Origin of the sequence: Actinoallomurus oryzae (genome assembly GCF_039541955.1) — a bacterium.
In the GTDB taxonomy this organism is placed as follows: Bacteria; Actinomycetota; Actinomycetes; order Streptosporangiales; family Streptosporangiaceae; genus Actinoallomurus; species Actinoallomurus oryzae.
This window is the reverse complement of the sequence record NZ_BAABHF010000046.1, coordinates 1-451973: the sequence shown is the minus strand read 5'-3', so window position 1 is coordinate 451973 and position 451973 is coordinate 1. Positions and strand designations below refer to the sequence as shown.

Here is a 451973-nt window from a genome sequence, read left to right as displayed (position 1 = left end):
GCATCCGCCCAACGGCCATCGGTGATGACGCGAAGCGCGGCCGTCGCCGCGCGAGGAGACGAGAGGTAATCCCATGAGCGCTCCCACGAGTGAGCGAACGGATCAGAAGACGACCACACCTGGTGCGGTGAAGGCCCGTAAGGGCGGAGAGCTGGTCAGCGACCACGGCCGTACGGCCATCGCCGACACGGTCGTCGCCAAGATCGCCGGCATGGCGGCCTCGGAGGTGCAGGGCGTGTACGCGATGGGCGCGGGCGTGGCCCGCGCGTTCGGCGCGGTCCGCGAGCGTGTCGGCCGTCCGAACATCGCCCAGGGGGTGGCGGTCGAGGTCGGCGAGCGCGAGGCGGCCGTCGACGTGGACGTCATCGTCGAGTACGGCGTATCCATTCCCGACCTGGGCGACGGCATCCGCCGCAACGTCATCGGCGCCGTGGAGAAGATGTGCGGCCTGGACGTCACCGAGGTGAACATCAACGTCGGCGACGTCCACCTGCCGGATGAGGAGAGCAGCGAACAACCGGCCGAGCCGCGGGTGCGATGAACCTGCTCCCGGCGGGCCGCCTGGCCGAGCGCATCGCCGCCGCGGTGGCGGACCGCCCCTCGGTGTCCCGCCTCGCCGCCGGACCGGTCGCCACCTATCTGCCCGGCCGGACCGTGCGGGGCGTGGCGGTGCGCGAGGACCGGGTGCGGATCGCGGTGGTGGCCGTCTACGGGCCGCCGATCGCCGAGGTCGTCGAGCAGGTGCGGGCCGCGGCCCGGGAGATCGTGCCGGACCTGCCGATCGACGTGACGATCGAGGACATCGAGGTACCCGACGCGGCGGTGGGGTCATGAGGGAGGGCTCGTGAACGACCGTGGAGCGTTCGCGGCGTGGGTGCGAGCCCACCATCCCGACGTGGGCGGTGACCCGGCCGAGTTCGCCGCCGGCCTGATGCGCTGGCGCGCGGCGGCCGGCGCCCCCGGCGTGGTGGCGCCGGTGTGCGTGTTCCGTTCGCGGCACGGGCTGTGGCGCCTCGCGCGCTGGCTGCGCCGGCGGCGCCGGGGCCCACGGGTGTTGTGAGGAGAAGGGGTGAGTGACATGAGTGAGATGCGATGGTGGCCGGCCGTGGGCCTGGGCTTCGGGACCGCGCTCGGGTTCGCCGGTGCCTTCGGCGGTTTCCCCGCCTTCATCATCGTGCTGGTGCTCGGGGTCGTGGGGTTCCTGGTCGGCCGGGTGCTGATCGGCGAACTCGACCTCACCGAGATCCTGGGCGGCCGGAGGCGATCGTGAGCGCCGAACTCGAGCCCCAGGTCGGGGAGGTGGTCGCGCCGGAGCACCGGGGCCGTACGGAGATCGCCGACCGGGTTCTGGCGAAGATCGCCACTCGTGCGCTGAGCGAGGTCGAGGACGCGGGCGGCGCGGCCCGGCGCGTGCTGGGTGTACGGCTGGGCCGCGACTCCATGGAGAGGACGCCCTGGGTGACGGCGAAGGTCGACGGCGGCCTGGCCACGCTGCGGATGCGGATCTCGGTCGCCTACCCGGCGCCCGTCCGGGAGGTGACGCGTCACCTGCGGGAACTGGTGCGGACGCGCGTCGGTGAGCTGACCGGTCTGGACGTACGCGAGGTCGACATCGACGTGTCCCGGCTCCCGGCCACCGGGCCGTCCGGGAGGCGAGTGCGATGACCGGGATGGACGCCGCCCGCACCCGTGAGTTCCGCCCGCCGTCCCGCCGGGCCGTGCGCCGCGCCGTGCGCCGGTCGTTCGGCCGCCGGCGCGTGCTCCCCTCGGTGATAACCTCCGCGCTGCTGGCCGCCGCCGCGATCATTCTGACGATCGAGGTGGTCGGTGCGCTCGTCGGCCGCCCGCCGGGCGTACTGCCCGTCGTGGACCTGGCCCGGCTCGGCCGGAACCTGCGCTGGGACGACGTGCTCGTCCTCGCCATCGCGAGCCTCCTCGCCGCGCTCGGCCTGTGGCTGCTCCTCCTCGCGCTGCGGCCCGGCCGCCTCCGGGCGGTCCCGCTGCGCTCGCAGGACCCGAACGTGGTACTCGGCATCGCCCGGCCGGACCTGCGCAGGTACGTCGCGCGGGCCGCCCGGAGCGTGGAGGGCGTCGACCGCGCACGGGTCAAGGTACGGCGGCACCGCGTCCGCGTCCGCGCCGTCAGCCCGCTCCACGACGTCGGCGGGATCACCGACCAGGTGCGCGTCGCCGTCGCCGAGCGTCTCGACGAGCTGGAGCCGCTGCACCGGCCGCACCTGCGCGTGACCGTACGGCATCGGGAGGAGTGACCTCATGGGCACCACTCGCGCGAACCGCGTCGGCCTGGCCATCACCGGGCTGATCCTGTTCCTCGGAGGCCTCACGGCGGCGGTCCGCGGGGCCGCCTTCGTACCGCACCATCTGGGGGCGGCCCACGTTCCGGTCACCGGCCGCTTCGTGCGCGCCTTCGCCGACGCTCACCTGTGGTTCTGGATCGCGCTGGCGGCTTTCGCCGTCTCGATCGCCGTTCTGGCGCTGAGCTGGCTCGGCGCCCAGGCCCGCAGGCCGACCCTGCGGACCATCCGGGTGGAGCCGGACACGCGGCACGGCGCCACCACCCTGTCCGCTCACGCGGTCACCGACGCGCTGGAGGAGGACCTGAACGCCGACCCGTACGTGCGGCGTGCCACCGCGGGCCTGACCGGCAGCCGGACCCGTCCGCACCTGCTTATCGGCGTGACCGTCGACCCCGACACCGACCCGGCCGCCGCGCGGTCGAGCATCCAGGAGGCCGTCGAGCGGGCCCGGCGCGCACTCGGAAACGACGACCAGCCGGCCACCGTCCGCATCCGCGTCAGCCGTTGACCGGCGAGAATAGGACGCTTTTTTCCGGGCAGACAGCGGTGCATGACGCTCCCGGGTACAGCAACCTCGTACTGGATCGAATCGAGTGCCGACACCTCCTACCCGTCGCCGGCCGAGGACATCGAGACCGACGTCGCGGTGGTCAGGGGCGGCATCGCCGGGATCTGCACCGCCTTCGAACTCACGCGCGCCGGCCGCTCGGTGCGGGTGTTCGAGGCCGGCCGGATCGCCGCGGCGGTCACCGGCCACACCACCGGACGGCTGTCGGCCGCCCATCCGTGGATCTACCGGCCGCTCCGTGAGCGGCTCGGCGCCGAGGCCGCGCGCCGGTACGCGCGGTCGCAGCAGGAGGCCGTCGACCACGTCGAGGCCACCGCGTCCGAGCTGGGCATCGACTGTGAGATCGAGCGGCGCCCGTCCTACGTCTTCACCTGGGAGGAGGACGAGGCCGACGCGCTGCGGGCGGAGGCCGACGCCGTGAAGGACGCCGGCCTGGACGCCTCGTTCGTCACCGAGACGGACCTGCCGTTCGCGGTGGCCGGCGCGCTGCGGGTGGAGGAGCAGATCCAGTTCCATCCGCGCCGCTACCTGGTCGGCCTGGCCGAGGCCATCACCGCGAACGGCGGACGGATCCACGAGAACACCCGCGTCACCGACATCGAGGAGGGCGAGCCGTGCCTGCTGCGCACCGAGCACGGCGCCGTCGTACGGGCGAACGAGGTGGTGGTGGCCACGCTGGCGCCGGTGTTCGAGCAGCTTCGGCTGTCGACCCGGCTCAGCGCCATACGCGAGCTGGTGGTGGCCGCGCCGATCCCCGCCGACCGGGACCCGGGCGGGATGTACATCACGCGGGAGCTCAGCACCCGTTCCGTCCGCACCGCCCCGCTGCCCGACGGACGACGGCTGCTCCTCATCACCGGCGAGGGGTTCGCGCCCGGCGCCGGCCACGTCGCCGAACGGTACGAGCGGCTCATCGACTGGGCGGGAGGACACTTCGGCGCCACCGACATCACCCACCGCTGGTCCGCCCAGGACACCGAGACCACCGACACGCTCCCCTGGATCGGCCGCGCCCCGGGAACCGACCACGTCTTCGTCGCGACCGGCTACGCACGCTCGGGCATGAGCCACGGCGTGATGACCGGACGGCTGCTCGCCGACCTGCTGACCGGGCGCACGCCTCCGTGGGCCGACCTGTACGACCCGAGCCGCGTCCACCCGGCGCACGAGGCGTCCAAGACGGCCAAGAACGTCGCCGGCATCGCCGCCCACTACGTGGGCGACCGGGCCGCCGGCTGGACCGGCTCGATCGAGGACGTGCCCAAGGGCGGAGGCCGGGTCCTGACCGTCGGCGGACGGCCCTGCGCCGTCCACCGGGACGAGCACGGGAACCTGACCGCCGTCTCGGCCACCTGCCCGCACCGCGGCTGCGTCGTCGCGTTCAACGAGACCGAACGCACGTGGGAGTGCCCCTGCCACGGCTCCCGCTTCGCCGCCGACGGCTCACTGCTGAACGGCCCCGCCAACCGCCCCCTGCCCCCCGTCACCGACCTCCCCGACTGATCCAGGCGACGACCACGACGGACAGGCCGATGGGCAGAATTCCAGCATCACGGTGATCAGGACCCGTTCACTTTCTTTTTCGGACTTATCCCGATCTCACCCACGCAGGTGTGGATGAGTTCATGCGGCAGCGCGATGAGTTCAACTTCTCCGTCGGCCTTCAGTTCGGCGAACCGACCGTAGCCGAGATCCGTCGGCATCTCGTCGTACTCTCCCGGCGCCAGCACGAGCGAAACGCGGCTACTTCATGAGCGCAGGCTGTTTCGTCACCATCGACGGCCCGGGCGGTGCCGGAAAATCCACCCTCGTACCGCTCGTCACCGCACACCTTCACACCGCCGACGTCCCCGTACACGCCACCGCCGAGCCGTCGCGCGGCCCCGCCGGACAGCTCGCACGCACCCGCACCGACGTTTTCCACGGCCACGCGCTCGCCTGCCTCGTCGCCGCCGATCGATATCACCATCTCGAAACCGAGATCCAGCCAGCGCTGGAGGCAGGCAAAGTGGTCATCTGCGACCGGTACATGCCGTCCTCCTATGCACTACAGGTTCTCGACGGTGTCGGCGCGCGTTTCGTCGCCGACATCAATACGCACGCGCGGCGGCCCGATCTCGCGGTCATCCTGACCTGCGAACCGCACGTACTCCAGCAGCGCCTGGCCGCCCGAGGCTCCCACGGACGATTCGAGGACGATCCCCAACTGTCCCGCGCCGAAGCCGAACGGTTCACACAAATCGCCACCATGCTCGCCGACGAGGGAGTTCAGACATTGGTGCTCGACTCGACCCGGCACCATGCCAATTTCCTCGCCCAGCAACTGTTCACTGTCATTCAGACGCTACGGTCACAGACGCACCAGTGACCACGTATCTGGAGGACGCATGCCCGAGCGCTACCAGTCGATCATCGACGTCCACGTCATCCTCGAACGCGGACACGAGATCCTCCTGCTGGAGCGCCAGGGCACCGGATATTGCGACGGCATGCTCCATCTCCCCAGCGGCCACCTCGACGAAGGCGAACCCCTCGCCCACGGCGCCGCCCGCGAAGCCTGTGAGGAGGTCGGTATCCGTATCGATCCGAGCGACCTACGGCTGACCGCCGTGGTACACCACCGTCAGCGGCCTGACCTTGCCCGGGTCGGCATGTTCTTCGCCACCGGCCGCTGGGACGGGGAGCCGTACAACGCCGAGCCGCACAAGTGCGGCAAGCTCCTGTGGTGCGACCCCGCCGTGCTCCCCTCCAACACCATCGCCTACCCGGCCGCCGGAATCGGTCTGTACTTGGAGAACCGCCTCTACACCGCCCACGGCTGGTGAGCGGAGCGATGTAGATCGCCGCGATCGCTCGGTCAGGAAGAAGGGCACCGGTCTTCCCGGCTGATCCAGCGCCAGGTGACGACCACGGCGGACAGGCCGATGGGCAGCATCGCGACGATCATGGCGAGGCCGCCGGCCGCGTGGCGGTGGATGATGACCCACACTCCTGGCAGGTCCAGGGTCGGGGCGGCGAGGAAGAGGTAGACCGTACGGCCCGGGTCGCTCAGCCGGTGCCGCTCCCCCAGGACCGGCAGCCAGAAGCCGATCGCCATCGCCAGCAGGCATCCGTGCAGGGAAACGTCGAGAAGGGGCGGCGGCTCGCAGGACGCCATGAGGATCATGACCGCGGCGTGGCCCAGCACGAAGAGAGGCAGTATCGCCGCCGCGGGCAGCGCGAACCGGTCCGGGTTCAAGGCGGGATGGATCCGGCGGCCCAGTGACACCAGGCCCGGCGCCAGCAGCGAGGTGCACGCGCCGCCGAACGCCATGTGCACGACCTCGGCGTTCATCGGCGGCTCCGGCGGCGTTCGCGTACCGCCGCGATCGCCCGGGTGGCCGCGACGGCGAGCGCGGCACCGGTCACGAGCCGGATGACGCGGCGCGTCCGCCGCGACCTTCCGCGGCCGGACGGTTCCGGGCCCGTGGGCACGGGCCTGGGTGGCGGGCCCACGACCGCCTTCTCGCCGCGTGCCGAGACCAGGGCCAGCGCCAGCGCGACGAGGCCGGCCAGGGCGAGCAGCCGGCTGAAGATGGCCGCCAGCCCGGCCAGGAACGCCGCGGCGCCGACCATGGCCGCGGACGTGCTGCCGGTCGCCCGATGGTGCCGGGGCGGGACGCCTTCAGGTCTCCGGCCGCCCCGCCCGAACACGCCGAAGGCCACGATGAGAGAGAGCCCGCCCGCGTACACCATCAGCGCGATGAGGTCTTCGAGGTGGTAGACGAGCGTGGTGTACACCAGCAGCACGGCGAGGAGAAGAGCGTTGAAGGCCGACCAGCCGAGTACGACGAGGACACCCGGCCGGTTCACGTGACTCTCTCGGAGGCGGCGCGGCGGCGCAGATCCAGCAGCGGCGCGTAGCCGGTGATCGGCGGCAGCGGCTCGGTGAAGTTCACCGGCGGTGGCGGCGAGGAGGTCGCCCACTCCAGCGTGGTGCCCTGCCAGGGGTCGGCGGGGGCGGCGGCCGGACGCCGGAGCGTGACGACGAGGTTCGCCACGAACACCAGCATGGCCGCCGCCATGATCGCGGCTCCCACGCTGGACACCAGGTTGAGCGCCCCGAAGCCGTCGGAGCGGTCGTAGGTGTTCACGCGGCGGGGCATGCCGTGCTGACCGAGCCAGAACATGGGCAGGAAGGTCAGGTTGGTGCCCACCACCAGCAGGGCGAAGTGGATCCGGCCCAGCCACTCGTTCAGCAGCCTGCCGGTCACCTTGGGGAACCAGAAGTACAGGCCGGCGAACAGGCCGAAGAAGCTGCCGGCCATGAGGGTGTAGTGGAAGTGCGCGACCAGGAAGTAGCTGCCGCGCACGTGGTAGTCCACGACGGGAGTGCCGACCATGATGCCGGTCAGCCCGCCGATCAGGAACTGCGGGATGAAGGCCAGCGCGAACAGCATCGGGGCGCGGAACACCAGGCTTCCGCCGACGATCGTGCCCACCATCCCGAAGTACTCCAGGCCCGCCGGGATGAGCAGGGCGATCGACGTCAGCGAGTAGTAGTCGTTGGCCACCTGGCCGGTGGTGAACATGTGGTGCCCCCACACGCTCATCGACAGCCCGGCGAAGGCCAGGAGCGACACGACGGTCGGCTTGTAGCCGAAGAAGGGGCGGCGGGAGAAGGTGGAGAGCACCTCGGCGACGGCCCCGACGAACGGGAAGAACATGACGTACACGACGGGGTGCGCGTAGAACCAGAACAGGTGCTGGTAGCCGATGTTCCACACGTTGTGGATGACGGCCGACGGCGCCATCCGGCCGGCGATCATGAGGCCGAGGGCGACCAGCAGAGACGGGAACGCGCCGACGATCATCAGGTTGGTGGCCACCGTCGCCCAGGTGAACACCGGCAGCCGGAGCATGGTCATGCCCGGTGCCCGCAGGAACATGACCGTCCACAGCACCGTCGCGCCGATGAAGATCATTCCGACGGTCGACAGGAACACCCCCAGGATCCAGACGTCCTGCCCGGATCCGGGGCTGTAGACGCTGTTGGACAGCGGCATGTACGCGGTCCAGCCCGTGTCGGCCGCCCCGGTCGCCAGCGCGAACCCGCCCAGCATGGCGATCGCGCCGAACAGGTAGAGCCAGTAGCCCAGCATCGTCAGCCGCGGTGCCGCCACGGTGGACGCGCCGATCTGCAACGGCACCAGATACAGCCCCATCGCCAGGGCGAACGGGGTGACGACCAGGTAGATCATGCCCGAGCCGTGGATGGTGAAGACCTCGTTGTACTCGTGCGCCGCGAGGAAGTGGTTCCGCGCCCAGGCCAGCTGGTAGCGCATCAGGAGGGCGAGAATCCCCATCGCGAAGAAGATCACGAGTGCGGTGCCGCCGACCAGGATCGCGATCCGCTTGTGGTCGGTCGTCGTCAGCCACGCCCGCGCACCCGCGGTGGCCGCCGCCTCCTCCGTCGTCGTGCTCACGGAGTCCCCGGGTGCTGCTGAAGCCATCGGCGGTACTCGTCCGGCCGTACGGCGCGCAGGTAGAAGTGCATGAACGAATGCCGGTTCCCGCAGAACTCCGCGCACCTCCCGAGCCACTGGCCCGGCTCGTCGAACCGCAGGGTGAAGGCGTTGGTGTGGTGGGGAAAGGCGTCGACCTTGAACTTCAGCGCCGGCACCCACATGGAGTGCTCGACGTCGGAGGAGGTGAGCCGGAACCGGACCGGTCGTCCCGTGGGCACGACCAGCACCGGGTAGTGCCGGCTCGACGCACAGCTTCCGCCGACCGACGTACGGCGGTCGAGGTAGTCGAAGCGCCAGCACCACTGGAAGGCCGTCACCTTCACGTTCTCGGCGGGGTCTCCGGAACGGGCGGGGTCGGAGGTCGCGCGGTGCAGCCGGGTGTTGGCCGACGCGGTCGCGTACACCAGGAAGGCCGCCACCCCGGCGAGCAGCACCGCGTACGCCAACTCCAGCTTGGGCAGCTCGATGCGCCCGGACGCGGAGCGGCCGGCCCGCGCCCGGCGGAGCACCACCGCGTAGATCACCGTCGCCAGGACGATGACGAAGACCGCTCCGGCGATCGCGGTCTCCATGGGAAAGATCTCGCCGAACACCTGCCGGTAGATCACTGCGTCTCCGCCTCGTCGGTCGGTGGCCGGCCCTGCGCGGAGACGATCTCCTTCTTCTCGGACAGGTAGAGACGGTTCATCCGGGCGCGGACCTGGGCCCTGATCCGGTTCGGTGTCGGCAGCGGGATCAGGTGCCGGGGCAGCGGCTCGGGCTCGGCCGGCCGGGTGGCCAGGCGCGCCCGCGCGTCCGCGCCGACGTCCACTTCGAGCTCCCGGTAGGCGCCGCCGGGAAGGCGTTCGATGACTCCGCTGAGATCGCCGTACGCCGCCCTCCAGCGGTCACGGCGCTGCAGGCGCAGGCACACCCTCCGGGTGACGACGAACGCCACCACCGGTCCGAGGACGAAGCCGATCCGGAAGAACCAGACGACGTCCTCGATCGAGAGCTGGAACACCGCGGCGAAGACGTCGTCGCCGCCGGCCGCCCACAGCACCCCGTACGCCGTGACCGCGGCGGCGCCGACCGCCGTACGGGTCGGGGCGTTCCGTGGGCGGTCCAGTACGTCGTGGAAGCGTGCGTCGCGGGTCGCCCATCGCTCGAAGAACGGGTACAGGGCGATCAGCGCGAGCATGGTGGCCGGGACGCCGACGCCGGGCAGGAACACGTTCCAGATGAGGTCGTGGCCGGCGACCGTCGTGGTGAGGTTCGGCCAGATGCGCAGCGCGCCCTCGAGGAACCCGATGTACCAGTCGGGCTGGGAGTTGGACGACACCAGCGACGGGCGGTACGGGCCGTACAGCCAGATGGGATTGATCTGCGCGGCGGTCCCCAGAAACGCCAGCACGGCGAAGATGAAGAAGAAGAACGCCGTGGTCGAGCCCATGAAGCCGGGGAACAACGGGTCGCCGACGACGTTGGCCTCCCGCTGCCGCGCGCCGGGCCACTGGGTGTGCTTCTGATGCCACAGCACGATCATGTGCGCGGTGATCAGGCCCAGCAGGAGCCCGGGGACGAGCAGGACGTGCACGGTGAACAGCCGGGGGATCAGGTCCTCCCCCGGATACTCACCGCCGAAGATGAAGAAGCTCAGGTACGTTCCCACCACCGGGATCGACAGCACGATGCCCTGCGCGATCCGCAGGCCCGTCCCGGACAACAGGTCGTCGGGCAGCGAGTAACCGGCGAACCCCTCCAGGATCGCCAGGGCGAACAGCGCCGTGCCGATCAGCCAGTTGATCTCTCTGGGCTTGCGGAACGCCCCGGTGAAGAAGATCCGCAGCAGGTGCAGCATGATCGCCGCGAGGAAGAGGTTCGCCGCCCAGTGGTGGATCTGCCGGATCAGCAGACCGCCGCGGACGTCGAAGCTGATGTTCACGGTCGAGGCGTACGCCTGGCTCATCCGGACGCCGCGGAGCAGCGGCACGGAGCCGCGGTAGGTCACCTCCGAGGCGGAGGGATGGAAGAAGAAGGTCAGATAGACGCCGGTCAGGATCAGGATCGCGAAGCTGTACAGGGCGATCTCACCCAGCTGGAACGACCAGTGCTCGGGAAACGCCTTCCTCACCTCGTCGCGCAGGATCCCGGCCAGGCTGAGACGGTCGTCGAGCTTCTTGGCGACCGCTCCTCCCCGTGAGCCCCCGCCCGTACGGTCTGCGCCCATGTCCCTGGTCCGCCGTCCCCGGTCACGTTCTCGGACCGGACGCGACCGGTGCCGATGAGTCGGCGACCAGAGCGTGGCGGCCCAGGTAGTAGTCCAGGAGGCGACGGGTCTCGGCGAGGGAGTCGGCCCAGCGACGGAGCCGGGCGTCTCCCGTCGCGGTGAGGTAGTACATGCGGCGCCTCGGCCCCGTCTCGGAGGTCTCCCACTCCGAACGGACCATGCCCTGTTCTTCGAGGGACCGGAGCTTGCGGTAGAGGTTGCCCGAATCGCCGTCCGCGATCCCGAACGCCTTCAGCCGTTCGAGCAGCTCGTATCCGTGCGCGGGCCGCTCCCGCAGGAGCAGCAGCACGCAGCCCTGCAGGAAGTTGCGGGGCTCGGCGCCCGCCCGCACGGCGAAGGCGTCGGCGAGCCCGCCAACGCCCGCGGGCGTGGTGTCCGCCGGCCGCTCGGGCGCGACCATCACGGCCGCACCTCCGGCGCCGGCGCGAGCCGTCCGGCGACCACAGTGCCGTACATCATGTGGTCGATGGCGAGCATGGCACGGTGGGCCAGGCGCCTCTGCTCCCGGTACTGCACGCCGAGGAGCGGGCCGATCCCGAGCTCGAAGCCCAGCCACACGACCAGGCCGTACAGGGGGCCGACGTACGGGTTCGCCCGCAACCGGCACGGGAGCAGGCCGAACGCCGCTCCGCCGGCCGCACCGTAGGCCCAGTGCACCAGCTCGATGATCGCCGACCGGTGCTCGGTGGCGAGCCGCTTGACCTTCTTCGGGGCGTGCCGCTCGATGATGACCTCGGGCGGGCTCTTCTCCAGCAGGCCGATGTTGGCGGTGAAGTCCCGCAGGCCGGACATGGCCATCGCGGCGATCAGCCCGCGCACACCGGCACGGACGGTCGATGCTGCGTCTGGCACGGCCCACCTCCGCCATCGAGTCCTCGTACGGGAAGCGACACAGTTCCTGACTCATACCCGGGCCGATCGCCGTCGCACCCGCTGCCACCTGCGAAGACTCACCGCTAGGTGCGTCACGCACCTAGCCGTCCGTCACTTACGGCGCGCCGCCGCGGCTTGCTAGACCGGAGTAGCCGAGACGCGGTCATGGGGAGGACGGGGACGATGGAGGCGAATCCGGTCGACGCCGCCGTCTTCGACCGCGCCCTCGCGGTGGCCGACGCCGTCCTGTACGAGGGCTACCTGCTGTACCCGTACCGGCGTTCGTCGGCCAAGAACCGGTTCCGCTGGCAGTTCGGCGTGCTCACCCCGCGGACGTGGGCGGAGGCGCGGGACACGGCGGACACCGGGGTCGCGGGCTCGGCCGAGGGCTGGTGGCAGCGCACCGAGTGCCTGCTGGAACCAGGCCCGGGCGAGGCCGTGGTGCGCTGCCGTCTCCGCTTCCTGCAACTGGTCGGCCGGTCGATCGAGGAGCGCCTGCCGGACGGCGGCCACCGCCCCGCCGGCGAACTGGTCACCGGCTCCGGACTCGCGGTGGGCTTCGACGCGGCGCTGCCGCGCGACTTCGACCTGTGCGTCCGCCTCGCCGACGTCCTGGACCACGAGCAGAGAGTCGACCTGCACGCCCCCGGCGGTAAGGACGTCGAGACGCTCGGCGACGACGAAGGCCGCCCGGTGGGCCGTGCGCTGTCGCGCCGGTGGCCCGTACGGGCGTCGCTGATCGTCTCGGCGACCCGGTGTTCGACGCCCGCTCCGCTGTTCCGGCTGTGCGTGCGCGTCGAGAACACCGATGACACGACGCCTCCGGACGCGCCGCGCGAGGAGGCCCTGCGCCGCTCGCTGATCGCGACGCACTCACTGCTCGCGGCCGGAGAGTCGTCGTTCGTCTCGCTGCTCGAACCACCCGGCTGGGCGGAGGCCGAGGCGCGCGCCTGCGCGAACGTCCACACGTTTCCCGTGCTGGCGGGCGAACCCGGCACGCGCGACCTCCTGCTGTCCTCGCCGATCCTGCTGTACGACCACCCGCGGATCGCGCCGGAGAGCCCGGGCGACCTGCACGACGCCGCCGAGATCGACGAGATCCTCTCGCTGCGCACGCTGACACTGACCGACGAGGAGAAGCGGGAGGCGCGCGCCACCGACCCGCGAGGCGCGGCGATCGTCGACCGCGTCGACACGATGCCGCCGGAGATCTTCTCCCGCCTGCACGGGGCCATCCGCTCGCTCGGCCCGGCATCCCCGAACGAGGAGTCCCGATGAAAACGATGATGGACGCGATCGAACTGCTCGAACACGACCACCGGATGGTCGAACAGCTCTTCCGCGACTACCGGTCCGCGGCGTCGGACGAGCAGCGGCGCGGGGTCGTGGAGATCCTGATCCGGGAGTTGTCCAAGCACGCCGCGCTGGAGGAGCTGACCGTCTACCCGCTCGTCCGGCGGCTGCTGCCGGAGATGGCGGACGAGGTCGACGACCACCTGGACGAGCACATGGAGGTCAAGAACCTTCTCGCCGCCCTGGACCGGCTGTCCGCCGGAGACGACCGCGAAAGCGAACTCGTCGCCCGGCTGCGGCGCGAGGTCGAGCACCACGTGCACGACGAGGAGACCAAACTCCTGCCGGCCCTGCGCGACGCCGCCGACCAGGCGGAACTCGACGCACTCGGCCGGCGGCTGAGGCAGGCCAAGTCCGCGGCGCCCACGCGCCCGCACCCCGGCGCCCCCAACCGGCCGCCCGCGCTCGCCCTGGCGGCGCCGATCGCCGCGTTCTACGACCGCATCCGTGACCGGCTGGGAGGGAGACCGCGAACATGAGCATCGACGCCGGAACCGAGGACGTCGCCCGCGAGCCGACGAGCCGCCCGGAGGGAGAGGGCTTCGAGCACATCGACATCCTGTGGATCTCCGAGGGGATGAGCTGCGACGGCGACAGCGTCGCGATGACCGCCGCCTCGCAACCGCCGATCGAAGATGTCGTCCTCGGCCTCATCCCCGGCCTTCCCGAGGTCAGCCTGCACAACAAGGTGCTGTCGCCCACCCAGGGCGGTGACTCGTTCCTCGCGCCCTTCCGCGCCGCGGCCGCGGGGGAGCTCGCGCCCTTCATCCTCGTCATCGAAGGGTCGATCCCCAACCAGAACATCATCTCCGGGGGCGGTTACTGGACCTCCTTCGGCAACGACCCGGACACCGGCGAACCGCTGACGCTCAACTGGTGGATCGACCACCTGGCACCCAAGGCCTGGGCGGTGGTCGCCGCGGGCACCTGCGCGACGTACGGCGGCATCCACGCCATGGCCGGCAACCCGACCGGATGCATGGGACTCGCCGACTACCTCGGCTGGGACTTCAAGTCCACCGGCGGGCTCCCGATCGTCAACGTGCCCGGATGCCCGATCCAGCCCGACAACTTCATGGAGACCCTCACCTGGGTCCTCCAGCACGCCGCCGGTGACGCGCCCCCGCCTCCGCTGGATCAGATGCTCCGCCCGCAGTGGCTGTTCGGCAAGACCGTGCACGAGGGGTGTGACCGGGCCGGCTACTACGAGCAGGCCGACTTCGCCCACGACTACAACTCGCCCAAGTGCCAGGTGAAGGTCGGGTGCTGGGGACCGGTGGTCAACTGCGACGTGCCCAAACGCGGCTGGATGGGCGGGATCGGCGGCTGCCCCAACGTGGGCGGCATCTGCATCGGCTGCACGATGCCCGGCTTCCCGGACAAGTTCATGCCCTTCATGGACGAACCGCCGGGAGGGTCGCTGTCCTCCATGATCGCCAAGCCGTACGGCGCGCTCATCCGCCGGATGCGCGGCCTCACCAACCACGCCCTGAACACCGAGCCCAAGTGGCATCACAACGAACCCGAGCTGACCAGTGGTTATGACCCGCGCTGGCGTCCGTGACGGACCGGCCGGACAACGAGGAGGGCTTTCGAGATGGCCATGACCGAACGGTCGCGATCCGGTGCGGACGGCGAGCAACTGGTCGAGATGACCTGGGACCCGATCACCCGCATCATCGGCAACCTGGGCATCTACACGAAGATCGACTTCAGCAACCGGCGCGTCGCCCAGTGTCATGCCACATCGTCGCTGTTCCGCGGCTACTCGGTGTTCATGAAGGGGAAGGACCCGCGCGACGCCGGCTTCATCACCAGCCGGATCTGCGGCATCTGCGGCGACAACCACACGACCTGCTCGGTCTACGCGCAGAACATGGCGTACGGCATCAAGACCCCGCCGCTCGGGGAGCACATCCTGAACCTGGGCGAGGCGGCGGAGTACATGTTCGACCACACGCTGTTCCAGGACAACCTCGTCTTCATCGACTTCTGCGAGGCCATGGTCAAGAAGACCAACCCGAGCGTGCTCAAGCGTGCGAGGCAGACGGAGGCGCCCCACGCCGAGATCCACGGCTATCGCACCATCGCCGACATCATGGAGGCCTACAACCCGTACGAAGGCGCGGTCTACAAGCAGGCGTTGCAGGTCAGCCGGACGACCCGTGAGATGTTCTGCAAGATGGAGGGCCGGCACGTCCACCCCTCGACCGTCTATCCCGGCGGAGTCGGCACCATGCCGGAGCCGACCACGTTCACCGACTACCTGACCCGGCTGGTGTCGATCCTCGACTTCGTCAAACAGGCCGTCGCGATGAACGATGACGTCTTCGACTTCTTCTACGAGGCGCTGCCGGGCTATGAGGAGGTCGGGCGCCGCCGTGTGCTGCTCGGCTGCTGGGGCGCCTGGCAGAACCCCGACGTCGTCGACTACCGGTACGAGAACATGACCAACTGGGGACGGGCGATGCAGGTCACCCCGGGAGTCGTCGTGGACGGCGAGCTGGTCACCACCGACCTCGTCGACATCAACCTCGGCATCCGCATCCTGCTCGGCAGCTCCTACTACGAGGACTGGGTGAACGAGGAGCCGTTCGTCACCCACGACCCGCTGGGGAACCCGGTCGACATCCGCCATCCCTGGAACCAGACGACGATCCCGCTGCCGCAGAAGCGCGACTTCGACGACAAGTACAGCTGGGTCATGAGCCCGCGCTGGCTGGACCGGCGCAGCGGCGAACTCCTCGCGCTCGACACCGGCGGCGGGCCGTTCGCGCGCCTGTACGTGACCGCCCTGGCCGGGCTGGTGGACACGCCGTACGTGAAGGCGACCGGCTCCAGCGTCCGCATCACCCTGCCCAAGAGCGAGAAGCTGCCCGAGACGACCCTGGAGTGGAGGATCCCGCAGTGGTCCAACGCCATCGAGCGGGACCGGGCGCGCGCCTACTTCATCGCCTACTCGGCGGCCATGTCGCTGTACTTCCTGGAGCGGGCCATGGGGCTCGTACGGGCCGGCGACACCAAGGTGTTCGAGGACTTCACGGTGCCGGACGAGGGCATCGGCTGCGGGTTCCACGAGGCCGTACGCGGTGTGCTGTCCCACCATCTCGTCATCAAGGACAAGAAGATCGCGAACTACCACCCGTACCCGCCGACCCCGTGGAACGCCAGCCCCCGCGACGTCAACGGCGTGCCCGGGCCGTACGAGGACGCCGTACAGGACATGCCGATCTTCGAGGAGAACGGGCCGGAGGACTTCGTCGGCGTCGACATCATGCGCGCGGTGCGCAGCTTCGACCCCTGCCTGCCGTGCGGCGTGCACATGTATCTCGGCGGCGGCAACGTCCTGAAGAAGCTGCACTCGCCGACCTTCGGGGCGGCGCATGGCTGACCGCCCGATCCGCGGCCTGCCGGACAAGGACGTCGAAGATCTCCTCCGCCGGCTCGAAACGCTGCTCGACCGGCTGGAGCGGGCCACCGGACCGGTCGCCGAACTCGCCGCGCAGGCGATGGAGGGCCTGGCCCTGATGTACGGCACCGCCCTCGCACGCGTCGTCGCGCGGGCCGCCGACGACGCGCCCGATCTGGTCCCGTCGCTGGTGGACGACGAGCTCCTGCACCACCTGCTGGCCCTGCACGGCCTCCATCCGCAGTCGGCGCGCGAGCGCGTGCTGCGCGCCCTCGAGGAGATCGGGCCGCGACTGCGCTCCCACGGCGGCGACGTCGAACTGATCGAGGTGAAGGACGAGGTCGCCCGGGTGCGGTGGTCCGCCGCCGGCTGCGGCTCCACGTCCGCGGCGATCGGGCAGATGATCAGGGACGCCGTCCTCGGCGCGGCACCCGAGCTGCGGGTTGAGACCGTGAACGCGTCCGGGAGCACGAGGCCTCCCACGCTCATCCCGGTGGAGTCGCTGCTGCGCGGACCGACGTCGCGCGTCAACGGTGATCCGAGATGATCGCGGGCGCGCTGCCTCGCCTGATCCGCCGCACTGCCGCCGACCGGTCCCGCCGGCGGCCGTGCGACCTCTGCGGCACCCCGCTGGCCGAGGACCACCGGCACCTGCTCGACGTACGCGACCGGCGGCCACTGTGCGCCTGTTACGCCTGTTCGGTGCTGTTCCAGCGGGAGGAGGCCGGCGAGGGCCACTACCGGCTCGTGCCCGATCGCCGGGTCCCGGTCAGCGGCCTGCCACCGGCGCGCCTGGGCGTACCGGTCGGCCTGGCGTTCTTCGTCCGGCAGGCCGACGGTCAGGTGGTCGCCCACTACCCCAGCCCGGCGGGGGCGACCCGGTGGACCATCGAGCCACGGGCCTGGGAGTCGGCCGTCCGCCTCTGCCCCGCTCTGGCGGACCTGCGCACCGAGGTGGAGGCGCTGCTCGTCAACACCGCACGCGGGCGCTCCGAGGCGTGGCTGGTCCCCATCGAGGACTGTTACCGGCTGATCGCGGTCGTACGCCGCCACTGGACGGGGATGTTCGGTGGTGACCGGGTATGGCCTGAGATCGAGCGGTTCTTCGATGACCTGAGGAGGTGCCATGGGACAGATACGAACCGGTAAACCGCACACCAGGCCCGACGCCCCGGCCCACGTGAAGGGCACGCGCGAGGGCAACGCGAAACGCTCCAACAGCCGGCAGGTCGGCCATCACGACGACGGCACCGCCGACGCGCGCCGTTCCACGGGCATCAGGCCCAGAAAGCACAACGCGATTCTCAAGATCATGCCCAACCTGCCGCCGGGCTGACACGACTCTTCGGGAGCGTCCATGGTCAAGAAACTGCTGATCGGAGCCGCCGTCGCCGGCGTCATCGGCATGGCGATCCGCGAATTCCCCGCGCTCAGGCGCGAGATAAAGATCTGGCGTATGTGAGTACGCCCCGGCTGAACGCGTCGGACGGTGGCCCGGAGGACGATCCCTCCGGGCCACCGTCGTACCACCGCCGGCACCATGTCCACGACAGCGACGGGGCTATGCGGCCACCTGGATCACTTGCTTGCCCACCACGCCGCCCCGTTCGAACGCCTGGTGCGCCGCGGCCGCCTCCGCGAGCGGATACACGCCGTCGACCAGCGGGCGCAGCGCACCCGAAGCGACACGGTCGGCCAGATCGCGGAGCACGGCGGTGTCGGGGTTGGCGCTGAACGTGCGGATGCGGCGAGAACCGTACACGCTCGAGGCGGCGATCGCGGCCAGGGCGGATGCGGACAGTGCGACGGTGACCATGCGGCCTCCCTTGGCCAGCCGGCTTCGGTAGCAGTTCAGTTCCGTGCCGACGGTGTCGAAGATGACGTCGAAGGGGCCGATCTGGTCCGAGGTGGTGGAGCCGTAGTCGAAGACCTCGTCGGCGCCGAGGCCGGTGAGGAGCCGGGCGTGGCGGTCGCGGGCCAGGGCGGTGACGTGAGCGCCCATCGCGTGTGCCAGTTGCACCGCGGCCGTGCCGACACCGCCGGCCGCGCCCCGGACCAGAATCCGTTCCCCGGAGGCGAGGTGCGCGTTGTCGCGCAGCGCGATCAGCGCAGTGGCGCCCGCGACGACCAGAGACGCCGCTTCGACCGGCGAGACGTCCGCCGGCGCGTGCGCGATGCGGTCCGCGGGCACCACGACGTATTCGGCCGCCCCGCCGGTGGTGTGCCGCTGCCGGGGATGCACCGTGCCCCACACCCGGTCCCCGACCTGGTAGCCCTCGACGCCGGCACCGGTCGCGGCGACGACGCCTGCGAAGTCCAGCCCCACACCGATCGGGAATCGGCGTCCCGAGACCATCTTCAACCCTCCCGCGCGGACGATCACGTCGTGTCCGTTCACGCTGGACGCCTCGACCGACACCAGTACCTCGCCCGTACCGGGAGCGGGACGGGTGACCTCGTTGATCCGCAGGACGTCCGCCGCACCGTAGCTCATGACCTGAACGGCCTTCATGTCGTTGTCCTTTCCGTGGCCGGCTGTGTTGATCCGATGCTGGACCCCGCGCGGGGATTCACGGTCGTTCCCCTTTTCCTGGGTCTGGCAGACCCACCCTCACGAGGCGAGCTCGCGGCATACTGACGCCGTGACCGATGACCCGCTCGTCCTGAGTGACGATCCCCGACGTGAACTCGCCGAGTTCCTGCGAGCCCGCCGGACTCGGCTGCTGCCACAGGATGTCGGCCTGGAACCCGGACCGAGACGGCGCGTCACCGGGCTGCGGCGGGAGGAACTGGCCCTGCTGGCCGGGGTCAGCCCGGACTACTACCAGCGCATGGAGCAGGGGCGCGATGTCCGGCCCTCCGAACAGGTCCTGGACGCTCTCGCACGTGCCCTCAACTTCTCCGCAGAGGAGTCCCGGCACCTGCACAGCCTCGCCGCCGCCGCACGCACGCCCCCCGCCCGCGGCCCACGCGACCGCGCGCCGGAGGAGGTACCGCCCACCACGCTGCGGCTGCTGCGCACCATGACCACGCCCACGATGGTCGTTGGCCGTTTCCTCGACATCCTGGCGTGGAACCCGCTGGCCGGTGTTCTGCTGGGCGACTTCACCCGGCTTCCGCAGGCCGAGCGGAACCTGCTCATGCTGCTGTTGCACCCCGAAGCCGACCAGGAGTGCCCGGACCGGGCGGCCACGGTCGCCGAACTGATCGGGATGCTGAGGGCCCAGATCGCCGCCGACCCGGGGCACCCGCGCGGCGTGGCACTCGTCGGCGAACTCGCCGTCCGCAGTGACGAGTTCGCGACACTGTGGGCACGCCACGACGTCGAAGCGGTCACCCGCGGCCGGATGCGTGTCAATCACCCGATGGTCGGCGAGTTGAATCTCGACTGGGACGCCTACCCGGTGCCCGGTGCTCCGGGCCCGGTGCTCATCACCTACACCGCCGAAGCGGGAGGCCCGGACGAAGAGCGACTCCGGTTGCTGGCCACCCTGCTCGACGCATCGGACACGACATCGGCGGTCACCCCACAACCGTGACATGACGGCCTGCTCGCGGCTGGTGTCATGGACCGGACCCGGCACCTGACAAAGGACAACAACTGACCCACGGCCGGCCTGGGCATTCTGCGGCCCTAGCCGGGCGTACGGCTCTCGAAGGCGGCGCGGTCGGGGGCGGGAAGCCACTGGCGCCGCAGGTCCAGCGGCCGGTACTCCGCCGCGACGTGGCGGGCGAGCAGGCCCAGGGCCGGATGCTGGCCGTGCCGGTGGTGGAGCAGCAAGAACGGGTAGACGGGCACGGGGTCCACGACGGGCACACGTACGGCGTCCGGGTGCCAGGGGACCCGTGTCCCCTCGCCGATGAAGCTCGCCCCTCGGCCGGAGGCGACCTCCGCCACGAAGTGCTCCCAGCCGAAGTCCGGCCCGGAGGTGTCGATCCGTATGCCGAACTCGGCGCCGAGGAGGTCGTAGTACTCGGCCCACTCGCTTCCGGCGACGTTGCCGGGCATCCACACGGTGGAGCCGGACAGCCGCGCCATCTCCACCCGCGTCAGGCCGGCGAGCGGGTGGTCGCGGCCGACGAGGAGATGCAGCGGTTCCAGGTACGCCGGCACGCGCACGATCTCCTCCGGCACCTCGGTGGCCCGGCAGAACGCCGCGTCCACGGATCCGCGGATGAGCGCGCTGCGGGCGGACCTGAGCCCGTTGGAGGTGACGATCTCGATGTCCACGTCCTCGACCGTCTCGTGGAACGCCTGGATCAGGTCGATGGACGCCAGCCGGGTGTCCAGTACGTCGACCCGGAGCGCCCGGCGGCGACGGCCGTGCAGCATCTCCAGCGCCTGGTCGGCGATGTTGACGAGGGAACGTGCGTGCGGGAGGAACGCGGTGCCGGTCTCGGTGAGCTGCGCCCCCGTGCGCGAGCGTGCGAACAGCCGGACGCCGAGGTCGGACTCGAGCTTCGCGACGCGCTTGGAGATGGCCTGCTGGCTGATCCCCAGCCGGGCCGCGGCCTCGCTGAAATAGCGGTCCTCGGCGACGGTGACGAAGGCGCGGACCGCGGCCAGATCCAGGTCCGCGCCGCCTCGTTTAACAACCGATGGTTGTGAAGAATCGGCGTGTCGATTGTTGGACAACTGCGCCAGCCCTCGGGTCGAATGCTCGGGTTCGCGAGTGAGCCTACAACCGAAGGGCGTGGTCGCCGATGCGGTCCTTCGTGCATCTCCACGTGCACACCGAGTACAGCATGCTCGACGGCGCCGCCAAGGTCGGCCTACTGATGGACGAGGTGGCCCGGCAGGGGATGCCGGCGGTGGCGATGAGCGACCACGGCAACGTGCACGGCGCGTACGAGTTCCACCGGACGGCGGCCAAGGCGGGGATCAAGCCGATCATCGGCATCGAGAGCTACGTCGCCCCGGCCTCCCGGTACCACCGCGAGGCGGTGTACTACAGCGACGACCTCGCCCTGCGCCGGTCCAACGACGAGACCGGGGCGGGCGGTGACGTCTCCGGGCGCGGCCTGTACACGCACATGACGATGTGGGCGCAGGACGCCGAGGGCCTGCGGAACCTGTTCCGGCTCCAGTCGCGCGCCTGGCTCGAAGGCCACGTGCAGAAGTACCCGCGGATGGACGACAAACTGCTCGCCGAGCACGGCCGGGGCATCATCGCCACGACCGGCTGCCCCTCCGGCGCGGTGCAGACCCGGCTCCGGCTCGGCCAGTACGACGAGGCCGTCGCGACCGCCGCCACGTACCGGGACATCTTCGGCAAGGAGAACTACTTCCTGGAGCTGATGGACCACGGGCTCGCCATCGAACGCCGGGTCCGCGACGACCTGCTGCGGCTCGCGCGAGAACTGGACCTGCCGCCCCTGGCCACCAACGACTCCCACTACGTGACCGAGGACCAGGCCGAGGCGCACGACGCGCTCCTGTGCATCGGCACCGGCAAGCGCCTCGCCGACCAGAACCGGTTCCGCTTCTCCGGGAGTGGCTACTTCATCAAGACCGCCGAGGAGATGCGGGCGCTCTGGGACGCGGAGGTCCCCGGGGCGTGCGACAACACGCTCCTCATCGCCGAGCGCGTCGGCGACTACGGCGAGGTGTTCGCCCACCGGGACCTGATGCCGAAGTTCCCGGTCCCCGAGGGCGAGACCGAGTCGTCGTGGCTGCGGAAGGAGACCCTGGCGGGGGCGCGGCGCCGTTACGGGGGCGAGCCGCCGCAGGAGACCCTGGACCGCATCGACTACGAGCTGTCCGTGATCGACGACATGGGCTTCCCCGGCTACTTCCTCGTCGTCGCCGACATCTGCCGGTACGCCCGCGCGAACGGCATCGGTCTGGGCCCGGGCCGCGGGTCCGCGACCGGATCGATGGTCGCCTACTGCACGGGCATCACCGAGCTCGACCCGATCGAACACAAGCTGATCTTCGAACGCTTCCTCAACCCCGAGCGCGTGACGATGCCCGACGTCGACCTGGACTTCGACGACCGCCGCCGCGACGAGATGATCGACTGCGTCACCGCCAAGTACGGCGACGATCGGGTGTGCCAGATCGTCACCTTCGGCACGATCAAGGCGAAGGCCGCCGTGAAGGACGCCTGCCGCGTGCTGGGCTACCCGTACGCGCTCGGCGACCGGATCACCAAGGCGTTCCCGGCCGCGGTCGGCGGCAAGGAGATCCCGCTGTCCGCCATCCAGGACGAGGGCCATCCCCGCCACGGCGAGGCCGCCGAGCTGCGGAAGATGTACGAGGAGGAGCCCGACGTCAAACGCGTCGTCGACACCGCCATGGGGGTCGAGGGCCTGACCCGCGGCACCGGCATCCACGCGGCGGGCGTGATCCTGTCGTCCGCGCCGCTGGTCGACGTGCTGCCGCTGGTGAAGCCGAAGCAGGACGGTCCGGTCATCACCGGGTTCCCGTTCACGCAGGCAGAGGAGATGGGCCTGCTCAAGATGGACTTCCTCGGCCTGCGGAACCTCACCGTCATCGGCGACGCGATCGCCAACGTCAAGGCGAACAAGGGCATCGACATCGACATCCGCGAGGTGCCGCTCGACGACCCGACGACCTACGAGCTGCTGGCGCGCGGCGACACGCTCGGGGTGTTCCAGCTCGACAGCGGCGGGATGCGGGTTCTGCTGCGGCTGATGCGGCCGACGGTGTTCACCGACATCGCCGCGGTCAACGCCCTGTACCGGCCGGGGCCGATGGAGATGAACGCCCACACCAACTACGCGCTCCGCAAGACCGGGAGGCAGAAGGTCGAGCCGATCCACCCGGAGCTGGAGGAAGTGCTCGAACCGATCCTGGGCGACACCTACCACCTGGTGGTCTTCCAGGAGCAGGTCATGGCGATCGCCCAGCGGCTCGCCGGGTACTCCCTCGGCGGCGCCGACATGCTGCGCCGCGCGATGGGCAAGAAGAAAAAGGAGGTGCTGGACGCCGAGTGGGGCAGGTTCTCCGCCGGCATGAGGGAGCGGGGCTTCTCCGACGAGGCGATCAAGGCCGTCTGGGACGTGCTCGTGCCGTTCTCCGGGTACGGCTTCAACAAGTCGCACACCGCCGGGTACGGCGTCGTCTCCTACTGGACGGCCTACCTCAAGGCGAACCACCCCGCCGAGTACCTCGCCGCGCTGCTCACCTCGGTCGGCGACGACAAGGACAAGATGGCCGTCTACCTGTCGGACTGCCGCCGCCTCGGCATCAAGGTGCTGCCGCCGGACGTCAACGAGAGCGAGCTGAACTTCGCCGCCGTGGGGAAGGACATCCGCTTCGGGCTCGGTGCCGTCCGCAACGTCGGCGCGGGCGTCGTCGAGGCGATCGTGAGCGCCCGGCGCGCGAAGGGCGGCTACACCTCCTTCGACGACTTCCTGGCCAAGGTCCCGCCGGCCGTGTGCAACAAGCGCGTGATCGAGTCGCTGGCCAAGGCCGGCGCGTTCGACGGCCTCGGCCACCGGCGCAAGGCCCTCGTCCTGGTCCACGAGCAGGCGATAGACGCGATCATCGACGTCAAGCGCAACGAGGCCGGCGGCCAGGACTCGCTCTTCGGCGCGCTCGACGACGCCGGCGACGACTCCGCCGGTGTGTTCTCGGTCGCGATCCCGGACGTGGAGTGGGACAAGAGCACGCTCCTGGCCTTCGAGCGGGAGATGCTCGGCCTGTACGTCTCCTCCCATCCCCTCGACGGCGCCGAGCGCGTCCTGGCGGCCCACCGCGACACCACGATCGCCGAGCTCCTGGCCTCCGGCCGTACGGAGGGTCACGTACGGGTGGCCGGGATCGTCTCGGGCCTGCAGCGCAAGGTCACCAAGCAGGGCAGCGGGTGGGCGATCGTCACGCTCGAGGACCACGACGCCGCGGTGGAGTGCCTGATCTTCCCCAAGACTTACACCCTGTACGGCGAGGCGCTGGCCGAGGACCGCGTGATCTCCGTACGGGGCCGGATCAACGTGCGCGACGAGACGGTGAGCGTCTACGGCGAAGAGATCACCGTCCTCGACGTCTCCGCGGCGGACGCCGAGCCGCCCGTGGTCATCTCGGTCGAGGAGACCCGGCTGAACGCACGGCTCGTCGAGGAGTTCCGGCGCATCCTGGCCACCCACCCCGGCCGGGCGCCGGTCCACATGCGCGTACGCCGACACGGCACGAAGAGCGTGCTGGTGGACCTGCCGTTCCAGATCATCCCGGAGCCGGCGTTCTACGGCGACGTCAAGGCGCTGCTCGGCGCCGACGCGATCGGCGGGTCATGATCGGCGTGTGTCCTCGCTGCCGCCGCGGCGAGGTTCTCGCGGTCCTGCGCCTCCCCCACACCTGGACGAACGCGTCCGGAGGCCGGGTCCGGGGGATCGGCGAAGTCCTCCTGTGCGCTCACTGCGACGCGGACGATCCCCTCACCCGGTACTTCACCGCCCATGAGCGCGTACGTCCGGAGGACGCCGCCCGGCTCGCGACGGATCTGCTCCGCTGGATCGAGCAGGCGCGACCGCCGAAGCCGGACGAGAACGCGCTGAGGGCCGAGGCCGAGGCCTGGTACCGCGGCGAGCTGTGACCTCACGCCTCCGGCGGATCCTCGCAGAGCGCCAGCTGGTCGAACCGACCAAGGCGATGCGCGTCGGGTCGTCCGGCGGGTGAACCCGCAACGTTGGTGAGTGCTACTATCCAACTATTAGATAGTGGCACTCCCCAATAAGAGGAGGACCTGGTGCCGACACTTCCCTGGGTGGTTCCGAACCCGCCCTCGCCGGACACGCAGGCGTACGTCATGGCCTCGCGGTTCGAGGTCCGTTCCTACCGAGACGTCCCGCGGTTCTTCCTGAAGTCGCTGTCCGCCTGGCGCCAGGTGCGGTCGGCGCCGGGCGCCCTGGGCGCCTCCCTCATCGCCCAGCCGTGGAAACGCACCTTCTACACCCTGTCCGCGTGGGCCGACCGCGACGCGCTCTACGCCTACGCCCGCGCGGAACCGCACCGCGGCATCATGACCGCGCTGCGCTCCACCATGCGCGGCTCGGTCTTCACCTTCTGGGAGGTCCCCGCGGGACAACTGCCGATCACCTGGGAGGAGGCCCACCGCCGTCTCGCCGACCAGGAACGGGCCGACGCCGCCGACTCCCCCGAGCGGGTCCGAGCACGGTGACCGCGCGCTCAGGCCGCGCCTTCCCGCCCCACGGAACGCGCGGCCCCCGGGCCGTGAGGTGACGGAACCCGAAGCTCCGCGCCGGTCGCGGCCCGGACGGCCGCCGGCGTGACGCCGGGGGCGCACTCGGCGAGAGTGAGCCCGCCGGGAGTCACGTCGATGACGCCGAGGTCGGTGATGATCCGGTCGACGCAGGCCGCGCCGGTGAGCGGGAGCGTGCAGGTCTCCACGATCTTGGGGGCGCCCGACCGGGCGCGGTGTTCCATCACGACGATGACCCGGCGGGCGCCGTGCACCAGGTCCATGGCGCCGCCCATGCCCTTGACCATCGCACCGGGGATCATCCAGTTGGCCAGGTCGCCGCGGGCCGATACCTGCATGCCGCCGAGGACGGCCACGTCGATGTGGCCGCCGCGGATCATCCCGAAGGACAGCGCCGAGTCGAAGAACGACGCGCCCGGCACGACCGTGACCGTCTCCTTGCCCGCGTTGATCAGGTCCGGGTCGACCTCGTCCTCGGCCGGGTACGGCCCGAGGCCGAGCAGGCCGTTCTCCGACTGGAGCGTGACCCGGACGCCGGGCGGGAGGTGGTCGGGCACCCGGGTGGGCAGCCCGATGCCGAGGTTGACGTAGTCGCCGTCGCGCAGCTCGGCGGCGGCGCGCGCCGCCATCTGGTCCCTGGTCCACCCGGTCATCGGCGCACCGTCCGCTTCTCGATTCGCTTGTCGGCCGCCTGGGCCGGGGACAGCGGGACGACGCGGTCGACGAAGACGCCGGGCAGGTGGACGTCGGCCGGGTCGAGGGCGTCGACGACGTGTTCGGCCTCGACGACGGTGACCCGCCCCGCCATCGCGCACAGCGGGTTGAAGTTGCGCGCCGTCGCGGCGAACCGCAGGTTGCCGTGGCGGTCGGCGACCGCGGCGTGCACCAGCGCGTAGTCGCAGGTGATCGCCTCTTCCAGAACGTAACTCCGGCCGTCGAAGACGCGCGTCTCCTTGGCGGGCGAGGCCACCTGGACGTCGCCCGCCGCGTCGTACCGCCAGGGCAGCCCGCCGTCGGCGACCTGCGTGCCGACGCCCGCCGGGGTGTAGAAGGCCGGGATGCCGGTGCCGCCGGCCCGCAGCCGTTCGGCGAGCGTCCCCTGCGGGGTCAGTTCGAGCTCGATCTCGCCGCCGAGGTACTGCCGCTCGAACTCCTTGTTCTCCCCCACGTACGAGCTGATCGCGCGGGAGATCCGGCCGGCGGCGAGCAGCGGCCCGAGGCCCGCGCCGTCCACGCCGCAGTTGTTGGACACCACGGACAGGCCGCTCGCCCCGTGCGCCAGCAGCGCCTCCAAGAGCACGCCGGGAACACCGCACAGGCCGAAGCCACCGACGGCGAGTGAGGCGCCGTCGGCGATGTCCGCGACGCTCTCCTCGGCCGTGCGGACGGTTACGACGCTCACGCCATCGCCTCCTTCGCCCACGCGACGGCCTCGTCCCAGCCGCCGCGCTCGGCCAGCCGGCGGCGGCCGAGGCCCAGCAGGCGCGGAGCGTCGACGGTGAGCACGGCCTCCAGCCGCTCGGCGCGGCCGAACAGCGCCAGCGCGCGGTTCCCGTTCTGGGCCGTCCACACGGTGGAGTCCGGCGCGGCGTGCCCGCAGAACTGGACCTTGTGCTCGAACAGGTCGGACCAGAAGTAGGGCGGGGTGGCCCAGCCCCGGCTGTCGCCGGTCGCGATGGCCCGGGCGACCAGGGCCGCCTGGTCGCGCGCGCTGGTCCACTGCTCGACGCGCTGGTGCCGGCCGGTCAGCTCGTTGCGCCAGCGGGCGACGTCGCCGACCGCCCAGACGCCGGGCACGGACGTACGGCCGTGGGCGTCGCAGACCACTCCGTCGCTCACCTCGACGCCGCTGCCGGAGAGCCAGCCGGCGTTCGGCACGGCTCCGGCGCCGACGACCACGAGGTCCGCCGGGACCACCGAGCCGTCCTCCAGCCGGACCCCCTCCGGGCACGTCTCGGCCACGGCCGCGCCGAACCGCAGGTCGGTGCCGCGCGCCAGGTGAGGCCGGACGCACAGCGCGCCGGCCCGCGGGCCGAGCACGCGTGTCAGCGGGCCCGGCTCGCGCTCCAGCACGGTGACGTTCCAGCCGCGGTCGACCGCCGCGGCGGCCACCTCCAGCCCGATGAAGCCGGCGCCGAGCACCACCAGCCTGCCGGGGTCGGCCAGCGCCGTCCGGAGCCGGCCGGCGTCGTCGTGGTCGCGCAGGTAGTGGACGCGGGGACCGTCGACGCCCGGCAGGCGCCGGGCCCGCGCCCCGGTGGCGATCACCAGGTGGTCCCCGGTGGCGAGGTCGTCCTCGTCGAGCACCACGCCGTGCGGGCCGGTGACGAGGCCGGTGGCGCGGCGGCCCAGAGACAGCTCAACGCCGGCCTCGTCGTACCACGATCGCGGGCGCAGCGGCGGTGGATCGTCCGGCGCGTCCGCCCGGAGCAGCGCCTTGGACAGCGGCGGCCGGTCGTAGGGCAGCCGGCTCTCGGCGCCGAACAGCCGGATCGGGCCGGAGTAGCCGTGCTCGCGCAGGCTCTCGGCCACGCTCACCCCGGCCACCGAGGCGCCCACGATGATCACGCCCGGCACGGATCAGCCCTCCACGCTGATCGCGGCGACCGGGCAGGAACGCGCCGCCTCGCGGATCTCGCCGGGGTCGCCCTCCGTACGGAGAAGCACGGCCTTGCCGGTGACGTCGTCGATGTCGAAGGCGTCCGGTGCCGCGGCGACGCAGTTGGCGTAGCCCTGGCAGCGGGCCGGATCCACGGTGATCTTCATTGTCGTGCCTTTCATGCCAGGTCCAGGGCGATGTACTTCTCCTCCAGGAACTCCCGAATGCCCTCGGCGGCGCCCTCGCGTCCCAGGCCGCTCTGCTTGGCTCCCCCGAAGGGCGCGGCCGGGTCGGAGGCCACGCCGCGGTTGAGCGCGACCATGCCCGACTCCAGGCGTTCGGCCACGGCGATGCCCCGCGCGAGGTCCCCGGTGTAGACGTAGGAGATGAGCCCGAGCTCGGTGTCGTTGGCCCACGCGACGGGGTCGTCCTGCGGGCCGAAGGCGATGACGGGAGCGACCGGGCCGAAGATCTCCGACGCCGCGACGTCGTCGCCGTGCCGTACGCCCGACAGCACGGTGGCGGGGTAGAAGGCGCCGGGCCCGGGCGGGACGGTGCCGCCGACGCGGACCGTGGCGCCCTGCTCGACGGCGCGGACGACCCGCGCGGCGACCTTGTCGCGTTCGGCGACCGACACCAGGGAGCCGAGCGTGTTGCCCGGGTCGGTGCCGGGCCCGAGCGTGAGGGCGTCCATCGCGGCGGCGAACGCGCTCACGAACTCCTCGTGCACCGCCTCGGCGACGTAGAACCGGTTGGCGGCGGTGCAGGCGGCGCCCCCGTTGCGCATCTTGGCGACCATCGCGCCCGCGACCGCGGCCTCGACGTCGGCGTCCTCGAAGACGATGAACGGCGCGTTGCCGCCGAGCTCCATCGAGCAGCTCAGCACCTGGTCCGCCGCCTCGCGCAGGAGCACCCGGCCGACCTCGGTGGAGCCGGTGAAGGAGAGCTTGCGCACCGCCGGGTGGCGCAGCATGGCCCGTACGGCGGCGGCGGGCGGGTCCGGCACCACGACGTTCACGACGCCGGGCGGGACTCCCGCGCGTTCGAGCAGGTCGGCGAGGTAGAGCGCGGTAAGGGGCGTCTCGGCGGCCGGCTTGAGCACGACCGTGCACCCCGCGGCGAGGGCCGGGCCGATCTTGCGGGTGGCCATCGCGGCCGGGAAGTTCCACGGGGTGATCAGCACGCTCACGCCCATGGCCTGGTGCGTGACCAGGATGCGCTTGTCGCCGTTCGGCGCGGTGCGGAAGTCGCCGCCGACGCGTACGGCCTCCTCGGAGAACCAGCGGAAGAACTCGGCCGCGTAGTCCGCCTCGGACAGCGCGTCCGCCCACACCTTGCCGTTCTCGCGGACGATCAGTTCGGCGATCTGGTCGCGTTCGCGGACCATCAGTTCGAACGCGCCGCGCAGCACCTCGGCGCGGGCCCGGGGCGGTGTGGCGCGCCAGCCCGGCAGCGCCCCGGCGGCGGCCTCGACCGCTTCGAGGCAGTCGTCGGCGGTGGCGGAGGCGATCTCCGCGATGGTCTCGCCGGTCGCGGGATCGTCCACCCGGACGGTGGACCCGTCGCCCGACGGGCGCCGGCGTCCGCCGATGTAGGAGCCGGTGAACAGCTTCACGGTCAGTCCCCCTTGGTCGTGTCGCGGGTGGTCAGAAGGGCGGTGGCGTCCACAGACCGGGGTCCGGCCGGCCGACGAACGGCTCGGGACGCCGCACGCAGGCGGTGCCCCACTGGTCGGACTCCTCGGGGACGCGCTTCCAGACCCGGGGCACCCACGCCTCGAAGTCGGTGATCCGCTGCAGCGCGGTCGTGTACTCGGCGACGAAGCCGCTCTCGTCGCAGAAGTAGGCGAAGGTGTTGTCGCCGGGCCCGTGCCGCCCGGGGCCCCAGACCAGGTCGCCGCCGGCGCGCATCATCGACCCGGTCGCGCGCAGGTACTCGTCCAGGCCGCGGGTCTCGTACGCGACGTGGTTGAGCGAGACGTGCGGACCGTAGGCGAACGCGAGGCAGTGGTGGAAGTCCGTCGCGCTCTTGAGGAAGACCATGACGTCCTCCAGGTAGTCCGTCACGGCGAACCCGAGCGTGTCGGCGTACCAGCGGGTGATCGCGGGCAGGTCGGGGCTGTTGAGCACGACGTGCGACAGGCCGGTGGGCACGTGCTCGCGCTCGGCCACCTCGCGGGCCGTACGCTCGGCGACCCCGGCCCCGATCTCCAGCGTGCGCCCGTCGGGGTCGTGGAACCGCAGGCCGTAGCCGCCTCCCGCCGTGCCGAGGAGCGCGGGCCCCGAGACGATCGGGACGCCCCGGGCGATCAGGCGCTCGGCGTACCAGTCCACGTCGCGGGCGGCCGGCACGGCGAACGAGACGACGTCGACGCGGTCGTCGTCCGCCCTGCGCAGGCGCAGGGCGTACGGGTCGGTCGAGCCGGGCGCCGCGAGGTAGGAGACCCCGCTCTCGGCGTCCTCCTGCACCAGGCCCCACAGGTCCTGGTAGAAACCGGCCTGCCGGTCGAAGGCCCGCACGCCCAGCCCGACGTAACGGATGTGGGTGATCCTGCATTCGCTCATGTCTCTCCTCCGTTCGGGACATAGCCGAGGTCGTGGGCGTAGACGTCGGTGCGCCGGTCGCGTACCGGGTTGCCGACCGCGCGGTCGCGTGCCCGGGCCGGCTCCTCCAGGTCGATCCGGGCGAAGGCCAGGCCGTCGCCCTCGGCGCCCAGCGGGCCGGCCACCGCGAGCCCGTACGGGTCCGCGACGAGCGAGCGGCCGAGGAACGTGTGCGGTGCCTGCTCTCCCCACTGGTCGGCGCACACCACGGCGACCTGGTTGAGGTTGGCCTGGACGAGGACGCCGTCCACCTGCGGCACCCGGGCGCCGTGGCGTGCGTGGTCGAAGCCGCGGACCCACGCGGTCGGGACGGCCACCAGTTCGGCGCCGCGTACGGCGAGGATCCGCATCGCCTCGGGGAAGCGCAGGTCGTAGCAGATCAGGACGCCGACCCGCAGCCCGTCCACGGCGAACACCGGAAGGCCGCGGTCGCCGGGGGCGAACACGTCACGCTCGGCCCCGAAGAGGTGCAGCTTGCGGTAGACGCCCGCGATCGCGCCGGACCGGTCGATCACGGCGGCGGAGTTGAAGAGCCGGTCGCCGTCGCGTTCGGCGAACCCCGCGACGACGGTCACGCCGTGCCGGGCGGCCTCGGCCGACCAGGCCCGCAGGCAGGCCCCCGGCGCCGCGACGCTCTCCGCCAGATCCGCCAGCGCCGTACGGTCGAGCACGTATCCGGTGCTCAGCAGCTCGGGCAGGACCACGAGCCCGGCCCCCGCACGGGCCGCGGAGGCGATGGCCGCGGCTCCGGCCGCCGCGTTGGCGGCCGGGTCGAGCGGGGTGGCGGCGAGCTGGACGCCCGCCGCCCCCAGCGTGGTCACGACTTCGAGCAGGGCAGCTCCCGGCCGGCCACGGCGTCGACCACCTCGTTCTTGCCGAGGTCGGTGAAGGCCATGATCCGGCAGGGGCAGCCCTCGCCGCCCTCGATCTTCCACGGGAACGCGCCGATGACCACCCGCTGGTCCAGGACGGCGTCCAGGTCGCCGCCGACGTTCTCGGCGTGGATGCACCCGCCGGGGAACGCCAGGTAGTGCATGGGGAACAGGTCCTCCTTGACCTGCCGGCCCGACAGGTGGTGGACGTACTCGTACTCGCCGAAGTACTCCAGCGCCGACATCCCGACGTGCTCCTCGAACCGCTTGGTCAGGTCCGGGCGCATGTGGCGGATCGTGGTGTTGATCGGGTGGTCGCCGGAGCCGGCGTCAATGCCCCACCAGCGGATCTCCATGTCGAGCATCCACTTGGCCAGCTCGACGCCGCCGCCCGGGTGCATGCCGAAGTAGCGCACCAGGTCCTGCTTGGGCCCGCCCGTGTAGTACTGGTGGAAGCCGGTGTGGATGATGATGATGTCGCCCTTTTTCACCTCGACCTTCGAGGTGATGTGCTCGGGCTTGATCACGTCCCAGTCGCCGACCTGGTCGGAGACGTCCACGACGACACCCTCGTGGAGCAGCTTGTCGAGGGGCAGCGAGGCCATGTCGGCGCCGCCGTCGGCGGCGTGCATCGGCCCGTCCAGGTGCGTCCCGGTGTGCAGCGAGGTCTCGATGCGCTGGGAGACGATGCGGTTCGTCTGCAGGGTCTGGGTGTAGTAGATCTTGCAGCCGGGGTAGCCGACCCAGCCGGGCGTGTGGATGCCCCACGGGTGGGTCAGGTCGACGACGTTCATCGAAATATCTCCTTGGGTGCTTCAGCGCATGACGCGCAGGCTCGCGACGGACGGGATCTCCCGTCCGCTCCGCCGCTCACGCGCCGCGTGGACGAGGTGCAGCGCCAGGACGAGGTCCTGCTCGACGCTGCCGATGGACTTGAAGAGGGACATGCCGGGGTCACCGGGCGACGCGTCCAGGTACGCCCCGAGCAGGACCGCGCCGGCCGGGTCCCAGCCGAGCTCCTTGGCCTCGACGCAGTCGCCGGACTCGTGGGCGGCGTCCGGGGTGTCGATGACGACCTCGCCCGCGGCGAGGAAGACCTCGCCCTTCGCCTCGCGGTGGACCGGCATCGTGGAGCCGATGAGCCCGAGCCACCCGACGCCACCGACCTGCTCGGCGGTGAGGAACGGCGTGTGGTGCGAGCTGGTGGCGACGTAGACCGCGTCGTGGTCGCGGGTGGCCTCCGGCGAGGTGCCGACGGCGGTGGCGTCCAGGCCGAGCTCGGCGCGGGCACGCTCGGCGAACCGGCGTCGGTTCGCCTCGGTCGGGCTGAACACGTCCACCGACGCGACGTTCAGCGCGCCGGCGAGCGCGCGCAGCCCCTCCCACGCCTCCTCCCCCGAGCCGACCACGCCCAGCCGTACGGGCCGGTCGCCGAGGCGGTGCCGGGCGGCGACCGCGGCGGTGGAGGACGTACGGAGCGAGGTGATGCGGCGTCCGTCGACGATGGCGATGGGCTCGCCGGTGGACTCGCGGAACAGGTGCACGTGGTACCGCACGTGGTCGCCGACCCGGTGGAACTGCTTGTAGCCGATGACGTCCAGCGAGGAGACGACGCCGACGAGGATGCGCGTCCACGCCTTCGGGCCGTTCACCTGCACCCGCCCGGTGACGACGGCGCCGGCGCGTGCGGCCTCCTCCGCGGCGCGCAGGCCCAGCTCCACCGACGCCAGCGCGTCCACGTCGCCGCCGTCCAGCAGCAGGACGGTCTCGGTCGCGGCGCTCACCGGGGGTTCCGTCCGGCGTAGAACAGCTCGTCGTCGTCGGCGGTGACCGGCAGCCCGGCGGCGACCGCGGCCGAACGCAGCGTGGCCATCTGCGCCGCGTTGACCCTCATGTGCGGCTGCCGGATCGGGCCGCCGTTGTAGCCCATCAGCCAGCCCTGGTACTTCCAGTGCATGCGCGGCACCAGGCCGCTGCCCGCCACCAGCGGCGTGCAGACGGCGGCGTTGGCCTTGCGGACCGGGTGCAGCCGCCAGTACAGCTCCATGCCCTCGTCCCAGGTGGCCTTGTCGGACAGCAGGCGCAGCATCCGCGGCACGGCCGGGCCCATGCACTCGTAGTTCGAGGTGCCCATGAACCGCATGCCGTAGTTCGCGATCCAGGCCGGCGCGTTGAACTCCAGCGGGTCGGTGACCACCACCCGGTCGCGCAGCGCCTCGAAGACCGCGGCGATGCCGCCGACGCCGGGGCCGCCCACCTCGTTCTTGATCGCGACGACGCCGGGGATCTCCTCCACCATGCGGGTCAGCAGCGAGAGCGGGAACCCGGCGGCGTGCAGCCGCCCGAAGTTCCACTGGTCCATCGCGAAGATGATCACGCCGAGGTCGGAGGCGTCCGCGACGGCCTTGGTGAAGTGGAAGACATCGTCGACCGACGGCGGGTTGAAGTACAGCGGGTAGGACGGCATCACCAGGTCCACGCCCGCGGTCGCCGCGTGCTCGACGGACGCGAGCGTGTCGGCGAGCGTCGGCTGCGACGCCTGGAGGATCGTGACGAGATCGTCGCCGGCCTCGTCCGCGACGATCTCCACGAACCGGCGCATCTCCTCCTGCGTGGTGCCGGACTCCGACACCAGCAGGACGGCGGACATGCCGTGTTCCTTCTCGATCCGCACGTCGTGCCGGATCGCCTCCTCGTTCAGGCCGGCGAGGTCGGCGGTGAACGTGGGCTGGACGCAGCCCGCGCACCCGGTGAGCGAGTCGAGCGCCCACTCGCGCGCCTCGCCCGGCGCGTACCTGGCCATCACTTGCTCTCCTTCTCTCCGGGTACTTCGGGGCCGAGCGGGGTCTCCAGGCCCTGCCCGACCGTCAGCGGATCGGACCAGGTCAGAGCCTCCAGGGCGAGCGCGTCGAGGCGGATGACGTACGCCTCGTTGCCCAGCGACCGGATCTCCAGCCGCTCGCCGTTGCGCGTCGCCACCTTCCGTACGGCGACGGCCGCGAACTCGTTCGCGACGATCAGGCCGTTCTCGTCGCTCACAGCAGGACCCTCGGCTGGGGGAAATCGATCACGGTCTGGTCGAGAACGGCGTGGCGGCGGGCCAGCAGGAGCCCCGCCGGGGTGCGCCGGAGCGTGTCGAACCGCTCGGCCGTGACGTACCGGGGCTGGTCGGACTGCCGGCGGCCCATGAGCAGGACGTTGGAGCGCACCAGCAACTCGTCCGGGTCACCGCTCTCGCGCGCCCGTACGTTGGTGACGAAGTGCCGGAACTGCGGCGGCGGGTTCTCGCCCCAGGCGAACTCGTGCATGTCCGCCTCCAGCCGCCGGAACCACAGGTGCCGGATCGACTCCTTGGACTCGTCCAGCAGCAGCGCCTCGGGGTCGTGGTGCGGGGCGAACGGGCTGTCCGGCGTGACGGGTACGGGCACCGTGTAGACGAAGTCGTCGGTGACGACGTCGAGCCACTCGGCGTACCGCCGGTCGTCGATCAGCTCGGCCTCCAGGGCGAGGAACAGCGCGGCCTCGGCCTGGACCTCAGGCGACGCAAGCGTTGTCTCGGTCATGCCATGAGCTCCTGCCAGCGGCCGTGGAAGGCGCGGATGGTCTTCTCGGTGCGGTCGCCGTCGGCGACGTCGCCCGGCCAGCCCGCCTCCTGCGGCGTCGGCGGGTGGTGCCGGCCACCGTCCAGCACGATCGGCAGGTCCGCGGCCACGTCGCCGGCGGCGGCCTCGGTGATGCCCACGAAGTTCTCGGTGTCGTCCACCTCGAACATCCCGGCCGGTCCGTTGGTGCGCAGGTACGCCAGGCGTGACAGGCGCAGCCACCCGGCGTCGGCGTGCCGCGGCTGGAGCAGGAACCACAGCTGCTCGGTCATCGCCGGGCCGAGCGGGTACCGCAGCGTGACGCGGATGTAGCGGGCGTGGTCGCCCTGCTTGTCGACGTTGGTCTTGAAGTTCTCCAGGAACGACATGTTGGGAAAGATCGATCCATGCCCGACCGACAGGCACGACTGCGCCTCGCGCTGCGGCTCGGACAGGTTGCGGTCGAACTCGTCCCACATCTCGCGCGGGTAGCCGAAGTAGGCGGGCGCGTCGACGGTGAGCGGCATCCGCTGGATCCGCATGGTGTGCCCGTTGCCGCAGTGGACGGTCCGCCCGGTGAAGCGCGGCCCGGCCACGGCCGCCATCCGCGCGAGGTCGTCCTGTGACGCGAACAGCCCGAGCTCGACCGCGCTCTGGTGGGTGACGAACGTGTGGTAGCCGTCGCCCGACAGGTTCTCCCCCTCGGGCTTCCAGTTGGCCCGCACCATCGTGCGTACGGGCGGGCCCACCACCTCCAGGCCCTGGTCGAACTTGCCGAAGACCGTGTGCAGGTACCAGCGCATGGGGCCGAGGTAGTCCTCCAGCGCCGGCGCGTCCGGGTCCCACGTGGCGAACACCAGGCCGTACACGGAGTCCACGCGCGCGGCCTGGAAGAGGCCGAGTTCGTTCTTGTCGATCCCGCCCTTCCCGTACACGTCGCGCTGGAAGGTGACCCCTCGCAGCTCGCCCGTGTTGGCGTACGTCCAGCCGTGGTAACTGCACCGGAAGTGCGACGTGTTGCCGCGGTCCGCCCGGCAGAGCGGCACACCGCGGTGCCGGCACGTGTTGAGCAGGACGCGCACCTGTCCGGTCTCGTCCCGCGTCACGATGACCGAGTCACGACCGATCCGGCGGGTCACGTAGTCGCCGGGCTCGGGGATCTCGCTGTCGTGCGCCACGAACTGCCAGCACGTCCTGAAGATCCGTGCCAGCTCCCGCTTGTGCACGTCCCCGTCGGCCCAGACGCGCCGCGGCACCGTGACGTCCCTGTCGACATCGGCCACCGGTTCACCTCCCTCGTCGAAGTGGCTGGTTGAGAGTATTTGTCTTCTGTAATACAAAAGTCAAGTAACCGGCACTGGTTCTGTATGACAGAGATTCACGGAGGAGCCGATGACCCACGGACGCGTCCCCTGGTACGACCCGGCGGCACTGGACCCCGAGCGCCGCGCCGTCCACGACGAGATCGCGGGCGGCCCACGGGCGGCGGGCCCGCAGGCGTTCCGCCTGACCGATGCGCGCGGGCGCCTGGAGGGGCCGTTCAACGCGATGCTGACCGCGCCGGGCGTCGGCGGACCGCTCCAGCGCCTCGGCTCGGCGATCCGGTACGCCACGGACCTGCCGGCGCGCTGGCGCGAGATCGCGATCCTGGAGGTCGCGGTCGCGCGGCGCAGCGACTTCGAGTGGTACGCCCACGAGCGCGTCGGCCGCGCCGCCGGGCTGACCGACGACGAGCTGTCCGCGCTGAGGTCCGGCACCGACGCCCCGGGACTCTCGGCCGCCGAGCGAACGGTCCGGTCCGTCTGCCGTGCGCTGCTGAGCCTTCGCGATCTGGACGACGAGCTGTACGCACGGGCGACCGCCGACCTGGGCACCGAACGCCTCTACGAGCTGCTCGTCCTGGTCGGCTACTACGACCTGCTGGCCCTGTCACTACGCACGTTCCGCACGCCCCTGCCCGCCGGCGAGCCGCCCGTCTTCGACCGACCGTGACGGGACCGCCCTTGAAAAGCAGCGTGCCGTTCGGTGCGGACACCGAACGGCACGCTGCTTCACGGGAGACTCGGACTACTCGGACTACTCGGGCTCAGGAGGGGCGCTGTCCCGGCCTGGCGACGACGCCCACCGCGGTCCGTAGCCGCTCGGTCTGCAAAGTCCCCTTCTTCACGAAGGTCTTCGGCTCGCCTTCCGACTCGAGTGTCTGGTCCCTGATCGTGATCACCCGGTCCCCCAGGAAGGCGTAGGTCTTCGGGTCGAGAAGCACTTCCTTGTGATCCACACCCGTCTCCAGTCCGACAGCGATCGCCGGCCGCCCGGCCGCGTCGACCCTGCCCTTGATCAGAGTCACCCGAGGAATCTTCTTGATCGCCTGGAAGACCGCCGCTTCTTCTCGGGGAGGCGGGACGGTCTGCGCCAAGATCTCGACCAGAGTGTCGTACGCCATCTCATAGCCGCCTGCGCGCCCGCCGACCTTCCGCAGCAGCGCGTCGGGGTCGGTGGGCAGGGGAGCATAGGAGAACGGGCGCTGTGGCTTCGTGCCCGCGGGTCCGACAGACAGCCTGCCGTTCGTGATGCCGGCGCTCTGTCTGCCGTCGGCCCGCCACCAGTTCTCCTCGACCTTGGTCTTGTACGGGCCGCCGGTAACCACTCCGCCTGGGCCCGTACCTGTGGTGTGCGACATCTTCGTGTAGATCCACTGATGGCTTCGCAGCGGCGTGAAGTGCCGGTGCTCGGCGGCCGTGGAGGCCCGGTCCAGGACGTTCGCCGCAAGAGCGACCGACCCGACCTGGCCGCCCGGGGGCGACGAGTGGGAATCCCGGCTCCCACCGGAGGTCCGCACGACGACCACGCCGGCCGCCACGACCGCCGCCAGCGCGCCGACGGCGACGAGTCCCACCCCCACCCTGGGCAGCCGGAACCCGCGGCGTGGCCGCACCGGCTCCGGGGGACGTCCCGCGGCCCTGGACATCAGAGCCGCCCGAGCCTGCATCCGCGCGGTGTGCGACGGCGTCTTGGGCTCGCCCCAAGCCTCGCGCAGGGTCTCCAGGTCATCCATCATGCGTCCTCTCCGATGGTCGTGGGGTCGATGCCGCCCAGCGCGGCGCGTATCTTCCTGCGGGCCCGATGCAGCCGCGATCGGGCCGTGCCGGAAGGGATGTCCAGCGCCCGCCCGGCCTCCTCCCCGGTCATCCCGGCCCAGGCGACGAGCAGCAGCACGTCCCGGTCACCCCGGGGAATCGCGGCCAGCGCCCGCGCGAGCCGCCCGCGGTTGGACTGGGCGTCGACGCGCCCCAGAGCCTGGTCCGCGGGCCCGTCGACCGTGCCGGGCGGGCCGACCCGGGTCAGGGCTCGGTAGTGGCGGGTCTCGGCTCGGTGGTGGCGGGAGATGAGGTTGGAGGCGATCCCGTACAGCCACGGCCTGGCGATCGAATGCGCCGCGTCGTAGCGGTCTCTCCGGTCGAAGGCGATCAGGAAGGTCTCCGCCGCCACGTCGTCGGCCAGACTCGGTCCGAGCCGCCGCTCGGCGTACCCGTACACCTCCGCGTAGTAACGATCGAAGATTTCGGCGAACCGCTCCGGTTCCCGCCCCGAAAGCCGGATGATCTCGGCATCGGTCGTCCCGGCTGTCGCGTCGCCGCGTTCCCCTGTAACCTCCGCCGTTCCTGGCTCCGGTCGTCTCATGGGGTCCTTCCTCGGGTGGGTGGTCACTCTCCCTTCGCCAATACGGTGAGAAGTGTTCGCGGACGTACCGGTGCCCTCAGCGAACCATCCGGATAGAGTCGCGCGATGCCTGAGCTGGAGCGGCTGCGTGCCGGACATGCCTCCGCGGTGCTGGCCTTCGAGCTGGCGAACCGCGCCTACTTCGCCGCCTCGATCTCCGACCGCGGCGATGATTTCTTCGACCGGTTCACCGACCGGTACGACGCCCTGCTGGCCGAGCAGGAGGCCGGCGTCGGCGCCTTCCATGTGCTCGTCGACGAGGACGGCTCGGTCCTGGGCCGGTTCAATCTGATCTTCGTGGACGACGGCACCGCCGAACTCGGCTACCGCGTCGCGCAGCACGTCACCGGCCGCGGCGTGGCGACCGCGACCGTACGGGAACTGTGCCGGCTCGCGGCGACGCGGCACGGGCTGCACACGCTCAGGGCGGCCACCGCGCACAGCAATCCAGCGTCCCAGAGGGTGCTGACCAAAGCCGGATTCGTCCCGATAGGCCCGGCCGACCCGGCACACCTCGGCGGCAAGCCGGGCACCTGGTACCAGCGCGATCTGGCAGTACAAGAGTGACCTTCGCACTTGCCGGTCCCGCCCTGATTACAGTGATGCGATGCGTGAAACGCCGGAAGAACTCAACGAGCTGCAGGTCCTGCTCGACGCCTCCCTGTCCCGGTCCACCGCCCACCTCCGCTCGATCATCAACGCCGAGCGCACCCTGACCGCGGAGCAGCTCACGCAGGTCCTCACCGGCATGTGCACTGTCGCCCTGTCCACCGTGACGGCGAAGGGCGAGCCGCGGATCAGCGGCGCGGACGGGCATTTCCTGCACGGCAAGTGGCACTTCGGCACGGCGCGCGGCGCCGCCAAGGCCCGCCACCTCGCGACCCGCCCCGCGGCCAGCGTCGCCCACATGCGCGGCGAGGACCTGGGCGTGTTCACGCACGGCAACGTGGAGATCCTCAACCCCGAGAACGGCGAGCCGGCCGTGGACTGGCCGGACCTGCTCGCGTACTTCAAGGACTTCTACGGCGACGACGCCTTCAACTGGGACGACGATGTGGTCTTCTACCGGCTGCACCCGCACTGGATGACCGTCTTCGCCCCCGACCTCGCGAGACTCACCCGTTGAGGGGCGTTCCCGCCGGTCCTCGGCTCAGCGGACCGACAGGCCGCCGTCGGCGCGGAGCAGTTCGCCGGTCATCCCCCGGGCCGCGGGTGAGGCGAGGAACAGGTACGACTCGGCCAGTTCGGCGGCCTCCAGGACCGAGCCGAGGGGGTTCAGCGCGGCCACGTCCGCCGCGGCCGCTGTCGGGTCGGTGAAGACCTCGTCGCCGGTCGCCGCGCGCAGGCCGGTCAGAATGCCGCCCGGTGCGACGCCGTTGACCCGTACGTCCGGGGCCAGGCGGTTGGCCGCCCAGCGCAGGACGCCGACCAACGCGTGCTTGGCCGCCGTGTAGGCGATGCCCGCGTGGTTGTCGCCCACGAAGTGGGCCGCGTCCGACAGTGTCATGACGACGCAGCCCCTCGCCCGTACCAGCTCGGCCGCGCCCGCGCGCAGTGCGAGCACGTAGCCGAGCACGTCGACCTCCAGGACCCGCCGTGTTCGCTCGGCCAGTTCGGCCGGGTCGGTGTCCAGGCCGAGTTCGCCGTCGTGCACGCCCGCGTTGGGGACCAGGACGTCCAGGCCGCCGGCCGCCTCCCGGGCCGCCCGTACGGCGCGTTCGTGCACGTCCGGGTCGCGTACGTCGCCGGTGACCGAGACGTGGGCGGCCGGGCTCGGCGTCAGGTCGACGCCCACCACGTGGTCTCCGCACGCGGCGAACGCCTGCGCGACGGCCGCGCCGATGCCCGAAGCGCTCCCGGTCACCAGCACCGACCGGGGCGCGCCGCCGTTCGCGGTCACTTGCCGCGGGTCGCTCGGCCCAGCAGCAGGCCGATCACCAGGGCGAACAGGAGGGCCGCGGCGGTCTGGACGTACGTGCGCGCCCGGCCCGCCATGACCGCGCCGAGCACGTCGAACGGCTCCGGCTCCGCCACCGCCGCGGACGCAGCCGCCGGAGCGGCGGTGGACTTCGGCTCCGGCTCGGCGGGCGGGGCCTCGGCGGGCTCGGTTGCCCGGGGCGGTGATCTCCTTGGCGAGGTTGGCGGCGAACTGGTCGATCAACCGGGAGGAGACGTCGGCGAGGATGCCCCGGCCGAACTGCGCGGCCTTGCCGGTGATGGACAGCTCGGTGGCCACCTCCACCCTCGTCCCGTCGTCGAGCGGGACGAGCCGCATCTCGACCTCCGCGGAGGCACGGCCCGCGCCGCGCTGCTCCTTGCCGGACGCGGTGATCCGCGCCGTGTGGGCGGCCTCGTCGGTGACGGTCACGGTGGCCGTCCCGGTGTAGGAGGCGGTGATCGACCCGATCTTGATCTTCACCCGGCCCGTGTAGGCGTCGCCGTCCTGTCCGTCCAGGACCGTGCCCGGCAGGCAGGGGGCGATGCGCGGGACGTCGAGCAGGATGTCCCACGCCTCCTTCACCGAAACCGGGACCTCGAACGCGTTCTCCAGCCGCATTGGCTCACTCCTTCGATGTGGGGTCGTCGTCGTCCAGCCCGGTCTCGTCGTCCAGGCCGGTCTCGTCGTGCAGGCCGGCCTCGTGCATGAGGGTCCACATGCGGGACGGCGACAGGGGCGTCTCGACCAGGCGTTCGGCGATCTCGGGGACGGCCGCCGCGACCGCGTTGCCCACGGTGACCGGGGACAGGATGGTGCCGCCCTCGCCCAGGCCCTTCATCCCGCCGGGGATGTGGGGCGCCGGCGTGCACATGTGAGAGACGTCCATGTCGGGGATGTCCTCGGCCGTGGGCATCACGTAGTCGAGGTACGACGTGGTGATCGGCTGCCCGGCGGGGTCGTAGCGCATCTCCTCGTGCAGTGCGATGCCGATGCCGTGCGCCACGCCGCCGACCACCTGCCCGTCGGCGATCATCGGGTTGACCACGGTGCCCGCGTCGTGGACCAGCCAGTAGTCCTCGACGCGCACCTGGCCGGTGTCGAGGTCGACGGCGACCGCGGCGGCGTGCGCGGCATAGGAGTAGGAGACGTTCTCCGGGTCGTGGACGTCCTTCTCCTCCAGGTCCGCGCGCTCGCCCGGGGGCAGGTTCCAGCCGAGCCAGGCCCGCTCGGCGACCTCGGCCAGCGTGAGCGAGCTGCCCGGCACGCCCTTCACGCTGAACACGCCCTCCTCCACCTCGATGTCGCCCGGATCGGCCTCGAGCCGGTGGGCGGCGATGCGGACCAGGCGCTCGTGCAGCCGCGCGCCGGCGCGGACGACCGCGCCGCCGCCGACCACCATGGAGCGGCTGGCGATGGAGCCGGAGGCCGAGTACGGCGCGGTGGCCGTGTCGCCGAGCCGGACCCGTACCGCGCTCATCGGCACGTGGAGCTGCTCGGCGGCGAGCTGTGCCAGAGTCGTCTCGATCCCCTGGCCCATGCCGACCACGCCGGAGCTGACCAGCACCGAGCCGTCGGGCTCCACCCGTACGACACCGGTCTCGAACCCGCCGAGGTGGAAGCCGACGAGCTGCTGGGTCTTGGACGGGCCGAGCCCGGTGAACTCCACGTGGGTGGCGACGCCGATCCCCCGGCGGATCCGCCCCTCCGACGGCCGTGACCGTTTCTCGATCTCCGCGCCGACCCGGCGCAGCGCCTCGGGGTAGTCGCCGGAGTCGTAGCGCTGGTACGTGCGGGTGTCGTACGGCAGGTCCCCGGGCTCGAGCATGTTGCGCAGGCGCAGCTCCACCGGGTCGACGCCCAGCTCGCGGGCCGCCTCGTCGACCAGGCGCTCGCGCACCCACGACGCCTCCTGCATGCCGAAGCCCCGCATCGCGCCGGTCGGCGTCGTGGTGGTGACGACGCCGCGGATCGTGGTGCCGGCGCGCTCGAAGCGGTACGGGCCGGGCAGCATGATGGAGGAGATCCGGAACGGCCCGGTGCCGACGTTGGAGGCGTGCGCGCCGCAGTTGCCGAGGATGTCGCTGTGGATCGCCAGGAACCGGCCGTCCTCGTCGAGCGCGAGACGGGCGCGGTGGACGACGTCGCGGGCGTGGAAGGTCGCGCCGAAGTGCTCGCCGCGGTCCTCGATCCACTTCACCGGGCGGCCGGTCGTCATGGCCGCCAGGCAGGCCAGCGCCTCGTCGGCGTACAGGTGCTCCTTGCAGCCGAAGCCCCCGCCCACGTCGCGGGCGATCACGCGGACCTGGTCGGCGCGCAGGCCGAGCACGATCGCCAGATGGTCGCGGATGTGGTGGGAGACCTGGGTGGAGATCCACACGGTCAGCGCCTCGGTGCCCGCGTCCCACTGGGCCACCAGTCCGCGGGGCTCGATCGGGTTGACGGCCAGGCGCTGCACGTGGAGCCGGCGCTCCACGACGCGTGCCGCCCCGGCGAACACCGGCTCGATCTCCTCCCCGGTGTCGCCGATGTCGTACGAGGCGACCACGTTGGTGCCCCATTCGGGGTAGAGCAGCGGAGCGTCGTCGGCCAGGGCCGCCTCGGCGTCCACGACGGCGTCCAGCTCGTCGTAGCCGACGTCGATGACGTCGAGGGCGTCCTCGGCCGAGGCGCGGGTGTCCGCGACGACCACGCCGAGCGGCTGGCCGACGTACCGCACCTCGTCCGTGGCCACCGGCACCCGCGTGTGCCGCTGCTCCGGGGCCAGCCACACCAGCGGTAGCTCGTGGGTACGCGCCATCGCCTGCTCCGGGGTGATCACCGCGTGGACGTCCTCGTCGGCGAGGGCCTCGGTGGCGTCGAACCGGGTGACGCGCCCGTGCGCGATCGACGCGCGCACCATGACGGCGTGCAGCATGCCGGGCAGGGAGATGTCGTCGACGTACGTGCCGCGGCCGGTGAGCAGCCGCGGGTCGTTGATGCGCGCCACGCGGGCGCCGACGAGCCGGTTCACGCCGGGGTCTCCTCTCCCCGCGCCGCCGGCAGGGCCGCCCAGCGCCGTCGTACGGCGGCGCGAATGCCCTGGTAGCCGGTGCACCGGCAGACGTGACCGCCGAGGACGTCGCCGCACGCCTCGGCGCAGGAGACGCCCGCGCGCTCGGCGGCGAGCATGCTCATGAGGATGCCCGGGGTACAGAAGCCGCACTGCAGGCCGTGTTCGTCGCGCATGGCCTGCTGCATCTGCGAAAGCTCGCCTTCGGGGGCGAGCCCCTCGACGGTCTCCACCGCCGCTCCGTCCGCCTGGACGGCGAGCGCCAGGCAGGAACGCATGGGCACGCCGTCCACCAGGACGGTGCACGCGCCGCAGACGCCGTGTTCGCAGCCGACGTGGGTGCCGGTGAGGCCGAGTTCGTGGCGCAGGAAGTCCGACAGCAGCGTGCGCACCTCCGTCCGCCGTGTCATCTCCCGCCCGTTCACCGAGATCGTCACCTCGCGGGTCTCCGCCTTCACGCCGCAGTTCCTCTCTGGCCTCTCTGGCTCCGGTCCGGCCAGGTATCGATCGTCCGGCGTACGAGCGTGGCCAGGACCGCTCGCCGGAAGTCACCGCTGCCGTGCACGTCGGAGGGCGGGTCGACGGCCCGGCGCGCCAGCTCTCCCACCGCCCGCGCCGTCTCCGCGCCGAGCGCCGCCCCGCTGAGCGCGGCCTCCGCCTCGCGCAGGCGTACGGGCCGGTCCCCGACGCCGGTCGCCGCGAGCCGCGCCGCCCGTACGACGCCGTCCTCGACGTCCAGCCCCAGGCAGACGCCGGCCACCGGGAAGTCGCCGTGGTGCCGGGCGAACTCGGTCCAGCGGAACTCCAGCTCGGGCCGTACGGGGAAGACGACCTCGGTCACGAGTTCCTCGGGCTCTCGCGCCGTGGTGAACACCGAGACGAAGAACTCCTCCCAGCCGACCGTGCGCTCCCCTCCGGCGGACCGGAGCACGACCGCGCCGTCGAGGGCGGCGAGGACCGCCGGCAGCTCCGACGAGGGGTCGGCGTGGGCGACGTTGCCGCCGATGGTGGTCCGGTTGCGGATCTGCGGGTGGGCGATGTGCCGTACGGCGTCGGCCAGGACGGGAAGCGCGTCCGCCAGGGCCGGGTCCTTCTCCACGGTCGCGGCGCGGACGAGCGCCCCGACCCGGACCGCTGCGGCCTCGACCCGCGACGCGTCGAGGCCCGGCACCCGGTTGATGTCGATGACCACCTCGGGCCGTGCCAGCCGCATGTTGAGCAACGGGACGAGACTCTGTCCGCCGGCGAGCACACTGGCGTCGTCGCCGTGCTCGCCCAAGGCGTCGAGCGCCTCCTCCACTGTTCGTGGATCCAGGTACGAGAACACCGCAGGCTTCACACGACCCCCTTTCACGGGGAGACATCGATCAACTGGGTCGGTATTTTTGTCATCTGTATGACAGAGCGCAAGAGGTTGGCCTGGGAATTTATGTTACGAAGCTCTGTACGTGCCGGAGCCGGCCCGCCGACCCGCGCACTCGGTATGATGAATGACAAGGTTTCGAAGCACGCGAGGAGGACGTCACATGCCCGGCTCTTCGAGCCGCCGCGGCGGGCGCGGCGCCCCCGGCGTCCTGCCCCGCATCGGCAACGGCTCACTGGCCGAGCAGACCACCCGCACCCTCCTCGAAGCGATCATGGAGCGGCGCTTCCCCGGCGACCGGCTGCCCAACGAGCCCGACCTCGCCGAGCAGCTCGGCGTCAGCCGCACCACGATCCGCACGGCCCTGCAGACCCTCGAACGCCTCGGCGTCGTCAGCCGGGCGCCCGCCCGCGGCACCCAGGTGCGGCCGCACATCGGCCGCGAGAGCATCCTGCTGCACCGGCTCATCGGCTTCCGGGGCATGCTGGAGGCGGGCCACGACGAGGTGCACCTCGAAGAACGCATGGACGTCCTCGACCACGGCACCGAGCCGGCCGTCCAGGCCCTCGGCCTCGACGAGGGCACCGCCATGGTCGTGCACGACAAGACCATCGTCGCCGACGGGCGGCCGGCGGTGCATCTGCTCCAGGAGGTCCCCCTGGAGTACGTCGCCGAGGACGTGCGCCGCAAGCTCGTCGCGGGACGGCGGTTCGACATCCCCGACAGCATCTTCGAGTTCAGTCACCTCTGGCCCGGCCGGGAGATCGACCACTCGGTGGTCGAGATCGTCCCCTCCGTCGTGCCGGACGATTCCGCCTTCCCGCTCGCCCTCGCGCCGGGCACCCCGCACATCGTCCTGTGCGAGACCCACTACACGTCCGGCAACGAACCGGTCGCCTACTCCCGCGAGATCGTGGACGACGAGATGATCCGCTTCCGCCTGGTCCGCAGCCGCTGACCTGGCCTTTTCCCGGGCCCATGGAGACCGCCGCTGGACGTTCGGCTATCTTTGTCATACATATTTCAAGGAGGCAGAGATGCGCGCCGTAACCGTCCGCGAACCCGGCGGTGAACCCCGGGTCCACACCCTCGCCGACCCCGTGCCCGCGGCGGGCCAGGTCGTCGTCGACATGCTCTACGCGGGCGTCAACCCCATCGACGTCTGGATCGCGCGCGGAGAGCTGGGCGACGCCGTTCCGTTCCCCCACGTCCCCGGCTGTGAGGGCGTCGGCACCGTCGACGGCACGCCGGTCGCCCTCATCGCGCCCGGGGTCGGCCGGGCGCGCCCCGGCACGTACGCCGAACGCGTGGTGGTGGGCGCCGACGAGATCGTTCCGCTGCCGGAGGGAATCGACCCGGTCCAGGCCGCGGGCGCGAAGACGGCCGGCCTGACCGCGATGGAGGTGCTGGAGAGGAGCGACCTGACCGGCGATGACGTCGTCCTCGTGCTCGGGGCGAGCGGCGGGGTCGGATCGTTCGCGACCCAGCTCGCCAAGAACGCCGGGGCCCGGGTGCTCGCGCACACCACGGGGGCGGCGAAGGCCGAGGCGCTCGGGCGGCTCGGCGCCGACCGGGTGGTGACGGCACCCACGCCCGACTCGCTCGCCGCCGCCGTCGGCGACGACCGGCCGAGCCTCGTCCTGGACGGCCTCGCGGGCGGCTGGACGCAGGCCGCCATGGAGGCCGCCGCCGAGGAAGGACGCATCGCGGTGTTCGGCACGAGCGCCGACCGGCGGCTCACGCTCGACGCGCGGACCCTGTACGGCAAGCGTCTGCGCGTCCAGGGCGGCAACCGCGCCAAACCCGCCACCGCCGTGCTCCGCGAGGAGCTCGCCGGGCTGCTGTCGTTGATGGCCGACGGCAGGGTCCGGGTGCCGGTCGGCACGCCGCTCCCCCTCGACCGGGTCGCGGAGGCCCACGCCGCGATCCTCGCCCGCACCGCGCTGGGAAAGATCGTCCTGTCCGTACGGGACTGATCGGCGTCACGCCGGAAGCCGCCTCGCGCGTCATGCCCGAAGCGGCTTCCGGCCGGAGCACAGAAAGTCAGGCGGCTTCCACGGCGTCCGGCTGCGGGATGCTCTCGACGGCGCGCGTCCCGGGCTCGCGCCCCGCCAGGCCGACCAGCGCGAAGACCATGGTGGCGGCGCCGAGGAAGACCCAGGCCACGGTGTACCCGCCGCCGGGCACGATCAGCCCGAACACCCACGGGAGCACGAACCCGCCGACGGCCGTGATCGACAGCATGAGGCCGACCGCCGTACCGATGTTCTCCGGGCTGACCGACCGATCCTCGCCGGGCACGGTCTGCCAGACGGCGAAGCTGCCGTTGAAGGCGAAGCCGACGATGAAGGCGGGGACCCAGAACCAGCCCGCGCCCGCCACCGGGACGAGCAGGAGGCCGACGGCCTGCAGCGCGGTCATGGCGACGACCACCGGGCGCCGCCTGCCGAACCGGTCGGAGAGCCAGCCCGCGACCACGCTGCCGGGAATCCCGGCGAGACCGATCACCAGCGCGGCGGCGCCGGCCACGCCCGACCCGAACCCGCGCCCGTCCTCGCCGTAGGTCTGCAGGAGCTGCGATGCGGCGAAGTAGGCGCCGTAACCGCCGAGGAACGCGACGCCGTACACCCAGAGCAGCGGGTTGCCCAGCGTCTCCTTGACCGCCTTGCGGCTGAGGCTGACTCCCGCGAGGTTTCCCGCGCCGGGCGGCACCCGGAACACCACGCCCACGACGACCCCGGCCAGGGCGCAGAGCGCTCCGCTGAGAACGAGCGCGTGCCGCCAGCCCAGGGCCCCGACGACATCGGCCCAGACGTACAGGCCGAGCGCGGCGCCGAGGCTGAAGGTCGCCGACACCACGCCCAGGGCGAAGGCGTGCCGCCGTCCCGTGAACCACACGCTCACCGCCGCGATGCCGATCCCCGCGTAGACCGACGCGCCGACCCCGCACACGATGCGCAGCACAAGAAGGAGACCGTAGTTTCCGGCCATGCCGGACAGCACCGCGGCGACGCCCTCCAATACCAGCCCGATGACGAGCGTCGCCCGCAGCCCGAGCCGCGTGGACAGGAAGCCCGCCGGGATGTGACAGATGCCGTAACCGGCGACGAACGCGGAGATCAGCAGGGCGACCTGCGGAATCTTCATGTGGAACTCGTCGCTCACCGCGCCGAAGGTCGGCGCGATGTCGAACCAGTTGAGCGTCATGAGCACGAAGCCGAGCGACACGACGGTGAGCACGGCCCAGCGTCGCGCGTCGGATTCGGGTGACCGGGCGGAGTGAGAGACACGGGAACTGGGCATGGGCGGCCCCCTCGGGTTCCGGAGAGATGGTCCTGGATGGTGGTTCGTCACCGGCCGATGAACGATGAGGTGCGTTGGCTCTTCGTCGAGCTGCTCAACCGAAGCGGTACTGATCAGCGGTATGGGCGCCAAATTCAGGAGTTCATACTTTGTATGACCAAGATTCCGGCTGTCAAGGGTGTCCGCGGGCGATCCGTTGGAGTAGGGGGACGGCGGACGAGGCACCCGATGATCTCGGCCGGCGGAGCGTCACACGGTTTCGCAGTAGCCTGTGGAACCAACGCGTGATCAAGCGAAGAGCGAGGGATCGCATGGCACCGGTCGACGACGGGGCTCGGCCATGACGGCGCGTCCCGCTCCTCCTGGCCGCGATCCTCGGCCGGCGTGCCACGCGATGTTGCTGCGGCTCGCGGGTCGGTTGCCCGATGAGTTGCTGGCCGAGGAGCGACACTGGCTCGCGATCGGCCGCCTGGATCACATCGGCCGGACGGTACCGATGGCGGCGGCGACGTTGGGCGTACCGCTCACCGACGCCGATCTCGCCGTGCTCCGCGACCTGCGGGACCGGTACCGGTTGGACGGGACGCGGCTGATGTCGGTCGAACGTCAGGAGGGCGAGCCCGCCCCGCCCTACCGTTTCGCCGCCGCACCGCTCGCACAGCACCGTGCCGGTACGGATACCGGCGACTCTGCGCACTCGACCGATGCGCTGGACCGAGCGGTGATCGGTGTCGTCTCCGCGGAGGACGGCACCATCGAGCTGGTGCGGTCCTACCGGTACCACCGGAACCTGGCGATCATGCCGCCCAAGCGCCTGTACCTGGTTGAAACCGAACCAGGTGTCGAGCCCTACCTGCTCACCCTCGATCTCCAAGCCGCCATGGCCGGGCACGGTGAGCCGGACCCGCTGGCGGAGGTGTACGCGGCCGACGCCGCGCTACCGCCGTATCACCGGACGGCGCTCGAATCCGGTGTCCAGCTGTGGAGCCGTGTGGGCCGATGAATCGGTCCGTGGCGGCCGCAAGATCAGAGGGGAAGTGACGTCGATGGGCCTCCGACTGGCTCGCAGCAGCTCCGAGGCGTATCTGTACATGGCGCGGCAGCCGTGCGAGGCCTGCGGGACGGCGGGCTTTCACCCGGCACGATCGGCATCGGAGATCGTCGAGGACACGCTGGCCCGCCGGTACGAGGGCGCCTGCGAGCGATGCGGGGCGTCACGCGAGTTCGTGTTCCGCGTACCCGACGAGCCGTTCGCCCCGGTCACCGCAGAGCAGGGTTTCGGCGATTCCCGCCCTTCCGAGCTGCTGGATCCCGGTGAATGGCTGGAGATGGCCGATGGGATCCTGGCCGCGATACCGGTGTCGCCCGCGGGACTCACCGACGCCCAGCGCCGTGAGGCGTACGCCGATCTCGACGCGGGCGCCGCCGCGCTGGAGGAGGTGCTGAAGTTCGTTCCCGCCGGCGCCGACTCGGTTTCGCCGTTCGCGTTCTGGACCGAGCGCGGGCGTCGCATCAGTCTCGACTCCCGCTGGCGTTTCAACGCCGAGGGACTCCGTGACAGCCTCTCCAAAGTCCGCGCCGCCCAGCGGAGCTTCGCCGGCTGACACAGATAACGGAGAAGGGCGACGATGGAGCAGGCAGGACGCGGGCGATCTCGGCCGGCGCGTCCCGGGCCCGCCTGCCGGATGAGTCAGTGGGTGACCTTCAGGCCGACGACGCAGCCGACGATGCCGGCGAGGAAGAGAAGCTTCAGCACCGAGACGGTCTCGGCACCGGTGAGCATTCCGTAGGTCACCGTGAGCACGGCTCCGATGCCCACCCACACCGCGTACGAGGTGCCCACGGGCAGGGCGCGCATCGCGTACGCCAGACCGGCCATGCTCGCCACGATCGCGACGGCGAAGACGACGACGGGCACCGGTTTGGTGAACCCCTGCGAGCGGTCGAGGGCCGTGGCCCACACCGACTCCAGGACACCGGACAGCACGAGCACGAGCCATGACATGAGGTGTGCCTCCACCAGTGCCGTCTTGTCGCTGGTCGGGTACGGCACCCCTCGTCCGAGAGCGCGGTCGGGCTCACGGCCACGGTATCAAGCGGAGCCCGCCGCGCTTCCCACGGTGACGGCCGGTCAGCCGAGGTGACCGGCGATGATCCGGGCGTAGTTCAGCTCGCCTCGCTGGTTCGGGTGCAGCGGCGCGGCCAGGTTGACCGGCACGTACCCCTCCACCCACTTCGCCGTGGCCGACCGGCACGCGTCGTGGCCGGTGCTCGGGGTCTCCACGTCCACGTACTCCGCGTCGTGCGCCCGGGCCTCCGCCTCGATGACGCCGTTCAGCCGGTGCACGTTGCCCTGCAGGTAGTCGGCGTCCACCGGCAGCACCGGCTGGAGCGGCCAGCAGCCGCCCGGCTTGACGTACAGGCCGTAGCCGGTCACCAGCACGCGCGCCTTCGGGGACCGCTGATGAATGCCGTCCAGCACGGCGGCGAGCCGTGGCCCGACCGCGTCGACGCGCTGGGCGACCTGGTCCACGCCGCCCTCGGTGTACCGCGCCTTGCAGGGCGTCGCGGTCGGGTCGAGGTTGACGCAGTCCTCGGCGATGCCGACCAGCCCGGCGTCGTTGCCGCCGATCGTCAGGGTCACCAGGGTGGTGTCCGCGGTCAGTGCGTCGAACTGCGGTGGCGCGGTGCCGGTGGACACGCCGGCCACGCTGAGGGACTGCGACTCGGTCATGTGCTTCGTCTCGGCCCCGCTGCAGGTCACGTCGTGCAGTTCGGCGCCCAGCTGAGCCGCCAGTTCGTGGGCGTAGTTGTGCGTCGAACGCCCACAGCCCACATTTCCCGTGATGTTGGGAATGAGCGGTCCCGACGCCATCGAATCGCCCAGCGCGACGTACTTCTGCCCGGCCGCGGAGGCGGGCGGTGCGACGACGCCAATGGTCACCGCGAACGCAGCGGCGGCGCCGAGAGTACCGGCGAGAATGCGACGGAGGCCGTGGACGGAGGGCGAGGGCATGGCGGCTCCCGGCTGTCATGGAATGCTTTGCGCTCATCATGCAGACTCACAACGGATCCTTTAACTGGTGAGTAAGGCAGACTTCCGCGGGAGCTTTTGTGACGGATCACAATGAGGGAATCTCGCCGCTGCGCATCGCGGGACGGCCGGTGGCCGGCTACCTGCGGGCCCGTGTTCCGTCGCTGACCCGGCGGGTGGTCGACCGGCTCCGCGCCGAGCTCCCCGTCTACGCCGAACTGCCCGCCGAGGAGGTCACCGGCGATATCGCGGATATCGTCCAGCACAATCTGCGGCTGTTCGCCGACGTCATCGAGCGCCGCGCCGAGGCCGATGACCACCGGTTCGCCGTGCAGCGCGATTCGGCGGCGCAGCGGGCCGAGGAGGGCGTTCCGCTGGACGCCATCCTCAGCGCCTACCTTCTCGGCGCGGAAATGGGCTGGAATGAGATTTCGGCCGGGGCGGAACCGTGCGATCTGGCCGATCTACAGGAGACGCTGTCGCATTTGCTGGCTTTCCAGCGACGGCTCGTATCCGAGGTCACCGCGGCATATCTGGAAACGCGCCAGGTGCTGGACGTCCAGCAGCATCGCGACCGGCATTCGCTGATGGCGGCGCTGCTGGCGGGCGACCCGCCGCCCTCCCCTCCGGCCGGGACGCGACCGTCGCCGCTCTACGTGGTGATGACGCTCGCGCTGGGCCCGCATCCCGACGAGAGCCGCCCGGGGCCGCGGACCAGGGTCGCCGCCCGGCGGAAGATCCGCCGGGTGCAGTCGACGTTCGACCGCTTCGCCGGCGAACCGGCCCTGACCGCTCTGGACGGCTCGGGCGGCACCGCCCTGCTGCCCGTCGGCGCCCCGCCCGCGTGGGAGGACCTGTGCGCGCTGGTGACCCGTGCCACGCGGGCGGCCGACGTGCCCGTCACCGCCGCGGCCTCCGTGGTCGAGCCGGCGGGCGTGCCGGCCGCGGTCACGCAGAACACCGAGATCGTGGAGCTGGTGACGCGGACGGGCCGGGCGCCCGGCCTGTACCGGCTCGCCGACGTACTGCTCGACTACCAGCTCAGCCGGCCGGGCGAGGCGCTGACCGCCCTGGCCTGCCTCCTGCGGCCGCTGGAACCCAAGCCGGAGCTCCTCCAGACGCTGGAGACCTACCTCCGGCAGAACCTCGACCGGCGGCGCACCGCCACCGCGCTGCACGTCCACCCCAACACGGTGGACTATCGCATCCGCCGCATCACTCAGCTCATCGGCCTGTCCCCGGCCCGTGCGGCGGACCTTCCCCGCATCAACGCCGCCCTCGTCGCACGCCGCTCGATCGGCCCGTACGGCGACGGCCCCCGCCCGGCCGCGGATCGGCCGGGCTGATCGCAGGCGCGCCGCGCTCGCCGGCCGTTCTCCGCGACAATGCCATACAGACGTCGATGTCCTTTTAAGTAGGGCGCTTGCCCGTGGCGGCCGGGCGCCTAGCACTGGCCGGGCCGGTTTCGGATCGCAGCCCGTACGTGCCGGAGTGTTCCGGCCGCCACGACCAGCCAGACGGCCAGGGCCAGCCAGGACACGGCGCGCCCGAGGTCCCACAACGCCTCCTGGTGGAACACGCGCGACATCCGCAGGCTGACCAGGCCCGCCATGCCCAGGGGAAAGACGGTCGACCAGCGCCGCATGTCGAACCGCGGGCGCGGCCAGATCACCTCCGAGAACGCGAGCGGAACATAGGCCGCCGCAGCCTCACCGGCGAGACACACCGTCACCAGCCGTAACACGCCTCGCGCACCCTCCGGCACGCCGAACGGGGCCGCGGCCTCCACCAGCGTCGTACTCGCGAGCGTACTGATCGCGAGCGCCCCGCCCAGCACCCACTCATCACCGGCCCCGCGGATCACCTGCCGCAGATCGAAACGCGACGCCACCACCGCGTACAGCACCACGCCCAGCACGAAGGCGACCGTCGCCGCGTACAGCTCCCAGCGCTGCCCACTCAGCCGGGCCAGCAGCCCCGTCAAGACGGCGAGCGACTGCGTCGCGACACAGACCATGAAGCTCGTGCCGACGGTCGGAGTCGACCAGTGCGCCAGCACCACCGGCAGCAGCACCACCCACAACGCCACCGCCACCACCAACAGCCCGTACGCCGGCCACGACCACCCTGCCCCGGCCGAGCGGCTTCCCAGCACGGCCGTCCCCGCCACCAGCGTCAACGACGCCGGAAGCCGCGCCTCCCGCCGCCACCGAGCCGGGTCGGCACACCAGCGCGTCACCAGGACGGGCAACAGCACGACCCACACCGCGGCCGCCACCGCGAACAAGGACCAGGACAGCCACGACGGCCCCGTCACCGAGAAGCACACGGACACGATGCCGCCGGCCATCACCACGGCCCCCGCACCGGGCGACACGGCACCCGCCAACCGTTGGATCACCATCATGTGATGCCCCACCCGGCGCCCGGGGCGCCGCCACTCCCCGCCTGGCTGTCGCGGAGCGCTCACGGCCGGTGCGCCTAGCCCGAATCTTGCCCCGTACAATACTTAACATATGGAAACTAATCGCGATCTTCCAGCCGATGACACGAATGAGGCGGTCGAGGCCCTGCCGGCGAGCGGACGCGCACGGCATCTGGGCGATTTCAATGTCACAGCCCGGGTCCTGGTCATCGCCGCCTGGGCGGTACCGGTGGGTGTCGCCGCGGCCGGCGCGGCGTACGTGCTGCTCCGGCTGATCGCACTGATCACGAATCTGGTTTTCTATCAGCGGCTCGACACGACCATGACGGCGCCGGGCCTGGCGCATCATTCGCCCCTGCTGATCGTGGCGGCACCGGTGGCAGGCGGCCTGGTGGTCGGGCTCATGGCGCGGTTCGGGTCCGAGAAGATCCGCGGGCACGGAATGCCGGAGGCGATCGAGGCGATCCTGACCGGCGGCAGCCGGGTCCAGCCGCGGGTCGCGCTGCTCAAGCCGATCTCGGCGGCCATCAGCATCGGCACCGGCGGCCCGTTCGGCGCCGAGGGCCCGATCATCATGACCGGCGGAGCGCTCGGCTCCATCCTGGCGCAGGTGCTCCGCCTGTCGGCGGACGAGCGAAAGACACTGCTGGTCGCGGGCGCGGCCGGTGGCATGGCGGCCACGTTCAACTCGCCGCTCGCCTCCGTGCTGCTGGCGGTGGAGCTGCTGCTGTTCGAATGGCGTCCGCGCAGCTTCATCCCGGTCACGACGTCCGTCGCGGTCGCCACCCTGCTGCGCGGCCCGATGCTGGGCTTCGGCCCGGTCTTCGGCGTCCCGCCGCTGCACGTGCACATGGACGCCACCACGCTGGGAATCTGCCTGCTGGCCGGGCTGAGCGGCGGCGCGCTCGCGGTCGCGGCCACGTTCCTGGTCTACTTCGCCGAGGACGCCTTCTCCCGCCTCCGGTTCCACTGGATGTGGTGGCCGGCCATCGGCGGGCTCATCATCGGCGTCGGCGGCCTGGCCGAGCCTCGTGCGCTCGGGGTCGGGTACGACGTGATCGGTGAGCTGCTGTCCGGGCGCGCGGCCCTGAGCCTGATCGTCGGGATCCTGATCGTCAAGACTCTCATCTGGTCCCTGTCCCTGGGCTCGGGCACCTCCGGCGGGGTGCTCGCACCGGTCTTCATGATCGGTGCCGCGCTGGGCGCCGCCGAGGGCCATCTCATCCCCGCCGCCACCCCGGCGCTGTGGGCGATCGCCGGCCTGGCCGCCGTCGTCGGCGGGGTCATGCGCTCCCCGCTCACCGGGGTGATCTTCACCCTCGAGCTCACCCACGCGTGGAACACCGGCCCGGCGCTGCTCATCGCCTCGGCCTCGGCGTACGCGTTGTCCGTGCTGACCCTCAAGCGCTCGGTGCTGACCGAGAAGATCGCCCGCAGGGGGCTGCACCTGACCCGCGAGTACTCCACCGACCCGCTGGAGGCGTTCTTCGCCTCCGACGTCATGGCCACCGAACCGACCGTGCTGCGTCCCGGCCAGACCGTCCAGGAGGCGCTGCGTCACATCGCCGCGGCGGACGGAGGCGGCCAGCACCTGTACCCGGTCACCGGAGAGGACGGGCGGCTGCTCGGCGTCCTGCCCCACGCCCGGCTGCTGTCGGCGCAGGCCGGCGGCGCGCGGCGTACCGCCGTCTCGGCGCTGCTGGAGTCGGGTCCACTGTCCGTCCGCGACGACGACACGCTGCGGCACGTCGCGTACGTCCTCGCCGAGCACGACATCACGCAGGTGCCGGTCACGGCCTCCGACGGCACCGTCAACGGCCTGATCGCGCTCCCCGACCTCCTGCACGCACGGCTGCACGACCTCACCGAGGAGCATCACCGGCAACGGCTGCTGCCGGTACGCCCCCTGCCTCGCCGTCCGGCCGAGGGACGGCGCGACACCCGCGCACCGGGACGCGGCACCGCCGAACGCCGCCAGCACCGGTCACGGCACCGCGACGCGACCTGATCCGATGCCCGCTACGAGCTGACGACGTCCGCGCCGAGGTGCCAGCGCAGGCGGCGCGTCTCCTCGCTCCCGAGCGCGGGCCCGGCCGCGTCGAGCAGGGAGCAGAGCCGCCGCAGCACCTCCGGTGCGGGCGGGCGGTAGACGGTCGCGGCGTCACCGCGCGACCAGGCGACCAGATCGGCGCGCGCCCGCGCGAAGAGGTCGGCGTCACGGGCGGCGAGGAGTTCGAGGTCGACCTGAACGCGGGTCCAGGTGCCGGAGGCGCACAGCAGCTCATAGGCCGCCTGCCGTACGTGGCGGGGCGAACCGGCGGCCAGCAGTTCCCGCAGACGGGCGGCCGGCACGGCATCGGGCTCCGTGCGCAGTGCCGCCCTGACGGCACGAACGACCACCGGCGCCGGGTCGGCGAACATCCCCGCGACCCGGGCCGGTGATCCGCCCAGCCGGCGGATGGCCCGTACCGCCGCCGCCCGGACCCGGGGACTCCTGTGCCCCAGGAAGGGCGTCAGCACGTCGATGTCGGGCACCGCGCCACACTCGCCCAGCCCGGCGACCAGCGCGCGGGCCCGGCCGGCCGCCGGGTCCGCCCCCAGGACCCGGCGGTAGAGCACCGCGGGGGTACGGCCCGTCCGCCGGACCGCCCACTGCGCGGTGGCACGCATGAGCGCCGACCGGTCCGCGAGGTGGTCCGCGCCGGCCTCGGGACGGCCGAGCCGCACCAGAGCGGCGAGTCCGTCCGCGACGAGCGTCCAGCGCGCTACCGCGGACTCCCGGCGACGGCCGTCCGGGGAGCAGGCCGCCGGACGGCGAGCTCCGCGGGGCCGGAGGCGCGGATTTCACGGACCACTGCGACGCCCCTCCTTCGGCGTCAGGAGCCTCAGTCTCCCGGCGCCGTTCGCCGCCGACTCTCGCGTAGGGACCGGTGGGTTACTTCTCCTGGTCGCGCAGTGCCGCGGCCACGGCGGACAGCCCCGCCTCGCTCGAGGCCTTGACCAGCACCACGTCCGCCGGCTGTAGCAGGTCGCGGACGAGGTCGGTCGCCGCGTCGCGGTCCGGGACCTCGTGCACGCTCACGCCCGCGGCGCGGGCGGCCTCGGCCAAGGTCTCCGGGCCCTCGCCGGTTCCCACGACGACGAGGATCTCGACGCCCAGCTCGCCGACCAGCCTGCCGAGGGCGGAGTGGTGGTACGCCGTCTCCTCGGCCTGGCCGGTCATCTCGCCGAAGACGGCGATCCTGCGCCGGCCGGCCGCCATCGTGGCCGCGGTGCGGAGCGCCGCCCGCATGGAGACGGGGTTGGCGTTGTACGCGTCGTCGATGATCGTGACGCCGTCGGCCCGCTCGGTCACCTGGAAGCGGTTCGGCGAGCGCCGGACGGCGGAGCTGAGCGCCTCGGCGATCCGGTCGGTCGCGACGCCGATGACGCCGGCGACGGCCGCGGCGGCCAGCGCGTTGGCGACCAGGTGCTCGCCCGGCAGGCTCAGCCGTACGGGGGCCTTGCCCGAGGGGGTGCGCAGGGTGAACGACGCGTGGCCGTCGGGGTCGACGGTCACGTCCTCCGCCCGTACGGTCGCGTCCGGGCCGGTGCCGTAGAACACGACCTGCGCGAGGGTCTGTTGCGCCATGGCGACGACGCGTTCGTCGTCGGCGTTGAGCACGGCGAAGCCGCCCTTCACCGCCGGGGGCAGGGCCCGCGGCAGCTCGGCCTTCGCCTTCGCGACGCCCTCGACCCCGCCGAGCGTCATGATGTGCGCCGGCCCGACGTTGAGCACCAGGCCGAGCTGCGGCCGTGCCACCCGCATGAGGTGGGTGATGTCGCCCGGCTTCCCCGCGCCCATCTCCAGGACGAGGTAACGGGTCCGCCGGTCGGCGCGCAGGATGGTCAGCGGCAGCCCGAGCTCGTTGTTGTACGAGCGGTCGGTGGCCACCGTCGGCCCGTTCTGCTCCAAAATCTGGGCGAGCAGGTCCTTGGTCGTGGTCTTGCCGACCGATCCGGTGAGGCCGATCACGACCGGGTCCAGCCGGTCCCGTACGTACACGGCCAGCTCGGTCAGCGCGTCGACCACGTCGTCGACCACCACGCAGGGGCCGTCGACGGGCCGGGAGCCCAGCACCGCGCTCGCGCCCGCGGCGTAGACCTGGCCGGCGAAGTCGTGCCCGTCGCTGCGCGCTCCCACGATGGCGGCGAACAGCGCGCCCTCGGTCGCCTCGCGGGAGTCGATGACGACCGGTCCGGTGACCCTGACGGGGCCGGAGGTTCCGTGCACGGTACCGCCGACGGCCCGTGCGATCTCTTCCAGGGTGAGTGTGATCAATGTCCTGCCTCGACGGTCTTGCTCTGCTTACGCGTGTGCCGGGCGAAGGCCAGGTCGATGAGCCGGGTGAGGATCTCCTCGTAGGGGACCCCGCTCTCGGCGAAGCCTCGCGCGTACACCGAGCGGGAGGTGAACCCCGGCATGGTGTTGATCTCCCCGACGTAGAGCCTCCCGGCCGCCTCGTCGTACAGGAAGTCGACGCGGGCCAGCCCGTTGGCGCCGATGGCGCGGAACGCCCGGGCGGACAGCTCACGCACCTCCTCGGTGACGTCGGCCGGCAGTTCGGCGGGCGACGTGATCGAGTCGGCCATGCTGAGGTACTTCTGCGCGTAGTCCGAGAAGCCGCCGATGATCTTCGCCTCGGACGGCACCGAGACCTCGGGCTCGTCCATCTCCCCGAGCACGCCGCACAGCAGCTCGCGTGCGGTGACGCCCTCCTCGACCAGGACGACGTCGTCGTAGCGGAACGCCTCCTCGACGGCGCTCACCAGCTCGTCCGGGCCGGTGACCCGCGAGATGCCGATGGAGGAGCCCATGTTGGCCGGCTTGACGAACCGCGGCCAGCCGAAGTCGCCGGCGAGCCGCAGCGGCTCGTCGCTGCCACGCCACTGCTTCTCGGTGAACCAGACGCCGGGGACGAACGGGATCCCCTCGGCGGCGAAGGCGCGTCTCATCGCCACCTTGTCCATGCCGACCGAGGAGGCGAGCACGCCGCACCCGGCGTACGGCAGGCCGAGGGCCTCCAGGTGACCCTGGATCACTCCGTCCTCGCCGTACGGCCCGTGGATGACGGGGAAGGCGACATCGAGCCGCTCCAGGACGACGTCCGGCGCGTCGCGGGACACCAGGCGGCCGCCGCGTCTGAGCTCGACCTCGCCGCCCTCGACGGGCAGCCGGTCCTGGATCGCGGGCCCGGCGGACTTGCGGGCCGCGACCTCCTCGACCGTCTCGGCCGGGACCAGCACCCAGCGCCCGTCGCCGGTCACCCCGATCACGACCGGGCGGTACCGGTCCGGGCGCAGGCCGCGGACGACGGACAGCGCCGAGGCGGCGGACACCTCGTGCTCCGCGGACGGCCCGCCGAAGATCACGCCGACGGCGATCCGCTCGTCAGACATCGTCGCCTTCCTTCGCGAGGAGATTCACATCGTGCTGCCGGTACAGCGCGGCCGGGCTGTTCGTGCGCATCGCCCAGTAGCGGTCACCATAGGACCAATGCCACCACTCGGTGGGATAGTTCACCATTCCGGCGGCGGTGAGCACCGTGCTCAGCAGCTCCCGGTTGCGCCGTGCGCCGGCGGGGATCCCGGTGGCGGCGGTGTAGCAGTCACCGTCGCTCTCTTCCGGATTGGCGTTCACCTCGGTGCCCATGGGCAGTTCGGCGCCGTCCGCGTCGCACAGGGTGACGTCCACCGCGGCACCGGCCACGTGGGGCGCGACCTCCGGTGGCGCGACGAACCGGCTGGCCTGCGCGTGCACGCGCGACGACGGCCACTCCGGGTGCAGACGGGCCAGCTCCGAGGCGTACTCGTCGAAGTAGCGGCGCTGGAGCTCGGGCGGGCGGTACGCCTCGACGACGCGCAGCCGTACGCCATCGTTCAGCATGCTCTGCGCCTCCAGCAGCCGGGTCGCCACACCGGCCCGCACGTGGGCGTACGCGCCCAGCGGATCGGCGAGCCGGTCGTCGAGCACGAGCTCGGGATGTCGTCTCAGATCGACGAACGGTTCGCCGATCTCGGCGACCGGAATACCGGCCACACGCTCGTCCGACATCAGCGTGATCTCCGTCAAGCTCCCCACCGGTTCTCTATGGCGCATCGGTTTCTGGGTGACGGTAGGGCGCGAGTGCACGCCGGGGATACCGGGCATTTCGGTGAAGTCAACCGGGCAATCCGGGTTTTTTCACCGAGTGATTTCCGCTGATGGCCTGAACAGTGCCGCGGCGGCCCCACGCTGGCCGCATGCACTCGATCATCGGGCGGACGGAGATGACGGACGTCGCCCACGGCACGCACGCGCGCATCGACCTGGCCGCGATCTCCGCGAACACCTCGGTGCTGGTCTCGGCCGCCGCCGGTACGCCGGTGATGGCGGTGGTGAAGTCGAACGCCTACGGCCACGGCCTCGTCCCCTCGGCTCGCGCCATGCTCGACGGTGGAGCGAGCCGGCTCGGCATGGCGCAGGTCGAGGACGCGCTAACGCTGCGCCAGGCGGGCGTCGACGTGCCGATCCTGGCCTGGCTGCCGTGGCGTCAGGCCGACTACGACGCCGCCGTCCTGGCCGATGTGGAGCTCGGGGTGGAGGCGCCGTGGCGGCTCGCTCTCATGGCCGAGGCCGCCGAGCGGAACGGCCGTCCGGTCCGGGTCCATCTCGAGGTCGACACCGGGCTGTCGCGCGGCGGGGCCACCCGTGACGACTGGCCGCAGCTGGTGGATGCGGCGCGGCGGGCGCAGGCGGCCGGGCACGTCACGGTGACCGGGGTGTTCTCCCACTTCGCCTGCGCGGACGATCCGGGGCATCCGTCCATCGCCGCGCAGATCAGTGCGTTCGACGACGCCGTACGGTACGCCGCGGCGTCCGGCGTGGAACCGGAGCTGCGGCACCTCGCGAGCTCCGCGGCGCTGCTCACCGTGCCCGAGAGCCGCTACGACCTGGTCCGCGCCGGGCTGGCGCTGTACGGGCTGAGCCCGCTCGAGACCGGCGGGGACTTCGGGCTACGCCCGGCGATGAGCCTGCGCTCGACCGTCGCGGTGGCCAAGCGCATCCCGGCCGGGACCGGAGTGATGTACGGGCTGAAATACCAGGTCGCGTCCGACAGCACGATCGTGGTCGTGCCGGTCGGCTACGCCGACGGGCTGCCGCGCGCGGCGGGCACCGCCGGAGTCGAGCTGCTCGTCGCCGGCCGCCGCCACCGCATCGCCGGAGTGGTCGGCATGGAGCAGACCGTGCTGGACGTCGGGCAGGACCTGCCCAGCCCCGGTGAGGAGGTGGTGCTGTTCGGCCCCGGCGACGAGGGCGAACTCACCCTCGCCGAACTGGCCCGGCAGCTCGGCCTGCTGCCCGCCGAGATCCTCGCCCGGATCCCGGCGGCGCTTCCCCGGGTCTACGTGTCCTGACGCGGCCCGCGCCGCTCCGCCGCTTCCGGGCTCACGACGCGGCGTTGGCGCACAGGGTGAGTACCTCGCTGGTCAGGGCGGCCGCCGCGTCGGGCCGGCCCATGCTCCGCGCCCTCGCGGCCATGTCGGCGAGACGCGCACGGTCGCCGAGGAGCCCGAAGAGCTCCTCCGCCAGCCGGGGCGGCGTGGCGTCCTCGCCGATCAGCACGCGGGCGGCGCCGTTCCCGGCGAGGTGCTCGGCGTTGCGGACCTGTTCGTTCCCGCCGGTCGGGATCAGCGGGATGAGCACCGACGGCTTCCCGATCGCGGTGAGCTCGCTGACCGTGCCGCCGCCGCTCCGCGCGATGACCACGTCGGCGAGGGCGAGCAGGTCGGCGAGCTCCTCACCGACGAAGCCGCGCACCATGTACCGGGGACGCAGGTCGGCGGGCAGCCGCTCGGCCACCGCGACCGCGGCGTCGGCCAGCTGGCTGCCCGCCTGGTGGAAGACGTTGGCGTGCCGCAGCAGGTCGGGCAGGATCGCGGCGACCAGCTCGTTGACCTGCCGGGCGCCGAGCGAGCCCCCCGTGACGTAGACCGTCGGCAGCGACGGGGTCCAGCCCGTCCAGCCGAGCCGTTTCGGCGCCTCGCCCGCGTCGCCGTCGCCCAGGCCGGGGCGCAGCGGGTTGCCGGTCACCACCGCGCGCCCCCGCAGGCGTTCGGGCAGGAGTTCCAGCGACGGCTCCGCGCTGAGCGCGATGCGCGTCGCACCCCGCATGGTGATCCGGTTGGCCAGTCCCACGCGCACCGTCTGCTCGTGCACGAGCAGCGGGCGGTGGCAGAACCGCGCGGCCAGCCCGACCGGCACCGACACGTAACCGCCCGTGCACAGCACGGCGTCGGGCCGGAGGTTGCGGACCACGCTGATCGCCTCGCCGACACCGGCCGGGACCTTGCCCGCGTCCTTGATGTTGGCCGCCGTCAGCATGGCCAGCGGGTTGCGCGCACGCCGCAGCTTCCCGGTGGGGATCGCGGTGAACGGTACGTTCTCCGCCTCGGCGATCCCCTTCTCGATGCCGCCCTCGCTGCCCACCCAGAACGGATCCAGGGCCAGGCCGTACCCGCCCAGCGCCACACGAGCCGCCCGGATGACCGTGACGGCCGGGAACGTGTGGCCGCCGCTCCCGCCGCCGCTGACGACGAGCCGCACCGGACTCCCGCGGTCGATGAGGGCCTGCGGGACGACGACATGCATCATTCGAACTCCTGGAAGAAACCGACTGGTCCGGACGCGGCGGCTCAGCAGGACAGGGCCGCGGCCAGTTGGGGTCGCCCGGTGATGCCGAGCTTGCGGTAGACGCTCGTCAGGTACTGCTCGACGGTGCGCTGTGTGAGCACCATATCGTCGGCGATCTGGCGGTTGGTCGCTCCTGCGGCGGCCCGTTCGGCGGCGGCGCGCTCCTGCGCCGTGAGCGCGGTCACGCCGCCGATCCGGCCCAGGTCCGGCCGGTCGCCGGCGCGCTTGATGTACCGGGCCGCCCGGAGCCAGACGGGCCGGGCTCCGACGACCCGGGCCAGGGCGAACCCGTCCTGGAGGTGCTCGCGGGCCCGGTCGGCGGCGCCGGTCTCCAGCTCGACCGCGCCCAGGTCCACCAGTGCCACCGCGCGGTGGAGCTCCGCGTCGATCCCGTCGAGGACCGTGACGGCCTCGATCGCCGCGTCCGGATCCACCGCGACCACACCGGACGCGGCGAGGGCGGCGCTGAGCGCGCGGGGGCTCCCCCAGCGACGGGCGAGCTCCACCTCCTCCGCCGCGAGGGCCCGCGCCGCCGCGCGGTCGCCGAGCAGCGCGTGGCACCGCGCGGCCTGCGAACGCCACGGGAGGGCCGCCGGGTTGTCGATGCCGAGCGTGCGCAGGATCCGCCCCGTCTCCAGGAAGCCCTCCAGCGCCTCCTTGCGCTGGTTCCGCGCCGCGCACAGCGACGCACGGGCGAAGCCGAACACCGCGGTCGCCCACGTCGGGGCCGCGGGCGCCGCGGGGGTGTGCTCCCGGATCAGCCGGTCGGCGGTGTCCAGGTCGCCGAGGTCCGTCAGCACGGCCACCAGCCGGGCGACCCCGTCCGTACCGGCCACGGACGGGTGCTTCAGCGCCCCGCCGAGCACCGCCCGGGCCCCCTTGAGATCACCGCGCCCGTACGCGAGGCGCCCGCGGAGGCAGGCCGAGACCGCCGCGTCGCCCGCGGCGCCCTGCCGGTGCCCGAAGCGGCCGTCGGTCCCGCCGAGGTCGCCGACGAGGTCGTACTCCTCGGCGTCGATGAGCGCGCTCACGGCCGGCCACCGCAGCCGGAGCTCCCAGGTCCGCTGGTGGTCGATGGTCTCCAGGGCGGACCGCGCGCGGCGGACGCACTTCGCCCGGTCGTGCCCTCGCCGGGCGTCGGACCAGGCGTCGACCACGGCGGACAGCACGGTCAGGTGGGCGTCGCCGGCGGCCCGGTCCCGGAGCCGGGACATCCGCCGGGCGAGGAACTCCCCGGCGTCGGCGGAGGCCATGTACGCCGTGAAGGCGCCGAGCTCCGCCTCGGCGGCGAGCTCGTCGCTCCCCGGCGGCAACCGCGCGCAGACCTCGTCCACGATCTCCAGGGCCGAGGTGAGCGGGCGTCCGGCGAGGGCGTCGACGTAGGCCAGGTCGACCCCGATCCGCACCCGCAGGGACGGCTCGGTGGCGACTGCGAGGGCCTCGCGGAGCGTGCTCTCGGCGCCGGCGACGTCCGCGCCTATCTCGGTGGCGCCGATGCCGGCCAGCAGTTCGGCGCGGGCGGAGACGGGCATCGGCTCGGCCAGCGCCCGGCGCAGGTACCCGAGGGCCTGCTCGGGGAGCCCCCGGTCCAGGGCGGCGTCGGCGGCGGCCCGCAGTGTCTCCAGCGCCCAGGGCTCGCTGGACATGTCCACGGCCATCAGGTGGGCGGCGGCCCGCTCCGGTTCGGCGTAGTGGTCGCGGACCAGGCGTGCGGCGCGCAGCCGCCCCGAGGTGCGGAGCCCGGCGGAGATCCCCGAGTCCACCACCACTCGTGTCAGCGCGTGGACATAGCGCAGCGGCGAGGTGTTGGTCAGGACGTCCAGTTTGATCAGCCGGTCGGCCGCCCGCGCGGCGGCGTCCAGGTCGACGCCCGCGAGCTGGGCGACCAGGACGAGTTCACCGTCCTCGCCGAGGACCGCCACCGCCTGGGCGACGGCCGGTGCCTCGGGCCCGCACCGCCTGATCCAGGACAGCACGCGGCGGGACACGGCGGCACCGCCGATGTCCTCGATCGCCGTCAGCGACTCTTCCACCGGTGGTACGGAGCGCGCCGCCAGAGCCGGCAGCAGGTCGGCGAGCAGCGCGGCGTTGCCGCCGGTGACCCGGTGGCACTCCGCCAGGAAGGCGTCGTCGGCGCCGGCGCCCATGACGTCGGCGATCCAGCGGCTGAGATGGGCCGGGGTCAGCCGGTGGAGCGTACGCCGTTCGCAGGAGGCGATCAGCTCGTCGAGCAGGAACTGCTGCTCGCTCATCTCCCGGGGGGAGCTGGCCAGTACGAGGGCGAGCGGCAGGTCCGCGCTCCGGTGCGCGAGGTAGGCGAGCCAGCGCAGGGACAGGGTGTCGCACCACTGCAGGTCGTCCAGCGTGATCAGCACCGGCGCGCCCGCGGTGACGTCGAACAGGTGGGCCGACATCAGTTCGAACACGTCGAAGGGCGAGGCGTCGTCCTGTGCCGGGCGGAGCGCGGGGACCGACCGGCCGTCCGGCGCGGGCGGAAGCCCGGCCAGCACCTGCCGCAGCACACCGAAGTCGTTGGCGGCCTCGAGGATGGCCGCCCGGCCGGTGAGCACGGTCCACCCGCGCCGCCGCGCGTCCGCGCGCACCCGGGCCAGCAGGGCGCTCTTGCCCGCGCCCGCCGCGCCTTCCAGCGAGAGCAGCCGGGCGCGGCCCCCGGCGACCGCGTCCAGCGCGGACGCGAGCGCCGCCGTGTCGGGCTCCCTGCCGTAGAGCCGCCCGGAGACGTCCGGCCCGGCGTCACGGTCGTAGGGGCGCACCAGGCGCTCGACGCGCACGGCGCGCGGCGACACGCCGCCCGCCTTCGTGATCCGCGCGTGGTCCCGCATCGCCGCCACCGTCCCGTACAGGCGCCTGTCCACGATCCATCCCTCTTGTCGGCCCACACCAGTCTGGAAGACCGCCGACCGGTCGCCGAGGATAAACGCTAAGAAACACGACACCTCAACTGATGCCGGCGAGCCGACATCGGTTCGGAAGACTTCGGGAGACTCCGCGACCGCTGTCAGCGGGCGGCCGGCTCACGCAGGGCGACGCTCCCCCGCCGGCCGTCCCGGCGCGGGTGCCGGCACACGCCACCCCCGGCGCGATGAGAGTGGTGCGAATGCCGGACGGCTCGGCCTCGGCGGCCAGAGCGTCGTAAACGCCTTCGAATCCCCACTTCAGCGCATGTTACCGCGATAACGGGCGAGGCTGTCCGGCCGCTCATGATCGCCGACCGCGTCGGCGATCCGCCGCGCTTCGCGCGGCGACGCGCGGCACTCCGTGTGGCGACGTACGGCTCCCGGCGCGGGCCCGACCGGGCGGCCGGCGAGCCCCGGTCGAGGTCAGTGCGGCGACCGCCGCGGGGAGGGACGGAGGGCTCGGTCTTTCTTGGAGGACTCTGAGAAAGCGTGGCTAGCTTCCGGACCGTTCGAACCGCTCGGATACCGGGAGTCCGTACATGCCGGAAATCGTGGATTATCTCATCATCGGAGCCGGCCCGGCCGGCCTGCAGCTCGGATACTTTCTGCATCGCGCCGGCCGGGACTATGTGATTCTCGAGGCCGGCGAGACCCCGGGGACCTTCTACCGCGATTTCCCGCGCCACCGGCAGATGATCTCCATCAACAAGCCGCACACCGGGTGGGACGATCCGGAGCTCAACCTGCGGATGGACTGGAACTCCATGCTCAGCGACGATCCTGAGCTGCTTTTCACCCGCTACACCGACCGCTATTTCCCGCACGCCGACGACTACGTGCGTTACCTGTGCGACTACGCGTCCCGACCCGAGCTCAACGTGCGGACGAACACGCGTGCCGTCCAGGTGGCGCGGGACGACGGCGTGTTCGTGGTGACCGACGACAGCGGGAACGTCCACCGGGGACGCCGGCTCATCGTGGCGACCGGGTTCGCCGCGCAGTACCTGCCGCCGGTTCCCGGGATCGAACTCGCCGAGCCGTACGCCGAGGTCTCGGTCGACCCGGAGGACTTCACCGACCAGCGCGTCCTCATCATCGGCAAGGGGAACTCGGCGTTCGAGACGGCGGACAACCTCACCGAGAAGGCCGCCGTCATCCACGTGGTCGGGCCGAGCGCGATCAAGTTCGCCTGGCGCACGCACTTCATCGGGCACCTCCGCGCGGTGAACAACAACTTCCTGGACACCTACCAGCTCAAGACCCAGAACATGGTCCTCGACGGCACGATCCAGCGGATCGAACGCCAGGGCGACGAATTCGTGATGACGCTGAGCTACGCGCGCCGCGACAAGGTCGTACGGCTCGCCTACGACCGGGTCATCGCCTGTACCGGGTTCAAGCTCGACAGCTCGATATTCACCGACGGGTGCCGGCCGGAGCTGACGATAAACGACCGTTTCCCGGCACTGACCAGCGAATGGGAGTCGGTCAACGTGCCGGGCCTTTACTTCGCCGGAACGCTGACCCAGGTCCGCGACTTCAAGAAGTACACCAGCGCCTTCCTGCACGGGTTCCGCTACGGCGTCCGTGCGCTGTGGCACATGTTCGAGCGCAAATACGAAGGCGTCGAATGGCCGTCACGGGAACTGTCGGCGCCGAAACCCTCCGAAATGGCCGACGAGCTGGCCGACGCCGTGCTGGCCCGGATCAACCGCACCTCCGCGCTCTGGCAGCAGTACGGATTCCTCTGCGACCTGATCACCGTCGGGCCGGACGGGACCGCGCGCTACTACGAGGAGATGCCGTTCGACTACGTACGGGACAGTGACTTCGGCCAGGCCGACCGCTACTTCACGATCTCGCTGGAGTACGGCCGCGGCCACTCCTCGATCGACCCGTTCGACGTCGAGGCCGGTCGTGCCTGGGAGGCCGACCCGAGCCTGGACGACCGGTACCTGCATCCGGTGGTCCGGCACTACCACCGCGGCCAGGTGCTCGCCGAGCTGCGACTGAAGGAGGACATCTGCAACGACTGGTCGGGTGAGGAGGAGTACCGCCTCCCGCTGCGCGACTTCCTCGCGCCGAAGCTGGCGGAGGTCTGACCATGGACCCGGTGAACGTTCGCGAGTTCGAGGCCCTCGCCCGCGAGCGCCTCGACCCCGTGCACTACGACTACTTCGCCGGCGCCGCGCAGGACGAGATCACGGTGCGGGCGAACGAGTCCGCCTTCGCCCGCCTCGCCCTCGTGCCCAGGGTGCTGCGCGGCGCCGCCGCGCCCACCCTCGACGTCACCCTGCTCGGCGCGGACGCGTCGATGCCGATCGTCATGTCGCCCACGGCCTTCCACCGGCTGGCCCACCCGGACGGCGAGCGCGCCACGGCCCGTGCCGCCGCGGAGGCCGGCACGATCATGATCGCGGCGATGCTGTCCACCGTGGCGATCGAGGACATCGCGGCCGAGGCCGGCAAGGTCGCCGCCGACCCCGCCCTGTGGTTCCAGCTCTACATCCAGCCCGACCTCGGGTTCACCGAGGCGATCGTCCGGCGCGCGGAGGCCGCGGGCTGCCGCGCCCTGGTGGTCACCGTCGACTCCCCCGCGCTGGGCCGTCACGAGCGCAACGACCGGAACGCCTTCCACGACCTGCCCGACGGGATCCGGTGTGAGAACCTGCGGGAGCTGCGCGGCGGCGAGCCGGGCAGCGTACGCCAGGTCGTGCTCTCCCCGGAGATCTCCTGGCGCCACATCGACTGGCTGCGCGAGATCACGCCGCTGCCGATCGTGCTCAAGGGCGCGCTGCATCCGCTGGACGCCCGCCTCGCGGTCGAACGGGGCGTCGACGCCCTCCTGGTCTCCAACCACGGCGGCCGTCAGCTGGACACGATGCCCGCGACGATCGACCAGTTGCCGTTCGTCGCGGAGGCGGTCGAGGGGCGGGTGCCGCTGCTGCTCGACGGGGGCGTGCGGCGCGGCACCGACGTGGTGAAGGCGCTCGCCCTGGGGGCGCGGGCGGTGGCGGTCGGCCGGCCGGTCCTGTGGGGTCTGGCCGCCGACGGCGAGGCCGGGGTCGCGCGCGTGCTGGAGATGCTGCGCGCCGAGACCGCCCACACGCTCACCCTCTGCGGCTGCGACGGGCCGCGCGCGGTCACCCGCGACCTCGTACGGGAGACCCGGTGCTGCCACTGACCCTCACCGTCCTCGCGATCGTCGCTGTGGTGGCGAGCCTGCCGTACTGGCTGCCCCGGATCGTCGTGGCGCTGCGGATGTGGATCTTCGCCCGGATCAACGGCGACGAGGGCGTCCCGATCCCCGGCCGGAGCGTCGACGTCCGGCACTTCACGCGGGTCTACTCCGACCCGGCGGCCGACGGCCGCAGCCGGGGCGCGCGGCTGTCGGACCTGTTCTGGTACTGGCTGGCTCCCGGCCCCGAGGTGCACCAGGAGCATCTGGAACCGGGCGAGCGGTATGAGGAGGTCGCCCGGACCACCCGGCGGATCCTGGCCCGCCCCAAGCCGGAGGTCGAACGCCTCGCCGCCGCCTGCGCGGCCCGTACGCTCGACGCCACCCGGCCGGGCCTCGTCCGCCTGCGCGACCTGATGATGCCGATCTGGGCGGATCTCTACTACGAGCTCGTCTTCGGCCGGCCGTGCCCGCCGGAGGCCCGCGACCTCATCGTCGGCAACGCCGACGACGTCGTGACCGCGCTCAAGTGCTGCGGCCTGCGGCACATGGACCGCCGCGCGCGGCTGACCGCGTACCTGCGGGAACGGTTGGAGGAGATCCCGCACGCGCTGCCGTCGTCGCTGTCGCGCGAGGAGCGGGTGTTCTACCTCCAGGGCGCCTTCTTCAACACGGCCGTCGTCCAGATGTCCGAGGCGATGGCGCACCTGCTGATGGCGATCGCCCAGCATCCGGAGGTGCAGGAGCGCCTGGCGCGCGACCCCGGCGACGACGCGTACCTGGACCAGGTGATCAATGAGAGCCTGCGCCGCTACCCGCTGTTCGGCATCGCGCACCGCATCACCTCCAAGGACATCACCGTGGACGAGCGGACGACGTTGCCGGCCGGCTCGGTGCTGTGCTTCGACTACCCCGCCTTCCACACGGCCGGTTATGAGGACCCCGAGCGGTTCGACCCGGACCGCTGGCGGACGCTGCGGGTGCGCGAGGCCAACCACATCCCGTTCGGGGTCACCGCCAACCGGCCCTGCCCGGCCAAAGGCGTGGCGCCGCTGACGATGCGCGTGGTCGCGCGGGAGACGCTGCGCCGGTTCGCCGTCCACTCGTCGGCCGCCCACACCCGGTCGCTGCCGAACCGGGGGCCGTGCGTCCTCCTCCCCCGTACGGACGACGGCGCCCGTGCGGGTGACCGCGCCCTCCGTACCCGGCTCGCGCTGCTCCGCGTGCGCGACCGGTGGGAGGACGTCTGGCGCAGCATGGTCCAGCTCGGTTTCGGCACCTACATGGTCTGGGACGCCCGGCGCCACGCGCCGGCCGCCCGCTACTTCGCGGAGGCGACGCGTTGAAACGGTACGGGTTCCCGGCCGGCTCGGTCCTGGTGCTGGCCGGGGTCGCGATGCACGTGCCCGACTACCTGATGGCCCGCCACGACCACTTCATGATGGCCGGCATGCCGATGAGCGGCCTCATGACCACCGGCATGGTGCTGATCGCCGCCGGGCTGGTGCTCGCCGTCTGGGGCCTGCTGCCGGGCCGCGCCGAGCTGGCCGCGCGGGCGCGCCGGGTCCCGGCGACGCAGCGGTACGCGGCCCTGGACCGGGCCGAGCTGAGCCCGGCCCACCGTGTCCTGGCGATCGTGCTGTTCGTCGGCCTGGTCATCGACACGATGAAGCCGGCGTCGCTGGGGTTCGTCGCCCCCGGCATGGTCAAGGAGTACGGGCTCGACCGTTCGGAGATCGCGTCGCTGCCGTTCGCCGGCATCACCGGCACCGTGGTCGGCTCGCTGCTGTGGGGCTACCTCGCCGACGTCTTCGGCCGCCGGTCGACGATCCTGTTCACCGGGCTGATGTACGTCGCCACGTCGATCTGCGGCTTCATGCCGTCGTTCGGCTGGAACCTGGCGATGTGCTTCGCCATGGGCATCGCCGCCGGCGGCATGCTGCCCGTCGTGTACTCGCTGATGTCGGAGTCGATCCCGGCGCGGCAGCGGGGCTGGCTGCTGGTGCTGCAGAGCGGAATGGCCGCCGCGCTCGGCTACCTCATCGCCAGCGGCGCGACCTCGCTGCTGGTGCCGCACCTGAGCTGGCGCGTGCTCTGGCTGCTGGGTGCGCCGACCGGGGTGCTGCTCGTCGTGCTCACCCGATGGATCCCCGAGTCGCCGCGCTTCCTGCTCGCCTGCGGGCGGGACGAGGAGGCGGCCGAGGTGATGCACCGGTACGGCGTGCGCGCCGTCCCCGCCGATCCCGCCTCCACCGCCGGCGCTCCCCCGCTGCGGCTGCCCGCGCTGCTGACGGGGTCGTTGCTGCCCCGCACCGCCGGCATCCTCGTGTACGGGCTCGGCTGGGGCGTCGTGAACTGGGGTTTCATCACGTTCCTGCCGGTGTTCCTGCAGACGGCGGGCTCGGGGACGCGGCCCAGCGACCTGCTGCTCCTGTCCTCGGTGTTCGCGCTGCCGGCCACCGCGGTGGCCGCCGTGGCGTACGCCCGGTGGAGTAGCCGGCGGGCCATGCTGGCCTACGCGGGGGTCACGGGGCTGGTGCTCCTGCTGTTCGGCGTGCTCGACCCGAGCGGGCCCGGTCACGGCGCGCTGCTCGTCGCCCTGATCAGCCTTCTGCTGTCCGGCGCGGCCGGCATGATCGCGATGCTCGCCCCGTACGCCGCCGAGGTCTACCCCACGACGCTGCGCGCCACCGGCAGCGGCGTGGCCGCCGCGTCGAGCAAGGTCGGGGGCATGCTCGGCCCGGTGCTGCTGACCACGGCACCGCGCATCGGGACGCTCGCGCTCGTCTCCGCCGTCCCGGTCGCCGCCGCCGCGTACGCGCTGTGGCGCACCGGCATCGAGACCGCCGGCCGGCCGCTCGTGGAAGCCGTCACACCCGTCGAACAGGAGGGCTGAGACCTCATGGACCTGGACATGGAGGAGTTCGCCGAGACGCGGCTCCGCAAGCCGAACAACGCGCCGCACGACCGGTTCCTGGACGCGTACCGCGCCCGCATGGGCTACCGCGCCGAGCCGCTGCACCCGCCCGCCATCCGCGGCGTGGAGGGAGCGATCGACATCCACTGCCACGCGCACGAGGGGCAGCAGGACGCGCTGGCCATCGCCAAGCTGGCCTCGGCCAGCGGCATGGGCGGACTGCTGTACAAGAGCGTGCAGGGCATGAACAAGCCGGCCGCGGCCGGCCCCGCCGCCGTCGTCCGCGAGATCGAGCGGGACCTGGCCGCCTGGAGCGAGGAGACCGGGATCGAGCCGATCCGGGTGTGGTCGGGCTGGATCGCGACCGACACGCGTGGGCTGCCGCTGGTGGAGGCGGCGCGCCGGCACCTGGACGACGGCGTCTCCGCGGTCTGGATGCCGGTCTTCCGCAGCGCGAACACCTTGAGCAAGGTCGGCGGGCCGCCGATCTGGTGGGGCGGCAGCACCGATCCGAAGGAGTGGAGCGATCCGCTGCCCTGGGACCAGGCGCTGAAGGTGGGCGCGTACACGCTCGACGAGCACGGGCGGCTCAAGCCCGAGTACAAGGAGATCTTCCGGATGGTCGCCGACCGGGACGTGATGGTCTCGTTCGCCCACGCGACACACGAGGAGATCTTCGCGATGGCCGAGGAGGTGCGGAGCCTCGGCATCACCAAGGCGGTGATCGACCACCCGTTCAGCCCCTTCATCGACCTCTCCCTGGAGCAGATGAAGGAACTCGCCTCCGCGGGCGTGTACCTGAACTTCACCTACGACGAGATCTCGCCGCTGCTCGGGGTGAACCCGGCGGACATGTGCCGGACGATCCAGGCGCTCGGCACCGACCGCGTGACCCTGTCCAGCGACGCCGGTGAGCCGCTGTTCCCCCACACCGTCGAGGCGCTGCGCCTGCTCCGGGCGCACATGAACGCCTTCGGCCTGACCGAGGAGGAGGTCCATCAGGTCAGCTCGGTCAACCCCGGAAGGCTACTCGACATAACGTGACATTCCTCCTCTCGCCGAGGCGATCACCGTGCGATGCTTACCTCGTGGTGACCGAGCTGTCAGACCCACCGCGGCGAGTGCTCATCGTCGAGGACGACACAGAGATCGCCGAGATGCTAAAGGAACTCCTCACCGGTGAGGGCTACCAGGTCGACACGGCCGCGGACGGCCAGCGCGGCCTGCACCTGTCGCTGACCCGGGCGTACGACGTCCTCGTCATCGACCGGGTGCTGCCCGCCGTCGACGGCCTCGACCTGATCCGGCGGATCCGGCGCAAGGGGATCGCCACGCCCGTGCTCGTGCTCACCGCTCTCGGCACGGTGGCCGACCGGGTCGCCGGGCTCGACTCCGGGGCCGAGGACTACCTCGTCAAGCCGTTCGACATCGAGGAACTGCTGGCACGGATACGGGCGCTGCACCGCCGGCACCGCGACGCCACCCGTACGCTCCCGCTCGGTGCCGCCGAGATCGACCTGGTGCGCCGGCGGGTGCTGCTGCCGGACGGCGAGGAGGTCGAGCTCTCCAAGCGGGAGTTCGAGCTGCTGCGGACGCTGGCGAGCCGCCCGAAGACGGTGCACACGCGCGAGGACCTGCAGCTGACGGTCTTCCAGGACGCGGCCACCGACTCCATCGTCGACACCTACGTTCACTACCTTCGCCGTAAGCTCGGCCGCGGGGCCGTACGCACCATCCGGGGCTTCGGCTACCGGCTGGGGGAGCTTTGAAAGGACCAGAGGAGTCCGACGGCCGGTCGCTGGCCAGGGCGCGATGGTTGCTCACCGCGCAGCTCGCCGGCGCGATCACCGGTGTGGTGCTGGTCGTCGGGGCGCTGATGTTCCTCACGACCACCGGGGGCCAGCAACGCGACGCCCAGCGTGACCTGCGGTTCTACGTGGCCCGCAGCAGCATCGAGAGCCCGCCGCCGTGTGTGTGGATGTTCGCGCAGGACCGCGGCTCGCTCCGCGGCACGCCGAGCGCACCGGCCGACCTGCCGGTCCGCTCCAGCATGCGGCGGGTGGCGAACGGCGGCGCGACGCTGGTCGAACGGCGCAGGATCGGCGGGATCGACTACCTCATCCGCACCGGGCGCCGCGGCGACATGGTCGTCCAGGCCGCCATGGACCTGCGGTACCAGCAGCAGGAACGGCAGCGGCTCTACCTCGCGCTCACCGTCGCCGAGCTCGCCGGGCTGCTCGCCGCGCTGGTGACCGGGCAGGTGCTGGCACGGCGCGCCATCTCGCCGCTGGAGGAGGCGCTGCGCAGGCAGCGCCGCTTCGTGGCCGACGCCAGCCACGAGCTGCGCACGCCGCTGACCCGGCTGCACACGCGCGCGCAGCTGCTCGCCCGCCGGGCGGCCACCGCGGACATCGACAAGGACCTGCGCACGATCGTCTCCGACACCCGGCAGTTCGGCGAGGTGATCGAGGACCTGCTCATGTCCGCGCAGCTGGGCCAGGCGACGGCACGCCGGGAGCTCGTCGATCTCGCGGCCGTCGTGGAGTCGGTGGCCGAAGCCGAGTCCGCGCGGGCGCAGGCCCGGTCCATCGCCCTGGAGGTGCGCCGCGACCCCGGCGCGTACCTGGTCCTCGGCGTGCCCGCCGCCCTGCGCCGGGTCGTGGGCGCGCTGGTCGACAACGCCCTCGACCACACGACGCCGGGCGGGCACATCGAGCTGACCCTCGACCGTACGGGCAAGCGCCGCGAGGTGGTCCTCACCGTCCGGGACGACGGCGTCGGTTTCGACCAGGCCAAGGAGCGGCTGATCTTCGAACGCTTCAAGCACGGCAACGCCGGTGACGGGCGCCGGTTCGGCCTGGGCCTGGCCCTCGTACGGGAGGTGGTCGACAGCCACGGCGGCCGGGTGAGCGCGACCGGGGAGCCGGGCCGCGGGGCGGCGTTCACGGTGCGCCTGCCCTCGGTGTCCGTGGAGGCCGCCGCGGCCCGCTGAGTTCGCGGGCGGGCCGGTCAGGACGGGCCGGTCAGGACGGGCCGGTCAGGACGGGCCGGTGAGCCGCGCGTAGTGGGCGCGTGCGGCCGACGTCCGGCCGTTGCCGTAGACGAGCGGAATATCGTGTGTGCCGTGGCGGAAGCGGTGGTCGGACGGTTCACTCTCGTCGATCCGATCGGGCGCGGTGCGACCGGGCAGGTGTGGCGCGCCTACGATCACCGTGCCCGGCGTTACTGCGCGGCCAAGGTGTTCCGGCAGCGTGACGCGGGTGACCTGATCCGCGTCGTACGCGAGCAGGGTGTGCGGCTGCACCACCCCCACGTCGTGTGCCCGTACGCCTGGGCCGCGGACGACGGCGACGTCGTGATCGCGATGGAGCTCATGCGGGGCGGCTCCCTGCAGACGCTGATCCGCGACCACGGGGCGCTGCCGCCGCCGTACGCCGCCCGGATCGCCGGGCAGTTGCTGTCCGCGCTCCAGCACGTTCACGAGGCCGGGCTCTTACACCGCGACGTCAAGCCCGGCAACGTCCTGCTGGAGGCGACCGGCACGGGTGAGCCGCAGGCCCGCCTCGCCGACTTCGGCATCGCGCTCCAGGTGTACGAGGCGCCGGTGACGGCCACCGGCGTCATTCTCGGCACGCCCGGCTACCTGCCGCCGGAGGCGTACGAGGGAGCTCCCCCGGACCCGGCCCGCGACGTCTACGCGCTCGGGGTCGTCGTGCGCCAGATGCTCACCGGAGAGGACTCACCGGAGAGGAGCGCGGCCCTTCCGGCGGCCGAGCCGCCGAGCGGTGTTCCGCCGATGCTGTGGGACGTCGTACGGGCGATGTGTCATCCGGACCCCGCCCACCGCCCGGCCGGCGCAAGGGCGGCCGCGGAACTGCTCGCCACGGTGTCCCTTCCGCTGGAGGTCCCCGCGTACAACGCGGACGGCGAGCCCATCGAGGTGTTCGACCAGCTCGGGCCGCTGCCCGCGGACTTCGGGCCCGACGGGCCGGTGGGCCCGCCCTCCGCCGCCGCGCCGTCGCCGCCCGGCGCCGACCTTCCGCTCCGCCGTGCGCGGGGGCTGCGGGGCCGTCGAGGGTTCCTCGCGCTCGGGGCGCTGGTCGCGATGCTGACGGTCGCCGGGGCGGCGGGCGCCTACTCGCTGCGCGACCGCGGCACGCCGGGGCGGACGCCGGCGACCACCGCGGGGCTCAAGGTCATGACCTGGGCGACCTGCGCCGACGGCAGCCCGTCGGCGGATCCGGCCCAGGCGAACGCCATCTGCGTCAACGGCGGGCAGACCGACAAGGTCGCCTACGGGATCCGCTGGCACATGCGCGCCGTGGCCGGCCTGCACGTGGTCTTCCTCCAGGAGCTGTGCTCGGCCGACCTCGAAGCGCTCGAACGCCTCGACGGGATGTCCGGCTGGCGGTTCCGTTTCGCCCCGATCCTCGACCAGGGCAGCGGAGCGACGCCGAACACCAGGACCGGACCGCGCCTCTGCCACCCGCAGAACGGCGCCTCGCGCGGCTACTTCGGCATCGCCGTCGGCGTCCACGAGAACACCTCGTTCGACGTCCGTTACTACCCGGACGCCGACGTGCCCCACACGCGCGACCGCTGGGGACACTGGAACGTCCACCAGGTCGCCGTATGCGCCACGGTGCCGACGTACCGGGCCAGGGTCTGCGGCACCCAGCTGACGCCGCTGCTCAGCAAGGACCCCGCGGCCCCGGACGCGTTCTGGAAGGCACAGACGGCGCAGGTCACGGACCTGATCAAGGACGCGGACGGCCAGGGCCGCGTCGTGCTCGGGGGCGACCTGAACTCCATCGCGCCCGACGCCAACGGGGGCGCCGGCGACCGCAGCCCGCTGGTCCCGCTGTACAGGAGGTACAAGGAGTGCGACCAGTCCGCCCAGGGCGGGGCGCGCACCGGCCGCGGCACCTACCAGCACAAGAACGGCACCCGAGGCGCCAAGCTCGACTACCTCTTCGTCCCTCGCGACGCCTCGGTCTCCTGCAGCGTCACGTCCCAGCACGTCAAGACGTCGGATCAGGTGCCGGTGATCGCCACCGTCGCCTTCCCCGCGTCCTGACCGGCGGGTCCCCCGAGATACCCGGCGCCGGCGATGCGCCGGCTTCCGGGCCTGGTCACCAGGCGTACGCCTCGGGCGCGGGCTTGGCCCCGTTGGGTGCGGGCGGCGGGAAGAGCTCGTCCAGCATGGCGAGCGTGTCGTCGTCGAGGGTGATCCGCAGCGCGCGCAGCGAGCCGTCGAGCTGTTCGGCCGTCCGCGGGCCGATGATCGGTCCGGTCACGCCGTCCTGCGCGAGCAGCCATGCCAGTCCGACATGGGCCGGGTCCTCGCCGAGGTCGGCGCACAACTTCTCGTACGCCTCGACGGATTCCCGCTGCTCGGCGAACGCGGCGGCCCAAAGACCCGAACCGCTGCGGACGGCGCCCCCCTCGCGCTGCTTGCGCAGGACGCCGCTGAGCACTCCCCCGTGCAGCGGCGAGTACGGGATCACCCCCACCCCGTACTGCTGCGCGGCGGGCAGCACCTCCAGTTCGACCCAGCGTGACATCAGGTTGTAGATCGACTGTTCGCTGACCAGTCCGAGGAAGTGCCGGGACCGGGCGGCTTCCTGCGCCTGGGCGATGTGCCAGCCGGCGAAGTTGGACGAGCCGAAGTAGAGCACCTTTCCCTGCCGGTGCAGGACGCTGAAGGCCTCCCAGATCTCGTCCCACGGCGTGTTCCGGTCGATGTGGTGCATCTGGTAGAGGTCTATGTGGTCGGTCCGCAGGCGCCTGAGTGAGGCGTCGACCGCACGCCGGATGTGCAGCGCGGACAACCCGTTCTCGTTCGGCCCGTCGCCCGTTGGAAGAAAGACCTTGGTGCCCAGGACGGTCCTGTCGCGTCGGCCGCCACCCCGGGCGAACCACCGGCCGATGATCGCCTCAGTGGTGCCTTCACCCTGCTGCTCGCCGTAGACGTCGGCCGTGTCGAAGAAGTTGATGCCGTGCTCGTGCGCACGGTCCATGATCGCGTGACTGTCCTCTTCGGACGTTCGCGACCCGAAGTTCATGGTGCCGAGGACGAGCCGGGACACCGTAAGGCCGCTGCGGCCGAGGCGGGTGTACTCCACGTGTTCCAACCTTTCAGAGGGCGTCCGCCAGACGCATCGCCAGGGGCGCAATAAAAGTAGAATACGCAACATCAATGTTGCAACTACGTCGTGAGCAGTGACACTGCCGTATGCTTTCCCCATGAAGACACAGCGGCTGCCGGCACCCGCCGGCGGCCGACCGCTACGCGCGGACGCCGAACGCACGATGAGGGCGATCCTGGAGGCGGCCGAACGCACCCTCAGCCGCGATCCCGCGGCCACGATGGAGCAGATCGCCGAGGCCGCCGGCGTCGCCCGCACCACCGTGCACCGGCGCTTCGCCACCCGCGACGCGCTCATCGACGCCCTGGCGGTGTGGGCCACCCAGCGGTTCGCCGCGGCGGTGGACTCCGCCCACCCGGACACGGCTCCGCCGCTGGTCGCCCTCTACCAGACGACGGCGAACGTCCTCAGCGTCAAGATCAGCTGGGGCTTCGCGATGAGCCAGGCCTCCTCGGCCAACCCGGAGGTGGCACGCGTCTACAGCGAGATACGCGACACGTGCGAACGACTGCTCCGCCGGGCCCGGGAGGCAGGCGTCCTCCGCACCGACGTCGACATCCCCTGGACCCGCCGCGTCTACTACGCCCTTATCCACGAGGCCGCGCAGAGCAGGGACGACCAGGACACCGACGCCCTCGCGACGCTCGTCGTGGACACCTTGCTCCGCGGCGCGGGCGCCCCACACCCCGATCGCCTGTGACACCGCCCCGCCCCTGAGCGAGAGCCGGTCCGGCGATCAGCCACCGACGTTCGCTCGCCGGGCTTGTTCTCCTACCGTCCCGCGCTCAGCCGGTGACCGGGAGGTCCATCGGGACCGGAGTGGGACGCGGCGCCTCCTTGACGGGCACCGTGGACGGCGTGCCGCCGGCGGCGGCCGAGTCGGACTCGGACGAGGAGGAGCTCTTCGTGCCGGGCACGGTCGGGGTCGGGGCCGGCTTGCCGTCCGCGCGTCCGCAGGTGGCGGAGGCGAGGTCGATGGTCTGGATGCTGCTGCCGATCGAGATGTCCAGTTCCAGGGCGATGACCGTCAGCGTGCCGTCGGGGTTCTGGACCTGCTTGTCGGGCGTCACGCGGAGGCCGAAGCCACGCGTCGGGATGACGATGTCGGTGTTGGGCGGGCCGCCGATCGGCACGTCGTGGCCCGCCACCGAGATGTCGGCGAGGTGGGCCGAGCCGACGCCGTTGTCGCACTTCGCGGCGATCGTCTGGGCGGAGAGCAGCCCGGTGGGGAGCTTCGTCTTGAGCCCGGGATGGCTCAGCTTCAGGTCCAGGACGCTGGCCGACGCGTGGTGGCCCTTGGCCTCCACGGTGAACAGCGCGAGGTTGAACACCGGGTTCTTCGGGAGCTCCAGCGCCTTGCGGGACGGCTGGGTCGCGGAGGTCACCGCCGGCTGTGCCGGAATGGCCAGCGCGCCGCCGGCGTAGATGCCGTAGGCCGAACTCGCCGGGCCGGACGCGGAGGCCGGGCTCGCCACCGACAGAGGTGCGGCCAGTGCGCCGGCGAGGGCCGCGTACTTCGTCAGACGCGTCGCGCGCATGATTTCTCCCGGGGGACGGAGAGAGGCGGTACCCGACCGTACCAGTCGAACGGTACGCCGGTGTACCAATCGGTTGGATCTCCTCGCCGTTATCCGGCCGCCGCCCGCAGGTGCCGGCTGACGTCCCCGACGAGGTCGATGTGCACGCGCCGCTCGGTGAACCGCCAGCTCGTGCCGTCGCAGGCGAACCGGTCGTGGTAACGCCCGACGGCGATGGGCTGAAGGGGCAGCTCGGGTAGCGCCTGGTACACGGTGACGTACGACCGCGCGGCGGCCGTGTCGTCGTCGAGTTCGATGATGACGTTGGTGGTGACGTGCTTGGTCCGGGGCGTGCCGTCGCCGTACACGATCAGCGTGCGGCGGAACATCTCCTCGATCGCGTCCGCTCCGCTCACGGGTGACCCGCTACCGGTGAAGGTGGCGCCGGCCAGGAGCTCACCGAGACCGGCGAAGTCACCGCCGTCGACGAGTTCGGCGTACCGCGCGATGAGATTCTCGATGGCCCGATGGCTCGCGGCCGGGTCGGGCCGGGCAGGCACGGATGGAGTCAGGGGCACGGTCGCTCCTCCGGGCCGCCGTCCCTGTCTTCGCCCCGGCCCGCCGGCTGACGGTGGGCCAGGAGGGCGATCGAGGCCTGGACGGCGACCTCGCTGACGTCTCGTACGCGACCGCTGTCCTCGACCGTGATGGCGGTGAGTTCGCGCAGGCCGCCGAGGAGCATGATGGTCAGCTGCCGCGAGACCGGGCCGGGGCCGTTGGCGCGCCATTCGTCGGTGTCGCAGAGCGTCTGGATCATGGCGATGAACGCCTCGGTCATGTCGCGCTGGAGGCGGCGTGCGGCATCGCCCAGGGACGGTACGTCGCGGATCCAGCTCAGCATGATGGCGGGTTCGGCCTCCGCGCAGTCGATCCACTCCTCGATCGCCTGGCGCACCTGGACCTTCCACGGGGCGGCCGGGTCGACGGCGGCGAGGATCCGCTCGATCATCTCCGCGTTCGCGGCGGTGAGCAGCGCGACGAAGCAGGCCTCCTTGCTGGAGAAGTACTCGTAGAAGGTCCGCCGGGAGGTGCGGGCGCGGCGGACGATGTCGGCGATCGTGGTGTTGCGGTAGCCCTGTTCCTTGATGGACGTGGCGAGGCCGTCGAGCAGCCGGCGGCGGAAGCGGCCGGCGTCGTCGTCCGCGGTCGCCGTCTCGCCCTGAAGGCGCCGGACAGTCGTCATCGGGCTCACGCTATACCTCTCACCTCGCACGAGGCCTTGAACCCGATCGTACGGGCATGGGGCCTTGAACCAGATGGTACGGCGGCGTACCGTGCGGCTGGTACCGTCGCGTACCCCCTGGGGAAGGTGCCATCGGACATGACGACCGCGACGCTCCCTCCTGGCCCGCCGAGCCCCCGGTTCCTGCAGGGCCTCTTCTCCCTTCTCGCTCCCATGCGCGGGATGCGGCGCATGCGCGACCGGTACGGCGACGCGTTCTCCGTCAACGTGCCGGTCTTCGGCCGAGCCACGGTCATCAGCGCCCCCGCGCAGGTCAGGCAGTTGTTCACCGCGGCGCCCGACGTCGTGGAGAACGTCGAGCCCAACCTCGGGCGCGTGCTCGGGCCCGGTTCGCTCTTCGCGCTGACCGGCGCGGAGCACCGCAAGCAGCGCAAGCTGCTGGTCCCGCCCTTCCACGGCCGCCGGCTCGCCGCGTACGAGGAGATCATCGAGGAGGAGGCCGTGCGCGAGATGGCCTCCTGGCCGCAGGACCAGGCGTTCGCCACGCTGCCGTCGATGATGCGCATCACGCTGAACGCCATCCTGCGCGCGGTGTTCGGCGCGGAGGGCGCCGAGTTCGCCCGGCTGCGCACGCTGCTCCCGTCGGCCGTCGCGCTCGGCTCCCGGCTGGCCGTCCTGCCCCTGCCCAAGGTCGACCTCGGCCGGTGGAGTCCCTGGGGACGGTTCTGGATCGCGCGCCGGGAGTACGACGCGATCGTCGAGAAGCTGATCTCCAAGGCGGAGCAGGACGACCTCGACCGGCGCGACGACGTCCTCGCGCTGCTGCTGCAGAGCCGCTACGAGGACGGCTCCCGGATGAGCCACGGCGAGATCGCCGACCAGCTGCTCACCCTGCTCGTCGCCGGGCACGAGACGACGGCGACCACCCTCGCCTGGGCGGTCGAACGGCTCCGCCGGCGCCCGGACCTGCTCGGGGAGCTCGTCGCGGAGAACGACGCGGGCGGCCACGCGCTGCGCGAGGCGACGATCCTGGAGGTGCAGCGCACCCGCCCGGTCATCGACCTCGTCGGGCGGAAGGTGACGGCCGACGTCTTCGACCTCGGGCCATGGGTCCTGCCGAAGGGGTCCACGGTTCTGGTCGGCATCTCGCTGATCCACGACGACGAGTCGATCTTCCCGAACCCGCGGGCCTTCGACCCGCACCGCTTCCTCGACGCGAAGCCGGACCTGCACCAGTGGATCCCGTTCGGCGGCGGCACGCGGCGCTGTGTCGGCGCGGCGTTCGCGACCATGGAGATGAACGTCACCCTGCGCACGCTGCTGCGCGACTTCACGCTGGTGCCGACGGCCGAACGCGACGAGCGGTGGCACTCGCGCGGCGTCGCCAACGCTCCGGCGAAGGGCGGCCTCGCGGTCGTACGCCGCCGGCGGTCCCCCGCGTCGCCGCCCGCCACCGTGACGGCCGAGGCGCGGCCATGACGACGAGTGCCGTGGCGGTACCCGCGACAAGGAGGGTGCCCTGGTGACCGAGCACTTCGACGTCCTGATCATCGGAGCGGGCCTGTCCGGTGTCGGCGCGGCGTACCACCTCCAGTCGGCCTTTCCCGGACGGACCTACACGATCCTGGAGGCGCGCGACGCGATCGGCGGCACCTGGGACCTGTTCCGGTACCCCGGCGTACGGTCGGACTCGGACATGAACACCCTCGGGTACCGGTTCCGGCCGTGGACGGAGGCGAAGGCCATCGCCGACGGCCCGTCGATCCTGCGCTACATCCGCGCCACCGCCGCCGAGGCCGGCATCGACCGGCACATCCGGTTCGGGCACCGGGTGGTCCGCGCGGAGTGGTCCGGCGCGGACGCCCGCTGGACGGTCGAGGCGGTCCACGAGGGCGAGACGGTACGCCTGACCGCCCGCTTCCTGTACGCCTGCAGTGGCTACTACCGCTACGACGCCGGCCACACGCCGCACTTCCCCGGCGTCGAGCGGTTCCGGGGCACCGTCGTCCACCCGCAGCACTGGCCGGACGACCTCGACCACACCGGCAAGGACGTCGTCGTGATCGGCAGCGGCGCGACGGCCGTGACGCTCGTGCCGGCGATGGCCGAGCGGGCGGCCCGGGTGACGATGCTGCAACGCTCGCCGACGTACATCATCGCGTTGTCGTCCGAGGACGCGATCGCGGGCGCTCTGCGGCGGCTGCTCGGGGACCGCCGCGCGTACCCGGTCACGCGGTGGAAGAACGTCGTGACGACCTCGCTGTTCTATCGGCTCAGCCGCCGCCGGCCGCGCGTGGTCCGGTCGATCATCCGCCGGGCGACGGCGCGGCTGCTGCCGCCGGGGTACGACGTCGACACCCACTTCAAACCGCGTTACCAGCCGTGGGACCAGCGGCTGTGCGTCGCGCCCGACGGTGACCTGTTCGCCGCCATCCGCGACGGACGGGCGTCGGTGGTCACCGACCGGATCGAGGAGTTCACCGAGACCGGGCTGCGTCTCGCGTCCGGCACCGAGCTGAGGGCCGACATCGTCGTCACCGCCACCGGCCTGCGGCTGCTGCCGCTCGGCGGCGTACGCCTCACCGTCGACGGCCGTGACGTCGCGCTGCCGGAGACCATGGCGTACAAGGGCATGATGCTCAGCGGCGTGCCGAACTTCGCCTTCACGATCGGGTACACCAACGCGTCGTGGACTCTCAAGGCCGACCTGGTCAGCGAGTACGTCGTGCGGCTGCTGCGCCACATGGACGCCCACGGGTACGACCGGTGCGTCCCGGACAACGACGACCCCACCGTGACCGAACGCCCGCTGATGGACTTCCAGGCCGGGTACGTACTGCGCTCCATCGATGAGTTCCCCAAGGCCGGGTCGCGGCCTCCGTGGCGGCTCGGCATGAGCTACGCGCACGACGTGCTCAAGCTGCGGTACGGCCGCATCGACGACGGAGCGCTCCGGTTCTCCCGCCGGTCCGTGACCTCGGAGCCGGGTGCCCGGTCTTCCATCACCGACACGCACGCAGAGGAGACGACGCCGTGAAAGTACAGATCGACACCGGACGCTGCCAAGGGCACGGCCGCTGTTACGACCTCGCCCCCGAGGTGTTCGGGGACGACGACGAGGGCTACGGCACGGTCCTCGGCGACGGCGTCGTCCCGGCGGGCCGGGAGCCGGACGCGCGCCTGGCCGCGTCGAACTGTCCCGAGCGCGCGATCGACCTCCTCGAAGAGGGCTGACCGACATGACCGACCGGTTCGCCAAGAACTACGCGGAGCTGCGGGACGACCAGCCGCTCGGCACACGCAGCGAGATCGTCACCGGCCCGGTCGCGGACTGGGCGACCGACTTCTCCCACCTGGAGCCCGAGTGGGCCGCCGACCCGTACCCGATCCTGGACGACCTGCGGCAGCGCTGCCCGATCGCGCACACCGACCGGTTCGGCGGAGGGTGGCTGCCGACGCGGTATGAGGACGTCGCGGCGATCGCGTACGACACCGAGCACTTCTCCTCGCGGTCGATCATCATGAGCAACTTCCGGCCGCCTCGTGAGCTGGCGCCGGTGGGCGGCACGCCGCCGATCTCCTCCGACCCGCCGTTCCACCGGGACGCGCGCAAGCTGCTCCTGCCCGCCTTCACCAAGACCGCGGTCGGGAGGCTGGAGCCGGCCACGAGGGCGTTCTGCCACTCCCTCATCGACGGGTTCGCCGGGCAGGACGTCATCGACGCCGCCCGCGACTACGCCCAGCACATCCCGATGCGCGTCATCGGCGACATGCTCGGCTTCCCTCCGGAGGACGGGCCGCGGTTCCGCGAGTTCGTGGAGAACACGCTCGAAGGCGTCAACCTGCCGCCGGAGGAGCGCATCGCCCGGATGGAGCAGCTGTTCGACTACCTGCTCGAACAGATCCGCGACCACGTCGCGAACCCCCGCGAGGACCTGACGACCTACCTCGTCGACGCCGAGTTCGGCGGTCAGAAGCTGGCGCCGTCCCACGTCGCGGGCACGATGGCGCTGCTGCTCATCGCCGGCATCGACACGACCTGGAGCGCGATCGGCGCGTCGCTGTGGCACCTGGCCAAGACCCCCGCCGACCGCGAGCGCCTCGTCGCCGAACCCGGCCTGCTGCCCACCGCGATGGAGGAGTTCCTCCGCGCCTACGCACCGGTCACGATGGCGCGTCTGGTCAAGGAGGACACGCACTGGTCGGGCGCCCAGATGAAGGCCGACGACTGGGTGCTGCTGTCCTTCCCCGCCGCCAACCGCGACCCCGCGCAGTTCGACCGCGCCGACGAGGTCGTGATCGACCGGGAGGTCAACCGGCACGCGGCGTTCGGGCTGGGCATCCATCGCTGTGTCGGCTCGCACCTGGCGCGCATGGAGCTCCGGGTCGCCCTGGAGGTCTGGCTCGAACGGATCCCGGTCTTCACCCTCGACGACCCGTCCGCGGTGACCTGGGCCGCCGGCCAGGTCCGCGGCCCCCGTACGCTCCCCGTCCGGGTCGGCTGACGGGGGTCAGGTGGCCTCCGGGGCGTCGGTCAGGTAGTCGGCATTCCCCTCGTCGTCGAGCTCGAACGAGCCTCGGGGGATGATGCAGAACTCGTTCCCCTCGGGATCGGCCATGACGAGGAAGCCTCCGGGGTCGTACTCCGTCAGCCGCCGTCCGCCCAGCGCCTCCACCCTCGCCTGCTCGGCGGCCGGGTCCTCCGACTCCAGATCCAGGTGCAGCCGGTTCTTCCCGGCCTTGGAGCCGTCGGTGCGCTGGAAGCCGACGCCCAGTCCGTTCCTGCGCTTGAGCCAGACGTACGGCCCGATCCGTCCGGTCACCGGCCGGTCGAGCAGCTCGCTCCAGAAGGCCGCCAGCCGGTCCGGGTCGACGGAGTCGACGATCACGCAGTTGATGTCCATGGTCACCAACCTTCCAGTGAGAGACCCGAAAGCCCAACCGACGATCAGCGGGCGCCGGCGGGCCCACGGGCCACGCGTCCTCTCGCCTACCCTGACCGGATGGCGCGGGTCGACTACTCTCTATGACATACGTCATGGAAGGTGGGAGTCCGTGTCGGGCGAGGAGCGGCCGCCGCGGGAGCGGATGGTCTACAGCGCCGCGCAGCTGGTGCGGTCGCGCGGGGTGTCGGCGACCGGCGTACGCGACGTGGTGGCGCACGCGAACGCGCCCCGCGGGTCGTTCCAGCACTACTTTCCCGGCGGCAAGGACCAGCTCGTCGGGGAGGCGCTGGCCTGGTCCGCCGACTACGCGGCGCGGTGGGTCACCTCGTACGGGCGGCACGCCGAGAGTCCGTCGCCGTCCGGGCTGTTCGCGCACATGGCGCGGCAGTGGCGGGAGGAACTGACCGCGCGCCGCTACGAGCGCGGCTGCCCGATGATGGCGACCGCCGCGGAGCTGGCCGGCGGCGACTCTCCGGTCAACGAACCGCTGCGCGCCGCCGCCGGCCGCTGGGAGCAGGCCGTGGTGGACGAGCTGGTGCGCATGGGCGTGCCGGCCGAGCGGGCACGAGGCCTGGCCACCCTGATGATCAGTGCGCTGGAGGGCGCGATCATGCTGGCGCGGGTGTGCCGCGACGTCGGCCGGCTCGACACCGTCGTCAGCGAGCTCGCGCCGGTGCTGGACTCCTACGCCGGCTGAGCGGCGGCACCGGAACGGCCACGTCGACCGTCAGGTCACAGCCCGACGCGCTGCTCGCCACGACGTCCGCGCGCGCGTACACGTACGCGATCAGGGACGGCTGCGACCGGCAGAGCTCGAAGCGCATCCGCTCCACCCCGGCGGCGTACGCGTCGGCGAACAGCCGGGCGAGCAGCAGCCCTCCGACGCCCCGGCGCTGCCAGGCGTCCTCGACGAGGACACCCACCTCGTGGACGCACGGGTCGTCGAGGGCAGGACCCGAGCTGGCGAGGCCGACGATGTCGCCGCCCGTGGGTTCGGCGACGAAGGCCCGATGCGGCCCGTCGAGACAGCGCCGCAGGTAGGACGCTGGAATCTCGGCGACGGGACCGTGAAAGCGGCGGTAGCGGGTCTCACGCGAGCAGCGCCCGAACATCGCCGCGAGCGCCGCGGCGTCCCCCGTCCGGACGGCCCGGATCACGGCCATGCGTTCCCCCCTCGGCCCGCGGGCGTGGCGGCGGCGCGCCGGGCCGTACGCTCCTCGATCGCACGGACGACCGCGACCATGTCCGCCCCGCCGTGGCCCATCGCGACGGTCTCCTCGTACAGCGCGTGGCAGACGTCCAGCAGCGGCGAGGCTAGGCCGGACTCACGCGCGGCGCCGGCGACCAGCCGGTTGTTCATCAGGACGTCGGCGGCCGCCGCCTGGGCGGCGAAGTCCTGGTCGAGGAGCTTGTGAGCCTTCCCCCGGGAGACCGGGCTCGCCATCGGCCCCTTGTCGAGCACCTCCACGAACCGCCGCAGGTCCAGCCCGTGCCGCTCGGCGAAGTGGGCCGCCTCGGCCAGGCCGGTGACCATCGTGATCAGGTACAGGTTGACGGCGAGCTTCATGTACAAGGCGCCCGGGACCGCCCCGCAGACGGTCGTCTCGTGGCACATGGGCGCCAGCAACGGGCGTACCGCGCGCACCGCGGCCTCGTCGCCGGCCAGCATGGCCACGAGCCGTCCCTCCTCGGCGGGCGTACGCGACCCGGAGACCGGGGCCTCGACGTAGACGCCGCCGACGGAACGGACGTCGGCCTCAAGCCCGCGCGAGTACGCGGGCGAGGTGGTGCCCATAGGTACGATCGTGCGCCCGGCGACGCGCGCGCCGAAGTCCGGGGTGCCCCGGGCCAGCGCCTGATCGACGGCCTCCTCGCCCGCGAGCATGAGAATGACGGTCCGGGCACGGGCGAACAGCTCGGCGGCACTCGCGGCGACCCGCGCGCCGGCGGCACGGAGCTCCTCACACTTGGCGGCCGTACGGTTCCAGACGACGAGCGGCGTGCCCGCGCGGGCCAGGTTGAGCGCCATGGGCCGCCCCATGAGCCCCAAGCCGGCGAACCCGATGTCCATGCGTCCTCCCGCGAACCCCGTTATGACGCTCGTCATGATAATCATGACACTCGTCATAGTCCATGCCGCGTGACGCAGGTGGACCTGGCGACACCATGCGGCCGGCCGCCCAGCCGCACCCGAGGACGCCTCCTGGAGCCAGGGCGCCGACCAGGTCGCCGCTGGAGGCTTGGTCTCGCCGGAACGAACAGAGGAGACCCACGATGAACGTCGAACTGCGCGAGATCGCCACACTGACCCAGCGGCTGCTGCGTCCCGACCAGGTCGCGCTGGACGAGACCGAACGCGACCACGCCCGCCACCGCGTCGAGGACGCCGCGTACGCCGGTTCGCTGGACGACGAGCGCGCCAAGACCACCCTCGCCCGCGTCGCGAACGCCCGTACCCGCGGCGACCTCCGCCGGGCGATGCGCGTCGTACCGGGAGGAGCCGCACCTTCCGGCCTGGTCAACGCCCTGCGCGGAGTGAGCGCCCTGTGGCTGGCCGGAACGGCGGTGCAGTTCGCCATCTGGACGCTGATCAGTCTGATCGGCTTCCACTGGACCGAACCGTGGTGGCTGTGGACGCTGGTCACCGGCCCGTTCGTGGCCGGCCCGCTGTGGTGGCTCACCGAGACGTACTACCGCCCGGCCCCGGAACCGGCCCGCGCCATCGGCACCTCCCAGGGCTGACGACACCGGGCACACGGCTCACCGGCACCCCCGACGCCGGTGGGCCGCCCTGCTCCGGACACGGCGATCAGCGCGGCGGCGTGTCTCTCACGAGGACCGTACGCGGAACCACAGGTTGGTCACGTGCGGCAGCTCGGTGACGCGGATCTGTTCGAGGTCGACCGGGTCCCCGTCCGGCCGGGCGAACATGCGGACGCCGTCGCCGAGCATCACCGGGGCGACGATCATGAGGATCTCGTCCAGCACTCCGGCCTCCAGGCACTGCCGGGCGACGTCGGCGCCGAGGATGCTGACGTACCTGTCGCCCGCCGCGGCCTTGGCGGCCTTGACGGCGGTGTGCAGGTCACCGACGAACGTCACGCCCGGGATCACCGTTTCGGGCGCGTGGTGGGTGAGGACGAACTGTGGTCCCTCCCAGCCGCCGCCGAACGCCTTGCCCTCCTTGTCGGTCCCCCGGTGCGGGTCGTCGCCGCCGAAGGTGCGGCGGCCGACGAGAAGAGCGCCGATCCGGCCGATCAGCTCGTCGATCTCCGGGTTCGGGCCGAGGTGGCGTGTGAGCCAGGACATGTCCCCACCGGGACCGGCGATGAAGCCGTCGAGGGACATCGTGGCCGAGTACAGCAGCTTTCCCATGAGGTACCTCCATGAAGGCGGTCGGGTACCCCGTTGAGACGGCGGGCCGCGGAGAAACTCATCGGTGCGCGGACGGCAGTTCCAGCGGCAGGCCGAACGCCGGAAACAGGCCGGGATCGTGGAACGCGGTCGCCTCCACGATCAGGTCCCCCTCAATCCGCAGGACGCCGATCGCGGCGGCGCGGTAGACCGGTGATGAAGGCTCGCGCAGATAGGCCGCCGCGGCCGGCTGCCGGTTGGCCGCGGCCGGCAGCATCGCGAACCGCCCCACGTACGCCGGAGAGGCCGGGTTCCAGCCCTCGGCCAGCGCGGCCAGTACGGCGCCGCGCCCCTGGAACCACATCGGGTACGGCGGCATCGTCGTCCGTACGTCCTCGGCCAGCAGACCGGCCATCGCGGTCACGTCGGCGTGTTCGACCGCGTCCATGTACCTCCGCAGCACCGCGCGCTCCCGTGGTGTGGGCTCGGCCGCCGCCCGCCAGTCGAGGCGGCGTTCGGGCAGGTGTTCGCGCATCGTCGCGCGAGCCCGCTGGAGCGCGCTGTTCACGGACGCCACGCTGCCGTCGAGGTGCTCGGCGGTCTGTCTGGCCGGCCAGCCGAGGACATCGCGCAGGATCAGCACGGCCCGCTGCCTCGGCGGCAGCCGCTGGATCGCGGCCAGGAAGGTCAGCTCGATCGTCTCGCGGGCCACCGCCACCGCCTCCGGCTGGGCATCGGCCGGCGCCAGCCGGTCGGGAAACGGCTGCAACCAGGCGATGTCCGTACGCGGCGGGCGGCCGGCTCTCGGGTCGGAGGGCCCCTCGACGTGGTGCGGCAGCGCCCGGCGCGCCCGCCCATCGAGCGCGTCCAGGCAGGCGTTCGTCGCGATGCGGTACAGCCAGGCGCGGAACGTCGAGCGGCCCGCGAAGCCATCGAGGTTCTTCCACGCACGCAGGAAGGTCTCCTGCACCAGGTCCTCGGCCTCCTCCAGTGAGCCCGTCATCCGGTAGCAGTGCACCCGCAGTTCCCGCTGATGGCGCTCGACGAGCGCCGTGAACGCCGACTCGTCGCCCGCACGAGCGGCGGCCACGCCGTCATCCGCCGTACCCATCGGTCCCTCCTCGCCCCGCGACACCGCCTTCACCGCGAGGGCGGAAGGCGCGACCGTATCGTCACCGGATCCCTGACGGTAGCCGTGAGCATCGACATACGAGCCGAGGTTCACGCTCTGGCCCGGCGCCCCCTCAGCGTCGGCGGGGGCGGCGGCGGTGGCTCGTGTCGCACAGCGGAAAGCGCCGGCTCCGGCCACAGGCACAGATCGCGACCATGAAGCGGTCGGAGACGACCGTCGTCCCGTCGGCGAGCACGATCTCGACCGGTCCCTCGACCAGGATGGGCCCGGCCGGCACGACGACCACGCGCCTGCGGACCGCGCCGCGGTGCCCACACGGCGTCGCGTCGGGCTGTTCGTATGACGCCGCGCCGGGGTCCGAGGGCGGCTCATCGTTGCCGTTCTGCACGGATCACCGCCAGTTCCTCATAGCGCTGTTCGGGGCAGATCAGCCCGCGTTCCTCCAGGTCGCGGGCCCGGGCCATCATCACCGGGCCGAACGGCTGGCGGCGGCGCGGCCCGACCGTCACGCGCAGGCCGGCCGTACGGAGGAGGTCCACGGTGCTGTCGATCCCGCTCAGCGCCGACTGGACGATCAGCAGCGTGCCGCCCGGGGCCAGCAGCGCGGGGGCCGTCGCGCAGAGACGGTCCAGGACGACCCGCCCGCCGGCACCCCCGTCCCAGGCGTGTCTGGGCCCGCGCGGCCGGGCGGGGTCGGTGGCCGTGGAGCAGACGTACGGCGGGTTGGCGAGGATGAGGTCGAACACCTCATCGCGGACGGCGTCCACCAGATCGCTCTGGACCACCCGTACGGGAAGCCTCCGGAGCCACGCGTTGACCCGTGCGCAGAACACGGCCTGGGCGCACACGTCCACGGCGATCACCTGGCCGGCACCGCTGCGCGCGGCGGTGAGCGCCAGGGCTCCGGTACCGGTGCCGACATCCAGCACCCTGGCTCCGAGCCGTACGGTGCGCAGGGCCTCGGCCAGAAGCCAGGTGTCACCCTGCGGTCGATAGACGCCCGGCGGCCTGAAAAGCCACACGAACAGCACATACCGCATTTACGGTGCACAAATACGCAGGCGGCGGTTCAAGAAGCCGTGGGGACCGCTTGGGTTCGCGATGAACCGCGACCGCGCGGCCCGCCGATCGGAACAGGATCAGGCGAGGACGGGGGCGCGGAGCGACGACTCGCCTGCGCGCCAGGCGCCGAGCAGCCGGCCGCTCAGCCGGTCCTCCAGCATCGCGGTCGCCTGCGCGCCGAGTACGACGTCCTCGGCCAGGTACGGTTCGGCCGCGAGGAGGTCTCCGACGACGTCGCGGCGCAGGACCTGCTCGTGTACGGCGTCGGCCTCGACGTGCTCGGTGAAGAACACACCGGCACGTGGCCCGGCGCCCAGGCGTTCGAGGGCGTCGGCCAACCGCTGGGCGCTGGGCGGGGTGCTGATCTCGGCGGCCGCGAAGTGGCCGACCATCGCTCCGCGCAGAGCCCGGTGCAGGCCGAACAGCGACATCATGTTCACGGTCGCCAGCGTCACGGCGGGAACCATGTCGAGATAGCGCCCGTACGCGGGGTCGAGCCCGGTCTCCCGCATCAGCTCCGCGAACAGCCGCGCGTGCATCCGATCCCCGCGCCCGCCCCCGAACTCGTCGTACTCGACGGCGACGAGCGAGGCCTTCGCCTGCCCGCGCAGCCGCGGTATCACCCAGGCGTGCGGGTCGGCCTCCTTGAGGTGGTAGATCGAGCGGTGCACCAGGTACTCGCGCAACTGCCACCACTCGCCGTGATCCCGCAGGTGGGCACTCACCCCCGCCGGCTCGGTGGCCTCGGCGGTCACCCGGCGCAGCGCGGCATCCACGTCGTCGCCCCCCGGGACCTCCCTACGGATCGCGGCGAGGAAGACCCGCTCCATCCCGGCCCGCAGCCGCAGCAGCCCCGGCTCCCACTCCCACTCAGGATCGACCCGGTCGAAACCGCGATAGTGCAGCTCGTAACAGGTGTAGAGCGCGAGCTGCAGATCCTCACCGAAGGGATCCGCTCCGAAGAGGGCCGCATCCAACCTGACCACGGAGGCCGGCGTGCCGTCCCGCAGCGCGGAGACGACCGCCGCCGACAGCGGCCCACGCGCCTCCGGCAACAGCGGAGCGATGACGATATTCGACGTCACGATGTCCCTCCCTCCCTGACAGCATCAGGGGCGGCCCGTTTGTTGGACGAGCATGTCGACGACGCTTCGCAGGCCGTGGACGGCGGCGATGCGCTGGCGGGCCGCGCCGGTGCCGCCGTAGCCGATCTTGCGGATCAGGGCGCGGACGGCCCGCAGGTCGCCGGTCTCCTCCAGGGCGGGGCGGATCCGGCGCAGGAGTTCTTCCAGCAGGTCCCGGGCGGTCGTCCGGCGCTCCTCGATCGGGTGGATGCCCTGGCCGGTCAGGCCGTAACGGGCCGCCGACCACAGCGCGACCGTGCACAACTGCTCGCCGACCGGCGGCGCCTCCCTGCCCCCGGCGAGCTCACCGAGGGCGGTCACCACGAGTGCCCGTACGAGGGCCGCCTGCAGCACCGCCTCGTCGACCGTCGCCGCCGCGTCGCTCGCCCGTACCTCGATCGTGGGCAGCCTCGGCGAGGGTCTGGCCAGCCAGAACGTCGTCGCCCGGTCCGCGAGGACGCCGAGTTCGACCATGCGGTCGAGGAACTCGTCGTACGCGGCGGCGGAGGCGAACCTCGGCGGAACGCCGCCGCCCGGAAACCGCGCCTGCGCCTGGATCCGCCAGCTCCCGTACCCCGAGTCGCGCCCATGGTCGAACGGCGAGTTGACCGACAGCGCGACCAGCGTCGGCAGCCAGGGCCGCAGATGGTTCAGCACGCCGACGGCCAGCTCGCGGTCCGGGACGCCGACGTGCACATGGCACCCGCAGGCCTCGTGGCCGACGACCGTGCCCGCCAGGATGTCGGCGATCCGCGCGTAGTGCGCGCCGGGCATGAACGGCGCCGCGCGGCCGGGCAGGACCGGGTTGCCCGTCGAGACCAGCCGCACTCCCTCGGCCCGCGCCGCGCTCGACAGGCAGGTACGGGCGGCCCCGAGCTGTCGGCGGAGGGTCTCCAGGTCATCGCACACGCCGGTCGCGGCCTCGACCTGGGTGGCGACCAGTTCCGCCTGGAACGCCACCTCCGGCAGCGACGCCTTCGCCGCCCGGGCGAGCACCGCCGCCGCGTGCGGCGAGGTACGGCGGGTGACGGGGTCGACCAGGAGGAACTCCTCCTCGACCCCCATCGTCCGACCGTTCCTGCCCACCAGACCGCACCTTCCCGGCTCCGAACGGAAGAGGTTCCATCCACGGAAGGAGTCCCCGCCCGTACGGCGCCGATGGCCACCTGCACTCCCGCCAGGAGGCACCGTCGCGTCCCCGTGACACCCGCCCGGCCGCCCGGGAGTCGCCCCATGCCGGCGACCCCCGGGACGCTCGTGAACCTGATGATCGTGTCCGCCGTACCGGACTGCGCCGAAGGTCTTCTTCCTGGGGAAATGCCCAGCAGTGGCCGACGTCATACCGGTACGGCCCGAGCCCCGCCGGACCAGGTCCAGCCATCACACCGGTACGGCCCCAGTCCTCCCGGACCAGATCCAGCCGTCACACCGGTACGGCCAGGCCCCCCGCACCAGGTCCAGCCGTCATACGGGTACGGCCAGCCCCCCGAAACCAGGTCAGCTGACCGGCATCTTCTCGCGGGCGCGGCTCTTCATCCTCTCCACCCGCTCCGACGGCATGGTCTCGCCGAGCTCCTCCTCCATCCGCATCGCGTTGCCGAGCGCGAAGAAGGTCGGGGCCCACTGGCCGACGAAGATGCCCCACCGGTCCGCGCGGGCGAGGCCGCGGGACTCGATGTTGCGGGACATCACCCAGGACGCCACCGACATGCCGATGGACGCGAACCCGGCGGTGTAGAGCATCGAGGACGAGATACCCGCTCTGCGGAGCATGCTGATCATGACGATTCCCCCCTGAACTGTGCAATTGCCTGCCGTAGCAGTACCCAGCCCGCCCCCGCGCCACCCCCGCCCGCGACCGCCGCCGGCCACGGCGAACGCGATCAGCCCGCCAGCGCCTGGCTGATCAGAAAGCCGTTGAGCGCGGTGATCAGGGCGGTGACGACCGCGCCGGCGACGACCGTACGCTGGCCGTTGACCAGGTCGCCCATCAGCGTCCGCCGGCTCGTCAGGGCGATCAGCGGCACCAGCGCGAACGGGATGCCGAACGACAGCGCCACCTGGCTCAGGATCAGTGCCCGGGTGGGGTCCACACCGGCGGCCAGGAGCGCGAAGGCCGGGGCCATCGTCAACAGCCGGCGGGCGAGGACCGGGATCCGCCGGCGCAGGAAGCCCTCCATGATGACCTGCCCCGCGTACGTTCCGACGCTGGAGGAGGCCAGTCCCGAGGCGAGCAGGGCGACGGCGAAGGCCACCGCCGCGCCGGGTCCCAGGACGTCCCCGAGGCCGTCGTGGATGGCCCGCAGGCCGCCGGGGTCGTGGCCGTGGAACGCGGCGGCGCCCACGGTCAGCATCGTGATGTTGACCAGCCCGGCGACGCCGAGGGCGACGACGATGTCCACGCGGCTCGACCGCAGCGCCGTACGGCCGGAGTCGCGGCGGGTCAGCGCCGAGTGCAGGTAGATCACGTGGGGCATCACGGTGGCACCGACGATGCCCGTCGCGAGCAGCAGGCTGTCCGGGCCGGCGAGGCGCGGGACGAGCCCGCCCGCGGCCCCGGCGAACGACCCCGCCCGCAGCGCCTGGTACAGGAACCCGGCCAGGACGATCGCCAGCATCCCCCCGATCACCACCTCGAACCCGTGGCGTCCCCGGGGCGCCAGCGTCAGCAGCGCGCACGAGACGACCGCGGTGATCGCCGCAGCGGGCAGCAGGGCGACGCCGAACAGCAGGTTGAGCGCGATCGCCCCGCCGACGAACTCGGCCAGGTCGGTGGCGGCGGCCACCAGCTCGGCCTGGACCCACAGCATCCAGGTCAGCGGGCGCGGCAGGTGGTCGCGGCACAGCTCGGGCAGGGTACGCCCGGTGGCGATGCCGAGCTTGGCGGACAGCGCCTGGACGAACATCGCCAGGACGTTGGCGACGGCGATGACCCACAGCAGCAGGTACCCGTAGCGGGCGCCGCCGGACATGTTGGTCGCGAAGTTCCCCGGGTCGACGTACGCCACGGAGACGACGAACGCCGGTCCGCACATGCCGGCGATACGACGGATCCGCCGGGTCCTGGGGACGCCCGGCGCGGCCACCGGGCGGGGCGCGACCGGTGGCGAGGCCTGCTGGTACTGAGCCGGATCGAGCACGAAGGTCACCTGTTCTCCTCATGGCCGCGGAACCTCGGCCGGGGCGTCCGGGAGGGACCCGGTGCCGGAGACCACGACGACCTCCGGCACCTGCTCGGATCTCAGGTGAGCTTGTCCTTGATCTTGCCCAGGGGGCCGGTCTCGGTGCCGAGGGCGGGGCCCTTGGGTTCGCCCATGCTGCCGTCGTAGGTGGCGTACAGCTTGGGGTCGGGCGGGGGCGCGGAGGCGAGGTCGCCGAGCGCCTCGGGGTCCATCAGGTAGGTGAACTCGTGTTCGCCGTCGGGCTGCGGGCCCGTCGCCCAGCCGCCCTCGGCGGCGGCGGCGCCGTCGGACAGGTGCCAGATCGTCTGGGCGTGTTCGGCGTACTCCTCGTCCAGGAGGGCGTTGGGCGCGACGGTGGTGGGTTCCAGGCCGTCGGCCTGGAGCTCCTCGATCGCCTTGAGCCACATGTTCTGGTGGAGGGTGTCGCGGGCGAGGTTGAACTTCAGCATGTGCTTGACGCCCGGGTCGTCGGTCATGTTGTACAGCCGGGCCGTCTGGAGACGGCCCTGGGCCTCGGCGGCGGCGTTGGCGCGAAAGTCGGCGAGCAGGTTCCCGCTGGCGACGATGAACTTGCCGTTCCAGGGGTAGCCGTTGCTGTCGACCGGCATGGCCCCGCCGCCGGCGACGATCGCCTGCTGGGGATCCATGCCGCCGATGACGGCACCGATGACGGGGTCGGCCATCGCCGCCTTGGTCGTGGCGGTGGCGGGAGCGCCCTCCAGGAGACGGGCGACCATGACCGCGAGCATCTCCACGTGACCGATCTCCTCGGTCGCCACATCCATGATCAGGTCTTTGTACTTGCCGGGCATCCGGCAGTTCCAGCCCTGGAACAGGTACTGCATCGTCACGGTCATCTCGCCGTACGCCCCGCCGATCAGCTCCTGAAGCTTGTGCGCGAACACAGGGTCGGGCTTTTCGGGCTTGGCGTCGAACTGCAGGTGGTCGGTGTGCCGGAACAAGGTCACTCCTCACGATCGGTTGGGCTGGCGGAGCGATGCCGGCCCGTGCCGCGAGGACACGGACGGCCGAATCCTTCAGACGTGGAGGACGCTATGCAGCACTCGTCTCCGGTCCGTCACCCTCGCGTCGCCGCCCCGCGAACGCCCCGGCAGCGGCGAGACCCGGGCACCGGTGACCGGCCGCCGGAGGTGGTGACGGGTCCGTGACGCGCGGGCCGGGGACCACGCTCCGTAACCACGGCCTTACCGGTGCACAGACGGCCATTTGCCTCATAGCGGGTAGGCGACGTCTCAAGTGCGTATTTCGACTTCCGCCACCCGGAGGACGCGATGGCCGCCATGCCGCAGGCAGAGCACGTCACCGCCGGCTACACGGTGCGTCTTCTCGGTGGGTTCGAGCTCCGGCAGGGCGACCGGACCATCGCCGCCAGCCCGTCCGCGCAGCGGCTGCTCGCCTACGTCGCCACCCGGCGTGCACTGGTCAACCGGGGGACCGCCGCACGGGCCCTGTGGCCGGACTATCCCGACCCGCGCCCCGCGGCGAATCTGCGGTCGACCCTGTGGCGGCTGCGGCGGGAGCACGGCGGCGGGCCGGTCCTGTCGACCGTACGGGGGCTGGAGCTGCGGCGGGACACCGTCGTCGACGTCCACACGGTCCACGCGAAGGCCGCCGCCCTGTCGTCCGCCCCGGACGCGGCGTGGGACCTGGACCTGGCGGTGCTGCGGCAGGACGTGCTGCCCGACTGGGCCGAGGAGTGGCTGCTGCCGACGCGCGAGTGGTTCCGGCAGGTCCGGCTGCACGCGCTGGAGACGCTGTGCACGCGGCACTGCCGGTACGGCCGGTTCGACGCGGCACTGGAGGCCGGTCTGGCGGCCATCGACTGCGAGCCGCTGCGAGAGAGCGCGCACCGCGCGATCGTCCGGGTGCACCTCGCCGAGGGCAACCCGGCCGAGGCGCTGCGCCAGTACGAGGTGTACCGACGGCTGGCCGGAAGCGAGCTGGGCCTGCGCCCGTCACAGCAGTTCCGGGCGCTCATCGCCCACCTGCTCGGCCGCCCGATGGACGCCCGCGCGACCTGAGCGACCGGGCGCGCCTCCGCACGGCCCACGGACCGGGCGAAGGCCCGTCCGCCCCTCCCGTCAGGGCGTCAGCAGGACCTTGACGGCGCCGTCCTTCTTCTTCTGGAAGATCTCATAGCCGTACGGCGCCTCGTCGAGCGGCAGGCGGTGCGTCGCCAGGTCCTCGACGCCGAGGGGGTCGGCGTCGCCGGTGACGAGTGGCAGCAGGTCGTCGATCCAGCGCTTGACGTGCGCCTGGCCCATCCGCAGCTGGATGCCCTTGTCGAACATCTGCAGCATGGGCAGCGGGTCGGCCATGCCGCCGTACACGCCGCTGATCGACAGTGTCCCGCCCCGCCGTACCGTCTCGATGGCCTCGTACAGCGCGGCGAGCCGGTCGACGCCCGCCTTCTTCATGAGTGCTCCGGCCGCGGCGTCGGGCAGCAGGCCCGTGAGGCTCTGGGCGATCTTCGCGCCCGGCGAACCGTGTGCCTCCATGCCGACGGCGTCGATCACCGAGTCGGTGCCGCGCCCGTCGGTCAGGTCGCGCACGGCGGCCGGCACGTCGTCGCTCCGGGCGTCCAGCACCTCGATGTCGTGGCGGCGGGCCATCTCCAGCCGCTCCGGCACACCGTCCACCGCGACCACGCGGTGTCCCAGGTGGCGGGCGATGCGGGCGGACATCTGCCCGATCGGCCCCAGCCCGAACACGGTCACGCTGCCGCCCTCGGGGATGTCCGCGAACGCGACCGCCTGCCAGGCCGTCGGCAGCACGTCGGACAGGTAAACGAACCGCTCGTCGGGCGGCCCCTCGGGCACCTTGACCGGCCCGAAGTGTGCCTGCGGCACCCGGAGGAACTCCGCCTGCCCGCCGGGCACCTGCCCGTACAGCTTGGTGTAGCCGAACAGGCTCGCTCCCGTGCCCTGCTCGCGGACCTGCGTCGTCTCGCACTGCGCGTACAGCTTCCGGTCGCACATGAAACAGCGGCCGCACGCGATGTTGAACGGGATCACCACCCGGTCGCCCGGCCCGATATGGGTGACCTCCGCGCCCACCTCCTCGACCACGCCCATCGGTTCGTGCCCGAGGATGTCGCCCTCGTCGATGAACGGCCCGAGCACCTCGTACAGATGCAGGTCGGAACCGCAGATCGCGGTCGTCGTCACCCGGATGATCGCGTCCGTCGGTGCCTCGATCGCCGGGTCGGGCACCTCGTCCACGCGTACGTCGCGCCGCCCGTGCCAGGTCAGTGCCTTCATCGTCGTTCCTCTCCCTTCCCGACGTCGTGCTCCTGACGGCTGGGCGCTACCCCGGCATCCGGCGAACCAACAGTTCCGGGCAGGGCGGCGTCAAGGGCACGCCAAGGCGAGGCCGATCCGGAGCCGCCCGGTGTTGGCTGGTACCCGGGACACGCCGGGCCGCACTGGGGGGGAGCATGCCGGGCCAGCACAGACTCGACCTGAGCATCACGCAACTCGTCGCCGGCGGCGCCGCCACGATCACCGCGACGGTGGCGGCGTCGTACTTCGGAGTCGGCGGCACTCTCATCGGGGCCGGGGCGGTCAGCGTGCTGTCCACCCTGGGCGCCACCGTCTACCAGCACTTCCTGGACCGCGGCAAGGCGCGGATCGCGGCGAAGATCCCGGTACGCGTCGGCGGCCCCGGCGCGGACGACGGACCGCCGCCTGGAGCAGCGGCACCGGCACGGCCGTGGCCGAAGTGGTACATCGTGCTCGGCGCGGCGGCGGGGGTCTTTCTCGCCGTGATGGGGCTCGTCACGGCGTTCGAGCTGTTCACGGGTAGACCGCTGTCCAACACCGTACGCGGCAGGGCCGGTCAGGGCACGTCCGTCGACCCGGTCGTGGCGCCCGTACGTCCCACGCCGACGCCACCGGCCTCCCACCAAGCCACTCCGGAGGCCACCGCGACGTCCTCGGTGGCCCCGATGCCGGCGATGACGGCCCGTCCCACGCCGACGCCCTCCCCGACCGGCGCGCTCCGGCCGGTGCCCGGGGAGCGCTCCCCCGAGGCCAGCGCCGGTCCACCGGACGTCCACTCGGCGGCGCCACCGGAGACGCCCGATGACGGCGGCTCATCGCAGACGCCCTGACCCGGCCGAGCGCGGGCCGTGAATGGCCGATGAGCGCGATAACTGATTTTGACAGAAAGAGTCAGGAGGCCCGCCACGGGTGTGACGGGCCTCCTTGCCGTGTACCGCTCCGTTATGCACTCACGCGTGGGCTACCAGCGATACCACCGGCCGCGCGAGCCCGACGACCCGGCGCTGCGGAAGACGAACCCGAGCAGCCAGAGGATGAGGACGATGATGGCGATCCACCAGAGCGCCTTGAGGGCGAAGCCCGCCCCGAACAGGATCAGGGCCAGCAGGAGTACCAGAATCAAAGGAACCATTTCTCATTACCTCCCGGCCAACCCGTTACCCGCGCTCGAAGGGTTCATGCAACGCACTTGAATCATTTCCGCCCGTTTCCGCCCCGACCTGAACCGATCACGACGGAAACGTTTGTGTTCGGCATCCGGGGTAGCGGGGCGAGGATGAGAAGACAGGAGGAAGGGCGTCACGGTGTCATGGACGACGACCTCAGCTACAGCATGGAGGCCCGGGTGCGGGTCGCGTTGTCGGCCAGCGCGGCCGAGGTCAGCACCCTCGCGACCTCACTCGTACCCACCCACGACGAATACGGCTGCCCACGCGGTGAGCTGGCCGAACTCTCCGGGCGGCTGGTCGCCGGCGCCACGGAGGCGCTGATGTACGCCGTCGCGTGCGAACGCCGGCGCGGCACGAGCTGGGAGCGGATCGCCGAGGTCCTGGACGAGGACGTCGGGGCGGTCCGGCGGCGGTTCGAGGAGCCGGTGGCACGGCTCGACCACACCCTGGTGGAGGCCTGGCTCGACCCCGGTCGCGCGGGACACCTGCCCGAGGGCGCCGACGACCCGGTCGGGCGGGCGGAACGCCTGGACCGGTGGCTGACCGGGGACTCCCGGCTCGACGACGCGTTCCGGCACCATCCCGACTCGGAGATCCGCGAACACCCGGTCAGCGCCGGGCTCGCAGTCATGTCCCTGAGTGAGCACTACGAACTCCTCGCCTCCGCGGCCCGTGTGATCGACGAGGAAGGCCACGACCGCGAGGCGACGATCAGCCTGCACCGGCGGCGGATCGCCCTGCTCGAATGGCTGCTGGCCGAGGAGCTCCTCGACCCCGAGATCGCCGAGGACGTCGACGAGGGTGCCCTGCGCACCCTCCTGACGGCGGCCCGGCGCCGCCTGGCCCGGCTGTAGCGGCCCTCCCGAGGTCCGTACGGCGGGCACTCATGACCAGGGCGATCCGGGGTAGCGGTCCTGTATGAGGATCGTCATTCTGGGCGCCACGGGCAACGTCGGTTCGAGCACGGCACAGGCCCTGGCGGCCGATCCGGCCGTCACGTCCCTGGCGTGTCTCGCCCGGCGCACCCCGGACCTCGAGCTGCCGAAGGCCGAGTGGACGGCCGCGGACGTCACCACGACCGACCTGGTCCCGCTCTTCCGCGGCGCCGACGCCGTCGTCCACCTCGCCTGGGCCTTCCAGCCCACCCACGACCCGGCGGCGACCTGGCGTACCAACGTCCTGGGCAGCCGGCGGGTCTTCGACGCGGTGGCCGCGGCGGGCGTGCGCTCGCTGGTGTGCGCGTCCTCGGTCGGCGCGTACTCCCCCGGGCCCAAGGACCGGGCCGTCGACGAGTCGTGGCCGACCGACGGCTGGCCGGGCGCCTCCTACACACGGGAAAAGGCGTACGTGGAGCGGATCCTGGACACCTTCGAGGCCGAGCATCCGGGCATCCGCGTCGTACGGCTCCGCCCCGGGTTCATCTTCAAGCGGGAGGCGGCGCAGGAGCAGCGCCGGATCTTCGCCGGGCCGCTGCTGCCCAACGTCGACGCCCGCGCCCTGCCGGTCGTCCCGGACGTTCCGGGCCTGCGGTTCCAGGTGGTGACCACCGCGGACGTCGCCGAGGCCTACCGGCTGGCCGCGCTCGGCGACGCTCACGGCGCGTTCAACGTCGCGGCCGATCCGGTGATCGGCACTCCCGAGCTCGCCGAGCTGCTGGACGCACGGCCGGTACGCGTCCCCGCCCGCCTCGTACGCGCCGCGATCGCGGCCGGCTGGTGGCTCAACCTGCTCCCGGCCTCACCGGGCCTGTTCGACGCCCTGCTCCGCCTGCCGATCATGGACTGCTCCCGCGCGCGTGACGAACTCGGCTGGACGCCGCGCGGCAGCGCGATCGACGCGCTGGAGGAGTTCGTCACCGGGCTCCGCGAGGGCGCCGGCACGGTCACGCCGCCGCTGGCCGCCCGATCCGGCAGCCGGGTCCGCGAACTCCTCACGAGCCGCCGCCCGCTGTCCTAGACGGTCAGGGGCTTCAGGGACGCATCCGGAACGACGGTTCCGGCGCCGCTACGCACGGCCTCGACGATGCGTTCGGCGACGTCGTCGCCGCAGACGCGCTCGGGGACGGCCGCCGCGGCAACCGTCCCCGAGCTGACCGGCGCGCTGGTGGTCTCAACGCACCGGCTGGTTCTCGCCGCTACCCGCCCCCGGCTCGTCGATTCATCTCTCATGAATCCTTGAGCAACTCGGTTTGGAGCTGGGCGAGCGTGCGGGAGATGAGCCGCGACACGTGCATCTGGGACAGGCCCATCAGGTCGGCGATCTCGGTCTGCGTCTTGTTGCCGTAGAACCGGTACAAGATGATCATGCGCTCACGCTCGGGCAGCTTGTCGAGCAGCGGGCGTACCGCGATGTGGTCGACGGCGTCCTCGATCGCCGGGTCCTGCGCGCCGATCAGCTCGCCGAAGGAGTCTGCGTCCTCCTCGTCGCCCACCGGCGTGTCGAGTGACATCGGCCGGTAGGCGTCGAAGGCGCCGATCACCTCGACGGCCTCCTCCTCGCTGATGTCGAGGACCTCGGCGATCTCCGGCACCGTCGGCGCGCGGTTGTGGTCGCGGAAGAAGTCACGGCGGGCCTCACGCATCGCCAGCCGCAGCTCCTGCAACCGGCGGGGCATGCGCAACAGCCACGTACGGTCGCGAAAGTGCCGTTTGACCTCACCGGTCATCGTCGGGCCCGCGTAGGCGAGGAACCGCTCCCCGCGCTCGGCGTCGTACCGGTTGATGGCCTTGACCAGGCCGAGCATCGCGGCCTGTTGCACGTCCTCGATGGGCTCGTCGTACTGGGCGTAACGCCGGGCGATGCCGCGGACGATCGGCATGTGCATGCGGACCAGTTCCGCGCGGATGTCCTCGCGCCGTGGATCATCATCCGGCAGGCTGCCGAGCTCGCCCAGCAGAGCCTCGGCGTGGCCGTCGTCGTAGTCGATCTGGGTCGTCATGCGATCTCCCAGGAAGAGTTGCGGGACTAGCGGTGCGCGCTGTCGTGTCAGACGGGCCGCTAGGTCTCTTCGCCGGGTCGCCGGGCCGAGACTACGATCACCGGTCGCATGCGCATCCGTCACCTCACGTTCGTCGGGGCACGTGAGGGCCACGCTGCTGGACCCTTCGTCCGGCACCGGGCCGGATCGGTACTCCACCGCCTACCCGGTCCGGCGTCGGTCAACCCGACTAATTCATGCCCGTTCCACGAACTCGCTGCCGGGCGGGTCCGTCTCGAAGCCGGAGACGGCGGGGCTGCGCGGAGAGGCCTCAGTCGACCTCGGCGCTGCCGCTCACGCGGAGTTTGCGGCGCGCGCGTTCGTAGAAGGTCGTGCCGCCCAGGCGTACGACCTGGGCCGCCGCGGGCAGGGCGGTCACGGCCAGCCGGTCGCCGGCCGACATCTGGGCGACGACCGCGCCGTCCACCTCCACCGCGAGATCGCCCGAGGCCGGCAGTAGGTCCAGCGCCACCGCCTCGTCGGCCGAGAGCATGATCGCCCGGTTGAACGCCGAGTGTGCCGCCGCCGGGATCACCAGAAAGCCCTCCACCGTCGGAGAGACGATCGGACCGCCGGCGGAGAAGCTGTAGGCGGTCGAACCGGTGGAGGTGGCCACGATGACCGCGTCCGCGGCGTACCGGACGAAGGGGTGGCCGTTCACCGACACCGACAGCGCCGCGAGCCCGTCACCCGGGAACCGCACCAGGGCGATGTCGTTGAACGCGGTCACGACGCGCCCGCCGGGCAGTTCGGCGCATACCGCCATGCGCGGCTCGACCTGGTAGCGGTGCGCGTCGATCGCGGTCAGCGCGCCGGCCAGGCCGTCGACGTCGATCTCCGCGAGGAACCCCAGCTTGCCCAGGTTCACACCGAGCACCGGCGTGGACGGCCCCGCGGCCAGCCGCATGGTGCGCAGCATCGTGCCGTCACCGCCCAGGCTGACGAGCAGGTCGGCCCGCTCGATCATCTCCTCGGGCGGCACCGCGACCGCGCTGCAGTCGATCCGGCCGATCTCCTCGGGCAGCCCGAGAACCGTCCCGCCCCGGGTGGAGGCCCACTTGAGGATCGCATCGATGGCGACCTCCGAGTCGCGCTTCGGGTGCAGCACGAGCCCGAGCGTGTTCACCATGCCCATGCCCGAAACTGTACGAGCCGTCGGGAGGTTCCCGTGCCGCCGCTTCATGCCGGGGGCTTCCGGATGGCGACATAATATGGCCGCACCATCTGGCGACGAGGCGTACGGCGTCCGCCGAGCGGGAGGAACACGTGGCGCGGCTCACCAGAGCGGAGACCCAGGAGCGCAACCGCGCCAAGGTGCTGGCCGCCGCGCGGGAGGAGTTCGCCGAGCGCGGCTACCGCGACGCCAAGGTCGACCGCATCGCCGAACGCGCCGAACTCACCCGCGGCGCGGTCTACTCCAACTTCCCCGGCAAGCGGGCCCTCTACTTCGCCGTGCTGGCCGACGACGCCGAACGCGCGCCCCGGCCGGAGCGGCCGGGCCGTACCCCGTCCGAGGCGCTCGGCGCGTTCGCCCGCGCGTGGCTCGCCCGGCTCCCCCTCTCCGGCGGCGAACCCGGCCGGCTCGGCCTCGAACTCCTCCCCGAAGTGATCACCGATGACCGGACCCGGCAGGCGTTCGCGCAGCTCACGCGCCTCGACGCGCTGCTGCTCGGCCTCGCCCTCGAAGAGCTGGACGGCGGCGCGCTCCGCATGGTCCGGGCCGCGGAGACGGCGCTCACCACCCTGCACGGGGCGAGCCGCCTCGCCGCGGCGGCGCCCGGGTTCGTGGAGCCGTTCACCGTCGTCAGCGCCTGTGAGCGGCTGACCGACCTGGACCTGGGCGACGGCTGGCCGCCACCGCACCTGCCGTACACCCCCGACGCCCGCGCCGTCGACGAGCCGTGGGCCGCGCCGCCCGTGGTGGACGCCGTACGCGGCGAGCCGGCCCGGCTCGACGGCGACGGCGTGGTGGCGATCCTCGGCCTGCACCGGCTCGGCGCCGCCGAGGAGGCCGTACGCGCACTGCCGCCGGGAGAGACGGTCACCGTCGTCCTGGTCAGCGGCGATCCGGGCGAGCTCGCGCCGCTCGCCCGGCTCACCGTCGCCGACGTGTGCGGCTGCCTGCGCCAGGCGTTCCGGTCTCCGCCGGCGCCGCGGGTGGTGCACGACCCGGCGGGCACGGTCGCGGCGGCGGCGGGCGTCCCGGCGGTGAGCGACGTCACCGAGACCGCGATCCGGGTCCGCGCGGGCCGGATCGTCGCCCGTGCCGACGGCCACGGCGCCTGCCACGCCGCCGCCTCGGCCTGACCCGAGATCCCGCCACCCGTTTGACGCCCATCGAACGGGTAGGGCGAGCCTCCTGCGGAACCTGGTCCGGTACGAAGGAGGACGACGTGAGACCCCTGCTCCGGCACGGCCGGCACGCCGCCGGAGCGGGCCTGGCGCCGTCCATCGGGGTGCTCATCGCGTTCCGCGCCCTGCAGGGCACGGGCGGGGCGGTCTTCCCGCGGGGTGGCGGTCCTCGCCGCCTGGACGTGGCGCGAGCTGCGCGTGGACGAACCGCTGCTCGACCCCTCGATCTTCACCCACCGCCCGCTGCTGCTGGCGAACCTCGCGACGGCCACCGCCGGGTTCGTCGCGTTCTCCACGTACTTCGTGGTCCCGCACCTCGCCGAGGGGCCGGAGGGTGTCTCGGCGCACCGGGCCGGATACGGGTTCGGCGCGAACGCGGCCGAGGCCGGGCTGTTCCTCCTGCCGGCCGCGGCGGGCATGGTCGTGACGGGACCGCTGAGCGGTCCGCTCACGCGCCGCAGCGGGCCACGGACCCCGTTCCTCGCCGGGACGACGCTGATGGCGGCCGCGCTGGTGCTCCTGGCCGCCGCGCACGCGTCGCCTGCGCCGGTCTACGTGGCGCTGGGCGTGATGGGCGCCGGCTGGGGCCTGACGATCGGCTCCGCGTCGGTGCTGGTCGCGCGGAGCGTGCCCCGGCAGGCGACGGGCGTGAGCACGGCGTTCAACTCGGTGATGCGGCTGGTCGGCGGCGGGATCGGCGGCCAGGTCGCGGCGGCGATCCTCGCCGCCGTCACGGTCGCGGGGACGAAGGCGGCCTCGTCGTCCGCGATCGATATCGCGCTGTGGACGGCCTGCGGTCTCGCCGTCGTGGGGGCCGCCCTGGCTCTGGCGATCCCCGGCGGACGGAATGAATGATCCGCTTTGTGGGGGTATGGCTGCGTGTGATGGAAGGAGCGGTGATGGGAGAAAAGAGCGATAAGCACGGTCCCCGGCTCGACGACGAGCTGCGGCACGAGACCGAGGGTCTCGTGCGCGGAGGCGGTCCGACACATGCCGAGCGCGACCACGATCCCGAACCGGTGGAGACGGACGCGGGCCGAGATCCGACGGTGGCGGGTTCGTCGCGCACCGTGGGCAGCCCGCCCGGCATGTCCGCCGGTGACGTGGCCGCCCGCAGCGAGTTCGCCAAGGCCCTGGCCGGAGCGCGCTACCCGGCGACACCGGAACAGCTGTCCGCCCACGTGGCGGGCGAGGGCGCGCCGGACACGGCGGTGAGGGCGCTCGGCGAGCTGCCGAAGCGGGAGTACGACGGCCTCCGGGACGTGATGGACACGCTCGGCTACGGCCACGAGACCGAGAGGTTCTGAGCAGGCGTACGGAAACGGGCCCGGCGCCGTGGCGCCGGGCCCGTTTCCGCGTGTGTGTCTCAGAAGGCTCCGGTGCCGTTCGGCGTGCCGAGGCCGGTCGGACCGTCCCAGCCGGTGCCCGCGCGGCACCACTTGGTCGTGGAGCAGCTGCCGTTGCTGCCCGAGGTCACGTCGAACAGCGCGGAGGAGTGGGCGTAGGGGTAGTTGTTGTCGATGTTCGCGGCGTTGCCGGCCAGGCCGTACACGCCGCTGATGATCGGCGCGGCGACGCTGGTGCCGCCGAAGACCATCCAGCCGCTCTGGCCCTGGTAGGCGGTGCTGTCGTAGACGGCGACGCCGGTGGCCGGGTCGGCCACGGCGGAGACGTCGGCGACGGCGCGGCGGGAGCAGCCGGTGAGGCCGGACTGGCCGCTCAGCGCGGTGTTGTAGCTGGAGCAGCCGCTGCCGGCGCCGCTCCAGGCGGTCTCGGTCCAGCCGCGGCTGTTGCTCGCGGTCTTCAGCGAGGTGCCGCCGACGGCGGTGACGTAGTGGGAGGACGCCGGGTACTCCACGCCGTAGCCGGCGTCACCGGAGCTGACCGTGATGGCCTTGCCGGGGTGGTTGTAGTAGGAGCCGTAGCTGGAGTCGGAGGCGTCGGAGCCGCCATAGCTGTTGCTGATGACGTTGGCGAGCCGGGCCGCGGTGTTCTCGGCGGTGCCCAGGTTGGCGAAGGACGCGGAGCTGGCCTCGACGAGGACGATCTTGCAGTTCGGGCAGACCGCGGAGACCATGTCCAGGTCCAGGGAGATCTCCTGCGCCCAGCCGCCGTCCTTCCTCGGGTAGGACGTGCCGCCGTTCTGGTCGACCTTCTTGAAGCAGCCGTTCGCGGTCGTGCAGGCCGGCAGGCCGTACTGGCTGCGGTAGACACCGAGGTCGGCCTCTGCGGTCGGGGCGTCGTAGGCGTCGACGATCGCGACCGTTTGGCCCGAGCCGGCGCTGGAGGACGGCAGTTTGTAGGCGCTCTGGAGGTTGGCGGGCGAGAGGCCGGACGGGGCGGCGGCCGCGGCACGCAGGGTCGTCGTGCTCGTGGCCACGTCGTTGCGCACGAGGGCGTTACAGCTCGCGTACCCGGCCCGCGCCGTCGCGCACGAGTGGTGGAAGGAGTGGGAGACGGCCGGCGCCTGGGGCGCGGCGTCGGCCGCCGAGGACAGGAAGGGGACCAGGGCGAGAACCAGTCCGCCCAGGATGGTCCCGGACACGCGTCGTCGCATGGGCTCTCCTCAGAGCTGGCGGGGGAACGACGAGCGAATCCTGGCATATAAGGCATCGCGCCATGAAGTACTGAATTCAGACTGGGTTTGCGATGAGTTCGGCACTTCTGTCAGAAGGCGATCGAGGCCGCCGGCCGCACGGCTGGCTGAAGAGAGTCAAGGATTGGCAAAGTCGCCTGATGCGGCACCGTACGCCGCACCGCTCGTCAGCGCGGCGCAACCGCCGGCAACCGCGATTTACGATTCCTGTCAAGCGAAATCAATGACGGTGTCGGACCACTGTCGGCCAGAGGTGTCGGCCCACGCGGCGGCCGTATGGAGAAAGAGCGCGGTCAGAGAGCCCCGGGGAGACCGCGCCCGTCGGATGGACCTTCCAGAACATGCCGGGGCCGCCCCGATGTCCGGAGACAGGGGCGGCCCGGTGGTCGTCCGGTCAGCCTTCGCGTTCCACCCGGATCGCGGCCTCCTCCGCGGTGAAGCCGCCCGTGTCCGGGCCGACGTCCTTGGCGATCTCCTCGCTCTCGGTGTCGTCGCGTACGCCCTCGTCCTGCTGGACCAGCCGTCCCGCGTTACGTGGGGTCTCCGTGGCTCCGCGGGCGCCGACGTCGGGCTCCTCGCGGCTCAGCCGGCCGTCCAGCGACTCGCCCTCACGCTCCTCCTCGGCGGTCGTACCGAAGTCCTCCACCGCCACGGGTTCGTCGCCGGGCACGGGCGCCTGCTGGGGATCCTCGGCCCACTGCTGCTCGGGATAGCCGTCCTGCAGGTCCGGAATCCCCTGTTCCTCCAGCTCCGAACGCGGATCACGGTTCGTCATGTCGGGCCCCCTCAAAGGGATCGCAGGGCCGGGAGGAGTTCACGCTCCGCCCAGCCGAAGAATTCGTCCTGGTGGTCGGCGCCGATCTGGACGAGGGCGATCTCGTCGAAACCTGCGTCGACGAACGGCTTGATCTTGCGGACGTGCTCGTCGACGTCCGGGCCGCAGGGCAGTTGCTCGGCGACCTGTTCGGGCGTGACGAACTCCGTCGCGGCCTCGAAGGCGGTCGGGCCGACGAGGTCCGCGTTGACCTTCCAGCCCAGCCCGAACCAGCGGAACTGCTCATGGGCGCGCTTCACCGCGGCGTCGCGGTCGGCGTCGTAGGCGACCGCGATCTGCCCGACGCGGGGCTTGCCCGCGCCGCCGGCCGCGTCGAACATCTCGCCCAGCTCCCGCTTGGGCTCCGTCGCGATCATGAGGTCGGCCTTCTCGCCGGCGAGGCGGCACGAACTCTTGCCGGACACCGCGACGCCGATCGGCACGCGGGTCTCCGGCAGGTCCCAGAGCCTGGCCTGCTCGACGTCGAAGTACTCGCCCCGATAGGCGACGTCGCCGCCGTCGAAGAGCTTGGAGATCACCTCGACCGCCTCGGTGAGCATCTCGTGGCGTACGCCCGCCAGGGGCCAGCCCTGCCCGACGACGTGTTCGTTGAGGTTCTCCCCCGCTCCGAGCCCGAGCCGGAACCGCCCGCCGGACAGGATCTGCACGGTCGCCGCCTTCTGGGCCACCACGGCCGGGTGGTAGCGGACGATCGGGCAGGTCACGAACGTCATCAGCGGGATCCGCTCGGTGGCCTGGGCGGCGGCGCCGAGGACGGACCACGCGTATCCGGAATGGCCCTGGGAGTGCAGCCAGGGCTGGTAGTGGTCACTTATCACCGAGAAGTCGAAGCCGGCCCGCTCGGCCGAGCGGACGTCGCGCACCAGCTGGTCGGGAGGTGCCTGTTCGCACATCATCGTGTATCCGAAAGCGGTCATCTCGGCGTTCCTTCCCTCCTCCGTGCTACGGGCGTCTGCCGGTACGGCCCGGTACGGCGAGCCCTACCCGGGCACGCGTCACGCATTCGAGGGTTACGGCCGGGTCCGCATCTTCAGGCGGCGGCGCCTGCGGGCTCTGATCAGGGACTGGCGCTGCTGCTCGGTGCGTCCGCCCCAGATGCCGTGCGCGATGCGGTTGGCCAGGGCGTAGCGGAGGCACTCGGCCTGCACGTGGCACCCTTCGCAGATGGCGCGGGCCCGGTCGACCTGGTCGGCGCCGACCTCGCTCGCGCTGATCGGAAAGAACAGTTCGGGATCCTCGTCCCGGCAGGCGCCCTCGGTCATCCAGGGCGCGGGGGCCATGTCGATGAGCGTGGTGGTCATGATTCCGTCTCTCGGGGAAGATTCGCGGGCGTACCCGCTCGTTCAGGTGGTGCGCGGGGCCAGAGGGGTGAGAGGGAGGACCGTCCCCCTGCGAGGACGGCCTCGCCTCCCGTTGGATCAGGGCTCCGGGCGGTCGACGTTGCCCCGCCAGGCGCCGGTCTCGTGGCCCCGGCGCTCGATGAACTCCTTGAACCGCTTGAGGTCGGACTTGGCCCGCCTCTTGAGCAGCCCCGCCTTGTCCGCGGCGGTCTCCAGGAACCCCTCGGGGTCGACGTCCATCTGCGTGGTGACACGCGTGGTGTCCGGACCCGTGCGGTGGAACGTCACGACACCGGCGTGCTCCGGCCCCTCGGTGGAGTGCCAGGCGACCCGCTCGTCGGGGATCTGCTCGGTGATCTGCGCGTCGAACTCACGCGTCACCCCGGCCATCTTGACGCGCCAGTGCGTCATCGTGTCGGTGACCTGGTTGACCTCTTCGACGCCCTCCATGAACTCCGGGAACTCCGCGAACTGCGTCCACTGGTTGTACGCCGTATGGATCGGTACGTTGACGTCCACACTTTCGGTAACGGTACTCATCGTGTACCTCCACTGTTCGTGTTCGGGTACATGGCTCGCGCTACCCGGGCTCACCTGGGACAAACAGGACGTGCCAAGATCCCTCCAAGTCGGGCAAAAGCACCGCTGACCAGGGCGTTGACCCACAGGCGCCACGGGCGCTGAATCAACGTCCCCCGGAGGGGGTAGGGCGGGCGCATGACCGAAAAAGAAGAACTTGGCCACGAACCCGAGACGACCGACGACCGCCGGTTCGCCCCGGTGAACCGCGGGTCGGACGCCCGCGGCCGTACCGTCCCGCCGGAGGAGGAGGGCATGTCCCGGCAGGAGGACGAGGCGGGCGGTACGGGAGTGCCCGGCGTGGACGTGGGGCACCCCGACGCGTTGCCGCCCGACGACGAGGGCGTACGCCGGGCGGAGGAGCACGACGACAGCCGGTGAGCGGCCGGCCGTCCCGGTCACCGTCGGTGAATCTCTCGAAATCGAGATTGATCGCCTCCGCCGCGGGTAGCGAGAGGCTCCGGCCGGTCAGCGTCGCCCGCTGACGGCGTCTCACTGGTCGAGAGGTGGTGACCACATGGCGGTCCGCCGGCAGCACACCGAGTCCGTCGAAGAGGTCCGTGTCCGGTTGCTGGCGCGGTTTCCGCACGAGGCCGTCGAGGTGAACCGGCAGTTCGACCTCGCGATCGCGTGCGCCGACCACCTCGGTGTCCGGCTGACCCCGCAGATGCTGGAGAACCTCGTCGTCGAGCGTCTCCAGGCCAAGGCCGCCTCCCGGCCGGCCCCGGTCCGCATCTCCCCGGCCGTCCCGCTCGTCTGCCGTGGTCCGCGCACCCCCGACGCCGGCTCCCGCCGGCCGGGTAGCGCCGCGCCGACGCGGGGAGGGAAGCGAACAACGTCGTCCACGGGGGATGCATGATGAGAGACCACCTGATCGCGGGAGTGCTGGCCGGAGCGGCCGGCACGGCGGCGCTGAACGCCGTGACGTACGTCGACATGGCGGTGCGCGGGCGGCCCGCCAGCGACATACCGGAGGAACTGGCCGGCCGCGCCACGGACTGCGCCGGCCTGGACCTCGGCGATGAGGAGACCGCCGCGAACCGCCGCCAGGGGCTCGCGGGCCTGCTGGGCATCGGCGTGGGCGTGGGGGTGAGCGCCGCGTACGGGCTGCTGGACGGCCTGGTCGGCGGCACCCGGTCCTCGGCGGGCGAGGTCGCGGCGGGCGCACTCGCCCTCGGCGTCGTGGCGATGCTCGGCAGCGACACCCCGGCCACCGCCGCGGGCCTGACCGATCCGCGCGACTGGCCGGCCTCGTCCTGGATCTCCGATGCGGTGCCGCACCTGGCCTACGGCGCGGTCGCCGCGATCGCCTACGACCGCCTGATCCGGCGGCGGTACCCCGGTTGACGTGCCCGAGCTGCCCGACGTCGAGGGCTTCCGCCGCGTCGTCGCCGACCACGGCACCGGCCGGCGGATCAGCTCCGTACGGGTGGACGACCCGCAGGTGCTGCGCGGCGTCTGGCCGGAGAAGCTCGCCGCGACGCTGACCGGGCTGTCGCTCGGCGAGCCCGAACGCCACGGCAAATGGCTGGCGGTGCCGCTGTCCGGCGACCCGGTCCTGCTCCTGCACTTCGGCATGACCGGCGCGATGGTGTGGGACGACGGCACGTCACCGGCGCACGCCCACGACCGGGTGACCTTCGTCCTGCCCGACGGCGAGTTGCGCTTCCGCGACATGCGCAAGCTGCGCGGCATCTGGCTCGCCGCCGACCGCACGGACGCCGACCGGCTGCTCGGCTCGCTCGGCCCGGACGCCCTGACGGTGGGCCGCGAGGAGTTCACCGAGGTCGTACGGGGCCGCCGTCAGGTCAAGGCGACACTGATGGACCAGTCGGCCCTCGCCGGCCTGGGCAACCTGCTGGCGGACGAGATCTGCTGGCGTGCGCGCGTGCACCCCCGCCGGCGCGGCGACGGCCTCACCGAGGCGGAGTTCGCCACGCTGCACCGGGCCATGCGCCGTGTCCTGCGCGGGGCGATTCCGACGGGCCGCGTCCCCGGCCGCCGTACGTGGCTGACCGGCCGCCGCGGCGACCCGGACCCGGTCTGCCCCCGCTGCGGCGCCCGTCTGTCGCACGGCCGCGCCGCCGGCCGCACCACCGTCTGGTGCCCCCGCTGCCAGCCGGAGCCGGAGTCCCGCTGACGGAACCGCCCGCGGCCCGAGATCCGCGGAACGACACCACGATGACGTCGACCGGCCGCCTCATGGGTGGCCGGTCGATGAGGTCCATGGGCAGGCGGGTAGGCAACTCGCGGTTCCGTGCAGGGCCCTCCCTCCCGAGATCCGCTCACGCGGGTTCTTCCGGAAGATCGTCGCTCTCCCGAATCATTCACACCTTTGACGACGTTCCGCTTGCGGATGACTGCGGTGCGTAGCACCATCAAGAGTCCCCAGACCTCCGAGATCGGTGCGGTCGAAAGAGGCATACGTGAAGACACCAGCGCTATTCCAGGCTTTTCGGAACGACACTCTCCCCGCTGGCGCGCAGTTGCTCCAGGCCGAGGATCCGGTCGCGGTCGGTGGCCACCGGCTGGCCGGGCGGCTCAGGTCCGGTGGTGCCGGGCTCGTCTACGTCGCGCACGGGCGCGGCTCCGGGCTCGTGACCGTCAAGACGGCCCACCCCGGCGCCGCCGCCGAGCCCGAACCGGTCCGCGCCCGCCTGCGCGCGGAGGCGGCGTGCGCGCGGCGGCTGCCGTCCTCCTGTTCGGTGCGGCTGCTCGACGACGGCACGGATCACACCCCGCCGTACCTCGTCAGCGAGCACCTCGACGGTCCCTCGCTCGAACAGATCGTCGACGTCAAGGGCCCGCTGGCACCCGCGCTGGTCACGGCCCTGGCCACCGACCTCGCCCAGGCCCTCTCCGCCGTGCACGCCGCGGGCGTCATGCACGGCGACCTGGCTCCCGGCAACGTGGTGTTCACCAAGAACGGCCTGCGCATCCTCGACTTCGGCGTCGCCGAGCACATCCCGGGCGATCCGGCCGAGATCGGCGCCGTCGCCGACAACCCCGGGTGGCTGGCGCCGGAGCTGCTCACCGGCGGCACGCCCGGCCCGACCTGCGACGTCTTCGGCTGGGGCTGCCTCGTCGCGTACGCCGCCACGGGCCAGAGCCCCTACCGCGAGACCACGCCCGGCGAGCCCGCCCGGTTCCGGCCCGTCGACACCGGCGCGCTCCGGCAACCGCTGCGCGCCCTGGTCGACGCGGCGGTCGCCGAAGACCCCGCCGTCCGCCCGTCCGCCGCCGACCTCGTCGTCCGGCTCGCCGCGCACGCCGAGCCGGACGATCTTCCGGTCTTGGCGGCGCCGGCCAGTCCGGCGACCATGCCCCCTCCCGTCGTGCCGCACCACGTACGGCCCCCGCGCCCGGGGCGGGGCCGCGCCCTCGTATCGGCGCTGCTCGTGCTCGCGGCGATCCTCATCGTGGTGCCCGCCGCCACCGAACGACCGGCCGCACCGCCGCCACCCAGGCCGAAGGGCCCGGCCGCCCCGCCCGCGAAACCCCGTCCGCGGCGCTCCTCCAACGCCGCCGCGATCGCGCTGTACGGCCGTCCGCGCACGACCGCACGGCGCACCCGGCCCACCCCGCACCGGCCGCCGCGCCTGCCCGGCGGCGCCCTCTGGATGTCCTGCTCCGGCAACCGCCCGAGTTGGTGCACGATGTCCGGCGCGCCGAACACCTCTCCCCCATACTCCGGCTGGCGGTTCAGCTGGGGTGGGGGCGGCTGAGCCGGGCGGATCCGGTCCACCCGTCTGCCGCGGAGCCGCATCGGCACACCCGGCATGGGGCAGGGCTTACGGGGTAGCGCGGGGCGGGGGCGCGGAAGGAGAGGATCTTGACTTCCTCCCCCTCGTGAGTGAGGGGGGTCCTACGGCTCGCGCCGTGGGGTTTCCTGCTTCAGTGCCGACAGCCCCGACCGGGAGGAGTCCCGTTGAGGTCTTGCACCGGCTCCACAGGCCGACACCGCCGGCCCGGCGGCCAGAATGTTCTTCGCCGCGTTCACGTCCCGATCGTGAGTCGCGCCGCAGCCGCACGTCCACATGCGGACGTTGAGGGGCATCGTGTCAGCCACGGTGCCGCAGGCCGAGCACAGTTTGGAGGAGGGGAACCAGCGATCGACCACGATCACCTCGCGGCCATACCATCGCGCTTTGTACTCCAGCATGCTTCGGAACTCACTCCACGCGGCATCGGAGATGGCGCGGGCCAGATGGCCGTTCTTCAGCAGATTCCGGACAGTCAAATCCTCGATCACGATCGTTTGGTTCTCACGAACGAGTCGAGTGGTGAGCTTGTGCAGACCGTCACGGCGCCGGTCGACGATCCGCGCGTGGACGCGGGCGACCTTCCGCCGTGCCTTGGCCCGGTTGGACCCATCACCCTTGGCCTTACGCGACAACGCCCGCTGCGCCCGGGCGAGCCGGGCGCGGTCCCGGCGTTCATGCCGGGGATTGGTGACCTTCTCCCCGGTGGACAACGTCAGCAGATGCTCCAGCCCGGCATCCACCCCGACCGCGTTGCCGTTCACGGGGAACGGCTGGATGCCGGGGTCTTCGCACAGCAGGGACACGAACCAGCGCCCCGCCGAATCCTGAGACACCGTCACCGTCGAAGGCTTCACGCCCTGCGGAAGAGGCCTCGACCAGACGATGCCCAGCGGCTCTGCCATCTTGGCGAGGGTCAGTGTCCCCTCCCGGAACCGCAACCCACTGGCGGTGTATTCGGCGGATTTACGGGACTTCTTCTTCGCCTTGAACCGTGGGTACCTGGCCCGTCTGGCGAAGAAGTTCGTGAACGCGGTCTGCAGGTGCCGCAGCACCTGCTGCAGCGGAACGCTGGACACCTCGTTCAGGAACGCCAGTTCCTCGGTCTTCTTCCACGCCGTCAGCATCGCGGAGGTGGCGTTGTAGCCGACGCGTTCCCGCCGCGACTTCCAGGCGTCGGTGCGGGCCTCCAGCACCAGGTTGTAGACCTTCCGCACGCACCCGAACGTGCGCGACGGCTCCGCTGCCTGCGCATCGGTGGGATAGAAGCGGTACTTGAAAGCACGCTTCACACGGAGGTGGTCACAGACCGCAAACTATCGTGTCAGCGTGTAACCATGTACGGGTTTTCGGGAGGTGGACGCCGAATCGCCGTGGCGGCGATTCGGCTACCTATGCCCTGCTCCGCAGGGGCTCGATTCCTCCCCGCCCTAAACGGCGGGGTTTCCTTGGAGGATTCAGATGAACACCGTGACCGACGCCGCCCGTGAGGAGCGACGTGAGTACAGCCAGGGCGAGGACCGCCCGCTGGGATCGTACGCGGCGACACTCGCCGTCTACGGCCTCACCGTCGGCGGCGGCGCACTGGTCGCGCGGCTGACCGGACGGCGCCCACCCGACCTCGGCCTCCGGGACGTCGCGCTGATGGCGATCACCACGCACCGGATCGCGCGGACCCTCGCCAAAGACCCGGTCACCAGCCCGATCCGCGCGCCGTTCACCCGCTACGCGGGCGTGTCGGGGCCCGCGGAGCTGAAGGAAGAGGCCCGTGGCACCGGCGTACGGCACGCGGTGGGCGAGCTCATCTCGTGCCCGTTCTGCCTGGCCCAGTGGGTGGCGACCGCCTACGCCGCGGGCATGATCTTCGCCCCGCGCACGACCCGTTTCGCCGGCGCGACGGTCACCGCGGTGGCGGCGGCGGACTGGCTGCAGCTCGCCTACGCCAAGCTGCAGCAGTCGGCCGAGGGCTGATCGACCGGGGGCCTCGCGATCAGCCCGCGCCGGGCAGCCGCACCGGAGCCGAGCTGGGGGTGTTGCTGGACCAGGCCCGTGGGCTGCTGGCCGATCCCACACAGTCGATGCTGGAGTTCGGCGTCGAGCCGAAGCCGAAGCCGACGCAGGATGGGGGAGCCGGCTGATGTTCGCCAATCTCACCGAACCATCAGCGCTGATCGTGCCGCCGGTCGTAATGAGGGCAGTCTGCCGATCGGCATCATCGCAGCGCTAGGACGTTAAACGCGCCAAGTACTTTGGGAAGGGTAAATCTTCCTTGACTCGATCGAGTCGAACTTACATTCGACCACCGCAGACGCTCCATATGAGTGCCCCCTAACGATCAGGCCAAGCGGAGCGCGACAACCGCATATGAACCCGGGCAACGCCGGAGCGAGGCGTATCCCAATCGGACGCAGACATACCGCGAATGTCGTTTTGGTGCACCTTCCGGGTACTGTCGTTATTGTGGCCGATGGATGGGATGGCGCTCCGCCCGCAACCTCGCCGGATTGCGCAGTCTGGCCGCCGGCTATCGCACTGGCGCTGTCGCCAATGGCGGCGTGTGTTGCGTCCAGTGGCGCCAGTAAGCCACAGGAGCGGACTTCTGTTCATGGCACCACCCCACGGTCCCCGAAGGTCCGACGTGCCATACTGCTTGGAAGGTCGGCCGACGGACGCCTCGTCGTCGCCAACGAACTCGGCGATCCGGCCAGCCCTCGGAGGGTGTTGGTCGTCGAATGCATCCACGGAGATGAATCAGCGGGCGTCGCAGTCGCCCGTGCGCCGGCAGCCGGCCCCGCTCCGGCCAACGCCGACCTATGGGTGATTCCGGCACTGAACCCGGATGGGATGGCGGCTCGGACGCGGGGCAACGCCCACAGCGTTGATCTCAATCGGAACTTTCCCGCCGGGTGGCGTCCTCTCGGGCCACCAGGGTCGGCTGACTTCGCAGGTAAAGGACCATAATCAGAGCCGGAGACCCGTTTGGCCGCTGCGCTGATTCCGTGATCGACACCTCCCAGGGGCCGAAGGCTACCGAGCGACGTTTCGCTCGCCAGGTGGGGCTGCCCGAGCGCTCGTTGACGCGGGTCGCCAAAAAGCGCTCCACAGACAAGCGGAGTGTCACCTCTCAGACTCATAGTGCGGAGAGCCCAAGCTTCAGGTGGACGCTTTAAGGAAATCAGGGAGCATGGCAATATTTCTGTTGGCCAGCGTTACCTCCGTCGGACCAGCCGTCCCAGTAGCCTTTCCAGTACGCCCCTTCTCGATCTCCCTGCCACGGAGGTGGCATGCCGAAGGTCGCGTCGCAGTATTGCCGGACATGTTCATCGCCAGCCGCATACCCGTCTGTATAGCCGCTCTGGTAAGGAGATTCGGCGGTGGGCTCCGCGAGGGAACTCGCCGCCATTGCGGCCGTCGTTCTCGCCGAGCCGGGCGCCGCGGACGCCTCAGACGCTACTGGACAACACAGGATGACCGTGAGGGCCGCCGAGGTAACGACCGTTCGCGACAGACACATGATTCCTCCTTTTAGGCCAGCGGATGACCGCACTGACCAAAGAAACGCATCTATCAGACCGGATTACTCCTGGACCAACACCGAAAGTAGCGTCGACCTATCCCTCGCTTTTCCGCCTCGACTCATGAGCATCGATAGCTGCTATCGCCAATTAGATGAGGCAAACGCGCCGATGCGCGTAACGCCATTTGCTGGCCGATATCTCTATTATCCAACTTCGATCCCAATTCCGCTACTCTTCCGTCGAGAGAACCTCGAATATTGGGTAAAATTAATCTCGTCACCACAATTGTACGATTGGCCTTACATGCCGCCTAAACGTTATGGACAAACTAGGTCAAGAATTTACGAATAGTTAAGGCGGGCAATACTTCCGCCTAATCCCACCTACTCTCTCTTGGTTGCCCGATCAGCTATCAAGGCGCACGGGCGTGTCACCCTCGCCGGACGTGTGCAGCGGCTGCCCTTGCCACGGGGATTGGTGAGCCCGATGACCGTTGTAGTGCGCTCCAGAGAACTTGCCGCCACGGTCTCTGATCAAGAAGGCGACCTGATCGGCGCGCTCCCCCAAGTCCATCAGCAGATTCCGTGCCTGCTGGGCCGTCCACGCACCGGTGGGTTGGCGGTGACGCCCAGGATGTGGACTCGGCGCGACGGTCACCGCGGTGGCGGCGGCGGACTGGCTGCAGCTCGCCTACGCCAAGCTGCAGCAGTCGGCCGAGGGCTGATCGACCGGGGGCCTCGCGATCAGCCCGCGCCGGGCAGGCGCACCCGGAGCACGCCGTCCCGTACCTCCGTCTCGAACACCGGCTGCGGCGCGGTGGCCGGGCCATGGGCGACCGAGCCGTCGGACAGCCGGAACACGCTGCCGTGCCAGGGGCACGTGACGCATCCGTCGCTGATCTCGCCGTCGGACAGCGGCCCGGACAGGTGACTGCACCGGTCGGCCAGCACGTCGGTGTCCTCGCCCCGCCGCAGCACCAGCAGCGGCACCTCGCCGAGCATCCTGCGCACCGGCCGCCCGTCGGGTAGATCGGCGAACGTGCCGAGGTCGTGCCAGCCGGGCTCCACCAGGTGCGGCACCGGCTCGGCGTGATTGACCCCTCCGGCCTGGCGGAACGACAGGCGCCCGCCGAGCAGCGCGCCGATGCTCGCCACGCCGAGACCCGCGTACCGCAGCGCCCGGCGACGCGCGGGCGTACGAGCGAGCAGCGACGCGCCGTACAGCCCGATCGCGGTGCCGTTCGCCAGCGCGTGCACGACACCGACCCGCATCTGCTGTTCGTGCTGCTCGGACCAGTCGGCCGTACCCGCCAGCACGGCGGGCGCCGAGATCAGCAGCCCGAACGCGGCCAGCCGCCGGGCGGCGTCGTCACCGCCGCGCCACAGGTCGAGCACCCCTGCGGACAGCCAGGCCCCGACGGAGGCCTGGACGAGCATCGGGTGAACGGGATGCCCCAGCCAGGTGCCGTGCAGAGTGTCACGCACGGGCCCGCGAGGCAGCCGCCGCGCCACCTTCTGCGTCGGCTCCACGACGCGATCGAGGACTTCCGCGTCCTCCAGCTTGTTAAGGATGTCCATGAGAGGCCGCTTCCCCCACACCCGTGATCGAACCATCAGCGCCGCACGACCGGTGCCGCGCCCTCGACACACCACACAGGCCGTACGGCGACCTAAATTCCCCATGCCGGCGGAGCGCCCCAGACGCAAAGGACGATTTGTCGGCCTCCGGCAGTCTGCGTACACGTCGGAGAGCGCCTGCCGGGCGTTCATCGTCTTTCGGCGAGTCCGAGAGCGAGGCCGCGATGACGTAGAGCGTGTCCCCAGGCTCACTTACCCGCAGTGCTACCTCCGTAAAGTGAAGGTATCGGGTGATCCGGTCATATCGAGATCGCCAGCCTCATCTGCGTATATATAAATTATGCTGCCTTGGCAGCTTACTGCCGCATCAGTGCGCCTTGCACTTTCATTGAGTGGCTCTTTCCATTCCACCACCTCGCCGGACTCTAGAAATTTTCATAAATCATTTACATGTCGTATCCGCGTTTTCTACCCTCCGTATCAAACGGTCAGCTAGACATGCGGGGAAGATAAATGCCGATCGTGCGAGAGCCGCTCAATCCCAAGATCTCTCTTTGGCACATGCTCGCCCATCTGCTCAGGTGGGAGCGCGAGAAGAACGGCCTGTCGCAGGCGCAGTGGGGCAAGATCGCCAGTGCCGCACCGTCGTCCGTCGCCAACATCGAGGCCGGCCGGAGAAAGATCGACGAGCGACAGGCGAAGATCATCGACAAGCACTTCCGGACCGGTGGCCTCTTCCAACTGCTGCTCTGGTACGCCCGAAACGGTCACAACCCGGACTGGGCCCAGTCGATCAGCGCATACGAGGCCGTCGCCCGAGCGATCAGGGTTTACCAGGGTCAGGTCATTCCAGGCCCGTTCCAGACCGAGGGTTACGCACGAGCGCTGCTGCTGGCGAGTAGCAAAGCCAAGGATCTCGAAGGAACCCTCGAGGCCAGGATGGAGCGACAAGCCTCGATCCTGGACCGGGCGGATCCACCCTACGTCTGGGCGCTACTCGACGAGAGTGTCCTGGACGACGACATCGGCGGCGTCGATGTCATGCAGGCGCAGCTCCGTCACCTGCTTGAACTGATGCAGCGGCCGCACATCTTCGTCCGGGTCGTTCCACGATCGGCGGGCGCTCATGTAGGAAAGGACGGTCCGTTTCGCATCGTTACTGTCGATTCGCGCGATATTGCTTACGCTGGAGCCCGGCGAGGCGGTCGGCTGATCGAGCTGTGTGACGAGGTCGAAGAGTTCCGGCTGGACTTCGACCTGATCGGACAGAAGGCGGCGTCCGAAGACGCCTCGCGCGTTCTGATCGAACGGCGATTGGAGGCACTCGGATGACGGTGCAGTGGCGTAAGAGCTCTGCCAGCACTGCGGTCGACGACGAGGCGTGCGTCGAGGTGGCGCCGGTTTCCCGGCAGGAGGTCGCCGCCCTGACGGCGCGGTTCGCGGGCGGCGGCATCGGTCGCTGAGTCGTACGGGGCGGTGGTCGGTCGCCCGGTCACCGATACCTTGCCCTGGAAGCGAATGAAAGGCGGGGATGTCGGTGTCCGGTGGACTGACCAACTGGGCGGGGAGCGTCACCTTCCAGGCGGAGCGGGTGGAGCGGCCTGGCTCGCTCGACGAGCTACGGGCGCTGGTGGCGAGAAGCTCCACGGTGCGGACGCTCGGCAGCGGGCACTCCTTCAACGACATCGCCGACACCTCCGGAGTGCTGCTGTCGCCGTCCGCCCTGCCCGGGGTCTTCGAGATCGACGGCGCCGCCCGTACGGTCCGGGTCGGGGCGAGCCTGCGGTACGCGGAGGTCGGCCGGCGGCTGCACGAGGCGGGGTTCGCGCTGGGCAACCTGGCCTCGCTCCCGCACATCTCGGTGGCCGGTTCGATCGCCACGGCCACCCATGGCTCCGGCGACGGCAACCGGAACCTCAGCGCCGCCGTGGCCGGGATGGAGATCGTCACCGCCGACGGTGACCTGGTCACGCTGCGCCGCGGCGACGAGGGGTTCGAAGGCGCGGTCGTCGGGTTGGGGACGCTCGGCGTCGTGGTGACGGTGACGCTGGACATCGTGCCCGCCTTCGACATGCGCCAGTACGTCTACGAGGGCCTGCCGTTCGCGACCTTGGAGGAGCACTTCGACGACGTCTTCTCCAGCGCGTACAGCGTCAGTCTCTTCACGGGCTGGCGCGGCCCGACGATCGACCAGGTGTGGATCAAGCGCCGCGCCGACCAGGACGCGAGCCCGCCCGGGGACTGGTTCACCGCGCGGCCGGCCGGCGAGCCCCGGCACCCGGTGCCCGGCATCTCCGCCGCGCCGTGCACCGAGCAGCTCGGCGTGCCGGGCCCCTGGTTCGCGCGGCTGCCGCACTTCCGGCCGGAGTTCACGCCGAGCAGCGGTGTCGAGCTCCAGTCGGAGTACCTCGTGCCCCGCACGCGTGCCATCGAGGCCCTGCGTGCGGTGGACGCGATCCGCGACCGGGTGGCCCCGGTACTCCAGATCTCCGAGATCCGCACCATCGCGGCGGACGACCTGTGGCTCAGCACCGCGTACGGGCGCGACTCGGTCGGCATCCACTTCACCTGGGTGAAGGACCTGGACGGCGTGCTGCCGGTGCTCGCCGCCCTGGAGGAGTGCCTCGCCCCGTACGAGCCCAGGCCGCACTGGGGCAAGCTGTTCACCACCGCACCCGAGGCGCTGCGCGCGGCCTACCCGCGCCTACCCGACTTCCATGCGCTCAGGCACCGCTTCGACCCGACCGGCAAGTTCACCAACGCGTTCCTCACCCGCCATCTACCAACCTGAACACGAGCCGACCAGCACAGAGGCCCCGGAGGCAGCAGCGGCAGCGGGATGGCACCCTCGCGATTGTGAGGGTGCCCCTCACCATGCCAGGCCCGGATGAAGGTGCCCCTCACCATGCCACGCACCGGTTACCTCGCGGCGGCCATCTCTCCCAGTTCCGACCAGGTGAGGGCGCCCCTCACCATCCCAGGCCCGGATGAGGGCGCCCCTCACCATGCCAAGCCCGGGCGAGGGTACCGCCACCATCCCAGGCCCGGGTGAGAGTGCCTCTCACCACGCCAGGACCAGGTGTGGGTGCCCCTCACCATGCCGGGCGCCGGTCAGTCTGGGACGGCCATCTCTCCCAGTTCGGACCAGTCGTCCTGGGGCACCGTGGTGTTCACGATGCGCGGGGTTTCGGAAAGGTGTGGCGGAAGCGTTCGCTGCGCCGTCTTGAAGTGATCGGACTGGACATGCGCCGCGCCGGCGTCGCCGTCGCGGAACGCCTCGACGAGGACGTACTCGTTCGGGTCGTCGAGGCTGCGCGACCAGTCGAACCACAGGCAGCCGGGCTCGGCGCGGGTCGCCTCGGTGAACTCACGAGCGATCTCCGGCCACCGATCGGCGTCCTCCGGCCGAACTCGGAACTTGGCGGTGATGAAGATCATGAGAACTCCTCATACTCGGTTGCGCCCCACGATGCCAGACCGCCCACGGCCCACGAAGGGGCACAAGACCCGTGTCTAGGATCGGCACCATGGAATATCGACAGTTGGGACGTTCAGGCCTGAAAGTGTCGGCGCTGACCATGGGCACCATGACCTTCGGCGGTCAGGGGAACTTCGCCAACGTGGGTGACACGGACGTCGACGAGGCGCGGCGGCAGATCGACATGTGCCTCGAGGCCGGTGTCAACATGATCGACACGGCCGACGTGTACTCGTCCGGCCGTTCGGAGGAGATCGTCGGCGAGGCGGTCAAGGGGCGCCGGGACGACGTGCTGCTCGCCACCAAGGTCCGGATGCCGATGGGGCCCGGCCCCAACGACGCGGGCCTGTCCCGCCACCACATCGTGGCCGGTTGCGAGGCCAGCCTGCGGAGGCTCGGCACGGACCACATCGACCTGTACCAGGTGCACGAGTGGGACGGCGTCACCCCGCTCGAGGAGACCCTGGAGGCGCTGGACTCGCTGGTCCGCTCCGGCAAGGTGCGGTACGTCGGCGCGTCCAACTACACCGGCTGGCAGCTGATGAAGGCGCTCGGCACCGCGGACCGCCTGGGTTACCAGCGGTTCGTCAGCCAGCAGATCTTCTACTCGCCGCAGGCGCGCGAGGCGGAGTACGAGCTGATCCCGGCCGCGATCGACCAGGGGCTGGGCGTCCTGGTGTGGAGCCCGCTCGCCGGTGGCCTGATGTCGGGCAAGTACCGGCGCGGCCGTACGGCGCCGGAGGGGTCCCGGCTGCTCACCGAGTGGAACGAGCCGCCGGTCCGCGACGAGGACAAGCTGTACGACACGGTCGAGGTGCTCGTCGACATCGCCGAGGGGCACGGCGTGTCCGCCGCCCAGGTCGCGCTCGCGTACGTGCTCGGCCGCCCCGCCGTGACGTCACTGGTCATCGGCGCGCGTACGAGTGAGCAGCTCGCCGACAACCTCGCCGCCGCGGACCTGACGCTCGGCGAGGAGGAGCGCGCCCGGATCGACGAGGTCAGCGCGCTGCCGCTGATCTACCCGTACTGGCACCAGGCCGCCACCGCACGGGACCGCCTCTCCCCCGCCGACCTGGCCCTGCTCGGGCCGTACCTCGGCTAGGCCGAGCAGTTCCCCGGAGCCGCCTTACGCCGCCGAGGATTCGACGGCCCGTGCACGGACCGCTGCGCCGTTCGGGCGCCTCGTGGCCGTGCGGCACTCCTGGCTCGTCTCCGGCACGGAAGGCCGACAGACCAGCGGCGACGGACGCCCCGGCGGCCACCGGGGCGTCCGGCTCGGAGTCGCGAAGATCATCCGTCCAGGGGCGGGCGACGAGCAGGTCCGCCCAACGCGGGCGGACGGCGACCGCGCCGTCCGCGACGGGCGGCCGACCCGCACGAGCGCCTCCGGGTGTAACGCCATGGGGCGCTCTGACGCTGAGAGGGTGTTGACATCGGGATAACTGTGAGCATTGGGATTAAATGGGACAGAACCGGCCTGGGGTGACGCAGGTGCTGGAGCCGGAGCCGGTCTTCGTCGACCGGACGGGCAGGCGCCGGCGGCTTGCCCGTAACGTCGGCATCGCCGTCGGATGTCTACTCGCCGCCTACCTCGCGGTCGTCGCCTTCGGGCTGGTCAGCGGGGCCGACGCCCCCATGGCTCCGTGGCCTGATCCCAAGTCCTCACACCGCGCCGAAGCCCCCCGTCATGGCCGGATCGCGGCTCGGCCGGACACCCCGCGGCCGGACGACAGGCCCACGCCGGGCGCCACCGCGCGAAGCCGAGGCGCGCACTCGCCCGGCAGCGCTCCCACCACGGCGCGGTCCACCGCACCGGCCGCCGCGTCGTCGGCCCAGCCCGGGCAGGGCCACGCGTACGGCCGCACGAAGAGCCCGAACCCCCGGAAGCCGTGATGGCCGGCCGAAGCCGGCGCCGTGATCCGCGGGGGCACTGGATCCTTCTCATCCTCTGCGGATTCATCCTGGCCGCCGGGCTGCTCCTGCAGGGATACGCCCACGGCGCGGTGGGAGAGTCATCCCGGCACGACCACACCGGCGGCGGCCCGGCGCCGGCCGCCGCGACCCATGGCGGCCCCGTGCTCAACCTGTCCGGCGGACGGCCGCAGAGCGTCCGGGCGCCCCGGCACACCATCGCGCTGACCTTCGACGACGGACCCGATCCTCGCTGGACCCCGCAGATCCTCGATGTACTGCGCCGTCACCGGGCCCACGCCACCTTCTTCGTCGTCGGGGCGCGCGCCGCCGATCACCCCGGCCTCGTCCGCAGAGCCCTTCGCGAGGGCAACGAGATCGGCTCCCACACCTACACCCACATCGACATGGCCGGTTCGCCGGCGTGGCGGATCCGGCTGGAGCTCGGCCTGACGCAGCGGGCCCTGGCCGGCGCGGCCGGTGTCCACACGCGGCTGCTCCGCATGCCGTACTCCTCGTTGACCGCCGACATGTCCGCGCCCGAGTACCGCGCCGCGCAGGAGGCCGCGCGGCTGGGCTACGTACTGGTGAGCACCGACCGCGACACCGACGACTGGAAACGGCCGGGCGTCGCGCACATCGTCCAGGCCGCGACCCCACGGAACGGAGCGGGCGCGGTCGTGATGATGCATGACGCCGGCGGCGACCGCGCCCAGACCGTACGGGCGCTGGACACGCTTTTGACCGACCTGTCCGCGAAGGGTTATCGCTTCACCACACTGAGCGCGGCGACGCACCTTCCGGCCGCCGACGTGAGCGCTTCGACCACCGCCAAGGTGACCGGCGCGGCACTGGTCGACGGCCAGCGGGCCGCCGGCCGGCTGACGAGCGCGTTCGCCGCGCTGTTCGCGGTGGCGGCCGCACTCACCGGCCTGCGGCTGCTGGCACTGCCGATCTTCGCCCGCACGCACGTCCGGCGCACTCGGCGCGAGCGACGGCGCCGCGCCAAGCCCTGGCTGGCCGCGGGCACGGCACCGCCCCCGGTCTCGGTCGTCGTTCCCGCCTACAACGAGCAGGCCGGCCTCGCCGCCACCGTACGGTCGCTCGTGCGGACCGACTATCCGGCACCGATCGAAGTGATCATCGTTGACGACGGCTCGACGGACGACACTCCGTTCATCGGCCACCGGCTCGCCCAGGAGTTCCCCCATGTCGAGCTGGTACGCCGCCCGAACGGCGGCAAACCGGCCGCGCTCAACACCGGCATCGCCCATGCCCGGTACGACATCCTCGTCCTCGTGGACGGCGACACCGTCTTCCAGCCGGACACGATCGGCAAGCTCGTCGGGCAACTCGCCGACCCCACGGTCGGAGCGGTGAGCGGCAACACGAAGGTCGCCAACCGGAAGGGGCTCATCGGCCGCTGGCAGCACATCGAGTACGTCATCGGCTTCAACCTCGACCGCCGCATGTTCGACGTCCTCGAATGCATGCCCACCGTGCCCGGGGCGATCGGCGCCTTCCGCCGCCGCGCCCTCGCCGCTGTCGGCGGCCTGAGCACCGACACCCTCGCCGAGGACACCGACCTGACCATGGCGATCTGCCGCGCCGGCTGGCGCGTGGTGTACGAGGAGAGCGCCATCGCCTGGACCGAGGCGCCCTCCTCACTCCGGCAGCTCTGGCGGCAGCGGTATCGCTGGTGCTACGGCACCCTGCAGTCGATGTGGAAGCACCGGCGATCGCTCGTCGAGCGTGGCCGCTCGGGCCGGTTCGGCCGCCGCTGCCTGCCGTACCTGACGATCTTTCAGGTCGTGCTCCCCCTCTTCGCACCCGTGGTCGACATCTTCGCCGGCTACGGCCTGATCTTCCTCGACCCCGTCACCGTGACGGCGTCGTGGCTGGCGTTCGCGGGCGCCCAGGCACTGGCCTCCGTGTACGCCCTGCACCTCGACGGTGAGCGTCTCCGTACCCTCTGGGTGCTCCCTCTCCAGCAGGTCGTCTACCGCCAACTGATGTACCTCGTCGTCATCCAGTCCCTGGTCACCGCGATCCTGGGCGCACGGCTCCGCTGGCACGTCATCCGCCGCACCGGCACCTTCTCCGAGGAAGACCCCCTGCCGTCCCAGGCCAACGCCTGAGACCGTCGAACGCCCGGGGCCGAGGCCCACGGGACGAGAGGCGGCCGGCGAGTGTCCCGCGAAGAATTCTCCGGCGATCTGCTGCCAGGATGTCGAGAAACCGCGGGCGGCTTCTACCTGTGGGTGAGAGCGTCGGAAGGCGGCGCGACAGGGAGAGGACGAGACCGTGAAGTACATGATGCTGATGCAGTTCAGCGCCGCGCAGGCCGACTTCCCGAGCATCGACACCTGGTCGGCGGAGGAGGTCGCGGCGCATCTCGACTTCATGCGGCGCACCAACGAGGAGCTCGTCAAGTCCGGTGAGTTCGTCGACGGGCAGGGTCTGGCCATGCCCGACCAGGCCAAGATCGTACGCGCGGGCGACGGTGGCCGGCCGGTGGTCAGTGACGGGCCGTTCCCCGAGACCAAGGAGTTCCTCGCGGGCTGGTGGATCGTCGACTGCGAGACGCCCGAGCGCGTGGTCGAGCTGGCCGCCGCCGTGTCGGCCGCGCCCGGCCCGGGCGGCCGGCCGCTGAACATGCCGATCGAGGTCCGTGCGGTGATGGCGGCCCCGACCGAGGAGCTCTGACCTGGAGACGGGAGCCGATGACCTGCTGCGGACGCTGGCGCCGCAGGTCATCGGCGTGCTCTCCCGCCGGTTCGGCGACTTCGAGGCCGCCGAGGACGCCGTGCAGGAGGCGCTGCTGGCCGCGGCGACGCAGTGGCCGGCCGAGGGCGTGCCCGCCAACCCGCGGGGGTGGCTGATCCAGGTCGCCGCACGCCGCATGACCGAGCAGGTGCGCGGCGAGCAGGCGCGGCGGCGCCGGGAGGACCTGGTGGCCCGGCGGACGCCGGACGACCGCCGGTCGGCGCCGGCCGCCGACGAGGAGTACGCGGCGGACCGCGACGACACGCTGACCGTGCTGTTCCTGGCGTGCCACCCGTCGTTGACCCCGGCGTCGGCCATCGCGCTCACGTTGCGGTCCGTCGGCGGGCTGACGACCGCCGAGATCGCGGCGGCCTTCCTCGTGCCCGAGGCGACCATGGCGCAGCGGATCAGCCGCGCCAAGCAGCGCATCCGGGCCTCCGGCGTGCCGTTCCGCATGCCGTCGGAGCAGGAGTGGCCGGGCCGCCTGCGGTCCGTGCTGCACGTCCTCTACCTGATCTTCAACGAGGGGTACACCGGGACGACCGGTGCCGACCTGCACCGCGTCGAGCTGTCCCGGGAGGCGATCCGACTGGCCAGGGCGGTGCACGCACTGCTGCCCGACGACACCGAGGTGGCCGGGCTGCTGGCGCTGATGCTGCTGATCGAGGCACGGCGGCCGGCGCGCACCGGCCCGTCCGGCGAGCTGGTGCCCCTCGCCGAGCAGGACCGGAGCCGGTGGGACGGCGCGGCGATCGCGGAGGGCGTCGCGCTCATCACCGCGGCCCTGTCCCGGGGCGCGGTCGGCCCGTACCAGCTCCAGGCCGCGATCAACGCGGTCCACGACGAGGCGGCCACGGTCGAGGAGACCGACTGGCCGCAGATCCTCGCGCTGTACGGCCTGCTCGAACGCATGTCGGACAACCCGATGGTCACGCTGAACCGCGCCGTGGCGGCGGCCATGGCCGACGGCCCGGCGGCCGGTCTGGCGCTCCTCGACGCGCTGGAGTCCGACGGCCGGCTCTCCGGCCACCACCGGTGGCACGCGACCCGGGCCCACCTGCTGGAGATGCGCGGCGATCGCGCGGAGGCCGCGGAGCACTACCGCACGGCCGCCCGGCTGACGATGAGCCTGCCCGAACGCCGCTACCTCATCGGCCGCGCCGCCCGCCTCGCCGAAGGGACCCGGTAGGCGTCCCGGTGCTCCGCGCCGCCTGACGCGTTCCCGGTGCGGGTACGGATGAGGCATGGGGGATTCCGGAGTCATGCGGTGAGGGCGGTCGTCTTCGGGGGCACCCGTACGGTCGCGGTCGAGGACGTGCCGGACGCCCGGGTCGAGGAGCCGTCCGACGCCCTCGTCCGGGTGACCTCCAGCGCGATCTGCGGCACCGACCTGCACATGTACGACGGGCGTACGGGCGCCGAGCCCGGCATGGTCCTCGGCCACGAGCCGCTCGGCGTGGTCGAGAGCGTGGGCGACGCCGTACGGATGGTCGGACGCGGGGACCGGGTGGTGATCCCGACCCACCTCTACTGCGGGGTGTGCGTCAACTGCGCGCGCGGGCTGTCCGCGGCCTGCCTGCGCGTGCGTCCCGGCGGGTTCGGCGCCGCGTACGGCTACGCGGGGATGGGCTGCTACCGGGGCGCGCAGGCGGAGCTGCTGCGCGTGCCCTTCGCGGACGCCAACTGCGTCCCGGTGCCCGGTGAGCCGGACGACGTGTACGAGGACGACTTCGCGATGCTGCCCGACGCGTTCGTGACCGGCTGGCACGCGACCGAGCTGGCGTCGGTGTCCGCCGGGGCGTCCGTCGCGGTCTTCGGCGCGGGCACCATCGGGCTGCTCTCGGCGTACAGCGCGCTGCTCAAGGGCGCCGAGGAGGTCTACGTCGTCGACCAGGTGCCCGAGCGGCTGGACAAGGCGGCCGAGATCGGCGCCACCCCCATCGACTTCCGCGCGGGCGACCCGGTCGAGCAGATCCGCGACCTGCGCCGCGCCTCCGGGCCGCCGCCGGGTGAGGAGGCGCTGAGCGGGGTGGACGCCGGCATCGACGCGGTCGGCTTCCAGGCCCGCGACCGCCTCCGGCCCGGCGAGGAGAACCCCACGCAGGTGATCAGCGACCTGGCCCACCTGGTGAATCCGGCCGGGCACCTGGGCGTCATCGGGGTGTACGCCGAGAAGGACCTGTCCCCCGCCCCGCGCGGCCATACCGACGGCCGGCTCACGGTCCCGTGGGCCATGCTGTTCGCCAAGGGCGTGTCGGTGCGGTTCGGCCGTACCCACGACCGGCGCTACACCGTGCTGCTCCGGGACCTGATCCTGTCCGGCCGGGCCCATCCGGGCCTGGTCGTCACCCATCACGGGCCGATTGAGGAGGCGCCGGCGCTCTACCGGGCCTTCGGCCGGCGCTCCGACGGCGTCATCAAGGCCGTGCTTCGCCCCTGACGGGTGGTTCGTCCAGGACGGCGAGGTCCGGTGGGACCAGCGTGGTGGACAGGAGCAGCTCGCGGATCAGGTTGTGGTTGAGGGCGTTGCCGACCGGTTCGCCGATCTCGGCGCGGGTCAGGCCCGCGACGCCGCCGGCGGACAGCCGGTTGCGGACTCCGAGGACGAGGTGCTCGACCTTCTTGCGGGTCCAGCCGGCGTCCGGCCGCAGCTCGGCGAGCTGCGCGGCCGCCACGTGCCAGGACAGGGGCTGCGGGCGCGGCTCGTGCAGCAGGTAGCGCTGGCCGAGGACGATCAGCGCGAGGCGTTCGTCCTCGTCGAGCGCCCACATCCTGGGCGGCCGGGTGACGTCCTCGTGGCGGGGGGCGGGTCGCCGTCCGTCGGCGCCGGCGACGTACACCTCGAGCAGGTGCTCGCGTTCGTTGGACCCCCGGACGAACAGCGGCGTGTAGCCCTCGGCCAGCGGCACCGGCTCCTCGTTCCCGAACAGCAGCCGCGCGCCGGGCAGCCGGATCGGCAGCCGTCCGGTGTTGTGCAGCCACCACTGCCGGTCGCGGTGCACCAGGCTGCCGTGCCTGCGGCTCACCCGCAGGTCGTCCTCGCCGAGGCAGACGTGCACGTCGGGCCGGTTCCGGCCGAAGATCACCTCGCGGCCCTCGCCCGAGCCGAGCGCGATGCCCCCGGCGAGGGTCAGGGTGAAGATCGTGCCGGGCGCCGAAGGCGGGACACCACGGGCCAGGCTGCCGTGGCTCTCCGGCAACCTCGTGCCGCCGTCCATGGACCGAAGCGGACTCACCGGTGTCCTCCCGTCATAGCGCGGATCACGAGCCCTCCTTCGTCGGAGGGTGTGACCACAGGAGCGTGTCTTCGATTCCCTCGCTTCGCTCGGTCATGAGTCCTCCTGCGCAGGAGGGGATGACCCGTGTCGTCGATCGCCTCATTCGCTCGGTCATCGGCATCCCGGCTCCGCTCATGCCTTGGGCAGGCCGGCCGCGGCGGATGAGGCGAGGGCCTTCGCGTCGGCGCAGAGCCGGCTCTCGGACCGCGATCCGGACGCCACGAGGAAGACGATCTCGGCGGTCGTGTGTCCGTCGGTGTCGGTATAGGTGCGGTGCGTCACCTGGGCCACGCACGTGCCGTGACCGTCGCCGCCGGGCTGGATGAAGGCGGCGTGGCCGGCCAGGCGCACCGGCGTGCCGTCGTCCGCGGTCAGCGGGCCGTTGCGGTCGAAGCGCAGCTGCACGTCGGTGCCGCCGGTGCCTTTCCAGTGGCAGTCCCAGCGGGCGAAGCCCGGGTCGGCACGGCCGGCGCCGACCCGCGACAGCGCGGCGCGGGTGAGCAGCGCGCAGGCGTCCAGGCGGCCCAGCGACGCGGACGGCAGAGGCCGGGCGCGCCGTGGCATGACGCCCCGGGCCAGCACCGCCGCGGCCCGGTCGGTGGCGACCGTCGCCGCCGCGCACAGGTCGATCGTGCCGGGGCCCGTGCGCTGCGCGGCGACCGCGACGACGTGCCCGTCGGCGAGGGTCAGCTCCTCGTCGCACTCACCGTCGCCGAGCGGCTCGCGGATGATGCCGACCGTGCCGCGCCGCTCGACCCGGTCACGCGAGCCCGGCTCGGGCGCGGGGCCGTTCTCCAGCTCGACCTTGACGTCGGCGAGGTCGTCGTCGCCCCGCTGGATGAGCACGTCGCAGCGGTTGAAGTTGCCGTAGTCGGTGGACAGCTCGGTGCCGCCGAACCTCCGCAGGGACGCCGGGTCGACCAGAGCGCAGGGCTCGGCGGTACGCGGATCGCCGATCGCCGACGCGGGTGGGCTCGCCGACGCGGGCGAGCCTGCCGACCGCGCCGGCTCGTCCTCGGAGGAGGAGCGGCCCGCCCGGACGACCATCACCGTCGCGGCGGAGGCCAGGACGATCGTCGCCACGGCCACGGCGACGATCACGCGCCCCACCCGCCGGCGCTTCACCGGGGGCGGCGGGTCGGCACCGCCGGATTCGAGCAGGCGGCCCGCCTCGGCGGCGTCCGGCCGGTCGTCCGGATCCAGGCGCAGCATCGCCGACAGGGCGGCGCCCAGCGCTCCCGGCGCGGTGGGCGCGGCGACGTGGCCGGACGCCGAACGCCAGACGGCGGTCATCGGGCCCCCGCCGTCGCCGAGCGGTGATTCGCCCTCCGCGGCGGCGAACAGGGTGGCGCCCAGCGAGAAGACGTCGGCCGCGGGAAGGGGCTTCGCGCCGCGGGCGACCTCCGGGGCGACGTACGCGGGGGTGCCGCGGAACAGGCCGCTGTCGCTGACCGTCTCGTCGGCCCAGAGCGCGCGGGAGACTCCGAAGTCGGTGAGCTTGGCGTCGCCGGACTCGGTGATCAGGACGTTGGCCGGCTTCACGTCGCCGTGGACGATGCCTTGCGCGTGCACGGCGGCGAGCGCGTCGGCGAGCTGGCGGCCGATCCGCGTGACCGCCTCCGGCGTGAGGACGCCGTCGGAGGCGATGACGTCGGCGAGGTTGCGCGAGGGGACGTACTCCATCACGAGCCAGGTCGCGGCGTCCTCGGTGACCAGGTCATAGAGGGTCACGACGCGCGGATGGTCGATGCCTCCGACGATGCGGGCCTCACGGGAGAGCTCGCGCAGACGCCGCTCGTCGGCGGCCGGGTGCGCGCGCTTGAGCGCCACCGGACGGTCGAGGCGCTCGTCGCGCGCGAGCCAGACGGCACCCATCCCGCCCGAGCCGATCTGGCGCTCGACCCGGTATCGGCCCGCGACCAGAGCACCGATCCGTACCGTCACTGTCTCCACCCCACCGGGGTCCGTGGGTGCCCGCCTGTCACCGAAAGACTACGGCGCGACGCCCCCGTAGGGGAACGAATCATCCGGACCGTTGACTTTCGGTCAGACCGGGCGGCCCCCAGAGGCCGTGGCGCCGCGTACGTACTCCGAGGTCACAGGCCTCTCGTGCGCGGCTTTGTGCACGACCCCGTACGTGGCGCCCTCCGCAGGGCACTCCGGGCCCGTACGCGTGCGGCGCCTGGGCCGTTCACGCTGCTCGGGCGGGCAAGCGATTCCCGACCCATCGGCCGTTATGGGTGACAGTGCTGGTGCGAGTTGCTTAACTAATGACCGATCTTGTCGTGAATCGCCGCCCGGTCCCAGGTCGGCGCCCACTCAGCGGAGGTGGTTGATGCGAGCCGGACCGCCCCTGATCGTGGCGTGGTTGATCATCGGCGGGCTCGCCGCGGGACAGCGCCACTACTACTCTCACTTCGACGCCAGCTGCGGCAGGTTCGCCACCATCGGCGTCACGATCATCTCCGGCCCGCTCAACTACGCCGGTCTCAATCCGTGGGTGGCCTGCAAGGTTCCGCAGCCCAGCCGGTGACGCCGCCCGATAGTCTCGAGTCGGCCCGCAGCGCCCCGGAAGCGCGCCTCGAAGCGCGCGGAGGACTGAGGACTCCGTTCCGACCCACCCGGCCAAGCTGTATACGAAATCCGTAACCTGCCCAGGTGGCTGATACGGAACTGCCCATAGAAACGAACAATTCAAGTGTGTCCTCGTCCCGGAGGCCCGCGCCGCGGACGTCCGGCCCACTGAGCCCGGCTGGGGGCGGCGGCTCAGCGGTCCGGAAGACGTGACCGGCGGCCCGACGTCGCCGCGGACCCGGCGAGGATACGGGCCGGCGGAGCCTCAGCACCGTTTCGGGGGGGTGTGCTGAGGCCCGCCGGCCGGACCCGCCCCCGGCCCACTCCCGTGGCCCCGGGCTCGGCCGCACGACCGGCGCACGCCCACCCACGCCGGACAGTCTCATAGGGGCCCTGACCAGGTAGGTTGTAAGTCTGGTGGCTGATGGACCCACGGCGGCGAGCATCCCGCCGTATGCCTTCGATGCTCAGACCGGAGTCGACCTCGAACGCTCGTCGCGGCGCGGCTGGCGTGGCCGCGGCCGAGAGTGGCAGGCCGTCATGGCCGCGATCGAGGCCGCCCAGCACAGCCGGGGCAGCGTGCTTCTCGTCGAGGGCCAGTCCGGCATGGGCAAGAGCCGGTTGCTCTGCGACGCCGTCGAGGCGGCGGCCACCCGTGGATTCATGCTCGCGCACGGCGCGGCTGACGAGCCGAGCCGGCTCGCGCCGCTCGTCCCGTTGATGACCGCCCTCGGGGAGTCCCCGCAGACGTTGCGCGAGGGTCTGGACGCCAGCGTGGAAACGGCCGACCTGCGGCTGCGGCTGCTCGATCGGTTGCAGAACCGCCTGGAGGAGCGCGTGGCGCGCGGCCCGTTCCTGATCGCGCTGGACGACCTGCAGTGGGCCGACCCGACGACCCTGCTCGCGCTCCGGTCGATCGTTCCCGAGCTGGCCTCCTACCCGCTGGTGTGGATCCTGGCACGGACGACGGGGATCGCCGCGTCCGGCGCCGACCGGGTGTTCGAGATCCTGGCGCGGGACGGAGCCGTCCGCATCGCCCTGGAGCCGCTGAGCGAACAGGCGGTGGCCGAGGTGATCGACGACCTGCTCGGCGCGGCGCCGGGACCCGACCTGCTCGCGATGACGGCGGCGACCGGCGGTAACCCGTTCCTGCTGGTGGAGCTGTTGCGCGGCCTCTACGACGAGCATGCGGTGCGAGCCGCCGACGGCCGGCTGACGCTGGTCTCGCGGCAGTTGCCCCGGCGAATGCAGGAGATCGCGCGCAGCCGGCTGGGCCGGCTGTCCCCGCACACCCGGCATCTGCTCCAGGTCGCCGCCGTGCTGGGGCGTTCCTTCCGCGTGGACGACCTGGCCGAGATGTTCGACGAGCCGCCCAGCCGCCTGCTGCCCGCGCTGGAGGAGGCGGAGTCGGAGGCCGTGGTGGCCGCCGCGGGCGACCAGCTGACGTTCCGGCACGAACTGGTCTGGCAGGCCGTGGCCGAGACCGTCACCGTGCCGGTCCGCCACGCGCTGCACCGGCAGGCCGCGGAGATGCTGCTGAGACGCGGCGGCTCGGCCATCCCGGCCGCCGCTCACCTCATGCACTACGCCCGGCCCGGCGACACCCACGCGCTGAAGGGGCTCGACCAGGCCGTACGCGAGGTGCTGCCGTCCTCCCCGCAGAGCGCCGCCGACCTCGCCGTACGGGCCCTCGAACTGACCGCGCCCGGCGATCCGGACCGCGTCGACCGTACGGTGACGGCCGTCTACGCGCTGACGACCTGCGGGCGGCTGCCCGAGGCCGCCGACTTCGCCCGTGCCGCGATGGGCCAGGCCGAACACCCCGGTCAGGCCGCGCGGCTGCGGTCCGAGCTGGCGTACGCCCTGCTGCTGGCCGGCCGGCCGGCGGACGCGGTGCGCGAGGCCGAGAAGGCGCTCGCCCAGCCGGACCTGGCCGGCGACAAGCGCGGCCTGGCCGAGCAGGTCTTCCTGCGCGGCCTGTACGCCACCCACGAGTTCCGGCGGGGACGGGAACTGGCCGAGGAGATCATCGACTCCGGCCGGCAGCACAGCCGCGCCGCCCGGGTGGGCGCGCGGATGCTGTTCTCCTACCTCGCCTGGGGCGACGGTCACGCCGCCGACGGGATCAGCCACGTACGCGAGGCGGTGCGCATCGCCCCCCGTGACGACGACGAGGCGCGGCGCGTCCACCCGCGCCTGCACCTGGCCACCCTGCTCACCGACATGCGGAGGCTGGATGAGGCGGAGGCGCAGCTCAGCCAGGTCACCGAGGAGATCGCCGAGTTCGGGCAGGCGGCCTACGCGGCCGCGCCCGCGATCTTCCGCGCCCGGCTGCGGCTCGCCCAGGGGCGGCTCGACGACGCCGAGGCGGAGGCGCAGGCGGGGCTGGCGATCGCCGACCAGATGGGCACGCACGCGTTCGTGCTGCTGGGTCTCGCGGTGCTGATCGCCGTCGCCGTACGGCGCGGGGACCTCGACGCCGCCACCGGTCACCTTCAGCGGTACGAGGAGCGGTTCCGGGCGGGCGCGAGGTTCGGGCTGGCCTGGGGCCGGTGGGCCGTGGCAACGCTCGACGAGGCGCGCGACGGCCCGGCCAGGGCCTTCGAGACGCTCCGCCCCGTCTGCGCCGACCCGGCCGAACGACGCTGGCTGCTGATGTCCGAGCCCGACGCCGCCGCCTGGCTGGCGCGTACCGCGCTCGCCGCCGGGGACCGGCCCTCCGCCGAGGCCGTCACCGTGACGGCCGAGCAGCTCGCCCGCGAGAACACCGGCTTTCCCGCGCTGGCGGCCTCGGCCGCGCACGCCCGGGGCATCCTGCGCGGCGACCGGGTGACGCTGGCGCACGCCGCGGCGTCCCACCCCTGCCCGTGGGGGCGCGCCTCGGCCGCGGAGGATCTCGGCGTCCTGCTCGCCGGGTCCCGGAACGTGGACGACGGCGCGCCGATCGAGGCCCTGGACCGGGCGCTGGAGGGCTACCAGCGGCTCGGCGCGCTGCGTGACGCCGCCCGGATCCGGGCCCGGCTGCGCCGGCTGGGCGTACGCCGGCGCCACTGGACCCAGTCCGAGCGTCCGGTCTCCGGCTGGTCGAGCCTGACCGAGACCGAGCGGAACGTCGCCGCCCTGGCCGCGCAGGGCCTGACCAACCCGCAGGTCGCGACGCAGATGTTCGTCTCACCGCACACGGTGAAGTTCCACCTGCGCCAGGTGTTCCGCAAGCTGGGGATCGCCTCGCGGGTCGAGCTGGCCCGGCTGGCCGCCGAGCACGCCTCGGAGCCCCCGCGTTCCGAGGCCTGACGCCCGGTCGTGATCAGCCCATGGTCTTGGCCCCGTCGAGGGACTCGCGGATGATGTCGGCGTGGCCGGCGTGCTGCGCGGTCTCGGCCAGGATGTGGATCAGCACGCGACGGGCCGACCAGCGCTCGCCCGGCTTGAACCAGGGCGCCTCCGGCAGCGGGCGTGAGACGCCCAGGTCGGACAGGCCCCGTACGATCTCCTCGGTGCGGCGGGCGGCCTCCTCGTAGCCGGCCAGCACGTCCGCGAGGGTCTCCCCCGCCAGCATGCGGAACTGCTCCTCCCAGTTCCCACCGCCCGTGGCGACGGTGTCGGTGCCGTCGACGACGAAGTCCATCCAGGCGCTCTCGACCGTTGCGACGTGCTTGATCAGCCCGCCGAGGCACAGCTCGCTCGCGGTCGTACGGCGACCCGCCTGCTCGTCGGTCAGGTCGCGCACGGTGTGGCGCAGGAAGAACCGCTGTGTGGCCAGGGCCTCCAGCAGGGTCTCGGTCTCAGCCGTCGCGGTCGTGGCGGTCTCGTGCGTGGTGGTCATGTCCTCGCCCCTTTTCTCTCGGCGGTCACGAATGACACTAGGGACGATTGCGGCCAGTTTCCGTCCTGAATGACCGCCGCCGCGAAAAGAGGCCCCCGGGTTCGCCGGGGGCCTCGTTCGCGTGTCGTTCGGTCCGCTACCGCGCCTTGCCGCTGCTGGTGGCGGCGGGCGGCGTCGGGTCGCCGAGCTGCGAGACGTGCACCGTGTCGGTCTTCGGCAGGGTGCCGTTCAGGAAGTAGGCGTCGAAGTAGGAGTCGACGCCACCGGGGCGCAGGTCGCCGCGGTGGACGATGCAGTGCGTACGGTCACCGTCCTGGACCACCAGGTGCGAACCCCGGAGGATCTTGTGCAGCTCCAGCGCGCCGGCGTACGGCGTGGCCGCGTCGTCGGTGGCCTGGAACATCAGGATGTTGTTCGGCAGGTTCTTGCTCTGGCCGACCTTGACCGGCGTGCCGGCCTTGGCGCCCCAGAACATGCACGGCGCGTTGAACCAGACGTTGCTCCAGGTCAGGAACGGGTTGTTCCGGTTGACGCGGACGGCGTCGGCGTGCCACTTGGCCCAGCTCTTCGGCCACTGCGTGTCGCTGCACTGGACGGCGTTGTAGACGGCGAAGGTGTTGTCGTCGCTGCCGCCGGTGGTCGGGGCGCCGAACGTCCCGGCAAAGGTCGCGACGTCACCGGCCTTGTAGGCCGACAGCGCCGCCGCGTACGAGTGCCAGACCGCCTGGCTGCGGCGGTAGGCCGCGTTCTGGATGTTGTCCACCAGCTCGTCCTCGCCGACCGCGACGGTCTTGCCGCCGGAGGTGTACGTCAGCGGGTGCGCGGCCAGCTTGTCCTGGAGGGCGTAGTAGTAGCTCCGGACGGCGGCCTGGGTGGTGCCCAGGTGGTAGGTGGAGTCGTACTTGGCGATCCAGCCGAAGTAGTAGTCCATGTTCTTGTTGAACGCGACGTCCTGGGTGAGCTGGGCGTCGTACCAGACGTTCTTCGGCGTCACGTTGCCGTCGAGGACCATGCGGCCGACGTTCTGCCCGAAGACGGTGGCGTAGACCTGGCCGAGGTAGGTGCCGTAGGAGGCGCCGTAGTAGTCCAGCTTCTTGTGGCCCAGGGCCTGGCGGATCGTGTCCATGTCACGGACGGAGTCGATCGTCTTGATGTGGTCGAGCAGGTCGACCTTGGCACCGCGGCCGAACTTGCGCGTGCACGCGTCGGCGTAGTCCTTGGACTTCTCCAGCCAGGTGGCGTCGTCCTGGCGCCCGCCCGTGCCGTACTCCGGCCGCGGGGCGTCGCTGTAGTCGACGTCGCAGCTCAGCTTGGGCGTGCTGAACCCGACACCGCGCGGGTCGAAGCCGATGACGTTGTACGCCGCCTGCATCGGGGCGGAGTTGCGCGCGTAGACGCTCGCGCCGAACAGCGCGCCCTCGCCACCCGGGCCACCCGGGTTGACCAGGATGTCGCCCTTGGCCGCGCCCGATCCCTGGTGCGGCAGGCGGGTCAGCTCAAGAGTGATCTTCTGCCCGCCCGGGTGGGCGTAGTCCAGCGGCACCTGGAGCTCGGCACACTGAATGATCTTCGACACCTGGACGGGGCCTGCGCTGTCGTAGGCCTTGGCGCCGTTCACGATGTCCGCCCGGCAGGTGTGCCAGGCGAGGCTCGCCGGATGGAACGCCCCCGACGTTCCCGTGGTCGCGGACGCGCTTGTGGCGCCGAGGCCGGTGAGGCCCAGCCCGGCCGTCGCGGCCACGGCAAGAAGCTTCTTCACGAAACCCCCTTACAGGTCGGGCTACGTTTCGCCCGAAATGGTGAACAAGGGGTGATTGTCGCGAGACCCCATGGTCGACTGAAGACGACGGTGCAGATGGTTGCCGAATCGTGACAAATTACCCAATCCGGTACAGCACTGTCGAGAGCCGTAATTTCGCATCAGATCGTACGTTTCCCCTGTTGAGTCTCGGTAACCCCAGAAATACGCCGAGACACGGAGATAACGGAGTTATCGCAGGACTCTCGCGTGGTGGGGGACGGGCACATCTCGGCCACCTCGGCGGATGAGGCGACGAAGGTCCGCGGTCAGGAGATCACCGACGACGTTTCCGCAATGTTTCCCGGCACGGTGCCGCGGCGCGGTCACGCCGTAGCGCGACACGGTCACGCTCACGGCCGTGAGGATCGCGATTGTCACTGAGTCGTTCCTGCCCCACGTCAACGGCGTGACCAACTCCGTCTGCCGGGTCCTGGAGCACCTGGCCCGCCGCGGGCACGAGGCGCTCGTGGTCGCGCCGGGCCCGGGCCCGGGCGTCCGCGACGACCGGCTGCGGCTGACGGCCGGGGTGCCCCTCCCCTTCTACCGCTCGTTCGTCGTCGGCCTGCCCAGCCGGCACGTGACACCGGCGCTGCGCGACTTCCGGCCCGACGTCGTGCATCTCGCCTCGCCGCTGATGCTCGGCACCTCCGGCGTCGCGGCCGCCCGCCGGCTCGGCGTGCCGACCGTGGCCGTGTTCCAGACCGACCTCGTCGGGTTCGCCCGCCGGTACGGCCTGCGCGGCGCCGACTCGCTCGTGTGGGCCTGGCTCCGGCACATCTACGAGCGGGCCGACCGTACGCTGGCGCCCTCCCGGCCGACACTGGACGAGCTACGCAAACGCGGGTTTCCCCGGCTGGCGCTGTGGGCCCGCGGAGTCGATGACCAGCGTTTCCATCCCCGGCACCGGTCGAGGGAGCTGCGCGAGCGCCTGGCGCCCGGCGGCGAGGCGCTCGTCGGGTACGTCGGACGGCTCGCCACCGAGAAGCGCCCGTGGCTGCTCGCGCACCTGGCCGGTCTGCCCGGCGTACGTCTCGTCGTCGTCGGGGACGGCCCGGCCCGGCGGCGGCTGGAGCGGCTGCTGCCGGGGGCGATCTTCACCGGCTTCCGCACCGGCCAGGAGCTGGCGACGCTGACCGCGTCCCTGGACGTGTTCGTGCACACCGGCGCCGACGAGACCTTCGGCCAGGCGGTGCAGGAGGCACTCGCCGCGGGGCTGCCGGTCGTCGCGCCCGCCTCGGGCGGCCCGCTGGACCTCGTACGGCCGGGGCACAACGGCCTCCTCTACCCGCCCGACGACCCCGCCGCCATGCGTGCCGCCGTCGCGACACTGGCGTCCGACGCCGCCCTGCGGGCCCGGATGGGCGCTCATGCGCGGCTGTCCGTGCACGGCCGCGGCTGGGCCGGCGTCTGCGACGAGCTCATCGGCCACTACCAGGCGGTCCTCGGAATGACGCCTGCCGAGCACGCGGCCTGACTCCGGCGGTCGGGCGCGTACCGGCGGATGGCGATTCCGGAGCAGGGCCCGCTCGCCATGGCGCCGGTCAGAGTCCCGGCATGAGGCCGAGCGCGGTCAGCACGGCCGGCACGGCGACCAGGAGGCCGCCCAGCAGCACGGGCGCGCCCACGACGCCGAGCACCGCGACGCCTCTGCGCAGCCCCTGGCGCCGCTGGTAGGAGACCGTCAGGATCCCGTAGCCGGCGGCGAGCGACAGGAAGAAGAGCACGTAGGCGACGCTGCGGACGGTGAACTGGTCGGTGCTGCCCATCAGGCCCAGGCCGATGCCGACCGCCTCGACCATGCTGCCCAGCACGTACAGGGTGAGCAGCGCGAACGCCCCCCACAACAGCACGCCCAAGCGCTCCGGGGAAAGGAGCCGCGGGCGCCCGGCGATCGACAGCAGGGCCACCGCCGCCCCCAGCACCTTCAGCCCGACGACGAGCCAGTTCATCACGGCGATCCCGGACGCGTATCCGGCGTACGGACCGTCGGCGAAGCGGTCCGTGATCTCGAAGGCGACGTTGACGACGGCGAACCCGAGGCAGAGCAGGGCCACCAGGGCACCCGTCACGACGACACGGGCGCCGGGGCGCGGCCGTGGGTCGCGGCGATCGGTTACGGAAGCGGTCAGAGCCATGCCGAACAGTAAATTCGGCCCCGGTGACCGCGTCCTCCCCCGCGTGGGGGAGGTTCGGTGACCGGGGCCGCTCTGAAGGGGGATCAGGCGGAGATCTGGACGGGAGTGCCGAGCGGCAGCATCTTCGCCAGCTTCGTGATCATCGTGTTGCTGATGCGGATGCACCCGTGGCTGACCGAGGTGCCCAGCAGCTCGGGCTGGTTGGTGCCGTGGATGCCGATGACCGGGTCATGGCCGTTGAACTGGGTGAGCGCCGTCGACTGCCCGGACAGCCCGTACGCGTACGGGCCGTAGTCGCCCTTCGGGTTCGGCGGCTGGAGGAGTTCGGTGAGGTAGTAGGCGCCGCCGGGCGTCGGGGTGTCGGACTTGCCGATCGCCGCCGGGGTGCTGATCATCACCTTCTTGCCCTGGTAGAGCTTCAGGCGGTGGGCCGACCGGAGCACCTGGATCCAGTAGCCGGTCTTGGCGGTACGGACCTCGCGGGTGGGGATCCAGCCGGTGCTGCCGTTCGGCTGCACCGGGAGGAAGGCGTGCAGCCATCCGGGCTTGCTGTCCATCACGAGGAACACGCGCGGTGCGCCGTCGGGGTTCGGGCTGTGCAGCTTCATGCTCGGCGACGCGTCGCCGGCCTGCTGGTAGATGTCGACCGTCGCGTTCCGCGCGGTGGCGATCGTGCTGGGGCCGTTCCCGAAGTCGTACGACGCCGTGGTCGGCTTGGCCGCCGGGGTGCCGCCGGACGGGGCGCCGCTCGCCGCCTTGTGATCGGAACCACCGCAGCCGGCCAGGGTGAGGCTCAGCACGACGCCGGACGCCACGACGGCCGCTCGCGTTCCCGGGCTGAATGACATCGATTCCTGCTCCTCGATGACGTCGGTGACGCGGCCGGCCCGGGAACGCCCTCGCTCCCGGGCCGGCCTCTTCGATCTTCGTCAGCCGGTGAACTGCGGCTGGGCCTTCACGGGAGTCGCGGGGCGCGCCTCACCGCTCGGCGGGGTGGCGGGCTTGGGGGCCTCGCTGGTCTTGGTCGGCTTCGGAGACGGCTTGGGCTTCTCCGGCGGCGGGGCCGAAGGCCTGGTGCCCTTGCAGTGCTGCTTGAGCAGGCCGATCGCACCGTGCCGCTGCCAGACCGGCAGGTTCCGCCGGTCGGGTCGGTAGGCGGTGACGATCACCTTGGTGGCGTGCGTCGGGAGCAGCACGGTGCCGCGGGCGGGCACACTGATCTTGCCCTGGCTGTGGCCGCCCTTGTTGTCGGCCCACGTGGCGGGCACGGAGCCCCAGCCATTGGGGTTGCTGAGCAGCCAGGTCGCCTGGCCGTCCTTGCCGCAGAGCGAGCGGAGCCGGAGAGAGGGATCGCTGTCGCTACAGGCCCAGGCGGGAGCGGCGGCCATCGTGGTGACGGCGACGGCCGCGGCGGCTCCGGCCAGAGTCAAACTCGCCTTCTTCAGGCGCATGGGAGAAATCCTCCTGCCAAGGAGTGGATTGAGACGCCGTGAGACGGAAACATCATCGGCGCATCCGGCACACTATCCCCCCACAAGCCACTTATGCCGCCTAAGTAACAAGCCTTTACCGTCCAGTCATATTGGACGGAAGTCGCACCACTTCCACCACCAGCCTCTTTGTCTCCCCTCCGCTCGCGGCGATCGCGGGACTCCCGCCCTGAGGACGAAAGATGGCGAGATGGGATACTTGGCGGCGCCATGATCTCTTTGCATGATCCCTCTGCTCGGGGTTTCCACAGCGACAACTGCGCCGGCGTCCACCCGGAGGTCCTCGCCGCGATCGGTGCGGCCAACGGCGGTCACCAGCCCTCCTACGGCGGCGATGTCTACACCGCACGGCTGCGCGAGATGTTCAAGGAGCACTTCGGCGATCAGGCCGAGGCGTACCCGGTCTTCAACGGCACGGGCGCCAACGTGATCGGCCTGCGTGCGCTGACCGAACCCTGGTCGGCGGTGATCTGCGCCGAGACCGCCCACATCCACCTCGACGAGGGCGGCGCGCCGGAGAAGACGGCCGGCCTGAAGCTGCTGCCGGTGCCGACCCCGGACGGCAAGCTGACCCCCGCCCTGATCGACCGGCAGGCGTACGGGTGGGGTGACGAGCACCGGGCCCAGCCACGCGTCGTATCCCTCACCCAGAGCACCGAGCTCGGAACGCTCTACACGGCCGAGGAGATCGGCGCGATCTGCGCGCACGCCCACCGGCTCGGCATGCTCGTGCACGTCGACGGCACCCGGCTCGCGAACGCCGCCGCAGCCCTCGACCTGCCCTTCCGCGCCTTCACCACCGACGCGGGCGTGGACCTGCTGTCGTTCGGCGGCACCAAGAACGGCCTGCTGTACGGCGAGGCCGTGGTGGTGCTCTCCCCCGAGGCAGCCCCGGGAATGCCCTATCTGCGCAAGGCCGCGATGCAGCTCTCCTCGAAGATGCGGTTCGTGTCCGCCCAGTTCATCGCGCTGCTGGAGGACGACCTGTGGCTCCGCAGCGCCCGGCACGCCAACGCGATGGCCGCCCGCCTGCATGCGGCCGTACGCGACCTGCCGGGCGTCACGGTCGTGCGCGTCCCGCAGGCGAACGCGGTGTTCGCCCGTCTCGACCCGCGGGTCGCCGAGCGGCTGCGCGAGCGGTTCCGCTTCGAGACGTGGGACCGGGCCACCGGCGAGGTCCGCTGGGTGTGCTCCTTCGACACGACCGAGGACGACGTCGACGCGTTCGCCGCCGCCCTCGGCGGAGAACTCCGCTGAGGGCGGCGGCCGGACCGCGCGTCTGAGGGCGGTGGCCGGACCGCGCGTCAGGCGGCCTTTTTCAGGCTGCCCGCCTCCGTGGGGTTCCACAGCCGCCGGCGGCGGTAGCGCGGTGTCCACGCGAGCCGGTTGATCGCCCGTACGGGCGCGGGCAGGTGCGCCAGGAACCGTCGGCGGTCGGCGCGTGACATCCCGTCGATGATCCACGGCACGTACGCGGCGGCGCCCTTCACCCCCTGGCGGCGGGCCATCGCGCTCCCGAACTCCTTCCAGTCGGCGGGCGTCATCACCTCCTGGATCAGCGGCAGCGCCTCGTCCTCCTCGTGTTCGAGGTGCCGGTCGAGCACGGTCGTGAGCGTCTCGACGCGCTCGGCCAGGTCGGCGGCGTTCGCCTCCAGTGCCCCGCCGAGCTCCTCCAGCAGCGGATCGAGCCGGGCGTGCTCGGCCTCCATCTCGGCCAGCAGGGTCGGCGCGCCGGGCCGGTCCCCGGCCAGTTCGGCGAGGCGGGGCCACAGCCACTCGTCCTCGACGGTGTGGTGGACGTGGAGTTGGGTGGTGAAGTTGTCCCAGCCCTTCCGTACCTCCTGTGTGGCGGCGCGCCCGTCGGCGACGGCGGCCTCCAGGCGCACGAGGTCACGGCGGAACGCGTCGTGCGTGACGTACATCATGGTGAAGTCGATCTGGTCGGTCACGGAATCTCCTGGAGTTCGCCGTCGGTGAGGGGAAGGCCGTGCGGGTTGGGCGACGGCTCGCGGACGCGCCGGAGGGCCAGGCAGGCGAGCACGCCGACGAAGAGCACGCCCGCGGCGACGAGCATCGTGGGCCGCATCGCGTCGACGAAGCCGTGCCCGAACACCTGCCCGGCGACCGTCTCGATGCGATGGGCCAGGTCCGCGGGCGCGCCGGCGGGCGGCTTCACGCCGCTCTGACCGCCCGCCTCCAGGTGCCGACCCGCATGGTCGAAGCCCTGGAGGAACGGGCCGCGGGCGGACGGCGGGAGCTCGGCGGCGCGCTGGTGCGCCTGTTCCCGCAGCGCGGTGGCGAGGCGGCCCTGGAGCACGGCACCGACGACGGCCCCGGCGAGCACCGACCCGACCTGCCGCAGCGCGTTGTTGACGCCGGAGGCCGCGCCGGACAGCTCGGCCGGCACGTTGCGCATGACCTCCGAGGCCATCGGCGTGAACGTGCAGCCGGCACCCAGACCGGTGAGGAACAGCGGCGCCAGGACGCTCACGCTGCTCCCGCCGGCGTCCGCGACCACGGCCACCCACACCAGCCCGCCCGCGAACGCCGTCATGCCGCCCATCAGCAGGTACTTGGCGCCGAGACGCTCGGAGAGCACCCCGGCCGGCCCGGCGCTGACGACCGATCCGGCGGCCAGGACGAGCATCACGAGACCCGCCCGCTGCGCGCTGAACCCCAGCACCGACTGCAGATAGATGGTCAGGGGCAGGGACAGCCCGACGATGCCGAACGACACCGTGATGCCGACGACGTTGACGACCGAGAAGCCGCGGTCGCGGAACAGGGAGAAGGGGACCAGCGGCTCGTCGTCCTGCCGCCCGCGCTCATAGACCACGAACGCGGCCAGGAGCACGACCGACGCGGCGATCGTCGCCCAGATCCCGGTGTTCCAGTCGTACTTCTCCCCTTCGATCAGGCCGAACGCCAGACAGAAGAGTGACGCGGAGGCGAGCAGCACGCCGGGCAGGTCGAAGCGGTGCCGGACCGTACGCCGCGCTCCCGGCAGGACCAGCAGGCCGGCGGCGATCACGACCACCCCGACCGGCACGTTGACGAAGAAGATCCAGCGCCAGTCGAGCCGGCTGACCAGCAGCCCGCCGAGGCTCGGCCCGGCCACCCCGGACAGGCCCGCGGTCGCGCCCCAGATGCCGAGCGCCGCACCTCGCTTCCCGGCCGGGAACACCTCGATGATCACCGACAGCGTCTGCGGAATGAGCATCGCCGCGCCGGCGCCCTGCACCGCACGGAAGGCGATCAGCTCGCCCGGACCCTGGGAGAGGCCGCAGGCCAGGCTCGCCAGGGTGAAGACGGCGACACCGGACAGGTAGAGGGTCCGCTTGCCCCGCAGATCACCCAGGCGCCCGGCGGTGATCAGCAACACCGCCAGCGCCAGCGCGTACGCGTTTCCGACCCAGAGGATCTGGTCCAACGAGGCGCCCAGCCGGTCGACCATGTCCGGGATCGCGATGTTGACGATCGTCAGGTCCAGCAGCGTCATGAAGAACCCGAGCGCCAGCACCGCCAGGATCGCCCACGGATTCCCCCGCCATTTGTTCATCGGTTCCTCTTTCTCGAGACTCCGCAGCACAAGAGAGTCCGGGGGCCGGAGAGTGTGACGTCTCTCGACGTGACACGCATCACGTGGCCGGGGATGTCACATTTGGGGGGTGGAACGCCTCTCAGGGGGTGAGTGCACAGGAGGCGCGCGCATGAACCCTTCAAGCGGGGCGGGTCGACCCGGGACGACTCCGGCGGAGCCGGGGGACGCGGCGACCGGGATGTTCGTGGACCACCGCGAGCTGCTGTTCTCCGTCGTCTACAACATGCTCGGTACCGTCGCCGACACCGAGGACGTGCTGCAGGAGACGTGGCTCGCGTGGTCACGCGCCTGGCCCTCCCCGTCGATCAGCAGCCCCCGGGCGTACCTGGTGCGCATCGCGGTGAACCAGGCGCTGGCCCGGCAGGCGACCATCAGCCGCCGCCGGGAGAGCTATGTCGGCCCCTGGCTGCCGGAGCCGTTGGTCACCGACACCGCGGAGGACGCCGCGGAACAGACCGTACGGGGCGAGTCGGTCTCCCTGGCGATGCTCGTCGTGCTGGAGACCCTGACGCCGCTGGAGCGGGCGGTCTTCGTGCTGCACGAGGTCTTCGGGTACGCCCACACGGAGATCGCCGAGATCCTGGACCGCTCACCGTCGGCCGTACGGCAGCTGGCCCACCGCGCCCGCTCGCACGTCCAGGCGCGCCGCCCTCGCTACCAGACCGACCCACGAGTGCAGCGGCAGGTGACCGAACGCTTCGTGTCCGCGGCGTTCGGCGGCGACATCGGTGCCCTCATGGAGCTCCTGGCGCCGGACGTGACGATGTGGACCGACGGCGGCGGAAAGGTGGGCGGCCTCCGCCCGATCCAGGGCCGGGAGAAGGTCGCCCGCCTCATCGCGAACGTGACGTCGCGTCTGCCCGAAGACCTGGCCGTCCGCTACCGGGCCGTGAACGGCGACCCGTCCGCGGTGGTCTTCAACGAACACTCCCCGTTCGCGGTGATGGTCCTCGACCTGGCTCCGGGCGATGACCGGGTCCGCGGCATCTACGGCGTAACGAACCCGGACAAGCTGGCGCACATCGACGAGGACTGAGACGCGACGGGGAAGGTCAGACGCCGGGGGGCGGCGCGGAGGCGGCGATCGCCCGCGCGCGTCCGACCATGTCGTTCGCCCAGGCACCGGTCTGCTGGGCCGCCGGGAACTGCACCGTGTGGTACAGCCCCCCGGGGCCCGTGACGGTGATCGTGACGAACCCGGTGTAGCGCTTCTCCTTCATGAGCAGGAACAGCAACCCGAGCAGGCAGAAGATGAAGAAGAGGATGGCCAGCACGATCGCGACCGCCGGAATGCCCTCGGTGACCTGCGTTGAGTCCTGCACCGTCCACGTGGTTCCGTGAAGGGGATACCGCCCCTGAGGCACGATGACATGAGTCGGGGTGACCGAAATGTCACCGATCGACAGCAGCACTGGTTCGTTGTCCGGCGGCGGCATCATGCCCGGCGGCGGAGGAGGGTAACCCATAGGGCATACAGTACGGCCTACAGCACTCCGGTCCTGCGTCTTTCCGCGGCCATTTCAGGGCAAGCTCGTCGCCGGAGGGGTCGTCGGCCGTCTTATGGCCGCCGAGGCGGTGCCCGTCAGCCCAATGACACCGCCCCGGCGGAGAACCGATGCGGTCAGGAACGCGCCTTGTCCTGCTTCCAGGACAGAGGGCCGGGCAGGTCGTATCGCTGCCGACGCGACCTGGAGTTCCACGACCAGCGCCCGAACTTGATGGTCCACGACGAGAGACCGTTCTCGGTGAAATTAAAGATCAGCGGGCCGAATTTCTTACGCTTGCGGAACATCAGACCCATTGCTGTGCTCCCTCCAAATGTCAGGCGCCCCAGCGATGCCCCCTATACGGAGCACTAAACATGCCGCATGCCGGGGCGCCGAAAAAGGCGGCGTCACCCGACCGGACCGGCCATGGTCACCATCCGGGAGGGAGCACATCCGGTCGTCTGGTCCACCACCAGCGGGTCTCCTCCCCTTCTGCGAGGGGACGCCAGTACTGGGCGAGCTCGGCGCCGCCGTCATCGTGGGTGACGGCCTGGTACCGCCGATCGAGCTCGTCGAGGCAGACGCGCACCTTCGCCCGCAGGCCCGGCGGCATGGCGTCAAGCACCTCCTCGATGCCGTTACGGACGGTCAGGTCATTGAGGTACTCATAGACCATGTAATGGTCCAGGCCCTGCCAGTCATCCTCCATATGCCCGGCCAGGATGCTCCAAAAGCGCAGGCGATCGAGCACGCCATAGATAGGTTTCGTGGCCTGGAATTTCCGGCGGGCGTTCTCCACCTGCAAGCGCTGAAGGTCAAGGAAGGCGATGACCCGGCGATCCTCGGGTGTGAGCCGGCGAACCAGCCGATCGATCTCATCCATGTCGGGTTCTGCTAGCTCGCCGTTCCGTCCGAATGCTCGGCGTCCTCCACGGTGGGCATCAGCGGAGAGAGCAGAGCGTCCGCGTGCTCGGTCAGCGTACCCCGGACCAGACGGAAGACTCTGAACACGTTCGCGTGCTCCGCGTCCTCGTCGTCCCAGACGTGGAGCAGCCCGAACGACCCGGGAGCGATCTCACCGACCCGCCGGAAAAGGTCGATGATCCGCACTCCCCATTCGCCCCGATGATTGGGCACACCCGCGACATGCAGAAAAGGAAAACCGTTCATCCACCGCAGATCGAGCAGCCCGTACTCCCCCAGATCAGCGAGAAGCCGGCGGATATCCTCCACCTGCGAGCGCAGCCGCGCATCATCGTCGTCGAGGCCGGCCGTTTCCCGGATGCGCACCCACCCGTGATACTCGAACATCAGGCAAGGCTAGGGGACCTGGCTAGTGTTTCCCGCGTGGCGGAGACATCTGAGGATCTGACCCTGCCCATCGCCCTGGCCGAGGTGGCGCAGGTCGGTTTCGAGTGGGAGTGGGACGAGGAGACCGACGAGGCCCGCGGCTGTGATTTCGAGCCGTACCAGCGGTTCGAGGCACCCGAGAAGACCGCATGGTGGTTTCGCCTGTGGACCGGTAACGAAGAGGCCGACGGCAGCGAGTTCCGCTTTTTCGGCGCCATGGGGGCGGGCGACTACGCCGGTTTCTGGCTGGTACGGCCCGGAGCGCCGATCACCGAGCAGCCGGTCATCTACCTCGGCTCCGAGGGCGAACGCGGCGTGATAGCACGCGATCTGGGCGACCTGCTCTGGCTGTTCGCGGCCGGTTTCGGCCCGCTGGAGGCATTCACCGACCCGGATGGCGAGGCGGAACCGAACGAGGCCTTCCAGTCGATCGCCGAACGGCACGCGCCGGGAAGACGCCGTTCCGCCGCGGAAATCGTGACGGCGGCGCGAACGGAGTTCCCGAACTTCTCCGATCTCATCGACGCGATGTGCCGCTGACCAAAGGCGCGGGACGCCATGCATGTCGCTTCTCGTGGCGAGGGGCGGCGCGCGGGAACCTACGCGAGTTGGCGTATCGCCGACGCCGTCGTCTTCGCTCCCCGACGTAGTTCGCATCGCTACCGGCAGCCGATGACCGGGCCCGGCGGTGGGGGCAATCTGGTTGAGGACTGGACGCGAGCGGCGGTCCGTGGCGGACCGCGCCGCGTCCGCCGAGGAGGCGAGATGACCACCGACGGGCCGGACCACCGGCGACGACAGCCGCCCGTGGTCGCCGGAGTGTTGATGGCGCTCGCGGCAGCGGCATTCGTCGTCGCCTCCATCATCCATTTCGGAGCCGACATCCCGATCGGCTTCACCACCGTCAGCGATTCCTTCTCGGGCGCCGCCACTCCGGAGGCCGTCATCGCGGCCGTGGTGGCGATCGGAGCGACGGCCGTCCTCACCCGGCGGACGAGAAGCAGAGGAGTCGCGCTGGGGACGACGTCGTTCGCGCTCCTGGGCACCGTCTACGGGCTGAGCGTCACGCTGAACAGCACCCGTACCGGCGACGTCGCCTACCACCTCGGCATTCTGACCACATTGCTCATCATCCTCGGCCTGCTGCTCGCGCCGGGCAGACCGGACGCCTGATTCCGTCCGCGGCCAACCGTCCACATTGACATGGATTCCCGGGAGCGGTCCCAGCCCGGCTATCTAAGCTGACGGACGTGAGAAACAAGATCTCGCCGATCCTCACGATCCTCTCCATCGCGCTGACGACCGTCTCGGCGTGCGGCACCGGACATCGACCCACACGATCGCCGGCCACCACGGCATCGCCGTCGTCGAGCTCGGCTCAATCGCTGGCGGACTTCTGCGGTGACCTGAACGCCTTCAGCACGGCGGCCGGCCCCACGTTCGACCTTGAGGCGTTCGGGATACTGAACAAGCACCAGAAACCGTCACGTAAGGCGTTGAACAGCTCCGTCACCCTCATCCTGCTGATAGGGCCACGGCTGATGACGAAGCTGCCGGATGGGATACATGATGATCTGCGACTCGTCCTCAGCGCCGCGTCCGAGGCAGCGAAGAAGCTGGCGACCGACACACCACCCGACAAGGCGGTAGCCGCCCTGACCACCGACAAGGCCTCGGCGGCACGAAAAAAGATCACCGACTACAGAGGACCCTGCTGACGCGTGGGGACACGCCCTGCGATGACGTGGTCACGTGCGGGTAGCGTGGTCAATGTGCGGATCGAGGACTATGCCCTCATCGGGGACACGCGGTCGGCCGCCCTGGTCGGTCGCGATGGGTCGATCGACTGGCTCTGTCTTCCCCGGTTCGACTCCCCCTCGTGCTTCGCCAAGCTCCTCGGCGACGAGTCGAACGGGTTCTGGCGGTTGGCCCCCGCCGGGCACGAGATGGCCGTACGACGCGCGTACGCCGGCGACACGCTGATCCTCGAGACCGTATGGGAGACCTCCACCGGGGTCGTCAAGGTCATCGACTTCATGCCTCCCCGGCACGCCAACCCCCACCTGATCCGGATCGTGGAGGGCGTGTCCGGGACGGTGGACATGAACGCAGAGATCAGCATCCGGTTCGACTACGGCAGGATCGTCCCTTGGGCCCGGCGCATCGGCGGCCGCCTCCACGCCATCGGCGGGCCCGACTCGGTCTGGATCGACGCCCCGCTCCACCTGGAAGACAGCGGTGACCGGCACACCGGCACCTTCGCGATCGCCGCGGGGCAACGCCAGGCGTTCGTGTTCACGTGGCACCCCTCGCACGACCCGGAACCCGACCACATCGATCCCAGCGAGCAACTCACCGAGACCAGGCTGTTCTGGGAGGAATGGGTCTTCCGCTGCTGGCTCCCGAGCCGCTGCCGCGCCGCCGTGGTCCGCTCCCTCATCACCCTCAAGGCGCTCACTTACAGCCCGACCGGCGGCATCGTGGCGGCTCCCACCACGTCGCTACCCGAGCATCTCGGCGGGGTCCGCAACTGGGACTACAGATATTGCTGGCTGCGCGACGCCGCGATGACACTCGACGCTCTGACCGAATCCGGATACATCACCGAGGCGGGCGCCTGGCGTGACTGGCTGCTCCGCGCCATCGCGGGCCGCCCGGAGGATCTCCAGATCATGTACGGCGTGGCAGGCGAGAGGCGCCTGCCGGAGCAGACGCTCGACTGGCTTCCCGGCTACGAGGGCTCCAGGCCGGTGCGGATCGGCAACGACGCGGCCGGCCAGCTTCAGCTCGACGTCTACGGCGAGGTGCTCAACTGCTTCTACCGGGCCCACAGGCTGGGGATGCCTCCCGACGACTACGCCTGGTCCACTATCAGCAGACTGATCGACTTCATCGAGCGCTGCTGGGACCAGCCCGACGAGGGCCTGTGGGAGATCCGCGGCCCGCGGCGGCACTTCGTCCATTCGAAGGTCATGGCCTGGGTGGCGGCCGACCGGGCCGTACGAATGGCCCGAAAGCTCGGCCACACCGATCCCGTCGAGCGCTGGCGGGCCATGCGGGACCGCATCCACGCCGAGGTCTGCGACAAGGGATTCGACCCCGAGCGCGGCACGTTCACCCAGTCGTACGGCTCTCGCGAACTCGACGCGGCGCTGCTCCTCATTCCGATCGTCGGCTTCCTGCCGCCGGGAGACCCCCGGGTCATCGGCACGATCGACGCGATCAAACGCGAGCTGACGACCGACGGCCTCGTGCTGCGCTATCCGACCTCCGAGAGGAACGACATCGACGGGCTACCCGGAGCCGAAGGCGTCTTCCTCGCCTGCAGCTTCTGGCTTGCCGAGGCGCTCGCCCTCATCGGGCGCAAGCACGAGGCCATGGAGCTGTTCCAGCGGCTGCTGGCCCTCACCAACGACGTGGGCCTGCTCGCCGAGGAGTACGACCCCGTCCACGCGCGCCAGTTGGGCAACTTCCCTCAGGCCTTCACCCACATCAACCTGATCCACACGGCCCAGGCGCTCAGCTAGCTCCCCCGGGCTGATCGACAACTGGCGAATGCCCTAGTCAGCGCGGGCGACGCCCACCGGACACGACACTCCCGTGCCGTCGACGCCGCAGTAGCCGTTCGGGTTCTTGGCGTCCGACAGGTACTGCTGGTGGTAGTCCTCGGCGAAGTAGAACTCCCCGGCCGGCTGGATCTCCGTGGTGATGTCGCCATAGCCCGCCGCCGTCAGGACCTTCTGGTAGGCCTCCCTGGACGCGAGGGCCGCCTCGCGCTGGGCGTCCGAGTGGGTCAGGATCAGCGAGCGGTACTGAGAGCCGACGTCATTGCCCTGCCGCAGGCCCTGGGTCGGGTCGTGGCCCTCCCAGAACACCTTCAGCAGCTGCTCGTACGTCACCGCCGACGGGTCGAACACCACCCGCACCACCTCGGCGTGGCCCGTCCGGCCCGAGCAGACCTCCTCGTACGTCGGGTTCGGCGTGTAGCCGCCCGCGTAGCCGACCGAGGTCGACACGACGCCCGGCAGCTGCCAGAACTTGCGCTCCACGCCCCAGAAGCAGCCCGCTCCGAACTCGGCGATCTCCGTGCCCGGGGGGTACGGCGGGGCGAGAGGGGCGTCGAGGACGGTGTGGCGCGGCGCGACCGGCATGGCCTGGTCGCGGCCTGACAACGCCTGATCCGGCGTCACCATCGAGGTCTTTCCGAATCCGAACACCCTCCCAAGGCTATCCGGCCGACCCCGGCCACCCAAGACATTACCAATACCAAATATGACTCCTTACGATACGATGACGTCCGTGTCTGAAATGCGGCGTGGGGTCCTGTACGGGGTCGCGGCCTACGTTCTCTGGGGTCTGTTTCCGCTCTACTGGCCACTCCTGAAGCCCGCCGGTTCGATCGAGATCCTTGCGCACCGCATGATCTGGTCGCTCGCGGCGGTCGGTGTCATCCTCGCCGCGCGGCGCCACTGGCGCTGGATCAAGACCCTCAAGGCCGGACGGGTGGCGCTCCTCGCCCTCGCGGCCACGGTCATCACGGTCAACTGGGGCACCTACATCTACGCCGTGAACAGCGGGCACACGATCGAGGCCGCGCTCGGCTACTTCATCAACCCGCTCGTCAGCGTCCTTCTCGGCGTCCTGGTGCTGAGGGAACGCCTGACCCCGTGGCAGTGGGCCGCGGTGGGCACCGGCACGGCGGCGGTCGTCGTCCTCGCGATCGACTACGGCCGCCCGCCCTGGATCGCGCTCATCCTGGCCGGCTCGTTCGGCACGTACGGGCTGCTGAAGAAGTTCGCCGCGACGCCGTCGGCCGAGAGCCTCACGGTCGAGACGGCCGTCCTCCTCCTGCCCGCCCTGGCCTATGCGATCTTCCAGCCGCACCCGACGTTCACCGGCCACGGCGTCCCGCACATGGTCCTCCTCGCCGGCGCCGGCGTGGTCACCGCGGTGCCGCTGCTGCTCTTCAACTCCTCCGCCACACGCGTGCCGCTCACCGTCATCGGCATGCTGCAGTACCTCGCCCCGGTCCTGCAGTTCCTCATCGGCCTGGTGGTCCAGCACGAGGCGATGCCGGCCAGCCGCTGGATCGGCTTCCTGCTCGTCTGGGTGGCCTTGGTCCTCCTCAGCGCCGACGCCGTACGCACCGCGCGGAAGAGCCGCCGGGCCAACGCCGAGCCCGAGCCCGTCGCCGTCTAGGCGCGATCGTCCGCCGTGTTCAGGAGGCGGGCCGTGTCGGCGGTGAAGATCGGGCTGTAGGACCGCCACTCCTCGCTGCCGCCCTCCTGGTATCCGCCGATGACGCCGACGACGTGCCCGGTCTGCGTGTGCCCGTCGTAGTCGCTCAGCCAGGGGCTGCCGCTGGTGCCGCCGTAGAAGCCGTGGCAGTCGAACCGCATCTGGGTCCTGCTCTGCCGGTACGCGCGGCCGGTGCAGCCGACCGCGCGGTCGGCCGGATAGTTCTCCTTCGCCGGGTAGCCCGACACGAGCACCTGGATGCCGGGGCCCTGGTTGATCTCCAGGGTGTTCGCCCCGACCACGTCGGCGATGCGGCGGCCGCCCATGATCTGTACGGCCGCGAAGGCGAAGTCGAAGTCCGGGTCGCCTCGCTGGAGCCAGCGCTTGTCCGCCACCATCAGCCAGATCGGCCAGGTGCCGTACGGCCGGTGCCCGGCGGCGTACCGGGGCACGAACACGATATGCCGGTGCCACGCGTGCGTGCTCTGGCTGTAGAGGCAGTGCGCCGCGGTCAGCAGCATGTTCCGTTTGGGGGTACGGACCACGCTCGCGGTGCAGTAGTGGCCGCCCGACCCGCTGTTGAAGAACAGCGCGCCGATCACCCGGCTGCCCGGTACCCCCCGCGCCACCGGCACCTTCGTCGCCGGCCCGAAGCGGCCCGTACGGCCGCCGAGCGGCGTCGCGTGCGCCATCCGCTCCGGTGTCCAGTAGGCCACGGCCGCGGCCCCCCGGTCGACCGACGTCACGACTCGCGCGGAGGCCTCCGGGACGTACGACAGGAGCGGCACGGCGGTCAGGACACCGCAGAGCAGGACTTTCACGGAGCCTCCGAGTGTGCGGCGGACACGAGCGCTTCCATCGTCGTTCACACGCACAGCGGATTCCCGCAGGTCAGAGGGCGTGTCGTGATCAGTTGAGGTCAACGGACGGACCGGAGTCGGCAAACACCCGTCCATCGGCGGGCCGCCGCGGCCGGAACTCGACTAGCGTGCGGAGCCAGACCAGAGGGGGGATGGTTGTGCGCGCTGCCCGTACGGCGGCTCTCGCCTGCGCCGCGACGCTCACCGGCGCCGGTCCCGCGGCGACGCCCGCGACGGCCGACACCATCTCCGTGACCCCCGGCTCGGCCCACAGCGGCCAGCAGATCCACATCAGCGTCCCCGGCTGCGCCACCGGGCCGACCGCGCACGTCGCCGTCTCGCCGGCCTTCACCGCCAACGTCACGCTCTACGGCAAGGCCGACACCGGCGACGCCGACCCGACGATCCGTCAGGAGCTCAAGCCCGGCAGCTACCCGATCACGGCGTACTGCGGCGCCGGCACCGTCAAGGGCACCGTCTCCGTCGCCGCGGACGACACCCCATCGGGCGGCCAGGGCGGCGAGACGAACAACTGGCTGCTCATCGTGGTGTTCGTCGTGGTCGCCGGCGTCGTCACCGCGTTCGTGCTCGGCCGGCGTGGCAAGCGCGTCAGCTAGTGCGCGTCAGGACGTAGTCGCACAGGGACATGAACGCCGCGCGGGCCGGCCGGTCGGAGAGCGTGGCCAGCTCCGCGCGCGCCTCGTCCACCCACGTGCGCAGGTCGGCGCGGGCGCGGTCCATGGCCGGGTTGGCGCGCAGCAGGGCGAGCGCCTCGGCGTGCCGCGCGTCGTCGGACAGGTCCGAGTCGAGCAACTCGCGCAGGCGGGCGTCGTCGGGCGACGTGGACCGCAGGGCGTGCAGGATCGGCAGAGTACGGACGCCCTCGCGCAGATCGGTGCCCGGCGTCTTGCCCGACTCGTCCGAGTCGGAGGCGACGTCGAGGATGTCGTCGGACAGTTGGAAGGCGATGCCGATCTTCTCGCACACCGACGTCAGCGTGCGGACGACGTCCGGCCCGGCGCCCGCGAGCAGGCCGCCCAGGTGGCCCGAGGCGGCGATCAGCGACCCGGTCTTGCCCGCCACGACGTTGAGGTAGTGCTGCAGCGGGTCGACGCCCTCGGCCGGTCCCGCCGTCTCCTCGATCTGGCCCTGGACCAGCCGGGCGAACGTGCGGGCCTGGATGCGCACCGCCTCCGGGCCGAGGTCGGCCAGGATGTCGGAGGCGCGCGCGAACAGGTAGTCGCCGGTGAGGATGGCGACGGTGTTGTCCCAGCGGGAGTTGGCGGAGGACGCGCCGCGGCGCATGACCGCCTCGTCCATCACGTCGTCGTGGTAGAGCGTCGCCAGGTGGGTCAGCTCGACCACGACGGCGGCCGGGACGACGCCCGGCGCCTCCGGGTCGCCGAACTCCGAGGCGAGCAGCACCAGCATCGGCCGGAACCGCTTGCCGCCCGCCTCGGCGAGATGGCGAGACGCGTCGCTCAGCAGCGCGTGGTCACTTTGCATCGAGCTCCGCAGCAGCTCCTCGACTGAGGACAACCGCTTCAACAGATCCGCTGCGAGTGTGTCATCGACGGCCGGAAGGCCCAGAAGGGCACTACTCACAGACTCTCCCGAGGGGTCAGCGAACGAAGAACTGGCTGGCTGCCGACTGGGCCAGATGAAGCGCAGGCCCCGGAACCACGCCGAGGACAACAGTAGCCAATGCGCCGACCGCCACCGCAGTCGTACTCGTCGGACTGAGGACCACGGCGGGCCCGTCCGCCGCGGGATCGCTGAAGAACATCAGCACGATCACGCGAACGTAGAAGAACGCCGCGATCGCCGAGGACAGCACACCGACGATCACCAGAGGCGTCGCGCCGCCGGCCACCGCGGCCTGGAAGACCGCGAACTTTCCGGTGAAGCCGCTGGTCAGCGGGATACCGGCGAAGGCCAGCAGGAAGAACGCGAACGTCCCGGCGAGCACCGGCTGGCGCTTGCCGAGCCCGGCCCAACGCGACAGGTGCCACGCCTCGCCGCCCGCGTCGCGGACCATCGTGATGACCGCGAACGCGCCGACCGTCGTGAAGCCGTACGCCGCGAGGTAGAACAGTGTGCTCGACAGGCCCGCCTTGTTCGTGGCGATGACGCCGGTCAGCAGGAAGCCGCCGTGCGCGATCGAGGAGTAGGCGAGCATCCGCTTGACGTCCGTCTGCGTGATCGCGACGACCGCACCGAGGACCATGGTGAGGATGGCCACCGCCCACATCACCGGCCGCCAGTCCCAGCGCAGCGTCTCGAACCCGACGTAGAACACCCGCAGGATGCCGCCGACCGCCGACACGAGCGTGCAGGAGGCCATCAGCGCGGTGATCGCCGTCGGGGCGCCCTGGTAGACGTCCGGCTTCCACACCTGGAACGGCGCGGCGCCCATCTTGAACAGCAGCCCGACCCCCAGGAGCGCGACGCCGGCGAGCAGCATCGCGTCCATGCCGCCCTTCTGGCTGATCGCCGTCTGGATGTCCGACAGTCGCACCGAACCGGCGAAGCCGTACAGCAGCGCGGTGCCGTACAGGAAGAACGCCGAGGAGAACGCGCCGAGCAGGAAGTACTTGACCGCGGCCTCCTGCGAGAGCAGGCGGCGGCGCCGGGCGAGACCGCACAGCAGGTACAGCGGCAGCGACAGGACCTCCAGGGCCACGAACATGGTCAGCAGGTCGTTGGCCGCCGGGAAGATCAGCATGCCGCCCACCGCGAACAGCATGAGCGGGAAGACCTCGGTCTGGATGATGCCCGCGACCAGGCTCTCGCGCTCCTCCGCGGTGCCCGGCACCGAGGACGCCTGCGCGGTGAACGGGCTCGGCTCGTGCCGCCGCTCGGCGATGAGGAGCAGCGACATCAGCGCGAGCACGAGGATCGTGCCCTGGATGAACAGGGTCGGCCCGTCGACGCCGATCGCGCCCAGGGCCGCGACGTGGTGCGGGGTGTGCGAGATGCCCATGACGAGCGTCCACACGAAGGCCGCGACCAGGCCGACCAGTGACACCAGCACCTGTGTCCAGTAGCGGTACGCACGCGACACGAAGGCCTCGATGAGCACGCCGACCGCTGCAGCGCCGAGCACGATCAGGATCGGGGCGAGCCGCCCGTACTCGATGTGCGGGGCCGTGATACTCCCGGCCGCAGTAATCACTGGTCGCTCGCCCTTCTCACTCGCTCCACCGACGGTCTCGTTGCCCGGCCGCCGCCTCCGCTCGCTCCGGCGGGGTCACTCCACCTGACCTGACTCACGGGCGGATTCCCTTCTCCGCGATGGTCGGCTGGGGGTCGTGCTTCTCGACCTTGACCATCGTCTGCTTCACGGACGGGTTGATCATGTTCAGCGCGGGCTTCGGGTAGAAGCCGAGGAGGACCAGGAGCGCCAGCACCGGCGCGATCACGACCAGCTCACGCTTGGACAGGTCGCGCATGCCGGCCACCTTCTCGGTCGGCGGGCCGCTCATCGTGCGCTGGTACATCCACAGGATGTAGACGGCGGCCAGGATGATGCCGCTCGTGGCGATGATCGCCGGCACCTTGTAGCGCGTGAACGTGCCCACAAGGACCAGGAACTCCGAGACGAACGTGGACAACCCCGGCAGCGATAGGCCGGACAGGCCCGCGACGAGGAACGTGCCGGCGAGCAGCGGAGCGACCTTCTGCACGCCCCCGAAGGCGTCGATCCGCGACGAGCCGCGGCGGGCGATGAGGAAGCCCACGACCAGGAACAGCGCGCCGGTCGAGAAGCCGTGGTTGACCATGTAGAGCGTCGCGCCCGTCTGCCCCTGCGTGGTCATCGCGAAGATGCCCAGCGTGATGAAGCCGAAGTGCGAGACCGACGTGTAGGCGACCAGGCGCTTGAGATCGACCTGGCCGATCGCCAGCACGGCGCCGTACACGATGCCGATGACCGACAGCGTCAGCACCACCGGCGTGAACCACTTGGCCGCGCCGGGGAACAGCTCCAGGCAGAACCGCAGCATGCCGTACGTGCCGACCTTGTCCAGCACGCCGACGAGCAGCACGGCCGCGCCGGCCGGCGCCTGGCCCGCGGCGTCGGGCAGCCAGGTGTGGAACGGCACGAGCGGCGCCTTGATCGCGAACGCGATGAAGAAGCCGAGGAACAGCCACTTGGCCGTGGTCGGCTCGATGTGGAGGTTCCGCAGTTCGTCGAACAGGAAGGTGCCGTGGCCGGCGTTGGCCGACACGACGTACAGGCCGATCACCGCGGCGAGCATGAGCAGCCCGCCGAACAGCGAGTACAGCAGGAACTTCACCGCGGCGTACGAGCGCTGCGCGCCGCCGTAGGACCCGATGATGAAGTACATCGGGATGAGCATGGCCTCGAAGAACACGTAGAACAGGAAGATGTCGGTCGCCGCGAAGACGCCGACCATCATGGCCTCGAGGGTCAGCAGCAGCGCGAAGTACGTCTTCACCGAGCGCTTCGGCGGGGCGTCCACACCGCCGGAGCGCTCCGCGTCGCTCCAGGAGGCGAGCACGACCAGCGGCACGAGGATGACCGACAGCAGGATCAGCACGAGCGCGACGCCGTCGACGCCGACCGCGTAGTGCACGTCGAACTGCCTGATCCACCAGTACTTCTCGGTGAACTGGAAGCGCGGTCCGCCGTTGTCGAAGCGGATCGCCATGATGATGGCGAGGACCGCGACGATCAGCGTGACGACGAGCGCGGTCACCTTGGCGAGCTCGTCCCGGCCCTTCGGCAGGAGCGCGAGCAGCAGCGCCCCGAGTGCGGGGATCGCGATGAGCGCCGTCAGCATGTCAGATCCTCACCAGGAGCAGGGCGCCGACGACGAGGGCGGCACCGAAGAACATGGACAGTGCGTACGAGCGGACGAAGCCCGTCTGCACCCGCCGCACCCGGCCGGACGTGCCGCCCACGAAGGCGGCGATGCCGTTGACGAGGCCGTCGACGCCGCGCCCGTCGAAGTAGACGGTCAGGCGGGTCAGCCACTGGCCGGGCCGCATGAACAGCGACTCGTTCAGCGCGTCGCCGTACAGGTCCTTGCGGGCCGCCACGACCGGGAAGCTGCCGGCCGGGGCGGTGCGCGGCACGGGGCGCCGCAGGTACTGCAGGTACGCGATGCCCACCCCGACGATCATCAGCGCGAACACCACGATGGTGTACGGGGTGAACAGCTTGTGCGACGCCTCGGGCGCGCCGACGACCGGGGCGAGGAAGTTCGCGAACCGGTCACCCGCGATCAGGAAGGCGCCGCCCGCGACCGAGCCGACGGCCAGCAGGATCAGCGGGATCGTCATGACCGACGGCGACTCGTGCGGGTGGACGTCCTCTTCCCAGCGCTTCTCGCCGAAGAACGTCATGAACATCACGCGCGACATGTAGTACGCGGTGATGCCCGCACCGATCAGCGCCACCCAGCCGAGGATCTGGCCGGACGTGCCGCCCTTCTCGAAGGCCGAGTCGATGATGCCGTCCTTGGTCCACCAGCCGGACAGACCCGGGAAGCCGATGATCGCCAGGTAGCCGAGGCCGAACGTCGCGAAGGTGATCGGCATGACCTTGCGCAGGCCGCCGTACTTGCGCATGTCGACGTCGTCGTTCATGCCGTGCATGATCGAACCGGCGCCGAGGAACAGCCCGGCCTTGAAGAAGCCGTGCGCGATGAGGTGCGCGATCGCGAAGACGTAGCCCGCCTTGCCGATGCCGGCGGCGAGCATCATGTAGCCGATCTGCGACATCGTCGAGCCCGCGAGGGCCTTCTTGATGTCGTCCTTGGCGCAACCGATGAGCGCACCGGCGATCAGCGTGGCCGCGCCGACGATCGTCACCAGCAGGCGCGCCTGCGACGACAGCTCGAAGATCGCGTGCGAGCGGACGACCAGGTAGACGCCCGCGGTCACCATGGTCGCGGCGTGGATGAGCGCCGACACCGGGGTCGGGCCCTCCATCGCGTCCAGCAGCCAGGACTGGAGCGGGAGCTGGGCGGACTTACCGCAGGCACCGAGCAGGAGCAGCAGGCCGATCGCGGTGATCGTGCCGTGGGAGGCCTCCGAGGCGTGCCCGAAGACGTCGGTGAAGCTGATCGAGCCGAACGTGAGGAACATCAGCATGATCGCCACCGACAGGCCGAAGTCACCGACCCGGTTGACGATGAAGGCCTTCTTCGCCGCGGTGGCCGCGCTCGGCTTGTGCTGCCAGAACCCGATCAGCAGGTACGAGGCGAGACCCACGCCCTCCCAGCCGACGTACAGGCCGAGGTAGTTGTCGGCGAGCACGAGCAGGAGCATGGACGCCACGAACAGGTTGAGGTACGCGAAGAACCTCCGCCGGTCCGGGTCGTGGGACATGTAGCCGATCGAGTAGATGTGGATCAGCGAGCCGACCCCGGTGATCAGCAGGACGAAGCTGATCGACAGCGGGTCGAGCAGGAGGTTCACATCGGCCTTGAACGACCCGACCGAGACCCACTGGTACACGTGGACCAGCCGCGTCCGGCCCTCCCCGGGCTGGCCGAGCATCTGCACGAACGCGGCGACGCCGACCACGAAGGACGCGAGCGACATCGCGACGCCGAGAAGGTGGCCCCACTTGTCGGTACGGCGGCCGCCGAGCAGCAGGATCGCGGCGCCCGCGAGCGGGAACGCGATCAGCAGCCACGAGGCGGACTGCATCCCGGTGGCCGCCTGCGTGTGCAGCTGCGGGCCGGCTTCGGCTAGAAGGTTCGTCATCGAGTGGTCCTCAGTACTTCAGCAGGTTCGCGTCGTCGACCGACGAGGACTTGCGGCTCCGGAAGATCGCCATGATGATCGCCAGCCCGACGACGACCTCGGCCGCGGCCACCACCATCACGAAGAACGCGATGATCTGCCCGTCGAGGGCGCCGTGCATGCGGGAGAAGGCCACGAACGCGAGGTTGGTGGCGTTCAGCATGAGCTCGACGCACATGAAGATCACAATGGCGTTGCGGCGGACGAGCACGCCGACCGCGCCGATCGTGAACAGAATGGCGGACAGGGCCAGATAGTGCCCGGTCATGAGTCCTCCTTCGTCGGAGAAGGTGACCACAGGGGCGCGCCTTTGATTCCCTCGCTCCGCTCGGTCATTTATTTCTCCTCCTCAGCGGAGGCCCCGGCGGCCTCGGCGTCGGTCTTCTCGACCTCGACCTGGCCTTCGACCTGGCCTTCCAGCACCGCCTTCACCGTCGCGGTGCCGCGGCGGAGCGCCGACTCGGGGCCCTCGCCGTGCAGGTCCTCGTGCGAGCCGCCCCGGCGGCGGGTGATGACCGGGCTGACCGACAGCTCCGACACCGATCCGTCCGGCAGCAGGGCCGGCATGTCCACCGCGTTGTGCCGGGCGTACGTGCCGGGCGGCGGCAGCGGCGAGACCTGGTCGCTCTTGATGCGCGCCTGGGAGAGCTCGCGCTGGGTCGGCTTGGGCTTGAGGCGCTCGCGGTGGGCCAGCACCATCGCCCCCAGCGCCGCGGTGATCAGCAGGGCGCTGGTCAGCTCGAAGGCGAAGATGTAGCTGCCCATGTGGTTGTCGGGCCGCGTGGCCTTGACGGCCTCGTTGTTGGTGTTGTCGCCGAACAGCAGCCGGGCCAGGCCCATGACGTTGCCGCCGTTGGCGTTCGCGTCGGACAGGCCCATGGACTGCGGCAGCGTCGCGCTGCCGACACCGAGGATCAGCAGCACGCCGAAGCCGATGCCGACGATCGCCGCGGCGACCCGCTGGCCCTTGATCGTCTCGACCATGGACTCGGTCGAGCTGACCCCGACGACCATGATGACGAACAGGAAGAGCATCAGCACCGCGCCGGTGTAGACGATCACCTGCACGAACGCCAGGAACGGAGCCTCGTTCACGGCGTAGAACACCGCGAGGGACAGCATCACCACGGCGAGCAGCAGCGCGGAGTACACGACCTTCCGCATGAAGATCATGCCGAGCGCCGCGGCGACGGACACGATGGCCAGGACCCAGAAGATCCCCGACTCACCCGTCTGGTGCGCACCGGCCGCCAGGGTGGTCATTTGGCGCCCTCCTCGTGTTCCTTGGAGGCACCGAGGAGGTAGTAGTCCTCTTCGGTCTCCCCGAGCCGCATCTCGTGCGGCGGGAGCTCCATGCCCTCGGTCAGCGGCGCGAGCAGCATCTCCTTGGTGTAGATGAGGCTCTCGCGGCTGTCGTCGGCGAGTTCGTACTCGTTGGTCATCGTGAGCGCCCGGGTCGGGCACGCCTCGATGCACAGGCCGCACAGGATGCAGCGCAGGTAGTTGATCTGGTAGGTGCGGCCGTAGCGCTCACCCGGGGAGTAGCGCGCCTCCTCGGTGTTGTCGGCGCCTTCCACGTAGATCGCGTCCGCGGGGCAGGCCCACGCGCACAGCTCGCAGCCCACGCACTTCTCCAGGCCGTCGGGCCAGCGGTTGAGCTGGTGCCGGCCGTGGAAGCGCGGTGCGGTCGGCTTCTTCACCTCGGGGTATTCGACCGTCTCCACCTTCATGAACATCTGGTGGAAGGTGACGCCGAACCCCTTGACCGGGTTCAGGAAATCAAGCACGGGTGGCCTCCGTGGATTTGTTCGCACGGGCGTCTCCGGCACCGTGGTAGTGCGGCGCGTCGAGCGGGGGCACCGGGAACCCGCCTGCCATCGGATCCGGCTCCGACTCGGCCGCCTCCTGCGCCACCTCGGCCTTCCCCGAGCCCGAGACCCGTTCCCAGATCACCGAGATGATGAGCAGGACGATGATCACCGCTGCCGCGATGAGCATCACCGGCCGGGTGTCGTGCTGCTCGTTGCGCAGCGCACGCACCGCCGACACGAACAGGATCCAGCCCAGCGACACCGGGATGAGGACCTTCCAGCCCAGCCTCATCAGCTGGTCGTAGCGCACCCGCGGCAGCGAGGCCCGGACCCAGACGAAGCCGAAGATGAAGAGCCACATCTTGATCAGGAACCACAGGATCGGCCACCAGCCGGAGTTGGCGCCGGACCAGATGCCGGTGATCGGCCATGGGGCGCGGTAGCCGCCGAGGAACAGCGTCGTGGCCAGCGCCGACAGCGTCGCCATGTTGATGTACTCGGCGAGGTAGAACATCAGGAACTTCAGCGAGGAGTACTCGGTGTGGTAGCCCGCGACCAGCTCGCCCTCGCCCTCGGGCAGGTCGAACGGGATGCGGCCCGACTCCCCCAGCATCGTGAACAGGTAGATCACGAACGACGGGAACAGCAGGACGACGTACCACGACGGGTAGTGGCCGGTCATGCCGAGGAAGTGGTACGTGCCGCCGTGCGCCTGGGCGCCCACGATCTCCGACGTCGACAGCGACCCGGCGAACAGGAACACCGCCACGAACGACAGGCCCATCGCGATCTCATAGGAGATCACCTGGGCGCTGGAGCGCATACCGCCGAGCAGGGAGTACGGCGACATCGACGACCAGCCGGCCAGCACGAAGCCGTACACGCCCATCGAGGACATCGCCAGGACCAGCAGCACGGCGACCGGAAGGTCGGTGAGCTGCAGCGGCGTCTTGTGGCCGCCGATGGAGACGATGCCGCCGAACGGGATGATCGAGAACGACACCAGCGCGGGTGCCGCGGCCATCACCGGGGCGAGGAAGAAGACGACCTTGTCCACGCCGCGGGGGACGATGTCCTCCTTGGTCGCGCCCTTGACGCCGTCGAGCAGCGACTGCAGCAGACCGAACGGCCCGGCGCGGTTCGGGCCGGGGCGCAGCTGCATGCGGCCGATGATCCGACGCTCCGCCCAGACGGCCATGAGCACCGTCAGCAGCAGGAACACGAAGATCACGATCGCCTTCGCGCCGACCAGCCACCACGGGTCGCAGCCGAACGAGCCGAGGCCGTACGGCTTGCCGGTGCACTGTTCGGTCCGCGGGGTGGCGGTCATCGCCTCCGCCAGGACGTGTGCGGCGATCATGCCACGCTCCCGTTCTGGATCTTCACGACTTCTCCGGCCTGGACGCCGAGGTCGCGGTAGACCGCCGAACCCGGCGAGTTGGCGGGTACCCAGACCACGCGGTCCGGCATGTCGGTGATCTCCAGCGGCAGGGTGATCTCGCCGCGCGCCGTGGCCACGGTGACCTTCCCGTCCGCTCCGATCTCCTTCGCGGTGGCCGCGCTCAGCCGGGCGACCGGGGTCTTGGCGGTACCGGCGAGGTAGCGCTCGCCGTCCTGCAGGCGGCCGGCGTCGAGCAGCATCCGCCAGGTCGCCAGGACCGCCTCGCCGGCGCCGGGCTCGCTCGCCACCCTGGCGGCGACGCTCGGCAGACCCGGCCGCGTGCCCTTGAAGCCGCCCAGCGCGGCCAGCTCGCGGCGGGCCGACGCGGAGTCGGGCAGGCCGAGGTGGACGTCCATCAGGTCGGCGATCGTGGCGAGCACCTTGAGGTCGGGCATCGCCTGCCGGACCTTCAGCACGGCCTCGAACGGGCGGCCACGGCCCTCCCAGTTGACGAACGTGCCGGCCTTCTCGGTGACGGCCGCCACCGGCAGCACCACGTCGGCCCGGTCGGTGACCGCGGTCACGCGCTGCTCCAGGCTGACGATGAACGGCGTGGCCTCCAGCGCGGCCAGCGCGCCCTCCGGGTCCGGCAGGTCGTACGGGTCGACGCCGCCGATGAGCAGGGCGTCGATCTTCTCGTCGAGCGCGGCGGCGAGGATGCCCTCGGTGTCGCGGCCGAGGGTCTCGGGCAGTGCGGCGACGCCCCAGGCCCGCGCGACCTCGCCGCGGGCGGCCGCGTCGGCGACCGGGCGGCCGATCGGCAGCAGGCCGGGCAGCGCGCCCGCCTCGATGGCTCCGCGCTCGCCGGCCCGGCGGGGCACCCAGGCGAGCCGTGCGCCGGTGGCGGCGACCAGTCGCCCGACGGCGGACAGCGCGCCCGGCACCGTGCCGAGCCGCTCGCCGACGAGGATGATCGCGCCTTCGCTCTTGAGCAGCTCCGCGGCGGCCTTGCCCGCGTCGTCCAGCCCGACGCCGGTGATCAGGTTGCCGAGCGTCTCGGCCTCGGCCCCGGGAGCGGTGGTCACCAGCGTGCCGCCGAGCTTGGCCAGGCCGCGGGACGCGAACGGGGCGATCGAGTACGTCTTCAGGCCGTGCTTGCGGGCCGCCTTGCGGAGACGCAGGAAGACGATCGGCGACTCCTCCTCCGGCTCGAAGCCGGCGAGGAGGACGGCCGGGGCCTTCTCCAGCTCGTCGTAGGTGACCGAGATGGGGCTGCCCGCGACGGTCGCCGCGAGGAAGTCGGCCTCCTCGCGTGAGTGCGCGCGGGCGCGGAAGTCGACGTCGTTGGTGCCGAGGGCGACCCGGGCGAACTTGGCGTACGCGTAGGCGTCCTCCAGCGTGACCCGGCCGCCGGTCAGCACGCCGGCCTTGCCGCGCGCCTTGGCCAGCCCCTCGGCCGCGATGGTCAGCGCTTCGTTCCAGGAGGCGGGCTCCAGCACGCCTTCTTCGTTGCGCACCAGCGGGTGGGTCAGCCGGTCCGGCGTCGTGGTGTAGGTGAACGCCCAGCGGCCCTTGTCGCAGTTCCACTCTTCGTTGACCTGCGGGTCGTCGCCGGCGAGCCGGCGCGTGACCTTGCCGCGCCGGTGGTCGGTGCGCTGGGCGCAGCCGGACGCGCAGTGCTCGCAGACGCTCGGCGTCGAGACCAGGTCGAACGGCCGGGACCGGAAGCGGTACGCCGCGCCGGTCAGCGCGCCGACCGGGCAGATCTGCACGGTGTTGCCGGAGAAGTAGGACTGAAACTCGTGGCCGGGCGCGAGGCCGACCTGCTCCTTGGCGCCGCGCTCCAGCAGGTCGATGAACGCGTCACCGGCGATCTCGTTGGAGAACCGCGTGCAGCGGGCGCACTGGATGCACCGCTCGCGGTCCAGCAGCACCTGGCTGGACAGCGCGATCGGCTTGGGGAAGGTGCGCTTCTTCTCCACGAACCGCGACTCGCCGCGGCCGTTGGACAGGGCCTGGTTCTGCAGCGGGCACTCGCCGCCCTTGTCGCAGACCGGGCAGTCCAGCGGGTGGTTGATGAGCAGCATCTCCATCACGCCGTGCTGGGCCTTGTCGGCGACCTCGGAGGTGAGCTGGGTCTTGACGACCATGCCCGGCATCACCGTGACCGCGCAGGACGGCTGCGGCTTGGGCATCCCGCGGCCGTTGCCGGCGTCGGGGATCTCCACCAGGCACTGCCGACAGGCGGCCACCGGCTCCAGCAGCGGGTGGTCACAGAACCGCGGGATCTGGATGCCGAGCAGCTCGGCGGCCCGGATGATCAGCGTGCCCTTGGGCACACTGATCTCGAACCCGTCGATCGTCAGCGTGACCAGATCTTCCTTCTTGGCCACCTGAGCGTCATCCGTGACGGTCACTTCTCACCTGCCCACACAGTCGAGGCGGCCTCGTCGAACGGGCAGCCGCCGTTCTCGAAGTGCCGGATGTACTCCTCGCGGAAGTACTTGATGCTGGAGGTCACCGGGCTCGTGGCACCGTCGCCCAGCGCGCAGAAGGAGCGGCCGAGGATGTTGTCGGACAGGTCGAGGAGCGTCTCGAGGTCCTCCTCGGTGCCCTGACCCGCCTCCAGGCGCTTCAGCATCTGCTTGTACCAGTACGTGCCCTCGCGGCACGGCGTGCACTTTCCGCAGGACTCGTGCGCGTAGAACTCGCTCCAGCGCAGCACCGCGCGGACGACGCAGACCGTCTCGTCGAAGATCTGCAGCGCCCGGGTGCCGAGCATCGAGCCCGCCGCGCCGACCGACTCGAAATCGAGCGGCACGTCGAGGTGCTCGTCGGTGAAGATCGGCGTGGAGGAGCCGCCCGGGGTCCAGAACTTCAGCCGGTGCCCGGCGCGGATGCCGCCGGCCATGTCGAGCAGCTCGCGCAGCGTGATGCCGAGCGGTGCCTCGTACTGGCCGGGCCGGGTGACGTGACCCGACAGGCTGAAGATGCCGAAGCCCTTGGACTTCTCGGTGCCCATCGAGGCGAACCAGTCGGCGCCGTTGGCGACGATCGACGGGACGCTCGCGATGGACTCGACGTTGTTGATCACGGTCGGCCCGCCGTACAGGCCGGCCACCGCCGGGAACGGCGGCTTGAGTCGCGGCTGGCCGCGGAACCCCTCCAGGGAGTCCAGCAGCGCCGTCTCCTCGCCGCAGATGTACGCGCCGGCGCCGCTGTGCACGACGAGTTCGAGGTCGTAGCCGGAGCCGAGAATGTTCGTGCCGATGTAGCCGGCCTCGTACGCCTCCGCGACCGCCTGCTGGAGGCGGCGGATGACGTGCAGCACCTCACCGCGCACGTAGATGAAGGCGAGGTTCGCGCGGATGGCGTACGAGCTGATGATCACGCCCTCGACCAGCGCGTGCGGGTCGGCCATCATCAGCGGGATGTCCTTGCACGTGCCCGGCTCGGACTCGTCCGCGTTGACCACCAGGTAGTGCGGCTTGCCGTCACCCTGCGGGATGAAGCCCCACTTCATGCCGGTGGGGAAGCCGGCGCCGCCACGGCCGCGCAGGCCGGAGTCCTTCACCGCCTGGATGATGTCGTCCTGCGGCATGCCCAGCGCGGTGCGCAGCGCCTGGTAGCCGCCGTCGGCCTCGTACGCCGTGCGGGTGAAGGAGTCGGGCCGGTCCCAGGACTTGGTCAGGATCGGCGTGAGGGTGGTCACTCGGCACCTCTTTCGGGCTCAGGGGCCTCCCAGCCGGACTCCTTGGCGAGCTGGAGGCCGCGCAGCGACGCGTAGCCGGCCTGCGTGCCCTCTCCGGCACGGCCGTCGTTGAAGCCCGCGAGCACGCGGGACGCCTGCTTCCAGGTGCACACCGACTCCGCGCCGCGGCTCGGGGCGATCTGCTTGCCGGCCCGGATGTCGTCGACGAGCTGCTTGGCCTTGGCGGGAGTCATGTCGTCGAAGAACTCCCAGTTGACCATCATCACCGGGGCGTAGTCGCAGGCGGCGTTGCACTCGATGCGCTCGAGGCTGACCTTGCCGTCCTCGGTCGCCTCGTCGTGGCCGACCCCGACGTACTCGCTCAGCTCGCGCCAGATCTGGTCGCCGCCCATGATCGCGCACAGGCTGTTGATGCAGACGCCGACGTGGAAGTCGCCGACCGGCTGCTGCTTGTACTGCGTGTAGAAGGTCACCACGCCGGTCACCTGCGCCGGGGTGATGCCGACCGCGTTGGCGCAGAACTCGATGCCGTCGTCGGAGACGTGCCCCTCCTCGGACTGCACCAGGTGCAGCAGCGGCAGCAGCGCAGAGCGCGGCTTGGGGTACCGCGCGATGATCTCCTTCGCGTCCCTTTCGAGACGCTCGAGAACCTCGGGCGCGAAACTCATCGGTCGACTCCCCCCATCACCGGGTCGATACTCGCGACCGCCGCGATGACGTCGGCGACCATGGAACCTTCGGTCGCGGCCGGGATCGCCTGCAGGTTGGTGAAGGACGGGTCGCGGAAGTGCGCGCGGTACGGGCGCGTGCCGCCGTCGCTCACCAGGTGGCAGCCGAGCTCGCCGCGCGGCGACTCGATCGACGCGTACACCTGGCCGGCCGGCACACGGAAGCCCTCGGTCACCAGCTTGAAGTGGTGGATCAGCGCTTCCATGGACTGGCCCATGATGTGCGCGATGTGGTTGGGCGAGTTGCCCATCCCGTCCGGCCCGAGCGCGAGCTGCGCCGGCCAGCCGATCTTCTTGTCCTGGATCATCACCGGGCCGGACTTGGCCGAGCCGGAGCTCAGCCGGTCGAGGCACTGCTCGATGATCTTCAGCGACTCGTCCATCTCCTGCATGCGCACGAGGTAGCGGCCGTAGACGTCGCAGGTTTCCTGGGTGGCCACCTCGAAGTCGTAGGTCTCATAGCCGCAGTACGGCTGGGACTTGCGCAGGTCCCACGGCAGGCCGGTGCTGCGCAGCACCGGGCCGGTCACGCCGAGCGCCATGCAGGCGGTCAGGTCGAGGTAGGCGATGTTCTTGGTCCGCGCGAGGTAGACCGGGTTGGCGTCGAGCAGCTTGCGCAGCTGCCCGAACCGGTGCCGCTCGCGCTTGACGAAGTCACCGATCTTGTCGATCGCGCCCGGAGGCAGGTCCTGTGCGACGCCGCCCGGCCGGACGTAGGCCATGTTCATGCGCAGCCCCGCGACCATCTCGAAGATGTCCAGGGCGTACTCGCGCTCCAGGAAGCCGTTGAGCATGACCGTGGTCGCGCCCAGCTCCAGGCCGAAGGTGGCGATCGCGACCAGGTGCGAGGAGATCCGGTTGATCTCCATCATCAGGACCCGGATCACCTGCGCCCGCTCGGGGACCTCGTCGGTGATGCCGAGCAGCTTCTCCACGGCGAGGCAGTAGGCCGTCTCGTTGAAGATCGGCGCGAGGTAGTCCATGCGGGTGCAGAACGTGGTCCCCTGGGTCCACGTCCGGTACTCCATGTTCTTCTCGATGCCGGTGTGGAGGTAGCCGATGCCGACGCGGGTCTCGTCGACGGTCTCGCCGTCGAGGGTGAGGATGAGCCGGAGCACGCCGTGCGTGGACGGGTGCTGCGGGCCCATGTTCACGACGAGGCGGTCGTCCTCGGTCTCCTGGGCGCCCTTGACGACCTCGTCCCAGTCCTGCCCGGCGACGTTGAAGACGGTGCCCTCGGTGGCCTCTTCCGTCCCGTAGGCGTCGTACTGCTGGGTCGGGCTCACCTTCTCGCTCCCTTCGCGGACGCCTCGTCCCTCGCCGGCCGCTCCGCTCGCTCGGCGGGTCGCCTCTCCGCGGTCGTGCTCATACGTAAGACCTCCGCTCGTCCGGCGGCGGCACCTTGGCCCCGCGGTACTCGACGGGGATGCCGCCGAGGGGGTAGTCCTTGCGCTGCGGATGGCCCATCCAGTCGTCCGGCATCATGATCCGCGTGAGCGCCGGATGCCCGTCGAAGACCAGGCCGAACATGTCGTACGTCTCGCGCTCGTGCCAGTCGTTGGTCGGGTAGACCGAGACGATCGAGGGAACGTGCGGGTCGGTGTCGGGGCACGTCACCTCGATCCGCACGCGCCGGTTGTGCGTGATCGACAGGAAGGGGTAGACCGCGTGCAGCTCGGCGCCGGTCTCGGCCGGGTAGTGCACGCCGGAGACGCCGAGGCACAGCTCGAAGCGCAGCCGCGGCTCGTCGCGCAGGGTCTTGATCACGCCGAGCAGGTGCTCGCGGCGTACGACGAAGGTCAGCTCGCCGCGGTCGACGACGACGCGTTCGACCGCCTCGCCGAAGTCGGCGTACGCGGCCTCCAGGGCGTCCGCGATCTCATCGAACTCCCCCTCGGCGCCGGTCGTGCGCGGTCCGCCGTACGGGCGCTCGGCGCTGACCTTCGGCGCCTGGCGGACGACGAGCCCGCCGAAGCCGGAGGTGTCGCCGGTCGTCCGGGCGCCGAACATGCCATGGCGCGCGATCGGCTGCTCGACCCGCTCCTCCTCGCTCTGCGCGGGAAGCTGATCGGCGGCCTGCTCGGCCCGCTGCTCAGGATGCTGTGAACTCATGAGGCCTCCTTCGTCGGAAGGGGGAGCTCCAGAACGCTGTGCCTGTTGATTCGCTCGCTCCGCTCACTCATGAACTGGTCACCTGCTGCGGCTGTTCGAGGAGGGGAAGCTGCCGGAGCCGGGCGCGCTCGAGTTCCTCGATCTCCTTCTTGCGGTGCGGCCCCATCTTGGTGTTCTGGATCTTGTCGTGCAGCTTGAGGATGGCGTCCAGGAGCATCTCCGGCCGCGGCGGGCAGCCGGGCAGGTAGATGTCGACGGGCACGATGTGGTCGACGCCCTGGACGATCGCGTAGTTGTTGAACATGCCGCCCGAGGAGGCGCACACGCCCATGGCGATGACCCACTTGGGCGAGGCCATCTGGTCGTAGATCTGCCGCAGCACCGGCGCCATCTTCTGGCTCACCCGGCCGGCGACGATCATCAGGTCGGCCTGGCGCGGCGAGCCCGACGCGCGTTCCATTCCCCACCGGGAGAAGTCGTGGCGCGGGTCGCCCGTCGCCATCATCTCGATGGCGCAGCAGGCCAGGCCGAACGTCGCCGGCCACACCGAACTCCTGCGCGCCAGCCCGAGGACCTGCTCGACCGTGGTGAGGATGACCCCGCTGGGGAGTTTCTCTTCTAGACCCATCTCAGTCCCACTCCAGACCGCCGCGCCGCCACACATAGGCGTACGCGATGAGGACGGTGACGATGAACAGCACCATTTCCACGAGACCGAACAGACCCAGGTGGTCGAAGGCCACCGCCCACGGGTAGAGGAAGATGATCTCGATGTCGAAAACGATGAACAGCATCGCCGTCAGGTAGTACTTCACCGGGAACCGCCCGCCGCCGACGGGCTGCGGGGTGGGCTCGATGCCGCATTCGTACGCCTCGAGTCTCGCGCGGTTCCAGCGTTTCGGGCCGGTCAAAGAACCCATAATCACCGAAAAGACCGCGAAACCAAGTGCTAGTACACCAAGTACGACAATCGGAACGTAGAGGTTCAAATCCCTACACCCCCCTCTCGGTGAAAGTCATCGAGCGCGCGTCTGACGCGGCACGGTCGTCGATCACGACCGGGATTTCCATCCTAGGCACGGCGAACATCACTTCTTTCCTCGGGGTGTCACGCCGCCGGCGCGAGTTTCGACATCGCGTTGATCACCCGGTCCATCGCGTCGCCGCCCCGCGGATCGGTGAGGTTCGCGAGGAGCTTCAGCGTGAATCTCATGAGCATCGGGTGCGGCAGGCCGTGCCGCGTCGCGAACTTCATCAGGCGCGGGTCGCCGATCGCCTTCACGAAGATCCGCCCGAGCGTGTAGTAGCCGCCGTACGCCTGCTGGAGGACCCTCGGATAGTCGTGCAGCGCGCGCTCGCGCTGGGCCGCGGTCGGCCGGCCGAGCGCCTGCACGATGATCTCCGCCGCCATCTCGGCGGACTCCATCGCGTACGCGATGCCCTCGCCGTTGAACGGGTTGATCATCCCGCCGGCGTCGCCGACGAGCAGCAGGCCGCGCGTGTAGTGGGGCGTGCGGTTGAAGCCCATCGGCAGCGCGGCGCCGCGCACCGGGCCGGTGGCGTTCTCCTCGACGTAGCCCCATTCTTCCGGCATGCCGGCGAGCCAGCTCCGCAGCAGCGCGCGGTAGTCGACGTTCTTGAAGGCGTCGCTGGTGTTGAGCAGGCCCAGCCCGACGTTGGAGGTGCCGTCGCCGACGCCGAACACCCAGCCGTAGCCGGGCAGCAGGCGTTCGCCGTCCCACAACTCCAGCCAGGACTCGAGGTAGTCGTCGTCGTGACGGGGGCTGGTGTAGTAGCGGCGCACGGCCACGCCCATCGGGCGGTCGTCGCGCTTGCGCAGGCCGAGCGCGAGCGAGAGCCGGGTCGAGTTGCCGTCGGCCGCCACGACGAGCGGGGCGCTGAACCGGACCTCGCCGTCGGGGGTCTTGGCCACCACGCCGGTGATCCGACCGGTGTCGTCCAGGACCGGCTCGGTCACGGAGGTGTTCATCCGGAGCCTGGCTCCGGCGGCGACGGCGCGCTCGGCGAGGATCTGGTCGAAGTCCATCCGCGTACGGACCAGGCCGTAATCGGGGTAGCTGGAGAGCTCGGGCCAGGGCAGCTCCATGCGGACGCCGCCGCCGATGATGCGCAGGCCCTTGTTGCGGATCCAGCCGGGGGCGTCGAGATCGACACCCATCTTCAGAAGCTGCTTGGTGGCACGGGGCGTGAGCCCGTCACCGCAGACCTTCTCGCGGGGGAACACCGTCTTTTCCAGCAGGAGGACGTCGAGCCCGGCCTGGGCGAGATGGTACGCGGCGGCCGAGCCCGCCGGTCCGGCGCCGACGACGATCACGTCGGCCTCCGTCGCGGAGGCGTCCTGCGTGATTACGGCGGGTGTCTCGGTCACGAGCCCTCCTCCGTCGGTCGCGCGACCGACGGTGCTGTGCTCTTTGGTGCCCTCGCTGCGCTCGGTCACTGGAATCCTCTGTGGGCATACATATCGGTCGGTGGTGCCGCTCGGTCGGTGGTGCCGCCTGCTGGGGGTTGGCGGGGCTCGATGCCGTGCCGGATCGTACGGCCCTTGAGGAGGCTCGGTGCGACCCGGGGTGCCATCTTCGGGTCTTGTTCTTTTGTGAAGCGCTTCACAAGCTTGGCTACACGCTGAGTCTAAACCTTCTCAGGGGCTGCTCGGGAACCGCGCGGCACCGTCGATCGTTCCGGGCCATTCGGTGCGGGTCGCCTGCCGGGACATGGCGGTTCTCGCCTAGGCTCGCGACCATGACGCGGGCATCTCTGGACAAGCAGCCGGCCGAGGTCGCGGCCATGTTCGACCGTACGGCGGCACGCTATGACCTGCTGAACGACCTGATGACGGGCGGCCTGGACCGCCGGTGGCGGCGCGAGGCCGTCCGCGCCCTGAACGCCCGGCCCGGCGAGCTGGTGCTGGACCTGGCGGCCGGCACGGGCACCTCGTCGGTGCCGATCGCCGAGGCGGGCGCGCTGACCGTCGCCTGCGACTTCTCCCTGGGGATGCTGCGCGAGGGCGTGCGCCGGCAGGGCGCGATCCGCGGCCTGGGCTTCACGGCGGGCGACGCGCTGCGCCTGCCGTTCGCCGACGCGTCCTTCGACGCCGTGACGATCTCCTTCGGCATCCGCAACGTCAAGGACACGGTGGCGGCGCTCGCGGAGATGCTGCGGGTGACCAAGCCGGGCGGGCGCATCCTGATCTGCGAGGTCAGCCGCCCGCCGAACCCGGTCCTGCGCCGGCTGCACGGCCTGCACCTGCGGGTCGGCCTGCCGATGATGGCCAAGGTCAGCTCGAACCCGGACTCCTACCACTACCTGGCCGAGTCGACCGCGGCCTGGCACGACCAGGAGGCCCTGGCGGCGCTGCTGCGGCAGGCCGGCTGGGAGTCGGTCCGCTACCGAAACCTCACCTTCGGAGCCGTCGCCATGCACCACGCCCGACGGCCGGCCGCCTGAGCCGCGAGAGAACGGGTCCGCCGGTGCCGGCGGAGCCCTCGGTTCGCACGAGGGCACCCTCACCTGGCGCCGGCATATGCCCTCACAGGTGCGCGTCTGGGCGCCGGGCTAGTGCTGCGGCAGGCAATGTTGCCCTGTTGTGGTGTGTGCTGCCTGGAACCGGTTGGGGGGAACGCGGGGGCTTGTCAGGTGGTCTTGGCCGCTGTGTGTTCTGGCCTCGGGCGGGCGTCGAGCAGGTGTTGCGGGCTGGGGACCGAATTCTGTCGTAGGTACTTGCTGTAATCGCCTGGTGCCTCGACGTGAAGAAGGTGGTCGGGTGGTCATGCGGACCGCCCGCGTCGGTCTGCGGGTCTCGGCCGGTCAGCGGCGCCGGTGTTTCGGGTTGCTGGTCTCGGCCGGTGATGTGTGGGCGTGTGTGCTGGACATGAACCGGTGGCGGCGGCAGCGGGGGCTGCGGCCGGTTGTGGGGTATCAGGCGTTGTGCCGGGAGTTGTCGGCGGCGGGTCCGGGCACGTTCGGGGAGTTGGACTCGGTCGGGGCGCGGTCGGTGCTGCGGCGTTACAGCGACGCCTGGTTCGCCACCGCCAAGCGCCGAAAAGACGGCGAGGTGGCGGCGCGGTACCCGCGGCGCAAACGCCGGCTGATGCCGGTGCGCTACTACCACGGCACGTTCACCCTCGACGGCCGGCGGTTGCGCCTTCCGGCCGGTCGTGGGTGTGCGTCGTTGTGGGTGCGGTTGGACCGGCCGGTCCCCTATGAGGCGGGGCAGGTGCGGTCGGTGACATTGGTGGCCGAGGGCGGCCGGTTGTTCGTCGATGTCACCGCCGAAGTCCCCATCACCGCCTATCCACCAGAGCGGGAGCCGGATCCCGGGCGGATGGCGGGGGTCGATCCGGGGTTGATCCATCCGTTCGCGGTGGCAGGTCCGGATGGTGAGGGGCTGGTGGTGTCGGGACGGGCCATCCGCGCCGAAACCCACCTCCACCTCAAAGACACCAAACACCGGCGGCGCACGGTGTCGCGGCAGGCGCCGAAGCCGGGTCAGGTCGGTTCGCGGCGGTGGCGGAAGTACCGGGCCCGGCAGCGCAAGATCGAAGCGCGTCACCGGCGGCGGGTCCGCCAGGCCCAGCACGAGGCCGCCCGTCAGGTCATCACGTGGGCGACCGCACGCCGGATCGGCACACTCGTGGTCGGGGACCCGCGCGGCGTCCTGGCCCTCACGGCGGGGCGGAGGCATAACCAGCGGGTCCAGGCCTGGCGGATCGGGCACCTGCTGAAGTGTCTGAGGGACAAGGCCGAACAGGCCGGGATCGGCCTGGTGCTGGTGGACGAGCGGGGCACCTCCTCGACCTGCCCCACCTGTCGCCGGCGGGTTCCCAAACCCAAGAACCGGAATTTCACCTGCACCTGGTGCGGGTTCAGTGGGCACCGCGACCTGGTCGGCGGCGCCAACATCGCCCGGCGCGGCCCGGGCGGCACCATCACCACCACGAGCATGTTTCCGGTGGTGATCACGCACCGTCGAGCCGGACGGCACCTCCCCGGTGCCGGACGGTCCCGGCGTGACCCCAGACGGTCCCCCCATCACGGCACCGCATATGGGGTCCCATGGCCGGCCGTGGCCCGCCCCACCAGAAGTGGGGAGTCGCTCGCCCACCACAGCGAGGATCAGCCAACCCCGCCTCCCCAACGAGGCAAACGTTGGCTGACACGGCACTAGTCGTCTTCTCGGGCGGCGCCTTCGGCGAGGTTCTCGCGGATGCGGCTCGCTCGTTCGGTGACCGAGTTGGAGATCGCGTCGCGCTGGCGGGTCAGCAGCACGAAGCTGATGATGCCGCTGATCAGTATGGCCAGCGCGAGCAGCAGGAACCCGCGGGCCCCTGCCAGGAAGAGCACGCCCGCGGTCACGCCGAACAGCGCGAGCCGCGACAGGGTGTAGATGAGTACGGAACGCATGGCAGGTTCGAGGCTATCTCTCCCCTGCAAGTCCTTCGCCGAGGACCTCCGCGTACAGGGCGGGGTCGGCGTTGCCGCCGGAGACGACGGCGACGTACTTGCGCCGGTCGCCCGGCATTCCGTAGTGGGTGAGGTAGGCCGCGGTCGCCACCGCGCCGGCGGGCTCGGCGACGAGGCGGGCGCCCCGAGCGAGCCGCCGCATCGCCTCACGGATCTCCTCCTCGCTCACGGTGACGATGTCGTCGACGTACCGCAGGTGCTCGAACGGCAGCTCGCCGACGCACTCGAGGCGGAGCGCGTCCGCGATCGTCCGGCGCGTGTCGGCGCTGGGCCAGGAGATCCGGCGGCCGGCGCGGAACGAGGCGCGTGCGTCGGCGGCCAGCTCGGGTTCGACGCCGATGACCCTGGTCTCGGGCCGCAGGGACTTGATCGCGGTGGCGATGCCCGCGAGCAGGCCGCCGCCGCTGATCGGCACCAGGACGGTGTCGACGTCCGGCGCGTCGGCGAGGATCTCCAGCCCGATCGTGCCCTGGCCCGCGATGACCCGGCGGTCGTCGAACGGCGGGATCAGCGCGTAGCCGTGCGCGGTCGCCAGCCGGTCGGCGGTCTCGACGCGCGCCTCGATGGTCGGTTCGACGTACACGAGCTCGGCGCCCAGCAGGCGGCACGCGTCCGCCTTGACGGCCGGGATGGTGGTCGGCACGACGAGCACGGCCGGGACGCCGACGGCCCTCGCTGCGTACGCGACGGCCTGGGCATGGTTGCCGCTGGAGTGCGCGACGACGCCGTTCTTGCGGTCGGCCTCGGGCAGTGCGCTGATCGCGTTGTAGGCGCCGCGGAGCTTGAAGGAGCCGACCGGCTGCAGCGACTCCGGCTTGAGCAGAAGAGACGGACCCGACGGAGCCTGAGGAAAGGCCACCAGCGGCGTGCGGAGGATGACATCCGCCAGGCGCTGGGCGGCGTCCTCGATCTCCTGCACCGTAACAAGATCGTACATACCAGCACCCTATGGGCCCTCGCATGTCACAAGGAACTGCAACCAGGCGATCACATCTCGTTATTACCCCATGTCGCAAAACTACGCAGCGTGATGTTTTCCGAAAACAAGGGAGAAACCGGTCTTCAACCGGCACACTGAGAAACAGTCCTTCCGCGACGAGAGCGGGACAAAGGGGGAGAGAAAACGTGGAGAGCACGAGCGAGCGCCTGCTGACCCCAGGCGAGGTCGCTGCCCTGTTCCGGGTCGATCCGAAAACCGTGACGCGATGGGCCGCCGCCGGCCGGATCAGTAGCATCCGCACGCCCGGCGGGCACCGCCGTTTCCGGGAGTCGGAGGTCCATGCACTACTGCGCGGCGAAGAGAACGCCGACTCTGCCGACCTCGGCCGCTGACCTCACCTTTCCGGGCCGACGCCCCGTCCCCCCGGGCGCCCTTGTCACTCTTCGGGCCTATCCGTCATTCGCCCTCTTCAATCGCTGCGCGGGCCGTCACGCGCCTCGGTGATCCACTCCGTTCGCTCCGCCGGGCTCACTCGGGCTGCTCGGCCTTGAATTCCTCGAACTCCTGGCGCAGCGCGTCGTCGTCCGCACGCCACCGCCGGCGCCGGTCCGCGAGTTCCTCCTCGGTGATGGACTGCTCGAGTAGCCGTTGATAATCGGGGTCATCGGGCCCGATCTCGACGTACGCCTGGCCGATCACGCTTCCGGTCTCACCGTGCGCCACCTTTTCCTCACGCCCGGGTCCGACCACCCCCACGGGCACCCGGAGGTTCCCGTCGGGGAGTCTGATGACGTACATCGCCCCTCCCCTATATGCCGTATTTACGATTGAAGAAAAGCATCACATTGAGCGCCGCACGGGTGTTCCCGCCGAGCATGTCCACAAGTGCGGGCCGCTGTCGCGATGCGATCGCCGCGAAGGCATCCGCGAAGAACTCGTGGCGGCCCAGATCGTCACCCTGAATGTGAAAATCACTCGCGAAATGCGGCACACATTGCTCGTACAGCGCGCGGAACTCGGGACTGTCAGACTGCCATTCCCGGGGCCCGTCCTCCACGAACTCGCCGTCGATGTCGTCCAGCGCGTGACCGACCTCGTGCAGCATGACGTCCGGAGTCGGTGAGGGCTGATCGCCCACGACGATCGTCCGGTCACCGTACGCCCCGGCGCAGATGTCCCACGTCGCCTTTCCACCCGGCAGCGGGGCGCCCCGCAGATACTGCATGTCGTCCAGGTCGGGCACACCGCCCGAGCCGACGTAGATGCCGTCCAGCCCGTCGGCCAGCTTGGTCTTGAGGGCGTCGGGCAGCTCGGCCAGGCTGTCGATGGCGCGTACGGCGTCGGCCGGCGCCGACCTGCCGTCGGCCGCCCACTGCCGATAGAGGATGGTCTCGAGCGCCCCGCAGTTGCGACGCCCGTCACGCAGGTCGACGGCGTCCGGCGGGTGCGGCGCGGCGCGCGGGAGGTCCTCGTCGAGCTCGAAGTCGCGCCAGGTGTAGTGCGGCTTGGCCCGCGCGTCCGCCGCGGCGTCGCCGGGGTGCTCGACCGGCCGGCGGTCCTCCGGCTCGATCTTGCGAAACCGCCCGAGCGCGTCGCGCGGCTGGAGCCGCCGGGGCCGCTCGACGGCGGGCTGGGACGTGCGGTCGGCCCGGGACGTGCGGTCGGGCCCGCCGGCGTCCTTGGGCCGGCGATGCCGCCCACGGCTGTCCGCGGCCGCCACCTCGGCCTGACGGCGGTTCCCCCGATAGCGCATCGAACGCCCCCTCAGCCCTCCACCGGGACTATCCAGGCCGTAGCGTAAGCCGGACCCCACGACCGCGTCATCTCCGCGTACGGGCGCCTGTGTCGGCCGTAGGCGAAGGTGGGCAGGCCAGGACACCGGCACCCCGGTTTCGGCCAGGACCCCGGGTCCGTCCGAAAGGCCCGGAGCTCAGTACGGAAGGCCCGGAGCGGCCACCGGACGTTCGGCGCCTTCACGACGGCACTAGTCTGCGAAGCATGCTCGTCCTTGCCGCCGTGCTCGTCCTGGTCGCACTCGGCATCTGGCTCTACTGCCTCTTCGAGGTGCTGTCGACCAATGAGGGCGAAACGCGCCATCTGCCGAAGTTCGCCTGGTTTCTCATTGTGCTGCTCGGCTTCGAGGTCGGTGCGGTCGCCTGGCTCCTGTTCGGGCGACGCCGGCGCTTCGTCACCGCCGACGTGACCGCCTGGCCCCCGGACTTCCTCCTGTCGGGCGAGGGCTCCCGGGGCGAACCGCCCGCGTCCGCCCCGCTCGGCCCTGACGACGATCCCGAGTTCCTCCGTCAGCTCGACGAACGGCTCCGCGGCGACGACCCGGACTGAGACCCTCCCACGAAAAGACGCCCCGGCGACGTGTCGCCGGGGCGTCTTCGCTGGGAGGCAGAAGGATCAGTGCGGCAGCGCGCTGCCCTTCAGCCAGGTGTTCCACGACAGGGTCCAGTACGTCCAGCCGTTGCCCTGCTCGTTGACGAGCTTGCGGTCGGTGCCGACGACGTCCACCACGTCGCCGCGCTGGGCGATGTTGTAGAACCAGCGGGCGCCGGTCGGCGAGGTACGGACGCAGCCGTGGCTGATGTTGTTGTGGCCCAGCGCGTAGTACTCACCGGGGCTCTGGTGGACGTACTCGCCGCGGTCGCTGATGCGGACGGCCAGCGGGATGTCCTCGGCGTAGTAGCCCGGGTCGCCCGGCTTGCGGCCCGGCGACACCATGTGCACCATCGGCGCCTTCTCCTTGGTGAGATGGATGCCGCTGGTGGTGGTGTACTCCTGGGTCGTCCCCATGCCCATGCTGATCGGGAACTTCTTGACCGTGCCGTCGTGGTCGACCTTCATGTAGTGGGTCTTGGCGTTGGCGACGGTGATGTTGGAGGCGCCGATCTTGAAGGACTTGGTCACGTCGGTCGTGCCGTAGACGCCCTTCAGCCCTCGCACGCCGGCCATGTGGGCGGTGAGGGTGACGTTCTGGTGCGGCTGCCAGTACTTCTGGGTGCGGTAGACCACCTGCGTGGGCGACGTCCAGTGCCATGCGCCCACGTCGCCCTTGTCGGACTTGACCTCCAGGGCCTTCTCCACGTACGCGCGGTTGGCGATCGCCCGGTTGAACGTCACGATGATCGGCATGCCCACGCCGACCGTCTCCTTCGGCATCGGCGTCACGTCGCTGATGCTGAACGTCTGCGTGGCCTTCTGCAGCGTGAACTGGCTCGCCGCGCTGACGGTCTTGCCCTTGGCGTTCTTGGCGGTGGCGTTGACCGAGTAGGCGGCGCCCGGCTTCAGCGTCCAGGTGGACTTCCATTGGGTGTGCTCGGCGTTGAAGGAGCCGACCACCGGCTTGCCTGCCTGTACTGCGTTGACCTGTTCCAGCTTTCCGCCCGACGCGGTGACCGTGATGCCCTGGTCGGGCCTGGCCTTACCGTCGCCGTTCGCCGGCAGGATCCGCACCTGCGCGTCGGGCGCCTTGGTGCCGTCCTTGCCGTTCGTGCCCGCCTCGCTGCTCTGGCACGCGCACGCACCCGCCGCCACCAGAGCCGCCATGACCAGCGCGACGGCCGCCCGCCTATTACTCACCCGAGTCCTCCCAGCTTTGCCCACGCCGGATGAGACGCACCACGTGCGTAAAATGTTTGCCGGTTGGGGTTAGAAAATCATGCGTACGAGTGCAACCCCGTCACCAAGTAGTTGATTCCGAAGAAGTTGAACAGCAGGCAGCCGAAGGCGATCAGCGAGACGAACGCCGCCTTGCGGCCTCGCCAGCCGGCGGTCGCGCGGGCGTGCAGGTAGCCGGCGTAGCCCACCCAGGTGATGAACGACCAGGTCTCCTTCGGGTCCCAGCCCCAGTAGGTGCCCCACGCGGAGTCCGCCCAGATCGCCCCGGCGATGATCGCGAAGGTCCAGATCGGGAACGCGAACATGATCGCCCGGTGCGCCACCGTGTCGAGTGCCGGCATCGCGGGGACGCGCGACAGGATGCCGCCGGGCCGTACCGCGACGAAGGACTTGACCAGGTACAGCACGGTCGCGACACCGGCCACCGTGAACGTTCCCGTGGCCGTCACCGCGGCGGTCACGTGAATGGCGATCCAGTACGAGTGCAGGGCGGGCCGGAGCGGGCCCGGGTCGTTGTAGAGCCAGAGCACGGCGATGCCGAGCGCGATCACGACGGCCACCATGAGGAACGGGCCCAGCCAGTTGATCTTGTAGCGCCAGAGCATCACGAGGTAGACGGTGACCGCGGCGAACGAGATCGCGGACACGAACTCGTACATGTTGCCCCACGGCACCCGGTCCGCCGCCATGCCCCGCGTGACGATCTCAGCGCCGTGCAGGCCCCAGGCGACGACGTTCATGAGGATGGCGAACCGGCTCCAGTCGATCTGGCGCCTTTCGCTCGCGGGCTCGTCCGCGGCCTCTCCGGCCTCGGCGTCGATCGCCTCGGTCTCCGCGACCTCCGGGCCGCCCGCCCCGACCAGCACCCGTGCGTGGTCGGCGGGCACCTCGGCGTCGGCCCGGCGGCGCGCGAACGACAGCTCGGCGGCATACGCCACCATGGTCACGACGTAGACCAGCACGGCACCGAGCATCAACTGGTTGCTCAGGTGTGCCAGATAGGGGTCGACCATGGCCGTCACTCCTCGTCAGGGGTTGGGGGAGCGGTCTCGCGGAGCCGCTCGGCGATCGCGTCGAACTCCGGCGTGGCGCCGCCGAGAGTCAGGCCACCGACCTCGACCACCGTACGCCCGCCCTCTCCGGCTCGTGCACGGACCCACACCCTGCGGCGCCGTACGAGGAAGGAGGTGATGATGGCGATGATCGCGATGATGCCGGCGATGAGCGCGGGCACGCGGCCGGGGTCGTGGTTGACCTGGATGGTGATGTACTGCCGGTAGCCGGTGAAGGTGATCGAGCCGGCACCGCCGGGCAGGGTCTCGGTCTGCCCGACCGCGAGCGGCTTGACCTTGTTGCCCATCAGCAACGGCTTCAGCTTGGCGGTGTCGAGCCGGTACACCGACTGCGGGGCGCCGTTGGACAGGCCCAGGTCGCCCTTGAAGGCGAACAGCGCCACCTGGGGGTTCCAGGCGGCCGGGAACGCCGACGTGACCTTGCCCTGGGCATCGGGGACGGCGGTCGGCCAGAACAGCCCGATGAAGCCGAGCTGGTCCGGCTGGGCGTCGGGCACCTTGACGACGCCCTCGGAGGCGTACGTCGCCTCGCTCATCGGCAGGAACGGCACCGCGCCCTGGTAGGCGACCTGCCCCTTGCCGTCGCGGACGGTGAACTCCGGCGCGTAGCCGTGGCCGAGCAGGTAGACGCGGGCGCCGTCCACGTTGAGAGGGTGGTTGACCTGCAGGTTGTACGGCCGCACCGACGACTTCAGGTCCTTCTGGTAGCGGATCTTGGCCGAGAACTCGGTCGGCTGCCCGCGGTCGGGGCCGTCGGGCAGGTACGAGGCCTTGAAGGAGTCGAGCCAGACGGTGAACGGCGGCAGGCTCGAGGAGGAGAACGCCCGCCCGTTCTTGAAGGCGTCGTAGGAGGTCAGCGCATTGGAGAAGCCCTCGCCCTCGGTCACGATGACGTTGCCCTTGTAGCCGAACGCCGACCCGAACCCCACCGCGAACAGCAGCACCAGCAGCGCCAGGTGGAAGACCAGGTTGCCGGTCTCTCGCAGGTAGCCCTTCTCGGCCGCGACGTGGTCGTCGTGGGAGTCGACCCGGAACCGCCGGTCCTTCAGCACCGTCGCGGCCTGGGCCAGCACCTCGTCCGGCGCCGCCTCGGTCTCGTACGTGGCGGTCTCCGGCAGCCGCGCGAGGTTGCGCGGCGCCTTCGGCGGCCGGGACCGGATGTGCCGGTAGTGCTGCCAGGACCGCGGCAGCACGCAGCCGGCCAACGAGATGAACAGCAGGATGTAGATCGCCGCGAACCACGGCGCCGCGAAGACGTCGAACAGCGACAGCCGGTCCATCCACGGCGCGAGGGTCTTGTGGTCGGTGAAGAACTGGCTGACCTTCTCGGGAGCCAGCCCGCGCTGGGGGACGAACGACCCGGGCACCGTGCCGAGCGCGACCAGGAACAGCAGCACGAGGGCCGTGCGCATCGAGGTCAGCTGCCGCCATCCCCAGCGCAGCCAGCCGAGCGGGCCGATGCCCACGGGGCGTTCGCGCGGGGCCTGGGGCGAGGACTGCGCCTCGGGCGCGTCCGTGCTCGTCTCGTCCGTGCTCGTCGTCAATCAGATCACCGTCTTGAAGCCGGATACCCAGCCTTGCATCTTGATCGTCAGGTCGGCCCAGGCGCCGGTGACCAGGAGCAGCCCGATCGCGACGAGCATCCCCCCGCCGACGCGCATCACGGCCCGGTAATGCCGCTTGACGACGCCGAACGCGCCGAGCGCCCGGCGGTAGGCCAGCGCGGTGAGCAGGAACGGCACGCCCAGCCCCAGACAGTACGCGAAGGACAGCAGCGCTCCGCGCGTGGCGCTCGCCTCGCTGTAGGCCATGGCCTGGACCGCCGCCAGGGTCGGCCCGATGCAGGGCGTCCAGCCCAGGCCGAACAGCATGCCCAGCAGCGGCGCGCCGGCCACGCCCGCGGCGGGCAGGCGGCTGGACTTGACCGTGCGCTGCAGGCCGGGGACGAACCCCATGAACGCCAGGCCGAGCACGACCGTGACCGCGCCGAGGATCCGGGTGAGCACGGTCGCGTGCCGCTGGAGCAGCGCGCCGAAGCCGCCGAAGGCCAGCCCGGCGCTGACGAACACCACCGTGAACCCCAGCACGAACAGGGCCACGCCCAGCAGCAGCCGCCCCCGCCGCTGCACGGCCAGGTCGGCGCCGGTCATCCCGGTGACGTAGGACAGGTAGCCCGGCACCAGCGGCAGCACGCACGGGGACAGGAACGACACGAGCCCGGCCGCCCCGGCGATCGGGACGGCCAGCATGAGGGAACCGCTGGTCACCGTGCTCACGGAACCTCCTTCGTCGGCCCCGCGAGCAGGCTGCCGCGCCTGAGGGCTCGCTCGCTCCGCTCGATCACGTGCCCATCACTTCTCCGCCGCCAGGCGGGTGACGATGTCCCTCAGCGAGGTGTAAGAGACGCTGCCGATGGCGCGGGCCGCGATCTGTCCCTTGCGGTCGATGATGAGGGTGGAGGGAACGGCGTTGGGCGGGATGTCGCGGAACGCCAGCGCGATCTGCCCCGCCTGGTCGTACAGGCTGGGGTAGTTGATCTTGTAGGTGCGCAGGAACGCCTGGGCGTTGTCCTTGCCGTCCTTGATGTCCACGCCGACGAACTGCACACCGGAGGCCTGGGTCTGCTCGTAGACCTTCTGCATCGTGGGCGCCTCGGAACGACAGGGCGCGCACCACGACGCCCAGAAGTTCACCACGATGATCTTGCCGGTGTAGTCCGACAGCTTCAGCGGCTTGCCGTCGAGCGTGGTGCCCTGGACCGCGGGCGCCGGCTTGCGGTCTTTGACGATCTCGCTGACGTTGTCGCCGGCGACATAGCGCGAGTCGCCCGCGCCCGGGCCGTTCTGCACGGCGGAGGCGCCCGCGCAGCCCGCGAGAACGCCGCCGAGGAGAACCAGGGCCGGCACGGTCAGCACACGTCGGATCACGGTGAGACTCCTACTACTACAGGACGTAGTACTTATTGTGCCCGAGGGGTCAGGCGCCGGGCACATTGGGGCGCCGCGACAGCGCTCCCGCCGGCTCGGCGTAGTCGACCTTGACGATCCGGCCGTCGTCGTAGGTGAAGCTCGTGACGCTGGCCAGACCGCACTGGCGCCGGCCCGGGTGGTGCCACAGCGAGCGGCCCTCGACCTTGCGGCGGGTCACCCAGATGGGCAGTTGATGACTGACGCAGACCGCCTCGTGGCCCTCGGCCGCGTCGCGTACGTCGGCCATGGCGGCCAGCATGCGCCGGGCGATCTGCTCGTAGGGTTCGCCCCAGGAGGGACGAAAGGGGTTCCAGAGGTACGGCCAGTGCTGGGGACGGCGCAGCGACCCGTCACCGACCCCGAACGTGTGGCCCTCGAAGTGGTTGCCGGCCTCGATCAGCCGTTCGTCGGTGCCGACCGGAAGGTGGAGCGTCTCGGCGATCGGCTCCGCCGTCTCCTGCGCGCGCTCCATGGGCGAGGAGCACAGCACGGTGATGTCACGCCCGTCGAGCCACTTGGCGGCGGCCTCGGCCATGAGCCGACCGTCGTCGCTGAGGTGATAGCCCGGCAGGCGCCCGTACAACACCCCTTCGGGGTTGTACACCTCACCGTGGCGCAGCAGATGGACGATGGTCTTCATGGCGCGCCCCAGACTACCGGCCGGCGCGCGCCCACGGGCCAGGCGGGTGGCGTGCCGCGGTGAAGTCTTTCCGGCTCCGCAGTCTCTCAGGCCGCCGGGTTCGCGGCGGCCTGCGCCGGAGCGGACGCGCGAAGGGCGGCGACCGCGGCGCGGATGGCCGGGCGGCGGGCGGCCTCGGCGCGCCAGATCGCGTACACATGCCGCGTCAGCGCCGGGCGTACCGGAATGATCCGGACGCCCTCGGGGATGTCGCAGCGGCCCAGGCGGGGAAGGACGGCGGCGCCGAGGCCGGCCTCGACCAGCGCGAGCTGGGTGGCGTACTCGTCGGCGGTGTGATCGATGCGGGGTTCGACGTCGACCGAGCGAAGCGTGTGGACCAGCCAGTCACGGCAGATCGCGCCCGGGGACTGGGTGATCCACGAATCGTCGTGCAGGTCGCCGAGGTCGATCACCGAGCGATCGGCGAGCGGGTGGTCCGCGGGCAGCGCCACGTCGGCGATGTCGTCGGCCACCGCCGCCTTGAGCAACCCGTCCGGGATGGCGAGCGGCACGTTGAACCAGTCCTGCACGACCGCGAGGTCGACCTCCCCGCGGACGGCCAGCGGCACGGCCGCGTGGGGCTCCTGCTCGCGCAGGCACACGCGCAGGCGCGGATGCTCGCGTCCCAGGGCGCGCAGCGCCGGCGGCAGCAGGCCGCGCGCCGCGGTGGGGAACGCCGCCACGGCCAGCTCTCCGACGACCTGCCCGCGCTGGGCCTCCAGGTCGGACTCGGCCGCCTCGACCATCGCGAGGATGCGCTCCGCGTGCGAGGCCAGCAGCTCGGCGGCGTCGGTCAGGCGGACGCCGCGCCCGTAGCGTTCGAGCAGCTTGTGCCCTGTCTCCCGTTCGAGCTTGGCGACCTGCTGGGAGACCGCGGAGGTCGTGACGTGCAGGACGTCGGCGGCGGCGCTCACCGACCCGTACGTGGCAACCGCGCTGAGAGCGCGCAGACGGTCGAGATCCAGCATAAAGCAATACTACACATATGCCTTAATAAATAGTCGCTTGTCCTAAAACATCGCTAGACGGAGCATCGGGCTCATGAGACCTCGCCACATCGCGGTCGCGGTGATGATCGCCGCGATCTGGGGCGTCAACTTCGTCGCCATCGACGTCGGGCTCGCCTCGCTGCCGCCGCTGCTCTTCGCCGGCCTGCGGTTCGTCGCCGCCGCCTTCCCGGCCGTCCTGTTCGTCCGCCGTCCCGCGATCCCGTGGCGCTGGTTCGCACTCATCGGGCTGCCGCTGGGGGTCGGGCAGTTCGGGCTGCTGTTCATCGGCATGCACCTGGGCATGCCGGCCGGCCTGTCCTCCCTGGTCCTCCAGACGCAGGCGCTGTTCACCGCGCTGTTCGCGGCCGCGATGCTGCGCGAGCGCCCGCGCCGGACGCAGGCCGCCGGCATGGTCGTCGCCTTCGCCGGCATCGCCCTGATCGGCCTGTCGGCCGGCCAGGGCGGCACGCTGCTCGCGTTCGTCCTGTGCCTGGCGGCGGCCGGCATGTGGGGGCTGGCCAACATCGGCCTGCGCACGGCCGGGCCGCCGGACGCGTTCGCGTTCATGGTCTGGGTCAGCCTCGTGCCGCCCCTCCCCCTGCTGGGCCTGTCGCTGATCTTCGAGGGGCCCCGCGCGGACGCGCACGCGCTCGCCCACATCTCCCTCGGCGGTCTGGGCGCGCTCGGCTACATCGCCTACATCTCGACGCTGGTCGGCTTCGGGTTCTGGGGCTGGCTGATGCGCCGGTACGACGCCGGGCAGGTCGCGATGTACTCCCTGCTCGTGCCGCCGTTCGGGATGTCCTCGGCGGCGCTGTTCCTGGGCGAGCGGATCACCGTCGCGGACGCGGTCGCGGCCCTGCTCATCGTCGGCGGCGTGGCCCTCGGCAGCGTCCGGCGCCGCCGCGCCGCCGTCCCGGACGGCGTCCCGCAGCCGGCGGGCGCCCGGTGAACGGCGTTCATGTCCCGCTCGTCACCCCGTTCGCCGAGGACGGGACGGTCGACGTGCCCTCGCTGGAACGGCTCGCACACCACGTTCTCGACCAGGGCGCGGCCGGTCTGGTCGCACTGGGCACGACCGGCGAGGCGCCGATGCTGACCGGCGCCGAGAGCCGTACCGTCATCGAGACCTGCCGCCGGGTCAGCGACGAGTACGGCACACCGCTGACCGTCGGGGCGGGAACGGCCGGCACGGACGACTCCGTACGCCAGGCGAGGGAACGCGCCGAGGTGGCCGACCTGCTCCTCGTGGTCGTGCCCTACTACCTGCGCCCCACCGACGAGGGCGTGGTCGAGCACTTCGCCGCGGTCGGCGCCGCGGCCGGCGTCCCGCTCGTCGTCTACAACGTCCCGTACCGCACCGGGAAGACGCTGCGCGCCGAGTCCCTGCTCGCGCTGCTGGCCGCCGAGTACGTCGCGGGCGTCAAGCACTGCCCCGGGTCCGTCGACGCCGACACACTGGCACTGCTGGCCGGCGGCCGCGACGTGCTGTGCGGAGACGACGCCTTCCTGTACCCGATGCTCGCGCTGGGCGCGGCCGGTGGGATCTCGGCGTCCGGCAACGTCGCCCCGGCCGCGCTCGCCGCGATGGTCTCGGCCGTACGCACCGGGGACGCCGAGCGGGGACGGACGCTGCACCGTTCGTCGCTGCCGCTGGCCCGCGCCCTGTTCGCCGAGCCGTCGCCGAGTGTCATCAAGGCGGTGCTGGCCGAGCAGGGGCTGATCGCCCACCCGGGCGTACGCGCGCCGCTGCGGGCGCCGGCCGCCGACTCGCTCGGCGCGGCGATGGACGCCCTGGCCGCGTTGGACGCAGGATAAGTTCCATGAAGATCGGATTCGGCGCCCCCGTCGCGGGCGCGTGGGCCGGCCCGGACAACCTCGGTTACTTCGCCGGCCGGGCCGAGGAGCTCGGGTATCACGAGTTGTGGTCGTTCCACCGCCTGCTGACGCCGGCGGACAAGGACGCGATGGCACCGGTCTACCGCAGCGTCCTGGATCCGCTGGGCGCGCTGACCTTCGCCGCCGCGCGGTCCTCGCGGATCCGGCTCGGCGTCGCCGTGCTCAACCTGCCGTTCGTCTCGCCGGCCTACCTCGCCAAGCAGGCGGCGACGCTGGACGTGCTGTCCGGCGGACGGCTCGACCTCGGGCTGGGCACCGGCTGGCAACGCGAGGAGTTCACCGCCAGCGGCGCGTCGATCGAACGCCGCGGCGCCCGCGCCGAGGAGTACGTCGCCGCGCTGCACACGCTGTGGACGGACGAGGTCAGCTCCTACGAGGGCGAGTTCTACACGATCTCCCCCAGCCGGATGGCTCCCAAGCCGGTGCAAAAGCCCGGACCGCCGGTGCTCCTGGGCGGCTCCGCCGAACGCGCCCTGAAACGCGCCGGACGCCTGGGCGCGGGCTGGATCAGCCGCAGCGCCACCGACCTGACCAGGATCCACGAGCAGATCGCCGTCGTACGCAACGCCGCGGAGGAGGCGGGCAAGGACCCGGACGGGGTCCGTGTGGCCGTACGCGGTGTCGTACGGGCCGGTGAGGAGCAGCGGGGCGAGAACGGCGAACGCGTCCGCCTGACGGGCTCGTACGAGCAGATCCGCGAGGACGTCGAATGGCTCGGCGAGCAGGGCGTCACCGAACTGTTCTACGACCTCAACTGGGATCCGCTCGTCGGCGACCCGGAGGTGACGGCCGAGTCGGCCACCGCGCGGGCCAAGGAGATCCTCGAAGCCCTCGCCCCCTGAGCCGCGAGTCTCAGTTTTCGTCCATGGCGCTGATCTCGCCGGTCAGGTCCCTGGCCCCGGCGTTGAGCCTGGTGTACAGCTCGACGAACAGCGCGAGCGCCTCTTCGTCGTAGTCGCGTAGCAACTGGTCGACCGAGGCCCGCATGCGGGCGAATATCGGCGCGATGCGATCCGTGTGGTTGCCGGTCGGGCACACGACGACCTTGCGCCGGTCGGCCGGGTCCCGGCGGCGCTCGATGAAGCCGCGCCGCTCCAGGCGGTCGAGCACGGCGGTCACCGCCGAGGTGCTCATCGACGTGAGTTCGGCCAGCCGGCCGGCCGTCAGATTCGGCTCGCCCCTGGCCAGGTCCAGGCACTTGATGTCGGTGGAGTTGAGGCCGAACCGGCCGGCTATGGCCTGGTGAAGCAGCACTCCGCGGGTGGCGTTCTCCCTCATCGCCTCGATGAGCGCGGCCACCAGTTCGTCACGCCGTTCCCTTGACATGGACCCCCAGACGCGTACTATCTCGAAACAACTCTAAAGGCGAGACTTCCAAATTTCGGAATATCCTACTCGTGAGGTGATCGATGAACGACGAGACCACGCCGGTACTGATCGTCGGCGCCGGCCTGGCGGGGCTGTCCACCGCCGTCTTCCTCGGGCTGCACGGTGTCTCCTCGATCGTCGTCGAGCGCCATCCGGGGACGTCGCGTCAGCCGAAGGCGCGCGGCCAGGCGCCCGCCACCATGGAGGCGCTGCGCACCGCCGGGGTCGCGGACGACTTCCTGGCGGCGGCCCCGCCGGGAGAGCCGGGCATGCGCATCGTCATCACCCCCGGCGTGGCCGGACCGGCGCTGCGCGACTTCGCCGACGACCTGCCCGCCTTCGAGTCGCTGTCCGCCGAGCCGTACGGCGGGGTGAGCCAGGAGCGGGCGGAGGCGATTCTGGCCCGTCGCGCCGCCGAACTCGGCGCCGACATCCGGTTCTCCACCCGCATGGAGTCCTTCCACGACGACGGAGACGGCGTCACCGCGGTGGTACGCGGCCCGGACGGCGATGACCGTCAGGTGCGCGCCCGGTACCTCGTCGCGGCCGACGGGCACAAGGGCGGCATCAGGGACACGCTCGGCGTGACGACGCACGGCCGCGTCGCGCCGCGCCCGACCCGCACGCTGTTCGCACAGTTCGAGGCCGACCTCGACCGCTACCGCTCCGGTCACGCGGTGGCCCTCTGGTACGTGCAGAACCCCGATCTGCCCGGCGGCTCGGCCACCGTGGTCTCCACCGACCACCCCGGCCGGTACGTGATCGCCCTCGCCGACGAACAGGACGCGTCCGACGCACGGTGCGTGGAGCTCATCCGTACCGCCGTCGGTGTGAGCGACCTCGCCGTCACCGTCACCGATCGCGCCACCACCGCCAGCGGCTCGCACATCGTCCGCGTCGCCGACTCGTTCGTGGCCGGAAGGGTGCTCCTGGTGGGAGACGCCGCGCATCTCATGCCGCCCACCGGCGGACAGGGCGGGAACCTCGCCGTCATGGACGGGTTCCATCTCGCGTGGAAACTCGCCGCGGTGCTGGGCGGCAGCGCCGGGCCGCGGCTTCTCGACTCACACGACACCGAGCGACGGCCGCTCGCGGACGCCTACGCCGAACAGCAGTACGCGAACATGGCCCAGCGCCACGCGCCCGGACTGCGAGACGAGTCCGTGGCCGAGCTCCTGGACCCGGCCACCCTGCTGTTCGGCTACCAGTGCCCGGCCGGCGCGTTCGTCGCGGAGCCCGCTCCCGCGCCGCTGTTCCGCGACCCGACGGCACCCGGTGCACCGGCGGGCGGGCGTGCCCCGCACGTCCCGCTCCTGCGCTCCGGCACCCGGGTCTCCACCCGCGCGCTGTTCGGCCGCACCTTCGTGCTGCTCAGCGGCGACGAAGGCGAGGCGTGGCAGAAGGCGGGCCGGGCGGCCGCGGAGCGGCTCGGCGTCGGGCTGGACGGCTTCCGCATCGGCCCGGACGCGGATCTCCAGGACCCGGACGGCGCCTGGCTGGACGCCTACGGCCTCACCCCATCGGGCGGGACACTGGTGCGCCCGGACGGCGTCATCGCCTACCGGGGCCGGAACGAAGACGGCGCGGCCGGCCTGGAGGACGCGCTGCGCACGGTGCTGTGCCGGGCAGCCCGGTGACCGAGACAGTCTGAGGCCCCGGGTGGCGGGCCGAGTGTCCCGTCGACGGGAAGTGCGGGTCCATTCCGATCGTCACACCATGCGCTCGTACACACCGTCGCCGGCGAAGTCGTCGAAGTCCATGTTGCCGAGATCGAGGTTCGTGCTGATCTCTACGGCCGCGTCGGGCCGCAGGCGGAACTGCGTGACGAACTCCTCCTCGTCCTCCTCGAAGGGTTCGCCGTCCCACTCGGTCGTCACGGCCAGCAGCGGATGGTCCGTCTCCCGCATGGTGGTGCCGTCGGCGATGAAGATCGCCCCCGGCAGGTCCGGATCGGGCATGGCCGCGCGGACGTCCTGGAGCACCCGTTCGGTGGAGGCTCCGGCGTACCTGGGATCGGAGATCAGATAGGGGTCCACCGGATCGTCCTCGAACCACGGCGTCCGCAGTTCCTCGATCACCCGCTGCCAGGCGTCCTCGTCGGTGAAGTCGGTGCGGATCACCAACGGGTTCATGCCCTCGTACTCCGCGACCGTCAGCGTCGGCTCGGCCGGGCGCGTCGCGGACGGTGACCGCGCCGGTGCCGGCACGCCGCCGAGCAACGTGCCGCCGAGGTCGGCGGCGCTGGGAATCGCCCCGGACGCGCGGAACACCAGCTCGTGGCGGTGCAACTCGTGCACGATGTCGTCCAGCGCGGCGGCGACCTCCGCCACCTTCGTCCCCTTGCGACGGCGTGGGTCGTCGCGCAGTTCGGTCACGAGCCCGCCGTCCCGATGGATGCTGAACGTCCCCCTGAAGCCGCTTCCTCCGGGCGGTCGGTGCAGGGCCACCACCGAGGGCGCCAGCTCCGCCACCGGCAGGGCGGGGTCGTCGCTCACGAGGAGAACGTCCGGCCCCACGGCGATCGCCGCCACCACGGTGCCCTCATCGGGACGTACGGTGTCCCGGTGCCGGGCGAGCCCGCGCCACGTGTTCCGCAGCACCGCGTCCGGCGCGACACCCGTACGCCGGAGCACCTCCTCCGGGTCGCCGTCCCTCACCACCGCGACGCAGTAGCCGCGGCCCTCCCCCACCAGGGCGCCGAACCAGGCGGCCAGGTCGTCATTCGGCGGCATCGCCGGCTCGCGCACCGGGGCCGGGCGCGTCGAGCGACCGGCGGACGCCCACACGACGGCGCCGGTCTCGTCACGGAGCTCCGCCGCGCCGCGTACGACGGTGAGCTCGGCGCCGGGCCCGGCGATCTCTTCCACCACGGCGCCGTCCGGGGTCCGCGAGCGCAGGAACCCGTCGTCGTCGAGCACCAGGATGTTCTCCCGGTCGTAGAACCGGTCCCAGTGCGAGGTCCGTCCCCGCAGGATGAGGCGGGCCACGCGGCCGTCGTGGAACAGCACGGTCGACCTGTCATCGCTGGTCAGCGACTGTCCGTACAGGCTCTCGCCGCGGCGCATCGTCGAGCCGCGGGCCGCCGTCCGGTGGCCGGTCCCCGACGCCGCGGGCACCTGGGGAGTCCCCGAACTCCACACCACGGCACCGTCCGCCCCGGTCAGGGCCAGCTCGCCGGTGTCCCGCATCTCCAGCCGCCGTACGCCCAGCCACCCCGTGCCGGTGCTCCACACCCGGCCGCCGTGGTGGTCCCAGGCCACGAGATCGCCGTCGGGCCCGAGGCACACCATGTTCGAGCCCGGCGAGTCGCTGACCCACACCCGCTCCCGGGTGACGTTGTCCCGTACCGCCAACGACGGTTCGTACACCGAGTGCAGCACCGTGAACCGCCCCGACGGCGAGGTCAGGGACTCCATCGACAGGCTTCCGCCCAGCGGCAGCCACGATCCTCCCGGCCGCCATCCCTCCCACTCGGCCGGCCGGCTCCCGCGGGCCCGGGGCGAGGGGGGAGAGCCGGACGCCGGCGCGTCAACGGGCGGCGGTTCCGGTGGTGCCTGCGCGACACGCGTGCCCTGGTAGGCGACCGGGGCGTGGCCCGCACGCTGGCGGTAGCCGACGAAACCGCCGCTCCCGCCGGCCAGGAGCCGGACGGCCCGGAGTTGCAGGTGCGGGGAGCCGTTGTTGCCGGTGATGTCGAGACGGTAGTGGTCATAGGCGCCCGGGTCGGCGATCCGGTACGCCCTGGGCTGGTGCCGCTCGGCGAACGACTGACCGGAGCGGACATCGAGCGTTCGCCACGTCCGCCCGTCCGCTGAGCCGCGCAGGGTCCACGCCGCCGGGTCGCGATCAGGCGCGTCATTGGCGGAGGTGAGGACGTATCGGTCCACCGCGACCGGCCGGGTCAGCCGGAACTCCAGTGACGCACGGCTGTGCGGTGCGAACCACTTGCGGGCCGAGGCGTCCACGAGGTTCGCGGCCACCTCGCCCGCGTCGCGATGTTCGGCACTGGCCCACACGGCGCTCACCAGGTCACCGACGTCCGCGTTGCCGGACGGGCCCACCGAACGCAGCGCGACCGAACAGGCGTCGCCCGATCGCTCCTGCCAGGCCGCCCACCGCACGGGCGCCTCGCCGCCGTCGTCGATCAGCAGCCGCAGCCGCCCCGCCGGGCGGCGGCCCTCGGCCTCCTCGGCCTCTGTGTCGAACTCCTGCCCACCGGCTCCGTCCGGGTACTCCCGCCGGTGGTCGAGTTCGCCCCGCATCTCCACCACATCGCCGCCGGTCGTACGGCGATGGCCGTAACAGCTCGCCATGTCCGGCGAGAAGCCCAGCGAGGACTGCGCGCCGTCCTCGGTCATCCAGGACAGCTGTGCCGGCACCGCGTTCCCACCGTCGCTCACCCGCACCAGCAGCCGCGAGGCCGGAAGCCACTCCGCGGAGCCCCACGCCCGCCGCCACATGCGAAACGCGAACACCGGCGCCCCATCGGGCACCACCGTCGACTCCGTCATCTCCCCGCGCCCCTGTCCGTCTCCATCGGCCACTGAAACCCCTATAGGGGCCTACGGCTACGGCCGGGGATGGTTCATCCGGCAACGGAACAGGCCTCGCTTGACGCGGGTGAGGGCCTGCCGGGCGCGGCGGGACGGCCTTCAGGCCTCCGCGGCGGCCCTCGCCGCGTGGGGCAGCGCCTCGGCGATGCGTTCGAGCGCCGCGTCGTCGTGCGCGGCCGACAGGAACCACGCCTCGTAGGACGACGGGGGCAGGTGGACGCCGTGTTCCAGCGCGGTGTGGAAGAACGCCGCGTACCGCTTGGTGTCCTGGCGCTGGGCGGCGGCGAAGTCGCGCACCTCGCCGTCGGCGAAGAAGATCGAGAACAGGTTGCCCGCGGTCTGGAGCCGGTGCGGCACGCCCTCCTTGGCCAGTGCGGCGGTCGCGAGGCCGGCCACCGTCTCCGCCGCGTGGTCGACCCGGGCGTACACCTCGTCGGTCGCGCCCCGCAGCGTGGCCAGGCCGGCCGCCGTGGCCAGCGGGTTACCCGACAGTGTGCCGGCCTGGTAGACCGGGCCGGCCGGGGCCAGCTTCGCCATGATGTCGGCCCGGCCGCCGAACGCCGCCGCGGGCAGCCCGCCGCCCATGACCTTTCCGAACGTCACCAGGTCGCCGGCCACGCCGTCGATGCCGTACCAGCCCGACCGCGACACGCGGAAGCCGGTCAGCACCTCGTCCATGATCAGCAGCGCCCCGTACTGCGTGCACAGAGCCTTCAGCCGCAGGTTGAAGTCGTCGCGCGGCGGCACGATGCCCATGTTCGCCGGGCACGCCTCGGTGATGACGCAGGCGATCTCGTCGCCGTTCGCGGCGAAGGCCTCCTCGACCGCGGACAGGTCGTTGTAGCCGAGCACGATGGTGTCCGCGGTCGCCGCGCCGGTGACGCCCGGCGAGTCGGGCAGGCCGAACGTCGCCACGCCCGAACCGGCCGACGCCAGCAGGCCGTCGGCGTGGCCGTGGTAGCAGCCGGAGAACTTCACGATCTTGGATCGGCCGGTGAAGCCGCGCGCCAGCCGGATCGCCGACATGGTGGCCTCGGTGCCGGAGTTGACGAGCCGGACCTGCTCGACCGGCGCCCGCGCGACGATCTCCTCGGCCAGCTCGACCTCGCCCTGGGTGGGCGCGCCGTACGACGTGCCGAGCGCGGCGGCGCGCTGGACGGCCTCCACCACGGCCGGATGGGCGTGACCGAGGATCATCGGCCCCCACGAGCAGATCAGGTCGACGTACTCGTTGCCGTCGGCGTCGGTGAGGTACGGCCCGCGAGCGGACGCGATGAAACGCGGCGTGCCGCCGACGGCGCCGAAGGCGCGCACCGGCGAGTTGACGCCGCCCGGCACGACCGCCCCCGCTCGCGCGAACAGATCCTGCGATATCCGATCCGAAGTCACGCCATCGAGTCTCCCAGACCAGAACCCGCCCGACGACGGGACCCACCCCCGCCCACGGTGTCACTCGCAGACGTCGGCGAGGATCTCCAGAACGCGGAGAGGGTCGGGCAGGGCGGCGTTCTCCGGGAAGGCGACCCAGCTCACCTCGCGGCCGAACGGCAGCGCCGACGGCGGCGCCACGACGTAGCTGTCACGGCAGTGCCAGCGCATGCCCGGGGTCTCCTCGACGCTCTCCGGCACCGTGTCCAGGTGGCAGGACCACCACTCGTCCTCGTCCTCCGGTGCTCCCCTCGTCGCGACGAAGAACAGATAGCGCTCGTCGCCCATCGCGGCGACCGGGCCGATCGGTACCTCGTCGCGCTCCATCCGGGCCAGCGCCAGCCGCCCGGCCTCCGCCGGCACGTCGAAGACGTCGAAGACCCGGCCGGTCGGCAGGATGATGTTCGCCTCGGGCGTGGTGTTCCACCACTGGCCGACGCGGTCGGCGTCGACCGTGGCCTGCAACTTCCATACCTGCGACGACGGATGAGCGCCCGGCGACGGGCAGCCGATCCGGTCGCACGAGCAGGCGCGCGTCCCGTCGGTGGCCGGATGCGCGCCGGGACAACAGGGCCAGCCGAGGGCCGCGTACTGCTGAGCTGCGGCCCCCATATGCACTTTTTGCCGCTTCGCCGACTGTTTGCCGGAATGCCTGCCACCAGACCGCGCGACGGACTTCTTGACGGATGTGTCCAACATCGCTCCCCCTCCACCCTCTTACCTTCGATGATGACGTGGCGGTGTACGAGCGGTTGCGACAACCCCGGGATAGCCGCGAACACGTGACCTGAGCACGGTGGCCGGGCACGCCTCATAGCCGCTTGAGAGCGGCGTGATAGAGCCGTGCGGAACGATGCAAGGACGCTCTGGGTTCGGGTCGTCACGGAGGCCGACCCGGCCTCTCAGCGACCCTCGACCCAGTGATGCGACGTACGCCCGGCGACCGTCAACGCCAGGCGTCCGTCAACGCCCGGCGAGCGACCGGCCGAACTCGGTGGCCCAGTAGGTCAGGATGATGTCCGCGCCGGCGCGGCGGATCGAGGTCAGCGTCTCCTCGATGATGCGCCCGCGGTCCACCCAGCCCTGGGCGGCGGCCGCCTCGACCATGGCGTACTCGCCGCTGACCTGGTACGCCGCGACCGGAACGCGGACCGAGTCGCGGACCCGGCGGATGATGTCGAGGTAGGTCAGCGCGGGCTTGACCATGACCATGTCGGCGCCCTCGTCGAGATCGAGCATCACCTCGCGCAGGGCCTCCTCGGCGTTGGCCGGGTCCTGCTGGTACGCCGCGCGGTCGCCGAACTGGGGCGCGCACTCGGCCGCCTCGCGGAACGGCCCGTAGAAGGCCGAGGCGTACTTCGCGGCGTAGGCCATGATCGACACACCGGAGTAGCCGGCCTTGTCCAGGGCGGAGCGAATCGCCCCGACCTGCCCGTCCATCATGCCGCTCGGCGCGACGACCTCCGCGCCCGCGGCGGCCTGCGCCGCGGCGATCGAGGCGTAGCGCTCCAGCGTCGCGTCGTTGTCCACCTCGCCGGAGGAGGTGAGGATGCCGCAGTGCCCGTGGTCGGTGTACTCGTCGAGGCACAGGTCGGCCATGATCACCGTCGCGTCGCCGACCTCCGACGACAGGTCGCGCAGGGCCTTCTGCACGATGCCCGCCGGGTCGTCCGCGCCCGAGCCCCGGCCGTCCTTGACCGCCGGGATGCCGAAGAGGATCAGCCCGCCGACGCCGGCCTCCACCGCCTCGTGGGCGGCCTTGCGCAGGGTGTCGCGCGTGTGCTGCACCACGCCCGGCATGGAGCCGATCGGCTGCGGCTCGGCGATGCCCTCCTTGACGAACAGCGGCAGCACGAGGTCGCTGGGCCGTACCTGGGCCTCGGCGACCAGCCGGCGCATCGCGGGGGTTCGGCGAAGCCGCCGGGGACGTACGACGGGGAACTGCGCGGACACTGCGACCTTCTCTCGAGCGGCTACTTTCGGCGACGCGCTCCGCGCCGCATCTCACTGGGCTTGCGCAGCGGGTCGCCGGCCTCGACCTGGGCGGCCCGGCGCTTGGCACCGTACTCCGCCAGAGCCTCGGCGAGGGCACTGGCCGACGGTTTGTCCGCGGTCACGTCGACGCGCAGGCCGTACTCCTCGGCCGTCTTGGCCGTCTGCGGGCCGATCACGGCGATGACGGTCACGTTGTGCGGCTTGCCGGCGATGCCGATGAGGTTGCGGACCGTCGAGGAGGAGGTGAACAGCACGGCGTCGAACCCGCCGCCCTTGATCGACTCACGGATCGGCTGCGGCGGCGGCGCGGCGCGCACGGTGCGGTAGGCCGTGACGTCGTCGCACTCCCAGCCCAGCTCGGTCAGCCCGGCGACGAGCGTCTCGGTCGCGATGTCGGCGCGCGGCAGCAGCACCCGGTTGATCGGGTCCAGGTCCTTGTCGTACGGCGGCCAGACCTCCAAGAGCCCCTCGGAGGACTGCTGGCCGCTCGGCATCAGGTCGGGCCGTACGCCGAACTCCACCAGCGAGGCGGCGGTCTGCTCGCCGACCGCCGCGACCTTCAGACCGGCGAAGGCACGGGCGTCCAGGCCGTACTGCTCGAACCGCTCGCGCACGGCGCGCACGGCGTTGGCCGAGGTGAACACGACCCACTCGTAACGCCCGGTGACGAGACCCTTGACGGCACGTTCCATCTGTTGCGGAGTGCGAGGGGGCTCGACGGAGATCGTCGGCACCTCCTCGGGCACCGCGCCGTACGAGCGGAGCTGTTCCGACAGCGAGGCGGCCTGCTCTTTGGTGCGGGGCACGAGCACGCGCCAGCCGAACAGCGGCTTGGTCTCGAACCAGGACAGCTTCTCCCGCCAGCCGACGACGTCGCCGACGACGATCAGGGCGGGCGCGTCGAGGTTCTTGGCGGCGGAGGCCACGCGAGCGAGCGTGGAGGCCACGGTGTACTGCTCGGTCGTGGTGCCCATGGAGGTGACCGTGACCGGCGTGGTGTCGGGCCGGCCGGCGGCGATCAGGCCCTTGGCCACCTCGCCGATGGTGTTCTCCGCGCCGAGGATGACCAAGGTCGAGGCGCTGGAGTAGGCGCTCCAGTCGACGCCGCCCTCCTGCGCGTCGACCACGGTGACGTCGCGGTGCTTGCCGTCGGTCAGCGGGATGCCGGTGTAGGCGGGCACCCCGGTGATCGCCGAGATGCCGGGGACGATCTCGAACGGGACGTTCGCCTTGATGCAGGCCCTGGCCTCATCGGCCATCACCGACGCGACGCCCGGGTCGCCGAGGAAGACCCGCGCCACCAGGCCGGCCGAGCGGGCCAGAGTGACCGGGTTGACCGCGCCGGGCTCGACGATCTCGGCGGCCGGGTTGAAGTGCTCGCGGAACCGCGAGGCCGTGGCCTCGTGCACCACGATGACGTCGGCCGCGCCGAGCAATCGCATGGCCCGCAGCGTTAGCAGCTCCGGGTCTCCCGGGCCGACACCGACAAAAGCCACCATGCCCGGCTGCCCGGCCGGCTTCTTGCCGGTACGGGACGCGCCGCTCACGGCGGCCGGGCTCTTGCTCGCGGGGCTCAAGATGTGCGCTCCCCCATCAACTGGTCGGCCCCCTTGGCGATCATCCGGGCCGCGAGGTCGCGTCCCAGCCGCTCGGCCAGGTCAGGGTGGCCGCTTACCGACAATCGGACCTGTCGTTCACCGTCGTACCCGGCCACGACTCCGATCAGATGCAGTGTTCGTTCTTCCAGAGCAGCGTATGCGCCCACCGGGGCGGAACAGCCCGCCTCGAGCTCGGCGAGCAGGGCGCGCTCGGCGGTGACCGCCGTACGGCTCGCGTGGTCGTCGAGGGCCGCGAGGATCTGAAGAAGATCGGCGCGGTCGGCCCGGCACTCGACCGCCAGGGCGCCCTGGCCGGGCGCCGGCAGCATCTGTTCCGGGTCGAAGATCTCCGACACCGCGTCCAGCCGGTCGATCCTCGTCAGCCCGGAGTAGGCGAGCACGATCGCGTCGAACTCGCCGGAGGTCACCTTGCGCAGGCGTGTGTCGGCGTTGCCGCGGATCGGGACGACCTCCAGGTCGTGCCGCAGCGCGCGCAGCTGCGCCATCCGGCGCGGCGATCCGGTGCCGATCCGCGCGCCGCGCGGCAGGTCGGCCAGTTTCGCGTCCCCGCACAGGGCGTCGCGCGGGTCGTCACGAGCCGGTACGGCCGCCAGGGCGATGCCCTCGGCGGGCGCCGTCGGCAGGTCCTTCAGCGAGTGGACGGCGAAGTCGATCTCGCCGTCGAGCACCTTCTGGCGCAGCGCGTTGACGAACACGCCCGTGCCGCCGATCTGCGCCAGGTTGGCCTTGGAGACGTCGCCCTCCGTCGTGACGCCCACGAGCTCGACCTCGTGGCCGGTGCGCTCGGTCAGGGCGTCGGCGACCAGACCCGACTGCGTCATCGCCATCAGGCTGCGGCGCGTCCCCAAAGTGAATCTCACAGAACGTCCTCCGCCCGGATCACGGCCTCCGGAGCCTTGGGATCGAGATCGAACAGCTCGCGCAGGGCCTCGGTGTAGGTGTCGCCGCCGGGCGAGGCGGCGAGCTCCTTGACGCGTACGGTCGGCGCGTGCAGCAGCTTGTCGACGACGCGGCGCACGGTCTGGGCGATCTCCTCGCGCGCCTTGTCGTCCAGGCCCGGCAGGCGCCCGCCCAGCCGACCCAGCTCGGCGTCGACCACCTCGGCCGCCTTGCTGCGCAGCGCCACCACGGTCGGCGCGACGGTCGCCGCGACCAGGCCGAGCTGGAACGCCTGGACCTCCTCGCAGACGATCCGGCGTACGGCCTCGATGTCGCCCGCGGCCGGGGCGTCGTCGGCGTCCCGCAGGCCGTCCAGGGCGACCAGGGTGACGCCCGGCAGGTCGCGTACGGCCGGGTCCACGTCGTGCGGCAGCGCCAGGTCCAGCAGGAACGCCGGTCCGTCGACCATGTCCGGCGTGATCACCAGACCGGTGGCACCCGTGCAGGAGACGATGATGTCGGCCTCGGACATCGCCTGCCGCAGGTCCGCCAGCTCGATCGCCCGCGCCGGCACCTCGGCCGAACGCGCCAGGTGCGCGCCGCGCTCGTAGGTGCGGTTGGCGATGACGATCTCGCCGATGCCCCCGCGGGCGAGGGTGGCGACCGCCAGGCCGCTCATCGACCCGGCGCCCACGACCAGCGCCCGCCGGCCCTCCAGCGAACCGGCCCGGCCGAGCCCCACGCTGACCAGGGAGGCGCCGGCCCGGTCGATGCCGGTCTCGTTGCGCGCCCGCTTGCCGACCCGCAGCGCCTGCTGCACGAGCTCGTTGAGGGCCCGGTCGACGGTGTCGTTCGCCTGGGCGGCCTTGAGCGCGGTGCGCAGCTGGCCGAGGATCTGGCCCTCGCCGACGACCATCGAGTCCAGCCCGCAGGCCACGGAGAAGATGTGCTGGACCGCGCGTTCTTCGTAGTGGACGTAAAGGTGCTTGGACAGCTCGTCCAGCGGCACGTCGGAATGGCGCGAGAGCAGTTCGGAGATCGAGGAGACACCGGCGTGGAACTTCTCGACGTCGGCGTAGACCTCGATCCGGTTGCACGTCGAGACGACGACGACACCGTCCACGTTCGCGGCCTGGTGCACGTCGTGCAGGAGCTTGTCCAGCCGGTCGCCGCTGACGGCGGTCCGCTCCAGCAGCGTGACGGGGGCGCTGCGGTGGCTCAGCCCGACGACGAGGACACTGCTCATGAATCCTCCTTCGTCAGAGCGTCCTGAGGCGCGTGTTCACCGATTCGCTCGCTCACGCGACCACCCCGGCCGGTCCGGTCCGCCTCGGCGGGCCGTGCTTTCGCGGCTGTTGACGTGCTGGTACGGCTCATTGGCCCTCTACCGCCTCGAGATACTCCTCTTCCACGCCGCTCGGGCCACCGGCCTTGCGCTGCTCGTGGAACGCGAGGATCTGTAGCTCAATCGACAGGTCGACCTTACGCACATCGACACCGTCGGGTACAGAAAGAACGACAGGGGCGAAATTGAGGATGCTCGTCACCCCCGACGTCACCACTCTGTCGCAGACCGGCTGCGCCGCGGCCGCGGGAACGGCCAGGACGGCGATCGATATCCCGTTGTCCTTGATGACCGTCTCAAGATCGTCGATGTGCTCGACGGTCAGGCCGGCGATCACCTCCCCGACGATCCCCGGCTCGGCGTCCAGCAGCGCCGCCATGCGGAACCCGCGCGAGGCGAACCCGCCGTACCCGGCCAGCGCGCGACCAAGGTTACCGATACCGACGATGGCGACCGCCCAGTCCTGGGTCAGGCCGAGCTCGCGGGAGATCTGGTAGACGAGGTACTCCACCTCGTATCCGACGCCTCGGGTGCCGTAGGAACCCAGGTGGGACAGGTCCTTGCGGAGCTTGGCGGAGTTGACGCCGGCTGCGGCGGCCAGCTCTTCGGAGGAGACGGTGGCAACACCGCGTTCGGCCAGGACGTGCAGCGCGCGCAGGTAGACCGGAAGCCGGGCCACGGTCGCTTCTGGGATGCCGCGGTTCCGTTCACCGAGGGTGGATCGACGGGTCACAGGCCTGCTTTTCCGGGGTTCGACACGCGGCCGGTCCCGTATGGTGCCTGGGCCACACGGCGAACGAACCGCCTGGACTCCCACCAGATTAAGCCCTTGTGAACACGCGCACAAAGTCGGGAGCCGAACATACGTGCGCCAGAGAGGTCCGGACCCGCCCGGATTGCCCAGCTCACGGGCGTCTCGCGGCGAACCCCGGCACCTTCCGAGTCACACCCGCCTCGCGTGGCTGTGTGACCTAACAGACATCGGGAGCCGTGGACACCGGGCCGCCGGACCTGCCTCAGAAGTCGATTCGAGTCCCGGAGACCTCTTCGTTTCACTCACGTCGGCAGCGGGCGGGGGCCGATTCCCACCGGACCGGCACCGCGCACCGGCAGACCGCATCCGGCCAAGACGGCCGCCTCGCGCTCAGGCCGTGAGGGCCGCGCGCAGACGACGCTCGTCGACCCGCCAGAAGTCGTGCTGGACGCCGTCGACGAACGTCACCGGGATCTGGTCCCAGTAGAGACGCGTGTCCTCCTCCGACGCGGTGATGTCGCGTTCTTCCCAGGTCACGCCGAGTTCGCCGGCGACCTTCACGATCACCTCGCGGGCGTCGTCGCACAGGTGGCAGCCGGGCTTGCCGAGCAGGAGGATGCGCGCGTCATCGGCCATGGGGCCAGCGTACGGGCCGCGAGGGGCCGCCCGGTCCCCCACCGCCGCCGTTCCTCCCACCGGGACCGCCGCGCCCACCGCGCCCACCGGGACCGCCTGGTCCGCCGGGCCCGCCGGGCCCGCCACGGCCACCGGGCGCGCCCTGCCCACCGGCTCCGCCCTGCCCACCACCCGGGCCACCCGGGCCGCCGCGTCCGCCCGGGCCGCCGCGCCCGCCCGGACCGCCGCGTCCACTCGGGCCGCCGCGTCCGCCGGGCGTCTCCGGCCCGCCGGGCCCGCCGGGCATCTCCGGTCCGCCAGGCCTGCCAGCCCCCCCGCCGGGTCCGGCGGGGCCGGCGGGCCCCACCGCTCCGGCGAGAGCGGCGAGGCTGCCCGCGCTGACGGTCAGTTCGAGGACGTTGGTGCCGCTGACATGCGCCCGCGCCTCGCGGGCGAACCGCTGGACGTGTGGCTGGCGGGTGTGCGTCTCGACCGCGTTCGCGTCGCGGAAGAGCTGGTAGAACAGTCGCTGGTTCGGCGAGTTGTCCACGGTGTGGCAGGCGTAGACGAGGGTGCCCGGCTCGGCCTGGCGTACGGCGTGGGCGACCTCGGCCGCGAGCCGGTCGAAGGCGTCGGCGTGCCCTTCGACGATCGTATAGATCATGATCCGGCCGTACTGGCCCATGACAGGCGGGCCCTGGGGCGCACGGCCCGGCGCCGCGGCCGGCGGGGCGAAGGACGGCTGCCCCTCGCGCCGGGGCCGGGCGTACCCGCCCGTGTCATACCCGCCGGTGTCGTATCCGCCTCTGTCGTATCCGCCCGTGTCATAACCACCGGTGTCATAGCCGCCCGTGTCATAGCCACCGGTGTCGTACCCGCCGGTGTCATAGCCCTCCGCGTCGTAACCGCCCGTGTCGTAACCGCCCTGCTGGCGCCGCCTGCCGCGGCGCCGCCCGTTGTTGTACTGCCCGTCGTCGTAGGGCTGCTGGTGGCGCGACATTTCCTCGTACGGCTCCGGTTCTTCATCGTCGGGGGCGGATGGGCCGCCCGGCGCGAGCCGGGAGGCGCCGAACCACACAAGGGCGGCGGACCCGCCGAGCGCCAGGGGCGCCAGCGGTCCGGGCAGGTAACCACGCATCGCGGCGACCGTGAGCACCCCGGCGAGCGCGACCATGGCGAGGGTCGGCATGGTCTCGGCCGCCTGCCGGTCACGCCTGTTGCCGCGCACCGCGGTGACCGCGACGCACGAGACCAGGGAGACGACGGCGAAGAGGTGTGCTCCGTCGAGCACCAGGCCGGGCAGCGATGAGTAGTGGCCGGACACCTTCGGCAGGCTCTTGCCGAAGGTGCCGACGATCGGGTCGAGCAGGATGATGACGACGGCGACGATCACGTACGACGCCGCGATGAGCCGCGCGGCGAACCGCGCCTGTACCGTCCGCGCGATCAGTTCGACGACGCCCAGCGCCAGGGTCAGCGGCGCGATCAGCGACCCGAACAGCTCGGTGCACCGCAGCAGCGCCGGCCCGAAGCCCGCCGCGTAGCCGACGGTCATCGAGGCGAGCGCGATCCCGAGGGCCAGGAGGGTGCCGCACCACGCGAGCAGGTACATACGCCGGTCTGGCAGGGTGCGCGTAACCAGCAACCCGGCGCCTCCGAGGGCCGCGAGGGTCGCCACAAGCGCCAGAGCGACGTTGACCATCGCCCCCAATGGTGCCCGATCACGCGCCTGGACGGGTAACGAAGAGCCACTGCATATGTGCAAAGAGCGGATAAAGGCGACTGTTTACTCGAGCATCACCATTGCCAGCTTACTCACCAGTATCTAGCATGTTCCGACACGCCCCGTGGTCGCGTCGTTCCCGAGGAGGACTGCATGCGCAGCCTTACCCTCGACCCCCCTGTCCACGCGGGCCCCACCACCGGCGACCCGCAGCCGTCCGAGGCCGCCCACAACGAGATGCGCGACCTCGTCCTCCGCGCCCGCGCCGGCGATCCCGAGGCCTTCGGCGTGCTCTACGACCGGTACGCCGACGTGGTCTACCGCTTCGTCTACTACCGCGTGGGCACGCACGCCCTCGCCGAGGACCTGACGAGCGAGACGTTCCTGCGCGCGCTCCGGCGCATCAGCCTGTTCACCTGGCAGGGCAAGGACTTCGGCGCGTGGCTCGTGACGATCGCCCGCAACCTCGTGCTCGACCACTTCAAGTCGGGCCGCCACCGCCTCGAGGTCTGCACGGCCGACCCCCTGGAGCCCGACCGCTGGGAGGAGGGCCCCGAACGCGCGGTGCTCGACTCCTTCACCCACCGGGCGCTGTTCTCGGCCGTACGGGAACTGGGCAACGAGCAGCGCGAATGCGTGGTGCTGCGCTTCCTGCACGGCCTGTCGGTCGCCGAGACCGCCGAGATCATGGGCAAGAACACCGGTGCGATCAAGGCGTTGCAGTACCGCGCGACGCGGTCGCTGGCCCGTCTCTTTCCCGCCGATATCCGGTGAGATGGAGCTGAGGTCGGGGACCTCCAGCCATGTTCACGTACGGTGATGATTGGCGACGCGCCGCGCACGGGGTTGCCTGATCACCGCCGAAGGCCGCTGGTTAGTCTCGTCTCCATGCGTCGACTGTGGCCATGGAGCGATGACGACGAAGTAGCCGACGAACTCGCGGGCGAGGCCGCGGCGGCGGCCGCGTCGTCCGACACCGAGCCGGTCGTACCGGACCCGAACGCCGCCGCGTTCTTCGACGTCGACAACACCCTGATCCGGGGCGCGTCGATCTACCACTTCGCCCGGGGGCTGGCCGCGCGGAAGCTGTTCACCTTCCGCGACCTGGCGATGTTCGCGCTCGGCCAGGTCTCCTTCCGCGTACGCGGCGCGGAGAACGCCGAGCACATCTCCACGGCGCGCGAGGCGGCCCTGGCGTTCGTCGCCGGCCGGAGCGTGGACGAACTCGTCAGCCTCTGCGAGGAGATCTACGACGACAAGATGGCCGACCGCATCTGGCACGGCACGCGGTCGCTCGCGCTCAAGCACCTCGACGCGGGCCAGCAGGTGTGGCTGGTCACCGCCACCCCGGTCGAGCTGGCCCGCATCATCTCCCACCGCCTGGGCCTGACGGGCGCGCTCGGCACGGTCGCCGAGACCGAGAACGGCGTCTACACCGGCCGCCTGGTCGGCCATCTGCTGCACGGCCCGGCCAAGGCGGGCGCCGTACGCGCGCTGGCCCGCAAGGAGGGCCTGGACCTGTCCCGCTGCTCGGCGTACAGCGACTCCTACAACGACCTGCCGATGCTCACGACGGTCGGCCACCCCCACGCGGTCAACCCGGACGGCGACCTGCGCGACCACGCGCGCGAACACGGCTGGCCGATCCACGACTTCCGCACCGGCCGCAAGGTCACCATGGTCGCCCTGCCGGCCGCGGCCGGCACCGGCGCGCTGGTCGGCGGCGTCGCCGCCGGCGTAGCCCTCCGCCGCCACCACCGCGGTCGCTGAGCCTAGGGCGCGTCTCAAAGCCCCGCTGTCCTACTGCGCGGCGCGGACTTTGAGACGCGCACTCACGCGGGGACGCCCTCGAAACCGCGGTCAGCCCCGCGCGATGAGGCGCAGCATGCCCTCGGGGTAGCGCGCGCCCGAGACCGGGAGCTCCAGCTCGGACAGCTCTGCGCCGGTCAGCTCGATACCGGCCGCCGCCAGGTTCTCCTCCAGGCGCTTACGGCTCTTCGTACCGGGAATCGGCACCACGTCGTCGCCCTGGGCGAGTAGCCACGCCAGCGCGAGCTGCGCCGCCGTCACGCCCTTGCGGCCGGCCATCGCACGCACCGCCTCGGCCGCCTTCATGTTCGCGTCGAAGTTGGCCCCCTGGAAGCGCGGGTCGTTGCGCCGGTAGTCGCCGGCCGGGTAGTCCTCGGCCCGCCGGACGTCGCCGGTGAGGAAGCCGCGGCCCAGCGGTGAGTACGCGACCAGCCCGATGCCCAGCTCCCGCAGCGTCGGCAGGATCTCCTCCTCCAGCCCCCGCTCCCACAGGGAGTACTCGGTCTGCAGCGCCGACACGGGGAAGACGGCGTGCGCCCGCCGGATGATGGTCGCCGACGCCTCGGACAGGCCGAAGTACCGCACCTTTCCGGCCGCGACCAGCTCGCCGACCGCGCCGGCGACGTCCTCGATCGGGACCTCCGGGTCGACCCGGTGCTGGTACAGCAGGTCGATGTGGTCGGTGCCGAGCCGCTCGAGCTGCTGATCGGCCACCTCGCGGATGTGCTCGGGACGGCTGTTCGTCCCGAGCCGCTCACCGTCGGGGGCGAACTCCCAGCCGAACTTCGTCGCGACGACCACCTCGTCGCGGCGCCCCTTCAGCGCGCGGCCGAGCAGCTTCTCGTTGGTCCACGGCCCGTACGCCTCGGCGGTGTCGAAGAAGTCACAGCCCAGCTCGATCGCCCGGTGGATCGTGGCGATGGACTCGTCGTCATCGGGCGCACCGTACGCCCAGCTCATGCCCATGCATCCCAGGCCGAGTGCCGAGGTGCGCAGGCCCTGCCGTCCCAGTGCTCTCTTCTCCATGCCCACCAGGCTGCCCCTTAGAGCGCGCTCTAAGTCAAGCGCGCGAGCCTTGACGCAGCGCGCTGCCCGCCAGCCAGCGCGACCACGACCGGGTCCAGAACGTCCAGTCGTCGGCGTACGGCTCGTCCGCGAACCGCCGCGTTGTGTGGGTCACGTTCACGATGTCACCGCGCTGGGAGATGTCGTAGAAGTAGCGGGCGCCGGCCGGGGACGTCCGGACGCACCCGTGGCTGGCGTTCTGCCGGCCCAGGTAGTAGTACTCACCGACGCTCTTGTGCACGTACTCACCGCCCAAGGTGATCCGCACCGCCAGCTCGACACGCTCCTTGTAGTAGTCACAGCCCGCACTGCCCTTCGGGCAGGTCGCCGTCATGGTCACCGAACGCCGCTTCTCGCGGGTCAGATGGACTCCGCTGGTCGTGATCGTGTCCGGCCGCGTGCCCGCGCCCATACTGATCTTGAATCGCTTCACCATGCCGTCGTGGTCGACGGTCATGACGTGCGACTTGGCGTCCGCCACGGTGACGTTCGAAGCTCCGATGGTGAAGGACCGGCTCACGTCGCGCACGCCGTACGTGTCACGGGCGGCTCGCACGCCGGCCAGGTGCGCGGTGAAGGCGACCTTCTGGTGAGGGCGCCAGTATTTCTCGGTGCGGTACACGACCCGGCGGTCGGAGATCCAGCTCCAGGCCCCGGTGTCCCCATGGGCCGAGGTGACCTCCAGCGCCTTCTCCACGTTCGCCCGGTTCGCCACCGGGCCGGTGAAGTCGACGATGATCGGCATTCCGACGCCGACCGTCTCCCCCGCCGCCGGTGTCACGTCCGCGACGCCGATGGTCCGTGGCGCCTTCTGCGTACGGAAGGCCCTGGTGATGGTGCTGACCTTGCCTTTGGCGTTCTTCGCCGTCGCCGTCACCGTGTACGCGTGACCGGGCTTCAGGGCCCAGGTCGTTCTCCATGACGTACGGCCGGCGTTGAAGCCGCCGGCGGCACCGGTGACGGACTCCAGCGTGCCGCCCGACACCGTCACCGTGACACCCTGGTCGGGCCGTACGCTCTGCCCGGACGCGCTGATCCGCACGGTGGGCGCCGCCGCATCGGCGGTACGGCCGGGCGAGGTGGGCTGGCCGTTCGCGCAGCCCGCCGTCAGGGCGAGTGCCAGGGCCACGGCCAGGTATCTGATCTTCAAGGACGTTCTCCAGGTCGTGCGACGGGCTGCGCGGACAGTCGCGCGACCCAGTAGCTGACTTCTTCGTTCCGGCCGTGGTCGCGCGTGATGACGTCGCGCAGTCCCAGGAAGTGGTAGGTCCGCGGATCCAGGATCAGTTCGAGCCGCGAGGCGTCACTCGTGGCGATGGAGAAGGCGACGCCGTGGCGCCCCGCGGCGTCGGGCACGTCCGGCAGCACGTCGACGCCGGGCAGCCGGGACAGCGCGCCGTACAGCGTGGCCTGCGAACGCGGCGCGACGTCATAGGCGTCGAGGAGCCTGGTGACGAAGTCGAACACCGCCGCGTCGCGCGGCACGCCGATGATCCCGGCGACGTACTCCGTCACGCGTCCCTTCGACCGGGGTTCCGCCCGGATGCGGTCCACCTCCGCGTAGAGCCGGGTGAGGGCCGCTTCCGGGTCTTCGGGCAGGCCGGTCAGCACGGTGCCGCGTACCGCGAGGGGCAGCCGCCCCGCTGGGAACCGCCGGCCGTCCATGCGGATCCACGACTCGACGACGCGCCGTTCGGGCCGCGCCTTCAGGCCACGCTGCATGCTCCGCACGTAGACCCACTGATGCGGGCCCATCGTGACGAGTGGTTCCCTTCGCGCCACGGTCTCGGCGCGTTCGGCGAGCCGCACTGCCGCGCTGCCCGCCGGAACGGCCGGCGCCGCGCCCCGGTCTCGCACCGTCGTGAGCCCGGCGACCAGTGCTCCGACCGCGGTCGCGGCCACCGCGAGGCGCACAGCGATCCGGCGGCCCCTCGCGGCACGCCGCGGCGTCGAGCCGATCGCGTCGAGCAGCCGTGCGTGACCGGATTCGATCACCTGTGGCCGGGGCGGGGCGACCTGCTCGTACCTACGTCCGACCAGCTCGAGCTCATCCACGGTGTGCCTCCAGCGTGGCGCGCATCTTCCTGCGAGCCCGGAACAGACGGGACGAGACGGTCCCGACGGAGACGCCCAGTGCCTGCGCGACCTCCTCATAGGCGAGGCCGCTTCCCGCGACCAGGACGAGCACGTCGCGCTCGCCCTGGTTGAGGCGGGCCATCGCGTCCGCGAGCTCACGACGCATCCCCTCGGCGGAAAGCCTGTCGATCACCGGCTCCATCGGCTCGACCGCGGGGTCCACGCCCGTCCGCGCGATGGCCCGATAGAAACGAATCTCCGAGCGACGCTGCCGGCCGATGAGGTTGGTGGCGATTCCGTAGAGCCAGGGGCGTACGCCCGCGCGATGCGGGTCGTAGCGCGCGCGGTGCCGGAACGCCTCCAAAAACGTGTCGGCCATCAGGTCATCGGCCGTGTCCGGCCCGAGGCGACCGGCGATGTAGCGGTAGATCTCGCCGGCATACCGCTGGTAAAGCGCCGTGAACCGCTCGGGTTCGGTGAGGGAAGCGCTGATCACATCGGCGTCCTGGCACGCCTCGGTGATCACCGCTGGCTCGCGTTGGTCATGGTGCTCTTCCGCGGGGCAGGGGTACGTCCTCCCCTATTTGTCCGGACGCGGGCATCTTGTTCCCAAATTTTTTGGAGGCGCTCGAGACGCGCTCCTGGGACAGATCACCGGTCCCGGCCGTTGCGGGCGCCGTCAGTGATCGCCAGGCCGCGCCCCGACTCGTCCAGTTCGCCGGCCCGCCGCTCCGGCAGGTCGGGATATGGATCGCGTACCCGCAGGTGAACGTATCGGGGGCTGCACTCCACCTCGACGTGGACGACCGCCCGGCGGCCCGAGGCCGGCGGTCCTGCGGGCGCCGGTGGTGGCGGTTCCGGGCTGTGCGGCGTACGAACGTCAGCCCGAGCAGTTGCCCTTCGCCATGAGCTTGCCGCCGATGACCTTGTTGTCGCAGGCGATGGTGTTGCCGCCGACCGTGTCGTTGATCCCGACGCCGTCGGCGCCGGAGATGTCGAGGGTGTTGCCGCGGAAGACGTTGCCGGTGCCCCCGCCCTTGATGATCTGGTGGGTCTGGAAGCCGTCCTTGAGGGTCTTCTTGCCCCTGTTGCCCTGGATCAGGTAGCCGTTGCCCTTGACGTCGATCCAGGAGTCGTTGAACTTGTCGCCGCCGAGCGCGGATCCGTCGAAGACGTTGTCGAGGATGCGTCCGCCGCTCGTGCCCTCCTTGATGTCGATGGCCTCGGCCGTCGCCCGGATGACGTTGCCGCGCACCACGTTGTTGTCGCTCTTGTCCGGCTTGCCGCCGGAGCTGTTGCTCCAGTTGGACTCCGCCGAGCCGAGGTAGACGCCCTCACCGAACTTCGCGCGCCGGAGGCCGGTGTTGTAGATCTTGTTGTACTGGACGGTGTCGCCGGTGCTGAAACCCCGCAGGTGGATCGCCTCGTCGCCGATGTCGTGCACGGTGAGGCCCTGGATGATGGAGCCGCTGGAGCCGTCGGCCATGACGCCCTTCTGGCTGTTCTGCACGGAGAATCCGATCAGCCGCCAGTAGCCGGCCTTGTCGAGGTGGAAGGCGTACCCCTTCTTGACGCCTCCGCCGTCGAGGATCGCGGTGGCGTCCCCGCACAGGAAGATCGGCTTGTCGCTCGTGCCCGAGGCCTGCGCGACGAACTTGCCCGTGTAGGTTCCGGCCGCCAGGCGGATCACGTCACCGGGCTTCGCCGCGCCGAGCGCCTTCTCCAGGCCGTCGGCGTCCTTGACGGTCGTGGTCGGCGAGGGACAGCTCACCTTGCCGCTGCCCGTGGGTACCGGCAGGCTCAGCGGCGGCCCGGGCGTCGCCTGTTTACCGCCGTCGTTTTTTCCCTTGTCATCGCCTTTCGACGCGCCGGCGGACGGACTCCCCTCGGCGGCCGCGTTCTTCGACGACCCGTCACCGCCGGCCAGCAGCCATACCGCCCCGCCGATGATGAGTACACCGACGACTCCGACAACGACCCCGACGACGAATCTCCGGTCGATTCCCATCCCGTCCTCCTACGACGCGCTCGGGCTGCCGTGAACAGCGGAAACGCTGCCCCTGCGACACGGCCGACTGGAGTATGACGCGACCCGATGTCGGCGGGTTCCACCGCTCCGATCTTGACGATTGCGAATCCCGCGGATCTCGGATAGTTGCGAATGTCGGTGAACTTGACCGCCGATCACATGGCAGTTCTTTATCCATGCGAATACGCGTCCTTACTTTTCGTCGTCTTTCGACGGGACGGGTTCCTCCGGGTACAGGTCACCCCACAGACGACGCAGAAATTTCTCCGCGCCGCCGTCGTACTGGACCTCACGGCGCAGCTCACTCTCCGGCACCTCCCCGGGGTGCGTGAGGGCGCGACGCAGTTCCCGTCTGAACTGGGCCATCGTCTCGTCGTCCCCTCGCCGCGCGAGTCCCGCAGGCTGTCGTACGCGTCGTCATCCGCCTCGGGATGGCAGTACGTGCTCGCGATGCGGAACAGCGTCGCGTAGGACGCTTCCGGGCCGGCCTGCCCCGGCCGGAGTGCCGCCACTCCCATCGTCCCGGCGACGTACATCGTCTCCGGCGGTGAGAAGGGCAGTGCCAGGGGCGGTCCGGCCACCTTCCACTCGTGTACCTGCTGGCACTCGGGCAGCGTCCACCCGAAAACGGCGTCCAGTGCGCACGAGGCCAGGATCGGACGAGCGCCCAGGGAGGCGAACGAGAGCCCGGTGACGCTGTCGTCATGCCCGGTGAACACCCGCAACGCCTCGCCGGTGCGCAGGTCCCAGACCCGTACGGCCGGCCGACGCGACAAGGCATGCCCGCGGGTCCCCCGTCCATAATCAGCATTTTCCGGACGAGACAGCCGTCGCCTGTGCCGCCCCAAATCGTGCCGCCTCAGATCGCCAAAGGGCCCCTGGCGCGTTAGGTCGCGGCAGGGGCCCTTGGAGTTCGCCGATCAGGAGGCGGGCAGGCCGATCGTCACCGGGCCGAGTTGCCGGCTCGTGGTGGCGGGTCTGCCCGTCACCGGTGCGAAGGGCGGCGGGGACGCGCCGGCGCGTTCGATCAGGTACGAGCCGCCCTCCCGGGCCGGCACGGTGAACGTCGAGGCCGTGGTCGGCGCCAGCACGACCGTGTGCCGGTCGTCACCCGTCACGACCTGGACCTTCTGGCCGGGCCAGGGGTTGCGCACCCGGATCGGCGCGTTCGACCCCGCCTCGATGCCGACCGTCACCGGCACACCTCCGCGGACCTGCACATCGACCTTGTCCCGGTGCTGGATGTAGACGGTGCCGTCGGCGTCCCACGATTTCGGCCAGGCCGGGGCGACGCGCAGCGTCCCGTCGTAGTCCTGCACCAGCGCGTCCTGCAGGGCGGTGGCGACCACGCCGCCCTGCTCGATGTACGGCTCGGGCTGGCGCACCGTCACGCCGAAAGAGGCCAGGCCGGACGGCCGGTCCTGGAACCGCTCGGTGAGGTCGACCAGCGTCTTGGCCATGTCGTCGGCGAGGCCGAGCCGCGCGGCGTCGATCGGGTCGAAGCTCCAGTCGTTGTCCTCGACGTACGGCCGGTGGGCGAACGTCCGGGCGGCCAGGTCGTGCGACGGCCCGTCGTCGCCGATCAGACCGTACGGCCAGACCGGTTCCAGGCCGATGTTCTCGACGTTGTGCGTGTCGGCCGACTGCTGCCAGGACATGCCGATCACGTCGTGGCCGGCGGCGTCGGCGGACGGTGGCAGCTGCTGGGTACGCGTGTCCTCGTCGGTGCGCGGATAGGGCATCAGCTTGGCGACCGCGGCGTCCAGCCGGGTCGCCAGGCCGGCGTCGCGGTGCAGCAGACGCGCGGCCCGGGCGATGGCCGGGAACACCGCACGCATCGCGGCGATGTCGGTCGTCGGGTCGGTGACGTCCCACTGCGTCTCGTGCGCGTTGGACGGGCCGGTGTGCAGCCTGCCGTCGTCGCCCACGGTGGCGTACGAGAGCATGAAGCGCGCCCAGGCCCTCATCACCGGATAGTTCTTCCGCAGGAACGCCAGGTCGTCGGTCTGCAGGTACTGCTGCCAGACGAACAGCGACACCTCACCGCCCGTCGTGAGCGTGCGGGCGTTGTAGTTCGCCGGGCCTCCGCCGCAGTCGACGAACGGCCGGGCGCCCCAGCCGGCTCCGTCGTTGTGCGTCTGGTAGCCGATGCCGTTGAACCGCATCGTCTCCGGGACGCACGCACCGGTCCTGCCGGGGAACTGGCTCGCCGTCCAGTCCTCGATCGTCGCCAGGTCGTCGCGGTACATGGCGAAGTAACCGTCGTTGTCGCCGTACGTTCCGGCGCCCAGCGACGCGGTCACGAGCATGCGCAGGTTCCAGCCCCAGTACGCGGCCGGGTCCCAGGTGTGCGTGTCCTGCGTGGAGTCGAACAGGTCGGCCACTCCGGCCTGCGATCCGGGCCGTACGTCGCCGCGCTCCGCGGCGTCCGCGTACAGGTTGACCACCCGGAGGTTCTCCAGGTACTCGGCGGTCCCGTCCGGGGACGACAGGCGCATCAGCCCGGCGTGCCGCCAGTACCCGTGCCACCACGCGAGGTGTGCCGCGCGCAGCCTCGACGCGGGAGGACGGGCGGCGCGGGCGAGCCGGTCGCGTACGGCGGCGAGGGCGTCACCGCCGGTCCAGTGCGGGGAGTCCACCACGACGCGGTACGAGCCGTCCGGGTGAGGCCGGAAGCTCACCTCGACGGTCCGCGTGTCGACGACGCGGGCGTTCACGTCGCGCCCGCCGGCGGTCACCGCGGCGAGCGAGCCGAACGTCTCACCGGTGGAGCCGGGCCGCCCGCCGTCGGTCCAGGTCTGCGACAGCGCGCCCACGCCGCCCGCGGCCCGGGCGTCGGGGGTGCGCGGCTGCCACAGCGCCAGCCGGGCCGTCTGCGCGGCGGCCGGGTCGGCGCCGGTGACGTCGACGACCAGCTGGTCGGTGCCGGCGCGGACGTACGCGGTGGCCGTCATGCCGCCGCCGGACTCGACCAGCGTCCCGTCGTAGAGGTTCAGCCGGCCGCGGAAGTCGGCCGCGCCGGTGAGCTTCGCCAGGCCGGGAATCAGGACCTGCCCGGGGGAAAGCCGGTCGGGCATGGTGTCGGCGCGGTTGAGCTGGGCGGTGAAGCCGCCCGCCGCCCACGCGGCGACTCCGAGCGTGCCGTTGCCGAGCGGCATCGCCTGCTTGGGGTCGGTGTTCGGCCGGCCCAGGACGACGTCGGAGCGGCCCACCACGCCGGGCACGTCCACGTGGAACGAGCCGTGCGCCCAGGCGGTCGTCGCCGTGGTGCCGGCCGCCGCCGGCGTCATCGGGAGAAGGATCGTGCCGGCCGCGACGAGAGCGATGAGGCGCATGTCACTGCCCCACCGGGTAGGGGAACTGCGCGGTGAGCCCGATCTGGTCGTAGCGCATCTTCGAGGTGTCGAAACCGTCCCTCCAGCTGTCGTTGGCGAACTCGTTGCACTCCGCCGCCGACGGCCCGTGGTACTGGTCTCCCTGCACGTTCGTCACCTGGATGTTGGAGAACGTGAACCCGCAGCCGCCGAAGTCCATGTGCACGCCGCGCGGCGGGGAGTCCAGCATGGACGGGTCGGCCTTCACGTCGTCGATCGTCACCTGGTCCACGGAGCTGTTCATGGTGTGCGGATCGAAGTTCTGCACGCCGTACGCGTAGATGGCACCCGTGTCGCCGCTGTCCTCGCCGACGTGCGCGATCTTCAGGTAGGACAGCGCGTTGCCCTGGCCGTAGTCGTCGGCGTTGGCCGCGGTCGTGACCGCGCGCATGCTCACCGCGTACCGGGCACTGTGCTGCATGACGCTGTGGCTGACCACGTTCGACCCGCTGTCGAGCAGCTCGACCGCCGAGGCGTCGCCGGGCACCAGCTCGCCGTAGTAGTCGTAGTAGTCATCGGTGAACACGTTGTGGTTGGCGATGTCGCCCTCACCGGGATACGGGCCCTCGATCTTGACCCCGTCGCCGCCGATGTGCGCGAAGTAGCTGTCGGACACGGTGTCGTGGTCGGCGCGCCCGGTGAGGTAGACGCCCTCCCACCCGGTGTTGGTGACGTGCAGGGCGTGCAGGTCGATGCCGGTCGTGTTGGTCAGCGTGATCGTGCCGAACCGGTTGCGGGGCAGTTCGATCTGCCGGTCGTAGTCCTGGTACTTGTGCGCGGTGCCGGAGTCACCGGCGGCATTCCACGCGAAGCGGTACCAGTCCACGAAGTCGGAGTACTCGAACGCCAGCCCGTCGAAGGTCAGGTCGTGCGCCGGCGCGCCGGTCGAGCTCCCGGTGACCGACACGATGGTCTGGACGGTCGGCGCCCAGACGGGGGTGTCGATCTTCCCGTCGCGGGGCCAGTAGTAGAGCCAGCCGGTGGCCGAGTCGTAGTAGTACTCGCCCGCCTGGTCGAGGAAGTCCAGCGAGTTCTGGATGAAGTAGCGCGAGCCCGGGTCGTCGGTCTGGATGGAGTACCGCGTCGGGTACGTCAGCGTGGCGAGGTTCTTGTTCCACGACATGTTCTTGATCGGGTCGGTGTCGGTGAACCAGCTCCAGGAACCGCCCGACCAGATCACCACCTGGGCGTCGTGCAGGTCCCAGTTCTGGTCCCACGTGCCGGGCTCGAAGGTGAGCCAGGTCTGGCTGTTGCGCCGGTCCGGGACGAGCGTGGCGCGCAGGTAGGGCGCCCAGGTCTCGTCGGCGCCGCGGTTGGGGTAGCGCGCGGTGGTCGCGCGCCGGTCGCCCTCGTACAGCGTGTGGATGGGGTGCCCGGTGCCGATCTGGGCCCGGTAGATCTTGTCCTTGTACGGCTGCCAGCCGGTGACCTGCCGGGCGCCCAGCAGACGCGCCTTGCCCGGGCCGTCGTAGCTGCGGTAGACGACGCGGTGCCCGTCGCTGCCGGAGTCGGCACCGGTGAACGCGATCGTCTGGTCGACGGTGTAGTCACCGGCACGCAGGTTGACGTCGATATCGCAGTGCATGTGGCGATTGAGGCCGTGGCGGGCGATGTAGTCGCGGGCGTGTTGCACGGTGCGCCACGGGCTGTGCGCGGTGCCGGCGCCCGAGTCGGCGCCGTTCGGCGAGACGTAGAACTCGGTGGCGTGACACGGGGTGGTCCGGGCGGGGGCACCCGAGGCTGCCGCGGGGGCGGCGGCCACCAGGCCGAGTGCGGCGACGGCGATCAGCGCGAGGCGGTGTTTGAGCGGAACCATGCAGGAGACTCCTCCGGCGGCGAAGGATAAACGTTAATCGATTGGATCTGATCGATTAGCCGGACCGTAGCGAGCAGAGAGCGCTCGGTCAATATCCCGGAGATGTCCGGTTTCGGGCGTGATGCGGCGCTTGAGAAGTGGCAGCCGACCCCGGTATGGCCCCCGGACGGGACGCCGGTGAGGCCGTAAGGGCGCCGGGTTCAGGTGATCAGGCCGTGTGACTTGCCGGCGGCGTGGTCGCGGACGGCCGCTTCGGCACGCTCCGCGTCGCCGGAGGCCAGGACGGTGACCAGGCGGGCGTGCCACTCGGGGAGCTCGTCCAGGTCGCCCTTGTAGAACGGGTCGCCCACCACCTGCAGCAGGTTCAGGCTGGGTTCGAGCACGCCCCACAGCCGCTGGACGAGCGTGTCGCCGCCGAGCGCGCACAGGCGGCGGTGGAAGGCCAGGTCGGCCTGGCGAAGCTTGGACTGGCTGCCCGACCGGGCAGCGGCCCGCATGCGCTCCACCTCTTCGGTGAGCGCCTGTTCGGCCTCCGGGGTCCAGTCGGCGGCGAGCTCACGCGCGGCGATCCCTTCGAGGACGACCCGGATCTCCCGGGCCCGTGCGGCGTCCTCGGCCGAGATCTCCGCCACGTAGCTGCCCCGGCGCTGGACGTGGCTGACCAGCCCCTCGTGGGCGAGACGGCGGATCGCGTCGCGTACGGGCGCCTGGCTGATGCCGTAGCGGCGCGCCAGGTCCGACTCGACCAGGCGGGTGTTGGGCCCGAGGCTGCCGTCGATGATCGCCTGTCGCAGGCGGTCGTAGACCTGGTCGGAGAGCAAACCGGTCCGCAGCGGAGCGACGTCGGTCACGCTGTTGCCGCCTTCCTTCGCGACGACCTGGTCCAGGTGCGGGCGTGACATCCCACCGCGCAGTCTACCGGTGTTGATCGACTATCGATTCAATTCCGGAAGCCGAGACCCCGTACTCGAAGGCTCGGCGGTCCGATGCGTCAGGCGCGGAGGAAGGCGGGGCCGCGTCGGCGGAGCAGGTCGTAGAGCATGTTCTGGATCGTCTCGCGCACCTGGTCGGTCAGGTTGAAGACCGTCATGTGGTCCTCGGCCTGCGCCGGGTCGTACTCGTCGGTGCGGATCGGCTCGCCGAAGGCGATCATCCACTTCGAGGGCAGCGGCACCAGGCCGAGCAGGCCGAAGAGCGGCCAGGTCGGCGTCACCGGGAAGTAGGGGAAGCCGAGCAGCCGGGCCAGCGGCTTCAGGTCGGCGATCTTGGGATAGATCTCCTCGGCCCCGACGATCGCGCACGGGATGATCGGCACCTGGGCGCGCAGGGCCGTGGCCACGAACCCGCCCCGGCCGAACCGCTGGAGCCGGTAGCGCTCGCTGAACGGCTTGCCGACGCCCTTGAAGCCCTCGGGGAAGACCCCGACGAGCTGCCCCTGGGCGAGCAGCCGCGCCGCGTCGGCCTGGCACGCGAGCGTGTGCCCGCTCTTGCGCGCGAGGTGGGCGAGAACCGGGATCTGGTAGACCAGGTCGGCGCCGAGCAGCCGCAGGTTGCGGTGGGCGGGGTGGTCGTCGTGCAGGCCGACCTGGAGCATGACGCCGTCGATCGGCAGCGTGCCGGAGTGGTTGCCGACGACCAGCGCGGAGCCGGTGTCGGGGACGTGCTCCATGCCGAACATCTCGACCCGGAACCAGCGCTCGTACAGCGGGCGCAGCAGCGGCAGCAGGACGTTCTCGTTGAGTTCGGAGTCGAAGCCGAACTCGTCGATCTCGTACTCGCCGGTCAGCCGTCGCCGTACGAACTGCAGAGCGGAAGCGACCTTGTGGTCCAAACCCGCGGGTTCACGGACGAGATGCTCTGCGGCGTCGGTGTTGAGCGGAATGACCTGCGCTTCTGGCCGCATTTCGGATCTCGCCTCCTCCAGAGGGTCGTGACTCACCTCTTGCCCCCTACGGCGCCCGCCAACCGGTCGAGGAGCCCGGCGGGCAGACCATGACCGAGACCTTGCGAATCCGCGAAATCGGTAAAGGCTTCTTCCGAACTGTATTTCGGCCGCCAGGCGAGCTCGCGCGCCAGGCGCTCGGTGTCGAGCACCCGGCCGTACGTCAGCCAGCGCAGCAGCTCCGGCGAGAAGCCCTTCAGCCCACCGAACCGGCGCCCGACGTCGCCCAGCGTCTGCAGGGCGGGCGCCGGAAGCGGCAGGGTCGGCCGGCCGGCCCGGCGCAACGCCTGTGAGAGCAGGACGACGCCGTCGCCGGCCACGTTGTACGTGCCGGGGTGGTCCTCGGTCGCCATGCGCCGCAGCACCTCGACACCGTCGTCCTCGTGGATGAACTGCAGGCGCGGGTCGAACCCCAGCACCGTCGCCACCACCGGCATGCGGAAGTAGCGGCTCAGCGGGTTGTCGACGTGAGGCCCGAGGAAGTTGGCGAAGCGCAGCACGGACACGGTCAGGTCGGAGCGGCGCCGGGCGAGCCCCCGGACGTACCCCTCGACCTCGACCGCGTCCTTCGCGTAGCCGGAGGCGGGCGGCCGCACCGGCTCGTCGGTCTCGGTGAAGACCGCCGGGTCGTGCCCGGACGAGCCGTACACCGCCGCGGACGAGCGGACCACGACCTTGCGCATCGCCGGGGACCGCTGGCAGGCCGCCAGGAGCTGCATCGTGCCGATGACGTTCTGCTCCTTGGACTTCAGCCGTCCCGCGGCGGCCATCGTCACCAGGTGGAGATGCACGACCGTATCGACCTCGGCCGCGTTAATGATCTTCGCGATGCTCGGCGTGCGGATGTCGATGCGGACGAACTCCGTACGCCCGAGCGGCATCGTGGGCGCAACGGTGTCCACGCCGATGACCCGTTCGATACTGGGATCGGCCTGAAGCGCGTCCGCGACCCTTGCACCGAGGAAGCGGGACACGCCGGTGACCAGGACCACCCGGGCCGTACCCGGGGTACGTGATCCGCTCTCCGAGGGACGCATGGATGACACAGTGCCCCCCAGCCGTTACGACTACCTCAACGAGAAGTCACTTCTTGTTACGGCGCTGGACCCGCGTCTTCTTCAGCAGCTTGCGGTGCTTCTTCTTGGCCATGCGCTTACGACGCTTCTTGATGACAGAGCCCACGAAACCCTCACTCGATGGTCGACCGGGAACAGGCGATCAGCACCCTTGGCGGGCACAGCCCGAAGCCCAAGGGTACCGCCGCCAGTACGCCCGTCGTCCGCGGGCTCGGCGACCCCCGACACGGTCGGGGGTCAGCCCGCCTCGATGTAAGCGTCTCGCAGATAGTCGTGGACAGCCTGCTCCGGTACGCGGAACGAACGTCCCACGCGAATTGCCGGTAGTTCTCCTGAGTGAACAAGGCGGTATACGGTCATCTTGGACACCCGCATCACCGTCGCCACCTCGGCCACAGTCAGGAACCTGACCTCGCTCAGAGGTCGCTCGCCTGAGCTCATCGGACGCCCTCTTCCACACGCCGCGCGTCAGACCTTTGCGGTGACTTTGATCACGGCCGTGTACTTTCTCCAGCGTAAATCGTGAATCTGTAGTCGCAAGAGGGGAGTTCAACCAATCAGGCTCGAACGCGCCAAAAGATACATCGTTAGCGGCGTGTAGTAGTGCGGCGGCACGTTGTCGTCCAGAGGCACCACTACCCCGATCTTGCCCTCTGCCTCCCCCGCGAACAGCGCCGGATCGTTGCAGTCCGCGAACCCGACCGTCGGCACGCCCTCCTGTCCGGCCGCGCCCGCCCAGCCGTGGTCCGCTATGACCAGATCCGGCCATAGTGTCGCGTTTGCTGTTAGTTCTTCCAGTATCGCTCGCATCGGATGTGGGTCGTGTGTATGGTGCAGCGCTCCGCCTCCCGACAGCACCGCAACCCCGTCCACGTAGCGGATCTGGCGCCTCTCCGGACCTCGGGACGTGTCCGCCTCGTACGACCAGCCGGCCGCCGGAGTGATCACCCGGCAGCCCCGCGCCACGAGCTCCCGCGCCACCGCCAGATACACCGGCAGCAGGCCGGACGGGTGCCCGGTGGCGAGCAGCACGGTCTCCTCGCGAGCCGCCGCCCGGCCGATCCGCTCCCCCATCGCCTCCAGCGCGTCGATGGTCAGCTCCGGGTCGATCGTGTCGTCACCGTAAAGATGCGATGTATCGGGATCAATCCCGCATTTTTTTACCATCAGCGCGAAGACGTCCTCGAACGTCCATTCGCGAGTGAACTCGAGCCCGAACTGGTAGTACGGCCGTCCCGCCGCCATCCGCCGGTAGTGCAGGAGGTTGTTCTGCCGTGGCGTGGCCACGTCGCCCGCGATGAGCGTGCGCACCAGGTGCTCGCGCAGCTCCGCACGTGTGGGGACCGCGGCCGGATCCGGCGCCGTCATTGCATCGGATCCAGGCCGTGCTCCGGGAACACCGCCCTCCGCGTCGCCATCACCGCCCGATCCACCGGATGCGCCGGGTCGTAGCCGCCCGCCCACGTCTGCACCTCCACGTCCTCGCCGTCGGTCATGCGTTCCGGGGCCCGCGCCCCGGTACGGTCGCGCACGTAGTTCTGCCAGGTCGGCGGGGTGATCGACTCCGGGTCGATGGGCCGCTCGGCCGCCTCGGCGAGCAGGTGGGCCCACGCCCGCGGCACCACCTGGACCAGCGCATATCCGCCCCCTCCGACGAGGACCCAGCGACCGCCGGCGGTCTCGTGGGCCAGCCGGTGCAGCGCGCGGTACGCGGCGCGCTGCCCGTCGACGCTCAGCCGCAGGTGCGCGAGGGGGTCCAGGTCGTGGCTGTCGCATCCCTGCTGGGTCACCAGGATCTGCGGCGCGAACTCCCGCAGCAGCGGCGGGACGATCGCGTCGAACGCCCGGAGCCACAGCCGGTCGTCGGTGCCGGCCGGCAGCGCCACGTTGACCGCCGTGCCCTCGGCGCCGGTGTCCTGCGGCAGGCCGGTGCCGGGGAACAGTGTCAGCGGCGACTCGTGCAGGCTGATCGTCAGCACCCGAGGGTCGTCGTAGAACGCGGCCTGGACGCCGTCGCCGTGGTGGACGTCGACGTCGACGTAGGCGACCTTCGTGGCGCCCTGCTCCAGCAGCCAGGCGATCGCGATGGCCGGATCGTTGTAGACGCAGAAGCCGGACGCCGCGCCGCGCATCGCGTGGTGCAGGCCGCCGGCGATGTTGGCGGCGTGTGCCGCCGTGCCCTCCCAGACGGCGCGCGCGGCGGCCACGGTCGCCCCGGCGACCAGCGCGGACGCGTCGTGCATGCCGGAGAAGACCGGGTTGTCGGCGAGGCCGAGGCCGCGGGCCGGGTCGGCCCGCTCGGCGCGTACGGCGTCGATGTAGGCGGGGTCGTGGACGAGCCGCAGCAGGTCGTCGCCGGCGGGCTCGAACCCCTCGACGGTGACCCCGGGCGCGTCGAGGACGCCGAGGTCGCGGGCCAGAGCCATGGTCAGCTCGACGCGTACGGGATTCATCGGATGTTCGGGGCCGAAGTCGTATGAGGTGAGACGCTCGTCCCAGAAGACCCGCAGCGACGTGTCATACGAGTCGCGGCTCCGTTCGTCCATGTTGGTCACGGTACCGGTAGGCTCCGCGGCCATGGGCCTGGAGATGCGCGCCACCTGCGAACGCTGCGACGAGCCGCTCTACGCCAACGGGCTGGCCTACATCTGCAGCTACGAGTGCACGTTCTGCGCCGCGTGCACCCGCGCGATGTCCCACACGTGCCCCAACTGCGGCGGCGACCTGGCCCGCCGCCCCACCCGCGTCTGAACCTTCTCGCCCCTCTCTGGCGACGGAACCGCTCACGCGGCATCGGGCAACAGCAGGTGTCCCGACCGAGAGCCGATCGAGAGCCAGAGGTCAGTCAGAATGAGCGAGAACGGCCGGACCGCGACCGAAGCCGAGGCCGATGACGCCTCCCTGATCGCGCGGTCCCGCCATGAACCCGAGGTGTTCGCCGAGGTCTTCCGAAGGTACGCGCCCCAGATCAAGCGGTACGTCACTCGCCGCCTGGGACCGGACGCGGCCGAGGACGTCGTCGCCGACACCTTCCTGCTGGCGTTCCGGCAGCGTGACCGCTACGACCTGTCCCAGCCGAACGCCCGCCCGTGGCTGTACGGCATCGCCACCAACCGGATCGGGCGGCACCGCCGCGGCGAGGTGCGAATGCTGCGCGCCCTCGCCCGTACGGGCGCCGACCCGGTGACCGAGTCGTTCACCGACCGCAGCGACGAACGGGTCAGCGCCGGAGCGGTGAGCCGTCGTCTGGCGGACGCGCTCGCGAGCCTGCCGTCCAGCCACCGTGACGCGTTGTTGCTGGTGGCCTGGGGCGGGTTCGGCTATGCCGATGCCGCACAGGCCCTGGGCGTACCGATCGGAACGGTGCGCTCACGTCTCAACCGGGCGCGCACCAAGCTGCGCAAGGAACTCGGCGGGGTCGACCCGACATCGATCAGCGAGGAAGTTCTTCATGGATGAGATGACCCAGCTGAGCCTGCTGCGCGCCGAGGTCCCCGAGCCGGACCCGTCCGACCTGCGCGCCGAGGAGCGGCGGCTGATGGCCGCCATCACCGGGACCGCCAGATCGGCCGCACCCCTCCGTTCGAGGCGGCGCGTCTTCGTGCGGCTCGGCGTCGCCGGCGGCCTGGCCGCCGCCGCTGTCGCCGCCGGAGTCGCGGTGAGCGTGGGCTCGGGCCCGGGCTCGCCGCAGTCGCCCGTCGTGCTGCCTTCGGCCGTGGCGCCGGCCGCCGTCACGCGGACCCTGGACCGCGCCGCGGAGGCGGCACTGCACCAGCCGGAACTGCACCCGCGGCAGGGTCAGTTCCTGGTCTTCCGGTCGCAGGAAATGGAGGAGGTGGACTCCGGCTCCGACCGGGGCGCCACGCGCTACCTCACCAACACACGGCGTACGGTCTGGAAGCCGGTGGCCGGGCTCGACACGAAGGGCGTGCTCGAGGAGGAGGTGCTTCCGCCGACGGCCCTCCCGGGATCGCCGCTTCCGCCCGAGGCCCGGGAGGGGCTGGGCGAGCACGGTCCGGACCGGCTCGCGGAGTCCGACGGCCGCGCGGACCACCTCCGCAACGACTACGCGTACACGAGCCGCCTGCCGACCGACACCGAGGGGATGCGGCAGCACCTCTACATCGGGCTGCAGAACGACCCCGGCAAGACCATCGCCGCGTGGCAGCGGGTAGGCGGCCTGCTCACCGAGGCGTACCTGCCGGCGGCGCAGAGAGCGGCGCTGTTCCGTGCGGCGGCGACGATCCCCGGCGTCGAGGCGGTCGCCTCGGCCAAGGACGCCGTGGGCCGCGAGGGCGCCGCCGTCGCCCTGACCGACACCGAGGGCACGCGCCAGGAGTACATCTTCGACCGCCGCACCCACGCCTACCTCGGGGCGCGCACGGTGGTCGTGGACGCCGCCGCGGCGGGGCTCCCGAAGGGCACTGTGACGGAGGCCACCGCCCAACTGGGCGTCCAGGTCTCCGACACCGCACCGGCGATCAAGGAGAACTGAGAGAGGCCCGAAGCCGGGCCGGGCGGCCCGCCCGGCCCGGCTTCGGCGGCTTACACCGGCGGATCGGTTCGGAGGATGCTGTAGGTCACCCCGTCGCGCCACGCGCCGTCCCGCCAGCCGCAGCCCCGCATCACGCCCTCGCGGCTGAAGCCGGCCCGTTCCAGCGCCTTCTGCTCGGCGATGTTGTCCACCTCGGTGTCGGCCTCGATCCGGTGGACGGTCGTGTGGGCGAACAGGTACCGGGCCAGCAGGCGGTGCGCCTCCGCGCCGTACCCCTTGCCCCGGGCGTCGGGCAGCATGGCGATGCCCATGTTGACGCAGAACGATGCCGGGGTCATCTGCCGCCGGTTCCACGCGACGAACCCCAGGCGTTCCTCCCCTCGCCGCACCATGAGGACGCCGCCGTCCTCGCCGAGCAGGCCGTTCTCGGTCCACCGGCGGCGGTAGCGGCCCGGCTCACGCCAGCCGAACCAGGCGAACTCCCCGGTCGAGTCCGGATCAGAGGTCAGCCGCTCCAGGATCGTCAGGTCCGCCTCTGTCACCGGGCGCAGTGTGAGCAGTCGTTCGTCCATGCCTCTCCAACGCGGGACGGCGGCTCGATGTCGCCGTGGTCACACGGCGGCGGCGTGGCGTTCGACCCGGGATTCCTCCCCGATCGTGCGCTCGCGGCCGGCGCCGAAGCCCGGCACGAACATCAGCGCCGAGACGGCGAGGACCAGCACGCCCGGCGCGGTCCAGCCGTGCGTCGCGTCGTGCACCGCGCCGACGGCCAGCGGGCCGAGGGCCGCGATGACGTACCCCACGCCCTGCGCCATGCCCGAGAGCTGGGCGGTCACGTGGGCGTCGGAGGCCCGCAGGCCGATGAACGACAGAGCGGTCGCGAACCCGACGCCCTGGCCGAGGCCGAGGACGACGATCCACAGCCAGATCGAGCCGGCCGGCGCCCAGATCGACCCGGCGTACCCGGCCGCGGTGAGCACGATGGCGAGCGCCACCAGGGGCCGCTGGTCGCGGAACCGGCGTCCGATCACCGGCACCAGGAACGCCCCGGCCGCCTGGAGCAGGCTCGACAGGCCCAGCGCGTACCCGCCGGCCGCCTCGCTCAGCCCGCGGTCCTGGCAGATGCTGGGCAGCCAGCCCGAGGTGACGTAGGCCAGCAGCGACTGCAGGCCCATGAAGCCGGTGACCTGCCAGGCGAGGGCCGACCGCCACACCTGCGGCGAGCCGGCCTCGGGCCGTGGCGTGGCCGCCGCCGCGCCGCGCAGCCGCGGCAGCCAGGCGATCGCCGCCACGGCGGCGGGGATGGCCAGCAGCATCAGCGGCGGGCGCCAGCCCGACCCCAGCGCGTGCTGCAACGGCACCACCACGGCGGAGGAGACCGCGGCGCCGACGGTGATCGCGACGGTGTAGACGGCCGTGACGGTCGTGATCGCCTGCGGGTGGTCGCGCTTGATGATCGCCGGAACGGCGATGTTGCCGATGCTGATCGCGATACCGGCCAGCAGCGCACCCCCGAACAGCGCCACCTGGATCGGGATCACGCGGGCGAGCAGCGCGAACACGAGCAGGACCATGCTCGTGACCAGCAGCGTCTCGCCGCGCGGGCCGCGCCGCAGGAACGGCGCGACCAGCCCGTACGAGCCGAAGAACAGCACCGGAAGGGTCGTCAGCGCACCCGCCGCCGTCCCGGACAGGCCGACGTCGTCCTGGATCTGGCGCAACAGCGGCCCGACCGCGACGACGGCCGGGCGCAGGTTCAGCGCGACCAGAACGATCAGGATGACACCGACGTGTCTCCTCAAAGCAATGCCTCCAGGGCGTCAAGAGTGGGCACGATGATCCTTTCCGCGGCGTGCCCGGCCGCGTCCGGGTCGCGTGCGGCGATCGCGTCGACCACCGCGTGGTGCGCCTCGGGTCCGGCGTCGGGCAGCTCCCGGTCCAGCCGCACCGCGCTCAGCGACTCGCGGAGCCGGCTCTGGAAGTACCGGAAGGCCTCCGCCAGTAATGCGTTGTGCGAGGCATCCGCGATACCGAGATGGAACGCCGCGTCGGCCGTGCCGAATTCCCCGGGGTCGCAGGCCGCGTCCCGGTCCTCCAGCAGGGCACGGAGCCGCAGGAGGTCGTCCTGGGTGCGCCGCCGGGCCGCGAGCCGCGCCGCCTGCACGTCGTAGGCCTGCTGGAGCTCGAAGACGTCGCGCAGCGTGGACCGCTCGACGCGGCGCAGCAGCGGGCGGGGGTCGACCGCGCTGCGCACGTACGTGCCGTCGCCCCGGCGGACCTCCAGCACGCCGATGTGGCTCAGCGCCCGGATCGCCTCGCGCACGGCCGGGCGGCTGACCGCGAGCCGGGCGGCGAGGTCGTACTCGCCGGGAATCCGGTCCCCGACCGACCAGTTTCCCGCCGTGAGCTGCCCCTGCATCTGGTCGATCACCGCTTCGACCGCCGAAGAGCGAGGAACCGGTTCAAGTGTTGTCACGTCTTGTGATCATGCCAGATGTCAGGCATGTTAAACGTCTGACATCTGATGTCTCAACCATGTTGTGACGTGAGCACCCGAAAGGTGGGGGCATCTAACTACACAGGTGGCTCCTGGCCCAGGAGGCGGTTGCGGTGGACTATGAGAAAGAAGTGAACATCCCCCCGTTCGCGCGGACCCCGAGCTCGCAGAGCCGTGTGCTCACCACGGCGGTGCGTCTCGGGGTCAGGCCGTTCGCAGGCCGGATCAAGGGCCGATCGGCGACCATTCGGCTCTGGCGCTCGCTGCTGGGAGCCGGTTCCCGCTGTCTGCGCGCCGACCCCCGCGTGAGCGTCGAGCCGATCATCGATCCCTGCGTCGAGGATCCGGACGTCAAACGGCCTGTACGTGGCGAGTGGCTGCGCTCCCCTGGCTGCTCGCCCGAACGCGGCGCGATCCTCTATCTCCACGGTGGCGGCTACGCCATCTGCTCCCCCCGCACCCATCGCGTGATCACCACCCGGCTCGCGATGGACACAGACCTTCCGGTACTCGCCCCCGACTACCGGCTCGCCCCCGAACACCCCTTCCCCGCCGCATTCGAGGACGTGCTCGACGCCTACCGCCTGCTGCTGGCACGCGGGTTCCCCTCCGACCGCATCATCATCGCGGGCGACTCCTCCGGCGGCCACCTGGCCACCGCCCTCACCGCGGAGGCCTGCCGTACGGGCCTGCCGGCCCCGGCCGGCGTCGTGCTCTTCTCCCCCTGGGTCGACCTCACCGGCGAGCTCGCCACGGCCTCGGTGTCGAGCAGCCGGGACCCCTACATCGTCCCGGCCGTCGCCACCCGGTTCGGTCGGCTCTACGTCGGCACCGGTGACTGGGAGGACCCCCGCCTCTCACTGCTGACCTGTCCGAACGAGGAGCTTCCCCCGTTTCTCATCCAGGTCGGCGGCATCGAGGTGCTCCGGGCCGAGGCCGAGGCCCTCGCGGAGGTGCTCGAGGAGGCCGGAAGCCCCTACGACCTCCAGATCTGGCCGGAGCAGATGCACGTCTTCCAGATCTTCAACCGGATTCTCCCCGAGGCGGACGCCGCGATGCGCGAGGCGAGCCGCTTCATCCGGCGGGTGCTCGGCACGGACTCGGTCACCGAGGCCGCCTGATACCGGCCGCCTGATACCGGCCGCCTGATACGCTGCGTACATGCGAGGACTTCGACAGAGCTGGCGTGCCGCCTGACGGCGGCCGCCCAGTCCTCGCACTCACCCAACGGTCGCCGCTCCGGCGGCCGTTTTCTCTTGCGCTCGCCGGGCGGCCCTTGCTCGAAGGAGTCGCCATGACGGAACGAACTGAGACATTCGACGACGCTGCCCCCGTGGTCACCTCCTCCGGCGACGGAGGGCTCGCGACCGAACGCGGTGAGGGAACCGAAGGCGCGACGCCTCAGGGCGGTTCCGCCGCCGCGACCCGCGTCCTGAGCCTGTTCACCCCCTCCGGCCATCCCACGCTCGGCAACCTGCTCGGCGCGCTGCTCCCCTCGGCGCGCCTGCTCGAGACGGGCGACTGCGTCTTCGGCGTCTCGGACCTGCACGCCCTCACCAGCGACCACGACCCGGCGCGGCTGCGCGAGCGATCGCTCGAACTGGCCGGGCTGTGCGTCGCGGCCGGGATCGACCCGGCGCGCTGCGTGCTGTTCCTGCAGAGCAACGTTCCGGCCCACGCCGAGCTGGCCTACCTGTTGGAGAGCACCGCGCACTACGGCGAGATGCAGCGGATGATCCAGTTCAAGGAGAAGTCGGCGCGCCAGTCGGTCGTGCGCCTGTCGCTGCTGACCTATCCGGCGCTGATGGCCGCCGACATCCTGCTCTACCAGGCCACCGACGTTCCGGTCGGCGCCGACCAGGCCCAGCACGTCGAGCTGACGCGTGACCTGGCGACGCGTTTCAACCGCAAGTACGGCCCGGTGTTCACGATGCCCCGCGCGGTCCATCCTCCGGCGGCGGCGCGGGTCATGGACCTGTCCGAGCCGACCGCGAAGATGAGCAAGTCGATCGACTCGCCCGGCACCGTCTTCCTGCTCGACCCGATCGACGTCGTCCGCCGCAAGATCATGCGGGCGGTGACCGACTCGGGCACCGAGGTGGTGTACGACCCGGAGGGCAAGCCGGGCGTGTCCAACCTGCTGGCCATCCTGTCCGCCTGCACCGGAACCCCGGTCGCGGACCTCACGGCCGGCTCGTACGGCGTGCTGAAGAAGGAGACCGCCGACGCCGTGATCGCTCTGCTCGAACCCATCCAGCGCCGCTACGCCGATCTGTCCGCCGACCCCGCGGAGCTGGAGGGCATCCTCCGTACGGGCGCGGAGCGGGCTCGCGAGCGTGCGGCGGGCACCGTCGTCGCGGCGAAGGAGGCAATGGGCCTGCTCTCCGCCTGAAGGACCGCCCGGGACCCTGTGTGCCGATGGGTCTCCCGAAGCGCGCCCGCCCGGCCGAGACTCAAGAGACCGCCCGGAAGCCCAGTGCCCAGCGCGGCAGTGGGTTTCCGGGCGGTCTCTCAGACGTTGACCGGCTGTTCCTGGCGGGCCGTCGCCGACCGGCGGCTCCGGGCCGAGACGACGAGGCCGAGCGCGGCGGCGACGGTGGCGACGCCCTCCGCGACGGTGGTCACCACCTTCTCCGTGTACCAGATGGGCTCGTACATGTCGGGCAGCGGGCCGATCGCGCCGACGTCGACGTAGCGGTAGAGCACCACGGCGCCGAACGCGCTGGCCGCGACCAGGAACGCGATGAGGTACGGCACGGGCCGGGGACGGACGAGCACGAGGATCGCCACCACCGCGGCGACCACGCCCTGGATCCAGAACAGCGTGCTCTCGCTGATGGTCCCGGTCTGGCCCGTGTCTCCGGCCAGGTGGAAGTGCACGTACGCGTCGACGGCGAGGCCGGCGAAGACGGCGAGTCGAAGGAGTAGCCCCATACCCCGGACACGGACGGAGGGGCGGTTCGGTTCAGAGCCGCCGCGAAAAACCGCCCGTCGGCCGCGCACTCAGCCGCCGCCGAGCTCACGGCCGCGGTCGCGCGCGGCCTCGATGGCCTCGATGACCGCGGCGCGTACGCCGTGCCGCTCCAGCTCGCGGATGGCCGAGATGGTCGTGCCGGCCGGGGAGGTGACCGCCTCGCGCAGCATCACCGGGTGGTCACCGGAGTCGCGCAGCATGACGGCCGCGCCGACGGCCGACTGGATCACCATCTCCAGGGCGGCGGCTCGCGGCATGCCGAGCAGGATGCCGGCGTCGACCATCGCCTCGACCAGGTAGTAGAAGTACGCCGGGCCGCTGCCGGACAGCGCGGTCGCGGCGTCCTGGAGCGACTCGGGGATGCGCAGCACCTTGCCGACCGGGGACAGCAGCTCCTCGGTGAGCTTCAGGTGCTCCTCCGTCGCGTGCGTGCCGGCCGAGATCACGCTCATCGCCTCGTCGACGTGCACGGGCGTGTTGGACATGACGCGGACGACCGGCACGTCGGGCGGCAGCCGCTCCTCGACGAACGCGGTCGGGATGCCGGCCGCCATCGAGATCACCAGCCGCCCGGCCGTCATGTGGTCCTTCAGCTCGCCCAGCAGCGCGCCCATGTCCTGCGGTTTGACCGCCAGGACCAGCGTGTCCGCGGCCCGCGCGGCCTCGGCGTTGGTGACGACCTCGACGCCGTACCGCTGGCGCAGCATCGCACCGCGTTCTTCCCGCCGCACCGTGACGAGCAGGTCGGAGGGGCGCCGGCCGGCACGCAGCACGCCGGACAGGAGCGCCTCGCCCATCTTGCCCGCACCGAGAATCGCGATCATTTCCGTCCCTTTCCTGTCACGTGACGAAGCGTATCGAGCCGGAACCCGCTCGGTCGCACCCCCGTCACCTGCACGAACGAAAACCGCCGGATTTGGAGGGAAAGAAATCCCGCTTTGTGACCAATACTCCTCGACCACTGTCGTCGATGAGATGGACGTCACATGAGAAGACCCAGAGCAGGCCTCGTCCTCGCTCTCACGGGCCTGGTCGTCGCCGGTGCGCCGGCCGTCGCGCAGGCCGACGATCACCCCGCCTCTCCGCCCGCGTCCTCGCCCTCCGGCCGCTCGTACACGGTGACCCTGCTGACCGGGGACGTCGTGCAGCTGCGCACCCGGCCGGGCGGGCCGCCGCTCGTGTCGGTGAATCCAGGACCCGGACGGCGTTCGGTGCTCTTCCGCAAGAACATCCGGCCCAACGGGACCGTACAGGTCGTTCCGCTCGACGTCGCGCCGAGGATCGGCACGGTGTACGACCCGGCCTTGTTCGACGTCACCGCGCTGATCAAGGACGGTGACGACGACGCGCACCGTTCGTACCTGCCGCTGATCGTGCAGAACGGCTCCGGCATGCGCGCCCTGGCCGCGGGCCGGACGCTGTCGAGCATCGGCGCGGTGGCGGTACGGCAGCCGAAGAAGCAGGCACTCGCCCCGAAGGCCACGATCCAGGCCGGCGTGCGCCACATCTGGCTCGACCGCACGGTCCGCGTCAAGGCGCTGGACCACAACCTCGACCAGATCGGCGCCCCCGCCGCCTGGAAGGCGGGCGCCACCGGGAAGGGCGTCAAGGTCGCCGTCCTCGACACCGGCGTCGACGCGAACCACCCCGACCTGAAGGGACGGATCGCGGAGCAGAAGAACTTCACCGACACCGCGGACACGGTCGATCACTTCGGACACGGCACCCATGTGGCGGCGACGATCGCGGGCACCGGCGCCGCGGCGAACGGTGAGCGCCGCGGCGTGGCGCCCGAGGCCGACCTGCTGATCGGCAAGGTTCTGGACGACGACGGCTTCGGCGAAGAGTCCGACATCATCGCCGGCATGGAGTGGGCTGCGGCCAGGGCCCCGATCGTCAGCATGAGCCTCGGCGGTTACTCCGACGATCCGGCGAACGACCCGATGACCAAGGCCGTCGACGACCTGACCGCCAAGGAGGGCGCCCTGTTCGTCGTGGCCGCCGGCAACGACGGGGCCCCGGACAGCGTCGAGACGCCCGGCATCGCCGGATCGGCGCTCACCGTCGGCGCCGTCGACGGCCAGGACCAGGTCGCCGCCTTCTCCAGCCGCGGCGGCAAGGTCCTGAAGCCGGAGATCGCGGCGCCCGGCGTCGGGATCGTCGCCGCCCGCGCCGCGGGCACGTCCATGGGCCACGTCATCGACGCGAACTACACCTCCGCCGACGGCACCTCGATGGCCACACCGCATGTCGCCGGGGCCGCCGCCGCGCTGCTGCAGGAGCACCCGTCCTGGGACGCCGCCCGGCTCAAGGCCGCGCTCGTCAGCACCGCGGACGCCGCGAGCGGCACCGTCTACCAGGTCGGCGGCGGGCGTCTCGACGTCGGCGCGGCGGCCACCGCGACGGTCACCGGCGACCAGGCGACCGCGGCGTTCGGATCGGTCCCGCACGGGTCGACCACGGCTCTCACGAAGCATCTCACCTGGACGAACACCGGAAAGAGCGCGGTGACACTGCGCCTGTCCGCGACGCTCGCCGACGCCCACGGGCGGGCCTCCACGGCCCTCTCCGTGCCCGCCACGGTGAGCGTGCCGGCCGGTGGGTCGGCCGGCGCCACGCTGACGCTCGACCCGGAGCGGCTCACGACGGCCGGTGCCTACAGCGGCATCGTGACCGCGACGGCGGACGGCGTCTCGCTGCGCACGCCGGTCGGCGCGTTCGCCGAGCCGGAGACCCACACCCTGACGCTGAAGGCGACGGCGCTCCCGGACACCCCGGACGGCGCTCTGTCCGGTTGGTTCGGCGTCTCCGACCTGGACGATTACACGTTGTTCACGGAGACCGTCGAGCTGGACGAGAACGGAACCGCGAAGGTCACCGTGCCCTCCGGACGGTACGTGGTCATCGGCGAGATCGACGACACGACCGCGGGCGGGGAACGCGCGGCCCTCGCCGGGGACGTCGAGGTCGCCGTGGACCGCGACGTAACGCTGCCGCTCGACGGCTCTCACGCGAAGCCGTTCCGTGTGTCGGCACCGGGCATGACACCCGACCCCGGCTCGGCGCAGGGCCTCCAGGTCGAACGCACCCTCGGCGAGGACACCTGGACCGCCGCGGTGTTCAGCTTCGACGGCCGGCCGACCGTCTACACCGTCCCGATCGCCGCCGCGCGGAGCGGCAACCTCCGGGCGTACGCGTTCACCCGGCTGACCGACGGCGGTAAGACCGTCGACGACGTGCTGCACGATCTCGGCTCCAGCGTGCCGGCGACGGTGGACTTCCAGGTCGACCCGAAGAGTCTCGCCCGGGTCGACCAGCGGTTCGGCACGATCAACGGGAACGCCAAGGACCCGATCGGTGAGACACGGTACGGCGTCGACGCCGCCGGGTTCCTGGTGTCCGAGGGCATCGGCCAGGTGCCGGGCGGGTCGACGCGCACCGACTACGTGAGCGCCGAGCCCGGCATTCAGTGGATCGAGGAGGCCGCCCCGCCGAACCTGGGCCAGGGGCTGTGGGTCACCCAGCTTCCGATGCGGACGTTCGCGGCGGGCAGTACCCGGACCGATGAGTGGGTGCGCCAGCCGTTCCGGCCGGGCCCCTACTCCGCGACGGCCGCCTCGCCGAGCGGATGCGTGCCGGGCGCGAGCACCCGAAGCCGCGGGAACATCCACGTCGAGCTGGTGGACCTGCAGGATCTCCCCGACGGCTTCGACTGCCTGACCGACATGCCCGAGTGGGACTCCGTCAGCACGCGCACGATGAAGCTCTACGCGGGCGGCACTCTCGAAGGCACCGTCGGCAGGTCGTACGGCGACTTCAGCGTGCCGGCCACCGCCGGGACGTACCGCCTCGTCTATGACGTCGACGCCTCCGCGGCCCTGCCGGTCTCCACCAAGACCTCGACCGAGTGGACGTTCCACTCCAGGCCGGTCGAGGAGCGGCTCCCGCTGCTGTTGGTGGACTACCGGCTGCCGCTGGACCTGTTCAACCACCCGGACGGCGACACCGCGACGTTCACCGTGTCCCGCGTCGCCGGGGCGGCCCCGGCGAAGGCCACCGGCCTGAAACTGTGGACCTCCCTCGACGACGGCAAGACCTGGCAGGCGGCCCACGTGACCGGAACGGGCGGAAAGTACTCCGCCGCACTCCCCCACGCCGGCAAGGGCCAAGCCGTCTCACTGCGGGTACGAGCCACCGACTCCGGCGGCGGCGCCATCGACCAGACCATCCTCCGCGCCTACTTCGGCGCCTGAGACCGAGAGGTGGGACGTCCCCGGCCGGAGGCGTCCCACCGCGGTCATCATTTCCGGCCGACGCCTGCGTCCCGGAGAAAGATTACCGATGATGCCGACTTAACGGTGAAATGCCCTCATTTGGCCAGAATGGCGATCTTTGCCAAATCAAGCGGCATCTCCGGCGACTTCTCATGAAACCGCCTTCCCACCGAGGAGTGGAAGTCCATGAGAAGTCGCACGACCGGCGTGCTGTTCGCGCTCGCCGGATCAACGCTCATCGGAGCCCCGGCCATGGCGGACGCCGCCGGCGCTCCCACGGCGGCGCCGGCCGCCACCGCGGCCGCGAAGCTGCCGTCCGGTCATACGTGGCGAGTGACCCTGCTGACGGGGGACGTCGTACGGGTCGCCACCACGGCGGGCCGGCCGCCGCTGGTGTCGGTCGAGCCGGGCCCGAACCGCCGATCAATGATCTTCCGCAAGGACGTCCGGCCCGACGGGACCGTCCGGGTGGTCCCGAGCGACGTCGCACCGAAGGTCGGCACGCTGTACGACCCTGCCCTCTTCGACGTCACCGCGCTGATCCAGGACGGTGACGACGACGCGCACCGTTCCGACCTGCCGCTGATCATCCAGGGCGACGCGAGCGTCAGGAGCCTCGTCAAGGGCGGCCACGCCCTCACCAGCATCGGTGCCACCGCCGTACGGAGGCCGAAGACGCAGGGCGCCGAGCTGACGCGTGACGCGGTGAGCGCCGGCGTGCGCCACGTCTGGCTCGACCGCAGGGTGCACGCCCGGTCCCTGGACCACAACCTCACCCAGATCGGCGCCCCCGCGGCCTGGAACGCGGGCGCGACGGGCAAGGGAGTGAAGGTCGCCGTCCTCGACACCGGCGTCGACGCCACGCACCCGGACCTGAAGGGCCGGATCGCCGAACAGCGGAACTTCAGCCCGAGCTCCGACACCGTCGACCGGAACGGGCACGGCACCCACGTGGCGGCGACGATCGCGGGTACGGGAGCATCCGCGAACGGCGAGCGCAAGGGTGTCGCCCCGGATGCCGACCTGCTCATCGGCAAGGTCCTGGACGATGACGGCTACGGCGACGAGTCCAGCGTCATCGCCGGCATGGAGTGGGCCGCCCCGCACGCCCGGGTCGTCAACCTGAGCCTCGGCTCCTGGTCGGCCGACCCGGCCGGGGACCCGGTGACGCTGGCCGTCGACCGGTTGACCCAGGAGGACGACACGCTGTTCGTCGTGGCCGCCGGCAACGACGGCCCGGGGGCGGACACCATCGAGGCTCCGGGTGCCGCCGCGTCGGCGCTCACCGTCGGCGCGGTCGACGGCGACGACCACGTGGCGGACTTCTCCAGCCGCGGCGGCACGCTCATGAAGCCCGAGGTCACCGCGCCCGGCGTCGACATCGTCGCCGCCCGCGCCGCGGGCACGTCCATGGGCCACATCATCGACGCGAACTACACCTCCGCCAGCGGCACCTCCATGGCGACGCCGCACGTCACGGGCGCCGCCGCGGACCTGCTGCAACGCCACCCCGGCTGGAGCGCCGCCCAGGTCAAGGCGGCGCTCGTCACCACCGCCGACGCCGTGCCGGGCACCCTCGAGCAGGTCGGCGGCGGGCGGCTGAACGCCGGCGCCGCGGCCACCGCCACCGTCGTCGGTGACCAGGCGAACACGGCGTTCGGGTCGATCCCCCACGGCTCGACCACGACGGTCACCAAGCGCCTGAGCTGGACGAACACCAGGTCCGAGGCGGTCACGCTCAAGCTGGCCGCGCGGCTCACCGGCCCCGGGCGACACGGTTCGTCCGCCCTGCGCGTGCCGGCCACCGTGACCGTCCCGGCGGGCGGGTCTGCCGAGGTCACCGCGTCGCTCGACCCCGGGCGGCTCACCAGGGGCGGCCGCTATGAGGGTGCCGTCACGGCGAGCGCCGAAGGCGTCTCCCTGCGGACCCCGGTCAGCGTGTACGCCGAGCCGGAGACGCACACGCTGACCCTGAAGGCCACGCCGCTGCCCGGTGCCTCGGCGTTGTCCGCGAGCGCCGTGGTGTTCGACCTGGACGACCCCACGCGGTTCGACCAGACCGTCTCCACCGACGCCGAGGGGAACGCGCAGGTCGAGGTCCCGGCCGGGCGCTACGCGGTGTTCGGCGAGGTGTACGGGATCACCGACGGCTGGAGCGCGGCGTTCGCGGGCACCCCCGAGGTGAAGGTGGACCGGGACGTCACCGTGCCGCTCGACGGCGCGCACGCCCGGCCGATGCGCGCCACGGTGCCCGGCACCGAACTCGACCAGTCGGCCGTCACCAGCCTGCACCTGGAACGCGGCCTCCCGAGCGGCGTCTGGGGGATGGACCTGCTGGCCTTCGACGGCGGGCCGCAGATCTACACGACGGCCACCACCGGCGCGCGGCTGGGCACCTTCGACGCGTACGCCGCCTTCCGGCTCAGGGGCGAGCGCACGGTCTATGACCTGCTGCACCACCTCGGCGACCGGGTCCCGGCGGAGGTGGACTACCGGCCGAAGCGCAGTGAGCTGGCCACGGTGAACGAGCGGTACAACGCCGTGAACGGTGACACCGGCTCGCCGTCGCTGGAGACCCGCTACGGGGTCAGCCCCACCGGTTTCCTGGTGAACGAGGCGCACGGTGACGTGCCGGCGGGCTCCACTCGCGTCGACCACGTCACCGGGGAGCCCGGCATCCGCTGGGTGGACGACGTGGCGCCCTCGCTCAGCGAGTGGCCCGCCTGGGCGATCGTGCCGCCGACGCGGCGGTACCCCGCCGGGACGACGCGGACCAGCGACTGGATGCGTCAGCCGTTCCGGCCGGGGCCGTACTCGGCGACCGGGGATACGCCCAGCTACTGCGTGCCGGGCGCGAGCACCCGCAGCCGCGGGAACATCCACGTCGAGCTGGTGGACCTGCAGGACCTCCCCGACGGCTTCGACTGCCTGACCGACATGCCCGATCCGGACGCGCTCACCACGCACACGATGAAGCTCTACGCCGGCGACACGCCGGTGGGCACCGTCGCGAACTCGCACGGCGACTTCAGCGTGCCGGCCACCGCCGGGACGTACCGCCTCGTCTATGACGTCGACGCCTCGAAGTCTCTTCCGGTCTCGACGCGCACCTCGACGACGTGGACGTTCCACAGCGATCCGGTCGAGGAGCGGCTCCCGCTGCTGTTGGTGGACTACCGGCTGCCGCTGGACCTGTTCAACCACCCGAACGGCGACACCGCGACGTTCACCGTGTCCCGCGTCGCCGGGGCGGCCCCGGCGAAGGCCACCGGCCTGAAACTGTGGACCTCCCTCGACGACGGCGCCACCTGGCAGGCGGCCCACGTGACCGGAACGGGCGGAAAGTACTCCGCCGCACTCCCCCACGCGGCCAAGGGCCAAGCCGTCTCACTGCGCGTACGAGCCACCGACTCCGGCGGCGGCGCCATCGACCAGACCATCCTCCGCGCCTACTTCGGCGCCTGACCTCGATCGCGGACCGCCCCCGGCGTGCGGGGGCGGTCCGCCTCGCCTCAGGATCTGGTGGCCAGCGACCGTAGGAAGAAGCCGAGGTTGGCGGGGCGCTCGGCCAGGCGGCGCATCAGGTAGCCGTACCACTCCTCGCCGTACGGAACGTAGACGCGGACCTGGGCGCCCTGGCGCGCGAGCCGCAGCTGTTCGTTCGGACGGATGCCGTACAGCATCTGGTATTCGAAGCTGCCGGGCTCGCGGCCGTGCAGGCCGGCCAGCGAGCCGCCGATCTCGATCAGGCGCGGGTCGTGCGTGGCGAGCATCGGGTACCCGCGCCCGCCCATCAGCACCTTCATGCAGCGCACGTACGACTTGTCGATCTCGTCGCGGGAGGTGAAGGCGACCGAGGCGGGCGCGCGGTAGGCGCCCTTGCACAGCCGCACCCGCGAACCCTCGTCGGCGAGGGCCACGCAGTACTCCTCGGCGCGGCGCAGGTAGGCCTGGATGACCGCCCCGGTGGTGGGGTACTCCTCGCGCAGCTCGTTCAGCACGCGCAGCGTGGAGTCCACCGTCGTGTGGTCCTCCATGTCGAGGGTGACCGTCGTGCCGGCGTCGCGGGCGGCGGCGCAGATCCGCCGGGCGTTCTCCAGCGCGATCTTCTCTCCGTCGTCGAGGAGCTGGCCGAGCGCGGTGAGCTTGACCGAGACCTCGGCGCGCGTGCCGGTGCCGTTCGCGGCGAGCCGGGTGAGCAGTTCTTCGTACCGGCCGGTGATCGTCTCGGCCTGGGCGGTCTCCACCGTTTCCTCGCCGAGATGGTCGAAGGTGATGAGCAGCCCGTCGGAGATGAGCCGTTCGGTGACGGTGAGGGCGTCGGTCACGGACTCACCCGCGACAAACCTTTTCACGACGTTTCTGGTGTACGGCGCGGTCTCGACGAGCCGGCGTACGCCGCCGCTGTGCGAGGCGGCCAAGAGGACCCGGCGGAGCAACCTTCCCCCTCTCGGACGGGGACCTCGTCGTCCCGATCGACCTCAGGTTAAGGCACCTCCCGCCCGATGCGGCGGCACCGTCCGGCGCCCTCGGATGAAAGTCGGCAACGTGTCGCCGGCCGGGGGACCCGAGCCGCTCGACATCACAACAAATAGGGCAGCAAGCCAGAAAGCAGGTACTCGATCATGTATTTTTCCTCGCCTGCGTAATCGAACAATCACATGCCACATTCCGATTGCAGGGGAAACGGATGACTTCGTGGGCCGAGCGGCTCCAGACGGCGACCGACAGGTGGCGGCAGGGCGACCTGGAGGGCGCCACCGTACTGCTGCGGGAGATGGTCGTCTCCGGCGACCGCACGATCGTCCCCGAGGCGTCTCACGCGCTCGGCCGGCTCCTGGAGGAGCGCGGTGATCCCGGCGGCGCCCAGGCGGCACACCGTTCCGTGATCGCGACAGGGCACCCCGTGTTCGCACAGCGCTCCGCGATCTGTCTCGGCCTGATGCTGACCGGCGACGAGCAGTGGGCGCTCGCCCATCGCCCGTTGCTGACAGCCGCCTCCGGCGCCGACTCCGAGATCGCCGCGATGGCCGACGTCTCCCTGGTGCGGGTGCTGCGCAGGCTGGGCGACCTCGACGCGTCCGCGGAGGCGCTGGAACGCGCCAGGCGCAGCGGGGTAACGGCGGCGGCCGAACTCACGGAGGATCTCGAGACCGCGCGGTGGCCGGACGACGGCGGCGAGCGCGAGCGCCAGGCCTGGCAGGCGTACGAGGCGATCGCTCACCTCTTGGACGACGATGAGGGCGAGGCCGATCACGAGGTCGTCCTGGCCGGGCTGAACATGATGCTCTCGCACGGCATACCGGAACTGTGCTCCCAGGCGGCCTTCCGGCTGTACTCGATCTACGCGGAGCGAGGCGAGTTCGACGAGTGCCGCCGCGTCATGGAACACGCGATCGCGGTCGGTGACCCGGCCGAACGCGGCATGGCCGAGAAGCTGCTCGGAGCGGCCCTCTTCGACCTGGGAGAACACCTCGAGGCACGAGAGGCGTATCGGCGCGCCGCCGATGACCACCGTCCGGAGGTACGGCTCGACGCGCTGATCCAGGAGTCGAAGTTCGCCCGGGAACTCGGCGACGAGGAGGAGTCCCGCGCCATCCTGTGGCGGGTGGTCGAGTCGGGCCACCCGCGTTTCGCCCTGGAAGCGCGGGCCTGCCTGGGCCAGGTGTACTCCGAGGCGGGTGAGGTGGACGACGCCGTCGCCTGCTGGCGGGTGGTGCTCGAAACCGGCTCTGAGTTCCACCAGGGAGCCGTGCACTTCCTCGGGATGCTGCTGCACGGGCTGCCGGCCGCCGACCCGCGGCGCGCGGAGATCGTCGCGCTGCTTCGCCAGGCCGCCGGGTTCGACGACCCTGACGTGGCCTTTCAGGCGCAGATGACGCTCACTCAGGCCGACATGGCCGCGCGTGGCCCGGACGAACGACGGGAGCAGGCGGTCGACGACTGCGACGCCGCGCTCGAGCGACTGCGCGAGGGCGATCCGGTTCGGGCTCGGACGCTGCTCCGCAAGGTGATCGATGCCGAGATCGAGGGGGTGTCCGCGGGGGCCGCCCGCACCCTGGCTCTGCTCGAACTCGGGGAGGGCGACCCCGAGCAGGCCGAGGAACTGCTCGAGCACGTCGCCGACAGCGGCGCGTTCACGGACGGCTTCGCCGCCGCCGTGGACCGGCATCTGATCGTCTCGGGTGAGGGCGGAGCGCCGCACCCGGTGCTCTCCGCGTGGGTCGACTACCAACGGCTCGGCCGCGATGCCGGCATCGCGCGCCTTCAGGAGTGCGCCGAGCATCCCGACCTCGCCGTGGCCGCGCTGGCCAAGAGCACGCTGGCGCAGGCGTACGTGTATCTCGGGGTGCCACGTTCGCGTGGCGTCGAACTGCTGAACGAGGCCGCCGCGGCCGGTGATCCGCTGGCGCTGTCGCACGCTGCGACGCTCTCCTGGATCATCCGCCCCGACGATGAGGTCGACGAGGTGATCGAACTCCTGCGCCGCGCCCACGCACACGGGGATCCGGCGCTCGCGCCGTGGGTGGCCCACGCGCTCGGGTCGGCGCTCCAGGGGCGCGGCCAGGAGGGCGACGCCGATGAGGCGCTCGCCGCCTACGAAGCCGTCTCCGGCTCCGGACATCCGGACCTGGGCATCGAGGCCGAGACCAAGATGATCGAGATCCTGGAGGAGCGAGAGGATCTGGCGGGCGCGGCGACGGTGCACGAACGGATCGTGGCCCGTGGTGATCGGCTGCAGGCGCCGCGCAGTGCCTGGCTGCTCGGTCTGACCCGGGTGCGCCTGGACGACTTCGACGCCGCCCGCGCCGCGTACGCATCGATCCCGGAGGACCATCCGGAGCTCGCCGAGCACGGCCGTTTCGCGCGCCGGCTGCTCGATCGGGACTTCGAGGGTGCCGCGGCCGCCCTGGCCGCCGTGCGGGAGCACCCCGACGACCCCGACGACGTCCGCGTGATCGTGGCCACCTGGCTCGCCGTGGAGGCCGCGCACGCATGGCAGCGGGCGGGCGATACGGCGGCCACCGATGCCGCGCTGTCTCTGGCGGTCACGGGAGGCCACCGCGCCAAGGCCCAGGAGGCCGCGCTGTTCCTCGGCGCGCTGCGCGATGACGCGGGCGACCACGCGGGGGCGGCCGCGGCATGGGCCCGCGCCGCGGACGGCGACGACGAGCACCTGACCAAGGTCGGCGCCGAGGCGCTCGGCGAGGCGCTGCACCGGCTCGGCGACCTGGATGGCGCCGCTGCGGCCTACCGGCAGGCGCTCGAGGCCACGGAACCCGACGACGACGAGCACGGCCGGCTCCTGGACACCGTGATCCACCTGCTCGTCGCCGCGGGCCGGGCGGCCGAGGCCCGGGCGCTTCAGATCGACAAGACCGGCGACGGCTCCCACGTGGGTCTGCTGATCGGCAAGGCCCTCGAGGCGAACGGCGATCTCGACGCCGCCGCCGCGTACTACCGGGAGTCGATCGAGGACGAGGACGGCGGCGAGCTCGAGGCCGCCTATTCGCGCGTCATGCTGGCCCGGCTGCTCGCCGGCCGGGGGGAGGTGACCCAGGCCGCCGCGTTGGCCGAGCGGGCCATCACGTCCTTCGGACGGCTCGCCGAGGCGGGCGTGGAGCACGCCGAGGGGAGCCTCGCCGCCGCCGCGTACGAGCTCGGCGGCTACCTGAGCGAGGCCGGCGATGCCGAGGGCGCGCGCGAGGCGTACGAGCGGGCCGCCGCCGCGGAGGATCCGCTGGTGCGGGTGTCCGCCAAGGAGCGCCTCGGCTCGGCGAGCCTCCGCGAACGCGCGCTGCTGCGGCTGCACGAGGGCGACCGGACGGCCGCGCTGGACCTCTTCACTCGAGAGTACGGCTCACCCGTCATCGCCGAGGTGCACATCGCGCTGTTCGACGGACGGTTCGAGGCCCTGCGGCCACTGCTCGAACAGGTCGCCGGCACCGAACACGCCGAGCGCGCCGCGAACTTCGTCCTCACCGCCGCCTTGGAGAAGCTGCGGAAGGACCCCGACGAGGCCGCCGGCCTGTGCGCGGTGGTGCTGGAATTCGGCACGCCCGAGCAGGTGGCCGTCGTCTGCGACAACCTCGCCCACGCGTACGACCTGGCCGGTGACGTCGACGCCGCGGTCGACGTGTTGAGACGGGGCGCGGCCGTCGACCATCCGTCCGCGCTCTCCTGCCTCCGCCGGCTGATCGGCCTGCTGGCGCTTCAGGGAGATCACACCGCCGCCGAAGAGGCCGCGCGGCGCGCGATCGACAGCGGCGACCCCGAGACGGTCACCATCGGCGTCTGGACGCTGGCGGATCTCGCCAAGGCCCGCGGCGACCTCGCGGAGGCCGCGGCGCGCTATCGCACGGCGATCGAGGGCGCCGACCCGGCGACCGTTCCTTACATCCAGGTCGAACTCGGCCGGGTTCTGCGGGAGCTCGGCAAGTCCGGTGCCGCATATCGGGTGATGGAGTCGGTACTGACCGGCGACGATCCCGGCCGGGCGCTGCTCGCGGGCACTCACATGGGCTTCTGGCTGGCCGAGGACGGGCGGCTCGCGGACGCCGCCGAGGCCTTCGGCGCCGCCGTGGCCGCCGGCGTCCGCCACCCGGACCCGGACGAGGATGATCAGGAGTGCCATCAGCGGGCGCTGAACGCCCTGGCGTCGGTCGCCGGCGAGGCCGACGGGGCCGGCGACGCCGCCGCGGCCGTACGCGCGCTCCACCTGGCGGCCGCGGGCGGAGCGTCCAATGACGCGGCGCGGATCGCCGAGGACTATGCGACGGCCGCCGTGGAACGCGGCGACCTGGACGCCGCACGCACGTACTACGAGGGCGCGGCGGCCTTCCCGCCGGACGGCGATCCGCGCCTGCTGGTGAAGCTCGCGGAGCTCCTCGCCGAACACGGCGCCGCCGCCGAGGCCCGCGCGCTGCTCGAACGACTCGTGGCGTCCGACGATCCGTACGTGCGACTGGCCGCCGGCGTCACGCTGGTGTCCATGCTCGAGGAGGCGGGTGAGCACGACCGGGCGCTCGAGGTCGCCGCGCGATCCGCGGGACCGGACGTCTCACGGGAGGCCGCGGGAGCCCCCGCCGGCACCGAGCTCGATCCGAATGCGCAGGCCCTGCTCGGCAGCCTGCTCGGCGTCATGCAGAGAGAGCGGGGCGACAGCGAGGGATCACTGCGCACGCTGCGCGCCGCAGCGGAAAGCGGCGAACCCGCCGCCCTGCTCACCCTCGGGGAGACTCTGGTGGAGGCCGGCCGGGTCGAGGAGGCCCGCGCGGTCCTGACCGATGCCTGCGAGACCGAGGGCGAGTTCGGCCGCCGCGCCGTGGTCGGTCTCGGCAGGACGTTCCACGATGAGGAGCCGGATCGGGCACGGGAGCTCTACCTGCGTGCGATCCGGACCGCCGCCGGATCGGACTCCGTCGCCACGGTGCTCGCCAAGATGTACCTCGGGTCGCTGGCGAAACGGGACCGGGACTGGCCCGAGGCGCTGCGCTGGTATCAGCAGGTGATCGACTCCGGCGGCCGGACCGGGGACACGAGCCAGGCGCCGATGGCGGCCGCACATCTGGGTGAGCTCGCGTACTGGCTGGGCGACCGTGACTCCGCGGTGCGCTTCTACGAGCTCACCCTGGCCACCGGCACGAAGGAGGCCGAACTCGTGGGCGAGGCCTCGTACCGGCTGGGCGAGATCCGGCACGGCGACGGCCACACCGAACCGGCCCGGAGGCACCTGCGACAGGCGATCGGATCCGGGCACGCGGGCTTCGCCGATCAGGCACGCGCATTGCTCGACAAGCTCGGCGAGGAGGCCTGAGAGACCGCCGGGAGCCCTCACCCGCCGTGCGGCAGGGCGAGGGTCACCGGCGACGACGCTGCCAGGGCGTCCCCTGGGCGCCTCCCGGTAGGGCGCGGGCCTGCGGGCGGCCTCTCAGGAGGGCGAGACCTCGCCCTCGGAGTCGACCCGCCAGGCACCGGCCGGGCGGGCGGCCGCCAGGTGCAGCCGCGTGAAGGCGAGGGACTCGGCCAGATCGTCGATCCGCCGGTCACGGCCGGTCGCGCGGCGCGTGTTGATCTCGACGACCACCTGCCCGGTGTAGCGCTGGGCGGCGAGGCGTTCGAGCATCTCGGCGGCCGGCTGGTTACCGCGGCCGGGCACGAGGTGCTCGTCGCGGTTGACGACGCCGATGCCGTCCGCGAGGTGGAGGTGGGCGAGCCGGTCGCCGAGCGCCTCGGCCATCGCCAGCGGGTCCGAGCCGGACACGGCCGTGTGCGACAGGTCGATGGTGACGTTGGGGTACGGCTGGTCGATCGGGTTCCAGTGCGGGGCGTACATGCCGACCTCGGTCGTCCGCGCGCGTACGGGGAACATGTTCTCCACCGAGAAGACGACGTCGGTCTCCTCCTGCATGCGCGCGAGACCCTGCTCGAACTCCCGGGCGTACTCCCGCTGCCAGCGGAACGGCGGATGCACCACGACCACGCGCGCGCCGAGCTTCTCGGCGGCGTCCTTGGAGCGCATCAGCTTGCCCCATGGCTCACGGCCCCAGACTCGCTGGGTGAGCAGCAGGCAGGGCGCGTGCACGGACAGGATGGGGATCTGGTGGTAGTCCGACAACCTGCGGAGAACATCGATGTCCTGGCTCGCCGGGTCGGTGGTCACCATGACTTCGAGCCCGTCGTATCCGAGCTGTGCAGCGATCTCGAACGCGGCGGGCGTCTTCTCCGGGTAGACGGACGCCGTCGACAGCACGATCGGCGCGTCGGGGACCTGGAGGACTTCATCCACAATCGGCAAGCCTATGCGTTCCTCGGCCCAGAACGTTGTGGGATCCCCCACGCGTCTACCGTGGAGCCTTGACTACTCTCCGCTCTGAGGCTGGCGAGCGGGGATTCCGGCCCTCGCGGGCTGGGGTTCCTGTTTCTGTGGCGACTGCGCCCGAGGGGGCCCCGGGTGTCTGACGTCACCTCCACAGGCCGACACGGCAAGACCTGCCGCCAGAATGTTCTTGGCCGCGTTGACATCCCTGTCGTGCAGGGTGCGACACGCCGGGCAACACCACGCCCGGTGGAAAGGCCCAGTTCGACGAGCAGGTGCCCGCACGCCGAGCAGGTCTTGGAGCTGGGGTACCAGCGGTCGATCACGATCAGATGGCGACCGTACCTGGCCGCCTTGTACTCCAGCTGGCGGCGGAACTCTCCCCAACCGCAGTCGGAGATCGCTTTGGCGAGCCGCCGGTTACGGACCATGCCCTTGACGTTCAGATCTTCGATCACGACCACGTCGTGGTCGCGGACCAGCCGGGCACTGGCCTTGTGCAGGAAGTCCGCGCGAGACGCGGCGACCTTACGGTGCGCACGGGCCACCTTCGCCCTCGCCTTCGCCCGGTTGCTCGACCCGCGCTGTTTGCGGGCCATCCGCCGCTGGTAGCGAGCCAGGTTACGTTCCCGCTTGGCCAGGCGGCGAGCATTGGCGATCTTTTCGCCATCGGAAGTGACGGCGAAGTCTTTGCGTTGGCGGGATTTGTATCGGGGGTAGCGGGCACGGCCGGCGAAGAAGTTCACGAACGCGGTGTGCTGGTGCCGCAGTGTCTGTTGGAGCGGCACGCAGGACACCTCGGACAAGAACGCCAGATTCGGATCACGTTTAAGCTCGGTCAAATAGCGGTCGGTCTCGGCGTAGGAGGTCTTGAGCCGTCCGGTGCGGTAACGAGTCTTCCGCCAGGCCAGGACCTTGTTCCACACCAGGCGTGCGCAGCCGAGTGTGCAGTTCAACACCGTCGCCTGCTCAGGAGTGGGGTAGACCCGCACCTTGTAGCTCGTACGCACGTTCGAAAGTTTGACAGGCACTGCAAGATCAGCGACGACGAATGAAAGAAAGGGACGGAAAGGCCGTTATGATCGCTTTGTGTGTAGAAACGCCCAGGCTACGCCGGGCCACCCCGCCGAGGGCGATTACTCCCGGCATTGAAGGACGGGGTTTTCTCCGGACGGCTCGATGATCGCTACCGGAGCCATAGCCAGTCCGAACATCTGGAACGCCCCGCGAGTGTACGAAATGGAGAACCTCGCGGCCGATCCGGACGGCCGGATCGAGGAGGCCATGCGCGCCGTCCGCGCCTGGGACGGCGCCACCGTGCTGGACATCGGCTGCGGCACGGGCTTCCACCTGCCGCGCTTCGCCCGTACGGCCGCGAAGGTGCTGGGCGTCGAGCCGCACGAGGCCCTCGCGACCGCGGCGCGTCGGCGTGTCGCGGGCACCCCGGGAGTGGCCGTACGCGTCGGGGCCGCCCAGGCGCTGCCGGTGCCGCCCGCCTCCGTGGACGTCGCGCACGCCCGCTGGGCGTACTTCTTCGGCCCGGGGTGCGAGCCGGGGCTGGCCGAGCTGGAGCGGGTCATGCGGCGCGGCGGCGCGGCGTTCGTGATCGACAACGACGCGACGCGGTCGACGTTCGGCTCGTGGTTCCGGCGGTGGCTGCCGTCCTACGATCCGGTCGCCGTGGAGCGGTTCTGGGCCCGGCAGGGCTTCTCTCGTACGCCGATCGACATGAGCTGGCGGTTCACCGACCGCGCGGCGCTGGAGGCGGTGCTGCGGATCGAGTTCCCGGCGGACCTGGCGACGGCGTTCCTCGCCGAGGTGCCGGGCTGCGAGGTCGACTACGCCGTCAACCTGTGGTGGCGGCGTTACTGACCGCGATCGGCCCGGTCAGGGCCGCAGCTTGCCGAGGATCTCCGGGATCCGGCGGACGATCTCACGCTCGTCGTCGTCCAGGTCGTCGCGGATCGCCCGTGCGATGCCGGACGCCCGGTGGCGGCGTTCGCCGTCCAGGGCCCGCCTGCCGGACTCGGTGACCGTCACGACCTGCCGCCTGCGGTCCTGCTCGTCCGGGCTCAGCGCGACGAGCGCCCGGTCGTGCAGGAGATGGACCGTCCGCGTCATGGTCTGGTGCCTGACGCCCTCCCGGCGGGCCAGGTCGGCGATCGACAGCGGGCCCGTACGGTCGAGGTGCCCCAGCACCGCCGCCTGACCGCGGGGCATGTGGTCGTGCAGGCGTACGCGCCGCACGAAGTCACCGATGGCCGCGCGCAGCTCTTCGGCCAGCTCCTCGTCCATGAAACGGAGGTATACAGCATCACTGTACACTTCCGATGTACAGCGTCGCTGTATTTCTTGAGAGGAGAAGTGCGTGAACCCTTACGAGCTCGCGTTCCCGGCCCCGTCCTTCCCGATCGCCAGCAAGGACTTCGACGACGGCGGGCCGCTGCCGCCGTCGGCCTACCAGCCGGCGAACGAGTCGCCCGAGCTGTCGTGGGGGCCGCTGCCGGAGGGCACGAAGAGCCTGGTCGTCACGGCGTTCGACGCCGATGCCCCGATCCCCGGCGGCCTGTGGCACTGGGCGGTGAAGGATGTTCCGGCGACCGCCGGCGGTCTCCCCCACGGCTCCACCGACCTGGGCGTGGCACTGGCCAACGACCTCGGCGTGCGGGCGTACACCGGCGCGAAGCCGCCGCCCGGCACCGGCACGCACCGGATGTTCGTCTGCGTGACCGCGCTCGGCGTCGAGACGCTCGACCTTCCGCCGGAGGCGAGCCTGGCGATGCTGAACATCACGATGATCCCGCACACCCTGGGCCGCGCCGTCATGGTCGGCACCAGCAGGCCCTAACGGTCGGCGGCGGCCCGGGCGGCGGAGAGTGTGTCCAGGACGCGGTCGGCCACGACGCGCATGCCGGTGGCGTTCGGGTGGATCGGCGCCGCCGCGTGGGTGATCAGGAGCGGCTCGACCCAGCGATGTGTCCTGGCGCACATGTCGTGGCCGGCGCCGCCGCGGTAGTCGTCGACGAACAGCGCGCCGCCCCGACGCGCCTCCTGGGCCAGCATGTGGTTGAGCGAGCGTTCGACCCGGTCGAGGTACGGCACGTCGCCGGCGGCCGCGGGCACCGACGGCCAGCATCCGGTGCCGGAGGGCAGGATGCGCAGGTAGCCGACCACGACCACGACCGCGTGCGGCGCATGCGCATGGATGCTGCGAAGCACCGTGGCGATCCTCGGCGCGGCGGCGGCGACGCGGTCGGTGAGCGTGGTGCCGAAGTGCTTCATGCAGGGCGCGCCCTTGGGCGCGGTGAGACTCAGCCCGGCGCACGTGTAGAAGGTCTTGCTGAACCCGACGTCGTTCCCGCCGATGCCGACCGTCACCAGCGCGGTGTCGGGCGTGACGGCGTCGAGCTGTGCGGGGTTCTCGCCGAACAGGACGTGCTGGGGCCGGAACAGGTCCGCGATGGTGGCGGCGGTGCAGGAGACGTCGGCGAACTCCCCGGCCTTGAGCGCGCGGGCGAGCAGTGAGGGGTAGTTGTGGTCCGAACGCAGGCAGGCGAACGGCTTTCCGTGCTGCCGCGGGATCATCGGCCCGGCCGTGAACGAGTCGCCCATCGCGACGTAGCGCCCACCGGCGACCAGGGCCGCCGCCGTCCGGGCCCCGCGAGCGGCGGACAGGCGATCCGCGACCCGCACCGCCGCGAGGGCGCGTAGGGCGGCCTGGGTGCGTACGGCAGCCGCCTGGGGCTGACCGTGCACCGCCGTTCGACCGCGCATCGCCGCCTGGGTGCGTACGGCCGCGTGGGCCGAGGGAGTGCGGTCCGCCGCGGGCAACCCCATCGTGGCGGCCAATGCCGGAAGAACCGCCCCGAGCGCGGACCACCTGCGCATCCGTGCCTCCCCGTACCCCGCTCGTCGCGATCTCCGTCGTCACTCTCTTACCCTGCGTAACGGCTGTCACGCGGAACTGTCGGCGCCCCTGCGTACAGTCGGCCCCATGGCGAAGACCGGGAAACAGGCGTACCGCTGCGCCGAGTGCGGCTGGCAGACCTCCAAGTGGGTCGGCCGCTGCGGCGAGTGCCAGGCGTGGGGCACCGTCGACGTCGCGGGCGCGGCCAAGCCCGCGCGGGTCGTCACGGCCGGTCCGGTGAGCGCCCCCGCGCGGCCGATCGGCGAGGTCGACGTGCAGGCCGCGCAGACCACCGCGACCGGGCTGGACGAGCTCGACCGGGTCCTGGGCGGCGGGCTGGTGCCCGGCGCGGTGATGCTGCTCGCCGGCGAGCCGGGCATCGGCAAGTCGACCCTGCTGCTCGAGGTCGCGGCGCTGCACGCCGCGCGCGGCCCGGTGCTCTACGTCACCGGTGAGGAGTCCGCCGAGCAGGTGCGCCTGCGCGCCGACCGGGTCGGGGCCATCGCGGCCAAGCTCTACCTCGCCGCCGAGACCGACCTGTCGGCCGTGCTCGGGCAGGTCGACTCCGTGGCGCCCGAGCTGCTCGTCGTCGACTCGATCCAGACGATCGGCTCGGCCGAGGTCGACGGCGCGCCGGGCGGTGTGAGCCAGGTGCGCGAGGTCGCGGCCAACCTCATCCGCGTCGCGAAGGAGCGCGGCATCACCACGGTCGTCGTCGGCCACGTGACCAAGGACGGCTCGATCGCCGGCCCGCGCGTCCTGGAGCACCTGGTCGACGTCGTCCTCTACTTCGAGGGCGACCGGCACAGCCGGCTTCGCATGATCCGCGCGGTGAAGAACCGCTACGGCCCGACCGACGAGCTGGGCTGCTTCGACCTGTCGGAGATGGGCATCGTGGGGCTGCCCGACCCGAGCGGCCTGTTCCTGACCCGGCAGGAGAAGCCCGCGCCCGGCACCTGCGTCACCGTCACGCTCGAGGGCCGGCGACCGCTCGTCGCCGAGGTCCAGTCGCTGGTGGCGCCCTCGCCGCTGGCCAACCCCCGGCGGATGACCTCCGGCCTCGACTCCTCTCGGGTGGCGATGATGCTGGCGGTGCTCCAGCGACGGTGCGGGGTGAAGTTGCACGACCGCGACGTCTACGCCGCGACGGTCGGCGGTGTGCGCCTGGGCGAGCCGTCGGTCGACCTGGCGGTGGCGCTGGCCGTCACGGGCGCCGCGAACGACCTGACGCTGCCCGCCGATCTCGTGGCGTTCGGCGAGGTCGGGCTGGCAGGCGAGGTGCGCGGAGTGCAGGCCGCCAAGCGCCGGCTGTCGGAGGCCGCACGGCTCGGCTACCGGCGCGCGGTCGTGCCCACGGGCTCGCTGGATCCCACCACGCGGTCGAGTGGCACGATCGTGACCGATGAGGGTATGCAAGTGGTGGAAACGGACGCCGTCTGGTCCGCGTTGGACATCGCGTTCGCCGCGCGTGGTTCTGAAGCATGACCATGGGCCCCCCACTTTGGGCCGAGCGGAGGAGGCTGCCGGACGCGTTCACCGATAAACTGACCGCCGTCCAGCGACCTCCGGGGGTCACGTGCCAGCACATGACAAGGGTAAAGACGAGCGTCGGCGCGCAACCCTCGCCGCCGTCGCGCCGGGGACCCAACTCCGCGACGGGCTCGAACGCATCCTGCGCGGCCACACCGGCGGTCTGATCGTTCTCGGATACGACAAGATCGTCGCCGGCCTCTGCACGGGCGGTTTCCAGCTCGACGTGGAGTTCTCCTCGACGCGCCTGCGCGAGTTGGCGAAGATGGACGGTGCGATCGTCATCGACAGCACCTGCACCCGCATCGTCCGCGCCGGCGTCCATCTGATGCCCGACCCGACCATCCCGACCGAGGAGTCGGGCACCCGCCACCGCACCGCCGAGCGGGTGGCGAAGCAGACCGGGTTCCCAGTGCTGTCGGTCAGCCAGTCCATGCGCATAATCGCGCTTTATCTCGACGGCCAGCGCTATGTCCTGGAGGACTCGGCGGCCATCCTGTCCCGCGCCAACCAGGCGCTCGCGACGCTCGAACGCTACAAGCTGCGCCTCGACGAGGTCGCCGGCACGCTGTCCGCCCTGGAGATCGAGGACCTCGTCACCGTCCGTGACGTGAGCGCCGTCGTGCAGCGCCTGGAGATGGTCCGCCGCATCGCCGACGAGATCAACGGTTATGTGGTCGAGCTCGGCACCGACGGCCGCCTGCTGTCGCTCCAGCTCGACGAGCTGGTCTCCGGCGTCGACGCCGACCGCGAGCTCATCGTCCGCGACTACCAGCCCCAGAGCCGCGGCCCCCGCCCGGTCGCCGACGTCCTGGAGTCCCTCAACCGCCTGTCGGCCAGCGAGCTCCTCGACCTGACGACCGTGGCGGACGTGCTGGCGTTCTCCGGCAACGACCCGCTGGACATCCCGGTGAGCCCGAAGGGCTACCGCCTCCTCGCCAAGGTCCCCCGCATGCCGAGCCTGGTGGTCGAGCGCCTGGTCGAACACTTCGGCGGCCTGCAGAAGCTCCTGGCCGCGGGCATCGACGACCTCCAGACGGTCGGCGGCGTGGACGAGGCCCGCGCCCGCAGCGTCCGCGAGGGCCTGTCCCGCCTGGCCGAGTCCTCCATCCTCGAACGCTACGTCTGACCTCCGGCACGCCGCATAGGATCCGCGGATGCGCGTGCGGCAGTACGTCTACTTCGCTCTGCACAGCTCGACCCTCCCCGCCGCCGAGATGGCGACTCGCCTGGGCCTGGAGCCGGATGAGGTCTCGGTCCGCGGCAGCCGTACGACGACTCCTCCACGGCCGGTCACTCACGTGTGGAAGGTCGTGTGCCGGGACCGCGGCCTGACGGTGGACGAGCAGATCGACCGGGTCATGGCGCGCCTCCGCCCGTACCGGGAGCAGATCGCGGCACTGGCCCGGACGATCACCGCCGACGCTTCCGAGTACGACGGCGCGGTCCTGGAGGTGGTACGCCACTTCGACGACGCGGACGGCGAGGAGGAGCGCCTCGATCCGCCGTGAGGCCGGGACCTTCTGCCCCACCGATTACCTCCGCAGGTCCATCCCGGAGGTGACCTGGTGCGATGGTCCGGTCTCCGCCACGGCTGCGATCCTGTGGAGGGGGCCCGTGCCGTACCCGCCCGAGTGATCAGGGGCCGGTGGGCCCAGTACCGGCTCGTACATGCCTACGGGGGCGGCGCAAAGCAAGCTATCGGAGGTTTCCGATGCGCCGTGATGACGGCTCGCTGATCAGTGAGCTCGTACACGATCACCGGCGGCTCGGGGAGCTGCTCGTCCGGCTGACGACCCGCGGCGCGGCGCGCGGGCGGCTCGCCGACGAGATGACCAGCGAGGTGGTCCGGCACGTCGTCGGCGAGGAGCTGTACCTGTATCCGGTCGTCCGCGAGGTCGTGCCCGAGTGGGTCCTCGACTCGACGGACCACGTCGACAATGACGCCCAGATGGAGGAGATGCTGTCCGACCTGTGCGTGACCAGGCCGGACAGCCACGCGTTCGACTCGCTGATCACCAGGCTCGTCGTCGCGTCGCGTCAGGCGCCCCTCCACGAGGAGCTGGAGGTGTTCCCCCTGCTGGCCCGGAACGCCGACCGGCGGTTGCTGGGCGAGCTCGGGCACATGTTCCGCGCGTTCAGCGACGCCGCGGTGGTCGAGAAGACCGGCGGCGCCGGGCGCGTCGTGCGGTTCCACGGCCTGGTCCTGCACCGCTGGGAGCCGGGGCTCGCTCTCGCCGAGCAGCTCGTCAACCGGCCGGAGGCCGTGCCGGACGAGAGATCACAGCGGGACGTCACGCCGTACCTGTCACTACCGGCCTGAGAACAGGCCTGTGCGGCGCGGAGAGGGCCTCAGCGGAGCCGGAAGACCTCGCGGTGGGTCTTGATACCCGGCGCCCCGACGGCGATGACGTACGTGCCCGGTGCGGCGTGGGTGTCGCTGTTGCAGCGGCGGCGGTCCCAGTCGAGTGTCGCCAGGTACGGGACGCCACGCTTGAGCAGCTGGATGTTCGGGCCCGCGCCGGACACGCAACGGGCCGAGGACCACACCCGGTCGGAGCCGGACGAGATACGGATCAGCAGGGACTTCGGGCCGACGTCGAAGGAGCATGGGCGGCGGCCCGTGTTGACCACGCTCAGACCGAACCTCGGGTGCTGCCTGCCCCTGAACACCGTGCCCGCCGGGGTCAGGCCCACCACGACGTCACGCGGGGCACAGGTGCCGCCGGGGCGCCCGGGCGCTCCCGGAAGAGCGGTCGGGGTCGCGGTGACCGTCACGGTGGCGGTCGGCGTCGGGGTCGCGGCGGGAGAGGTCACCGCCGGGCTCTCGGTGGCGGCGGCGTTGCGCACCTGCGCCGTCGAGCGCTTGTGGTCCGAACCGGAGCACGCCCACGCCACCAGGCCGATGAGAGTGATCCCGCCCGCCAGGACGTACACGCGCCGGCGCCAGTACGCCTCCGCGTCACCTGAGTCGTCCTCGACATCCGGATCCAAATATCGCGTACGGTCGGTGTCTGACTCCATACGCTCAGTATGCTTTTTCGATCAAGGCGAGTTGTCGCGACCCGCCGTGCCAGGATCGATTGCGTCATGCATGAACCCAGATACGCCGAACCCGTTCTGACCTGGTACGCCGAGCATGCCCGGGATCTGCCGTGGCGCCGTCCCGACGCCTCGCCCTGGGCCGTACTCGTCAGTGAGATCATGCTCCAGCAGACCCCGGTCGTCCGCGTGCTGCCCGCGTACGACGCGTGGCTCGCCCGCTGGCCCACCCCTGCCGACCTGGCCAAGGAGTCGCCCGGCGAGGCCGTACGGGCCTGGGGCCGCCTCGGATATCCACGGCGCGCGCTCAACCTGCACGCGAGCGCCCGCGCCATCACCGAACGTCACGACGGCGTCGTCCCGGCCGACTACGACGAGCTGCGCGCCCTGCCGGGCGTCGGCGCGTACACGGCCGCGGCCGTCGCCAGCTTCGCGTACCGCAGGAGGCACGCCGTGCTGGACACCAACGTCCGGCGCGTGCTGGCGCGCGTGGTCACCGGGGTGGAGTACCCACCGAAGACCCAGACGACCGCCGAGGTCCGCCTCGCCGAATCCCTGCTGCCGGAGGACCCGCCGGTGGCCGCCCGCTGGTCCGTGGCGATCATGGAGCTCGGCGCCCTGGTGTGCACGGCGCGGGCCCCGCGCTGCGCCGACTGCCCCCTGGTGGCGGAGTGCACGTGGCGCCTGGCCGGCAAGCCCCCGTACGACGGCCCGCCGCGCAAGGGCCAGACGTACGCGGGCACCGACCGCCAGTGCCGGGGCCGCCTCCTCGCCGTCCTACGCCACGCCGACGGCCCCGTGGAGAAGGCCGCCCTGGACGACGTGTGGGCCGACACCCTCCAGCGCGAACGCTCCTTGGCCGCCCTCATCGAGGACGGCCTGGTCGACCCCCTGGACGACGGCCGCTACGCCCTCCCGACCTGAGCCGGATCAACCGCCTAACGGGGCTCGCCCGCCGCTGCGGCTTCGGCCGTAGGCGCGACCGGTCGCGTGCGCGAGGCGCGGAGGGAACCGTAGCGGCGCTGGATGTACCACTCCGCGATCAGCAGGTTCAGCACGAACGCGAGCCACGAGGTCGTCCCGGCGATGTCGTGCGTGATCAGGGTCGCGTCGTCGCCGCGTCCGACAGCGCCGTCCTGCGCCGCGACGAGGAAGTAGACCGGCGCCTGGAGCAGCGTGTTGGTGACCTTGCCGAACGTCAGCGCGAAGTTACGGATCATCCACTGCCGGTGGTCGGCGTACCGGCGCCATCGTCGTCGTCATGGGATCTCCTCTCCGGCGGTCTGGTGTCCACGAGAACCCTCGCAAGGATGAATGCGGGAGTCTCTGGTCCTGAACCCCGGATCGGGGGTGGTGCTGGCGGCACCGTCGTGCCCTCGACCGGCGGAAAGGCGGCCGTAGCCGGGCGCACCACGAAGAAGATCGTCGGTCGGCGCCCACCCCTGGCGGGTCTGAGGACCGGCGCCGGCAAGGTACGTGTCACGGCCGTGGACGACGAGGTCCACCGACCCGTCGAACGCGCCGAGACCCGCGTCCCTGAGCGGAACGCGGGTCTCGGTCGGGTCGTGCGGTTACGGGTGGTTGACCGGCTCGCCGGCAGGGGCGGAGGCCGGGACGGCGGGCTCGGGCTTGGGCTCGCCGGTGAAGGTGAACTTCGCCGTCTCGCCGGTGCCCTCGACGCCGACCATGACGATCTCGCCGGCGCGCAGCTCGCCGTACAGGATCTTCTCGGACAGGTTGTCCTCGATCTCCCGCTGGATGGTCCGGCGCAGCGGCCGGGCGCCCAGCACCGGGTCGTAGCCGCGCTCGGCCAGCAGGTCCTTGGCCTCCTGGCGCAGCTCGATGCCCATGTCGCGGTCCTTGAGGCGCTCGTCGACCTTCTCGATCATCAGATCGACGATCTGGATGATCTCCTTCGGCGTGAGCTGGTGGAACACGACGGTGTCATCGACGCGGTTGAGGAACTCCGGCCGGAAGTGCTGCTTGAGCTCCTCGTTGACCTTGGCCTTCATCCGGTCGTACGAGCCCTGCTCGTCGTTCTCCCGGGCGAAGCCGACCGACAGGCCCTTGGAGATGTCGCGCGTGCCGAGGTTGGTCGTCATGATCACGACCGTGTTCTTGAAGTCGACCACGCGGCCCTGGGCGTCGGTGAGGCGCCCGTCCTCCAGGATCTGCAACAGCGAGTTGAAGATGTCCGGGTGGGCCTTCTCGATCTCGTCGAACAGCACCACGGAGAACGGCTTGCGGCGGACCTTCTCGGTCAGCTGGCCGCCCTCTTCGTAGCCGACGTATCCGGGCGGAGACCCGAACAGCCGCGAGACCGTGTGCTTCTCCATGAACTCGGACATGTCCAGCTGGATCAGCGCGTCTTCGTCGCCGAAGAGGAACTCCGCCAGCGTCTTGGACAGCTCGGTCTTACCGACACCCGACGGGCCCGCGAAGATGAACGAACCACCCGGACGCTTGGGGTCCTTCAGACCCGCACGCGTGCGGCGGATCGACTGGGACAGCGCCTTGATGGCGTCGTTCTGGCCGATGACCCGCTTGTGGAGCTCGTCCTCCATGCGGAGCAGGCGGGCGCTCTCCTCCTCGGTGAGCTTGAAGACCGGAATGCCGGTCGCCGTCGCGAGAACCTCCGCGATCAGCTCCTCGGTGACCTCGGCGACGACGTCCATGTCGCCGGCCTTCCATTCCTTCTCCCGCTGCGCCTTGGCCTGGAGAAGCTGCTTCTCCCGGTCGCGCAGTGCGGCGGCCTTCTCGAAGTCCTGCGCGTCGATCGCGGACTCCTTGTCGCGGCGCACGTCGGCGATCTTCTCGTCGTACTCGCGCAGGTCCGGCGGCGCGGTCATGCGGCGGATGCGCATGCGCGAGCCGGCCTCGTCGATGAGGTCGATCGCCTTGTCCGGCAGGAACCGGTCGCTGATGTAGCGGTCGGCCAGCTGGGCCGCGGCCACCAGCGCACTGTCGGTGATCGAGACGCGGTGGTGGGCCTCGTAGCGGTCGCGCAGGCCCTTGAGGATCTCGATCGTGTGGCTGAGCGACGGCTCGGCGACCTGGATCGGCTGGAAGCGGCGCTCGAGCGCGGCGTCCTTCTCCAGGTACTTGCGGTATTCGTCGAGCGTCGTCGCGCCGATGGTCTGCAGCTCACCGCGGGCCAGCATCGGCTTGAGGATGCTGGCGGCGTCGATCGCGCCCTCGGCGGCGCCCGCACCGACCAGCGTGTGCAGCTCGTCGATGAACAGGATGATGTCGCCGCGGGTGCGGATCTCCTTGAGCACCTTCTTCAGGCGCTCTTCGAAGTCACCGCGGTAGCGGGAACCGGCCACCAGTGCGCCCAGGTCGAGGGTGTAGAGCTGCTTGTCCTTCAGCGTCTCGGGGACCTCGCCCTTGACGATCTTCTGGGACAGCCCCTCGACGACCGCCGTCTTACCGACGCCGGGCTCACCGATCAGGACCGGGTTGTTCTTGGTACGGCGGGACAGCACCTGCATGACCCGCTCGATCTCTTTCTCGCGCCCGATGACCGGGTCGAGCTTGCCTTCACGCGCGGCCTGCGTCAGGTTGCGGCCGAACTGGTCCAGCACAAGAGAGGTCGACGGGGCCGCCTCTGAGGGCCCACCTGAGGAGGCGGGCTCCTTGCCCTGGTATCCGTGCAGCAACTGGATCACCTGCTGCCGCACGCGGTTCAGATCGGCACCCAGCTTCACCAGCACCTGGGCGGCCACACCCTCGCCTTCACGGATCAGGCCGAGCAGGATGTGCTCGGTCCCGATGTAGTTGTGGCCGAGCTGAAGTGCCTCACGCAGCGAGAGCTCAAGGACCTTCTTCGCCCGCGGAGTGAACGGGATGTGTCCCGAAGGTGCCTGCTGCCCCTGGCCGATGATCTCCTCGACCTGCTGGCGCACGGCTTCGAGGCTGATGCCCAGGCTCTCCAGAGCCTTGGCCGCAACCCCCTCGCCCTCGTGGATGAGGCCCAAGAGGATGTGCTCGGTGCCGATGTAGTTGTGGTTGAGCATCCTGGCCTCTTCCTGAGCCAGGACGACAACCCGCCGCGCGCGGTCCGTAAACCTCTCGAACATCTCGTCGCTCCTCACAGAGCGGTTGGGCAGTAGCCGGAATGTCCGACTCTGTCCTTCCGCATGCTAGCCCGCCCGACGGAAGCCGCCACTCGGTAGTCCCAACGGAAGACGTTCCCCTGGGCAAGCCCGTTCATCCTCATCCAACTACCGCTCGGGGCCGCGATGTTCCCCGTACGCCGCAAGCGAACGGCCCGCCGCCCCCTGGGGCCGGGCGACGGGCCACTCACCGGAGCTGTGTTCGATCAGTGCGCGCGCTCGTACTCCTCGACGACGGTCGCCGGGATGCGTCCACGCTCGTTGACCTTGATGCCACGCGCCTTCGCCCACGCGCGGATGTCCGCGCTGCGCTCGCGGCTCGACGCCGCGCGGCTCCGACGCCGGCGGCCACCGGCGGCACCCCCGCCGGCCTTGCGGGCGTGCTCCACGAACGGCGCCAGGGAATCCCGCACCTTCTTAGCGTTGGCGGCGCTCAGATCGATCTCATATGGGACGCCGTCGAGAGAGAACTGGACCGTCTCCTCTGCCTCCCCCCCATCGATGTCGTCGATGAGGCGCTTAATGATCTGCTCTGCCATGGAGACTGACCTTTCACCGGAGCAAACTGCATTCGGTTGCCAAAGATATACCTCCGTGGCTCCCGATGACAATTCCAACGCTGGAAGTTTAGCACGCACGTTACGGTGCGTAATCACCGGCAATCCAGCGGGCAGCGGGAGGCTTACTGCCCCGCCCTGCGCTTCTCCGGCACGTCTTCCCGCCTCCGCTTACCGCCCATCTCTCTCCGCACCACCCAGAACACGCCCGCGAAGAACACGGCGGCCACCGTGAGAGGGGGGACGAGCGCCGCAAGGTCGTTCCACATCGGCCCATGCCTTCCGTTCTCGCGTTATCGGACCTGTCACCCAAGAGGTCACCCAAGCTCTCGCCCAAGCGGACTGGGCGCACACGGCCCCTGCCCTTGAATTGTCCCGCAGTCGCATGCGGCGCACACACCGCCCCGGCTTTCGGCCCGGCCGCTCCGCGACATCCGGTCCTACGGGCCGGTCGGAGGCTCATCCGGCGACCGTTGGACGGGGCATCGATACGCTGGGGTGAGTCGTTCCGCCACCCGGACCCCAGCGCGGAGCGTGACGGCGCGCCGGACGGCCACCCTGTCCGAAAAGTACAGGGGCCTCGTCCGCACCTGCGCCCACGTATCGCTCGAATAACCCTCACGTACCGGCACTTAACAGGCAGCGACCACCGCGGAATGCGCAACCCGGCAGGCACACGCGCCGACCTGGGGATCATGAGCAGCGAACATGCGCCGTGGAATCCATCGGTCGGCGCGATCCGGCGATCTTAAGGCCCGGAGCATGACAGGATCCAATGCGGCACCAGCGCGATCCGAGAGACGACGGGCGACGACGTGACGTTCTACGCGGACCTTCATATCCATTCGAAGTACTCCCGCGCCTGCAGCAAGGACTGTGACCTTGAACACCTGGCGTGGTGGGCGGGTCGCAAAGGCGTGTCGCTCGTGGGCACCGGCGATTTCACCCACCCCGCGTGGATGGACGAGCTCCGGGAGAACCTCGTGCCCGCAGAACCGGGGCTGTTCCGGCTGCGACCCGACCTCGAACGCCGAGTGAGCCGAACACTACCGCCCGCCTGCCGCCAACCGGTTCGTTTTCTGCTCTCGGTGGAGATCTCGACCATCTACAAAAAGGGTGAACGCACGCGGAAGGTACACCATCTCCTTTATTCTCCGTCCTTCGAGGCGGCCGAACGCATCACCACCGCGCTCGCCAAGATCGGCAATCTCGCGTCGGACGGCCGGCCGATACTCGGTCTGGACTCGCGCCACCTGCTCGAGATCACTCTGCAGAGCGACCCCGGCTCGTACCTGGTCCCGGCCCACGTGTGGACGCCGTGGTTCTCGGTCCTCGGCTCCAAGTCCGGTTTCGACGCGGTGGCCGACTGCTACGACGACCTGGCCGACCACATTTTCGCCGTGGAGACCGGCCTCTCCTCCGATCCGCTGATGAACTGGCGGGTGCCCTCACTCGACGGCTACCGCCTCGTGAGCAACTCAGATGCGCACTCACCCCCCGCGCTTGCCCGCGAGGCGTCGATGTTCGCCACGGAGATGGACTATTACGCCGTACGCGCCGCCCTGGAGACCGGGCAGGGGTACGGCGGCAGCGTCGAGTTCTTCCCCGAGGAGGGCAAGTATCACCTCGACGGTCACCGCAAGTGCGGAGTACGCCTGGAGCCGGAGGAGACGAAGGCTCACGGCGGCCGGTGCCCGTCCTGCGGCCGCCCGCTCACCGTCGGCGTGCTCTCCCGGGTCGACGAGCTCGCCGCCCATCCGGAGGGCCGCCGGCCGGAGAGCGCCGCGGACTTTCGCAACCTCATCCCGCTGCCCGAGATCGTCAGCGAGATCCGCGGGGTCGGCCCGCGTTCGAAGTCCGTGCTCGGCCACATCGCCGAGCTGGTCTCCACGCTCGGCCCGGAGCTGTCGATCCTCGACGACGTCCCCCTGGACGACGTACGGGCGGCCGGGGGCGAGCTGCTGGCCGAGGCGATCGGCCGGCTGCGGCGCGGCGACGTGATCAGGGAGGCCGGGTTCGACGGTGAGTACGGCGTGATCCGCCTGTTCGCGCCCGGTGAGCTGCGCCGCGAGGGCAAACGCGCCGTCGGGCTGCTCGGCGCCCCGGACGACACCGGGCTCTTCGACCTTCCCGCCGAGCCCGTACGCCCCGCCGGGCCCGTACGGCCGCCGGCGCCGGAAGACGACCCGCGGGAGGAGGCTCCCGGCGATGCCGCCGCGCCTCCCGAGCCGCCGATGGAGGGCCAGCAGGACATCCTCGAGGCCGCCGAGGCCGCCGAGGCCGATGAGGGTTCCTCGATCCTCGACGGCCTCGACCCCGATCAGCGGGTCGCCGCCGCGCACCCGGGCGGCCCGCTACTGATCATCGCGGGTCCCGGCACCGGCAAGACGCGGACGCTGACCCACCGGATCGCCCACCTCGTCGCCGAGCGTGACGTGGAGCCGGAGCGGTGCCTGGCGATCACCTTCACGCGCCGGGCCGCCGACGAGATGCGCGAGCGCCTGGAGGCGCTGCTGCCGGGCCGTGCCGCCCGCCTCACCGTCACCACCTTCCACGGCCTGGGCGCGCTGATCCTGCGGGAGCAGCACGAGCGCGCCGGCCTGCCGGCGGACTTCCGCATCGCCGACGAGACCGAGCGGCTGGAGATCGCCCGGGAGATGACCGGCTCCGACAAGGAGGCGCGGCGGCTCCTCTCCGGCTTCGACGGCGCGGGCGGCCCGGGCGACCCCGAGGCGCGCGGTTCCTTCGAGAAACGCCTGCGCGAGCGCGGCCTGGCCGACTTCGCCGACCTGCTGCGCCTGCCGGTGGCGCTGCTCGGCGCCGACCCGGACCTGACCGCGCACTACCGTGAGCGCTGGCCGTGGATCAGCGTGGACGAGTACCAGGACGTCGACGAGACGCAGTACTCCCTGCTCCGCCTGCTCGCCGGCGCGGACGGCAACCTCACCGCGATCGGCGACCCCGACCAGGCGATCTACGCCTTCCGCGGCGCGGACGTCGGCTTCTTCCTGCGGTTCGCCGGCGACTTCGCCGCGGCCACGAAGGTGCTGCTGACCCGCAACTACCGGTCCGCCCCGGCGATCGTGCACGGGGCGGTGGCCGCCATCCGGGCCACCAGCCTCGTACCGGACCGGATCCTGGACCCGCAGCGGCCCGGCGAGCGGCTGATCGTCGTGCAGGAGAGCGCCGACGCGCAGGCCGAGGCGGAGTTCGTCACCTCGACCATCGACCGGCTGCTGGGCGGCGCGTCGTTCCACTCGCTGGATTCGGGACGGTCCGACGGGCACCACGACGAGCACTTCGACTTCTCCGACATCGCCGTGCTCTACCGCTCCTCCGCCCAGGCCGAGCCGGTCATGGAGGCCCTGACCCGCGCGGGCATGCCGTACCAGAAGCGCTCCCACGACCGCCTGGTGAGACGGCCGGGCGTCCGGGAGATCGCGCACGAGCTGCGGCACCACGGCGGCGAGCTGACCGCGCGGATCCGCGCGGCGGTGGAGACGCTCGCCGAGCTGCACGACGAGACGGTCCTGCGCACGGCGGCCGAGCTGCTCACGCCGCTCGCCGTACGCTGCGGCGACGACCTGGAGACCTTCCTCGGCGAGCTGGCCCTGGGCGCCGAGGTGGACGCGTTCGACCCGCGCGCCGACCGGATCGCGCTGCTGACCCTGCACGCCTCGAAGGGCCTGGAGTTCCCGGTGGTGTTCATCGTCGGGTGCGAGGACGGCCTGCTGCCGATGCGCCTGCCCGACACCGACGAGGACGAGGAACGCCGCCTGTTCTTCGTCGGCATGACGCGGGCGCAGTCGTCGCTCTACCTGTCCGGCTCCCGGCGCCGCGACCCGTCGCCGTTCCTGCGCGGCATCCCCGGCAAGTACGTCACCCGGCCCGAGCAGGCCGCTCGCCGCCGGCCGCGCGACCAGCAGCTCCGCCTCATGTGACGGGGGGTTCCTCGGGCGCCGGTTCGCCGGAGACGGGCTCCTCCGCCTCGGGCGGCCGGGCCGCGCGGGGCCGCACGTCGACGACGAGCGTGCCGGCGGCGCGGTCGTGCAGGGCCTGGCGGTGATCCCCCTCGAAGAGCAGACCGATCTCGGCGAGCCAGAAGATGCCCGCGAGCACGTTGAGCACCGGCACCGGCCGGGCCGCGGGCGGCAGGGAGTAGATCGCCGAGCGGACCAGCGCCTGGCTCACGCGCAGGCGCGCGCCGTCGGCCGAGATCACCTGGATGCCGGTCAGCCGCTTGCCGACCGTACGGCCCCAGAGCGCGAGCTGCACGACCTCGTACACCAGGAACACCGCGGCGAACCCGATCGGCGCGACTACGGTCTGCGCGGTCTCGCGCGGGAAGATCTCGGTGGCGACGGTGGCCAGGGGGACGCCGACGATGAGCGTGTCCACCAGGCGCGCGACCAGCCGCTGTGACGGCTCCGCGAGCACGGCCTCATACGTCATTCGGTCTCATACTCCCGGTCGTCGCTCACGGTCGATCACCATCGTGCCGGTCAGCCCGCCGTCGCCGGTCTCGAACTCCCGATCGTCGACCACGACCGTGGCGGTCAGCCGGTCGTGGAGGGCCTGGTGCAGGGGTTGGTCCCAGATCGCCCACAGGTAGGCCATGAGCGTGCCGACGCCGCAGCCGAACAGGTAGAGCAGGTTGTTGACGGCCGCGCGGCCGACCGCCTGCGCCGGCCGCAGCGGTTCGCCGCTCTCGGCCAGCACCCGCAGGCTCATGATCCGCTTCCCGAGCGTCTGGCCCCACAGGGCGAGCTGCACCGCCTCGTACGCGAACGGCAGGAGGCCCACGACGAGGATCCAGCCGAACAGGGCCGGCCCCGACCAGACGGAGGAGTCCTTTCCGTGGCTGCCCGGTTCGTCCAGGCCCACCGCGGCCACCATGAAGGGCAGGATCAGCGCGAAGCCCACGATGCCCAGTAAGCCGGCGTCGATGACCCGGGCGCCGGCGCGGCGGATGACCGGCGCCAGCGTCAGCTCCTCGACCGGCTCGTAGTCGCTCATCGCTCGCCTTCCAGGTGGAGCAACATGCGGGTGTTGCCCAGGGTGTTCGGCTTCACCCGGTCGAGGTCGAGGAACTCCGCCACGCCGTCGTCGTAGGAGCGCAGGAGCTCCTCGTACACCTCGGGCGCCACCGGGCTGCCCTGCAGCCGGCGGAACCCGTGCCGGGAGAAGAAGGCCACCTCGAAGGTAAGGCAGAAGACGCGCTGGACGCCGAGTTCGCGCGCCGTCTCCAGGAGGCGCGCGACGATGCGGTGCCCCACTCCGTGGCCACGGCAGGCGGGGTCCACCGCTACCGTACGGACCTCGGCGAGGTCCTCCCACATGACGTGCAGCGCGCCGCAACCCACGACGGCGCCGGTCCGCGAGTCTTCCGCGACCCAGAACTCCTGGACGTCCTCGTAAAGCGTCACGGTCGGCTTGGCGAGTAGCCGGCCCGGGCCGGCGTACAGGTCCACCAGCCGCCGGATCGCCCGGACGTCCGTCGCGCGGGCCCGGCGGATAGCTGTCTCCACAAACAGGTGACCCTAGCCGCCGGACGCCCGACCGTGGCCCGCGGGCGCCCCATACCCCCCCGGGGCGCTCACGTACTGGAAGTCAGATGAGTTGCCGTCGTGCCGCCCACACAACGGCTTCGATGGGGGTGTTCACATTGAGCCGGTCACATATCGTTCGCAGTCGCCTCCGTAGCGTCCGCGCGCTGAGTTCGAGTTTCCGCGCTGCCACATCTGCGGTGACACCTGTGGCGATCTGCGCGAGCAACCGGAGTTCGTCCTCGCTCAGACGCGGATCGTCGGTGCCACGGCGTGTCAGTGTGGCCTGTTCCACTCCGTCCTCCCTCGTCCCTGGTGATGACTACGGGGATGCGGCGGGGCGCCGCATGGGCACGGGTAGGCCTGACGCGCTTGACCGGAGGTGGCCGTCGGAGCCGATTCGGCTGCGCGGCGCGGGAACTCCAGTAACGATTCATACGTTGAGATTGCGAGAAGGGACGTAAACCCGGGTGCGCGGAGAAACGTCCCGGTGGTGCGACCGGGACCGGGATCCACGAGTTCGGGAGGGGTCATCGGTGCGCTTCTCGCCCCCATCCCTTCGACAACGATCCCGGCAAAGATCGTGAATCGTTTCAAGCTAGGCTTCGAACCGGAACGCTAGGCGGCCGGATCCGGACCGTCAAGCGTTCAAATGTTACGTTGCGTGGCCGAATGAAAGCGGCTCGCTACATAACACCTCGGAAACAGTTGTTCGCAGCCATTAACCTGCGAAAACCGCGTAAGTCGAGAGGAAGACAGCGTGCCGCCCGTCAGCATCCGGGATGTGGCGATGCGTGCAGGTGTCTCCGTGGGGACAGTTTCGAATGTCCTAAACCGGCCAAATTTGGTGGCCGAAGCGACCCGTGAACGCGTGCGCGCCGTCATCGGCGAGCTCGGCTTCGTACGCAACGAGAGCGCCCGGCAGCTCCGCCAGGGACGCAGCCGCACCCTCGGCGTCGTCCTGGAGAGCCTCGGCAACCCGTACTTCACCGATCTCGCGCAGGGCGCCGAGGCCGCCATGAACACCGACGGCTTCGACGCCCTCTGGTGTACGAGCGACGGTTCGGCGGCCAAGGAGCGCCGCTGTCTGGACTTCCTCGAAGAACAACGCGTCAGCGGAGTGATCATCACGCCGGTCGGTCTCGACGCCGAGCGCATCGCCGAGCTGCGGGACCGCGGCCTGTCCATCGTGGTGCTCGACCGCCGCGCGTACGACGGAGTCTGCTCGACCCGCGTGGACCACGTCGCGGGCGGTGAGCTCGCCGTCGACCACCTGACCGCCCGGCACCGCCGCCTCGCGATCGTCACCGGCCCGCTGCGCTCGGAGCCGATCACCGACCGGCACGCCGGCGCGGTGGCCGCCGCTCGCCGCGCGGGCGTGTCCGAGGACGACCTGACCACGCTGGTGCAGCGCGACCTGACGCCGGCGTCGGGCAAGGAGGCGGCGCGGCGGCTGCTGGAGCTCGACCCGCTGCCGACCGGAGTGTTCTGCGCCAACGACCTGCTGGCGATCGGCCTGGTCAACGCGCTGCTGCGCACGGGCGTCAAGGTGCCAGAGGAGATCAGCGTGGTCGGCTACGACGACATCGAGCTGGCCGGCACCTCCGTGGTGCCGCTGACGACCGTACGGCAGCCGCGGCACGAGCTCGGCTGGACCGCCGCCGAGCTGGCCGTCGCCGAGGCCGACGCCGAGGTCGGTGCCGCCGGCGCCGAGGAGCACGAGCATCGCGGGCTGGTGCTCTCTCCGTCGCTGGTCGTCCGCGATTCCGCCTGAGCGGGTCTCCGGAGGAGTACCTCCGCGGCGTCCTCGACCTGCTCGACCTGCTCGAACGCCAGGCTCTGTGGCGAGACCGGGTGGACTGGCCCACGTTGCGGCGCGACGCGCTTACGCGGGCCGCGAACGATTCTGCGGAACGGCGTCGTTCACCTCGGTGCCCACCCGATGTCGCCGGAACCCAACGCGCATCGCCTCGCCGACCCGGCGGCACCCGTGGCGGTGCTGATCGACGGAGGCACCAAGAGCGCGGCGGAGGCCGTGCGGGGGCGGTCCTCGGCGGACCGCCCCCTCAGGCGCGGAGATCAGGCGCTTGACGGCCTCGGCTTGGGGGCGGCCTCAGGCGCTGACGGCCTCGACCTCGGCGGCCTCGGGGTGGCCGATGGCCAGGCCGCTCTCGGCGTCGAAGAAGTGCAGGCGGCTCGTGTCGACGGCCAGGTCCAGCGACTGGCCCGGACGCACGTGCGAGCGGGCGTTGACGCGGGCGGTCCACAGGGCCTTGTTGTCGGTCAGCGGGATCGCGCTGTCCTCGTCCTCCTCGTCCTTGGCGAGGTCGGCGGTGTCCTTGTGCTCCACCGGCGGCGCGTCGATGGTGAAGATGACGTTGATCTCGCTGCCGAGCTCTTCGGTGACGTCGGCGCTGACCTGCATGGTCGGCCAGTCCTGACCGCCGTGGGTGGCGTCCTCGAAGTCGGAGGGGCGGATGCCGAGGATGATCGACTGACCGGTGTAGTCCTCCAGGCCGGGCTTGTTCGTGAACGTCTCGGCCGGCACCGGCAGCTCGTACCCGGCGAACGTGACCCGGGCCCCGCCGCCCTCACGGACCAGCTCGGCGTTCACGAAGTTCATCGCGGGCGAGCCGATGAAGCCGGCGACGAACAGGTTCACCGGGCTGTCGAAGAGGTTCTGCGGCGTGTCGACCTGCTGCAGGACGCCCTCGCGGAGCACGCAGACGCGGTCGCCGAGGGTCATGGCCTCGATCTGGTCGTGGGTGACGTACACGGTCGTGACACCCAGGCGCTCGTGGAGCTGGTTGAGCGAGGCGCGCATCGAGACGCGGAGCTTGGCGTCGAGGTTGGACAGCGGCTCGTCCATCAGGAACGCCTGCGGCTCGCGGACGATCGCCCGGCCCATCGCGACGCGCTGGCGCTGACCACCGGAGAGGTTGGCGGGCTTGCGCTTGAGGAACTGCTCCAGGCCGAGCATCTTGGCGGCGTCGGCGACGCGCTTCTTGATCTCCGCCTTGGAGGTGCCGCGGAGCTGGAGGCCGAAGGCGAGGTTCTGCTCGACGGTCATGTGCGGGTAGAGCGCGTAGTTCTGGAACACCATGGCGATGTCGCGGTCCTTCGGCGCGAGGTCGTTCACGACCCGCTCACCGATGGAGATCTCGCCGCCGGTGATGTCCTCCAGGCCCGCGATCATGCGCAGGGCCGTGGACTTTCCGCAGCCGGACGGGCCGACCAGCACCATGAACTCCCCATCCGCGATCTCCAGGCTGAGGTTGTTCACCGCCTTCACGTCGCTGGTGTAGGCCTTGTCGACGTGGTCAAGAACGATCTTGGCCATGGGGGTTCCTCCGAGGGTGTCGCCACAAAGTGTCCATAACCATAGCCACTGTTCGCATATCTGAACAGATCTGAAGCGGGATGAAGCGGACTAGGCTGTGACCCGGCTCCGGCGTGACCGCCGGATCTCGCGTGGCACACGGCGTACGTCGGTGCTCTAGAGGGGCTGGGCATGGACTCATCCGACACCACCGGGCCGGGCGTCAAGTCCGCGATGCGCACCGTCGCGCTGCTCGACTTCTTCGCCCGTCAGGGCGGGATGTACAGCCTGACGGCCATCCAGCAGGAGCTGGGCTATCCGAAGAGCAGCCTGTACGCCCTCCTGCGCACGCTCGTACGGCTCGGCTGGGTGGAGACCGACCCGACCGGCACGCTCTACCGCATCGGCATGCGGGCCCTGCTCGTCGGCGCCTCCTACATCGACGGCGACCCCGTGGTCGGCATGGCGCACGAGACGCTGGAGTGGCTCGCCGAGGCGACCGGCGAGACCGTGCACTTCGGCCGGCTCGACGACGTCGAGGTGGTCGACCTGTCCTCCCGGCCCTCCCGCCACGACCTGCGGCCCGTCGTACGCGTCGGCCGCCGCGTGCCCGTGCACAGCACCGCCCTGGGCAAGGCCCTGCTCGCCGACCGCCCGGAGCCACGCCTCCCGGACGAGCTCGAACGCCAGACCGAGCACACCATCACCGACCACCGGGCGCTTACCGAGGAGCTGTGCCGCGTCCGCGAACGCGGCTACGCCGTCGACCGCGAGGAGAACAGCACCGGCATCTGCTGCTTCGCCGTCGTCCTGCGCCTCCAGCGCCCCGCCCGCGACGCGATCAGCGTGTCCGTCCCGGCGACCCGGCTGACCGAGGCGGCCGAACGCGAGATCCCCGCGCTGCTCATGCGGGCCCGCGAACGCATCGAGTACTCCGCGCACCACCTGCTTCTCTAGAGATTTGGGGGTCTCCATGACCGACGCGCAGCCCGGCGTCCGTGACGTCCTCGGCTTCGATCCGTTCGCCCCGGAGTTCAGCGCCGATCCGTACGCCCACTACCGCGAGCTGCGGGCGGGCGGCCCCCTGATCCGTACGTCTGGCGGTCTGTGGCTGTCGACCTCATTCGCGGTGTGCACGCAGGTGCTGCGCGACCCGAGGTTCGGCCACGGCGACGACGAGCTCTCCGGCCGGCCGCCCCGGCGGGCCCGGTCCTTCCTCACGCTGGACCCTCCGGAGCACACGAGGCTCCGCCGCCTGGTCAGCCGCGCCTTCACCGCCCGCCTGGTCGAACGCCTGCGCCCCCGCGTGTCCGCCATCGTGGACGACCTGCTGGCCCGCCTCGACGGCGAGGTCGACCTGATCGCGGGCCTGGCCCACCCGCTGCCGGTCATCGTGATCAGCGAGATGCTCGGCGTGCCGCCGGAGGATGAGGACCGCTTCAAGGACTGGTCGGACGCGCTCGCCCGCGGCCTCGACCCGGACTTCGTGGTGCCTCCGGACGAACTCGCCTATCGCGACCGGGCGCGCGAGGAGTTCGGCGACTACTTCCGCGAGCTGGCCGCCCGGCGCCGCGCCGCTCCGGGAGACGACCTGCTGAGCGGACTGGTCGCCATCGAGGAGCTCTCCGAGGACGACCTGATCGCCACCTGCGTCCTGCTGCTCGTCGCCGGCCACGAGACGACGGTCAACCTCATCGCCAACGGCACCCTCGCGCTGCTGCGGTCACCGGACCAGCTCGCCTGGTTCCGCGCCAACCCCGGCGAGGCTCCCGCCGCGGTGGAAGAACTGCTGCGGTACGACCCGCCGGTCCAGCTCAGCGCGCGCGTCGCCCTGGAGGACGCCGAGGTCGCCGGGCAGCGGATCGGCCGAGGCGAGGCGGTCATGCTGCTGCTCGGCGCGGCCAACCGCGACCCGGAGGTCTTCACCGACCCGGACCGTCTCGACCTGACGCGCTGGCTGACCGAGGCGCCCCGGCACCTGGCGTTCGGCCAGGGCATCCACTTCTGCCTCGGCGCGCCACTCGCCCGCATCGAGGGCCAGATCGCCCTGACCGCCCTGATGCGCCGTGACGTGGCGCTCCTGCCCGGCCCGCTGCGCTACAAGGACAACCTCATCCTGCGCGGCCTCGCCGAACTCCCGGTACGGATCTTCTAACCAGCGGCTCGTCCTGGTCACGCCGCGCCGGACGGGGCCCGGCTCAGATCCACGACGCAGAAGGCGTTGCCGTCCGGGTCTGCGAGGACGACGAAGTCAGGGTTCGGTGGGTACAGCTCCCAGGCGAGCCTGCCGGCTCCGAGCCCGATCAGACGCTCGACCTCGGCTTCCTGCTCGGCCGTCGTGTCCACCAGCAGGTCGAGATGGATGCGCGGATGCGCCTGGACAGGTGACTCGCTGCGCATCAGCCCGAGCGCGCGGCCCGACCCATCCGCGTGCTCCAGGGTTCTCCACGTCTCGCTCTCCCACTCTGACGTGGGCACCAGGTCCAGCGCGGCCGTCCAGAACTCCACGGCGCGCGGAACGTCGGTCACACCGATCACGGGGAATCCGAGTCTGAGCATGAACCCGAGTCTAGGAAGCGCCCCGATCGGGACCTCGGGTGTCCCGCGCACCGGCGAGTGGCTCGACGCTGGCGTCAAGGTGTACGGGATGGCGATATACGTGTCAGCACCACATACACCCCAGGTTTTCCCGTGAAGGCTCTGACGATCGACTCGTCATCGGCCGATCTGCGGACCGTCACTGTGAATGAGGCCGGGAAGTCACTCACCTGCAGGGCGTCGCCTATTTCGGTATGCGCGAAGCGCTTTTTGGCCCTGGCATATGCCTGTCTCGGTGAGACGTAGACGCTGTCGCGCACGTCTGCCCGCTTCTTCAGATCCCGGGCGATCGCGGCGCGCTCGGCCGGTGTGACGGACCGCCTGTGGCACCAGTGGTCATTGGGATCATAAGAGTTGGCGGTGAAGTTGCAGAGGAAGATCTGCACCTGATCGTCGCGTTCTGGCCGCATCATGGCGATCGGGGACATCACGCCAGGCGCCGAGCCCGCGGATGCGGAGTGTGAAGGTTTCTGCGTGCGATCGCTGGGTGCGGTGTCTACCGCAGCCGCGACCAGTATGCCGGCGGATACGGTCGCGACCGCCGTCAGCGGCACGGCGAGCCGGAGCACGCGGCGGCGTGCCGTACGGCGCACGGAACGGCGTAGTGGCGGGGCGACAGCGGGGCCCCAGTCGTCGACGAGCGTATAGGCATCGCGGACGCGGTCTTCGATGTTCATGACTTCTCCCTGAGAAGTTCGGCGAGGGCGGTGAGGGCTCGTGAGGTGGTGGCTGACACCGTGCCGCGGCTGATCTTCAGCGTGCGGGCGATCTGCTCTTCGGGCAGGTCGCAGTAGAAGCGCAGGGCCAGAATTTCGCGCTGCCTGCGGGAAAGACGGCCGATCGCGGCCAGGACCTTCCGCCGATCCTGCTCATCGATCGCGCGATCCTCGGCCGAGGACGCTGGAGGCTGGTACGGCTGGCGGAACCGCCGGGCCACCACCCGTCGCCGCAGGACCGAACGACAGCGATTCAGCACCGTCGACCGCAGATAACCCAGCGCCGCCGCCGGCTCACGCAGACGGTTCTGCTTGCTGTGCAGACCCAGAAACGCTTCCTGAACCACGTCCTCGGCGGTTGGGGCATCACCCACCATGAGCATCGCCAACCGGATCAGCCCGAGGGCATGCTCGCGATACAACTCGCCCACGTCCGCCGGTGACCGCACGGGAGCCGTCACGTCAGTGTTCATACTCCAGAGACGCCTCAGAGCCCAGAATGCTGCGTCTCTCACCATTCCGAACGCGGCGACCGGCGCCCTGGCGCCGCGACGGACATTGCGGTTTCTGATGAGCCAGAGCGAGGAGATAATCAGCTTTTGAGGCTCGTGTGCCATTCCGGCCCGTAGAACTCGTGGTTCTTCGGGCCGCGGATGATGACATCGCGAACCAGGCGGGTGTCGAGATCCGCTCCCTCGGATGGCTCGCTGGGCGGCGAGGACCAAGAGACCTGCGTCATCGTCAGCGGATTGTCCAGACCGGTGAACACATCGGCGCCGCGGGCGCCGTGTTCGACGAACACGCGGAACAGCGTCCGGTGACAGGCCGCCCATTGCGCTCCGGCATGGTGAGCACGCCGTTCCGTGCCGTCACGGACCGCCACACCGGGCGTGTGTCCGCGGATCAGTCTGGACCTCCAGCGAGGCCTTCTTGACCGGCCACGCCAGCACCACACCGGCCACGGTCACCGCCGGCACGCCCGCGAGGAGCACGGCCGGCCGCCTCCGGCCTCGGCGCGGCGACCACCGCGGCGAGACGGGGACCGTCCCCACGTCCAAAGCGGTGATCGCCGCGCGCTGCTCGTCCGGGTCCAGTTCGGTCGCGGCATCGACGGACTCGACCGCATATCCGATGACGGCATCATCCACGGGAAGGCGCATCCGCCGCAGCTCCGCGGCCGTCTCCTCGGTGGTCAGGCCCTCCAGGCGCTGCAGGACGTACGCGACGCGTTCGCCACGGGACAGCTTCCCCAAGCGCCTCGACCAGCGTGGGACCGAAACCGGTCTCGGCCAGCCGCATCGTCAGCCCCAGGGTGCCGTCCACCTCCACGGCTCAGATCCGGTCGGCGGTGTCCGGGTGGCGGGCGAGGAGTTCGGCGAGGTGGGCCAGCTTGATGTTGTGGTTCTGCGAGGCGCGGACGAGCACGTCGAACGCCTCGTCGGCCGACAGGCGCCGGCGGGCCATCAAGATTCCGGTCGCCTGGCCGATGACCGTGCGGGTGTCCAGGGCCTTGCGGAGGTTGGCCGCGTCCGCCTGGGAGCGGCTCAGGGCGCGTTCGGTGGCGGCGCCGCGGTAGAGGGCACCCAGCGCGAGCGACGCGTACGTCGCCAGAAGGAACGCCGTGTCGCGGGCCGCCTCGCCCAGGGCGCCGCGCTTGCGGGAGTAGATGTTCAGCGCGGCGGTGAACGGCGGCGGCTCCGGCACGGTGATCAGCGCGGTGGACAGGACCGCGGCGAAACCGTGCTCGGTCGCCTCGCGGGCGAAGGCCGGCCAGGCGGACTCGGTGGCGAGGTCGGCGCTGTGGGCGTACGCGGGCCCGCCGGGATCGGCGGCGTCGATGCAGGGGCCTTCCCCGGTCTCGTACTGCCGGCGATCGAGCTCGGCGCCCTCCGCATCGGTCTCGGCAGGGGTGTAGTAGTCCCCGTTCTCCTCGCGCAGCGTGATGCTGACCACGTCTGCCGCGGGGATGAGATAGCGGGCGGCGAGGATGATGCGCTCCAGGACACCGTCGACCGTGGTGGCGGTGAGCAGGGCCCGGGTCAGCTCGCCCAGCTCACGCGGCAGCGAGACGGGCGTGACCCTCGGCAAGGGGTCGGCCACCGACTCCGGAAAGGGACGGGTATCGGACCGGTCATCGTCCACGACGCCTCCTCCCCCCGCGCCGAAGTCCGGCGCATGCCCATGAACCGCACTCAGTATCGCCGGATCGAGGCGGTTCATGCCGCGGCAGGCGCGTGATCTCGGGCCTATTCCGGCTTGACCAGCGGGAAAAGGATGGTCTCGCGGATGTTCTTGCCGGTGAACGCCATGATCATGCGGTCGATGCCGATGCCGACGCCGCCGGTCGGGGGCATGGCGTACTCCAGCGCGCGCAGGAAGTCCTCGTCGAGCTGCATGGCCTCCGGGTCGCCGCCGGCCGCCAGGAGGGACTGCTCGGTGAGCCGGCGCCGCTGCTCGATCGGGTCGATCAGCTCGGAGTACCCCGTGCCCAGCTCGGTGCCGAAGCCGATGAGGTCCCACTTTTCGGTCAGCAGCGGGTTGGACCGGTGCGTACGGGCGAGCGGCGAGGTCTCCAGCGGGTAGTCGCGGACGAACGTCGGCTGGATCAGCGTGCGCTCGACCAGCTCCTCGAACAGCTCCTGCACGAGGCGCCCCTGCCCCCACGCCGGGTCGTACTCCAGGCCGCGCAGGTCGAACACCTTGCGCACCTGCTCGATCGGCGTCTCGGTGGTCAGCTCCTCGCCCACCGCGCCCGACACCGCGTCGTACAGCGTGATCTTGGGCCACTCGTCGCCGCCGAGGTCGACCTCCTGGCCGTCGTGGACCACGACGGTCGTGCCGAGCGCGGCCACCACCGCGGCCTGGTAGATCTCGCGGGTCAGCGTGGCGATCGTGTCGTAGTCGCCGTACGCCTCGTAGGCCTCGAGCATGGTGAACTCGGGGTTGTGGGAGGAGTCGGCGCCCTCGTTGCGGAAGTTGCGGCTGATCTCATAGACCTTCTCGATGCCGCCGACGACGAGCCGCTTGAGGTACAGCTCGATCGCGATCCGCAGGTAGAGGTCCATGTCGTACGCGTTGATGTGCGTGATGAACGGCCGCGCGGACGCCCCGCCGTGGATCGGCTGGAGCATCGGGGTCTCGACCTCGAGGAACTCGCGGTCGTTCATGTACTCCCGGATCGCCCGCACGGTGTCGCTGCGCAGCCGGGCCATGCGCCGGGCCTCGTCGTTGACGATCAGGTCGACGTAGCGGAGGCGTACGCGCTGCTCGGGGTCGGTCAGGCCGGCGTGCTTCTCCGGCAGCGGGCGCAGGCACTTGGAGGTGAGCACGTAGCGGTCCGCCATGATCGACAGCTCGCCGCGCTTGGACGTGATGACCTCGCCCTCGACGCCGACCTGGTCACCGAGGTCGATGTCGCGCTTCCACGCGTCCAGCGCCTCCTGGCCGACGTTGGCGAGGGACAGCATGATCTGGATGTCGCCGCTGCCGTCGCGGATGGTGGCGAAGCAGAGCTTGCCGGTGTTACGAGCCAGCATGACGCGGCCGGTGACACCGACCTTCTCCCCGGTGGACGCGCCCGGCTCCAGGTCGGGATGGTCCGCGCGGACCTTCGCGATCGTGGTCGTACGCGGGAATCCAAGGGGGTACGGGTCGACCCCGCTCTCACGCAGGCGCTCCGCCTTGTCACGGCGGATCCGCATCTGCTCCGGAAGGTCTTCGCTCGGCTCGCTCACGGTGAGAAGGCTACCGATCGGCCCGAGCGCCTCGCGAACGCATTCCCCGTACCGCCGATGCGACCGGTACGACATGAGAAACGCACGTGACGACGGTGGTTAGGGGACGTATCGCGCATCCGGTCATTAGCATCAGCGCCGATGAACCTCCCGCCCCACCCTGGACCGCCACCTCCGCCGCAGGGACCACCCCCGCCGCCGGGACCGGCGTTCGGCGGCCCTCCCAACGTCGGGCCGCCAGGACCTCCCTGGCCTCCCGCCCGGCGACGCCGCGGCCCGCTGCTCCCGCTCCTCCTCATCGCCGGCGTGGTGATCATCGCGATCGCCGGTGTCGCGTACTACACCGTCGACTACCGGCCGAGCCATTACCTCCGGCAGTGGGCCGACTCGCTGAGCATGCCCCAGGGCGGCTTCGATCGTCTCGAGCTGGGCGGTGACAACCACTATCGCCGGGTGGGGTTCATGGCGTACTGTCCGCTGGCCACGTCGTGTGTTCCCGCCCCGGTCAAGGCCGTGACCGACTGGGTCGGTGACAACGGCGGCAGCACCACCGAGAAGGATGTCGCGCTGTGCTTCCAGTCCGGCGATTGGTCGCTGAGGCTGGAGCACGAGGGGCGCACCGCGACCGTGGAGTGCGAGAAGGTCTCACCGGTCGAGCACAGATACAAGATCACCGTCGAGCTCGAGTACTGATCAGCCGGAGACGCTGACGTTGCGCTCGTAGACCAGGCGCAGGCCGATCAGCGTGAGCCACGGCTCGTACGCGTCGATGGTGCGGGCCTCGTCCAGCACCAGGGGCGCGAGGCCGCCGGTGGCGACCACCGTGACGTCCTCGGGATTGTCGGCCAGCTCCTCCGACATCCGGTCGACCACGCCGTCCACCTGCCCGGCGAAGCCGAAGATGATGCCCGACTGGAGCGCCTCGACCGTGCTCTTGCCGATGACGTTGCGGGGCCGGACGAGCTCCACCTTGTGCAGTTGCGCGCCGCGGGCCGACAGCGCGTCGACCGCGATCTCGATGCCCGGGGCGATCGCCCCGCCGACGTACTCGCCCTTGGGCGAGACGGCGTCGAAGGTCGTGGCCGTGCCGAAGTCGACCACGATCGCCGGACCGCCGTAGATGTGGTTCGCGGCCAGGGCGTTGATGATCCGGTCGGACCCGACCTCCTTGGGGTTGTCCATCCGCACCGGCACACCGGTCTTGACGCCCGGCTCGACGATCACGGCGGACACGTCGCCGTAGTAGCGCCGGCACATCTCCCGCATCTCGTGCAGCACCGACGGCACCGTCGAGCACAGCGCGATGCCGCTGATGTCGGTCTCGGCCAGCAGCGGGCTCTGCTGCACCAGCCCCTGGAGGACCACCGCGATCTCGTCGGCGGTGCGCCGGGAGTCGGTGTTGATCCGCCAGTGCTCGATGACCTCATCGCCCTCGAACAGGCCGAGCACGGTGTGAGTGTTACCGACGTCGATCGTGAGCAGCATCCGGTCCCCGCTGGTTGAGGTCAAGGCCGATGTCCAGGGCCTGCACCGAATGGGTCAGTGCCCCAACGGCAAGGTAGTCGACCCCGGTCTCGGCCACATCTCGGGCCCCGTCCAACGAAAGACCGCCGCTGGCCTCCAGCTCGGCCCGCCCCGCGACCAGGGCCACGGCCTCGGTCATCGTGGGGATGCCCATGTTGTCCAGCAGGATCGCGGTCGCACCGGCCGCCAGCGCCTCGCGCACCTGGTCGAGCGTGTCGCACTCGACCTGAACGTGCAGGCCCGGGGCTCGTACGGCCTCGAACGCCGCGGTGACCGAGCCGGCCGCCGCGACGTGGTTGTCCTTGATCAGCGCGGCGTCCGACAACGACATGCGGTGGTTGACGCCGCCGCCGCAGCGCACCGCGTACTTCTGCAGGGCCCGCAGGCCGGGCAGCGTCTTGCGGGTGTCGCGTACCCGCGCCCGGGTGCCCTCGACGGCGTCCGCCCACTGCCGGGTGACGGTGGCGACGCCGGACAGGTGGGTGAGGAAGTTCAGCGCGGTGCGTTCGGCGCGCAGCAGCCCGAGCAGCGGCCCTTCGACCGAGAGCAGCACGTCGCCCGCGGCGATCCGGTCACCGTCGGCGGCGAGCGGCTTGACCGTGAGGCCGAGCGTCTCGAACACCAGCGCGGCCACCGGCAGGCCCGCGACCACGCCGGGGCGGCGCGTCACCACGTCGGCGCCGGCCGCGGCGTCGGCGTCGAAGATCGGTTCGCTCGTGACGTCGCGCTCCCCGTCTTCGGCCAGCGCGACGCGTACGACGCCCTCCACGGTCTGGGGGTCGAGGCCGGCCTCGGTCAGCCAGGTGTGCGTGGCGTCTCTCATCGGTTCTCCGTGGGTTCGTACGTCGTGGTGAGGGTGTCGCCGTCGAGCGCCGAGACGAGGTGCCCGCGCCACTCGTCGGAGGCGTCGGGGAAGTCCGACCGCCAGTGGCTGCCACGCGTCTCCTCACGGCGCCGCGCCGAGGCGACGATCAGTGAGGCGACGGTGTACAGGTTCGTGACCTCCCAGGCCTCCGTGCACGGGCGGTCGGTCGTGCGGCTCGCCAGTGCGGCCAGTTCGGCCGCGGCACGTTCGAGGCCGGGGCCGTCACGCAGCACGCCGCAGCCGGCCGTCATGATCCGCTGGATCTCGGGCCGGATTCCGGGGTCGAGGAGGGTGGACGCCCCGGCGGCCCCCGATGGCGCCGGGGCGTCCCGCTCAGTGTCGTCGGCCAGTACCGACGCGATCCGCTGGGCGAACACCAGCCCTTCGAGCAGCGAGTTGGAGGCGAGGCGGTTGGCGCCGTGGACGCCGGTGCAGGCGACCTCGCCGCAGGCGTACAGGCCGGGGACGCTCGTGCGCCCCCACAGGTCCGTACGGACGCCGCCGCTCGCGTGGTGCGCGGCGGGCAGCACCGGGATCGGCTCGTTGACCGGGTCGATGCCGTGCCGCTCACAGGTCGCCAGGATCGTGGGGAACCGCTGCGCCCAGATGCGCGGGCCGAGGTTGCGTCCGTCCAGGTACATGCACGGCTCGCCGGTCTCGCGCATCCGCTTCATGATCTCCTTGGTCACGACGTCGCGGGGGGCCAGGTCGGCGAGCGGGTGCCGGCCGGTCATGAACCGCTCGCCGGAACCGTCGACCAGGAAGGCACCCTCGCCTCGCACGGCCTCGGAGATGAGCGGCTGGCGGCCACGCGCGTCCGGGCCGAGCCACATGGGCGTCGGGTGGAACTGCACGAACTCCACATCGGCGACCCGCGCCCCGGCCCGCAGCGCGAGGGCCACGCCGTCGCCGGTGGAGACCTCCGGGTTCGTGGTCGCCTCGAAGACCTGCCCGAGCCCGCCGGTCGCGAGGATCACCGCGCGGGCCCGTACGGCGCCGACGCCGTCGCGCTGCCCCTCCCCCATGACGTGGAGGGTGACGCCGGCCGTCCGCCCGTCCTCGATCATCAGATCGAGCGCCAGGGCGTGCTCGATGACCTCGATCCCGGCGTCCTTGGTCGCGGCGAGCAGGGCCCGGCTGATCTCCGCGCCGGTCGCGTCGCCGCCGGCGTGCGCGATGCGGCGCCGCAGGTGGCCGCCTTCGCGGGTGAGCGCGAGGTGGCCCTCCCCGTCGCGGTCGAAGTCGGTGCCGAGCGCGATCAGCTCGCGTACCGCGTCGGGCCCCTCGGTGACCAGCACGCGTACGGCCTCGGGGTCGCAGACGCCGACCCCCGCGGTGAGGGTGTCGGTGAGGTGGTCCTCCGGAGAGTCGCCAGGGTGGAGCGCCGCGGCGATCCCGCCCTGCGCCCAGCGCGTGGACCCGTCATCGAGGAGCGCCTTGGTGACGAGAAGGACCTTCCCCGCCGTACGGGCGCGCAGGGCGGCCACGAGACCGGCGATCCCGGACCCGATCACAACGATGTCGGCGTCGGTCGTCCAACCGGGCGGCGGAGCGGTGAGGCGTCGAGGGAGCATGAGCCCTCCTGGGGGAGGCGAGTTCTCGTCAATCTGACTATAACTCGCGTCCCGAACGCCCGATTCCTCCGGGGGAGCTCAGCGCACGTGGTCTCTCAGGCGGGCTCGGCGAGTGTGTCGCCGCGGACCGTCGCGGTGCCGGGCACCGGCTCGGCCGGGTCGGAGCCCAGGGCGATGATCCGGTTGTCCCGGTCGACATGGACGACCTTCGGCTCGAAGGCGCGGGACTCCTCATCCGTCATGGCCGCGTAGCTCATGATGATGACCAGGTCGCCGGGGTGCACGAGCCGCGCCGCCGCGCCGTTCAGCCCGATCACGCCGCTCCCGCGCGGCCCGGCGATGACGTACGTCTCCAGGCGGGCGCCGTTGTCGATGTCGACCACCTGCACCTGCTCGCCCGCGAGCAGGTCCGCCGCCTCCATCAGGTCCTCGTCGATCGTGATGGAGCCCACATAGTGCAGGTCGGCCTGGGTGACCGTGGCCCGGTGGATCTTGGATTTGAACATGGTGCGAAGCACTGGATTTCTCCTGAAGTCGGCTCCCCGCCTGCATTTCTACAGGTCGCGGGCGATTTTAGCCGCCGGCAGGACACCCTCCGGAACAGACCGCCGTGCCCGTCGCGCCGCCGACTCACCACGGGATGACGTCGTCCAGTGAGTCCGGACCGCGGAAGACGCCGGTGGGTCCGTCGGCGGGGATCGTCGCGAGCAGGACCGGGCCGACGGCGCCGTCGGCCGTGGTCCGGTCGCCGCGGGGGAAGGTCGCGGCGGCGTTCTGGTCGGTCGGCACAAGGCCCGGGCTGACGGCGTTGACCTTGATGCCGTCGGCGCGGAGGGCACCGGCGTAGATCAGCGTGAGGGTGTTGAGCGCGGCTTTGGACGAGCTGTACGCGAGGAACCCGCGAGTCGAGAGGGGGTTCGTCGGGTCGCTCAGCGTCGTGAGAGAACCGAGCCCGCTGGACATGTTGACGATCCGCGGATTGTGCGACCGGCGGAGCAGAGGCACGCAGGCCGATGTCACCGTGACGACGCCGAAGACGTTGACCTCGTACACCTCGCGGAGTTGCGCGGCCGTGACGTCGGCGGTCCGGACGCCCCACTCGACCATGATCCCGGCGTTGTTGACGAGCACGTCCAGCCGTCCCGCCTCGGTTTCGATCCTGTCGACGGCCGCCTCGGCGGAGCCCGGATCGGTCACATCGAGCCGCACGAACCGAATATCCGGCCCGTCGCCGTTTCCGCCGAGATCGGCGTCCACGCCGGCCGGATTCCCCGACGGCCTTCCGCCGCGCGTCGCCGCCGCTTCCCTCTTCAGTTCCTCGACGGCCGAGTGGCCGCGCTCCGGACTGCGCGCAGCCAGGTAGACGGTGAGGCCCCGCTGGGCGAGACGGTGAACGATCTCTCGGCCGATGCCCTTGTTGCCGCCGGTGACGAGTGCCACTTCATTCGCGTTCATCCCTCCACTCCAGTCGCCGGGGCTCCGAAAGGGAAAGACCGAATGGGTGCCGCCCCATACCCTGGCGGTATGCCGGAGCCGGAGATCCGCGAGCTGCGTTACTTCCGCGCCGTCGCCGAGGACCTGAACATCACCCGCGCCGCCGAACGGCTCGGCATCGCGCAGCCGCCCCTGTCCCGGGCCATGCGTCAACTGGAGCGCCGGCTCGGTGTCGCCCTGTTCGATCGCGCCGGGCACCGGCTGACGCTGACCCGGGCCGGCGAGACCCTGGTCAAGGAGGCGGCCGTTGTCCTGGGTGCCCTCGATTCCGCGGTACGCCGGACGCGGCGTGCGGGACTTCCCGGCCGAAGCCTCGTGGTCACCGCCAAACCAGGGGTCGCCACGGAGTTGCTGCACCGGATCCGCGCGCGCTTCCGTGCGGAACCGGACGCGCCGGACCTCCGGGTCGTGGTGAGTGGATTCGGGGAACAGGCCGACATGGTCCGCGACGGGCGCGCGGACGTGGCGATAGCGGGGTGCTTCGACGGCCACGGCCTGGACACCGAGTTGCTGACGACCGAACCACGCGTCGCGGCGCTCGCCGCCGGACACGAGCTGGCCGTACGCGACGTCCTCAGTACCGCCGACCTGGTCACCGAGCCGGCACCACGATGGAGTGGCCCGGCGGACCGCGACTACTGGCTGGGAAACCCGGATCGGCCGGCCGACGGGCCGGTCGTACGGGACACGGCCCAGCTGCTGGAGGTGGTCGCCCTCGGCCAGGCCGTCGCGCTGGTGCCCGCCTCGCTGGCCGCGAGGAATGTCCGCCCCGACGTGACCTACCGTCCGGTGCCCGACGCGTCGCCGTACCGGACACTGGTCCTCTGGCCGGAGGGCAGCCGGTCGCCCTGGACCACCTGGTTCGTCGAAACGGCCCTGGAGGTCACCCGCTGACGTGTACCCGCATCGGGCGGAATGTCAGCGCGACTCCGTGGGCGGCTCCGGCGTCAGGTACAGCGGGGTGTTGTCGATCAGATGGGTGGAGCCCACCTTGCCGGCGACGGCGAGGACGGCCGGGCCGACGTACTCCTCGTCGACCTCGTGGAACGTCGTCGGGTCCACCAGCTTGAGGTAGTCCAGCTCCAGCGGCGGCTCGGTGTCGGCCGCCTCGTCGAGCACGGCGCGGGCCGCCGTGAGGACCTTGGCGGGCCCGTCCTGCGCCGCCGCGGCGCCCCGCCGCAGGGCCAGCGACAGCGACAGCGCCGTGACGCGCTCCGGCGGCGAGAGGTACCGGTTGCGGCTCGACAGCGCCAGCCCGTCCTTCTCGCGCACGGTCGGGCAGGCGTCGATCCACACTGGGACGTTCAAGTCGGCGACCATCCGGCGGATCATCGCGAGCTGCTGCGCGTCCTTCTCGCCGAAGACGGCGATCTCCGGGCGGACCAGGTTGAACAGCTTGAGCACGACGGTCAGCACGCCGTCGAAGTGGCCCGGCCGGGAGGCGCCCTCGACGATCGTCCCCATCTCGCCCGCGCTGACCGTGACCCCGGTGCCGCGGCCCTCGGGGTACATGGTCTCGGCCGTCGGCGCGAACACCAGCCCGACGCCCTCGTCGGCGCAGACGGCCAGGTCGTCCGAGAGCGTACGGGGATAGCGGTCGAGGTCCTCGTTCGGCCCGAACTGCAGCGGGTTGACGAAGATGCTCACGGCGACCGTGCCGGCCAGGCCACGCGCCCGGCGCATCAGGGACCGGTGGCCCTCGTGCAACGCGCCCATGGTGGGCACGAGCGCGATCGTCCCGAAAGACGAACGGGCCGCCGCGAGTTCCTCGCGGGTACGGGCGATCACGAGCGTCATTGCTGCTTCCCTTCGGAACCGCGTTCGGCCAGAGCGTCGAGGAGACGTGATGCGTCGTCGGGCTTGAGGAGACCGGCCGCGAGCGCGCGGTCGGCGGTGAGGCGGGCCAGCGCGACGTACGCGCCGCGCGCCTCGGGTGAGACGCGGCCCAGTTCCTCGACGTGGCCCGCGACCGTGCCGGCGTCGCCGCGGGCGACCGGTCCGGTCAGGCCGCGGACGCCGAGCCGCAGGGCGTTGTCGAGGGCGGCGCCCAGCAGCGGGCCGAGCATGCGGCTCGGGTTCTCCACGCCGGCGCGGCCGAGCAGGTCCATCGACTCGACGACGAGCGTGACCAGGTGGTTGGCGCCGCCGGCCAGCGCCGCGTGGTAGAGCGTGCGCCGGTTCTCGGGGATCCACACCGGCTCGCCGCCCATCTCGACCACGAGCGCCTCGGCGACGGGCCGCAGCGGCTCGGGCGCGGTGACGCCGAAGGAGATCCCGGCGAGCCGGTCGACGTCGTCGGGCCGCCCGGTGAACGTCATCACCGGGTGCAGCGCGAGCGGCAGCCCGCCGGCGCGTGTGGCGACCTCCAGCACGTCCGCGCCGTACCGGCCGCTGGTGTGGACGAGCAGCTTGCCGCGTACGGTCACGTCGGTGCTCACCAGTCCCTCGACCAGGGCGGCCAACGCGTCGTCGGGCACGGTCAGCAGCACCAGGTCGGCGGCGGCCACCACCTCGGGCACCGGCAGCAGCGGAACTCCGGGCAGCCGCTCGCGGAGGCGTTCGCGGGAGGCGTCGGAGACCCCGGACGCCGCCACCACGGTGTGGCCGGCCAGGTCGAGCGCCCGGCCCAGCGCCGACCCGACGCGGCCGGCGCCGACAACGCCCACGGCGAGGCGCCCCGGGCGCTGGTCAGAAGTGGTCATTCGTGCGTTCCAGTCCTTCGCGGGTACCGGACGGTCCGGCCACAGCCTACCCACGCCGATGTGTGCCCTTTGTGCGCGTGTTCGTCCCCCCGGGCGCATCAGCGGCGTACGGAGATTGTCTCCGCACGCCGCCGGTCGGGCCAGACCCGGCCGACGGCGACCTTCGCCCTTCCCCCGGCTGGAAACCTGCGAGATCATGCACGCCGGTCTCCCCCGCCGGTGAATGAGACACGAACCTCGCGGCCGAAGCGCGTGGTGCGACGGTACGCATGAGAAGACGAGGAACCCTTGATGGCAGTACGTTTCCGCCGGACCCTCCGCAAGCACGCCCTGACCGCCACCGTCGCCACCGCGGTCGCCGCCACCACCCTGTACGCGGTGGGCGCGGCGAACGCGACCGGATCCGTACCGCGCAGCGACAAGGAGATCCCCAACCTCACGAACGTCGTCAACGAGATCAAGGCGTACTACGGCGACACCGTGGACGGCTCCGGCGAGCACCACGCCTCCGCCGACAGCAGCTACGCCAAGCAGGTCGCCGGCATCGAGGCCAGGGCCGGGGCCTATCTGAGGCAGGCCGTACGGCACACCAGGCCGGGCAAGAAGCCGGCCATCGTGCTGGACGTGGACGACACCTCGCTCCTCACCTACAACTACGAGCTGGAGGTCGGCTTCAACTACACCCCGGCCTCCAACGACGCGTACATCCAGAACAAGAACATGCGCGCCGTCTTCGGCATGCCGGCCCTGGTCAACTGGGCCGCCGACCACGGCGTCACGGTGTTCTGGATCACCGGCCGCCCCGAGACGCAGCGGGCCGCCAGCGTCCGCAACCTGGCCGCCGCCGGGTACACCTCCCCCGCCGACACCACCCACCTCTACCTGAACACCAAGGCGCCCACCGCCTACCTGCCGTGCTCGGCGCCGACCTACACCTGCACCACGACCGAGTACAAGTCCGGGACGCGTGGGCACATCGAGTCGCTCGGCTACGACATCACCGCCAACTTCGGCGACCAGTACAGCGACCTGAACGGTGGCCACGCCGACCGGTCCTTCAAACTCCCGAACCCGATGTACTACCTGCCCTAGCCAGGTGTGCGCGAGAGGCCCTTCACCGTGCGGTGAAGGGCCTCTCCGCCGATCGCGGCGATCCGTCAGTCGCTTGCGAGTGAGGCGACGATTGATGCTTTGGCCGCCCGGCGGCTGGGGACGACGGCGGCGAGTAGCCCTGCCAGCCCCGCCACGACGATGAACGCGATGATTCGCACAATCGGGAAGCCGAGGACGACCCCATCCAATACGGCGCTGATCGCGGCCCAGCCGAAGCCGGCGCCGAGGACGACGCCGAGCAGCGCGCCGATCACGGCCATGATCACCGCTTCCAGCGACAGCATCCACCGCAGCCCGCTCCGGGTCAGGCCGAGCGCCCGCAGGAGCGCCGACTCACGGGTGCGCTCGAACACCGACAACGTCAGCGTGTTGGCGATGCCGATCAGTGAGATGATGATCGCCAACCCCAGCAGGGCACCGACCAGCACGAACAGCTGGTCGACGGCCTTGGTGAGCTGTTCCTTCATGTCGGCGAGACTGCCGACCTTCACCATCGGGTAGGCCTTGGTGGCATCCTCTACCACCCGGCTGGAGACGTCGGTGGACACGCCCTTCTTCGCCTTGACGTAGACCTCGGAGTCATTCTTGGGACCGAAGGTGCGGTCGAAGTCGGCCTCGTTGATCGTGACCTCCGGTGTCGGGGTCTCACCGGAGAAGACCGCCACGACCCGCAGCGAAAGCCGCTGGGAGCCGTTGGTCAGCGTCATCTGCCGGCCCACGCCCACGCCGAAGGACTTGGCCGTGTCCTCGTGCAGCGCGACGGTCCCCGGCCCCAGGTCGGTGATCGAGCCCGCGACGATCTCGGGCTTGATCGAGCGGCCGAGCGCGTGGCCGGCGACCGTGCCCACAAGGGTGTCCTCGCCGTCGAGCCGCGCGTCGTCCGCGTTCCGTACCTCGATGACGTCGCTGAGCTGCGGCTTCGTGCGCAAGGCGGCTGCCGCCTGCCGGGGGATGAGCTGGTCGCCGACCGTGGTGAGCTGGTAGTCGACCGGGAACTGTTCGGCGAGCTTGGCGGTCGCGGTCGCCTGTGTGGAGGCCAGCGCGACCGAGAACGTGGTCATCAGTGTGACGCCGATGGTGAGGGCGATGGTGGTGATCGCCGCACGCTTGGGGTTGCGCCCGGCGTTCTCCCGCGCGAGCCGGCCCGGCACGCCCAGCAGCCGCGCCGGCAGCCAGCCGACCACACCGCTGAGGCCACCGACGATGAACGGGCTGAGCGCGATCACACCGAGGAAGACCATCATTCCCCCGGCCAGCACCATCACGAACGGTTGCTGACCCGCCTCGCTCCCCAACGCCAGGGCGATGATCAAGAGCCCGGCGAGGACGAGCGGCGAGCCGAGGACCATGCGGATGATGCCCGCGCGGCCCTTGACCCGCCCCTCCATCTGGCTGCGCAGTGCGGCCACCGGCGGCACGCGAGTGGCCGCGCGGGCCGGGAGCAGGGCCGCAACGAGCGTGACGATCAAACCGACCACGAGACCGACGACGACCGGCGTGGCCGACACCGTCACCGAGCCGACCGAGGTGTCGTCGGCGGAGGCGAACAGCGCTGCACCGCCGGCGCCCAGCCCCACACCGGCGAGCACACCGAGCGCGGACGCGGCCAGGCCAACGACCATCGCCTCGGCGAGAACCCCGCGGAACACCTGGGCCCGCGTCGCGCCGACGCAGCGCAGCAACGCCATCTCCCGCGTCCGCTGGGCGATCAAGATGTTGAAGGTGTTGTAGATGACCAACGCCGCGACGAACAACGCCACAATCGCGAACGCCAGGAAGAACACCGACAGATCACTGGTCGACAGGCCAGAGGATCTGGCCAGCCGGTCGGCGAGCTTCGCGCTGGTGAGCACCTCATACGACCCGCCGACCGCCTGCGCGACCGCGTCGCGCAGCGCCGCGTCGCTCGTGCCCGGCGCGGCCTTGACATCGATCTCCGCATAACCGTGCTCGCCGGTCATCGCCGTGGCGGTCGCGGCGGTGAAGCCGACCCCGCCGCGGTAGGCGACCTCCTGGTCGACACCGAAGTCCACCAGCCCCGACACGGTGAACGAATGCACCCGACCCTGCTTATCGAGCACGGACACACGGTCACCGACCTTGTAGCCGGCGCGCCGGGCGGTCTTGGTGTCCAGCACGACCTCTCCAGGTCCGGACGGCGGGCGGCCGGGCTTGATCCGGTACCGCTGCAAGGCGCCGGTGGAGATGGACACCCCCGCCGTACCGGCGTCGCCGTACGCCTTGCCGTCCTTACCGATCAGTGGAGCACTGCCGAGGACGAGGCCCTGGGCGTCCTGGACACCGGACACTTTCTTGACCCGGGACAGCAGCGCGGCCGGCACGTCGTTGGATGACCCCGTGGGCAGCACCGCGACCGAGATCTTACTGGCGGAGGCGGTGAACTGCTGGTCGACGGCGGCCCGCATCGTGTCGGTGAGCACGAAGGTGCCGGACACGAACCCGACGCCGAGGGTGATGGCCAGCGCGGTGAGGACCAGCCGCAGCAGGTGGGCGCGGAGCCCGGCCAGAGTCGTCTTCAGCACGGTCAGACCTCCAGCCGCTTCAGTGCGTCCAGCACCGTGTCCGGCGTCGGCCGGGCCAGTTCGGACCTGATCATCCCGTCACGCAGGAAGACCACACGGTCGGCGAAAGAGGCCGCCACCGGGTCGTGGGTGACCATGACGATCGTCTGGCCCATCTCGCGCACCGACGAGCGCAGGAACCCGAGCACCTCGGTGCCGGAACGCGAGTCGAGGTTGCCGGTCGGCTCGTCGGCGAAGATGACCTCCGGACGGTGCAGGAGGGCGCGGGCGCAGGCGACCCGCTGTTGCTGACCGCCGGATAGCTCGCTCGGCCGATGCGAGAGACGATCGCGCAGGCCGACCGTGGCGACGATGTGGTCCATCCAGGCCCGGTCCGGCTTGCGACCGGCGAGTTCGAGCGGCAGCAGCATGTTCTGCTCGGCCGTCAGCGTCGGCAGCAGGTTGAAGGACTGGAAGACGAACCCGATCCGGTCGCGGCGCAGGCGGGTCAGCTGCCGATCGGACAGCCCGGTGATCTCCACGTCCCCGAGCATCACCGAGCCGCGGTCGACCGTGTCCAGACCGGCCAGGCAGTGCATGAGCGTGGACTTGCCAGAGCCCGACGGCCCCATGATCGCGGTGAAGGCTCCACGGGCGAACGCCACACCGACCCCGCGCAGGGCGTGGACGGCGGCGTCCCCGGAGCCGTACACCTTGGTCACATCGGTGGCGGCGACGGCCGGCGGGGCGTTGACAGCGGTGCTGATCACGGGTGACTCCTCGGTCATGGACGGAACGTGATCAAAACTAGGGACGGCCGGCCCCGCTGCCATCGCCCTCACGGCCATCGTCATGTCGGTCCGCGCGTTGATCCGATGTGCGACCTGAGGACTACGAAGACCCCCGCGCGGTCGTCCGCGCGGGGGCCGTCGAGTGCTGCGGTCAGGAGTCCCAGGGGGTGAAGCGGCGGTGGTGGTGCAGCCCGTATCCGGCCGAGGCGCCGCCGCGGCATCCCGCGCGTGCGCCGCCGATGACCGCGACGGCGTTGCCGCAGACGTTCACCGGGATGGAGATGGGCACGACGAGCTGGTTGCCGCCGAGGATGCTGCCGTCACCACTGGTGTTGATGTCGGCGTTGGCCGGCGAGGCCAGCACGAGGGCGCCGGACACGGCGGCCGCGACCACTCCGGCCGCGGTGAGCTTCTTGAGCACGTGAATCCTCCCGTACATGGAGATTCGCGACCACGCGTGGCGTGGCCGATACGTACGGTAGTTATCCAGGGACTCTCAGCCAATGGCAATGGAACGGCCGGTCGCGTGATGCAATCGTTACGCTTCGTGACTGCTCTGACCGCTTTTGATGAGGCCGGTCTCGTATGCGAAGACCACGGCCTGCACCCGGTCTCTGAGGCCCAGTTTGTTGAGAATGCGCCCGACATGCGTCTTCACGGTCGCCTCGGAGACGTACAGCTCCCCGGCGATCTCGCCGTTCGACATGCCGCGCGCGACGAGCTTGAGCACCTCGGCCTCACGCGCCGTGAGCGACTCCAGGGCCGCGTCGGTGGTGCCGTCGTCGTCGGGGATGTGTTCCACGAACCGGTCGATGAGGCGGCGCGTCGTGCTCGGCGCGACCACGGCGTCGCCGGAACTGACCGCACGGATCGCCTCGATGAGCTGCTCGGGCCCGGCGTCCTTGAGCAAGAACCCGGCCGCACCCGCCTTGAGCGCCGAGAAGGCGTACTCGTCCAGGTCGAAGGTGGTCAGGATGATCACCTTCGGGCCGCCGGGGCGCGAGCAGATCTGCCGGGTCGCCTCGATGCCGTCCATGCGCGGCATGCGCACGTCCATCAGCACCACGTCGGCGGAGGTCGAGCGCAGCGCCTCGACCGCCTCACGCCCGTCGGAGGCCTCGCCGGCCACCTCGATCTCGGGCTGCGCGTCGAGCACCATGCGAAACCCGGTGCGGACGAGCTCCTGGTCGTCGACCAACAGCACCCTGATCATGGGCGCTCCTCCGCTCCACCGCGCTCGCTCACGGCGTACCGACCTCCTGTTTCGCCGGGGACTCGCGCACCGGCATCCGCGCGACGACCTCGAAGCCGCCGCCCCGCGCCGGTGCGGCGGTCACCTCTCCTCCGTAGACCGCGACCCGCTCACGCATGCTCACCAGGCCGTGGCCGCGTCCGTCCGAGAACGTCGCGCCGCGCCCGTCGTCGCGGATGCGTAGTTCGACCGCTCCGTCACCGTAGTGCAGTTCGACCCACGCGGTGGCCGAAGGGCCCGCGTGTTTCATGACGTTGGTGAGGGCCTCCTGCGCGATCCGGTAGAGGGCCAGTTCCATGCCGCCGGGCAGCGGTACCTGCGCCCCGTCGATCGTCAGCTCGACCGGCAGCCCGGTGGAGCGGATCTGCTCCACCAGGTGCGGGAGCTCGTCGACGCCGGGCTGCGGCGCCAGGGCGGCCTTGCCGTCGCCCTCGCGGAGGACGCCGAGCATGCGGCGCATCTCGGTGAGCGCCGACCGTCCCGTGTCGCCGATCGCCCGCATCGCCCGCTTGGCGCGTGCCGCGTCGGTGTCGATCGCGTACGAGGCGCCGTCGGCCTGGATCACCATCACGCTGATGCTGTGCGCGATGACGTCGTGCATCTCACGGGCGATCCGGGCTCGCTCGGCCGCGGCGGCCACCTCGGCCTGCGCGTCGCGTTCGCGCTCGAGCCGGCGGGCGCGCTCTTCGAGGCTGAGGGTGTACTTGCGCCGGGTGCTGATGTACAGGCCGCACAGCCAGATCGCCCCCAGGGCGATGGAGTCCGGGCTCAGCTCCCGCCATGCGCCCTGCGGTTCGGGCTGGCTCATGAGCTTCCAGACCAGCAGGATGAGCCCCAGCTCGTTGATCAGCAACGCGGCCAGCGCCCACCGGAAGGCGCACTCCGCCGCGACGGTGTACATCGCGACGAGCAGCGCGAGGTCGAACACGGCGACGTTGGCGCCCACCAGCCACTGGACGAACGCCGCCCCGGCGATCACGGCGAACACCGCGCGGGGCCACCGGCGCCGCCAGACCAGCGGCAGGCACATCGCGACGGCCAGCGCGAGGTTGAGGAGGTACGGGGTCTGCTGAGGGAGGCCGTCCGACGTCGTCTCGATCCAGCGGCCCCGCACGATCACCGCCACTGCGCCGAGCGGCACCATGAACAGGGTGTCGACGAGCCGCTGGTGCTTTCTCAGCCAGGCGAACAGTCGGGGGACCATCGCCCAAGCGTATTTATCGTTCGGCTCGGCACGCGTCAATCGCAGGTCGGAGCCCGCGTACGACCTGGGGAGCACGCGATACGGTCAACACGTGAGTCAGGTCGGATGGCGGACGGCGATGGAGCACGCGCTGTACGGGGCGGACGGCTTCTACACTCGCGGTGAACGGCCCGCGGCCCACTTCCGCACCTCGGTGCACGCCTCACGTCGCTTCGCCCACGCGATGGCCCGGCTGGTCACCGAGGTCGACGACGCTCTGGGCGGGCCCGCGCGGTTCGACCTCGTCGACGTGGGTGCCGGCTCCGGAGAGCTGCTTGCCGAGATCCACGCGACGGCCGGGCTGGACGGGCGCCTGCGGCCGATCGCGGTGGAGGTCGCCCCGCGCCCCGCCGGGCTGAGCCCGGCGATCGAGTGGCGCGACCGGCTGCCGGACACCGTCACCGGCCTCGTCATCGCCAACGAGTGGCTCGACAACGTGCCGCTCGACGTCGTGGAGCTGACCGGCGAAGGACCGCGCCTCGTCGTCGTCGACCCGGCCACCGGCGCGGAGCTGCCGGGCCCGGTGCCCTCCCCCGAGGACACCGCCTGGCTGGAGCGCTGGTGGCCGCTGCGCGAGCCCGGCGACCGCGCGGAGGTCGGCCGGCACCGCTGCGCCGCGTGGGCGTCGGTGATCGGACGCCTGCGGGGCGGGGTGGCCCTGGCCATCGACTACTCCCACGAGCGCGGCCGGCGCCCGACGTACGGCACGCTCACGGGCTACCGCGACGGCCGATGCGTCTCCCCCGTGCCCGACGGCTCGTGCGACATCACCGCCCACGTCGCACTCGACGCGTGCGCCGACGCGGGCGAGAGCGCCGGCGCGACGGCGACGCTGCTCACCACCCAGCGCGCCGCACTGCGCGCCCTGGGCCTGCGCGGCGCCCGGCCGCCCCTGGAACTCGCCCACACCGACCCGCGCGGCTACCTCCAGGCGCTGCGCGCGGCGGGCGAGGACGCCGAGCTGATCGACCGCGAGGGCCTGGGCGGCTTCGGCTGGCTGGTCCAGGCGGTCGGCGCCGAGATCCCCCGCACGCTGGCCGCTACACGACGACGGGAAGTGACTCCAGACCGCGCAGGATGAAGCCCGGTTTCCACGTGGGCTCGGCGACCGGGCGCAGGTTCGGGGCCGCGCGCAGGAGCGCGGCCATCGACTCGGCGAGCTCGATCCGGGCCAGCGGCGCGCCCAGGCAGAAGTGGATGCCGGCGCCGAAGCCGATGTGGGGGTTCGGGGTGCGCGACAGGTCCAGGGTGTCGGGGTTCGCGAAGACCTCCGGGTCGCGGTTGGCGGAGGCGAACTGCAGCGCCACCTCCGCGCCGCGCGGCACGCGTACCCCGGCCACCTCGACGTCCTCCAGCACCCAGCGCTCGAACATCGGCGCCGGCGTGTCGTAGCGCAGCAGCTCTTCGACCGCGGTCGGGATCAGGCCGGGGTCGGCGCGCAGGCGGGCGAGCTCGCCCGGGTTGCGGAACAGGGCCCACCAGGCGTTGCCGGTGGCGTTGACGGTCGCCTCATGGCCGGCGTTGAGCAGCAGCACGCAGGTGCCGACGAGCTCGTCCTCGGTCAGCCCGTCGACGGCGGCCAGCGCGCCGATCAGGTCGTCGCCGCGCGGCCGGCGGGCGAGCCCGCGCAGGTAGTCGGAGAACTCCACCGCGGCGCGCACGGCCGTGTGCTGCACCTCTGCCGGAGGGTTCAGCTCGTACATGCCGCAGATGTCGGCCGACCAGGGGCGGAGCAGGTGCCGGTCGCCCTCGGGGATGCCGAGCAGCTCGGCGATCACCGTCACCGGCAGCGGCTCGGCGACCTCGGCGAGCAGGTCGCCTCCGCCGCGTTCGACGAGCCCGCCGACCAGGCCCGCGGCGAGTTCGCGGACGCGCGGGCGCAGCCCCTCGACCATCCGCGGGGTGAACGCCTTGGACACCAGGCGCCGCAGCCGGGTGTGGTCGGGCGGCTCGACGTCGAGCATGCCGGCGCGGATGAGGTTCCAGAACGGCGCCAGGAAGTCCGGCTCCGGCGGCCGCCCGAACTCCTCGTGGGTCGCGACGTGCAGGTACGACCGGCCGAGGCGGCGGTCGCGCAGCAGGGCGTTCACGTCCGCGTGGCGGGAGACCACCCACTGGCCGGTCGGCTCGTCGAAGAAGACCGGTCGTTCGCGCCGCAGCACCTCATAGGCCGGGTACGGGTCGGCCACGAAGTGCGGGGACCACGGGTCGTACGTCATGGTCAGGTCGCCCATCGGTCGGTGCGCTGGTCGGTGGCGCGCGCCCGGTGCGCCCGCTCGGCCGCGGACTCCACGATCGCCCGCGCCTCGCCCAGCTCGCGGTTCTCGGCGGCCACCTGGACCGGACCGGGCGGTGCGTCGACGTGGACGGTGCCCAGGCCCAGCAGCCGCTGGAGCGGGCCCGAGGTCATGCGTACGCTCTGCGCCCGCGCGTGGGCGATGACGTCGAGCCGCCGGCACACCCGGCCCCGCTGGGTGACGAAGACGGCGTCGTCGGTGCCGGCCGCGCTCCGGCCGAACGGCGAGCGCAGCGACCGCGGCGCCGGGAGCAGTCGTACGGCCTCCGCGTCGGTGCCGGGGAAGACCATGCCGACGAGGTGGAAGGCGACCCGGCGCGGCGCGACGGGCAGCAGCACCGAGGACAGCGCCTGGCGGTCGCCGACGTATCCGGCGACGGTGACGTCGAGCCGCGCCCAGCCGAAGCTGCGCCACAACAGCGGCTCGACCACGCGCACCGCCTGGACCCGGCCCGGCGGCACGGTCTGCATCCGCGTCTCCATCAGCCCGTACCGCAGGCGCAGCCCGTCCGGCGACACCGCGGCCTTGAACCTCGCGTGCATGACCAGCGGCGCGACGACGCCGCGCGCCAGGCCGAGCAGCACCGGCAGCGCCGCCGCGAGCACGCCCAGCTCGCGGAAGACCACGCCGAACGCCAGCAGCGCCACCAGCAGCATCAGGCCGCCGATGACCGGGAGCTTGAGGAGTTGTGAGCCGAGCAGCGTGCCGAACCAGACGCGCCAGTACGGGTGTTCGGGCGCCTCGGGCGTGTGGCCGGGCAGGCCGGCGGCGCGGGCCAGCAGCTCGGCGCGCAGCTGCTCGGCCATCGCCCGGCCGAGGTAGCGGAACCGGGTCTCGGCCTGATCGCCGCCGGCCAGCTCGACGCGGACCTCGGCGAGCCCGAACACGCGCGTGACCAGCGGGCGGACGACGTCGACCGCCTGGATGTGCGACAGCGGGATCCGGCGGTTGCGGCGGCGGACGATGCCGGTGTCGACCACCAGGTCGTCGCCGGAGATGTGGAACTTCAGCGACCACCAGGTCCAGAAGCCGATGATCGCCGCGACCGCCGCCACCGGCATCATGACGAGCAGGAACCGCGCGATCGACCGCGGCGTCAGGATCACCTCGACGCCGTCGGCGGTCTGGCCGAGCAGCAGCGTGTAGCCGCCGAGCACGAAGACGATCACCAGGACGGACAGGGCGCTGATCACCGCGGTCGACACGTGGAGGCGGTGCACGCCGCGGGAGAAGTGCACCGGCGGCGGAGGCGGCGGCCCGTACGGGACCTGCCCGTACGGCGAGCCGGGCGGTGGGTACGGCGAGCCCGGCGGCCCGTACGGGGGCGGGGTGAAGATGGGCCGGCCGTACGGCCCGTAGCCCGGGGGTCCTGCGTTCAAAGACCGATCGACCTCGATTCACCCTTCTGGGCGAGCCGGTCGCGCAGGACGGCGGCGTCGCGGGCGGGCAGGCCGGGGATCCGGGCGTCGGTGGCCGCCGCGGCCGTGTGCAGGCGTACGGTCGCCACGCCGAGCCACTGTTCGAGCAGCCCGGCCGTCACGTCCACGTACTGCATCCGGCCGTACGGCACGACGACGAGGTGCTTGACGAAGAAGCCGTGCGTGACCAGCAGGTCGTCGGCCCGCTCGGCGAACCCCCAGGACCGGTAGACCAGCTCGGCCACGATCCAGCCCATCGCGCACGCGACCACGATCACCCCGAGCCAGATCAGCCCGCCGAGGAGGCCGGACGCGCGCGCGAGGACGAACGCGCCGACGATCGTGATGGGCAGCGCCCACAGCAGCACGGCGATGCGCCGGTGCCAGGTGAGCCGGGGCGACACACGGGCCCACACCATGCCGGCCGGCGGGTCGAAGGCCTGCTCGGCGCGACCGCCGATCGGCACCGGCGACGGCCCCGCCGGTCCGGGTGGCGCGGGCGACGTGAACGGCGGCGCGGGCACGGCCGCGTGCGGCAGGATCCGCGGACTGCCGGGCGGCATGTCCCGCGGCTCGCGTGCGGGCGGGTGGCTCTCGTTCATCGGAGCCCAGTCAACCTCAACCGGCCCAGGTTCCGCGACACCCTGGGCATGGCACGATGGGCGTTGTGAGCACCGAGCGCATCGTTGGCGTGGGGTCGGGGGTCAAGGACCTCGCGACCGAGGACATGACGCTCAACATCGGGCCGCAGCACCCCTCGACCCATGGCGTCCTCCGCCTGCGCATCACGCTCGACGGCGAGCGCATCGCCGCCGCCGAGCCGATCATCGGGTACATGCACCGCGGCGCGGAGAAGCTGTTCGAGGTCCGCGACTACCGTCAGATCATCGTGCTGGCCAACCGGCACGACTGGCTGTCGGCGTTCGCGAGCGAGCTGGGCGTCGTCCTGGCGGTCGAGCGGATGCTCGGCATGGAGGTGCCGGCGCGCGCGGTGTGGGCCCGCACCCTGCTGGCCGAGCTCAACCGCGTGCTCAACCACCTGATGTTCCTCGGCTCCTACCCGCTGGAGATCGGCGCGATCACGCCGATGTTCTACGCCTTCACCGAGCGGGAGCAGCTGCAGCACGTCATGGAGGAGATCTCCGGCGGCCGTATGCACTACATGTTCAACCGCGTCGGCGGGCTGAAGGAGGAGCTGCCGGCGGGCTGGCTGGGCCGGGTGAGCGAGGCGACCGCCGCCGTACGCCGCGGGGTCGGCCAGATCGACCGCCTCATCACCGGCAACGAGATCTTCCGCGCCCGCACGCGCGGCGTGGGCGTGCTGACGCGCGAACAGGTGGAGCAGTACGGCGTGTCCGGGCCGATCGCGCGGGCGGCGGGCGTCGATTTCGACCTGCGGCGCGACGAGCCGTACCTCGCCTACGGAGACCTGGCCGACGTGCTGCGCGTCCCGGTCCGGAGCGAGGGCGACTGCCTGGCCCGGTTCGAGTGCCTGCTCGAGCAGGTGCACGTCTCGCTGGACCTGGCCGACGCCTGCGTCGAACGCCTGGCCGCCCTGCCCCCGGGCCCGATCAACCAGCGCCTGCCGAAGGTCCTGAAGGTCCCCGAGGGGCACACCTACGCCTGGACGGAGAACCCTCTCGGCATCAACGGCTACTACCTGGTCTCCCGCGGCGAGAAGACACCGTGGCGGCTCAAGCTGCGCTCGGCCTCGTTCAACAACATCCAGGTGCTGACCGAGATGCTGCCCGGCAACCTGGTCGCCGACATGATCGCCATCCTGGGCTCGATGTTCTTCGTGGTCGGCGACATCGACAAGTAACCGCCCTACGGCTCGTACGTCTCGCGGGCGCGCAGCAGGGTGGGCAGGTGCTCCTCGCTCCAGATCCGCGCGGCGTCGATCAGCGGCACCAGGGTGCGTCCGAGCGGGGTCAGGGCGTACTCCACCCGTGGCGGGTTCTCGTCGTGGACGGCGCGGGTCACCAGGCCGTCGCGCTCCATCGCCCGCAGGGTCTCGGTGAGCCCCTTCAGCGGTCCGGAGCAGGGCTTCGCCGGCCTGGATCCGGAGTTCTTCGTCACCGCGGCCGACGCCCTGCTGGACGGCATGATCGCGGCGGGCGTGCCCCGTCTCGTGGTGATCGGGCTGTTCGCGAACCTGAACGACGCCTCGGGCCGCCCGGTGATGGACGATCCGGCCGCCTTCCCGCCCGAGATCCGGCCGTTCGCCGCGGCGCACACCGCGGGCCTGGACCGCCTGCGCGAGCGGGACGGGACGGTCGACTGGCTCGTGCTCACGCCTCCGGCCCGCCTGGAGCAGGCGGAACGCACCGGACGGTACGCGGTCGGCGGGGAGACGGCTCCGCCCGCGGACGCACACCTGTCGTACGCGGACCTGGCGGTGGCGATCGTCGACGAGATCGAGACACCCCGGCATCACCGCACCCGCGTCTCGATCACCACCCGGTGATCAGGAGGCGCCGGGCCGGCCTGGACGCACCGAGCCCGATCAGGACTCGCCGGGGGTGATCAGGCCGGACTCGTACGCCGCGATCACGGCCTGGACCCGGTCGCGCAGGCCGAGCTTGGCGAGCACGTTGCTGACGTGGGTCTTCACCGTGTGCTCGCTGACCACCATGGCGACCGCGATCTCGGCGTTGGTCAGGCCGCGGCCCAGCAGCTTGAGCGTCTCCCGCTCGCGTGCGGTGAGGGCGTCCAGGCGCGCCGACCCGGTGTCCGGGCGAGGCCGGCGGGCGGTCAGGTCGGAGATCAGCCGGCGCGTGACCGTCGGCGCCAGCAGCGACTCGCCCGCCGCGACGACGCGGACCGCGTGCACGAGGTCGTCGCGGCGCACGTCCTTCAGCAGGAAGCCGCTCGCCCCGCCGTACAGCGCGTCGTAGACGTAGTCGTCCTGGTCGAACGTTGTCAGCATCAGCACCCGGCAGTCGGTCCGCGCGCACACCGCGCGGGCCGCCTCGATGCCGTCCATGCCCGGCATCCGGATGTCGAGCAGGGCGACGTCGGGACGGTGTTCGTGGACCGCCGCGAGCGCCGCGGCGCCGTCGCCCGCCTCGGCGACCACCTCGATGTCGGGCTGCGCGTCGAGGATCATCGCGAAGCCGCTGCGCACGAGCTCCTGATCGTCGGCGATCACCACGCGAATGCTCATACCGGCACCCCCACCCGCGCGTACGGCAGGGTGGCGGTCACCCGGTAGCCGCCGCGCACCGGGCCGGCCGCGGCCGTGCCGCCGCAGGCCGAGGCGCGCTCGCGGATGCCGATCAGGCCGTTGCCCGTCCCGACGGACTTGCCGCCGCCGGCGCCGTTGTCCACGACGGTGATCTGCAGCCCGGTGTCGCTCCAGTCCAGGTTCACGGTCACCCGGCTCGCGCCCGCGTGCTTGACCGTGTTGGTCAGAGCCTCCTGGACGATCCGGTACGCCGCGACCTCGGCGTCCGCGGGCAGCGGCCGGGCCTCGCCCGACGCCCGCAGGCCGACCTTGAGGCCGGGGGTGCCGTCGGCCTGCTCGACCAGCGCGGGCAGGCCCGCCACGGTGGGCTGCGGCGCCCGGCTGGCCGTGTCGCGCTCCTCCTTCAGCATGCCGAGCATGCGGCGGAGCTGCACCATCGCGTCGCGGCCCGCCTCGGCGATCGCGTCGAAGGCCTGTTCGGCGCGGTCGGGGTTCGCCCGTACGACGACCGGCCCCGCCTCCGCCTGCACGACCATGATGCTGACGGCGTGGGCGAGGATGTCGTGCATGTCGCGGGCGATCCGGGCCCGCTCGGCGGTCGCCGCACGGGCCAGGTCGAGCTCGCGTTCGCGCTCCATCTCGCCGGCCCGGTGCGCGAGCGCCTGCAGGCGGATCTCCCGGTGCCGGGCCAGCAGCCCCAGCACGTACGCTCCGGTCGCGGTGAGCACCCCGATGACACTGGTCGTCATGCTGTGGGAGAACGCGATCGCGACCGTCCCGACCACGAGCAGCACGGCCACCTCCCGGACCCGCCGGTCGCCCCAGGCGATGGAGTAGGCGGCCACCAGCATGCCCCAGGCGATCGGCTCGTTGGCCGCGTGCCGGACCTGGTTGTAGCAGAACAGCGCGACGAAGATCACCAAGAGGCAGGCCAGGGGGAACCTGCGGCGCCAGATCAGCGGCAGCGCCGTACCGGCGGTGAAGATCCACGCCCAGTACGAGAACGGGCCGGGTTGGTTGACCCGCGGGAGCACGAACGGCGCGTAGAGGACCGCGAGCACCATCAGGGCGACCACCGCGTCGGCGAGGTAGGGCCCGGCGACGCGCGGCCGGATCGGGGGGAGACGCACGGCATCAGTATCCGCCGAGGTGAGCCGGGTCCACCTCACCCGCACGACGGATCTTCGCGGGCCGTCTCGGCCGTACGGGCCAGGCGGAGAGATCGGTGCGCTCGGCGATCCGCCGGCGGGCGCCGATCCGGAGGATGACCGGCATGAGAAGACATCTGGCCGCCATCGGCGCTCTCCTCGCCCTGACGGTCCCCGCCGTCGCGTCGGCGCCGGCCTCGGCCTCCGCGCCCGTCCAGCGGCCGTCCACCGCACTACCGCCGCTCGACCCGGCTCTCCTGCGAGCCGCCATCGCCGACCTGCCGAACGCCACCGTGACCGGCGCGCTGGTCAACGTCACGGGCTCGGCCGGGCAGTGGAGCGGCACCTCGGGCGTACGGGACGTCGTCACGCGCCGAACCGTCCAGGCCGACGGGAACTTCCGCATCGGCAGCATCTCGAAGGTGTTCACCGCGGTGGTGCTTCTGCAGCTCGCCGCCGAGGGCAAGGTGGACCTCGACCAGTCCGTGCGGCACTACCTGCCCGGCCTGCTCCCCGCCGCGTACCCGGTGATCAGCGTGCGCGAGGTCCTGAACCACACCAGCGGCCTGCCCGACGCCACGCTGGGCGAGGGCGACGCCCAGTGGTTCGCCGACCACCGCTTCGAGAGCTGGACCCCGCGGCAGATCGTCGCGGACGCGGTGAGCCACCCGATGAAGTTCGCGCCCGGCACCAAGCAGGACTACAACGGCACGAACTACTACCTCGCCGGTCTGCTGGTCGAACGCCTGACCGGCCACACGTACGCCCACGAGGTGCGGCAACGCGTCATCGAGCCGCTGAACCTGCGCGACACCTACGTGCTGGACCGCCACGACCCACGTCTGCCGGGCGAGCACGCCCACGGGTACGTCGCGGTCACCGAGGACGGCCGCACCACACTGCGGGACGTGTCGGAGCAGAGCCCGTACCCGTGGGCGGAGGGCGGCCTGATCTCGAACAGCGCCGACCTGCGGACGTTCCTGACCGCGATCTTCCAGGGCCGGCTGGTGCCCGCGCGGGAGCTGGGCGAGATGTTCACCGTCCCGGACGTGCCGTACCTGGGCACGGACAACTGCGTGATCGGCCCGGAGGCGGGCCACGCCTGCTACAGCGCCGGCCTGATGAAGACGACGATGCCGAACGGCCTGACCGCCTGGGGCAAGACGGGTTCCCGGCCGGGCTACACGAGCGGCCTGTTCGCCACCCGCGACCTGAGCCGTGTGCTCGTCTACTCGCTCAACCCGACGGGCAACAAGGACGGCTCGGAGGCGCCGTACATCCAGAAGATCGCCGCCGCCGTCCTCGACCCGGACCTCCTCACCGGAAACTGACCGGCCCGCCCGGCCGGGAGTTACCCACAACCTGTGGATGACTCCCGGCCGGGTCAGTGGAGTCGGCCGGCCTCGTGCAGGTGGTCGAAGATGATCTGGTCGACCGGCGACACGCGGTCGCGGTCGCCGTAGGTGAGCCAGAGGACTTCTTCGATCTCGCTGCCGGCGACGGGTGTCCCCCGGTGGTCGGCGGTGTAGCAGGTCATCCGCACGGTGACGCCGCCGGTGTGACCGTGGGCCTGGGCCTGGAAGGTGCCCAGGTGCCTCGCGGTGGCGGGAAGGATGGTGACGGTGAGTTCTTCCTCGATCTCCCGGACGAGGGTTTCGACGTCACCCTCGCCGGGCTCCCGTTTCCCGCCGGGGAGGTAGCACACGTCCTTGCCGCGTGACCGCGTGCTGAGGATCCGGCCGCTGTCCAGGTGGATCCAGGCGATCTTGTCGATGGTCGTGGTCAATCGTTGCCTCCCGTCGTGACGCTGCGCCCCCGGATCGCGGCTCGGCCACCGCCGGGGGCTCGGCGACGCTCGGCCGGATCGGGAAGGCGCAGGACCTCAGTATCCAGCGGTGGTCGTCTCACCCGCGCGACGGACCCGCGCGGGCCGTCTCGGCCGTACGGGTGAGGCGCGAAGATCGGTGCGCTCGGCGATCCGCCGGAGCCCGCCGATCCGAAGGATGGGCCGCATGAGAAAACACGTGGCCGCCATCGGCGCCTTCCTCGCTCTCACGGGGGCCCTGGTTCCCGCCGTCGCCTCCGCGTCCGCCCCGGCCTCCCCGGCCCCGCGGTCCGCGGCGGAGCTGCCGCCGCTCGACCCGGCCCTCATGCGGGCGGCGATCTCGGGCCTGCCCAGCGCGACCGTGACCGGCGCGCTGGTCAACGTGACCGGCTCGGCCGGGCAGTGGAGCGGCACCTCCGGCGTACGGGACGTCGTCACGCGCCGAACCGTCCAGGCCGACGGGAACTTCCGCATCGGCAGCACATCGAAGATCTTCACCGCCGTGGTGCTCTTGCAGCTCGCCGCCGAGGGCAAGGTGGACCTCGGCCGATCCGTGCGGCACTACCTGCCCGGCCTGCTCCCCGCCGCGTACCCGGCGATCACCGTACGCCAGCTGCTCAACCACACCAGCGGTCTGCCCGGCGGCGACCTGGGCGACGGCGACGCACAGTGGTTCGTCGAGCACCGCTTCGACAGCTGGACCCCACGGCGGATCGTGGCGGACGCCGTGACCCACCCGATGGAGTTCGCACCGGGCACCGCACAGCGCTACAACGGCACGAACTACTACGTCGCCGGTCTGCTGATCGAGCGCCTGACCGGCCGCAGCTACGCCCACGAGGTGCGGCAGCGCATCATCAGGCCGCTGAACCTGCGCGACACCTACGTCCTGGACCGGCACGACCCACGGCTGCCCGGCCCGCACGCCCATGGGTACGTCGCGGTCACCAAGGACGGCACCACCACGCTGCACGACGTGTCGCGGCAGAGCCCGTACCCGTGGGCGGAAGGCGGTCTGATCTCCAACAGTGCCGACCTGCGGACCCTCATCACGGCGATCTTCCGAGGCCGCCTGGTGCCGGCCTCGGACCTGAACGAGATGTTCACCGTCCCGGACGTGCCGTACGTGGGCAAGGACAACTGCAACATCGGGCCGGACGCGGGACGCGCCTGCTTCAGCGCGGGCCTGTCGAAGTCGACCCTGCCGAACGGCCTGAGCGGGTGGGGCAAGACGGGCGCGCGGCCGGGCTACACGACCGGCGTGTTCGCCACCCGCGACCTGAGTCGCGTGCTGGTCTACTCCCTCAACGCGACGGGCAACAAGGACGGCTCGGAGAGCCCCTACGTGCAGCGGATCGTCGCCGCCACCTTCGACCCGGACCTGCTGTCCGAAAACTGACCCGCAGCGCCTCCCCGGAGGCCGTCAGAGACGCGACGCGGAACGGCGCTGGTCCTCGTCCTCGGGGCCCTTGGGCACCCGGCAGGCGTGTTCGAGGATGAGCGCCCCCGCGATCAATGCGATCGCCGCCAGCGCCGTACCGCCGCTGACGTAGAAGTCGCGCCGCGGCGTCGGCTTGTCCAGCGAGGAGGCCAGGTAGATGGCCATACCGCCGAACACCCCGGCCAGCACGGCGGCGGCGTACGCGCTCGCCTTGCCCAGGGCCGCCAGCCGCGCGGCGACCAGCGGCTCGATCGGCTTGGTGCCCGGTTTCCGCTGGATGCGGGCCCGCGTCACCAGGGCGGTGTAGAGCTCGCCGAGGGCGAGGAGCAGCAGCGACGGCACCATCGTCCAGGGCAACAGCGGCAGCGAGACGTACAGGAAACGTACGATCACCCAGGTCACGGCCGCCACCACGACCAGCGTGACGGCGAGGGCGGGGATTCGGGTCGGCTTCACGCGGGCGGCTGGAGCGAGAGGTCGTCGCGGCGCCGGAGCTCCTGGTCGGCCACGTCCGGCAGCAGGTCGGTCACGCGCCCCTGGCCGGGCAGCGTCGCGTCGGGTTCCAGGTCCGACCACGGCCGGAGCACGAACGCACGCTCGCGCGCCCTCGGGTGTGGCAGCAGCAGGTCCGGATCGTCGGAGGTCACGTCCCCCATCATGACGATGTCGATGTCGAGCGTGCGCGGCCCCCAGCGAACTTCGCGCGTACGGGCCATCGACTCCTCGATCGCGAGCACGCGTTCGAGCAGCGACTCCGGCGGCACCCCGCTGTCCGCGACGATCACGACGTTGAGGAAGTCGCCCTGTTCGGGGCCGCCGACGGGCTTGGTCTCATAGACCGGCGACAGCCCGATGAAGTCCAGGCCGGGCGCGTCGAACAGCGCGTCGATCGCCTCCTGGAGATTGTCGAGCCGGTCGCCGAGGTTGCTGCCCAGGGAGAGTACGGTGTGGCGCTTCTCCGTGGAGGTCGTCATGGGCGGCTCCGATGAATGGTCACGGCAACGTCGGTGAAGGGGTGCGGCATGGGGGCACTCGGCTTGTGCACGGTGACCTCCACTTCCTCGACCTGGGGCGGGTCGAGACACAGCGCCGCCAGGCGCTCGGCGAGCGTCTCGATCAGGTTGACCGGCTCGCCTTCGACCACGGCCACCAGCCGGTCGGCCAGCGCGCCGTAGTCAACGGTACGCAGGAGATCATCTTCCGCCGCGGCCGGGCGGACGTCGAGACCCAGCACCACGTCGATCACGAACTCCTGGCCGAGCTCGCGTTCGGCCGGCAGGCAGCCGTGGCGTCCCCGGGCGCGCAGCCCGTTCAGAGCGATCCGGTCAGTGCCCATCCTCGTCGTCTTCCTCCTCGCGGTTCAGCACGGGCGAGCCGTGGTGAAGCCACATCCGCCACCCTTCATCCGTACGGATGAACGCATTGGTGGTCACCACGCTTCCCCCGGCGGTCAACGAGTCGGCCGACTCGTCGACGGCCGTGATGATGTGCTCCGAGCAGCTCACCACCGCCTGGTCGCCGGAGATCCGCACCTGCGTGTCGGTGAGCACGAACTGGATGTACGGGGTGTTCGCCATGATCAACGCCCAGGAGCGCAGCACCGTGCCCCGGCCGCGCAGCAGCGGCCAGCCCGGGTGCACGCAGACCACGTCGTCGGCGTGCGGCCCGTCCGCCCACACGAGGCCCATGCGGTCCAGGTCGGCGGACTCGAAGGCGGCGTAGAACTCGGCGTTCACCGCCTCCACGGCGCTCACGTCGATCTCGGTCACGACGACGCCTCCTCGGTCACCGGGCGGCTCCCCACGCGGCCGCGGCGCGTACGGCGTCGGCGTTGGCCCGTACGTTGTGCACGCGGACGCACCAGGCACCGGCCGCGGCGGCCAGGGCGGTGATCGCCACGGTGGCGTCGTCGGACTCGGCGAACGGCCGGTACGTGCCGTCCGGCGCGGCGAGCAGCCGGCCGAGGAACCGCTTGCGCGACGCGGCCACCAGCACCGGATGGCCCAGCTCCAGCAGCGCGTCGAGATGGGCCAGGAGCGTCCAGTTGTGGTTGTCCTCGGGGCGCTTGGCGAAGCCGAGGCCGGGGTCGACGATCAGCTGGGAGGGGTCGACGCCCTCCCGGACGATCGCGGTGATGCGGGCTCTCAGCTCGTCGGTGACCTCGCGGACCACGTCCTGGTAGACGGCGCGGGTGTCCATGTCGTGACTGTGCCCACGCCAGTGCATCACGACGTACGGCACACCGGCCTTGGCCACCATCCGCGGCATCGCGGGGTCGGCGAGACCGCCGCTCACGTCGTTGACGAGCCGCGCGCCGGACGCGACCGCCACCTCGGCCACCTCGGCCCGCATGGTGTCGACGCTGACCGGCACGCCTTCGGCGGCGAGGGCCTCGATCACCGGGACGACGCGTCGCAGCTCCTCCTGCAGGGACACGCGCTGCGCGCCGGGCCGGGTGGACTCGCCACCGACGTCGACGATGTCGGCGCCCTCCCGGACCAGGTCGAGGCCGTGCCGGACCGCCGCCTCGTGGTCGAACCAGACGCCGCCGTCGGAGAAGGAGTCGGGCGTGACGTTGACCACGCCCATGACGAGACAGCGCCCGGGGGCGGGGAGGCCGGCGATGCTCGTGGTCATACCGGTCAGCCTAGTGTGGACGCGGCCTTCCTCAGGGGGCGGGCAGGGCTCGGCGCGGAGGGCGCTTCAGGCCCGGAAAGCGCAGCCGGGGCCAGACGATGAACGCCTCGGCCTCCAGGGCCGCCAGGGCGATCCTCGGGGCGTCGTTCAGGCTCGGATAGACGAAGAACCGGGGCTGCCAGACCGGCTGGAACTTGGCGTTGAACTTGTACAGCGACTCGATCTGGAACCAGCGGGAGAGGAAGACCAGCAGCCCGCGCCAGGCCTTCATCACCGGGCCGGCGCCGATGCGCTCGCCGCGGGCCAGGGCGGCGCGGAAGACCGCGAAGTTCAGGGACACGCGTTTGACTCCCAGGTCGGGCGCTGCCTTGAGCGCCTCGACGATGAGGAAGTCGTTCAGGCCCGGCTGCGCGGAACGGTCGCGGCGCATCAGGTCCAGGGAGAGGCCGTCGGTGCCCCAGGGGACGAAGTGGATGATGGCGTGCAGTTCGCCGTCCTTGGTGGCCGTGGCGAACACGCACTCCTCGTCGCCCGGCTCACCGACCCGGCCGAGCGCCATCGAGAAGCCCCGCTCGTTGTCGGTGCCGCGCCAGGCCCCGGCCCGCTCCCACAGGGCCGCCAGCTCCTCGGGCGCGTAGTCCTTCTCCCGGCGGATCTCGGCGACGTACCCCTGGCGGCTCACGCGGTTGACCATCTGCCGGACGTTGCGCATCGTACGGCCGTCGAGGGAGAACTCGGCGGCGTCCACGATCGCCTCGTCGCCGAGTTCGAGCGCCGACAGGCCCGACTCGCGGCACCAGATCTCCGCGCCGAGCTCGCTGCACCCCATCACCGCCGGCACCCAGGCGTGGGCCGCGGCCTCCTCCAGGAAGGCCTGGATCGCGCCGGGCCACGCCTCCGGGTCGCCGATCGGGTCGCCGCCGGCCAGCATCACGCCGGAGACCACGCGGTAGGTCACGCAGGCCTTGCCGGTCGGCGACCAGATCACGCTCTTGTCGCGGCGGAGGGAGAAGTAGCCCAGCGAGTCACGGGCCCCGTGGCGGTCGAGCAGCTCACGGACGCGTTTCTCGTCCTCGGCCGACAGCGACGGCGCGGGCTCGGCCGGCCGCAGGAACAGGAAGGCCGTGACCAGGCCGGTGAACAGGCCGAGCGAGCCGAGGATCAGGCTGAACAGGTCGTTCTTGCGGTCGGAGACGAACGTCACCGGCCCGGTGGCGCCCACCAGGCCCGCGGTCACGTGTTCCAGCCGGTCGGCGAAGGAGTAGTGCTGCTGGAGGTCGTGGGCGTTCAAGGTGATGAACAGCAGCCCGATCGCGACGCTGAACGCGGCGAGGAACAGTCCGACCCACAGCGCGCGCCATCGGGTGCGCGGGTCGCCGGTCGCGTAGAACTCGTCGCGGAAGTAGATCAGGGCCGCCAGCACGCCCGCCGCGACGAGCGCGGAGATCGCGAAGTCCTTGACGATGTGGGAGAAGACCGTGAAGGCCAGCAGCACGACGACCGCGCGCCAGGCCCGGCGCTTGCGGCGCCGCAGGCCGTGGGACAGCAGGAGGAACAGCAGACCGGCGATGAGCGTCGCCGTGCGGGCGGCGTTGTTGACCGACCCGGGGACGAACTCGTCGACGCGGACCATGCGGCGGTGCCACTCCGGCATCAGTGCCCCGAGGACGTCGTGCAGCCCGACGAGAAAGGTCAGCCAGCCGGCCAGCGCCGGAACCCATCGGCGCTGGCGACGACGCTCATGGACGTCGCTTTCGGGACGCCCTGACGTCTCACGCTTCGACTCCACCATCACGGCCCCACAGCGTAGTCAGCCGGGCACGTGCCGCACGCGAATCCATATTCCCGATTCGGGTTGTACCGCAAAGCGTCACGGCGGTTCGTCCCCGTGTCACGGTAACACCGCGGACTCTTCGTACGACGCCGAGTCGGCGACGTTGGTTCGGCCGCGGTGCGGCTATCTCAACGGCCGAGGATGAGGCTCATCGCCTCCGCGCGGGTGCTCGGCTCGTCGCGGAAGTCGCCGCGTACGGCCGAGGTCACCGTCTTGGCGCCGGGTTTGCGTACGCCGCGCATGGTCATGCACAGGTGCTCGGCCTCCACGACGACGATCACCCCCCGGGGCTGGAGGACGTCCACGAGGGCATCGGCGATCTGGGAGGTCATCCGCTCCTGCACCTGCGGGCGGCGGGCGTAGACGTCGACGAGCCGGGCCAGCTTCGACAGACCGGTGATCTGGCCCTTGTCGTTGGGCGTGTAGCCGACGTGCGCCACGCCGTGGAACGGCACCAGGTGGTGCTCGCACATGCTGTAGACCTCGATGTCCTTGACGATCACCATCTCGTCGTGATCGGCGTCGAACACCGTGTTGAGGACGTCCTCGGGCCGCTGGCGCATGCCGGCGAACTGCTCGGCATAGGCACGGGCGACCCGCGCGGGCGTGTCAACGAGACCATCGCGGTCGGGGTCCTCCCCGACCGCGATGAGGATCTCGCGAACCGCCTTCTCGATCCGTGCCTGGTCGACCGGCGGTCCGTGCGGCTCTGGAGCTGGGGTCACGCCGGGCCTTCGCGGTCGTCCTGTTCTTCGGGCTCGACCGAGCGCGACGTGCCGCTGCCGTTGCCCTGGGTCAGGTCCTTGACGTCCTTGGGACCCATGAGCGCGAGCTCCTTGGGCGTCAGCACCGGCGGACGGTCCGACGGCAGCCGCTTACCGTAACCGCTGTAGGACGGGGCGGCCGGCCGCTTCTGGATCGGCGCGAAGATCTCCAGCACCTGGTTCTTGGACAGGGTCTCCTTGTCCATGAGCTTGAGCACCAGGTCGTCGAGGACGTCGCGGTATTCGACCAGGATCTCCCACGCGATGTCGTGCGCGGACTCGATCAGGCGCCGGACCTCGTCGTCGATCGCCGAGGCGATCTCCTCGGAGTAGTCGCGTTGGTGCGACATCTCCCGGCCCAGGAACGGCTCACCGTTGCCCTCGCCGAACTTGCGGGCGCCGAGACGCTCGCTCATGCCGTACTCGGTGATCATCTTGCGGGCGATCGAGGTCGCCTTCTCGATGTCGTTGGCGGCGCCGGTCGTCGGCTCGTGGAAGACGAGCTCCTCGGCGGTGCGGCCACCGAGCAGCATGGCGAGCTGGTCGAGCATCTCCGAGCGGCTCGCCAGGAACTTGTCCTCCATCGGAAGGGTCATCGTGTAGCCCAGCGCCTGGCCACGGGACAAGATCGTGATCTTGTGCACCGGGTCGGCGTTCGGCAGGGCGTGCGCCACCAGGGCGTGGCCGCCCTCGTGGTAGGCGATGGTCTTCTTCTCCTGGTCGGACATGACCCGGCTCTTGCGCTCCGGACCCGCCATGACCCGGTCGATCGACTCCTCGAGGGTGTCCATGTCGATCTGCTTGCGGTCCATGCGGGCGGTCAGCAGGGCCGCCTCGTTGATGACGTTGGCCAGGTCGGCGCCGGTGAAGCCCGGCGTGCGCCGCGCGATCGTGTCGAGCTCGACGTCGGGCGCGAACGGCTTGCCGCGGCCGTGGACCCGCAGGATGCCCTTGCGGCCCTCGAGGTCGGGCCGGTCGATGACGATCTGCCGGTCGAAGCGGCCGGGGCGCAGCAGGGCCGGGTCGAGGATGTCGGGCCGGTTGGTCGCCGCGATCAGGATCACGCCGCCCTTGACGTCGAAGCCGTCCATCTCGACCAGCAGCTGGTTGAGCGTCTGCTCGCGCTCGTCGTGACCGCCGCCCAGGCCGGCGCCGCGGTGGCGGCCGACCGCGTCGATCTCGTCCACGAAGATGATCGAGGGAGCGTTGGCCTTGGCCTGCTCGAACAGGTCACGGACCCGGGAGGCACCGACACCGACGAACATCTCGACGAAGTCCGAACCGGAGATCGAGTAGAACGGCACGCCCGCCTCGCCGGCGACGGCGCGTGCGAGCAGCGTCTTGCCGGTACCCGGGGAGCCGTACAGAAGGACGCCCTTGGGAATCTTGGCGCCGATGGCCTGGAACTTGGCCGGGTTCTGCAGGAACTCCTTGATCTCCTGCAGCTCCTCGATGGCCTCGTCGGCCCCGGCCACGTCGGCGAACGTGGTCTTCGGCGTGTCCTTGGTCACCAGCTTGGCGCGCGACTTGCCGAAGTTCATCACCCGCGAGCCGCCGCCCTGCATCTGGTTCATGATGAACAGGAAGATCAACACGACGACGACGATCGGCAGGAAGCTGAACAGCAGGCTCAAGAAGACGTTCTGCTTGGGCACCGAGACCGTGTAGCTCTTGACCTGCCCGGCGTCGGACTTCTGCTGCAGCAGGTTGGCAAGCTGCGCCCCCTGGCCGTCGACCCACGACGCCTGGAGCTGCTTGCCGTTCTTGAGCTTGACCTCGATCCGCTGATCCTTGTCAATGATCTGGGCGGAGGTCACCTCGTTGTGCTGGATGGCCTGCACGACCCTCGAGGTGTCGGCCTTCTCGTACGAGCCTCCGGGATTGATCCCGTACATGACGAGGAGTACGAGCGCCCCGAAGGCCAAGATCCAGAGCAACGGCCCGCGAAAGTAGCGCTTCAGATCCATTTATGCGGAACCCCGTGGTGGGGCCCGTCCCTCCTGACCAGCGTCATCAGACCTCGTCGCGCGAACGCCCGCCGAGGCGGCCTTCCTGAGTACGGCCCGCAAGGAGCCCGAGATAACGAAGGTACACCGGTGTCGCGGAAGACCGCAGCACGACGTCCGGCGCCCCACTTCGCAACTAGGAACGTACGGGGCTAAGCCTCTTGTTCCCCACTTCCACCGTAGACGTGCGGAGCAAGTGTGCCCACGAAGGGCAGATTGCGGTAGCGCTCGGAGTAATCGAGGCCGTAACCGATCACGAACTCGTTCGGGATGTCGAAACCGATGTACTTCACGCCGACCTCGATCTTGGCGGCGTCCGGTTTGCGGAGCAGGGTGCAGACCTCCAGGGAGGCCGGCCCGCGCGATTCGAGGTTGCTGCGAAGCCAGGAAAGTGTGAGGCCCGAGTCGACGATGTCCTCGACGATCAGCACGTCACGGCCCATGATGTCGGCGTCCAGGTCCTTCAGGATGCGCACGACGCCGGAGGACTTGGTCCCCGAGCCGTACGACGAGACCGCCATCCAGTCCATCGAGATCGGCGTGTGCAGCGCACGGGCGAGGTCGGCCATGACCATGACCGCGCCCTTGAGGACTCCGACGAGCAGAAGGTCGCGGCCCTCGTAGTCGCGGTCGATCTCGGCGGCGAGCTCCCGGATCTTCGCCTGCAGCTCCTCCTCCGGGATCAGCACCTTCTCGAGGTCAGCCCGCATGTCCGCTTCGTCCACCACAAGCCCTTCCAGGTCGGAGGAGATCACCAGGATCAGTCTTTACGTGGGATTTCGGATGGCCCGAAGAGCAGCTTTTCACACCTACGTCGCACCCGTACGCGGCCGGGCAGGTCGACGTACGACTGGCCGTGCCACGCGGTGACCAGGGCGTCGACCGCATCGACGTGCACAGCGGCGAGCGTACCCGGGGGGCTGCCCGCCTCGATCGCGGTGCGGTGCAGGACACGCGTGCGGACCGCGCGGGGCAGGCCGGCCAGGGCCCGCACGCCGAGCGCCCGGACCGCGCCGGGCTCGTCCTCCGCCGCGCCGGCCAGCGCCTCGGCGGCCCAGGCGTCGAGGGCGTCGGCGTCGTCGCGGAGCATGCGTGCCGTACGGGCCAGGGCGGCGGTGATGCCCGGACCCAGGCCCTTCTCCAGGGCGGGCAGGACGTCGGCACGGACCCTGGCCCGCGCGAACGCGTGATCGTGGTTGTGCGGGTCGTCCCAGGGCGTCAGACCCATGGCGAGACAGGCGCGGCGTGTGAGGTCCCGGCCGAGCTCCAGCAGCGGACGACGGTAGATCCCCGAGACGGCGGGCATGCCGGCCAGCGACCGGGCGCCGGACCCGCGTGCCAGCCCGAGAAGCACGGTCTCGGCCTGGTCGTCGAGCGTGTGCCCGAGCAGCACGGCGGCGGCCCGGTGACCGGCCGCGGCGGCGTCGAGCGCGGCGTAGCGGGCGGTGCGAGCGGCGGCCTCCACCCCGCCCTCGGACCCGACCGTGACCGTACGGACCTCGGCGGGCTCCAGCCCCAGCTCGCTCAGGGTCGCCGCGACGCCGGCGGCACGCTCGTCCGACCCCTCCTGCAGGCCGTGATCGACGGTCACCCCGCCCGCCTGGTGACCGGATCTGGCCGCCTCGAACGCCAGCGCCCCGGCGAGCGCGAGAGAGTCGGCCCCGCCGCTACAGGCGACGAGCACGAGATCGCCCGCCTCGACCGTGGCGAGGGCATGGCGGACCGCCAGGCGCACCGCCGCGACCGCCGGATCAGGTCCCACGCCTCTCATTGTCGTACGCGCGGCGCCTCACGCGAGCCGCCTCGCGCGCGAGCGAGGTGTCGAGACGGGCCCGGCCCTCTCCCGCACGCCGCGCGGCGTGCTCAGGCCTCGTTGGAGGGGAGTTCGGGCTTGCCGATGACGCGGCCGATCCACAGGGACGGGGTCTTGATCTCGGCGTGGGTCGGCAGGGTGTTGGGCGAGGTCCAGACGCGGTTGAAGCCGTCCATGCCGACCCGGTCGATGACCTCCTTGACGAAGCGAGAGCCCTCGGCGTACTGCTTCATCTTCATCTCCAGCCCCAGGAGGCGCCGGATCGTCCGGTCGAGCTGGGACGCGCCCTCACGGCGTTGCTGGAACTTGGCGCGGATGTCGGCCACGGTCGGCACGACCTCCGGGCCCACCGCGTCCATCACGTAGTCGCCGTGGCCCTCGGCCAGGGTCATCACGGCGGTCAGCCGGTCGAGGATCTCCCGTTGCTCGGGAGTCTGGATGGCGTCGATGAGGTTGCCCTCGCCGCCGCGCACGGCGTCGGCGACCGCCTCGCCCACCCCGCGCAGGCGTTCGAGCAGCGCGCCCGGGTCGAGGTCGGAGGCCAGCAGGAACGCGGTCATCTGGTCCTGGACGTACGCCCGCAGCCACGACACCGAGGCGAACTGGGCGCGGTGGGTCTCCTCGTGCAGGCACACCCAGAGCCGGAAGTCGTGCGGGTCGACGTTCAGCTCCTGCTCGGCGTGGACGATGTTGGGCGCGACGAGCGTCAGCCGCCCCGTCGGCGCGCGGCCGGCCGGGTCCGGCGGCAGGAAGAGCTCGTACTGGCCGAGCACACGGCTGGCCATGTACGCCAGGATGGCGCCGACCTGCATGCCGGTGACCCGCGAGCCCACGGCCTGGACGACCACGCCGCCGACGCCGCCGCCGAGCACGCTGCCGCCGCGCCGGGCCTGGAGCTGCTCCATCAAGGGTTCGAGGACGACGCGGAAGCCGTCGATGTTGGCGCGGATCCAGCCGGGCCGGTCGACGACCTTCGCCGGTGACCCGTCGATCCCGCCGTCCATGCCGGTGAACTCGCGCACGTGGCCCTGCGCCACCGCGGAAAGCTCACGCAGCTCGGTGACGACCTGCCGGGCCTCCCGTGGGCTCACCTGCGGCCCGGGTCGCACAAGCCGGGTCCCCGTCTGAACGGCGACGTTCCAGTCGATCATGGATGCTGGCATTACAACCCTCTCCGGCCGGGCTCTCCACCTACGGTACGTCCCCGTTCGCCCGGGGAGCATGCCTTCACACGCTCCAACGCCCGGAGATACCCGATGAACTCCCGTCGAGCGTCGCTGATCAGCGGCATCCGCAGCCGGCCAGCGTGCCGGCGAGCGTGTCGAGAGCCGATATCGCCGCCGCCGGGGACTGCACCCGGTTGGCCATGAACGCGAACGCCAGCAGCCGCCCGTCCGCGTCCTCGACGACTCCGGCGAGGGTGTTGACGCCGTCGAGGGTGCCCGTCTTGGCCCGTACGACGCCCCTTCCGGCGGAGGCCGTCCCCATGTCGAACCGGTCGTCGAGCGTGCCGGAGAACCCGGCGACGGGCATTCCGGACAGGACTGTATGGAGTTCGGGATGGTCGGGGGAAGCGGCCAGGGCGAGCACCTTGGCCAGCGCGGACGGCGTGATCCGGTTGTTGTGCGACAGCCCGCTGCCGTCGAAGATCTCCACGCCCCCGCTGACACCGAGCCTGGCGAGCACCTCGCGCGTCGCCGCGGCACCGCCCGCGAACGTCGGCTGCTTGTGGAGGTTCATCGCCACCAGCCGGGCCATCGCCTCGGCGATGTCGTCGTCGCTGTGGGTGAGCAGCTGCTCGACCAGCACCGAGACCGGCGGTGACTGCACGGCGCCGAGCCGGCGGGCTCCCTTGGGCGCCGTCGTGCGCGACCCGACATGAGCCGTCACGCCACGGCTCGTGAGCATCTGCGCGAACCTCTGCGCGGCGGCCGACGGCGGGTCCTGGACGCGGGGGGTGTACTGGGGTCCCGGCGTGATGCGGCCCGCGTCGAGCTCGAGCGCGGTCACCGGGGCCACGTCGCCCTCCGGGGAGAAGTAGAGCTGCTTCCAGCCCGGGGCCATCGTGCTGCCCTGGTACGCCGAGGTGTCATAGTCGACCGTCACATGCGTCGTGCCCGCGGCCTTCAGCGCCTTGGCGGTCTGTTTCGCCAGGTCGGCGAGTGACGCGTACTTGGGGTAGGCGTTCTTCCGGCTGACGGCCGTCAGCGTGGGATCGCCGCCGCCGACGAGGATGACGCCCCGGCTGCTCTGGACGACGCTGGTGGTGAGCCGGAGGTCCGGGCCGGCCGAGGCGAGCACGGCCACCGCGGTGACCAGCTTGGTCGTCGAGGCGGGCACCGCGGGCTGTTCGGCGTTGCTGCTGTAGAGGGAACGGCCGGTCACGGCGTCGATGACGACGCCCGTCAGGTTCTGGCCGAGCCCGGCGCCCTGCATCGGGCCGGCCAGGCGCGCCGTCAGCGCGTTCGGCGAGGGCAGCGGGGCGGTCGCCGCGGCGGGAGCCAGGGCGGGTGCGCCGGCGGGCATGATCTCGCGGTCGGCGACGGTTGGCGGCCGGAGCGCGAGGGAACGATCCGGTGTGAGCTTCACCACTGCGAGAGCGGCGGTGACGAGGAAGACGTTCAGCAGCGCCAGTGTGATCATGGCCACGGCGCGCTCGGGCCTCCGCACCTAAATGCCCCTCTCCAACAGTGGCACTAGTGACGTGCGACATCCTTAGACAGGCCAACATCCAACCAGAACCGCCTCGGCCCGCCCCGGGGAGCGGAGGACATTGTGCAATTCGACGTCACTATCGAGATCCCTAAGGGTCAACGCAACAAGTACGAGATGGACCACGAAACCGGGCGAATCCGCCTAGACCGGATGCTCTTCACCTCCACGCAGTACCCGGCGGACTACGGGTTCATCGACAACACGCTCGGCGAGGACGGCGACCCGCTCGACGCCCTTGTTCTCCTGCAGGAACCCACGTTTCCGGGGTGCCTGATCCGGTGCCGTACGGTCGGGATGTTCCGCATGACGGACGAGGCGGGCGGCGACGACAAGGTCCTGTGCGTGCCGGCCACCGATCCGCGCATGGAGCACCTTCGTGATATTCATCACGTTCCGGAATTCGAACGGCTGGAGATCCAGCACTTCTTCGAGGTCTACAAGGACCTGGAGCCCGGCAAGTCGGTCGAGGGCGCCAGCTGGGCCGGCCGCACGGACGCCGAGGCCGAGATCGAGCGTTCCTTCAAGCGCGCCGCCCAGTTGAGTCACTGATCCTCTACCGCGGGCCTGCCGGACGGGTGGCGCCCGCGTAGTCGGGGCGGAACGCGTTCGAGATCCTCACGCGTGCCCCGGTGAAGGGCGCCTCGACCATCTGGCCTCCCCCGATGTAGATGCCGACGTGGTGGATCGTCTTGGGGTCGGCCGGGTTGTGGGCGAAGAAAACCAGGTCGCCGGGGCGCAACTGGTCACGCGTCGGATGCGGGCCCGCGTTGTACTGGGCCGTCGCGTAGTGCGTGAGCGGCACCCCGGCGCGGGCCCAGGCGTAGGTCACCAGTCCCGAGCAGTCGAAGCCGACGGTGTGCGCGCCCTGGGCGATCCCCAGCGTGGGCCCGGACGCGTTTCCGCCGCCCCAGGAATAGGGCGTGCCGAGCCATCGCAGCGCCGCGCGGGCCGCCACGGCGCCGAGTGACGATCCGCGTACGGACCGGGCGGCCTCACGGGCGTTCCGCGGCACGGCCTGGGCCGCGCTCTTGCCGACGGCGTGGGCTCGCTGGAGGTCGGCGGCACGGGTCCGCGCCCGCTTGAGCGCGGCGACCAGGCCGTCCTTCTGCCGCTGGATGCGCCGCACGCTCGACCGCTGCCGTGCCACGGCGGCCGTCGCCGCCTGGCGCGCGGCGGCCGTGGCCCGGGTGGCTCCGCGCTGGGCGTCGAGCGCCCGGCGCGACTGCTTCTCGAACAGGTCGGCGATGGTGTGCGTGGCCTCCTCCCGCTGGACGGCGAAGTGCTGCCGGTTGGCGAGGAACTGCATGAAGGCGGCGCGTTCGAGGAAGCCCTGCGGCCCGCCGCGCCCGCCGAGCACGGCGGCGGCCGAGGGGATGCTGTCGTCGGTGCGGTAGGCCTTCGAGGCGAACACCGCCAGGTCGCGGTGCGCCTGGGCGAGCCGCTCGCGGGCCCGGGCGGTACGGGCCAGCGCGGCCTGGTAGTCGCGGTCGGCCTGTTCGAGCCGGGCGCGCGCGCCGTTGAACCGCTCGACGGCGAGCTCGGCCTCGTCGTTCATGTCGTCGAGTGCGGCGTTGGCCGTGGCCAGCTCGGCGTTGATGCGTCCGACGTCGGCGGCCCGGTCGTGCACCTGCTTCCGGCTGCGGGCGAGGTCACGCGCGCTCGGCGACGGGTCGGCGGACGAAGGGTCGGCGAGCAGCGCCGAGACGGTGAGCGTGGTCAGGGACAGGGCGCCGAGCCGTCGCAGCCGCCGTCGCGTGAAGCCTGCCAAGGTGGATCCCCCCGATGTTCGCCCGCGCCACGGAGCGGGTGTCGCACACGAAGGGTTACCACTGGTGACGCAATGGAAACACCAGCACCACTGATATCTCTGGTCACTCGCCTCCCAGCAGCCGGTTGATCCAGGGACGGGTGACCGATTTCGGCGGGAACGGGCCACGCGGATAGGTGACGACCGGGACTTCTCCGCCGTAGCGGGCCTGGAGCTCGGCCGCCCGGCACCAGTCGGCGGGCGTACGGGTGGCGGCCCACGCCACCGCGAGCGCCTGGCGCACCTCGGGAACGCGCTGCCAGAGCTGCGTCAGCGTCATGGTGGTGTGCGCGGCGGCGTATCCGTCGTCGGGGTAGGCGCGGCTGGCGAAGAACGGCGCGGTCACCCGGCTGCCGTGCGCGGAGGACAGCGCCCAGGTGAAGTTGGCGATCACCAGGTCGCGTACGGGCGGGGCGAGGCGCTCGGCGGCGCCGTACATGCGCCGCTGGCGGTGACCGGTGAGCCGGGTGGTGGTGAGGAGCCAGCCGACCTCGTCGCCGGCGTCTCCGGGCGCGCCGCCGTCCGCGAGCCAGGACAGCACGGTGAGCCCCCGCGCGGCCTGCAGGCGGCACAGCTCGATCACCTCCTGGCACATCCGGTCGCCGGGTTCGTTCCACTGCGGCCAGGGCACCCGCTGGATGCGTCCGACCAGGTCGGCCAGCTCGGGCTCGACGAACCTCGGCGTCACCAGCGCGCCGCGCGGGGTGTCGGCACGCACCGTGTAGGCCTCCATCAGCCGGCCGAGCCGGAGGACGGATCTGCGGGCGGATCGGAGTGGGGAGGGTCGGCCGGCGCCGTCGCGGCGGGCGGTGACTCGGGCGGCGGGGCCGTCGTCGGCTCGGGCCGGCTCGGCGGAGGCTGCGGGCTCTCGGGCCGGCTCGGTGAGGACGGCGCGGGTTCGCCCGGCGGGGACTGGCCGGGCGGGTGCTCGCTCGGCGCGGGCTCGCTCGGCTCAGGCGGGCTGGACGGAGGGTCCGTCGGGACGGGGACCGGTGTGGGCGTCGACGGCGGCGGGTACGGCTGACGGCCGCCCCACACGATTTGGACCTGGTGGCCGCCCGGCCAGAACGTGACGACCGTCGAGCCGGAGCCGGCGGCCGGGGCGCGTACGGTGACGAGCTGCGCGACGCCGCACCGGAGGGTGCCCGCCGCGGGGCTGAGGCGCGCCGGCCAGCCCCCGGACACCTGCCAGTCGAGACTGCCGGTCGCACAGCTCAGCACGATCACGCCCGCGCCGCCCGCCGGGAGCGTCAGCCGGCCGGGCCGTACGTCGAGGTCTTCGGGGGCCGGGGCCCACAGGTAGTCCTTCGGCGGCGCGGCGCCCAGCGCGGCGGGACCGGCCGGGTCGGGCAGGGCCAGGGGTAGCGCCGCCGACACCGGGCGGGCACCGCCGGGCCGGCTCGGCGGAGCGGGGCTCGGCCGCGGCGACCGCGCGCCGGGCGGTCCGGCGATGACGCCGTTCGAACCATGGAGGGTGTCGTCGCCGAGGTAGCCGCACACGGTGACCGTCGTGACGGCGGCGATCAGCGCCCCGACCGCGGCGGTGAGCGCCCGCGGCCAGCCGCGCGAGGCGTCCTCCGAGGCGCGCCGCAGGGCGGCGCCCGGGCCCGTGCCGTGCTGCTGGGGGAAGCCCTGCGCCCCGAAGCGCGACACGCGCGCCGCCGCGAACAGCCGGTAACCGGCCAGCTCGGGGTCGGTGAAGCAGTTCATGAGCCGGCCGCGCAGCGTGGGCGGCAACGGCACGTGGGGCAGCAGGGCGTAGACCTTGCGCGGCGCGATGTTCTCCGGCAGGTGCCGGGCGCACCGCGGGCATTCGAGCGAGTGGCGGACGAGCGCCTCGCGCAGATCGTCGTCGATCTCGTCCTTGCGGGGGCGCAGGAGCGCCGAGCGCCGCGAGCAGCTCTCCAGGCCGTCGTGGGCGAGGATCTCCGCGATGAGCGCGGCCTCCAGCAGCACGGCGGCCTGGCCCAGCAGCTCGCCGACCTCCTTGGTGCGCCGCCCGACGACGAGCGCGATGTCGGAGTCGGTCAGGCCGTGCCGGTGCCGCAGGTCGAGGAGCTCGCGGCTCAGCGACGGCAGCCCGGTGACGGCGCGCCACGCCATCAGCCGCAGGTCGACGTCGTCCTGGTCGTGCCGGGCCACCGGCAGGTCGGGCTGGACCGGGCCGGCCGGCCGCCGCCGCCGGCACTCGATCCGCGCGAGCGCGTAGAGCCACGGGCCGAACCGCGCGGGACTGCGCAGCCGTCCGATGTGCGCCTCGGCGCACATGAGGGTGTCGCGGAACGCCACCTGCGCGGCGTCGCCGTTGCGCAGCTGGAACCAGCAGTAGCCGTAGAGGCCTTCGGCGTAGTCGTCGTAGACCGCACCCATGGCGATGGGGTCACGTGATCGCAGTGCCTCGACCAATAGCCGGTCTTCCATGGCGCTGAAGTTAAAACCTTTTACGCCCCATCTTCAACACTTTCCCGAAGAGCCATAGAAGTTTATTCGGATCGCCACCCGAAACTGCCTGCAAATTGCGTTTCTTTATATGGGTAAGCCGTCGTTTATCGGCCTATGACGGTTTTGCCCCGCATGGGCGCGGTCCGTACGGACAAGGGGGAAAGGCGCCACCGACCAGGACGGACGCCTCTCAGACGCCGCACGGCGGCGGGCCGATCACCTCGGCGGCGAGCCTCGCGACAGGCCCGGGAGGGCGACGGTCAGCCGGTGACCCGCGCGATTCCCGCCATCGCACAGCCCGCTTCGAGTTCGGCAAGACCGAAAGCGGTTACCGGCCCCATAGCTCCCGTTTCCACCATTCCCCTTGAGGCCTGACAAGCGGCCCAAGAAAGGGCACCGGCCGTGAACTCGTAGGGATCACCGCCGGAAAGGTGCACATCCGTGAGCAACGATCCCTCGCTGTCATAGGCGACCGCGACGATGCGCGACGTCAGCGTGCTCTTCCCGCTCCGGCGCCGCGCCAGGCGCGCCAGCGTGGCGAGGGCGGCCCGCGCGCCGAACGCGCCGACCCGCCCTCGCGCGGCCAGCCTCGTGGCGCGGCCGAACCAGCCCAGATAGACGTTGACCTCGTACAACGCCGGGTAGGACGCGGGCAGCGCGAAGTGCTCGGAGGCGCCGATCGACAGGCCGACCCGCGACCGGCCCCCCACCTGGAACTCACGCACCCGCGGGCGGCGTTCCTCGTGGATCCGCCCGCGGAAGGTGTACATCCGGGCGGTGGCCACGCCGGCGACCGACTGCAGGCTCGACGCTGTCAGGCCACGCCACAGGTCGCCGCCGCCGACGAAGTACCCGATGTCGACGCGGAACCCGTCGTCGCCGACGCGGTCGAGGGCCAGGCCCGCGGCGAGGTTGCCCGGGACGTAGTCGTAGCCGAACGCGGTGATCAGCGCCGACCGCGTCGCGCGTGGCCCGTAAGACTCGAAGACCTCACGGATGAAGGGCGGCTCACCGGTGGAGTCGAGGTAGTGCGCGCCCGCGTCGACCGCGGCCTCCACGGCGGCGTGCCCGTACCGCAGGAACGGTCCGACCGTCGTGACCAGGACGTCGTCGCGTTCGACCAGGGCCCGTACGGACCGCGGCTCCTCGGCGTCGGCGTAGGCGATCTCCAGGCCGCCGAGCTCGTCCGCGAGCGCGGCCAGGGCCGTGCGGTTCCGCCCGGCGAGGACCGGGCGCGCACCCTGGGCGACGAGCGCTCTCGCGGTCAGGGCGCCGGTGTAGCCGGTGGCACCGAAGACGACGATGCGGCCCGCCATGCCCCTTCTCCCCAGCTACGCGAGTCGTTCCTGTTGTGCCGAGAGACCGCCGGGAACCCCATGCGCCACTCGCGACGGGCGTGGGTCCCCGGCAGTATCTGAGCGTACTCATCAGTCACGAAGCGTGCTGGTTTTTCCCCACACATCGATCATCGGGGGAAGTATCCGTTCCGCCGCCGCGGCGATCGCCGTCACCTGGGCCGTGGTGTACACGGCCGGCCGGCGTTCGACGAAGCGGCGGGTCCGCCCGGCCCGCTGCACCGTCACGCCGTCGAACACGAAACCCGTGTGCGGCGGCCGCGCGCCGTGCACGGCGACGACCGCGTGCACGTCGACCCGGTGCCCGAGGTCCTCCGACAGGCGCTCGGCGACCGTACGCGCCGCATCTCTCGCCGTGACGAGCAGCCGCGTCATCGGCCGCGGTCCGACCCACAGCCGCTCGTCCACCGCGCGCAACCGGGTGAGGACCGGCCAGCGCCGCGAGACGATCGCGTACACGCCGGTCAGGCCGATGACGAGGTGGTCGAGGTTCGCGTGGGCCTTCGTGAGTCCTCCTGCGTCGGAGGGAGTGACCACAGCGGCGTGTTTTTTGATTCCCTCGCTTCGCTCGGTCATGGGCAGAGCCCGGTCGTGCAGGACGTGGAAGTAGGCCGGGTCCAGCCGCGCCAGCCGCCGTCCGGTGCGCCGCTCGGCCGCCGCGCCGCGCCGCCAGCGGGTCACCGGGTCCGGCTTGACCCGCAGGTAGAAGGAGTACAGAAGGAGGGCCGCGAGGGCGGCGGCCAGACCGGTCAGCCAGTCGAAGACGCCGGCCGTCATGGAGCCCGCGACGCCCGCCAGCACGAGGCGCGCGAGGACCCGCTCCTGCCGGTACTCCGCCCGCAGGCGCCGGTATCGGGCGTGCGCCGACGCACCGGCAACCGAAGCACCTCGTCCAGGCACCGCTCCTCCTCAGAGGAAAGAGTGATGTCCCGCCGACCAGGGGTTCAAGACACTTGACGAGTTGTCGACCGAGTCATGGGCGAGGGTCGCCCTCCGGAGCCGCCCGCCCTGCCGCGCGGGCGCCTCGCTACGGACGGGGACTCTGAGACAAGGCCTCGGCGCGGAGCCGCGCGGCGAGGTCACGGTTGATCCGGCGGGGCCAGGACGGTCCGCCGTAGATCAGGCCCGTGTAGGCCTGGACGAGGGTCGCTCCGGCCTGGAGGCGTTCCCAGGCGTCGTCGGCGGTCTCGATTCCGCCGACCGAGATCAGCACGATCCGGTCGCCGGTGCGCTCGCGCAGGCGCCGTAGCACCTCCAGCGAGCGCGCCCGGAGCGGCGCGCCCGACAGCCCGCCCGTCTCGTCGGCGTGCGCGTCGGTCAGGCCCGTACGGGAGATCGTGGTGTTGGTCGCGATGATGCCGTCGAGGCCGAGGTCGAGGGCCAGGTCGGCGACGGCGTCGACGTCGGCGTCCGCGAGGTCGGGCGCGATCTTCACCAGCAGCGGCACGTGCCGGGGGGTGACCCGGCGCGCGGCCTGGCGCACCTGCTCCAGCAGCGGCCGCAGGTGCTCGACGGCCTGGAGGTTCCGCAGGCCGGGGGTGTTGGGCGAGCTGACGTTGACGACGAGGTAGTCGGCGAGCGCGGCCAGCCGCTCGGTGCTCTCGACGTAGTCGGCGACGGCCTCGGCCTCCGGGACGACCTTGGTCTTGCCGATGTTGACCCCGACGACGGCCCGGCGCCGGCCCTTGAGCCGGTCCGCGGCGGCCCGCGCGCCGTCGTTGTTGAAGCCCATCCGGTTGATCAGCGCCCGGTCCTTCGGCAGGCGGAACAGGCGCGGGCGGGGGTTGCCGGGCTGCGCCCGCGCCGTGACCGTACCGATCTCCACGAAGCCGAACCCGAACGCGCCCAGCGCCTCGTACGCCTCGGCGTCCTTGTCGAACCCGGCGGCCAGGCCGAGCGGGCTGGGGAAGTCCAGCCCGAGCGCGCGGACGCGCAGCGCGGGGTCGCGCGGACCGTACCGGCGACGGACCAGCGCGAGCGCGAAGGGCACGGTGGCGAGGAGGCGCAGGCCGCGAAAGCTCAGCCGGTGGACGGCCTCGGCGGGCAGTCGGCGCAGGATGAGGGCGAAGATCAGTCGGTACATCGGCCCCGATTCTCGCAAGACCCGCTCCGGCGTGCCGCCACCGGCCCGTCTTCTGCCAGGCTGGACGACCATGTCGTGGATGTTCGACCGGAATGAGTGGGACGATCCCGAGACCGACGACGCGTGGGCGACGTCCGCCGCCCGGTGGCTCGCCGAACAGGTCGCCGGGGTCGAGTTCACCGAGCTGCGGACCGTCACCGGGATCTCCGGCAGCCGCCGCCAGGCGCTCTTCGAACGGGCCGGGGTCCGCTACGCCCTGGTACCGGCGCCGGCCGGCGGTGTGCGCCTCGGCTTCGACCCGGCGCGGCTCGCGCTCACCGCCGAGGAGGCCGCCTCGTACGCGGGGAGTGTGGAGGAGTTCGGCTTCGACCCGGATCCGGCGGCGCACGTCGCGAGCGTCACCGGCCCGGCGCGTACGGTCCGGGTGCCGTCGCTGCTCGTCGGCGTCGAACCGGCCGTCTTCGAGGACACCGCGCCGGGCGACGTCCCGGCGGCCCTGGCGGAGATCGGCGCCCGCCTTCCGACCCCCGATGAGTGGGAGTACGCCTGCGGCGGCGGCGCGCCCACCCTGTTCCACTGGGGCGACCATCCTCCCGGCGACGTCACGTCGTACGAGGCGAAGGACGGTCCTCATCTGCGCCCGAACCTGTTCGGCCTGTCGGTCGCCCACGACACCTACCGCCCCGAGATCACGTCCGACCCGGCCGTGGCGGTCGGCGGAGACGGCGGCGAGGCGGCCTGCGGCGGTTACGGCGCGTTCTTGTCCTGGCTTCCCCTCGCCACCGCCTACCGGGATCCCGGCCTACCGGAGATGCTCCAGAGCCCGGAGTGGGACGACTACTTCGACGAGATACGCGCCCGGCCGGTCATCGACCTCCCCATCTGACGCGGCGGGTGCCCGGAGGTGGCGCCCGCTACCGTGGAGGTCGTGCGGATCGAGATCGACGGTCATCCCGCGACAGCGGCCGAGCTGAGCCACTTCGCACTCGTGAACTACGGGCACTTCACCGCGATGCAGGTCCGTGAGGGCCGGACGCGCGGGCTGGACCTCCACCTGGCCCGGCTCGACGCGGCACAGCGGGAGCTGTTCGGCGGCGGGCTGGATCCCGCGCTGGTGCGCTCGCGCATCCGCCACGCTCTCGGTGACACCCGGGACGCGTCCGTACGGGTCACCGGGTTCTGGCCCGAGGGGGCCGCCGAGCCGTCCCTCCTGGTCTCCGTGCGTCCACCGGCCGATACTCCGCGTTCGCCGCAGAGCCTGCGGACCGCGCCGTACCAGCGTCCCGTCGCGCACGTGAAGCACCTCGGGGGGTTCGGGCAGCGTTACTACGGGCGCCTCGCGCGGAGTGCGGGCTTCGACGACGCCCTGCTCGTCGGCCCGGGCGGGGTGGTCTCCGAGGGGGCGATCACCAATCTGGGCTGCTATGACGGCACGTCGGTGGTGTGGCCCGACGCGCCGGCCCTCGACGGCATCACCATGCTGCTGCTCGAACGCGCCCTGCCCGGCGAGGGCGTGCCGTCGCGGCGCGGCCCGGTGCGCGTGGCCGACCTGCCGTCGTACACCTCGGTGTTCGTCACCAACACCCACGGGGTGGCCGCGGTCGACCGCGTGGACGACGTGCGGCTGCCGGTGGACGAGGGGTTCATGAAGACGCTGATGCGGACGTACGAAGCCGTGCCGTGGGACGTGATCTGACCGGCGCCGCCAACGCCGGCGCCGCCAACGCGAAGACCCCGCCAGGAACCTGACGGGGTCTTCGACGTTGGTGTACCGGTGCGCGGGTCGCCTCACGGCGAAAGGCACAACACGGCTCCAGCCGAACGGTATTCCGTGAAGGCAATGGTTAGGCCCGGGGGACACCAGACGCACCGGCCACGTCGAGTGTAACAAGAGGGGCGGATGCGTTTGTTCCCGTCCGCGACCCGGTTTTTCCGCTGTCCGTCAGATGACCTGGCGGACCTCCATCGCGAACAGCTTGGCGTCCGGCCAGCGCGCCGCGATGTCGAGGGCGCGTTCCTCGCTCGTCAGGTCGACCAGCAGGTAGCCGGCGAACTGCTCCTTGGCCTCGATGAACGGCCCGTCGGTGATCGCCGGGACGCCGTCGCGCACGCGTACGGTCTTGGTGGCGGCCGGCTCGGCCAGCGCCTCGGTGCCGAGCAGCTCGCCGGACTCGGTGAGCTCCTTGATGATCGCGTCGACCTCGCCGAACAGCTCCGTGCGCTCGGCCTCGGAGAGGTCCTCCAGGAACCGCGGGCGGTTGTAGATCATGATCATGTACTTCATGGGTCTTCGCTCCTCGCTGGTCTCGCGACGGCCTCCCTCGGCCGCCTCTCACCGATCAGTCGGAGCGGAGTGCGGGTCCTCGACATGCTTCCCGAGACTCTTTCCGCTCGTGTTCCTCCCACCGTACGGCGCGGGCACCGCGCCGATCCGATCGCCCGCGGAGGGTTGTCGTGACAACTAGGCTGGGTCGCGTGGACCCGCTCAGACCCGACGAGCTCCAGGTGTGGCAGGCGTGCAAGACCCTGGGCCACCACGTCACGCGCCGCGTCGGCGCGGAGCTGACCGCCGTCACCGGTCTGTCGGGCTCGGAGTACGGCCTCCTGTCCCGGCTCGAGGAGCTGGGCGAGGGCCGGCTCGGGCAGCAGGCGCTGGCCGACGCGCTGGGCTGGGCGAAGAGCCGCATGTCCCACCAGCTGACGCGGATGGCCGCACGAGGCATCGTCCACCGGGAGAAGGGGCCGACCGGCGTGGTCGTCGTGCTCACCCCGGACGGCCGTGACCTGCTGGCGCGGGCGCGGCCCGTACACGCCGCCGCCGTGCGCGAGTACCTCATCGACCGGCTCGGCGAGCCCGAGCGCGCCATGCTCGTACGGATCGCCGACCGCCTCACCGACGCCGGCGGCGAGGGCGAGCCGGGCGGATAAGGGACGTCGGCTCCGGACCGCCGGCACGGCGCGCGACATCGTCGGCCCTGCGCAATTCTCGGATTGTCCCTGCGCTCCGCGCCTCGTTCGGCAATTGCCACGCTCGAAGCCTTTACCCCGGCTAAGGTCGCATTGTGAAAATCAGGGGAATCGGTACTCGCGCTTTCGTCGGCATGGCCGCGGCGACGGCATTGCTGGGTACGCTCGTCGAGCCGGCGCAGGCCGCCGGACAACCGGACCGCTCCGCGGGCGGCATCGCCCAGAAGCTGCAGCAGACCATGGACCAGCTGCACTTCGAGCAGGTCCTCGATCTGGCGCCGCCGACGGCGTCGGCGCAGGCCCGCGCCATGACGGCGCAGTCGGTGGACAAGGACGCGGCCACACCCGCGCAGCGCGCGAAGCGTTTCGCCGCACTCGCGACGGACCCGCAGCCGATCGTCCAGCAGCCGCAGATCGACACGACCGTCATCGAACTCGACTCACATGGCCGGCCGGTTTCCTCCGGAACCGTGCTGATGAGCCCGCAGTATCCGCACGGAATCGTCGTGCCGGTGGACGCGAATTACCACACCGACGCCGTTCGCTGGCGTCAATGGGATGACGCCGGTTGGTACACCAATCACGCCCAGGGCACCATCGACATCGTCCCGGGCCGGGAGAACGCTCCGCTCGACTTCATGGAGCCCTATCCCGCGTCCGTGCTGAAGCTGATGGTCGTCTTCGGCGTGCTCCGGCTCGTCGACCAGGGCACGGTCAAGCTCGACGACACCTACGCCTACCAGCCGACAACGATCAGCTCGCTCTGCGGCGACGCCACGAGCGACACGATCCGCGACTACATCGACGCCTCGATCACCTGGTCGTCCAACGCCGCGTCGTGCGCGCTGGTCAAGCTGCTCTGGGATCACAATGCGGTCGACGGGCTCAACCAGACGTTCCAGGACCTGGGCCTGGAGACGATGCAGCTGAAGGAGACCAACCCGGAGAACGGCGGGCACTGGTCCAACCCGGTGACCATGACCTCGCTGGACACCGCCAAGCTCCTCATGATCATCAATGGGGCGCGGGGGCGGCTGTGGACCACGCCGAACGGGACGCCGGTCACCGCCGACGCCCTGAGCCCGTCCTCGCGGCAGTTCTTCAAGAGCGAGTTGCTCCAGCAGGGGTACAACGACGTGCTGTCGACCACGAGCTGGTGCGGCGCGGACTACCCTGCGCCGGGCATCCCCCAGCTCACCGCCTCGCGGTGGATCGCGGCCGACGGCACGACCACGGTCGGCGGCGACGCGTACGGCCGTGACGTACGGCCGTGCAACCTGGCCGCCCAGGTGACGTACGGCCACAAGACCGGTCTGGTGGGCAACTCGGCCTCGGACGCGGGCATCGTGAAGGCGCTGCCCGGCAGGGGCGGCCGGACCTACATCATCGCGATGTTCTCCAACCTCGGTGACCAGTACCAGGACCCGAACCGTCCGCCGACGGCCCCGGGCGCGCACCCGGTGGCCTATACCGAGAAGTTCGCCCAGCTCGGCAAGATCATCGACCAGTTCGAGGCGGCGCGTCACTGACGCTGCCGCGGACACGCCACGACGGCCCGGCGGCCTCGCGCCGCCGGGCCGTCGCGCGTCTTCCTCAGTACGCGAAGGTGATGCGGCGGCGGACCGCCTCACCCTTCTCCAGTTCGGTCACGAGCCCGTCCGCGTAGTCCTCCGCGCTGATCCGGCTCCGGCCCTCGGCGTCGGTGAGCAGCGTGTCGCCGCCCCGGCGGTGGTTCCCCGTACGCTCGCCGGGCGCGATCTCGGCCGCCGGGGACACATAGGTCCAGTCGAGGTCTCCGGCCTCCGCACGCATCAGGTCCAGCAGCGCGGCCTGCGCCAGCGCCCCGTCCTTCCAGGCGGGAGGGAAGTCGGGGCCGTCCACGAGCCGCACGCCGGGCGCGACCTCCAGACTGCCCGCTCCCCCGACGACCACCAGCCGGCGTACGCCCGCGGTGCGCAGCGCCTCGAACACCGCGCGCCCGGTGCCGAGCATCCCGTCCTCGCCGGGCGTGACCGAGAGCACGACCGCGTCGTGGCCCGCGGCGAGCGCGGCGATCGCCGGAGCGTCATTGGCGTCACCGGCCGTGGTGCCGTCGGCACCGCTGCGCGTGACGCCGGTGACCGTGTGCCCCCGCCCACGCGCCTCGGCGGCGATCCGGCTCCCGATCATGCCGGTGGCGCCGATCAGCAGAATCCTCATGACGTCGCCCTTCCCTGGATGTCTTCCGTCAGGAACGCGACGGTATCCACTGGATATCGGTTACTTCAAAGTGCTATTGATACCTGATGGATACCATCGAGCGGGGAGACGCCTTCGACCCGAACTGCCCCACGCGGCTGGTGCTCGACCGCATCGGCGACCGGTGGACCGTGCTGGTCGTGATCGCCCTGCGCGACGGGCCACGGCGGTTCACCGAGCTGCGCCGGACGGCCGGCGGTGTGACCCCGAAGGTCCTCACCCAGACTCTGCGCGCGATGGAGCGCGACGGCCTCGTCACCCGCGAGGTGTTCGCCGAGGTCCCGCCGCGCGTGGAGTACACCCTGACCCCGCTCGGCATGTCCCTGCAGACCCCGATCCGGGCCGTCATCGACTGGGCCGAGGCGAACGTCGGCAAGGTCATGGCCGCCCGCGAGGCCTCTCACCTGGCCTGAGCAGGCGGGAGGGCTCACAGGCGTACCGGAAGGGCGCGCACGCTGTTGCCCACGAAACTGGAGCGGTAGGGAAGATCCGTGCCGACCACGTCGAGGTGCGGGAAGCGGGTGAACAGCCGCTCCAGCGCGATCGTGGCCTCCATGCGGGCCAACGGGGCGCCGAGGCAGAAGTGCGCGCCGTGTCCCAGGGAGAGATGCCGCACGGCGTCCGGGCGGCGGGGCCGGGTCACATCGAAGCGATCGGCGTCCGGGCCGTGCGCGGCCGGGTCGCGACCCGCGGCCGAATAGCCCGCCAGGACGGGAGTGCCCTGGGGAATCACCGTGCCGTCGACCGTCAGGTCGCGGACCGCGTAGCGGAAGGGGAAGAAGCTGACGGGCGCGTCCCAGCGCAGGGTCTCCTCGACCGCGTCGGACCAGCCCGCCTCGCCGCTCGTGACCAGGTCGAGCTGGTCCCGGTGAGCGCACAGGGCGCGGACCGCGTTGGCGATCAGGGCCAGCGTCGTCTCGTGCCCGGCGACGACCATCAGGAGCAGGGTGCCGATGAGCTCTTCCTGGCTGAGCCGGTCGCCGCCCTCGTCGCGCGTGGCGATCAGCGCGCTGGTGAGGTCGTCGCCGGGTCGCTCCGCGCGGGCGGCGGCGACCGCGCCCAGGAGGGCCGCCATCTCCCGGTTGGCGGTCATGACCTCCTCCGGGCCGGCGTCCGTGGCCACCACCCGGTCGGACAGGCGGTGCAGCGTGTCGCGATACTCGTCGTCGATCCCGAGCAGCTCGCCGATGACCCCGATCGGCAGCGGCAGCGCGAAGTGCCGGATCAGGTCGACGACTCCGTCTTCGGCGGCGCGCTCGAGACCGTCGAGCAGGCCGGCCGTCATCGCCTCGACCCGCGGACGCAGCAGCTCCACCCGCCGGGCCGTGAACGCCTTGCTCACCAGCGAGCGGAGCCGCCGGTGGTCGGCGCCGTCGGCCGTGGTCATGCCCCGTACCGTGGCGAAGGTCCGTAGCGGCCAGCCGGCGTCGATCCGGCCGTCGCGCAGCGCGGCGAAGTGCCGGGCGTCCTTGGCGACGTCGGCTCGGGAGAGGAAGTCCTTCAGCGCCTCGTGCCCGAGCACCGCCATGCCCTCGACCTGCCCGGGGAGCAGCACCGGGGCGACGGGACCGTGCGCGAGCAGCCGGGCGTTGTCGGCGTGCGGGCTGCCGCCGGCCGGGTTCAGCCGGTACGGCGGGACAGATGAGCTGCTCATCATGCTCTCCTCGGCGCGACCAGGGTCCCGTGACCCGCTGCCGTCGAGGCTACTCGCGATGAACGGCTCCACAGCGGAGAACATCGGGCCCTTCCGGAGACGCGGCCGGGAGTCGAACCCGGATCCCGATCGGCGTTGCAAACCGTCGCCCGCACCCGCGAGAACCGCGCCCTGCGTACGCCGGAACCGCGGTGGCCCGGCGTGGCGGTCGTGACGGGACTCGAACCCGCGGTCCCCTGCGTGACAGGCAGGTGAGCACTCCACTGCTCCGCACGACCCTGTTCTTTGTTCTTTCAACGCGACGTTCTTCCAACGCAGCGCAGACGGGACTCGAACCCGCAAACACCGGAGTGAAGGTCCGGCGGCTGTACCCGATTTGCCTACTGCGCCCAGCGCACCCCGTGCGGGATTCGAACCCGCGATCTCCGGATTGAGAGTCCGGTGTCTTCACCTGCGTCGACCAACGGGGCAGGAAACACGGCCCGGCGAATACCGGCCGTGCGGCGGAAGGCCGGGGACTCGAACCCCGAGACGGCGTTTCCACCGCCGACGCCCTTTCCGGGAGCGCTCCTCGTCCAGCCGGACGCCTTCCTCAACGCGGAGAGGGTGGGATTCGAACCCACGGAGGCGAATGGCCTCACACCCTTAGCAGGAGTGCCCGATAAGCCTGACTCTGGCACCTCTCCTGAGTACGCCGTCAGAGACTCGAACTCTGTTACCCGGGGTAAGAGCCCGGTGCATCACCCGTTATGCTTACGGCGCTCACGTCGGAACGGCAGGATTCGAACCTGCGACCTCCGCCTCCCGGGGGCGGCGCCCTACCAAGCTGGGCTACGTTCCGTCGAATGTCGCCGCGACGGGCGGCGACTCGTGGACCAACCGGGATTCGAACCCAGGAACTCCTCGGTGCAAGCGAGGCATGATTCCGTTTCACCATCGGCCCAAGTGCTCGTGAGCGGGTGTCTCACGAGCCGATGTTCTCCGCTGTGGAGTTGTCAATATCCGTGCCCGCATGAGGGCATGAAGAGATAAGAAAAGACCGCTGGGGACGTCTCCTCCGGCGGCCTCTGAATCAGGACTGAACGTCGCTATCCAGAGGTCCGTTCGGGCTCGTCCGCGTCACTCGGAGAAGCACACGGACACTCGGCCGCCTTGGCGCCGGGTTCGTACGTCATCGTGTGCTCCTTCCTTGTCCGTGCTTTCTAGTTCTCCATCTTAAGGACTCGTCTCGGCGAGGCAACCAAATTTTTCCTGAGTCATTGATGAGACGCCGTACACCCCGGTGGGCCGCGGCGCCACCAGAAGGCCGAGCAGGGCGCGTCAGGGAATCGCGGCCTCGATCCGGGCGAGGTGGGCGGCGAGGATCTCTTCGAATGCGGCGCGGCGGTCGGCCCCGATGGGGCGGATCTCGCGGGCGAAGTGGGCCAGGGCGGGGAAGCGGTCGGGGTCGGCGCCGAGGACCGCGACACGGAACTGCTCCATGCCCTGTTCGTACTCGCCGGGGGTGAGGGTGCCGACACCGGCCTCGGAGGCGATCAGCGCGACGAGGAGGATCACGATCCGGTGGTAGCGAGGCGGAATCTCCTCATCGGGCAGGCCCGAGGCCCGCAGAGCCTGTAGCACCTCCTCCATGACCAGCCGGGAACCGGTGCCGCCGGACCCGTAGCGTCCCCAGATCGCGGCGAGTTGGGGGTGCTGGCCGAAGGCCTCTCGCAGGCGCAGGGCTGTGGCGGTGATGCGCTGCTTCCAGTCGTCCGCGGGGCGGTAGCCGTCCATCGCGGCCGCGAGGATCCGGTCGGCGACCGCGCGCAGCAGCTCGGTTTTGTTGCGGAAGTGCCGGTAGAGGCTGGAGGAGTCGGTCCCGAGCACTGCGGCGAGCTTGCGCACGCTGAACGACTCGGCGTCGTTCGTGCGCAGCAAATCCGCCGCGGTGTTCAGGATCTCCTCTGTAGACCAACGCCTTCGGCCTGCCATCTCGCCCCTCTCGTCCGGGCTCAAACTATCCTATGCACTTGCCGTTGCACGCACTGCGTGCATAATAGGACGACATGCTGGCTGAGAAGCCCGGCCGGGAGAGGGAAGACAGAGAAGGAGAGATGAAGACATGAGCGAGACCGCTGCTGTGGAGCGGCCGCCGGAGCCGGACTTCTCGGCGATAACGACAGAGGAACTGATCGCCTACCGCGCTGCGGAGAACGGCTGGCGGGCGTCCAACGCGGCGCGGGCGATCCTCGGGGATCCGGACCCTGGGGCCACGATTGAGTGGCGGGACGTCGCGCTGCCGGGCCGCGACCTTCCGGTCCGGGTGTACCGGCCGGTGTCGACGGGCGACGGCGAGGCCGCCGCCCGGACCGACGACCTGCCACTCGTGGTCCATGTGCACGGAGGCGGTTTCGTGGGCACGGCGGTGCAGTGCGACTGGACCAACAGTCGCCTCGCCGCCCGGCTGCCCGCGCTCGTCGTCTCGGTCGAGCACCGCCTCGTCGCCCCGGACAACCCGCTCCCAAACGCCGCCGACGACGGCTGGGATGTACTCCAGCACGTGATGCGGCATGCCGAGCAGTGGGGCATCGACCCGACGCGCACGGCTGTCTTCGGGGAGAGCTTCGGCGCGCTGATCTGCGCCCTGACGGCCATCCGGGCCCGGGAGGCCGGCGTGCGGCTCAAGGCGCAGGTGCTGGTCAACCCCGCAGTCGAGGTGACCGAGACGATGCACGACTATCCCTCGATGACCGAGTACGCATACAGCCCGACCCGCGCCATGCCGCAGCTGCGGTTGTTGCGGCGGCTCGCCGTCCCGCCGGGAACCGACGCCCGCGCATTCTCGCCGCTGTACGCGGACGACCTGAGCGGGCTCTCCCCCGCGCTGCTCGTGGTGCCGACCCAGGACGCGCTCGCCGATCACGGCCGCCACTACGCCGAGCGCCTGCGGGCGGCCGGGACATCCGTGCGGCTCACCGAGTATCCGGAAGCGCGGCACGCGTTCCTCGCCCTGCCAGGCGTGGAACCACAGGCCGAGGTCGCCCAGGCGGAAATCCTCGAGTTCCTCCGCGCGGCCCTGGAAGTATGACGGAGGAAACGATGCACACCACCACTCTCAAGCCCGTCGGCCCCGAAGTCTCCCGGCTCGGCCTCGGCTGCATGAGCATGACCGGCACCTACGGCCCCGCCGATCCGCACGAGGCTGCGGCCACCCTGCTGGAAGCCCTCGAGTCTGGCGTCACCCTCTTCGATACCGGCGACTTCTACGGCGACGGCGCGAACGAGGAACTTCTCGGCCAGACCCTCGCCCCGCACCGCGACCGCGTCGTGTTGGCCACCAAGACGGGCGTCCGGCGCACCGCCGAAGGCCTGGTCTCCGCCGGCTCACCCGACGATCTGCGCCGCGCCTGCGAGGCGTCCCTGCGCCGGCTTCGCACCGACCACATCGACGTGTACTACCTCGCCCGCATCGACCCCGCCGTCCCCGTCGAGGAATCGGTCGGCGCCCTGGCCGACCTGGTCGCCCAGGGCAAAGTGGGCCGCATCGGCCTGTCCGAAGTCTCCGCCGCCACCCTCCGCCGCGCCCACGCCATCCACCCGATCAGCGCCGTCCAGACCGAGTACTCGCTGTGGGAACGCCATGTCGAAAACGACATCTTGCCCACGCTCCGGGACCTCGGCGCCGCCCTGATCGCCTACAGCCCACTCGGCCGCGGCCTGCTCACCGGAGCCGTCCGCGCCACCACCCGCTACGACCGCGGCGACTTCCGCGCCACCGCCCCCCGCTACAACGGCGACGACCTCAAGGCCAATCTGGCCATCGTCGACGCCATCACCCGACTCGCCGCCGCCAAGGGCGCCACCTCCGCCCAAGTCGCCCTCGCCTGGCTCCTCACCCGCGGCAGCGACGTCATCCCCATCCCCGGCAGCTCACGCCGCCCCCACCTGCGCGACAACCTGGCCGCCCTCGACCTGCACCTGACCGCGGCCGACCTCAGTGCCATCGACGCCGCCATCCCCACCACCGGAGCCCAAGGAGCCCGATACGGCGACCATGGCATCCGCATGATCGACCGATGAGACCGGAAGCCGTCGCCCCGGCCGGGTTCCCTCTCAGCCGCGCAGCGCGGCGGAGATCGCGTCGAGCCAGCGATCGACCGGACCGGCGGTGAACAGGCCCGTGCCCGCGCCCGCGAGTTCGCCCGCGGCCGGCCGGAGGCGTAGGTAGGTCCGCTCCAGCACCGCCCGGTCGCCGAGTTCGAGCGCGGCCTCGGCCTCCAGGCAGCACAGCGCATCGTACGTCAGGTCCGCAGGGGGTTCGTCCAGCGCGCGCAGTGCCGCACGGGCGTCGGCGCGGCGTCCCGACCGCAGCAGGGCGAGGGGCTCGACCCACGGCCGGTACGGTCCCCAGTCCGCGTCGGGGTCGACCTCGGCTTCCGGGCCGAGCCGCAGGCACAGCAGCGCCAGCGGCAGCAGCCCCTGCTCGACGCCGGGCATCCCCGCGCCCTCCAGGCGTACGGCGGCGGCGCGGTAGGCGTCCTCGGCCGACGCCCGGCCCTCGGCGGCCGGCCGCAGCGCCGCGTACCACTGCGTGAACACCCCGACGAGGGGCAACTCGTGCCGCGCGGCCAGGCGGTCCACGGCGGTCGCGTGCTCATCGGCCGTCGCGAAGTCGGCCAGCGCGGCGCGTGCCTGGATCCGGATCAGATGCCCGAGCACCTCGTAGGTCACTAGTCCGTGCCGCGCGGCCAGTTCGACCAGCTCGACGCCGATCGCGTCCCTGCTCCGGGCGAGCCCCGCCCGCGTACAGGACTGCATGAACGTGCCGTTGAGCGCGAACGCCAGCAGCGCCGGGTCGTCCAGGCGGCGAGCGAGCGCCTCCGCCTCGCGTGCGGCCTCCGGGCCCCGCGGGGAGCGGGTGCCGCGCATCTCCAGCGCGACGGTGGCCAGCAGGCGGGCGCGCGCCGCCGGCGCGTCCGCGGGCAGGGCGGCGAGCGTACGCTCGGCCGCCGCGACGATCTCCGCCGCCTGCCGCGGGTCGTCGCTGCGCGTCCAGATCGCCGGAACGTCGTACGCGCCGATCACCCGCGCGGTGAGTGCCGGGTCGCCGAACTCCTCGGCCGCGGCGATCGCCGCCATGCGGTGCGTCCGGGCCGCCTCCAGACCGCCGCCCCCGGTCACCGCGAGGTTCCGCATCAGCCCGACGGTGGACTCGATCCGGGCGCGGGCGCCCGCCGCGACCGTACGGTCATAGGCGGCGGTCGCGTCGGTCCACAGCCGGGCCGCCGCGGTCACCGGCGTGTCGAGGCGCCGATCCTGGGTGAGGATGTCGGCCTCCAGGCGGCGCAGGCCGGGGCCCGGATCCAGCCCGAGCCCGTCCGCCAAGGTCTCCCGCGCACGGCGCAGCACCGCGAGGGCGTCCGCCTGGCGGCCGGTCCGGTACAGGGCGAGGGCGAGCAGCCGCCAGCCCTCCTCGCGCCACGGGTGTTCGGCCACGTGCGCGTCCAGGTCGGGCACGGCCTCGCCGGCGACACCGAGGGCGAGCCGCGCCTCCGCCTGGCGTTCGACCGCGTGCAGCCGCAGCTCCGTCAGCCGGGTCCGCTCCGCCCGTGCCCAGTCCTGGTCGGTGAACTCCGCGTACGCGGGTCCGCGCCACCATCCGAGCGCCTCGGTCAGCCGGGTGAGGGTCTCCTCCGGCGCTCGCTTGGCGGCGACGGCCCGCTCGAAGCGCCAGGCGTCCACGTCATCGGCCCGCAGCGCGTACCCGGGTCCCTCGGTGACCAGCAGCCGGGCGGGCGCGCGAGGCGGTCGCCCCGGCTCCAGCGCGCGGCGCAGCGCCCCGACGAAGGTCCGTACGGCGCTCACCGCACCGTCGGGCGGATCGATCCACAGGTCGTCGACCAGGCGGGAGACCGGAACGACGCGGCGGCGAGCGATGATCAGCCGGGCCAGCACCGCGCGGTGCCGCGGCCCCTTCAGGTCGACCGCGGCCCCGTCGGCGTCCCACGCCGCCACCGGCCCCAGCACCCCGAACCGCACCCGCCCCATCCCCTCTTCCGTCGCGCTGACCGGATGCTCATTCGCGCCCGGCAGGCTGCCTGGTGTTCTCGTTCCTCCACCGTACGGAAAGGACGGCACCATGCCGCCTGCCATCCCCGGCTTCGACTACCGCCGCGTCCCCGTCGCCGACGGCGTGTCCCTGAACACCGCCGTCGGCGGCACCGGCAGCCCCATCGTGCTGCTGCACGGCTTCCCGCAGACCCACCTGATGTGGCGGCACGTCGCGACGGACCTCGCCGCGGACCACACGGTGATCTGCCCCGACCTGCGCGGGTACGGGGCGAGCGACAAGCCGGCCGCCGACGACGAGATGACGTACGCGAAACGCACGATGGCCGCCGACGTCGTCGCCCTGGCCCGGGCCCTGGGACACGAACGTTTCGCGCTCGCCGGGCACGATCGGGGCGCCCTGGTCGCGTTCCGCGCGGGCCTGGACCATCCCGACGCGATCTCCCACCTGGCCTGCCTGGACGTCCTGCCGACGCTGGACATGTGGGAGGTCATGCACGGCACGACGGCCGCGGTGGGCTTCCACCTGTTCCTGATGGCCCAGCCGCCCGGTCTGCCGGAGCAGATGATCGCCGCGAGCGCGGACGCGTTCTTCGGCCACTTCCTCGACATCTGGGCCCTGGACCGTACGGCGATCCCCGCCGACGTCCGCGCCGCGTACCTGGACGCCTGCCGTGCCGCCGTAGTCTCCATCGTCGCCGACTACCGCGCCTCCGCCGGCATCGACGTACGGCACGACGCGGACGACCGCGCGGCCGGGCGGCGGCTGGAGATGCCGGTGACCGTGCTCCAGCAGGACTGGGGCGCGGCCCTGGGCTACGACGCGGTCGCCCTCTGGCGCGCCTGGGCTTCCGACCTGCGACACTCCTCCGTGACGTACGGCCACTTCATGGCCGAGGAGGCCCCTGCCGAGGTCGCCAGGGCCCTGCGCGAACTCCTCGCCTAGACGCTGCTCGGCCGCGCCGGGTCGAACAGCTCGTTCACCGTGATCCGGTCGAACGCGTCGAGCAGCGCCTGGGTGCCCTCGGTCACCTTCAGATCGATCTCGGCGGGGTGCAGCGGTACGAGGGCGAGCAGCGAGATCTGCCTCCCCTCCGCGGTCGTGATGGTGCGCGCCTCCTCGGGATGATTGATCATCGGCGCGACGAGGACACCGGCGAACGGGGTACCGTCCGCGTACGGTTCGGCCGGATCGCCGTTGGGCACCGAGTGCCAGACCCCGATCCACGTGTCGTACTCGTGCGGCAGGCGCGCCACCATCTTCAGCAGCCGGATCGGCCAGTACGCCTTCTCGTCCTCGTTCTGGCCGTCGGCGCTGAAGGGCCAGTCCGGGGGCAGGCAGATGAGAAGCTCGGCATACGGGCCGACGCCATCCGGCACCGTCATGGGCAGGTCGCTCATGCCGGAGGTGACGAGGGTGAAGAACGGCCGCTCGGGGGTCGGCTCGACCACGTGCACGTCGATGTGGACGAGGTCTGAGATCATCTCGTGCCACACGAAGGCGATCTTCCCGAAGTGCCGCTGGATGTGCCGCTCGACGGCCTCCGCGGAGTCCCGGTCGATGGGCGCGGCGGGTTCCCACGTACGCTCCCGCGCCGTATGCCGGAACAGCCCGCTGCCGGTAGGCGTTTCGGAGGGGTCCATGGCGGGTGAGCGTAGAGGACCCCTCCGACGACGGCAGGATCGGCACGCGCCCGACCCGCCGGCGCGATCGCCACGGACCCCAACCGAGGAACGCCGATGGAGATCCTGTCCTATCCGAACAGCCGCGAACTGTGTCTCGTCGCGACGGCGGCCGAGCTCACGCGGCTCGCGGCCGCGGTGGCCGCAGGCGAGGGATCGTTCGCCTGCTCCCCCACGTCGCCGGAAGGCCGCGCGGTTACGGCCGTACGGGTCGTCGGCACGGCCGGTCCGGGCGTCCGGGTCGACGTCTCACAGAGCACTCTGCTGATCGACGGTGACGCCGAGGCGCGTGCCGTGCTCGCCGACAACCTCCGTGACATGGCCGCCATGGAGGACGGCGGCCACCTGCACGTCGACCACTTCCCCGGCCATCCGTACCTGGCGGCCGGCTCGGTTCCGCTGGTCGTCGAGAGTCCGCACGGAGGCATGCCGAGGCCCTGACGGCCGACGGTCCGGTCGATCTACCCTGTCGGGCATGGCGCGGCTGGACTTCGAACTCGCGTACGCGGACGGCGTCACGACGGCGCGGCTGCTGTCGGAGTTCGGGGAAGGCGTGGTCGAAGTCCACTGGTCCGGCCTGCACGAGCTGGAGTACTCCCCGGATCCGGCCCGCAATCCCTTTCTCCGGTACGGCGTGAACAACTGGAACCGGGAGGAGGTCGCCGTCTACACCGGACTGGCCGGGGCCTTCACCGCGAGACGGCGTCGTTTCGCGATCCCGACCTGGGACCGCGACGCCGCGATCCGCCATCTGCGGCGGCAGGATTTCGACCTGGTCTCCTGGGAGTACCGGATCGAGGCCGACGAACTCGCGTGGCCGGACCGCGACCAGGGGTTCGCCGTCCCCAGGGTCTCGCTCGGGCCCGCCGCGACTCCGTGGCAGCGGGCGCACGAGCACGAGGCCGCTCTCTTCCCCGTCCGGCATCTGGGTGAGTTGAACTCCCTCACCTCCGAGATCCTCCGGGATGTCACCGGCAGCCTGAACGTGTTCGGCGTGGGCGGCTCCCAGAGTCGGCTCGTCGACGCGCTGCGCGGCGAACACCGCCCCACGCCCTCCTCGGTGCTCGAACCCGGAGACGTCCTCGTCGACCTCACCGTCGGCTGTGAGTGCGGGATGTACGACTCGCTCCTGGTCATCGCCCCGGGTGACCTGCGGCGCGAGTGGGAGACGATCATCGCCGCGTACCGGGGCCGCATCGCCGAGTACGAGGCCGCGGTCGGGTCGCTCCGGACCTTCGAGGACCTGTTCGCGGCGCTGGACGCAGTGCAACGCCCCCTCGACGACGGCCCGGCGCCCGGCTGAGCCCGTGGCGGAACGGACCGGCGGCCGTCCGGCGGCGCCGCTCGGGCCCGGTGGCGTTCCCGCCGTGGGCGGCGCTAGTTCATGCCGGCGGCGGACGGGCGCAGGCGTTCGGCCAGGGCGTAGAAGACGAAGAAGTTGGGGATCGACCGCACCATGGTCGTGGTCAGCGCCAGCCACTTGCCTTCGACGCGCAGTGAGACGCGGCCGTCCTTGACCTTGATCTCCTGGATCCGCGCCCACGGGACGGACTTCCCCGAGGCCCACACCGTGTCCCTGTTGAGGGAGATGTCGCCGAACGTCAGCGCCCCTCCGCCCTGAATCGTGGCGACGGCGCGCGGAAGCTGGGCGTCGGTCACGGCCTGCTGAATGGCCTGACCCCATTCTTCGGGCCGATGGAACCCGCCGGCGAGCCCGAGGGTCTGGCCGGAGGGGTCGATCAGCCGGTACGAGTAGCTGGTGCGGACATAGACGCCGTTGCGGTAGTGCCTGACCGTGTTCTGGTAGACGGTGGTGGAGTCCCACCGCCGTACGTGGACCTGCCCGCCGACGCCGACGCAGACCAGCCCCTGATCGAAGAACAGGAGTTGCTGGCCTTCCTTCTGCCGGTTCATCAGCGCCAGCCGCCCGAACCGGATGCCGAAGACGACCGCGAAGATCAACCCAAGGATCGTGAGGAAGATGATGCCCGTGGCCAGGCCGAGCAGCGCCACCAGCACCGCCACGCCCGCCACCACGCCGCCCGCCTTCAACCGCCCCGGAGACATCAGCGCCGCCGGATAGGTCGCCCGATGAGCACCAAGCTGCGCCCGCTGAACGGCTTCATTGATCCTCGCGGAGACGTCTGGTGCTTCCATCGCCTGCTCTCACTGGGTAATCCCGCGCGGTCAGATAGAGAGACAATAATGTCTGTGAAGCCGACCGCGGCAAGCTCGTGGTGAATATCGGGCATCCATCCCGGGTTACGCGGCCCCGCGGCACGGCCGGTCACGTTTCGACCCGAATACAGATCGTCGCCGTCCGCAAAAAGTTCGGCACTGGCCCGTCGGAGCGTCGGCCGCACGAACGACGATGAAAGTGTGACGCACCCGCAGGTGCGGCCCGACCCGGCGTTCGGGCTGCTGAAGCTGTACGACGATGCGCTGCCGCACGTCTATGGCTACCTGCTGGCCCGCTGCGGCGACACCGGCCTGGCCGAGGACCTCACGGCCGAGTCGTTCCTGGCCGCCGTGCACGCGGTCCGCAAGCCGGGCGCGCCCGATCCGTCGATCCCGTGGCTGATCGGGGTCGCCCGGCACAAGCTCGCCGACCACTGGCGGCGGGTCGAGCGGGAGCAACGCGGGTTGCGCCTGCTGGACGCCGAGCCGGCGCGCGTCGACGACCCGTGGGACACGACCGTCGACCGGATCCGGGCCCGCGAGGTGCTCGACCGTCTCGGCGCGCACCACCGGGCCGCGCTCACCCTGCGCTACCTCGACGGACTACCGGTGCCCGAGGTGGCCCAGCACCTGGACCGTACCGTGCACGCCACCGAGGCACTGCTGGTACGGGCCCGTGCCGCGTTCCGCCGGATCTACGAGGGAGAGGAGGGCTCGCGATGACGGATCCGTTCGAGGCTCTGCGCGAGCCCATCACGCCGGTCGATCCGGACCCCGACTTCGCCGGGCGCCTGCGGCAGCGGCTGACCCGCGAGGTCCTCGCACACCCAGGAGGAACCATGTCCCAGCAGACCGCCACGACCCCGGTCGAGCACGAGCCCGCCCGGCCGCCGGCGCTGACCCCCTACATCGTCGTGTCCGACGCCCGGCGCGCCATGGACTGGTACGTCGAGGTATTCGGCGCCCAGCGCCGGGGCGAGCTCTACGTCAACGCGGACGGCACCATCGGCCACGCCGAGGTGGGCATCGGCGACGCGGTGCTGATGTTCGCCGAACCCTCCGATCTCTGGCCCGACGTGCCCGTACGTGCCCCCGAATCCCCCACGACGTTCAGCCACACACTCCACCTGGAGGTCGACGACGTCGACGCCACGACCGAACGGGCCCGGAGCAACGGCGCCTCGGTGGAGCGGGAGCCGACCGACCAGCCCTACGGCCGCGGCTCAGTGATCGTCGACCCGTTCGGCCACCGGTGGATGCTGCTCCGGCCACCGGCCCGGACCACCCGGCCACACCAGCACGACACCGCGGAGTGACGACGGCGGCAGGGAACGCCCGTTGATCGGACGGTCTACCCGGGATCGTCTCTGCGTCGGTGGACGTGCGCATCCACTGTCGCCTGGTCGGTCACTCATCCTGGTACACACGCCCGGACGAACACGGCGTGGAACCGGCGGCATGCGCCCTCCGGGCGGCCTCAAGTGAGTCGCCCAGGGTCCATAGCGCCACGCCGATCAACACGAGGTCCTTGAGGAGGAACTGCCCGGGCTGAGCCGACAGTACTGGGAACCCGTCGGCGAAGGTGTCTATGACCCCTGGGGTGGTGAACAGGAAGCTCAGCGTTCCCAGGAACAGTACGACCGCGAGAGCGCTGCCTATGGCAGAGACCCTGGGCCAGAGCCGGTGAACTGCGATCAACGCCGCGGCGATGATTTCCATACTGCCCAGCAAATTTGCAACCGTCCCATAACTGAGGAAATCGTAAATCCAGCTCAGCAGGGGGCTGTGCTCAATCAGTACTCGGCTTTCCATTTTGACGTACTTGCCCGCACCGATCCACGCCAGGACCACGACCAGTCCATATCGGCTCACCAGCCGACCGGCTACCGAGATCCGACTGCCGGCTCGTTCCAGTGATGCCGGAATACCTGACACGTTCGCCATGATGATTCCTCTCGCCATGGAGCTTGATCGCTCAGGGGTCAATCGATCGACGACCGCCGCTCCGGATCAGTACGGAAGCGTGTGACTTGACGGCGTACGCAGATGGAGGTCGGCGGCGCGGACGCCGGACCTTGACACGGCACATCTCTGGTTCTCTCCCTCCCGATGGGGGTACTGCCGTCCAGCGAGTTGGTCATGTCCTGTTGGCGACGCCGCCGCGCGGCGTCTTACCTGCGGATCCTCCGCTCGCGGGTCGTGGCTACCATGAAAGACATGGGCGACGCCGGAGCGCGCCGTGGATGAGATGTCGGCCACCCGCGCCTCCGCCGACGTTGAGTCAAGGGAGTGGCTGCGGACGCTCACCAGTGGCGGGGCGGAGCAGGATGCGGCCGACGCGCTGTTGGCCACCGCGTACGGTCATGTGGACAACGACCTGGCGAGGCGCTCATGAACGGCTGGGCTGAACTGGAGCGCTTCCTGCACACCGACCCACGCGACGTGGGGTGCGACGAGGCAATGGCCCTCCTCCACGCCTACGTCGAGCTGGTGGCGCAGGACGCTGGGGCAGAACAGCGCTACCCGGGTATCGCCGCGCACCTGCGCGCGTGCGGGCCGTGCTCGGAGGATTTCGAGGGGCTGCTGGCCGCGATATCCGGCCAGCCGGACTGAGGAGCCGAAGAAACCTCTCGGTCAGGGCACCTGCGGGGAGGCGACGCTACCGCCCCCCACCATCGGCCCAGGCCCAGCCCGCATAGGGACTGAAATGTTTGTTTGAGGACGCGCCGGTGGTTGGTCTACGTTCCTGACGTGGCTGAGGATCTTGGGCGTGTGCTGCTGGGAAGGTACCGGCTGATCGAACCGCTGGGGCGGGGCGGCATGGGCACGGTCTGGCGTGCGCACGATGAGCGGCTCGGCCGGCAGGTGGCCGTCAAGGAACTGCGGTTGCCCGACGACCTGGACAGCGAGCAGCGCGCCACGTGGACGGCGCGCCTGGACCGGGAGGCACGCGCGGCCGCCCGGCTGCGCCACCCCGGCATCGTCGGCGTCCACGACCTGGTCATCGGCGACGACGGGCAGCCGTGGATCATCATGGAGTTGGTGCCCGGCCGCTCCCTGGCCATGACGCTCGCCGAGCAGGGGCCGATCTCACCGGACCGCGCCGCCGCCCTCGGCCTGCAGATCCTGGAGGCGCTGACCGCCGCACATCGGGCAGGGATCGTTCACCGGGACCTCAAACCGGCCAACGTGCTCCTGGAAGGCGACCGCGTCCTGCTGACCGACTTCGGCATCGCCGTGGTCGACGGAGAAGCCACTCTCACCCGCTCGGGCGCACTGCTGGGCACGCCCGCGTTCATGGCCCCCGAACAGGTCCGCGGCCAGACCGTCACCGGCGCCTGCGACCTGTGGGCGCTGGGAGCGACTTTGTACACGGCCGTCGAGGGCCGTCCTCCGTTCGAGGGCGCGACCACCGGAGCCGTCCTGGTCGCCGTCGCCACCGACGATCCGGCACCGATGACCGCCGCGGGTCCGCTCGCGCCAGTCATCAGCGCCCTCCTCCGCAAAGACCCGGCGCGACGTCCGACCGCCGACGACCTCCGCGCGATGCTGACCCGCATCACCCCCGCCCCGCCGCCGCTCTCCCCGCCCGCACCCGCCGCGGTGACGGCAACCGAGCCACCACCACATGCGTATTACGCCCCACCGGTTCCTCCGCATCCTGCGCCGATCCTGGCACGGCGCAGACCGGCCGTACTGATCGCGGTGGCCGCCGCGGCAGTGCTCATCCTCATAGGGGCCGGTGCGGCGCTCGTCTACGCCCGTCAGGACCCCACCTACGATGCCAACAAGCGCGTCGCCGCGGCCCTGGGAGCGCCCTCCGGGTTCACCTTGAAAGACGAGCAGAAACTCAAAGCCAGCCGGGTACGCCGGACGTTCTCGGGGTGCCGGATGTTCTGCGGCCAGGGCGCGAGATTGCAGTCCACACAGATCACCTACATCCGCACCTGGCTGCAGACGAACCGTTCGGTGGCCGCAGTGTTCCCGGCTCAGATCACGCCGGACGGCGCGAGTTGCATCTTCGCCGTCCGGACCAAAGCCGGACCCGGGGCCACCGTACGGATCACGATTTCGCGGAAGCCGAAGGAGGACTTCCTCCTCCAACTGGAGGTTGGATCGCCGTAGATGATCCGTCCCGCGTTGCCTGGGACGTCTTCCCATCGGCGCCTGGGTACCTGGCGTAGTCACCCAGCCGGTCACCCACTCGGCAGCAAAAGGTCCCTTCCGCGACCGGAAGAGGCCTTTACCATCGTCCTGACCTACGTGTTTGTCCAAAACCGTACCCACGTGCCCGCACCATGCCCGCAGTCTCTCGCATCCCGGCGGGTGATCTCTTCGGTGTGAATATCGCCGCATGATCCCAGGCATCGGTAGGTGCTCATCTGTACATTGGTGCACAGCGGTGCCGCTCATCCCTTTTGCGGCGCTTCCTGAGCTGACCGGACGATGCGAGGTAAACAGCCGCATGTCGCAGCCACCCCACAGCCCGTCTGAGGTACCGCCCGCCATCGGGCAGGTGGGGTGGCCGACCGCGCCACCGCCACGCCGTGGGCTTGGGGCGGGTGACCCGACCGAGGTGGGGCCTTATCGGCTGGACGCGGTCTTGGGCGAGGGCGGGATGGGCCGCGTCTATTTGGCTCATACGCTGGCCGGCAGTGCGGTGGCGGTCAAGGTCGTACACCGGGAGTACGCGGCCGACCCGGCTTTTCGGAAACGTTTCGAATTCGAGGTGACCACGGCCAGGCGGGTGCAGGGGCTCTACACCGCCCCGGTGATCGACGCCGACATCCAGGCCGGCGAACCATGGCTGGCCACCGCCTACATTCCCGGCCCTTCGCTGCAGTACGCGGTCACCGAACACGGACCTCTCTCGGTCGAGGCGACGCTGAGTCTCGTCGCCAAAGTGGCCGAAGCCTTGCAGTCCATCCACGCCGCCGGTGTGATCCACCGTGACCTCAAGCCCTCCAACATCATCCTCACCGCCGAGGGTCCCAAAGTCATCGACTTCGGCATCGCACGCGCCGTCGATGTCACGTCGATCACTGGCACCGGAATCCAACCCGGCACACCCGCCTACATGGCACCGGAATACATCGACGGGAAGACAGTCACCCCCGCGGCCGACGTCTTCGCACTTGGCCTCGTGGCCAACTTCGCCGTCACCGGCGAACTGGCCTTCGGCGGCGGATCAGCACCGATCGTGATCCGCAGGATCGTGGAACAAGAACCCAACCTCGACGGCTGCCCCGAACCGATCCGCACCATCACCGCCGCCTGCCTGAGCAAAGACCCCAGACGGCGCCCCACCCCTGCCGAAGTCATCCAAGAATGCCGCCAGACCACCGACACCCCGTCCCCGCCGTGGCCTCAGCCCGCGACACCCACGGCCGGGCCGGTACCAGGTGTCAGTACAACGTCGGCCATCCACACGAAACGCCACACCGGGCCCCCGTGGCCCAACACCCCGCCACGCTCTTTCCCGGCGCCGGGTCCTGTCGCCCTCCCGCCGAGTGTGCGTGCCGCATTCGCCTTGTCGCTGGTGGGCGCCGCCATGGTGGTGGTTGATGCCGTCATGCGTGTGCTGATGGCCGTGGGTGTCGGCGCCGGCGTGGGCACGACCGCCGGCGTGGTCGTTGGCGGCGTGGGAACCCTTGCTGAGGCCGGGGTATGGACCTGGATCGCCGTCAAGTTCCGAGCCGGACGGAATTGGGCCCGGATCACTGGAACCGTCTTGTCCATCGTCGCCTTCGCCAGCGTGTTCAGCACTATCGGTTTCTTCATGAGCAGCAGCGGCAAGGTGACCGCGGTCAATGTAGCGGCGGTGCTGATGGATCTGGTAACCGTGGTCATCGGGCTGATCAGCGTCGCATTGTTGTGGAGCCGCTCATCGGCCACCCACTTCACGCGCCTACCGCCCTATCCCGGACAGGCGTCCCCGTACGGTGCACATATCGGCCAACGACCTTACGACGGGCAGCGCTACTGACCGGCACTGAGCGATACCTCTGCGAGCGGTCAAGGTCGTCCGCCCGGCCGACGCGGATCGGGACGAGACCACGTTTGGGACGACCACCGAGGCCGTACGGGGCGTGACCTGATCGCTTCGGAGTGACGAGGACGCGTTAACGGACATCATCCGAGAGAGGCGCTCGAAGCGATGGAGTCTGCCAGGATTTCCCTAAGCGTCTTCGTCAGCGGCCACTTGGGGACGGCTTTGGACAACGGCCACGACCTTCCATATACGGCGCTCGGATGGTCAGGCACGGGCACACCAGACACCACGTGATGCCTGCGTAGACCCCACCCGCCTCAGCCGAGAAGCACCACTGATTGCGCAACGTCGCCCATGGAACTATGGGCCTTACGCCCTCCGACAGTGAACAAGACCAAAAATGAACCAGAACGACGATAGGCGCCTCTCCGAGGGAGAGACGCCCTTGTCACAGGTGAGCCACCTGTCGGAATCGAACCGACGTCCTATTCATTACGACTGAAGCTGAGCATGTCCACGGGCGTCGAGATCTGACCGCTGACCTGCCTGTTCACCCTGTGCACAGTCCACACTCAGGTGTTGTCAGCACCAGCGTTAGCAAGTTCCTCGTGCGCGAGTCAGCCCGATTCCCGCAGCGACCTTCTGACGTTTCTATGTCTGTCAAGGTCGAGGTTCGGAGACTACGCCCAGGCAGGATCACGGCCGGTCAGGCCGAGGATGCGGTGCAAGGTGGGTGCGTCGGCCGGCACCGCGACCTCCGGGCCGTACATGCCCATCTCCCGCCCCTGCTCCACGCCGGCGAACACCGTGTCGTGCAGATGCGCCAGCAGGTCGGCGGGCAGTTCCAGCCGCTGCCCGGTCGCGACCGCCAGGTCCCAGCCGTGCACGGCCAGCTCGCCGACGATCATGTCGCCCATGACGGGCGCGGGCAGCATGTGCGGCGTGCCCATGCTCGTCTCCCCCTCCCAGGCGCTCGGCGGCGCCCACGACGACGTGATGTCGTCCAGCAGGGCGAGCAGGCGGCCGCACCAGTCGCCGGCCGCCAGGTCCACATCGGACTCGGCGGCCGCCGGCTGCGGAACGGACTCCTTGCGGCCGGCGCCGGCGAGCGACGGGCCCCAGAACAGGAGGTGGTTGACCAGTGCCCGCACGTCGTACTCCGCGCACGGAGTCTTGTTGGCGAGCTGGTCGTCGGTGATGGTGCGGGCGACCGCGGCCATGGCCTCGGCCGCGTTGGACAGATGTGACATGGCGGCGACGCTAGGCGGCGCAGGCCGGAGGGGTATTGAACAAAGGCGACATACACTCTGCCGTGTGGGGCGGGACGTTCGTGAGCTGCGGAGTGTGTGGACCAGGTATCAGCGCCACGCGTTCCACGGCCCGTCGCCGGCGCTCGCGCCATGGGTGGATCATTACTGGGAGGCTCGCTGGGACTACGCCGAGCCCTACCGGCAGAAGATCGTGCCGTACCCGAACGTGCACCTGTCGTTCGGCGGCGGCCGCGCGGACGTCAACGGCGTATGCAGCGGCTACCAGATCAAGGTCCTCGAGGGCCGCGACCACGTCTTCGGCGTCGCGTTCCGGCCGGGCTGCTTCCGCCCATTCCTCGGTGCCTCGGTCTCGACGATCACCGACCGCGTCGTCCCGGCGACCGAGGTGTTCGGCCCGGACCTGCCCACGACGCTCGACGTGCCGACCGTGGATGCGTTCCTGCTGAAACACCTGCGGGACGACGACCCCCGGGTGCGCCAGGCGGTGGCCGCGGTCGAGCTGATCGCCAAGGACAAGGCCGTGACCAGGGTCGAACGCCTCGCGGGCGAGCTGGGGATGAGTATGCGGGGGCTGCAACGGCTGTTCGCGGAGTACGTCGGCATCGGGCCCAAGTGGGTGATCCGCCGCTACCGCCTGCACGAGGTGACCGCACGCATGGCCGCCGGCGGGGCGATCGACTGGGCCGCGCTGGCGGCGGACCTCGGCTACGCCGACCAGGGCCACTTCATCCGCGACTTCAAAAGCATGTTCGGCGAGCCGCCGACCTGGTACGCGCAGCGGTATTAGTCCGCCTCCCCGGATTTGAGTGTGGGTCGCGTCCCGGCGCGGGTGCGGGCGGCAGGTGGATCGTGGCTGGGTGCAGACTTTCGCACAAAGATCCGAGTGGATCGGTGCCGGCGACCCAACCTGGCGTTCGTGCCGATCAGGTGTCGAGGAGCGCGGGGACGAAAATGTCCTCGCTGGTCAGCAGCCGCTTCGAGAGGCCCTGTTCGTAGTGGTAACGCAGGAACGTGTCGACTGCTTTGCGGTTCGCGGTGAGGCCGTAGGGCCACCAGTCCTCCCCCAGGAGCTCCCGATTCTCCTCGAAGTGCTTGCTGAACCAGGGGGTAACGACGCTCATGTGCTGCTTCAGCGCACCGTGGCGATACTTCCGCTGGACGATGTCCTTGGCCTCGCAGAAGGCTCGGTAGATCGCCTTCATCAGATCGGTCCGCGTTGCCAACTCCCGGGGGACTGCGACGATGTGCATTTGCGGGAAGATCCCGGTACGCCGGTAGTAGTCGCGCTCCACGGTCTCGTAGTCGGGGAAGAGCCGGGCGACCTTCGTCGAGTCGTTCAGCAGGGACCGGGGCACGTCGACCGAGATGAGCGCGTCGATCTCGCCGGATTCGAGCATGGCGGCCAGGGTCTCGCCGTCGGCCGCGTGCCGCACGTCCACCCCTTCCGGCACCGGCTGCGGGATCCAGTCGAACGCGGGGATGGGACGGTCGGTGCCCCCGATGACCCAGTGGCACTGGTCGGGAGTCACGCCGTACTCGTCGGCGAGGATGCCCTTGATCCACACCCCCGGGTCGTGCCCGAACAGCGCGAACTCGCCGATCGTCTTACCCGCGAGGTCCTGCGGCCGCTCGATCCCCGCTGCTGTGTTCACGAAGACGGACGAGTGCCGGAAGTTGCGGTTCGGGAAGATCGGCAGCGCCAGGAACGGCGAGTCCTCAAGGTCGAAGGTGCGCAGGAAGTAGGTCAGGCCGTACTCGGAGACGTCGTAGCACCTCTCGACGGTGCGCCGGAAGATGTCCGACACCAGCGAGGCCGTCTGAAAGGTGGCGTCCGCCCCCTCGATCACGACGCGGCCGTCGAACAGTGCCTCGGTGTGCTCGTAGACGCAGGCGGCTACACGCAGTTTCGCGTTCATCGCGAGTTCCTCATCCGTGAATGACCTTTCACTTTTACGCTAGGACCACGAGCGTTGCCCGTCAAGGTAAATGGTCATTCACGTTGAAGGAGGGTCGGCCATGCCGCGCATCACACCCGAGCGCCGCGAGGCCAAGCGCGCGGAGATCGTGGCGGCGGCACGTCGCTGCTTCTCCCGCGACGGTTTCCACCAAACCTCGATGCCCGACATCGCCACCGAGGCCGGCATCTCGGCCGGGGCGCCGTACCGCTACTTCGCGAGCAAGGAGGAGATCATCCTTGCCATCGCCGGAGACGCGTTCCGGCTGATCTTCGAACCGGTCGAGCGGCTGGCCGCCGGCACCTCCGCCACCTCCGTCGCCGACCTGGTGGCGGCATCACTTGAGGCGCTGAGCGCCGAAACCGTCACCGATGCCGCGGGACACGCGGTACCGGTCGAGGAACTGCTGCGCTGCGCCGTGCAGACGTGGTCGGAACTGCTGCGGAACGACACCGTGCGCACTCACGCCGTCGAAGGCTTCGAGTCCGTACGCCGCAGCATCGCCGATGCGCTACGCCGTGGTCAGGCGGCAGGCGCCGTTCCGCCCACCGCGGAACCGGAGCGTGGCGCGCGGGTGGTGCTGGGCCTGCTGCACGGGTTCCTGCTCCAGCGTGTGGCCTTCGATCTGACCGACGCGGCGGGATTCACCGACGATATCCGGATGCTGCTAGAGGGCACGGAGCAGCCGGAAACGACTCCACGGTGAGTGGCGGCGCATGTGAACCCGTGGTGTCCACGAGGGTCCGTCGACGTACGCGCCGATTGCCACTCAGTTGGTCACTCGCGGGGCCACTGATCCGTGCGTGTGACTCACAGGCCGAGGGCTGCGCAGAGTGCAGATGGTCGCCTGTTCCTTGATGTACGGGTCAAGGGGGCGACCAGCTTCCCGACATGATCCTCACGGACCGAGGTGATGTTGTCGTTGTCGTTGACCAGTTTCGTTCGCTGGAAAATGGCCGGAGCCACCCGGATACTCACGCCTTCGCAAGCGAGTCCGCGAGCCGAGCGATCCCGTACTCGAAGGCGCGCTCGACATCCCCGCCCAGATTGAACGCGTCCGCCAGCTCCATGCTGACGAAGCCGTGCGCCCAGGCCGTGATCATCCGCGCCGCCTCGAGCGCCTCCCCGGGCCCGGCCAGTTCCGTGGCAACCCGCAGAACGGAAGCCGCCGACGCGGCGAGCGCGCCGACGTCCGGCCTGCTCGCCTCGGACCTCGCGGCGAAGATCAGGCGGTAGCCGGCCGGGTACGCGTGCGCGAACGCCCGGAACGCCCGGCACAGCTTCCCCAGATCCTCGCGGGCGTCCCCGCTGACCGCCACCGCGTCAAGCTGCTCGCCCAGATCGCGGACGGCGGCATCGGTGACCAGCCGGACAAGGTCGTCGCGATTGCGTACCCGCTTGTAGAGCGACGGCGCCCGCACGCCGACGCGAACGGCGACCGCCTGCATGGTCAGGTTTGCGAGCCCCTCCTTCTCCACGATGTCCCGGGCTGCTCCGACGATGTCCGCGAGCGAAGTCCGTTCAGGCGTCGGCATCCGTGCTCCTCCGGCCGGCGGTGGTGTCACGTTCATCATAGCTATGGACCGTAGCCATGATGGCTATGTATCGTAGCCATCGATACCGACCTCCCCGAAGGAAAGGCACAGTCATGAAGCTCGGCAATCACCTCCACCGCATAGGCAACGACATCGTCGCGGTCCATCTGATCGTGACCGACGAGGGCATCACCGTCATCGACGCCGGACTCGCAGGCCACTGGCGCGAACTGACCGCCGAGCTGGCCGCACTGGGCCGTTCCGTCAGCGACATACGCGGCGTCGTCCTCACCCACGGCGACACCGATCACCTCGGCTTCGCCGAACGCCTCCGCCGCGACCACAACATCCCGGTGTACGTCCACCGCGCCGACGCCGCCCGCTCCCGCGGCGAGACCAAACCCAAGGCCAGCTGGGGTCCCATGAAGCTCGGCGCGACAGCCCGCTTCCTCGGGTACGCGGCCCGCAAAGGCGGCCTGCGCACCACCTACCTCACCGAGGTGACCGAGGTGGCGGACAGCGACATCCTCGACCTCCCAGGCGCACCCCACATCATCGGCATGCCCGGCCACTCCCCTGGCAGCATCGCCATCCACGTCCCAGCCGCCGACGCCGTCTTCGCGGGCGACGCCCTCACCACCCGCCACGTCCTGACCGGTCGGCGCGGCCCCCAGCCGGCCCCATTCACCGACGACCCGGAACAGGCCCTCGCCTCCCTCAGCCGGCTGACCCACCTCGAGGCGACCTGGCTGCTCCCCGGTCACGGCACCCCCTGGAACGGCGGCATCGACGAAGCGGTCCGCCAGATCAGGGCGGCAGCCGCCACTGACCCGAAAGCCCGATGAGTCAGCCCGCGGACGGTCACGCAGCAGCGCCGCACTCGCCAGCACCACGGTCGCGACGGACCGGTCCCCGGACAGACATCGCCGCAGCTCGGCGGTGCACACCGAGGTCTTCCCGGGCATCAAGCAAGGCGAACGTGGAATCGGTTGTCCGCACTCGTACGGCCGATATCAGCGGGGACGTGGAGCAGATCAGCGAGCACTATCGACTCCTGCACACCCGCGCGTTCGGGATGACCGAAGAGGCGCTCTACCGGTCTGGTCGCGCGCTCTGGCGCGCTACGACGACACACACACCGGGACAAGGCGCTGTACCTGACGTGGCTTGCCGACGCTCACCTCGACGCGGGCGAGGTCGAGCAGGCAGCGGCAGTCACTGACCGGACACTCGCGTTGTGCGCCGACGTCGCGTCGGTACGGCCACAGGGCCGCATCACCGAGACGCTTCAACAGCTCCGACCGCATCGTGCCGTGACGGCCGGGCCGGTCACCTGGCCGCCGGCGGCCAGCCGCGCCTTCACCGCCGACTTCAGCAGCTCGGCGTGGTCCGGTTCGGTTCCGATGGGTCAAGGTACATTGGCGGCCGCAGGGCCGCGAGTCCGGCCAGCACCGCATACGCCACAGCCCAGAAGAGAACGAGCTGACCGTACGGCGCACGGCCTGGTCAGGCCGTCTCTGATCGTCCGTAAGAGTCCATGGCTGTACGGCCCGATTGTCACCCACTTGGTCACTCATCGGACCCTGTCTGAGCGATCAAGCCCCAGGGTGTCTCGTGTACGGCAAGCTCGTTGCTCTGGTGCCTGCGGCGGCAGATACAGGACAACACCGTTGTCCGTTCTGGCCGAACCGTGCCAAGGGCCGGCGCGCTGAGCAGGGGGTTGAAAAATAAGCCCGAATGGTGACCCGTCGGTCGTGTTCGGACCTACCTGCACTGCTCGGCCGGTCAGCTCACTGGCTGAACCTGCTCACCGCGGGCATCGCCCTCCGCCGGCAGGGTGTCTGCGAAGCGGAGGAGTTCGGCGTTGTAACGGCCTGGGTCGCTCATGTAGAGGCCGTGTCCCGCGCCTTGGAACACCACGAGCCTCGCGTCGGGGAGCAGGGCGTGGGTCCTTCGTCCGGTCAGGTCGATCGGCGCCGAGCGGTCGGCGTCACCCTGGATCACCAGCGCAGGCATCCGGACCTTTTGCAGCTCCTCGCGCTGGTCGGCCGTGATGACCACTTCGTTGGTCGACAGCAGCACCTGGAGGGGCGTGTCGAAGAACTGGCGGCGGGTCCAGTCGCCCAGCCCCGCGGACACCTCGTAGGCAGGTCCGAAGTAGTCGGCGTGGGAGGTGCCCTCGACGAAGACGCCGATGTCCCGGCGCATGACCTCCTGGAGCGCCGCGAAGTCCGCCGCCTCGACGGGACCGTCCGGGTTGTCGTCCGTACGAAGGAGGAACGGCGTCGTCGGCGCGCTCAGCACGACTCCCGCGACCCGTCCGTCCCCGTGCCGGGACAGGTAACGGACCGCCTCGGCGGCGCCCAGTGAGTGACCGACCAACACGACCTCGCGCAGACCCAAGTGATCGAGTAGATCCGCCAGGTCGTCGGCGAGGCGGTCGAGGCCGTAGCCTCGCCCGGGGACGTCGGAACGCCCGTGGCCGCGACGGTCGAAGACGACACACCGCATACCGGCGGCCAGCAGTTCAGGGATCTGGTAATGCCACATCCCACTGTTGAAGGCCCAGGCGTGGGCGAACACGAAAGTGCGACCGTCGGCCCGGCCCGCCTCCGCGTAGAACAGGCGGGTTCCGTCCGAAGCCCCGAAGAACGGCATGTCACGACTCCTCTTCACTGGTAAGAAACCAGGCCATCGTGCGGCCCCCAGATGCCGCAAAGCGAATACCTGACAGGTACTCGTTTCTCCTCCACCGGTCTCGCTATCGTCCGGCTCATGACACACGCGGCCGTCGGGCTCCTGATCCGCCGCCGCCGGGGCCTGGCCCGGCGCAGCCAGATGGACCTGGCCCACGAGATCGGCATCTCGCCCCGTCATCTCAGCTTCGTCGAGCTCGGCAAGTCCAAACCGAGCGCTGGACTACTGCTGACCATCGCCCGGCATCTGGACGTGCCGCTCCGCGAACGCAACGACTGGCTGCTGGCCGCCGGCTACGCCCCGCGTTACCCCGAGACATCGCTTACCGAACCGGCGCTGGTCCGCGTCCGGCGTTCGCTCCAGCTCCTGCTCGACGCGCACGACCCCTTCCCCGCCGCCGTGATCGACCGGACCTGGAGCGTCCAGCTCACCAACCAGGCCGCGCGCCAACTCGTCTCCGACATCCCGGCAGACGTCCGCGGCGTACCGACCAACATCTTCCGCACCGCACTGCACCCCGCCGGTCTCGCTCCCCGGACCAGAAACTTCGCCCAGTGGTCCGCCTACCTCCTGTGGCAGCTGGACCGGGCCGTCGCCCGAAGCCAAGACCCCACCCTGGCCACCCTCGCCCACGAAATCGCGACCTGGCCGGCCATCCCCGAACGCCAGGCATGGGGCCACCTGTCGGCCGAGGAAGGCGATGACCCCGTCGTACCGTGGCGGCTAGAGGCCGGCGGCCAGGAGCTATCCCTCATCACCACCATGAGCACCTTCGGCACCCCGATGGACGTCACACTCTCCGAACTGTCCATCGAACTGTTCTTCCCCGCCGACGAAGCGACCGAGAACGCCCTACGCCGCCATGCCCACACCGGCTCCTGGTGACGGGCGGCACGACGGATGCCCCTACGGCAGCAGGTCGAACGCATGATCGCCAATCCATCGACCACTAAATAACGGAAAGGGCGTATCGGAAGCGGATCCGGCCCATCCTGCTCGCCGAGGCTAAGGCCATGGACAACATCTTCTCGGAGCCATAGTCACCCAGTCATCCAAGAAGCCCACACCCGTGACTGGGCGAGGGCTTCTTGTCTGAGAGCCGCCTGTCGGAATCGAACCGACGACCTATTCATCCCGAGTTCCAGTAGGAGCCGTTCGGGAACGTCCGCCGAGGTACGTCGGCCAGCTCAGACAGCTGGTGGCATACCTCGGCGGACAGACGTGTATCCCGGCTTACATGCGTCGGAATGAGACCACGTTTGAGACCGCTCTAACGGCGCTGCTGGTGGCCCTGGCGTGCCTGCTGGTGCGCAGCTTCGACCAGGGGTCGCCCGCCTCGGCGCCACGACTCCCGCAGCACGGCCGTGGACGGCGAACAGGCCGAGGGCCAGCTTGGGCAGGGTGGCCATGGCTCGGGGGCCGTTGCCGCGGTGGGCCTGCTGGTCATCCTCGCGCCAGACGATGTCGGGCCGGTGCTCCAGATTCTCGATCCCCAGCGCCGCCGGGTGTGGGCGGAGATCTCGGCCGCAGTCAGGTCGGCGCGGCTGGTGGCCACGAACACGATCTCCTTGCCGAGCGGCTGTCCGGCCAGGTCGGCGACGTCGCGGCGGATGACCGCCAGGCGGCTGGCGTGCGGCAGGCCGATGCGCACCCAGGCCGTGGGGTGCTTGCAGGTCCCCAACCAGGACTCCTCTCACCCGGACCACTCGTGATCCAGGCCTCGAGGTGATGTCCACGACAAGGGAGAAGGTCCGTTGTCGGAGTTCATCGAAGAAAGCGGCGCGATGGCCGATAGCGGACGCAAACCAGTGTGCCAGAAGAAACGATCGGTACAGAAAAAGGTAGATGGGAAAACATTTAATACGGGCGGCACCTAATTAGTAGCAGTAAGTGTCTACTGAATCACACATCGCGATCACACGGTCTGACCGACGATGACCACGTTCGTTGACGTCAGATTGCTGCGGTGTTCCAATGCGCCAGGGTGCCCCGCTGGAAATGAGTTACGGGAGTTGCACATCAGGCAGCGTTGCCTGAGGAGGCGAGCGTCGCGGAGTCGGTCTTCCCTCAGCCAAAACAGCATCAGGAGGCGTCCCATACCGAATTGCTGCCTGCTGTGCGTCGAGCAGGAAGGATCCGCTACCTGGCCCTAATCCGCATCATCTGTCGAATCGCCTTTTCATTCTTGTCCAACTCGCATTTTGGAGTGGTTAGGTGAAACGCATTTACATGCTGATAGCTGGAGCAGCGGCCCCCTTGCTCGGGCTCGCGCTGGTACCAGGGATCACCGTCGGGACGGCCGCGTACGCCACGGAGGCAGCCCCGCCGCCGGGGGCGGTGCTGTCTCCGGATGGCAAGCAGGCGGCATGGGTGTCCAACGACGCCAAGAGCATCTTGAGCGAGACCCGTAAGGGGGCGCATTGGAGCGACCCCAAGCAGCTATTGACGATTCGCGGCACCGTCGGCAAGCTCGTGTTCTCGCCCGACAGTAAGCAGCTGGCGTTCGAAAACCCACGCGGAGACCACGGCTTCATCGCGGTTTACGACAGCGACACGAACAAGATCGGCTACGTCGACCCGTCATTCGGGACCGACAGCGCGCCGGCTTGGACGCCCGGCGGGAAACAGATTTCGTTCGTGCGCAGCTACCCGGGGATCCCCGACCAGCAGCTGACCGAGCCCGTGCCTTCATTTGGCCGTTGGACCCCGCCGCCGGCACGCGCCAACGATGTGTTCACGGTCGGAGACATCCTGCAGGCGCCGATATCCTACGGGCCCCAGCCTTCCGGCGACGGCCACTCGATCGCCTACATCACGCGCGAGGCCTATGATCGCGCGATCTACTTCATGCCTGTCGGAGGCAATTCGGGCAAGATCGTCGACTACCCGAACGACGATGGGCAAGAGCTCTCTCAGCTCGCCCTGTCGCGCACCGGCGCCGCGGTCGCCTATGTACGCGGCAGCTCGCCGAACAGCGCCGGGGAGATCCTCAATCCAGCCTCGACGCCCATCCCGCCGCACCGGCAGGTATTCGTCGTCTCCTCGCGCGGGGGGAAGCCACAGCTGCTCGGCGACGGGCTCGCGCCGGCGTTCACGCCCGACGACAGCATGCTCGTGTGGATCAACGGCACGACCATCATGAGCGCCACCCTGACCTGGAACCCCAGCGGCGGTCTGACGCGTGTCGGCCGCTCCGAGCCGCTACTCACGGTGCCCAGCGGCTCCCCGTCCAACCTGCGCTTTTCGCCAGACGGTGCCAAGCTGCTCTACTCGCGATCGGGCGGCACCGAGGTGTTCGACATGAACACGCACACGACGACGGCGATCGACCACACCGGTGCGAGCGACGCGAACCCGGTGTGGTCGCCTGACGGCACGCAGATCGCGTTCCGGCGCACCATCTCAGGGCAACCGTGGTCGATCTGGGTCGCCGACGCGGCCACTCTGACTCCGCGGCAGGTCTGGCAGGCCTCGCCCGGGCTGGGTTCGAGCTATTACGCGCTCGACGAGAACCCGACGTTCGAGAGCCAACCGGGTGACCAGCTGATGTGGTCCAACGACGGCACGCTCGCGTTCGTGTGGGAGGTCGACGGCTGGCGCCACCTGTACTCAGTGCCAGTCTCCGGTGGCACCGCGACGCTGCTGACGCCCGGCGACGGCGAGGTCGAGACAGCGCAGGTCACGCTTGACCACAAGTCAATCATCTATGCCACCAATATCGGCGACATCGCCCGACGGCACCTGTTCTCGGTCGGCTTCCACGGCGGCACGCCGCAGGCCGACACCGGCGGTCACCCGAGCCAGTGGGCTCCGGCGCCGCTCGCCGACGGCAAGCTCGCCTATGCCGAGGGCAGCTACAACGTCCCACCGACGGTGTACATCAGTGACGCTGCGGGCAAACGCTCCCGCGGTGGCCCCGGCCTCCCAAAGTCCTACCCGCTGCACCAGCTCGTCGAGCCGAAGGCGGTCACGTTCCCCTCGTCGGTGGACCATCAGACCGTCCATGGGCAGCTGTTCGTGCCGACCCATCCAACGGGCTGCGCGCTGATCTTCCCGCACGGCGGTCCGTCGCGGCAGATGCTGTTGGGCTACCACTACTACGACACGTACACCGTCCTGTACGAGGAGAACGAGTACTTCGCCAGCCACGGCTGCGTCGTGCTCTCCGTCGACTACCGGGGCGGCATCATGTACGGCAATGCATGGCGCACGGCCCCAGGCCGCGGCGGCACGAGCGCCAGCGAGTACCAGGACATCCAGGGCGGCGCGGCATTCCTGCTCGCGCAGCCGCAGGTCGATCCCGCGAAGGTCGGTATCTACGGACTCTCCTACGGCGGCTACCTGACGTCGCTCGGGGTCTCACGGAACTCTGACATCTTCAAGGTCGCCTGGGACATGGCCGGCAACTCCGGCAATGCCGCGATCGCCAACCTCCCCTCGTGGACGGCGCCGACGCTGATCGAGCAGGGCGACGACGATCGCAACGTCAACTTCAGCAGCAACGTCGCAGTCGTCGACGCGATCAAGGCACAGAAGCCGGAGCTGAAACTCGCGACCAAGGTCATGCCGAACGAGCAGCATGAGATGTACATGCGCTTCCGCGATCTGGTCGATGTCTACGACGTCGGCGGCCAGTGGGTTCTCCAACACCTGCTTCCGAGCGGGCCAGCACGATAGCCCCGGCCACACCCGGCGTCGCAGCCGCCGTGTAGAGGAGGCAGATCGCTGCGGCCGGGATGCGGGCGGTGGGCCTTTCCACCGCCCGCATCCTGCTCGAACGTCCCTGGCCAGTGCCGAGCGCACCGCTCATTGTGATGCGCTCAGGCGTGTCTTGCTCGCCGCAGCAAGATCACGCCACGCGGGCGGATGATCACCACCCGTCCAGCAGGGCTCCGGTGTTCTTACGTCTTGTCCGGTTTGATCACGTGAAACCGAGTGTGGAGCGGCAGCGGCCGGGGTCTTGGGCGTGGCGTCGGTTGGCCAGGGCGATTCGATACGGCCGTACCCATGGATGGTCTGGCTGTGCCCGTCCTCGACGTGCCGCCGCACAGAGCCTTGACTACTTGTGCAGGGCGGGCTGATTCTTCTTCATCGTCAGCAGATAGGTGCGCCCTCCTGCGTTCTACTAGGAAAACCGCGTGATCACGTTGGGTGTGCAAAAGGCGTCGGCCGTCACCAGCGCCCCGGCGATGTTCATTTCCTCCAGCAGCGCACGGACCTGGGCGGTCTCGGTCGTGCCCTCAGGAACCCAGATCTGCCTGACCACGACGGCGTCCCGGCGCCCGTCCGGTGGGTCATCGCCGAGAACAGCACCAGCCGGCCATCGGCGTCCCAGCTTCCATGGAGGTCCTTGCCATCATCGCGATCGCCCAGCCGCCCTCCCCGCAAGAGACGTGCTCGCGCAGCCACGCTCCCACCTTCGCGTCCAGTTCGTCGGCGTACCAGGGCGATCAGCACCCGCCACAGCGTGGCCGCGCCCGGCGCGGTGAATCGTCGCTTGCCCTGGTCCCAGCGGGCACCCAGCAGCCGCAGCAGTTGTTGCGGCAGGTCGGCCGCGACCGGCCCAAACTCCCGATAGTTCGAAGCCGCGTGCCAGAATCGCAACCACCGCGATCGAAATGAGACCAAAAATGAACCAGAATGACGATGGGCGCCTCTCCGAGGGAGAGACGCCCAGGTCGCAGGTGAGCCGCCTGTCGGAATCGAACCGACGACCTATTCATTACGAGGGAAGATCAGCTAGATGCTAGCCAGGCGCTGAGCCAGTGCCTACCTGGCCATATCGTCCCTAACTGTCCATGGGAGTCCACGGACGTACGCTTCGATTGTCACGCAGTTGGTCACCACCCCCACACGACAGTCGCAGATGTTCGTGAACTCTGGAACGATTGACGACTACCCGCGGTGCTACCAATAGAAATGCCTGAGCTGCGCTGACGGTTGACGACGTCTGTCGTTGGTTGTCGACTGTTCCGACCGTCATGCGCCCTGGCGGCTCCACGGCACCAATGTCCGTTCTGCTCTCCTGAGCGTCCGGGAAGGTATACGGCTGCGGGCAGGCAGCCTACCGGGTCGCCTCTAGGTTCCTCCGCACCACCTGGGTGAGCGGGTGGTCGGCTCCCAGCACCCGCTCGCAGTCGTTCAGAGTGGCCTCGTACAGAGGGATGGCCCGCGCCAGATCACCCGCTACCTGGTAGGCGTAGGCCAGGTGGTTGCGGGAGGTAAGGGTGGAGGGGTGGTCGGTGCCGAGCACCCGCACGCGGTCAGCCAACGTCTGCTCGTACAGGGAGAGCGCCCGCCCCACATCACCCGCCGCCTGGTAGGCGCCGGCCAGGTGATTGCGGGTGATCAAGGTGGAGGGGTGGTCGGTGCCGAGCACCCGCACGCGGTCAGCCAACGTCTGCTCGTACAGAGGGAGCGCCCGCCCCACATCACCCGCCGCCCGGTAGGCGTAAGCCAGGTTGTTGCGGGAGATAAGGGTGGAGGGGTGGTCGGTGCCGAGCACCCGCACGCGGTCAGCCAACGTCTGCTCGTACAGGGAGAGCGCCCGCCCCACATCACCCGCCGCCCGGTAGGCGTAAGCCAAGTTGTTGCGGGAGGACAAGGTGTCGGGGTGGTCGGCGCCCAGCACACGCACGCGGTCAGCCAACGTCTGCTCGTGCAGAAAGAGCGCCCGCCCCACATCACCCGCCGCCTGGTAAGCGCTGGCCAGATTGTTGCGGGAGGACAAGGTGTCGGGGTGGTCGGCGCCCAGCACACGCACGCGGTCAGCCAACGTCTGCTCGTGCAGAAAGAGCGCCCGCCCCACATCACCCGCCGCCCGGTAGGCGTCGGCCAGATTACTGCGGGAGGACAAGGTGTCGGGGTGGTCGGCGCCCAGCACCCGCACGCGGTCAGCCAACGTCTGTACACACAGCGGCATGGCCCGCCCCAGATCACCCGCCGCCCTGTAGGCGCTGGCCAGGTTGTTACCGGAGGCCAGGGTGGAGGGGTGGTCGGCCCCCAGCACCCGCTGGTAGGCGGCCAGAGCGCGCTGGTAGTAGGTAGTGGCGCGGGCGAGGTCGCCTTGGTCGTACAGGAACGCCCCGGTGTCGTTGAGCAGGTGGGCGATGGTGGCGGTATCGACGACCGGGGACGTGTTGCTTGCCAGGGTAGCGATGTGGGGCAGCAGCGCCCGCCAGACCGGCCAGGTAGCCGGATTCCGCGTGTCGCCGGGGAGGGCGCGGTTCAGTAGACCAGTTGCGTGGTTGAGGGCGGCGGTGATGTCGGGTTCGTGCCGGTGGGGGTCGGCGGGGTCAGCGGTGCGGGCGACGGCCTGGACCAGCCGGTGCAAGCTCACCGCACCGTCCTCTTCCAGGGTGATCATGTTGTAGGCCGCCAGCTCCCCCAGCGCATCGACCAGATCCGGGCCATCGGCGAAGCCGTCCAGCAGGGTGCGGGGGATCTGCTCGGAGGCATACCAAGCCAACACCCTCAACAAATTCCCAGCCAGCGGCGTGGTGGTGAGCCGGTCCAAGGTATGCCGCCAGATCCGGGCGATGGTCCGCTCACCATCAGATCCACGAGCAGCCCGGTCAAACATCACCGCCGGACTGGCGTTCAGCAGGTCCAAATAGGCGGCCGCAGACAGCCGGGCCTGATGCAGATACGCGCCGGCCTGCTCCACCGCCAGCGGCAGACACCCCAGCTCGACCACCAGCTCAGCCGCCCCCTCCAACCTCCCACCGGACCGACCGTGCCCAGCGATCCGGGTCAGCAACGCGACCGCCTCATCTTGCGATAGCACGTCCAGGTGCAGCATGTGGGCGCCGAAACGGTGCCAGCCCTCACCCAGCCGGCTGGTCACCAAAATCCGCCCGGCCATCGGCCGATCCAACACCACGGCGGCCGCCTCGGGGTCGGTGAGGTCATCCATCACCAACAACCACCCCCGATGCGCCTGCAACCAAGCCAGCGCCCGCGCCTCCAGCGCCTCCAACGGCAGCACCCCCAACTCCGGCTGCAACGCCACCGCCAAACCCGCCAGCCCGGCTTGCACCGCGGTGCCAGTGTCAGCAGTAATCCACCACACAGGGTTGAACCGTGTGGCCTGCTGGGCGGCGTGCTGTGCGGCCAGCGTCGACTTACCCACCCCACCCAGCCCATGCACCGCAGTCACCACCACCGCGCCCGCATCCCCCAGGATCTCCTTCAGGCTGGCCAACTCACCCGCACGCCCCACAAACAACTGCGAATGCGCCGGTACGTTCACCAGCCCCGGCGGAGCTGCCACCTCGGTAACCGGCCGCAACGCCCCCTTCGGCAACACCACCTCATTGATGGTCTGATCCCGACCGGCCTGATAAACCCGCCCATGTCCCGAGGCATCCGCCTCCTGCTGTACGCCCGGTCTTTCGTCGGGCGTCTGGGACGGCTCCTCAGGCATGGCGGTCACTTGTCGTTGTTCTTTTGATCCCGGCCAGCCTGATACACCCGCCCGTGCCCCGAAGCCCGCGCCCGCTGTGTAACCCGCGGGCCCGGCGAAGCTGAGGGAGGGTCCCGCCGCTCATCCTCACCGTCATCAGCGTGGCGGCTGAGCACAATCCCGTACACCGCCAGCACCAGCCCCGCGATCCCCACCACCGCACCGATCACACCCAGCGTGTCAATCAGATGGAACCCCGCCACCACGAAATACACCACCAACACCACGGCCGAAACCACCGCGACCACGCCACCAGACCATGTCAGCACTCGCCCCGTCATAACCGACATCATCAACCACCCACCAAGATCACAACCAATCATCAGCGCGACACCACAACACCAGACCGCAACCGGCCACACCCCTGGCCGCGTCACCCGCACGCACACCCATGTGGCGTCGCTACTCGTGCAGGTCGCCGCGCAGTGCGAGGGCATGGCCTCGTTCGATGCGAATGAGACTAGGAATGAGACCAGCAACGGCGAAGGGCGCCTCTCCTGAGGAGAGGTGCCCTTGTTGCAGGTGAGTCGCCTATCGGAATCGAATCAATGGCCCATTCATTACGAGGGGAGATCGACCACTCGTCGGTTACAGATGATCGAACAAGCTGCCTGAGCACATGATCTCTGGTCGTCCGCCTGCGTCCGTGGACGTGCGCATCGACTGTCACTCAGTTGGTCATTCATGCCCCTGTACCCGTCTGGGCAAGAACGGCTTGGAACATGCGTCATGCACTCGACAGTGAGGGACGAGCGAGCATGGCTCGGCTGCCCAGCGCCAAGGAGGGCGAAACATGATCCGCAGGGGCGTAGGGAGCCTTACGTGGGAGACCATCCTCAGCGGCGATCGGCGGAATCGCGGCTGCATTAACCGCCTGGCGGTGATGACAGCCGTCGACAGTCCTTAGTCATCGTTAAAATGTCGACGTGTGGCCACCACAAAGGTAATCAGTTGCTCTAGCGATCCCGCTTCAGACAAACGACGAACAGCATACCCAATCGCATCTTCAGAGTAGTTCCTCTTGGCGACCCATGCCAGGATATCTTCAGTGTCGATATCGATCTGACTAACGTTCGTTCGCCTGCCGCTACCAGTTAGCCCACTATTGTCCCGCGGCCTGACTTTAGACGATACTCGCGGCACCGAAACGAGTTCCTCTTGGACGGAAGCGCGTTCGAGTGCGTTGGCAGGGGATGCGTTCGTCATACTGGCGCGCCTAACCGGATGATTCCATTCAGGCAGCTCACGGACATCCTCGCGCCTCTTCACCAGGAAAGAGGCGCCAAAATCCGCCCTGGTCCAGAGCCATTCAGTGTCGCGTACCCGCGAGGTGGGAGTCCCCTCTATTTGCTCTAGCCAGCCGATTCCGGCTAGCGCAAAGCGGTTCCCTGCGCGACCCACAGCGTCGACCTGGCTCCTTGGAGGAGTCCAATGGAGTAGGTCAGGATAGCTAAAAGAAGGAGCTGGGAGACCAAAAGAGATATCAGTAAGCCGATTAGCTTCACTGACCATATAACGGTAGTCGAGTATTTCTGATTTAGGGACGTCAGGCACACCTTCCGAGGCCCCACAAACCGCAGCGGCCATCGTGGCGATGGTATCGGTGTCTGTCCCCAAGGCGCGGGAAGCTAGTCGGGCCGCCCGAGCGGGGTTTTCAGGAAATGCAGAACTTAGCGCCAAAGCGGCAATAACGGTCGACGTGCCACTGCCGCGCACGGCCTTATCCCGGAGTTGAAGGCAGGTGATGAGTTCCTCGTAAGGCTCATCTTCTGTCGATATGTCACAGGATCGCAGGCGCTCAACAATCTCCTGCACGCTACTGATCGAACGACGGCACTCATCTATTACCGCCGCCCAAGCCTCCGGAAGCGGCTCCTTTGCATCGCGCTCCCAAGTCGGCCGCCATACGGTAGCAAGCTGTGGAACATCGTCAAACAAGGCGACCGCCTCAGCCGCCCTGTTAAGCAACTCATGCCAATCCTCAAGCGCCGGGGCACGCCCCTCTTCAATGGCATTTCCCAGCGCGACGGCATGCAATACGGCGCCGACAAGCGCACGCATATGTCCGTGGGTGGTTATGCTGTTACTTAGAAGATCGCCTATATGAGATTGCAGTGACGCAGGCTCCGATGCGCTCCATACATGAGGTTGAATGCGCATTGCGGCACCGTTTCCGCCCGCTTGCTGCCAACCAGAGAAAAAGTTGCCGTACCAGGGCGCGGCTGTTTTTGCGACGTGTGCAGCGGCCGCTTTAGAGGCACGGCCACCACCAAGCGCATAGTTAGGCCATACAGCAAGTTCCACACGAGCGAAAGCTTCGACGTCGAATCCGGAGTTCGAAATGGCGCGAGCCGTAGAAAGCCGGAGCTGCGTATCGTCGCTATAGCAGCCGGCGGGCAGCAGCACCTCAGCACCGTACTGGCCGCCAACACGGCGCGTCCATGGTAGGGGATTGACCAACGCACGGCCATTGAGGCGACGCTTGAGCCCGACCTCATCAGTTAGCTCGGATATGAATCCAAGCGCATCAGCCCACGTCGCCCAAAGCATTGAATGAGTCACACGACGTCGTCTTTTTTCTATAACTATGTCTTGAGGACGCGAGCTCATCGGAATACCTCTGGCGCGTTCAAAACAGGAACACGCGGGACGGAAGGAAAGGGCGAAAGCATGCCGTAGACAGCATCTTGATGCTCGCCTTCTTTCACATAGATTTTACGGAGTGCGCTGATCGGAACTTTCCCAGGATAGAGAACCTCAGCCTGCGGATCAGTAGTGTACTCGTCTGGCATGCTTGGGTAGCGGGATATCTTCGAGCCGTACCAGCCCCACTCAACTGCGCCAGCAAACAGGGCTTTCAGTCCGTCTACCCCCGTTCCTCGAATGACGCAATTGCTATACGTATTGTTGGTAGTCGTAAAATAAACTCCAGGCGCATCCAGCACAGAGACATCCAATGACAGGATTACCCACCATACATCCTCCGTATTGTGCCAATTCCCCGACACCCCCAACATTCGCCCATTTATGCGACTTATGGACAAATTGACGTAATCGGTCCAGTCGGCATCCTTTAGGCGATCCTCGCAGTTAGGTGTATAAATATGCTCGATGTATTTATCTTCCTCTAGACGGTCCCGAGACAGTATACCGCCACTTGCAAAAATTCCCACTAATCCTTTATTGGTAGTGAAGTGAAGAATTTCCGTAATACCTAGCTCATGGGCATAGGCGAGGATTTCGCTACGACTCATAGCTGCACCAACTCAAAGGTTTCTGGATTCAAAAGCTGAATGATTGTTGATGGGTCCTCTGGCTTGTACCCAACCATTACCGACTTCCGCGCTCGCCCGAGCGCCATCGCGACGAGCCGCCTTAGTTGATCGAGCTGAGTGTCACCCTCTTCACTGCCATGAGGAGTCACTTCGCCGTTGAGGCCAGGCATCAAAACGTGATCGAACTCCAGACCTTTGGCGGAGTGCATCGTACAGAGCGCTATGGCTTCTGTTCCCGTGGGCCACTCGCTTGCGCGTTGTAGTTCGACCCACGGAAGGCCGGCGTTCCGCAGTCTCTGCCGGAGGTAGTTAAACCAGCCGGAACCTCGTACTTGCATAAAGACGACCGACTGATCTGCAAGGTCAACGCGGGTTGCAAGGTGGCGCAGCATGTAGTCGATCTGTTCGCTGTATGTTCCAGCAACGACTATTGGCATAGAGCCTTCACTGTTGCATGCATCGAAGTTGGGGAGTGCTCCGTCGTCATCCAAAGGGATGCCTTCGACCAATGGTCTTGCAAAGGCGGCGATTTGTTTCGTGTTGCGGTAGTTCTTGCCCAGCCTGTGCACGCGGGCGAATTCTGTAACTCCGGCTTCTTTCCAGGAGAAAAAACGAGGGTAGATGCGCTGGATCGCGTCTATGACCAAGGTCATAGAGAACGGCTCGGCTAGATGAGATACTATTGCCCTTATTTGATTCGCATGGAAATCTTGCGCCTCATCGATGACGACAACATCCCAAGGAGGGACATCACTTACCTTCCCTGCTTGCACGGCGACGTCATTCCAGTCGAGGACCCCAGAGGCTTGCTTTTTTGCCGAGTACGGGCCAACCACTTCGTCTAGCAATCGCTGACGCAAGGACTGTTCTACGCGCGGGGAGGTACCGCGGCCATCTCGGCGTGCTGTCAAATAAGATTCAAGGTCGTCCGGCAGGAAACGCCCCAACAAGTATTCGATCTCATCGAGCAAAAATTCTTTCTCCGACTGAAATCCGGTAAGCAAGGGCCGCAAAAGGTCAGTGGATGCGTCACGGTCGATGATATCGACATCGCCGAGAAGATGTTTCGCCCATTTGCCGAACGTGTACACTTCGAGCTGGAGGCCAACACTGCCCGCTATCTGCTGTCGGGCTAGTTCAGTGATATACCCCTCAAGTGTGCGATTATAGGTAAGCACGAGGACGCGAACTGGATCGGCAATGCCAAGCCGATTGCGTCGAGCTAGCCAAGAATCGCACAGCTGCCTAAGTCGGAGGAGGGCTGTCGTCGTTTTTCCACTGCCCGCAGCACCTCTAATGAGGGTATAGCCCGGCTTCGAGTCTGCAAGGATAGTTAATTGCTCGGGAGTTGGAGCCACAGGTGGAAGAATGCGCATAGATGTACACGCTCCCTGTAAGAGGGCATGCCCTGCGAGGGCTCGGACTATGACGTACTAGCTTAGGACTGATGGCTAACCCGCATCAGGGAAACACGGTAGCAACAGCTCCCACGTACGAACGCCCACGCTAAGGCTCAGCGCCGCCACATACAACGGTCAGAGGTCCGATCACTTTGCGTGACGCTGCAACTACGGTACGCAATTATTGGTGGGGCCACTGGGGCTGAGGTGAGAGATGTTCCGGGGGTAGGCACGGCCCAGGAGAGAGGCGCTAGGTCGCCGACTTGGGCGCGCCTGCGGAGACTTCGCCTACGGAAGCAGTCTCTCGTATGCAGACCTAGCCAGCGTACGGAGCCCATTCGCTGGTGGTCCTGGAGATGTCGATTTCAGGCGTTGGCCATCTCAGCTAGCGCGTTGGGCAAGAGGCCAATCTTGGCCTTCTGCAGAGGGACGTGCGCGACGTTGAACTCACTCATTAGTGCGAGTTCGTCGGTCGTGTGAGAGCGGGGGAGCGTCACCCGGACCTCCGAGCGCGCTTCGCACGCACACCTGTCATGCCGAACTAAATGACTTTTCACCAATGTGCACGTACCCGCCCGGCAGATGCCAGCGTCGTTTATACGATGGCTGGACGATCAACACCCAACCGCGCTCGTCGATGAGTATGGCGTGGGCGGCGGTCTCTGGTGTGGCGATGTTGGTGGGCATGTCAGCGGGCGGTGCCGGCGATGAGTTGGCGTGCGCCCTTGCGGGCGAGGGTGGCGGCGACGTATGCGCCGAGTTCGTGGGCGTGGTCGGGGGTGTCCCATTCCTGGGCGTAGGCGAATTGGCCGCCTTCGCGGCTAAAAACCATGCCGAGTAGGGAGAGTTGGCCGTCCGGTGTGGTGGTGCAGTGGCCGGCGATCGGGCTGTTGCAGTGGCCTTGCAGGCCGTGCAGCATCGTGCGTTCGGCGGTGACGTGAATGCGGGTCTGCTGGTCATCGAGCAGGCGCAATAGCTCCACAATGCCCGCGTCAGCCGTACGGCACTGGATCCCGATAACCCCGGCTCCGACCGCCGGGCACATCACATCGAGCGGGAGGACCTCGACCGCTCGGTGTTCCATGCCGATTCGGCGTAGGCCGGCCTGGGCGAGGACCATTGCGTCGAAGCGGTGTTCGCTGTCGAAGCGGGCGATGCGGGAGTTGACGTTGCCGCGTATCCGGTCGACGTGCAGGTCGGGTCGCTTGCGGAGGATCTGCGCTTTGCGTCGTACGGCGGAGGTGCCGATGCGTGCGCCCGCCGGCAGCTCGGCGAGCCTGCGGTACGGAGAGCCGGCGGGGAACAGCACGACGTCGTGCACGTCCTCGCGGAGCAGGTAGGCGGCGAACGTGGTGCCCTCGGGCATCGGGACGTCGCCAGGCACGTCCTTGATGCAGTGCACCGCGACGTCGATCGCGCCCATGAGCAGGTGTCGGTCGATCTCCTTGAGGAACGCGCCCTTACCGCCCAGCTCGGCCAGGTCGCCTTGCCACCGATCCCCCGACGTCTCGATGCCGATCAGCTCAACGTCGATGTTCTCGGCGGAACTTGAGCAGCAGATCGCGAACGTATTCGGCCTGGGCGACGGCCATGGGCGAGGTACGGGAGCCGATGCGGATGCGGAGATCTGGAAGCACCCGCTCAACATAGGACTGTAAGGGCGTGCTCGCCTGCCGTTGCAGCACAGCGCCGCTGTATCGAGTTGTGGGAGCGAGATCGGTGTCCGTCATGGCTTTGCCCTCCGGCGTCGTGGTGGTGTGTTTTCGCAGCCGGTCAACATTGGTTCTGGATCGCGGCCTGTTGTTCAAGCTGTTCGCGGAGTCCGTGAGGGTCATCGGCTGCCAGGGTGCGGAAAAGGCCGGCGCGGAACTCCGCGTTCGTCAGGCGCTTGCGGCGGGTCGCGTACCAGCCGCTGAGCTGATGGCCGCTTCGTCCGCGCCAGATGTGCCAGCCGGAGAACTCCTCGACGAGCGTGGTCATCGGGTCGGAATCCGCGGTGGCATCCATAGCCGGTAGTTCAACGTCTTCGCAGGGACGCCCCAACCTCGTACGGGAACGTCTCGTAGGACGTCTTGGGCGCGGAAACGTCCCTTGAGGGGCTTGAAACGTCCCCTGACGTCACGGGTGAATGGAGACCGTGAACGAGAGGCTGCGCACGACGATGCTGCGTGTCGGCATCACGACAGACGAACTCGCGCGCTGTGTGGGCGTGGATGTGAAGACGGTCGGTCGCTGGATCACGTCGAGTCGTGTGCCGCACCGTACGCACCGCTGGACGGCCGCCAAACGCCTCGGTGTGGATGAGTCCTATCTCTGGCCGGAGGTCGTTGAACGCTCTCTAAGGCGTCGCCAGGAGGCCAGCAAATCCGAACTGGTCGAGTTGTACCCCGACCGGGCCTCCGTCGCTCGGGAACTGTGGTTACGCCTTCTCACTGACGCGCGTGAGCATGTCGACGTCTTGGTCTTCTCCGGCACCTTCTACTCCCAGACCCAACCTCGGGTAGCGCGCATGCTCGCTAAGGCGGCCGGCCGTGGGGTGACCGTACGGCTGTGCTTCGGCGATCCAACTTCGCCGGCTCGTGGCGACACGTGATCGCGAGGAGGCTCTTGGCGGGACGCTCGCGGCGAAGATCCGGTCAGCGCTCACCTACTACCGGTCCCTCATCGAGGTCGACGGGTGCGAGGTGAGGTTGCACAACACGACCCCAGCTTCTGACGGATTCGACAAATCCACGACCCTGGTCCGAACGCCTGGATGCGCTCTTCTCAGAGATTGACGCACAACGCGTCCAGTCAGCAGTGGAAGACATAGCCTCGGGAGATAGCAACCGCGAATTCCAGCGCTGGATGGAAGAGATTAAGCACTCCGAGTAAAGAATATACGCACTTCGGCTATTGGGTGCCGCCAAATCGATCAGCTTGTAAGCGCTCTTAAAGAAGACGCCGCCCTTGCCGCCCTAGCCGTCAGGCGTGGCGTGCGCGCACTCATGCCTTTCGCTGTTGCCTGGCAAGACGCTATCGGTGTCATGACGCGTGAACAACTCGCCAGCGCAAGCAAGATGGACCTGCTGGCCCTAAATACAGTGAAGCTCGTGGTCGATCTGGATGCGCTACTAGGAGAGAAGATATTCTCAGCGCTGCCAATGGAAGTCACCATGGCAACAGAAGACGATCTTGAAGCCTGGGAATACGACGAAGTAGCCGCCCTGATCGATCGGTTCCGCACACTAGTATCAAAGGCATCCACACTGCGGGTCGAGCTGGCGAATTCACCTCTGGTACGAAAGATTAAGGGAGCGCGGGATGCACTTGACCATTCCGCTGATGGCGTGTCACAGGCAGCGAATTCACTCATTGAGTTGATCGATCGACTCATGCGCGAGACGTTCGATCAGGCAACAGTCCTTCGATGGCTGGACGCGAACTTTCCCGGCGATACATCACTCATCCACATCGAGAGAGGCCAGAGACGCCCCACCAAGAGGGCTGAGGCACTCTGTCTCGTCTACGGCGGGGGCAGCGCAGCCCGACCATCTACCGAAACAGACGACGGAACCGGCCCGAGCATCATTCATGACGCTCTCGCACGCGCCATCGTCATAGCCCGAACCAACCTGCAGCGACTCAAGCACTCTGATGGCGACCTTCACAGCGACCGGGAAGAGCTCAGGATGCTCATGTCTGCGGTCGAGGGCGCGCTGATGATCGGGCTCCTGCTCGGGTTCATTGCCAGCGACGACGACGATCAAGCAGCACTGTCTGAGACGGCGTAAGCAGAGCAACGCCTGTTCTTGGTCAGTGCGGCTACCGACAGCCCGGCTCGGAGCCCTAGTCACTCAGTTGGTCACCCGGTCATACGAGAGGCCCCTTGCGAGAAGATCGCAGGGGGCCTCTGGCCTGGGAGCCGCCTGTCGGAATCGAACCGACGACCTATTCATTACGAGTGAGGCTAGCCATGTCCACGGTAGTCCAGATCTGACCGCTGACCTGGACTCTCCCCTCCGACGAGTCCGCAGATGTCCAGTCTTGTCCATAGCAGTTGTTAGCAACCGCGTTAGCAAGCGCCCCGCGCGAACACCAATCGGCTGAAGCCCGGAACACCGTTCGGGAAACCGTCACTCCATCTGGATACCGACGCGACGCCTAACGGTAAAGCCAGTACGGCAGCAGAGGGCCTCGATACCACCCGCCCTCGTCGTCTAACGAAGCCGAGGGTAAGCAGACCATCATTCACAAGACGGATAGGCGCGCCGTTCCGGAGCGCTCGCCTGCGCGAACGGCGCGATGGCGTGACAGGTGGTCTCGCGCAGGTGAGTGCTCCGGCCCGCAGGGGGCTGGGGGTCGCGAGACCCCCGCTTCGCGCTCGCTCAACTCGACTTTGCTCCGTCCACGCCTCCGTCCGAACTCTGACGTTATCGATCACCTTCAACCCGCACGGCGGCTTACCCATAACGCGATCACCCTCTGCGCCAGACATCGGGGTCACCGCCTCGAAGCTAAATCCAGAGGTTCTAGATAATCTGCATCCACCAAATTCCGGAACCTTCTAGTATGGGCAGTTCCGAGCATGTATTATGTATCCTCGGTCGACAGTGCGAATAAGCGGGAAAGATTGAACCATGCCAAAAGAAGACCACCCAGACGATGCCCGCCAGGATCGGGAGCTACCGCTAACCAAAAAACAAGAAACGGTTACCGTTCAGGCTGGAGATGATGCGATCAAATATCTAAAGCAACATCTTGGCCACCCATTCATTAATTGGATATTGGCTGATCCAACCGATAATCTAACCCAACAACAAAACGAGGTCGCACTAATAGTTGCAGACTTCTTGAGAAATCACCTTTCTGATCAGCCTGAAATTCCTGCCGGCCTGGCCATGTCCCCCCTGACACAATACAACCCACAGCTAGGAACGACGGCGCTCAATTATCTCCACCGCTATGTAAAGCAGGAACCTCCAACTAGACCATACGAACTCGGAGACGATCTCCTAAATGCGCTAGCCGATCTCGCAGCAGAGAGCTACGGAGAGCTACTCATCCCATCCGAGATGGGGCTCTTTACCGGCAGCATCATGTCACCGATCGGGGATCGAATAGTCAAGGCCGTCAACGCCGAAGGCATTTTTCCTTCGACAGATGACGATCAATCGGGCCTTCGCTCCGTTCTTGTCGAAACGTCCGCCGGCATTGCGACAGGATTTCAAATCATCTTCTTTGGTTCCGGCGTACTTCAAGCAGCATGGGAACTCGCCAAGCTTAAGAAGCCAGTCCCCAATCTTGATGAGCTAATCGAGATGCTTCCCACGGCCTTGAGGCAGGCGCGCTCCCTTTTTCGCGGAGATCGAACAAAAGTCATCTCACTCGTAGCGCTAACAGGGATACAACTCCCTGAGGGCATGGAGATATCTGGCGACTGGGGGCGCATCCGTAAGGCAAGAGACGAAGATCATCCGCCATTTTTGAAGCAAATGGTGGAACGTCGGACGTCAGCTACGACGCCAGAAGGTGACACCGTCGAGATCACCGATGCCGGGGATGTAATTCTTGAGACATCCGTTGGAATGACAATGAAGGTGACACAGGTATTCCACGAAGAGATATCCGCTACGACCAGTACGGCCGAAGACGTAGACAAGCTGGTCGATCGAGTACGCCTCGCCTTCTCTCTTGCCGTCAGTCGTGAACATAGACCCGTATTGGTTTCTACCTGGCGCAGGTTCATCATGCCATTGAGTGGAGGCGGCATCAGCTACAACGATCCGCAACATATGGCTCAAAGATATCCATCGGTCCTATCGACGAAAGAGGCACAATCATGGAATGAGTGGATCGATCGCATAGAATCGATCGATATAAATCCTCTGGGAGTCGCCGTGAACCGTACACTACGTGCGGTTTCCGAGCGGAGGGATCATTCGGATATGCTTATCGACTCCGTAATAGCATGGGAATCGCTTCTAGGCGCGACCAGCGAAAGCGTATTGAGGGTTTCGGCGGCGCTAGCAAAGTTGTTGCATCCGCCAGGGGCGGTTCGGAATCGAGCCCGCACTCGATACAAGAACATTTACACTACGCGAAGCAAGATTGTTCATGGCAACAACAAGGCGCGACTGACCGCTGAGCAAATTCGACAAGACGCAATGGAAGCCACAGACGTTGCCCTCGCGGCGATCCGGATCATGCTAGTCCAGCAACGTCAGCTTCTCCCACTGGATAGCGATGAGCGAAGCTTGAGAATACTGCTGGACGATATGACACATCTAGACCCTCTGGATTCCGAGAGCTAGTTTCACCTGTCGTAAGCAATATGGGGCTGGTTAGTCGGCGGGGTGCCCAGGAGCTGAGGTTTGAGGCTCCCGCATTAGCAACGAAATCAGTTCCTGAGTAAATTGCTGGCGCTTCAGCCGATCGGATGTTGGCATAGTACCTCCCGCTGCAGCTACTACGCTCTCTGCGGCAGCTCGAAACATGGCGACTTGCTCAGGCTGCTTCAGCGCCTGTATTATCGCCGCACTCTGCTCCTCGCACTTTGGGGAATTAAGTCGCGCGGACGGCCCGCCGAGTATCTGATACTTACATGCCATCAAGATGTGATAGCGAGCTGGTTTGAAGATCGGATCCAGGCCGGTCCTGAATGCGTTCTCTATTCGATACGCGGCAAACGCGCTCGCGACATAAGGTAGGAGTTTATGCTCCTCTTGGAATATCGACGTCCCCACGGCATCATATAGTCGTGCCGTGTAGCGCGCCGCCGAGTGCGGGTTATCCAAAAATACTGCCGATATCGAACGAAGTTGATCGCTGACCGTTACGATCCGAGTCTTGGTCACCTCCGCACTGTAAAACTGACCCGACCTGCGCTCATAAATCAGTTTTACGTCGGCAGGGTCTAGCTTGTAGTAATCTTCGAGCTTTTTCTGGAATTTCGTAAGGGCTACGAGATCATTTTCCTGAACAGCAGTCTGCGAATTGGTTGCTCGAATTATTCTGGTAGCAACCTCTTCGTCTTGAGTGACTACAAGGCGAATTGGGACGAAGACCGACATCACCGCGTCACCAAGCGATTCTCTAGAGAGGTGAAGGCAGTGGCTCGTCTGACATCCATTCACCACTTGGAATCCAGAAACGGCTACTGCATCGCCAGGCTTGGGCGTGTATGAGGAAGCGACGACAGTTACGCCGTTGTTAAGCACAGGAAGGAGATCCCGCTCTTGCGAGGTTAGCGTATTTATAATCTGGCGATTTACGGGATTTTCCTCCCCCTTAAACCCTCTTACGTTGTCGTAAAAGACGCGCTCATCCAAGGTTCCGTCGTCCGCCTGCACTAGCTTGAGGAGTTCGGCAACCGATACGACACCCAGTATTGCCTGGTCGACACCCGGCATCTTAGGTAGGTTTACCTGCTTCTCGAGTTGAAGTTCGACCTCGTTAGCATGGTTCTTCCTTATCCAGGCGTCATGGAGGTCATCGGCTCCAATGACCTCCATATTTACCCTACCGACGAAACCCAGATCACGGATGCCGTTCGCGACCTCTTCCGCCCTTTGCGCAACGATCGGATCGTCAGTTGCCGCCTTGGGGGCCGATGTCGAAAAGTGCAAATAGACAGATGGAGGGGACTTGAGAATAGCTGCATAGTCGGAGAACACAACACCTAGCGCGGATGCCAATTCCTGCAGTCGAGGAAATTCAGGAAACCCATCATTACGAAGGAATCTCTGTACCGTGCTACCGAATGCAAGTATATCGGCGCTCTTAATGCTAGTAGAACGTTTTGCCTGGATGAAGTAAATGGACGCATCTATCTTGCCAGCTGCCTCGCAGATTTCTCTCACGTCACTTACATCCCAGGCTAGTTGCTCATTAATCTCCAATGCCACAATATCGATACCGACGGTCCCGGCATCAAGAAGGAAATCGGTCTTTTCTGCTTGGGCAAGTAGGTTGTCTGGGAGCATAAGGCTGGCACTGAACAGCTCGAATGCATCGTCATCATTTACGCGCTGAAGCTCTTCGCTTTCTTTAAATTTATTGAATAGTCCCTGAATTAGAGGGTTCATTTTTGCTCCAGACGACCTGCTGACACTATCGAGCCGCCAGTCTACCGCGGTTCTGCTTGCGCGGTGGAATACGCCGATAGAGTACCGTGACCGTTTTTCTCGTGATTGCGAGTCCAAAAAAGACGCCTAGAGCCCGCATATGCTGGTCAAGCGAGATGCGCTGGTACAGCGACGGTCTCTGCCGGGGTGAGCTTCGAACTTCTAGCGCTTTGATGGCTTCCACCGATGCAAGGGCGGACGACCGGTTCGGGACGGGACCGGCCCGCAGAGGCCGCACGCCCGGCCCGAAGGCGGTCGGCCGCGGGCGGCCCGCGTAGCGGGGTGCCCTTGAAGACGTAGAGAAAGTTCTCATCCGGCAGGTTCGCCGGTGCTGTCCTCGCGGGTTCTGCCTCTAGGTTGCTGGCGCTGATGATCCGCCGTTGGTGTCGGTGTTCAGGATGTGGGCGTTCATGGCGGTTGCGGCGTCGGCGAGTTCGGGGATCTCCACGACGGTGATTCCGGCGGCTTCCAGGGCTGTGACGCCGTGGGCGTCGGAGACGAAGATCGGTGGTTCGCGCCATGCGATGACCACGCGTCGGATCCCGGACGCGATGATCAGCTCGGAGCACGTACGGGGCCGGGACTTGCGTCGTGTGCAGGGCTCAAGGGAACTGTAGAGCGTGGCTTCGGGTAGGCGCTCGTCGTCGGGTGTGAGCTTGCTCAGTGCGGACTCTTCCGCGTGGTAGTGCGGTTGCTCTCGTGAGTAGCCCTGGGAGATCTCCGAGCCGTGCGCGTCGACGATCACGCACCCGACCGAGAACGCGGTGTCGCTGGGTGGGCACCGTTTGGCCAGATCGATAGCGAACGACAACCATTCGTAGTCGTTGGAGCAGCCCGGTGGTACGAGAGGCAACTACTTGACCTTCTCCCTGGGGAGGTAGCGCAGCAACGCGATGTCTCCGATCGTGCGGGTCTCTGCGAGGGTCATCCGGTTTCCCGGCCCGTTCGGGAAGCCACCCGCGTTGACGAACCGCGGGGCCTCAGGGTCACCGAGGAAGAACGGTGCGATCGCAAGATGAATCTCATCGGCCAGGCCGGCGGTGAGGAACTGTGTGTGAATCGTCCCGCCACCCTCGACCATCAGACGCTTGATGCCTCGCGCTCCGAGGTCATCCAGCATGGCTCCGAAGTCGAGCGTAGCTCCCAGACCGGCGATGTCGGCGAGGCCCCCAAGTCGTTCACGCAGCTTGGGAACGGCGGCGTCCGGGCAGTAGATCAGCTTGTCCCCGCCGTGGTGCCAGAACTTCAGGTCGCGGTCAAGATCTCCGGTACGAGTGATGGTGATCTTCAGCGGGTACGGCGGCAGCCCTCGCGCCTCGCGCTCGTCCCGCCGCTGTGCGGAGTTCACCAGTAGCCGGGGGTTGTCACGGCGGAGCGTCGTAGCTCCGATGAGGATCGCATCAGACTCGGCGCGTACCTGGTCGACGCGGTCGAAGTCGGCTTCATTGGACAGCAGGAGCCGTTCCGGGGTGGTGTCATCGATGTAGCCGTCAACGGACGTGGCGACGCTCAGCAGGACGTAGGGGCGCATGGTCATGTTGTGGGCTTTCAGTCCTTTTCCTGCGGGAGGGTGGTGGTCAGATAGTCGCGGAACTCCGCCACGTCCGGAACCCGATGCCATTCCGCCAGTTGGCGGTCAAGGCGGGCCAACTCGTTGATTAGGCGACCCGACTCAGTCTCGATTGCGACCGACAAAGCCGCCTTGCCCACGTGCGCGGCCTGCTCGACGTCACCTGCCCCTGCACGCGCCTGCGCCTCACGGGCGAGATATACACCACGGTCACGGTGGAATCCTTGGGGAAGGTCATCGATCGCGCGACGAAACATCCCAGCGGCACCGTCGTGATCTCCCAGTAGGGCAAAGCAACGGGCGCGCTCCACATCAAGGTAGGCGTCGTTCATCCATACCGCCCATGGTGACTCAGGGTCCGCATCGAGATCGGCCAGCGTGGCGCGGGCCTCGTCGATCATCCGCAGTGTGGCGTCTCGATCGCCGTTGAGCGCGTGCCCGTGAGCCGCAAAAGCCGCCGCAGCGGCCTTGAGCTTGCTTCGCGGGGTCGCCAGATCGAATGCAGCTTCGGCGAAGTCCAAAGCTCCGGCCACGTCTTGCATGTCTCCGGCAAGCTGGCTTTTACGCGCGTATATGTATGCGGGCATCTGGGGATCTCCCGCGCTCTGTGACCAGGTGAGCGCGCGGTCGGTCCATACTCGCGCCTCGGAGAAGTCGCCGGCATCGTGATGCAACCAGCTTGCGAATTCGCCGTACCAAGCCTGGAGGCGTTGCAGCGCACGGCGGTCGGCGCCGTTGGCGGTGCTACGGAGTTGCTGAATGACGGACACGTGTTCATGCACGGTCGGGATGACGTGCCGGGGGCCGAGCAGATTATCCGACTCGACAAGCATCAAGCGCATGCGCTCAAGGTGTTCGATCGGACTCGGCTCGGCGGCGGTCGTAGCGGCGAGTCTAGAGGTAGGACGTACTGACCTGTCGCGTGCCTGGCCTGCCGTTGCGGCGGCCACGCCTCCGAGTAGGAACGTTCGGCGCGGAATGGACACCCAGATGATCCTTCCATCGCTGGCACGACAAGGGATCGCTACTCCCTCAGTGTCCGAGACTACCGGTATGTCCGTTACCGACCTGTTGTCGGTCGCTGTCGCTGGCTCCTGGGCGTGGGCAGTCTGCTGCGGCGGCGGTCGAAGGCCCCGGGTACGCGGGGCTAGGCCAAAGGCCATCCGGGCTTCGTCTGGCATCCCGAGACCGTCTGCAATGCGGCGGAACATATCCATCCGCTCAACGCGCATGACGTCGTTCATGTACTTACTGATCTTGGGCTGCGTCGTCCCGAGCACGAACGCGAGTTGAGACTGTGAAGCGCCTGAGTACTGCGCGACAAGCTTCAGTAACTGGCCGATGGTGCCGTTTGCCGCTCCGGCTGCGAGGGCGGCGGGCATATCGGCGTGCGTCCAGACCGAATCCGGCACGTTGATCGGCAAGCTTGCCCGCATGGCATCCCCTCCCGTCGCGGTACGAGCCTATATGCCCGCCGGGTATACCCATCGAGCATGCCTGCTGGGGATGGGTTTTCGCGCGCTCATCCTCGAAGTTGGTTCGTATGGACAGCGCGGTACGGGTCGCATCGATTGACCAGGCACGCAAGGCGTCGAAGAGGAAGACGCCGGGCTTGACCGAGTCCGAACGTCAGCTACTGCTGGCCGAGGTCGCGAAGATTTCTGCGGAGTTGGGTGAGTTGCAGGCGTGGGCCGCTGAGATCACGCGGCGCGTCACCAACCATGCAGACGAGCGAGCGGACCGGACCGCATAAGCCCAAGCGTCGCGTTCGGGCCGGCGCTCGGATGTGAAGGCTCTGCCTGGAACCGGGTCATTCAGCAAGCCTCGCGAGCGACGCTGCGAGGCATCTCCGGCTGCAGGAGCGCCGGCCTGAACGTGACGTGTCCTTAACCCGTCGTCTGAGAACTCTAGGAAGCGCTGATGTTGGAAGTCCGTAAGCCGAGCCACCGGGGCCGAGTGATGACCGGCGCTGACGGCCGAAGCTGTCGGGCGACTTCGGCAATCGAGCAAGGGAAGTCGCTATGAACATCGACGCCCACGACCGCGAGCTTCGGCTGATCACTGGGTTGTGTCGGGAGTTGGCCAAGCTCGGTCTGAACGTGGGAATGAGTGATGCTCGGCCCGCGGTGCTGGTTCGCAAGCAGGGTGAACCTGTTCTGATGATCACGATGGATGGCTCGGGGGGTTTCTTCGAGTGGTCCGAGGGTGAGAACCGGCATCCGGCCATCGACATGGCGGGGGCGGCGGCAGCCGTCTCCGAGCACGTGAAGAACCCGCAGCCGGGGCCGGGTGAGACGTCGTGATCTCGCGTGAAGGCCTGGCTGGTTGGGTTCCCGCGGGCAGTTTGGCTCGACGCTTCAAGCGCGGCGGGTCGATGGTCGCTGACGATGCGGAGTGTTTCGAGCAGGCCCGGCGAATCCAGGAAAGTCACCGCGATTGGTTAGTCATGTGGTCGCCGTGGCATCGAACGTTTACCGCGTTCAGTTGCTTTACCCCCGACGCGTTGGTGGTCGACGAGCCGACCCCCGAAGCTCTGGTCAACGCGATGCTCCGGGTGGAGCTGCATTACAGCCCCACCCGCATCGACACCCTTAGCAGCTTTTCTCCGCCCTCACCGGACCAGCAACAGCGCTCGAATGTACGTTGACCGCCGCATATTCACCTACACATCCAGCCCGCCCCTTTTCGGAAAGAACCGTCCCTCCATGAATGACGACGTGCCTTCGCAACCGCCGTTCAACGTGACCACGCCGACACCGGCACGGATCTACGACTACTACCTCGGCGGTAAAGACAATTTCCCGGCCGACCGCGAGGCGGGCGAAAAAGTCATGCGAGTGTTCCCTCAGGCACCGGAGCTCGCGCTGGCGAACAGGGGATTTTTGCTGCGTGCTGTGCGGTACTGCGCCGACGCGGGGATTGACCAGTTCATCGATCTAGGGACCGGTATCCCGACATCCCCGAACGTCGCTGAGATCGCCTGTGCCTTCAACCCGCGCGCACGTGTGATCGGTGTGGACAACGATCCGGTCGTGCTCAGCCACCAGCGCGCGCACGCCTCATCCGTATCCGGCGGCTACACGATCGTGGAGGGCGACGTCCGGCGGCCGTGGGCGATCCTGGCCGACTCACGTCTGAACGAGGTGATCGACCTGTCGCGGCCGGTCGCGGTGCTGTGCGTGGCGGTGTTGCACTTCGTCCCTGACGCTGAGGACCCGGCCGGAATCCTGGGGGCGTTCACCGACACCATCACGGCCGGGAGTTACCTCGCCGTCTCGGCGGTCACCTCCACCGACACCGACCCGGCGGTCGTTACTCAGATCGAAGACGCCTACAAGAACGCCTCAGCACCGCTGATCTTCCGGACCGCCGATCAGATCCTGTCCTGGTTCGGTCCTTCGTTGGACCTGGTCCATCCCGGCTTGCTGGATGTCTCCCAATGGCCTACCGGCATCGGCATCCCCACCGATGTGCGCATCCTCGGCGGCGTGGCGCGGAAACGAAGGCGAGTACACCCGCCCGGCGCCTGAACCCCACGGGTTGGCGCCATGCCTCCCGTTGGCTGATCCTCTGGTCTCGGCATCGACGCCGTTGCAACGCCTATCCGATGTTCGGCAACGGCCTGAGCATCGTCGAAAACCCCGATCCTGTTGCGTTCCTTGAGGCGTACCACCGGATCGAGCATGTCGCGGCGCGCCCCGAGGCGCTGCCATCTGTGGATAGGAGGTGGTCTATCGACAGCTAATCCCCTGAAGACACGACGCCCTTCCAGGTGCTGAGCGGGATCGAGGGGTTTCTCTCAGGCGCCTGGTTCATCGCCCTACTTCCCTATCACGACAAACCAATTCATCGCGACAACCAGAGAAGGACTGTGTGACCGTACAGGTGGATGCCCTACAGCCTTATGCGAGAGTGACCCGTCATCTTCAGCAGTTGGAAAAGGCGCTAAGACAACTGGACATCACTGCGTTTCGGGACTTGGACATGAACGGCGGGAGCCGTATCGCGCTGCTGGTATATGGAGCCGAAATCACGTGCCGGACCAACCCGGCCGATGCTCACCACTACTGGTACTGGTGGAGGAACGAACCCGTTCATCCCGCTCACGGCATGGACGAGGCACGTGAGGCCGCCGAGAAGCTTCAGCAGCAGATCGCGCAGGTATCGCAATGAGCGGCGTTCGTTCACTCGATGAACGCGTTCGCGCCGGCCTGGAGGCAATGGCCGGGGCATGGCTGCCCGAGCCTGCACGCGTAGCGCAGCCCATCCGGACGACAACCGGACGCGCCTACACCCAAGCGATCACGTTCTTCGGCCTGACGCTCGGCGTGTTCGCCGTCGTCAGCACCCTGTCCGGCGCAGCCGCCTGGGGTTTGCACCCGCACTGGGCGGCGTGGGCAAGCCGGTGGACGGCGCTGGGTCTGTGGGGCACGCTGGCCGTCTTAGCGCTGTGGCTCGCCGCTGTATGGAAGTGCCGTCTGGTCTGGGTGTGGACCATCGGCATCGTCAGCCTGGTCGCCGCATACGCCGTGTTGACCGGCGGTGCGATGCGTACGCCGGATGGCCTGTATGACGTGACCGCCGCCGTAACCGCAGTACTGCTGGCCATCGCACTCGCCGACCGGCACGGCGTATCCGTCCTCCGCCTGGGATTCGGCGATCCGCGCCGCCCGCACCCGGGCGGGCGGCAGCAGACCTTCCGGGTCTTCTGGTGGGCCGTAGCGAGCGCCTACCTGGCCGACGCCGCCGCCATCTTGATCATCGCGGCCGGTGGCTCAACCGGGCAAAGCCCGATCCACCCCCACGAGCCCGCGCTGGGTGTGCTGGCGCGGATGGTCGGCTCCAGCGTCGTGGAGGAACTCCTCGTCGCTGTGGTGGTCCTGGCCTTGGAGGCGGGACGCCGACCGGCGTGGCAGATGTACGTGCTGCTGGAGGTCATGCGGGTCAGCTACCACACCTACTACCAGACGGCCGCCCTGTCTCTGCTGCCGATGGGTGCGATCAGCATCTGGCTCTACCGGCGCACCCGCCGGCTCACCCCGATCATCGCAGCCCACCTCATCACCGACATCGCCTCCTGGGGCATCCGTGGACTCACCGCCGGCGGCGCCATCATGGCGGCGGTCTGCCTCGCGCAGATCGTGCAGAGAAGGGGCTCGGTCAGACCCACGAACGAGGGATATCCCCGGGCCAGTGTGCTGCGTCGCGAACCCGGCGACGGCCCAATGCACACGCCTGGCAAGGACTATCAGACCGACGCGATCGCGATTCCTCGGGACTCGTGATGACAACTTCCGATCCAGGAGTGCACATGTCTGCCGCTTCATGTGAGTTCGTAGCCGTCACCGCCAACCTTCGCTATGGCGGTATCGACCCACAGACCCTCGACGACTCGTCCCTGTGCGACACGATCGAGGCCCTCGGCGGCCTCCGGGCCGACGTCGTCGGGCTCCAAGAGATCGATGCCGGCGGTAACCCACACGACATATGGCGGAACTTCTACCGACTCGCGAACGAGCTGGGTATGCATCCCGTGCTCGGCCCGAGTGCCTCGTTCAAGACCACGACCGGTAATCATGTGGGCATCCTGGTCCGCACCAGCGGTGGTCTGCGGGTCAAGAATCAATGGCCCGCGTCAGGCGCGGCCGGTACCAAGGTCCCCTGGTGCTGCGCCGAGATCTCGGTGCCGGGTATGTCTGAGACGCTTTATGTCTACAGCGGACACCTGCACGCTCGCAGTGAGACTGAGCGGGTCCGGGTCATCGAAACTCTCACGAGCCTCATCACTGCGGGCGATCAGCTCGCGATATGGCTGGCCGATAACAACGGCTACCCGCGTGAGCCGGCGGTCAGCTCCGAGGAGTTGAAGAAGCTTCCCCGGCACTTGCAGTTGACGAGATGCATCGAGGGCTCCGAGGGCGATCTCACCCCGAACTACACCGTCTGTGACACTCTCGTCCGCGCTGGCCTGCTCGACGTGGCCGCGGTTCTTCCCCCGAGCCGACGGGAGCCATCAGAGCTGTGCGCAACCGGTAAAGGTGGCGCCCGCGTCGACCGCGTTCACGCCGTGGAGCGACTCGCGAAAACAGCCAAGCGCTATCAGCAAGTCGAGACCGGCTCGGACCACCAGGCCTGCGCCGTCACGTTCGACCTGTCTCGGCTGTAGCCCGCGGACCGGCAGGTACTGCGAGGTGTGGGGGTCCGCGGTAACCGTGTCGAGGTAGCCGAGTACTGACGCTGACCCGATAGATACGGCCCCGGGCCGCTCAAGACGAGCGCCCGGGGCCATCACGTGCCCAACGAAGGAACAGCCGGATCACCCGGCGTCCTGCCTCTATTCGGCTTCAGGGTCTCACGCAGTCGATCAAAGGTTCTTCGTGCGCTGGTCAAGCTCTGCAAGTTTGGCGGCGAAGCCTTTGAGCTGGGTGCGGATCTCCTGGAGCTGGTCGAAGAGGACGTGAAACTCCTCGCTGTGCTCCGGCTCGCCGGCATGGTCGGGCTGGCTCTCAGGGAGCGCGATCACCATGGTCCGGCTCCCCTGTCGGCTCTCTAGGTAACCTTCGCCGCGCAGAACCTCGACCGCGCGATCCACAGTCATCTTCGCTGCGCTGAACCGTTCGGCCAGCTCTCCGATTGACGGGAACGGTTCACCGATCGGGTACTTCCCGGCGGCAAGCTCTTCTCGCAGCTCATCCGCGATGCGGACGTACAGCTTCCGGCGGTCGGGATGCGTGCTGGCCATGGGCCAAGACTAGCTCATCCAGCTCAGGTTTCTAGGTTCCCCAAGAAAGTCGTCCGAGATCGCTTGCTTTCCCATCATCTCTAGGTATCTTAGAAATCAGAGCTTCCTAGAAAACTGGGGAGCCAAGATCCTTAGGGAGCAACGTGCAGAACATCGGTATCCCGGTCGACACCACCGCCCTGACCTTCGTGTGCGTCGCGCCGCCGCAGCCGAAGATCACCAACCGCGAGACCGGGGAAGTCAAGGTCGACAGCGAGGGCCGGACCGTCTTCCAGGTCGGCCTGTCGGTCGCGAACGAGACAGGCCGGATCGACCTCGTACAGGTCAACGTCCCCGGTGACCCTCAGATCCAGGTGGGACAGATCGTCACCGCCTCCGACCTGATCGCCCGGCCGTGGAAGCAGGTGATCGGCGGCCAGGAACGCCACGGAATCTCCTTCGCCGCCTCGGCCATCGTCCCCGCGTCCGCCGTCCGGGCCGCCTGAGCGGAGGCGGACAGATGTTCGACAAGGCAACGCTGATCGAAGCGCTCGCGGTCCTTGTCGCCGTGGTCGCCGGGGGCCTGGCGTGGCGGCGGTTTCATCCGCTGTCGTTCTGGCTGTGCGTCGGGTTCCCGGCCCGCGCGGTGTGGCTATACGCGACCTGGCAACACGTCGCCTCGGCCTGCAAACTGACCCACAAGCGGCGGCGATGGCGCGTCACGCTGGATTCCGTCCCGGTCCTGGGCGCCGCCTCCCGCGAGGCAACCGCGATCGTGGAACGCCGCCACCTGCGGCGCGTCGAGATCGAAAAAGCACCCCGGCTGGGCCTGATCCGGCCATCCCAGCACGGCTGGCGCCTGCCGATCCGGCTGAACGACGGGCAGATCCCAGACGACTTCGCCAAGGTCGCCGAACGCCTCGCGCACGCCTGGCGCGCCCACGCCGTACGGGTGCTGGACTCCAAGCCCGGCAAGGTCGTACTGATCGCCACCCGCAAGGACCCCCTCGTCACGGTCCCGCCGGTCGATCCGACGCCGGATGACCTGCTGACCGTACGGCCCGGAGTGCTGGAGAACGGGCGGCCGTGGGTGATCGACTTCAAGACCGTCCCGCATTGGCTGTTCGCCGGGGCCACGCAGTCCGGCAAGTCGACCCTGCTGAACGCGATCATCCGGGGCCTGGCTCCCCAGCCGGTCGCGCTGGTCGGGTTCGACCTTAAGGGCGGGGTCGAGCTGACCCCGTACGTGGTGCGGATGTCCGCACTGGCCACCACGCGGTCCGCCTGTGTGCGGCTGCTGGACGGGCTGGTCTCGGAACTGACGCACCGGATGGCCGACTGCCGCGAACACGGCGTACGGAACGTATGGCGACTCCCCGAGGAACTGCGGCCAATCCCCATCGTCGCGGTGGTCGACGAAGTGGCCGAACTGTTCCTGATCGCCGACAAGGCCGAAAAGGAAGAGGTAGCCAAGACCTCCGTCGCGCTGCTGCGTATCGCACAGCTCGGGCGGGCGTTCGGGGTCTACCTCATCGTCTGCGGCCAACGCATCGGATCCGACCTCGGACCCGGCGTGACCGCACTCCGCTCGCAACTGTCCGGCCGCGTCTGCCACCGGGTCAACGATCCAGAGACCGCGGCCATGACCCTCGGCGACATGGACCCGGCCGCGCTGGAGGCCGCCCGCGCCATCCCTGCCGAAACCCCCGGCGTGGCGATCGTGGCCGGCAGTGACGGGTCCTGGCATCGGGCGCGCTCAGCGCTGACCACCGAGGCCGACGCCGAAGCCGCCGCCCGCGCCAACCGCCACCTCACCACCCCATGGGCGCACCTGGTCCGCACCGGCCCGCGCGCTCTCCCCGACGACCAAGCCGCCTGACCCCCGATCTCCCGGAAGGCTCGCCATGACAAACGTGATCCCTCTGCACCGCCCCGCCGCTGTCCCGTCCCCTCGTTCCCGTCCCCGGGACGGCCGCCGGTCCTCGTCCCGCCGTTTCGTCCTCGACCCCGTCCGCCTCACCTTCGACCCCACGCGCGGCGTCCACATCGCCATCTGCATCCGGTGCACCGAGACGGAGTCCGCCTACCCGGACGAGCTGGGCTGGCTGCTCGACTGGGCCGACACCCACCACTGTGACCCCGAGCTGGCCTCGCTGCTGGACTCCTGCGACCAGAGGGCGGCGTGATGCCTCGCCTCGGTAGCCTCCTGGCCGACTCCGGACCGGTCCTCATCCTGGCGGCAATCGCGGCGGCGGGCTCCTTCACCCACATCCGCGACACCGCAAACCAGCACGGTCAACACGGCTGGATGGCCTGGGCAATCGCCGTCTGTATCGACCTGACCTGCGTCATGGCCGCCCGCGAGCGGCAGCGCGACCGCCGTACCGGCCGCCGTACCGGGCCGGTGTCCTGGCCGACCCTCGTCCTGTCCGGCGGCGTCTCGCTCTCCCTGGCCGCCAACCTCGCACAGGCCGAACGGACCGCGTGGGGCTGGTTGACCGCTGCCACTCCGGCGGGCGCGTTCCTCGTCGCCGTCTCGATGCTCGAACGTCGCTCGTCCGGCCGCCGACCCGTCCCGGACGACTCGGCGAGTGCGCCGTCCCCTGTGCCGCCATCCTTCGGCCGCCCGTCCTCTGCTCTCGTCCCTGTCCCGGACCGCCAGGACGACCAGGACGAGCAGGCCGAACCGGACGCAACCAAGCAGACGGCGTCGCCGGGGGCACCGCCTAACGAACTGCTCACCTTCGCCCGCCGCGTCGCCGACGAACACCAAACCCGGCACGGACGGCCGATCACCCGCGATGCCCTGCGGGCCCGGCTGGGCGTGTCCAACCAACTCGCCTCCGACCTGCTCCGCCAGATCCGCACCGCCTGAAGGGAAACCCCCATGACCGCGCAGCCGACCGTTCCCGACGATCTGTTCGCCCGTACCCAGACCATCGCCGGCCTCCGCGCCCTGGCCGATTTCCTGGAGAACAACCCCGACATCCCGGTCCGCGAGTACGGCGGGGACTACACCGTCTTCCCCCGCGCCGACGACGACGCGGCCGAACGCGCCGAGATCAACCGCATCGCTGCCGTACTCGGCGAGACGGTCACCGACGACACCGGACGCGGCGGGCACTACTCGGTGTCCAAGACCTTCGGACGTATCACCTACAACGCCATCCACGTCCCCACCGAACGCCAGGCCGCACACGACGCGCTGATGAGCTACGCCCCGGTCTTTCACCCCGACCGCTACGCGACCGCCTGATGAATCTCGTCGACCGACCGGCCGACATCCCGCCGATCAAGAAATTCCAGTGCTGCACCTGCGGCGGAACCGGCCTCGACTCCCACGGCGACATCTGCGAGCACTGCGAGGGCCTCGGCTTCTGCTGAGCCTCGACGCCCCCGGCGTGGCCACACAACCGCCAAGTCCTGCGCCACGTCGGGGGCCATCCCCAGCCACCTCTGACGGGAGACCCCTTCATCTTGCCTGCTGCTGTCCCATCACCGCTGACGCTCCGCGACATCGCCCGCCGCGCGACCTCCCCGGACTACCAGCGGTGGACCGCTCAGATCCGACGTACCGGCGGCTGCGCCCAACCGATCCACCTACGCGGCCGTGTCGACTACCGTGACCCGCTCACCGGCGCCCTGCTGCACCGCTACTCCACCATCCACGAGCCGGACGGCGTGCTGCGTGTGGCCTGCAAGACCCGCCGCGCCTCCCGCTGCCCTTCCTGCGCAGAGGTCTACCGGGCCGACACCTACCAACTCGTCCGCGCAGGCCTCGTCGGAGGTAAAGGCGTCCCCGACACCATCACCGCGCACCCGGCCGCGTTCGTCACCTTGACCGCCCCCTCCTTCGGGCCGGTCCACGCCCGGCGGGAAGGGGCCGGCGGCGGGGTGCAACCGTGCCATGCACGCCGGAACCTCGGGGCCTGCCCGCACGGACGCCCACGATCCTGCACCGAACGGCATGCGACCGACGATCCGCGGTTGGGTGAACCGCTCTGCCCGGACTGCTATGACTACTCCGGCTCCGTGCTGTTCAACGCGCTCGCCCCCGAACTGTGGCGGCGCTTCACCCTCGCCCTGCGGCGGCGGCTGGCCAAGTCGGCAGGTCTGACCGTCCGTGAACTGCGCGACATCCTTACCGTGTCCTTCGCCAAGGTCGCCGAATATCAACGTCGGGGCGTCGTCCACTTTCACGCCATCGTTCGCCTCGACGGACCTGACGGGCCGACCACGCCCCCGCCCGGCTGGGCGACCGGTGATCTCCTCGACGACGTCGTACGCCATGCCGCCCGCGCCGTCACGGTGACCACCCCAGAGACGGAGGAACTCCCGGCCCGAGCGCTGGCGTGGGGCCCGCAGGTCGACGTCCGACCCATCACCACGACCGGGGAACTGACTGACCAGGCCGTAGCCGGCTACATCGCCAAATACGCCACCAAGGCCGCCGAATGCGTCGGCACCCTCGATCGTCGGATACGCCCCACCGACGACCTCGACCAGCTCCCCATACGCGACCACGCACGCCGACTGATCGCGGAATGTCGGCGTCTCGGCGCACTGGAGGAGATGGCCAACCTACGGCTCACCGACTGGGCACACATGCTCGGCTTCCGGGGCCACTTCTCCACCAAGTCCCGCCGCTACTCCACCACCCTCGGCGCGCTCCGTGAGGCGCGTATGGCCTACAACCAGCGCGAACACCAGATCACCACCGGCCGACTGCCCCTCTTCGATGAAGACCAGGTCCTCGTCGTCGCGCACTGGGACTACGTCGGACAGGGCCAGACGCACGGCGAAGCCTTCCTCTCAGCCGCGCTCAGCGGCAAACCACTGCCACCGCTCGCTCCTGCCTTCGGCGAAGGGATCACCGCATGACCAAGCTCCTGCTCACCGTGCCCGAGGCCGCCACCGCGCTCGGCATCTCCCGCAGCAAGCTCTACGAACTCATCAAGGCCGGAAACCTCGCATCGCTACGAATCGACGGCTCCCGGCGCGTCCCATACCGCGCTCTGACTGCCTACGTTGATCAGCTCATGGAAGAGGCCGCAGCCTGATGACCAAGACCGCGACGCCCGACGAGCCGACACCGCGCAAGCGGGCCAAGAAGGGCAAGCCCAAGCTGCGTGACGGCGTCATGAAGCGGGGCGCGACCTGGTCCTACGTGATCCGCGTCAAGGACCCTGAGACCGACGTCAGCAAGCCCCGATGGGTCGGCGGCTTCGCCACCGAGGACGATGCGAAGGCCGCCCGCGATGAGGCTCGGGTCAAGGCTCGACGGGGCGAGTACATCGACCGGAACTCGATTACCGTGGCCGAATACCTCGACCAGTGGCTTGATACGCACGCCATGGAGATCAAGCCGGGCACGGTGCAGGATTACCGGATCGGCATCCGCCTTTACGTCAATCCGCACATCGGCAAAATGAAGCTCCAGGCCGTCCGGCCATCGACCATCACGAAGCTGTACCGAGACCTCCTCGCCAAAGGCGGCCGGAACGGAAAGCCGCTCTCGGTGGCCACAGTCGTCCACACGCACGCCATTCTCCGGCGCGCGTTCCGGGACGCGGTGGTCGTTGAACAGCTCCTCGACAGCTCGCCCGTTGAGCGCGCCAAGCGGCCCCGCGCTCGCGCCGAGGAACCTGGCACGGTGTGGACTCCGGCGCAGCTCCGTACCTTCTTGGCCGTGGCCCGACGGCATCGGCTGTACGCCTTCTTCCATGTCGCGGCTTACACGGGCGCGCGGCGCGGCGAACTGCTCAACCTGCGGTGGTCTGACGTCGACCTCGACGGCAAGCAGATCACCATTACCGGGTCGGCGGGCGTGGTCGACGGTGAGCGGCTGGAAGGGACGACCAAGAGCGGCCGGACGCGGGTCGTCAGCATCGACGACGAGACCGCGGACGTACTCCGCGAACACCGGAAGGAGCAGGCGGCCGACAAGCTGCTTGCCGGTGACGAGTGGCGGGGCGAGAAGGACTGCCACGTGTTCACAACCGGCTTCGGTGAGCCGATCTATCCCGACACCGTGACCGCGCTCCCCCGCAAGCTGATCAACGCCTACAACCACCCGAAGGAAGGGAAGCCGCCGGCCGAACCGCTGCCGTACGCGCGGCTGCACGACCTTCGGCACATTCACGCGACGACGCTCCTCCTGGCGGGCGTCCCCGTTCACGTGGTCGCGGCCCGGCTCGGGCACGCTGATCCGGCGATCACACTCCGGGTCTACGCGCACGTAGTCCGCTCGGCCGAGACGGCTGCAGCGGACGTGTTCGCCAAAGCGATCAAGGCGGCGTAGGAGCCGCTGTTAGCAAAGGCGTTAGCAAAAAGGCCCCTTCCATGATCGGAAGGGGCCTTTGACCTGGGAGCCGCCTGTCGGAATCGAACCGACGACCTATTCATTACGAGTGAATCGCTCTGCCGACTGAGCTAAGGCGGCCTGCCGCACCGTGGTGCGACGCCCGTTGAGTCTACCGGGTCTCAGGCACTCCTCGTGCACCCGGCTGCTAGTGGCACATCGTGTTCTTCTTAGGAGTGGTCCCGTAGATCAGGTAGCGGTCGACCGCGCTGCTGATGCAGGGGTTGCCCTGAAGGTAGGCGGTGTGGCCGTCGCCGTCCAGGCTCAGCAACACGCCTGAGTTCAGTTCCGACGCCAGGCTCTGGGCCCACTTGTACGGCGTCGCCGGGTCGCGGGTCGTGCCGACGACCAGGATCGGCTTTGAGCCGTGGGCGTGGAGTGCGCGGGGCTGTTCGTGGCTCTGGACCGGCCAGTAGCCGCACGGCAGCGTGCCCCACACCACGAACTGGCCGAACAGCGGGGCGGCCTTCTTCGCCTTGGCGGCCTGCTGCTTCCAGGACCCGATGGAGCGGGAGTACGGCTTGTCCACGCAGTTGACGGCCATGTTGGCCTCGCTCTGGTTGGAGTACGAGCCGTCCTTGTTGCGCTCGACCAGCAGGTCGCCCAGGCGCAGCAGGGTCGTGCCGTCGCCCTGTTCCATGCCGCTCTTCAGGGCGAGGCGCAGGAGCGGCCAGGTCTGCTTGTTGTACAGCGCGGCGGCGACGCCCAGCTCGACCAGGGACTCGTCCACCACGCGGCCGTCGCCGAGGCCGTTCTTCAGCGGCTTCTTGTCCGTCTGGTTGAAGAACCGCTGGAGCTTGGCGAGTGCCGAGTGGACCGAGCCCTTGCCGAGCGGGCAGTTGTTGGCCTTCACGCAGTCGGCGGCGAACGCGTGGACGGCCGTGTCGAAGCCCTTGGCCTGTTCGATGTTGACCGCGTCGCCGGACAGCTTCGGGTCGATGGCGCCGTCGAGGACCATCGCCCGTACGTGCGTGGGGAACAGGTCGGCGTAGTACGCGCCCAGGTACGTGCCGTACGAGGCGCCGTAGTAGGTCATCCCCGGGTCGCCGAGGGCGGCGCGGAGGACGTCCATGTCCTTGGCGGCGTTGATCGTGCCGACGTACGGGAGCAGGGACGGGACGCGGGCCTGGCAGTCGTTGGCCCAGCCCTTGCTGACCTTGACCAGGTCGTTGACCTCCGCCGCGTTGTCCGGCGAGGTGTCGGTGGCGAAGAACCGGTCGAGTTCCTTGCTGGTCAGACAGCGGACCGCCGGCTTGGTCTGGTTGACGCCGCGCGGGTCGAAGCCGACGAGGTCGAAGTTCTTGCGCAGGTCGGCGCCGAACTGGCGGGCGCCGTCGCGGACGAACTCGACGCCGGAGCCGCCCGGGCCGCCCGGGTTGATCAGGAGTGAGCCCTTGCGCTGGCCCTCGGCGGGCAGCCGGATGACCGACATCGTGATGCGCTGGCCGTCGGGGTGGGCGTAGTCGAGTGGCATGTGAAGCGTTCCGCACTGGAAACCGCCGCCGCAGTCGTGCCAGGAGACGCGCTGGGCGTAGTATCGCGCGATGCCCTTCGGCGACGGGGATGGCGCCGCCTTGGAATTCGGGGTGCCGGTGCAGGCCGCCGCGACGAAGGCCGCCACGGCCAGGCCGGTCACCGTACGGAACTTTTTCACGCCGTTACCGTTCTTGTCGCCGATGAGTTCTCCCTGGCAGCCTACGCTTGCGTACCGCCACCGCATCGTTACCCAGCGTTCGGCGAGTCATCCTGATTGTCGCCGTAGTGATCGTCATGCTGGCGGCGCGGTGAGCACACCGACGCCACCGGGCAGGCGCACTTGCGGCCGCCGTCGAGGCGTACGTTGACCGTGTCCGAGGGGACGTTGCGGCCGACGACCTGCCCGTTGCCGGCCGGCGTGCCCACGCGTGCGCCGAGCCTGGGCATGCGCTCGTGGGCCTCGACGTACAGCGGGTGCTCGTACTTCAGGCAGCACATGAGGCGCCCGCAGGCACCCGCGATGCGCAGCGGGTTCACCGGCAGGTCCTGCTCCTTGGCCATGCGGACCGACACCGGCTCGAAGTCCTTGAGGAACGTCGCACAGCACAGGTCGCGCCCGCACGGGCCGATGCCGCCCTGCAGCCGGGCCTCGTCGCGCGGGCCGACCTGGCGCAGCTCGACCCGTGCCTTCATCGACCGCGCCAGGTCGCGTACGAGGGCGCGGAAGTCGACGCGGTGCGGCGCGGAGAAGTAGACCCGGTAGACGTTGTCCTGGTCGAGGTAGTCGACGCCGATGACCTTCATCGGCAGCTCGTGCTTGCGGATCAGCTTCTTGGCGATCGAACGCGACTCGGCGCGCCGGCGGCGGTTCGCCTCGTCGCGGGCCAGGTGCTCATCACCGGCGATGCCCTCGCAGACCGGCAGGCCCTCGACGTCTTCGGAGACGTACTGCGGGGCCCAGATGCACTCGGCCACCTCGGGGCCGGAGTCGGTCGGCACGAGCACCTTGTCGCCGACCTTCGGGCTGTACGGGCCCGGGTCGAGGTAGTACAGACGTCCGTAGCGCGTGAAGCTGACGGCCATCATCATGCCCATGCTTCGCTCCGTCCCGTCGGCTTTCCGGCCAGCCTACGCGCCCCCGAACCACCATCAAACGGTCGAATGGCCGGGTGGTGACAGAGGCCTTGACTCGACTTCCACGGCGGCGTACGAGTGATCTGACAACGTTGTCATGAGCCCTGTCTCTCCTCCGCGAAAGGGCGCTCACGCATGGCACTCCCCCGTCTCCTCGGCCCGCTCGTGTCCGCCGGCACGCTGCTCGGCGCGTTAATCGTCCCCGCCCAGGCGGCGTCCGCCGCCGTCTCCGACCCCGCCTCCCTCGTCAACCCCCTCATCGGCACGGCCAACGCGGCGAACGACTTCCCCGGCGCCGACGTGCCGTTCGGCATGCTCCAGTGGAGCCCCGACACCTCCTCGCGCGCGCAGGGCGGCGGCTACACGTACGGCAGCTCCACGATCACCGGGTTCAGCCTCACCCACATGTCCGGTCCGGGCTGCGGGGCGTACGGCGACGTCCCGATCATGCCGACCACCGGCGCGATCAGTAACCCGGGCTCGGCCGGTTCCTCCTACTCGCACGCGAACGAGTCCGCCTCGCCCGGCTACTACGGCGTGACCCTCGGCAACGGGGTCAAGACCGAGCTGACCACCACCACGCGCGGCGGGATCGGGCGGTTCACCTTCCCCGCCACGACCCAGGCGAACCTGCTGTTCAAGCTCACCGGCAGCCAGAACGGCGACTACGCGAACTCCTGGAGCGCGGTGAGCGACACGGAGGTCGTCGGCTCGGTGACGAGCGGCCACTTCTGTGGCGCCGGCAACACCTACACGCTGCACTTCTCGGTCGTGTTCGACCAGCCGTTCACCACCGGTACGTGGCTGGCCTCCACCGTCAAGGCCGGCGCCCGTACGACCTCGGCGAAGTCGGCGGCGACCACCACGCCGAAACGGGCCGCCAAGAACGCCGCCGAGCAGCCCGGCCGGCCCACCCTGCACGGCGCCGCGCAGGCTCAGCCCGCGCCGCTGGCCGACCCGAACGGGGCGTACCTGACGTTCAACACCACGACGGACCACGTCGTGAACGCCCGGATCGGCGTCTCCTTCACCTCCGACGCGAACGCCAAGGCCAACCGGGACGCCGAGGTGCCGAACTTCGACTTCGACGCCAAGCGCACGGCGGCCCACAATGCCTGGAACGACGCGCTGTCCAAGATCCAGATCTCCGGCGGCACCACCGCGCAGCAGCACGTCTTCTACACCTCGCTCTACCACGCGCTGCTGCACCCGAACGTGTTCAGCGACACGAACGGGCAGTACATGGGCTTCGACAACGCCGTGCACACGGTCGCCTCGGGCCACGCCCAGTACGCGAACTACTCCGGCTGGGACATCTACCGCAGTCAGGCGCAGCTCATCGGCATGATCGCGCCGTCGCAGGCCAGTGACGTGGCCCAGTCGGCGGTCAACGACTACGCCCAGAGCACGCGCCTGCCCAAGTGGGCGCAGGCCAACGGCGAGTCCTACGTCATGGTCGGCGACCCGGCCGACGCGATCATCGCCGACATCTACGCCTTCGGCGGGCGGAGCTTCGACACCGCGGCGGCCAAGAGCGCGATGATCCACGAGGCGACGGTCGCGAACAACGACCGGCCCGGCCTGAACTACCTCGACAGCATCGGCTACCTGCCCAGCGACGGCTCCTACGGCTGCTGCAACTTCTACGGGTCGGTCTCGACGACGCTGGAGTACAACACGGCCGACTTCGCCCTGGGCGCCTTCGCGGGCGCGCTCGGCGACGCCGCGAACCAGCAGAAGTTCGTGAACCGCGCGCAGGACTGGAAGAACCTGCTCAACACCTCCAGCGGCTTCATGCAACCGAAGATCGCCAGCGGCTCGTGGACCGGCGGTTTCTCCCCGACGAGCGGCGACAACATGGTCGAGGGCACGTCGTGGCAGTACACCGGCATGGTGCCGTTCAACGTGCGCGGCCTGGCCGACGCCAAGGGCGGCAACGCCGCCATGATCTCCTACCTCGACCACGTGCTCGGCGCGTACAACGGCAGCGGCGGCGACCACGCCGACCTCGGCAACGAGCCGAGCATCGAGCTGCCCTGGGAGTACGACTACGTCGGCCAGCCGTGGAAGACCCAGTCGGTCATCCGCAACGTGCAGAACCAGCTGTGGCCGGACTCCCCGACCGGCTGGGGCGTCGGCAACGACGACCTGGGCACGATGAGCGCCTGGTACGTCTGGTCGGCGATGGGGATCTTCCCCGAGACACCGGGTACGGCCGACCTGGCACTGGGCAGCCCGCTGTTCACCCAGGTCGTGATCACGCTCAGCACCGGGAACAAGCTGACGATCAACGCCCCGCAGGCCGCGACCGACGCCCCGTACGTGCAGAGCGCGACGTGGAACGGCGCGAACTGGAACAACGCCTACCTGACCCCGTCGGCGGTGACGAGCGGCGGCACGCTGAACTTCACGCTCGGAACCACGGCCAACACCTCGTGGGCGACCGCGGCGTCGTCGGCGCCGCCGTCGTACGCCGGATCGGGCGGGTCGGGTACGCACACCGGGCCGATCACCTCCGGCATCGCCGGCAAGTGCGTCGACGTGAAGAACAGCTCGGCGGCCGACAGCACGCCGGTGCAGCTCTACACGTGCAACGGGACCAACGCCCAGAAGTGGACCGTCACCGGTGACGGGACGCTGACCGCGTTCGGCAAGTGCCTCGACGTGACCACGAGCGGTACGGCGAACGGCACGAAGGTCCAGCTGTACCAGTGCAACAACACCGGCGCGCAGCAGTGGACCTACAACGCGACGGCCAAGTCGCTGACCAACCCCGAGTCCGGCAAGTGCCTGGACGACCCGAACAGCAGCACGACGGACGGCACCCAGCTGCAGATCTACACCTGTAACGGGACCCCCGCCCAGCAGTGGACGCTGCCGAACTGATCTCCCTCAAGGGCCGTCCAGGGCCGCAGCGGCGCCCTGGACGGCCCACCGGGATAGCGTGAGCGACCATGACGTCCGCGAACGTAAAGATGGCCTACGACTGGCGCCACCGCCCGTCGCCGCACCGCGCGGCCGCGTACGGCCGCCTGCCACTCCGGGTGCCGCTGGTGCTGTGGAGCCTGTCCGTGGCCCGCGGCTCCGGGCGATCATGAACGTCGCGGTCGTGACCGGGGCCGGATCCGGGATCGGGCGGCAGGTCGCGCGGGCGCTGCTCGGGGCCGGCTACCGGGTGGCGCTGGTGGGCCGGCGAGCCGAGACGCTGCGGGAGACCGCCGGCGGCTCCGGCGCGGCCCTGGTCGTCCCGGCCGACGTCGGGTCGGCCGAGGCGGTGGCGGACCTGTTCGCCGAGGTACGCCGCACGTGGGGGCGGGTCGACCTGCTGTTCAACAACGCGGGGACGTTCGGGCCCGCCGGCGCGGCCGACGAGATCTCCGTCGAGGACTGGCGGCGTACGGTCGACACGAACCTGACCGGCGCGTTCCTGTGCGCGCGGGAGGCCGTGCGGCTGATGAAGGAGCAGCGGCCCCGTGGCGGTCGGATCATCAACAACGGTTCGATCTCCGCACACTCCCCGCGCCCGGGCAGTGTCGCCTACACCGCCACGAAGCACGCCATCACGGGCCTGACCAAGTCACTGTCGCTGGACGGACGGGCGTACGACATCGCCTGCGGACAGATCGACATCGGCAACGCGGCGACCGAGATGACCGCGGGCATCGCCGAGGGCGCCCGTCAGGCGGACGGCCGGCTGGCGCCCGAGCCGACGTTCGACGTCGAGCAGGTGGCGCGCGCCGTCCTGTACATGGCAGGCCTGCCCCTGGAGGCCAACGTGCAGTTCATGACCCTGGCCGCGACGAAGATGCCGTTCATCGGCCGTGGCTAGTGATGAACTCGTCGGTGACCCAGCGGGCGACGTCGGCGGGGTAGGGCGCCGACAGGCCCAGGATGATGTGCAGGAAGCCGGCGTCGATCGCCTCGCCGATCGCCTTTCGGGTGGTGGCGGGCTGGTCGTAGGAGACCGGCAGGTGGATCGAGCGGGTGATCGAGGCGGGGTCCCGGCCGATCTCGGCGCAGTAGCGGTCCAGCAGTGCGCTGCGGCGGACGCCGTCGTCGATGTCGCCGCCGGGGATGTTCCACAGGTCGGCGTGCTCGGCGGCCACGCGCAGCGTCGCGGCCGAGCGCCCGCCGATCATGATCGGCGGATGAGGGCGCTGGACGGGCTTGGGGTTGCCGAACGCCCCGGTGAGCCGGACGTACGTGCCCTCGAAGTCGAACGGCTCGTCCTCGGTCCACAGCCGCCGGATCACCGTGCACGCCTCGGCGAGGCTCCCCACGGCGTGGGCGGTGTCGTGGAAGGGCAGGCCGTGTGCCTCGTACTCGCGGCGGGCCAGTGGGTGGTCGGGGCGCGAGCCGACGCCGATACCGAAGTCGAGCCGTCCGCCGGAGACGACATCGACCGTCGTGGCGATCTTGGCCAGCATCGCGGGTGGCCGGAAGCGGTTGCTGGTCACCAGCAGGCCGAGGCGCAGCCGCCGGGTCTGCGGGGCGAGGGCCGAGAGCAGTGTCCAGCCTTCGTAGGTGGGCCCGCTCGGGTCGCCGCCGATCGGCATGAGGTGATCGAACAGCCACGCGTGCTCGATCTCCGGGATCGCGTCCGCCTCGCGCCAGACCCGCAGGACGTCGTGGTAGTCGACCTGCATCGGCGCGGTCATGATCCCGAAGCTGGGCCGGGAGGTGTGCGGCATCAGGCCACCGGTCCTTTCGTCACTGCCACGGCTTGCGACACCAGATATAACCGGAACCCTTTTTCGGAAGGCGACGGCGCGGTGTACGCCCAGCGCCTAATTAGGCTCACGCACTTTCGGAATCGCAAGACCGGAACGTTGTTCCGATAACTATACGGAACGAGGTTCCGATTGGCAAGGATGGCGGAGTGAGGGCGCAGCGGTTCGGCCGGACACCGCGTCTGGTCCGCCGGCGACTCGTCCGGCGGTGGTACTTACACGCGGCGGGCGGCGTTCAGTGCCTGCTGGCGGTAGGAGCCGCCGAACAGGGCGACGTGGACGAGCAGCGGGTGGAGCTGGTGCAGCGGCACGCGGTCGCGCCAGCCGCCGGCCAGCGGCGACGCCTCGTCGTACGCGGCGATGATGCGCTCCAGGTGCGGCGCGCCGAACAGGGCGAACATGGCCAGGTCGGTCTCGCGGTGGCCGCCGTGCGCGGCCGGATCGACCAGCCAGCCCCGGTCGCCGCTCCACAGGACGTTGCCGGACCACAGGTCGCCGTGGATGCGCGCGGGCGGCTCAGGCGGGCCCGCGGCGCCGGCGACGCGGGCGGCGGCGCGTTCGAACTCGGCGGCGTCGCGGGCGGACAGGGCGCCCCGGTCCACCGCCAGGCGCACGTACGGCAGGACGCGGCGCTCGGCGTACCACGCGGGCCACTCGTCTCCGGCGGTGTTGTCGAGCGGCAGTTCGGCGATGTACCCGGGCCAGGGCGCGCCGTAGGAGTCCGCACCCGCGCCGTGGACGGCGGCGAGCTCGCGGCCGAACCGCTCGGCCGCCTCCGGAGTGGGCCGCGCGGTCTCGATCCACGGCAGGACGAGCGTGGTGTCGTCGGCGGCGATCACCTCGGGCACCGGGGCGTCGTCACCGCTCGCGGCGAGCCAGCGCAGGCCGTTCGCCTCGGCCGCGAACAGCCCGTCGATCGTCTGCCGGGCCTCCTTGACGAACACGCGGCGGCCGTCCGGCAGAGTGCCCCGCCGCAGGCGCCATTCGTGGCTGGTGCCGAGCTCGGTGACGTCGGTGAGGTTCATCGTTCCTTGGCGGCCCGGCGCACGTGGTCGAGCAGGCCCGGGACGGCGGCCTCGATCTGCTCGCGCACCTCGTCGAAGGCGGAGTCGCGGCTGTAGTAGGGGTCGGCCACGTCGAGGTCACGCGCGTCGGGGTCGAACTCGCGCAGCAGCCGGATCTTGCGCCGCGCCGCCTCGTCGGGCGCCAGGCGGAGCAGGTCCGTACGGTGACCCTCGTCGAGGGCGAGGATCAGGTCGTAGCGGTCGAACCAGGACGCCTCGAACTGGCGCGCCCGGTGGGAGGAGCGGTAGCCGGCCCTGCGCAGGGTGGCGACCGTCCGCTCGTCCGCGGAGTCGCCGACGTGCCAGTGCCCGGTGCCCGAGCTGTCCACCTCGACGTCGAGGCCTTCCTGTTCGGCGTGGTGGCGGAAGATGTGCTCGGCCATCGGGGACCGGCAGATGTTGCCGGTGCAGACGAACGTGACGCGGTACGACATGGGTGCCAGCTTAGAGACTGCCCAGGAACGGCCGGATCCTCAACATCTCCTCGGCTGGATCGACGTCACGGCGGCTCCGACCTGTGACCGCCGGACCGGCCGTACGCGAAAAGGGGCGCCCCGGCCGGGACGCCCCTTTCGAAACGGGAGATCAGTGCGACACGGCGCCCAGGGCGTCGATGACGCCGTGGCCGTAGAAGCCGTTCCGCTCCTTGCCGCCCTCGCAGGTGTGCGTGGCCGTCACCTTCTGGTACGTGCCGTCCGACTGCAGGACGTAGCGCGTGTAGGTGTACGCGCGCGGGGTCGGGCAGGGGTGTTCGGTGGCGGTGCCCTCCAGGATCGCCTTCGCCCGGTCCGGGGACAGGGTCAGGCCGCCGTGGACGCGGTCGCGCTGGCCGTACCTGCTGACGATCAGCGCCACCACGCCCGTCGCGTGCGGGGAGGCCATCGACGTGCCCTGCAGGTACTGGTAGTACCCGCACGTCGAGCCCTTGCAGGAGCGGACCACGTACGGCACGTTCGGCGTGCCGTCGGGGTTGAGCTCGCCGCGCTGCTCGGCCAGCGACTTCGGATACGCGGCCAGGATCGCCTTGGTCACGTCGGCCTTGCCGTCCGGCGTGTCGTAGGAGTCGCCGCCCGGGGCCGACACCGCGACGTAGCCGTTGCCGTAGTCGGAGTAGTACGACTTGCGGGTGCTGATGCCCAGGGCCGAGACCGCGATGACGTTCTTGCCCTCACTCGGCTCCGAGACGCAGGACGGCGGGATGGTCCGCTCGTACGGGGCCTCGCCGGGCGTGGCCACGTAGTCCGGGCTGGACGCGTCGATGATGGTCTTGGTGTAGTCGGTGGCGCCGTTGCCGGCCGCCGAGACGAGGGTGACGCCGTGCCGGTGCGCGTACGCCAGGGCCCGCTCCGACGCCTGGATGACCGTGCGCTGCTCGGCCTGGTACTCCGGCGAGTCGGCCGGGTTGTCCACGCAGTTGAAGAGCCACGGGTCGGTGTAGAAGGACATGTTGACCACGTCGATCCCGTGGTCCGCCGAGTAGGTGAGGGCGTCGACCACCGGCTGCAGGAAGAAGTAGCCCGAGTCCTGCCCGGCCCGGACGCTCACCAGCGTCACCTTAGGAGCGACACCCGCCATGCCGAGGCCGTTCAGCGGCGAGGCGATCGTCGAGGCGACGTGCGTGCCGTGCTCGTTGTCGTCCTCGTCGACCGGGTCGACGCACGAGGGGTGCTCACACGGCCCGTCGACCTCGGTGCCGTCGGCGTCGACCGGGATGTCGGTGGTGAAGTTCCGGCTCAGCGACCGGTCGAAGTTCGGCGCGATGTCCGGGTGTGTCCCGTCGACACCGGTGTCGATCACTCCGACGAGCACCCGGTGGTCGCCGGGCTCCTTCTTGTACGAGCCGTGGGCCGTCGCGTGGATCAGCTTCATGTCCCACTGGCGGTCCGCGAGCGGCTCCGCCGCCGAGGAGTGGGACGCACCGCCCGTACGCGTGCCGTGGCGGCCCTCCTTCTCCACCGCCTGGGCCTTGGCCGCGGCGACGCGCTGGACCTTGGGGGCCTCACCGACCGCCCGGTTGCGCGCGACGCCGTCCACCGCCGCCTGCTTGCGCGCGTCGGTGAGGAACGCCGTGTTGGCCGACCGTACGGTGGCCAGGCCGATCGCGGTGTTCTCCTTGACGATGGTGCCACCGGCCGCCGCGACGGCCGAGTGCGCCTTCGCCAGGGACACCCCGTCCTTGTACAGGACGACGTACTCGCTCGTCCGGCCCTTTGTCGTGTTACCGCTCGGCCCCGCCTGCGCGGGTGCCGCGAGTGCCACCGTGACGGCGGCACAGGCGGCGAGGACTATGGCGCGCCGCACCGCACACCTCCATGAATTACCAAGAAACAGTAAAGACCTGGAGGCATCAGATACGGTCAGCGCGGCGAAAGTCCAGTGTTGCGTCTTATGTGAGCCATGGCCGCTATTGGTCAGTTCTGGGAAAAGCGCAGGTCAGCCGGTACGCAGGGCCATCGTCATGGCCTCGACCGCGAGCTGGGGGTTCACGTTGGCCTCCAGCCGCTCGCGGCAGGTCATGATCGCTTCGAGCCGCTGCAGGGTCGCCTCCGGCGTGCCGCGGTTGGCCCGCAGCTCGCGCGCCCGCTCGGCGTTGACCAGGGCGACGTCCGCGCCGAGCTGGACGGCCAGCAGGTCGCGGTAGTACGAGGCGAGGTCGAGCAGCGCGCGGTCGAGCGCGTCGCGCTTCATCCGCGTGGTGCGGGACTTCTGCCGGTCCTCCAGCTCCTTGAGCGCGCCGGCGGTGCCCCGGGGCATCCGGCCCTTGGCACTCTCGCCCAGCGCCTGGCGCAGGGCGGCCGTCTCGGCGGCGTCCAGCTCGGCACCGGCCGCCTTGGCCTCGGCCTCCGCCGCCTTGACCAGTGCCTCGGCCGCCTCGACGGCGGGTCCGAGGCCGGTCAGCCGCGACGGCACGGCGAGGACCTCGGCGCGGCGCCGCCGCGCCTCCTCGTCGGTGGCCAGCCGCCGGGCCCGCCCGATGTGCCCCTGCGCGGCCCGCGCCGCCTCCACGGCGACGTCGGGATCGATGTCGTCCCGGCGTACGAGCACGTCGGCGACCGCGTCGGCGGGCGGCGTGCGGAGCGTCACGAGACGGCAGCGGGACCGGATGGTGACCACGAGGTCGTCCGGCGAGGGCGCGCACAGCAGCCAGACCGTACGGGCGGGCGGCTCCTCGATCGCCTTGAGCAGGGCGTTGGCGGCCTGTTCGGTGGACCGGTCGGCGTCCTCGAACAGCACGACGCGCCACCGCCCGCCGGTCGGCGACGACGCCGCCCGCAGCACCAGTTCACGGGTCTCGCGCACGCCGTACGACAGCCCCGCGGGGCGTACGACCTCGACGTCGGCGTGAGTGCCCGACAGCACCTGGTGGCAGGACACGCAGTGGCCGCAGCCCAGGTCGGGACACAGCAGCGCGGCGGCGAACGCCCGCGCCGCGACCGACCGGCCCGAACCCGGCGGCCCGGTGAACAGCCACGCGTGGGTCATCCCCCCGCCACCCGCACCGGCCAGCACGTCGGCGCCCGCGCGCGCTGCGGCCTCCAGCTGCCCGATGACGGGCCCCTGGCCCACCAGGTCGTCGTAGACGGTCACGCGTCGATGCTAGGGCACCTCACCGCGATGCCAGAGCAAGTCCCGAACCCCGAACCGCCACTGTCCTGCCGCGCCGCGGAGTGGTCAGTCCTTGATGGCGGGCATCGTGCTGGTCTCGTCCTCGGTGCTGGCCGGGACCGGGTCGGGCAGAATCGCGCGCACCCGGTCGTGGATCTGCCGGGAGATCTCCTCCTGCGCCCGCGTGCCGTCGATCACCAGGTAGCGGTGCGGCTCGGCGTCGGCGAGCGCGCGGAACCCGCGGCGTACGCGCTCGTGGAACTCCCGCGGCTCGGACTCGATCCGGTCGGCCGGCGAGGCGAACCGGGTCAGGCCGACGTCGGACGGGACGTCCAGCACGATCGTCAGGTCGGGTACGAGCCCGCTCGTGGCCCAGCGGTTGATCTCGGTGATCTCGGCGACCTTCAGCTCGCGGCCGGCGCCCTGGTAGGCGAGCGAGGAGTCGACGTAGCGGTCGGTGACCACGATCGCGCCACGCCGCAGCGCCGGCTGGATGACCTCGGCGACGTGCTGCGCGCGGTCCGCGGCGTACAAGAGCGTCTCGGCGCGCGACGACAGCCCCGAGCTCTGCTTGTCGAGCAGCAGGGCGCGCAGCCGCATGCCCATCTTCGTCGAGCCGGGTTCGCGCGTCATGACCACGTCGAAGCCCTGGTCGCGCAGCCAGATCGACAGCAGCCGCGCCTGCGTGGTCTTGCCGGCGCCCTCGCCGCCCTCGAAGGCGATGAACACCCCGTGTTCGCGGCCGGGCTCCTCCGGCGTGTAGCGCTCGCCGCGCAGCGCCGCCGTGAAGTCGCGGACCAGCGGGACGCCCCGGCGGTCGTCCATGTGGCGGTACGCGATGAGGCCGACGATGACCGCGACCAGAGCGGCGGCCACCAGCACGACGTTGGTGCCGTCGAAACGGTAGGCGTTCTTGCCGGGCAGGGTGAACCGGTGGTTGCCGACCGCGCCGGCGATGAAGGGCACCGCGGCGACCACCAGCAGCAGCACGACCCGTACGAGCGACTGCAGGAACGCCCACGTGCGGCCGCGGACGCTGTCCTCGACCTCCAGGCCGATCAGCGTGTAGCCGACCACCCAGGCGATGCCCGCGCCGGCGCCGCACACCGCGGTCAGCAGCGCCACGATCACGAGGTTCGGGATGAGGGCGATCAGCAGCAGGGCGATGCCCGCGCCGATGATCGACAGGCCGAAGAGCCGCCGCCGGCTGAACTCCTGCAGGATGCGCGGCGCCAGGAACATGCCCACGGCCATCCCGACGAAGACCATCCCGAAGACCACGCCGTACGCCGCGTCGCCGCCGCCGAGCGCCTTGACGTAGACCTTGGCGATGCCGATCACCGCGCCGCCGGCGGCGAAGGCGCCGAGGATGCCGATGGTCAGACCGCGGACCAGCGCCGTGGAGCCGACGAACTTCCAGCCCGCCACGATCTGCTTGAGGATCGAGGGCACCGACACCTGGCCGCGTCGCTTGGGGATCTCCCGGAGCGAGAAGATCGTCGCCGCGGACACCAGGAAGGTGACGGCGTTGATGTACAGCGCCAGGTTGGGCTGCTGCTGCGGATGGGCGAACAGCACCTTGGAGATCAGCGCCAGCACCGAGAACGCCGCCGCCGCGACCGGCGCGGAGCCGTAGGTCGAGACGAGGCTGACCTGGTTGGCGCGCTCGAGCTGCTCCTTGGGGACGATGTTCGGGATCGTGGCCTCCTTGGCCGGGATCCAGAACAGCGTCACGACCTCGATCAGGAACGTCGCGACGTACAGCCAGTCGAGGCGCCCGATGATCGGGATCGACAGGAACAGCCCGAACCTGAAGATGTCCGCGACCACCATCGTGACGCGGCGGTCGAACCGGTCCGCGACCGCGCCCGCGAGCGGGCCGAAGATCAACGCGGGCAGCAGCTTGATGACGAGCACGCCGCCGATGGCGTAATTCTCCGCCGCCCCCTTGGTCAGAGAGCCGGCCAACGCCGTGAGCGCGAGAATGCTCAGCCAGTCGCCGAAACTCGACAATGACAGGGCGATCCACAGCCGCCGGAACGGCTTGATCGAAAGCACACCGGCCGGGCTGCCCGTTCTGGTCATTGTGTCAGAGTATCGACACCAGACCCTGTCAGGAGCGGGACTTGGCGGGTCGTTTCCTCGTCGTCTTCTTACCACCACCTGCGGCGACCTTCTCGCGACGCTCGGCGAGCAACTCCAGTGCGCGCTGCACGGTTATCGACTCGACTTCGTCGCCTTTACGGAGGCTGGCGTTCGTCTCCCCATCGGTCACGTAAGGGCCGAACCGCCCCTCCTTGACCACGATCTTGCGACCGGTGCCGGTGTCCTCGCCCAGTTCGCGCAGCGGCGGTGCGGCGGCGGCCCGCCCGCGCCCGCGCTGCTTCGGCTGCGCGAAGATCTCCTTGGCCTCCTCCAGGGTGACCGTGAAGAGCTGCTCCTCCGACTGCAGCGAGCGGCTGTCGGTGCCCTTCTTCAGGTACGGGCCGAACCGGCCGTTCTGCGCCGTGACGGGCTCGCCGTCGAGCTCGCCCAGCAGGCGGGGCAGCGACAGCAGCTTCAGCGCGTCCTCGATCGTGACCGTGTCCAGCGACATCGACCGCAGCAGCGAGGCGGTGCGGGGCTTGGCCGACTTGGGGGCGTCATCGGGCAGGACCTCGGTGACGTACGGCCCGAACCGGCCGGTCTTGGCGACGACGACGTGCCCGGTGCCGGGGTCGACGCCGAGCTCGCGGTCGCCGCTCGGCTGCGCGAACAGCTCCTCGGCCTTCTCGGCGGTCAGCTCGTCCGGCGCGATGTCCTCGGGGATGTTCACCCGCTGGCCGTCGCGGTCGAGGTACGGCCCGTAGCGGCCGACCCGGATCATGATGTCGCTGTCGGGGATCGGGAAGGAGCTGACCTCCTTGGCGTCGATCTCCCCCAGGTCAGAGACCAGCTGCTTGAGCCCGTCGCCGCCGTTGCCGTGGTAGAAGGCCTGCAGCCAGCGGACCCGCTCGGCCTCGCCCTGGGCGATCTTGTCGAGCACGTCCTCCATCTGGGCGGTGAAGTCGTAGTCGACCAGGTGGCCGAAGTGCTTCTCCAGGAGGTTCACCACGGCGAACGCCAGGAAGGAGGGCACCAGCGCGGTGCCCTTCTTGAACACGTAGCCGCGGTCGAGGATGGTGCCGATGATGCTGGCGTACGTCGACGGCCGCCCGATCTCCCGGTCTTCCAGCTCCTTGACCAGGCTCGCCTCGGTGTAGCGGGCGGGCGGCCTGGTGGAGTGGCCCTCGGCGGCGAGCTCGCTCGCGGTGAGCGGGTCGGCCTCTTCCAGGGCGGGCAGCCGGCGCTCCTGGTCGTCCAGGTCCGAGGCCGGGTCGTCGGCGCCCTCGACGTAGGCCTTGAGGAAGCCGTAGAAGGTGATGATCTTTCCGGAGGCGCCGAACTCGGCGGTCTCCCCCGCGGTGGACTGGCCCGCGACGCGCACCGAGACCGACTGGCCGGTCGCGTCCTTCATCTGGCTGGCGACCGTGCGCTTCCAGATCAGCTCGTACAGCCGGAACTGGTCGCCGGACAGGCCGGTCTCGCCCGGCGTACGGAACGTGTCGCCGGACGGGCGGATCGCCTCGTGCGCCTCCTGGGCGTTCTTGACCTTGCTGCGGTAGACGCGCGGCTTGTCCGGGATGTAGTCGGCGCCGTACAGCGTCTGCGCCTGCGTGCGGGCGGCGGTGATCGCGGTCTCGGACAGCTGGATGCTGTCCGTACGCATGTAGGTGATGTAGCCGTTCTCGTACAGCTTCTGGGCGACCTGCATCGTGTACTTGGCCGAGAAGCCCAGCTTGCGGCTGGCCTCCTGCTGCAGCGTCGTCGTACGGAACGGGGCGTACGGGCTGCGCTTGTACGGCTTGCGCTCGACGGACTTGACCGCGAACGCCCGGTCCCGCAGGCGCGCGGCGAGGCCCTGGGCGGCCTCCTCGTCGAGGTGGAGGATCTCGTCGGACTTGATCTGGCCGCGGGCGGTGAAGTCGCGGCCCTGGGCGACGCGCTTGCCGTCGAGCGCCACGAGCGTGGCCTCGAAGCTGGACGGCTCCTCCGGCTTTCCGGTGTCGAAAGTCGCGGCCAGGTCCCAGTAGCTCGCCGGGACGAACGCGATCCGCTCGCGTTCGCGCTCGACGACGAGCCGGGTGGCGACGCTCTGCACGCGGCCGGCCGACAGCTTCGGCATGACCTTCTTCCACAGCACCGGGCTGATCTCGTAGCCGTACAGCCGGTCGAGGATGCGGCGGGTCTCCTGGGCGTCGACGAGCTTGATGTTCAGCTCACGCGGGGTGCGCGCGGCGTCGCGGATGGCCTCCGGGGTGATCTCGTGGAACACCATTCGGTGCACCGGCACCTTGGGCTTGAGCACCTCCTGCAGGTGCCACGCGATCGCTTCGCCCTCGCGGTCCTCATCGGTGGCGAGGAGGAGTTCGTCGGCCTCTTGGAGAAGTTTCTTGAGCTTGGCTACCTGCTGCTTCTTGTCGGTGTTGACAACATAAAGCGGCTCGAAGTCATGATCGACGTTGACCCCGAGTCGCGCCCACGCCTCGCCCTTGAGTTTCGACGGGATATCCGCTGCTCTCTCGGGGAGATCGCGGATATGGCCGATACTGGACTCCACGACGTACCCGTTGCCGAGATAGCCCGCGATGGTCTTGGCCTTCGCGGGTGACTCGACGATCACCAGCCGGGTGCCGCCTGGCTGCTTTGTGCCGTTGCTGTCGGGCACGATGCCTGAACCTCGCAAGTCTCGACTCGGGCGGGAGTCGCTCGGGTGCCGTTCCGCGGTCAACGGTGAGAAACAGTAGACCGGTTCCGCGGAAGAGGATCCTCGCCCCCCGTTAGGACCCTAGACGGAGCAGAATAAGGGCAATGCTTGAGTACTCCTACCTAGTACTGCGCCTGCCGCGCGGTACGACACGTGACGCCGCCAGGCAGATCCTGGTCGAACATGCCGAGCATGGTGGGTGGGAGCTCGTCCGCGTCCGTGTCTACCCGGACGGCAGACGCCGAATCCAGCTACGCCGGAAGGTCATCCGCGCGAAGCGTACCCTCTGACCGGCGGCCACTCCTTGTCTCCTTCGACGCTACATCAATGTTCCGATGACGTGACCCGAGGCCGTCGAGACGCCTCCTCCCTTTAATAGGGCTTTGCCTGCCCCGGGCCATGGCTCCGGGACAGGCAAAGCGACCTGCTACCTCACACCGCGGGGCCGGGCCCCGTGGTGTTGTTCGCTAGCGGCTGGACCGGCGGCCCAGGCGGCGGGCCACCGAGATCGTGCCGGCCGAGGCGGCGAACATGCCGCCCAGCACCAGCGCCATCAGCGCGCCGTTCCGCGCACTCGTCGAGGACTCGGCCGCGGCGAGACCGACCGGCGGGAGCTCCTTCGGCGGGTTGCCCACGACCGGGACGTCGCCCAGGCCGCCGCCCAGCGGGTTCGACGCCGCGGCGGACTGCGGGTTCATGCCCTGGCCGAGCCTCGGCAGAGCGGGCGTGGCGCCCATCGCGACCGGCAGGGCGCCGGTGCGCAGCGACGCGGGGTCGACCGGAAGCTGCGGCAGGCCGCTCATCCGGGCGCTGTACGGGGTGACGCAGTCGTCGCCGTACCCGCCGGAGGTCGCGCCCTGGCAGCTGCCGAGCGCGTGCCCGACGACCGCGGCGGCGTTGCCGCAGACGTCGACCGGAGCCGTGATCGGCGCGTGCACCTGGTTGCCACCGGCGACGCTGCCGACGCCGGAGGTGCGGCCGTGGAAGCCGCCGGGCGCCGGGTAGGCGCCCGGCATGGCGCCCTGGCAGCCCGCGAGCGCGCGGCCGAGGACGGCCGCGGCGTTGCCGCAGACGTCGACCGGAGCGGTGATCGGCGCGTGGATCTGGTTGCCGCCACCGATGCTGTACGCGCCGGAGGTGCGGCCGTGGAAGCGGTGGTATCCGCCCGGTCCGCCGACGACGGCGCCGCCCTGGCAGCCGGCCAGCGCGTTGCCGACCGCGTTGCCGCAGACGTTGATGGGCGCGTTGACCGGCGCGTGGACCTGGTTGCCGCCCAGGATGCTGTGCCGGCCGGACGTACGGCCACCGGCGGTGCGGTAGGCGCTCGGCGCGACGCGGGCGCCGCCCCGGCAGCCCGCGAGCGCGTCGCCGATCACCGCGGCGCTGTTGCCGCAGATGTTGACGGGCGCGGTGATCGGTGCGTTCACCTGGTTGCCGCCGAGGATGCTGTGGCGGCCGGAGGTGTGGCTGTGGCCACCGCCCATGCGGTAGCCGGACGCCGACGCGCCGCCCCGGCAGCCGGCGAGCGACCCGCCGATGACCGCGACCGCGTTGCCGCAGGCGTTGATCGGAGCCGTGATCGGCGCGTTGATCTGGTTGCCGCCGCCGATGCTGTGGCGGCCGGAGGTGTGGCTGTGCCCGCCGGCGGCGCGGTAGCCGTTCACCGCGGCGCCGCCCCTGGATCCGGCGACCGCGTGGCCGAGGGCCGCGACGGAGTTGCCGCTGACGTTAACCGGAACGGAGATCGGGGCATTGACCTGGTTACCGCCCAGGATGCTGCCGTCGCCGTTGGTCCCGTCGGCAAGGGCCGGAACGGCCCCGAACGCGACGAAGCTAGCGGTGAGCAGGGTGGCGCCTGCGGCGCCTTTCGCCCACATACGCATGTGATGCTCCTCATTTGGACAGGATTGACCGAACAACTTCTCGGGGTGGGTACGGCACGACCGCCTGGACCGCGGGCGTGCCGACAAACCGGTCCGGGTCATGCGTACGGACCGGTGGTGGGGTCTAGTCAGGGGAGAAGGAGGGCTCGTCCGCCGCGGTGCGGACGACCGGGGGAAGCGTGCCGGTGCGCAGGATGGGGATGGCGGGACGGCTGAGTGCCGTGACCGGCTCGATCCTGCGGCGGACCCCGGCCGGATGGAAGCCGCCGAAAGCGTCGCCGCCGGCCGATGAGGGCACATCCTGCCCTCGCTGCGGCAGCGGTCGCTTCGGGACGGACGGCGCGTGCACCCGCTTGTGCGGCACGCGCTTGTGCGCCACGCGATCGGTGGAGACCTTCTCGGACGCCCCCGTTACGGCGTGCGGCCCGGTGTGGATCACCGGTCCGCCGGAGACTCCGGCTCGTGAACCGGTGCCGCCGTGCCGTTGTGTCCGAGAAGGGCCAGCCGTGCCCACCGGCGTACGGGGCCGCGGCTTGTCCTTCGCCGCGGGTGGCAGGGCGAGGATCGCCGGCGGACGGGCGGGCGTGAGGACCGCTCCGGGCTTCGCGGGTTCTTCTTCACTCGCTTTCTGCACGGCCGGGACGACACCGCGCGTGTCCAGCACGTCGGCCGCGAGTGCGGTCACGTGCTCGACGGGCGCGGTGACGCTGGGAAGGCGTGCACCCGGAACGGTGTCGGCGTGTGCCTGGTCGGCGTGTGCGTGACCGGCAACGCCCAGCAGCCAGCCGGCGATCGCGATGCCCGCCATGGTGAGCAGGCGCCGGATCATCGGCTTGGGCGTCGGGATGCCCGGACAGCGTGCGACCACGGAGGTGAACCTCCACACTCGCGACCGTCCAGGAACCACGCGCCCTCCTTGGGTTGACCACCGTTACGGAGCGCGGGTGCGCTCCGTACGGTCGGTTACCGTAGCACCACGGAGAGCGATCATCGTGGTTGATTCAGATGTGGTCGAGAAAATGGTCGAGGACCCGGACGCCGAAACGGAGGCCGTCGACCGGAACCCGTTCGTCGATGCCGTGGAACATGCCGGAAAAGTCGAGGTCCTTGGGGAGCTTCAGCGGCGCGAAGCCGTAGCACTTCATGCCCAGCGTCGAGAACGACTTGGCATCCGTACCGCCCGAAAGGCAGTACGGCACCGGGCGCGCCTGCGGGTCGTGCGCCCGCAGCGCCGCCGCCATCGCCTCCACCAGCGGCCCCTCCCACTCGGTCTCCACGGCGATGTCGTGGTGGACGAACTCCCGGCTCACCTGCTCTCCCAGCAGTTCGTCGACCGTGTCGAAGAACTCCTCCTCGTGCCCGGGCAAAAATCGGCCGTCCACCTGCGCGACCGCGGTCTGCGGGATGACGTTCGCCTTGTAGCCGGCGGTCAGGACGGTCGGGTTCAGGGTGTTCCTGAGTGTCGCCCCGATCATCCGCTTCAGCGGGCCCAGGTTCTCGACGGTCTTCTCCACGTCGTCCGGGTCGAACTCCGTCCCGTTCGCCTCGCAGACCTGCTCCAGGAAGGCCCTCACCGTCTTCGTCAGCCGAACCGGGAACTCGTGCTCGCCCAGCCGCCCGACCGCGGCCGACAGGGCCGTGACGGCGTTGTCGCGGTGCACCATGGAGCCGTGGCCCGCGGTGCCCGTGGCGGTCAGCCGCATCCACGCCAGGCCCTTCTCGGCCGTCTCGATGAGGTACAGGCGCTGGTCGTTCGGGAGGGTCAGGCTGAACCCACCGACCTCACCGATCGCCTCGGTGCAGCCCTCGAACAGCTCCGGGTGGTTGTCGACCAGCCAGTGCGCACCCCACGTACCACCGGCCTCCTCGTCGGCGACGAAGGCCAGGACGACGTCCCTCTCGGGCCGCCTTCCCTGCCGGAGACGCTCGCGCATGACGGCCAGGACCATCGCGTCCATGTCCTTCATGTCGACCGCCCCACGGCCCCAGACACAGCCGTCGGCGACCTCACCGCCGAACGGGTCACGGGTCCAGTCATGCCTCTGGGCGGGCACGACGTCGAGATGCCCGTGAATGAGAAGGGCGTCCCTGCCCGGATCGGTCCCCTCGATACGCACGACCACACTCGACCGCTTCTCGTGCGACTCGTAGATCTTCGGCTCGAGCCCGACGTCACCGAGCTTCTCCGCGACGTACTCCGCGGCCCTGCGCTCCCCCGGACCACTGTGATCACCGGGGTTGGTGGTGTCGATGCGGATGAGTTCGCTGCACAGCTCGACGACCTCGTCCTCCGCCGAAGGGTGGCTCACGGTGATCCTCCTTCTGTATGGCTTCCACGGCTCCTGCAGGCTTCGGCCCATCCTCTCTCAGCGGCCACGCCACCCCGTACGGCCGCCAGCGACTTCGCGGCATCACCGGGGATTTGCTATCGTGTGGCAGCCGCTGCGGGAGACCGCACGGCTCACCACGTCCGGGTGGCGGAATAGGCAGACGCGCTAGCTTGAGGTGCTAGTGCCCTTCACGGGGCATGGGGGTTCAAGTCCCCCCTCGGACACTCGTACCGGCCCAGGGGGGCGACCCCCTGGAACCCCCGCTGTGGAGGGCTCCGCCCCCCACGCCCCCCACGGGTTGAGGTCGGAGCATCCATTTGGATCTTCTTGAATTCAAAGGAATCAACAGGGTTCGCCGACATTTCTCTGCGGATCTTGGACGTGTGAGGGCTGCCGTACCGTCCGCACATCGCGAGGGCCAAAGGCGCTTCGTGATCGAAGGAGCGCCGCGTCTCGCAGCCTTGTGACCTCGAGCTGCACAGCTCGGAGATGTGCAACCCTGCGTCTCGTCACGACGCGGACTGCGGCCAGGGCATCCGTGCCTCTACCTCGGCCCCGCCGCATTCCCTCAGCCGCCGCCAGGCAACCGTCCCCCGTCGGCGAGCTGCAAGCGCTTCGGGTGCTGCAACCATCCCTCTGTCCCGGTCGAGGTCGTCCTTCGATGGGGCAGGCTCAGCGCAAGACGCGGACGGGTGCGTTCTCGGTGATGACGGATTCGGTACCGTCCTCGGCCACGATGACGAAACGACCGGCGGTGCGCCACAGGTCGGCGGTGTTGAGCTGCCGGGTGCCGTGCACGGCGACGGTGGCCAGACGTTTGCCGGTGGCGGCGTTGACGCGGGCGATCGTGTCGATGGTGAGCGCCCAGACGGTGTCGCCGCCCGCGGCGATGCCGTTGACGTGGTCGTCGAGCTCGGCGGTCCAGCGCAGCGTGCCGTCGGTGAGGGAGAAGGCCACAAGGCGGCCTTTGGCGCTGCGACTGAAGCCGTTGCCGCCGTCGTTGGAAATGCGGACGTCACCCGGGCGGGCGGCGGAGGTGATCAGCAGGTCTCCGACCACGACCGCCCCATAGGCGGGACGGGCCACGAACGACGCCGTCGAGAAGCCGGGTTCGTCGAGCGGTATGGCCAGCTCGCCGCTGGTCCCCGACTGCGGGATCGTGGCGCGGGCACGCCCGGACTCGTCATAGGACACCACAGCGCGGGTTCCGCGCGGACCGCTCTCGAAGATCCAGACGGTCACCGGGTCGACCGACAGGAGCGCCAGGTCGCGCGGTTCACCGCGCGCGGGCAGCGCGGCATGCCACAGCTCGCGGCCGTCGGACGGGGACAGGCTGCGCAGCACCGGTGCGGCGTCGCCGCAGGTGGCGGCGGTCACCACCCGGTCCAGCCCGGCGGCCAGGCGCAGAGGCGAGCACCCGTGTCCCACGCCCGCGCGCCAGAGGGTCCTGCCGTCCGACATGTTCACGGCCCGCCAGCCTTCGCCGTCTTGGAGCACCGCCGAGCTCCGGGTCGCGGCCACCGTGCCGGGTGTGGACGGGGACCAGGCGGTGGACGGCCCGTTCACGGTCGTCGTCCACCGCGGCCGGCCGATGGACAGATCCAGCGCCGTCACATGGTCGCACCGGGGGCCGCCGGCATGGGCCTCGGTGTAGCCGATCAGGCCGGTGCCGGACGCGGTCCGATCGCTCATCGCGCACACCACCTCGCGGCCGGGCGGCGCCCATGTCCAGGCCACCCGGCCGTCGCCGAGCCGGTAGGCCGCCACGACGTCGGGTCGGGCCCGGACCACCAGGTCGGCGACCGTCCAGTCGCCGACCGCACGGACATCCCCGGGACGGTCCGCCGGTGCGGCCCATACCTGCGAGACGCCCCTCCCGATCGTCGCGTAGAAGAACCAGGCCCCCAGCGCCACCCCTATCAGCAGCGCGCACAGCCGCACGGCGTGCGGCTTCTCCCAAGCGGCCATTGTGATCCCGCCCAGGGCCGGCATGAGCACCAGCAGGATGATCAGCATCGTGGGGGAGCGATGACCGCCGAGGCCGAAGGCCATCTGGGCGATCACGCCGATCGTCGCGACCGCGACGCAACCGAACCCCGTCGCCACGGCGATCGAACCCGCCGATCGCCGGAGACCTCCCGCCCTGACGCCGCCGTCCGGACGATCTTCCGGCTTCCCCGGGTCGTCCTCAAGTTCCGTCAGCATGTCCCCGGCCCCCATCCCTGCTGGAGTCGCCCATCCACCGCGACCCACCGCCCCACCTGCCGGTCGACCGCCTCCCAGGGCCCATGCCGTCCCGGCGCGAGCGGCACGGTCAGCTCGCAGCGGCCCCCGAGCGACTGCCTCACTGGAGCCTCCTTCTTATGAACCGGATAAGTCTGGCATGCTGCGGCCTTCCCGGCGGTGCCGCCGGCGTCCTGGACTGGCTCGGTGTGACGCGCGACAAGGTTCGCGAGGCCAATGTTCGCCTGTTCGAGGCCGCGATGATCGCCGGCCAGGACGGGCGCGAACGCCGCGTGGTCGGTGACGGCGAGGCCGACCAGGCCATCACCAGCGCACGGCGGCTGGCCGCCCGCCGCGGCCAGTCCCAGTTCCGCACCGAACACCTGCTGTTCTGTCTCGTCGCAGACCCAGGTTCTGCCGCCGGTCGCATCCTGGGCGATCTCGACGTCGACCTCGCCCGTATCAAGAAGGACCTCCAGGAGTGGATCGCCTCGGTTCAACGCCGCCACCGCCGTATCAGCAAAGCCAAGGCCACCAACCGCGCTTGTTCCTTCTGCGGCTGCAAAGACCTCGGTCCCCTCGTTGCCGGCCCCGGCGTGTGGATCCGCGGCAGCTGCGCCCAAACCGCCATCGAGATCCTGCGCGCCGAACCCCGCGGCCTTCGCGCCGGATGACCCGTATCCGGCGGCAACCCCCTCAGCGATCGCGAACCCGTCCTGGGCCGAAGCGACCGCCGTGTTCGATAGGTGTTCGCCCGTGAAAGGCGCTCTCCCTGTCCCCGCTGACCAGGGCGGGTGGGACCGGGTGACCGACCTGGAGAACGCCGCCGATCAACTACGCCGGCCGACCTTCCCGCAGCGCTGCGTACTGCCGAATGCGCGGCCCAGAACGCACGGCAGCAGCGTCACGACGAGTCCGGTGGCCGATTAGGCAGCGCCCTCGGGAGGGCAGCAGACGCGCAGGTAGGACTGCAGTTCGGTAAGGGACTGCTCGACGGCGGCGGTGTCGAAGCGGTAGTAGACCTGCTTGCCGTCCTTGCGGGAGGTCAGGAGGCCGCCGCGGCGCAGCAGCGCCAGGTGCTGGGAGGCGGTCGGCTGAGCGAGGCCCAACCGCTCGGCGACTGTGCCCACGGTCAGCTCGATCCCGCCGGCGAACAGCGCCAGCATCTGCTGCCGCTGCGGGCTGGCCAGCGCTTTAAGGAACTCCTGCGCTCCGGCGCCGAGCTGCTCGGCGGCGCTACAGGCAGTCGAGGCGCCCAAGTCACACGTCGACCCGGCCGCCGGCGGTGTCGCCGATTGTGTCATCGCGGGACTTCCCTCCCATCAGCCAACGGGGATGCGCTCATCCTATGCATCCCATAGTCATATTGACATATAATAAACTAACTATATGTTGGCGGCATGAGCACCCACGCCGCAGCGCTGGTCGTGATCGGCGGCGGTCAGGCCGGACTGGCCACCGCCCACGTCGCGCGCACGCTCGGCCTCGACCCGCTGATTCTGGAAGCCTCCCGCTCCCCGGCCGGATCGTGGCCGCACTACTACGACAGCCTCACTCTGTTCTCCCCCGCACGGCGCAGCGCTCTGCCCGGCGCCCCCTTCCCCGGGGACCCGGACGGTTATCCCACTCGCGATGAGGTGATCGCCTACCTGGCCGGCTACGCCGAACGACTCGACGCCGATCTCCGCACCGGCCATCGCGTGGTGCAGGTGGCCGCCGAATCGGGCGAGGAGCCTGGAGGGTTGTTCGAGGTCGTGGTCGAGAGCGGGGAGAGCTTCACCGCGCCGATGGTGATCGCCGCGACCGGCGCGTTCAGTCGTCCGCACCGCCCCGACCTACCAGGCCTGGACACGTTCACGGGCGCGGTCTTGCATTCGTCGCAGTACCGGCGACCCGAGGAGTTCGCCGGACGGCGGGTGGTGATCGTGGGCGGCGGTAACTCGGCGGTTCAGATCGCCATTGAGCTGGCCGAGCACACCCGCGTCACGCTGGCCACTCGGCATCCCTTGCGGTTCATGCCACAGCGAGTGCTGGGCATCGACATGCACCTGTGGCTGCAGCGCACCGGCCTGGACTCCACCGGTTGGGCACGCCCGCTGCTCACCGGCGGCAAGGGGACACCGGTGTTCGACACCGGCACCTACCGGGCTCAGATCGCCACCGGAAACCCTGACCACCGGCCGATGTTCAGCAGCTTGGACGGCGACCACGTGGTGTGGCGCGACGGGAAAAGAGAGCGCGTCGACGTGGTTCTACTGGCCACCGGGTACCGGCCCGGAGTGGGTTATCTCGATGAGTTGGGCGCCCTCGACGGGGACGGGCATCCGCTGCACCGCGGCGGCATCTCCACCACCCATCAGGGACTGGGATATGTAGGGCTGGAGTGGCAACGGTCGTTCGCCTCGGCCACATTGCGCGGTGTCGGCGCCGACGCCCGCCACGTCCTGGCCCGGCTCGTCAAGCTCACCCACTCGCCGGGCCGTACGCCGGTGCAGCCACGCGCCGGCGCGAGATGAAGGGATCGACACCCGGCCGCAGACCCGGCGCGAAGGGCTCAGGCCGAAGCAAGGGCGGGCAGGGCGAACAGGCCCGACAACCGCGTGAGCCGTTCCGGGACCACGCGGTAGTACACCCATGTCCCGCGCCGCTCGCCGTCGATCAGCCCGGCCTGGCGGAGCACCTTCAGGTGGTGGGAGATGGTCGGCCCGGTCAGATCGAAGGGGCCGGTCAGGTCGCACACGCACACCTCTCCGCTCTCAGCCGAGGCGATCATGTTCAGCAACCGCAGGCGGACCGGGTCCGACAACGCCTTGAACACTCCAGCCAGTTCGACCGCCTCCTCCTCGCCCAGAACCGGGCCACTCAGCGGCGCGCAGCACGCAGGAGCGGTGACGTCTTCCAACTCCATCGATTTAGGCATGCTTCTAATTTGACATCCATCTATCCAGCGATGCAAACTGGCGCCTGCTTAGAAGAACGTCTAAACAGAACGTCAAGATGAAGACGCTGCTCACCCGGATCGCCGCCCACCGCGCCGCCGCCCGCACGAGGGATCGGATCACCTTCAGAGACGACCGCGGCGAGGTGTGCACCAGCGCTTGCCGAGCGGCCGCCCACCGCGACCGGGTCGCAACCGCCGCCTACCGCGCCCGCTTCTGACCCTGACCACCGAGTCCCAACGAGCCTCCACACAACGCAGCGAGGAGACACCATGAGCGAGAACACCGAGGCCCAGGAGCCCGCTGAGAAGGCGGCCGAGGGTGACTGCTGCGGAGTCAGTAGCTGCCGCGCCGACACCGAGCAGTCCCTGGACCCGGCGGTCACCGTGATCGAGGCCAGGACCAACGCCGGCTGCGGCTGTGTCAGCGACCAGGACGGTGCCACGGACCTGCCCGTGGTGGTCATCGGAGCGGGGCCGGTCGGGCTCGCCGCTGCCGCGCACCTGGCCGAACGCGGACTGGACTTCGTCGTTCTGGAGGCCGGTGACAAGGTCGGCGCCACGGTCTCCGAGTGGGGCCACGTCCGGCTGTTCTCGCCCTGGCGGTACGACACCGACGCCGCCGCTCGTCGGTTGCTGGAGCCGACCGGTTGGAAGCTGCCCGACCAGGATGCCCTGCCGACCGGTGCCGAGTTGGTCCGCGACTACCTCGTCCCGCTCGCCGAGGTGCCCGAGCTGGCCGGGCGGATCCGCACCGGCACGCGCGTGGTCGCCGTCGCCCGCCAGGGCGTGGACGTCACCCGCACCGTCGGCCGCGATGAGCATCCGCTGCTGGTCCGTACGGTCGGCCCGGACGGGGCCGTCGCCGACCTGGCCGCGCGAGCCGTCATCGATGCCTCCGGCACCTGGGGCCGCGGCAACCCGCTCGGCCACTCCGGTCTGCCCGCCCCCGGCGAGGAGCAAGCCGCGCCGTACCTGACCGGGCCGCTCCCGGACGTGCTGGGCCGGGACCGCGAACGGTTCGCCGGCCGCCACACCCTGGTCGTCGGCATGGGCCACTCGGCCGCGAACACCCTGCTCGCCTTGGCCGAACTCGCCAAGACCTCGCCCGGCACCCGCATCACCTGGGCCGTCCGTGGCTCCTCGGTCGCCCGCCTCTACGGCGGCGGCGACGCCGACGGCCTGCCCGCCCGCGGCGCGCTGGGCACCCGCCTCAAGGCGGCCGTCGAGGGCGGCGAGATCGAACTGGTGCGCAGCTTCACCGTCACCGGCTTCACCTCCCCCGACGAAGGCCCGGCCGCCGGCCCGGTCCAGGTCACCGGCGTCACGCTGGACGGCGAACGCGTCGTCGAAGCCGACACCGTGGTGGCGGCCACCGGTTTCCGGCCCGACCTGGAAATGCTGCGCGAGATCCGCGTCGAACTCGACCCCGCCACCGAGGCACCGGTCCGGCTCGCCCCGATGATCGGCCCCAACTTCCACTCCTGCGGCACCGTCCCACCGCACGGTGAACGCGATCTCGCTCACCCCGAAACCGGCTTCTACCTGGTCGGAATGAAGAGCTACGGCCGCGCCCCCACCTTCCTGATGGCCACCGGATACGAGCAGGTCCGCTCCGTGGTCGCCGCACTGGCCGGCGACCGCGCCGCCGCCGACGCCGTCGAACTCGACCTGCCCGAAACAGGCGTCTGCTCCACCACCCTCGTCACCGACGACCAGTTGCCCGGTGCCTCCGCCGACAGCGGCTGCGGCACCTCCTGCGGAACCGAACCCGCAGAGGTCACGGTCGCCTCGGACGAAGCCGAAGGCGGCTCATGCTGCGGCACCTCGACACGCCAACCGGTCACCATCGGCGTCGGCGCACCCGCCGGACTCGGCTTTGCAACCGGACGCGTGCACGGCTACTCCGGCGACGCCGAACGAGGCGACGACTGAACCGGTGACCCACGAGCCCTCAACGTCGAAGCCGGTGTCGGCGACGGGCCACCCCGCCGCCGGCACCGACACCGGCCCGGACAGCGCCGCGGCGGGCATTCCCGCCAGCGGCGCCGTCTCCCGTGTTCCGCTGCTCGCGCTGTGCGTCACCGAGATCACCAGCTGGGGCATCCTCTGCGGTCCAGCACGAGCGATGAGCCATCCCAGTCACCGCCGACGAAGCATGAGAGCAGCGGGCAGGACCATGGGGTTAACTGTCGTGTCCCCCCTCGGACACTTCGGTCCTGGGGTCAGTGTGGTCGGAAGCTGGGCTTCCTTTCCCGCTGGCCCTTCGTCATCCCTCCCCGGGGGCGACCCCCCGGGCCCCCGCTGTGGGGGGCTCCGCCCCCCACTCCCCCACGGGGTGATGTCTCAGCATCCTTGGTTCAGCGGTCTTTAGGTCAGGACGCGGGGATGGTCATTTAGCGCCCGCATCTTTGTCTGGGACGCCGTGCGCTGTCTTAACATCGTCGACCCGGTTTCGGTTGGTACTCACACGTCCGGTGAGGAGACAACATGCCGGCACAGCCGTCGTCCCGTCGGGCGTTATCAACGCGATCAAACTCCCCAGCGACGGAGCGGCGTCGGCCCTTCACCAGACCGCGACGTTTCCCGTCGTTCACGGGCAGACGGGCTCTGTCGCTGATCTTGTGATGCAGTACCTCCACGGGGGCTGCGCGGGCGGGATCGTGGAGGATGGGATGTTGGTCTGGTTGGCGAAGACGCCGCATCAGCGGCCGGCCAAGGTTCGAGTTCACTCGTCCGTCGGCCACGCCGTGGTGCTTTGGGGTGGTGATCCGGAGGAAGCGGAGGGCCGGCACGACGTCGAGTGGAGCGTCGACGAGGACATCCGGTGGGGGCATAACACTCAGTCGGCCACGATCGCCGAGCCGGGCTTCTGGCAGCACGGCGACCAGGTGGTCTTGCGTGGTCGAGTTCACCTCGCTGAGGACGGCGCTGCCGTACTTGAGGTGGGCGACTCGCAGATCTTGTTCGATCTTGCCGCGCCGCCGCCTGAGAGTATCGACCGTGCTTGGGTAGAGATCAGCGCTGAAGCGGACAAAATCACGCTTTGGCCCTATCGGCTCTGACGGCGCAAGATCGGTGACCCGAGCCGGCAGCCGTGCAAGAGCTTGCGCAGTGCGCGACCGGTTCGCCGGCAGGGCCGGGGCCATACGCTCAGAGTGGCGAATGGCCGCAGCCCGCGCGTTTCGCGAGTTAGACGTCGTTTCAGCCCACCGAGTCTCGGAGCCATCGCCGTGCTCGGCCTGAAGTTCAACGAACAGGTTGCCCGGTGGCGACTCGGCCTCGCTCATTCGTCTCCATCTTCACCGATGAGCGATGCGGAGTGTTCACCATTTCGAGGACCAGTAGAGCGCGTTCTTCGCTACGACCACCGGCGACGCACCGAAATTGATCGGTTCCAATCGTGAGGTTCCGTTCTCGGACAGCAGGCCGTAGGTGCCGGTGGTGACCAGGCGTAGATCGCTGTGGCTGAAGCTCACGTAATTGGGGTAGTCGACCTTGTGGGCCCACTCGTTGTGACCTTCGTCGATCTCCGAGGTGTAGTCGACGACGGTGTCAGCGACCGATCCGATCAGTGTCCAGTCGGTGCCCATTGCCGACTGCGGGTTGCGGGGTAGGGTTTTCAGGAACCGACTGCCCTTGGCCATCTCGCCGCACTGCGTGGAGTACACCCCGCACACGCCGATGGCCTTGGCGGCGCCTTGATGCGGGGCGCCCAAGGTCGCGACGTCCTCGACGTACAGGTAGGGCGGCCAGTTCGGCATGTGCTCGGCGACACCGGCGATCGCCGCGCGGATCACCAGCCCGCCCATGGAATGGGTGATCACGTCGATCGGCTCACCGCGCTTCGAGAACTGGTGGTAAATGTTCCACGCGGCGGCCTTGCCGAGGTCGGTGATGCTGCTGGCCTTGTCACCGCCGTAGTCGTAGGTGCAGTTCTTGGAGCCTTTGTACAGGCCGGCCATGGCGAACTGGCCGGTCCATCCGGAGTCCTCGATCGCGGTTCTGGCCGCGTGCCAGGTTTCGTTACAGTCGTAGGCGCTGCCGGAGATGTCGTTGCCGTGAATGAACAGGATGGGCCGGCTGGCCGAGTCCATCCGCCGCGGGACACTCGCGTGCGCCGGGCGCATCCCGAACACCGCCATCGCAGCCGTCATCACCAGGCATGCGCTGACCGCGACCAGCGCCTGCCGGCCCAACCGCTGGGAACTCCTCACCATTTCCCTTCGCCTCCCGACTGAACGGTCACATTCGAGCAGTATGAAAGGTGTCGTGTGCAGTTGCAACGATGAGATGTCGCAAACAGCGCAACGGTTCCAGCTCGATCGGGTACAGCTCCACTGCGGGGGCCGGTCTGTGAGGTGTGGCGAGTCCAGAATGCGATCCTGGACAGGCGACGGGTTTCAGTGCGCCATGGATCGCGGCGTTACACCCCTACTGGCCTGCACGGAAGCACGCACGACCTCCCGCAATACCGTCGACGTATTCCGCGTATGTTCCGGATCTTGAAACGGGCGGTGTCCACGGTCGCGAAGGGTCCTTCCGGCCGTACCCGGCGCCGAACATCTCGGTGAGGATGCTCTGCGGGGGCACGACCCGGTTCGGAGAGATTTGCATATGCATCGCCGATCGCCGCGCGGAGAGCTTTCTCGATCGTCGCGCCGAAGCCCTCACCGTCGTACGGGGTGACACGTCGGGTGTCCTCGGTGAACCCCGTACGACGAACTCCGACCCCGACCGCCTCCACGAGCGCGCGCCCAGCTCCTCGACGGACGCCACTAAGACGAGGCGCTGCCTCTTCTGTGGCAAGCCCCACCCTCGGCGGCGCGCCGAGCGGCGCTTGTGGCTCAGGCGTTGTAGCCGCCGTGGGCGTCCAGCACGGCGCCTGTGACGTACGACGCAGCGGGGCTCGCCAGGAAGGCGATCGCCGCGGCGATCTCATCGGGGTGTCCTTTGCGCTGCAGGGACAGCGAGCCGAGCAAGGGCTTGAGGGTCTCGGGGTCCGGCGGCTCCATGCCGCCCTCCATCAGCCCGGCTTCCACGACGTTGGCGGTAATGGCCCGGGAGCCGAGGTCGCGGGCGACACCCATGGTGTACCGCTCGACCCCCGCTTTGGTCGCCGCGTAGTCGGCCACACCCGGGATGCCGGCTCGAGTGCCAAGCCCGGAACTCACCGTGATGACGCGGCCGCCCTCGCGCAGCACTCGGGAGGCGGCCCGGATGACGGCGATCACCCCGAGGTAGTTGGTGGCGTGCATCCGGTCCAGCGAGGCGGTGTCGGCGTCCGGGTCGTCCACCGTACGGCCCTGCCCCACACTGATCGCCGCGTTGTTGACGAGGATGTCCAGGCCACCGAAGTGCGCGACCACGTCGTCGATCAGCGCCGGCGCCTGACTCAGGTCCGCCTGGTCGGACTTGAACGCGGCGACCTTCGCTCCCCTGGCGCGCACCTCGTCGACGACGGCCTGCGCCTTCTTCTCGGAGCTGACGTAGGTGAACGCGACGTCGGCGCCCTGCTCGGCGAGCAGCCGTACGGTCGCGGCTCCCAGCCCGCGGGACCCTCCGGTGACCAAGGCGACCTTGCCCGTCAGCGGCTTGTTCATTGTTCTCACCTCACTGGTTGACCTCTCCCGGCAGTCGAAACAGTAATGGTTACGACAGACTGTCGCAACCTTAGTTGTTACGACAATTGTCGTAACATGGGGAGTTGCGATCGGGAGGAACGGGTTCATGAGCGCCAACAGCAGGTTGACCATCGCCGCCCACGCGCTGGCTTGGATCGGCCTCTACCAGCGCCAGGGCCATGAGGTCGCTACCTCCGAGCAGATCGCGACCAGCGCGAACACCAATCCCGTGGTGATCAGGCGGCTACTCGGCGAGCTGCGCAATGCGGGGCTCGTGGAGTCCCGGCGCGGGGTGGGTGCGGGCTGGTCGCTGGCGCGCGACCTGGAGTCGATGACGCTGCTCGACGTGTACGAGGCGGTGGAACCCGGCCCACTGTTCGCGCTGCACCGCGCCGCCCCGGACCCGGGATGCGTGGTGGGTCACGGCATCCAGCCGGCGATGCAGCGCATCTACGACGGCATCGAGGAGACCCTCCGGCGCGACCTGGCGCGCGTCACGCTGGAGGATGTACTCCGGGACGTCCTCGCGGTACCTCGCTAGGTTTCGCCTCCTGACCACCGTTGCTCTGCATGACCTACACGGCCTGTTCCGGCTCGCGTCACGGAGGACCGGTGGGCCGTACCGCTCAGGGGACCCTGGCGACGCCGACGTGGAAGCCACTGCGCTCGGGCACTGGTGCCGGGTCCTCCCGGTACCACTCGGTGGCGAACACCAGCCCCGACGCGACGAGTTCCAGTCCCTCGAAGAAGGGCTCGACCTCGCTGCGGCTGCGCAACCGCAGCGGGATCGCGCCCTTCCTGTATGCGGCCTCGATCTTTCCCCTCCACTCCGGGTGCTGGTCGGCCGTCCCGTGTGAGAGGAGCAGGAAGCTGCCCGGGGGAAGTGCTTCCACGAGGGTGCGCACGATGCCGTACGGGTCCTCGTCGTCGGGCAGGAAGTGCAGGAGGGCGATCAGGGACAGGGCGACGGGGCGTTCGAAGTCGAGTCGTGCACCGGCGAGTTCCAGGATGGCCGCGGGCTGCCGCACGTCCGCGTGGAGGAAGTCGGTGACGCCCTCCGGGGTGCTGGTCAGCAGCGCTTCCGCGTGGCGCAGGACGATCGGGTCGTTGTCCACGTAGACGATCCGGGCGTCGGGCGCGATCGCCTGCACGATCTGGTGCATGTTGGGCTCGGTGGGAATGCCGGAGCCGATGTCGAGGAATTGGTCGACGCCGTTCTTCGCCAACCAGGCGGCGGCGCGGTGCATGAACGCCCGGTTCCGCGCCGCGTTGCCGCGCGTCTCCTCGGGCAGCGCCTGGCCGACCTTCTGGTCGACGGGGTAGTTGTCCTTGCCACCCAGCAACCAGTCGTAGACACGTGCGGGGTGGGGTTTGCTGGTGTCGATGTCGGGGCGGGATACGCCGGCGGTCATTGGACACTCCTTCCTACGCGGGACCTCGGGCGCGACGGCCGCAAGCCTGGCATCAGGCGGGGCATTCACCGCGGCGTCACGAGGGTCGAGCCGAATCTCTCGACCGCTAGATAGGGGTTCAGGTGGGGGTGGCGGCTGCCTACGGAGACGTCACGCCAGAACCGCTGTAGGACGTTCGCCGTGTTGAAGCCGCTCGCACCGTGCAGGTCGAGCATTCGCTCGACGGCGGCCCGGCAGTCCCGGGCCGCGTCCGCGAGGTCCATGTGCAGGCGAGGACTTTCGGCCTCGGTCAGGTCGGGCGAGTCCGCCGCATGGGCGATCGCGAGCATCGTGTTCTCCGCGCGGTTCACCAGATGGGTCGCCTCAGCCAGCCAGTGCCGGGCTCCAGGCGACTCCGCCATCCGGGAGTAGGAGCTCATGAACGGCTTGCGATCCGAGGCGAACATCGCGTTGATCGCATCGAGTGCGCCCCGTGCGGCACCCACTACCGGACCGAGCACCGTCACCGAGTACAGGAGCAGGTCGCCGACGTGGAAGGGATCCGCAGCGGCGATGCGCTCAGCCGGCACCATCGTGCCCTCGGCGACCAGGGTGTGGCTGCCCGTGCCGCGCATGCCGGCCATGTGCCAGGTCCGCTCGACGGCCAGGTCGGTGACCGGTATCAGGGCGAAGGAGAACCGGCCGTCCACCATCAGGGCGAGCACGGCCCAGGCCGCGTCCTCACACCCGGAGACGTTCGGCCAGCGGCCGCTGACACGCACGCCCTCGGGCCCGCTTTCACCGCGGGCGCCGGGGACACCCATACCGCAGACGATCGCGTCGGGGTCGGCCCAGAACTCGGGTATCAGCGAATCCGGGAAACATCTGACGGCGATGTTCTTGGCGGTCACGCACGCCCCCGCGATCCAGGCCGTGGACGGACAAGCCCGGCCGAGATCGGTCAAGCGCCGGGCCACGGTCTCGGTGTCCGCCCAGGCGCCTCCGTATTTCCGTGGTGTCCGCAAGGCGAATATTCCGTTCTTCCGAAGCGCCTCCAGGCTTTCCGCGGCGGGTCGATCGTCCCGTTCCGCCTTCTCGGCATGAGTACGCAGAATGCCGCTGGTCTCATCTCCGATGATGTAATCGATTGACATTCGCTGACTTCCCTCACTGTGCCGATCACATTAAAATTCGAGGTCGCGGTATATCAGAAAGCCGTCGAAGCGGTCCCTGGGCCATCGCCGGGAAGCGGTGTGCCGACGAATACGGAGTCCGGGTCCACCGCGGACTTGATGGCGAGCAGGCGCTCCGTGTTCGGTCCGTAGGAGCGGGCGACCTGATCGGGGGTCTCCGGCCCGAGGAAGTTCACGTATCCGCCCGGCAGCGAGAACGGCTCGAGCGCCGCATGCAACTGCTCGACCCACCGTAGATGCCGGGCCCCGCCGGCGATGTCGTCGCCCTTCTCCCACAACGAGATCAGTTCCGCCATCTGGTGGGGCTCGCGTCGGCCGAAGGCCGTCGAGTCGAGCGGTACCCGGGCGGCGGCCCCATGGAACTGGTGCAGCAGGATCGCGGAGAACGGTGAGGTGAACGCATGGGCGCCCTGCACCAGAACATCGATAATGGAGGCAGAAATGCCGGATATATTGCGGGAACGAATTGCGCCCATCCGCCCGATCGGGAACATGGCATCCGTCGCGGCCAGCCCGACGGAGCGAGCGGTCCGCCCGATGTCGACCAGCAATGGCGTGCCCAGCCGGGTCAGCGCGTGCACCGGCCCGTTCTCGCCAGCTCCCTCGTCCAGGTTTCCCGACCACGTGGGCGCGACGTAGACCGTCGGGGCTCCGTCCGCGCCGGGAAGAAGACCCACGTCCACCGTCAACTCGTCCGGACCGCCCTGGAGGATCTCACCGAGATCGGCAAGAACGCGAGAGGCCTGCGAAATCGGGTAGAAGATGGTTCCGGTCACGACGGTCGGTACGGGGTGCAGACGAATCCGCGCCGACGTCACGACACCGAAATTGCCACCCCCGCCACGCAACGCCCAGAACAGATCGGGCTCGTGCTCGGCGTCAGTGTCCACTCTGGAGCCGTCGGCGAGGACGACCTCGGCGCCGAGCAGATTGTCGGCCGCGAGCCCGAACCGCCCGGTCAGCGGGCCGTATCCACCGCCCAGCGTGATCCCGACCATGCCCACGGCGCCGGCCGTCCCGGTGACGGCGGTCAGGCCCACCCGCTCGGCGGCGGCCACGACGTCGGACGAGAGTGCGCCACCCTCCACCGCCGCAACGCGCCGGTCGGCGTCGACACGGACTCCGCGCATGTCGGCCAGATCGATGACCAGTCCCCCGGAGCGAAGCGCCCGTCCCCAGAAGTCGTGGCCGCCACCGCGTACCGACACCGGCACGCCGTGCTCGCCGGCTGCCCGTACGGCGGCCTGCACGTCGGCTGTGGTCGCGCACCGCACGACCACGGCGGGACGGATGTCGACCGCCCCGTTGAACAGCGTCACGGACCTCACATACTCCGGGCCGCCGGTGAGCACGCGGTTTGAGGTGATCGTGGACCGCAGGTCCGCCAACAGCGCGGCGCTCACTTCATCTTTGCGAGCGACGTCGGGACGAGACGGCATGGAGACTCCTGTAACAGGTCAAGGGGTTGTTCGAACGAACGACAACGCGGCGAGGCGTCGCGTTATATCGATGATGTATGTATCGCTCACTACATCAATGCCGTAGCAACAGGTCTTTGTGGAGCTTTGTCGCACCTCGATCACTCAATTCATGCGGGGGCGCACACTGAGTGCACCGCCCCCGTGAGCGCCCGGCGGTGAAGGGCGTTCAGCCGTTCCAGTACCGCGCCCGAACCGGTGGCCACGGCGAGTTGCACAGTGCATGCCGTCGGCTCGTCGCGCAGTCGGACCGTGGCCTTGAGTTCGCCGAGCAGGCCCGTGGTCAACTGGTCGAGCCGCGTGCGGATCTGTCCCAGGTCAGGGCGGGTCGTCGGTGCTTCTTCGGGGTGTGCGGTCCAGCGTGCGAACAGTCCTTTTTGTACGACTTTGCTCGCGGCGATCTGGTCCTGGAAGAAGGCCGTCGCCGAGACCGGATCGAGCCCGAGGTCGCCGGCCTGGTTTCGCACCTGCTCCAGAACCTGCTGCTCGCGCGCGGGGTCGTCGATCGGTGAGCCGGTACCGAACTTGGACGCTGCCACGTCATCGCTCACGCGAAGCCGCTGGATGACCAGGTCGGTCAATGGGCCGAGCCCGCCGAGCGACCTGCCCGGCCGGAGGGCGCCGGTCGAAGATGCGGCGTTCACTGGTGCGCCTGCGGCGCCGGCCTGGGAAACGCTCACGCTAGTCACGCCGACCACCAGCGCGGTGACCGCGAGGCCGCGTGCCGCGGTTCTGCTCGATTTCATCTGTCAGCCTTCCTCTCAATGTCTCGATCCAAGGCTCGGCCGTCTCCCCGGCGTCGTAGTCGCCCGGCCCGACCCCATGTCAGCGCTCCTTGGCGGCGCGGCTGAGACGGATGGCGGAGATCAGGAAGAAGACGCCTCCGGGGATGGCGTAGCCGGCCGCGTTGGTCAGCGTCGGGTTCTCCGCGGAGGCACCGATGATGAACGAGCTACCCGCGAGCACGGAGATGGCACCGCTGATGATCATCGGCCACTGGCCGCCCATTGTGCGACGGGTGACGCCCACGATCAGCTGGACCAGCCCGGCCACGACCGCCCAGGCGCCCCACACTCTCAGGACCGCCGGGATGCCGGACGCGCAGGCGATGGCCACGCCGGCGGCGGTGAGAAGGCTGACCACGATGTTCACGTACAGCAGCGCGGGCGATCCGGTGGTACGCGACGCACGGGCGTCGATGACGGCGGCGGCCACGTCGAACAGTGGGTACAGCACGAGCAGAGTGACCGCGAGCGGACCCAGTTCCGAGGCGGTCGTGAACATCACGAGGGCCCAGACGATGGCGAATCCGAAGCGGACGAAGTACAGCCGCCGCAGGGTGGAAGCGGTCCCAGCGATGCTGTTCGAAGCGATTGTGGCCACGGGGGTCCTTTCGACCAGGAAGAACGAACGTTCTGTCTTGATAAGCATGGCAACTTCGCCCGGGCACTGTCAAGACAGAACGTTCTACCCACAGCATGCCTGCCTGAGGTAAGAACAAGAAGAGGAAGACGAAGCGTGCCTGGTTGCGGTCGGCCGCGGGCAGGGCCCGGAAGTCGGTGATCAACCGTCCGGCGAGCCGGTTGTGGGCGAGGACGTCGAGCCGGCGGCCGAGGACGAAGGCGGGCCGGCACGCCGCTTCGAGGGTGTCCAGCAGTCGCCAGGTGGCGGGATCGACCCGCTGCGGGCGCGGGCGGCGTCTGCGCCGGGCGGGCGTCGGACGCGCGAGGGTGTGCAGGTGGTCGCGCTCGGCGTCGTCGAGACGTAGCCCGGTGGCGAGCGCGTCGAGGACCTCGGGCGAGGCGCTGCGGCTGCGGCCTTGTTCCAGGCGTGTGTAGTAGTCCACACTCACCCCGGCCAGCTGGGCCAGTTCCTCACGTCGCAGTCCGGACACCCGGCGCCGGCCAAAGGCCGGTTCGTCGAGTCCGGCCTCCTGCGGGCTGAGCCGGGCGCGGGCCGAGCGCAGGAACTCCGCCAGCGGAGCGTTGGTGTGGTCACGGTCCATACCACCGAGTGTCGCGCCCTTTCGTGTGGCGGTGGCTCGTGAGGGTGGCCCAGTTTGTCCCCCGACCGCTTGGGCCCGTTTGCCGCCTGTTCTCGCTGCTCAGGGCTGGTTCAGTGGAAGCCAGGCCGGAGACGCGCTCCCCGCGATCAGATCCGGTCTTCCCTCATCCGGTACGAAGGAGTGTTCGCATGTCCACGTGGTTCATCACCGGTTCACTCCCGCCCACGACACCTTGGACTGGGCCGGCACCGCCAACCACACCCAGCTCGGCGACCCCGTCAAGGGCGCCGCGCTGATCTACGAGGTCACCCGCCAGGACAAGCTCCCCGGACACCTGGCATTGGGCCGCGACACGATCGAACGCCGGCAGGTCACGATCCGCCGGCTCCAGGACGACCTGGCCGCCTGGCAGGACAAGTCCGCCGCCACCGCATGCGACGACGCCGCCTGAGCCACACCGCACCGGCGCGCGATCAGGTGCCGGAGCGCAGGGCGCGGGACAGGCCCAGCGCGGCGGTCCGTACCGCCGGAGCCAGTTGGGCCGGCCGGAAACGGGCGCACGGCAGAGCCACGGAGAGGGCGGCCACCGCGGTCGGTCCGTCGAAGACCGGTGAGGCGATGCAGCACACGCCGAGGGCGGCCTCCTGCTCTTCGTAGGCGAGGCCGGAAACCTGGATCTGCTCGATGGCGGTGCGCAGCCGGGCCGGATCGGTGACCGAGTGCGGGGTCAGCCGGGGCAGCGGCCGGACCAGGACCTCCTCAGCCAGCTCGTCACCGGAGAAGGCCAGCAGGGCCTTGCCCACCCCGGTGCACGTCAGCGGCAGCCGGCCGCCGATCCGTGACGGCAGCGCCAGGGCCCGGTGGCCGTGGATCCGCTCGACGTAGACCACCTCGTGCCCCTCCCGGATTCCCAGGTGCACGGTCTCGTGCGTGGCCTCGAAGAGGTCCTGGAGGAATGGCAGCGCCGCCTCCCGCAGGTGGAACCGGCGCGGCACCAGCGACCCCAGTTCGAACAGCTTGCCGCCGAGCCGGTAGCCGTCGCGGTCGCGGTCCAGCAGGCCGAGGCGCACCAGATCGGAGCAGAGACGGAACGCGGTCGTCTTGGCCAGCCCGGTACGGGAGGCGATTTCTGTGAGACGGAACGTGCCGCCGTCCGGCGGGTAGCAGTCGAGGATTGCCACCGCCTTGTCGAGCATGTTCCCCTGCGCACTGTTCCGTGTCATGGAACAGATTTTGCCGCAGTCCGGGCCACCCTTCTATACCTGTCGGAAACGCCCGGCGGCCGACTGCCGCCTCTGCCGCAACCCCGCCGACTCCCGTCCCCGGAGGTACCCCCGCATGAGCGCTCCTGAGTTCGCCGATGCCGTGGCCAAGGCGGCGGCCGTCCTGGAGGAAGCCGCGCGCACCGGAACGCCCTGCCCCCCGGTGCGCTCGCTCCTGCCCGAGAGGGATGTCGAGGCCGCCTACGCCGTGCAGCGCCGGTACGTCGAGCGTGGCCTCGCCGAGGGCCGACGGCCGGTGGGCCGCAAGATCGGCCTGACCTCACCCGCCGTTCAGCGCCAACTCGGCGTCGGCCAGCCCGACTTCGGCGTCCTGTTCGCCGACATGGCGGTGCCCGAGGGGCGGCCGATCGCTCCCGGGCGACTGCTGCAACCCAAGGTAGAGGCGGAGGTCGCCCTGGTGCTGGGCGCCGATCTGCCGCACCGGGAACCGACCGTGGCCGATCTGCTGCGGGCCACGGCGTTCGCCCTGCCCGCGCTGGAGATCGTCGACAGCCGCATCGCCGACTGGGACATCACCATCGTCGACACCGTCGCCGACAACGCCTCCTGCGGTCTGTTCGTCCTGGGCGGTACGCCGGTGCCGCTGGACCGGGTCGACCTGCGCGCCGTGCGGATGACCCTGGAGAAGAACGGCGAGACGGTCTCGCGGGGAACCGGCGCCGACTGTCTGGGCAGCCCGCTCACCGCCGCCCTCTGGCTCGCCTCCACCCTCAGCGGCCTGGGCGACCCGCTGCGGGCGGGGGACGTCGTCCTGACCGGCGCGCTCGGCCCGATGGCGGTCGCGGCCGAGGGCGACGAGTTCACCGGGCGCATCGAAGGCCTCGGTACGGTCACCGCCGCGTTCGCGGCCTCCACGACGGAAGGAACCGGAGCATGACCACGAAGGTCGCCGTCATCGGATCGGGCAACATCGGAACCGACCTGATGATCAAGGTACTGCGCCTGTCCGAGTCGCTGGAGATCGCCGCCATGGCCGGCATCGACCCGGCGTCGGACGGCCTGGCCCGCGCCCGCAGGCTGAAGGTCGCCACCACCCACGGGGGCGTGGACGGCCTGGTGAAGCTGGACGAGTTCGCGGACGTGTCGATCGTCTTCGACGCGACCTCCGCCGGCGCCCACCGGCGCCATGACGAGATCCTGCGTCCGCTGGGGCGCACGATCGTCGACCTCACCCCCGCCGCGCTCGGCCCGTACGTCGTGCCGCCGGTCAACGGCGACGCGCACCTGGACGCCGGCAACGTCAACATGGTCACCTGCGGAGGCCAGGCCACCATCCCGATCGTCGCCGCGGTCGCCACCGTCACACCCGTGCACTACGCGGAGATCGTCGCCTCGATCTCCTCGCGCTCGGCGGGTCCTGGGACGCGGGCCAACATCGACGAGTTCACCGAGACGACCTCCGCGGCCATCGAGCGGGTCGGCGGCGCCGCCCGCGGCAAGGCGATCATCATCCTCAATCCGGCCGAGCCCCCGCTGATCATGCGTGACACCGTGCACTGCCTGATCGGAGAGTGCGACGAAACCGCGGTCATCGCCGCGGTGGAGGAGATGGCCGCACGCGTCCAGACCTACGTGCCGGGTTACCGCCTCAAGCAGAAAGTGCAGTTCGACCGCGTCGCCCTCGACGATCCCCTGCGTTCGCTCCTCCCGGCCGCCTCCCGCTCCGATCAGACCACGAAGGTGTCGGTGTTTCTCGAAGTGGAAGGCGCCGCCCACTACCTGCCCGCCTATGCCGGCAACCTCGACATCATGACCTCGGCCGCGCTGCGCACCGCCGAACGCCTGGCCGCACACCGCGCCGCGGAGGTGGCAGCCCGATGACCTCCCTTTACCTCCAGGACGTGACCCTCCGGGACGGCATGCACGCCGTTCGCCACCGGTACACCGTCGACCAGGCCCGCACCATCGCCGCCGCCCTCGACGCCGCCGGGGTCGCCGCGATCGAGATCGCCCACGGCGACGGGCTCTCCGGCTCCAGCGTCACCTACGGCGTCGGCGCCCACACCGACTGGGAATGGATCGAGGCCGTCTGCGACCGCGTCACCCGTGCCGTGCCCACCACGCTGCTGCTGCCCGGCATCGGCACGCTACGTGACCTGAGGCAGGCGCACGCGCTCGGCATCCGATCGGTCCGGGTGGCCACTCACTGCACCGAGGCCGACGTCTCCGCCCAGCACATCGCCGCCGCCCGCGAGCTGGGCATGGACGTGGCCGGCTTCCTGATGATGTCCCACATGGCCGAACCGGCCGACCTCGCCCGCCAGGCCAAGCTGATGGAGTCCTACGGCGCCCGCTGCGTCTACGTCACCGACTCCGGCGGCCGCCTCACCATGGACGGCGTGCGCGACCGCTTCCGCGCCTATCGCGACGTCCTCGACCCGGCCACCCAACTCGGCATCCACGCCCACCACAACCTCGGCCTGGGCGTGGCCAACTCGGTCGTCGCCGTGGAGAACGGCGCCGTCCGCGTCGACGCCTCCCTCGCCGGGCAGGGCGCGGGGGCCGGCAACTGCCCGCTGGAGGCATTCGTGGCGGTCGCCGACCTGCTGGGCTTCGAGCACGGCTGCGAGCTTTTCCCCTTGATGGACGCCGCGGACGACGTCGTACGCCCCCTCCAGGACCGCGAGGTGCGGGTGGACCGCGAGACGCTCACCCTGGGCTACGCAGGTGTGTACTCCAGCTTCCTGCGGCACGCCGAGGCCGCCGCCCGCCGATACGGCATCGACGCCCGGACGATCCTGGTCGAGGTCGGACGGCGCAAGATGGTCGGCGGTCAGGAGGACATGATCACCGACATCGCCCTCGACCTCGCCGCGGCGCGCACTCGCGGCTGAGAGGTCAGGAGCCGTGCCCTGATCCGCGGTTTCGCTGGTCTGCGAGACCGCGGATCAGGGACACGAAGGCGGCGACGTGCGAGCTGTAGGTCACGCCGTCGAAGCTGTTGGTCACCGACAGCCCGTCGGTCATGGCCCGCCCGAGCACGGCCAGTTGGTCCACGAAGGCCTCGTCGACCTCGCCGCCGTCCGGCGCGAAGATCGGTGTCAGGGCCTCCACCCAGGAGGCGTGCGCGTAGTCGCGGATGCGACGCACGGTCTTCCGTACCGGCTCCGTGTCCTTGTGCGGGCCGACGCTGATGGCCAGCAGGATGCGGAGGTATTCGGGCCGCCGGTCGAGGGAGTCGCACGCCGCCGTGACCCATGTCTCGAAGCGCTCCAGCGGCTCGCGGTCGTCGAACGACGACGGGTTCGGGAACAAGGCGTGCAGCTCGTCGAAGGTGCGGTCGAGCAGCGCCGCCAGGACGCCGAGCTTGTTGCCGAAGTGGTAGTAGATCGAACTGGCCGGCAGCCCAGACTGCGCACTCAGGTCCGAGATGGCCATGCCGTCGTACCCTCTGCTCGTGATGAGGGCCCGAGCCGCGTTCAGGATGAGGTCACGGCTGCTCGAGCCGACAACAGGCGCTGCAGAGTTGGATTCCCTCACCACCAGTCAATGATAGGGCGAACGGCACGGCCTCCCGGTCGTCGGTGAGCGGCCCGCGACCGTGAGACGGTCACGTCCAGCTTCGGTAGTCGTCGTCGGGCAGCGGGTGATGCGAGGGAACCACCCTGGAGTAGACGGCGGTCAGGCAGCCGGGGCAGAAGAGCTGACGGAAGACGATCTCCGCGTCGACGTACACCGACGGGTCGCGCCAGATGTGCGGGCCGGCATCGGCGGGGGCCGCGTCACGGCGGGCCAGCGACTCGACGAACGCTCCGCCGGCCAGCGGCCCGATCGGCGTGCCGCAGTGGGTGCACACGACGGTCCCGCCGTCAGGGGATTCCAGGACGGCGAGGTTGTCGTCGAGCCGGCGGGCGCCGCTCAGAGCCGGCGCGCCGATCGGGGCGGGCCGCGTGCCGGGCAGGCCGGAGCCGGTCGCGCGCTGCTGCCGGAGCTTCCCGCGCGTCTCGTCGGTCGCAGTCGGGTCGACCTCGCCGTCCTCCCGGAGGACGACGCCGTAGACGTCCCGCGCGGCCTCCACCGAGACGCGGGCGTGCAGCACGTCGTCCCGCACGTTCCCGGCCGGGCGGAGCAGCGGGTCGCCGTAGCCGCCGCCCGCCTGCCAGTGCAGGTAGAGCGCGTCGCCGGGGCCGAGGTAGGACTCCCCCTCGCAGGGCAGCACCTCGATGTCACCGCCGAGCTCGTCCAGGCCGGCCGGGATGGCCGTCGCCCCGGCGAGCTGGGGCACGTCGATGCCGTGCACCACCAGGTCGAGCTGGGAGTTGCCCGGATGGCCCCCGGCCAGGCCGACGTTCTGGTTCGCGGCCTTGCCGGTGCCGGACACGACCAGCGACATCGTCCCGGTCTGGTCCGGGTGCTGCACGTAGCAGACCGAGCCGCTCATCCCGCCGCGCTGCCGCCCCGGTCCGCCGGAGTCGGTCTGCTCGCGGCGCCACAGGGCGACGAGGGGATACAGGTACTCGGTCATCTCCACGTCGGGTGCCCGCGCGGACGGGATGATGAGCCGCCCGCCGGTGTCCACCCCGTCGTAGTGCACCTGGGCGCCGTAGCCGCCGGCCATGACGTCGAAGACGGGCGACACGAACCCTTTGCGGGCGCCGCCCCGGACGTCGACGCCGGACACCACGCACAGATCGGTGGTGCCGTTGCAGATCGACTGCACGTCGCCGCGGCGCGCCGGTTCGGCGTCCAGCATCTTGGCGAGCACCTCGGCGACGAGGTTGCCGGCTCCCCACGCAGGCCCGAACGGTCCCTTGCCGACGGCGGCCGGGAACGAGGCGTTGGTGATGGTGTCCTCGTCGGTGACGATCTCGAAGCACCGCATGAGCCCGCCCGCCGCCCACGGGATGTCCCCCGCCAGCAGCGGCAGCACGGTGAAGACGATCCCGGCGCGCAGCCCCGGGTAGGGGCAGTTGATGATGCCGGTCTGCCCGGCCGTACCGCGGAAGTCGAAGACGAGCCGGTCGCGTTCCTTCGTCATCGCCACCCTGATGGCGTGGAGGCCGCGGTCGCCGGTGTGCGCCTGCTCCTGATAGCCCACGGCGGTCCAGGTGCCGTCGGGCAGGGTCTCGAGCTTGGCCCGCAGGCGGCGCTCGGCGTCGTTCATCATCCGGCGCATGACGGCCTTGACGGTGTCGGCGCCGTACTTGGCGACGAGCCGCAGGATCTGTTCGCCCGCGTTCTTGTTGGCGGCGATCTTGGCCCGTAGATCGAGCCCCACCAGGTGTGGAAGGCGCGACCGGCGTACCCAGGCGTCGGCGATGTCGCGCTGCAGCACGCCGTCACGCACGACCTTGACCGGTGGTGTGGGCAGCGCCTCGCCGAACACGTCGTGCGCCGACGGGCTGAAGGAGCCGGGCCGCGGACCGCCCAGGTCGACCTGGTGGGCGATGGCCGTGGTCCAGCCGAACAGCCTGCCGTCGTGGAAGATCGGGGCCAGGACGGCGGCGTCGTTCTGGTGGAGCCCGCCGCCGATCCACGGGTCGTTGCACAGGAACATGTCGCCTTCGGCGATGCCCGGGTTGTCGCTGCGGTGCTGGAGCGTCCAGGTGATGGCGAGGTCCATGGACCCGATCAGCCCGATGTTGTAGGTGCCGACCTGGACCTGCTCGCCGAGCTCATCGCAGATGGAGAAGTTGAAGTCGTTGGACTCGGTGACGACGTGCGAGCCCGACATCCTGCGCAGCGTCTCGCCCATCTCCTGGGTGATCGCCCACAGCCGGTGCCGGACGACCTCGTACGTCAGGGCGTTGACCTGATGCGTCTGCTCGTCGTCGATCTGGTGGAGCGGCAGCCGGGGCGAGATCCGGCTGAGCAGATCCGCTCGGGGCAGGGGCCGGCTGGTGAACTCATCCGACCCGGGAATGGTGGATTTCATGGGGATGGTCCTCACTGGTAGCTCAGTACGAGGTTGCCGAGACGGTCGACGCGGCCCGTGACTCCGGCGGGGACCACCACGACAGTGGTCGGCACCTCGACGACGGCCGGTCCCACCAGCTCGTGACCCGCGCGCAGTCGTGCGTAGTCGTAGACCGGAGTGGGCACGAAGCCGGTCTGCGAGTCCAGGCAGACGGGGCGTTCTTCGACCAGCGCCTCGGACGCGTCGGTTCCGTCGGCCTGCTCGATGTCCGGCAGCACGACGGGAAAGCCCAGCGTGGCCTTGGCCCGTACGCGATAAGTGATCGCCTGCACGCCGGCCTCGCGGTAGCCGGCCCCGGATCCGTTGATGCGCTCGTACTGTTCCTCGAAGCGTTCGAGGATCTCCTCGCCGGTGCGCTCGGTGAACTCCGTGTCGGGAATGGCGACCGCGAGCTCGTTGACCTGCATCGAGTAGCGCAGGTCGATCTCGCGGTGCAGCGTGACGTCGTGGAACTTCACCTTCTGGCGGTCGAGCGCGCGCTGCAGATCGGCTTCGAGCCGGGTGTAGTGCGACTCGAGCGCCCGGTGGTCGATCGGGAAGACCGACGGATCGGACAGCTCGGTGCTCAGGGCGACGTCCGAGGCCGCGAGCCCGTACGCGGAGAAGGCGGAGGCGACGGGGCCGAGAGGCACGACCACCTCGCTCACCCCCAGGTCACGGCAGTAGCCGGCGCAGTGGGCGGGACCGGCCCCGCCGAAGGCGTAGGCGACGAAGTCACGGGGGTCGTGGCCGGCCTGCACCACGGCCCGTCGGAGGAGGTCTCCCGCCTGCGCGTTCTGCACCTCGTGGATGGCGATGGCCGCTTCTTCGACCGTCAGCCCGAGCGGCGTGGCCACGTGCTCCTCGATGGCCTGGCGCGCGAGGTCCATCCGCAACGGCTTCCGGCCGCCGAGCAGTCCGCGCTCGCTCAGGATCCCGAGGACCAGATTGGCGTCGGTGTTGGTGGGCCGGGTGCCGCCGTTCCCGTAGCAGGCCGGGCCGGGAACGGCCTCGGCGCTCTGCGGGCCCAGCCGCAGGTTCCCGCCGGTGTCCACCGACGCGAGCGCACCGCCGCCGGAGCCGATGGTGTGCACCCGTATGGTCGCCGCGTTGATCGGGAACTGGTTCACGATGGAGCCCGGCGCCATGACCGGTTCTCCGTCGACGATCAGTCCGGCGAGGAACGTCGTGCCGCCGACGTCGGTGGTGATGACGTTGCGGTGCCCGAGCTGCTCGGCCAGGCGCATTCCGCCGATGACGCCGCCCGAGAGCACGGAGCCGACGGTGGTGATGGCGTGCTCCGGCGCGCGCTCGGCCGTGATGGTCCCGCCCTCGCTCTGCATGACCAGGAGAGGCCCCTTGAGGCCCCCGTCCTCCAGCCGCCGCTGGAGGGGGGTCAGGTAGCTGCGCAGCCGCGGGCCAACCTGGGCGTTCATGATGGTGGTGGAGGTGCGCGCGAACTCCCGGATCCGCGGGCTGACCTCCGAGGAGAGCGTCACGTACAGCTCCGGGGCGATCTCGTGGATCAGCTCCCGGACCCGCCGTTCGTGGGCGTCGTTCTTGAACGACCACAGCAGGCAGACCGCGATCGCCTCGACTCCCTGGTCGACGAGGGACCGCGCGACCTCGCGGACCTCGTCCTCGTCGAGGGGTACGAGGACCCGGCCGGCGTAGTCGATCCGCTCGGTGACCTCGAGGGCGCGGTATTTCGGGATCAGGGCGGCCGGTTTGCGCCGGCGCAGGGTGTCCTGGATCTCGTGCGCCGACCTGCCGAGGGTTCGGCCCTCGGCGTTCATGATGTAGATCGAGTCCCGGTGTCCCTTGGTGGCGATGAGCCCCACGTCGGCGACCGTTCCCTGGACGAGGGCGTTGATCGACGCCGTGGTGCCGTGCGCGATGTAGTCGGTCTGCGTGAGCAGTTCCTCGACGCCGATCCCCAGTTCGCCCGCGAGTTCCTCGATCGCGTTGAGGACGCCGATCTCGCGGTGTGACGGGGTCGTCGGGGTCTTGGCCGACACGATCCGGCCGGCGCCGTCGGAGGCGACGGCGTCGGTGAAGGTACCGCCGACGTCGATGCCCAGTGCGTATGGCATGTGCTTTCTCCTCACGATGTGTCACCGCTGCTGGGAAACGAAGCGCCCGGTGGCCGTCCGCAGCAGCTCGCCGGGGCGGGCGTCCGCGCCACCGATCCAGGCGACGTGCTGGTCGGGGCGTACGAGCAGGAGCGGGCCGGGGTAACGATCGGGCGGCAGCCCGGGCAGGTCGACCACCGTCAGCGGGATGCCCAGCTCACCCGCGGCGCCGGTCCAGGCGGTCACCTCGATGCCGGTGTCGGTTCGCAGGAGCGTGAAGTCCGTCCCCAGCACGTCGAGTACCGACCGGGTGTCATCCAGCCAGACATGGGGCAGCCGGAAACCCGCCTGGGCCCGTTGCTCGTAGCCGCCCATGTCGATGGCGACCTGATCCGCGCCGCCGATCACGAGCGGGGAACCGGCATAGTGGTATCCGAAACTGAAACCGTCGGGTGAGTACCGCTGCGGTTCCGTGGCCGCCAGCCGTCGCGCGAGTTCGGCACGGGCGCGCGCGCCATCCGCACCGGGCAGGTGGATGTCGGGTGAGACGTCCGCGAGTGAGGCGCGAGCGGCCCTGCCCACCGCGCGGGCGAACTGCTCGCCGACCGGCTTGCGCTCCAGCTCGTAGGCGGTGAGCAGGTCCGCGGGCGCCCACCCGTGGTGGACGGCGGCCAGCATCCAGGCCAGCGTCGCCGCGTCCTGGATGCCGGCGTTCATGCCGAATCCGCCGACGGGGATCCAGATGTGCGCGGCGTCCCCGGCCAGGAACACCCTTCCCTCGTGGTACCGCTCGGCCACGAGCCGGCGGCCGGTCCAGCGCACGACGCTGAGCACCTCGTGCTCGACGGGGCCGCCGACCGCCTCCCGGAGAAGCCGTTCGGGGTCCTCGCCCTCCGTGTCGTGGCCGGGATCGAAGGCGACGTGGTTGAGCCACAGGTCGCGCCCGTCGATCGCGATGATGGACGCGGGCCGGCGTCCGTAGGTCCAGTAGGTCCACGCCCGGTCCCGGGCCGCGAGACGGCCCAGCTCCGGTGACCGGACGAACGTCGACACGAACTCCCGGATGGCGTCGACGCCCTGGTAGCGGATCCCGAGGTGCCGCCGGACGGCGCTGTGGGCGCCGTCGCAGCCGACGACGTAGTCGCAGTGCAGGACCCGGGTCCCGGCGGCGGACTCCACCACCGCCTCGACCTGGTCCTCGTCCTGCCGTAGCCCGGTCAGCCGGGCACCGCGTTCGAGGGTCAGCCCGGGAAGGCTCTTCGCGTGCCGCTCCAGGACGGGTTCGAGGAACAGTTGCGAGATCCGGTGCTGCGGTTCCGGCGTGGGCCAGCGGTCCTTGCCCGCACTCGCCAGCACCTCCCCGGCGGAAGGCAGGTCGATGCGGAAGATCTCCTCGCCGCGCAGGCTCGTGCGGTACTGGATCGATGTCGGGTAGTCCGCCGGCAGGCCGGAGCGCCGGATGTCGCCGGAGAGCCCGAGCCGTCGGAAGATCTCCATCGAGCGGGCTGAGGTGGTGTTGCACCGTGGGTTGACGGCGCGCCGCTCCGTCGCCTCCACGACATGGCACACGACGCCTCGCCGGGCGAGGTCGATGGCAAGGGTCAGGCCGGTGGGCCCGGCCCCCACGATGAGGACACCGACGCGTCCGCTTGCTGGTCGTTTCATGTGTTCACGAAGTCTTCCACCAGGTCACAGAACTCTTCCGGCCGGTCGACGTGGATCCAGTGCCCGGCGCCCGCCACGACCTCGAGGCGCCCGTACGGCAGCGCGTCGGCGAGCCGCGCGGAGACCTCGACCGGCGCGACGTGGTCGTGTTCCCCGTGCAGGGCCAGGACCGGGCAGCCGATGCTCGCGAGGTCGACAGGTGGCGGCCCGTCGGCGACATCGGCGAACATCGCCCGGAAGTCCGCCTCCGCGCCGGGACGCAGCGCCTGACGTACCCGCAGGTCCGCGAGTTCGTCGAGCAGCTCGCGGTGCGCGCTCTCGTCCGCGACCAGCCGGGCGAGCGTGGCCCGCATGGAATCCCTCGTGGGCCGGTCGTAGAACGGGACGGCGGCCGGCAGCGGTCCGGTGCCCGCGCCGCCCATGAGAACGGCACGCCCGACCCGCTCCGGCGCCTCGGCCATGAGGGCCAGGGCCGCCGCGCCGCCCGCGGCCGAATTGCCGACGAGGTGGACACGGGCCATGCCGGACCGGTCGAGCAGCTCCAGCACCTGCTGGGCGCGGGCTCGCGCCCAGCCACGCGGGCCGCGCGGGCGCTCTGAGCCCACGATCCGCGCGCCGAAGCCGAGCAGGTCGGGGGCCAGGCACGTGAACCGGGACGTGAGCCTGGGCCACACCGTCGCCCAGTTGCTCGCGGCGTCGACCCCCGGCCCGCCACCGTGGAGCAGGACGAGGCCGGTGCCGCCCGCCGTCTCCTGCCCCGTCACGGCAGCCGCGACAGGTACTCGTCGGTGCCGACGACCTCCGACGACGTCAGGGTCATCACCCGCAGCGCCGCCTGATGCATGTCGGCGGCGGACATGGTGCCGAACCCCAGATCGGGATAGTCGCACGAGGCGCACGCGTCCGCGAGCACCACGGACCGGAACCCGCGCTCCAGCGCACCGCGCGCCGTCCCCAGCACACAGCACTCGGTCGTCATCCCGGCGAGGACCACCGTCTCGACGTCGAGCCCGCGCAGCACCAGCTCCAGATCGGTGGCGTAGAAGGCGTTGTAGCGGTGCTTCTTGATCACCGGCTCACCCGGTCGGGGCGCCAGGTCACGATGGATCTCCCCTCCCCGCTCGCCGTCGACCAGCGCCTCTCCGGCCGCGACGGGCGGATAGAGGTCGCGATGGATTCCCATGTCGGCGCCGCCACGCCGGTGGACGTGAGCGGCGTAGAGCACGGGCATCCCGCGTTCGCGTACCGCGTGGAGGACCTTCTGGATGTTCGGTACGACGCGGCGGCCCTCGGGGAACTCCAGAGGCGCGCCTTCCTCCATGAAATCGTTCTGCATGTCGATGACGAGAACCGCCGTGCGGTCCACGTCGATCAGGGGTGCGGTCACCACGACCTCCTCCGCTCAGGGGCTATAGGTACGCCTGCTCTATGAATGGGCCGGGGCTCTCACCGGCCTCGGTACGCCGGTCAGGAGGCGGACCATCCGCCGTCGAGCACCAGCCGGATGCCGGTGACGGAGGCGGCCTCCGGTGAGCACAGGTACGCGACCGCGCCGGCGACTTCGTCGGGCTCGATGAGCCGTTTCACCGCCGACCGCGCCAGCAGGACCTCCGAGACCACCTCGTCGATGCCGAGGCCGTGGACCTCTGCTTGGTCCGCGAGCTGCCTTTCGACCAAGGGGGTGCGGACATAGCCGGGGCACACGCAGTTGCTCGTGACACCGTGGGCCGCGCCCTCGAGCGCGATGACTTTCGAGAGCCCTTCGAGGCCGTGTTTCGCGCTGACGTAAGCGGATTTGCACGCGCTGGCCCGGATGCCGTGCGTGCCGCACCGTCCGCGTCGACGTCGCACACCACCACGTGGGCGCCCAGAGCGGCGAGCCGGCCCGCCACCGCCGCACCGATGCCGCTCGCGGCGCCGGTCACCACGGCGCGCCTGCCCGACAGGTCGGAGACCATCGGCGTGTCCATCACGAGGCCGGCGAAGCGAAGGGGTTGGCATCGGCGTGGTGGTGCCCCCAGACGTCGGAGACCCCGAAATCATGCGGAATCCAGTCGTCACCGACCTCGATGCCGCCCCAGCCGATCTCGAGGTGGAACCCGCTGGGGTTCTTGACGTAGAAGGAGACGGCCTTGTCGTTCATGTGCCGGCCCAGGCTGATCGAGATCGGCACTCCGTTGTTCTGAGCGCGGTCATAGGCGCGCCCGACGTCGTCGAGGCAGCCGTGTTCGAGCTCGAGGTGATGGATCGAGGCCGATTCCGCGTGCGCCAGCGCGATGCTGTGGTGGGTGGAGTTGCAACGGAAGAAGTAGAGGCCCGGCGCGCGGTAGTCGGTCAGCCTGAACTCGAGCACCGATTCGTAGAGGTCGCGAAGCTCGGCGAGCTTCGGGGCGGCGAGGACGAAGTGACCGAGACCGATGACGCCGCGGCCCGTGCCCGCCGGGCGCGCGGCGCGCGTGCGGACCTTCGTCTCGCCGAGTACGAGCTCCACGCGGTATCCGACCGGATCGGTGAACCACCGGAATCGCGTGGCGCCGCGCAGCCCCGCCTCGGTCGCCGCCCCTTCCGCGACCGCGTAACCGGCGTCTGTCAACCGGCCGGTGAGCCTGTCGAGTTCGCGTGGTGAGTCGACGATCCACCCCACCTGCTTCGGCCTGTCCTCGGCGGCGGGATGCAGCGCGAGCCGGTACTTGAACTCGTCCAGCTCGGCGAGGGCCACCTTCTCGCCGCCGGCCTCCTCGGTCGTGACGCCGACTCCCAGAGTGCGGCCGAGCAGGTCGGCCCAGGCGTCGACGTCGGTGACGTCGAGGCCGACGTACCCCAGTTTGCGAATGCCCATGACGGTCTCACTCCTTCGGCGTGACACCCGCGGCGGCGCGCGTCAGGAACTCACGAACGATGTGGTTGAACTCGGGCTCGCGCTCGTACTGCACCCAGTGGCGGCAGTTCGGCAGCACCCGCAGTTCGGCATCGGGGATGCCGTTGAGGATCTTGGGAGCCCAGCTCAGCGGCACCGTCTGGTCCTCGCGTCCCCACAGCAGCAGCGTGGGCGCGCCGATGAGACCCAGGTCCGGTGTCAGGTCGCCGAAGTTCGGGGGGACCGGCAGCTCGGGATGCGCCCGCAGGCTCGACTCGTATCGCTCGTCGATGAGGGCGTCGGTGGCCAGGGTTTCGTCGTACACCATGAGGTGCACGAACCGGCTCATCGCTTCCCGTGAGGGTTTCTCCGCCGCCATGTAGCCGAAGAGGTGCTCCAACCCGACGGGCCACGGCGGTGCGTCCGTGGGAAGCACGCCACCGGGCGCCATGAGGACGAGCCGGTCGACCATGTCGGGGTTGCTGATGGCGATGCGCATCGCGACGGCGCCGCCGTAGGAGTTGCCGACCAGATGAGCCCGGTCGATCCCGAGCGCCGTCATGGCCCGGACGACCCGGTCGGCCGCGTAGAAGATCAGCGGCTCATCCGTCGCGGGCCGCGGGGAACGGCCCCACCCGGGAAGATCCACCACGATGTTGCGGAAGTCGTCGAAGGCCGGGAGGTTCGCGCCGAAGTTGCTCATCCCCGTGGCGCCCGGCCCGGAGCCGTGCAGCCATACGACGGGAGCGCCCGCTCCGGACTCGGTGTAGGCCAGCTCGAGATCCCCGACATCCAGCGTGCTTGTCACAGGAGCACCATCCTTATGTATGTAACGCTCACTATACAAGATCAAATTCGCTCGCGACAGGGGCGACCGAGTGGCGGCGGTCGCTGATCAGGTGATCTGCATCCGCGGTCGCGAGCGAGGGCCCGAGCCCGGAAATCTACACAGTGATGATAAAAATCGACGTCGTGTAGAGTCTGTGGTGAGGGAGCAACCCGGCTCCTCGGGAGTCTCCTCTGGAGGAGCGATGCAGAACTGGCTCATCACCGGCGTCAGCACGGGCCTCGGCCGTGCCTTCGCCCAGGCCGCCCTGGCCGCCGGGCACACAGTCGTCGGCACGGTCCGTTCCGAGGAGGACCTGCGGGCCTTCGAAGGGATCGAACCCGGGCACGCGCACGGCCGCGTCCTGGACGTGACGGACGACGACGCCGTCTCGAATGTGATCACGGAGGTGGAGCAGAGCGTCGGCCCCTTGGACGTCGTCATCGCCAACGCCGGCTACGGCCTGGAGGGCATCTTTGAGGAGACCCCGCTGGCCGAGGTGCGGCGGCAGTTCGAGGTCAACGTATTCGGGACAGTGGCCACCCTGCAGGCGACGCTGCCCCACATGCGCCGGCGCCGCCGCGGACACCTGCTGGCCGTCACCTCCATGGGCGGGCTCATGGCCGTGCCGGGCATGTCCGCCTACTGCGGCAGCAAGTTCGCCCTGGAAGGCATCCTCGAGGCACTGGGCAAGGAGGTCGCACAGTTCGGGATCCACGTGACGGCGATCGAGCCCGGCTCCTTCCGCACCGACTGGGCCGGACGGTCCATGACACGCGCCCCGCAGACCATCGACGACTACAACGCGTTGTTCACCCCCATCCGTGCAGCGCGGCAGAAGGCGAGCGGGAACCAGCTGGGCGATCCGGCCAAGGCCGGAGACGCCATCGTGCACATCACGTCGGTCGACCGGCCGCCGGCCCACCTCGTCCTTGGCTCGGACGCGCTACGACTGGTCACCGCCGCGCGCACGGCCGTGGACGAGGACATCCGCGCGTGGGAGACGCTCTCCCGCACGACCGACTTCCCCGAGGGCGCTCAGCTCTGATGCCCGGCCACCACCACACGCGAAGCCGACGCACCACCGAACGCAAGGGCGATGCCCGGGAGCGGGCCATCCTCGACACCTGCGAGGCCCTGCTGGCGCAGAAGGGCTACGAGGCCATGACCGTCGGCGACATCGCCCAGGGCGCCGGCATCACACGCGGCGCCCTGTACTTCTACTTCGGCTCCAAGCAGGAAGTGGTCACGGCACTCGTGGCCCGGACCGTCGAGCACCTGTGGGAGCGGTCCCGGGCCACCGCGCAGGCCGACGAGCCACGCCAGGCCATCGAAGCAGCCATGCGGCGCACGGTCGAGCTGTGGAACGAGCACGGCCTGGTCATGCGCACGGCGATCGACCTGTCGTTGACCGTGCCGGAGATCGGCGAGCTGTGGAGCCACACAGCGGTCTTGTTCATCACGGCCATCACCGCCGTCCTGGAACGCGCCGGCATCCAGCCCGGCACCGAACCAGAACAAGCCTCAGCGATGGCGAGCGCCCTGTGCTGGATGATCGAGCGAACCTTCTACCACGCCTCGCAGGAGTCCCGCGAGGAGTTGCAAAGAGCATCCGCGACCTGCGAACACATCTGGCTGACCAGCGCCGGTCTGACCACCTGAGTCCGGCTGCGACGAATCTTCCCTGACATGTTCGCATTCGCCGACGCGCGGCTCCTGACCGAATACCTAGCCAGAGTCGATGATCGTCCGAATGGCCGCGACATAGCGCCGTACGCTCGTTGTGGACAACGGGCCGGGGGGCAGCTCGACCACGAACGCGCTGTTCGCAACGATCGTGTTCTCCCAGCGAGTGGCGCTCCCCGCATGGACGGTCAGTGAGCGCTCGGGTAGCCCCACCTGACGAGCGAAACGCCGCTCGATGGCCTTTGGTCCCTGCGATGTGTCGACCACGGCCATGGGCTGGTGGAACCAGATCCCCACAGTCGGCCTGACCCTACGGATCAACGCAGCCACCAAACGAGACTCGGGTTCCGATAATGGCCCACCACCTGCGAAGTCAACTGATCCAGGCGGCCCCAGAGGCTGCCACTCGGCGGGAAAGTTCCGATTGAAATCAACGCCGTGGGCGTTGCCCCGCGTCTGAGCCGCCATCCCGTCCGGGTTCATGACCGGGATCACCCACAGATCGGCGTTGGCCGGAGCAGGGCCGGCCGTCAGAGCATGAGCGACCGCGACACCCGCTGATTCGTCTCCGTGAATGCACCCGACGATCAGCACTCTTCTGGGGCTGGCCGGATTCCCGAGTTCATCGGCGATGACAAAGCGCCCGCCGACCGACCGTCCCAGCGCCACAGCACGCCGGACCTTCGCGGATCGAGGGGTGGCCCCCTGAGCGGACAACCGTTCCGGTGGCTTACCGGCGCCACTGGACGCCGTACACGCTGCCATCGATGACAGCGCCAGCGCGAGAGCCAGCGGCCAGATCGCGCAACCGCGGCGGGGCGGCAGGCGGAGCGCTACTCGTCCATCGCCCACGATCACGGCAGTACCCAGAAGGTGCACCGAAATGACATTCCCGACATGTCCTTGTCGTGCCCCGCGCGACTCGAACGTTACGAGTACTCATCCAGAACGTCCATGCGGTCGAATGTAAGTTCGACTCTTAGCCAAGAAAAATTTACCTTTTTGGCAGCCATCCGCGGGTTTATCGGGACTTTCGACCCTATCCGTCAACCACCGGCCAACATCATGATTGATTGCGGTCCGAACCACATAGCGATGTCGGCGAATCCGACTCATGCCGCAAAGAGGCGCGCCGAGCATCCAGTTACAGGGGTCGCCATCATGGAGAAGGAAGCATATTTCCGCCCTAGAGCAGGGTGCATTCTTGCCGCATTTACATCACTCCTCGCCGCGATGTTCATCGCAGGCACAGCATCAGCCCAAACAGGAACTGATCATTCGTTCCTGGCAGCAATTTCAAGGGCCGGAATCAATGCACATGACCAGCAGGGAGCCATCGATGTCGCCAGACGAGTCGCCGAAATGGCCGACTCCGGCGCCGGCGACGAAGCACTACGCCAGCCCGTAAAGGACTTCAACGTCGCAGACGACCACGTCGACTCATTCGTCGCCGCATCAATCGCAGCCTACGCGCCGTACACACAGGATAACGCGTTTTTGGCAGGTATCCAGAAGGTTGGAATCAATGCACACGACCAGCAGGGAGCCATCGACGTCGCCAGACGAGTCGCCGAAATGGCCGACTCCGGCGCCGGCGACGAAGCACTACGCCAGCCCGTAAAGGACTTCAACGTCGCAGACGACCACGTCGACTCATTCGTCGCCGCATCAATCGCAGCCTTCGGGTCCTAGCACTGCGCAGGCGCGGCCGTCGGCCCCGGCCATGACTATCCCAACCAGCCGAGAGGACACCGGCCACGCTCCGCGGATCAATGGTGGAGACGGCCGCTGATTTCGGACGCATCGCGCGCCGTTGCCCGGTTCCGGCGCGCGGATCCGGGCAACGGCGCGTCAGGGCTCAGCCCGTTACGGGCAGGTCCGTCGGGACCGGAGTCGGAACCGGCGCCGGGCTCGTTGGGGTTGACGGCGACGCGCTCGGGGTCGCCGTCGGCGTGGACGCGGTGCTGGTCGGCGACGGCGTGGGGTGGCCCGTGCTGCCGCACTTGACCCAGAAAACCTTCTGCTTGGCCCGGCCGTTCTCACCGTTGAACGTCCAGTACAGCTTGTAGTGCCCGTTGGGAAGCTTGAGGTCGTTCGTGCGGCCGTGGCCGTCTTGGCCGAGGGGCAGCGTCCCGTGCAGCACCTCTGTCCGGTTCCCGGTGGGCGGCCAGGAGACGATGCGCCAGGTGACCTGCTGGCCGCCGTCGAAGTGGAAGCCCACGAGGTAGAAGCCGCAGACCTTCGGCTCATTGCGCGGGTCGTCCGGCGGAGTGGTGGAGCGGTGGATCTTGACCGTTCCGTTGTCGCCCTTCGGCGAGTGCGCGGTGGCCCGGACGGTGGCGCCGGCGGTGCCCAAGCCCAGGACGGCGAACGCGGCACCTGCCGCGACCAAGGTCGCGATACTCGCCCGGGCGTAGAACATGCGTGATGGTGGCAAAGCTAGGACTCCATCGAGGTAAAGAGATGATTTCTTGGCGGGGAGTGGAGGCGCGGCCACCCGCGTAAGGCAGCCCTTCCCCGCTAGTTGACCGTCGTCGGGCCCGGCCGTGTCACCGATCCCACGGGTGACCCGATCCGAATCATTGCACTAGACAAAGATTGAACGGCTGTTTAGAGTAATAAACGTGCGTTCAATCTCAAATGACCGGACCACGCGGGCAGTCATCCGTGATGAGGCGTTGCGGCTGTTCGCCGCGCATGGCCCCGATGCGGTGACGGTGCGGCAGATCGCGACCGCCGCGGGAGTGTCGCCCGGGCTGGTCATCCATCACTTCACCTCGAAGGAGGGACTGCGCGATGCGGTCGATCAACACGTGCTGGCCACGTTCGAGGTGATGCTCGGCGAGATGACCACGGGGGCGGGCCCCGAACTGTTCGACCCGGCCGCCACCGGTTCGCTGACCGAACTGATGGCTACACATCTGCCGCCCGCATCTCCGATCCCTGACTACCTGCGCCGCCTGCTACTGAGCGACACCGAAGCGAGCCGGGTGCTGTTCCGCCGTTTGTTCGACGTCAGCCAGGCCACACTGGCCGCTCTGGCGCAGGCGGGGCTGGCCTCCCCAGGCCGGGACCCGGCCGTGCGGGCGGCCCTCCTGCTGGCCAACGACCTGGCCGTGCTGCTGTTGCGCGACCGGCTGGCCGATGCGCTCGGTGTCGACCCGCTCTCCCGCGAGGGCATGGCCCGCTGGGCGGGTGAACTGCTCACCATCTACGGCGCCGGCCTGCTCGCGCCGCCCGATTCCGGACAGATCTCGAACGAACACGAAGGGGAACGCCCGTGACCACAGCGTCTCCACCAGCGTTGAGGGCCCGCGACGTGCACAAGTCCTATGGCAGGCATCAGGTCCTGCGTGGCGCCGATCTGACCGTCGACCCCGGGCAACTCGTCGCGGTCGTCGGCGAGAACGGCGCCGGCAAATCCACCCTGCTGAAAGCCCTCGCCGGAACCCTGGCCACCGACAGTGGCCGGATCGAGGTGTCGGGCACTCTCGGCTACTGCCCCCAGGACCCCGTCGTCAGCGACAACCTCACCGTCGACCAGCACCTGCGCTACTTCGCCGCCGCCCACCACCTGCCCGACCTGCGCCGCGGCAACGAGCTGATCGATCGGCTCGGCTACGCACAGTACCGCCACCAGGCCGCCGGAGCCCTCTCAGGCGGCACCCGGCAGAAGCTGAACCTCACCCTGGCACTGCTGCACGATCCGGACCTGCTGTTGCTGGACGAGCCCTACCAGGGCTTCGACTGGGACACCTACCTGCGGTTCTGGGACCTCGTCTCTGATCTGCGCGCCCGCGGAAAGGCGATCGTCATCATCACTCACCTGGTCTTCGAACAAGACCGCTTCGACCAGCTCGCCGACCTCACCAGCGGCCGTCTCACTCCTCGCCCGGCCAACCTCCGGCAGCCCGGCCAGACCACCGAGGACGACCATGTCCGCCATTGAACTCCGGTCAGGCGGCACGCCGGCCGCCTACCGCCCGTTCCCCACCGCGCTCAAGTTCTCGCTACGTAACCAGACCCGGAATCGTCTCGCCGCCATTCTGCTCGTCGCGTTCGTGCCCATCTGGTACCTGCTGATGATCGCCATGGCCGGTCACAAACCGCTCAACTTCCGCATGTACGCCACCGGGCGGATGCTGTCGGTCGACGGCGGCCACCTGAGCTTGATCTCCGCAGGCCTCAACGCGCTATCCATGATCGTCGGGTTCACGGTGTTCGACGCGATCCGTAAGACCCTGAGGTTCGACCGGCGGCTGGTCTTCGCCGGTTACCGCCAGAGCACGCTCATCGCCGCCAAGACCCTCGCGACCGCGACCATCGCGGCGGGCGTCGCCGCGTACGCGGCGCTGGTCATGCTCGTCTTCTGGCGGCCCGGTCCCGCCGGCTGGCTGGCCGTCCTCGGCGGGTACACCGTCATCGCCCTCACCTACGGAGCCTTCGGCCTGCTGCTCGGTGTCCTGGTCAAAGGCGATCTGGAAGGCTTCTTCCTGATCATCATGGGCGGCCTGTTCGACACCTTCCTGCAGAACCCTCTCGGCAATCCGCTGGCGAACAAGCCGATCCTTGAGTATTTCCCCTCCTTCGGCCCGATGCAGTTCGCGGTCAGCGGCTCCTTCGCCCATACCGCCCTGTGGGGCCATCTCGCTCTCGGCCTCGCCTGGGCCACGGCCTTCGCCCTCGGCGGCCTGATCATCTTCCGCATCCGAACCCGCAGCCGCACACACCCCCGTTGACCACGGCACGAGAACAACGTTCAACGGGCAGGTCACGCTGCCTGAGCCCGTCCTCACCGCCGGGGACGGCGGCGCCCAAGCCATCGTTTCGGGCCGTCCACGGCGAGCCACCACCACGCCGCTCGCATCATCTCGCCCCACCCGGCCGCACGCCACCGTCTGCGCTCTTGCACCCGCATCCCCGATTGGCTCCTATCCGATCAAACCCGCCCAAGCTCACCACAAGCCCTCGCTCGATGCCGCCGATTTAGATGATCTTGTTCCATGAGACTGCCGTAGTCTGAGCCCTGCGCATTCGTTGACCCCCGTTGCGCGTGCGGGAGGTTTCCCTGTGCCTCCCGCCACCTCTGGCGGCGCTTACGACGACCTGCCGGGGTTCGAACCCCTCAAACGGAAAGGCCGGTAGTTGGCAACCAAGACCATCAAGATCGATGACATCGATGGCCGTGACGGAAACGACGTGAGCAAGCGAGACTTCGAGCTCGGCGGCGTGACGTACACCATCGACCTGGGGGACGCGAACTTCGAAAAACTCCAGGAGCTCCTTGACCAGCTCACCCCGTACATGCAGAACGCGGTCAAGGCCAAGGCCGGCCGCGCCCGAAAGAACACGCAGGACACCCCGGCCAGAGCCTGAGACGCGATCGGCCTGATGGTGCCGCCCAGCCGGGACGACCGGTCGGCGCAGCCGCGCGCCGCGAGCCCCACGGCGGAGTGCCCGGCGCGCTGTCGGCCGGCCGCCTGCGACGCACGCCGGCCACGGCCAGTTCGGCCGCGCCCTGGTTAGACACCGGGCCATCATGCGCCTGAGTGGTGGCGCGACTCTTACCCGGCTGAACACCCTCATCGCATACGGGTCACCCCACGGGGCCATCACCGTCCCAGCGGCAGGGGCAGGGAACCAGGGGCGAGTGGACCCGTCGATGGTCGAGGCGCTGTGTCACGGCCGGGGTGCCTGCCCCGGGCTGCGAATCCCCGCAGCCCGGGGCAGAGGCGGTGCGCCGTTCGGCGCGTAAAGATCGGAGGTCGCGGTCTGGTGACGGACTCGGGGTGCTCAGTGGTCTTGGCGCATCTCGGCGTTGAGCCGTTGTGCTTCTTGGAGTTGGTCTTCCAGGATGATGATGCGGCAAGCGGCATCCAAGCCGATGCCCTCATCAACAAGTTCGCGGGCGCGGGCGGCCAGGCGGAGCTGGTAGCGGGAGTAGCGGCGGTGACCACCGGCCGAGCGTTGCGGCGTGATCAGTTTCGCCTCGTCCAGGCTGCGCAGGAATCCCGGCGTCGTGCCGATCATCTCCGCGGCACGGCCCATGGTGTAGGCGGGGTAGTCCTCGTCATCGAATTTGTCGGTCTTCTTGTCGGACATGGGCTGCTGGGCTGGATCCATCCGCACCTTCCACATCATGAGGGCCCCGGTGCCGTAGCACCGGGGCCCAGGGTTTAGGAATCAACACCATCTACCGGCGATGACGCCGGCTTGTCGTATCCGCACCAATGGCCTGAAGCGCCAGATAGTGCGGGGATCGCGTAAGCGTGACCGAAGACCACCTCTCGTTCGGATGGGACTGCGGTACCCGCCCGGCGAAAAACAGCCAGTAGCGGGCGATCCGACGGCGTATGACCCTCCCCTTCTCCTCTGATCTTTCTCTTACCTTTCCTTCGGCCGCGACCTTCTGGGACCTGCGAACCTCGCCCCAGCGCGTCCAACGGCCCTCGTCACCGCCCGGAGCCACCTACCGTTACTCGGCCCCAGCGCACCTGACGTCCTGCTCTTCATCTCACGGGCAGTTCGTCATCTCCCGTGCCTCTGCGATGTTCTCTTCACTTGCGACACCAGGAACACTACCCAGCTGCACAACGAATGTCTACCTCCGTCACAGCAGATTTTCTCGTTCAGGAAGTCAAGACACACGGCTCCAGGGCAGGGACCCGGCAGCCGGCGGTCTACGCGCGGTCAGCCCGCCGACGATCGCTCCGACGGCGACGGGTCAGCCCCGTGAATCGCCCGGCGTCACCACCACACAGGCTTCGTCAGCGTGCGCGCCTTGCGCTCGCAAAGCTCGCGATCTTCGCGTCATTCGTTTTCAGGGGAATGCCGGACATCCGTCCTCGTCGGCGGACTGGCGACCTCGCTTGCGTGCTCTATCTACCGGTGGTAGGCTCAAGCGGTTGCAGTTGTGGTTCCCATAGACTTTATGTGCGCCTGCTGGTACTCACCTCAGGCGCTTTTTGTTTCACCGGAGTCATCCGGGGGGGTCATTACAGCGACGCGAGGCTCGCAGAGTGCGGGCTCCGTCAACGCCCCCGGAAGGAACAGACATGGCTACCGGCACCGTAAAGTGGTTCAACGCAGAAAAAGGCTTCGGTTTCATCGAGCAGGACAGCGGCGGCGCCGATGTCTTCGCCCACTTCTCCAACATCGCGGCTCAGGGCTTCCGCGAGCTGCAAGAGGGCCAGAGGGTCAAGTTCGATATCACGCAGGGCCAGAAAGGCCTCCAGGCGGAGAACATTCTTTCTGTCTGAATAATCACGCGGTATATCGCAGGGCTCGTACGGGAAGTTCCGGGCTCTGCCTGTTGGCCTGGTAATTTTCGTTCCCAGATAACGACGGCTGTCATCCAGGGTGCGGCCCTTTGGCGGAAATCCGCCACACGGATGCCGCAGGCTGGTGCAGGCCAGCTGACTCCGGCCTTCAGCGCCCTTCCGCGAAGGGGCATCAGCCGTCTTCATGCCGTTCCTCTGCGGCTTCGGCGCTTGCTTCGCGGCTCACTCACTTCGGTTCGTTCTTGCGATCGCTTCAAGCCAATGAGCTGCGAAGCCTTCCGCGAAACGGGCCGCTTCAGGAAGGCTTACGCATGCCCCATCCCACCCGTCCGTCCCACCGTCGCTCCGTCCACTCCCGTACCAGGGCTTCGCGCCAACCGGCCACCCGGGGGCAGAGCGACTTCGCATCCCCTGTGAGCTCTACGCCTCCTCTCCCCCCGGCCGCGTCGTTCGCCGAGCTGGAAATGCCGGCGGCCCTGCTGTCCACATTGACCCGGCAGGGCGTGACGGAACCGTTCCCCATCCAGGCCTCGACCCTGCCGGACGCGCTCAACGGCCGCGATGTCCTCGGCCGCGGCCGTACAGGATCCGGAAAGACCCTCGCATTCGGCCTGGCGATGCTCGCTCGAAGCGCCGGCCGACGCGCTGAGCCGCGTAAACCGCTGGCCTTGGTACTGGTCCCCACCCGAGAACTGGCCCAGCAGGTCACCGACGCCCTCGCCCCCTACGCCAAGTCCGTCGGCCTTCGATCGGCCACCGTCGTCGGCGGCGTATCGATCTCGCGACAGGCCGCCGCTCTCAAACACGGCGCGGAGATCCTGGTCGCCACCCCGGGACGGCTCGCGGATCTGATCAACCGAGGCGCCTGCAAGTTGGACCACGTACGCATCACCGTCTTGGACGAGGCGGATCAAATGGCCGACATGGGTTTCCTGCCGCAGGTCACCGCGCTGCTGGACCAGGTGGCCCCGGAGGGCCAGCGGATGCTGTTCTCCGCGACCCTGGACCGCAACGTCGACCGTCTGGTCCGCCGCTTCCTCACCGACCCAGTGACCCACTCGGTCGACCCGTCGGCGGGAGCGGTCACCACCATGGAACACCACCTGCTACAGGTCACGGAGGCGGACAAGCACGACACGACCGCACACATCGCCGCCCGCGATGGCCGCGTCATCATGTTCGTCGACATGAAGCACGCCGCCGACCGGCTGGTCCGCAAGCTCCTCACGGGAGGTATACGCGCCGCCGCACTGCACGGAGGCAAGTCCCAGCCGCAGCGTAACCGCACCCTGGAGCAGTTCCGCACCGGAGACGTCACCGTACTGGTCGCCACCAACGTCGCCGCGCGCGGCATCCACATCGATGGGCTGGACCTGGTCGTCAACGTCGATCCGCCGGGCGACCACAAGGACTACCTGCACCGGGGCGGCCGCACCGCCCGCGCCGGCGAATCCGGCACCGTGGTCACCTTGGTCCTGCCCACCCAGCGCCGCGAAATGGACCGGATGATGGCCACCGCCGGCATCACCCCGCAGTCCACGCGAGTGCGGTCCGGCGATGTCGAACTCAGCCGCATCACCGGTGCCCGCACGCCCTCCGGCATCCCCGTCACCTTGCCCTCTCCCGCCACCGCAGGCCCCCGGAACGGCGGCTCCGCGCCGGGCCGTCGCCGTGCCAAGAACCGCCGCTCCCCGCGAGTCGCGGCCCGCGCCGCCGGCTCCTGAAGACGTTCACCGAGCCGGCCGCCTACGAGGAACTTCGCGCCGGCCCCTCGCCTTTCATCGCACCGGTCATTCCACCGCGGACGCCGGCGGGTCTACGTACCCGCCGCGGCAGTACGGCGCCGCGCTCCGGGCACGGCGTCGTTTACGGCGACACCGGCCATGGGGAGGGTGGTCTCCAGGGGATGAAGATCACCGATGCCGCTCCGCAGGCGCCGTTCATGCCACGATTTGGGGGATCAATGCCGTACACGTCCGGGCCGAAGACGACGTTCGAGCTGCTCACCGAGCTCGAACCCGTCGTCGCAGCCGAGCTCGACCGCCATCTGGCCACGGCGAAGGAGTGGTTCCCGCACCAGTACGTGCCCTGGAGTCTCGGCCGCGATTTCGATGGCCCTTTGGACGGCGACCCATGGTCGCCCGAGGATTCCACCATCTCGCCTTCCGCGAAGGAAGCGCTGGTCGTCAACCTCCTCACCGAGGACAACCTGCCCGGCTACCATCGCGAGATCTCCACCATCTTCGGGCGTGACGGCGCATGGGGTACCTGGGTGGACCGCTGGACGGCCGAGGAGAACCGGCACGGAATCGTCATCCGCGACTACCTGACCGTCACACGAGCCGTGGACCCGGTCGCGCTCGAACGGGCACGTATGAGGCACATGCAGGGCGGCTACCAGGCCGACCACGGCGACAAGATGCTCCACGGCCTCGCCTACGTCTCTTTCCAGGAACTCGCGACACGCGTCTCTCACCGCAACACCGGCAAGGCCTCGGGAGACCCCGTATGCGAGCGGTTGCTGGCTCGCGTGGCCGCCGATGAGAACCTGCACATGCTCTTCTACCGCAACCTGCTCACTGCGGCGTTCGAAATGTCCCCGAACGCGACAATGCGCGCCGTCACCGACGTTGTGACCAGCTTCCAGATGCCCGGCCACACCATCGACGACTTCCTGCGTAAATCCGTCGCCATCGCACGCGCCGGCATCTACGACCTGCGCATCCACCTCGACGATGTCGTACTTCCCGTCCTGCGGCAATGGCGGGTCTTCGAACTGGAAGGCCTGAACGCCGACGGAGATAAGGCACGCCAGGAACTGTCAGAGTTCCTGGACCGGCTGGATACGGCGGCCACCCGATTCACCGAACGCCGAGCACGACGTGACTCGGACGAGGAGCGCTCCGGCTCGCCCATGCTCTGATCGCAGCATCGCCACGTTGTCGGGTCCGCCAGGTCGAACGTCGGGCCAGAGAAGAAATGGGCTCACGCTCCGTTGCGCCGGGCCTGCTTTTTTCTGATGGCGAGTACGACCTCCTCGACGTGACGTCCGCATACCGGATCCCGGGAGTGGCGTCCGCCGAACCAGTTCGTCTCCACGACGAGGTCCGCAGGCTCACCGCACAGGCACTCACGTGGGGCTGCCGGATCAGCCGGCACGACATGCGGTCGCCCCGAGGACGTCTCGGCCATGTAACCCCACCGGTGAAGCACTTCCTCAGCGGACATTCTCGCCTCGGCGCTCTTGACGCGCGGTGTCGTGGCGTTCGCGCTTCCGTGCACCTGGTCCGCGGGCGTGGGACGCTCCGCTCTCGGCGGCCATGGATCGGGGCTGTCGGCGGGGGTCATGCGATGGCCAGGCCGCTGGAGCGTCCCAGGCCGCGGCGTGCCGCGGTGAGAGTGGGATACATGGTGAAGGCATGGTCGAGGCCGTTGACGCACAGCAGTTCGCTCACCTCATGGCTGGGCTCGGAGATGGCGACGATGACACCGCGCAGCCTGGCCCGGCGTTGCGCACCGACCAGCATGGCCAGCCCGGAGGCATCGCAGTAGGAGACGCCCGACAGGTCAACGATGATCGGCACGGTGGCGTCATCCACGATGTC

At 70.2% G+C, this 451973-nt stretch carries 443 protein-coding genes, 10 tRNA genes, 5 pseudogenes and 1 riboswitch; of the genes and pseudogenes, 183 read left to right on the top strand and 275 right to left on the bottom strand.

Annotation, left to right across the window (positions count from 1 at the left end):
- Positions 1–73 precede the first annotated feature (73 nt).
- Genes ABEA10_RS38485 through ABEA10_RS38450 form a run of 8 tightly spaced genes read left to right on the top strand, consistent with a single transcriptional unit; the run spans position 74 to position 4389 of the window.
- Positions 74–541, top strand: coding sequence for an Asp23/Gls24 family envelope stress response protein (locus tag ABEA10_RS38485; protein WP_345472556.1), 468 nt, complete (start codon positions 74–76; stop codon positions 539–541).
- The gene (locus ABEA10_RS38480) at positions 538–834 is read left to right on the top strand and encodes a hypothetical protein (protein ID WP_345472554.1); all 297 of its coding nucleotides are present in this window, start codon (positions 538–540) and stop codon (positions 832–834) included. The genes ABEA10_RS38485 and ABEA10_RS38480 overlap by 4 nt, the downstream gene beginning before the upstream one ends.
- Positions 835–844: 10 nt before the next feature.
- Positions 845–1060 carry a hypothetical protein gene (locus ABEA10_RS38475; RefSeq protein WP_345472552.1) on the top strand — a complete coding sequence of 72 codons (216 nt, stop codon included), beginning with the start codon at positions 845–847 and terminating at the stop codon, positions 1058–1060.
- 18 nt (positions 1061–1078) lie between these two features.
- Positions 1079–1270 carry a hypothetical protein gene (locus ABEA10_RS38470; protein ID WP_329244835.1) on the top strand — a complete coding sequence of 64 codons (192 nt, stop codon included), beginning with the start codon at positions 1079–1081 and terminating at the stop codon, positions 1268–1270.
- Positions 1267–1665: an Asp23/Gls24 family envelope stress response protein gene (locus ABEA10_RS38465; protein WP_345472551.1), complete on the top strand. Its 399-nt coding sequence runs from the start codon at positions 1267–1269 to the stop codon at positions 1663–1665. The genes ABEA10_RS38470 and ABEA10_RS38465 overlap by 4 nt, the downstream gene beginning before the upstream one ends.
- Positions 1662–2270, top strand: a complete 609-nt coding sequence (locus ABEA10_RS38460; protein WP_345472549.1) for a DUF6286 domain-containing protein — start codon at positions 1662–1664, stop codon at positions 2268–2270. The genes ABEA10_RS38465 and ABEA10_RS38460 overlap by 4 nt, the downstream gene beginning before the upstream one ends.
- Before the next feature lie 4 nt (positions 2271–2274).
- Complete coding sequence (locus ABEA10_RS38455; protein ID WP_345472547.1) at positions 2275–2826, top strand: Asp23/Gls24 family envelope stress response protein; 552 nt, start codon at positions 2275–2277, stop codon at positions 2824–2826.
- Positions 2827–2868: 42 nt separating this feature from the next.
- Entirely contained in the window at positions 2869–4389 is a 1521-nt protein-coding gene (locus tag ABEA10_RS38450; RefSeq protein WP_345472545.1) for an FAD-dependent oxidoreductase, read from the top strand.
- A 56-nt stretch (positions 4390–4445) separates the two neighbouring features.
- Here ABEA10_RS38450 and ABEA10_RS38445 read toward each other — a convergent pair whose 3' ends face one another.
- Positions 4446–4616: a hypothetical protein gene (locus ABEA10_RS38445; protein WP_345472543.1), complete on the bottom strand. Its 171-nt coding sequence runs from the start codon at positions 4614–4616 to the stop codon at positions 4446–4448.
- Between the two features lie 20 nt (positions 4617–4636).
- On the opposite strand from ABEA10_RS38445, the gene tmk (ABEA10_RS38440) reads away from it, so the two are divergent.
- A complete protein-coding gene (tmk, locus tag ABEA10_RS38440; protein ID WP_345472541.1) occupies positions 4637–5254 on the top strand; it encodes a dTMP kinase in 618 nt (205 codons plus the stop codon).
- Positions 5255–5273: 19 nt separating this feature from the next.
- Positions 5274–5711: an NUDIX hydrolase gene (locus ABEA10_RS38435; RefSeq protein WP_345472539.1), complete on the top strand. Its 438-nt coding sequence runs from the start codon at positions 5274–5276 to the stop codon at positions 5709–5711.
- A gap of 32 nt (positions 5712–5743) precedes the next feature.
- Here ABEA10_RS38435 and ABEA10_RS38430 read toward each other — a convergent pair whose 3' ends face one another.
- From ABEA10_RS38430 to ABEA10_RS38400, 7 genes are read right to left on the bottom strand one after another with little or no spacing between them, the layout of a single operon-like run.
- Entirely contained in the window at positions 5744–6220 is a 477-nt protein-coding gene (locus ABEA10_RS38430) for a hypothetical protein (protein WP_345472537.1), read from the bottom strand.
- The gene (locus ABEA10_RS38425; protein ID WP_345472535.1) at positions 6217–6738 is read right to left on the bottom strand and encodes a hypothetical protein; all 522 of its coding nucleotides are present in this window, start codon (positions 6736–6738) and stop codon (positions 6217–6219) included. The genes ABEA10_RS38430 and ABEA10_RS38425 overlap by 4 nt, the downstream gene beginning before the upstream one ends.
- On the bottom strand, positions 6735–8351 hold the full coding sequence (locus tag ABEA10_RS38420; RefSeq protein WP_345472533.1) for a cytochrome c oxidase subunit I: 1617 nt from the start codon (positions 8349–8351) through the stop codon (positions 6735–6737). Before ABEA10_RS38420 ends, ABEA10_RS38425 begins: the two co-directional genes overlap by 4 nt.
- Entirely contained in the window at positions 8348–9001 is a 654-nt protein-coding gene (locus tag ABEA10_RS38415; protein ID WP_345472532.1) for a cytochrome c oxidase subunit II, read from the bottom strand. The genes ABEA10_RS38420 and ABEA10_RS38415 overlap by 4 nt, the downstream gene beginning before the upstream one ends.
- On the bottom strand, positions 8998–10602 hold the full coding sequence (gene qcrB / locus ABEA10_RS38410; RefSeq protein ID WP_345472531.1) for a cytochrome bc1 complex cytochrome b subunit: 1605 nt from the start codon (positions 10600–10602) through the stop codon (positions 8998–9000). The genes ABEA10_RS38415 and qcrB overlap by 4 nt, the downstream gene beginning before the upstream one ends.
- 22 nt (positions 10603–10624) lie before the next feature.
- Positions 10625–11062: a helix-turn-helix transcriptional regulator gene (locus ABEA10_RS38405; RefSeq protein ID WP_345472844.1), complete on the bottom strand. Its 438-nt coding sequence runs from the start codon at positions 11060–11062 to the stop codon at positions 10625–10627.
- Positions 11062–11514 carry a hypothetical protein gene (locus tag ABEA10_RS38400; protein ID WP_345472529.1) on the bottom strand — a complete coding sequence of 151 codons (453 nt, stop codon included), beginning with the start codon at positions 11512–11514 and terminating at the stop codon, positions 11062–11064. Before ABEA10_RS38400 ends, ABEA10_RS38405 begins: the two co-directional genes overlap by 1 nt.
- Positions 11515–11718: 204 nt before the next feature.
- Here ABEA10_RS38400 and ABEA10_RS38395 point away from each other — a divergent pair, with 204 nt between their 5' ends.
- Genes ABEA10_RS38395 through ABEA10_RS38365 form a run of 7 tightly spaced genes read left to right on the top strand, consistent with a single transcriptional unit; the run spans position 11719 to position 17633 of the window.
- The gene (locus ABEA10_RS38395) at positions 11719–12813 is read left to right on the top strand and encodes a hypothetical protein (RefSeq protein ID WP_345472528.1); all 1095 of its coding nucleotides are present in this window, start codon (positions 11719–11721) and stop codon (positions 12811–12813) included.
- Positions 12810–13367, top strand: coding sequence for a hemerythrin domain-containing protein (locus tag ABEA10_RS38390; RefSeq protein WP_345472526.1), 558 nt, complete (start codon positions 12810–12812; stop codon positions 13365–13367). Before ABEA10_RS38395 ends, ABEA10_RS38390 begins: the two co-directional genes overlap by 4 nt.
- Complete coding sequence (locus ABEA10_RS38385) at positions 13364–14452, top strand: NADH-quinone oxidoreductase subunit B family protein (RefSeq protein WP_345472524.1); 1089 nt, start codon at positions 13364–13366, stop codon at positions 14450–14452. Before ABEA10_RS38390 ends, ABEA10_RS38385 begins: the two co-directional genes overlap by 4 nt.
- Positions 14453–14485: 33 nt before the next feature.
- On the top strand, positions 14486–16279 hold the full coding sequence (locus ABEA10_RS38380; protein WP_345472522.1) for a nickel-dependent hydrogenase large subunit: 1794 nt from the start codon (positions 14486–14488) through the stop codon (positions 16277–16279).
- Positions 16272–16844: a NifU family protein gene (locus tag ABEA10_RS38375; RefSeq protein ID WP_345472520.1), complete on the top strand. Its 573-nt coding sequence runs from the start codon at positions 16272–16274 to the stop codon at positions 16842–16844. The genes ABEA10_RS38380 and ABEA10_RS38375 overlap by 8 nt, the downstream gene beginning before the upstream one ends.
- On the top strand, positions 16841–17446 hold the full coding sequence (locus ABEA10_RS38370; RefSeq protein ID WP_345472518.1) for a DUF5947 family protein: 606 nt from the start codon (positions 16841–16843) through the stop codon (positions 17444–17446). Before ABEA10_RS38375 ends, ABEA10_RS38370 begins: the two co-directional genes overlap by 4 nt.
- Entirely contained in the window at positions 17424–17633 is a 210-nt protein-coding gene (locus ABEA10_RS38365; protein ID WP_345472516.1) for a hypothetical protein, read from the top strand. The genes ABEA10_RS38370 and ABEA10_RS38365 overlap by 23 nt, the downstream gene beginning before the upstream one ends.
- A gap of 225 nt (positions 17634–17858) precedes the next feature.
- On the opposite strand, the gene ABEA10_RS38360 is transcribed toward ABEA10_RS38365, so the two are convergent.
- Complete coding sequence (locus tag ABEA10_RS38360; protein WP_345472514.1) at positions 17859–18809, bottom strand: NADP-dependent oxidoreductase; 951 nt, start codon at positions 18807–18809, stop codon at positions 17859–17861.
- A 130-nt stretch (positions 18810–18939) separates the two neighbouring features.
- Here ABEA10_RS38360 and ABEA10_RS38355 point away from each other — a divergent pair, with 130 nt between their 5' ends.
- On the top strand, positions 18940–19836 hold the full coding sequence (locus tag ABEA10_RS38355) for a helix-turn-helix transcriptional regulator (protein ID WP_345472512.1): 897 nt from the start codon (positions 18940–18942) through the stop codon (positions 19834–19836).
- A 95-nt stretch (positions 19837–19931) separates the two neighbouring features.
- On the opposite strand, the gene ABEA10_RS38350 is transcribed toward ABEA10_RS38355, so the two are convergent.
- On the bottom strand, positions 19932–20933 hold the full coding sequence (locus tag ABEA10_RS38350; protein WP_345472510.1) for a LysR family transcriptional regulator: 1002 nt from the start codon (positions 20931–20933) through the stop codon (positions 19932–19934).
- 68 nt (positions 20934–21001) lie between these two features.
- On the opposite strand from ABEA10_RS38350, the gene dnaE reads away from it, so the two are divergent.
- The 3 genes from dnaE to ABEA10_RS38335 all read left to right on the top strand — a co-directional run bounded on the left by dnaE (position 21002) and on the right by ABEA10_RS38335 (position 25440).
- Positions 21002–24556, top strand: coding sequence for a DNA polymerase III subunit alpha (gene dnaE, locus ABEA10_RS38345; RefSeq protein WP_345472509.1), 3555 nt, complete (start codon positions 21002–21004; stop codon positions 24554–24556).
- A complete protein-coding gene (locus ABEA10_RS38340; RefSeq protein WP_345472507.1) occupies positions 24553–24855 on the top strand; it encodes a DUF6300 family protein in 303 nt (100 codons plus the stop codon). Before dnaE ends, ABEA10_RS38340 begins: the two co-directional genes overlap by 4 nt.
- Before the next feature lie 153 nt (positions 24856–25008).
- Positions 25009–25440: a DUF3291 domain-containing protein gene (locus ABEA10_RS38335; protein WP_345472505.1), complete on the top strand. Its 432-nt coding sequence runs from the start codon at positions 25009–25011 to the stop codon at positions 25438–25440.
- 8 nt (positions 25441–25448) lie between these two features.
- On the opposite strand, the gene ABEA10_RS38330 is transcribed toward ABEA10_RS38335, so the two are convergent.
- Genes ABEA10_RS38330 through ABEA10_RS38270 form a run of 13 tightly spaced genes read right to left on the bottom strand, consistent with a single transcriptional unit; the run spans position 25449 to position 36420 of the window.
- A complete protein-coding gene (locus ABEA10_RS38330) occupies positions 25449–26135 on the bottom strand; it encodes a CoA transferase subunit B (protein ID WP_345472503.1) in 687 nt (228 codons plus the stop codon).
- Positions 26132–26884, bottom strand: a complete 753-nt coding sequence (locus ABEA10_RS38325; protein WP_345472499.1) for a CoA transferase subunit A — start codon at positions 26882–26884, stop codon at positions 26132–26134. The genes ABEA10_RS38330 and ABEA10_RS38325 overlap by 4 nt, the downstream gene beginning before the upstream one ends.
- Positions 26881–28059 carry an NAD(P)/FAD-dependent oxidoreductase gene (locus tag ABEA10_RS38320; protein WP_345472498.1) on the bottom strand — a complete coding sequence of 393 codons (1179 nt, stop codon included), beginning with the start codon at positions 28057–28059 and terminating at the stop codon, positions 26881–26883. Before ABEA10_RS38320 ends, ABEA10_RS38325 begins: the two co-directional genes overlap by 4 nt.
- Positions 28060–28062: 3 nt before the next feature.
- On the bottom strand, positions 28063–28263 hold the full coding sequence (locus ABEA10_RS38315; protein ID WP_345472496.1) for a ferredoxin: 201 nt from the start codon (positions 28261–28263) through the stop codon (positions 28063–28065).
- Positions 28260–29696 carry an NAD-dependent succinate-semialdehyde dehydrogenase gene (locus ABEA10_RS38310; protein WP_345472494.1) on the bottom strand — a complete coding sequence of 479 codons (1437 nt, stop codon included), beginning with the start codon at positions 29694–29696 and terminating at the stop codon, positions 28260–28262. The genes ABEA10_RS38315 and ABEA10_RS38310 overlap by 4 nt, the downstream gene beginning before the upstream one ends.
- Before the next feature lie 31 nt (positions 29697–29727).
- A complete protein-coding gene (locus ABEA10_RS38305) occupies positions 29728–30645 on the bottom strand; it encodes a VOC family protein (protein WP_345472492.1) in 918 nt (305 codons plus the stop codon).
- A complete protein-coding gene (locus ABEA10_RS38300) occupies positions 30642–31505 on the bottom strand; it encodes a nitrilase-related carbon-nitrogen hydrolase (protein ID WP_345472490.1) in 864 nt (287 codons plus the stop codon). The genes ABEA10_RS38305 and ABEA10_RS38300 overlap by 4 nt, the downstream gene beginning before the upstream one ends.
- Positions 31502–32350, bottom strand: a complete 849-nt coding sequence (locus tag ABEA10_RS38295) for a cyclase family protein (RefSeq protein ID WP_345472489.1) — start codon at positions 32348–32350, stop codon at positions 31502–31504. The genes ABEA10_RS38300 and ABEA10_RS38295 overlap by 4 nt, the downstream gene beginning before the upstream one ends.
- Positions 32351–32371: 21 nt before the next feature.
- The gene (locus ABEA10_RS38290) at positions 32372–33340 is read right to left on the bottom strand and encodes a hypothetical protein (RefSeq protein WP_329244923.1); all 969 of its coding nucleotides are present in this window, start codon (positions 33338–33340) and stop codon (positions 32372–32374) included.
- A complete protein-coding gene (locus tag ABEA10_RS38285; RefSeq protein ID WP_345472486.1) occupies positions 33337–34359 on the bottom strand; it encodes a dihydrodipicolinate synthase family protein in 1023 nt (340 codons plus the stop codon). Before ABEA10_RS38285 ends, ABEA10_RS38290 begins: the two co-directional genes overlap by 4 nt.
- Positions 34359–34595, bottom strand: coding sequence for a hypothetical protein (locus ABEA10_RS38280; RefSeq protein ID WP_329244928.1), 237 nt, complete (start codon positions 34593–34595; stop codon positions 34359–34361). The genes ABEA10_RS38285 and ABEA10_RS38280 overlap by 1 nt, the downstream gene beginning before the upstream one ends.
- Complete coding sequence (locus ABEA10_RS38275) at positions 34592–35119, bottom strand: aromatic-ring-hydroxylating dioxygenase subunit beta (RefSeq protein ID WP_329244931.1); 528 nt, start codon at positions 35117–35119, stop codon at positions 34592–34594. The genes ABEA10_RS38280 and ABEA10_RS38275 overlap by 4 nt, the downstream gene beginning before the upstream one ends.
- Positions 35116–36420: an aromatic ring-hydroxylating oxygenase subunit alpha gene (locus ABEA10_RS38270; protein WP_329244934.1), complete on the bottom strand. Its 1305-nt coding sequence runs from the start codon at positions 36418–36420 to the stop codon at positions 35116–35118. The genes ABEA10_RS38275 and ABEA10_RS38270 overlap by 4 nt, the downstream gene beginning before the upstream one ends.
- 109 nt (positions 36421–36529) lie before the next feature.
- On the opposite strand from ABEA10_RS38270, the gene ABEA10_RS38265 reads away from it, so the two are divergent.
- Positions 36530–37129 carry a carboxymuconolactone decarboxylase family protein gene (locus ABEA10_RS38265; RefSeq protein WP_345472482.1) on the top strand — a complete coding sequence of 200 codons (600 nt, stop codon included), beginning with the start codon at positions 36530–36532 and terminating at the stop codon, positions 37127–37129.
- A gap of 94 nt (positions 37130–37223) precedes the next feature.
- On the opposite strand, the gene ABEA10_RS38260 is transcribed toward ABEA10_RS38265, so the two are convergent.
- Positions 37224–38192, bottom strand: a complete 969-nt coding sequence (locus ABEA10_RS38260; protein ID WP_345472481.1) for a CU044_5270 family protein — start codon at positions 38190–38192, stop codon at positions 37224–37226.
- On the bottom strand, positions 38192–38818 hold the full coding sequence (locus ABEA10_RS38255; RefSeq protein WP_345472479.1) for an RNA polymerase sigma factor: 627 nt from the start codon (positions 38816–38818) through the stop codon (positions 38192–38194). The genes ABEA10_RS38260 and ABEA10_RS38255 overlap by 1 nt, the downstream gene beginning before the upstream one ends.
- Before the next feature lie 105 nt (positions 38819–38923).
- Here ABEA10_RS38255 and ABEA10_RS38250 point away from each other — a divergent pair, with 105 nt between their 5' ends.
- Entirely contained in the window at positions 38924–39424 is a 501-nt protein-coding gene (locus ABEA10_RS38250) for a GNAT family N-acetyltransferase (protein ID WP_345472477.1), read from the top strand.
- 40 nt (positions 39425–39464) lie between these two features.
- Positions 39465–39983: a pyridoxamine 5'-phosphate oxidase family protein gene (locus ABEA10_RS38245; RefSeq protein WP_345472475.1), complete on the top strand. Its 519-nt coding sequence runs from the start codon at positions 39465–39467 to the stop codon at positions 39981–39983.
- Between the two features lie 24 nt (positions 39984–40007).
- Here ABEA10_RS38245 and ABEA10_RS38240 read toward each other — a convergent pair whose 3' ends face one another.
- The 4 genes from ABEA10_RS38240 to ABEA10_RS38225 are packed head-to-tail and all read right to left on the bottom strand — an operon-like array spanning position 40008 to position 45184.
- A complete protein-coding gene (locus ABEA10_RS38240; RefSeq protein ID WP_345472473.1) occupies positions 40008–41414 on the bottom strand; it encodes an SDR family oxidoreductase in 1407 nt (468 codons plus the stop codon).
- A 4-nt stretch (positions 41415–41418) separates the two neighbouring features.
- Positions 41419–43806: a xanthine dehydrogenase family protein molybdopterin-binding subunit gene (locus tag ABEA10_RS38235; protein WP_345472471.1), complete on the bottom strand. Its 2388-nt coding sequence runs from the start codon at positions 43804–43806 to the stop codon at positions 41419–41421.
- Positions 43803–44303, bottom strand: coding sequence for a (2Fe-2S)-binding protein (locus tag ABEA10_RS38230; protein WP_345472469.1), 501 nt, complete (start codon positions 44301–44303; stop codon positions 43803–43805). Before ABEA10_RS38230 ends, ABEA10_RS38235 begins: the two co-directional genes overlap by 4 nt.
- Positions 44300–45184 carry an FAD binding domain-containing protein gene (locus ABEA10_RS38225; protein ID WP_345472467.1) on the bottom strand — a complete coding sequence of 295 codons (885 nt, stop codon included), beginning with the start codon at positions 45182–45184 and terminating at the stop codon, positions 44300–44302. The genes ABEA10_RS38230 and ABEA10_RS38225 overlap by 4 nt, the downstream gene beginning before the upstream one ends.
- Positions 45185–45371: 187 nt before the next feature.
- Between ABEA10_RS38225 and ABEA10_RS38220 the strand changes: the two genes are divergently transcribed.
- Both ABEA10_RS38220 and ABEA10_RS38215 read left to right on the top strand, forming a co-directional pair.
- Positions 45372–46166, top strand: coding sequence for a GntR family transcriptional regulator (locus tag ABEA10_RS38220; RefSeq protein ID WP_345472465.1), 795 nt, complete (start codon positions 45372–45374; stop codon positions 46164–46166).
- A 79-nt stretch (positions 46167–46245) separates the two neighbouring features.
- On the top strand, positions 46246–47184 hold the full coding sequence (locus ABEA10_RS38215; protein WP_345472463.1) for a quinone oxidoreductase family protein: 939 nt from the start codon (positions 46246–46248) through the stop codon (positions 47182–47184).
- A 67-nt stretch (positions 47185–47251) separates the two neighbouring features.
- On the opposite strand, the gene ABEA10_RS38210 is transcribed toward ABEA10_RS38215, so the two are convergent.
- Positions 47252–48511 (bottom strand): MFS transporter, encoded by a 1260-nt coding sequence (locus ABEA10_RS38210; RefSeq protein WP_345472461.1) that lies wholly within the window; start codon positions 48509–48511, stop codon positions 47252–47254.
- Between the two features lie 394 nt (positions 48512–48905).
- Here ABEA10_RS38210 and ABEA10_RS38205 point away from each other — a divergent pair, with 394 nt between their 5' ends.
- Together ABEA10_RS38205 and ABEA10_RS38200 are read left to right on the top strand one after the other, a co-directional pair.
- Complete coding sequence (locus ABEA10_RS38205; RefSeq protein WP_345472459.1) at positions 48906–49514, top strand: hypothetical protein; 609 nt, start codon at positions 48906–48908, stop codon at positions 49512–49514.
- Between the two features lie 43 nt (positions 49515–49557).
- Positions 49558–50115 carry a hypothetical protein gene (locus tag ABEA10_RS38200; protein WP_345472457.1) on the top strand — a complete coding sequence of 186 codons (558 nt, stop codon included), beginning with the start codon at positions 49558–49560 and terminating at the stop codon, positions 50113–50115.
- 86 nt (positions 50116–50201) lie between these two features.
- Here the strand turns inward: ABEA10_RS38200 and ABEA10_RS38195 are convergent, their stop codons facing one another.
- Together ABEA10_RS38195 and ABEA10_RS38190 are read right to left on the bottom strand one after the other, a co-directional pair.
- Positions 50202–50516 carry a DMT family transporter gene (locus ABEA10_RS38195; RefSeq protein ID WP_345472455.1) on the bottom strand — a complete coding sequence of 105 codons (315 nt, stop codon included), beginning with the start codon at positions 50514–50516 and terminating at the stop codon, positions 50202–50204.
- Positions 50517–50530: 14 nt separating this feature from the next.
- Positions 50531–50596, bottom strand: a riboswitch (guanidine-III (ykkC-III) riboswitch).
- A gap of 46 nt (positions 50597–50642) precedes the next feature.
- The gene (locus tag ABEA10_RS38190; RefSeq protein WP_345472453.1) at positions 50643–51527 is read right to left on the bottom strand and encodes an SGNH/GDSL hydrolase family protein; all 885 of its coding nucleotides are present in this window, start codon (positions 51525–51527) and stop codon (positions 50643–50645) included.
- Between the two features lie 98 nt (positions 51528–51625).
- Here ABEA10_RS38190 and ABEA10_RS38185 point away from each other — a divergent pair, with 98 nt between their 5' ends.
- On the top strand, positions 51626–52891 hold the full coding sequence (locus ABEA10_RS38185) for a PucR family transcriptional regulator (protein WP_345472451.1): 1266 nt from the start codon (positions 51626–51628) through the stop codon (positions 52889–52891).
- A gap of 98 nt (positions 52892–52989) precedes the next feature.
- On the opposite strand, the gene ABEA10_RS38180 is transcribed toward ABEA10_RS38185, so the two are convergent.
- Positions 52990–53895: a tellurite resistance/C4-dicarboxylate transporter family protein gene (locus ABEA10_RS38180; protein WP_345472842.1), complete on the bottom strand. Its 906-nt coding sequence runs from the start codon at positions 53893–53895 to the stop codon at positions 52990–52992.
- 166 nt (positions 53896–54061) lie between these two features.
- Between ABEA10_RS38180 and ABEA10_RS38175 the strand changes: the two genes are divergently transcribed.
- The gene (locus ABEA10_RS38175) at positions 54062–55978 is read left to right on the top strand and encodes a chloride channel protein (RefSeq protein WP_345472449.1); all 1917 of its coding nucleotides are present in this window, start codon (positions 54062–54064) and stop codon (positions 55976–55978) included.
- 11 nt (positions 55979–55989) lie between these two features.
- On the opposite strand, the gene ABEA10_RS38170 is transcribed toward ABEA10_RS38175, so the two are convergent.
- From ABEA10_RS38170 to ABEA10_RS38155, 4 genes are all read right to left on the bottom strand, one after another.
- Complete coding sequence (locus ABEA10_RS38170; RefSeq protein ID WP_345472447.1) at positions 55990–56697, bottom strand: hypothetical protein; 708 nt, start codon at positions 56695–56697, stop codon at positions 55990–55992.
- 208 nt (positions 56698–56905) lie between these two features.
- Positions 56906–58291: a UDP-N-acetylmuramoyl-tripeptide--D-alanyl-D-alanine ligase gene (locus ABEA10_RS38165; protein ID WP_345472445.1), complete on the bottom strand. Its 1386-nt coding sequence runs from the start codon at positions 58289–58291 to the stop codon at positions 56906–56908.
- The gene (locus tag ABEA10_RS38160; RefSeq protein ID WP_345472443.1) at positions 58288–59409 is read right to left on the bottom strand and encodes a D-alanine--D-alanine ligase family protein; all 1122 of its coding nucleotides are present in this window, start codon (positions 59407–59409) and stop codon (positions 58288–58290) included. The genes ABEA10_RS38165 and ABEA10_RS38160 overlap by 4 nt, the downstream gene beginning before the upstream one ends.
- On the bottom strand, positions 59402–60064 hold the full coding sequence (locus tag ABEA10_RS38155; protein WP_345472441.1) for a M15 family metallopeptidase: 663 nt from the start codon (positions 60062–60064) through the stop codon (positions 59402–59404). Before ABEA10_RS38155 ends, ABEA10_RS38160 begins: the two co-directional genes overlap by 8 nt.
- Before the next feature lie 188 nt (positions 60065–60252).
- Between ABEA10_RS38155 and alr the strand changes: the two genes are divergently transcribed.
- Entirely contained in the window at positions 60253–61407 is a 1155-nt protein-coding gene (alr, locus tag ABEA10_RS38150) for an alanine racemase (protein WP_345472439.1), read from the top strand.
- Between the two features lie 31 nt (positions 61408–61438).
- On the opposite strand, the gene ABEA10_RS38145 is transcribed toward alr, so the two are convergent.
- Together ABEA10_RS38145 and ABEA10_RS38140 are read right to left on the bottom strand one after the other, a co-directional pair.
- Positions 61439–62644: a UDP-N-acetylglucosamine--N-acetylmuramyl-(pentapeptide) pyrophosphoryl-undecaprenol N-acetylglucosamine transferase gene (locus ABEA10_RS38145; protein WP_329245025.1), complete on the bottom strand. Its 1206-nt coding sequence runs from the start codon at positions 62642–62644 to the stop codon at positions 61439–61441.
- 41 nt (positions 62645–62685) lie between these two features.
- Positions 62686–65559, bottom strand: coding sequence for a helix-turn-helix transcriptional regulator (locus ABEA10_RS38140; RefSeq protein ID WP_345472435.1), 2874 nt, complete (start codon positions 65557–65559; stop codon positions 62686–62688).
- Between the two features lie 581 nt (positions 65560–66140).
- Here ABEA10_RS38140 and ABEA10_RS38135 point away from each other — a divergent pair.
- The 8 genes from ABEA10_RS38135 (at position 66141) to ABEA10_RS38100 (ending at position 76773) form a co-directional block, all read left to right on the top strand.
- The gene (locus ABEA10_RS38135; protein WP_345472433.1) at positions 66141–67703 is read left to right on the top strand and encodes an NAD(P)-binding domain-containing protein; all 1563 of its coding nucleotides are present in this window, start codon (positions 66141–66143) and stop codon (positions 67701–67703) included.
- A gap of 11 nt (positions 67704–67714) precedes the next feature.
- Complete coding sequence (locus ABEA10_RS38130; protein ID WP_345472431.1) at positions 67715–68785, top strand: alpha-hydroxy acid oxidase; 1071 nt, start codon at positions 67715–67717, stop codon at positions 68783–68785.
- Entirely contained in the window at positions 68773–70125 is a 1353-nt protein-coding gene (locus ABEA10_RS38125) for a cytochrome P450 (RefSeq protein ID WP_345472429.1), read from the top strand. The genes ABEA10_RS38130 and ABEA10_RS38125 overlap by 13 nt, the downstream gene beginning before the upstream one ends.
- Positions 70122–71675, top strand: a complete 1554-nt coding sequence (locus ABEA10_RS38120) for an MFS transporter (protein ID WP_345472427.1) — start codon at positions 70122–70124, stop codon at positions 71673–71675. Before ABEA10_RS38125 ends, ABEA10_RS38120 begins: the two co-directional genes overlap by 4 nt.
- Positions 71676–71681: 6 nt before the next feature.
- Positions 71682–72740 (top strand): DUF6282 family protein, encoded by a 1059-nt coding sequence (locus ABEA10_RS38115; protein ID WP_345472425.1) that lies wholly within the window; start codon positions 71682–71684, stop codon positions 72738–72740.
- Positions 72741–72787: 47 nt separating this feature from the next.
- A complete protein-coding gene (locus tag ABEA10_RS38110) occupies positions 72788–73465 on the top strand; it encodes a response regulator transcription factor (RefSeq protein WP_345472423.1) in 678 nt (225 codons plus the stop codon).
- Positions 73462–74688, top strand: coding sequence for a sensor histidine kinase (locus ABEA10_RS38105; RefSeq protein WP_345472421.1), 1227 nt, complete (start codon positions 73462–73464; stop codon positions 74686–74688). Before ABEA10_RS38110 ends, ABEA10_RS38105 begins: the two co-directional genes overlap by 4 nt.
- 132 nt (positions 74689–74820) lie before the next feature.
- Positions 74821–76773, top strand: a complete 1953-nt coding sequence (locus tag ABEA10_RS38100) for a protein kinase domain-containing protein (protein ID WP_345472419.1) — start codon at positions 74821–74823, stop codon at positions 76771–76773.
- Between the two features lie 55 nt (positions 76774–76828).
- On the opposite strand, the gene ABEA10_RS38095 is transcribed toward ABEA10_RS38100, so the two are convergent.
- The gene (locus tag ABEA10_RS38095) at positions 76829–77821 is read right to left on the bottom strand and encodes an aldo/keto reductase (protein WP_345472417.1); all 993 of its coding nucleotides are present in this window, start codon (positions 77819–77821) and stop codon (positions 76829–76831) included.
- A gap of 121 nt (positions 77822–77942) precedes the next feature.
- Here ABEA10_RS38095 and ABEA10_RS38090 point away from each other — a divergent pair, with 121 nt between their 5' ends.
- The gene (locus ABEA10_RS38090; protein ID WP_345472415.1) at positions 77943–78545 is read left to right on the top strand and encodes a TetR/AcrR family transcriptional regulator; all 603 of its coding nucleotides are present in this window, start codon (positions 77943–77945) and stop codon (positions 78543–78545) included.
- A gap of 85 nt (positions 78546–78630) precedes the next feature.
- Here the strand turns inward: ABEA10_RS38090 and ABEA10_RS38085 are convergent, their stop codons facing one another.
- From ABEA10_RS38085 to ABEA10_RS38075, 3 genes are all read right to left on the bottom strand, one after another.
- Positions 78631–79383: a choice-of-anchor P family protein gene (locus tag ABEA10_RS38085; protein WP_345472414.1), complete on the bottom strand. Its 753-nt coding sequence runs from the start codon at positions 79381–79383 to the stop codon at positions 78631–78633.
- Between the two features lie 89 nt (positions 79384–79472).
- Entirely contained in the window at positions 79473–79940 is a 468-nt protein-coding gene (locus tag ABEA10_RS38080) for a nuclear transport factor 2 family protein (protein ID WP_345472412.1), read from the bottom strand.
- Positions 79931–80605 carry a TetR/AcrR family transcriptional regulator gene (locus tag ABEA10_RS38075; RefSeq protein WP_345472411.1) on the bottom strand — a complete coding sequence of 225 codons (675 nt, stop codon included), beginning with the start codon at positions 80603–80605 and terminating at the stop codon, positions 79931–79933. Before ABEA10_RS38075 ends, ABEA10_RS38080 begins: the two co-directional genes overlap by 10 nt.
- Positions 80606–80743: 138 nt before the next feature.
- Between ABEA10_RS38075 and ABEA10_RS38070 the strand changes: the two genes are divergently transcribed.
- Genes ABEA10_RS38070 through ABEA10_RS38055 form a run of 4 tightly spaced genes read left to right on the top strand, consistent with a single transcriptional unit; the run spans position 80744 to position 85110 of the window.
- Complete coding sequence (locus ABEA10_RS38070; RefSeq protein WP_345472409.1) at positions 80744–82084, top strand: cytochrome P450; 1341 nt, start codon at positions 80744–80746, stop codon at positions 82082–82084.
- A 43-nt stretch (positions 82085–82127) separates the two neighbouring features.
- Complete coding sequence (locus tag ABEA10_RS38065; RefSeq protein WP_345472407.1) at positions 82128–83642, top strand: flavin-containing monooxygenase; 1515 nt, start codon at positions 82128–82130, stop codon at positions 83640–83642.
- Positions 83639–83839, top strand: a complete 201-nt coding sequence (locus tag ABEA10_RS38060) for a ferredoxin (RefSeq protein WP_345472405.1) — start codon at positions 83639–83641, stop codon at positions 83837–83839. Before ABEA10_RS38065 ends, ABEA10_RS38060 begins: the two co-directional genes overlap by 4 nt.
- A gap of 5 nt (positions 83840–83844) precedes the next feature.
- Entirely contained in the window at positions 83845–85110 is a 1266-nt protein-coding gene (locus tag ABEA10_RS38055) for a cytochrome P450 (RefSeq protein WP_345472402.1), read from the top strand.
- Positions 85111–85116: 6 nt separating this feature from the next.
- On the opposite strand, the gene ABEA10_RS38050 is transcribed toward ABEA10_RS38055, so the two are convergent.
- Positions 85117–85509, bottom strand: a complete 393-nt coding sequence (locus tag ABEA10_RS38050) for a VOC family protein (protein ID WP_345472400.1) — start codon at positions 85507–85509, stop codon at positions 85117–85119.
- Between the two features lie 151 nt (positions 85510–85660).
- Between ABEA10_RS38050 and ABEA10_RS38045 the strand changes: the two genes are divergently transcribed.
- Complete coding sequence (locus ABEA10_RS38045; RefSeq protein WP_345472398.1) at positions 85661–86248, top strand: TetR/AcrR family transcriptional regulator; 588 nt, start codon at positions 85661–85663, stop codon at positions 86246–86248.
- Here ABEA10_RS38045 and ABEA10_RS38040 read toward each other — a convergent pair.
- A complete protein-coding gene (locus ABEA10_RS38040) occupies positions 86208–86714 on the bottom strand; it encodes a GNAT family N-acetyltransferase (RefSeq protein ID WP_345472396.1) in 507 nt (168 codons plus the stop codon). The two genes, ABEA10_RS38045 and ABEA10_RS38040, sit on opposite strands and share 41 nt — an antisense overlap.
- Positions 86705–87658 carry an NAD(P)-dependent oxidoreductase gene (locus ABEA10_RS38035; protein ID WP_345472395.1) on the bottom strand — a complete coding sequence of 318 codons (954 nt, stop codon included), beginning with the start codon at positions 87656–87658 and terminating at the stop codon, positions 86705–86707. The genes ABEA10_RS38040 and ABEA10_RS38035 overlap by 10 nt, the downstream gene beginning before the upstream one ends.
- 167 nt (positions 87659–87825) lie before the next feature.
- Between ABEA10_RS38035 and ABEA10_RS38030 the strand changes: the two genes are divergently transcribed.
- Positions 87826–88293, top strand: coding sequence for a DUF1707 domain-containing protein (locus ABEA10_RS38030; protein ID WP_345472393.1), 468 nt, complete (start codon positions 87826–87828; stop codon positions 88291–88293).
- 87 nt (positions 88294–88380) lie between these two features.
- Here the strand turns inward: ABEA10_RS38030 and ABEA10_RS38025 are convergent, their stop codons facing one another.
- The 9 genes from ABEA10_RS38025 to ABEA10_RS37985 form a co-directional block, all read right to left on the bottom strand.
- Positions 88381–88926 (bottom strand): dihydrofolate reductase family protein, encoded by a 546-nt coding sequence (locus ABEA10_RS38025; protein ID WP_345472391.1) that lies wholly within the window; start codon positions 88924–88926, stop codon positions 88381–88383.
- A 58-nt stretch (positions 88927–88984) separates the two neighbouring features.
- Positions 88985–90016: a sigma-70 family RNA polymerase sigma factor gene (locus ABEA10_RS38020; protein WP_345472389.1), complete on the bottom strand. Its 1032-nt coding sequence runs from the start codon at positions 90014–90016 to the stop codon at positions 88985–88987.
- 133 nt (positions 90017–90149) lie between these two features.
- Positions 90150–90425 (bottom strand): CDGSH iron-sulfur domain-containing protein, encoded by a 276-nt coding sequence (locus ABEA10_RS51405; RefSeq protein ID WP_425551015.1) that lies wholly within the window; start codon positions 90423–90425, stop codon positions 90150–90152.
- The gene (locus ABEA10_RS38010; protein ID WP_345472387.1) at positions 90406–91059 is read right to left on the bottom strand and encodes a HemK2/MTQ2 family protein methyltransferase; all 654 of its coding nucleotides are present in this window, start codon (positions 91057–91059) and stop codon (positions 90406–90408) included. Before ABEA10_RS38010 ends, ABEA10_RS51405 begins: the two co-directional genes overlap by 20 nt.
- Positions 91060–91176: 117 nt before the next feature.
- Positions 91177–92184: an iron-containing redox enzyme family protein gene (locus tag ABEA10_RS38005; protein WP_345472385.1), complete on the bottom strand. Its 1008-nt coding sequence runs from the start codon at positions 92182–92184 to the stop codon at positions 91177–91179.
- A 24-nt stretch (positions 92185–92208) separates the two neighbouring features.
- Positions 92209–93309, bottom strand: coding sequence for a carboxylate-amine ligase (locus ABEA10_RS38000; protein ID WP_345472383.1), 1101 nt, complete (start codon positions 93307–93309; stop codon positions 92209–92211).
- A gap of 411 nt (positions 93310–93720) precedes the next feature.
- Positions 93721–94005 (bottom strand): hypothetical protein, encoded by a 285-nt coding sequence (locus ABEA10_RS37995; RefSeq protein WP_345472381.1) that lies wholly within the window; start codon positions 94003–94005, stop codon positions 93721–93723.
- A gap of 101 nt (positions 94006–94106) precedes the next feature.
- On the bottom strand, positions 94107–95372 hold the full coding sequence (locus ABEA10_RS37990) for an Nramp family divalent metal transporter (protein WP_345472379.1): 1266 nt from the start codon (positions 95370–95372) through the stop codon (positions 94107–94109).
- 92 nt (positions 95373–95464) lie between these two features.
- Positions 95465–96367, bottom strand: coding sequence for a manganese catalase (locus ABEA10_RS37985; RefSeq protein WP_345472378.1), 903 nt, complete (start codon positions 96365–96367; stop codon positions 95465–95467).
- Positions 96368–96706: 339 nt separating this feature from the next.
- Here ABEA10_RS37985 and ABEA10_RS37980 point away from each other — a divergent pair, with 339 nt between their 5' ends.
- Positions 96707–97447 (top strand): AfsR/SARP family transcriptional regulator, encoded by a 741-nt coding sequence (locus ABEA10_RS37980; RefSeq protein WP_345472375.1) that lies wholly within the window; start codon positions 96707–96709, stop codon positions 97445–97447.
- Between the two features lie 60 nt (positions 97448–97507).
- Here ABEA10_RS37980 and ABEA10_RS37975 read toward each other — a convergent pair whose 3' ends face one another.
- Positions 97508–98686 (bottom strand): zinc-dependent alcohol dehydrogenase, encoded by a 1179-nt coding sequence (locus ABEA10_RS37975; protein ID WP_345472373.1) that lies wholly within the window; start codon positions 98684–98686, stop codon positions 97508–97510.
- 176 nt (positions 98687–98862) lie between these two features.
- Between ABEA10_RS37975 and ABEA10_RS37970 the strand changes: the two genes are divergently transcribed.
- Complete coding sequence (locus ABEA10_RS37970) at positions 98863–99537, top strand: hypothetical protein (RefSeq protein ID WP_345472371.1); 675 nt, start codon at positions 98863–98865, stop codon at positions 99535–99537.
- Between the two features lie 131 nt (positions 99538–99668).
- Here the strand turns inward: ABEA10_RS37970 and ABEA10_RS37965 are convergent, their stop codons facing one another.
- The gene (locus ABEA10_RS37965) at positions 99669–99839 is read right to left on the bottom strand and encodes a DUF5670 family protein (RefSeq protein ID WP_345472369.1); all 171 of its coding nucleotides are present in this window, start codon (positions 99837–99839) and stop codon (positions 99669–99671) included.
- A gap of 177 nt (positions 99840–100016) precedes the next feature.
- Here ABEA10_RS37965 and ABEA10_RS37960 point away from each other — a divergent pair, with 177 nt between their 5' ends.
- Both ABEA10_RS37960 and ABEA10_RS37955 read left to right on the top strand, forming a co-directional pair.
- Positions 100017–100730 (top strand): hypothetical protein, encoded by a 714-nt coding sequence (locus ABEA10_RS37960; RefSeq protein ID WP_345472367.1) that lies wholly within the window; start codon positions 100017–100019, stop codon positions 100728–100730.
- Positions 100731–100794: 64 nt separating this feature from the next.
- Positions 100795–101832, top strand: a complete 1038-nt coding sequence (locus tag ABEA10_RS37955; RefSeq protein ID WP_345472365.1) for an NAD-dependent epimerase/dehydratase family protein — start codon at positions 100795–100797, stop codon at positions 101830–101832.
- A 208-nt stretch (positions 101833–102040) separates the two neighbouring features.
- Here the strand turns inward: ABEA10_RS37955 and ABEA10_RS37950 are convergent, their stop codons facing one another.
- Entirely contained in the window at positions 102041–102814 is a 774-nt protein-coding gene (locus tag ABEA10_RS37950; protein ID WP_345472363.1) for a SigB/SigF/SigG family RNA polymerase sigma factor, read from the bottom strand.
- 310 nt (positions 102815–103124) lie between these two features.
- Entirely contained in the window at positions 103125–103988 is an 864-nt protein-coding gene (locus ABEA10_RS37945; RefSeq protein WP_345472361.1) for an NAD(+)/NADH kinase, read from the bottom strand.
- Positions 103989–104119: 131 nt separating this feature from the next.
- Here ABEA10_RS37945 and ABEA10_RS37940 point away from each other — a divergent pair, with 131 nt between their 5' ends.
- The 3 genes from ABEA10_RS37940 (at position 104120) to ABEA10_RS37930 (ending at position 106512) form a co-directional block, all read left to right on the top strand.
- Complete coding sequence (locus tag ABEA10_RS37940) at positions 104120–105160, top strand: TetR/AcrR family transcriptional regulator (RefSeq protein ID WP_345472359.1); 1041 nt, start codon at positions 104120–104122, stop codon at positions 105158–105160.
- Between the two features lie 204 nt (positions 105161–105364).
- Positions 105365–106060, top strand: a complete 696-nt coding sequence (locus ABEA10_RS37935) for an MFS transporter (protein WP_345472357.1) — start codon at positions 105365–105367, stop codon at positions 106058–106060.
- A 44-nt stretch (positions 106061–106104) separates the two neighbouring features.
- On the top strand, positions 106105–106512 hold the full coding sequence (locus ABEA10_RS37930) for a DUF2795 domain-containing protein (protein WP_345472355.1): 408 nt from the start codon (positions 106105–106107) through the stop codon (positions 106510–106512).
- A gap of 59 nt (positions 106513–106571) precedes the next feature.
- Here ABEA10_RS37930 and ABEA10_RS37925 read toward each other — a convergent pair whose 3' ends face one another.
- From ABEA10_RS37925 to ABEA10_RS37905, 5 genes are all read right to left on the bottom strand, one after another.
- Entirely contained in the window at positions 106572–107762 is a 1191-nt protein-coding gene (locus ABEA10_RS37925) for a S53 family peptidase (RefSeq protein WP_345472353.1), read from the bottom strand.
- Between the two features lie 433 nt (positions 107763–108195).
- Entirely contained in the window at positions 108196–108576 is a 381-nt protein-coding gene (locus ABEA10_RS37920) for a DUF5709 domain-containing protein (RefSeq protein WP_345472351.1), read from the bottom strand.
- An 11-nt stretch (positions 108577–108587) separates the two neighbouring features.
- A complete protein-coding gene (locus tag ABEA10_RS37915; protein ID WP_345472349.1) occupies positions 108588–109553 on the bottom strand; it encodes an LLM class F420-dependent oxidoreductase in 966 nt (321 codons plus the stop codon).
- Between the two features lie 93 nt (positions 109554–109646).
- Positions 109647–109937 (bottom strand): WhiB family transcriptional regulator, encoded by a 291-nt coding sequence (locus tag ABEA10_RS37910; protein ID WP_345472347.1) that lies wholly within the window; start codon positions 109935–109937, stop codon positions 109647–109649.
- Between the two features lie 117 nt (positions 109938–110054).
- Complete coding sequence (locus tag ABEA10_RS37905) at positions 110055–110516, bottom strand: SRPBCC family protein (protein WP_345472345.1); 462 nt, start codon at positions 110514–110516, stop codon at positions 110055–110057.
- A gap of 177 nt (positions 110517–110693) precedes the next feature.
- Here ABEA10_RS37905 and ABEA10_RS37900 point away from each other — a divergent pair, with 177 nt between their 5' ends.
- The 5 genes from ABEA10_RS37900 (at position 110694) to ABEA10_RS37880 (ending at position 114280) form a co-directional block, all read left to right on the top strand.
- Positions 110694–110936, top strand: a complete 243-nt coding sequence (locus ABEA10_RS37900; RefSeq protein WP_329245165.1) for a hypothetical protein — start codon at positions 110694–110696, stop codon at positions 110934–110936.
- Between the two features lie 136 nt (positions 110937–111072).
- Complete coding sequence (locus tag ABEA10_RS37895; RefSeq protein ID WP_329245167.1) at positions 111073–111414, top strand: hypothetical protein; 342 nt, start codon at positions 111073–111075, stop codon at positions 111412–111414.
- A complete protein-coding gene (locus ABEA10_RS37890) occupies positions 111414–111902 on the top strand; it encodes a hypothetical protein (protein ID WP_345472340.1) in 489 nt (162 codons plus the stop codon). Before ABEA10_RS37895 ends, ABEA10_RS37890 begins: the two co-directional genes overlap by 1 nt.
- A 1-nt stretch (position 111903) precedes the next feature.
- Positions 111904–112695 carry an Fpg/Nei family DNA glycosylase gene (locus ABEA10_RS37885; RefSeq protein WP_345472338.1) on the top strand — a complete coding sequence of 264 codons (792 nt, stop codon included), beginning with the start codon at positions 111904–111906 and terminating at the stop codon, positions 112693–112695.
- Between the two features lie 346 nt (positions 112696–113041).
- Positions 113042–114280 carry a serine/threonine-protein kinase gene (locus ABEA10_RS37880; RefSeq protein WP_345472336.1) on the top strand — a complete coding sequence of 413 codons (1239 nt, stop codon included), beginning with the start codon at positions 113042–113044 and terminating at the stop codon, positions 114278–114280.
- A gap of 140 nt (positions 114281–114420) precedes the next feature.
- Here ABEA10_RS37880 and ABEA10_RS37875 read toward each other — a convergent pair whose 3' ends face one another.
- Positions 114421–115608: an RNA-guided endonuclease InsQ/TnpB family protein gene (locus ABEA10_RS37875; protein WP_345472334.1), complete on the bottom strand. Its 1188-nt coding sequence runs from the start codon at positions 115606–115608 to the stop codon at positions 114421–114423.
- A 169-nt stretch (positions 115609–115777) separates the two neighbouring features.
- On the opposite strand from ABEA10_RS37875, the gene ABEA10_RS37870 reads away from it, so the two are divergent.
- Both ABEA10_RS37870 and ABEA10_RS51400 read left to right on the top strand, forming a co-directional pair.
- Complete coding sequence (locus ABEA10_RS37870) at positions 115778–116287, top strand: DUF1360 domain-containing protein (protein WP_345472332.1); 510 nt, start codon at positions 115778–115780, stop codon at positions 116285–116287.
- Positions 116288–116680: 393 nt separating this feature from the next.
- The gene (locus ABEA10_RS51400; protein WP_425551014.1) at positions 116681–117277 is read left to right on the top strand and encodes a DUF2817 domain-containing protein; all 597 of its coding nucleotides are present in this window, start codon (positions 116681–116683) and stop codon (positions 117275–117277) included.
- A gap of 1300 nt (positions 117278–118577) precedes the next feature.
- Here ABEA10_RS51400 and ABEA10_RS37865 read toward each other — a convergent pair.
- Complete coding sequence (locus ABEA10_RS37865; RefSeq protein ID WP_345472331.1) at positions 118578–119411, bottom strand: Rieske (2Fe-2S) protein; 834 nt, start codon at positions 119409–119411, stop codon at positions 118578–118580.
- A gap of 513 nt (positions 119412–119924) precedes the next feature.
- Between ABEA10_RS37865 and ABEA10_RS37860 the strand changes: the two genes are divergently transcribed.
- From ABEA10_RS37860 to ABEA10_RS37850, 3 genes are all read left to right on the top strand, one after another.
- On the top strand, positions 119925–120743 hold the full coding sequence (locus ABEA10_RS37860; protein WP_345472330.1) for a helix-turn-helix domain-containing protein: 819 nt from the start codon (positions 119925–119927) through the stop codon (positions 120741–120743).
- Complete coding sequence (locus tag ABEA10_RS37855) at positions 120740–120874, top strand: DUF397 domain-containing protein (protein WP_345472328.1); 135 nt, start codon at positions 120740–120742, stop codon at positions 120872–120874. Before ABEA10_RS37860 ends, ABEA10_RS37855 begins: the two co-directional genes overlap by 4 nt.
- Before the next feature lie 68 nt (positions 120875–120942).
- The gene (locus ABEA10_RS37850) at positions 120943–122202 is read left to right on the top strand and encodes a D-arabinono-1,4-lactone oxidase (RefSeq protein ID WP_345472326.1); all 1260 of its coding nucleotides are present in this window, start codon (positions 120943–120945) and stop codon (positions 122200–122202) included.
- A 320-nt stretch (positions 122203–122522) separates the two neighbouring features.
- On the opposite strand, the gene ABEA10_RS37845 is transcribed toward ABEA10_RS37850, so the two are convergent.
- Positions 122523–122849 (bottom strand): putative quinol monooxygenase, encoded by a 327-nt coding sequence (locus tag ABEA10_RS37845; RefSeq protein ID WP_345472324.1) that lies wholly within the window; start codon positions 122847–122849, stop codon positions 122523–122525.
- 89 nt (positions 122850–122938) lie between these two features.
- On the opposite strand from ABEA10_RS37845, the gene ABEA10_RS37840 reads away from it, so the two are divergent.
- From ABEA10_RS37840 to ABEA10_RS37815, 6 genes are all read left to right on the top strand, one after another.
- A complete protein-coding gene (locus tag ABEA10_RS37840; protein ID WP_345472322.1) occupies positions 122939–123991 on the top strand; it encodes an aldo/keto reductase in 1053 nt (350 codons plus the stop codon).
- A 359-nt stretch (positions 123992–124350) separates the two neighbouring features.
- Positions 124351–124782 carry a hypothetical protein gene (locus ABEA10_RS37835; RefSeq protein ID WP_345472320.1) on the top strand — a complete coding sequence of 144 codons (432 nt, stop codon included), beginning with the start codon at positions 124351–124353 and terminating at the stop codon, positions 124780–124782.
- On the top strand, positions 124782–126938 hold the full coding sequence (locus ABEA10_RS37830) for a bifunctional polysaccharide deacetylase/glycosyltransferase family 2 protein (RefSeq protein ID WP_345472318.1): 2157 nt from the start codon (positions 124782–124784) through the stop codon (positions 126936–126938). The genes ABEA10_RS37835 and ABEA10_RS37830 overlap by 1 nt, the downstream gene beginning before the upstream one ends.
- A gap of 175 nt (positions 126939–127113) precedes the next feature.
- Complete coding sequence (locus ABEA10_RS37825) at positions 127114–127506, top strand: YciI family protein (protein WP_345472839.1); 393 nt, start codon at positions 127114–127116, stop codon at positions 127504–127506.
- Position 127507: 1 nt separating this feature from the next.
- Positions 127508–128755, top strand: a complete 1248-nt coding sequence (locus ABEA10_RS37820) for an RNA polymerase sigma factor (protein WP_345472837.1) — start codon at positions 127508–127510, stop codon at positions 128753–128755.
- A gap of 78 nt (positions 128756–128833) precedes the next feature.
- Entirely contained in the window at positions 128834–130006 is a 1173-nt protein-coding gene (locus tag ABEA10_RS37815) for a glutathione-independent formaldehyde dehydrogenase (protein ID WP_345472316.1), read from the top strand.
- Here ABEA10_RS37815 and ABEA10_RS37810 read toward each other — a convergent pair.
- Together ABEA10_RS37810 and ABEA10_RS37805 are read right to left on the bottom strand one after the other, a co-directional pair.
- A complete protein-coding gene (locus tag ABEA10_RS37810; RefSeq protein WP_345472314.1) occupies positions 129984–130802 on the bottom strand; it encodes an FHA domain-containing protein in 819 nt (272 codons plus the stop codon). The two genes, ABEA10_RS37815 and ABEA10_RS37810, sit on opposite strands and share 23 nt — an antisense overlap.
- 174 nt (positions 130803–130976) lie before the next feature.
- Positions 130977–132788 carry a serine/threonine-protein kinase gene (locus ABEA10_RS37805; protein ID WP_345472312.1) on the bottom strand — a complete coding sequence of 604 codons (1812 nt, stop codon included), beginning with the start codon at positions 132786–132788 and terminating at the stop codon, positions 130977–130979.
- A 391-nt stretch (positions 132789–133179) separates the two neighbouring features.
- Here ABEA10_RS37805 and ABEA10_RS37800 point away from each other — a divergent pair, with 391 nt between their 5' ends.
- Both ABEA10_RS37800 and ABEA10_RS37795 read left to right on the top strand, forming a co-directional pair.
- The gene (locus tag ABEA10_RS37800) at positions 133180–133377 is read left to right on the top strand and encodes a hypothetical protein (protein WP_329245219.1); all 198 of its coding nucleotides are present in this window, start codon (positions 133180–133182) and stop codon (positions 133375–133377) included.
- Positions 133378–133835: 458 nt separating this feature from the next.
- On the top strand, positions 133836–136712 hold the full coding sequence (locus ABEA10_RS37795) for a helix-turn-helix transcriptional regulator (protein ID WP_345472309.1): 2877 nt from the start codon (positions 133836–133838) through the stop codon (positions 136710–136712).
- A gap of 13 nt (positions 136713–136725) precedes the next feature.
- Here ABEA10_RS37795 and ABEA10_RS37790 read toward each other — a convergent pair whose 3' ends face one another.
- Together ABEA10_RS37790 and ABEA10_RS37785 are read right to left on the bottom strand one after the other, a co-directional pair.
- On the bottom strand, positions 136726–137244 hold the full coding sequence (locus ABEA10_RS37790; protein WP_345472307.1) for a DinB family protein: 519 nt from the start codon (positions 137242–137244) through the stop codon (positions 136726–136728).
- A gap of 136 nt (positions 137245–137380) precedes the next feature.
- On the bottom strand, positions 137381–139003 hold the full coding sequence (locus ABEA10_RS37785) for an alpha/beta fold hydrolase (RefSeq protein WP_345472305.1): 1623 nt from the start codon (positions 139001–139003) through the stop codon (positions 137381–137383).
- A gap of 400 nt (positions 139004–139403) precedes the next feature.
- Here ABEA10_RS37785 and ABEA10_RS37780 point away from each other — a divergent pair, with 400 nt between their 5' ends.
- Complete coding sequence (locus tag ABEA10_RS37780; protein WP_345472303.1) at positions 139404–140519, top strand: glycosyltransferase family 4 protein; 1116 nt, start codon at positions 139404–139406, stop codon at positions 140517–140519.
- Between the two features lie 67 nt (positions 140520–140586).
- Here ABEA10_RS37780 and ABEA10_RS37775 read toward each other — a convergent pair whose 3' ends face one another.
- The 3 genes from ABEA10_RS37775 to ABEA10_RS37765 all read right to left on the bottom strand — a co-directional run bounded on the left by ABEA10_RS37775 (position 140587) and on the right by ABEA10_RS37765 (position 142631).
- Entirely contained in the window at positions 140587–141180 is a 594-nt protein-coding gene (locus ABEA10_RS37775; protein ID WP_345472301.1) for a hypothetical protein, read from the bottom strand.
- An 83-nt stretch (positions 141181–141263) separates the two neighbouring features.
- Positions 141264–142028 (bottom strand): L,D-transpeptidase, encoded by a 765-nt coding sequence (locus ABEA10_RS37770; protein WP_345472300.1) that lies wholly within the window; start codon positions 142026–142028, stop codon positions 141264–141266.
- 81 nt (positions 142029–142109) lie between these two features.
- A complete protein-coding gene (locus ABEA10_RS37765) occupies positions 142110–142631 on the bottom strand; it encodes a hypothetical protein (RefSeq protein ID WP_345472298.1) in 522 nt (173 codons plus the stop codon).
- Between the two features lie 249 nt (positions 142632–142880).
- Here ABEA10_RS37765 and ABEA10_RS37760 point away from each other — a divergent pair, with 249 nt between their 5' ends.
- Positions 142881–143927 (top strand): threonine aldolase family protein, encoded by a 1047-nt coding sequence (locus ABEA10_RS37760; RefSeq protein ID WP_345472297.1) that lies wholly within the window; start codon positions 142881–142883, stop codon positions 143925–143927.
- A gap of 47 nt (positions 143928–143974) precedes the next feature.
- Here ABEA10_RS37760 and ABEA10_RS37755 read toward each other — a convergent pair whose 3' ends face one another.
- Together ABEA10_RS37755 and ABEA10_RS37750 are read right to left on the bottom strand one after the other, a co-directional pair.
- Entirely contained in the window at positions 143975–144619 is a 645-nt protein-coding gene (locus tag ABEA10_RS37755; RefSeq protein WP_345472296.1) for a hemerythrin domain-containing protein, read from the bottom strand.
- The gene (locus ABEA10_RS37750; protein ID WP_345472294.1) at positions 144616–146229 is read right to left on the bottom strand and encodes an MFS transporter; all 1614 of its coding nucleotides are present in this window, start codon (positions 146227–146229) and stop codon (positions 144616–144618) included. The genes ABEA10_RS37755 and ABEA10_RS37750 overlap by 4 nt, the downstream gene beginning before the upstream one ends.
- A gap of 151 nt (positions 146230–146380) precedes the next feature.
- Between ABEA10_RS37750 and sigJ the strand changes: the two genes are divergently transcribed.
- Positions 146381–147307: an RNA polymerase sigma factor SigJ gene (gene sigJ / locus ABEA10_RS37745; RefSeq protein WP_345472292.1), complete on the top strand. Its 927-nt coding sequence runs from the start codon at positions 146381–146383 to the stop codon at positions 147305–147307.
- A gap of 16 nt (positions 147308–147323) precedes the next feature.
- On the opposite strand, the gene ABEA10_RS37740 is transcribed toward sigJ, so the two are convergent.
- From ABEA10_RS37740 to ABEA10_RS37725, 4 genes are all read right to left on the bottom strand, one after another.
- Positions 147324–147737, bottom strand: coding sequence for a hypothetical protein (locus ABEA10_RS37740; RefSeq protein ID WP_329245251.1), 414 nt, complete (start codon positions 147735–147737; stop codon positions 147324–147326).
- Positions 147738–147892: 155 nt separating this feature from the next.
- On the bottom strand, positions 147893–148072 hold the full coding sequence (locus tag ABEA10_RS37735; protein WP_329245254.1) for a DUF4236 domain-containing protein: 180 nt from the start codon (positions 148070–148072) through the stop codon (positions 147893–147895).
- 116 nt (positions 148073–148188) lie between these two features.
- Positions 148189–148641, bottom strand: coding sequence for a hypothetical protein (locus tag ABEA10_RS37730; protein ID WP_345472289.1), 453 nt, complete (start codon positions 148639–148641; stop codon positions 148189–148191).
- Between the two features lie 11 nt (positions 148642–148652).
- Complete coding sequence (locus ABEA10_RS37725) at positions 148653–149069, bottom strand: Imm7 family immunity protein (RefSeq protein ID WP_345472287.1); 417 nt, start codon at positions 149067–149069, stop codon at positions 148653–148655.
- A 36-nt stretch (positions 149070–149105) separates the two neighbouring features.
- Here ABEA10_RS37725 and ABEA10_RS37720 point away from each other — a divergent pair, with 36 nt between their 5' ends.
- From ABEA10_RS37720 to ABEA10_RS37705, 4 genes are all read left to right on the top strand, one after another.
- Positions 149106–149648, top strand: coding sequence for an SMI1/KNR4 family protein (locus ABEA10_RS37720; RefSeq protein WP_345472285.1), 543 nt, complete (start codon positions 149106–149108; stop codon positions 149646–149648).
- A gap of 225 nt (positions 149649–149873) precedes the next feature.
- The gene (locus tag ABEA10_RS37715) at positions 149874–150281 is read left to right on the top strand and encodes a hypothetical protein (protein WP_345472283.1); all 408 of its coding nucleotides are present in this window, start codon (positions 149874–149876) and stop codon (positions 150279–150281) included.
- Between the two features lie 77 nt (positions 150282–150358).
- The gene (locus tag ABEA10_RS37710; RefSeq protein ID WP_345472281.1) at positions 150359–150826 is read left to right on the top strand and encodes a hypothetical protein; all 468 of its coding nucleotides are present in this window, start codon (positions 150359–150361) and stop codon (positions 150824–150826) included.
- Positions 150827–150847: 21 nt separating this feature from the next.
- Positions 150848–152635, top strand: coding sequence for a glycoside hydrolase family 15 protein (locus tag ABEA10_RS37705; RefSeq protein WP_345472279.1), 1788 nt, complete (start codon positions 150848–150850; stop codon positions 152633–152635).
- Positions 152636–152668: 33 nt separating this feature from the next.
- On the opposite strand, the gene msrA is transcribed toward ABEA10_RS37705, so the two are convergent.
- Positions 152669–153325, bottom strand: coding sequence for a peptide-methionine (S)-S-oxide reductase MsrA (gene msrA / locus ABEA10_RS37700; protein WP_345472277.1), 657 nt, complete (start codon positions 153323–153325; stop codon positions 152669–152671).
- Positions 153326–153398: 73 nt separating this feature from the next.
- Between msrA and rarD the strand changes: the two genes are divergently transcribed.
- Entirely contained in the window at positions 153399–154307 is a 909-nt protein-coding gene (rarD, locus tag ABEA10_RS37695; RefSeq protein WP_345472275.1) for an EamA family transporter RarD, read from the top strand.
- Here rarD and ABEA10_RS37690 read toward each other — a convergent pair.
- The gene (locus tag ABEA10_RS37690; protein ID WP_345472273.1) at positions 154304–155167 is read right to left on the bottom strand and encodes a trypsin-like serine peptidase; all 864 of its coding nucleotides are present in this window, start codon (positions 155165–155167) and stop codon (positions 154304–154306) included. The genes rarD and ABEA10_RS37690 overlap by 4 nt on opposite strands.
- Before the next feature lie 191 nt (positions 155168–155358).
- Here ABEA10_RS37690 and ABEA10_RS37685 point away from each other — a divergent pair, with 191 nt between their 5' ends.
- Entirely contained in the window at positions 155359–155823 is a 465-nt protein-coding gene (locus ABEA10_RS37685; RefSeq protein ID WP_345472272.1) for a hypothetical protein, read from the top strand.
- Here the strand turns inward: ABEA10_RS37685 and ABEA10_RS37680 are convergent.
- The 16 genes from ABEA10_RS37680 to ABEA10_RS37605 all read right to left on the bottom strand — a co-directional run bounded on the left by ABEA10_RS37680 (position 155816) and on the right by ABEA10_RS37605 (position 174116).
- The gene (locus tag ABEA10_RS37680; RefSeq protein WP_345472270.1) at positions 155816–156745 is read right to left on the bottom strand and encodes a polyprenyl synthetase family protein; all 930 of its coding nucleotides are present in this window, start codon (positions 156743–156745) and stop codon (positions 155816–155818) included. The two genes, ABEA10_RS37685 and ABEA10_RS37680, sit on opposite strands and share 8 nt — an antisense overlap.
- A gap of 82 nt (positions 156746–156827) precedes the next feature.
- Positions 156828–158381, bottom strand: a complete 1554-nt coding sequence (nuoN, locus tag ABEA10_RS37675; protein ID WP_345472268.1) for an NADH-quinone oxidoreductase subunit NuoN — start codon at positions 158379–158381, stop codon at positions 156828–156830.
- 94 nt (positions 158382–158475) lie between these two features.
- Positions 158476–160011 (bottom strand): NADH-quinone oxidoreductase subunit M, encoded by a 1536-nt coding sequence (locus ABEA10_RS37670; RefSeq protein ID WP_345472266.1) that lies wholly within the window; start codon positions 160009–160011, stop codon positions 158476–158478.
- 1 nt (position 160012) lies between these two features.
- A complete protein-coding gene (nuoL, locus tag ABEA10_RS37665; protein ID WP_345472264.1) occupies positions 160013–161944 on the bottom strand; it encodes an NADH-quinone oxidoreductase subunit L in 1932 nt (643 codons plus the stop codon).
- Between the two features lie 10 nt (positions 161945–161954).
- Positions 161955–162251: an NADH-quinone oxidoreductase subunit NuoK gene (gene nuoK / locus ABEA10_RS37660; RefSeq protein ID WP_329245301.1), complete on the bottom strand. Its 297-nt coding sequence runs from the start codon at positions 162249–162251 to the stop codon at positions 161955–161957.
- A 68-nt stretch (positions 162252–162319) separates the two neighbouring features.
- Positions 162320–163246 carry an NADH-quinone oxidoreductase subunit J gene (locus ABEA10_RS37655; RefSeq protein ID WP_345472262.1) on the bottom strand — a complete coding sequence of 309 codons (927 nt, stop codon included), beginning with the start codon at positions 163244–163246 and terminating at the stop codon, positions 162320–162322.
- Positions 163243–163770: an NADH-quinone oxidoreductase subunit NuoI gene (gene nuoI / locus ABEA10_RS37650; protein WP_329245307.1), complete on the bottom strand. Its 528-nt coding sequence runs from the start codon at positions 163768–163770 to the stop codon at positions 163243–163245. The genes ABEA10_RS37655 and nuoI overlap by 4 nt, the downstream gene beginning before the upstream one ends.
- On the bottom strand, positions 163763–165124 hold the full coding sequence (gene nuoH / locus ABEA10_RS37645; RefSeq protein ID WP_345472835.1) for an NADH-quinone oxidoreductase subunit NuoH: 1362 nt from the start codon (positions 165122–165124) through the stop codon (positions 163763–163765). Before nuoH ends, nuoI begins: the two co-directional genes overlap by 8 nt.
- Before the next feature lie 26 nt (positions 165125–165150).
- Positions 165151–167592, bottom strand: coding sequence for an NADH-quinone oxidoreductase subunit G (locus tag ABEA10_RS37640; protein WP_345472259.1), 2442 nt, complete (start codon positions 167590–167592; stop codon positions 165151–165153).
- The gene (nuoF, locus tag ABEA10_RS37635; RefSeq protein WP_345472257.1) at positions 167589–168887 is read right to left on the bottom strand and encodes an NADH-quinone oxidoreductase subunit NuoF; all 1299 of its coding nucleotides are present in this window, start codon (positions 168885–168887) and stop codon (positions 167589–167591) included. The genes ABEA10_RS37640 and nuoF overlap by 4 nt, the downstream gene beginning before the upstream one ends.
- A complete protein-coding gene (gene nuoE, locus ABEA10_RS37630) occupies positions 168884–169555 on the bottom strand; it encodes an NADH-quinone oxidoreductase subunit NuoE (RefSeq protein WP_345472255.1) in 672 nt (223 codons plus the stop codon). The genes nuoF and nuoE overlap by 4 nt, the downstream gene beginning before the upstream one ends.
- The gene (locus ABEA10_RS37625) at positions 169552–170901 is read right to left on the bottom strand and encodes an NADH-quinone oxidoreductase subunit D (protein WP_345472253.1); all 1350 of its coding nucleotides are present in this window, start codon (positions 170899–170901) and stop codon (positions 169552–169554) included. The genes nuoE and ABEA10_RS37625 overlap by 4 nt, the downstream gene beginning before the upstream one ends.
- Positions 170902–170980: 79 nt before the next feature.
- The gene (locus tag ABEA10_RS37620) at positions 170981–171727 is read right to left on the bottom strand and encodes an NADH-quinone oxidoreductase subunit C (protein WP_345472252.1); all 747 of its coding nucleotides are present in this window, start codon (positions 171725–171727) and stop codon (positions 170981–170983) included.
- A 67-nt stretch (positions 171728–171794) separates the two neighbouring features.
- The gene (locus tag ABEA10_RS37615) at positions 171795–172355 is read right to left on the bottom strand and encodes a NuoB/complex I 20 kDa subunit family protein (RefSeq protein WP_345472250.1); all 561 of its coding nucleotides are present in this window, start codon (positions 172353–172355) and stop codon (positions 171795–171797) included.
- Between the two features lies 1 nt (position 172356).
- On the bottom strand, positions 172357–172716 hold the full coding sequence (locus ABEA10_RS37610; protein ID WP_329245327.1) for an NADH-quinone oxidoreductase subunit A: 360 nt from the start codon (positions 172714–172716) through the stop codon (positions 172357–172359).
- 119 nt (positions 172717–172835) lie between these two features.
- Positions 172836–174116 (bottom strand): geranylgeranyl reductase family protein, encoded by a 1281-nt coding sequence (locus ABEA10_RS37605; protein WP_345472247.1) that lies wholly within the window; start codon positions 174114–174116, stop codon positions 172836–172838.
- Between the two features lie 371 nt (positions 174117–174487).
- Between ABEA10_RS37605 and ABEA10_RS37600 the strand changes: the two genes are divergently transcribed.
- Positions 174488–175192, top strand: a complete 705-nt coding sequence (locus ABEA10_RS37600; protein ID WP_329245332.1) for a class I SAM-dependent methyltransferase — start codon at positions 174488–174490, stop codon at positions 175190–175192.
- A 322-nt stretch (positions 175193–175514) separates the two neighbouring features.
- Positions 175515–176912 carry an RNA-guided endonuclease InsQ/TnpB family protein gene (locus ABEA10_RS37595; protein ID WP_345472833.1) on the top strand — a complete coding sequence of 466 codons (1398 nt, stop codon included), beginning with the start codon at positions 175515–175517 and terminating at the stop codon, positions 176910–176912.
- Here ABEA10_RS37595 and ABEA10_RS37590 read toward each other — a convergent pair.
- Together ABEA10_RS37590 and ABEA10_RS37585 are read right to left on the bottom strand one after the other, a co-directional pair.
- Positions 176909–177148: a DUF4229 domain-containing protein gene (locus ABEA10_RS37590; protein WP_329245335.1), complete on the bottom strand. Its 240-nt coding sequence runs from the start codon at positions 177146–177148 to the stop codon at positions 176909–176911. The genes ABEA10_RS37595 and ABEA10_RS37590 overlap by 4 nt on opposite strands.
- A gap of 13 nt (positions 177149–177161) precedes the next feature.
- Complete coding sequence (locus ABEA10_RS37585; protein WP_345472244.1) at positions 177162–178145, bottom strand: threonine ammonia-lyase; 984 nt, start codon at positions 178143–178145, stop codon at positions 177162–177164.
- 188 nt (positions 178146–178333) lie between these two features.
- Here ABEA10_RS37585 and ABEA10_RS37580 point away from each other — a divergent pair, with 188 nt between their 5' ends.
- A complete protein-coding gene (locus ABEA10_RS37580) occupies positions 178334–178540 on the top strand; it encodes a BldC family transcriptional regulator (protein ID WP_329245341.1) in 207 nt (68 codons plus the stop codon).
- Positions 178541–178676: 136 nt separating this feature from the next.
- On the opposite strand, the gene ABEA10_RS37575 is transcribed toward ABEA10_RS37580, so the two are convergent.
- Positions 178677–178946, bottom strand: a complete 270-nt coding sequence (locus ABEA10_RS37575) for a hypothetical protein (protein ID WP_345472243.1) — start codon at positions 178944–178946, stop codon at positions 178677–178679.
- 10 nt (positions 178947–178956) lie between these two features.
- Complete coding sequence (locus ABEA10_RS37570; protein WP_345472241.1) at positions 178957–179901, bottom strand: hypothetical protein; 945 nt, start codon at positions 179899–179901, stop codon at positions 178957–178959.
- A 245-nt stretch (positions 179902–180146) separates the two neighbouring features.
- On the opposite strand from ABEA10_RS37570, the gene ABEA10_RS37565 reads away from it, so the two are divergent.
- Positions 180147–180491, top strand: coding sequence for a PLD nuclease N-terminal domain-containing protein (locus tag ABEA10_RS37565; protein ID WP_345472239.1), 345 nt, complete (start codon positions 180147–180149; stop codon positions 180489–180491).
- 66 nt (positions 180492–180557) lie between these two features.
- On the opposite strand, the gene ABEA10_RS37560 is transcribed toward ABEA10_RS37565, so the two are convergent.
- The 7 genes from ABEA10_RS37560 to ABEA10_RS37530 form a co-directional block, all read right to left on the bottom strand.
- The gene (locus ABEA10_RS37560; RefSeq protein WP_345472237.1) at positions 180558–181736 is read right to left on the bottom strand and encodes a L,D-transpeptidase; all 1179 of its coding nucleotides are present in this window, start codon (positions 181734–181736) and stop codon (positions 180558–180560) included.
- A 77-nt stretch (positions 181737–181813) separates the two neighbouring features.
- Positions 181814–182788: a c-type cytochrome biogenesis protein CcsB gene (ccsB, locus tag ABEA10_RS37555; protein ID WP_345472236.1), complete on the bottom strand. Its 975-nt coding sequence runs from the start codon at positions 182786–182788 to the stop codon at positions 181814–181816.
- A gap of 5 nt (positions 182789–182793) precedes the next feature.
- Positions 182794–184392: a cytochrome c biogenesis protein ResB gene (resB, locus tag ABEA10_RS37550; RefSeq protein WP_345472235.1), complete on the bottom strand. Its 1599-nt coding sequence runs from the start codon at positions 184390–184392 to the stop codon at positions 182794–182796.
- Complete coding sequence (locus tag ABEA10_RS37545; RefSeq protein ID WP_345472832.1) at positions 184393–185097, bottom strand: cytochrome c biogenesis CcdA family protein; 705 nt, start codon at positions 185095–185097, stop codon at positions 184393–184395.
- A gap of 102 nt (positions 185098–185199) precedes the next feature.
- Complete coding sequence (locus ABEA10_RS37540) at positions 185200–185775, bottom strand: TlpA family protein disulfide reductase (RefSeq protein ID WP_329245359.1); 576 nt, start codon at positions 185773–185775, stop codon at positions 185200–185202.
- A 49-nt stretch (positions 185776–185824) separates the two neighbouring features.
- The gene (locus ABEA10_RS37535) at positions 185825–186457 is read right to left on the bottom strand and encodes a histidine phosphatase family protein (RefSeq protein ID WP_329245361.1); all 633 of its coding nucleotides are present in this window, start codon (positions 186455–186457) and stop codon (positions 185825–185827) included.
- Between the two features lie 86 nt (positions 186458–186543).
- Positions 186544–187464 (bottom strand): LysR family transcriptional regulator, encoded by a 921-nt coding sequence (locus ABEA10_RS37530; protein ID WP_345472230.1) that lies wholly within the window; start codon positions 187462–187464, stop codon positions 186544–186546.
- Positions 187465–187537: 73 nt separating this feature from the next.
- On the opposite strand from ABEA10_RS37530, the gene ABEA10_RS37525 reads away from it, so the two are divergent.
- From ABEA10_RS37525 to ABEA10_RS37515, 3 genes are read left to right on the top strand one after another with little or no spacing between them, the layout of a single operon-like run.
- A complete protein-coding gene (locus ABEA10_RS37525; RefSeq protein WP_345472228.1) occupies positions 187538–188437 on the top strand; it encodes an EamA family transporter in 900 nt (299 codons plus the stop codon).
- Positions 188434–189303, top strand: a complete 870-nt coding sequence (gene dapA, locus ABEA10_RS37520) for a 4-hydroxy-tetrahydrodipicolinate synthase (protein ID WP_345472226.1) — start codon at positions 188434–188436, stop codon at positions 189301–189303. Before ABEA10_RS37525 ends, dapA begins: the two co-directional genes overlap by 4 nt.
- 5 nt (positions 189304–189308) lie before the next feature.
- The gene (locus tag ABEA10_RS37515; RefSeq protein ID WP_345472224.1) at positions 189309–190226 is read left to right on the top strand and encodes a TIGR03619 family F420-dependent LLM class oxidoreductase; all 918 of its coding nucleotides are present in this window, start codon (positions 189309–189311) and stop codon (positions 190224–190226) included.
- Positions 190227–190236: 10 nt separating this feature from the next.
- Here the strand turns inward: ABEA10_RS37515 and ABEA10_RS37510 are convergent, their stop codons facing one another.
- Positions 190237–190710 (bottom strand): MarR family winged helix-turn-helix transcriptional regulator, encoded by a 474-nt coding sequence (locus ABEA10_RS37510; protein WP_345472222.1) that lies wholly within the window; start codon positions 190708–190710, stop codon positions 190237–190239.
- A gap of 83 nt (positions 190711–190793) precedes the next feature.
- Between ABEA10_RS37510 and ABEA10_RS37505 the strand changes: the two genes are divergently transcribed.
- Positions 190794–192389: an FAD-dependent monooxygenase gene (locus ABEA10_RS37505; protein ID WP_345472220.1), complete on the top strand. Its 1596-nt coding sequence runs from the start codon at positions 190794–190796 to the stop codon at positions 192387–192389.
- A 72-nt stretch (positions 192390–192461) separates the two neighbouring features.
- Here ABEA10_RS37505 and ABEA10_RS37500 read toward each other — a convergent pair whose 3' ends face one another.
- The 10 genes from ABEA10_RS37500 to ABEA10_RS37455 form a co-directional block, all read right to left on the bottom strand.
- Positions 192462–195263 carry a DUF6924 domain-containing protein gene (locus tag ABEA10_RS37500; protein ID WP_345472218.1) on the bottom strand — a complete coding sequence of 934 codons (2802 nt, stop codon included), beginning with the start codon at positions 195261–195263 and terminating at the stop codon, positions 192462–192464.
- 141 nt (positions 195264–195404) lie between these two features.
- Entirely contained in the window at positions 195405–196694 is a 1290-nt protein-coding gene (hemL, locus tag ABEA10_RS37495; RefSeq protein ID WP_345472216.1) for a glutamate-1-semialdehyde 2,1-aminomutase, read from the bottom strand.
- Between the two features lie 60 nt (positions 196695–196754).
- Entirely contained in the window at positions 196755–197345 is a 591-nt protein-coding gene (locus ABEA10_RS37490) for a bifunctional DNA primase/polymerase (protein ID WP_345472214.1), read from the bottom strand.
- Between the two features lie 351 nt (positions 197346–197696).
- On the bottom strand, positions 197697–198686 hold the full coding sequence (hemB, locus tag ABEA10_RS37485; RefSeq protein ID WP_345472212.1) for a porphobilinogen synthase: 990 nt from the start codon (positions 198684–198686) through the stop codon (positions 197697–197699).
- A gap of 20 nt (positions 198687–198706) precedes the next feature.
- Complete coding sequence (locus ABEA10_RS37480) at positions 198707–200227, bottom strand: bifunctional uroporphyrinogen-III C-methyltransferase/uroporphyrinogen-III synthase (RefSeq protein WP_345472830.1); 1521 nt, start codon at positions 200225–200227, stop codon at positions 198707–198709.
- A gap of 74 nt (positions 200228–200301) precedes the next feature.
- A complete protein-coding gene (gene hemC, locus ABEA10_RS37475; protein WP_345472828.1) occupies positions 200302–201174 on the bottom strand; it encodes a hydroxymethylbilane synthase in 873 nt (290 codons plus the stop codon).
- A 29-nt stretch (positions 201175–201203) separates the two neighbouring features.
- Positions 201204–202472 (bottom strand): glutamyl-tRNA reductase, encoded by a 1269-nt coding sequence (locus tag ABEA10_RS37470; protein ID WP_345472210.1) that lies wholly within the window; start codon positions 202470–202472, stop codon positions 201204–201206.
- Positions 202473–202599: 127 nt separating this feature from the next.
- On the bottom strand, positions 202600–203304 hold the full coding sequence (locus tag ABEA10_RS37465; protein ID WP_425551013.1) for a redox-sensing transcriptional repressor Rex: 705 nt from the start codon (positions 203302–203304) through the stop codon (positions 202600–202602).
- 411 nt (positions 203305–203715) lie between these two features.
- Positions 203716–203961 (bottom strand): glutaredoxin family protein, encoded by a 246-nt coding sequence (locus tag ABEA10_RS37460; RefSeq protein ID WP_345472208.1) that lies wholly within the window; start codon positions 203959–203961, stop codon positions 203716–203718.
- Entirely contained in the window at positions 203951–205642 is a 1692-nt protein-coding gene (locus tag ABEA10_RS37455) for a putative quinol monooxygenase (protein ID WP_345472206.1), read from the bottom strand. The genes ABEA10_RS37460 and ABEA10_RS37455 overlap by 11 nt, the downstream gene beginning before the upstream one ends.
- Positions 205643–205816: 174 nt before the next feature.
- Between ABEA10_RS37455 and ABEA10_RS37450 the strand changes: the two genes are divergently transcribed.
- Both ABEA10_RS37450 and ABEA10_RS37445 read left to right on the top strand, forming a co-directional pair.
- Positions 205817–206437 carry a sigma-70 family RNA polymerase sigma factor gene (locus ABEA10_RS37450; RefSeq protein WP_345472204.1) on the top strand — a complete coding sequence of 207 codons (621 nt, stop codon included), beginning with the start codon at positions 205817–205819 and terminating at the stop codon, positions 206435–206437.
- A 114-nt stretch (positions 206438–206551) separates the two neighbouring features.
- The gene (locus ABEA10_RS37445) at positions 206552–207433 is read left to right on the top strand and encodes an HAD family hydrolase (protein WP_329245401.1); all 882 of its coding nucleotides are present in this window, start codon (positions 206552–206554) and stop codon (positions 207431–207433) included.
- A 90-nt stretch (positions 207434–207523) separates the two neighbouring features.
- On the opposite strand, the gene ABEA10_RS37440 is transcribed toward ABEA10_RS37445, so the two are convergent.
- The 15 genes from ABEA10_RS37440 to ABEA10_RS37370 all read right to left on the bottom strand — a co-directional run bounded on the left by ABEA10_RS37440 (position 207524) and on the right by ABEA10_RS37370 (position 223396).
- Positions 207524–208498 (bottom strand): aldo/keto reductase, encoded by a 975-nt coding sequence (locus ABEA10_RS37440; protein WP_345472200.1) that lies wholly within the window; start codon positions 208496–208498, stop codon positions 207524–207526.
- 34 nt (positions 208499–208532) lie between these two features.
- Entirely contained in the window at positions 208533–209687 is a 1155-nt protein-coding gene (locus ABEA10_RS37435; protein ID WP_345472198.1) for a L,D-transpeptidase, read from the bottom strand.
- Entirely contained in the window at positions 209684–210592 is a 909-nt protein-coding gene (locus tag ABEA10_RS37430) for a CU044_5270 family protein (RefSeq protein WP_345472195.1), read from the bottom strand. The genes ABEA10_RS37435 and ABEA10_RS37430 overlap by 4 nt, the downstream gene beginning before the upstream one ends.
- On the bottom strand, positions 210585–211109 hold the full coding sequence (locus tag ABEA10_RS37425; RefSeq protein ID WP_345472193.1) for an RNA polymerase sigma factor: 525 nt from the start codon (positions 211107–211109) through the stop codon (positions 210585–210587). Before ABEA10_RS37425 ends, ABEA10_RS37430 begins: the two co-directional genes overlap by 8 nt.
- A 384-nt stretch (positions 211110–211493) precedes the next feature.
- Complete coding sequence (locus ABEA10_RS37420; RefSeq protein ID WP_345472190.1) at positions 211494–212621, bottom strand: right-handed parallel beta-helix repeat-containing protein; 1128 nt, start codon at positions 212619–212621, stop codon at positions 211494–211496.
- Positions 212622–212834: 213 nt separating this feature from the next.
- Positions 212835–213008: a hypothetical protein gene (locus ABEA10_RS37415; protein ID WP_345472188.1), complete on the bottom strand. Its 174-nt coding sequence runs from the start codon at positions 213006–213008 to the stop codon at positions 212835–212837.
- 554 nt (positions 213009–213562) lie between these two features.
- The gene (locus ABEA10_RS37410; RefSeq protein ID WP_345472185.1) at positions 213563–215977 is read right to left on the bottom strand and encodes a glycosyl hydrolase family 95 catalytic domain-containing protein; all 2415 of its coding nucleotides are present in this window, start codon (positions 215975–215977) and stop codon (positions 213563–213565) included.
- A gap of 1 nt (position 215978) precedes the next feature.
- Positions 215979–217832 (bottom strand): hypothetical protein, encoded by a 1854-nt coding sequence (locus ABEA10_RS37405; protein WP_345472183.1) that lies wholly within the window; start codon positions 217830–217832, stop codon positions 215979–215981.
- A gap of 200 nt (positions 217833–218032) precedes the next feature.
- A complete protein-coding gene (locus tag ABEA10_RS37400) occupies positions 218033–218734 on the bottom strand; it encodes a GntR family transcriptional regulator (RefSeq protein WP_329245430.1) in 702 nt (233 codons plus the stop codon).
- An 89-nt stretch (positions 218735–218823) separates the two neighbouring features.
- The gene (locus ABEA10_RS37395) at positions 218824–219735 is read right to left on the bottom strand and encodes a lysophospholipid acyltransferase family protein (protein WP_345472178.1); all 912 of its coding nucleotides are present in this window, start codon (positions 219733–219735) and stop codon (positions 218824–218826) included.
- Positions 219736–219767: 32 nt separating this feature from the next.
- Positions 219768–220811, bottom strand: a complete 1044-nt coding sequence (locus ABEA10_RS37390) for an NAD-dependent epimerase/dehydratase family protein (protein ID WP_345472176.1) — start codon at positions 220809–220811, stop codon at positions 219768–219770.
- 46 nt (positions 220812–220857) lie between these two features.
- A complete protein-coding gene (locus ABEA10_RS37385) occupies positions 220858–220956 on the bottom strand; it encodes a 30S ribosomal protein bS22 (RefSeq protein ID WP_012854759.1) in 99 nt (32 codons plus the stop codon).
- Positions 220957–221087: 131 nt separating this feature from the next.
- Entirely contained in the window at positions 221088–221291 is a 204-nt protein-coding gene (locus tag ABEA10_RS37380) for a helix-turn-helix domain-containing protein (RefSeq protein ID WP_329245439.1), read from the bottom strand.
- 108 nt (positions 221292–221399) lie between these two features.
- Positions 221400–222218: a phosphatase gene (locus ABEA10_RS37375; RefSeq protein ID WP_345472174.1), complete on the bottom strand. Its 819-nt coding sequence runs from the start codon at positions 222216–222218 to the stop codon at positions 221400–221402.
- Positions 222215–223396, bottom strand: coding sequence for an acetoin utilization protein AcuC (locus tag ABEA10_RS37370; protein ID WP_345472172.1), 1182 nt, complete (start codon positions 223394–223396; stop codon positions 222215–222217). Before ABEA10_RS37370 ends, ABEA10_RS37375 begins: the two co-directional genes overlap by 4 nt.
- 31 nt (positions 223397–223427) lie before the next feature.
- Between ABEA10_RS37370 and ABEA10_RS37365 the strand changes: the two genes are divergently transcribed.
- From ABEA10_RS37365 to ABEA10_RS37355, 3 genes are all read left to right on the top strand, one after another.
- Positions 223428–223601 (top strand): DUF1272 domain-containing protein, encoded by a 174-nt coding sequence (locus ABEA10_RS37365; RefSeq protein WP_329245449.1) that lies wholly within the window; start codon positions 223428–223430, stop codon positions 223599–223601.
- A 99-nt stretch (positions 223602–223700) separates the two neighbouring features.
- Positions 223701–224309 (top strand): RNA polymerase sigma factor, encoded by a 609-nt coding sequence (locus ABEA10_RS37360; protein WP_345472169.1) that lies wholly within the window; start codon positions 223701–223703, stop codon positions 224307–224309.
- Entirely contained in the window at positions 224302–225345 is a 1044-nt protein-coding gene (locus ABEA10_RS37355) for a CU044_5270 family protein (protein ID WP_345472166.1), read from the top strand. The genes ABEA10_RS37360 and ABEA10_RS37355 overlap by 8 nt, the downstream gene beginning before the upstream one ends.
- Before the next feature lie 50 nt (positions 225346–225395).
- Here the strand turns inward: ABEA10_RS37355 and ABEA10_RS37350 are convergent, their stop codons facing one another.
- The 3 genes from ABEA10_RS37350 to ABEA10_RS37340 are packed head-to-tail and all read right to left on the bottom strand — an operon-like array spanning position 225396 to position 227821.
- The gene (locus ABEA10_RS37350; RefSeq protein ID WP_345472164.1) at positions 225396–225917 is read right to left on the bottom strand and encodes a GNAT family N-acetyltransferase; all 522 of its coding nucleotides are present in this window, start codon (positions 225915–225917) and stop codon (positions 225396–225398) included.
- Positions 225918–225956: 39 nt separating this feature from the next.
- Positions 225957–227147: a CynX/NimT family MFS transporter gene (locus ABEA10_RS37345; RefSeq protein ID WP_345472162.1), complete on the bottom strand. Its 1191-nt coding sequence runs from the start codon at positions 227145–227147 to the stop codon at positions 225957–225959.
- Positions 227144–227821, bottom strand: a complete 678-nt coding sequence (locus ABEA10_RS37340) for a FadR/GntR family transcriptional regulator (protein ID WP_345472160.1) — start codon at positions 227819–227821, stop codon at positions 227144–227146. The genes ABEA10_RS37345 and ABEA10_RS37340 overlap by 4 nt, the downstream gene beginning before the upstream one ends.
- Positions 227822–227955: 134 nt before the next feature.
- Between ABEA10_RS37340 and ABEA10_RS37335 the strand changes: the two genes are divergently transcribed.
- Positions 227956–228963 carry an alpha/beta hydrolase gene (locus ABEA10_RS37335; protein WP_329245466.1) on the top strand — a complete coding sequence of 336 codons (1008 nt, stop codon included), beginning with the start codon at positions 227956–227958 and terminating at the stop codon, positions 228961–228963.
- Between the two features lie 173 nt (positions 228964–229136).
- Positions 229137–230234 (top strand): tryptophan--tRNA ligase, encoded by a 1098-nt coding sequence (trpS, locus tag ABEA10_RS37330; protein ID WP_345472156.1) that lies wholly within the window; start codon positions 229137–229139, stop codon positions 230232–230234.
- 119 nt (positions 230235–230353) lie between these two features.
- Here trpS and ABEA10_RS37325 read toward each other — a convergent pair whose 3' ends face one another.
- Together ABEA10_RS37325 and proC are read right to left on the bottom strand one after the other, a co-directional pair.
- Positions 230354–230776 (bottom strand): hypothetical protein, encoded by a 423-nt coding sequence (locus ABEA10_RS37325; protein WP_345472154.1) that lies wholly within the window; start codon positions 230774–230776, stop codon positions 230354–230356.
- Positions 230777–230845: 69 nt separating this feature from the next.
- Positions 230846–231640: a pyrroline-5-carboxylate reductase gene (proC, locus tag ABEA10_RS37320; protein WP_345472152.1), complete on the bottom strand. Its 795-nt coding sequence runs from the start codon at positions 231638–231640 to the stop codon at positions 230846–230848.
- Positions 231641–231802: 162 nt separating this feature from the next.
- On the opposite strand from proC, the gene ABEA10_RS37315 reads away from it, so the two are divergent.
- Together ABEA10_RS37315 and ABEA10_RS37310 are read left to right on the top strand one after the other, a co-directional pair.
- Positions 231803–235069 carry a S8 family peptidase gene (locus tag ABEA10_RS37315; RefSeq protein WP_345472150.1) on the top strand — a complete coding sequence of 1089 codons (3267 nt, stop codon included), beginning with the start codon at positions 231803–231805 and terminating at the stop codon, positions 235067–235069.
- Positions 235070–235276: 207 nt separating this feature from the next.
- Positions 235277–238555 carry a S8 family peptidase gene (locus tag ABEA10_RS37310; RefSeq protein WP_345472148.1) on the top strand — a complete coding sequence of 1093 codons (3279 nt, stop codon included), beginning with the start codon at positions 235277–235279 and terminating at the stop codon, positions 238553–238555.
- Positions 238556–238602: 47 nt separating this feature from the next.
- Here the strand turns inward: ABEA10_RS37310 and ABEA10_RS37305 are convergent, their stop codons facing one another.
- A complete protein-coding gene (locus tag ABEA10_RS37305) occupies positions 238603–239529 on the bottom strand; it encodes a proline dehydrogenase family protein (RefSeq protein ID WP_345472146.1) in 927 nt (308 codons plus the stop codon).
- Positions 239530–239780: 251 nt separating this feature from the next.
- Between ABEA10_RS37305 and ABEA10_RS37300 the strand changes: the two genes are divergently transcribed.
- Entirely contained in the window at positions 239781–244907 is a 5127-nt protein-coding gene (locus tag ABEA10_RS37300; protein ID WP_345472144.1) for a tetratricopeptide repeat protein, read from the top strand.
- Between the two features lie 114 nt (positions 244908–245021).
- Here ABEA10_RS37300 and ABEA10_RS37295 read toward each other — a convergent pair whose 3' ends face one another.
- Both ABEA10_RS37295 and ABEA10_RS37290 read right to left on the bottom strand, forming a co-directional pair.
- Positions 245022–245879, bottom strand: coding sequence for a sugar phosphate isomerase/epimerase family protein (locus tag ABEA10_RS37295; protein ID WP_329245489.1), 858 nt, complete (start codon positions 245877–245879; stop codon positions 245022–245024).
- A gap of 72 nt (positions 245880–245951) precedes the next feature.
- Positions 245952–246919 (bottom strand): annotated as a pseudogene (locus ABEA10_RS37290) (RNA-guided endonuclease InsQ/TnpB family protein).
- Between the two features lie 229 nt (positions 246920–247148).
- Here ABEA10_RS37290 and ABEA10_RS37285 point away from each other — a divergent pair.
- Positions 247149–247781, top strand: coding sequence for a class I SAM-dependent methyltransferase (locus tag ABEA10_RS37285; RefSeq protein ID WP_345472141.1), 633 nt, complete (start codon positions 247149–247151; stop codon positions 247779–247781).
- A gap of 15 nt (positions 247782–247796) precedes the next feature.
- On the opposite strand, the gene ABEA10_RS37280 is transcribed toward ABEA10_RS37285, so the two are convergent.
- Complete coding sequence (locus ABEA10_RS37280; protein ID WP_345472140.1) at positions 247797–248204, bottom strand: MarR family winged helix-turn-helix transcriptional regulator; 408 nt, start codon at positions 248202–248204, stop codon at positions 247797–247799.
- Between the two features lie 73 nt (positions 248205–248277).
- On the opposite strand from ABEA10_RS37280, the gene ABEA10_RS37275 reads away from it, so the two are divergent.
- Positions 248278–248757, top strand: coding sequence for a YbhB/YbcL family Raf kinase inhibitor-like protein (locus ABEA10_RS37275; RefSeq protein ID WP_345472139.1), 480 nt, complete (start codon positions 248278–248280; stop codon positions 248755–248757).
- On the opposite strand, the gene ABEA10_RS37270 is transcribed toward ABEA10_RS37275, so the two are convergent.
- Complete coding sequence (locus tag ABEA10_RS37270) at positions 248754–249797, bottom strand: SGNH/GDSL hydrolase family protein (protein ID WP_345472138.1); 1044 nt, start codon at positions 249795–249797, stop codon at positions 248754–248756. The two genes, ABEA10_RS37275 and ABEA10_RS37270, sit on opposite strands and share 4 nt — an antisense overlap.
- 106 nt (positions 249798–249903) lie before the next feature.
- On the opposite strand from ABEA10_RS37270, the gene radA reads away from it, so the two are divergent.
- From radA to ABEA10_RS37250, 4 genes are all read left to right on the top strand, one after another.
- The gene (gene radA / locus ABEA10_RS37265) at positions 249904–251301 is read left to right on the top strand and encodes a DNA repair protein RadA (protein WP_345472136.1); all 1398 of its coding nucleotides are present in this window, start codon (positions 249904–249906) and stop codon (positions 251299–251301) included.
- 91 nt (positions 251302–251392) lie between these two features.
- A complete protein-coding gene (gene disA / locus ABEA10_RS37260; protein ID WP_329245507.1) occupies positions 251393–252475 on the top strand; it encodes a DNA integrity scanning diadenylate cyclase DisA in 1083 nt (360 codons plus the stop codon).
- A 28-nt stretch (positions 252476–252503) separates the two neighbouring features.
- Entirely contained in the window at positions 252504–252857 is a 354-nt protein-coding gene (locus ABEA10_RS37255; RefSeq protein ID WP_345472131.1) for a DUF4279 domain-containing protein, read from the top strand.
- Between the two features lie 203 nt (positions 252858–253060).
- The gene (locus ABEA10_RS37250; protein WP_345472129.1) at positions 253061–253669 is read left to right on the top strand and encodes a hemerythrin domain-containing protein; all 609 of its coding nucleotides are present in this window, start codon (positions 253061–253063) and stop codon (positions 253667–253669) included.
- A gap of 29 nt (positions 253670–253698) precedes the next feature.
- Here the strand turns inward: ABEA10_RS37250 and ABEA10_RS37245 are convergent, their stop codons facing one another.
- Entirely contained in the window at positions 253699–254370 is a 672-nt protein-coding gene (locus ABEA10_RS37245; RefSeq protein ID WP_345472127.1) for a hypothetical protein, read from the bottom strand.
- 66 nt (positions 254371–254436) lie between these two features.
- Between ABEA10_RS37245 and ABEA10_RS37240 the strand changes: the two genes are divergently transcribed.
- Positions 254437–255312, top strand: a complete 876-nt coding sequence (locus ABEA10_RS37240) for an HhH-GPD family protein (RefSeq protein ID WP_345472125.1) — start codon at positions 254437–254439, stop codon at positions 255310–255312.
- A gap of 14 nt (positions 255313–255326) precedes the next feature.
- Here ABEA10_RS37240 and ABEA10_RS37235 read toward each other — a convergent pair whose 3' ends face one another.
- The 4 genes from ABEA10_RS37235 to ABEA10_RS37220 all read right to left on the bottom strand — a co-directional run bounded on the left by ABEA10_RS37235 (position 255327) and on the right by ABEA10_RS37220 (position 259329).
- Entirely contained in the window at positions 255327–255608 is a 282-nt protein-coding gene (locus tag ABEA10_RS37235) for a hypothetical protein (RefSeq protein WP_425551012.1), read from the bottom strand.
- 351 nt (positions 255609–255959) lie between these two features.
- Entirely contained in the window at positions 255960–258467 is a 2508-nt protein-coding gene (locus ABEA10_RS37230; protein ID WP_345472123.1) for an ATP-dependent Clp protease ATP-binding subunit, read from the bottom strand.
- Positions 258468–258709: 242 nt separating this feature from the next.
- Positions 258710–259042, bottom strand: a complete 333-nt coding sequence (locus ABEA10_RS37225) for a histone-like nucleoid-structuring protein Lsr2 (protein WP_345472122.1) — start codon at positions 259040–259042, stop codon at positions 258710–258712.
- Positions 259043–259185: 143 nt separating this feature from the next.
- Positions 259186–259329: a hypothetical protein gene (locus tag ABEA10_RS37220; protein ID WP_329245519.1), complete on the bottom strand. Its 144-nt coding sequence runs from the start codon at positions 259327–259329 to the stop codon at positions 259186–259188.
- A 546-nt stretch (positions 259330–259875) separates the two neighbouring features.
- Between ABEA10_RS37220 and ABEA10_RS37215 the strand changes: the two genes are divergently transcribed.
- Entirely contained in the window at positions 259876–263001 is a 3126-nt protein-coding gene (locus ABEA10_RS37215; protein ID WP_345472119.1) for a UvrD-helicase domain-containing protein, read from the top strand.
- Here ABEA10_RS37215 and ABEA10_RS37210 read toward each other — a convergent pair.
- The 4 genes from ABEA10_RS37210 to ABEA10_RS37195 all read right to left on the bottom strand — a co-directional run bounded on the left by ABEA10_RS37210 (position 262994) and on the right by ABEA10_RS37195 (position 264901).
- Positions 262994–263512, bottom strand: coding sequence for an RDD family protein (locus tag ABEA10_RS37210; protein WP_345472118.1), 519 nt, complete (start codon positions 263510–263512; stop codon positions 262994–262996). The two genes, ABEA10_RS37215 and ABEA10_RS37210, sit on opposite strands and share 8 nt — an antisense overlap.
- A gap of 6 nt (positions 263513–263518) precedes the next feature.
- Positions 263519–264076, bottom strand: a complete 558-nt coding sequence (locus ABEA10_RS37205; protein ID WP_345472116.1) for an RDD family protein — start codon at positions 264074–264076, stop codon at positions 263519–263521.
- The gene (locus tag ABEA10_RS37200) at positions 264073–264594 is read right to left on the bottom strand and encodes an amino-acid N-acetyltransferase (RefSeq protein ID WP_329263096.1); all 522 of its coding nucleotides are present in this window, start codon (positions 264592–264594) and stop codon (positions 264073–264075) included. Before ABEA10_RS37200 ends, ABEA10_RS37205 begins: the two co-directional genes overlap by 4 nt.
- A 76-nt stretch (positions 264595–264670) precedes the next feature.
- Positions 264671–264901 carry a LuxR C-terminal-related transcriptional regulator gene (locus tag ABEA10_RS37195; RefSeq protein ID WP_285578311.1) on the bottom strand — a complete coding sequence of 77 codons (231 nt, stop codon included), beginning with the start codon at positions 264899–264901 and terminating at the stop codon, positions 264671–264673.
- A 465-nt stretch (positions 264902–265366) separates the two neighbouring features.
- On the opposite strand from ABEA10_RS37195, the gene ABEA10_RS37190 reads away from it, so the two are divergent.
- Positions 265367–266380, top strand: coding sequence for a LacI family DNA-binding transcriptional regulator (locus tag ABEA10_RS37190; protein ID WP_345472113.1), 1014 nt, complete (start codon positions 265367–265369; stop codon positions 266378–266380).
- Positions 266381–266719: 339 nt separating this feature from the next.
- Here ABEA10_RS37190 and ABEA10_RS37185 read toward each other — a convergent pair whose 3' ends face one another.
- Positions 266720–267946, bottom strand: a complete 1227-nt coding sequence (locus tag ABEA10_RS37185) for an ABC transporter ATP-binding protein (RefSeq protein WP_345472111.1) — start codon at positions 267944–267946, stop codon at positions 266720–266722.
- Between the two features lie 171 nt (positions 267947–268117).
- On the opposite strand from ABEA10_RS37185, the gene ABEA10_RS37180 reads away from it, so the two are divergent.
- Together ABEA10_RS37180 and ABEA10_RS37175 are read left to right on the top strand one after the other, a co-directional pair.
- Positions 268118–268882 carry an IclR family transcriptional regulator gene (locus ABEA10_RS37180; RefSeq protein WP_345472110.1) on the top strand — a complete coding sequence of 255 codons (765 nt, stop codon included), beginning with the start codon at positions 268118–268120 and terminating at the stop codon, positions 268880–268882.
- 16 nt (positions 268883–268898) lie between these two features.
- Positions 268899–270080, top strand: a complete 1182-nt coding sequence (locus ABEA10_RS37175; RefSeq protein WP_345472108.1) for a cytochrome P450 — start codon at positions 268899–268901, stop codon at positions 270078–270080.
- Positions 270081–270097: 17 nt separating this feature from the next.
- Here the strand turns inward: ABEA10_RS37175 and ABEA10_RS37170 are convergent, their stop codons facing one another.
- From ABEA10_RS37170 to lysX, 7 genes are all read right to left on the bottom strand, one after another.
- On the bottom strand, positions 270098–270484 hold the full coding sequence (locus ABEA10_RS37170) for a VOC family protein (RefSeq protein WP_345472106.1): 387 nt from the start codon (positions 270482–270484) through the stop codon (positions 270098–270100).
- A gap of 74 nt (positions 270485–270558) precedes the next feature.
- Positions 270559–271200: a permease-like cell division protein FtsX gene (locus ABEA10_RS37165; RefSeq protein WP_345472104.1), complete on the bottom strand. Its 642-nt coding sequence runs from the start codon at positions 271198–271200 to the stop codon at positions 270559–270561.
- Positions 271197–271700, bottom strand: coding sequence for a SigE family RNA polymerase sigma factor (locus ABEA10_RS37160; RefSeq protein ID WP_345472102.1), 504 nt, complete (start codon positions 271698–271700; stop codon positions 271197–271199). The genes ABEA10_RS37165 and ABEA10_RS37160 overlap by 4 nt, the downstream gene beginning before the upstream one ends.
- A 131-nt stretch (positions 271701–271831) precedes the next feature.
- Entirely contained in the window at positions 271832–272041 is a 210-nt protein-coding gene (locus ABEA10_RS37155; protein WP_345472100.1) for a hypothetical protein, read from the bottom strand.
- Positions 272042–272108: 67 nt separating this feature from the next.
- Positions 272109–272492: a hypothetical protein gene (locus ABEA10_RS37150; RefSeq protein WP_345472098.1), complete on the bottom strand. Its 384-nt coding sequence runs from the start codon at positions 272490–272492 to the stop codon at positions 272109–272111.
- 79 nt (positions 272493–272571) lie between these two features.
- Positions 272572–273381: a GAF and ANTAR domain-containing protein gene (locus ABEA10_RS37145; RefSeq protein WP_345472096.1), complete on the bottom strand. Its 810-nt coding sequence runs from the start codon at positions 273379–273381 to the stop codon at positions 272572–272574.
- Positions 273382–273485: 104 nt separating this feature from the next.
- Positions 273486–274973, bottom strand: a complete 1488-nt coding sequence (gene lysX / locus ABEA10_RS37140) for a bifunctional lysylphosphatidylglycerol synthetase/lysine--tRNA ligase LysX (protein ID WP_329245541.1) — start codon at positions 274971–274973, stop codon at positions 273486–273488.
- 306 nt (positions 274974–275279) lie between these two features.
- Between lysX and ABEA10_RS37135 the strand changes: the two genes are divergently transcribed.
- Complete coding sequence (locus ABEA10_RS37135; RefSeq protein WP_345472094.1) at positions 275280–275666, top strand: hypothetical protein; 387 nt, start codon at positions 275280–275282, stop codon at positions 275664–275666.
- On the opposite strand, the gene ABEA10_RS37130 is transcribed toward ABEA10_RS37135, so the two are convergent.
- From ABEA10_RS37130 to ABEA10_RS37115, 5 genes are all read right to left on the bottom strand, one after another.
- Positions 275667–276458, bottom strand: a complete 792-nt coding sequence (locus tag ABEA10_RS37130; protein WP_329245546.1) for a type III pantothenate kinase — start codon at positions 276456–276458, stop codon at positions 275667–275669.
- On the bottom strand, positions 276433–277320 hold the full coding sequence (gene nadC / locus ABEA10_RS51395; RefSeq protein ID WP_425551011.1) for a carboxylating nicotinate-nucleotide diphosphorylase: 888 nt from the start codon (positions 277318–277320) through the stop codon (positions 276433–276435). The genes ABEA10_RS37130 and nadC overlap by 26 nt, the downstream gene beginning before the upstream one ends.
- Positions 277317–278936, bottom strand: a complete 1620-nt coding sequence (locus tag ABEA10_RS51390) for an L-aspartate oxidase (RefSeq protein WP_425551010.1) — start codon at positions 278934–278936, stop codon at positions 277317–277319. The genes nadC and ABEA10_RS51390 overlap by 4 nt, the downstream gene beginning before the upstream one ends.
- Before the next feature lie 95 nt (positions 278937–279031).
- Positions 279032–279454 carry an aspartate 1-decarboxylase gene (gene panD, locus ABEA10_RS37120; RefSeq protein WP_329245554.1) on the bottom strand — a complete coding sequence of 141 codons (423 nt, stop codon included), beginning with the start codon at positions 279452–279454 and terminating at the stop codon, positions 279032–279034.
- A 112-nt stretch (positions 279455–279566) separates the two neighbouring features.
- A complete protein-coding gene (locus ABEA10_RS37115) occupies positions 279567–280391 on the bottom strand; it encodes an SDR family oxidoreductase (protein ID WP_345472091.1) in 825 nt (274 codons plus the stop codon).
- 69 nt (positions 280392–280460) lie between these two features.
- Here ABEA10_RS37115 and ABEA10_RS37110 point away from each other — a divergent pair, with 69 nt between their 5' ends.
- Entirely contained in the window at positions 280461–281324 is an 864-nt protein-coding gene (locus ABEA10_RS37110; RefSeq protein ID WP_345472089.1) for a LysR family transcriptional regulator, read from the top strand.
- 24 nt (positions 281325–281348) lie between these two features.
- Here ABEA10_RS37110 and panC read toward each other — a convergent pair whose 3' ends face one another.
- Positions 281349–282227 (bottom strand): pantoate--beta-alanine ligase, encoded by an 879-nt coding sequence (gene panC / locus ABEA10_RS37105; protein ID WP_329245561.1) that lies wholly within the window; start codon positions 282225–282227, stop codon positions 281349–281351.
- The gene (locus ABEA10_RS37100) at positions 282224–283132 is read right to left on the bottom strand and encodes a Rossmann-like and DUF2520 domain-containing protein (RefSeq protein ID WP_345472085.1); all 909 of its coding nucleotides are present in this window, start codon (positions 283130–283132) and stop codon (positions 282224–282226) included. Before ABEA10_RS37100 ends, panC begins: the two co-directional genes overlap by 4 nt.
- Before the next feature lie 291 nt (positions 283133–283423).
- Here ABEA10_RS37100 and ABEA10_RS37095 point away from each other — a divergent pair, with 291 nt between their 5' ends.
- The gene (locus tag ABEA10_RS37095; RefSeq protein ID WP_345472083.1) at positions 283424–284224 is read left to right on the top strand and encodes an HAD family acid phosphatase; all 801 of its coding nucleotides are present in this window, start codon (positions 283424–283426) and stop codon (positions 284222–284224) included.
- Positions 284225–284289: 65 nt separating this feature from the next.
- Here the strand turns inward: ABEA10_RS37095 and ABEA10_RS37090 are convergent, their stop codons facing one another.
- The 5 genes from ABEA10_RS37090 to ABEA10_RS37070 form a co-directional block, all read right to left on the bottom strand.
- Positions 284290–286788, bottom strand: a complete 2499-nt coding sequence (locus tag ABEA10_RS37090; RefSeq protein WP_345472081.1) for an ABC transporter permease — start codon at positions 286786–286788, stop codon at positions 284290–284292.
- Positions 286789–286790: 2 nt separating this feature from the next.
- The gene (locus ABEA10_RS37085; protein WP_345472079.1) at positions 286791–287555 is read right to left on the bottom strand and encodes an ABC transporter ATP-binding protein; all 765 of its coding nucleotides are present in this window, start codon (positions 287553–287555) and stop codon (positions 286791–286793) included.
- Between the two features lie 154 nt (positions 287556–287709).
- Positions 287710–287979: a chaplin family protein gene (locus ABEA10_RS37080; RefSeq protein WP_345472077.1), complete on the bottom strand. Its 270-nt coding sequence runs from the start codon at positions 287977–287979 to the stop codon at positions 287710–287712.
- Between the two features lie 117 nt (positions 287980–288096).
- Positions 288097–288771, bottom strand: a complete 675-nt coding sequence (locus ABEA10_RS37075) for a response regulator (protein ID WP_345472075.1) — start codon at positions 288769–288771, stop codon at positions 288097–288099.
- 28 nt (positions 288772–288799) lie between these two features.
- Positions 288800–290014 (bottom strand): sensor histidine kinase, encoded by a 1215-nt coding sequence (locus ABEA10_RS37070; RefSeq protein WP_345472073.1) that lies wholly within the window; start codon positions 290012–290014, stop codon positions 288800–288802.
- Positions 290015–290105: 91 nt separating this feature from the next.
- Between ABEA10_RS37070 and ABEA10_RS37065 the strand changes: the two genes are divergently transcribed.
- Positions 290106–291134: an SAM-dependent methyltransferase gene (locus tag ABEA10_RS37065; RefSeq protein ID WP_345472071.1), complete on the top strand. Its 1029-nt coding sequence runs from the start codon at positions 290106–290108 to the stop codon at positions 291132–291134.
- Here ABEA10_RS37065 and ABEA10_RS37060 read toward each other — a convergent pair.
- From ABEA10_RS37060 to ABEA10_RS37050, 3 genes are read right to left on the bottom strand one after another with little or no spacing between them, the layout of a single operon-like run.
- On the bottom strand, positions 291094–292287 hold the full coding sequence (locus ABEA10_RS37060) for a cytochrome P450 (protein WP_345472069.1): 1194 nt from the start codon (positions 292285–292287) through the stop codon (positions 291094–291096). The two genes, ABEA10_RS37065 and ABEA10_RS37060, sit on opposite strands and share 41 nt — an antisense overlap.
- On the bottom strand, positions 292275–293729 hold the full coding sequence (locus tag ABEA10_RS37055) for a PH domain-containing protein (protein ID WP_345472067.1): 1455 nt from the start codon (positions 293727–293729) through the stop codon (positions 292275–292277). Before ABEA10_RS37055 ends, ABEA10_RS37060 begins: the two co-directional genes overlap by 13 nt.
- Positions 293726–294370, bottom strand: a complete 645-nt coding sequence (locus tag ABEA10_RS37050; RefSeq protein WP_329245594.1) for a PH domain-containing protein — start codon at positions 294368–294370, stop codon at positions 293726–293728. The genes ABEA10_RS37055 and ABEA10_RS37050 overlap by 4 nt, the downstream gene beginning before the upstream one ends.
- 65 nt (positions 294371–294435) lie before the next feature.
- Between ABEA10_RS37050 and ABEA10_RS37045 the strand changes: the two genes are divergently transcribed.
- Entirely contained in the window at positions 294436–295590 is a 1155-nt protein-coding gene (locus tag ABEA10_RS37045) for an NADH-quinone oxidoreductase subunit D (RefSeq protein WP_345472064.1), read from the top strand.
- 5 nt (positions 295591–295595) lie between these two features.
- Here the strand turns inward: ABEA10_RS37045 and ABEA10_RS37040 are convergent, their stop codons facing one another.
- Positions 295596–295769 carry a winged helix-turn-helix transcriptional regulator gene (locus tag ABEA10_RS37040; RefSeq protein ID WP_345472062.1) on the bottom strand — a complete coding sequence of 58 codons (174 nt, stop codon included), beginning with the start codon at positions 295767–295769 and terminating at the stop codon, positions 295596–295598.
- Between the two features lie 16 nt (positions 295770–295785).
- On the opposite strand from ABEA10_RS37040, the gene ABEA10_RS37035 reads away from it, so the two are divergent.
- On the top strand, positions 295786–296235 hold the full coding sequence (locus ABEA10_RS37035) for an NAD(P)-dependent oxidoreductase (protein ID WP_345472060.1): 450 nt from the start codon (positions 295786–295788) through the stop codon (positions 296233–296235).
- A gap of 39 nt (positions 296236–296274) precedes the next feature.
- Here the strand turns inward: ABEA10_RS37035 and ABEA10_RS37030 are convergent, their stop codons facing one another.
- From ABEA10_RS37030 to ABEA10_RS37020, 3 genes are read right to left on the bottom strand one after another with little or no spacing between them, the layout of a single operon-like run.
- Entirely contained in the window at positions 296275–296934 is a 660-nt protein-coding gene (locus ABEA10_RS37030; protein ID WP_329245602.1) for a response regulator transcription factor, read from the bottom strand.
- Positions 296931–298085, bottom strand: coding sequence for a sensor histidine kinase (locus ABEA10_RS37025; RefSeq protein WP_345472056.1), 1155 nt, complete (start codon positions 298083–298085; stop codon positions 296931–296933). The genes ABEA10_RS37030 and ABEA10_RS37025 overlap by 4 nt, the downstream gene beginning before the upstream one ends.
- Before the next feature lie 4 nt (positions 298086–298089).
- On the bottom strand, positions 298090–298230 hold the full coding sequence (locus tag ABEA10_RS37020; protein WP_345472054.1) for a hypothetical protein: 141 nt from the start codon (positions 298228–298230) through the stop codon (positions 298090–298092).
- Here ABEA10_RS37020 and ABEA10_RS37015 point away from each other — a divergent pair.
- The gene (locus tag ABEA10_RS37015) at positions 298229–299434 is read left to right on the top strand and encodes a serine hydrolase domain-containing protein (protein WP_345472052.1); all 1206 of its coding nucleotides are present in this window, start codon (positions 298229–298231) and stop codon (positions 299432–299434) included. The two genes, ABEA10_RS37020 and ABEA10_RS37015, sit on opposite strands and share 2 nt — an antisense overlap.
- Positions 299435–299487: 53 nt before the next feature.
- Here ABEA10_RS37015 and ABEA10_RS37010 read toward each other — a convergent pair whose 3' ends face one another.
- Complete coding sequence (locus ABEA10_RS37010) at positions 299488–299889, bottom strand: NUDIX hydrolase (RefSeq protein WP_345472050.1); 402 nt, start codon at positions 299887–299889, stop codon at positions 299488–299490.
- A 226-nt stretch (positions 299890–300115) separates the two neighbouring features.
- Here ABEA10_RS37010 and ABEA10_RS37005 point away from each other — a divergent pair, with 226 nt between their 5' ends.
- Positions 300116–301327: a serine hydrolase domain-containing protein gene (locus ABEA10_RS37005; protein WP_345472048.1), complete on the top strand. Its 1212-nt coding sequence runs from the start codon at positions 300116–300118 to the stop codon at positions 301325–301327.
- 24 nt (positions 301328–301351) lie between these two features.
- Here ABEA10_RS37005 and ABEA10_RS37000 read toward each other — a convergent pair whose 3' ends face one another.
- From ABEA10_RS37000 to dacB, 12 genes are all read right to left on the bottom strand, one after another.
- Positions 301352–301825, bottom strand: a complete 474-nt coding sequence (locus tag ABEA10_RS37000; RefSeq protein WP_329245615.1) for a DUF3180 domain-containing protein — start codon at positions 301823–301825, stop codon at positions 301352–301354.
- Complete coding sequence (folK, locus tag ABEA10_RS36995) at positions 301822–302343, bottom strand: 2-amino-4-hydroxy-6-hydroxymethyldihydropteridine diphosphokinase (protein WP_329245617.1); 522 nt, start codon at positions 302341–302343, stop codon at positions 301822–301824. Before folK ends, ABEA10_RS37000 begins: the two co-directional genes overlap by 4 nt.
- Positions 302340–302705 (bottom strand): dihydroneopterin aldolase, encoded by a 366-nt coding sequence (gene folB / locus ABEA10_RS36990; protein ID WP_329245620.1) that lies wholly within the window; start codon positions 302703–302705, stop codon positions 302340–302342. The genes folK and folB overlap by 4 nt, the downstream gene beginning before the upstream one ends.
- A complete protein-coding gene (locus tag ABEA10_RS36985; protein ID WP_345472045.1) occupies positions 302695–303138 on the bottom strand; it encodes a nuclear transport factor 2 family protein in 444 nt (147 codons plus the stop codon). Before ABEA10_RS36985 ends, folB begins: the two co-directional genes overlap by 11 nt.
- A 16-nt stretch (positions 303139–303154) precedes the next feature.
- Positions 303155–304006, bottom strand: coding sequence for a dihydropteroate synthase (gene folP, locus ABEA10_RS36980; RefSeq protein ID WP_442875629.1), 852 nt, complete (start codon positions 304004–304006; stop codon positions 303155–303157).
- Positions 304007–304037: 31 nt separating this feature from the next.
- Complete coding sequence (locus ABEA10_RS36975; protein ID WP_345472825.1) at positions 304038–305798, bottom strand: phosphatidylglycerol lysyltransferase domain-containing protein; 1761 nt, start codon at positions 305796–305798, stop codon at positions 304038–304040.
- 170 nt (positions 305799–305968) lie between these two features.
- The gene (gene folE, locus ABEA10_RS36970) at positions 305969–306565 is read right to left on the bottom strand and encodes a GTP cyclohydrolase I FolE (RefSeq protein ID WP_329245625.1); all 597 of its coding nucleotides are present in this window, start codon (positions 306563–306565) and stop codon (positions 305969–305971) included.
- Positions 306562–308571 (bottom strand): ATP-dependent zinc metalloprotease FtsH, encoded by a 2010-nt coding sequence (gene ftsH, locus ABEA10_RS36965; protein WP_345472039.1) that lies wholly within the window; start codon positions 308569–308571, stop codon positions 306562–306564. Before ftsH ends, folE begins: the two co-directional genes overlap by 4 nt.
- 191 nt (positions 308572–308762) lie before the next feature.
- On the bottom strand, positions 308763–309335 hold the full coding sequence (hpt, locus tag ABEA10_RS36960) for a hypoxanthine phosphoribosyltransferase (RefSeq protein ID WP_345472823.1): 573 nt from the start codon (positions 309333–309335) through the stop codon (positions 308763–308765).
- Positions 309336–309370: 35 nt separating this feature from the next.
- The gene (gene tilS / locus ABEA10_RS36955) at positions 309371–310372 is read right to left on the bottom strand and encodes a tRNA lysidine(34) synthetase TilS (protein WP_345472037.1); all 1002 of its coding nucleotides are present in this window, start codon (positions 310370–310372) and stop codon (positions 309371–309373) included.
- 101 nt (positions 310373–310473) lie between these two features.
- Positions 310474–311586, bottom strand: a complete 1113-nt coding sequence (locus ABEA10_RS36950) for a zinc-dependent metalloprotease (RefSeq protein ID WP_345472035.1) — start codon at positions 311584–311586, stop codon at positions 310474–310476.
- Between the two features lie 118 nt (positions 311587–311704).
- Positions 311705–313093 carry a D-alanyl-D-alanine carboxypeptidase/D-alanyl-D-alanine endopeptidase gene (gene dacB / locus ABEA10_RS36945; protein WP_345472033.1) on the bottom strand — a complete coding sequence of 463 codons (1389 nt, stop codon included), beginning with the start codon at positions 313091–313093 and terminating at the stop codon, positions 311705–311707.
- A gap of 105 nt (positions 313094–313198) precedes the next feature.
- Between dacB and ABEA10_RS36940 the strand changes: the two genes are divergently transcribed.
- Positions 313199–313687 (top strand): inorganic diphosphatase, encoded by a 489-nt coding sequence (locus ABEA10_RS36940; RefSeq protein WP_345472031.1) that lies wholly within the window; start codon positions 313199–313201, stop codon positions 313685–313687.
- Between the two features lie 4 nt (positions 313688–313691).
- On the opposite strand, the gene ABEA10_RS36935 is transcribed toward ABEA10_RS36940, so the two are convergent.
- From ABEA10_RS36935 to ABEA10_RS36910, 6 genes are all read right to left on the bottom strand, one after another.
- Positions 313692–314906, bottom strand: a complete 1215-nt coding sequence (locus ABEA10_RS36935) for a C40 family peptidase (RefSeq protein WP_345472029.1) — start codon at positions 314904–314906, stop codon at positions 313692–313694.
- Between the two features lie 103 nt (positions 314907–315009).
- The gene (locus ABEA10_RS36930) at positions 315010–315663 is read right to left on the bottom strand and encodes a hypothetical protein (protein ID WP_345472027.1); all 654 of its coding nucleotides are present in this window, start codon (positions 315661–315663) and stop codon (positions 315010–315012) included.
- A gap of 14 nt (positions 315664–315677) precedes the next feature.
- A complete protein-coding gene (locus tag ABEA10_RS36925) occupies positions 315678–317366 on the bottom strand; it encodes an RNA polymerase sigma factor (protein ID WP_345472025.1) in 1689 nt (562 codons plus the stop codon).
- A 281-nt stretch (positions 317367–317647) separates the two neighbouring features.
- On the bottom strand, positions 317648–318703 hold the full coding sequence (locus ABEA10_RS36920; RefSeq protein WP_345472023.1) for a saccharopine dehydrogenase family protein: 1056 nt from the start codon (positions 318701–318703) through the stop codon (positions 317648–317650).
- A 111-nt stretch (positions 318704–318814) separates the two neighbouring features.
- Complete coding sequence (locus ABEA10_RS36915; RefSeq protein WP_345472021.1) at positions 318815–319642, bottom strand: nuclease-related domain-containing protein; 828 nt, start codon at positions 319640–319642, stop codon at positions 318815–318817.
- A 127-nt stretch (positions 319643–319769) separates the two neighbouring features.
- A complete protein-coding gene (locus tag ABEA10_RS36910; RefSeq protein WP_345472019.1) occupies positions 319770–320825 on the bottom strand; it encodes a quinone-dependent dihydroorotate dehydrogenase in 1056 nt (351 codons plus the stop codon).
- Between the two features lie 79 nt (positions 320826–320904).
- On the opposite strand from ABEA10_RS36910, the gene ABEA10_RS36905 reads away from it, so the two are divergent.
- Positions 320905–321711 (top strand): SUMF1/EgtB/PvdO family nonheme iron enzyme, encoded by an 807-nt coding sequence (locus tag ABEA10_RS36905; RefSeq protein WP_345472018.1) that lies wholly within the window; start codon positions 320905–320907, stop codon positions 321709–321711.
- 42 nt (positions 321712–321753) lie between these two features.
- A complete protein-coding gene (locus ABEA10_RS36900; RefSeq protein ID WP_345472017.1) occupies positions 321754–322521 on the top strand; it encodes an aminotransferase class IV family protein in 768 nt (255 codons plus the stop codon).
- A gap of 246 nt (positions 322522–322767) precedes the next feature.
- Here ABEA10_RS36900 and ABEA10_RS36895 read toward each other — a convergent pair whose 3' ends face one another.
- Entirely contained in the window at positions 322768–323109 is a 342-nt protein-coding gene (locus ABEA10_RS36895) for a YciI family protein (protein ID WP_345472016.1), read from the bottom strand.
- Between the two features lie 191 nt (positions 323110–323300).
- On the opposite strand from ABEA10_RS36895, the gene ABEA10_RS36890 reads away from it, so the two are divergent.
- Positions 323301–323753 (top strand): MarR family winged helix-turn-helix transcriptional regulator, encoded by a 453-nt coding sequence (locus ABEA10_RS36890; RefSeq protein ID WP_345472015.1) that lies wholly within the window; start codon positions 323301–323303, stop codon positions 323751–323753.
- A 134-nt stretch (positions 323754–323887) separates the two neighbouring features.
- Positions 323888–325321, top strand: coding sequence for a serine hydrolase (locus ABEA10_RS36885; RefSeq protein ID WP_345472014.1), 1434 nt, complete (start codon positions 323888–323890; stop codon positions 325319–325321).
- Positions 325322–325385: 64 nt separating this feature from the next.
- Here ABEA10_RS36885 and ABEA10_RS36880 read toward each other — a convergent pair whose 3' ends face one another.
- Positions 325386–325991, bottom strand: coding sequence for an NAD(P)-dependent oxidoreductase (locus tag ABEA10_RS36880; RefSeq protein ID WP_345472012.1), 606 nt, complete (start codon positions 325989–325991; stop codon positions 325386–325388).
- Positions 325992–326077: 86 nt separating this feature from the next.
- On the opposite strand from ABEA10_RS36880, the gene ABEA10_RS36875 reads away from it, so the two are divergent.
- On the top strand, positions 326078–326443 hold the full coding sequence (locus ABEA10_RS36875) for a winged helix-turn-helix transcriptional regulator (protein ID WP_345472010.1): 366 nt from the start codon (positions 326078–326080) through the stop codon (positions 326441–326443).
- 14 nt (positions 326444–326457) lie between these two features.
- Here the strand turns inward: ABEA10_RS36875 and ABEA10_RS36870 are convergent, their stop codons facing one another.
- The 10 genes from ABEA10_RS36870 to ABEA10_RS36825 all read right to left on the bottom strand — a co-directional run bounded on the left by ABEA10_RS36870 (position 326458) and on the right by ABEA10_RS36825 (position 329658).
- Positions 326458–327684 carry a cytochrome P450 family protein gene (locus ABEA10_RS36870; RefSeq protein ID WP_345472008.1) on the bottom strand — a complete coding sequence of 409 codons (1227 nt, stop codon included), beginning with the start codon at positions 327682–327684 and terminating at the stop codon, positions 326458–326460.
- Positions 327685–327781: 97 nt separating this feature from the next.
- A tRNA-Cys gene (locus ABEA10_RS36865) sits at positions 327782–327855 on the bottom strand.
- A 31-nt stretch (positions 327856–327886) separates the two neighbouring features.
- A tRNA-Asp gene (locus ABEA10_RS36860) sits at positions 327887–327962 on the bottom strand.
- Between the two features lie 37 nt (positions 327963–327999).
- Positions 328000–328074, bottom strand: a tRNA-Glu gene (locus ABEA10_RS36855).
- 5 nt (positions 328075–328079) lie between these two features.
- A tRNA-Glu gene (locus ABEA10_RS36850) sits at positions 328080–328154 on the bottom strand.
- Between the two features lie 128 nt (positions 328155–328282).
- Positions 328283–328370 (bottom strand) — tRNA-Ser (locus tag ABEA10_RS36845).
- A gap of 4 nt (positions 328371–328374) precedes the next feature.
- Positions 328375–328446 (bottom strand) — tRNA-Lys (locus ABEA10_RS36840).
- 5 nt (positions 328447–328451) lie between these two features.
- Positions 328452–328525 (bottom strand) — tRNA-Pro (locus ABEA10_RS36835).
- Between the two features lie 30 nt (positions 328526–328555).
- Positions 328556–328627 (bottom strand) — tRNA-Ala (locus ABEA10_RS36830).
- A 377-nt stretch (positions 328628–329004) separates the two neighbouring features.
- Positions 329005–329658, bottom strand: a complete 654-nt coding sequence (locus tag ABEA10_RS36825; protein ID WP_345472006.1) for a TetR/AcrR family transcriptional regulator — start codon at positions 329656–329658, stop codon at positions 329005–329007.
- Positions 329659–329788: 130 nt separating this feature from the next.
- Between ABEA10_RS36825 and ABEA10_RS36820 the strand changes: the two genes are divergently transcribed.
- Both ABEA10_RS36820 and ABEA10_RS36815 read left to right on the top strand, forming a co-directional pair.
- Complete coding sequence (locus ABEA10_RS36820) at positions 329789–330754, top strand: alpha/beta hydrolase (protein ID WP_345472005.1); 966 nt, start codon at positions 329789–329791, stop codon at positions 330752–330754.
- Positions 330755–330765: 11 nt separating this feature from the next.
- On the top strand, positions 330766–331746 hold the full coding sequence (locus ABEA10_RS36815) for an aldo/keto reductase (RefSeq protein WP_345472004.1): 981 nt from the start codon (positions 330766–330768) through the stop codon (positions 331744–331746).
- 33 nt (positions 331747–331779) lie between these two features.
- On the opposite strand, the gene ABEA10_RS36810 is transcribed toward ABEA10_RS36815, so the two are convergent.
- Positions 331780–333714, bottom strand: a complete 1935-nt coding sequence (locus tag ABEA10_RS36810) for an AfsR/SARP family transcriptional regulator (protein ID WP_345472002.1) — start codon at positions 333712–333714, stop codon at positions 331780–331782.
- 91 nt (positions 333715–333805) lie between these two features.
- Between ABEA10_RS36810 and ABEA10_RS36805 the strand changes: the two genes are divergently transcribed.
- Positions 333806–334681 (top strand): alpha/beta fold hydrolase, encoded by an 876-nt coding sequence (locus ABEA10_RS36805; RefSeq protein ID WP_345472001.1) that lies wholly within the window; start codon positions 333806–333808, stop codon positions 334679–334681.
- Here the strand turns inward: ABEA10_RS36805 and ABEA10_RS36800 are convergent.
- A complete protein-coding gene (locus ABEA10_RS36800) occupies positions 334678–335379 on the bottom strand; it encodes a suppressor of fused domain protein (protein ID WP_345471999.1) in 702 nt (233 codons plus the stop codon). The two genes, ABEA10_RS36805 and ABEA10_RS36800, sit on opposite strands and share 4 nt — an antisense overlap.
- Before the next feature lie 96 nt (positions 335380–335475).
- Between ABEA10_RS36800 and ABEA10_RS36795 the strand changes: the two genes are divergently transcribed.
- Positions 335476–335859, top strand: coding sequence for an Imm32 family immunity protein (locus ABEA10_RS36795; RefSeq protein ID WP_345471997.1), 384 nt, complete (start codon positions 335476–335478; stop codon positions 335857–335859).
- Between the two features lie 34 nt (positions 335860–335893).
- Positions 335894–336721, top strand: coding sequence for a hypothetical protein (locus ABEA10_RS36790; protein WP_345471995.1), 828 nt, complete (start codon positions 335894–335896; stop codon positions 336719–336721).
- 74 nt (positions 336722–336795) lie between these two features.
- On the opposite strand, the gene ABEA10_RS36785 is transcribed toward ABEA10_RS36790, so the two are convergent.
- A complete protein-coding gene (locus tag ABEA10_RS36785) occupies positions 336796–337575 on the bottom strand; it encodes a DUF6585 family protein (RefSeq protein ID WP_345471993.1) in 780 nt (259 codons plus the stop codon).
- 222 nt (positions 337576–337797) lie between these two features.
- Between ABEA10_RS36785 and ABEA10_RS36780 the strand changes: the two genes are divergently transcribed.
- Positions 337798–338319: an RNA polymerase sigma factor gene (locus tag ABEA10_RS36780; RefSeq protein ID WP_345471991.1), complete on the top strand. Its 522-nt coding sequence runs from the start codon at positions 337798–337800 to the stop codon at positions 338317–338319.
- The gene (locus ABEA10_RS36775) at positions 338316–338912 is read left to right on the top strand and encodes a VOC family protein (protein WP_345471989.1); all 597 of its coding nucleotides are present in this window, start codon (positions 338316–338318) and stop codon (positions 338910–338912) included. The genes ABEA10_RS36780 and ABEA10_RS36775 overlap by 4 nt, the downstream gene beginning before the upstream one ends.
- 91 nt (positions 338913–339003) lie before the next feature.
- On the opposite strand, the gene ABEA10_RS36770 is transcribed toward ABEA10_RS36775, so the two are convergent.
- Positions 339004–339540 carry a YkgB family protein gene (locus tag ABEA10_RS36770; RefSeq protein ID WP_345471987.1) on the bottom strand — a complete coding sequence of 179 codons (537 nt, stop codon included), beginning with the start codon at positions 339538–339540 and terminating at the stop codon, positions 339004–339006.
- Positions 339541–339835: 295 nt separating this feature from the next.
- On the opposite strand from ABEA10_RS36770, the gene ABEA10_RS36765 reads away from it, so the two are divergent.
- From ABEA10_RS36765 to ABEA10_RS36750, 4 genes are all read left to right on the top strand, one after another.
- Positions 339836–339991 carry a hypothetical protein gene (locus ABEA10_RS36765; protein ID WP_345471985.1) on the top strand — a complete coding sequence of 52 codons (156 nt, stop codon included), beginning with the start codon at positions 339836–339838 and terminating at the stop codon, positions 339989–339991.
- Positions 339988–340209: a hypothetical protein gene (locus tag ABEA10_RS36760; RefSeq protein ID WP_345471983.1), complete on the top strand. Its 222-nt coding sequence runs from the start codon at positions 339988–339990 to the stop codon at positions 340207–340209. Before ABEA10_RS36765 ends, ABEA10_RS36760 begins: the two co-directional genes overlap by 4 nt.
- A 138-nt stretch (positions 340210–340347) precedes the next feature.
- A complete protein-coding gene (locus ABEA10_RS36755; RefSeq protein WP_345471981.1) occupies positions 340348–341721 on the top strand; it encodes a serine/threonine-protein kinase in 1374 nt (457 codons plus the stop codon).
- Positions 341722–341950: 229 nt separating this feature from the next.
- On the top strand, positions 341951–343582 hold the full coding sequence (locus ABEA10_RS36750) for a serine/threonine-protein kinase (protein WP_345471979.1): 1632 nt from the start codon (positions 341951–341953) through the stop codon (positions 343580–343582).
- 686 nt (positions 343583–344268) lie between these two features.
- Here ABEA10_RS36750 and ABEA10_RS36745 read toward each other — a convergent pair.
- Entirely contained in the window at positions 344269–344838 is a 570-nt protein-coding gene (locus tag ABEA10_RS36745; protein WP_345471978.1) for a TIGR03086 family metal-binding protein, read from the bottom strand.
- Positions 344839–344902: 64 nt separating this feature from the next.
- On the opposite strand from ABEA10_RS36745, the gene ABEA10_RS36740 reads away from it, so the two are divergent.
- Positions 344903–345646, top strand: a complete 744-nt coding sequence (locus ABEA10_RS36740) for a DUF6597 domain-containing transcriptional factor (RefSeq protein WP_345471977.1) — start codon at positions 344903–344905, stop codon at positions 345644–345646.
- A gap of 136 nt (positions 345647–345782) precedes the next feature.
- Here ABEA10_RS36740 and ABEA10_RS36735 read toward each other — a convergent pair whose 3' ends face one another.
- Positions 345783–346775 (bottom strand): substrate-binding domain-containing protein, encoded by a 993-nt coding sequence (locus ABEA10_RS36735; RefSeq protein ID WP_345471975.1) that lies wholly within the window; start codon positions 346773–346775, stop codon positions 345783–345785.
- Positions 346776–346875: 100 nt separating this feature from the next.
- Between ABEA10_RS36735 and ABEA10_RS36730 the strand changes: the two genes are divergently transcribed.
- Complete coding sequence (locus tag ABEA10_RS36730; protein ID WP_345471973.1) at positions 346876–347520, top strand: TetR/AcrR family transcriptional regulator; 645 nt, start codon at positions 346876–346878, stop codon at positions 347518–347520.
- 268 nt (positions 347521–347788) lie between these two features.
- Here the strand turns inward: ABEA10_RS36730 and ABEA10_RS36725 are convergent, their stop codons facing one another.
- The gene (locus ABEA10_RS36725) at positions 347789–348349 is read right to left on the bottom strand and encodes a TetR/AcrR family transcriptional regulator (protein WP_345471971.1); all 561 of its coding nucleotides are present in this window, start codon (positions 348347–348349) and stop codon (positions 347789–347791) included.
- Between the two features lie 113 nt (positions 348350–348462).
- Between ABEA10_RS36725 and ABEA10_RS36720 the strand changes: the two genes are divergently transcribed.
- The gene (locus tag ABEA10_RS36720) at positions 348463–349194 is read left to right on the top strand and encodes an MBL fold metallo-hydrolase (RefSeq protein ID WP_345471970.1); all 732 of its coding nucleotides are present in this window, start codon (positions 348463–348465) and stop codon (positions 349192–349194) included.
- 940 nt (positions 349195–350134) lie between these two features.
- On the opposite strand, the gene ABEA10_RS36715 is transcribed toward ABEA10_RS36720, so the two are convergent.
- Complete coding sequence (locus ABEA10_RS36715; RefSeq protein WP_345471968.1) at positions 350135–351007, bottom strand: alpha/beta fold hydrolase; 873 nt, start codon at positions 351005–351007, stop codon at positions 350135–350137.
- A gap of 117 nt (positions 351008–351124) precedes the next feature.
- Between ABEA10_RS36715 and ABEA10_RS36710 the strand changes: the two genes are divergently transcribed.
- Positions 351125–351931, top strand: a complete 807-nt coding sequence (locus tag ABEA10_RS36710) for a helix-turn-helix domain-containing protein (protein ID WP_345471966.1) — start codon at positions 351125–351127, stop codon at positions 351929–351931.
- A gap of 385 nt (positions 351932–352316) precedes the next feature.
- On the opposite strand, the gene ABEA10_RS36705 is transcribed toward ABEA10_RS36710, so the two are convergent.
- Positions 352317–352727 carry a hypothetical protein gene (locus tag ABEA10_RS36705; protein ID WP_345471965.1) on the bottom strand — a complete coding sequence of 137 codons (411 nt, stop codon included), beginning with the start codon at positions 352725–352727 and terminating at the stop codon, positions 352317–352319.
- A 533-nt stretch (positions 352728–353260) separates the two neighbouring features.
- On the opposite strand from ABEA10_RS36705, the gene ABEA10_RS36700 reads away from it, so the two are divergent.
- A complete protein-coding gene (locus ABEA10_RS36700) occupies positions 353261–355723 on the top strand; it encodes a S9 family peptidase (protein ID WP_345471964.1) in 2463 nt (820 codons plus the stop codon).
- A gap of 448 nt (positions 355724–356171) precedes the next feature.
- On the opposite strand, the gene ABEA10_RS36695 is transcribed toward ABEA10_RS36700, so the two are convergent.
- The 9 genes from ABEA10_RS36695 to ABEA10_RS36655 form a co-directional block, all read right to left on the bottom strand.
- Positions 356172–356312: a hypothetical protein gene (locus ABEA10_RS36695; protein WP_345471962.1), complete on the bottom strand. Its 141-nt coding sequence runs from the start codon at positions 356310–356312 to the stop codon at positions 356172–356174.
- A 798-nt stretch (positions 356313–357110) separates the two neighbouring features.
- Positions 357111–359471 carry an FxSxx-COOH system tetratricopeptide repeat protein gene (gene fxsT / locus ABEA10_RS36690; RefSeq protein WP_345472821.1) on the bottom strand — a complete coding sequence of 787 codons (2361 nt, stop codon included), beginning with the start codon at positions 359469–359471 and terminating at the stop codon, positions 357111–357113.
- A 5-nt stretch (positions 359472–359476) separates the two neighbouring features.
- Entirely contained in the window at positions 359477–359758 is a 282-nt protein-coding gene (locus ABEA10_RS36685; protein WP_345471960.1) for a hypothetical protein, read from the bottom strand.
- Positions 359759–360413: 655 nt separating this feature from the next.
- Positions 360414–362060, bottom strand: a complete 1647-nt coding sequence (locus ABEA10_RS36680) for an ADP-ribosylglycohydrolase family protein (RefSeq protein ID WP_345472819.1) — start codon at positions 362058–362060, stop codon at positions 360414–360416.
- A gap of 56 nt (positions 362061–362116) precedes the next feature.
- Positions 362117–362764: a DarT ssDNA thymidine ADP-ribosyltransferase family protein gene (locus ABEA10_RS36675; RefSeq protein WP_345471958.1), complete on the bottom strand. Its 648-nt coding sequence runs from the start codon at positions 362762–362764 to the stop codon at positions 362117–362119.
- Positions 362761–364161, bottom strand: a complete 1401-nt coding sequence (locus ABEA10_RS36670) for a 3'-5' exonuclease (protein WP_345471957.1) — start codon at positions 364159–364161, stop codon at positions 362761–362763. Before ABEA10_RS36670 ends, ABEA10_RS36675 begins: the two co-directional genes overlap by 4 nt.
- 555 nt (positions 364162–364716) lie before the next feature.
- Positions 364717–364872: an NUDIX hydrolase gene (locus tag ABEA10_RS36665; RefSeq protein ID WP_345471956.1), complete on the bottom strand. Its 156-nt coding sequence runs from the start codon at positions 364870–364872 to the stop codon at positions 364717–364719.
- A gap of 1 nt (position 364873) precedes the next feature.
- A complete protein-coding gene (gene hemC, locus ABEA10_RS36660; protein WP_345471954.1) occupies positions 364874–365830 on the bottom strand; it encodes a hydroxymethylbilane synthase in 957 nt (318 codons plus the stop codon).
- 128 nt (positions 365831–365958) lie between these two features.
- Entirely contained in the window at positions 365959–366192 is a 234-nt protein-coding gene (locus ABEA10_RS36655) for a hypothetical protein (protein ID WP_345471952.1), read from the bottom strand.
- A 130-nt stretch (positions 366193–366322) separates the two neighbouring features.
- Here ABEA10_RS36655 and ABEA10_RS36650 point away from each other — a divergent pair, with 130 nt between their 5' ends.
- From ABEA10_RS36650 to ABEA10_RS36640, 3 genes are all read left to right on the top strand, one after another.
- Positions 366323–366778 (top strand): hypothetical protein, encoded by a 456-nt coding sequence (locus ABEA10_RS36650; protein ID WP_345471951.1) that lies wholly within the window; start codon positions 366323–366325, stop codon positions 366776–366778.
- Positions 366779–367160: 382 nt separating this feature from the next.
- Positions 367161–367958 carry a hypothetical protein gene (locus ABEA10_RS36645; RefSeq protein ID WP_345471950.1) on the top strand — a complete coding sequence of 266 codons (798 nt, stop codon included), beginning with the start codon at positions 367161–367163 and terminating at the stop codon, positions 367956–367958.
- 846 nt (positions 367959–368804) lie between these two features.
- Positions 368805–370478: a hypothetical protein gene (locus tag ABEA10_RS36640; RefSeq protein ID WP_345471948.1), complete on the top strand. Its 1674-nt coding sequence runs from the start codon at positions 368805–368807 to the stop codon at positions 370476–370478.
- A 30-nt stretch (positions 370479–370508) separates the two neighbouring features.
- Here the strand turns inward: ABEA10_RS36640 and ABEA10_RS36635 are convergent, their stop codons facing one another.
- The 4 genes from ABEA10_RS36635 to ABEA10_RS36620 form a co-directional block, all read right to left on the bottom strand.
- Positions 370509–372251 (bottom strand): AIPR family protein, encoded by a 1743-nt coding sequence (locus ABEA10_RS36635; RefSeq protein WP_345471946.1) that lies wholly within the window; start codon positions 372249–372251, stop codon positions 370509–370511.
- Positions 372252–372642: 391 nt separating this feature from the next.
- Entirely contained in the window at positions 372643–373143 is a 501-nt protein-coding gene (locus ABEA10_RS36630; RefSeq protein WP_345471945.1) for a cytidine/deoxycytidylate deaminase family protein, read from the bottom strand.
- Entirely contained in the window at positions 373144–373827 is a 684-nt protein-coding gene (locus tag ABEA10_RS36625; RefSeq protein ID WP_345471944.1) for a RibD family protein, read from the bottom strand.
- 11 nt (positions 373828–373838) lie between these two features.
- A complete protein-coding gene (locus ABEA10_RS36620; RefSeq protein ID WP_345471943.1) occupies positions 373839–375296 on the bottom strand; it encodes an NsdA family TPR-like regulatory protein in 1458 nt (485 codons plus the stop codon).
- Between the two features lie 107 nt (positions 375297–375403).
- Between ABEA10_RS36620 and ABEA10_RS36615 the strand changes: the two genes are divergently transcribed.
- The 7 genes from ABEA10_RS36615 (at position 375404) to ABEA10_RS36585 (ending at position 380026) form a co-directional block, all read left to right on the top strand.
- A complete protein-coding gene (locus ABEA10_RS36615) occupies positions 375404–375613 on the top strand; it encodes a hypothetical protein (protein WP_345471941.1) in 210 nt (69 codons plus the stop codon).
- Between the two features lie 268 nt (positions 375614–375881).
- Positions 375882–376163 carry a hypothetical protein gene (locus tag ABEA10_RS36610; protein WP_345471940.1) on the top strand — a complete coding sequence of 94 codons (282 nt, stop codon included), beginning with the start codon at positions 375882–375884 and terminating at the stop codon, positions 376161–376163.
- A complete protein-coding gene (locus ABEA10_RS36605) occupies positions 376160–376507 on the top strand; it encodes a hypothetical protein (protein WP_345471938.1) in 348 nt (115 codons plus the stop codon). The genes ABEA10_RS36610 and ABEA10_RS36605 overlap by 4 nt, the downstream gene beginning before the upstream one ends.
- Positions 376508–376565: 58 nt before the next feature.
- Positions 376566–377390, top strand: coding sequence for an SAM-dependent methyltransferase (locus ABEA10_RS36600; RefSeq protein ID WP_345471936.1), 825 nt, complete (start codon positions 376566–376568; stop codon positions 377388–377390).
- 343 nt (positions 377391–377733) lie between these two features.
- On the top strand, positions 377734–378033 hold the full coding sequence (locus tag ABEA10_RS36595; protein WP_345471934.1) for a hypothetical protein: 300 nt from the start codon (positions 377734–377736) through the stop codon (positions 378031–378033).
- Positions 378030–379145 carry a CPBP family glutamic-type intramembrane protease gene (locus tag ABEA10_RS36590; RefSeq protein WP_345471932.1) on the top strand — a complete coding sequence of 372 codons (1116 nt, stop codon included), beginning with the start codon at positions 378030–378032 and terminating at the stop codon, positions 379143–379145. The genes ABEA10_RS36595 and ABEA10_RS36590 overlap by 4 nt, the downstream gene beginning before the upstream one ends.
- A 26-nt stretch (positions 379146–379171) precedes the next feature.
- Complete coding sequence (locus ABEA10_RS36585) at positions 379172–380026, top strand: hypothetical protein (RefSeq protein WP_345471931.1); 855 nt, start codon at positions 379172–379174, stop codon at positions 380024–380026.
- A gap of 198 nt (positions 380027–380224) precedes the next feature.
- On the opposite strand, the gene ABEA10_RS36580 is transcribed toward ABEA10_RS36585, so the two are convergent.
- On the bottom strand, positions 380225–380602 hold the full coding sequence (locus ABEA10_RS36580; RefSeq protein WP_345471929.1) for a GntR family transcriptional regulator: 378 nt from the start codon (positions 380600–380602) through the stop codon (positions 380225–380227).
- Positions 380603–380745: 143 nt separating this feature from the next.
- On the opposite strand from ABEA10_RS36580, the gene ABEA10_RS36575 reads away from it, so the two are divergent.
- From ABEA10_RS36575 to ABEA10_RS36535, 9 genes are all read left to right on the top strand, one after another.
- Complete coding sequence (locus ABEA10_RS36575; RefSeq protein WP_345471927.1) at positions 380746–381087, top strand: SCO3933 family regulatory protein; 342 nt, start codon at positions 380746–380748, stop codon at positions 381085–381087.
- Positions 381088–381101: 14 nt separating this feature from the next.
- Positions 381102–382460, top strand: a complete 1359-nt coding sequence (locus ABEA10_RS36570) for an FtsK/SpoIIIE domain-containing protein (protein ID WP_345471925.1) — start codon at positions 381102–381104, stop codon at positions 382458–382460.
- 25 nt (positions 382461–382485) lie between these two features.
- Entirely contained in the window at positions 382486–382767 is a 282-nt protein-coding gene (locus ABEA10_RS36565) for a hypothetical protein (protein ID WP_345471923.1), read from the top strand.
- Positions 382767–383456, top strand: coding sequence for a DUF2637 domain-containing protein (locus tag ABEA10_RS36560; RefSeq protein WP_345471921.1), 690 nt, complete (start codon positions 382767–382769; stop codon positions 383454–383456). Before ABEA10_RS36565 ends, ABEA10_RS36560 begins: the two co-directional genes overlap by 1 nt.
- 12 nt (positions 383457–383468) lie before the next feature.
- Complete coding sequence (locus ABEA10_RS36555) at positions 383469–383837, top strand: hypothetical protein (protein ID WP_345471919.1); 369 nt, start codon at positions 383469–383471, stop codon at positions 383835–383837.
- A complete protein-coding gene (locus ABEA10_RS36550) occupies positions 383837–383965 on the top strand; it encodes a hypothetical protein (protein WP_345471917.1) in 129 nt (42 codons plus the stop codon). Before ABEA10_RS36555 ends, ABEA10_RS36550 begins: the two co-directional genes overlap by 1 nt.
- A 93-nt stretch (positions 383966–384058) precedes the next feature.
- Positions 384059–385462, top strand: coding sequence for a replication initiator (locus ABEA10_RS36545; protein ID WP_345471916.1), 1404 nt, complete (start codon positions 384059–384061; stop codon positions 385460–385462).
- Positions 385459–385641 carry a helix-turn-helix domain-containing protein gene (locus ABEA10_RS36540; protein WP_345471914.1) on the top strand — a complete coding sequence of 61 codons (183 nt, stop codon included), beginning with the start codon at positions 385459–385461 and terminating at the stop codon, positions 385639–385641. Before ABEA10_RS36545 ends, ABEA10_RS36540 begins: the two co-directional genes overlap by 4 nt.
- A complete protein-coding gene (locus ABEA10_RS36535) occupies positions 385641–386882 on the top strand; it encodes a tyrosine-type recombinase/integrase (protein ID WP_345471913.1) in 1242 nt (413 codons plus the stop codon). The genes ABEA10_RS36540 and ABEA10_RS36535 overlap by 1 nt, the downstream gene beginning before the upstream one ends.
- A gap of 68 nt (positions 386883–386950) precedes the next feature.
- On the opposite strand, the gene ABEA10_RS36530 is transcribed toward ABEA10_RS36535, so the two are convergent.
- The 3 genes from ABEA10_RS36530 to ABEA10_RS36520 all read right to left on the bottom strand — a co-directional run bounded on the left by ABEA10_RS36530 (position 386951) and on the right by ABEA10_RS36520 (position 389513).
- Positions 386951–387023 (bottom strand) — tRNA-Thr (locus ABEA10_RS36530).
- A gap of 67 nt (positions 387024–387090) precedes the next feature.
- The gene (locus ABEA10_RS36525) at positions 387091–388596 is read right to left on the bottom strand and encodes an alpha/beta hydrolase (protein WP_345471911.1); all 1506 of its coding nucleotides are present in this window, start codon (positions 388594–388596) and stop codon (positions 387091–387093) included.
- A 68-nt stretch (positions 388597–388664) separates the two neighbouring features.
- The gene (locus tag ABEA10_RS36520; RefSeq protein ID WP_345471909.1) at positions 388665–389513 is read right to left on the bottom strand and encodes a PSP1 domain-containing protein; all 849 of its coding nucleotides are present in this window, start codon (positions 389511–389513) and stop codon (positions 388665–388667) included.
- Between the two features lie 174 nt (positions 389514–389687).
- Between ABEA10_RS36520 and ABEA10_RS36515 the strand changes: the two genes are divergently transcribed.
- The 3 genes from ABEA10_RS36515 to ABEA10_RS36505 all read left to right on the top strand — a co-directional run bounded on the left by ABEA10_RS36515 (position 389688) and on the right by ABEA10_RS36505 (position 393381).
- Positions 389688–392438: a lectin gene (locus ABEA10_RS36515; RefSeq protein ID WP_345471907.1), complete on the top strand. Its 2751-nt coding sequence runs from the start codon at positions 389688–389690 to the stop codon at positions 392436–392438.
- 68 nt (positions 392439–392506) lie between these two features.
- Positions 392507–392650 (top strand): DoxX family protein, encoded by a 144-nt coding sequence (locus ABEA10_RS36510; RefSeq protein WP_345471906.1) that lies wholly within the window; start codon positions 392507–392509, stop codon positions 392648–392650.
- Positions 392647–393381, top strand: coding sequence for an SDR family oxidoreductase (locus ABEA10_RS36505; RefSeq protein ID WP_345471905.1), 735 nt, complete (start codon positions 392647–392649; stop codon positions 393379–393381). The genes ABEA10_RS36510 and ABEA10_RS36505 overlap by 4 nt, the downstream gene beginning before the upstream one ends.
- Here the strand turns inward: ABEA10_RS36505 and ABEA10_RS36500 are convergent.
- The 7 genes from ABEA10_RS36500 to topA form a co-directional block, all read right to left on the bottom strand.
- On the bottom strand, positions 393365–394243 hold the full coding sequence (locus ABEA10_RS36500; protein ID WP_345471903.1) for an LLM class flavin-dependent oxidoreductase: 879 nt from the start codon (positions 394241–394243) through the stop codon (positions 393365–393367). The two genes, ABEA10_RS36505 and ABEA10_RS36500, sit on opposite strands and share 17 nt — an antisense overlap.
- A gap of 254 nt (positions 394244–394497) precedes the next feature.
- A complete protein-coding gene (locus ABEA10_RS36495; RefSeq protein ID WP_345471901.1) occupies positions 394498–395307 on the bottom strand; it encodes a fructosamine kinase family protein in 810 nt (269 codons plus the stop codon).
- Positions 395304–395780: a low molecular weight protein-tyrosine-phosphatase gene (locus tag ABEA10_RS36490; RefSeq protein WP_345471899.1), complete on the bottom strand. Its 477-nt coding sequence runs from the start codon at positions 395778–395780 to the stop codon at positions 395304–395306. Before ABEA10_RS36490 ends, ABEA10_RS36495 begins: the two co-directional genes overlap by 4 nt.
- 151 nt (positions 395781–395931) lie before the next feature.
- Positions 395932–397647: a S8 family peptidase gene (locus tag ABEA10_RS36485; RefSeq protein ID WP_345471897.1), complete on the bottom strand. Its 1716-nt coding sequence runs from the start codon at positions 397645–397647 to the stop codon at positions 395932–395934.
- 132 nt (positions 397648–397779) lie between these two features.
- Complete coding sequence (locus ABEA10_RS36480; RefSeq protein WP_345471895.1) at positions 397780–398934, bottom strand: DNA polymerase III subunit delta'; 1155 nt, start codon at positions 398932–398934, stop codon at positions 397780–397782.
- 84 nt (positions 398935–399018) lie between these two features.
- Positions 399019–401037, bottom strand: coding sequence for a dTMP kinase (tmk, locus tag ABEA10_RS36475; RefSeq protein ID WP_345471893.1), 2019 nt, complete (start codon positions 401035–401037; stop codon positions 399019–399021).
- 28 nt (positions 401038–401065) lie between these two features.
- The gene (topA, locus tag ABEA10_RS36470) at positions 401066–403699 is read right to left on the bottom strand and encodes a type I DNA topoisomerase (protein ID WP_345471891.1); all 2634 of its coding nucleotides are present in this window, start codon (positions 403697–403699) and stop codon (positions 401066–401068) included.
- A 143-nt stretch (positions 403700–403842) separates the two neighbouring features.
- On the opposite strand from topA, the gene ABEA10_RS36465 reads away from it, so the two are divergent.
- Positions 403843–404028: a DUF5703 family protein gene (locus tag ABEA10_RS36465; protein WP_285578209.1), complete on the top strand. Its 186-nt coding sequence runs from the start codon at positions 403843–403845 to the stop codon at positions 404026–404028.
- Positions 404029–404205: 177 nt separating this feature from the next.
- On the opposite strand, the gene ABEA10_RS36460 is transcribed toward ABEA10_RS36465, so the two are convergent.
- The 3 genes from ABEA10_RS36460 to ABEA10_RS36450 form a co-directional block, all read right to left on the bottom strand.
- A complete protein-coding gene (locus tag ABEA10_RS36460) occupies positions 404206–405621 on the bottom strand; it encodes a chaplin family protein (protein WP_345471888.1) in 1416 nt (471 codons plus the stop codon).
- 124 nt (positions 405622–405745) lie between these two features.
- Entirely contained in the window at positions 405746–406489 is a 744-nt protein-coding gene (locus ABEA10_RS36455; RefSeq protein WP_345471886.1) for a hypothetical protein, read from the bottom strand.
- A gap of 133 nt (positions 406490–406622) precedes the next feature.
- Positions 406623–407930: a M20/M25/M40 family metallo-hydrolase gene (locus tag ABEA10_RS36450; RefSeq protein ID WP_345471884.1), complete on the bottom strand. Its 1308-nt coding sequence runs from the start codon at positions 407928–407930 to the stop codon at positions 406623–406625.
- A 159-nt stretch (positions 407931–408089) separates the two neighbouring features.
- Here ABEA10_RS36450 and ABEA10_RS36445 point away from each other — a divergent pair.
- Positions 408090–408175, top strand: a tRNA-Leu gene (locus tag ABEA10_RS36445).
- Between the two features lie 448 nt (positions 408176–408623).
- On the opposite strand, the gene ABEA10_RS36440 is transcribed toward ABEA10_RS36445, so the two are convergent.
- Positions 408624–410156 carry an outer membrane protein assembly factor BamB family protein gene (locus ABEA10_RS36440; RefSeq protein ID WP_345471882.1) on the bottom strand — a complete coding sequence of 511 codons (1533 nt, stop codon included), beginning with the start codon at positions 410154–410156 and terminating at the stop codon, positions 408624–408626.
- 158 nt (positions 410157–410314) lie between these two features.
- Here ABEA10_RS36440 and ABEA10_RS36435 point away from each other — a divergent pair, with 158 nt between their 5' ends.
- Complete coding sequence (locus ABEA10_RS36435) at positions 410315–410848, top strand: Clp protease N-terminal domain-containing protein (protein WP_345471880.1); 534 nt, start codon at positions 410315–410317, stop codon at positions 410846–410848.
- A gap of 252 nt (positions 410849–411100) precedes the next feature.
- Here ABEA10_RS36435 and ABEA10_RS36430 read toward each other — a convergent pair whose 3' ends face one another.
- On the bottom strand, positions 411101–411433 hold the full coding sequence (locus ABEA10_RS36430) for an ArsR/SmtB family transcription factor (protein ID WP_345471878.1): 333 nt from the start codon (positions 411431–411433) through the stop codon (positions 411101–411103).
- A gap of 141 nt (positions 411434–411574) precedes the next feature.
- Here ABEA10_RS36430 and ABEA10_RS36425 point away from each other — a divergent pair, with 141 nt between their 5' ends.
- Positions 411575–412690 (top strand): flavin-containing monooxygenase, encoded by a 1116-nt coding sequence (locus ABEA10_RS36425; RefSeq protein ID WP_345471876.1) that lies wholly within the window; start codon positions 411575–411577, stop codon positions 412688–412690.
- A 38-nt stretch (positions 412691–412728) separates the two neighbouring features.
- Here the strand turns inward: ABEA10_RS36425 and ABEA10_RS36420 are convergent, their stop codons facing one another.
- On the bottom strand, positions 412729–413094 hold the full coding sequence (locus ABEA10_RS36420; protein WP_345471874.1) for a metalloregulator ArsR/SmtB family transcription factor: 366 nt from the start codon (positions 413092–413094) through the stop codon (positions 412729–412731).
- A gap of 77 nt (positions 413095–413171) precedes the next feature.
- Between ABEA10_RS36420 and ABEA10_RS36415 the strand changes: the two genes are divergently transcribed.
- The 3 genes from ABEA10_RS36415 to ABEA10_RS36405 all read left to right on the top strand — a co-directional run bounded on the left by ABEA10_RS36415 (position 413172) and on the right by ABEA10_RS36405 (position 416177).
- Entirely contained in the window at positions 413172–413333 is a 162-nt protein-coding gene (locus tag ABEA10_RS36415; RefSeq protein ID WP_345471872.1) for a hypothetical protein, read from the top strand.
- Between the two features lie 52 nt (positions 413334–413385).
- Complete coding sequence (locus ABEA10_RS36410) at positions 413386–415047, top strand: FAD-dependent oxidoreductase (RefSeq protein ID WP_345471870.1); 1662 nt, start codon at positions 413386–413388, stop codon at positions 415045–415047.
- 740 nt (positions 415048–415787) lie between these two features.
- Positions 415788–416177 (top strand): hypothetical protein, encoded by a 390-nt coding sequence (locus tag ABEA10_RS36405; protein ID WP_345471868.1) that lies wholly within the window; start codon positions 415788–415790, stop codon positions 416175–416177.
- A gap of 261 nt (positions 416178–416438) precedes the next feature.
- Here the strand turns inward: ABEA10_RS36405 and ABEA10_RS36400 are convergent, their stop codons facing one another.
- Both ABEA10_RS36400 and ABEA10_RS36395 read right to left on the bottom strand, forming a co-directional pair.
- Positions 416439–417311, bottom strand: a complete 873-nt coding sequence (locus tag ABEA10_RS36400; protein WP_345471866.1) for an esterase/lipase family protein — start codon at positions 417309–417311, stop codon at positions 416439–416441.
- A gap of 648 nt (positions 417312–417959) precedes the next feature.
- Entirely contained in the window at positions 417960–418715 is a 756-nt protein-coding gene (locus ABEA10_RS36395) for an SDR family NAD(P)-dependent oxidoreductase (RefSeq protein WP_345471864.1), read from the bottom strand.
- Positions 418716–418842: 127 nt separating this feature from the next.
- On the opposite strand from ABEA10_RS36395, the gene ABEA10_RS36390 reads away from it, so the two are divergent.
- Positions 418843–419277, top strand: a complete 435-nt coding sequence (locus ABEA10_RS36390; protein WP_345471862.1) for an Rrf2 family transcriptional regulator — start codon at positions 418843–418845, stop codon at positions 419275–419277.
- Between the two features lie 85 nt (positions 419278–419362).
- Here ABEA10_RS36390 and ABEA10_RS36385 read toward each other — a convergent pair whose 3' ends face one another.
- The 7 genes and pseudogenes from ABEA10_RS36385 to ABEA10_RS36360 form a co-directional block, all read right to left on the bottom strand.
- Positions 419363–420148, bottom strand: a complete 786-nt coding sequence (locus tag ABEA10_RS36385; RefSeq protein WP_345471860.1) for an SAM-dependent methyltransferase — start codon at positions 420146–420148, stop codon at positions 419363–419365.
- Positions 420149–420213: 65 nt separating this feature from the next.
- The gene (locus ABEA10_RS36380) at positions 420214–421038 is read right to left on the bottom strand and encodes an acyl-CoA dehydrogenase family protein (protein ID WP_345471858.1); all 825 of its coding nucleotides are present in this window, start codon (positions 421036–421038) and stop codon (positions 420214–420216) included.
- A 15-nt stretch (positions 421039–421053) separates the two neighbouring features.
- Positions 421054–421281: pseudogene (locus tag ABEA10_RS51385) on the bottom strand (acyl-CoA dehydrogenase family protein); the annotation flags it as partial.
- Positions 421282–421334: 53 nt separating this feature from the next.
- Positions 421335–422759: an FAD-binding oxidoreductase gene (locus ABEA10_RS36375; protein ID WP_345471856.1), complete on the bottom strand. Its 1425-nt coding sequence runs from the start codon at positions 422757–422759 to the stop codon at positions 421335–421337.
- Positions 422760–422908: 149 nt separating this feature from the next.
- On the bottom strand, positions 422909–423544 hold the full coding sequence (locus ABEA10_RS36370; protein ID WP_345471855.1) for a chorismate mutase: 636 nt from the start codon (positions 423542–423544) through the stop codon (positions 422909–422911).
- Between the two features lie 79 nt (positions 423545–423623).
- Positions 423624–424181, bottom strand: a complete 558-nt coding sequence (locus ABEA10_RS36365) for a hypothetical protein (protein WP_345471853.1) — start codon at positions 424179–424181, stop codon at positions 423624–423626.
- A 181-nt stretch (positions 424182–424362) separates the two neighbouring features.
- A pseudogene (locus ABEA10_RS36360) lies at positions 424363–424803 on the bottom strand (helix-turn-helix domain-containing protein); the annotation flags it as partial.
- Positions 424804–424999: 196 nt separating this feature from the next.
- Between ABEA10_RS36360 and ABEA10_RS36355 the strand changes: the two are divergent.
- Complete coding sequence (locus tag ABEA10_RS36355) at positions 425000–425254, top strand: Rossmann-fold NAD(P)-binding domain-containing protein (RefSeq protein WP_345471851.1); 255 nt, start codon at positions 425000–425002, stop codon at positions 425252–425254.
- 22 nt (positions 425255–425276) lie between these two features.
- On the opposite strand, the gene ABEA10_RS36350 is transcribed toward ABEA10_RS36355, so the two are convergent.
- Entirely contained in the window at positions 425277–426026 is a 750-nt protein-coding gene (locus tag ABEA10_RS36350) for an IclR family transcriptional regulator (RefSeq protein ID WP_345471849.1), read from the bottom strand.
- 115 nt (positions 426027–426141) lie between these two features.
- Here ABEA10_RS36350 and ABEA10_RS36345 point away from each other — a divergent pair, with 115 nt between their 5' ends.
- Genes ABEA10_RS36345 through dmpG form a run of 3 tightly spaced genes read left to right on the top strand, consistent with a single transcriptional unit; the run spans position 426142 to position 428920 of the window.
- Positions 426142–426963 carry a 2-keto-4-pentenoate hydratase gene (locus ABEA10_RS36345; RefSeq protein WP_345471847.1) on the top strand — a complete coding sequence of 274 codons (822 nt, stop codon included), beginning with the start codon at positions 426142–426144 and terminating at the stop codon, positions 426961–426963.
- On the top strand, positions 426960–427907 hold the full coding sequence (locus tag ABEA10_RS36340) for an acetaldehyde dehydrogenase (acetylating) (protein ID WP_345471845.1): 948 nt from the start codon (positions 426960–426962) through the stop codon (positions 427905–427907). Before ABEA10_RS36345 ends, ABEA10_RS36340 begins: the two co-directional genes overlap by 4 nt.
- Positions 427904–428920 carry a 4-hydroxy-2-oxovalerate aldolase gene (dmpG, locus tag ABEA10_RS36335; protein ID WP_345471843.1) on the top strand — a complete coding sequence of 339 codons (1017 nt, stop codon included), beginning with the start codon at positions 427904–427906 and terminating at the stop codon, positions 428918–428920. Before ABEA10_RS36340 ends, dmpG begins: the two co-directional genes overlap by 4 nt.
- Before the next feature lie 4 nt (positions 428921–428924).
- Here dmpG and ABEA10_RS36330 read toward each other — a convergent pair whose 3' ends face one another.
- The 10 genes and pseudogenes from ABEA10_RS36330 to ABEA10_RS36290 form a co-directional block, all read right to left on the bottom strand.
- The gene (locus tag ABEA10_RS36330; protein WP_345472818.1) at positions 428925–429566 is read right to left on the bottom strand and encodes a TetR/AcrR family transcriptional regulator; all 642 of its coding nucleotides are present in this window, start codon (positions 429564–429566) and stop codon (positions 428925–428927) included.
- 70 nt (positions 429567–429636) lie between these two features.
- A complete protein-coding gene (locus ABEA10_RS36325) occupies positions 429637–431961 on the bottom strand; it encodes a hydantoinase B/oxoprolinase family protein (RefSeq protein WP_345471841.1) in 2325 nt (774 codons plus the stop codon).
- A gap of 11 nt (positions 431962–431972) precedes the next feature.
- Entirely contained in the window at positions 431973–434075 is a 2103-nt protein-coding gene (locus ABEA10_RS36320; protein ID WP_345471839.1) for a hydantoinase/oxoprolinase family protein, read from the bottom strand.
- A gap of 21 nt (positions 434076–434096) precedes the next feature.
- Positions 434097–435719 carry an FAD-dependent monooxygenase gene (locus tag ABEA10_RS36315; protein WP_345471837.1) on the bottom strand — a complete coding sequence of 541 codons (1623 nt, stop codon included), beginning with the start codon at positions 435717–435719 and terminating at the stop codon, positions 434097–434099.
- The gene (locus ABEA10_RS36310; protein WP_345471835.1) at positions 435716–436483 is read right to left on the bottom strand and encodes an alpha/beta fold hydrolase; all 768 of its coding nucleotides are present in this window, start codon (positions 436481–436483) and stop codon (positions 435716–435718) included. Before ABEA10_RS36310 ends, ABEA10_RS36315 begins: the two co-directional genes overlap by 4 nt.
- A complete protein-coding gene (locus ABEA10_RS36305) occupies positions 436480–437106 on the bottom strand; it encodes a cysteine hydrolase family protein (RefSeq protein WP_345471833.1) in 627 nt (208 codons plus the stop codon). The genes ABEA10_RS36310 and ABEA10_RS36305 overlap by 4 nt, the downstream gene beginning before the upstream one ends.
- Positions 437107–437186: 80 nt before the next feature.
- Positions 437187–437540, bottom strand: a pseudogene (locus tag ABEA10_RS36300) (SDR family oxidoreductase); the annotation flags it as partial.
- A gap of 51 nt (positions 437541–437591) precedes the next feature.
- Positions 437592–437677 (bottom strand): annotated as a pseudogene (locus ABEA10_RS51380) (3-hydroxybutyrate dehydrogenase); the annotation flags it as partial.
- An 11-nt stretch (positions 437678–437688) separates the two neighbouring features.
- Positions 437689–438558: a VOC family protein gene (locus ABEA10_RS36295; protein WP_345471830.1), complete on the bottom strand. Its 870-nt coding sequence runs from the start codon at positions 438556–438558 to the stop codon at positions 437689–437691.
- A 7-nt stretch (positions 438559–438565) separates the two neighbouring features.
- On the bottom strand, positions 438566–439384 hold the full coding sequence (locus ABEA10_RS36290) for an alpha/beta fold hydrolase (RefSeq protein ID WP_345471828.1): 819 nt from the start codon (positions 439382–439384) through the stop codon (positions 438566–438568).
- A 223-nt stretch (positions 439385–439607) separates the two neighbouring features.
- On the opposite strand from ABEA10_RS36290, the gene ABEA10_RS36285 reads away from it, so the two are divergent.
- Both ABEA10_RS36285 and ABEA10_RS36280 read left to right on the top strand, forming a co-directional pair.
- Complete coding sequence (locus ABEA10_RS36285; protein WP_345471826.1) at positions 439608–440450, top strand: oxidoreductase; 843 nt, start codon at positions 439608–439610, stop codon at positions 440448–440450.
- Complete coding sequence (locus tag ABEA10_RS36280; protein ID WP_345471824.1) at positions 440450–441064, top strand: TetR/AcrR family transcriptional regulator; 615 nt, start codon at positions 440450–440452, stop codon at positions 441062–441064. The genes ABEA10_RS36285 and ABEA10_RS36280 overlap by 1 nt, the downstream gene beginning before the upstream one ends.
- A 66-nt stretch (positions 441065–441130) precedes the next feature.
- Here ABEA10_RS36280 and ABEA10_RS36275 read toward each other — a convergent pair whose 3' ends face one another.
- Positions 441131–441757, bottom strand: coding sequence for a M14 family zinc carboxypeptidase (locus ABEA10_RS36275; protein WP_345471822.1), 627 nt, complete (start codon positions 441755–441757; stop codon positions 441131–441133).
- 492 nt (positions 441758–442249) lie between these two features.
- Here ABEA10_RS36275 and ABEA10_RS36270 point away from each other — a divergent pair, with 492 nt between their 5' ends.
- Positions 442250–442780 (top strand): DUF732 domain-containing protein, encoded by a 531-nt coding sequence (locus tag ABEA10_RS36270; protein ID WP_345471820.1) that lies wholly within the window; start codon positions 442250–442252, stop codon positions 442778–442780.
- Positions 442781–442946: 166 nt separating this feature from the next.
- Here the strand turns inward: ABEA10_RS36270 and ABEA10_RS36265 are convergent, their stop codons facing one another.
- Positions 442947–443525 (bottom strand): hypothetical protein, encoded by a 579-nt coding sequence (locus ABEA10_RS36265; RefSeq protein ID WP_345471818.1) that lies wholly within the window; start codon positions 443523–443525, stop codon positions 442947–442949.
- A gap of 187 nt (positions 443526–443712) precedes the next feature.
- Here ABEA10_RS36265 and ABEA10_RS36260 point away from each other — a divergent pair, with 187 nt between their 5' ends.
- From ABEA10_RS36260 to ABEA10_RS36245, 4 genes are all read left to right on the top strand, one after another.
- The gene (locus ABEA10_RS36260) at positions 443713–444372 is read left to right on the top strand and encodes a TetR/AcrR family transcriptional regulator (RefSeq protein ID WP_345471816.1); all 660 of its coding nucleotides are present in this window, start codon (positions 443713–443715) and stop codon (positions 444370–444372) included.
- Positions 444369–445037 carry an ATP-binding cassette domain-containing protein gene (locus tag ABEA10_RS36255; protein WP_345471814.1) on the top strand — a complete coding sequence of 223 codons (669 nt, stop codon included), beginning with the start codon at positions 444369–444371 and terminating at the stop codon, positions 445035–445037. Before ABEA10_RS36260 ends, ABEA10_RS36255 begins: the two co-directional genes overlap by 4 nt.
- Positions 445024–445827, top strand: a complete 804-nt coding sequence (locus tag ABEA10_RS36250) for a hypothetical protein (RefSeq protein WP_345471812.1) — start codon at positions 445024–445026, stop codon at positions 445825–445827. The genes ABEA10_RS36255 and ABEA10_RS36250 overlap by 14 nt, the downstream gene beginning before the upstream one ends.
- Positions 445828–446233: 406 nt before the next feature.
- A complete protein-coding gene (locus tag ABEA10_RS36245) occupies positions 446234–446464 on the top strand; it encodes an Lsr2 dimerization domain-containing protein (protein WP_345471810.1) in 231 nt (76 codons plus the stop codon).
- A 417-nt stretch (positions 446465–446881) separates the two neighbouring features.
- On the opposite strand, the gene ABEA10_RS36240 is transcribed toward ABEA10_RS36245, so the two are convergent.
- The gene (locus ABEA10_RS36240) at positions 446882–447211 is read right to left on the bottom strand and encodes a MerR family transcriptional regulator (RefSeq protein WP_425551009.1); all 330 of its coding nucleotides are present in this window, start codon (positions 447209–447211) and stop codon (positions 446882–446884) included.
- Positions 447212–448143: 932 nt separating this feature from the next.
- Here ABEA10_RS36240 and ABEA10_RS36235 point away from each other — a divergent pair.
- From ABEA10_RS36235 to ABEA10_RS36225, 3 genes are all read left to right on the top strand, one after another.
- Positions 448144–448347 (top strand): cold-shock protein, encoded by a 204-nt coding sequence (locus ABEA10_RS36235; RefSeq protein ID WP_329252751.1) that lies wholly within the window; start codon positions 448144–448146, stop codon positions 448345–448347.
- A gap of 332 nt (positions 448348–448679) precedes the next feature.
- Positions 448680–450092, top strand: a complete 1413-nt coding sequence (locus ABEA10_RS36230; protein WP_345471804.1) for a DEAD/DEAH box helicase — start codon at positions 448680–448682, stop codon at positions 450090–450092.
- Between the two features lie 182 nt (positions 450093–450274).
- Positions 450275–451291, top strand: a complete 1017-nt coding sequence (locus ABEA10_RS36225; protein ID WP_345471802.1) for an acyl-ACP desaturase — start codon at positions 450275–450277, stop codon at positions 451289–451291.
- A 421-nt stretch (positions 451292–451712) separates the two neighbouring features.
- Here the strand turns inward: ABEA10_RS36225 and ABEA10_RS36220 are convergent.
- Positions 451713–451973: STAS domain-containing protein (locus tag ABEA10_RS36220; RefSeq protein ID WP_345471799.1), on the bottom strand; the 261-nt coding region annotated here is incomplete at its 5' end.

Excerpts from the sequence above, each read along its gene's own strand:
- ABEA10_RS38090 (WP_345472415.1), top strand. The coding sequence starts at position 77,943 with ATGAAGACACAGCGGCTGCCGGCACCCGCCGGCGGCCGACCGCTACGC.
- ABEA10_RS36285 (WP_345471826.1), top strand. The coding sequence starts at position 439,608 with ATGCAGAACTGGCTCATCACCGGCGTCAGCACGGGCCTCGGCCGTGCC.
- ABEA10_RS36345 (WP_345471847.1), top strand. The coding sequence starts at position 426,142 with ATGAGCGCTCCTGAGTTCGCCGATGCCGTGGCCAAGGCGGCGGCCGTC.
- nuoK (WP_329245301.1), bottom strand. The coding sequence starts at position 162,251 with ATGACCGGGCACTATCTGGCCCTGTCCGCCATTCTGTTCACGATCGGC.
- ABEA10_RS38175 (WP_345472449.1), top strand. The coding sequence starts at position 54,062 with ATGGAAACTAATCGCGATCTTCCAGCCGATGACACGAATGAGGCGGTC.
- ABEA10_RS38470 (WP_329244835.1), top strand. The coding sequence starts at position 1,079 with ATGAGTGAGATGCGATGGTGGCCGGCCGTGGGCCTGGGCTTCGGGACC.
- ABEA10_RS36880 (WP_345472012.1), bottom strand. The coding sequence starts at position 325,991 with ATGAGGATTCTGCTGATCGGCGCCACCGGCATGATCGGGAGCCGGATC.
- ABEA10_RS36760 (WP_345471983.1), top strand. The coding sequence starts at position 339,988 with ATGAACGGCTGGGCTGAACTGGAGCGCTTCCTGCACACCGACCCACGC.
- ABEA10_RS38430 (WP_345472537.1), bottom strand. The coding sequence starts at position 6,220 with ATGAACGCCGAGGTCGTGCACATGGCGTTCGGCGGCGCGTGCACCTCG.
- ABEA10_RS37085 (WP_345472079.1), bottom strand. The coding sequence starts at position 287,555 with ATGACCGAGGAGTCACCCGTGATCAGCACCGCTGTCAACGCCCCGCCG.
- ABEA10_RS38180 (WP_345472842.1), bottom strand. The coding sequence starts at position 53,895 with ATGGCCGGCGGCATCGTGTCCGTGTGCTTCTCGGTGACGGGGCCGTCG.
- ABEA10_RS36785 (WP_345471993.1), bottom strand. The coding sequence starts at position 337,575 with ATGGAAGCACCAGACGTCTCCGCGAGGATCAATGAAGCCGTTCAGCGG.
- ABEA10_RS38210 (WP_345472461.1), bottom strand. The coding sequence starts at position 48,511 with ATGCCCAGTTCCCGTGTCTCTCACTCCGCCCGGTCACCCGAATCCGAC.
- ABEA10_RS37130 (WP_329245546.1), bottom strand. The coding sequence starts at position 276,458 with ATGCTGCTCACGATCGACGTCGGTAACACTCACACCGTGCTCGGCCTG.
- ABEA10_RS37400 (WP_329245430.1), bottom strand. The coding sequence starts at position 218,734 with ATGTCACGCCCGCACCTGGACCAGGTCGTCGCGAAGGAAGGCGGCAAC.
- ABEA10_RS37615 (WP_345472250.1), bottom strand. The coding sequence starts at position 172,355 with ATGGGTCTAGAAGAGAAACTCCCCAGCGGGGTCATCCTCACCACGGTC.
- ABEA10_RS37670 (WP_345472266.1), bottom strand. The coding sequence starts at position 160,011 with ATGCTGACGGCGCTCATCGCGATCCCCGCACTCGGGGCGCTGCTGCTC.
- ABEA10_RS36655 (WP_345471952.1), bottom strand. The coding sequence starts at position 366,192 with ATGGATGCCACCGCGGATTCCGACCCGATGACCACGCTCGTCGAGGAG.
- ABEA10_RS38030 (WP_345472393.1), top strand. The coding sequence starts at position 87,826 with ATGAACGTCGAACTGCGCGAGATCGCCACACTGACCCAGCGGCTGCTG.
- ABEA10_RS38315 (WP_345472496.1), bottom strand. The coding sequence starts at position 28,263 with ATGAAAGGCACGACAATGAAGATCACCGTGGATCCGGCCCGCTGCCAG.
- ABEA10_RS37830 (WP_345472318.1), top strand. The coding sequence starts at position 124,782 with ATGGCCGGCCGAAGCCGGCGCCGTGATCCGCGGGGGCACTGGATCCTT.
- ABEA10_RS36870 (WP_345472008.1), bottom strand. The coding sequence starts at position 327,684 with ATGAGCAGCTCATCTGTCCCGCCGTACCGGCTGAACCCGGCCGGCGGC.
- ABEA10_RS38075 (WP_345472411.1), bottom strand. The coding sequence starts at position 80,605 with ATGACGACTGTCCGGCGCCTTCAGGGCGAGACGGCGACCGCGGACGAC.
- ABEA10_RS36235 (WP_329252751.1), top strand. The coding sequence starts at position 448,144 with ATGGCTACCGGCACCGTAAAGTGGTTCAACGCAGAAAAAGGCTTCGGT.
- ABEA10_RS37715 (WP_345472283.1), top strand. The coding sequence starts at position 149,874 with ATGACCACCGACGGGCCGGACCACCGGCGACGACAGCCGCCCGTGGTC.
- ABEA10_RS37020 (WP_345472054.1), bottom strand. The coding sequence starts at position 298,230 with ATGCCGGTCATCCTCCGGATCGGCGCCCGCCGGCGGATCGCCGAGCGC.
- ABEA10_RS51390 (WP_425551010.1), bottom strand. The coding sequence starts at position 278,936 with ATGCTCCCTCGACGCCTCACCGCTCCGCCGCCCGGTTGGACGACCGAC.
- ABEA10_RS36225 (WP_345471802.1), top strand. The coding sequence starts at position 450,275 with ATGAAGATCACCGATGCCGCTCCGCAGGCGCCGTTCATGCCACGATTT.
- ABEA10_RS37420 (WP_345472190.1), bottom strand. The coding sequence starts at position 212,621 with ATGGGAATCGACCGGAGATTCGTCGTCGGGGTCGTTGTCGGAGTCGTC.
- ABEA10_RS37375 (WP_345472174.1), bottom strand. The coding sequence starts at position 222,218 with ATGACGGCGCCGGATCCGGCCGCGGTCCCCACACGTGCGGAGCTGCGC.
- ABEA10_RS37530 (WP_345472230.1), bottom strand. The coding sequence starts at position 187,464 with ATGCTGGATCTCGACCGTCTGCGCGCTCTCAGCGCGGTTGCCACGTAC.
- ABEA10_RS37950 (WP_345472363.1), bottom strand. The coding sequence starts at position 102,814 with ATGACGACCCAGATCGACTACGACGACGGCCACGCCGAGGCTCTGCTG.
- ABEA10_RS37930 (WP_345472355.1), top strand. The coding sequence starts at position 106,105 with ATGGGAGAAAAGAGCGATAAGCACGGTCCCCGGCTCGACGACGAGCTG.
- ABEA10_RS37905 (WP_345472345.1), bottom strand. The coding sequence starts at position 110,516 with ATGAGTACCGTTACCGAAAGTGTGGACGTCAACGTACCGATCCATACG.
- folB (WP_329245620.1), bottom strand. The coding sequence starts at position 302,705 with ATGGGCACTGACCGGATCGCTCTGAACGGGCTGCGCGCCCGGGGACGC.
- ABEA10_RS37865 (WP_345472331.1), bottom strand. The coding sequence starts at position 119,411 with ATGGACATCCTTAACAAGCTGGAGGACGCGGAAGTCCTCGATCGCGTC.
- ABEA10_RS36325 (WP_345471841.1), bottom strand. The coding sequence starts at position 431,961 with ATGAAATCCACCATTCCCGGGTCGGATGAGTTCACCAGCCGGCCCCTG.
- ABEA10_RS36875 (WP_345472010.1), top strand. The coding sequence starts at position 326,078 with ATGGATACCATCGAGCGGGGAGACGCCTTCGACCCGAACTGCCCCACG.
- ABEA10_RS37505 (WP_345472220.1), top strand. The coding sequence starts at position 190,794 with ATGAACGACGAGACCACGCCGGTACTGATCGTCGGCGCCGGCCTGGCG.
- ABEA10_RS37825 (WP_345472839.1), top strand. The coding sequence starts at position 127,114 with ATGATGCTGATGCAGTTCAGCGCCGCGCAGGCCGACTTCCCGAGCATC.
- ABEA10_RS36675 (WP_345471958.1), bottom strand. The coding sequence starts at position 362,764 with ATGAGTCGTAGCGAAATCCTCGCCTATGCCCATGAGCTAGGTATTACG.
- ABEA10_RS38370 (WP_345472518.1), top strand. The coding sequence starts at position 16,841 with ATGATCGCGGGCGCGCTGCCTCGCCTGATCCGCCGCACTGCCGCCGAC.
- ABEA10_RS36415 (WP_345471872.1), top strand. The coding sequence starts at position 413,172 with ATGAAGACGCTGCTCACCCGGATCGCCGCCCACCGCGCCGCCGCCCGC.
- ABEA10_RS38245 (WP_345472475.1), top strand. The coding sequence starts at position 39,465 with ATGCGTGAAACGCCGGAAGAACTCAACGAGCTGCAGGTCCTGCTCGAC.
- ABEA10_RS37030 (WP_329245602.1), bottom strand. The coding sequence starts at position 296,934 with ATGAGCATTCGCGTGGTGATCGCCGACGATCAGGAGCTCGTGCGCAGC.
- ABEA10_RS38385 (WP_345472524.1), top strand. The coding sequence starts at position 13,364 with ATGAGCATCGACGCCGGAACCGAGGACGTCGCCCGCGAGCCGACGAGC.
- ABEA10_RS38450 (WP_345472545.1), top strand. The coding sequence starts at position 2,869 with ATGACGCTCCCGGGTACAGCAACCTCGTACTGGATCGAATCGAGTGCC.
- ABEA10_RS36580 (WP_345471929.1), bottom strand. The coding sequence starts at position 380,602 with ATGGCCAGCACGCATCCCGACCGCCGGAAGCTGTACGTCCGCATCGCG.
- ABEA10_RS36570 (WP_345471925.1), top strand. The coding sequence starts at position 381,102 with ATGTTCGACAAGGCAACGCTGATCGAAGCGCTCGCGGTCCTTGTCGCC.
- ABEA10_RS37910 (WP_345472347.1), bottom strand. The coding sequence starts at position 109,937 with ATGACCACCACGCTCATCGACATGGCCCCCGCGCCCTGGATGACCGAG.
- ABEA10_RS37945 (WP_345472361.1), bottom strand. The coding sequence starts at position 103,988 with ATGGGCATGGTGAACACGCTCGGGCTCGTGCTGCACCCGAAGCGCGAC.
- ABEA10_RS37855 (WP_345472328.1), top strand. The coding sequence starts at position 120,740 with ATGACGGTGCAGTGGCGTAAGAGCTCTGCCAGCACTGCGGTCGACGAC.
- ABEA10_RS36535 (WP_345471913.1), top strand. The coding sequence starts at position 385,641 with ATGACCAAGACCGCGACGCCCGACGAGCCGACACCGCGCAAGCGGGCC.
- ABEA10_RS37920 (WP_345472351.1), bottom strand. The coding sequence starts at position 108,576 with ATGACGAACCGTGATCCGCGTTCGGAGCTGGAGGAACAGGGGATTCCG.
- ABEA10_RS37230 (WP_345472123.1), bottom strand. The coding sequence starts at position 258,467 with ATGTTCGAGAGGTTTACGGACCGCGCGCGGCGGGTTGTCGTCCTGGCT.
- ABEA10_RS36800 (WP_345471999.1), bottom strand. The coding sequence starts at position 335,379 with ATGGACCCCTCCGAAACGCCTACCGGCAGCGGGCTGTTCCGGCATACG.
- ABEA10_RS37395 (WP_345472178.1), bottom strand. The coding sequence starts at position 219,735 with ATGCGGCCAGAAGCGCAGGTCATTCCGCTCAACACCGACGCCGCAGAG.
- ABEA10_RS38250 (WP_345472477.1), top strand. The coding sequence starts at position 38,924 with ATGCCTGAGCTGGAGCGGCTGCGTGCCGGACATGCCTCCGCGGTGCTG.
- ABEA10_RS37235 (WP_425551012.1), bottom strand. The coding sequence starts at position 255,608 with ATGATCCGTAACTTCGCGCTGACGTTCGGCAAGGTCACCAACACGCTG.
- ABEA10_RS36465 (WP_285578209.1), top strand. The coding sequence starts at position 403,843 with ATGCTTGAGTACTCCTACCTAGTACTGCGCCTGCCGCGCGGTACGACA.
- ABEA10_RS37280 (WP_345472140.1), bottom strand. The coding sequence starts at position 248,204 with ATGGACGAGGAGCTGGCCGAAGAGCTGCGCGCGGCCATCGGTGACTTC.
- ccsB (WP_345472236.1), bottom strand. The coding sequence starts at position 182,788 with ATGGTCGACCCCTATCTGGCACACCTGAGCAACCAGTTGATGCTCGGT.
- ABEA10_RS37735 (WP_329245254.1), bottom strand. The coding sequence starts at position 148,072 with ATGGGTCTGATGTTCCGCAAGCGTAAGAAATTCGGCCCGCTGATCTTT.
- nuoH (WP_345472835.1), bottom strand. The coding sequence starts at position 165,124 with ATGACCGCCACCCCGCGGACCGAACAGTGCACCGGCAAGCCGTACGGC.
- ABEA10_RS37925 (WP_345472353.1), bottom strand. The coding sequence starts at position 107,762 with ATGCGACGACGCGTGTCCGGGACCATCCTGGGCGGACTGGTTCTCGCC.
- ABEA10_RS38020 (WP_345472389.1), bottom strand. The coding sequence starts at position 90,016 with ATGGGTACGGCGGATGACGGCGTGGCCGCCGCTCGTGCGGGCGACGAG.
- ABEA10_RS36910 (WP_345472019.1), bottom strand. The coding sequence starts at position 320,825 with ATGTACCGACTGATCTTCGCCCTCATCCTGCGCCGACTGCCCGCCGAG.
- ABEA10_RS36680 (WP_345472819.1), bottom strand. The coding sequence starts at position 362,060 with ATGCTTTGGGCGACGTGGGCTGATGCGCTTGGATTCATATCCGAGCTA.
- ABEA10_RS37225 (WP_345472122.1), bottom strand. The coding sequence starts at position 259,042 with ATGGCAGAGCAGATCATTAAGCGCCTCATCGACGACATCGATGGGGGG.
- ABEA10_RS37325 (WP_345472154.1), bottom strand. The coding sequence starts at position 230,776 with ATGGGGCTACTCCTTCGACTCGCCGTCTTCGCCGGCCTCGCCGTCGAC.
- ABEA10_RS36440 (WP_345471882.1), bottom strand. The coding sequence starts at position 410,156 with ATGCTGACGGAACTTGAGGACGACCCGGGGAAGCCGGAAGATCGTCCG.
- ABEA10_RS36495 (WP_345471901.1), bottom strand. The coding sequence starts at position 395,307 with ATGAACCTCACCGACGTCACCGAGCTCGGCACCAGCCACGAATGGCGC.
- ABEA10_RS37730 (WP_345472289.1), bottom strand. The coding sequence starts at position 148,641 with ATGGATGAGATCGATCGGCTGGTTCGCCGGCTCACACCCGAGGATCGC.
- ABEA10_RS36270 (WP_345471820.1), top strand. The coding sequence starts at position 442,250 with ATGGAGAAGGAAGCATATTTCCGCCCTAGAGCAGGGTGCATTCTTGCC.
- ABEA10_RS36810 (WP_345472002.1), bottom strand. The coding sequence starts at position 333,714 with ATGGGGCGGGTGCGGTTCGGGGTGCTGGGGCCGGTGGCGGCGTGGGAC.
- ABEA10_RS37115 (WP_345472091.1), bottom strand. The coding sequence starts at position 280,391 with ATGAACGCGAATGAAGTGGCACTCGTCACCGGCGGCAACAAGGGCATC.
- ABEA10_RS36520 (WP_345471909.1), bottom strand. The coding sequence starts at position 389,513 with ATGGGCATGATGATGGCCGTCAGCTTCACGCGCTACGGACGTCTGTAC.
- ABEA10_RS38380 (WP_345472522.1), top strand. The coding sequence starts at position 14,486 with ATGGCCATGACCGAACGGTCGCGATCCGGTGCGGACGGCGAGCAACTG.
- ABEA10_RS37450 (WP_345472204.1), top strand. The coding sequence starts at position 205,817 with ATGCGCAGCCTTACCCTCGACCCCCCTGTCCACGCGGGCCCCACCACC.
- ABEA10_RS38340 (WP_345472507.1), top strand. The coding sequence starts at position 24,553 with ATGATCGGCGTGTGTCCTCGCTGCCGCCGCGGCGAGGTTCTCGCGGTC.
- ABEA10_RS36540 (WP_345471914.1), top strand. The coding sequence starts at position 385,459 with ATGACCAAGCTCCTGCTCACCGTGCCCGAGGCCGCCACCGCGCTCGGC.
- ABEA10_RS37725 (WP_345472287.1), bottom strand. The coding sequence starts at position 149,069 with ATGTTCGAGTATCACGGGTGGGTGCGCATCCGGGAAACGGCCGGCCTC.
- ABEA10_RS37050 (WP_329245594.1), bottom strand. The coding sequence starts at position 294,370 with ATGAACGAGAGCCACCCGCCCGCACGCGAGCCGCGGGACATGCCGCCC.
- ABEA10_RS38070 (WP_345472409.1), top strand. The coding sequence starts at position 80,744 with ATGACGACCGCGACGCTCCCTCCTGGCCCGCCGAGCCCCCGGTTCCTG.
- ABEA10_RS38085 (WP_345472414.1), bottom strand. The coding sequence starts at position 79,383 with ATGCGCGCGACGCGTCTGACGAAGTACGCGGCCCTCGCCGGCGCACTG.
- ABEA10_RS37775 (WP_345472301.1), bottom strand. The coding sequence starts at position 141,180 with ATGGCTCTGACCGCTTCCGTAACCGATCGCCGCGACCCACGGCCGCGC.
- ABEA10_RS37835 (WP_345472320.1), top strand. The coding sequence starts at position 124,351 with ATGGGACAGAACCGGCCTGGGGTGACGCAGGTGCTGGAGCCGGAGCCG.
- ABEA10_RS36895 (WP_345472016.1), bottom strand. The coding sequence starts at position 323,109 with ATGAAGTACATGATCATGATCTACAACCGCCCGCGGTTCCTGGAGGAC.
- folK (WP_329245617.1), bottom strand. The coding sequence starts at position 302,343 with ATGACGACCTCCACGGAGAAGCGCCACACCGTACTCTCCCTGGGCAGC.
- tmk (WP_345471893.1), bottom strand. The coding sequence starts at position 401,037 with ATGACCAGAACGGGCAGCCCGGCCGGTGTGCTTTCGATCAAGCCGTTC.
- ABEA10_RS37770 (WP_345472300.1), bottom strand. The coding sequence starts at position 142,028 with ATGTCATTCAGCCCGGGAACGCGAGCGGCCGTCGTGGCGTCCGGCGTC.
- ABEA10_RS36370 (WP_345471855.1), bottom strand. The coding sequence starts at position 423,544 with ATGAAATCGAGCAGAACCGCGGCACGCGGCCTCGCGGTCACCGCGCTG.
- ABEA10_RS37915 (WP_345472349.1), bottom strand. The coding sequence starts at position 109,553 with ATGACCGCTTTCGGATACACGATGATGTGCGAACAGGCACCTCCCGAC.
- dnaE (WP_345472509.1), top strand. The coding sequence starts at position 21,002 with ATGCGGTCCTTCGTGCATCTCCACGTGCACACCGAGTACAGCATGCTC.
- ABEA10_RS51400 (WP_425551014.1), top strand. The coding sequence starts at position 116,681 with ATGAACCCGGGCAACGCCGGAGCGAGGCGTATCCCAATCGGACGCAGA.
- ABEA10_RS36610 (WP_345471940.1), top strand. The coding sequence starts at position 375,882 with ATGAACATCGACGCCCACGACCGCGAGCTTCGGCTGATCACTGGGTTG.
- ABEA10_RS37405 (WP_345472183.1), bottom strand. The coding sequence starts at position 217,832 with ATGGTTCCGCTCAAACACCGCCTCGCGCTGATCGCCGTCGCCGCACTC.
- ABEA10_RS36230 (WP_345471804.1), top strand. The coding sequence starts at position 448,680 with ATGCCCCATCCCACCCGTCCGTCCCACCGTCGCTCCGTCCACTCCCGT.
- ABEA10_RS38050 (WP_345472400.1), bottom strand. The coding sequence starts at position 85,509 with ATGGACATCAACTGCGTGATCGTCGACTCCGTCGACCCGGACCGGCTG.
- ABEA10_RS38375 (WP_345472520.1), top strand. The coding sequence starts at position 16,272 with ATGGCTGACCGCCCGATCCGCGGCCTGCCGGACAAGGACGTCGAAGAT.
- ABEA10_RS36665 (WP_345471956.1), bottom strand. The coding sequence starts at position 364,872 with ATGCCCACCAACATCGCCACACCAGAGACCGCCGCCCACGCCATACTC.
- ABEA10_RS37370 (WP_345472172.1), bottom strand. The coding sequence starts at position 223,396 with ATGGACGAACGGAGCCGCGACTCGTATGACACGTCGCTGCGGGTCTTC.
- ABEA10_RS36500 (WP_345471903.1), bottom strand. The coding sequence starts at position 394,243 with ATGCCGCACACCTCCCGGCCCAGCTTCGGGATCATGACCGCGCCGATG.
- ABEA10_RS37750 (WP_345472294.1), bottom strand. The coding sequence starts at position 146,229 with ATGAACAAATGGCGGGGGAATCCGTGGGCGATCCTGGCGGTGCTGGCG.
- hemC (WP_345472828.1), bottom strand. The coding sequence starts at position 201,174 with ATGGCGATGACGCAGTCGGGTCTGGTCGCCGACGCCCTGACCGAGCGC.
- ABEA10_RS37970 (WP_345472371.1), top strand. The coding sequence starts at position 98,863 with ATGCCGGGCCAGCACAGACTCGACCTGAGCATCACGCAACTCGTCGCC.
- ABEA10_RS36435 (WP_345471880.1), top strand. The coding sequence starts at position 410,315 with ATGAACCGGATAAGTCTGGCATGCTGCGGCCTTCCCGGCGGTGCCGCC.
- ABEA10_RS37510 (WP_345472222.1), bottom strand. The coding sequence starts at position 190,710 with ATGTCAAGGGAACGGCGTGACGAACTGGTGGCCGCGCTCATCGAGGCG.
- ABEA10_RS36720 (WP_345471970.1), top strand. The coding sequence starts at position 348,463 with ATGAAGCTCGGCAATCACCTCCACCGCATAGGCAACGACATCGTCGCG.
- ABEA10_RS38205 (WP_345472459.1), top strand. The coding sequence starts at position 48,906 with ATGTTGCTGCGGCTCGCGGGTCGGTTGCCCGATGAGTTGCTGGCCGAG.
- ABEA10_RS38190 (WP_345472453.1), bottom strand. The coding sequence starts at position 51,527 with ATGCCCTCGCCCTCCGTCCACGGCCTCCGTCGCATTCTCGCCGGTACT.
- ABEA10_RS38360 (WP_345472514.1), bottom strand. The coding sequence starts at position 18,809 with ATGAAGGCCGTTCAGGTCATGAGCTACGGTGCGGCGGACGTCCTGCGG.
- ABEA10_RS37980 (WP_345472375.1), top strand. The coding sequence starts at position 96,707 with ATGCCGCAGGCAGAGCACGTCACCGCCGGCTACACGGTGCGTCTTCTC.
- ABEA10_RS37545 (WP_345472832.1), bottom strand. The coding sequence starts at position 185,097 with ATGCTGGCCGTCCCGATCGCCGGGGCGGCCGGGCTCGTGTCGTTCCTG.
- ABEA10_RS37535 (WP_329245361.1), bottom strand. The coding sequence starts at position 186,457 with ATGAAGACCATCGTCCATCTGCTGCGCCACGGTGAGGTGTACAACCCC.
- nuoL (WP_345472264.1), bottom strand. The coding sequence starts at position 161,944 with ATGACGAACCTTCTAGCCGAAGCCGGCCCGCAGCTGCACACGCAGGCG.
- ABEA10_RS38025 (WP_345472391.1), bottom strand. The coding sequence starts at position 88,926 with ATGGGAAAGCTGCTGTACTCGGCCACGATGTCCCTCGACGGCTTCATC.
- ABEA10_RS36390 (WP_345471862.1), top strand. The coding sequence starts at position 418,843 with ATGAGCGCCAACAGCAGGTTGACCATCGCCGCCCACGCGCTGGCTTGG.
- ABEA10_RS36725 (WP_345471971.1), bottom strand. The coding sequence starts at position 348,349 with ATGCCGACGCCTGAACGGACTTCGCTCGCGGACATCGTCGGAGCAGCC.
- ABEA10_RS38255 (WP_345472479.1), bottom strand. The coding sequence starts at position 38,818 with ATGAGACGACCGGAGCCAGGAACGGCGGAGGTTACAGGGGAACGCGGC.
- ABEA10_RS37015 (WP_345472052.1), top strand. The coding sequence starts at position 298,229 with ATGAGAAGACATCTGGCCGCCATCGGCGCTCTCCTCGCCCTGACGGTC.
- ABEA10_RS38460 (WP_345472549.1), top strand. The coding sequence starts at position 1,662 with ATGACCGGGATGGACGCCGCCCGCACCCGTGAGTTCCGCCCGCCGTCC.
- ABEA10_RS38285 (WP_345472486.1), bottom strand. The coding sequence starts at position 34,359 with ATGGCCAGGTACGCGCCGGGCGAGGCGCGCGAGTGGGCGCTCGACTCG.
- ABEA10_RS37075 (WP_345472075.1), bottom strand. The coding sequence starts at position 288,771 with ATGATCAGGGTGCTGTTGGTCGACGACCAGGAGCTCGTCCGCACCGGG.
- ABEA10_RS36385 (WP_345471860.1), bottom strand. The coding sequence starts at position 420,148 with ATGACCGCCGGCGTATCCCGCCCCGACATCGACACCAGCAAACCCCAC.
- ABEA10_RS37800 (WP_329245219.1), top strand. The coding sequence starts at position 133,180 with ATGCGAGCCGGACCGCCCCTGATCGTGGCGTGGTTGATCATCGGCGGG.
- ABEA10_RS37685 (WP_345472272.1), top strand. The coding sequence starts at position 155,359 with ATGGTTGTGCGCGCTGCCCGTACGGCGGCTCTCGCCTGCGCCGCGACG.
- ABEA10_RS38455 (WP_345472547.1), top strand. The coding sequence starts at position 2,275 with ATGGGCACCACTCGCGCGAACCGCGTCGGCCTGGCCATCACCGGGCTG.
- ABEA10_RS36315 (WP_345471837.1), bottom strand. The coding sequence starts at position 435,719 with ATGAAACGACCAGCAAGCGGACGCGTCGGTGTCCTCATCGTGGGGGCC.
- ABEA10_RS37210 (WP_345472118.1), bottom strand. The coding sequence starts at position 263,512 with ATGACGTATGAGGCCGTGCTCGCGGAGCCGTCACAGCGGCTGGTCGCG.
- ABEA10_RS37760 (WP_345472297.1), top strand. The coding sequence starts at position 142,881 with ATGATCTCTTTGCATGATCCCTCTGCTCGGGGTTTCCACAGCGACAAC.
- ABEA10_RS37565 (WP_345472239.1), top strand. The coding sequence starts at position 180,147 with ATGCTCGTCCTTGCCGCCGTGCTCGTCCTGGTCGCACTCGGCATCTGG.
- ABEA10_RS36590 (WP_345471932.1), top strand. The coding sequence starts at position 378,030 with ATGAGCGGCGTTCGTTCACTCGATGAACGCGTTCGCGCCGGCCTGGAG.
- ABEA10_RS37440 (WP_345472200.1), bottom strand. The coding sequence starts at position 208,498 with ATGGAGAAGAGAGCACTGGGACGGCAGGGCCTGCGCACCTCGGCACTC.
- ABEA10_RS37390 (WP_345472176.1), bottom strand. The coding sequence starts at position 220,811 with ATGCGTCCCTCGGAGAGCGGATCACGTACCCCGGGTACGGCCCGGGTG.
- ABEA10_RS36775 (WP_345471989.1), top strand. The coding sequence starts at position 338,316 with ATGACGGATCCGTTCGAGGCTCTGCGCGAGCCCATCACGCCGGTCGAT.
- ABEA10_RS38390 (WP_345472526.1), top strand. The coding sequence starts at position 12,810 with ATGAAAACGATGATGGACGCGATCGAACTGCTCGAACACGACCACCGG.
- nuoE (WP_345472255.1), bottom strand. The coding sequence starts at position 169,555 with ATGAGTTTCGCGCCCGAGGTTCTCGAGCGTCTCGAAAGGGACGCGAAG.
- ABEA10_RS36505 (WP_345471905.1), top strand. The coding sequence starts at position 392,647 with ATGAACGTCGCGGTCGTGACCGGGGCCGGATCCGGGATCGGGCGGCAG.
- ABEA10_RS37955 (WP_345472365.1), top strand. The coding sequence starts at position 100,795 with ATGAGGATCGTCATTCTGGGCGCCACGGGCAACGTCGGTTCGAGCACG.
- ABEA10_RS38040 (WP_345472396.1), bottom strand. The coding sequence starts at position 86,714 with ATGGCCGTGATCCGGGCCGTCCGGACGGGGGACGCCGCGGCGCTCGCG.
- ABEA10_RS36620 (WP_345471943.1), bottom strand. The coding sequence starts at position 375,296 with ATGCGGGCAAGCTTGCCGATCAACGTGCCGGATTCGGTCTGGACGCAC.
- ABEA10_RS36565 (WP_345471923.1), top strand. The coding sequence starts at position 382,486 with ATGACAAACGTGATCCCTCTGCACCGCCCCGCCGCTGTCCCGTCCCCT.
- sigJ (WP_345472292.1), top strand. The coding sequence starts at position 146,381 with ATGAACCCTTCAAGCGGGGCGGGTCGACCCGGGACGACTCCGGCGGAG.
- ABEA10_RS37900 (WP_329245165.1), top strand. The coding sequence starts at position 110,694 with ATGACCGAAAAAGAAGAACTTGGCCACGAACCCGAGACGACCGACGAC.
- ABEA10_RS38200 (WP_345472457.1), top strand. The coding sequence starts at position 49,558 with ATGGGCCTCCGACTGGCTCGCAGCAGCTCCGAGGCGTATCTGTACATG.
- ABEA10_RS37870 (WP_345472332.1), top strand. The coding sequence starts at position 115,778 with ATGAACACCGTGACCGACGCCGCCCGTGAGGAGCGACGTGAGTACAGC.
- ABEA10_RS37245 (WP_345472127.1), bottom strand. The coding sequence starts at position 254,370 with ATGGAGTCAGACACCGACCGTACGCGATATTTGGATCCGGATGTCGAG.
- ABEA10_RS36240 (WP_425551009.1), bottom strand. The coding sequence starts at position 447,211 with ATGGATCCAGCCCAGCAGCCCATGTCCGACAAGAAGACCGACAAATTC.
- ABEA10_RS37575 (WP_345472243.1), bottom strand. The coding sequence starts at position 178,946 with ATGTACGTCATCAGACTCCCCGACGGGAACCTCCGGGTGCCCGTGGGG.
- ABEA10_RS37590 (WP_329245335.1), bottom strand. The coding sequence starts at position 177,148 with ATGCGTTCCGTACTCATCTACACCCTGTCGCGGCTCGCGCTGTTCGGC.
- ABEA10_RS36340 (WP_345471845.1), top strand. The coding sequence starts at position 426,960 with ATGACCACGAAGGTCGCCGTCATCGGATCGGGCAACATCGGAACCGAC.
- ABEA10_RS37110 (WP_345472089.1), top strand. The coding sequence starts at position 280,461 with ATGCCGGAGCCGGAGATCCGCGAGCTGCGTTACTTCCGCGCCGTCGCC.
- ABEA10_RS37895 (WP_329245167.1), top strand. The coding sequence starts at position 111,073 with ATGGCGGTCCGCCGGCAGCACACCGAGTCCGTCGAAGAGGTCCGTGTC.
- ABEA10_RS36560 (WP_345471921.1), top strand. The coding sequence starts at position 382,767 with ATGCCTCGCCTCGGTAGCCTCCTGGCCGACTCCGGACCGGTCCTCATC.
- ABEA10_RS37095 (WP_345472083.1), top strand. The coding sequence starts at position 283,424 with ATGGCAGTACGTTTCCGCCGGACCCTCCGCAAGCACGCCCTGACCGCC.
- ABEA10_RS37995 (WP_345472381.1), bottom strand. The coding sequence starts at position 94,005 with ATGATCAGCATGCTCCGCAGAGCGGGTATCTCGTCCTCGATGCTCTAC.
- ABEA10_RS37220 (WP_329245519.1), bottom strand. The coding sequence starts at position 259,329 with ATGTGGAACGACCTTGCGGCGCTCGTCCCCCCTCTCACGGTGGCCGCC.
- ABEA10_RS37240 (WP_345472125.1), top strand. The coding sequence starts at position 254,437 with ATGCATGAACCCAGATACGCCGAACCCGTTCTGACCTGGTACGCCGAG.
- ABEA10_RS37415 (WP_345472188.1), bottom strand. The coding sequence starts at position 213,008 with ATGGCCCAGTTCAGACGGGAACTGCGTCGCGCCCTCACGCACCCCGGG.
- ABEA10_RS36805 (WP_345472001.1), top strand. The coding sequence starts at position 333,806 with ATGCCGCCTGCCATCCCCGGCTTCGACTACCGCCGCGTCCCCGTCGCC.
- ABEA10_RS37840 (WP_345472322.1), top strand. The coding sequence starts at position 122,939 with ATGGAATATCGACAGTTGGGACGTTCAGGCCTGAAAGTGTCGGCGCTG.
- ABEA10_RS36510 (WP_345471906.1), top strand. The coding sequence starts at position 392,507 with ATGACGTCCGCGAACGTAAAGATGGCCTACGACTGGCGCCACCGCCCG.
- ABEA10_RS38330 (WP_345472503.1), bottom strand. The coding sequence starts at position 26,135 with ATGACCGGGTGGACCAGGGACCAGATGGCGGCGCGCGCCGCCGCCGAG.
- ABEA10_RS37250 (WP_345472129.1), top strand. The coding sequence starts at position 253,061 with ATGCGCCGTGATGACGGCTCGCTGATCAGTGAGCTCGTACACGATCAC.
- ABEA10_RS36790 (WP_345471995.1), top strand. The coding sequence starts at position 335,894 with ATGGCGCGGCTGGACTTCGAACTCGCGTACGCGGACGGCGTCACGACG.
- ABEA10_RS36820 (WP_345472005.1), top strand. The coding sequence starts at position 329,789 with ATGAGCGAGACCGCTGCTGTGGAGCGGCCGCCGGAGCCGGACTTCTCG.
- ABEA10_RS36920 (WP_345472023.1), bottom strand. The coding sequence starts at position 318,703 with ATGGCGGGCCGCATCGTCGTCTTCGGTGCCACCGGCTACACCGGCGCC.
- ABEA10_RS37515 (WP_345472224.1), top strand. The coding sequence starts at position 189,309 with ATGAAGATCGGATTCGGCGCCCCCGTCGCGGGCGCGTGGGCCGGCCCG.
- ABEA10_RS38155 (WP_345472441.1), bottom strand. The coding sequence starts at position 60,064 with ATGTCGGACGAGCGTGTGGCCGGTATTCCGGTCGCCGAGATCGGCGAA.
- proC (WP_345472152.1), bottom strand. The coding sequence starts at position 231,640 with ATGATCGCGATTCTCGGTGCGGGCAAGATGGGCGAGGCGCTCCTGTCC.
- ABEA10_RS38480 (WP_345472554.1), top strand. The coding sequence starts at position 538 with ATGAACCTGCTCCCGGCGGGCCGCCTGGCCGAGCGCATCGCCGCCGCG.
- ABEA10_RS38195 (WP_345472455.1), bottom strand. The coding sequence starts at position 50,516 with ATGTCATGGCTCGTGCTCGTGCTGTCCGGTGTCCTGGAGTCGGTGTGG.
- ABEA10_RS37350 (WP_345472164.1), bottom strand. The coding sequence starts at position 225,917 with ATGGACGAACGACTGCTCACACTGCGCCCGGTGACAGAGGCGGACCTG.
- ABEA10_RS38305 (WP_345472492.1), bottom strand. The coding sequence starts at position 30,645 with ATGAGCGAATGCAGGATCACCCACATCCGTTACGTCGGGCTGGGCGTG.
- ABEA10_RS37445 (WP_329245401.1), top strand. The coding sequence starts at position 206,552 with ATGCGTCGACTGTGGCCATGGAGCGATGACGACGAAGTAGCCGACGAA.
- folP (WP_442875629.1), bottom strand. The coding sequence starts at position 304,006 with ATGACCACGAGCATCGCCGGCCTCCCCGCCCCCGGGCGCTGTCTCGTC.
- ABEA10_RS36745 (WP_345471978.1), bottom strand. The coding sequence starts at position 344,838 with ATGTCACATCTGTCCAACGCGGCCGAGGCCATGGCCGCGGTCGCCCGC.
- ABEA10_RS36600 (WP_345471936.1), top strand. The coding sequence starts at position 376,566 with ATGAATGACGACGTGCCTTCGCAACCGCCGTTCAACGTGACCACGCCG.
- ABEA10_RS37285 (WP_345472141.1), top strand. The coding sequence starts at position 247,149 with ATGGAGAACCTCGCGGCCGATCCGGACGGCCGGATCGAGGAGGCCATG.
- ABEA10_RS36550 (WP_345471917.1), top strand. The coding sequence starts at position 383,837 with ATGAATCTCGTCGACCGACCGGCCGACATCCCGCCGATCAAGAAATTC.
- ABEA10_RS37655 (WP_345472262.1), bottom strand. The coding sequence starts at position 163,246 with ATGACCACCCTGGCGGCCGGTGCGCACCAGACGGGTGAGTCGGGGATC.
- ABEA10_RS36735 (WP_345471975.1), bottom strand. The coding sequence starts at position 346,775 with ATGAACGCGAAACTGCGTGTAGCCGCCTGCGTCTACGAGCACACCGAG.
- ABEA10_RS38115 (WP_345472425.1), top strand. The coding sequence starts at position 71,682 with ATGGACCTGGACATGGAGGAGTTCGCCGAGACGCGGCTCCGCAAGCCG.
- ABEA10_RS37270 (WP_345472138.1), bottom strand. The coding sequence starts at position 249,797 with ATGCGCAGGTGGTCCGCGCTCGGGGCGGTTCTTCCGGCATTGGCCGCC.
- ABEA10_RS36585 (WP_345471931.1), top strand. The coding sequence starts at position 379,172 with ATGTCTGCCGCTTCATGTGAGTTCGTAGCCGTCACCGCCAACCTTCGC.
- ABEA10_RS38055 (WP_345472402.1), top strand. The coding sequence starts at position 83,845 with ATGACCGACCGGTTCGCCAAGAACTACGCGGAGCTGCGGGACGACCAG.
- ABEA10_RS36750 (WP_345471979.1), top strand. The coding sequence starts at position 341,951 with ATGATCCCAGGCATCGGTAGGTGCTCATCTGTACATTGGTGCACAGCG.
- ABEA10_RS37585 (WP_345472244.1), bottom strand. The coding sequence starts at position 178,145 with ATGTACGATCTTGTTACGGTGCAGGAGATCGAGGACGCCGCCCAGCGC.
- ABEA10_RS36950 (WP_345472035.1), bottom strand. The coding sequence starts at position 311,586 with ATGCCAGCATCCATGATCGACTGGAACGTCGCCGTTCAGACGGGGACC.
- ABEA10_RS36555 (WP_345471919.1), top strand. The coding sequence starts at position 383,469 with ATGACCGCGCAGCCGACCGTTCCCGACGATCTGTTCGCCCGTACCCAG.
- ABEA10_RS37890 (WP_345472340.1), top strand. The coding sequence starts at position 111,414 with ATGAGAGACCACCTGATCGCGGGAGTGCTGGCCGGAGCGGCCGGCACG.
- ABEA10_RS36320 (WP_345471839.1), bottom strand. The coding sequence starts at position 434,075 with ATGCCATACGCACTGGGCATCGACGTCGGCGGTACCTTCACCGACGCC.
- ABEA10_RS37300 (WP_345472144.1), top strand. The coding sequence starts at position 239,781 with ATGACTTCGTGGGCCGAGCGGCTCCAGACGGCGACCGACAGGTGGCGG.
- ABEA10_RS37960 (WP_345472367.1), top strand. The coding sequence starts at position 100,017 with ATGGACGACGACCTCAGCTACAGCATGGAGGCCCGGGTGCGGGTCGCG.
- ABEA10_RS37310 (WP_345472148.1), top strand. The coding sequence starts at position 235,277 with ATGAGAAGTCGCACGACCGGCGTGCTGTTCGCGCTCGCCGGATCAACG.
- ABEA10_RS36710 (WP_345471966.1), top strand. The coding sequence starts at position 351,125 with ATGACACACGCGGCCGTCGGGCTCCTGATCCGCCGCCGCCGGGGCCTG.
- ABEA10_RS37175 (WP_345472108.1), top strand. The coding sequence starts at position 268,899 with ATGACCGACGCGCAGCCCGGCGTCCGTGACGTCCTCGGCTTCGATCCG.
- ABEA10_RS36410 (WP_345471870.1), top strand. The coding sequence starts at position 413,386 with ATGAGCGAGAACACCGAGGCCCAGGAGCCCGCTGAGAAGGCGGCCGAG.
- ABEA10_RS37860 (WP_345472330.1), top strand. The coding sequence starts at position 119,925 with ATGCCGATCGTGCGAGAGCCGCTCAATCCCAAGATCTCTCTTTGGCAC.
- ABEA10_RS38405 (WP_345472844.1), bottom strand. The coding sequence starts at position 11,062 with ATGGTCGCGCCCGAGCGGCCGGCGGACACCACGCCCGCGGGCGTTGGC.
- ABEA10_RS38295 (WP_345472489.1), bottom strand. The coding sequence starts at position 32,350 with ATGAACGTCGTCGACCTGACCCACCCGTGGGGCATCCACACGCCCGGC.
- ABEA10_RS38395 (WP_345472528.1), top strand. The coding sequence starts at position 11,719 with ATGGAGGCGAATCCGGTCGACGCCGCCGTCTTCGACCGCGCCCTCGCG.
- ABEA10_RS36420 (WP_345471874.1), bottom strand. The coding sequence starts at position 413,094 with ATGCCTAAATCGATGGAGTTGGAAGACGTCACCGCTCCTGCGTGCTGC.
- ABEA10_RS37040 (WP_345472062.1), bottom strand. The coding sequence starts at position 295,769 with ATGGAGCGCGACGGCCTGGTGACCCGCGCCGTCCACGACGAGAACCCG.
- ABEA10_RS38260 (WP_345472481.1), bottom strand. The coding sequence starts at position 38,192 with ATGGATGACCTGGAGACCCTGCGCGAGGCTTGGGGCGAGCCCAAGACG.
- panC (WP_329245561.1), bottom strand. The coding sequence starts at position 282,227 with ATGACGCTCGTGATCGCCCGTACCCGCGAGGAACTCGCGGCGGCCCGT.
- ftsH (WP_345472039.1), bottom strand. The coding sequence starts at position 308,571 with ATGGATCTGAAGCGCTACTTTCGCGGGCCGTTGCTCTGGATCTTGGCC.
- ABEA10_RS36250 (WP_345471812.1), top strand. The coding sequence starts at position 445,024 with ATGTCCGCCATTGAACTCCGGTCAGGCGGCACGCCGGCCGCCTACCGC.
- ABEA10_RS38215 (WP_345472463.1), top strand. The coding sequence starts at position 46,246 with ATGCGCGCCGTAACCGTCCGCGAACCCGGCGGTGAACCCCGGGTCCAC.
- ABEA10_RS36795 (WP_345471997.1), top strand. The coding sequence starts at position 335,476 with ATGGAGATCCTGTCCTATCCGAACAGCCGCGAACTGTGTCTCGTCGCG.
- ABEA10_RS36640 (WP_345471948.1), top strand. The coding sequence starts at position 368,805 with ATGCCAAAAGAAGACCACCCAGACGATGCCCGCCAGGATCGGGAGCTA.
- ABEA10_RS36730 (WP_345471973.1), top strand. The coding sequence starts at position 346,876 with ATGCCGCGCATCACACCCGAGCGCCGCGAGGCCAAGCGCGCGGAGATC.
- ABEA10_RS36460 (WP_345471888.1), bottom strand. The coding sequence starts at position 405,621 with ATGCGTATGTGGGCGAAAGGCGCCGCAGGCGCCACCCTGCTCACCGCT.
- ABEA10_RS37765 (WP_345472298.1), bottom strand. The coding sequence starts at position 142,631 with ATGCGCCTGAAGAAGGCGAGTTTGACTCTGGCCGGAGCCGCCGCGGCC.
- fxsT (WP_345472821.1), bottom strand. The coding sequence starts at position 359,471 with ATGCCTGAGGAGCCGTCCCAGACGCCCGACGAAAGACCGGGCGTACAG.
- ABEA10_RS37180 (WP_345472110.1), top strand. The coding sequence starts at position 268,118 with ATGGACTCATCCGACACCACCGGGCCGGGCGTCAAGTCCGCGATGCGC.
- ABEA10_RS37740 (WP_329245251.1), bottom strand. The coding sequence starts at position 147,737 with ATGGGTTACCCTCCTCCGCCGCCGGGCATGATGCCGCCGCCGGACAAC.
- ABEA10_RS36405 (WP_345471868.1), top strand. The coding sequence starts at position 415,788 with ATGTTGGTCTGGTTGGCGAAGACGCCGCATCAGCGGCCGGCCAAGGTT.
- ABEA10_RS37570 (WP_345472241.1), bottom strand. The coding sequence starts at position 179,901 with ATGCGCTATCGGGGGAACCGCCGTCAGGCCGAGGTGGCGGCCGCGGAC.
- ABEA10_RS38275 (WP_329244931.1), bottom strand. The coding sequence starts at position 35,119 with ATGACCGAGACAACGCTTGCGTCGCCTGAGGTCCAGGCCGAGGCCGCG.
- ABEA10_RS37500 (WP_345472218.1), bottom strand. The coding sequence starts at position 195,263 with ATGACGGAGTCGACGGTGGTGCCCGATGGGGCGCCGGTGTTCGCGTTT.
- ABEA10_RS38145 (WP_329245025.1), bottom strand. The coding sequence starts at position 62,644 with ATGATGCATGTCGTCGTCCCGCAGGCCCTCATCGACCGCGGGAGTCCG.
- ABEA10_RS36295 (WP_345471830.1), bottom strand. The coding sequence starts at position 438,558 with ATGGGCATTCGCAAACTGGGGTACGTCGGCCTCGACGTCACCGACGTC.
- ABEA10_RS37850 (WP_345472326.1), top strand. The coding sequence starts at position 120,943 with ATGTCGGTGTCCGGTGGACTGACCAACTGGGCGGGGAGCGTCACCTTC.
- qcrB (WP_345472531.1), bottom strand. The coding sequence starts at position 10,602 with ATGGGCGCAGACCGTACGGGCGGGGGCTCACGGGGAGGAGCGGTCGCC.
- ABEA10_RS38240 (WP_345472473.1), bottom strand. The coding sequence starts at position 41,414 with ATGCGGCTGGAGAACGCGTTCGAGGTCCCGGTTTCGGTGAAGGAGGCG.
- ABEA10_RS36375 (WP_345471856.1), bottom strand. The coding sequence starts at position 422,759 with ATGCCGTCTCGTCCCGACGTCGCTCGCAAAGATGAAGTGAGCGCCGCG.
- ABEA10_RS37470 (WP_345472210.1), bottom strand. The coding sequence starts at position 202,472 with ATGAGCAGTGTCCTCGTCGTCGGGCTGAGCCACCGCAGCGCCCCCGTC.
- ABEA10_RS37355 (WP_345472166.1), top strand. The coding sequence starts at position 224,302 with ATGGATGAGATGACCCAGCTGAGCCTGCTGCGCGCCGAGGTCCCCGAG.
- ABEA10_RS36395 (WP_345471864.1), bottom strand. The coding sequence starts at position 418,715 with ATGAACAAGCCGCTGACGGGCAAGGTCGCCTTGGTCACCGGAGGGTCC.
- ABEA10_RS38365 (WP_345472516.1), top strand. The coding sequence starts at position 17,424 with ATGGGACAGATACGAACCGGTAAACCGCACACCAGGCCCGACGCCCCG.
- ABEA10_RS37410 (WP_345472185.1), bottom strand. The coding sequence starts at position 215,977 with ATGCGCCTCATCGCTCTCGTCGCGGCCGGCACGATCCTTCTCCCGATG.
- ABEA10_RS37965 (WP_345472369.1), bottom strand. The coding sequence starts at position 99,839 with ATGGTTCCTTTGATTCTGGTACTCCTGCTGGCCCTGATCCTGTTCGGG.
- ABEA10_RS36975 (WP_345472825.1), bottom strand. The coding sequence starts at position 305,798 with ATGGTGGAGTCGAAGCGTGAGACGTCAGGGCGTCCCGAAAGCGACGTC.
- ABEA10_RS37255 (WP_345472131.1), top strand. The coding sequence starts at position 252,504 with ATGCGCGTGCGGCAGTACGTCTACTTCGCTCTGCACAGCTCGACCCTC.
- ABEA10_RS37975 (WP_345472373.1), bottom strand. The coding sequence starts at position 98,686 with ATGAAGGCACTGACCTGGCACGGGCGGCGCGACGTACGCGTGGACGAG.
- ABEA10_RS36635 (WP_345471946.1), bottom strand. The coding sequence starts at position 372,251 with ATGAACCCTCTAATTCAGGGACTATTCAATAAATTTAAAGAAAGCGAA.
- ABEA10_RS37060 (WP_345472069.1), bottom strand. The coding sequence starts at position 292,287 with ATGGGCGACCTGACCATGACGTACGACCCGTGGTCCCCGCACTTCGTG.
- ABEA10_RS36815 (WP_345472004.1), top strand. The coding sequence starts at position 330,766 with ATGCACACCACCACTCTCAAGCCCGTCGGCCCCGAAGTCTCCCGGCTC.
- ABEA10_RS37480 (WP_345472830.1), bottom strand. The coding sequence starts at position 200,227 with ATGGTGGCTTTTGTCGGTGTCGGCCCGGGAGACCCGGAGCTGCTAACG.
- rarD (WP_345472275.1), top strand. The coding sequence starts at position 153,399 with ATGACGTCCGTGTCTGAAATGCGGCGTGGGGTCCTGTACGGGGTCGCG.
- ABEA10_RS37595 (WP_345472833.1), top strand. The coding sequence starts at position 175,515 with ATGCGGACCGCCCGCGTCGGTCTGCGGGTCTCGGCCGGTCAGCGGCGC.
- ABEA10_RS37365 (WP_329245449.1), top strand. The coding sequence starts at position 223,428 with ATGGGCCTGGAGATGCGCGCCACCTGCGAACGCTGCGACGAGCCGCTC.
- ABEA10_RS36825 (WP_345472006.1), bottom strand. The coding sequence starts at position 329,658 with ATGGCAGGCCGAAGGCGTTGGTCTACAGAGGAGATCCTGAACACCGCG.
- ABEA10_RS38160 (WP_345472443.1), bottom strand. The coding sequence starts at position 59,409 with ATGTCTGACGAGCGGATCGCCGTCGGCGTGATCTTCGGCGGGCCGTCC.
- ABEA10_RS37490 (WP_345472214.1), bottom strand. The coding sequence starts at position 197,345 with ATGGGGGCCGCAGCTCAGCAGTACGCGGCCCTCGGCTGGCCCTGTTGT.
- ABEA10_RS36770 (WP_345471987.1), bottom strand. The coding sequence starts at position 339,540 with ATGGCGAACGTGTCAGGTATTCCGGCATCACTGGAACGAGCCGGCAGT.
- ABEA10_RS37455 (WP_345472206.1), bottom strand. The coding sequence starts at position 205,642 with ATGGTCAACGTCGCTCTGGCGCTTGTGGCGACCCTCGCGGCCCTCGGA.
- ABEA10_RS37070 (WP_345472073.1), bottom strand. The coding sequence starts at position 290,014 with ATGGTCCCCCGACTGTTCGCCTGGCTGAGAAAGCACCAGCGGCTCGTC.
- nadC (WP_425551011.1), bottom strand. The coding sequence starts at position 277,320 with ATGAGAGACGCCACGCACACCTGGCTGACCGAGGCCGGCCTCGACCCC.
- ABEA10_RS37205 (WP_345472116.1), bottom strand. The coding sequence starts at position 264,076 with ATGAGCGACTACGAGCCGGTCGAGGAGCTGACGCTGGCGCCGGTCATC.
- ABEA10_RS38265 (WP_345472482.1), top strand. The coding sequence starts at position 36,530 with ATGACCCACGGACGCGTCCCCTGGTACGACCCGGCGGCACTGGACCCC.
- ABEA10_RS36670 (WP_345471957.1), bottom strand. The coding sequence starts at position 364,161 with ATGCGCATTCTTCCACCTGTGGCTCCAACTCCCGAGCAATTAACTATC.
- ABEA10_RS37165 (WP_345472104.1), bottom strand. The coding sequence starts at position 271,200 with ATGAACATCGAAGACCGCGTCCGCGATGCCTATACGCTCGTCGACGAC.
- tmk (WP_345472541.1), top strand. The coding sequence starts at position 4,637 with ATGAGCGCAGGCTGTTTCGTCACCATCGACGGCCCGGGCGGTGCCGGA.
- ABEA10_RS37600 (WP_329245332.1), top strand. The coding sequence starts at position 174,488 with ATGACGCGGGCATCTCTGGACAAGCAGCCGGCCGAGGTCGCGGCCATG.
- ABEA10_RS37525 (WP_345472228.1), top strand. The coding sequence starts at position 187,538 with ATGAGACCTCGCCACATCGCGGTCGCGGTGATGATCGCCGCGATCTGG.
- radA (WP_345472136.1), top strand. The coding sequence starts at position 249,904 with ATGGCGAAGACCGGGAAACAGGCGTACCGCTGCGCCGAGTGCGGCTGG.
- ABEA10_RS36615 (WP_345471941.1), top strand. The coding sequence starts at position 375,404 with ATGGACAGCGCGGTACGGGTCGCATCGATTGACCAGGCACGCAAGGCG.
- ABEA10_RS38435 (WP_345472539.1), top strand. The coding sequence starts at position 5,274 with ATGCCCGAGCGCTACCAGTCGATCATCGACGTCCACGTCATCCTCGAA.
- ABEA10_RS36425 (WP_345471876.1), top strand. The coding sequence starts at position 411,575 with ATGAGCACCCACGCCGCAGCGCTGGTCGTGATCGGCGGCGGTCAGGCC.
- ABEA10_RS36515 (WP_345471907.1), top strand. The coding sequence starts at position 389,688 with ATGGCACTCCCCCGTCTCCTCGGCCCGCTCGTGTCCGCCGGCACGCTG.
- ABEA10_RS37380 (WP_329245439.1), bottom strand. The coding sequence starts at position 221,291 with ATGAGCTCAGGCGAGCGACCTCTGAGCGAGGTCAGGTTCCTGACTGTG.
- ABEA10_RS37705 (WP_345472279.1), top strand. The coding sequence starts at position 150,848 with ATGACGTGGTCACGTGCGGGTAGCGTGGTCAATGTGCGGATCGAGGAC.
- alr (WP_345472439.1), top strand. The coding sequence starts at position 60,253 with ATGCACTCGATCATCGGGCGGACGGAGATGACGGACGTCGCCCACGGC.
- ABEA10_RS37790 (WP_345472307.1), bottom strand. The coding sequence starts at position 137,244 with ATGACCACCACGCACGAGACCGCCACGACCGCGACGGCTGAGACCGAG.
- trpS (WP_345472156.1), top strand. The coding sequence starts at position 229,137 with ATGACGGAACGAACTGAGACATTCGACGACGCTGCCCCCGTGGTCACC.
- ABEA10_RS37170 (WP_345472106.1), bottom strand. The coding sequence starts at position 270,484 with ATGCTCAGACTCGGATTCCCCGTGATCGGTGTGACCGACGTTCCGCGC.
- ABEA10_RS37460 (WP_345472208.1), bottom strand. The coding sequence starts at position 203,961 with ATGGCCGATGACGCGCGCATCCTCCTGCTCGGCAAGCCCGGCTGCCAC.
- ABEA10_RS36715 (WP_345471968.1), bottom strand. The coding sequence starts at position 351,007 with ATGCCGTTCTTCGGGGCTTCGGACGGAACCCGCCTGTTCTACGCGGAG.
- ABEA10_RS38485 (WP_345472556.1), top strand. The coding sequence starts at position 74 with ATGAGCGCTCCCACGAGTGAGCGAACGGATCAGAAGACGACCACACCT.
- ABEA10_RS38135 (WP_345472433.1), top strand. The coding sequence starts at position 66,141 with ATGCCGGAAATCGTGGATTATCTCATCATCGGAGCCGGCCCGGCCGGC.
- ABEA10_RS38220 (WP_345472465.1), top strand. The coding sequence starts at position 45,372 with ATGCCCGGCTCTTCGAGCCGCCGCGGCGGGCGCGGCGCCCCCGGCGTC.
- ABEA10_RS36490 (WP_345471899.1), bottom strand. The coding sequence starts at position 395,780 with ATGTCGTACCGCGTCACGTTCGTCTGCACCGGCAACATCTGCCGGTCC.
- ABEA10_RS36905 (WP_345472018.1), top strand. The coding sequence starts at position 320,905 with ATGTTCGACCGGAATGAGTGGGACGATCCCGAGACCGACGACGCGTGG.
- ABEA10_RS37620 (WP_345472252.1), bottom strand. The coding sequence starts at position 171,727 with ATGAGTTCACAGCATCCTGAGCAGCGGGCCGAGCAGGCCGCCGATCAG.
- ABEA10_RS37100 (WP_345472085.1), bottom strand. The coding sequence starts at position 283,132 with ATGACCACTTCTGACCAGCGCCCGGGGCGCCTCGCCGTGGGCGTTGTC.
- ABEA10_RS37845 (WP_345472324.1), bottom strand. The coding sequence starts at position 122,849 with ATGATCTTCATCACCGCCAAGTTCCGAGTTCGGCCGGAGGACGCCGAT.
- ABEA10_RS37315 (WP_345472150.1), top strand. The coding sequence starts at position 231,803 with ATGAGAAGACCCAGAGCAGGCCTCGTCCTCGCTCTCACGGGCCTGGTC.
- ABEA10_RS37005 (WP_345472048.1), top strand. The coding sequence starts at position 300,116 with ATGAGAAAACACGTGGCCGCCATCGGCGCCTTCCTCGCTCTCACGGGG.
- ABEA10_RS37185 (WP_345472111.1), bottom strand. The coding sequence starts at position 267,946 with ATGGCCAAGATCGTTCTTGACCACGTCGACAAGGCCTACACCAGCGAC.
- ABEA10_RS37360 (WP_345472169.1), top strand. The coding sequence starts at position 223,701 with ATGAGCGAGAACGGCCGGACCGCGACCGAAGCCGAGGCCGATGACGCC.
- ABEA10_RS36280 (WP_345471824.1), top strand. The coding sequence starts at position 440,450 with ATGCCCGGCCACCACCACACGCGAAGCCGACGCACCACCGAACGCAAG.
- ABEA10_RS36350 (WP_345471849.1), bottom strand. The coding sequence starts at position 426,026 with ATGACACGGAACAGTGCGCAGGGGAACATGCTCGACAAGGCGGTGGCA.
- ABEA10_RS38035 (WP_345472395.1), bottom strand. The coding sequence starts at position 87,658 with ATGACGAGCGTCATAACGGGGTTCGCGGGAGGACGCATGGACATCGGG.
- dmpG (WP_345471843.1), top strand. The coding sequence starts at position 427,904 with ATGACCTCCCTTTACCTCCAGGACGTGACCCTCCGGGACGGCATGCAC.
- ABEA10_RS36625 (WP_345471944.1), bottom strand. The coding sequence starts at position 373,827 with ATGACCATGCGCCCCTACGTCCTGCTGAGCGTCGCCACGTCCGTTGAC.
- ABEA10_RS36925 (WP_345472025.1), bottom strand. The coding sequence starts at position 317,366 with ATGGAAGACCGGCTATTGGTCGAGGCACTGCGATCACGTGACCCCATC.